This is a genomic window from Mastigocladopsis repens PCC 10914 (assembly GCF_000315565.1).
Taxonomy (GTDB): Bacteria; Cyanobacteriota; Cyanobacteriia; order Cyanobacteriales; family Nostocaceae; genus Mastigocladopsis; species Mastigocladopsis repens.
The window spans coordinates 2,946,874-3,408,246 of the sequence record NZ_JH992901.1 but is presented as its reverse complement, the minus strand read 5'-3'; the positions used below and the strand labels follow the sequence as shown (position 1 = coordinate 3,408,246).

General features: G+C 43.5%; 398 protein-coding genes, 6 tRNA genes, 1 other RNA gene, 9 pseudogenes and 1 riboswitch (1 of these 415 only partly in view). Of the genes and pseudogenes, 201 read left to right on the top strand and 213 right to left on the bottom strand.

What is annotated here, in order from left to right; genetic code table 11:
• Positions 1-103: 103 nt before the first annotated feature.
• From ssrA to MAS10914_RS0117310, 11 genes are all read right to left on the bottom strand, one after another.
• Positions 104-493, bottom strand: a transfer-messenger RNA (tmRNA) gene (ssrA, locus tag MAS10914_RS32905).
• Positions 494-568: 75 nt separating this feature from the next.
• A complete protein-coding gene (locus MAS10914_RS34325) occupies positions 569-784 on the bottom strand; it encodes a hypothetical protein (RefSeq protein WP_232224181.1) in 216 nt (71 codons plus the stop codon).
• 18 nt (positions 785-802) lie between these two features.
• Entirely contained in the window at positions 803-1,750 is a 948-nt protein-coding gene (locus tag MAS10914_RS0117350) for a F0F1 ATP synthase subunit gamma (protein WP_017317216.1), read from the bottom strand.
• Positions 1,751-1,938: 188 nt separating this feature from the next.
• Positions 1,939-3,459: a F0F1 ATP synthase subunit alpha gene (atpA, locus tag MAS10914_RS0117345; protein WP_017317215.1), complete on the bottom strand. Its 1,521-nt coding sequence runs from the start codon at positions 3,457-3,459 to the stop codon at positions 1,939-1,941.
• Between the two features lie 95 nt (positions 3,460-3,554).
• Complete coding sequence (gene atpH / locus MAS10914_RS0117340) at positions 3,555-4,109, bottom strand: ATP synthase F1 subunit delta (RefSeq protein WP_017317214.1); 555 nt, start codon at positions 4,107-4,109, stop codon at positions 3,555-3,557.
• On the bottom strand, positions 4,109-4,669 hold the full coding sequence (locus tag MAS10914_RS0117335; RefSeq protein WP_017317213.1) for a F0F1 ATP synthase subunit B: 561 nt from the start codon (positions 4,667-4,669) through the stop codon (positions 4,109-4,111). The genes atpH and MAS10914_RS0117335 overlap by 1 nt, the downstream gene beginning before the upstream one ends.
• A 111-nt stretch (positions 4,670-4,780) precedes the next feature.
• A complete protein-coding gene (locus MAS10914_RS0117330; protein WP_017317212.1) occupies positions 4,781-5,272 on the bottom strand; it encodes a F0F1 ATP synthase subunit B' in 492 nt (163 codons plus the stop codon).
• 137 nt (positions 5,273-5,409) lie between these two features.
• The gene (atpE, locus tag MAS10914_RS0117325) at positions 5,410-5,655 is read right to left on the bottom strand and encodes an ATP synthase F0 subunit C (protein WP_010994186.1); all 246 of its coding nucleotides are present in this window, start codon (positions 5,653-5,655) and stop codon (positions 5,410-5,412) included.
• Positions 5,656-5,747: 92 nt separating this feature from the next.
• Positions 5,748-6,500, bottom strand: coding sequence for a F0F1 ATP synthase subunit A (atpB, locus tag MAS10914_RS0117320; RefSeq protein ID WP_017317211.1), 753 nt, complete (start codon positions 6,498-6,500; stop codon positions 5,748-5,750).
• A 95-nt stretch (positions 6,501-6,595) separates the two neighbouring features.
• A complete protein-coding gene (locus MAS10914_RS0117315) occupies positions 6,596-7,054 on the bottom strand; it encodes an ATP synthase subunit I (RefSeq protein WP_017317210.1) in 459 nt (152 codons plus the stop codon).
• 335 nt (positions 7,055-7,389) lie between these two features.
• Entirely contained in the window at positions 7,390-8,571 is a 1,182-nt protein-coding gene (locus MAS10914_RS0117310; protein WP_017317209.1) for a class I SAM-dependent methyltransferase, read from the bottom strand.
• Between the two features lie 180 nt (positions 8,572-8,751).
• Here MAS10914_RS0117310 and MAS10914_RS35005 point away from each other — a divergent pair.
• The 5 genes and pseudogenes from MAS10914_RS35005 to MAS10914_RS0117285 all read left to right on the top strand — a co-directional run.
• A pseudogene (locus MAS10914_RS35005) lies at positions 8,752-8,832 on the top strand (response regulator transcription factor); the annotation flags it as partial.
• Positions 8,833-9,262: 430 nt separating this feature from the next.
• On the top strand, positions 9,263-12,658 hold the full coding sequence (locus MAS10914_RS0117300; protein ID WP_017317207.1) for a phycobilisome rod-core linker polypeptide: 3,396 nt from the start codon (positions 9,263-9,265) through the stop codon (positions 12,656-12,658).
• A gap of 384 nt (positions 12,659-13,042) precedes the next feature.
• A complete protein-coding gene (gene apcA, locus MAS10914_RS0117295; protein ID WP_017317206.1) occupies positions 13,043-13,528 on the top strand; it encodes an allophycocyanin subunit alpha in 486 nt (161 codons plus the stop codon).
• 65 nt (positions 13,529-13,593) lie between these two features.
• Positions 13,594-14,079: an allophycocyanin subunit beta gene (gene apcB / locus MAS10914_RS0117290; protein WP_017317205.1), complete on the top strand. Its 486-nt coding sequence runs from the start codon at positions 13,594-13,596 to the stop codon at positions 14,077-14,079.
• 225 nt (positions 14,080-14,304) lie between these two features.
• Positions 14,305-14,508 (top strand): phycobilisome linker polypeptide, encoded by a 204-nt coding sequence (locus MAS10914_RS0117285; RefSeq protein ID WP_017317204.1) that lies wholly within the window; start codon positions 14,305-14,307, stop codon positions 14,506-14,508.
• 251 nt (positions 14,509-14,759) lie between these two features.
• On the opposite strand, the gene MAS10914_RS0117280 is transcribed toward MAS10914_RS0117285, so the two are convergent.
• A complete protein-coding gene (locus MAS10914_RS0117280; protein WP_017317203.1) occupies positions 14,760-15,263 on the bottom strand; it encodes a hypothetical protein in 504 nt (167 codons plus the stop codon).
• A gap of 310 nt (positions 15,264-15,573) precedes the next feature.
• On the opposite strand from MAS10914_RS0117280, the gene MAS10914_RS0117275 reads away from it, so the two are divergent.
• The 7 genes from MAS10914_RS0117275 (at position 15,574) to MAS10914_RS0117255 (ending at position 24,608) form a co-directional block, all read left to right on the top strand.
• Positions 15,574-15,930 (top strand): hypothetical protein, encoded by a 357-nt coding sequence (locus tag MAS10914_RS0117275; protein ID WP_017315956.1) that lies wholly within the window; start codon positions 15,574-15,576, stop codon positions 15,928-15,930.
• A 207-nt stretch (positions 15,931-16,137) separates the two neighbouring features.
• Positions 16,138-16,503 carry a hypothetical protein gene (locus tag MAS10914_RS30435; RefSeq protein ID WP_017317202.1) on the top strand — a complete coding sequence of 122 codons (366 nt, stop codon included), beginning with the start codon at positions 16,138-16,140 and terminating at the stop codon, positions 16,501-16,503.
• A 253-nt stretch (positions 16,504-16,756) separates the two neighbouring features.
• On the top strand, positions 16,757-17,938 hold the full coding sequence (locus tag MAS10914_RS0117265; protein ID WP_026082616.1) for an FtsW/RodA/SpoVE family cell cycle protein: 1,182 nt from the start codon (positions 16,757-16,759) through the stop codon (positions 17,936-17,938).
• Positions 17,939-18,326: 388 nt separating this feature from the next.
• On the top strand, positions 18,327-18,476 hold the full coding sequence (locus MAS10914_RS36655) for a plasmid mobilization protein (RefSeq protein WP_408605896.1): 150 nt from the start codon (positions 18,327-18,329) through the stop codon (positions 18,474-18,476).
• 325 nt (positions 18,477-18,801) lie between these two features.
• Entirely contained in the window at positions 18,802-19,089 is a 288-nt protein-coding gene (locus tag MAS10914_RS35640) for a hypothetical protein (RefSeq protein WP_232224180.1), read from the top strand.
• Positions 19,016-20,953, top strand: coding sequence for an AAA-like domain-containing protein (locus tag MAS10914_RS31650; protein WP_017317200.1), 1,938 nt, complete (start codon positions 19,016-19,018; stop codon positions 20,951-20,953). The genes MAS10914_RS35640 and MAS10914_RS31650 overlap by 74 nt, the downstream gene beginning before the upstream one ends.
• Entirely contained in the window at positions 20,946-24,608 is a 3,663-nt protein-coding gene (locus MAS10914_RS0117255; RefSeq protein ID WP_017317199.1) for a WD40 domain-containing protein, read from the top strand. Before MAS10914_RS31650 ends, MAS10914_RS0117255 begins: the two co-directional genes overlap by 8 nt.
• Positions 24,609-25,042: 434 nt before the next feature.
• Here MAS10914_RS0117255 and MAS10914_RS0117250 read toward each other — a convergent pair whose 3' ends face one another.
• The gene (locus MAS10914_RS0117250) at positions 25,043-25,777 is read right to left on the bottom strand and encodes an HAD family hydrolase (protein ID WP_026082615.1); all 735 of its coding nucleotides are present in this window, start codon (positions 25,775-25,777) and stop codon (positions 25,043-25,045) included.
• A gap of 153 nt (positions 25,778-25,930) precedes the next feature.
• On the opposite strand from MAS10914_RS0117250, the gene cbiD reads away from it, so the two are divergent.
• The 3 genes from cbiD to MAS10914_RS0117235 are packed head-to-tail and all read left to right on the top strand — an operon-like array spanning position 25,931 to position 28,416.
• Positions 25,931-27,031, top strand: coding sequence for a cobalt-precorrin-5B (C(1))-methyltransferase CbiD (cbiD, locus tag MAS10914_RS0117245; RefSeq protein ID WP_017317197.1), 1,101 nt, complete (start codon positions 25,931-25,933; stop codon positions 27,029-27,031).
• Positions 26,997-27,740 carry a cobalt-precorrin-6A reductase gene (locus tag MAS10914_RS0117240; RefSeq protein ID WP_017317196.1) on the top strand — a complete coding sequence of 248 codons (744 nt, stop codon included), beginning with the start codon at positions 26,997-26,999 and terminating at the stop codon, positions 27,738-27,740. Before cbiD ends, MAS10914_RS0117240 begins: the two co-directional genes overlap by 35 nt.
• A gap of 31 nt (positions 27,741-27,771) precedes the next feature.
• Positions 27,772-28,416 carry a Uma2 family endonuclease gene (locus MAS10914_RS0117235; RefSeq protein WP_017317195.1) on the top strand — a complete coding sequence of 215 codons (645 nt, stop codon included), beginning with the start codon at positions 27,772-27,774 and terminating at the stop codon, positions 28,414-28,416.
• A 227-nt stretch (positions 28,417-28,643) separates the two neighbouring features.
• On the opposite strand, the gene MAS10914_RS35635 is transcribed toward MAS10914_RS0117235, so the two are convergent.
• The 4 genes from MAS10914_RS35635 to MAS10914_RS0117215 all read right to left on the bottom strand — a co-directional run bounded on the left by MAS10914_RS35635 (position 28,644) and on the right by MAS10914_RS0117215 (position 30,697).
• Positions 28,644-28,781: a hypothetical protein gene (locus tag MAS10914_RS35635; RefSeq protein WP_232224179.1), complete on the bottom strand. Its 138-nt coding sequence runs from the start codon at positions 28,779-28,781 to the stop codon at positions 28,644-28,646.
• Entirely contained in the window at positions 28,774-28,917 is a 144-nt protein-coding gene (locus MAS10914_RS35630) for a hypothetical protein (protein ID WP_232224178.1), read from the bottom strand. Before MAS10914_RS35630 ends, MAS10914_RS35635 begins: the two co-directional genes overlap by 8 nt.
• Positions 28,914-29,144 (bottom strand): addiction module protein, encoded by a 231-nt coding sequence (locus tag MAS10914_RS0117220; protein WP_017317193.1) that lies wholly within the window; start codon positions 29,142-29,144, stop codon positions 28,914-28,916. The genes MAS10914_RS35630 and MAS10914_RS0117220 overlap by 4 nt, the downstream gene beginning before the upstream one ends.
• A 347-nt stretch (positions 29,145-29,491) precedes the next feature.
• Positions 29,492-30,697: a bifunctional cobalt-precorrin-7 (C(5))-methyltransferase/cobalt-precorrin-6B (C(15))-methyltransferase gene (locus MAS10914_RS0117215; RefSeq protein WP_017317192.1), complete on the bottom strand. Its 1,206-nt coding sequence runs from the start codon at positions 30,695-30,697 to the stop codon at positions 29,492-29,494.
• A gap of 306 nt (positions 30,698-31,003) precedes the next feature.
• Between MAS10914_RS0117215 and cobG the strand changes: the two genes are divergently transcribed.
• The 4 genes from cobG (at position 31,004) to cobJ (ending at position 35,729) form a co-directional block, all read left to right on the top strand.
• Positions 31,004-32,566 (top strand): precorrin-3B synthase, encoded by a 1,563-nt coding sequence (gene cobG, locus MAS10914_RS0117210; protein WP_017317191.1) that lies wholly within the window; start codon positions 31,004-31,006, stop codon positions 32,564-32,566.
• 72 nt (positions 32,567-32,638) lie between these two features.
• Positions 32,639-33,268 (top strand): precorrin-8X methylmutase, encoded by a 630-nt coding sequence (locus MAS10914_RS0117205; protein WP_026082614.1) that lies wholly within the window; start codon positions 32,639-32,641, stop codon positions 33,266-33,268.
• Positions 33,268-33,969, top strand: a complete 702-nt coding sequence (locus tag MAS10914_RS0117200; RefSeq protein ID WP_017317189.1) for a precorrin-2 C(20)-methyltransferase — start codon at positions 33,268-33,270, stop codon at positions 33,967-33,969. The genes MAS10914_RS0117205 and MAS10914_RS0117200 overlap by 1 nt, the downstream gene beginning before the upstream one ends.
• Positions 33,969-35,729 carry a precorrin-3B C(17)-methyltransferase gene (gene cobJ, locus MAS10914_RS0117195; RefSeq protein ID WP_017317188.1) on the top strand — a complete coding sequence of 587 codons (1,761 nt, stop codon included), beginning with the start codon at positions 33,969-33,971 and terminating at the stop codon, positions 35,727-35,729. Before MAS10914_RS0117200 ends, cobJ begins: the two co-directional genes overlap by 1 nt.
• Positions 35,730-35,917: 188 nt before the next feature.
• On the opposite strand, the gene MAS10914_RS0117190 is transcribed toward cobJ, so the two are convergent.
• Together MAS10914_RS0117190 and MAS10914_RS0117185 are read right to left on the bottom strand one after the other, a co-directional pair.
• Positions 35,918-37,492, bottom strand: coding sequence for an alkaline phosphatase D family protein (locus MAS10914_RS0117190; RefSeq protein WP_026082613.1), 1,575 nt, complete (start codon positions 37,490-37,492; stop codon positions 35,918-35,920).
• A gap of 456 nt (positions 37,493-37,948) precedes the next feature.
• On the bottom strand, positions 37,949-39,301 hold the full coding sequence (locus tag MAS10914_RS0117185) for a tyrosinase family protein (protein ID WP_017317186.1): 1,353 nt from the start codon (positions 39,299-39,301) through the stop codon (positions 37,949-37,951).
• A 583-nt stretch (positions 39,302-39,884) separates the two neighbouring features.
• Here MAS10914_RS0117185 and MAS10914_RS0117180 point away from each other — a divergent pair.
• Entirely contained in the window at positions 39,885-40,661 is a 777-nt protein-coding gene (locus MAS10914_RS0117180) for a thioesterase II family protein (RefSeq protein ID WP_017317185.1), read from the top strand.
• A gap of 125 nt (positions 40,662-40,786) precedes the next feature.
• Here the strand turns inward: MAS10914_RS0117180 and MAS10914_RS0117175 are convergent, their stop codons facing one another.
• Positions 40,787-43,012 (bottom strand): GumC family protein, encoded by a 2,226-nt coding sequence (locus MAS10914_RS0117175; protein ID WP_017317184.1) that lies wholly within the window; start codon positions 43,010-43,012, stop codon positions 40,787-40,789.
• 394 nt (positions 43,013-43,406) lie between these two features.
• On the opposite strand from MAS10914_RS0117175, the gene MAS10914_RS0117170 reads away from it, so the two are divergent.
• Genes MAS10914_RS0117170 through MAS10914_RS35625 form a run of 3 tightly spaced genes read left to right on the top strand, consistent with a single transcriptional unit; the run spans position 43,407 to position 44,246 of the window.
• Complete coding sequence (locus MAS10914_RS0117170) at positions 43,407-43,703, top strand: transposase (protein ID WP_017314682.1); 297 nt, start codon at positions 43,407-43,409, stop codon at positions 43,701-43,703.
• Positions 43,700-43,972 carry a transposase gene (locus tag MAS10914_RS36425; protein WP_332248838.1) on the top strand — a complete coding sequence of 91 codons (273 nt, stop codon included), beginning with the start codon at positions 43,700-43,702 and terminating at the stop codon, positions 43,970-43,972. The genes MAS10914_RS0117170 and MAS10914_RS36425 overlap by 4 nt, the downstream gene beginning before the upstream one ends.
• The gene (locus MAS10914_RS35625) at positions 43,929-44,246 is read left to right on the top strand and encodes a transposase (RefSeq protein ID WP_017317183.1); all 318 of its coding nucleotides are present in this window, start codon (positions 43,929-43,931) and stop codon (positions 44,244-44,246) included. The genes MAS10914_RS36425 and MAS10914_RS35625 overlap by 44 nt, the downstream gene beginning before the upstream one ends.
• A 456-nt stretch (positions 44,247-44,702) precedes the next feature.
• On the opposite strand, the gene MAS10914_RS0117160 is transcribed toward MAS10914_RS35625, so the two are convergent.
• A tRNA-Gln gene (locus MAS10914_RS0117160) sits at positions 44,703-44,774 on the bottom strand.
• Positions 44,775-45,385: 611 nt separating this feature from the next.
• On the opposite strand from MAS10914_RS0117160, the gene MAS10914_RS0117155 reads away from it, so the two are divergent.
• From MAS10914_RS0117155 to MAS10914_RS0117120, 8 genes are all read left to right on the top strand, one after another.
• Positions 45,386-45,709 carry a hypothetical protein gene (locus MAS10914_RS0117155; RefSeq protein ID WP_017317182.1) on the top strand — a complete coding sequence of 108 codons (324 nt, stop codon included), beginning with the start codon at positions 45,386-45,388 and terminating at the stop codon, positions 45,707-45,709.
• Between the two features lie 568 nt (positions 45,710-46,277).
• Positions 46,278-46,592: a PqqD family peptide modification chaperone gene (locus MAS10914_RS0117150; protein WP_026082612.1), complete on the top strand. Its 315-nt coding sequence runs from the start codon at positions 46,278-46,280 to the stop codon at positions 46,590-46,592.
• The gene (locus MAS10914_RS0117145) at positions 46,576-47,031 is read left to right on the top strand and encodes a lasso peptide biosynthesis B2 protein (RefSeq protein ID WP_017317180.1); all 456 of its coding nucleotides are present in this window, start codon (positions 46,576-46,578) and stop codon (positions 47,029-47,031) included. Before MAS10914_RS0117150 ends, MAS10914_RS0117145 begins: the two co-directional genes overlap by 17 nt.
• Positions 47,028-49,058 (top strand): lasso peptide isopeptide bond-forming cyclase, encoded by a 2,031-nt coding sequence (locus tag MAS10914_RS0117140; protein WP_017317179.1) that lies wholly within the window; start codon positions 47,028-47,030, stop codon positions 49,056-49,058. The genes MAS10914_RS0117145 and MAS10914_RS0117140 overlap by 4 nt, the downstream gene beginning before the upstream one ends.
• Positions 49,059-49,157: 99 nt before the next feature.
• Positions 49,158-49,361 carry a lasso peptide gene (locus tag MAS10914_RS0117135; RefSeq protein ID WP_017317178.1) on the top strand — a complete coding sequence of 68 codons (204 nt, stop codon included), beginning with the start codon at positions 49,158-49,160 and terminating at the stop codon, positions 49,359-49,361.
• A 409-nt stretch (positions 49,362-49,770) separates the two neighbouring features.
• A complete protein-coding gene (locus MAS10914_RS0117130; protein WP_017317177.1) occupies positions 49,771-50,640 on the top strand; it encodes a hypothetical protein in 870 nt (289 codons plus the stop codon).
• A gap of 7 nt (positions 50,641-50,647) precedes the next feature.
• Complete coding sequence (locus MAS10914_RS0117125; RefSeq protein ID WP_017317176.1) at positions 50,648-52,486, top strand: ABC transporter ATP-binding protein; 1,839 nt, start codon at positions 50,648-50,650, stop codon at positions 52,484-52,486.
• 26 nt (positions 52,487-52,512) lie between these two features.
• On the top strand, positions 52,513-53,769 hold the full coding sequence (locus MAS10914_RS0117120; protein WP_232224177.1) for a nucleotidyltransferase domain-containing protein: 1,257 nt from the start codon (positions 52,513-52,515) through the stop codon (positions 53,767-53,769).
• Between the two features lie 57 nt (positions 53,770-53,826).
• Here the strand turns inward: MAS10914_RS0117120 and MAS10914_RS0117115 are convergent, their stop codons facing one another.
• The 6 genes from MAS10914_RS0117115 to MAS10914_RS0117090 all read right to left on the bottom strand — a co-directional run bounded on the left by MAS10914_RS0117115 (position 53,827) and on the right by MAS10914_RS0117090 (position 61,554).
• On the bottom strand, positions 53,827-55,035 hold the full coding sequence (locus tag MAS10914_RS0117115) for a glycosyltransferase (RefSeq protein WP_017317174.1): 1,209 nt from the start codon (positions 55,033-55,035) through the stop codon (positions 53,827-53,829).
• 57 nt (positions 55,036-55,092) lie between these two features.
• Complete coding sequence (locus MAS10914_RS30415; protein WP_071599888.1) at positions 55,093-56,376, bottom strand: hypothetical protein; 1,284 nt, start codon at positions 56,374-56,376, stop codon at positions 55,093-55,095.
• 91 nt (positions 56,377-56,467) lie between these two features.
• Complete coding sequence (locus tag MAS10914_RS0117105; protein WP_017317172.1) at positions 56,468-57,730, bottom strand: glycosyltransferase family 4 protein; 1,263 nt, start codon at positions 57,728-57,730, stop codon at positions 56,468-56,470.
• A 144-nt stretch (positions 57,731-57,874) separates the two neighbouring features.
• Positions 57,875-59,008 (bottom strand): glycosyltransferase, encoded by a 1,134-nt coding sequence (locus MAS10914_RS30410; protein WP_017317171.1) that lies wholly within the window; start codon positions 59,006-59,008, stop codon positions 57,875-57,877.
• Positions 59,009-59,117: 109 nt separating this feature from the next.
• Positions 59,118-60,233 carry a glycosyltransferase family 4 protein gene (locus MAS10914_RS0117095; RefSeq protein ID WP_017317170.1) on the bottom strand — a complete coding sequence of 372 codons (1,116 nt, stop codon included), beginning with the start codon at positions 60,231-60,233 and terminating at the stop codon, positions 59,118-59,120.
• Positions 60,234-60,447: 214 nt separating this feature from the next.
• Positions 60,448-61,554 carry a glycosyltransferase gene (locus tag MAS10914_RS0117090; RefSeq protein WP_017317169.1) on the bottom strand — a complete coding sequence of 369 codons (1,107 nt, stop codon included), beginning with the start codon at positions 61,552-61,554 and terminating at the stop codon, positions 60,448-60,450.
• 767 nt (positions 61,555-62,321) lie between these two features.
• Here MAS10914_RS0117090 and MAS10914_RS30405 point away from each other — a divergent pair.
• Positions 62,322-64,409, top strand: coding sequence for a glycosyl hydrolase family 28-related protein (locus MAS10914_RS30405; protein ID WP_017317168.1), 2,088 nt, complete (start codon positions 62,322-62,324; stop codon positions 64,407-64,409).
• Positions 64,410-64,476: 67 nt separating this feature from the next.
• Here the strand turns inward: MAS10914_RS30405 and glf are convergent, their stop codons facing one another.
• The 23 genes from glf to murA all read right to left on the bottom strand — a co-directional run bounded on the left by glf (position 64,477) and on the right by murA (position 90,893).
• A complete protein-coding gene (glf, locus tag MAS10914_RS0117080) occupies positions 64,477-65,598 on the bottom strand; it encodes a UDP-galactopyranose mutase (protein ID WP_017317167.1) in 1,122 nt (373 codons plus the stop codon).
• Positions 65,599-65,726: 128 nt separating this feature from the next.
• On the bottom strand, positions 65,727-67,748 hold the full coding sequence (locus MAS10914_RS30400; protein ID WP_017317166.1) for an HAD family hydrolase: 2,022 nt from the start codon (positions 67,746-67,748) through the stop codon (positions 65,727-65,729).
• A gap of 251 nt (positions 67,749-67,999) precedes the next feature.
• Positions 68,000-70,036 (bottom strand): HAD family hydrolase, encoded by a 2,037-nt coding sequence (locus tag MAS10914_RS0117070; protein WP_017317165.1) that lies wholly within the window; start codon positions 70,034-70,036, stop codon positions 68,000-68,002.
• A 111-nt stretch (positions 70,037-70,147) separates the two neighbouring features.
• Positions 70,148-71,143 (bottom strand): ribose-phosphate pyrophosphokinase, encoded by a 996-nt coding sequence (locus MAS10914_RS0117065; protein ID WP_017317164.1) that lies wholly within the window; start codon positions 71,141-71,143, stop codon positions 70,148-70,150.
• A 40-nt stretch (positions 71,144-71,183) separates the two neighbouring features.
• Positions 71,184-72,464: a glycosyltransferase gene (locus MAS10914_RS0117060; RefSeq protein WP_017317163.1), complete on the bottom strand. Its 1,281-nt coding sequence runs from the start codon at positions 72,462-72,464 to the stop codon at positions 71,184-71,186.
• Positions 72,465-72,496: 32 nt separating this feature from the next.
• A complete protein-coding gene (locus MAS10914_RS30395; RefSeq protein WP_051151126.1) occupies positions 72,497-73,540 on the bottom strand; it encodes a glycosyltransferase family 2 protein in 1,044 nt (347 codons plus the stop codon).
• An 83-nt stretch (positions 73,541-73,623) separates the two neighbouring features.
• A complete protein-coding gene (locus MAS10914_RS30390; protein WP_232224176.1) occupies positions 73,624-74,580 on the bottom strand; it encodes a glycosyltransferase family 2 protein in 957 nt (318 codons plus the stop codon).
• A 98-nt stretch (positions 74,581-74,678) separates the two neighbouring features.
• Positions 74,679-75,794 carry a glycosyltransferase family 4 protein gene (locus MAS10914_RS0117045; RefSeq protein WP_017317160.1) on the bottom strand — a complete coding sequence of 372 codons (1,116 nt, stop codon included), beginning with the start codon at positions 75,792-75,794 and terminating at the stop codon, positions 74,679-74,681.
• 158 nt (positions 75,795-75,952) lie between these two features.
• Positions 75,953-77,011, bottom strand: a complete 1,059-nt coding sequence (locus MAS10914_RS0117040) for a polysaccharide pyruvyl transferase family protein (protein ID WP_017317159.1) — start codon at positions 77,009-77,011, stop codon at positions 75,953-75,955.
• Positions 77,012-77,039: 28 nt separating this feature from the next.
• Positions 77,040-77,744 carry a TylF/MycF/NovP-related O-methyltransferase gene (locus tag MAS10914_RS30385; protein ID WP_017317158.1) on the bottom strand — a complete coding sequence of 235 codons (705 nt, stop codon included), beginning with the start codon at positions 77,742-77,744 and terminating at the stop codon, positions 77,040-77,042.
• Positions 77,745-78,075: 331 nt separating this feature from the next.
• Positions 78,076-79,347 (bottom strand): ABC transporter ATP-binding protein, encoded by a 1,272-nt coding sequence (locus tag MAS10914_RS0117030; RefSeq protein WP_017317157.1) that lies wholly within the window; start codon positions 79,345-79,347, stop codon positions 78,076-78,078.
• A 15-nt stretch (positions 79,348-79,362) separates the two neighbouring features.
• Positions 79,363-80,190: an ABC transporter permease gene (locus tag MAS10914_RS0117025; RefSeq protein WP_017317156.1), complete on the bottom strand. Its 828-nt coding sequence runs from the start codon at positions 80,188-80,190 to the stop codon at positions 79,363-79,365.
• Between the two features lie 260 nt (positions 80,191-80,450).
• On the bottom strand, positions 80,451-81,350 hold the full coding sequence (gene rfbD, locus MAS10914_RS0117020; RefSeq protein WP_017317155.1) for a dTDP-4-dehydrorhamnose reductase: 900 nt from the start codon (positions 81,348-81,350) through the stop codon (positions 80,451-80,453).
• Positions 81,347-81,892 (bottom strand): dTDP-4-dehydrorhamnose 3,5-epimerase, encoded by a 546-nt coding sequence (gene rfbC, locus MAS10914_RS0117015; protein WP_017317154.1) that lies wholly within the window; start codon positions 81,890-81,892, stop codon positions 81,347-81,349. The genes rfbD and rfbC (MAS10914_RS0117015) overlap by 4 nt, the downstream gene beginning before the upstream one ends.
• Entirely contained in the window at positions 81,889-82,845 is a 957-nt protein-coding gene (rfbA, locus tag MAS10914_RS30380; RefSeq protein ID WP_017317153.1) for a glucose-1-phosphate thymidylyltransferase RfbA, read from the bottom strand. The genes rfbC (MAS10914_RS0117015) and rfbA overlap by 4 nt, the downstream gene beginning before the upstream one ends.
• A gap of 56 nt (positions 82,846-82,901) precedes the next feature.
• Positions 82,902-84,017 (bottom strand): RRXRR domain-containing protein, encoded by a 1,116-nt coding sequence (locus tag MAS10914_RS0117005; protein ID WP_017317152.1) that lies wholly within the window; start codon positions 84,015-84,017, stop codon positions 82,902-82,904.
• Positions 84,018-84,275: 258 nt separating this feature from the next.
• Entirely contained in the window at positions 84,276-85,358 is a 1,083-nt protein-coding gene (rfbB, locus tag MAS10914_RS0117000; RefSeq protein WP_017317151.1) for a dTDP-glucose 4,6-dehydratase, read from the bottom strand.
• A 385-nt stretch (positions 85,359-85,743) separates the two neighbouring features.
• Positions 85,744-86,559: a WecB/TagA/CpsF family glycosyltransferase gene (locus MAS10914_RS0116995; protein ID WP_017317150.1), complete on the bottom strand. Its 816-nt coding sequence runs from the start codon at positions 86,557-86,559 to the stop codon at positions 85,744-85,746.
• A gap of 410 nt (positions 86,560-86,969) precedes the next feature.
• Positions 86,970-87,290: a hypothetical protein gene (locus MAS10914_RS32170; RefSeq protein WP_017317149.1), complete on the bottom strand. Its 321-nt coding sequence runs from the start codon at positions 87,288-87,290 to the stop codon at positions 86,970-86,972.
• 638 nt (positions 87,291-87,928) lie between these two features.
• Complete coding sequence (locus MAS10914_RS0116985) at positions 87,929-88,132, bottom strand: hypothetical protein (protein ID WP_156818177.1); 204 nt, start codon at positions 88,130-88,132, stop codon at positions 87,929-87,931.
• A gap of 280 nt (positions 88,133-88,412) precedes the next feature.
• A tRNA-Leu gene (locus tag MAS10914_RS0116980) sits at positions 88,413-88,496 on the bottom strand.
• Positions 88,475-89,350 (bottom strand): M48 family metallopeptidase, encoded by an 876-nt coding sequence (locus tag MAS10914_RS32900; protein WP_026082611.1) that lies wholly within the window; start codon positions 89,348-89,350, stop codon positions 88,475-88,477. Before MAS10914_RS32900 ends, MAS10914_RS0116980 begins: the two co-directional genes overlap by 22 nt.
• 148 nt (positions 89,351-89,498) lie before the next feature.
• Positions 89,499-90,893 carry a UDP-N-acetylglucosamine 1-carboxyvinyltransferase gene (gene murA, locus MAS10914_RS0116970; RefSeq protein ID WP_017317147.1) on the bottom strand — a complete coding sequence of 465 codons (1,395 nt, stop codon included), beginning with the start codon at positions 90,891-90,893 and terminating at the stop codon, positions 89,499-89,501.
• 278 nt (positions 90,894-91,171) lie between these two features.
• Between murA and MAS10914_RS0116965 the strand changes: the two genes are divergently transcribed.
• Together MAS10914_RS0116965 and MAS10914_RS0116960 are read left to right on the top strand one after the other, a co-directional pair.
• A tRNA-Leu gene (locus MAS10914_RS0116965) sits at positions 91,172-91,253 on the top strand.
• A 64-nt stretch (positions 91,254-91,317) separates the two neighbouring features.
• On the top strand, positions 91,318-92,100 hold the full coding sequence (locus tag MAS10914_RS0116960) for a TrmH family RNA methyltransferase (RefSeq protein ID WP_026082610.1): 783 nt from the start codon (positions 91,318-91,320) through the stop codon (positions 92,098-92,100).
• Between the two features lie 29 nt (positions 92,101-92,129).
• Here MAS10914_RS0116960 and MAS10914_RS0116955 read toward each other — a convergent pair whose 3' ends face one another.
• Complete coding sequence (locus MAS10914_RS0116955; protein ID WP_017317145.1) at positions 92,130-92,549, bottom strand: acyl-CoA thioesterase; 420 nt, start codon at positions 92,547-92,549, stop codon at positions 92,130-92,132.
• 61 nt (positions 92,550-92,610) lie between these two features.
• Positions 92,611-92,859: a hypothetical protein gene (locus tag MAS10914_RS0116950; protein WP_017317144.1), complete on the bottom strand. Its 249-nt coding sequence runs from the start codon at positions 92,857-92,859 to the stop codon at positions 92,611-92,613.
• A gap of 609 nt (positions 92,860-93,468) precedes the next feature.
• Here MAS10914_RS0116950 and MAS10914_RS0116945 point away from each other — a divergent pair.
• Both MAS10914_RS0116945 and MAS10914_RS0116940 read left to right on the top strand, forming a co-directional pair.
• Positions 93,469-93,786 (top strand): hypothetical protein, encoded by a 318-nt coding sequence (locus tag MAS10914_RS0116945; RefSeq protein WP_017317143.1) that lies wholly within the window; start codon positions 93,469-93,471, stop codon positions 93,784-93,786.
• 719 nt (positions 93,787-94,505) lie between these two features.
• Entirely contained in the window at positions 94,506-95,432 is a 927-nt protein-coding gene (locus MAS10914_RS0116940; protein WP_017317142.1) for an S-layer homology domain-containing protein, read from the top strand.
• Between the two features lie 94 nt (positions 95,433-95,526).
• Here the strand turns inward: MAS10914_RS0116940 and MAS10914_RS0116930 are convergent, their stop codons facing one another.
• The gene (locus MAS10914_RS0116930; RefSeq protein WP_017317141.1) at positions 95,527-96,297 is read right to left on the bottom strand and encodes an SDR family oxidoreductase; all 771 of its coding nucleotides are present in this window, start codon (positions 96,295-96,297) and stop codon (positions 95,527-95,529) included.
• Between the two features lie 13 nt (positions 96,298-96,310).
• Between MAS10914_RS0116930 and MAS10914_RS36650 the strand changes: the two genes are divergently transcribed.
• Positions 96,311-96,520: a helix-turn-helix domain-containing protein gene (locus MAS10914_RS36650; RefSeq protein WP_017317140.1), complete on the top strand. Its 210-nt coding sequence runs from the start codon at positions 96,311-96,313 to the stop codon at positions 96,518-96,520.
• Positions 96,521-96,813: 293 nt separating this feature from the next.
• Positions 96,814-97,326, top strand: coding sequence for a DM13 domain-containing protein (locus tag MAS10914_RS0116920; protein WP_017317139.1), 513 nt, complete (start codon positions 96,814-96,816; stop codon positions 97,324-97,326).
• Between the two features lie 173 nt (positions 97,327-97,499).
• Here MAS10914_RS0116920 and MAS10914_RS0116915 read toward each other — a convergent pair whose 3' ends face one another.
• Positions 97,500-97,829: a hypothetical protein gene (locus MAS10914_RS0116915; RefSeq protein WP_017317138.1), complete on the bottom strand. Its 330-nt coding sequence runs from the start codon at positions 97,827-97,829 to the stop codon at positions 97,500-97,502.
• A gap of 537 nt (positions 97,830-98,366) precedes the next feature.
• Between MAS10914_RS0116915 and MAS10914_RS0116910 the strand changes: the two genes are divergently transcribed.
• Complete coding sequence (locus tag MAS10914_RS0116910; RefSeq protein WP_017317137.1) at positions 98,367-98,819, top strand: Hsp20/alpha crystallin family protein; 453 nt, start codon at positions 98,367-98,369, stop codon at positions 98,817-98,819.
• A gap of 496 nt (positions 98,820-99,315) precedes the next feature.
• Here MAS10914_RS0116910 and MAS10914_RS0116900 read toward each other — a convergent pair whose 3' ends face one another.
• Positions 99,316-100,221 (bottom strand): alpha/beta fold hydrolase, encoded by a 906-nt coding sequence (locus tag MAS10914_RS0116900; RefSeq protein WP_017317135.1) that lies wholly within the window; start codon positions 100,219-100,221, stop codon positions 99,316-99,318.
• Positions 100,222-100,653: 432 nt separating this feature from the next.
• Here MAS10914_RS0116900 and MAS10914_RS0116890 point away from each other — a divergent pair, with 432 nt between their 5' ends.
• Positions 100,654-101,487: a DUF2382 domain-containing protein gene (locus tag MAS10914_RS0116890; protein WP_017317133.1), complete on the top strand. Its 834-nt coding sequence runs from the start codon at positions 100,654-100,656 to the stop codon at positions 101,485-101,487.
• Positions 101,488-101,570: 83 nt separating this feature from the next.
• Here the strand turns inward: MAS10914_RS0116890 and MAS10914_RS0116885 are convergent, their stop codons facing one another.
• A complete protein-coding gene (locus tag MAS10914_RS0116885) occupies positions 101,571-103,337 on the bottom strand; it encodes an alpha/beta hydrolase (protein WP_017317132.1) in 1,767 nt (588 codons plus the stop codon).
• 61 nt (positions 103,338-103,398) lie between these two features.
• On the bottom strand, positions 103,399-103,671 hold the full coding sequence (locus MAS10914_RS0116880) for a hypothetical protein (RefSeq protein WP_017317131.1): 273 nt from the start codon (positions 103,669-103,671) through the stop codon (positions 103,399-103,401).
• Between the two features lie 473 nt (positions 103,672-104,144).
• Between MAS10914_RS0116880 and MAS10914_RS0116875 the strand changes: the two genes are divergently transcribed.
• The 4 genes from MAS10914_RS0116875 (at position 104,145) to MAS10914_RS34315 (ending at position 108,405) form a co-directional block, all read left to right on the top strand.
• Positions 104,145-104,435 (top strand): circadian clock KaiB family protein, encoded by a 291-nt coding sequence (locus tag MAS10914_RS0116875; RefSeq protein ID WP_017317130.1) that lies wholly within the window; start codon positions 104,145-104,147, stop codon positions 104,433-104,435.
• A 56-nt stretch (positions 104,436-104,491) separates the two neighbouring features.
• Positions 104,492-105,985 carry a circadian clock protein KaiC gene (kaiC, locus tag MAS10914_RS0116870; RefSeq protein ID WP_017317129.1) on the top strand — a complete coding sequence of 498 codons (1,494 nt, stop codon included), beginning with the start codon at positions 104,492-104,494 and terminating at the stop codon, positions 105,983-105,985.
• 131 nt (positions 105,986-106,116) lie between these two features.
• Positions 106,117-108,084, top strand: a complete 1,968-nt coding sequence (locus MAS10914_RS0116865) for a hybrid sensor histidine kinase/response regulator (protein WP_017317128.1) — start codon at positions 106,117-106,119, stop codon at positions 108,082-108,084.
• Positions 108,085-108,114: 30 nt separating this feature from the next.
• Positions 108,115-108,405, top strand: a complete 291-nt coding sequence (locus MAS10914_RS34315) for a hypothetical protein (RefSeq protein WP_156818175.1) — start codon at positions 108,115-108,117, stop codon at positions 108,403-108,405.
• A 164-nt stretch (positions 108,406-108,569) separates the two neighbouring features.
• Here the strand turns inward: MAS10914_RS34315 and MAS10914_RS0116860 are convergent, their stop codons facing one another.
• Positions 108,570-109,805 (bottom strand): damage-control phosphatase ARMT1 family protein, encoded by a 1,236-nt coding sequence (locus tag MAS10914_RS0116860; protein ID WP_017317127.1) that lies wholly within the window; start codon positions 109,803-109,805, stop codon positions 108,570-108,572.
• Between the two features lie 187 nt (positions 109,806-109,992).
• Here MAS10914_RS0116860 and MAS10914_RS0116855 point away from each other — a divergent pair, with 187 nt between their 5' ends.
• Positions 109,993-111,165 (top strand): glycosyltransferase, encoded by a 1,173-nt coding sequence (locus MAS10914_RS0116855; RefSeq protein WP_017317126.1) that lies wholly within the window; start codon positions 109,993-109,995, stop codon positions 111,163-111,165.
• Positions 111,166-111,254: 89 nt separating this feature from the next.
• Here MAS10914_RS0116855 and MAS10914_RS0116850 read toward each other — a convergent pair whose 3' ends face one another.
• The 5 genes from MAS10914_RS0116850 to MAS10914_RS30370 form a co-directional block, all read right to left on the bottom strand.
• Positions 111,255-112,424: a pyridoxal phosphate-dependent aminotransferase gene (locus MAS10914_RS0116850; RefSeq protein WP_017317125.1), complete on the bottom strand. Its 1,170-nt coding sequence runs from the start codon at positions 112,422-112,424 to the stop codon at positions 111,255-111,257.
• A gap of 270 nt (positions 112,425-112,694) precedes the next feature.
• A complete protein-coding gene (locus MAS10914_RS0116845) occupies positions 112,695-113,186 on the bottom strand; it encodes a hypothetical protein (protein ID WP_017317124.1) in 492 nt (163 codons plus the stop codon).
• A 385-nt stretch (positions 113,187-113,571) separates the two neighbouring features.
• Positions 113,572-114,654, bottom strand: a complete 1,083-nt coding sequence (locus MAS10914_RS0116840; RefSeq protein WP_017317123.1) for a class I fructose-bisphosphate aldolase — start codon at positions 114,652-114,654, stop codon at positions 113,572-113,574.
• Between the two features lie 440 nt (positions 114,655-115,094).
• The gene (locus MAS10914_RS0116835) at positions 115,095-116,690 is read right to left on the bottom strand and encodes an AAA-like domain-containing protein (RefSeq protein WP_017317122.1); all 1,596 of its coding nucleotides are present in this window, start codon (positions 116,688-116,690) and stop codon (positions 115,095-115,097) included.
• A 62-nt stretch (positions 116,691-116,752) separates the two neighbouring features.
• Positions 116,753-118,483 (bottom strand): AAA-like domain-containing protein, encoded by a 1,731-nt coding sequence (locus MAS10914_RS30370; protein ID WP_017317121.1) that lies wholly within the window; start codon positions 118,481-118,483, stop codon positions 116,753-116,755.
• 723 nt (positions 118,484-119,206) lie between these two features.
• Between MAS10914_RS30370 and MAS10914_RS0116825 the strand changes: the two genes are divergently transcribed.
• A complete protein-coding gene (locus tag MAS10914_RS0116825; protein WP_198014982.1) occupies positions 119,207-119,455 on the top strand; it encodes a hypothetical protein in 249 nt (82 codons plus the stop codon).
• A 777-nt stretch (positions 119,456-120,232) separates the two neighbouring features.
• The gene (locus MAS10914_RS0116815; protein ID WP_017317118.1) at positions 120,233-121,660 is read left to right on the top strand and encodes an acyl-CoA dehydrogenase family protein; all 1,428 of its coding nucleotides are present in this window, start codon (positions 120,233-120,235) and stop codon (positions 121,658-121,660) included.
• 166 nt (positions 121,661-121,826) lie between these two features.
• Here the strand turns inward: MAS10914_RS0116815 and MAS10914_RS0116810 are convergent, their stop codons facing one another.
• From MAS10914_RS0116810 to MAS10914_RS0116760, 12 genes are all read right to left on the bottom strand, one after another.
• Positions 121,827-122,288, bottom strand: coding sequence for a hypothetical protein (locus MAS10914_RS0116810; protein WP_017317117.1), 462 nt, complete (start codon positions 122,286-122,288; stop codon positions 121,827-121,829).
• Between the two features lie 5 nt (positions 122,289-122,293).
• Complete coding sequence (locus MAS10914_RS0116805; protein WP_017317116.1) at positions 122,294-123,148, bottom strand: phage tail fiber repeat family protein; 855 nt, start codon at positions 123,146-123,148, stop codon at positions 122,294-122,296.
• A gap of 2 nt (positions 123,149-123,150) precedes the next feature.
• Positions 123,151-123,456, bottom strand: coding sequence for a hypothetical protein (locus MAS10914_RS0116800; protein WP_017317115.1), 306 nt, complete (start codon positions 123,454-123,456; stop codon positions 123,151-123,153).
• A 35-nt stretch (positions 123,457-123,491) separates the two neighbouring features.
• On the bottom strand, positions 123,492-123,869 hold the full coding sequence (locus MAS10914_RS0116795) for a hypothetical protein (RefSeq protein WP_017317114.1): 378 nt from the start codon (positions 123,867-123,869) through the stop codon (positions 123,492-123,494).
• Complete coding sequence (locus MAS10914_RS0116790; protein ID WP_017317113.1) at positions 123,869-124,120, bottom strand: hypothetical protein; 252 nt, start codon at positions 124,118-124,120, stop codon at positions 123,869-123,871. The genes MAS10914_RS0116795 and MAS10914_RS0116790 overlap by 1 nt, the downstream gene beginning before the upstream one ends.
• Positions 124,121-124,717 carry a hypothetical protein gene (locus MAS10914_RS0116785; protein WP_017317112.1) on the bottom strand — a complete coding sequence of 199 codons (597 nt, stop codon included), beginning with the start codon at positions 124,715-124,717 and terminating at the stop codon, positions 124,121-124,123.
• A gap of 102 nt (positions 124,718-124,819) precedes the next feature.
• The gene (locus MAS10914_RS31630; RefSeq protein ID WP_017317111.1) at positions 124,820-125,473 is read right to left on the bottom strand and encodes a hypothetical protein; all 654 of its coding nucleotides are present in this window, start codon (positions 125,471-125,473) and stop codon (positions 124,820-124,822) included.
• Positions 125,470-125,658, bottom strand: coding sequence for a hypothetical protein (locus MAS10914_RS35615; RefSeq protein WP_017317110.1), 189 nt, complete (start codon positions 125,656-125,658; stop codon positions 125,470-125,472). Before MAS10914_RS35615 ends, MAS10914_RS31630 begins: the two co-directional genes overlap by 4 nt.
• Positions 125,658-127,838, bottom strand: coding sequence for a hypothetical protein (locus MAS10914_RS32165; protein WP_017317109.1), 2,181 nt, complete (start codon positions 127,836-127,838; stop codon positions 125,658-125,660). Before MAS10914_RS32165 ends, MAS10914_RS35615 begins: the two co-directional genes overlap by 1 nt.
• Entirely contained in the window at positions 127,831-128,505 is a 675-nt protein-coding gene (locus tag MAS10914_RS0116770) for a hypothetical protein (protein WP_156818174.1), read from the bottom strand. The genes MAS10914_RS32165 and MAS10914_RS0116770 overlap by 8 nt, the downstream gene beginning before the upstream one ends.
• Positions 128,506-128,534: 29 nt before the next feature.
• Entirely contained in the window at positions 128,535-128,870 is a 336-nt protein-coding gene (locus tag MAS10914_RS32160; RefSeq protein WP_017317107.1) for a hypothetical protein, read from the bottom strand.
• Positions 128,870-129,202: a hypothetical protein gene (locus MAS10914_RS0116760; RefSeq protein WP_017317106.1), complete on the bottom strand. Its 333-nt coding sequence runs from the start codon at positions 129,200-129,202 to the stop codon at positions 128,870-128,872. Before MAS10914_RS0116760 ends, MAS10914_RS32160 begins: the two co-directional genes overlap by 1 nt.
• A gap of 188 nt (positions 129,203-129,390) precedes the next feature.
• Between MAS10914_RS0116760 and MAS10914_RS0116755 the strand changes: the two genes are divergently transcribed.
• Positions 129,391-129,987, top strand: a complete 597-nt coding sequence (locus MAS10914_RS0116755) for a tyrosine-type recombinase/integrase (RefSeq protein WP_017317105.1) — start codon at positions 129,391-129,393, stop codon at positions 129,985-129,987.
• A complete protein-coding gene (locus MAS10914_RS33555) occupies positions 129,984-130,955 on the top strand; it encodes an N-acetylmuramoyl-L-alanine amidase (protein WP_017317104.1) in 972 nt (323 codons plus the stop codon). The genes MAS10914_RS0116755 and MAS10914_RS33555 overlap by 4 nt, the downstream gene beginning before the upstream one ends.
• Before the next feature lie 178 nt (positions 130,956-131,133).
• On the opposite strand, the gene MAS10914_RS0116745 is transcribed toward MAS10914_RS33555, so the two are convergent.
• Entirely contained in the window at positions 131,134-131,796 is a 663-nt protein-coding gene (locus MAS10914_RS0116745) for a hypothetical protein (protein ID WP_156818173.1), read from the bottom strand.
• 356 nt (positions 131,797-132,152) lie between these two features.
• Between MAS10914_RS0116745 and MAS10914_RS0116740 the strand changes: the two genes are divergently transcribed.
• Genes MAS10914_RS0116740 through MAS10914_RS0116730 form a run of 3 tightly spaced genes read left to right on the top strand, consistent with a single transcriptional unit; the run spans position 132,153 to position 136,746 of the window.
• Positions 132,153-133,343, top strand: a complete 1,191-nt coding sequence (locus MAS10914_RS0116740; RefSeq protein ID WP_017317102.1) for a lipase family protein — start codon at positions 132,153-132,155, stop codon at positions 133,341-133,343.
• A 5-nt stretch (positions 133,344-133,348) separates the two neighbouring features.
• Positions 133,349-134,800, top strand: coding sequence for a caspase family protein (locus tag MAS10914_RS36420; RefSeq protein WP_033366095.1), 1,452 nt, complete (start codon positions 133,349-133,351; stop codon positions 134,798-134,800).
• Positions 134,794-136,746 carry a tetratricopeptide repeat protein gene (locus MAS10914_RS0116730; protein WP_017317100.1) on the top strand — a complete coding sequence of 651 codons (1,953 nt, stop codon included), beginning with the start codon at positions 134,794-134,796 and terminating at the stop codon, positions 136,744-136,746. The genes MAS10914_RS36420 and MAS10914_RS0116730 overlap by 7 nt, the downstream gene beginning before the upstream one ends.
• A 24-nt stretch (positions 136,747-136,770) precedes the next feature.
• Here the strand turns inward: MAS10914_RS0116730 and MAS10914_RS0116725 are convergent, their stop codons facing one another.
• Both MAS10914_RS0116725 and MAS10914_RS34310 read right to left on the bottom strand, forming a co-directional pair.
• Positions 136,771-137,178 (bottom strand): hypothetical protein, encoded by a 408-nt coding sequence (locus MAS10914_RS0116725; RefSeq protein WP_156818172.1) that lies wholly within the window; start codon positions 137,176-137,178, stop codon positions 136,771-136,773.
• A complete protein-coding gene (locus MAS10914_RS34310) occupies positions 137,175-137,330 on the bottom strand; it encodes a hypothetical protein (RefSeq protein ID WP_017317098.1) in 156 nt (51 codons plus the stop codon). Before MAS10914_RS34310 ends, MAS10914_RS0116725 begins: the two co-directional genes overlap by 4 nt.
• Before the next feature lie 120 nt (positions 137,331-137,450).
• On the opposite strand from MAS10914_RS34310, the gene MAS10914_RS35605 reads away from it, so the two are divergent.
• The 9 genes from MAS10914_RS35605 to ylqF all read left to right on the top strand — a co-directional run bounded on the left by MAS10914_RS35605 (position 137,451) and on the right by ylqF (position 144,317).
• Positions 137,451-137,930 (top strand): hypothetical protein, encoded by a 480-nt coding sequence (locus MAS10914_RS35605; protein ID WP_232224173.1) that lies wholly within the window; start codon positions 137,451-137,453, stop codon positions 137,928-137,930.
• On the top strand, positions 137,855-138,502 hold the full coding sequence (locus MAS10914_RS35600; protein ID WP_332248837.1) for a tyrosine-type recombinase/integrase: 648 nt from the start codon (positions 137,855-137,857) through the stop codon (positions 138,500-138,502). The genes MAS10914_RS35605 and MAS10914_RS35600 overlap by 76 nt, the downstream gene beginning before the upstream one ends.
• A 90-nt stretch (positions 138,503-138,592) precedes the next feature.
• On the top strand, positions 138,593-140,821 hold the full coding sequence (locus MAS10914_RS0116705) for an FdhF/YdeP family oxidoreductase (RefSeq protein WP_017317095.1): 2,229 nt from the start codon (positions 138,593-138,595) through the stop codon (positions 140,819-140,821).
• A gap of 41 nt (positions 140,822-140,862) precedes the next feature.
• Positions 140,863-141,012, top strand: coding sequence for a DUF4160 domain-containing protein (locus tag MAS10914_RS36645; protein ID WP_084786372.1), 150 nt, complete (start codon positions 140,863-140,865; stop codon positions 141,010-141,012).
• Entirely contained in the window at positions 140,975-141,253 is a 279-nt protein-coding gene (locus MAS10914_RS0116700) for a DUF2442 domain-containing protein (RefSeq protein WP_017317094.1), read from the top strand. Before MAS10914_RS36645 ends, MAS10914_RS0116700 begins: the two co-directional genes overlap by 38 nt.
• 43 nt (positions 141,254-141,296) lie before the next feature.
• Positions 141,297-142,160: a formate dehydrogenase accessory sulfurtransferase FdhD gene (gene fdhD, locus MAS10914_RS0116695; RefSeq protein WP_017317093.1), complete on the top strand. Its 864-nt coding sequence runs from the start codon at positions 141,297-141,299 to the stop codon at positions 142,158-142,160.
• A gap of 5 nt (positions 142,161-142,165) precedes the next feature.
• Positions 142,166-142,714: a VOC family protein gene (locus MAS10914_RS0116690; protein ID WP_017317092.1), complete on the top strand. Its 549-nt coding sequence runs from the start codon at positions 142,166-142,168 to the stop codon at positions 142,712-142,714.
• A gap of 21 nt (positions 142,715-142,735) precedes the next feature.
• Positions 142,736-143,107 carry a VOC family protein gene (locus tag MAS10914_RS0116685; protein WP_017317091.1) on the top strand — a complete coding sequence of 124 codons (372 nt, stop codon included), beginning with the start codon at positions 142,736-142,738 and terminating at the stop codon, positions 143,105-143,107.
• Between the two features lie 328 nt (positions 143,108-143,435).
• The gene (gene ylqF / locus MAS10914_RS0116680) at positions 143,436-144,317 is read left to right on the top strand and encodes a ribosome biogenesis GTPase YlqF (protein ID WP_017317090.1); all 882 of its coding nucleotides are present in this window, start codon (positions 143,436-143,438) and stop codon (positions 144,315-144,317) included.
• Between the two features lie 77 nt (positions 144,318-144,394).
• On the opposite strand, the gene MAS10914_RS0116675 is transcribed toward ylqF, so the two are convergent.
• On the bottom strand, positions 144,395-145,858 hold the full coding sequence (locus tag MAS10914_RS0116675; protein WP_017317089.1) for a serine/threonine protein kinase: 1,464 nt from the start codon (positions 145,856-145,858) through the stop codon (positions 144,395-144,397).
• 99 nt (positions 145,859-145,957) lie between these two features.
• On the opposite strand from MAS10914_RS0116675, the gene MAS10914_RS0116670 reads away from it, so the two are divergent.
• From MAS10914_RS0116670 to MAS10914_RS0116655, 4 genes are all read left to right on the top strand, one after another.
• Positions 145,958-146,143, top strand: coding sequence for a hypothetical protein (locus tag MAS10914_RS0116670; RefSeq protein ID WP_017317088.1), 186 nt, complete (start codon positions 145,958-145,960; stop codon positions 146,141-146,143).
• A gap of 158 nt (positions 146,144-146,301) precedes the next feature.
• Positions 146,302-147,906 carry an adenylate/guanylate cyclase domain-containing protein gene (locus tag MAS10914_RS0116665; RefSeq protein WP_026082608.1) on the top strand — a complete coding sequence of 535 codons (1,605 nt, stop codon included), beginning with the start codon at positions 146,302-146,304 and terminating at the stop codon, positions 147,904-147,906.
• 552 nt (positions 147,907-148,458) lie between these two features.
• Positions 148,459-149,826 (top strand): NAD-dependent succinate-semialdehyde dehydrogenase, encoded by a 1,368-nt coding sequence (locus MAS10914_RS0116660; protein WP_017317086.1) that lies wholly within the window; start codon positions 148,459-148,461, stop codon positions 149,824-149,826.
• Between the two features lie 45 nt (positions 149,827-149,871).
• Positions 149,872-151,515: an acetolactate synthase large subunit gene (locus tag MAS10914_RS0116655; RefSeq protein WP_017317085.1), complete on the top strand. Its 1,644-nt coding sequence runs from the start codon at positions 149,872-149,874 to the stop codon at positions 151,513-151,515.
• A gap of 66 nt (positions 151,516-151,581) precedes the next feature.
• Here the strand turns inward: MAS10914_RS0116655 and MAS10914_RS0116650 are convergent, their stop codons facing one another.
• Positions 151,582-151,806: a hypothetical protein gene (locus MAS10914_RS0116650; protein ID WP_017317084.1), complete on the bottom strand. Its 225-nt coding sequence runs from the start codon at positions 151,804-151,806 to the stop codon at positions 151,582-151,584.
• A 717-nt stretch (positions 151,807-152,523) separates the two neighbouring features.
• Between MAS10914_RS0116650 and MAS10914_RS0116640 the strand changes: the two genes are divergently transcribed.
• On the top strand, positions 152,524-153,645 hold the full coding sequence (locus tag MAS10914_RS0116640) for an ATP-binding protein (protein ID WP_017317082.1): 1,122 nt from the start codon (positions 152,524-152,526) through the stop codon (positions 153,643-153,645).
• Complete coding sequence (locus MAS10914_RS35000) at positions 153,642-156,665, top strand: nSTAND1 domain-containing NTPase (protein ID WP_017317081.1); 3,024 nt, start codon at positions 153,642-153,644, stop codon at positions 156,663-156,665. Before MAS10914_RS0116640 ends, MAS10914_RS35000 begins: the two co-directional genes overlap by 4 nt.
• A gap of 75 nt (positions 156,666-156,740) precedes the next feature.
• Here the strand turns inward: MAS10914_RS35000 and moeB are convergent, their stop codons facing one another.
• The 11 genes from moeB to MAS10914_RS30330 form a co-directional block, all read right to left on the bottom strand.
• On the bottom strand, positions 156,741-157,913 hold the full coding sequence (gene moeB / locus MAS10914_RS0116630) for a molybdopterin-synthase adenylyltransferase MoeB (protein WP_017317080.1): 1,173 nt from the start codon (positions 157,911-157,913) through the stop codon (positions 156,741-156,743).
• Positions 157,914-157,991: 78 nt separating this feature from the next.
• A complete protein-coding gene (locus MAS10914_RS0116625) occupies positions 157,992-158,561 on the bottom strand; it encodes a Mov34/MPN/PAD-1 family protein (protein ID WP_156818171.1) in 570 nt (189 codons plus the stop codon).
• A 35-nt stretch (positions 158,562-158,596) separates the two neighbouring features.
• Positions 158,597-158,986 (bottom strand): GxxExxY protein, encoded by a 390-nt coding sequence (locus MAS10914_RS0116620; protein ID WP_017317078.1) that lies wholly within the window; start codon positions 158,984-158,986, stop codon positions 158,597-158,599.
• Between the two features lie 197 nt (positions 158,987-159,183).
• Positions 159,184-159,921: a carbonic anhydrase gene (locus MAS10914_RS0116615; protein WP_017317077.1), complete on the bottom strand. Its 738-nt coding sequence runs from the start codon at positions 159,919-159,921 to the stop codon at positions 159,184-159,186.
• 188 nt (positions 159,922-160,109) lie between these two features.
• Positions 160,110-160,853 (bottom strand): ABC transporter ATP-binding protein, encoded by a 744-nt coding sequence (locus MAS10914_RS0116610; RefSeq protein WP_017317076.1) that lies wholly within the window; start codon positions 160,851-160,853, stop codon positions 160,110-160,112.
• Between the two features lie 451 nt (positions 160,854-161,304).
• A complete protein-coding gene (locus tag MAS10914_RS0116605) occupies positions 161,305-161,529 on the bottom strand; it encodes an indolepyruvate ferredoxin oxidoreductase subunit alpha (RefSeq protein WP_017317075.1) in 225 nt (74 codons plus the stop codon).
• A gap of 112 nt (positions 161,530-161,641) precedes the next feature.
• Positions 161,642-162,889 carry an ATP phosphoribosyltransferase regulatory subunit gene (locus tag MAS10914_RS0116600; RefSeq protein WP_017317074.1) on the bottom strand — a complete coding sequence of 416 codons (1,248 nt, stop codon included), beginning with the start codon at positions 162,887-162,889 and terminating at the stop codon, positions 161,642-161,644.
• On the bottom strand, positions 162,889-163,842 hold the full coding sequence (locus tag MAS10914_RS0116595) for a J domain-containing protein (protein WP_026082606.1): 954 nt from the start codon (positions 163,840-163,842) through the stop codon (positions 162,889-162,891). Before MAS10914_RS0116595 ends, MAS10914_RS0116600 begins: the two co-directional genes overlap by 1 nt.
• A gap of 83 nt (positions 163,843-163,925) precedes the next feature.
• Entirely contained in the window at positions 163,926-164,738 is an 813-nt protein-coding gene (locus MAS10914_RS0116590; protein ID WP_017317072.1) for an inositol monophosphatase family protein, read from the bottom strand.
• Between the two features lie 62 nt (positions 164,739-164,800).
• Positions 164,801-165,319 carry a thermonuclease family protein gene (locus MAS10914_RS0116585; protein ID WP_017317071.1) on the bottom strand — a complete coding sequence of 173 codons (519 nt, stop codon included), beginning with the start codon at positions 165,317-165,319 and terminating at the stop codon, positions 164,801-164,803.
• Between the two features lie 91 nt (positions 165,320-165,410).
• Positions 165,411-165,830, bottom strand: coding sequence for a 2Fe-2S iron-sulfur cluster-binding protein (locus tag MAS10914_RS30330; protein ID WP_017317070.1), 420 nt, complete (start codon positions 165,828-165,830; stop codon positions 165,411-165,413).
• A gap of 88 nt (positions 165,831-165,918) precedes the next feature.
• On the opposite strand from MAS10914_RS30330, the gene MAS10914_RS0116575 reads away from it, so the two are divergent.
• Positions 165,919-166,005: transfer RNA gene (locus MAS10914_RS0116575), tRNA-Ser, on the top strand.
• 25 nt (positions 166,006-166,030) lie between these two features.
• On the opposite strand, the gene MAS10914_RS0116570 is transcribed toward MAS10914_RS0116575, so the two are convergent.
• On the bottom strand, positions 166,031-166,393 hold the full coding sequence (locus MAS10914_RS0116570; protein ID WP_017317069.1) for a DUF5615 family PIN-like protein: 363 nt from the start codon (positions 166,391-166,393) through the stop codon (positions 166,031-166,033).
• The gene (locus MAS10914_RS0116565) at positions 166,390-166,620 is read right to left on the bottom strand and encodes a DUF433 domain-containing protein (protein WP_017317068.1); all 231 of its coding nucleotides are present in this window, start codon (positions 166,618-166,620) and stop codon (positions 166,390-166,392) included. Before MAS10914_RS0116565 ends, MAS10914_RS0116570 begins: the two co-directional genes overlap by 4 nt.
• A 112-nt stretch (positions 166,621-166,732) precedes the next feature.
• Between MAS10914_RS0116565 and MAS10914_RS0116560 the strand changes: the two genes are divergently transcribed.
• Both MAS10914_RS0116560 and MAS10914_RS31620 read left to right on the top strand, forming a co-directional pair.
• Positions 166,733-167,110, top strand: a complete 378-nt coding sequence (locus tag MAS10914_RS0116560; RefSeq protein ID WP_017317067.1) for a hypothetical protein — start codon at positions 166,733-166,735, stop codon at positions 167,108-167,110.
• 180 nt (positions 167,111-167,290) lie between these two features.
• Positions 167,291-168,268 (top strand): GUN4 domain-containing protein, encoded by a 978-nt coding sequence (locus MAS10914_RS31620; protein ID WP_017317065.1) that lies wholly within the window; start codon positions 167,291-167,293, stop codon positions 168,266-168,268.
• A 110-nt stretch (positions 168,269-168,378) separates the two neighbouring features.
• Here MAS10914_RS31620 and MAS10914_RS0116545 read toward each other — a convergent pair whose 3' ends face one another.
• The 6 genes from MAS10914_RS0116545 to MAS10914_RS0116520 form a co-directional block, all read right to left on the bottom strand.
• Positions 168,379-168,732: a four helix bundle protein gene (locus MAS10914_RS0116545; protein WP_017317064.1), complete on the bottom strand. Its 354-nt coding sequence runs from the start codon at positions 168,730-168,732 to the stop codon at positions 168,379-168,381.
• Between the two features lie 17 nt (positions 168,733-168,749).
• On the bottom strand, positions 168,750-169,049 hold the full coding sequence (locus MAS10914_RS0116540) for a nucleotidyltransferase family protein (protein ID WP_026082605.1): 300 nt from the start codon (positions 169,047-169,049) through the stop codon (positions 168,750-168,752).
• A 31-nt stretch (positions 169,050-169,080) separates the two neighbouring features.
• Positions 169,081-169,347 (bottom strand): hypothetical protein, encoded by a 267-nt coding sequence (locus MAS10914_RS0116535; protein ID WP_017317062.1) that lies wholly within the window; start codon positions 169,345-169,347, stop codon positions 169,081-169,083.
• Positions 169,337-169,600, bottom strand: coding sequence for a Txe/YoeB family addiction module toxin (locus tag MAS10914_RS0116530; RefSeq protein ID WP_017317061.1), 264 nt, complete (start codon positions 169,598-169,600; stop codon positions 169,337-169,339). Before MAS10914_RS0116530 ends, MAS10914_RS0116535 begins: the two co-directional genes overlap by 11 nt.
• Positions 169,575-169,865 (bottom strand): hypothetical protein, encoded by a 291-nt coding sequence (locus MAS10914_RS0116525; protein WP_017317060.1) that lies wholly within the window; start codon positions 169,863-169,865, stop codon positions 169,575-169,577. Before MAS10914_RS0116525 ends, MAS10914_RS0116530 begins: the two co-directional genes overlap by 26 nt.
• A 366-nt stretch (positions 169,866-170,231) precedes the next feature.
• Complete coding sequence (locus MAS10914_RS0116520; protein WP_017317059.1) at positions 170,232-171,704, bottom strand: SWIM zinc finger domain-containing protein; 1,473 nt, start codon at positions 171,702-171,704, stop codon at positions 170,232-170,234.
• Between the two features lie 209 nt (positions 171,705-171,913).
• On the opposite strand from MAS10914_RS0116520, the gene lpdA reads away from it, so the two are divergent.
• The 3 genes from lpdA to MAS10914_RS0116505 all read left to right on the top strand — a co-directional run bounded on the left by lpdA (position 171,914) and on the right by MAS10914_RS0116505 (position 174,697).
• Complete coding sequence (gene lpdA / locus MAS10914_RS0116515) at positions 171,914-173,344, top strand: dihydrolipoyl dehydrogenase (RefSeq protein ID WP_017317058.1); 1,431 nt, start codon at positions 171,914-171,916, stop codon at positions 173,342-173,344.
• Positions 173,345-173,444: 100 nt separating this feature from the next.
• Positions 173,445-174,344 (top strand): indole-3-glycerol phosphate synthase TrpC, encoded by a 900-nt coding sequence (trpC, locus tag MAS10914_RS0116510; RefSeq protein ID WP_026082603.1) that lies wholly within the window; start codon positions 173,445-173,447, stop codon positions 174,342-174,344.
• A gap of 101 nt (positions 174,345-174,445) precedes the next feature.
• Positions 174,446-174,697: a DUF5340 domain-containing protein gene (locus MAS10914_RS0116505; protein WP_017317056.1), complete on the top strand. Its 252-nt coding sequence runs from the start codon at positions 174,446-174,448 to the stop codon at positions 174,695-174,697.
• A gap of 554 nt (positions 174,698-175,251) precedes the next feature.
• Here the strand turns inward: MAS10914_RS0116505 and MAS10914_RS0116500 are convergent.
• The 6 genes from MAS10914_RS0116500 to petM all read right to left on the bottom strand — a co-directional run bounded on the left by MAS10914_RS0116500 (position 175,252) and on the right by petM (position 179,879).
• The gene (locus MAS10914_RS0116500; protein WP_017317055.1) at positions 175,252-175,443 is read right to left on the bottom strand and encodes a DUF2949 domain-containing protein; all 192 of its coding nucleotides are present in this window, start codon (positions 175,441-175,443) and stop codon (positions 175,252-175,254) included.
• Positions 175,444-175,959: 516 nt separating this feature from the next.
• Positions 175,960-176,511 carry a DUF192 domain-containing protein gene (locus MAS10914_RS0116495; protein WP_017317054.1) on the bottom strand — a complete coding sequence of 184 codons (552 nt, stop codon included), beginning with the start codon at positions 176,509-176,511 and terminating at the stop codon, positions 175,960-175,962.
• 137 nt (positions 176,512-176,648) lie between these two features.
• The gene (gene nblR / locus MAS10914_RS0116490) at positions 176,649-177,335 is read right to left on the bottom strand and encodes a response regulator transcription factor NblR (RefSeq protein WP_017317053.1); all 687 of its coding nucleotides are present in this window, start codon (positions 177,333-177,335) and stop codon (positions 176,649-176,651) included.
• Positions 177,336-177,621: 286 nt separating this feature from the next.
• Positions 177,622-178,539: an NAD(+) kinase gene (locus MAS10914_RS0116485; RefSeq protein ID WP_017317052.1), complete on the bottom strand. Its 918-nt coding sequence runs from the start codon at positions 178,537-178,539 to the stop codon at positions 177,622-177,624.
• A 100-nt stretch (positions 178,540-178,639) separates the two neighbouring features.
• A complete protein-coding gene (locus MAS10914_RS0116480) occupies positions 178,640-179,626 on the bottom strand; it encodes an SDR family oxidoreductase (protein WP_017317051.1) in 987 nt (328 codons plus the stop codon).
• Between the two features lie 139 nt (positions 179,627-179,765).
• Positions 179,766-179,879 (bottom strand): cytochrome b6-f complex subunit PetM, encoded by a 114-nt coding sequence (gene petM, locus MAS10914_RS0116475; protein WP_017317050.1) that lies wholly within the window; start codon positions 179,877-179,879, stop codon positions 179,766-179,768.
• Positions 179,880-180,001: 122 nt separating this feature from the next.
• Between petM and pdxA the strand changes: the two genes are divergently transcribed.
• The 3 genes from pdxA to MAS10914_RS34305 all read left to right on the top strand — a co-directional run bounded on the left by pdxA (position 180,002) and on the right by MAS10914_RS34305 (position 182,048).
• Positions 180,002-181,102, top strand: a complete 1,101-nt coding sequence (gene pdxA, locus MAS10914_RS0116470) for a 4-hydroxythreonine-4-phosphate dehydrogenase PdxA (protein WP_017317049.1) — start codon at positions 180,002-180,004, stop codon at positions 181,100-181,102.
• Between the two features lie 128 nt (positions 181,103-181,230).
• Positions 181,231-181,755 (top strand): hypothetical protein, encoded by a 525-nt coding sequence (locus tag MAS10914_RS0116465; protein WP_017317048.1) that lies wholly within the window; start codon positions 181,231-181,233, stop codon positions 181,753-181,755.
• Between the two features lie 125 nt (positions 181,756-181,880).
• Positions 181,881-182,048 carry a hypothetical protein gene (locus MAS10914_RS34305; protein ID WP_017317047.1) on the top strand — a complete coding sequence of 56 codons (168 nt, stop codon included), beginning with the start codon at positions 181,881-181,883 and terminating at the stop codon, positions 182,046-182,048.
• Positions 182,049-182,350: 302 nt separating this feature from the next.
• Here MAS10914_RS34305 and MAS10914_RS0116455 read toward each other — a convergent pair whose 3' ends face one another.
• Both MAS10914_RS0116455 and MAS10914_RS0116450 read right to left on the bottom strand, forming a co-directional pair.
• Positions 182,351-185,764, bottom strand: a complete 3,414-nt coding sequence (locus MAS10914_RS0116455) for a HEAT repeat domain-containing protein (RefSeq protein ID WP_017317046.1) — start codon at positions 185,762-185,764, stop codon at positions 182,351-182,353.
• Between the two features lie 16 nt (positions 185,765-185,780).
• Positions 185,781-186,146, bottom strand: a complete 366-nt coding sequence (locus MAS10914_RS0116450) for a CU044_2847 family protein (protein WP_017317045.1) — start codon at positions 186,144-186,146, stop codon at positions 185,781-185,783.
• A gap of 390 nt (positions 186,147-186,536) precedes the next feature.
• Here MAS10914_RS0116450 and MAS10914_RS0116445 point away from each other — a divergent pair, with 390 nt between their 5' ends.
• A complete protein-coding gene (locus MAS10914_RS0116445) occupies positions 186,537-187,031 on the top strand; it encodes a rhodanese-like domain-containing protein (RefSeq protein ID WP_017317044.1) in 495 nt (164 codons plus the stop codon).
• A 65-nt stretch (positions 187,032-187,096) separates the two neighbouring features.
• Here MAS10914_RS0116445 and MAS10914_RS0116440 read toward each other — a convergent pair whose 3' ends face one another.
• The 3 genes from MAS10914_RS0116440 to trpB all read right to left on the bottom strand — a co-directional run bounded on the left by MAS10914_RS0116440 (position 187,097) and on the right by trpB (position 189,936).
• Positions 187,097-187,720: a ribonuclease H-like domain-containing protein gene (locus MAS10914_RS0116440; RefSeq protein ID WP_017317043.1), complete on the bottom strand. Its 624-nt coding sequence runs from the start codon at positions 187,718-187,720 to the stop codon at positions 187,097-187,099.
• A gap of 85 nt (positions 187,721-187,805) precedes the next feature.
• Positions 187,806-188,354, bottom strand: a complete 549-nt coding sequence (locus tag MAS10914_RS0116435; protein WP_017317042.1) for a CAP domain-containing protein — start codon at positions 188,352-188,354, stop codon at positions 187,806-187,808.
• A 340-nt stretch (positions 188,355-188,694) separates the two neighbouring features.
• Positions 188,695-189,936, bottom strand: a complete 1,242-nt coding sequence (gene trpB / locus MAS10914_RS0116430) for a tryptophan synthase subunit beta (RefSeq protein WP_017317041.1) — start codon at positions 189,934-189,936, stop codon at positions 188,695-188,697.
• A 104-nt stretch (positions 189,937-190,040) separates the two neighbouring features.
• On the opposite strand from trpB, the gene MAS10914_RS0116425 reads away from it, so the two are divergent.
• The 4 genes from MAS10914_RS0116425 to MAS10914_RS32875 all read left to right on the top strand — a co-directional run bounded on the left by MAS10914_RS0116425 (position 190,041) and on the right by MAS10914_RS32875 (position 196,003).
• Complete coding sequence (locus MAS10914_RS0116425; RefSeq protein ID WP_026082601.1) at positions 190,041-190,412, top strand: translation initiation factor; 372 nt, start codon at positions 190,041-190,043, stop codon at positions 190,410-190,412.
• A gap of 105 nt (positions 190,413-190,517) precedes the next feature.
• Complete coding sequence (locus MAS10914_RS32880) at positions 190,518-190,676, top strand: YqaE/Pmp3 family membrane protein (RefSeq protein WP_017317039.1); 159 nt, start codon at positions 190,518-190,520, stop codon at positions 190,674-190,676.
• 112 nt (positions 190,677-190,788) lie between these two features.
• Entirely contained in the window at positions 190,789-191,658 is an 870-nt protein-coding gene (locus tag MAS10914_RS0116415; RefSeq protein ID WP_017317038.1) for a class I SAM-dependent methyltransferase, read from the top strand.
• A 382-nt stretch (positions 191,659-192,040) separates the two neighbouring features.
• Positions 192,041-196,003, top strand: a complete 3,963-nt coding sequence (locus MAS10914_RS32875) for a PAS domain-containing protein (RefSeq protein WP_017317036.1) — start codon at positions 192,041-192,043, stop codon at positions 196,001-196,003.
• On the opposite strand, the gene MAS10914_RS34300 is transcribed toward MAS10914_RS32875, so the two are convergent.
• Complete coding sequence (locus tag MAS10914_RS34300; RefSeq protein ID WP_156818170.1) at positions 196,000-196,236, bottom strand: hypothetical protein; 237 nt, start codon at positions 196,234-196,236, stop codon at positions 196,000-196,002. The two genes, MAS10914_RS32875 and MAS10914_RS34300, sit on opposite strands and share 4 nt — an antisense overlap.
• A gap of 401 nt (positions 196,237-196,637) precedes the next feature.
• On the opposite strand from MAS10914_RS34300, the gene MAS10914_RS0116395 reads away from it, so the two are divergent.
• From MAS10914_RS0116395 to MAS10914_RS0116365, 7 genes are all read left to right on the top strand, one after another.
• Complete coding sequence (locus MAS10914_RS0116395) at positions 196,638-199,115, top strand: DUF7925 domain-containing protein (RefSeq protein WP_017317034.1); 2,478 nt, start codon at positions 196,638-196,640, stop codon at positions 199,113-199,115.
• Between the two features lie 161 nt (positions 199,116-199,276).
• Positions 199,277-199,849, top strand: a complete 573-nt coding sequence (locus MAS10914_RS0116390; protein WP_017317033.1) for a hypothetical protein — start codon at positions 199,277-199,279, stop codon at positions 199,847-199,849.
• A 150-nt stretch (positions 199,850-199,999) separates the two neighbouring features.
• Positions 200,000-201,535, top strand: coding sequence for a DUF11 domain-containing protein (locus MAS10914_RS0116385; protein WP_017317032.1), 1,536 nt, complete (start codon positions 200,000-200,002; stop codon positions 201,533-201,535).
• Positions 201,532-205,131, top strand: coding sequence for a hypothetical protein (locus tag MAS10914_RS0116380; protein WP_017317031.1), 3,600 nt, complete (start codon positions 201,532-201,534; stop codon positions 205,129-205,131). The genes MAS10914_RS0116385 and MAS10914_RS0116380 overlap by 4 nt, the downstream gene beginning before the upstream one ends.
• 104 nt (positions 205,132-205,235) lie before the next feature.
• Positions 205,236-206,828: a right-handed parallel beta-helix repeat-containing protein gene (locus MAS10914_RS0116375; protein WP_017317030.1), complete on the top strand. Its 1,593-nt coding sequence runs from the start codon at positions 205,236-205,238 to the stop codon at positions 206,826-206,828.
• 65 nt (positions 206,829-206,893) lie between these two features.
• Positions 206,894-207,520 carry a transposase gene (locus MAS10914_RS0116370; RefSeq protein WP_026082599.1) on the top strand — a complete coding sequence of 209 codons (627 nt, stop codon included), beginning with the start codon at positions 206,894-206,896 and terminating at the stop codon, positions 207,518-207,520.
• 79 nt (positions 207,521-207,599) lie between these two features.
• Positions 207,600-211,541: a beta strand repeat-containing protein gene (locus tag MAS10914_RS0116365; protein WP_017317028.1), complete on the top strand. Its 3,942-nt coding sequence runs from the start codon at positions 207,600-207,602 to the stop codon at positions 211,539-211,541.
• 226 nt (positions 211,542-211,767) lie between these two features.
• On the opposite strand, the gene msrB is transcribed toward MAS10914_RS0116365, so the two are convergent.
• Positions 211,768-212,175 (bottom strand): peptide-methionine (R)-S-oxide reductase MsrB, encoded by a 408-nt coding sequence (gene msrB, locus MAS10914_RS0116360; RefSeq protein WP_017317027.1) that lies wholly within the window; start codon positions 212,173-212,175, stop codon positions 211,768-211,770.
• A gap of 70 nt (positions 212,176-212,245) precedes the next feature.
• Positions 212,246-212,344, bottom strand: a pseudogene (locus tag MAS10914_RS35595) (TOBE domain-containing protein); the annotation flags it as partial.
• 365 nt (positions 212,345-212,709) lie between these two features.
• On the opposite strand from MAS10914_RS35595, the gene MAS10914_RS0116355 reads away from it, so the two are divergent.
• Together MAS10914_RS0116355 and MAS10914_RS34290 are read left to right on the top strand one after the other, a co-directional pair.
• Positions 212,710-217,170 (top strand): WD40 domain-containing protein, encoded by a 4,461-nt coding sequence (locus MAS10914_RS0116355; RefSeq protein ID WP_017317026.1) that lies wholly within the window; start codon positions 212,710-212,712, stop codon positions 217,168-217,170.
• A gap of 147 nt (positions 217,171-217,317) precedes the next feature.
• Positions 217,318-217,488 (top strand): hypothetical protein, encoded by a 171-nt coding sequence (locus MAS10914_RS34290; RefSeq protein ID WP_017317025.1) that lies wholly within the window; start codon positions 217,318-217,320, stop codon positions 217,486-217,488.
• Positions 217,489-217,920: 432 nt separating this feature from the next.
• Here MAS10914_RS34290 and MAS10914_RS0116345 read toward each other — a convergent pair.
• Positions 217,921-217,994: transfer RNA gene (locus MAS10914_RS0116345), tRNA-Val, on the bottom strand.
• Between the two features lie 51 nt (positions 217,995-218,045).
• Entirely contained in the window at positions 218,046-218,183 is a 138-nt protein-coding gene (locus tag MAS10914_RS34285; RefSeq protein WP_017317024.1) for a hypothetical protein, read from the bottom strand.
• A 260-nt stretch (positions 218,184-218,443) separates the two neighbouring features.
• Between MAS10914_RS34285 and MAS10914_RS0116335 the strand changes: the two genes are divergently transcribed.
• The gene (locus MAS10914_RS0116335; RefSeq protein ID WP_017317023.1) at positions 218,444-219,229 is read left to right on the top strand and encodes an SDR family NAD(P)-dependent oxidoreductase; all 786 of its coding nucleotides are present in this window, start codon (positions 218,444-218,446) and stop codon (positions 219,227-219,229) included.
• Positions 219,230-219,250: 21 nt separating this feature from the next.
• On the opposite strand, the gene MAS10914_RS0116330 is transcribed toward MAS10914_RS0116335, so the two are convergent.
• From MAS10914_RS0116330 to MAS10914_RS0116300, 7 genes are all read right to left on the bottom strand, one after another.
• On the bottom strand, positions 219,251-220,030 hold the full coding sequence (locus MAS10914_RS0116330; protein WP_017317022.1) for a photosystem II S4 domain protein: 780 nt from the start codon (positions 220,028-220,030) through the stop codon (positions 219,251-219,253).
• A 107-nt stretch (positions 220,031-220,137) separates the two neighbouring features.
• Positions 220,138-220,644 (bottom strand): hypothetical protein, encoded by a 507-nt coding sequence (locus tag MAS10914_RS0116325; RefSeq protein WP_017317021.1) that lies wholly within the window; start codon positions 220,642-220,644, stop codon positions 220,138-220,140.
• Between the two features lie 223 nt (positions 220,645-220,867).
• Positions 220,868-221,245, bottom strand: coding sequence for a hypothetical protein (locus MAS10914_RS0116320; protein WP_017317020.1), 378 nt, complete (start codon positions 221,243-221,245; stop codon positions 220,868-220,870).
• Between the two features lie 450 nt (positions 221,246-221,695).
• The gene (locus tag MAS10914_RS0116315) at positions 221,696-223,876 is read right to left on the bottom strand and encodes a TolC family protein (RefSeq protein WP_017317019.1); all 2,181 of its coding nucleotides are present in this window, start codon (positions 223,874-223,876) and stop codon (positions 221,696-221,698) included.
• A gap of 71 nt (positions 223,877-223,947) precedes the next feature.
• Positions 223,948-225,510: a circadian clock protein KaiC gene (gene kaiC / locus MAS10914_RS0116310; RefSeq protein ID WP_017317018.1), complete on the bottom strand. Its 1,563-nt coding sequence runs from the start codon at positions 225,508-225,510 to the stop codon at positions 223,948-223,950.
• An 82-nt stretch (positions 225,511-225,592) separates the two neighbouring features.
• Entirely contained in the window at positions 225,593-225,916 is a 324-nt protein-coding gene (gene kaiB, locus MAS10914_RS0116305) for a circadian clock protein KaiB (RefSeq protein WP_026082598.1), read from the bottom strand.
• 88 nt (positions 225,917-226,004) lie between these two features.
• A complete protein-coding gene (locus MAS10914_RS0116300) occupies positions 226,005-226,460 on the bottom strand; it encodes a phosphatase RsbU N-terminal domain-containing protein (RefSeq protein ID WP_017317016.1) in 456 nt (151 codons plus the stop codon).
• An 891-nt stretch (positions 226,461-227,351) separates the two neighbouring features.
• Between MAS10914_RS0116300 and MAS10914_RS0116295 the strand changes: the two genes are divergently transcribed.
• The gene (locus MAS10914_RS0116295; protein ID WP_017317015.1) at positions 227,352-231,005 is read left to right on the top strand and encodes an ATP-binding response regulator; all 3,654 of its coding nucleotides are present in this window, start codon (positions 227,352-227,354) and stop codon (positions 231,003-231,005) included.
• 74 nt (positions 231,006-231,079) lie between these two features.
• Here MAS10914_RS0116295 and MAS10914_RS0116290 read toward each other — a convergent pair whose 3' ends face one another.
• A complete protein-coding gene (locus tag MAS10914_RS0116290; RefSeq protein WP_017317014.1) occupies positions 231,080-232,861 on the bottom strand; it encodes an ArnT family glycosyltransferase in 1,782 nt (593 codons plus the stop codon).
• Between the two features lie 175 nt (positions 232,862-233,036).
• Positions 233,037-233,402, bottom strand: a complete 366-nt coding sequence (locus tag MAS10914_RS36415) for a hypothetical protein (protein WP_332248808.1) — start codon at positions 233,400-233,402, stop codon at positions 233,037-233,039.
• Positions 233,403-233,482: 80 nt separating this feature from the next.
• Here MAS10914_RS36415 and MAS10914_RS36410 point away from each other — a divergent pair, with 80 nt between their 5' ends.
• The 3 genes from MAS10914_RS36410 (at position 233,483) to MAS10914_RS0116275 (ending at position 235,186) form a co-directional block, all read left to right on the top strand.
• Entirely contained in the window at positions 233,483-233,656 is a 174-nt protein-coding gene (locus MAS10914_RS36410; RefSeq protein ID WP_332248807.1) for a hypothetical protein, read from the top strand.
• Between the two features lie 335 nt (positions 233,657-233,991).
• Positions 233,992-234,324, top strand: a complete 333-nt coding sequence (locus MAS10914_RS0116280) for a DUF565 domain-containing protein (protein ID WP_026082595.1) — start codon at positions 233,992-233,994, stop codon at positions 234,322-234,324.
• Between the two features lie 40 nt (positions 234,325-234,364).
• Complete coding sequence (locus MAS10914_RS0116275; protein ID WP_017317011.1) at positions 234,365-235,186, top strand: hypothetical protein; 822 nt, start codon at positions 234,365-234,367, stop codon at positions 235,184-235,186.
• 328 nt (positions 235,187-235,514) lie between these two features.
• Here the strand turns inward: MAS10914_RS0116275 and MAS10914_RS0116270 are convergent, their stop codons facing one another.
• Positions 235,515-236,972 carry a protein adenylyltransferase SelO gene (locus tag MAS10914_RS0116270; protein ID WP_017317010.1) on the bottom strand — a complete coding sequence of 486 codons (1,458 nt, stop codon included), beginning with the start codon at positions 236,970-236,972 and terminating at the stop codon, positions 235,515-235,517.
• A 72-nt stretch (positions 236,973-237,044) separates the two neighbouring features.
• On the bottom strand, positions 237,045-237,617 hold the full coding sequence (gene rimJ / locus MAS10914_RS0116265) for a ribosomal protein S5-alanine N-acetyltransferase (RefSeq protein ID WP_017317009.1): 573 nt from the start codon (positions 237,615-237,617) through the stop codon (positions 237,045-237,047).
• Positions 237,618-237,756: 139 nt separating this feature from the next.
• Between rimJ and bioB the strand changes: the two genes are divergently transcribed.
• On the top strand, positions 237,757-238,767 hold the full coding sequence (gene bioB / locus MAS10914_RS0116260; RefSeq protein ID WP_017317008.1) for a biotin synthase BioB: 1,011 nt from the start codon (positions 237,757-237,759) through the stop codon (positions 238,765-238,767).
• Between the two features lie 135 nt (positions 238,768-238,902).
• On the opposite strand, the gene petL is transcribed toward bioB, so the two are convergent.
• Complete coding sequence (gene petL / locus MAS10914_RS0116255) at positions 238,903-238,998, bottom strand: cytochrome b6-f complex subunit PetL (protein WP_017317007.1); 96 nt, start codon at positions 238,996-238,998, stop codon at positions 238,903-238,905.
• Between the two features lie 169 nt (positions 238,999-239,167).
• Here petL and MAS10914_RS0116250 point away from each other — a divergent pair, with 169 nt between their 5' ends.
• From MAS10914_RS0116250 to MAS10914_RS0116240, 3 genes are all read left to right on the top strand, one after another.
• A complete protein-coding gene (locus MAS10914_RS0116250) occupies positions 239,168-239,548 on the top strand; it encodes a hypothetical protein (protein ID WP_017317006.1) in 381 nt (126 codons plus the stop codon).
• A 188-nt stretch (positions 239,549-239,736) separates the two neighbouring features.
• Positions 239,737-240,828: a 3-dehydroquinate synthase gene (gene aroB, locus MAS10914_RS0116245; RefSeq protein WP_017317005.1), complete on the top strand. Its 1,092-nt coding sequence runs from the start codon at positions 239,737-239,739 to the stop codon at positions 240,826-240,828.
• Positions 240,829-240,864: 36 nt separating this feature from the next.
• A complete protein-coding gene (locus MAS10914_RS0116240; protein WP_017317004.1) occupies positions 240,865-241,431 on the top strand; it encodes a Uma2 family endonuclease in 567 nt (188 codons plus the stop codon).
• 191 nt (positions 241,432-241,622) lie between these two features.
• On the opposite strand, the gene MAS10914_RS0116235 is transcribed toward MAS10914_RS0116240, so the two are convergent.
• The 6 genes from MAS10914_RS0116235 to MAS10914_RS34995 form a co-directional block, all read right to left on the bottom strand.
• On the bottom strand, positions 241,623-242,195 hold the full coding sequence (locus MAS10914_RS0116235) for a DUF3611 family protein (RefSeq protein WP_017317003.1): 573 nt from the start codon (positions 242,193-242,195) through the stop codon (positions 241,623-241,625).
• A gap of 329 nt (positions 242,196-242,524) precedes the next feature.
• Entirely contained in the window at positions 242,525-243,130 is a 606-nt protein-coding gene (locus MAS10914_RS0116230) for an exopolysaccharide biosynthesis protein (protein WP_017317002.1), read from the bottom strand.
• A 68-nt stretch (positions 243,131-243,198) separates the two neighbouring features.
• Positions 243,199-244,077, bottom strand: coding sequence for a lipid kinase (locus tag MAS10914_RS0116225; protein WP_017317001.1), 879 nt, complete (start codon positions 244,075-244,077; stop codon positions 243,199-243,201).
• A gap of 402 nt (positions 244,078-244,479) precedes the next feature.
• Positions 244,480-244,821: a cupin domain-containing protein gene (locus MAS10914_RS0116220; protein WP_017317000.1), complete on the bottom strand. Its 342-nt coding sequence runs from the start codon at positions 244,819-244,821 to the stop codon at positions 244,480-244,482.
• Positions 244,818-247,709 carry a glycerol-3-phosphate acyltransferase gene (locus tag MAS10914_RS0116215; protein WP_017316999.1) on the bottom strand — a complete coding sequence of 964 codons (2,892 nt, stop codon included), beginning with the start codon at positions 247,707-247,709 and terminating at the stop codon, positions 244,818-244,820. The genes MAS10914_RS0116220 and MAS10914_RS0116215 overlap by 4 nt, the downstream gene beginning before the upstream one ends.
• 302 nt (positions 247,710-248,011) lie before the next feature.
• Positions 248,012-248,152: a hypothetical protein gene (locus MAS10914_RS34995; RefSeq protein ID WP_017316998.1), complete on the bottom strand. Its 141-nt coding sequence runs from the start codon at positions 248,150-248,152 to the stop codon at positions 248,012-248,014.
• Positions 248,153-248,434: 282 nt separating this feature from the next.
• On the opposite strand from MAS10914_RS34995, the gene MAS10914_RS0116205 reads away from it, so the two are divergent.
• Together MAS10914_RS0116205 and MAS10914_RS30310 are read left to right on the top strand one after the other, a co-directional pair.
• Positions 248,435-249,391 carry an SGNH/GDSL hydrolase family protein gene (locus MAS10914_RS0116205; RefSeq protein WP_017316997.1) on the top strand — a complete coding sequence of 319 codons (957 nt, stop codon included), beginning with the start codon at positions 248,435-248,437 and terminating at the stop codon, positions 249,389-249,391.
• 224 nt (positions 249,392-249,615) lie between these two features.
• Positions 249,616-250,371 carry a pentapeptide repeat-containing protein gene (locus MAS10914_RS30310; RefSeq protein WP_017316996.1) on the top strand — a complete coding sequence of 252 codons (756 nt, stop codon included), beginning with the start codon at positions 249,616-249,618 and terminating at the stop codon, positions 250,369-250,371.
• Positions 250,372-250,558: 187 nt separating this feature from the next.
• On the opposite strand, the gene MAS10914_RS0116195 is transcribed toward MAS10914_RS30310, so the two are convergent.
• Positions 250,559-251,752 carry a PstS family phosphate ABC transporter substrate-binding protein gene (locus MAS10914_RS0116195; RefSeq protein WP_017316995.1) on the bottom strand — a complete coding sequence of 398 codons (1,194 nt, stop codon included), beginning with the start codon at positions 251,750-251,752 and terminating at the stop codon, positions 250,559-250,561.
• Between the two features lie 168 nt (positions 251,753-251,920).
• Here MAS10914_RS0116195 and MAS10914_RS34280 point away from each other — a divergent pair, with 168 nt between their 5' ends.
• From MAS10914_RS34280 to MAS10914_RS0116170, 4 genes are all read left to right on the top strand, one after another.
• Positions 251,921-252,061 (top strand): hypothetical protein, encoded by a 141-nt coding sequence (locus MAS10914_RS34280; protein WP_156818169.1) that lies wholly within the window; start codon positions 251,921-251,923, stop codon positions 252,059-252,061.
• A gap of 274 nt (positions 252,062-252,335) precedes the next feature.
• On the top strand, positions 252,336-252,881 hold the full coding sequence (locus tag MAS10914_RS0116185; protein WP_017316993.1) for a pentapeptide repeat-containing protein: 546 nt from the start codon (positions 252,336-252,338) through the stop codon (positions 252,879-252,881).
• A gap of 543 nt (positions 252,882-253,424) precedes the next feature.
• Positions 253,425-255,008, top strand: a complete 1,584-nt coding sequence (locus MAS10914_RS0116180; RefSeq protein ID WP_017316992.1) for an FAD-dependent oxidoreductase — start codon at positions 253,425-253,427, stop codon at positions 255,006-255,008.
• Positions 255,009-255,184: 176 nt separating this feature from the next.
• A complete protein-coding gene (locus tag MAS10914_RS0116170; RefSeq protein WP_017316990.1) occupies positions 255,185-255,484 on the top strand; it encodes a hypothetical protein in 300 nt (99 codons plus the stop codon).
• A 360-nt stretch (positions 255,485-255,844) separates the two neighbouring features.
• On the opposite strand, the gene shc is transcribed toward MAS10914_RS0116170, so the two are convergent.
• Entirely contained in the window at positions 255,845-257,758 is a 1,914-nt protein-coding gene (shc, locus tag MAS10914_RS0116160) for a squalene--hopene cyclase (RefSeq protein ID WP_026082593.1), read from the bottom strand.
• Positions 257,759-257,866: 108 nt separating this feature from the next.
• Here shc and MAS10914_RS0116155 point away from each other — a divergent pair, with 108 nt between their 5' ends.
• The 4 genes from MAS10914_RS0116155 to MAS10914_RS0116140 all read left to right on the top strand — a co-directional run bounded on the left by MAS10914_RS0116155 (position 257,867) and on the right by MAS10914_RS0116140 (position 261,863).
• Positions 257,867-259,108 carry a glycosyltransferase gene (locus MAS10914_RS0116155; RefSeq protein WP_017316987.1) on the top strand — a complete coding sequence of 414 codons (1,242 nt, stop codon included), beginning with the start codon at positions 257,867-257,869 and terminating at the stop codon, positions 259,106-259,108.
• 179 nt (positions 259,109-259,287) lie between these two features.
• Complete coding sequence (locus MAS10914_RS0116150; RefSeq protein WP_017316986.1) at positions 259,288-259,542, top strand: hypothetical protein; 255 nt, start codon at positions 259,288-259,290, stop codon at positions 259,540-259,542.
• Between the two features lie 266 nt (positions 259,543-259,808).
• Positions 259,809-261,008 (top strand): FtsX-like permease family protein, encoded by a 1,200-nt coding sequence (locus tag MAS10914_RS0116145; RefSeq protein WP_017316985.1) that lies wholly within the window; start codon positions 259,809-259,811, stop codon positions 261,006-261,008.
• A 99-nt stretch (positions 261,009-261,107) separates the two neighbouring features.
• Complete coding sequence (locus tag MAS10914_RS0116140) at positions 261,108-261,863, top strand: ABC transporter ATP-binding protein (protein ID WP_017316984.1); 756 nt, start codon at positions 261,108-261,110, stop codon at positions 261,861-261,863.
• A 180-nt stretch (positions 261,864-262,043) separates the two neighbouring features.
• On the opposite strand, the gene MAS10914_RS0116135 is transcribed toward MAS10914_RS0116140, so the two are convergent.
• Entirely contained in the window at positions 262,044-267,803 is a 5,760-nt protein-coding gene (locus MAS10914_RS0116135) for a translocation/assembly module TamB (protein WP_017316983.1), read from the bottom strand.
• Between the two features lie 322 nt (positions 267,804-268,125).
• On the opposite strand from MAS10914_RS0116135, the gene MAS10914_RS0116130 reads away from it, so the two are divergent.
• The 5 genes from MAS10914_RS0116130 to MAS10914_RS0116110 all read left to right on the top strand — a co-directional run bounded on the left by MAS10914_RS0116130 (position 268,126) and on the right by MAS10914_RS0116110 (position 271,546).
• Complete coding sequence (locus MAS10914_RS0116130) at positions 268,126-268,572, top strand: DUF3110 domain-containing protein (RefSeq protein WP_017316982.1); 447 nt, start codon at positions 268,126-268,128, stop codon at positions 268,570-268,572.
• Positions 268,573-268,697: 125 nt separating this feature from the next.
• The gene (gene murQ / locus MAS10914_RS0116125; protein ID WP_026082592.1) at positions 268,698-269,624 is read left to right on the top strand and encodes an N-acetylmuramic acid 6-phosphate etherase; all 927 of its coding nucleotides are present in this window, start codon (positions 268,698-268,700) and stop codon (positions 269,622-269,624) included.
• A gap of 84 nt (positions 269,625-269,708) precedes the next feature.
• Entirely contained in the window at positions 269,709-270,212 is a 504-nt protein-coding gene (locus MAS10914_RS0116120; RefSeq protein ID WP_017316980.1) for a hypothetical protein, read from the top strand.
• A gap of 37 nt (positions 270,213-270,249) precedes the next feature.
• Positions 270,250-270,645 (top strand): MAPEG family protein, encoded by a 396-nt coding sequence (locus MAS10914_RS0116115; RefSeq protein WP_017316979.1) that lies wholly within the window; start codon positions 270,250-270,252, stop codon positions 270,643-270,645.
• 409 nt (positions 270,646-271,054) lie between these two features.
• Positions 271,055-271,546: a YajQ family cyclic di-GMP-binding protein gene (locus tag MAS10914_RS0116110; RefSeq protein WP_017316978.1), complete on the top strand. Its 492-nt coding sequence runs from the start codon at positions 271,055-271,057 to the stop codon at positions 271,544-271,546.
• A 92-nt stretch (positions 271,547-271,638) separates the two neighbouring features.
• Here the strand turns inward: MAS10914_RS0116110 and MAS10914_RS0116105 are convergent, their stop codons facing one another.
• Both MAS10914_RS0116105 and MAS10914_RS0116100 read right to left on the bottom strand, forming a co-directional pair.
• Positions 271,639-272,196 carry a glutathione S-transferase family protein gene (locus tag MAS10914_RS0116105; RefSeq protein ID WP_017316977.1) on the bottom strand — a complete coding sequence of 186 codons (558 nt, stop codon included), beginning with the start codon at positions 272,194-272,196 and terminating at the stop codon, positions 271,639-271,641.
• Positions 272,197-272,279: 83 nt separating this feature from the next.
• Entirely contained in the window at positions 272,280-272,744 is a 465-nt protein-coding gene (locus MAS10914_RS0116100; protein ID WP_017316976.1) for a hypothetical protein, read from the bottom strand.
• Positions 272,745-273,189: 445 nt separating this feature from the next.
• Between MAS10914_RS0116100 and MAS10914_RS0116095 the strand changes: the two genes are divergently transcribed.
• Positions 273,190-273,915: a tetratricopeptide repeat protein gene (locus MAS10914_RS0116095; RefSeq protein ID WP_017316975.1), complete on the top strand. Its 726-nt coding sequence runs from the start codon at positions 273,190-273,192 to the stop codon at positions 273,913-273,915.
• A gap of 193 nt (positions 273,916-274,108) precedes the next feature.
• Here MAS10914_RS0116095 and MAS10914_RS0116090 read toward each other — a convergent pair whose 3' ends face one another.
• Positions 274,109-274,513, bottom strand: a complete 405-nt coding sequence (locus MAS10914_RS0116090; protein WP_017316974.1) for a slr1601 family putative cell division protein — start codon at positions 274,511-274,513, stop codon at positions 274,109-274,111.
• Positions 274,514-274,749: 236 nt separating this feature from the next.
• Positions 274,750-274,848, bottom strand: a complete 99-nt coding sequence (gene psaM, locus MAS10914_RS0116085) for a photosystem I reaction center subunit XII (protein ID WP_017316973.1) — start codon at positions 274,846-274,848, stop codon at positions 274,750-274,752.
• A gap of 273 nt (positions 274,849-275,121) precedes the next feature.
• Between psaM and MAS10914_RS0116080 the strand changes: the two genes are divergently transcribed.
• Entirely contained in the window at positions 275,122-276,414 is a 1,293-nt protein-coding gene (locus MAS10914_RS0116080) for an FGGY-family carbohydrate kinase (RefSeq protein WP_017316972.1), read from the top strand.
• Positions 276,415-276,593: 179 nt separating this feature from the next.
• Positions 276,594-277,091: a septal ring lytic transglycosylase RlpA family protein gene (locus MAS10914_RS30305; RefSeq protein WP_017316971.1), complete on the top strand. Its 498-nt coding sequence runs from the start codon at positions 276,594-276,596 to the stop codon at positions 277,089-277,091.
• Between the two features lie 166 nt (positions 277,092-277,257).
• On the opposite strand, the pseudogene MAS10914_RS34275 reads toward MAS10914_RS30305, so the two are convergent.
• Together MAS10914_RS34275 and MAS10914_RS0116065 are read right to left on the bottom strand one after the other, a co-directional pair.
• Positions 277,258-277,350: pseudogene (locus tag MAS10914_RS34275) on the bottom strand (ATPase); the annotation flags it as partial.
• A 474-nt stretch (positions 277,351-277,824) separates the two neighbouring features.
• Positions 277,825-278,247 carry a GxxExxY protein gene (locus MAS10914_RS0116065; protein WP_017316969.1) on the bottom strand — a complete coding sequence of 141 codons (423 nt, stop codon included), beginning with the start codon at positions 278,245-278,247 and terminating at the stop codon, positions 277,825-277,827.
• 62 nt (positions 278,248-278,309) lie between these two features.
• Between MAS10914_RS0116065 and MAS10914_RS0116060 the strand changes: the two genes are divergently transcribed.
• Both MAS10914_RS0116060 and MAS10914_RS0116055 read left to right on the top strand, forming a co-directional pair.
• Complete coding sequence (locus tag MAS10914_RS0116060) at positions 278,310-281,366, top strand: valine--tRNA ligase (protein WP_017316968.1); 3,057 nt, start codon at positions 278,310-278,312, stop codon at positions 281,364-281,366.
• 141 nt (positions 281,367-281,507) lie between these two features.
• Entirely contained in the window at positions 281,508-281,951 is a 444-nt protein-coding gene (locus MAS10914_RS0116055) for a hypothetical protein (protein ID WP_017316967.1), read from the top strand.
• A 67-nt stretch (positions 281,952-282,018) separates the two neighbouring features.
• Here MAS10914_RS0116055 and MAS10914_RS0116050 read toward each other — a convergent pair whose 3' ends face one another.
• The 4 genes from MAS10914_RS0116050 to MAS10914_RS0116035 all read right to left on the bottom strand — a co-directional run bounded on the left by MAS10914_RS0116050 (position 282,019) and on the right by MAS10914_RS0116035 (position 285,034).
• Positions 282,019-282,330, bottom strand: coding sequence for a tetratricopeptide repeat protein (locus tag MAS10914_RS0116050; RefSeq protein WP_017316966.1), 312 nt, complete (start codon positions 282,328-282,330; stop codon positions 282,019-282,021).
• A 35-nt stretch (positions 282,331-282,365) separates the two neighbouring features.
• Positions 282,366-283,451, bottom strand: coding sequence for a polyamine ABC transporter substrate-binding protein (locus MAS10914_RS0116045; protein ID WP_026082591.1), 1,086 nt, complete (start codon positions 283,449-283,451; stop codon positions 282,366-282,368).
• Between the two features lie 99 nt (positions 283,452-283,550).
• Positions 283,551-283,826, bottom strand: a complete 276-nt coding sequence (locus MAS10914_RS31615; RefSeq protein ID WP_017316964.1) for a four helix bundle protein — start codon at positions 283,824-283,826, stop codon at positions 283,551-283,553.
• A 77-nt stretch (positions 283,827-283,903) separates the two neighbouring features.
• The gene (locus tag MAS10914_RS0116035) at positions 283,904-285,034 is read right to left on the bottom strand and encodes an ABC transporter ATP-binding protein (RefSeq protein WP_017316963.1); all 1,131 of its coding nucleotides are present in this window, start codon (positions 285,032-285,034) and stop codon (positions 283,904-283,906) included.
• Positions 285,035-285,709: 675 nt separating this feature from the next.
• On the opposite strand from MAS10914_RS0116035, the gene mrdA reads away from it, so the two are divergent.
• Positions 285,710-287,569, top strand: a complete 1,860-nt coding sequence (gene mrdA / locus MAS10914_RS0116025; RefSeq protein ID WP_017316961.1) for a penicillin-binding protein 2 — start codon at positions 285,710-285,712, stop codon at positions 287,567-287,569.
• A 54-nt stretch (positions 287,570-287,623) separates the two neighbouring features.
• Here the strand turns inward: mrdA and MAS10914_RS0116020 are convergent, their stop codons facing one another.
• Positions 287,624-288,439 carry a M15 family metallopeptidase gene (locus MAS10914_RS0116020; RefSeq protein WP_017316960.1) on the bottom strand — a complete coding sequence of 272 codons (816 nt, stop codon included), beginning with the start codon at positions 288,437-288,439 and terminating at the stop codon, positions 287,624-287,626.
• A 101-nt stretch (positions 288,440-288,540) separates the two neighbouring features.
• Between MAS10914_RS0116020 and MAS10914_RS0116015 the strand changes: the two genes are divergently transcribed.
• Complete coding sequence (locus tag MAS10914_RS0116015; RefSeq protein WP_017316959.1) at positions 288,541-289,458, top strand: AEC family transporter; 918 nt, start codon at positions 288,541-288,543, stop codon at positions 289,456-289,458.
• A gap of 64 nt (positions 289,459-289,522) precedes the next feature.
• On the opposite strand, the gene mutT is transcribed toward MAS10914_RS0116015, so the two are convergent.
• The 5 genes from mutT to dpsA form a co-directional block, all read right to left on the bottom strand.
• Positions 289,523-289,951, bottom strand: coding sequence for an 8-oxo-dGTP diphosphatase MutT (gene mutT, locus MAS10914_RS0116010; RefSeq protein ID WP_017316958.1), 429 nt, complete (start codon positions 289,949-289,951; stop codon positions 289,523-289,525).
• A 452-nt stretch (positions 289,952-290,403) separates the two neighbouring features.
• A complete protein-coding gene (locus MAS10914_RS0116005; RefSeq protein WP_017316957.1) occupies positions 290,404-290,748 on the bottom strand; it encodes a DUF760 domain-containing protein in 345 nt (114 codons plus the stop codon).
• 217 nt (positions 290,749-290,965) lie between these two features.
• On the bottom strand, positions 290,966-291,922 hold the full coding sequence (locus MAS10914_RS0116000) for an RNA polymerase sigma factor, RpoD/SigA family (protein WP_017316956.1): 957 nt from the start codon (positions 291,920-291,922) through the stop codon (positions 290,966-290,968).
• A gap of 758 nt (positions 291,923-292,680) precedes the next feature.
• Positions 292,681-295,977 carry a carbamoyl-phosphate synthase large subunit gene (carB, locus tag MAS10914_RS0115995; protein ID WP_017316955.1) on the bottom strand — a complete coding sequence of 1,099 codons (3,297 nt, stop codon included), beginning with the start codon at positions 295,975-295,977 and terminating at the stop codon, positions 292,681-292,683.
• 520 nt (positions 295,978-296,497) lie between these two features.
• Entirely contained in the window at positions 296,498-297,052 is a 555-nt protein-coding gene (dpsA, locus tag MAS10914_RS0115990) for a DNA starvation/stress protection protein DpsA (protein WP_017316954.1), read from the bottom strand.
• Between the two features lie 397 nt (positions 297,053-297,449).
• Between dpsA and MAS10914_RS32870 the strand changes: the two genes are divergently transcribed.
• Positions 297,450-297,698 carry an Asr1405/Asl0597 family protein gene (locus MAS10914_RS32870; RefSeq protein WP_071599883.1) on the top strand — a complete coding sequence of 83 codons (249 nt, stop codon included), beginning with the start codon at positions 297,450-297,452 and terminating at the stop codon, positions 297,696-297,698.
• A 54-nt stretch (positions 297,699-297,752) separates the two neighbouring features.
• Positions 297,753-298,406, top strand: a complete 654-nt coding sequence (locus MAS10914_RS0115985) for a (2Fe-2S) ferredoxin domain-containing protein (protein WP_026082590.1) — start codon at positions 297,753-297,755, stop codon at positions 298,404-298,406.
• A gap of 201 nt (positions 298,407-298,607) precedes the next feature.
• Here the strand turns inward: MAS10914_RS0115985 and MAS10914_RS0115980 are convergent, their stop codons facing one another.
• On the bottom strand, positions 298,608-299,036 hold the full coding sequence (locus MAS10914_RS0115980) for a hypothetical protein (protein ID WP_017316951.1): 429 nt from the start codon (positions 299,034-299,036) through the stop codon (positions 298,608-298,610).
• 392 nt (positions 299,037-299,428) lie between these two features.
• On the opposite strand from MAS10914_RS0115980, the gene MAS10914_RS0115975 reads away from it, so the two are divergent.
• Positions 299,429-299,713, top strand: a complete 285-nt coding sequence (locus MAS10914_RS0115975) for a hypothetical protein (protein ID WP_017316950.1) — start codon at positions 299,429-299,431, stop codon at positions 299,711-299,713.
• A gap of 78 nt (positions 299,714-299,791) precedes the next feature.
• Here MAS10914_RS0115975 and phnE read toward each other — a convergent pair whose 3' ends face one another.
• The 4 genes from phnE to MAS10914_RS33545 form a co-directional block, all read right to left on the bottom strand.
• On the bottom strand, positions 299,792-300,586 hold the full coding sequence (gene phnE, locus MAS10914_RS0115970) for a phosphonate ABC transporter, permease protein PhnE (protein WP_017316949.1): 795 nt from the start codon (positions 300,584-300,586) through the stop codon (positions 299,792-299,794).
• A 40-nt stretch (positions 300,587-300,626) separates the two neighbouring features.
• On the bottom strand, positions 300,627-301,355 hold the full coding sequence (locus tag MAS10914_RS0115965) for a phosphonate ABC transporter ATP-binding protein (protein WP_017316948.1): 729 nt from the start codon (positions 301,353-301,355) through the stop codon (positions 300,627-300,629).
• Positions 301,356-301,499: 144 nt separating this feature from the next.
• A complete protein-coding gene (locus MAS10914_RS0115960; RefSeq protein WP_017316947.1) occupies positions 301,500-302,474 on the bottom strand; it encodes a phosphate/phosphite/phosphonate ABC transporter substrate-binding protein in 975 nt (324 codons plus the stop codon).
• Positions 302,475-302,740: 266 nt separating this feature from the next.
• A complete protein-coding gene (locus tag MAS10914_RS33545; RefSeq protein WP_017316946.1) occupies positions 302,741-302,986 on the bottom strand; it encodes a tetratricopeptide repeat protein in 246 nt (81 codons plus the stop codon).
• A 1,509-nt stretch (positions 302,987-304,495) separates the two neighbouring features.
• Between MAS10914_RS33545 and MAS10914_RS0115950 the strand changes: the two genes are divergently transcribed.
• Both MAS10914_RS0115950 and MAS10914_RS0115945 read left to right on the top strand, forming a co-directional pair.
• Positions 304,496-305,581 carry a response regulator gene (locus MAS10914_RS0115950; protein WP_026082589.1) on the top strand — a complete coding sequence of 362 codons (1,086 nt, stop codon included), beginning with the start codon at positions 304,496-304,498 and terminating at the stop codon, positions 305,579-305,581.
• A 1,018-nt stretch (positions 305,582-306,599) separates the two neighbouring features.
• Positions 306,600-307,361: pseudogene (locus tag MAS10914_RS0115945) on the top strand (Hpt domain-containing protein); the annotation flags it as partial.
• 309 nt (positions 307,362-307,670) lie between these two features.
• On the opposite strand, the gene cobA reads toward MAS10914_RS0115945, so the two are convergent.
• From cobA to MAS10914_RS0115925, 4 genes are all read right to left on the bottom strand, one after another.
• Positions 307,671-308,465: a uroporphyrinogen-III C-methyltransferase gene (gene cobA / locus MAS10914_RS0115940; RefSeq protein ID WP_017316943.1), complete on the bottom strand. Its 795-nt coding sequence runs from the start codon at positions 308,463-308,465 to the stop codon at positions 307,671-307,673.
• Positions 308,462-309,220 carry a sirohydrochlorin chelatase gene (locus tag MAS10914_RS0115935; protein ID WP_017316942.1) on the bottom strand — a complete coding sequence of 253 codons (759 nt, stop codon included), beginning with the start codon at positions 309,218-309,220 and terminating at the stop codon, positions 308,462-308,464. The genes cobA and MAS10914_RS0115935 overlap by 4 nt, the downstream gene beginning before the upstream one ends.
• Positions 309,221-309,483: 263 nt before the next feature.
• Positions 309,484-310,167, bottom strand: a complete 684-nt coding sequence (locus MAS10914_RS0115930) for a manganese catalase family protein (protein WP_026082588.1) — start codon at positions 310,165-310,167, stop codon at positions 309,484-309,486.
• Positions 310,168-310,341: 174 nt separating this feature from the next.
• Positions 310,342-310,722: a DUF4359 domain-containing protein gene (locus MAS10914_RS0115925; RefSeq protein ID WP_017316940.1), complete on the bottom strand. Its 381-nt coding sequence runs from the start codon at positions 310,720-310,722 to the stop codon at positions 310,342-310,344.
• Between the two features lie 116 nt (positions 310,723-310,838).
• On the opposite strand from MAS10914_RS0115925, the gene MAS10914_RS0115920 reads away from it, so the two are divergent.
• Both MAS10914_RS0115920 and MAS10914_RS0115915 read left to right on the top strand, forming a co-directional pair.
• Positions 310,839-310,911 (top strand) — tRNA-His (locus MAS10914_RS0115920).
• 1,028 nt (positions 310,912-311,939) lie between these two features.
• The gene (locus MAS10914_RS0115915) at positions 311,940-314,360 is read left to right on the top strand and encodes a sucrose synthase (protein WP_017316939.1); all 2,421 of its coding nucleotides are present in this window, start codon (positions 311,940-311,942) and stop codon (positions 314,358-314,360) included.
• A gap of 87 nt (positions 314,361-314,447) precedes the next feature.
• On the opposite strand, the gene MAS10914_RS35590 is transcribed toward MAS10914_RS0115915, so the two are convergent.
• The 3 genes from MAS10914_RS35590 to MAS10914_RS0115900 form a co-directional block, all read right to left on the bottom strand.
• Positions 314,448-315,254, bottom strand: a complete 807-nt coding sequence (locus tag MAS10914_RS35590) for a peptidoglycan-binding domain-containing protein (RefSeq protein ID WP_017316938.1) — start codon at positions 315,252-315,254, stop codon at positions 314,448-314,450.
• A 312-nt stretch (positions 315,255-315,566) separates the two neighbouring features.
• Entirely contained in the window at positions 315,567-315,887 is a 321-nt protein-coding gene (locus tag MAS10914_RS0115905) for a peptidoglycan-binding domain-containing protein (RefSeq protein ID WP_017316937.1), read from the bottom strand.
• A 573-nt stretch (positions 315,888-316,460) separates the two neighbouring features.
• Positions 316,461-316,856, bottom strand: a complete 396-nt coding sequence (locus MAS10914_RS0115900; RefSeq protein ID WP_017316936.1) for a hypothetical protein — start codon at positions 316,854-316,856, stop codon at positions 316,461-316,463.
• 522 nt (positions 316,857-317,378) lie between these two features.
• On the opposite strand from MAS10914_RS0115900, the gene MAS10914_RS0115895 reads away from it, so the two are divergent.
• Positions 317,379-317,600 carry a hypothetical protein gene (locus MAS10914_RS0115895; RefSeq protein WP_017316935.1) on the top strand — a complete coding sequence of 74 codons (222 nt, stop codon included), beginning with the start codon at positions 317,379-317,381 and terminating at the stop codon, positions 317,598-317,600.
• A gap of 271 nt (positions 317,601-317,871) precedes the next feature.
• Here the strand turns inward: MAS10914_RS0115895 and cax are convergent, their stop codons facing one another.
• A complete protein-coding gene (gene cax, locus MAS10914_RS0115890; RefSeq protein WP_017316934.1) occupies positions 317,872-318,966 on the bottom strand; it encodes a calcium/proton exchanger in 1,095 nt (364 codons plus the stop codon).
• Positions 318,967-319,525: 559 nt separating this feature from the next.
• On the opposite strand from cax, the gene MAS10914_RS0115880 reads away from it, so the two are divergent.
• On the top strand, positions 319,526-322,240 hold the full coding sequence (locus tag MAS10914_RS0115880; RefSeq protein WP_017316933.1) for a DUF3536 domain-containing protein: 2,715 nt from the start codon (positions 319,526-319,528) through the stop codon (positions 322,238-322,240).
• 101 nt (positions 322,241-322,341) lie between these two features.
• Here MAS10914_RS0115880 and MAS10914_RS0115875 read toward each other — a convergent pair whose 3' ends face one another.
• Positions 322,342-323,358 (bottom strand): alpha/beta hydrolase, encoded by a 1,017-nt coding sequence (locus MAS10914_RS0115875; protein WP_017316932.1) that lies wholly within the window; start codon positions 323,356-323,358, stop codon positions 322,342-322,344.
• A 223-nt stretch (positions 323,359-323,581) separates the two neighbouring features.
• On the opposite strand from MAS10914_RS0115875, the gene MAS10914_RS0115870 reads away from it, so the two are divergent.
• Positions 323,582-324,139: a type III secretion system chaperone family protein gene (locus MAS10914_RS0115870; RefSeq protein WP_017316931.1), complete on the top strand. Its 558-nt coding sequence runs from the start codon at positions 323,582-323,584 to the stop codon at positions 324,137-324,139.
• Positions 324,140-324,214: 75 nt separating this feature from the next.
• Entirely contained in the window at positions 324,215-324,856 is a 642-nt protein-coding gene (locus tag MAS10914_RS0115865; protein WP_017316930.1) for a DUF3318 domain-containing protein, read from the top strand.
• Positions 324,857-324,890: 34 nt separating this feature from the next.
• Here the strand turns inward: MAS10914_RS0115865 and MAS10914_RS0115860 are convergent, their stop codons facing one another.
• Positions 324,891-326,396: an esterase-like activity of phytase family protein gene (locus MAS10914_RS0115860; protein ID WP_017316929.1), complete on the bottom strand. Its 1,506-nt coding sequence runs from the start codon at positions 326,394-326,396 to the stop codon at positions 324,891-324,893.
• 530 nt (positions 326,397-326,926) lie between these two features.
• The gene (locus MAS10914_RS0115855) at positions 326,927-327,724 is read right to left on the bottom strand and encodes a 7-carboxy-7-deazaguanine synthase QueE (RefSeq protein ID WP_017316928.1); all 798 of its coding nucleotides are present in this window, start codon (positions 327,722-327,724) and stop codon (positions 326,927-326,929) included.
• Positions 327,725-328,077: 353 nt separating this feature from the next.
• On the opposite strand from MAS10914_RS0115855, the gene MAS10914_RS0115850 reads away from it, so the two are divergent.
• From MAS10914_RS0115850 to MAS10914_RS0115785, 14 genes and pseudogenes are all read left to right on the top strand, one after another.
• Complete coding sequence (locus MAS10914_RS0115850) at positions 328,078-329,100, top strand: anti-sigma factor antagonist (protein WP_017316927.1); 1,023 nt, start codon at positions 328,078-328,080, stop codon at positions 329,098-329,100.
• A gap of 441 nt (positions 329,101-329,541) precedes the next feature.
• A complete protein-coding gene (locus MAS10914_RS0115845; RefSeq protein WP_026082586.1) occupies positions 329,542-330,816 on the top strand; it encodes a glycosyltransferase family 4 protein in 1,275 nt (424 codons plus the stop codon).
• Between the two features lie 464 nt (positions 330,817-331,280).
• Entirely contained in the window at positions 331,281-331,877 is a 597-nt protein-coding gene (gene yqeK / locus MAS10914_RS0115840) for a bis(5'-nucleosyl)-tetraphosphatase (symmetrical) YqeK (RefSeq protein ID WP_017316925.1), read from the top strand.
• Positions 331,878-331,994: 117 nt separating this feature from the next.
• Positions 331,995-332,456, top strand: coding sequence for a ribosome silencing factor (rsfS, locus tag MAS10914_RS0115835; protein WP_017316924.1), 462 nt, complete (start codon positions 331,995-331,997; stop codon positions 332,454-332,456).
• A complete protein-coding gene (locus MAS10914_RS0115830; protein ID WP_017316923.1) occupies positions 332,453-332,953 on the top strand; it encodes a CGLD27 family protein in 501 nt (166 codons plus the stop codon). Before rsfS ends, MAS10914_RS0115830 begins: the two co-directional genes overlap by 4 nt.
• Before the next feature lie 170 nt (positions 332,954-333,123).
• Positions 333,124-334,077 (top strand): asparaginase, encoded by a 954-nt coding sequence (locus MAS10914_RS0115825; protein ID WP_017316922.1) that lies wholly within the window; start codon positions 333,124-333,126, stop codon positions 334,075-334,077.
• Positions 334,078-334,541: 464 nt separating this feature from the next.
• A complete protein-coding gene (locus tag MAS10914_RS0115820) occupies positions 334,542-335,024 on the top strand; it encodes a group I intron-associated PD-(D/E)XK endonuclease (protein WP_017316920.1) in 483 nt (160 codons plus the stop codon).
• 41 nt (positions 335,025-335,065) lie between these two features.
• Positions 335,066-336,526, top strand: a complete 1,461-nt coding sequence (locus MAS10914_RS0115815; protein ID WP_026082585.1) for a YcjF family protein — start codon at positions 335,066-335,068, stop codon at positions 336,524-336,526.
• 255 nt (positions 336,527-336,781) lie between these two features.
• Positions 336,782-337,969, top strand: coding sequence for a DNA cytosine methyltransferase (locus tag MAS10914_RS0115810; RefSeq protein WP_017316918.1), 1,188 nt, complete (start codon positions 336,782-336,784; stop codon positions 337,967-337,969).
• Positions 337,970-338,130: 161 nt separating this feature from the next.
• Positions 338,131-338,811, top strand: a complete 681-nt coding sequence (deoC, locus tag MAS10914_RS0115805) for a deoxyribose-phosphate aldolase (RefSeq protein WP_017316917.1) — start codon at positions 338,131-338,133, stop codon at positions 338,809-338,811.
• Between the two features lie 66 nt (positions 338,812-338,877).
• Positions 338,878-339,810 (top strand): DNA repair protein RecO, encoded by a 933-nt coding sequence (gene recO, locus MAS10914_RS0115800; RefSeq protein ID WP_017316916.1) that lies wholly within the window; start codon positions 338,878-338,880, stop codon positions 339,808-339,810.
• On the top strand, positions 339,794-341,422 hold the full coding sequence (locus tag MAS10914_RS0115795) for an MFS transporter (RefSeq protein ID WP_017316915.1): 1,629 nt from the start codon (positions 339,794-339,796) through the stop codon (positions 341,420-341,422). Before recO ends, MAS10914_RS0115795 begins: the two co-directional genes overlap by 17 nt.
• Positions 341,423-341,802: 380 nt before the next feature.
• Positions 341,803-342,954 (top strand): glycosyltransferase family 4 protein, encoded by a 1,152-nt coding sequence (locus MAS10914_RS0115790; protein WP_017316914.1) that lies wholly within the window; start codon positions 341,803-341,805, stop codon positions 342,952-342,954.
• A gap of 189 nt (positions 342,955-343,143) precedes the next feature.
• Positions 343,144-343,347 (top strand): annotated as a pseudogene (locus MAS10914_RS0115785) (Uma2 family endonuclease); the annotation flags it as partial.
• A gap of 51 nt (positions 343,348-343,398) precedes the next feature.
• Here the strand turns inward: MAS10914_RS0115785 and MAS10914_RS0115780 are convergent.
• The 5 genes from MAS10914_RS0115780 to MAS10914_RS0115760 form a co-directional block, all read right to left on the bottom strand.
• Positions 343,399-344,211 carry a hypothetical protein gene (locus tag MAS10914_RS0115780; protein ID WP_017316912.1) on the bottom strand — a complete coding sequence of 271 codons (813 nt, stop codon included), beginning with the start codon at positions 344,209-344,211 and terminating at the stop codon, positions 343,399-343,401.
• A 33-nt stretch (positions 344,212-344,244) separates the two neighbouring features.
• On the bottom strand, positions 344,245-344,478 hold the full coding sequence (gene secG / locus MAS10914_RS0115775) for a preprotein translocase subunit SecG (RefSeq protein WP_017316911.1): 234 nt from the start codon (positions 344,476-344,478) through the stop codon (positions 344,245-344,247).
• Positions 344,479-344,621: 143 nt separating this feature from the next.
• Positions 344,622-346,220 carry a 2,3-bisphosphoglycerate-independent phosphoglycerate mutase gene (gpmI, locus tag MAS10914_RS0115770; protein WP_026082584.1) on the bottom strand — a complete coding sequence of 533 codons (1,599 nt, stop codon included), beginning with the start codon at positions 346,218-346,220 and terminating at the stop codon, positions 344,622-344,624.
• Positions 346,221-346,525: 305 nt separating this feature from the next.
• Positions 346,526-348,220, bottom strand: coding sequence for an ABC-F family ATP-binding cassette domain-containing protein (locus MAS10914_RS0115765; protein ID WP_017316909.1), 1,695 nt, complete (start codon positions 348,218-348,220; stop codon positions 346,526-346,528).
• 734 nt (positions 348,221-348,954) lie between these two features.
• Positions 348,955-349,395, bottom strand: coding sequence for a hypothetical protein (locus tag MAS10914_RS0115760; protein WP_017316908.1), 441 nt, complete (start codon positions 349,393-349,395; stop codon positions 348,955-348,957).
• Positions 349,396-349,704: 309 nt separating this feature from the next.
• Here MAS10914_RS0115760 and MAS10914_RS0115755 point away from each other — a divergent pair, with 309 nt between their 5' ends.
• The 3 genes from MAS10914_RS0115755 to MAS10914_RS0115745 all read left to right on the top strand — a co-directional run bounded on the left by MAS10914_RS0115755 (position 349,705) and on the right by MAS10914_RS0115745 (position 352,872).
• Entirely contained in the window at positions 349,705-350,037 is a 333-nt protein-coding gene (locus MAS10914_RS0115755; RefSeq protein ID WP_017316907.1) for a hypothetical protein, read from the top strand.
• A 61-nt stretch (positions 350,038-350,098) separates the two neighbouring features.
• Entirely contained in the window at positions 350,099-352,255 is a 2,157-nt protein-coding gene (locus tag MAS10914_RS0115750) for a pentapeptide repeat-containing protein (RefSeq protein ID WP_017316906.1), read from the top strand.
• A gap of 125 nt (positions 352,256-352,380) precedes the next feature.
• Entirely contained in the window at positions 352,381-352,872 is a 492-nt protein-coding gene (locus MAS10914_RS0115745; protein WP_017316905.1) for a hypothetical protein, read from the top strand.
• Positions 352,873-352,965: 93 nt separating this feature from the next.
• On the opposite strand, the gene MAS10914_RS0115740 is transcribed toward MAS10914_RS0115745, so the two are convergent.
• On the bottom strand, positions 352,966-353,550 hold the full coding sequence (locus tag MAS10914_RS0115740) for a beta-class carbonic anhydrase (protein ID WP_017316904.1): 585 nt from the start codon (positions 353,548-353,550) through the stop codon (positions 352,966-352,968).
• A 480-nt stretch (positions 353,551-354,030) separates the two neighbouring features.
• Here MAS10914_RS0115740 and MAS10914_RS32860 point away from each other — a divergent pair, with 480 nt between their 5' ends.
• The 5 genes from MAS10914_RS32860 to MAS10914_RS0115720 all read left to right on the top strand — a co-directional run bounded on the left by MAS10914_RS32860 (position 354,031) and on the right by MAS10914_RS0115720 (position 357,674).
• A complete protein-coding gene (locus MAS10914_RS32860) occupies positions 354,031-354,315 on the top strand; it encodes a hypothetical protein (RefSeq protein WP_071599834.1) in 285 nt (94 codons plus the stop codon).
• On the top strand, positions 354,282-354,806 hold the full coding sequence (locus tag MAS10914_RS36405; RefSeq protein WP_332248806.1) for a PhnD/SsuA/transferrin family substrate-binding protein: 525 nt from the start codon (positions 354,282-354,284) through the stop codon (positions 354,804-354,806). Before MAS10914_RS32860 ends, MAS10914_RS36405 begins: the two co-directional genes overlap by 34 nt.
• Positions 354,800-355,114 carry a PhnD/SsuA/transferrin family substrate-binding protein gene (locus MAS10914_RS36400; RefSeq protein WP_017316902.1) on the top strand — a complete coding sequence of 105 codons (315 nt, stop codon included), beginning with the start codon at positions 354,800-354,802 and terminating at the stop codon, positions 355,112-355,114. Before MAS10914_RS36405 ends, MAS10914_RS36400 begins: the two co-directional genes overlap by 7 nt.
• A 370-nt stretch (positions 355,115-355,484) precedes the next feature.
• Positions 355,485-357,137 (top strand): IS1182 family transposase, encoded by a 1,653-nt coding sequence (locus MAS10914_RS0115725; protein WP_017313974.1) that lies wholly within the window; start codon positions 355,485-355,487, stop codon positions 357,135-357,137.
• A gap of 96 nt (positions 357,138-357,233) precedes the next feature.
• Positions 357,234-357,674, top strand: coding sequence for a hypothetical protein (locus MAS10914_RS0115720; protein WP_017313973.1), 441 nt, complete (start codon positions 357,234-357,236; stop codon positions 357,672-357,674).
• On the opposite strand, the gene MAS10914_RS0115715 is transcribed toward MAS10914_RS0115720, so the two are convergent.
• From MAS10914_RS0115715 to MAS10914_RS0115705, 3 genes are all read right to left on the bottom strand, one after another.
• On the bottom strand, positions 357,666-358,916 hold the full coding sequence (locus MAS10914_RS0115715; protein ID WP_017316901.1) for a tetratricopeptide repeat protein: 1,251 nt from the start codon (positions 358,914-358,916) through the stop codon (positions 357,666-357,668). The genes MAS10914_RS0115720 and MAS10914_RS0115715 overlap by 9 nt on opposite strands.
• A gap of 412 nt (positions 358,917-359,328) precedes the next feature.
• Positions 359,329-361,779, bottom strand: coding sequence for a two-partner secretion domain-containing protein (locus MAS10914_RS0115710; protein WP_017316900.1), 2,451 nt, complete (start codon positions 361,777-361,779; stop codon positions 359,329-359,331).
• A gap of 607 nt (positions 361,780-362,386) precedes the next feature.
• On the bottom strand, positions 362,387-362,716 hold the full coding sequence (locus tag MAS10914_RS0115705) for a hypothetical protein (protein ID WP_156818167.1): 330 nt from the start codon (positions 362,714-362,716) through the stop codon (positions 362,387-362,389).
• Between the two features lie 381 nt (positions 362,717-363,097).
• Here MAS10914_RS0115705 and MAS10914_RS0115700 point away from each other — a divergent pair, with 381 nt between their 5' ends.
• Together MAS10914_RS0115700 and MAS10914_RS0115695 are read left to right on the top strand one after the other, a co-directional pair.
• Positions 363,098-363,313, top strand: a complete 216-nt coding sequence (locus MAS10914_RS0115700) for a hypothetical protein (protein WP_017316898.1) — start codon at positions 363,098-363,100, stop codon at positions 363,311-363,313.
• A 441-nt stretch (positions 363,314-363,754) separates the two neighbouring features.
• Positions 363,755-364,576, top strand: a complete 822-nt coding sequence (locus MAS10914_RS0115695) for a squalene/phytoene synthase family protein (protein ID WP_017316897.1) — start codon at positions 363,755-363,757, stop codon at positions 364,574-364,576.
• A 140-nt stretch (positions 364,577-364,716) separates the two neighbouring features.
• On the opposite strand, the gene MAS10914_RS0115690 is transcribed toward MAS10914_RS0115695, so the two are convergent.
• Positions 364,717-366,345, bottom strand: a complete 1,629-nt coding sequence (locus MAS10914_RS0115690) for a cyclic peptide export ABC transporter (RefSeq protein ID WP_017316896.1) — start codon at positions 366,343-366,345, stop codon at positions 364,717-364,719.
• A 367-nt stretch (positions 366,346-366,712) separates the two neighbouring features.
• On the opposite strand from MAS10914_RS0115690, the gene MAS10914_RS0115685 reads away from it, so the two are divergent.
• The 3 genes from MAS10914_RS0115685 (at position 366,713) to hpnI (ending at position 371,341) form a co-directional block, all read left to right on the top strand.
• Positions 366,713-368,338, top strand: coding sequence for a B12-binding domain-containing radical SAM protein (locus MAS10914_RS0115685; protein ID WP_232224171.1), 1,626 nt, complete (start codon positions 366,713-366,715; stop codon positions 368,336-368,338).
• Positions 368,339-368,722: 384 nt separating this feature from the next.
• Positions 368,723-370,159 (top strand): hopanoid biosynthesis associated radical SAM protein HpnJ, encoded by a 1,437-nt coding sequence (gene hpnJ / locus MAS10914_RS0115680; protein WP_198014981.1) that lies wholly within the window; start codon positions 368,723-368,725, stop codon positions 370,157-370,159.
• Between the two features lie 12 nt (positions 370,160-370,171).
• Positions 370,172-371,341, top strand: a complete 1,170-nt coding sequence (gene hpnI / locus MAS10914_RS0115675; RefSeq protein ID WP_017316893.1) for a bacteriohopanetetrol glucosamine biosynthesis glycosyltransferase HpnI — start codon at positions 370,172-370,174, stop codon at positions 371,339-371,341.
• A 37-nt stretch (positions 371,342-371,378) separates the two neighbouring features.
• On the opposite strand, the gene MAS10914_RS0115670 is transcribed toward hpnI, so the two are convergent.
• A complete protein-coding gene (locus tag MAS10914_RS0115670; RefSeq protein WP_017316892.1) occupies positions 371,379-371,630 on the bottom strand; it encodes a hypothetical protein in 252 nt (83 codons plus the stop codon).
• Between the two features lie 253 nt (positions 371,631-371,883).
• Here MAS10914_RS0115670 and MAS10914_RS0115665 point away from each other — a divergent pair, with 253 nt between their 5' ends.
• Positions 371,884-373,638: an ArnT family glycosyltransferase gene (locus tag MAS10914_RS0115665; protein ID WP_156818166.1), complete on the top strand. Its 1,755-nt coding sequence runs from the start codon at positions 371,884-371,886 to the stop codon at positions 373,636-373,638.
• Positions 373,639-373,996: 358 nt separating this feature from the next.
• On the opposite strand, the gene hpnH is transcribed toward MAS10914_RS0115665, so the two are convergent.
• Both hpnH and hpnA read right to left on the bottom strand, forming a co-directional pair.
• The gene (hpnH, locus tag MAS10914_RS0115660) at positions 373,997-375,019 is read right to left on the bottom strand and encodes an adenosyl-hopene transferase HpnH (RefSeq protein ID WP_017316890.1); all 1,023 of its coding nucleotides are present in this window, start codon (positions 375,017-375,019) and stop codon (positions 373,997-373,999) included.
• Between the two features lie 231 nt (positions 375,020-375,250).
• Positions 375,251-376,243, bottom strand: a complete 993-nt coding sequence (hpnA, locus tag MAS10914_RS0115655) for a hopanoid-associated sugar epimerase (RefSeq protein WP_017316889.1) — start codon at positions 376,241-376,243, stop codon at positions 375,251-375,253.
• 81 nt (positions 376,244-376,324) lie between these two features.
• On the opposite strand from hpnA, the gene MAS10914_RS0115650 reads away from it, so the two are divergent.
• Complete coding sequence (locus MAS10914_RS0115650) at positions 376,325-377,020, top strand: 5'-methylthioadenosine/S-adenosylhomocysteine nucleosidase family protein (RefSeq protein ID WP_017316888.1); 696 nt, start codon at positions 376,325-376,327, stop codon at positions 377,018-377,020.
• A gap of 75 nt (positions 377,021-377,095) precedes the next feature.
• Positions 377,096-377,341, top strand: coding sequence for a DUF1902 domain-containing protein (locus MAS10914_RS0115645; protein WP_017316887.1), 246 nt, complete (start codon positions 377,096-377,098; stop codon positions 377,339-377,341).
• Between the two features lie 227 nt (positions 377,342-377,568).
• Here MAS10914_RS0115645 and MAS10914_RS0115640 read toward each other — a convergent pair whose 3' ends face one another.
• The 5 genes and pseudogenes from MAS10914_RS0115640 to MAS10914_RS36225 form a co-directional block, all read right to left on the bottom strand.
• On the bottom strand, positions 377,569-377,799 hold the full coding sequence (locus MAS10914_RS0115640; RefSeq protein ID WP_017316886.1) for a type II toxin-antitoxin system HicA family toxin: 231 nt from the start codon (positions 377,797-377,799) through the stop codon (positions 377,569-377,571).
• On the bottom strand, positions 377,796-378,032 hold the full coding sequence (locus MAS10914_RS0115635; protein WP_017316885.1) for a type II toxin-antitoxin system HicB family antitoxin: 237 nt from the start codon (positions 378,030-378,032) through the stop codon (positions 377,796-377,798). The genes MAS10914_RS0115640 and MAS10914_RS0115635 overlap by 4 nt, the downstream gene beginning before the upstream one ends.
• A gap of 72 nt (positions 378,033-378,104) precedes the next feature.
• Complete coding sequence (locus tag MAS10914_RS34990) at positions 378,105-379,181, bottom strand: SDR family NAD(P)-dependent oxidoreductase (protein ID WP_017316884.1); 1,077 nt, start codon at positions 379,179-379,181, stop codon at positions 378,105-378,107.
• A 33-nt stretch (positions 379,182-379,214) separates the two neighbouring features.
• Complete coding sequence (locus MAS10914_RS31605; RefSeq protein ID WP_017316883.1) at positions 379,215-379,847, bottom strand: SDR family NAD(P)-dependent oxidoreductase; 633 nt, start codon at positions 379,845-379,847, stop codon at positions 379,215-379,217.
• 95 nt (positions 379,848-379,942) lie between these two features.
• Positions 379,943-380,029 (bottom strand): annotated as a pseudogene (locus MAS10914_RS36225) (3-oxoacyl-ACP reductase); the annotation flags it as partial.
• Between the two features lie 155 nt (positions 380,030-380,184).
• On the opposite strand from MAS10914_RS36225, the gene MAS10914_RS0115615 reads away from it, so the two are divergent.
• A complete protein-coding gene (locus tag MAS10914_RS0115615; protein ID WP_017316882.1) occupies positions 380,185-380,652 on the top strand; it encodes a RidA family protein in 468 nt (155 codons plus the stop codon).
• A gap of 93 nt (positions 380,653-380,745) precedes the next feature.
• On the opposite strand, the gene MAS10914_RS0115610 is transcribed toward MAS10914_RS0115615, so the two are convergent.
• Both MAS10914_RS0115610 and MAS10914_RS30270 read right to left on the bottom strand, forming a co-directional pair.
• The gene (locus MAS10914_RS0115610) at positions 380,746-381,675 is read right to left on the bottom strand and encodes an NADP-dependent oxidoreductase (protein WP_026082581.1); all 930 of its coding nucleotides are present in this window, start codon (positions 381,673-381,675) and stop codon (positions 380,746-380,748) included.
• A 250-nt stretch (positions 381,676-381,925) separates the two neighbouring features.
• Complete coding sequence (locus MAS10914_RS30270; protein WP_017316879.1) at positions 381,926-382,807, bottom strand: NmrA family NAD(P)-binding protein; 882 nt, start codon at positions 382,805-382,807, stop codon at positions 381,926-381,928.
• A gap of 465 nt (positions 382,808-383,272) precedes the next feature.
• Between MAS10914_RS30270 and MAS10914_RS35585 the strand changes: the two are divergent.
• Together MAS10914_RS35585 and MAS10914_RS0115580 are read left to right on the top strand one after the other, a co-directional pair.
• Positions 383,273-383,512 (top strand): annotated as a pseudogene (locus tag MAS10914_RS35585) (IS701 family transposase); the annotation flags it as partial.
• Between the two features lie 317 nt (positions 383,513-383,829).
• On the top strand, positions 383,830-385,440 hold the full coding sequence (locus MAS10914_RS0115580; protein WP_232224170.1) for an MFS transporter: 1,611 nt from the start codon (positions 383,830-383,832) through the stop codon (positions 385,438-385,440).
• A gap of 183 nt (positions 385,441-385,623) precedes the next feature.
• Here the strand turns inward: MAS10914_RS0115580 and MAS10914_RS0115575 are convergent, their stop codons facing one another.
• Positions 385,624-386,151, bottom strand: coding sequence for a DUF4168 domain-containing protein (locus tag MAS10914_RS0115575; RefSeq protein WP_017316874.1), 528 nt, complete (start codon positions 386,149-386,151; stop codon positions 385,624-385,626).
• 747 nt (positions 386,152-386,898) lie between these two features.
• On the opposite strand from MAS10914_RS0115575, the pseudogene MAS10914_RS0115570 reads away from it, so the two are divergent.
• The 3 genes and pseudogenes from MAS10914_RS0115570 to MAS10914_RS0115560 all read left to right on the top strand — a co-directional run.
• Positions 386,899-387,198: pseudogene (locus MAS10914_RS0115570) on the top strand (hypothetical protein); the annotation flags it as partial.
• Positions 387,199-387,232: 34 nt separating this feature from the next.
• Complete coding sequence (locus MAS10914_RS36220; RefSeq protein ID WP_017316872.1) at positions 387,233-387,364, top strand: hypothetical protein; 132 nt, start codon at positions 387,233-387,235, stop codon at positions 387,362-387,364.
• A 45-nt stretch (positions 387,365-387,409) separates the two neighbouring features.
• Complete coding sequence (locus tag MAS10914_RS0115560) at positions 387,410-388,735, top strand: hypothetical protein (RefSeq protein ID WP_017316871.1); 1,326 nt, start codon at positions 387,410-387,412, stop codon at positions 388,733-388,735.
• Positions 388,736-388,833: 98 nt separating this feature from the next.
• Here the strand turns inward: MAS10914_RS0115560 and MAS10914_RS0115555 are convergent, their stop codons facing one another.
• Together MAS10914_RS0115555 and MAS10914_RS0115550 are read right to left on the bottom strand one after the other, a co-directional pair.
• Positions 388,834-389,358: a DUF937 domain-containing protein gene (locus MAS10914_RS0115555; RefSeq protein ID WP_017316870.1), complete on the bottom strand. Its 525-nt coding sequence runs from the start codon at positions 389,356-389,358 to the stop codon at positions 388,834-388,836.
• Positions 389,359-389,533: 175 nt separating this feature from the next.
• Positions 389,534-391,213 (bottom strand): sensor histidine kinase, encoded by a 1,680-nt coding sequence (locus tag MAS10914_RS0115550; protein ID WP_017316869.1) that lies wholly within the window; start codon positions 391,211-391,213, stop codon positions 389,534-389,536.
• A gap of 224 nt (positions 391,214-391,437) precedes the next feature.
• On the opposite strand from MAS10914_RS0115550, the gene MAS10914_RS0115545 reads away from it, so the two are divergent.
• Positions 391,438-392,994, top strand: a complete 1,557-nt coding sequence (locus MAS10914_RS0115545) for a YcjF family protein (RefSeq protein ID WP_017316867.1) — start codon at positions 391,438-391,440, stop codon at positions 392,992-392,994.
• 296 nt (positions 392,995-393,290) lie between these two features.
• Entirely contained in the window at positions 393,291-395,105 is a 1,815-nt protein-coding gene (locus tag MAS10914_RS0115540; RefSeq protein WP_017316866.1) for a serine/threonine-protein kinase, read from the top strand.
• A 7-nt stretch (positions 395,106-395,112) separates the two neighbouring features.
• On the opposite strand, the gene MAS10914_RS0115535 is transcribed toward MAS10914_RS0115540, so the two are convergent.
• Positions 395,113-397,218 (bottom strand): serine/threonine-protein kinase, encoded by a 2,106-nt coding sequence (locus MAS10914_RS0115535; RefSeq protein WP_017316865.1) that lies wholly within the window; start codon positions 397,216-397,218, stop codon positions 395,113-395,115.
• Positions 397,219-397,339: 121 nt separating this feature from the next.
• Between MAS10914_RS0115535 and MAS10914_RS0115530 the strand changes: the two genes are divergently transcribed.
• Positions 397,340-398,047 (top strand): rhomboid family intramembrane serine protease, encoded by a 708-nt coding sequence (locus tag MAS10914_RS0115530; protein WP_017316864.1) that lies wholly within the window; start codon positions 397,340-397,342, stop codon positions 398,045-398,047.
• 215 nt (positions 398,048-398,262) lie between these two features.
• On the opposite strand, the gene MAS10914_RS0115525 is transcribed toward MAS10914_RS0115530, so the two are convergent.
• Positions 398,263-401,397, bottom strand: coding sequence for a hypothetical protein (locus tag MAS10914_RS0115525; protein ID WP_017316863.1), 3,135 nt, complete (start codon positions 401,395-401,397; stop codon positions 398,263-398,265).
• 562 nt (positions 401,398-401,959) lie between these two features.
• Between MAS10914_RS0115525 and MAS10914_RS0115520 the strand changes: the two genes are divergently transcribed.
• The 3 genes from MAS10914_RS0115520 to MAS10914_RS0115510 all read left to right on the top strand — a co-directional run bounded on the left by MAS10914_RS0115520 (position 401,960) and on the right by MAS10914_RS0115510 (position 402,723).
• Positions 401,960-402,163 carry a chlorophyll a/b-binding protein gene (locus MAS10914_RS0115520; protein ID WP_026082580.1) on the top strand — a complete coding sequence of 68 codons (204 nt, stop codon included), beginning with the start codon at positions 401,960-401,962 and terminating at the stop codon, positions 402,161-402,163.
• A 73-nt stretch (positions 402,164-402,236) separates the two neighbouring features.
• Positions 402,237-402,446 (top strand): chlorophyll a/b-binding protein, encoded by a 210-nt coding sequence (locus MAS10914_RS0115515; RefSeq protein ID WP_017316861.1) that lies wholly within the window; start codon positions 402,237-402,239, stop codon positions 402,444-402,446.
• 64 nt (positions 402,447-402,510) lie between these two features.
• A complete protein-coding gene (locus MAS10914_RS0115510) occupies positions 402,511-402,723 on the top strand; it encodes a chlorophyll a/b-binding protein (RefSeq protein WP_017316860.1) in 213 nt (70 codons plus the stop codon).
• Between the two features lie 36 nt (positions 402,724-402,759).
• Here MAS10914_RS0115510 and MAS10914_RS0115505 read toward each other — a convergent pair whose 3' ends face one another.
• The 9 genes from MAS10914_RS0115505 to ntrB form a co-directional block, all read right to left on the bottom strand.
• On the bottom strand, positions 402,760-403,878 hold the full coding sequence (locus MAS10914_RS0115505) for a sensor histidine kinase (protein ID WP_026082579.1): 1,119 nt from the start codon (positions 403,876-403,878) through the stop codon (positions 402,760-402,762).
• A 38-nt stretch (positions 403,879-403,916) separates the two neighbouring features.
• Complete coding sequence (locus MAS10914_RS0115500; protein ID WP_017316858.1) at positions 403,917-404,315, bottom strand: hypothetical protein; 399 nt, start codon at positions 404,313-404,315, stop codon at positions 403,917-403,919.
• Positions 404,316-404,813 (bottom strand): Rab family GTPase, encoded by a 498-nt coding sequence (locus MAS10914_RS0115495; RefSeq protein ID WP_017316857.1) that lies wholly within the window; start codon positions 404,811-404,813, stop codon positions 404,316-404,318.
• A gap of 13 nt (positions 404,814-404,826) precedes the next feature.
• Positions 404,827-406,569, bottom strand: coding sequence for an OmpA family protein (locus MAS10914_RS0115490; protein WP_017316856.1), 1,743 nt, complete (start codon positions 406,567-406,569; stop codon positions 404,827-404,829).
• 66 nt (positions 406,570-406,635) lie between these two features.
• Positions 406,636-407,250, bottom strand: a complete 615-nt coding sequence (locus MAS10914_RS0115485) for a hypothetical protein (protein WP_017316855.1) — start codon at positions 407,248-407,250, stop codon at positions 406,636-406,638.
• A gap of 445 nt (positions 407,251-407,695) precedes the next feature.
• Positions 407,696-408,388, bottom strand: coding sequence for a universal stress protein (locus tag MAS10914_RS0115480; protein WP_017316854.1), 693 nt, complete (start codon positions 408,386-408,388; stop codon positions 407,696-407,698).
• 115 nt (positions 408,389-408,503) lie between these two features.
• Complete coding sequence (locus MAS10914_RS0115475; RefSeq protein WP_017316853.1) at positions 408,504-409,340, bottom strand: ABC transporter ATP-binding protein; 837 nt, start codon at positions 409,338-409,340, stop codon at positions 408,504-408,506.
• Positions 409,341-409,416: 76 nt separating this feature from the next.
• A complete protein-coding gene (locus MAS10914_RS0115470; RefSeq protein ID WP_017316852.1) occupies positions 409,417-410,829 on the bottom strand; it encodes an ABC transporter substrate-binding protein in 1,413 nt (470 codons plus the stop codon).
• A gap of 209 nt (positions 410,830-411,038) precedes the next feature.
• On the bottom strand, positions 411,039-411,890 hold the full coding sequence (gene ntrB, locus MAS10914_RS0115465; RefSeq protein WP_017316851.1) for a nitrate ABC transporter permease: 852 nt from the start codon (positions 411,888-411,890) through the stop codon (positions 411,039-411,041).
• 109 nt (positions 411,891-411,999) lie between these two features.
• Positions 412,000-412,207: riboswitch (cyclic di-AMP (ydaO/yuaA leader) on the bottom strand.
• Between the two features lie 245 nt (positions 412,208-412,452).
• Between ntrB and MAS10914_RS0115460 the strand changes: the two genes are divergently transcribed.
• The gene (locus tag MAS10914_RS0115460) at positions 412,453-413,673 is read left to right on the top strand and encodes a sensor histidine kinase (RefSeq protein ID WP_017316850.1); all 1,221 of its coding nucleotides are present in this window, start codon (positions 412,453-412,455) and stop codon (positions 413,671-413,673) included.
• 26 nt (positions 413,674-413,699) lie between these two features.
• Here MAS10914_RS0115460 and rnc read toward each other — a convergent pair whose 3' ends face one another.
• The 6 genes and pseudogenes from rnc to MAS10914_RS0115430 all read right to left on the bottom strand — a co-directional run bounded on the left by rnc (position 413,700) and on the right by MAS10914_RS0115430 (position 420,349).
• On the bottom strand, positions 413,700-414,383 hold the full coding sequence (gene rnc, locus MAS10914_RS35580; RefSeq protein ID WP_026082578.1) for a ribonuclease III: 684 nt from the start codon (positions 414,381-414,383) through the stop codon (positions 413,700-413,702).
• A gap of 120 nt (positions 414,384-414,503) precedes the next feature.
• Positions 414,504-414,866: pseudogene (locus tag MAS10914_RS36215) on the bottom strand (Swt1 family HEPN domain-containing protein); the annotation flags it as partial.
• Positions 414,867-415,126: 260 nt separating this feature from the next.
• Positions 415,127-415,525: a hypothetical protein gene (locus MAS10914_RS0115450; RefSeq protein ID WP_017316848.1), complete on the bottom strand. Its 399-nt coding sequence runs from the start codon at positions 415,523-415,525 to the stop codon at positions 415,127-415,129.
• 137 nt (positions 415,526-415,662) lie between these two features.
• Entirely contained in the window at positions 415,663-415,932 is a 270-nt protein-coding gene (locus MAS10914_RS0115445) for a YciI family protein (RefSeq protein WP_026082577.1), read from the bottom strand.
• A 122-nt stretch (positions 415,933-416,054) separates the two neighbouring features.
• On the bottom strand, positions 416,055-418,505 hold the full coding sequence (gene pheT / locus MAS10914_RS0115440; protein ID WP_017316846.1) for a phenylalanine--tRNA ligase subunit beta: 2,451 nt from the start codon (positions 418,503-418,505) through the stop codon (positions 416,055-416,057).
• A 437-nt stretch (positions 418,506-418,942) separates the two neighbouring features.
• Positions 418,943-420,349 (bottom strand): response regulator, encoded by a 1,407-nt coding sequence (locus MAS10914_RS0115430; RefSeq protein ID WP_017316844.1) that lies wholly within the window; start codon positions 420,347-420,349, stop codon positions 418,943-418,945.
• 628 nt (positions 420,350-420,977) lie between these two features.
• Here MAS10914_RS0115430 and MAS10914_RS0115425 point away from each other — a divergent pair.
• From MAS10914_RS0115425 to MAS10914_RS0115310, 24 genes are all read left to right on the top strand, one after another.
• Complete coding sequence (locus MAS10914_RS0115425; RefSeq protein WP_017316843.1) at positions 420,978-421,652, top strand: vWA domain-containing protein; 675 nt, start codon at positions 420,978-420,980, stop codon at positions 421,650-421,652.
• Positions 421,653-421,702: 50 nt separating this feature from the next.
• On the top strand, positions 421,703-422,482 hold the full coding sequence (locus tag MAS10914_RS0115420) for a PP2C family serine/threonine-protein phosphatase (protein ID WP_017316842.1): 780 nt from the start codon (positions 421,703-421,705) through the stop codon (positions 422,480-422,482).
• Positions 422,483-422,542: 60 nt separating this feature from the next.
• Positions 422,543-424,726, top strand: a complete 2,184-nt coding sequence (locus tag MAS10914_RS0115415; protein WP_017316841.1) for a tetratricopeptide repeat protein — start codon at positions 422,543-422,545, stop codon at positions 424,724-424,726.
• A gap of 501 nt (positions 424,727-425,227) precedes the next feature.
• Positions 425,228-426,001 (top strand): glucose-1-phosphate cytidylyltransferase, encoded by a 774-nt coding sequence (gene rfbF, locus MAS10914_RS0115410; protein WP_017316840.1) that lies wholly within the window; start codon positions 425,228-425,230, stop codon positions 425,999-426,001.
• 109 nt (positions 426,002-426,110) lie between these two features.
• A complete protein-coding gene (gene lhgO / locus MAS10914_RS0115405) occupies positions 426,111-427,328 on the top strand; it encodes an L-2-hydroxyglutarate oxidase (RefSeq protein WP_026082575.1) in 1,218 nt (405 codons plus the stop codon).
• Positions 427,329-427,452: 124 nt separating this feature from the next.
• On the top strand, positions 427,453-428,394 hold the full coding sequence (locus MAS10914_RS0115400) for a glycosyltransferase family 8 protein (protein WP_017316838.1): 942 nt from the start codon (positions 427,453-427,455) through the stop codon (positions 428,392-428,394).
• A gap of 177 nt (positions 428,395-428,571) precedes the next feature.
• The gene (locus MAS10914_RS0115395) at positions 428,572-429,597 is read left to right on the top strand and encodes an NAD-dependent epimerase/dehydratase family protein (RefSeq protein ID WP_017316837.1); all 1,026 of its coding nucleotides are present in this window, start codon (positions 428,572-428,574) and stop codon (positions 429,595-429,597) included.
• Positions 429,598-430,071: 474 nt separating this feature from the next.
• On the top strand, positions 430,072-431,079 hold the full coding sequence (locus MAS10914_RS0115390; protein WP_026082574.1) for a glycosyltransferase family 2 protein: 1,008 nt from the start codon (positions 430,072-430,074) through the stop codon (positions 431,077-431,079).
• 50 nt (positions 431,080-431,129) lie between these two features.
• Positions 431,130-431,981 carry a phytanoyl-CoA dioxygenase family protein gene (locus tag MAS10914_RS0115385; RefSeq protein ID WP_017316835.1) on the top strand — a complete coding sequence of 284 codons (852 nt, stop codon included), beginning with the start codon at positions 431,130-431,132 and terminating at the stop codon, positions 431,979-431,981.
• Between the two features lie 80 nt (positions 431,982-432,061).
• Positions 432,062-432,613, top strand: a complete 552-nt coding sequence (rfbC, locus tag MAS10914_RS0115380) for a dTDP-4-dehydrorhamnose 3,5-epimerase (protein ID WP_017316834.1) — start codon at positions 432,062-432,064, stop codon at positions 432,611-432,613.
• Between the two features lie 70 nt (positions 432,614-432,683).
• The gene (locus tag MAS10914_RS0115375) at positions 432,684-433,994 is read left to right on the top strand and encodes an NAD(P)H-dependent oxidoreductase (RefSeq protein WP_017316833.1); all 1,311 of its coding nucleotides are present in this window, start codon (positions 432,684-432,686) and stop codon (positions 433,992-433,994) included.
• A gap of 812 nt (positions 433,995-434,806) precedes the next feature.
• Positions 434,807-435,907, top strand: coding sequence for a glycosyltransferase (locus MAS10914_RS0115370; RefSeq protein WP_017316832.1), 1,101 nt, complete (start codon positions 434,807-434,809; stop codon positions 435,905-435,907).
• 24 nt (positions 435,908-435,931) lie between these two features.
• On the top strand, positions 435,932-438,166 hold the full coding sequence (locus MAS10914_RS0115365; protein ID WP_026082573.1) for a GumC family protein: 2,235 nt from the start codon (positions 435,932-435,934) through the stop codon (positions 438,164-438,166).
• Between the two features lie 1,689 nt (positions 438,167-439,855).
• A complete protein-coding gene (hepC, locus tag MAS10914_RS0115360) occupies positions 439,856-440,689 on the top strand; it encodes a heterocyst development glycosyltransferase HepC (RefSeq protein WP_017316830.1) in 834 nt (277 codons plus the stop codon).
• Between the two features lie 1,027 nt (positions 440,690-441,716).
• Complete coding sequence (gene hepA, locus MAS10914_RS0115355) at positions 441,717-443,549, top strand: heterocyst formation ABC transporter subunit HepA (protein WP_017316829.1); 1,833 nt, start codon at positions 441,717-441,719, stop codon at positions 443,547-443,549.
• A 305-nt stretch (positions 443,550-443,854) separates the two neighbouring features.
• Positions 443,855-444,046, top strand: a complete 192-nt coding sequence (locus MAS10914_RS36210; protein WP_017316828.1) for a glycosyltransferase — start codon at positions 443,855-443,857, stop codon at positions 444,044-444,046.
• A 98-nt stretch (positions 444,047-444,144) separates the two neighbouring features.
• Positions 444,145-444,411, top strand: a complete 267-nt coding sequence (locus MAS10914_RS36205) for a glycosyltransferase (protein WP_017316827.1) — start codon at positions 444,145-444,147, stop codon at positions 444,409-444,411.
• Positions 444,412-444,589: 178 nt separating this feature from the next.
• Positions 444,590-445,558: a glycosyltransferase family 2 protein gene (locus MAS10914_RS0115340; protein WP_017316826.1), complete on the top strand. Its 969-nt coding sequence runs from the start codon at positions 444,590-444,592 to the stop codon at positions 445,556-445,558.
• A gap of 217 nt (positions 445,559-445,775) precedes the next feature.
• On the top strand, positions 445,776-446,843 hold the full coding sequence (locus MAS10914_RS0115335) for a glycosyltransferase family 2 protein (protein WP_017316825.1): 1,068 nt from the start codon (positions 445,776-445,778) through the stop codon (positions 446,841-446,843).
• A 200-nt stretch (positions 446,844-447,043) separates the two neighbouring features.
• Entirely contained in the window at positions 447,044-448,021 is a 978-nt protein-coding gene (locus MAS10914_RS0115330; RefSeq protein WP_017316824.1) for a glycosyltransferase family 2 protein, read from the top strand.
• A 79-nt stretch (positions 448,022-448,100) separates the two neighbouring features.
• On the top strand, positions 448,101-448,985 hold the full coding sequence (locus tag MAS10914_RS0115325; protein WP_017316823.1) for a glycosyltransferase family 2 protein: 885 nt from the start codon (positions 448,101-448,103) through the stop codon (positions 448,983-448,985).
• 43 nt (positions 448,986-449,028) lie between these two features.
• Positions 449,029-450,177: a glycosyltransferase family 4 protein gene (locus MAS10914_RS0115320; protein ID WP_026082572.1), complete on the top strand. Its 1,149-nt coding sequence runs from the start codon at positions 449,029-449,031 to the stop codon at positions 450,175-450,177.
• Complete coding sequence (locus tag MAS10914_RS0115315) at positions 450,177-451,109, top strand: glycosyltransferase family 2 protein (RefSeq protein WP_017316821.1); 933 nt, start codon at positions 450,177-450,179, stop codon at positions 451,107-451,109. Before MAS10914_RS0115320 ends, MAS10914_RS0115315 begins: the two co-directional genes overlap by 1 nt.
• 54 nt (positions 451,110-451,163) lie before the next feature.
• Positions 451,164-452,627, top strand: a complete 1,464-nt coding sequence (locus tag MAS10914_RS0115310; RefSeq protein ID WP_017316820.1) for a hypothetical protein — start codon at positions 451,164-451,166, stop codon at positions 452,625-452,627.
• Between the two features lie 332 nt (positions 452,628-452,959).
• Here the strand turns inward: MAS10914_RS0115310 and MAS10914_RS0115305 are convergent, their stop codons facing one another.
• Together MAS10914_RS0115305 and MAS10914_RS0115300 are read right to left on the bottom strand one after the other, a co-directional pair.
• The gene (locus tag MAS10914_RS0115305) at positions 452,960-454,045 is read right to left on the bottom strand and encodes a glycosyltransferase family 4 protein (RefSeq protein WP_017316819.1); all 1,086 of its coding nucleotides are present in this window, start codon (positions 454,043-454,045) and stop codon (positions 452,960-452,962) included.
• A 673-nt stretch (positions 454,046-454,718) separates the two neighbouring features.
• Positions 454,719-456,911: an NHL repeat-containing protein gene (locus MAS10914_RS0115300; protein WP_017316818.1), complete on the bottom strand. Its 2,193-nt coding sequence runs from the start codon at positions 456,909-456,911 to the stop codon at positions 454,719-454,721.
• Between the two features lie 576 nt (positions 456,912-457,487).
• On the opposite strand from MAS10914_RS0115300, the gene MAS10914_RS0115290 reads away from it, so the two are divergent.
• Both MAS10914_RS0115290 and MAS10914_RS0115285 read left to right on the top strand, forming a co-directional pair.
• A complete protein-coding gene (locus tag MAS10914_RS0115290; RefSeq protein WP_017316816.1) occupies positions 457,488-458,657 on the top strand; it encodes a glycosyltransferase family 4 protein in 1,170 nt (389 codons plus the stop codon).
• Between the two features lie 374 nt (positions 458,658-459,031).
• Positions 459,032-460,168: a glycosyltransferase gene (locus MAS10914_RS0115285; RefSeq protein ID WP_017316815.1), complete on the top strand. Its 1,137-nt coding sequence runs from the start codon at positions 459,032-459,034 to the stop codon at positions 460,166-460,168.
• A 29-nt stretch (positions 460,169-460,197) separates the two neighbouring features.
• On the opposite strand, the gene MAS10914_RS0115280 is transcribed toward MAS10914_RS0115285, so the two are convergent.
• The 3 genes from MAS10914_RS0115280 to MAS10914_RS0115270 form a co-directional block, all read right to left on the bottom strand.
• On the bottom strand, positions 460,198-460,575 hold the full coding sequence (locus tag MAS10914_RS0115280) for a hypothetical protein (RefSeq protein WP_017316814.1): 378 nt from the start codon (positions 460,573-460,575) through the stop codon (positions 460,198-460,200).
• Between the two features lie 117 nt (positions 460,576-460,692).
• The gene (locus tag MAS10914_RS0115275) at positions 460,693-460,959 is read right to left on the bottom strand and encodes a hypothetical protein (RefSeq protein WP_017316813.1); all 267 of its coding nucleotides are present in this window, start codon (positions 460,957-460,959) and stop codon (positions 460,693-460,695) included.
• Positions 460,960-461,341: 382 nt separating this feature from the next.
• Positions 461,342-461,373: the final stretch of a DUF2269 family protein gene (locus MAS10914_RS0115270; protein WP_017316812.1), read on the bottom strand. It continues 511 nt past the right edge of the window; 32 of the gene's 543 nt are visible here — the last part of the coding sequence; the start codon falls outside the window, past its right edge — the gene reads right to left on this strand; the stop codon is at positions 461,342-461,344.

Genomic DNA, 461,373 nt, shown 5'->3' with positions numbered 1-461,373 from the left:
CACAAGCTGGGTTTTGACAAGTCACAACTACTTTTGATTCAGCCATAAAAAACAAAATCCACCTAGCTATAACTCTACCAGGTGGATTTCATGTTTTATTTATTAGTGGAGCTTATGGGAGTTGAACCCATGTCCGCAATGGGTATTGACCCCCCACTCATTCACAGGTTTAGCCTTTCTGATCCTCAAGGCGGGAAACGTTCATTATCCCGAACGCTAGGATGCTCTGGTTAATTCTTAGCTAGCAAGCAAACCAGAGATACTTGCTAGAGCATCCGTTGGGGGTTGGTCTCTAGCCCTTAACGGAGTCAAACTAGAGACGCTCGAATCTGTTAGAGATTATTAGGCAGCTGCTAGAGCTTGCTTACGAGCAAAAGGTACGATGTTGTTCGCATTTACTTTTTTTTTGAGCCTTTGATTTTCGAGAGACGACTCACTCTCGACCTGAATCATAGAGTAGCTTTCGCCACCACGTCGAAACCGTTAAAGCCCCATGTGGTTCATCTATAGTACGATTATAGTACGCTCTGGTTGAAATCTGTCAGTTTTAGAAAAAATTTTTGAATTTTTATCGGGGGAGACGAGGAGGCTGCGCCGTGCGGGGGTTTCCACCGTTGTAAGCCCTATGTCCTTCGGACACGCGAAGCGTCTCCGTGCCTCCGTAGGAGGAGCTTACGCTAACGCCTACGGCGTGCCGCAGGCATAGGAGATAGCAAGTGGCGTGCGGCTGCCGTGGAGATAAGGGAGATAAGGGAGAGTAGAAATTTTCCATTCGCTTCCTCATCTTCCTCATCCTCTGGTTCTAACCTAGTGCTTCGGCACCACCGACAACTTCTAGGATTTGCTGGGTAATTGCGGCTTGGCGCGCTTTGTTGTAAGACAGTGTGAGAGAACCAATCAAGTCCTTAGCGTTATCGCTGGCATTGCTCATTGCTGTCATCCGCGCTGCGAGTTCGCTTGCGGCTGATTCTTGTAACGCCCGCAACAGTTGGTTACTTAGATACAGAGGTAGCAAGGAATCGAGAATCTGTACTGGGTCTTGCTCGAAAATCATGTCGCGAGGTAAAACACGGGTTGGGGTGGTCACTTTCTCCCGTGTGACTTCAAATTCACCACCACGGCTTGTCAAGCGAAAGATTTCGTCATCCTGTGCTTCTAAACCTTGGGGGTCAAGGGGAAGCAGGGTTTGCACCACAGGACGAGAGCTTACCAAGGAGACAAACTTGGTGTAAACTAGCTCAATGCGGTCTACGCTTTCTGAGAGGAACAACGAAAGCAATTGGTCTGCAATGTTGGTGGCTTCAGCGGCAGTGGGAATTTGCTCTAAGCCAGTGAAGGTAGCGTTTATGGGCTGTTCGCGACGTTGGAAGTACTGACCGGCTTTGCGTCCTACGATGACAAATTTGTAGTCAAGACCTTCTGCCTTGAGTTCTTTAGTGCGATTTTCGGCACGCTTGATAATATTGTTGTTGTAGCCACCGCACAAACCGCGATCGCCTGAAATTACCAACAGCCCCACTGACCGAACTTGGCGTTTTTTCAACAGAGGTAGGTCTACATCTTCAAACCGCAGACGGGTCTGCAAACCATACAGAACTTGTGCCAAACGGTCAGCAAAAGGACGGGTAGCAATTACCTGTTCTTGGGCGCGACGCACCCTAGCAGCAGCTACCAGCCGCATGGCTTCTGTAATTTTTTTGGTATTTTTTACTGATTGAATGCGATCGCGTATTGCTTTGAGATTTGCCATAATCTTTTACAAGAATTCAGAATTTAGAATTCAGGAGTCAGGATGAAGCTATTTTCTAACTTCTTACTCCTAACTCCTGTCTTATACTTTTGCCAGGAAGGTTTTTTATTCAGAATTCCGAAGTCAAGAGAGAACTAACATATTTTTGCTGACTCCTGACTCCTGACTCCTGATTCCTGATTCCTGATTTACACTGTTGCCAAGAAGGTCTTCTTGTATTCGTTGATTGCTTCCTTCAAAGCTGCTTCCTCTTCGTCACCCAGTGCTTTCTTGGTTTGCACTCCTTGAGTGTACTGAGGTTTGCTGGTCTTCAAGTACTCACGCAGTCCCTGAGTGAAAGCAGTGACTTTATCTACTGGAACCTCATCTAAATACCCGTTGATACCAGCGTAGAGAAGCGCTACTTGCTCATAAACTGCCAGAGGTGCGTTTTGCGGCTGTTTCAAGAGTTCGCGTAAGCGCGCACCCCGTGCTAGTTGGTCTTGAGTTGCTTTATCTAGGTCAGATGCGAATTGTGCGAAGGCTTGCAATTCGTCAAACTGCGCCAATTCCAGCTTCAATTTTCCGGCAACTTTCTTCATTGCCTTGGTTTGAGCAGCAGAACCTACCCGCGACACGGAAATCCCGGGGTTAATAGCGGGACGGACACCTGAGTTGAACAGGTCGGAAGACAGGAAGATCTGACCGTCTGTAATCGAAATTACGTTGGTGGGGATGTAAGCAGAGACGTCACCTGCTTGAGTTTCGATAATTGGTAGGGCGGTCATGCTCCCTGCACCCAATTCGTCACTCAGCTTTGCTGCACGTTCCAACAAGCGGGAGTGGATGTAGAACACATCTCCAGGATAAGCTTCCCGTCCGGGTGGGCGGCGCAGGAGCAAGGACATTTGGCGATAAGCTTGAGCTTGCTTGGATAGGTCATCATAGATAACCAGAGTTGCCTTACCTTTGTACATGAAGTACTCAGCAATCGAAGCACCTGTATAAGGAGCCAAGAATTGCAGGGTGGCTGGGTCACTGGCGTTAGCAGCGACGATCACGGTGTAATCGAGCGCGCCTTTTTCTTGTAATGTCTGCGCAACGTTAGCCACAGTCGAAGCTTTTTGACCGATAGCAACGTAGACACAGATCACGTCTTCGGATTTTTGGTTGATGATTGTGTCAATGGCGATCGCTGTTTTTCCTGTTTGACGGTCGCCAATGATCAATTCTCGCTGTCCGCGACCGACGGGAATCATCGCGTCGATAGCTGTGATACCAGTTTGCATTGGTTCGTGTACGGAGCGACGAGCCACAATACCTGGTGCTGGAGATTCAATCAAACGAGTTTCTGTGGTCTTGATTTCTCCCTTGCCATCAATTGGACGACCCAAACCATCTACAACTCGTCCAACCAAGGCGTCTCCCACGGGTACCTGAGCAATTCTGCCCGTGGCGGTTACGGAGCTACCTTCTTGAATGTCACGACCTTCGCCCATGAGCACCGCACCCACGTTGTCTTCTTCCAAGTTTTGGGCGATGCCAATTGTGCCGTCTTCAAATTCTAGTAGCTCGCCTGCCATAGCCTTGTCAAGACCATAGATACGAGCAATACCGTCACCTACTTGCAGAACGGTACCAACGTTAGCCACTTTGACTTGTTGGTCGTATTGTTCTATCTGTTGCTGAATAATGTTGCTGATTTCGTCGGGTCTAATGCTAATTGCCATTTGTCTATCTTCTTTATATTGCGAGACGGAACGAGGAAGGAATTATGAATTATGGCAAAATTTTTCATAATTCATAATTGACAATTGATTTTTTTCTAAGCGCCACTTAAACGCAATGAGATGCGGCGCAACTGACCCCGTAAACTGGCGTCAATAACTTGAGAGCCTACCCTAATAATGACACCACCAATTAACTCACGGTCAATTTTGGTGTCTATTTCTACTTCATGAGCATTGGTCATAGAAATGACCTTTTCTTTGACTGCTTGTTGCTGAGCTTCCGTTAGGGGAACAGCAGAAATGACTTCCGCTAGAGCAATTTTTTTGAGTTGCCGCAACAGCGCCAAATATTGCTGACAAATTGGTTCCAGCAATAAAATGCGCTTTCTATCTACCAGCAGCATCAAGAAATTGCGGAAGTATGCGTTAGCGCCATCACCGAGGATGCGGTTGATGACTGCTTTTTTGTCTTCTACTGAAACAAACGGGTTAGCAATAAAGTTTTGTAACTGCTCGCTCTCGGAAAGCAAACTCAGTAAGGAACGCACGTCCTCACCGAAGTGATCTGTCAAATTTTTGGACTGTGCTAACGACATTAAAGCCCCTGCATAAGGCACGGCTACTTCGGCTGTTGCTATGTTACTTTTCATCAACTTCCTCCCAGTAGCGCTATGCTGCGGTCAATTAATGTATGTTGAGCATCGTCAGCAATTCCAGTGCGTAATTCTGACTCGGCTTTTTGCAATGCCATAGCGACAACTTTTTGTCGCAGTTGGGCGATCGCTTTTTCCCGTTCTGTGTTCAAGTCAGATGCTGCTGTTTCCTTCATCCGTTCAACATCAACAGCTGCTTGAGCCAGTATGGCTTCTCTTGCTTTCTGGGCGTTCCCTTCAGCCGCTTTTTTGATTCTTTCTGCCTCTGCTTGCGCTTGCGCCAGCTTTTGCTGTTGTTCTGCAAGGGCTGCTGCTGCATCTTTGGTGCGTTGCTCTGCGGTTTGAATCGCACTTGCAATCCGTTCCCGACGTTCTTGGAGCGTATTACCTAAAACTCTGCGCCCGAAGATAAACAGCACACTAATAATAATGGCAAGGTTGATTAGGTTAGCGTCTAAAATATTAGTATTTAGACCAAAACCTCCCTCACCTGCTGCCTCTGTCAATTCACCTCCGACGGCGCCGGCTTGGGCCATCAACAGTAAAAAAGTCCCCATCTTCTTCCATCCACTACTGCGCTGCCAAAGCTGTCCATTTTGTTAGTTGTTAGTTGCTTTTCACTACTAACCACTAACCACTTACTAATAACTTAATAACTATTTTGTTTTTTAGCGCTGACCTACTAAATCAGCTCCTAGAAGCTTTTCTAGTATTTGGCGACTAAGAGCATCGACCTCTTGCTCAAGCGTTGCCAGAGCTTGCTGTTTCTGCTGCTCAATTTCACGAGATGCTTGTTCTCTTTGCGCCTGAGCTTCTCTCTGTGCTTCGGCTGTTTTTTCGGCAGCAATTTTCTGAGCCTGAGCTTGAGCATCAGCAATTACTGTTTGTGCTTGCCGTCTTGCTCCTGCTAATTCTTGCTCATATTGCTGCGCCAATTTCTCTGCTTTTGTCAAGCGCTCCTGTGCCTCTAATTGATTGTTGCGAACGTATTCATTCCGCTCATCAATAGCTTTGCCCAGAGGTTTGTAAAAAACCGCGTTCAAAATTATGGCTAAAAGTAGAAACTGAATTGCCATCAAAGGCAGGGTAGCATCTAAGTCAAATAGCCCTCCTTCTTTGGCAACCTTTTCTACGGCTAATAAGGTCGTCCAGTGTATCATCCTTGCATATTCCTCTATTGTTAGTTCAGCCCCGAAAGCCATAGAGTTATGAGTCCTGAGTGTTGAGTTCTGAGTAATTTTTACTCAGCACTCACTACTTCAGCACTCAATACTGACTAAGCACTCAGCACTTGTTATTATGCGAAGGGGTTAGCAAACAGTAGGACTAGGGCAACCACTAGACCGTAGATAGTTAGCGCTTCCATGAACGCCAAGCTTAACAGCAACGTACCGCGAATTTTACCTTCTGCTTCTGGCTGACGAGCAATACCTTCTACAGCTTGACCAGCAGCATTACCTTGACCAATACCAGGTCCAATAGCAGCTAAACCTACAGCAAGAGCAGCAGCTAAAACGGAAGCAGCAGAAACCAATGGGTCCATGTTATTCTTTCCTTATTTACTGAATCGATATGAGTTGGATTTTGTCATTAGTCATTTGTCCTTTGTAAAGACTAATGACCAATGACCAATGACTAATGATGCTCTTCACCACCATGATGCTCTTCTATCGCTTCACCGATGTAAGCAGCTGCCAAGGTGGCAAAAATCAGTGCTTGGATGGCGCTGGTAAATAATCCCAAAGCCATCACTGGCAGAGGAACGAATAAAGGTACCAGTAGTACCAGCACTCCAACAACCAGTTCATCTGCCAAGATGTTACCGAATAAACGGAAACTTAGGGAAAGAGGCTTGGTAAAGTCTTCAATAATTTTGAACGGCAACATAAAAGCCACAGGTTGGACATAGTTGCCAAAGTACCCTAAGCCCTTTTTGCTGAACCCAGCGTAAAAATACGCCAATGATGTCAACAATGCTAAGGCAACAGTTGTGTTGATGTCACTGGTGGGAGCTGTTAGTTCGCCTTCTGGTAATTTAATCAGCCTCAAAGGAACAAGCGCCCCTGCCCAATTTGACACAAAAATGAACAAAAACAAAGTGCCAACAAATGGCACCCAAGGGCGATATTCTTTCTCGCCAATCTGGTTTTTCGCCAAATCCCGAATAAATTCTAGGGCATACTCCATGAAGTTCTGTATCCCACTCGGAATTCGCTTGATATTACTGCTTGCAGCGATAGAAACTAACACCAGCAAGGCAATGACTAACCAGGAGGTGAGAAACACCTGCCCATGCAGTTTTAAATTGCCAATTTGCCAGTACAGATGCTTCCCCACTTCCAATTCTGCAAAGGGAACAGAATTGAAAACGTTCAGAAAATTGAGCATTTTCTTAACCTATCTATACCTCTCCAATATTAACTGGAGAAGAGGAGCGATTTTGCGGTCTGGATTATTCTTCCGCAAAGAGCGCGTGAGCCTTTTTATTGTTGCCGGAGCTTTGGCGAGTCAGAGACAATTGCCATCTTAACTACGTAGATGATGAGCGTTGCTTTATAGGTAAGAAATCCCAAAAATATGGGTAAGATTTGCAGTTGATTCCATCGGGATGCTAGTAGAATTATCCCTACTAATAACGCTAATCGAGTTTTACTCAACTGGTTTTTCTCTGTACCCAAACGCTCAACATCTTTTGCCAACATCTTCAAGTAAACCACACCCGTACATGCCCCAAGCAAATAATTTAAGGCAATGTTTAGGGAATAGAAAATCCACACAGAGATAAAAACAATCCCTGTCAAGACAAGAGTGATGAGTAACAACTCTTGATAGAGTTTATAAAACTCCTGCATAGAGTTTACTGGTTCTGTGTCCTCAAAACCAGGTCTTGAATCTTGTCGTATTGTCGGTGTGGGATCAGTTGATTCGTTTGACAAGCTCACGGGACTTGAAACCAGTACAGCTAATTATGTTGACTGCATCTTCAGCCAGCTGAATCATATCACGATTGGGTAACAATACTTTAGAAAAAAACAATTAACTTATTGTCACCAAAAAGGAACAGGAGAAAACGGACCAAGTACAAAAACGATTTTTCACACGGAACATAACAGGATAAATAGGACAAATCCTTACCCTATCCCTCTATCCTTAAATTCCGTGTTAACAGTTATGGGGAGATGAGGAGTAGCAACAAGAGAAAAGCAGATCATCTCTTAATTTCTATTCTACCTTTTACTTTCTCGTCTGCATCCTTAGTATTTGGGCATTTTGATTCTCATCTTGGTGTCAACAAAATTAGCTGTTGCTTCAGGAGCATTCTCACGCTATCCAACCCCAGTTGCAGGCTTGTCAAAAGCTCTCCTACTGTTGAGTGACCATCGCACCTTTGTAAAAACTCTAATTCAAGGGCTGATAAATTCACAATCTGGTAATCGTAGTTAAAGACACACTGACTGGGAAAACCATCCATACAAGGATTTCGCTCACCAATTGCTGCAAGCACTGCATTATCAGCAGACCAGTCAGCTTTGGGTAGAGGCGGGCGACTCAGGAAAAATTCGTAGTGCGTTACTTCTGGGTCTAATAATTCTATCAAGCGATAACGCTGACGCTCGTCTAACCCAGCTATCCGTTCCATTAACTCTGGCGCTTTGCCCAAAAGTCTGTCTAGGAGCCAAAAACCAGGATTAGAAAAACCAACAAAATCTAATCCTGAAGCATCAATGAGTTCAAACAACGTCTCAATGTTGTAATCTATCTCCTGGGGATGCACGTACATATCGGCGAAACATTCATCCCGCTGATTTTCCAATGACCAGCGTTCTTTTTCCTTCTTGACAATACGATTATTTTGTGGTAGAGAAGCAAAAATTTGCCGACCAACCTGAACCCCATCACGGTAGTCGCCCCGCTTGTCACCTTGGAGAAGTGCGATCGCCTTTTGCATGAGTTGAATTTCCCAGCGTCCCAACTCACCGTAGACAAAAATGTGCATCAACCCGCCTGGGGCTAACTTCTTCGCCAAGGCTTGAATCCCACGAATGGGGTCGCTTAGGTGATGCAGCACACCAACGCAGTTGATAAAATCAAACTCACCCGGTAACTGTTCCACATCGTACAAGCTCAGGTGATGAAACTCAACGCGGTTTGCACCGGAACGTTGACAACGCTCTTTTGCAACTTCCAAAGCCTTAACACTGAGGTCAATTCCAACAACAGGAGCCGCAGGATTGAGGTGGACAAGGTATTCAGTCCCCACACCTGTACCACAACCAGCATCTAAAATGCGGATGTCTTGCTTTTGGGGTTTTTGACCACTACAGAAATTATAAGCAGCTAACCAATTCCAACGCCAGTTATAGCCGGGAGGTGGCTTATCCAGTAAAGGTTCTGGCGGAAAGGGGTAGGTGTTGTAGAGTTTGGCAACAGCAGCGCTAATCGTTTGAGAATCGGACATAGTGAGGATGATGGCAGCATTTCTGAGTTTAGCGAATGTTGGACACTTAGAGTCCCTCACAGAATTTCTTTTTGGGCTACAGGCTCAATAACAGAGATATAATCTTCACCACGCACAGTAACCCACAATTCCCGACCATTTGGAGTAAAGAAGCCTTCATGGGGCGATCACATTCAAAAACTGGCAATTGGCGCGGACGATTATCTTACCAAGCCATTCAGCGCCAAGGAACTGGTGGCACAGATAAAAGCTTTGCTAAGGGACGGAGACAAAATAAAATGCAGAACCTTTATCAACTAGATGTGTACCCAAAGTTACTCTTTGAGGCGGTTGCAGCCTGAAGGGCTGCAACCAAGGTTCTGCATTTTATTCCAGTCAGAATGCTAAGGCGGGCTTACACTCAGGGTGGTTGCGTAGTTTTGTGAATTTTTGATACAAATCTTAAACTTCTTCTCAGAGAAGCGACAGCATCTGCTTGAAGAAGTGATACATTTATACTATAGTTTCTACACACTTCTTAATAAAGCCACAGAGGAATCTCAAAACGTTCTAATCTAAAAGCTGACTGGGTTAATTTTTTTTGGCAGTCTTGAAGGCAGCAGTCTGAAAGCACAACTACACGCCATGTGTCAAGCCTGAAAGCAACCCAGACTTAACACAAAAAAAATATGATGGGAGTTTTACAAATCTAATGAGTGTTAAGGCAAGTGGTGGAAGCTCAGTTGCGCGTCCGCAACTATATCAAACCCTAGCAGTATCAACAATTTCCCAAGCAGAGCAGCAAGACCGCTTTCTGGGATCTGGCGAACTCAATGAACTGGCAAGGTATTTTGCATCTGGTGCCAAGCGTCTAGAAATTGCCCAGACGCTCACGGAAAATTCTGAAATTATTGTTTCCCGTGCTGCCAACCGGATTTTCGTGGGTGGTTCGCCAATGGCTTTCTTGGAAAAGCCCAGAGAACCAGAACTGGCGATGGCTGGCGTATCGGCTGATGTCAGAGAGAGCATGAAACTAGGAACCGTCACTTACGTAGAAAGTCGTGGTGGTTTCTTAGAAAATTTGCGAGCAATCTTTAACACTTCGCCCAGTGGTCCGACTCCTCCGGGTTTCCGACCAATCAACATCGCCCGTTATGGTCCTGCTAATATGGCGAAAAGCCTGCGGGACTTGTCGTGGTTTTTGCGCTACGCTACCTATGCGATTGTGGCTGGTGACCCCAATATCATCGCTGTCAACACGCGTGGTTTGAGAGAAATTATTGAAAACGCCTGCTCCGGTGAAGCGACAATTGTTGCTTTGCAGGAAATGAAAGTCGCAGCGATTTCATATTTCCGTAAAGATGCTGAGGCAGTAGACATTGTGTCTCAGTACATGGATGTTTTGATTGGAGAATTCAAAGCACCCTCTCCTTCGGATAAACTGCGCCAACGTCCTTCCGGCGACCAACAAGGTTTGCAGCTGCCCCAAATTTACTTTAATGCGGCAGAACGGCGTCCCAAGTTTGTGATGAAGCCTGGGTTGTCAGCAGCCGAGAAAAATGAGGTCGTCAAAGCTGTATATCGGCAAATTTTTGAGCGCGATATTACCCGTGCTTACGGTCAGTCGATTTCTAACCTGGAATCTCAGGTGAAGAACGGCACGATCTCGATGAAAGAATTTGTCCGCCGCCTTGGCAAATCTCCACTTTACCAAAAACAGTTTTATCAGCCTTTTATCAACAGCCGTGCCCTAGAACTTGCTTTCCGTCACTTCTTGGGACGCGGACCAAGTAGCCGGGAAGAAGTCCAAAAATACTTTGATATTGTTTCCCGAGGCGGTCTGCCAGGTTTAATCGATGCTTTGGTAGATTCTCAGGAATACAGCGATTACTTTGGCGAAGAAACAGTCCCATATATCCGGGGTCTGGGTCAAGAGGCGCAAGAATGCCGCAACTGGGGACCACAGCAAGACCTGTTTAACTACAGTGCGCCTTTCCGCAAAGTCCCTCAGTTTCTCACAACTTTTGCTGATTACGATCAGCCCCTCCCTGACCAGCATCCCTATGGTTCTGGTAACGACCCACTAGAAATTCAGTTTGGGGCAATTTTCCCGAAAGAAACCAGGAACCCCAGCACTCGTCCAGCTCCTTTTGGTAAGGATACCAAGCGCATCCTGATTCACCAAGGTCCTGGAATTAACAACCAAAACAGCAATCCTAGAGCGCGGGGTGAGTTTCCTGGTACTCTCGGGCCAAAGGTGTTCCGCTTAGATCAGCTACCTGGGACAAGAGGGAAAAAATCACCCAGAGGAACCAGCGTTAAATTCTCTGAAAGCTCTACTCAAGCGGTGATTCGGGCAGCTTACCTGCAAGTTTTCGGTCGCGATGTTTACGAAGGTCAGCGCCTGAAAGTTGCGGAAATCAAGCTGGAAAACGGCGAAATCTCGATGCGAGAGTTTATCCGTACTTTGGCAAAGTCGGATTTGTTCCGCAAGCTGTACTGGACTCCGCTTTATGTCTGTAAAGCGAATGAGTACATCCACCGCCGCTTGTTAGGTCGTCCGACCTACGGTCGTCAAGAAAACAACAAATACTTTGACATCGCTTCCAAGAAGGGCTTCTACGGGGTGGTAGACGCCATCATCGATAGCCCAGAGTACAGCGAAGCTTTTGGTGAAGATACAGTTCCTTACGAACGGTATCTGACTCCCCAAGGTGTAGCATTGCGACAACTGCGCGTTGGTAGCATTCGTGAGGATGTTGGCGCGAAGGTTGAGAAGGAAGAAACACCGCGCTTTGTAGAACTCGGTACTGTGACACAAATGCGGACGGAACCAGATATTCAGTTCCGCATTAACCAAGGAGTTAGCAAGCAGCGCGAACAAAGGAAAATCTTTAAGTTGGTGGCAGGTATCAACGATAAAGGTGCTGTGGCAACTATTATCGGTGCTGCTTACCGTCAGATTTTCGAGCGCGATATTGCACCATACGTTGCCCAGAATGAATTCACCGCACTACAAAGCAGGCTGGGTAATGGCGAAATCACTGTGAAGGAATTCATCGAAAGCTTGGGTTATTCTAACCTATACCAGAAAGAATTCTACACACCTTACCCCAACACTAAGGTTATCGAATTAGGAACCAAGCACTTCTTGGGTCGTGCGCCGATTGACCAAGCGGAGATTCGGAAGTATAATCAAATACTTGCAAGTCAGGGACTTCGCGCCTTTATTCAGACAATGGTCAGTAGCGCTGAGTATCTCCAAGCGTTTGGTGAAGATACGGTGCCTTATAACCGCTTCCCAACCTTGCCAGCGGCGAACTTCCCGAATACTGAGAAGTTGTACAACCAGCTGACCAAGCAAAGTAAGGAAGTGGTCGTACCCAGCTTTGAGCCAGTGCAAGCGCGGATGGATTCTGCCAAGATGCCGATTTTGGCGAAGGCGATCGCAGACATGGCAGCAAAGGCTCGTGAAATGGACAAGAGCAAGCCGCTGTTTATAGAACTGGGTCGTTCCTTCAACGATGGTCGTGGACAGTCGGTTGAAGTGGGTGTGGGTACAAACCGCCGCAAACCCGCACGCATTTACCGCATGACGGTAGGCGCAAACCAAGCAGAAATGCAACAGGTGATAAACGCCATTTACTGTCAGGTGCTGGATGTGTTTAGTGGTCAAGTTCCTGACTACTTCCGTCGTACTGACTTGGATAGCCGATTGCGGAATGGCGAAATTTCTGTGCGGGAATTTGTCCGTGAACTGGCTAGCTCAGAAATCTATCGCAAGCGCTTCTACACGCCCTATCCCAACACCAAGGTGATTGAGTTCCTCTTCCGTCACCTGTTGGGACGCGCACCAGCCACCCAAGCGGAAATTCGCTCCTACAACAAATTGCTGGCAGATAGCGGTTTAAGAGCCGCTGTAGAGGCGATCGTAGATAGCCCAGAGTATGCTCGGTACTTTGGTGAGGATGTGGTGCCTTATGGTCGCTTCCCATCCCTACCAGCAGGTAACTACCTCGGTAGCGTGAAGGCGGCGGCTGACTTGGTGAAGCAGTCCTGGTCTAGCTTATCTCCTGCTGTGATTACGGGACGGTCTAGCCTGCGTTAAAGCTAGGAAAAGGGGACAAGGAGGACAAGGGGGAATTTGCACCCGTGTCTTCCCCTACTCCCCTATCTTCCCTTGCTTTAATAACCCGCAAACTTTCTTAACATTGCTTTCAGGATGTGGGCATGACACTAAACATGAAAAGCAATGTTACAAAGTGTTAAGAGCAGTCATATTTGCTCAACAGAATGCCCGAAAATAATTCCGGAAGGTAGTTGAGTTTAGAAGCTTGTGTACTAGTCATTACTCAAGCAGACTCGGAATGTACTAAATGCAGCAGCCCCAAAGCTGTTGTGTCTAAAAAAACGAGAAAACAGAGCTACCGTTAACCAATAAATTCGCACCAGTTTAACATTCTGGTTTCATTAGTACTGGAGGACTCCATTAATGAGTATCGTCACGAAAGCCATCGTGAATGCTGATGCAGAAGCTCGTTATCTTAGCCCCGGCGAATTGGATCGGATCAAGGGCTTTGTTACCAGTGGTGAGCGTCGTCTCCGCATTGCTCAAGTTTTAACTGACAACCGCGAGCGTATCGTTAAGCAAGCTGGTGACCAACTGTTCCAAAAGCGCCCTGATGTTGTTTCTCCTGGTGGTAACGCTTACGGTCAAGAAATGACCGCTACCTGCTTGCGTGACCTGGATTACTACCTGCGCCTCATCACCTACGGAGTTGTCTCTGGTGATGTCACCCCCATCGAAGAAATCGGCGTTGTCGGCGTCCGTGAAATGTACAGGTCTCTCGGTACTCCTATCGATGGTGTAGCTTCTGGCATCAACGCTATGAAGAACGTTGCTGCATCACTGTTGTCTGCTGAAGACGCTGGTGAAGCAGGCGCTTACTTCGACTACCTAGTCGGTGCGATGCAATAAGATAAACCTGTTTCCCTGCTGAAACAGAAGTGTTGCAATACGGTTGGAAATAAGGAAATAACAACATGCAAGACGCAATTACCGCTGTTATTAACTCTTCGGACGTTCAAGGTAAGTACTTGGACACTGGTGCTCTAGAAAAGCTCAAGAGCTACTTCTCAACTGGCGAACTGCGCGTACGTGCTGCGACCAGCATCGCTGCTAACGCCGCTGCAATTGTAAAAGAAGCTGTGGCTAAGTCCCTGCTGTACTCTGACATCACCCGTCCCGGCGGTAACATGTACACCACCCGTCGCTATGCTGCTTGCATCCGCGACTTAGATTACTACCTCCGCTATTCCACCTACGCTATGTTGGCTGGCGATCCATCCATCCTGGATGAGCGCGTACTAAATGGTTTGAAAGAAACCTACAACTCCTTAGGTGTACCCATCGGTGCTACCGTGCAAGCTATCCAAGCTATGAAGGAAGTTACCGCTAGCTTGGTAGGTCCTGATGCTGGTAAGGAAATGGGTGTTTACTTCGACTATATTTCCTCTGGCTTGAGCTAAGAGCTAGGTTGCACTTAATCATTTAAGTGCGGCTCCCTTAAGGTCTGGAAATCAATCGTGAGTGCTAGAACGTTTAATCGCTTATCTTGCTAAAGATGATGTGTGATGAGTGTTAAGGGTCTAGTATTGATGCTTGATTTCCAGCCTTTGAATGATTAGATAAAAATATGCACTCACAATTTTGAAATAAAAAAGTTTTCACATCACTATAGGAGATTTAACATCATGCGGATGTTTAAGGTTACTGCTTGTGTTCCTAGCCAAACTCGGATTCGTACCCAGCGTGAACTGCAAAACACTTTCTTCACCAAGCTCGTTCCCTACGAAAACTGGTTCCGCGAACAGCAGCGGATTCAAAAAATGGGCGGCAGAATTGTTAAGGTAGAGTTGGCAACTGGTAAGCAGGGAGCCAACACTGGGTTGCTGTAATTCTTCTAGACCTAATATAGACCTAATTCAAATTGTAGGGAGTTGTAAAGAGGTCAAGTGACCTCTTTTTTGTGGCATCAAAAAAGAAAACCCCATTTGCAAGATGGGGTAAAGTCATGTAGTTATAAAGCCATGTGGAATACATGTGGAATGTGTGGAAAGCCTTTATACTCCCTCTACACAATTAAGGTCTTTAGAGAGACTGATACAGAAGGTTTTGGACATTTTTGAAGTAAAGGTCAGGTTGATTATCACTGAGGTCGCTTTGGCATATTTTGCTGAGATTGCTCAATTTGTTCGCGCTGCTCATCAGTTAAAACCGATTTCACTTCTTCTTGAGACGACTGCACAATCTCTTGAATTTTTTCTTTCTGATCGTCGCTCAGATTCAGTTGGGCAAAAGGATCATTGCCCCCTCCTGCCTGAGTAGGAGCACCTGGTCCACCAAACCCACCCTGTGTTCCACCTCTACGGTTTCTCATTGCAGCTGTCTTTTCTTCTAATTCTTGTCGTTGTTCTGATGTGAGAACATCATCAATTTTTTCGCGGGTTTCTTTGTTAATCTCCTCTAACCGCTCTTTTTGGTCATCACTCAGGTTTATATTTGGACGTTGACCGGGTGCTCCTTGTTGTGGAAACCTCTGCGCCTGCAAAACTTGATTTGGCGCACTGGGTAAAGCTTGTACGCCTAAGGGAACAGCCACAAAAGCAAGCCCAATGACTGAAGACAACATCATCATAAGTTTGAGTTTCATTGTGACCTCGTTACCAATTTATTGAGTTCAACATCACAATCATAGGAATTTACATTCTTTTTGAGCATGGGGTAAAAGTACCAAATCTAACGTCCTGGTCATAGATTAAAAGTACTAAATCCAACCATGACTTTTCTCCTATGTCACTTCTAAGTAATTTTGCTGAGGGTCTTGGCATTTGTTGTGTCCTATACAGTAGACCTTGGCGTTTCATCAAGTCGTCATATATCAGTATCGGCTCAATAAACAGGGGTAGTCGAGAAAAATAAAAAAATGAGCGAGGAACACATAGCGTCGTAGAATATGACAGATGACGCAAAAGCAATCGAGTGAAAAGTTAGTAGAGACTTTAGTGCAAACCATCAACCCGAAGGAAATTGCAGAGGAGTCCTTGCGTCAAACAGTAGAGATACTACTGAACCTGATAGAGCAATTACATACAGAAGTAAAAGAGTTACGAGAAGAAAACCAACGCTTAAGAGACGAAAACAACCGCCTCAAGGGAGAACAGGGTCAGCCAGACATCAAAGCCAAAAAACCGAGAGGGTTCTCAAACAACCACTCATCAGAAGAAGAACGAAAGACTCTGAAAAACCACTCCAAGGGCAGCAAAAATGCTCATCTAAAAATAGACCGAGAAGAAATACTGGAGTATCCCTTAGAATGACTGCCAGCAGATGCACAATTCAAAGGTTACGAGGAAGTAATCGTTCAAGACATCACCCTGGCAGCCGATAACGTATTATTCCGTAAACAGAAATACTATTCGCCGTCTGAAGGAAAAACTTATCTGGCAGAACTACCACTAGGTTACTCTGGAGAATTTGGCCCGGGAATAAAAGCCTTGGTGATTAGTTTGTACTATGGAGGCAATATGACCCAAGGCAAACTGTTAGAGTTTTTAGAGGATATTGGCATCTCCATGTCAGCAGGGCATTTGTCCAACCTGTTGATCAAAAACCACCCTTGTTTTGAAAGCGAGAAAAGTGAAATCTATGAAGCTGGGCTAGCTAGCAGTCCCTGGCAGCAGTTTGACCAGACTGGTGCCCGTGTTGCTGGAGTCAACTATACCACCAATGTAGTGTGTAACCCTTTGTATACGGTCTACTTTACAACTCCCAACAAAGACAGATTAACTGTACTGAAGGGATTACAAACCAAATTATTGAGCCGATACGAATTCGCGGCTACTGCCGGGTTCTTGCGATCGCCTAACCAATCTCGAAACTTAGTAATATAGTTTTTGACCTGATGAGCGGAATCATGCTTTACGCACTGGTCTTCAAGCCTACTAATGAGCCAGTGGGAGCGTACATACACCGCGCCATAGGTCTTCTGCTTAAACGCTGATTAACCGCTTAATCGGCAATTGTGTGTAAGCTGTAGTCAAAGCTTCTCCAGGACGTTTCCAAGTGTAAAAGTCATCTCTTGTTTGAATGCTACTTGGTATCATTAACGTCAACTCGAACGATTAGACCTTAATTTTATTCATCGTGAATCTACGCCGCTTGATTCCATTATTTGACAACTCCGTATCTAGCTGGGCATTAGAGGCGCGTTTATTGCGCTGGTTAACAATGGTTTGGCTGTTTGTCGGGGTAGTCATGCTATTTTCGGCATCCTATGCTGTAGCTGATGTCCGTCACCATGATGGGCTGTACTACTTTAAGCGTCAAATCCTATGGGTGCTAGTAGGTTTAATAGTATTCAATATTGTTGTTCATTTGCCCTTGCGTAGGATTTTGGGGTTATCCAATTGGTTTATCTTCCTGCTGCTGGGATTAATTTTCGTCACCATGGTTCCAGGAGTGGGAAAGACAGAACTTGGTGCGGCTCGCAGGCTCGTCGGACCAGTTCCGATTCAACCTTCCGAGTTAATTAAGCCCTTTTTAGTGCTGCAAAGTGCTCAACTTTTTGGTCAGTGGGATAGACTGAGTTGGCGCGTTCGCTTCACCTGGCTCGGTATTTTCGGTTTTGTCATTCTAGGGATTTTGGCACAGCCCAACTTGAGTACTGCTTCACTTTGCGGCATAACGATTTGGCTGATTGCCCTAGCAGCTGGATTGCCTTACAAGTACCTAGGAGGAACAGCTGTTGGTGGAGTATTTTTAGCTATACTCAGTGTTACCTTTAGAGAGTATCAGCGCAAACGGGTGATGTCGTTCCTCAATCCTTGGGCTGATGCGAGTGGGGATGGTTACCAGTTGGTGCAAAGCCTACTGGCAGTGGGTTCTGGTAACACATGGGGTGCTGGGTTTGGGCTTTCTCAACAAAAGCAGTTTTATTTACCAATTCAGGACACTGACTTTATTTTTGCAGTGTTTGCTGAGGAGTTTGGTTTCGTTGGTAGTATGGTGCTGTTGTTACTGCTTGCTTTATACGCCACCCTAGGATTAGTTGTAGCCCTCAAGGCAAAGCATCCAGTATATCGACTCGTGGGGATTGGCGTGACAATTTTGATGGTGGGACAATCATTACTCCATATTGGAGTTACGACTGGAGCTTTGCCTACTACTGGTTTGCCTTTGCCCATGTTTAGTTATGGTGGGAATTCAATGATTGCTAGTTTGCTAGCAGCTGGTTTGCTAATTCGGGTAGCACGCGAGAGTAGTGAAGCTGAAGTAGTACCCTTGCAAGAAGAATCTGAGAAGAGGCGGAAACGGCGGCTTTTTTAGAGAATTGACACTCCCCTGGCTGAACAAATTTCGCTACGCTCATTTGTTCGGAATCTTGGGGATTCTTGGTTCATTGAGACCACTTAGATTAGGTTCCTTGCGTCATCTAACCCAGAGGTGGGACTCTCCCCAAGCGTTAACTTTCCGAGTGCCCCTCGGTAGTTGCATTTTTTGCAAGTCCTGTTTAGATTGAAACAAATCGTTTCAGAATTCTGATTCGTCTAGCTCCTATGAATCTTTTACCTACTGCTAGGAGGAAACTAGAACAATGCAGTAGAACCGCATAGATTCAATTGTCAAGGAACAGAAAAGCCGTTAGGCAGTTAGGTTTTTATACAGGTTGATTACCGTGCCTGTTATACTTGATTGTACTGACAATTGGCGGGATATGTCAAGAACAAAAAAGCTAGATATCAGAGTATCTGAGTACGAATTCCTTCAACTACAACAAGAAGCGGAAAAACAAGGTTGTTCAATGTCTGACTTGGTTCGGAAATACATTTCTAAACTTCCCAAACCAAACATCACGGTAGGCTAAAGCCTACGTTGTGGTTTTCATCCCCGGGCTGTTCGCGCAGCGTGCCGAAGGCATAGCCACGGGGTTTTCAACCTACCCCTTATAAGGTGTAAAACTGGGTGACGAGGAGGGTGGGTGTGACATCCTCCCACACCAAATCAAAGATTTGGTAGTCAAGTTTCTTCGTACCAGGTCACCAAGAGCAATAGACCGCATAAGTTGATTTTGCTTTTCTCTATAAGATAATAGGTATCAATAAGATATTGCACTGTGCTGAATCGGTGTTTTATACATATCTCAATAAATTTGTCAATATGTAAATTCTCAAACTTTCTCATACTCGCTAATGAGTAATAACACGTGTGTCAAAACAATTTTGCTCTTGGCGGCGAATCCAAGAAAAACTTCTGCGTTACGACTAGATGAAGAGGTACGGGAAATTGATGAGGGATTGCGACGCGCAAACAAGCGGGAGCAGTTTAAATTAGAGCAGAAATGGGCAGTGCGATGCTCCAGAGGAGCCGCCCAAAGGGCGATCGCGCGATTTTTACCGAGCAATCTTGGACACTCAACCCCAGATTGTACACTTGTGCGGACACGGTGCTGGGGAAGATGGCATTGTGTTGGAAGATGACACGGGGCAAATAGCGTTAGTGCAGGCAGATGCGCTCTCCGGTATGTTTAAGCTATTTGCTAGAAAAGGGGTTGAGTGTGTTCTGCTGAACGCTTGTTATTCAGAGGTGCAAGCAGAAGCGATTAGCCAACACATTGAGTATGTGATTGGTATGAATTCGACGATAGGAGATAAGGCTGCGATTAATTTTGCGGTGGCGTTTTACGATGCTTTAGCGGCTGGGGAAGAGGTGGAGTTTGCCTATGATTTGGGTTGTTCTCAGCTTATTGGTTTGAAGGAATACCAAACCCCTGTGCTTAAAAGAAAATCACTCAATAGTCCCGTTGCACAGAAGACAACGCGCCAACGCATCTTTATCAGTTATAAGCGTGATGTTGAGCCAGATCAACCAGTCGCTTTAGAAATTTTTCAAGCGCTGTCGCAACAACACGAAGTCTTTATCGACCAGACGATGTTGGTAGGTACGCGTTGGGCTGAACGCATCGAAGCGGAAATTCGTCAAGCTGATTTTCTCATCGTTTTCCTTTCGGCGCGGTCAGTTCACAGCGAGATGGTTGAGCAAGAAATCCGGATGGCGCATGAGTTTGCACAAGTGCAGGGAGGGCGTCCCGCTATTCTCCCGGTGCGTTTAGCATATCGGCAACCATTCCAGTATCCTTTGAGTGCTTACCTTAACGATATCAACTGGGCTTTTTGGCAAAGTGCGGAGGATACGCCACGGCTGATAGCAGAGTTGACACAAGCTATCTCAGGTGGAGAGTTGCCTTTTGATGCGGCGCAAGCCAAAGCTGCTTTACTTGAGACGAGTGAACCTTCACCCTTACCTCGACCTTTTGCTTCAGCACAGCCAGTGGCGTTGGAAATGCCAGAAGGAACGATGGACACTCAATCTGCGTTTTATGTGGAACGTCCATCGGATGCTATTGCCATCAGGACAATTGCACAGCGGGGAGTTACTATTGCGATTAAAGGACCCAGACAAGTTGGTAAGAGTTCGCTGTTGATTCGCGCAATTGAAGCTGCGGTGAACGCGGGTAAGCGAGTTACTTTTTTGGATTTCCAACTTTTTGACAAAGCCGCCCTGACAGATGCTGAACTTTTCTTTCAGCGGTTTTGCCGCTGGCTGACTTATGAATTGGAAATGGAAGACCGAGTGGAGGAGTATTGGAAGACGCCGCTTGGGAACAGCCAACGTTGCACGCGCTATGTTCAACGCCATATTTTAAAAGAGTTGGGCAAAACGCCTCTTGTTTTGGCGATGGATGAGGTGGATAAGGTTTTTGACGCTGACTTCCGCAATGATTTTTTTGGAATGTTACGGAGTTGGCACAATAGCCGCGCCACAACACCCATATGGAAGCAGCTGGATTTGACGCTGGTCACTTCCACGGAACCTTATCAACTGATTGACGACCTTAACCAATCACCTTTTAATGTTGGGCAGGTGATTGAATTACAAGATTTTACACCAGAACAAGTGACTGACCTCAATCGCCGTCACGGTTCACCCCTCAACTCCAGTCAGGAAAGACAATTGATAGTTTTGTTGGGTGGGCATCCTTATTTGGTGCGTCGGGCGCTTTATTTAGTCGCGAGTCAGCAAACTTCCACGACTGAGTTGTTTGCCAATGCGACTGCTGATAGTGGTCCTTTTGGGGAGCATCTGCGTCGGCATCTCTCGCTGCTACATGATAAAACAGAATTGATCCAAGGACTGCTGCAAATCATTCGTCAGAATACCTGCGACGATAAGCGTATCTTCTGGCGGTTGCGGGGTGCGGGTTTGGTGCGCGAGGAAGGACGGGTAGTTTTGCCACGCTGTCAGCTTTACGCCAACTATTTCCGGGAGAACTTGCGTGAGTAACTCAAGCATCTACACTGTTGGCGGTACTGTGCAAGCCAACCAAAATGGTGTCTACATTCCCCGCAAAGCGGATGAGGAATTGTTGGCGCTGTGTCGAGAAAGGAAGTTTGCTTACATCCTCACCTCACGCCAGATGGGTAAATCTAGTCTGATGGTGCGGACTGCTGAACAACTCGCAGAAGAAGGAATTCAGACGGTTACGATTGATTTGACGCAGGTGGGCGTGCAGGTGACTGCGGAACAATGGTATCTGGGGTTACTTACAATTATTGAAGGAACCTTGATGCTGGATACAGATGTAGTGCAGTGGTGGCAAGAACGCTCTCATCTGGGTTTTACGCAGCGGCTGACTTCATTTTTTCAGGATGTGTTGCTGAAAGAAGTTGCTTCATCTGTCGTGATTTTTGTTGATGAAATTGATACGACTCTTAGCCTAGATTTTACTGACGATTTTTTTGCTGCTATTCGCTATCTCTATGTTGCTCGCGCTTCCAATCTAGAGTATCAGCGTCTTTCCTTTGTTTTGATTGGTGTCGCAACTCCAGGCGATTTGATACGCGATCCTAAGCGTACACCGTTTAATATTGGTCAGCGCGTTGACTTGACTGATTTCACGTTTGAAGAAGCAAAACTTCTGGGTGACGGACTGGGGCTGCATACTGAGGAAGTGCAACAGGTGCTGAGATGGATGCTGGAGTGGACAGGAGGACATCCATATTTATCACAACGGCTTTGTTGCATTGTTAGCCAGGAGAATAAAAAAAGTTGGTCAAAAGCTGATGTTGACAGCTTGGTGAGCAGTACTTTCTTGGGTGCAATGAGCGAGCAAGATAATAACTTGCAGTTCGTGCGTGATATGTTGACTAAACGCGCACCAGATAAAGAAGGTGTTTTGACTGTTTATCGAGAGGTTCGCCGGGGTAAGTCGGTTCTGGATGAGGAACAATCAATAGTCAAGTCTCATCTGAAGCTGTCGGGTGTGGTGCGGCGTGAGCAAAATGTTTTGCAGGTGCGGAATCGAATTTATCGGCAAGTGTTTGATTTAAAGTGGGTGAATCAACATTTGCCGTTGAATTTGCGGGATTTTTGGGAGCGTTACAAGCCATTGTTACCATATCTTGCAATAGCGTTGGTATTTTCTGTTGCAATGAGTGCACTGGCACTTTATGCTAACGAGCAACGTCAAGAAGCAGTCAATCAGCGACAAGAAGCATTACGTCAGCAACAAGAGGCAGAAAAACAACGTAATTCGGCAAAGAAGGAGGCTACAAATGCTCAGAGACAGGAGAAATTAGCTCAACAACGCGCCAAGGAAGCACAGGCAGCTCAAAAGCGAGCAGAAACATCTCAACAAGCAGAAGCAAAACAACGTCAACTGAGTGAACAACGTAGAGTACAGTTAGCTGATGCTCTCACCAAAACCAAAGCTGCTCAACAAGCTGAAAGAAAACAACGTCAACTTGCTGAACAACGTCAATTACAAATAGCTGATGCTCTCACTAAAACCCAAGCTGCTGAAAAATTAGCTGTGCAACGTCAGCAAGAAGCGCAGAAACAGCGAGACATTGCCCAACAACGAGAAAAAGAAGCAAATAACGCAAAAGCAGAAGCAGAGAGACTGGGAGTTAATGCACAAATCCTCGCGCAAAGTCTAACTTCAGAAAACCTGTTTGTCTTATCACATTTAAATTTTGAGGCTTTGCTAGAAGGTTTGAAGTTAGGCAAACGAGTCAAACTTCTGGACAAGGATATAGAACCAGGCAACCGCATGAAAGCAGTTGCTACTCTCCAGCAGGTTGTTTATGAGATAAGTGAACATAACCGACTGGAAGGACATAGCGCTCATGTCAGCAGCGTCGCCTTCAGTCCGGATGGCAAGACGATTGCTTCTGGCAGTCTGGATCGCACGGTACGGTTGTGGAATCTCAAGGGGGAGCAACTCAAAACCCTGACTGGGCATAGCAGCCCTGTCAGCAGCGTCGCATTCAGTCCGGATGGTAAGATGATTGCTACTGGCAGTAGTGACAAGACGGTACGGTTGTGGAATCTTAAGGGAGAGCTACTCAAAACCCTGAGTGGGCATAGCGATGGTGTTCATAGCGTGGCATTCAGTCCGGATGGTAAGACGATTGCTACTGGCAGTTGGGACGCTACAGTACGGTTGTGGAATCTTAAGGGAGAGCAACTCAAAACCCTAACTGGGCATAGCAGCCGTGTCTGGAGCGTGGCATTCAGTCCGGATGGCAAGACGATTGCTTCTGGCAGTGATGATAACACGCTACGCTTGTGGAATCTCAACGGGCAGCCACTCAAAACCCTAACTGGGCATAGCAGCCGTGTCAGCAGCGTGGCATTCAGTCCGGATGGCACAATTGCTTCTGGCAGTCTGGATCGCACGGTACGGTTGTGGAATCTCAAGGGGGAGCAACTCCAAACCCTGAGTGGGCATAGCAGTTATGTCTGGAGCGTGGCATTCAGTCCGGATGGCACAATTGCTTCTGGCAGTCTGGATCGCACGGTACGGTTGTGGAATCTCAAGGGGGAGCAACTCCAAACCCTGAGTGGGCATAGCAATTCTGTCATGAGCGTAGCATTCAGTCCTGATGGCAACACGATTGCTACTGGCAGTTGGGACGCTACAGTACGGTTGTGGAATCTCAAGGGGCAGCCACTCCAAACCCTGAGTGGGCATAGCAGTTCTGTCAACAGCGTGGCATTCAGTCCCGATGGCAACACGATTGCTACTGGCAGCGGTGAAAGGTTTACTGCCAGTGATGACAACACGGTACGGTTGTGGAATCTCAAGGGGGAGCCACTCAAAACCCTGACTGGGCATAGCGGTTATGTCGAGAGCGTGGCATTCAGTCCGGATGGCAAGATAATTGCTTCTGGCAGTAATGACAAGACGGTACGGTTGTGGAATCTCAACGGGCAGCTACTCCAAACCCTGAGAGGGCATAGCGGTTATGTCACGAGCGTGGCATTCAGTCCGGATGGCAAGATAATTGCTTCTGGCAGTAATGACAAGACGGTACGGTTGTGGAATCTCAACGGGCAGCTACTCCAAACCCTGAGAGGGCATAGCGGTTATGTCACGAGCGTGGCATTCAGTCCGGATAGCAAGACAATTGCTTCTGGCAGTGATGACAAGACGGTACGGTTGTGGAATCTCAACGGGCAGCTACTCCAAACCCTGAGAGGGCATAGCGGTTATGTCGAGAGCGTGGCATTCAGTCCGGATGGCAAGACAATTGCTTTTGGCAGTGATGACAAGACGGTACGGTTGTGGAATCTCAAGGGGGAGCAACTCAAAACCCTTACTGGGCATAGCAGTTATGTCACGAGTGTGGCATTCAGTCCGGATGGCAAGACGATCGCTTCTGGCAGTTTTGACAAGACGGTACGGTTGTGGAATCTCAAGGGGGAGCAACTCAAAACCTTGACTGGGCATAGCAGTATTGTCACGAGCGTGGCATTCAGTTCGGATGGTAAGACAATTGCTGGCAGTTTTGACACGACGGTATTGTTGTGGAATCTGGATTTGGATGACTTACTGGCACGGGGTTGCGCTTGGGCGCATGATTATTTGAAATATAACCGCAGTGTTCAGGATGGCGATCGCAAGCTGTGTGATGATGTTGGCAGTCGTAGATAATCAGGTATGTAGTTACGGATTTCATCCTAACGCACCATTGTCAAGGTTTTGGTGCCGTACTCTCCAATACGGTTCAGATAAGATTTTTTTAGGTGCGACACTTAATGTAGAGACGTGCCATGGCACGTCTCTACACGCATGAAATTGTTACAAATACTCCTTAACTGAACCGTATTGCCGTACTCTCGCGCTAACACAACGCCAGTTGCTACAACGGAGGGAAACCCTCCTGCAGTACTGGCTCCGCAACGCACTGGCTCCCCTACGTATATTTTCAAAAATCAAACCGGATTCCTATAGTTGGATAAAGTGTAGTTACATACAGCACCTTGCAAGTAAATGAAGTACAACGCTGTCGTCTAAAAGCCAGACAGAAAGCCCTTTTTACTTCTGAGTTCTGAGTTCTGAGTTCTGAATTCTGCTGTAGATGCAATTCATTCACTGACAACTTGAATTTCATCGAGTTGATTAATAACCACATCCGCACCTTTAACATTCTCCGCCTTCCCTACCCAAGTAATACCAATGCAACCAGCAGCTTTGGCATGACGAGCCATTTGCATATCACCTACAGAATCTCCTACCATCAGCGTGGCACTTGGTTCCACTCCTAAAGCTTGGCAAGCATTCACAAATAAAATTGGATCTGGTTTACTTGGACCTTCATCAACTCCCATTTCTAGTTGGATATAATCACTTAATTGATGATTTTGGACAAAAGCACGCACTTCTTGGGTTGTTGCTGCTGAAAGAATTCCTAATTTCAGTCCTGCTTCCGATAGAGACTTTAGCACTTCCAAGCTACCTACAAACAAAGGTGAAGGAGTCTTGCCAACATATTTTTCCGCGTCTTCCAAAGCTTGACGAGATATCGTTAAAGATTCAAACCATCCCCGTCCAGTTTCGGCAATATAAGCAGCTGCGGCGACTTCTGTTTCACGGCGACTCGCCACCGAGATTAAACCCGCTGGATCGAGGCGATCGCCATTAACGCCAAATGCCATTAACAATGGTTCCCCAATTCCAGGAATTTGCGCGTCTATGATCCGCGCGCCTCTTTGTGCGAGAGTACGCAAGTAAGCTTCAGAATCTTCCAGAGTCCCGTTTTTATCAAAAATAATTGCTTGGATATTGGAAAACGTCACATTTCTACACTTAATTGTTACCAAAATAGACCTCTCGCGATCGCCTAACCAAAAATCATTAAACCTTGTTTTCCATGCTATTCTGCTAGAACTTAGGCAAGTAGGTGCGCTCAAGGGAGGCGCTTTCTTTCTTATAGTAGAAGCGAAGATGTTTCTAAAAACTCATTTGACAGCCATATGGCTCGTACAGGTTATACCCTACCAGTGTTTGTAGTAGCGGCGGCTAAAGCTGCTTTGATGCATCTGCGTGAAAAAATAGAATCTCAACTGTCCGTTGAGATTGACCTCCTCCCTGAAAAAGCAGAGATTCCCATTTCTCAGGTTGCAGCTTTAGATGCTCAAAGTGCCTTAGCAGTGACACTGAGCGATCCAGGTGATAACTTAGATTTGACAAGGAACACGCCCATTTGGGCTTGGGTGAGGTTGTCCGAAAGGCGATCGCAAGCCCTGATTTTAGAAGCGGGAGAGGGTTTGGGAAAAACAGCCTCTGGAGAAGCAGCAATTTACAACTATGCCCGTCGCTTGTTTGATGCTAATTTACTACCTCTCATTCCCCCAGAGCAAACAGCAACCGTATCAATTATTCTTCCCGAAGGTCGTCAGCTAGCGAAACGTACCTCCAATGAAGCCTTTGGCATTTTAGAGGGATTGTCTTTATTGGGAACCAGCGGAATTTCTCAACCCCTGTCTGCGGCTGACCACTTGGAAGAATTTCGGCTGTCGTTGCACGATAAAGTCAAAGTTTGTCCTAATCTCGTATTTTGTATTGGTAGCAATGGTATGCAAGTGGCACAACGTTTAGGCATACCAGAATCAGCAATTGTGCAAACAGGCAACTGGATTGGTGCCTTGTTGGTAGAAGCCGGACTGTACCAAGCAAATTCTATTTTGTTGCTGGGATATCAAGGTAAACTGATTAAGCTAGCAGGTGGCATTTTCAATACGTCTAGTCATTTAGCAGATGCCAAATTAGAAATTATTAGTGCAGCGGTGGTTGCTGTTGGTGGTGATTTACAAGCAGTGCAGGCAGTTTTAGATGCTAAGACTGCCGATGCAGCACACAAAAAATTAATAGAACTGGGACTGGCAGAATCAGTATTTAGGATACTGGCGGAAAAAATTAGTCACAAAGCTACTGCTTACGTGCAAAAATATGCCAATGTTCCCCTCAAAGTTGGTACTGTTTTATTTGACCGCAAAGGTGAAATTATCAGCCAAGACTCGCAAGCAAAAGAACTGTTAGATGAAACGTCTTCTTATTCTTGGCGGAACAGGTGACGCTGCTCAATTAGCTGCTCAAGCCTCGGCTATCCCAGAGGTACAAGTTATCACATCTCTAGCAGGTCGCACCAGTCAACCACAAGCCCCAGCAGGAATGGTGCGTATCGGCGGTTTCGGCGGTGAAGCGGGGCTGGTTGAATACCTGCGTGATGCCAAAATAGATGTGCTCATTGATGCGACTCATCCTTTTGCCGCACAGATATCTTTTCATGCAGCAGCAGCCGCTACTACCTGTAAAATACCGCATCTGATGCTCATCCGTCCTGCATGGAAGCGTCTTCTTGATGACCAGTGGGTTGAAGTTGATAGTGTGGAAGCAGCCGCCGCCGTATTACCTGAATTTGCCCAGCGTGTATTCCTAACCGTTGGTAGGCAGCAACTCGCACCCTTTGCCAGTCTGGAAGATATTTGGTTCCTGATGCGGCTTATCGACCCCCCCACTCCTGATGCATTGGTACCACCAGGGATGATATTGTGCGATCGCGGTCCCTTTGCCCTAGATAATGAGCGAAAACTGTTGATTTCACATCAGATTGATACTATAGTCAGTAAGAATAGCGGCGGTGATGCTACCTATGCCAAGATTATTGCAGCGCGGGAGCTTGGGGTGAAGGTAGTCATGGTGAAGCGTCCAGCGACTCCACCAGGAGAACAGGTGAGTGATGTAGAGAGCGCTGTAGCGTGGTTGGTAAATCAGCTACTATAAAATTTGAAAGATTATTTTTCATTCTTAAGTTATGACTGCTGTCACTCTCGTTGTCAAACCTGTTAGCCAGATGCAGTTGGCTCCTGGTAGCGCAGTCACCATCCCAAATGTGAGTTGGCAGGAATTTGAGTCGATTTTGGAGGAATTGGGAGAACGCCGAAGTGCGAGAGTAGCCTACAGCAAGGGTACTTTAGAAATTATGGTTCCCCTACCCGAACATGAAATTCCCAGAGACCTCCTTTGTGATATTGTCAAAACATTACTAAAGGCTAAGGGTATGCGATACCAGCCTTTTGGTTCCACGACTTTTAAACGGGAAGGTTCAGCAGGAGTTGAACCTGATGGTTGCTTTTATATCCAGAATTATCAACGCATGATTGGTCGTCGTCGCTTGGAAGCAGACGATCCACCACCGGATTTAGCAATTGAAACAGATGTCACTTCTAAAACCACTCTCGATGCGTATAGAGCAATTGGTGTCCCAGAAGTGTGGGTTTATGATAGCGGCAGCCTCAATATCTATGTGCTTAGAGATGCAATATACTTAATATCTGACAGTAGTCCCATTTTTGAAGAGATGCCTCTGGTGCAAATTATTCCCGGTGTAGTGGAACGTGCTTGGCAGGTGGGAAGTGTTCAAGCGTTGGAAGAATTTGAAGCAATTATTAGGGCTTAGGGAGTTTGCCCAGTTACATTAGCCAAGGAAAAACCCGTGAGGACGCTAAGAGCAAACATTGCAGAAAACATTGAAGAAGCGATCGCTCTTTACATAGAAGTTTTGCAAGAGCGAGAACTAACGTTGCAATATCACCCGCTATAAGCTGATGCTCTGGTAAGTCGAGAGTTAAAGCAACCTCCTTATACAACTCAAGCGTCATGGCAAGACTCCTTACGAGAACAGTGTTAGACTGGAACTGCTTCTACTCTGTGCGACTCTTCCAATATCCAGGCTCTCGACTGCAATGCATCACAGCCAAAATGAGGATGTAGTCTTGCTCGATTGTATAAAGAATTCCATACGGAAATTTTCGCGTCAGACATCGCCGAATATCCTCATCAATGACGCGCCATCGAGTTGGAGATTCTCTAATTGCGCTACCTCATTACGTTGCTCTGCATAGTATTGAACAGCCTCAGCATATTCACTCAGCGCCTCAGGATGAAATACATACTTCATTGCTCAAGCAGTTGCCTTACCTGAGCTAACGCTTCTTCCCCAGCAATTGGTTGGACTGCAGCGCTTCGGACTTCATCTCGCCGTCTTTTTGCCTCTGTAGTCCAAACTGCTTGAATTGCTGGATCAGTATCGAATTCCAAGCTTTCTACCAGCTTCTCAGCTAGGAGTGCCCTTGATTCACTGGGCAAAGATAGGACTTCTTCTGTTAGTTGCTCTATTGAACGCATCGCTAATATGCAGAATGTTGAATTTTACTCACAGTGTAACAGCGTTGAATACTTCCAATAGACAACCATCTTCTCCACCAGTTAGATGAGGAACGAAATCAACTATAACGTCCCACAATATATGTAGGGGAATCGGGACGACAGCATAGCCTCCACTGGTATTCCAGAGTGGTTTCCAACAAAAGAGGAGGCTTATGCTGCAATCAGGCGTAAAATCGACCAAATTTCTGAACAAGCTACTACCTAATAAAGTAGGAACACTGCGTCTAACTCATTATTAAACGAAATTTTTCTGCATATAATCCTCTAGAGAGATATAGACTACCTTTCCTGTCCCTTCTGCCTTACTACTTCACCACCACCCACTGTGTCACCGGCACCATCGGCTTCCATCCCAAAAACCCGCCAATAGGAGCAGCCCGTTGCACAGCAACGCGAATCAACTCCCCACCTACTTGATTGTGCCATTGCAACAGCTTCTGTTCACTTTCAACCGTAACTGCATTGGCAACAAAACGCCCACCCGCAAGCAAAGCTTCCCAACACACCTCAAATAAACCTTCTGTCGTTGCACCACCACCAATAAAAATGGCGTCTGGTTGGGGCAAGTCTGTTAGTGCAGCGGGAGCCTTACCTGCAACAATTTGTAAATAAGGTGTACCAAGGGCGGCGGCGTTGTCAGCAATATATTGTAGTCGGGTGGAGTTTTGCTCTATGGCGATCGCCCGACACCGAGGATGACTCCGCATCCACTCAATACCAATGGAACCACACCCAGCACCCACATCCCACAACAACTGTCCTGGCGTGGGAGCTAAAGCGGAGAGTGTTATCGCCCGCACTTCACGCTTGGTTAGCTGTCCATCATGATGATAGGCATCATCCGGCAGTCCTGCTAACCGGGGTAAAGAAACGACTCCAGCATCAGCAATGCACTCTACAGCGATGGTGTTTAAATCAGCCAGTTCTGTTGTCGTCCATGAGCCGGCTGTACCTGAGATTATTCTTTCCTGAGAACCGCCCATGTGTTCCAAGACGATTATTTTACTACCACTAAAACCACGCTTTGTCAAGATGTCAGCGACAATTGCCGGGGTTTCCTTCCCTTCACTTAATATTAATAGACACGCTTTCGGGTAGATAGCGGTTTGGATGAGTGCAGGGGGACGACCGTTTAAACTTAATGTCTCTACTTCGGTCAGTGACCATCCTAGTCTGGCACAAGCGAGGCTGAAGGATGACGGTGCGGGGATGATGGTCATCTCAGAAATGGGAATCTTGCGGGTGAGTGTGACACCGATACCAAAACACATGGGGTCGCCACTTGCCAATACGCAAACAGACTGACCCCGACGACGGAGAATTTCTTCTATCGAATGACTGATGGGGGAAGTCCAGATGAGTTTCTCGCGCGGATCGTCTGGTGGTAACATGGCGAGATGGCGTTTTCCCCCGACGATCACTTCTGCACGCTCAATGAGAGAACAGGCGATTGCACTTAATCCCGATAGCCCATCCTCACCAATACCTACCACGGATAACCATTTGTGCATCTAGCGACTGCTCGAAGAGTTAAGAGATTTAGCAAAAACAAGTAAGGCTATTATCTCATGCTAAACTACACACACTTGGAGTCGGGAAAGTTCGGTGAGATTCCGGGACTGTGCCGCAGCTGTAATCCGATTTTGGTAGTGGTTAGTGGGTAGTAGTTAGTGGGTAGTGGTTATTAGACAACCAACAACTAACAACTAACAACCAACAACTAACAAATTCGTTTAGTCAGAATGCTGACTTCAAGGGTGTCTTGTAGACACAGTTATTATCTGCTCCCTGCGTTGCACAGGGAAGGAGTTGCAGGCGTGCCATTACCGAGTCATTTTGTCAGTTGTCCTGGTCTTTTTTATAAAACGTCCGCACGAGATGGTATATTATCTCGCATTCGCATACCTGGAGGAATACTGTCAGGAGGGCAGTGTCGTGTCATAGCTGACTTAGCTGATGAGTTTGGGACTGGGTATGTCAATGTTACCAATCGTGCCAACCTCCAAGTCCGTGAAATCCGCAAGGAAATGACTGCTGATGTTTTGAGAGTCCTACAGGAAATTGGCATAGCTTCAGCCATTCCAGAAGTTGATCATCTCCGCAACATCATGGGTAGTCCCACAGCTGGCATCGACCCATACGAATTAATTGATACTCGAGCGCTGATCCGCGAGTTGGATAATTATATTACAACTCATGCGGAGCTAGCACCACTTTCACCGAAATTCAGTGTTGCTTTTGATGGCGGTGGTTCTGTGTCGATAGGCGATCGCCTCAATGATATCGTCTTGACTGCTGTTATGCATGATACAAGCGTTTACTTCCGCCTCAAACTGAATTTAGGTGCATCACTGTTTGAACCATTCATTGATACAGGCATTCTGCTAAAACCAGAGGAGTGTCTAGAGGTTGTGGCTACAATGGCGAGAGTCTATTTGCAGCATCTAACTGTAGGGACTGGGAAAATCATTCCTAATCGTAAATCTCACCAATTGCGTCTTTGGGAGGTTTTGAACAACTTAGGCGTTGAAAGATTTCTCCAAGAAATTGAGCGTTGTCTTCCCTATTTACTGCGGAGGCGATGGGAATGTAGAGACGTTGCACGCAATGTCTTTACCAAATACCAACACATAGGCGTCCATCCCCAACGACTCAAAGGACTATCCTACATCGGTGTTGTGATACCCGTTGGTAAATTGGAAACCTGGCAAATGCGTAAATTAGCGGATATTGCTGAAACCTACGGTAGTGGCACTCTTAGACTGACACCTTGGCAAAACCTGCTGATATCAGATATTCCTCAACAGTGGATTCCTCATACAAAAAGTATAATCGAAAACTTAGGATTGCATTGGTCTGTAACCAACATTCGCAGCGCCCTAGTCGCCTGCGCTGGGAATACGGGATGTGCCTCTTCAGCAACGGATACCAAAGGTCACGCCTTGGCACTAGCTAAGTATTTAGATAACCGCCTAACTAACGGACACTTGCCTCAAGTCGGGGAACCAGCCCACGGCAGTGTCCTCCTTAACCAATCAGTCAATATTCACTTTACAGGTTGCCAAAAATCCTGTGCCCAGCATAGCACAAGCGATATCGCTCTACTAGGTGTCAGTATTGAACAGGAGGGGCAAACAGAAACAGTGGAAGGCTATAAAGTCTACGTGGGTGACGGTAACAGCAACGAAAAATTTGGACGAGAACTTTACCAGTGGATACCATTTGCAGAATTGCCCCAATTGATAGAACGAATGCTGCAAATTTATATGGCAAAACGTGCTAATTCTAATGAGTCATTTGGAGAATTCGCCAACCGATATGCTATTGCAGACTTGCAAAGGTTATTTGAAAAAGGAGAGTGGTTAGTGGTTAGTGGATAGGAGTTAGTGGTTAGTAGAAAAACTAACAACTATCAACTATCAACTATCAACCAACAACTATCAACTAAACAAATGACTATTGACTACATTCGAGATGGTAACGAAATATATCGCAAATCCTTTGCTACTATTCGCTCAGAAGCAAATCTGTCTGTGCTTGCTCCTGATGTGGCGCATGTTGCCGTGCGTCTCATTCATGCTTGCGGCATGACAGATATTGTTGATGATATAACAGCTTCACCAACAGCTGTGGTGTCGGGGCGTACAGTTTTAGCAGCAGGGGCACCAATTCTATGTGATTGTCGGATGGTCGCAGAAGGCATTACGCGGCGGCGACTGCCAGCAGACAATTGCGTGATTTGCACCCTTAATGATCCCGAAGTGCCAGAACTTGCCCAAAAACTGGGAACCACCCGTTCTGCCGCTGCTTTGGAATTGTGGCTACCAAAGTTAGAAGGGGCAGTGGTCGCAATTGGTAATGCACCCACCGCTTTATTCCGGTTATTGGAAATGCTGGATGCTGGGGTTCCGAAACCTGCGCTGATTTTGGGTTTTCCTGTGGGGTTCGTGGGGGCAGCAGAGTCGAAAGCCGCACTGGCAGCAGATAGTCGTGATGTTCCATTTATAACATTACATGGTCGGCGGGGTGGGAGTGCGATCGCCGCCGCCGCAGTTAACGCTTTAGCGAGGGAGGAAGAGTGATGACGAAAGGTCGTCTTTACGGAGTTGGAGTGGGACCGGGTGATCCAGAACTTTTAACACTAAAAGCACTGCGGTTATTACGGTCTTGTCCAGTCGTTGCCTATCAATCGGCAGAAGATAAGGAGAGTATTGCTAGAGGTATCGTAGCCCAATATCTGCCTGGCAATCAAATTGAGGTACAATATCATCTCCCGCGTGCTCTTGATCCGTATGCGGCGCAACCGATTTATGACCAAGTTGTCACCCCGATTGCAGAACATCTTGGCGCTGGACGGGATGTGGTGGTATTGTGCGAGGGCGATCCGTTGTTTTACGGCTCGTTCATGTACGTATTTACACGACTGTCTGACCAGTTTGAAACAGAAGTTGTGCCAGGGGTTTCTTCACCGATGGGATGTGCTTCGGCACTTGGAGTCCCCCTGAGTTATCGTAACGATGTTTTCAGTGTACTGCCAGCTACACTGCCAGCTGAAGTTTTGGAAGCACAATTGTTAAATGCTGATGCTGGTGCGATTATTAAGCTGCAACGGCATTTTACGAAAGTTCGTGATGCTTTGTATAAACTAGGGCTTGCCTCACGGGCGCGTTACATAGAGCGAGGAACGATGGCGGCACAACGAATTATCCCTCTAGATGACGTTGATCCTGCCCAAGTGCCTTACTTTTCAATGGTTCTGGTTCCAAGTAAGAGTCATTTATGATGTCAAAAATGGCACTTGCTGTTGTGGTGCTGGGTCAGAACAGCATCCCTGTAGCAAAAAAAATTACCAGTGTTCTACCAGGAGCGCAGTTATACGGACTGGCGGGTCGCACGTCTGATGTGGATGTCACTTTTACTGAGTTTGGAACAACACTGCGGGAGTTATTTGCTAGTGGAACACCCATCATTGGCATTTGTGCTACAGGTATTCTGATCAGAACCCTCGCGCCATTGCTTGCTAACAAGCGACAGGAACCGCCAGTGATTGCAGTTGCTGAGGATGGTAGTGCAGTCGTGCCACTTTTGGGCGGACTCAATGGTGTAAATAATTTAGCGCGCCACATCGCCAGCGTACTGGATGTCAAACCTGCCATTACAACTACGGGTGACATCCGTTTTGGCATTGCACTGGAAGACCCTCCACCAGGGTATCGTCTGGCGAACCCCGATGACGCTAAATCTTTCATGTCTGACTTGCTGGCGGGAAATTCCGTGAGGTTGGAGGGCGATGCACCTTGGTTAAGAAATAGTTCGTTACCCATTGCCGAGGATGCAGAGAGAATTATACACGTTACAGAAAAGCAAGTCGTTTCCAGATCAACTCGCTTGGTTTATCATCCAGCAACGGTGGCAATTGGGGTAAGCTTCCTCAATCCAAAAGGGGGTTCCGAGGAAATCGCGCTAGTGCAGCAAATGCTGGCTGATGCTGAGTTAGCCCCAGCATCCGTTGCTGGAGTCTTCGCCAGCACCCTTGATGCTGCCAATCTGAGTTTACAAGCAATTGCCAACGCCTTCAACGTGCCTATTCGCTTTTTTACTCCAAATGAGATTAGCACAGTTATGTCACAAAACAATACCGCAGATGTGGCAGTGGGGGCGGCTTTAGCAGCTTCTTCTGGGCGGTTGGTGATGCAACAGCAATCATCTGACTTTAGCTGTGCCATTGCCATTGCACCCCTACCCATCGATCTCAGCACCACAGGTAAACCACGCGGTCGATTGGCAATCATCGGCACTGGTCCTGGAGGAAGCGATTGGATGTCGCCAGAAGTCAAAGAGATTTTACGTAATGCCACTGACTTAGTTGGTTATTCTACTTACCTAGAATTGGTGGGTTCTCTTGGCAACGGTAAACAGCGACACGAATCTGACAACCGAGAAGAAATTGCACGGGCACGAATGGCACTAGATTTAGCGGCAGAGGGGCGTTTTGTAGCAGTGGTATCCTCTGGTGATCCTGGAATTTATGCAATGGCAGCAGCAGTTTTTGAAGTGCTTGAGAAGGAGGCAAAACCCCAATGGCAAGGTATCGAAATTCAGGTAGCACCAGGAATTTCGGCAATGCAAGCAGCAGCAGCAAAGATTGGTGCGCCGCTTGGTCATGACTTTTGCACCATCTCCCTGTCTGATATCTTGAAGCCGTGGTCAATTATTGAACAGCGAATCACTGCTGCTGCCAGAGCTGATTTTGTGATTGCCTTTTATAATCCAGTATCGAAGCAGCGTACCTGGCAACTGACAGAGGCAAAAAATATCCTACTGCGTCATAAACATCCTGAGACTCCAGTCGTACTTGCCCGCAATATTGGCAGGAATGGAGAAGCTGTGAAGGTTTGCACTCTGGAACATTTAGCACCAGAACTCGCCGATATGCGGACAGTCATTCTTGTGGGGTCAAGCAAAACCCGAATGATTCAGAGGTGTGATGGTAGCTTCTGGGTTTATACTCCTCGTCGATATGACGAAAATCAGACTTTGTAACCAAACATTAGACTTGTTGCAAAAATACGATTTATGAATTTTTGAACCACAGATGGACACAGATAGACACAGATAAATATCGGTGTCCATCTGTGGTTTAATTTCAAAAAATTGACTTTTGCAAGAGTGGTATTCCGCAAACAGAAACCGCTGAAACTTTCAGCGGTTTTCTGCCAAGATATCCAATGCTAGGTACGTTCAGCGCCTGGTCGCCCGTTTTGGACAACAAACGAAGCTAAGGTGCTGATAGTTGCATTCTGTTCGCGGATGGTGGAAACAATGCGGTAGTCACTTTGCCAAGTGTCGGATGTGAGATGACAACGCACGTAACCCCGGTATTGACCGTCAAAGAATTTAGTATGAGGATTGTCGCTTAGGGCTGCTACAGTCGGGGCAATGAAGGACTCAGGGAAGTCGGAGGAAATTGAGGTACCTACGAACTCAGTGGCGACGGTGGCTGAGTTTGGGTTGCTGAAGTCAGTTTTTAGATCGTGTACCCAGCTAGAATGGATGTCACCAGTAATGACGACTGGGTTGCTGGGTTGCCGCTGTTGTAGAAATTCTAATAGGCGATCGCGTGCAGCTACGTAACCGTCCCACTGATCAAGATTAAAGAGTTCTTGGTCTGGGAGGGCATTAAAGTCGTATTCTGCCATCATCGTTTGTTGAGCGAGAATATTCCAACGAGCTTGAGACTTACTCAAACCCTGAAATAACCACTGCTCCTGCTGTTCGCCAGTCATGGTCGCATTTGGATCAAAGGCTTGGGCACAACGAGATTTTATGCCATCATCACAGGGCTGATCACTGCGGTACTGACGGGTGTCTAGCACGTTAAACTCAACAATGTCCCCAAAGGTAAAACGCCGATAAAGCTGCATATCAGCACCCTGAGGCAGCGATGAGCGGCGTAGGGGCATATGTTCGTAGTAAGCCTGGTAAGCGTTGGCTCTGCGAGTGACAAACTCCTCTGAACTTTGATTTTCTTCTGGAATGAGGCTGGCGTAGTTGTTTTCTACTTCGTGGTCGTCCCAAGTGACTATCCAGGGAAAAGCAGCATGAGCCGCTTGCAGGTTGGAGTCAGTTTTGTAAAGGGCGTGGCGGTTTCGGTAGTCGGTAAGGGTAACGATTTCAGGACTATTATGTTCGCGTGGACCTCCAGATTCTGGTCCGTACTCATAAATATAGTCGCCCAGGTGAACGACCAAATCTAACTCCTCTTGAGCTAGGTGCTGGTAAGCTGTGTAGTAACCGTTCTGCCAGTCTTGGCAATTGGCAAAGGCAAAGCGAAACTTATCGACACGGGCATTACGCGCACTAGCTGTGCGGGTGCGTCCGATGTTGCTCACTTCATTACCTGCTTTGAACTGATACCAATACCAACGCTCAGGCTCCAACCCACCCACATCTACATGGACAGAGTGTGCAAATTCCGGCGTTGCGATCGCCGTCCCCCGTCGCACGACTTTTGTCATGTTTTCGTCTTCAGCAATTTGCCACTTGACTGGCACATTAATAGATGGCATACCACCACCATTTAACGGCTCTGGAGCCAGTCGCGTCCACAGCACCACGCTGTCTGGTAAAGGGTCGCCAGAAGCGACGCCGAGACTGAAGGGATAAGCCGAAAAACTAGGCTGTGCAACAACTCTGTGAGACCATTGACTTGCAATTACGCTGGCGCTCACTGCTCCAGCACCAATCAGAAAGCGCCGCCGCTTGGCTTTGGTAGATAGTAAGCGATCAAAGTAAAAACTCTCCATACGCATCCTTTTTAGAAATTCTTAAAATAGAGGGGAAACTTAAAGCTTGATAAGACAATAGCCAACGTTAATATGGCTGGATACCAAATCCTGCTCCAACCCCAAGCCAAAGAGAGGTTATAAATGCGGATTTGGTATGAAACCCAACTCCATCTGGCAAGATTAACTTATCAAGTGCGTATTAACTAAGTATTAAGAGCTTATTAATGTTGAGATAAATACTTATTGACTGAACAAAGGCAGAAGGTAAAAGCAATATTTGAAATAGATGATCTCCCCTCAATCCCTTATTACAGCGCTTCTCATCTGAATAAAGTACTAATTTATCTGTGTCCATCTGTGTCCATCTGTGGTTCATTATTTCTTTGTGTACCTCACTCAGTTGCAAACCGCTGTAAAGGCGTTGGGGAGATCTAATTTGTTGCCTAATTTGTTGCCTAAAAATAGTATGAGGTACTATGAACTTGGTATCAGCTTGGTTAGATTCGCCCCCTTGAGAGTGTCATAGGTGTAGCCATATTTTCTGAAATTTAGAGTGTCTGCAGGTGTGACAATATCATTTGGTGAAAAAGTAGGTAACAACGATAACAAATTCCCCGGACCCCAATTTGCGGGAATTGACTCTCCTCCATCCCATGGCCACAATCGGTCGTTGAGGTTCTCTCCATAATGTCCACCTGTGGTAGGATAGTAATTGCTACCCGCATGACCATTGACTTGCCATTCAGCCCAAAGGCGATCCACATTGGAATGAACCAACCAGAATACTGGATCGTTGATAGCACTAGCAAGGTCAGCCATTGTGCCTAAAGCTTCGGGACGACCTACAGCAGGGTCAAAAGTAGCCCCACCGACAAAGCTATGAAAATAGTTGTGCTGAAAGACTCCAGATGTTGGTTGTTGAGTAGAGCTATCCAGTTTAATAAATCCTTCTAGAGCTAGGCGAAAAGTTTCATAGTCGTTAATGGCAAGGATTTGCTCCTCATCTTCTTTAGGAATAGGGTAACTATTTGTAGGAGGCACTTGCAAAAAGCGTAAGAGTACCTCGCCGAATGATTCTCCTGATGGCTTAATATGTAAGTCTGACCTCAGAATCCATCCATTGGCTGCTGAAAAAGGTCCGGACGCAACAGGTCCCCCTTGAACCTCACCTAAATCTGGGATATTGAGGTTTACTCCTTGACCATTTGGTCCCATAAAGTCATCTTGAAAGATAACTTCTAACGCCTTAGGGTCTGTCCAATCCCAATAGGGAATTGTTACTTTGGGGTTGACTAATTGCAAAGCTTTTTCAAAACGGTGTATAAACTCACGATGCCACGGTAGGAATAGATCGCTTTCGTGAGCACCATCATGACCGGCTGCTGGACCTTGAGCACCCTCGTACATTAAACCCATTGCTGCCACATGCACTGCAACAAACTGGTCATAGATACTGACAGTGCTCCCCTCTAAAAATGTATTTTTTAATGTCCGCACAGCATCAACGAATGCGTGTTTCTCTTCTGAGGTCAGGTCAACAACATTCTTTCTAACACTTGCCCGATAAGCAAGAATCTTTTTGCTTATAAGGCTTTTGTTGTCTAAGGGAGCAAGAGCAGAATTAGCTTTATTGGATGAATAAATTGCACTAGGCTGATAAGAGACTGGCAGCTTGGTATTAGGATTGCCGTTGAGTATTTGATGTGATGTATGCTCGTGTTCATGATGCTTTGCATTATGGGAAAGTGCTGGAGTTCCGAACACGATTAGGGTAGCAACTATACCAGCAGTAATGACTGTTTTGATAGTTTTGTGAAGAATTTTCATAATCTAAGCTTGATTGTGTTTTCAATATTTCAAAATTCTCTGGGGACTCAACTACGAACTCTGTTTGCTCAGTATATAAAATCACATTAAGTCGGCTCGCTCACAATAGAGAATTTTTAGGAAAATCTCTCCTTTCTTTCGCAAACAGCGTAAACGCTCCTCCCCTGAGAGAATGTCAGCATTAATCTAGTGCAAAGCCAAGCTTGGCATCAAAGGTCTAAATGGTGCTGGGAAAAGCACAATCCTAAATACAGCAATTTTCGGGTAAGGGTAAATAGACCACATTGTAGAGACGCGCCATGGCGCGTCTCTACAGGGATTGAAATGAGTGCAGATGTGGTTCATTGATTTGAAAACCGCTGTAAGTTATTCGTTCCTATGGAGAAAAATTATTAACTATCAAAGTATTTCTGCTAGGTTGCACTCGTACTCTGTTAAGCTAAAATTGATAGTTTGAGGCTGACGCGAGGACACGCGGAGAGCTTTGCTGACACAGTGACACGGGAATAGGTCAACATCACCATTTCTCTGTGTATCCGCGTTTTTAGAAGCCGCACCTTCACCTTGATATCAGACTCGAAGTATGACAACGCAAACATTTCATTCTTTGGTGACGTGCCCTCAACCGAATCCTCAAGCTTGCCTGCGTTTATTCTGTTTCCCCTACGCAGGTGGTAGCTCTTTGATTTTTCGTACATGGTCTAACAGTCTACCGTCAACTGTTGAAGTTTGTCCCATTGAACTGGCGGGACGGGGAACACAAATGAAGTTGGCTCCTTTCACGCGGCTAGAACCTCTAGTCCAAGCCATTGCTCCTGTTCTCCTACCACATTTAGACAAGCCGTTTGCTTTCTTCGGTCACAGTATGGGTGCGCTTGTCGGCTTTGAGCTTGCACGTCTACTCCGCAGAGAATATGATGTTATTCCAGTTCACCTCTTTATCTCTGGTCGGCGTGCCCCTCAAATCCCTGACCCAAAGCCACCTGTCCACGCTCTACCAGAGCCTGAGTTCAAAGAGGAGCTGCGCCGACTTAATGGAACTCCTGAGATGGTGTTGCAAAACGCTGATCTGATGCAACTTCTTCTGCCAATTCTACGAGCAGACTTTGCAGTTTTGGAAACTTATGTGTATATGAACGAACCACCACTTAACTGTCCTATCACTGCTTTTGGTGGTTTACAGGATCACGAAGTCACTCGTCATGAACTCCAAGCCTGGCAGAACCAGACAAATGCTGCATTCTCTCTACAGATGTTTGCAGGCAATCATTTCTTCCTGCACTCAGCCCAATCACTCCTGCTGCAGTCTCTTTCTCAAGAATTGCACCAGATTACTAGTAAAATAAACCGTTGGCAATAGAACTATCATTACTTTACTGGTTTACAGCTATTTTCAGGTAAATAGACCACACTGTAAGGGCGAACAGCGGTTCACCCCTACATTCGATTGTGGTTCAAATAGATGAAAAGTGCTGTACTGATGGCTTATGAATTTCTTCTATCGTTTCTGAAAGAAGATAAGGATGATGTGGAACTGGGGTTCATGCTATCATCTTCTCCTATTCTTTCACCGCTTATGCTCTGTCTGTAATACTGCTGGTAATAGCTATATGAGCCAGGTGTCAAATCTTTGGACTTATTTGCTATCACCCCTAAGATGGGAGTTCCAGAGACTTGAAGTTCCTCCAAAGCTTGCTGGAACATGGTACGTTTGACCTTGCCCAATCCAGCCACTAGGATGAGTCCGTTGGTGTTAGCAGCAAGCAGGTTTGCATCTGCAAACCCTACAAGAGGTGGGGTGTCATAAATTACCAAATCAAAGGAAGCTTGCAGTTCGTTCATCAAATCCTGCATTTTCTGAGATGCAAGCAACCTAATGGAGTCAGGGGGAATTGGACCAGCAGTCAGGACAAATAAATTGTCCTCAAGGGGCGATCGCTCAATCACATTATTCCAGTCTAGGTCTTGTGAAATGACATCGGTTAATCCCTGAATATTCATCAGACCTACACGAGTATGTACAGTGGGAAAGCGTAAGTTAGCATCCACAAGTAATACTCTTTGCCCCATCGCTGCTGCCGCCAGCGCTAGGTGTATTGCAACTGTAGTCTTACCGTCTTCTGCTCCTGCTGAACTAATAACCAACGAGCGAATAGACGTGTCGGATCCAAGAAGAAGAATATTGGTGTAAAGAGAGCGAAAGACTTCAAAAAATGAGGCGCGAGCTGCTTGTTGTACTCCCCCAGCCGCTTCTTGCCAAGCAAATGCTCCAATTTCTTTTCTTAAAGGAACTACGCCCAACAGTGGCAGTCCAGTACCATCTTTGAGATCCTTGGAAGTGTAGAAGACATTGCTGAGCTTATCCATAACCAAAGCTGCTCCTGTACCTAAGAGCAATCCTAACACCGACCCCAAAGCCAGGTTTCTCTTTGCACTGTCAGAGATAGGTTCTGGTTCATTCACGAGAGTGAATTTTGGATCAAGAGACTTCCAAGGCTGCTGCTTTTGAGCTCTCTCAATTTCCAATGCTTGTTTTTTAGTTGTAAATTGATTCAGACCTTCAGTAGCAATCTTTAATTCCCGCTGAATGTTGTCGTAATCCCGGCTGATGGTTGCTAAAGCTTTTACTTGTCTATTAAGATTATCTATTTTTTGTTCCAAGGATGCATCACGTGTTTGCAGTTCCTGAATGCGGCTTTGAAAGTCTCTATTAACTCGTGCTCTTTCCTCCTCCACCAATGAGACTAAGTTTGCTTTCTGTTGGTGAAGACGCTGCATACTCTCTTCTTCATCCGTAAACGTGGTAGAGCGTTTAGCAATCTCAGCATTGACTTCTAAAAGCTGGTCTAATAACTTTTGGTAGCGGGGATTGTCACTCAACACTGAATTACTAGCTGAAGCACCTGGTTGTTGACTAAACTCCCTTTGCAAGTCTTGATACTTGGATACCATTTGTTCTAGCTGCACCCGATTTTCCAGTCGCTGTTGCGTCAAAGTCGTAATATGACTTGAGACTTCTTGAGCTTTCTGCTCTGGCTCTACCATGTCATTTGTTCGTCGCAGCGTTCTGAGTCGTTCCTGCCAGGCGCCAACCCGCATTCTTAAAGGTTGTGTCTGTTTGGAGACAAAACTAATTGCTTGATTGATTTCCTCCTGTCTTTCCCCTAAACTATAATCAAGATAACTATCTTTTAATAAAGTTAAGACATCGCGAACTAATTCTTCATCTGGACTTTTAAATTCGACCTCTAATATATTTTGCTTTGGGGATGTTACTTCTAAGTACGCAGTGACAAAGTCGTAATCCAGTTTTGGATATTTATCTTTATATTTAGCCTGAAGCTTTGCAACAACTGGATCTAGCATCCCACGACTCTCTAAGACCTGAATAGTCGTTGCTATCGGTTGTTCTGTCTCAGGAGATGCTATCGCCGCCTCTTGGGAACTTAGGGTTTGAGGGACGTTGGCTACTGCTCGACCTTCGCCAGTCACAGGCTTGGTTAAAATCTCAAACTTGCCTTGATACACTGGAGGATCTGTTTCTGCCTTCAACACCGCTGCTGTTGCCACTACCCCTGTTACACCAATAATTAATAATGCTCGGCGACGAAGAGTTGCTCCTAGTTGAGCGAAATTCAATCCACCTTCATCATTTTGCTCGGCTGTGTAAGCTTTTGACAACGGGTGAGGATATCTGTCTGACTTCAGCATAGCCTTAGTAATTTTTCTGACTTATGGTTTTCCGTAGTTGCACGCTTCGATTCCATCCTGGCACACATAACTAAGTTTGTTTGACTGCCAAGTTGTTCGACACATCCAGGGACATTAATAAACACATTAGCTAATCACATACTTTTGACCCCTTCAAGGGTAACTTGAGTTTTTTCATCAACCAAGTTTATAGATAGGTCACCCCGTCTGAAGTCTGGAAAAAATACTGATAACAATGGAGGGATGCACTTAATAAATACAGTAACATTACACAGGAAAATTTTGTCATTCAGTTGATTTATGTCTATAGTCTATATAGAACCCATTTGAGATCTTTGAGGTGAAGAAGTAAAATCGGCACAAACAGTGGAATAGAATCAGGTCAGGGCGAAAAATGGGATATTCAAGCGACGTGACAGACTTGGAATGGGAAATTATCGAGCCGTTATTGCCGACCAAGAAGAAAACAAGACCTCCTGTGTGGACAAAGAGGCAAATATTGAACGGGATATTTTATCAACTTAAGAATGGTTGCAACTGGGCAGACTTACCCAGAGATTTGCCGCCCTATTCTACTGTGTTCTGGCATTACAAGCAGTGGTGTGAAGATGGCATCCTGGACTCAATTATGGCTAATTTACATCAGGGAGTGCGTGAACAAGTAAAAAAAAACCACACTGGACAACCCTGATCCTGATTGATTCACAAGCGGTCAAAAATACTTGTAATGCCAGTGTTGAGTCGAAAGGGTTTTGTTTTTACAAAGCAACCAACGGGATTAAAAGACATCTAGCAGTGGATATATTGGGTTTCCCTTTCTTCACTCACTGCACCACCGCCAACGTATCTGATGACCAGGGGTTGATTGAAATGCTCTCACAAAATATCGATTATTTCCAATCTAAACCACTGGAAATTGCCCAAAACAACTATCTTGGTAGATCATGGCTATCATCCTGAAAAAATTATCCCGGCCTTAGAGCAAATTTATCCCCAGATCATGACCAAAATCCAATTTGAACTCTCTGCCAAGCCATCAAAAGCTGAAAAGCAAGCCAAAGGACAATCCGGATTTGTTCCGGTGGCTGCTAGATGGGTGATAGAGAGATCCAATGCTTGGGTAGAGCGATGTAAAAGTTTAGTCAAAAACTTTGACCGCACACTCGCTCGTGCCAATGCCAAGCTCAAACTTTGTTTTATCCGATTGATGCTCAAACGATTAGCTGCTAGCTAGCAAAAAGATCTCAAATGGGTTCTATAAAGATGTTTGACTTTCAAGTTGCTTGGAGACATACCTCTGCTCAGGTATGTGCCCAATAGCAGTTTTTAATTGAATGCGCTACAACGTTTTTTCTTGTGAGATGGGCATCTCCCCCCTCCTAGGGCAGGCGAGATGCCCATCCCACCCCACAACTCTTATCCAGGCTGTATTGAATACGAACGAGAACCACTATATCTTGTTTAGTACATTATTCTTATGCACTCCATACTTTTCCGGATCAAAGTCAGTGATAGAAATTTGACTTTTTACCTTAAGTATGCATGAGAGCTTCTAGTGCTGGAAGTAACATTCCCCCTGTTCTAACGGCGAGCATCTGTAGAAGTTGCTACAGGGTTAACAAGAATAAGGGGTGTTGCTGGACTTATGAAAAACTAAGAGGATAGGCTTAACGACCTACCCTCTATCTTACTGGGGCGCTAGGATTCGAACCTAGGGATGGCGGGACCAAAACCCGCTGCCTTACCACTTGGCTACGCCCCATTGATTTATCCTCAATTAATATAGCAGGCACTCATGGGGTTGTGTCAAGTACGTTAACGGCTAATTTATGAGAAATACCAAAAACGACTCTTTTTTTAGAGGAGTAAAGTTTAATGGTTCGGCTATGCTCTTGAGTTAAGGCTGTTGGAGGGATTTTGTAGTCTGTCAAGACGCTTCCAACAGATTGCTTTAGGAGTTATCCAGATTCTGGAGAGCAAACTGGTTTTCAGGCAAGGGATCTCATCAACTATCTGCATCTGTTATAAATGTTGTCGGGAAAACCCTCTTCATTTTAGGAGGTGGGATGAAAGTCATTGCGACGTCGTTGATTATTAACTGTTAACTGCCAACTCCTAATGAAATGTTTTCTCAACTGCTAATCATCGTTACCTCGAAATTCTACGTAATTTAGGTGGGGTCAGCTTAACTTTATGTGTTTGTCAGAGTTAATTCAGGTAGTTCAACTGTTTGTCTATAAGAGACACTAGCTTAAAATAGCTACTATCTCTTTATCTTTTTACCACAATGTCTAAAAAAAGAGGTTGAAAATTTAAGGCTCATCATAGAAAAGAAAATTGCTAATCAGTTGTAGTCTTTGTGTCAACATTTTTATGTCTTTTACTAGGTCAGGCATCAACCCCAGTATTATTTTTGTTTCTTTAATTAAATTTCTATTAAATAAATTAAAGTATTCTCGGCAAAAGACCCACGATTATACCCAATGCGTATGCGGACGTGACTATGTATTTGAACCTGTAAATAATTGGACACAAGGGTACATGACAGGGCAAGGTAAAGGTATTAAACGTGGCGATTATATTCTTTTACAAGATGGATCTAACTTTTATCTATATAAGGTAGAAGAAATTGACTATTATTCTGAACCGCCAGATATGTGGATAGCTTTTCTTCAGGAAGCCATGACTAAACAGTAATAAAGTTAATCATCTGGTTTTACACTACCCAAAGATAGATTTTAAATTTACATATTCTTAATGAGTGTGTTTTTTCGATAAAGCTTACTGAGAAATATGGGAAATCTATGTATCTTCTATTAACATAATCAAGAACGGGCATCTGCATTCCTTGTATCTAAGACTGTTTGTTTAAGTCAGTGTCTACCACTACAAGAGATAAAGACCACTCTTAACATTTATTTCAAGCCAGGGATAATCTTTGCCGAACAACTATGACCATATGGCTTTTGCAGTACTAATCCATAAGGTTCAATGAATAACATAATTTAGACTTTTCTTACTGTAAGGATAGCTAAAAGTCTATGGTGAGCAATACTAATAGTAGTCGTGCGGAACGGTTACTATCCTAAGGGTTTTGCTACCTTTCCTTGCAGGAGATAGTGGGTTAATTTGTTTAGTTAATGTGAAGTTTTAGAAGAGATATTTAATGTCTTTTTTTCTAGAGTTTAAAAGCCTTAAATTAAAGTGTAAATATACACTTGTTTTTTCTAAAACAATCAAACACTAGAAGGAAGTTTTAAGAATGATGACTTCAAAGCCTGCCAAGTCCGAACTTTCAGAGTCGTCAACAGTAGTAGCTGCTGCGGAACAAATATCTTCCGATCTCGGCGGCGAAGCAGTCATTCTAAATCTCAAATCGGGAGTTTATCACGGTTTGAATGAGATGGGAGCGCAGGTCTGGAATTTGATTCAGCAACCCAAGGTTGTGAAAGATATTAAACAAGTGATTTTAGAAGAGTACGAAATTGAACCAGAAGTTTGCATGAGCGACCTCTTGGCACTACTAAACGATTTGAGAACCACAGGGCTAATTGAGGTTAAGAATGAAACAGTTACATAACTATTTCAAACTGTCTGGGGGCGATCGCAATCTTTTAGCAATCACTTTTATCTTGCTGACAGCAATTAGGCTAGGGCTATTTTTTTTAGCCTTTCGGAATTTACTCAAGCTGTTGCAAAAGATAAGTCAGCAGAATTTTCGTTTCCCATTTGAGACTCATAAAAGTCAAATTTCTGTAGGCAAGATTGTCTGGGCTGTTAACGTAGCAACACGCTATATGCCTAGGGGGGCAAAGTGTCTAGCTCGCGCCTTAACGACCCAACTACTAATGAGCCACTACGGTTACTCCTCTGAACTACGTATAGGTGTTGCCAAAAAAGAGGGAGGACAACTGGAAGCCCACGCTTGGATTGAGTATCAGGGAAGGGTTGCCCTCGGCTATCTTCCAGACCTTTCCCGGTTTATCCCACTGCCATCTCTAGAAGGAGTCAAACTATGAGCGGCATTATGGGTATTTACTATTTGGACAGGCGTCCTATAGAACGTCAAGACCTAGCACGAATGGTTGATATCTTGGAGCATCGGGGAGCTGATGGTGCAGACATTTGGATCAATGAGTCTGTTGGTTTTGGGCATCGGATGCTGTGGACGACTCCAGAATCTCTTTTAGAAAAACTGCCCTCAGTTAACCAAACGGGTGATTTAGTCATTACATGCGATGCACGCATAGATAATCGCGATGAACTTATCTGTGCATTACAGTTTGATAACTGTCCACCCGAAAAGATTGCAGATAGCCAGATCATTTTGGCAGCTTATGACAAATGGGGAGAGCAATGTCCAGAACATCTTCTGGGTGACTTTGCCTTTGCTATCTGGAATGGGCGAAAGCAATCTCTATTTTGCGCCCGCGATCACATGGGTGTAAAGCCTCTCTATTATTACTATCAAGCAGCTAAGATATTTGCTTTTGCTTCAGAAATTAAAGCTCTGCTATGTTTACAGGAGATACCACGCCTGCTGAACAAGGTAAAAGTAGGCGACTATCTGGCAGCCATATTGGATGATAAGTCCAATACTTTTTATCAAGACATATTCCGTCTTCCTCCTGGCTGCTGCATGGTGTTGAGTGCTAAAGGAATGCAAATTCGCTCCTACTGGTCACTTGACCCTTCCCGTGAGTTGGAGTTGGGTTCTGATGAGGAATATGCTGAAGCATTACGTGAAATATTTGCTGAGGCAGTGCGGTGTCGCCTGCGGAGCGCTTTCCCAATAGGTTCGCATCTCAGTGGAGGGCTAGACTCCTCTTCTGTCACCTGCATGGCACGGCAAGTGCTTATGGAAGGCGGCATCAGTCGCCCTTTACACACCTTCTCAAATATTTTTGATATAATTACTGAGTGTGATGAGCGTCCCTTCATTGAGGCTGTACTTGCCCAAGGGAGTATGATTCCTCATTACGTCCATGCTGACCAACAGGGTCCTCTATCGAACTTAGAGCAAATTTTCCGATACCACGATGAAGCCATTCCTGCTCCTACCCATTTTCTGCTTTGGGGATTGAACCATGCTGCTCGTACCGAAGGGGTTCGGGTTGTCTTAGATGGCTTGGATGGTGATAACACTATCTCCCACGGAGATGGTTATCTGACTGAGTTGGTGCGGAAAGGACAGTGGGCAGAATTTGCTAAAGAAGTTGGTGATCTATATAAACTCGGTCTTTCACCGTCCCATTATCTTCGACAACATGGTCTGACATATCTGGAAGAACTGGCAAGAGGCTGGAAATGGGTTGATTTTGTTAGAGAAACCAATCATCTGTTGAAACACTTTAACGTTTCACGGCAACAGCTTTTTCTACAGCATGGCTTAAAACCTTTGCTCCCTCAGTCCGTACTGTCGGCTTGGCAAGTATTACGCGGGCGCAAGCAGTCTTTGAATGGTAGACACTTGATTATTAAGCGTAGCTTTGCCAAGCAAATCGCGCTAAATAAGCGTATCCAGGCTCTGACTGGTTTTCAATCTAGTCAGCCTCTGACAGAAAGAGAACAACACTGGCGCGGTCTGACTTCAGGTGTGTTAACTCTCGGTCTAGAAGTATCAGATCACTACGCCGCAGCCTTTTCATTGGAACCCCGTCACCCATTTATGGATAAACGGTTGATTGAATTTTGCCTGTCTCTACCTCCTGAGCAAAAGCTTAACCAAGGTTGGTCTCGCTTTGTGATGCGACGTGCTATGACAAATGTTCTACCGGAGCAAGTCCAGTGGCGTCGTGGAAAAAGCGATATGAGTTCGAGTTTTGTCCACGGACTGTTGGTACATAACCGAAAGCTTGTGGACGAAGTGATGCAAAATGATCTGCACGGCATCGCTGAATATATCAATACAAAGTATCTACGTAAAATCTACAAAGAATTAATATCTGTAAGCGAGATTAAGCCTCCTGAAAGCTTAATAGATGTATCCCTCTGGCAAGTAGCAATGTTTACTCTTTGGCTACAACACAGTCAGCTAAAGCAGTAGAAGCAGTTTCACTGCAAAGTTATATCGATGATTTATGAGCCCTGATATTAAAGGTGACTATCTGCACCATCGCTTTGCACAACACAAGAGGTAAAAACCATGAAAAAGACTTACCAAACTCCTAAGCTGCTCAACCACGGTAGCGTCAGCGAAATCACAGCTTTAACCGGAGGATCTAATAGAACAGACTTCTTGTTCGGAACAGATGGTCAAACGACTTTGGCATCTGCTTCAGGGTCACTCGACGCTTGTATTTTTGGTCAAGGAAAACCAACATCAGAGGACAAGTGCATAGTGAAGTAAAGGATTAAACCCCTAAAATTTTTGGAAGGTCTGCTGTCTCTCCCTCTAGAGCCTGTTCGTCTTGCTAGCGCTCAGTAGCGTAGTAACATTCAATTTGGCAGTAGTTAGTCAATCTCAAATTGAAGGGTAGGGGGAGACTAGCAAGCTTCCTCCTTTAAGGAATGGCTGCGGATATCCGTAGCTATTCCTATGAAGTTATTCCTCTACAAACTTACGCACAAAGTTTTTTCTTGAGACTGGGTGTAAGAGTGTGATGGGTGTAAGAGTTTTCCTGGAGCGATACTCCTACTCCCATCTCTCCTTACACCCCTTCCCAATACCGAAAGGTCACTCAAAAGTGTTTGTTTACTCTGCTTACAATCTTTGTATTCACTCTGAACTGCTTTTCGATGAATTGGTGTCATATAAGATGACGTCAAAGGTCACTGAGCAAGTTCCAGATATCGTCATTTCTCGCCGCCAGATTAGCAACTTAGAGGCTGAAGCAGCCGATGGAGGAAATCGGTTGCTAGGGTATATGGAGAGTCCAGAAGTAGGTAGATTTTTAGTTGAGTTTGGACGCAAGATAGTTGTTGAACCAGCGCCAGGGATTGAAGAGGATATTCTTCGCCCTTGTATTTTAGGACCAATCTTTGCTGCACTGCTTCGGCAGCGAGGACTGCTGGTTCTCCACGCCAGTAGCGTTGCCATCAATGGTGAGGCTGTTGCATTTTTGGGTCACTCAGGGTGGGGTAAATCAACCCTGGCTAATGCTTTCTACAACCAGGGATATAGTCTGCTCACTGATGATGTGATGGCAATCCAAGTTGAAGGTATTTATCCGATTACCTTTCCAGCCTACCCCTATGTCAGATTATTACCTGATTCTGCCGCCTCTTTCGGCTATGACTTTGAGTCGTTAGCTGCCATTCATGCTGGAGCATCGAAACGCAATAATTATCTTAGCCAAAGATTTTCACAAGAACCCCTGCCATTAAAGCGGATATATGTGCTGGAAAATGTTTGGCACTCCCAAAATGAAGTAGAACCCCTCCAGAGTCAGGAGGCTTTTGTGGAATTTGTACGCCACTCACGGGTGACTAATGTGTTAGTAACAAAAGATTTCGTCAGTTCCCATCTACGTCTATGTACAGACCTTCTCAAAAAAGTTCCCGTCTCTCGTTTGAGAAGGCGACATTCCCTAGCTGCAATTCCCGATATTGTGCAACTTGTAAAGGAAGACCTTGCCAAAAGTGCCAATGTACCACCACGTACCTTAAAAACTTCCGTTGTAGGGTGATAAAGTCTTGGCTACTAAGTTAAACCGCGCCATAGGTCAACTATCTTATTTGCCCCAGACTTTTAGGCTGGTCTGGGGTGCATCCCGCTATTGGACTCTAGCCTGGTTGCTGTTGCTAGTGGCTCAAGGGTTGCTTCCGACGGCAGGAGTCTACCTAACTCGGGTAACTGTGAACAGTCTAGTTGCTGTTGTCGGTGCGGGTATTTCCAGGGGAACTATCCAGACAGTCCTCGTTCCAGTGGGGTTGATGGCAGCTTTGTTGCTGCTCACCGAGTTGATGACAAGTGCTGGCGAATGGATTCGTACAGTTCAGTCAGAACTGGTGCAGGATTACATTAGTGGTTTGGTTCATTCCCAATCTATAAATATTGATTTGGGTTGTTATGAGTCATCAGAGTACCATGACCACCTGAACCGAGCACGCAGCGGTGCTAGTAACCGTTCTCTTGCGCTGATAGAAAACACAGGCAGCCTGCTACAAAATAGCATTACTCTTTTAACTATGGTGGCAGTCCTACTCCCCTATGGTGTCTGGCTACCTTTCTTTTTATTATTCTCTGCCTTGCCAGCTTTATACGTCGTACTGCGCTTAAATCAACAATATCACCACTGGTGGCGGCGGACAACCATTGATCGGCGTTGGCTTGAGTACTACGAAATACTACTAACTGACAGCACCTATGCAGCTGAAATGCGGCTGTTCAACCTGGGTGACTTTTTTCAGTCAGCTTACCGCAAGGTTCGCTATAGGCTACGTACTGAGAATTTAAGGTTAGTCAGAGATCAGAATTTAGGTCGTCTCGCTGCGGGGCTGATTATTCTGTTAATTTCTGGTGGTGCGATTGTCTGGATGGGTCGGCAAGTCCTACTAGGAATAATTACTTTGGGCGACTTAGCCCTGTTTTACCAAGCCTTTAATCAAGGTCAGGGGTTAATGAGGTCTGCCCTAGGAAACTTGGGACAAATTTATAGAAATAGCTTATTTATCAGTGATCTTTTTGCGTTTTTGCAGATCGAACCCAAAGTTATAGACCCACCGCAACCACTGCCTCTGCCTGCGAAAATGAGAGAGGGAATTCGCTTTCGTCAAGTCACGTTCCGCTACCCAGGCAGCGATCGCGCCGTCCTAGAAAACTTCAATCTCACCATTCCCGCTGGCAAAATTGTTGCCATTGTAGGAGATAATGGTGCTGGTAAAAGCACACTTACCAAATTGCTCTGCCGTTTTTACGATCCTGAATCAGGGAGAGTTGAATTAGACGGTAAGGACATTAGGGATTTTTCAGTTGCGGAACTCCGACGCAAAATCACAATTTTGTTCCAATCCCCAGTCCCTTATTTTGTTACAGTTGCCCAGAATGTAGCACTGGGAGATTTATCGGCTACTGCTAGTATGGGTGCTATTGAAGGTGCCGCTAAAGCTGCTGGGGTTCATGAAACTATTCTGCGTTTACCTCAAGGTTATGATTCCATGCTGGGTAAATGGTTTCCTGGTGGGAATGACCTAAGTGGTGGGGAATGGCAACGTCTTGCTCTGGCACGATCTTTTTTTAGAAAAGCCGAGATTATCATCCTGGATGAACCCACGAGTGCAATGGACCCTTGGGCTGAACACGACTGGCTAGAACGATTCCGCACAATGGCGAATAGTCGCACCGCAATTGTCATCACTCATCGTTTCACCCTGGCAATGCGGGCTGATATTATTCACGTCATGCGTAATGGTCAGATTGTAGAGTCAGGTAGTCATGATCAGCTAGTAGCTCAAGATGGTCTCTACGCCAAGTCTTGGAAATCACAGATGCAAGCTAACTCAAACAACCCTGTTGAAAGTAGCACGGTTTAGTTATTAGGAAATGCGATCGCCCCCAGATGATGAAAACTTTATCTCCAATAGATACTAAAAACCAGCAAATCAATGTTAAACCCGAAATAGAGCTACTTCTTCGTTGCGTTCGCACTTCACCTAATGATTCAACTATTGAGCGCATCAAAGCCTTGGTTCAGGAAGACATAGACTGGGAATACCTTATTCAAACAGCATATAGAAATGGTGTCATACCGCTCCTTCACTGGAGTTTATCTAAAATATGTCCACAATCAGTTCCTGCAACTTTTCAACAGCAGCTTCAATATGACCAGTATGTAAGAACTCAACGCAGTCTTATCCTGACCAATAAGCTGCTCAAGCTATTGGAGCTTTTTGAGGCTAATAACATACCTGTTATTCCATTCAAAGGACCCATCCTTGCCATTTCAGCTTATGGTGATATCGCACGTCGAGATTTCTATGATTTAGATATTTTGGTTCGCAAACAAGATTTTTTGAAGACAAAAGAACTACTGGCGGATCAAGGATACCAACCATACTCCAACAGTAATGAGAAAGAAGCAACTTACCTTAGCTCACTCAAACCAGAGCAACAGAAGGCTTACCTGCAATCCCACTGGGAACTGCATCTGGTGGATGAGCGCGATCGCGTTACTGTAGACCTGCATCACGGGATATTACCAAAGCAATTCTCATTTTTGTTCGATACTGAATGGATATGGGAAGATGCTCAACTAAAACCTTTTGCTAATAAGAAGGTTCTTCATTTTGCCTTGGAGGATCTCATCCTAATTCTCTGTTCTCAAGGGGCTAAGGACTGTTGGCTACAGATGAATCGGATTTGTGATATTGCTCAACTTATCCGCACCTCTGATGAGATTGATTGGGAGAGAGTGTGTGAACGCGCAGCTAAGTTGCGGATGACGCGAATCCTCTTGCTTGGTCTTTTACTAACACATAATTTACTAGAAGTAGAGCTTCCAAAAACGATTTTGCAACAAATACAAGCTAGCCCATTACTGGAGTCTCTTGCTTCCCAGATTTACATCCAACTTTTTACTCAAACTAACAATTCGCTTCAAGATTATAAAATTAAAAGCTTCTTTTTTCATCTTCGACTGATAGAACACCCATTGGATAAAGTTTGGTATTGTTTTGAGCATCTCATTGTGCCAACAATAGCAGACCAAGTATTTTTACCACTCCCTAAACATCTTTCTTTCTTGTACTATCTTCTCCGACCTATCCGTTTAATAAGAACGTATTTACTGCCGCTAGTAGCTCCTAGAAGTAGTTGACCCCATTCCTATATTAGGAGAGGAAACCTGTTAGGCAGAGTGAGAAACACAAAAAGATTATGACCGCTTTTGTGGTTCACTTTTGGCTTTGTTAAGAACCAGGTTATAAATTTCCATAAACTGTTTGTAATTAGCTTCTGGAGTGTACTTAGCTTCGTAAGTGCAGCGAGCGTTTATTTCCATAGTATCTACTGCTTCAGGGTGAGTTATTGCCCAATTTATCTTAGCTGCCAAATCCAGTGCATTCCCTGCTTCAAAGTGTAGACCTGTCACTCCATCTTCTACAATTTCTGCCATACTGCCTAACTTGGAAGCTATGACAGGTAAACCACAGGCAAACGCCTCCGCTATTGTCAACGGAAAGCCTTCATACCAAATCGAAGGAAATACTAGAAATTTGGCATTGTAGATGAGTTCCAAGACAGTTGCTTTACTTTGTCGCCCTAAAAATGTGATGACCTCTCCAAGTCCTCTAGCCTGCACTTGTTGGCGCAGTGCTTCATCTAATGGACCGTCACCCACAATTTTCAGTGGTATGCTCAAATGACCTTGTGAATAAGCGTCAATCAGCGTTGTCACGCCTTTTTCTTCCGAAAGTCGTCCTACAAATAGTGCGTAGTTTTTCAACTTGTTGGTTTGAGATTGAAATTGGGGAGCTAATAAAAAATTTGGTTTGATGTGAATTTTGTCCTTGGGCAAGCCTGCCTGAACCATTTTATCTTTATGAAAGTTGGTTAAGGTGATGTAAGCGTCCACGCGGTTTTGCCAAGTGCCACGCAATGTATGAACGGTCAGCATTGTTGCCACAGCAGCGCTTTGTATCCGTGAGCCACGGTAACAACCGTGGGCAACACCAGACCAAGGCACGACTTTACCAATGCAATCTTCACAGATTTTGCCATCTCGTAAAAGCATTGCTTTTGGACATCCGAGCCGATAGTTATGGAGCGTTTGTACTACTGGAATGTTTACATCTCGGCAAGCGTCGTATATTGCCGGAGAAAGAAGAGGAAAAAAGTTATGTACGTGAACTATATCGGGACGGAAATGAGAAATTTTTTCTTTGATTTGCTCTCGTGATCTAGTTGAATATACAGCAGAAAGTGCAGCTTTTACCTTTCCTTGAATTCCGACAATGCTATCGTTATCAATTTCCCATAGCAGAACTTCATGTCCATAAGACTGCAATAACGCGCGTTCAGCCTGTACAACGACATCTTCACCTCCCGCATACTGATAACGGTTATGAGCAATCATAATTTTCATATGATTAATCCTAATAATTTTTTTAAAGGTTTTTAATGAAAATGACAAATCTAAAGTTTATCCTAATGCTTGCTGCTCAAAATCGTAATTTTGCATTCTTTGTTGCAATAATTTATTAGATTTCTCTGCATGATGTTTTTGCCATTGCAGCCCGATTAGACTAACTACAAACAACATAAAAGCTGGTTCTTCCATCCAAGAAAAAATTACACCAGCAACAAACACAGTAATTAGGAAAAATTTTGAGAGTTTATCTACACAGACATACTTCCAAACTAAAAACCAGAGATACAAGTAGACTCCTAATCCCAGAAACCCTAAATCTCCCCAAATACCTGCCCAAGAAAATAATAAAGAGTACATACTAGAGCCAGTACCACTATTAGACCAGTAGTAGCTCTCTTGGGCTATCCATACTGTATTAAAAACAGGAGTGCCAGTCACACCTAATGGTTGCAGAATTTGTATGTAATCTTTCATTAGCCAGCCTAAGCGGCTAATAGTATGACCAGGACCAAGTCCAAAAAACCAATTGAAATCTGATTTGTAAAAGTCCAAAATAATAGAAAATACAGATAATTTATATTGAAAAGCCTCTGTGACGACTTCCATATCCGATATATAGCGGATACCAGCGTACATACTATTGATAATTTTAAGAACGACAAAAGTCACTGGCAGGGCAATTCCCAAATACATTATTGCTTTCCAAACCTCCTTCAACTGCGTAAGTATCAAGATAAACCAGGATACTAAAAATGCAATTATTACCTGTTTTACATCAGCATAAAGAATGTTCCCTACACCTAAAAGAAACACAAATATGCGTAACCATTTTGAACGAACTCCAGAAGCTAAGAGAAAATAAACACCAAAAGTTAGACCAACATCACCTCCTACGTGATGTCCTGCTCCCATGTTCAGGAAAATTCCCTTAATATAATCACCTTCGTATCTAAGAATAAATTTTTGAAAATATACAAAAGCAAAATGAATATAAACAAAGATAAATAACCACTTTTGAAATTTTTTAATGCTAGGTTCAGGTAACTTTACACTGGTAATTGCTATTAACAGTATAAAAGGTTCACCAAGCATCAGAAAATTGAGAATGACATTGATAAGCCCTGCTTTATTCAGCAAGGCGCTAGATGTACTTACGGTCAATAAAATCAGCAGTCCCACTAGGATTTGTACAGCAATTTTGCTCCGAATTCTGGGTATTACCCACACAAATAAGACTACTGCAAGCGCAAAATGCAAAAAGTTAATGGCTGATGGAAATTTTAGTGCTGAAAGAACTCGTGGGAACATAGCAGAAGCGAGGAATAGCAAAATCATGCTAGACCGTCTGATAATTCCTGCCTGAGGTGATGTTAATGCTAGGTCCCCTGTGAAATTTTGCCGATTGTCTTTTCGTTTCATAAATTCTCTAACCCAATTTCAAGTATGATTTGTCTTGGGTTGAAATTTCTTCGTAAAGTTGAGCAAAATATCGCCCTTTACTTTCCCAACTAAAAGCCTCTCTCACCCTCTTGTGTCCGGCTTGACCCATCCGCAACCTCAAATCTGGATCTTTTGCTAGCAGCGTCATCGCTTTAGCAATATCACTCACTGCTTGCTCTGGCGTTTGAGCGTGAATCTTAAAACCAGTTTCCTCTGTAATCTGGATCGCTGGTCCACCTAAATTCAGGCAAACCACTGGACGGCTTGCTACCATTGCCTCTAAGCAGACAGTTGGTGAAAAATCATGCAGGGCGGGATGTACTACTACATGAGACTTTGCTAATGTATGAAAGGTGTCTTCACGCGATATTGCTCCCAAAAAAAAGGTTCTGTCGGCAATTCCCAGCTGATTGGCAAGTTCCTCCAGCCTTTTTCTCTCGGGTCCTTCCCCAATAATCCAGTACTCACTCTGCTCTAAACCAGTCTGGGCAAATGCCTTGAGACCGAGATGAAATCCTTTCCAGTGTAGAAGACGTCCTATGCTGACAAATCTGATAGTGGTTTCGTCAGATGAAACCGCAAGTTGTTCAAGACGGGCAAACTCTTGTTGATTGATTCCAGTTTGTCCAGGCAAAAATTCAATTCTTTTGGCACCTAAAGCATTCAAATGGGTTGCGGTTTCTGGAGTCGTCACTATTGCAACAGTACTCCGGCGAGCTGTAAGGTGTACAAATGGGTCAAGTTCACCCACCCAGCGCAAAAGGTTACGCAGAGTTTCGTAAACCTTGGCGCGTTGGCTGAAGTCTTGCCAGAATGGTTTGGGTGTAGACTCTGCGCCTCCAACCGGACCCCAGATGAAGGGTATGGGAAGAAAGACCAGAAAACTCGGGCTTGAATACCTACCATAGGTTATGTGGTGTGCAACATCAAAGCTAATTTCTTTATGGAGTCGCGTGGCTACAAAATACGCCCAAATTTGCCACAAGTAGTAGTGGAGGTAGACTGACCACTGCGATCGCTTTCCTTCATAAGACCAGTCATAAACCCAACCTAGTGGATCGAGATAAACGAAGTTCAGATTAGGCGGTTGGTTACGAGCAAGTTCTGCCTCAATAGCTGGACGATGAGTATTTGAAGTCAGAACCCAGACTTCATGGTGTTTAGCAATCTGACAAGCCATGTTCCAACCGACTCCCGGCTCTGAGCCGCGACCAGGTTCACAAGCATATGCAGACAAAAGGACTTTCATGGATGAAATTCTCCAGTGTCAAGTTTGATTTCTACAAAAATAAATATTTATATCTGTAACTTGTCCTAGTTTCTTTGAAAAAATCGCATCACTATGCTCAAAAAACTATACAGCAAAATTGATTTTTCCTAGCGTTGCTTTTAGCTACAGTTGCTGTAGAAATGTGAGCCACTGCTGGGCGATCGCTTCTGGCTTAAACGCTTCACTCTGTCGCTGGCTAGCTGTAATCAATTGACTGCGCCAATCTTTTGAGGTTAACGCTTTGTAAATTGCTGTCGCTAGAGCTTCTGGATCATCTCTTGGCACTAAATTTCCATATTTGCCATTTTCTAAAATGCTGCGCGGACCTCCGCCAATTGCATCAGTTGAAATGACAGGAACTTTACAAGCCATTGCCTCTACCAACGCTAAGCAAAACGCTTCGTCTAGGGAAGACATCACAAAGACATCGGCTTTGGCAATGTGGCTCCAGGGATTAGCCACATGACCAGGCAAGCTGACATCCTTCTGCAAACCAAGTTTGGCAACCACCTCCTCCAAATGTGGTCTTTCTGGACCTTCTCCCAAAATAATTAGCTTGACTTTGAGCTTGCTTCGGACTATCGCAAGTGCTTGCAACAGGAGGGGATAGTTTTTGCGCTTTGCTAAACGCCCCAGGCTAATAATTACTGGAGTGTCCTTGTGCTGGAGCCATGGATGTTCGGGTTCAGCTTGACTGCGTATTAAGAAGTTGTCAACATCGACAGGATTCGGTATGACTGCTACACGATTGCGGGGAATGGGAATACGATCTTGCTTGAGAATATCAAGGACACCTTGGCTGACAGTGGTTAAGCCGTTAGCTGTAGGATACAAAAGCCGTGCTAACCAAGGCATGATTTGCATTCGCAGATCATGTTTGTGATCAATTGCTATGTCTGAGGTTAAAGTATCTCCTTGATAGATCACAAATTTTGTCTTGCGCTGATTTGCTAATAGCCATCCCATAAGCGCAGGAATGCTAATGATTGTGGGCATGGCAATCAGCACATCTGGCTTGGCTGCTTTCAAAAACTTTGATAGGGCAATGGGAGATGCCATAGACCGCTCAACACCTAGTGGCACTAATTTGACGCCCTCTGGAAAAGAGATATCCTCTGTTGGTCCTTTTGAGAGGTATAGGACGTACAAGTCTCTCACACCCAAGTTCCAAAACCCTTTTGTCAGGGCTACTGGCAGGTTTGTGAATGCTCCGCCGTCCAAACCCCAGGTAAAGATAGCAATTGACCTCTGACTCATCTATCATCCTTTACAAGATTCTTAAATAAAATTTTCGGCATTGTATGCACTCTACATATAAATAAAGAAAACAATTTGATGACCTAACCTTTTTGTAAAGCACTTGCCATTAAGATTTATCATTTGTTGAATTTGACAAGGATTGAAATATCTTTTCTGCTACAGAATGCCAATTCAATTGAGTCTTAACTTTATCTCTTGCTTTGTTAGACATGACCCTCAATAATGAAGTATCAGATAATAGCCTGATAATTTGAGTGGCTAAAGTATCAGATTTATATTGATTAATCACAATACCATTCACCTCGTTATCAACTATTTCTGGCATTCCATCATTTGCCGATACGATGCAAGGAATTCCATAATTCATTGCCTCTATAACAAACAAAGGAAAAGGGTCACAACGTGCGGGTGCGAGTACTAAGTCGGTGTTTAAGAACAAGTTAAACATCTCTGAACGAGAAGAGACGTTGCCGATATTGTTCACTCCTTCCTCGTCAATCTTTAAATCTTTGCCAACAATCACTAGCTTGGTATCAGGCAGGACATATCTCACCTTACGGAAGGCTTCTAAAACCAAGTCTCCACCTTTTCTAGCAAACTCAGAACCATTAAATAAAATTTGTTTGCTTCCAAATGACTTTGGTCCTTCATAAGGTTCTTGATAATTACCGGAAACCCCGACAACACTTATCTTTTCTGGGGGTATACCATAGTCTTCCACAAGAGAACATTTTACTTGTTTGCTCATTGAAAAAAGATGATGAGCACGTTCATAGGCTGCTTGCTCCAATTTGAGCCATTTATTACGTTCTCTATAATCTGTAAAGGGTGCCCATTGTGGCCAATTTCTTTCACCAAGTATCATTGTGTAATCTAGATACATTGTATAATGAATATCAGATTTGTGATGAAATGGGCTATACATTCCATAGAGATGAAAAACTAAGTCAGGAGGAGATTTTAACTTCTTAATTTTTTGTTCTATTTGTTTTGATTTGAAGACAAACGCTTCACTGCTCTTGTAGAAACTTATTGGCTTTAAAGTTTTCTTAGAGAAAGCATAAGAGAGTTTACTATAAAGAGCTTTTCCTTTTATCAAAAGTGTGTCATTACAGGGGATAATTTCTATTTTTTCAACGTATGAAGACATCACTTTCCATAGATCCTGATGACGATATATAAAACTAGGATCTCCTGTAATGGCTATCTTTTTCATTTCCATTGTGGTTGATTCTCCTTTAATTAAGGTAGGATAATCGCTCGTTGTGTCTCTATATTTAGGCTTATTAAAAAAGTAGCCCTTTCAAAGGCTTGTTATGAAAAACTTATAAAGATGCATATGAGCAAAAAGCAACTTACCTTTATGTGCCAAGGGTAACGACCAAGTGAATGTTTACAGACTTTTTATAACTCTCGTTTTAACTATCAAAAAATGCTTATCTGTAAGCACGACTTGGAACACGTGTTCTTTTAAGTAGGACTTTGGCTAAACGTTTAAGCCAATTTGAGCCGTACACCGTGTCAAATAACACCATGAAGAGAAAGTGTGGCAGATACTCCCCCCACCTCAATAGCCATTGTTGAGAGCCAACAAAGTTAAACTGGGGATGATTAATCAGTCGCTGATGAGCTTCCTTGGTTTCTGACTTAGATTTATATTGCAAATGAGAAAGTAGATAACGATACTGTAAATAAGTCCAGCTATAGTCCAAATCTGTTAATTTCTCTGCTACTTCATTGCCATAAAAATTCTTTAAAAATTGCTTTTGCTCGTGATGAACACGTCTGAAGGCGTTTATTTCACGCTCTAAATAATCTGCTGTTAAGGATTTGGCAACTGTGAGGTTTGTGCTATGTACACGGTACATACTATGTACATCTGGCACAGAAACTATTTCCGTGGTGCATGCAGCTATGTAACAAATAAGACTATCTACATTGCGGACAAGTGTCTCATCGAGAGGAAATATTAAGTCAGATACCTCGCGCCGGATACAAAGTGCAGAACCCAGAGGTACATTATAAATAAACCCACCATTATCTAAAGCAAATGGTCCTAACCAACCTGAAGGCAGATTGCTAAACATCGGGTTTGATTTTATTAGCTTTCCCTCTCCATCAATTTTGATGATGTTGTGAACACCAAATCCAGCTTTCGAGTTAGCGTGGAATGCTGCAATCATGATCTGCAGCTTGTCTTGCGTCCATACATCATCTGCATCTAGCAAGCAGACAATTTGCCCTTGACTATTCCGATAAGCTGCATTGAGTGCAGAAGAAACCCCTCCGTTCTGTTTACGGATCAGTTTAACTCTGGAGTCTTTTTGAACATAAGTTTCGATGATTTCACAAGAGTTGTCCTTAGAACCATCATCACAAACGATGATTTCAAGATTGGAATAGGTTTGTTTTAGAGCACTCTCGATTGCTTCTCCAACATATTTTGCATAGTTGTAGTTGGCTACTAGTACTGACACCAAAGGACTTTCTGGTAGTTGGGGAAGTTCGATTGGTTGTAACTTTTCTGTTTTCATTTCTTGCATACACTCATCCCTCAAATTTGGTGTTAAGGAAGCTTACAGTTAATCACCTGTACTTGATTTAAAACTTACCCAGCCTCAACATTCTTGGTATTTCAGCTTTTATCTATTTCCTCATCCCCTTTTTGTAATGAGAATTTACCTAAGTCATGTTGATAACAAACTTAATTTTCCAGTAGACTTATCTTTTACCTGCTACCTTTTTCCTCAAATATAATGAAGTATACCTAGTTTAAGTAGCAAATTTTGGGCACTAATTTGGTAGTTACCCCTAAAGGATTCTGTCATACTTTTTCGGCAAATGAGCACTTATTCCGGATATTTTTACTGGCAAATGTACTTAGTAACGTCCTTCAAGTGAATCCGAAAGTGTTGGAACACTTGTATAATCCCAGTTTGAGCTACGTAAAAATCTCCAAAATATTTTGAAAATCATGTATTTTTTTTGTAAAGTTTCCGTTTCTTCCGGATATTTTTACTTTCAACGTGAATATGTTTAAATTTTTATTTGGACATGAGAGCAACAATTGAAATCCCCGTGGTAAATGCTTGTAAGCAGTCTTGCAAGGTGATAACCTAGAGCCAAAAATAAGCTTCTAGAACTGTCTAAACAAGGCTCGACGTGGTGCATTTAGGTAGATAGCCTGTTTAGGCAATGCTTGCGAGAGTATAGAGAGTTTTATGGTAACTGTATAAACCAAGAATCCTTTGCGTAGCGAAAGGAGGGAAAACGTCGCTATAACTGCGATATAGCAAGAAGCGAGGTAATTATGACAAAGAATAAGCGCAGAAAGAAAGTATTTTTGATTTCCATAATTTGTGGAATGATAGTACTCTCTCTGCTGTTTGCCTTCACAAAATCCATACTAGGTACAAACATCTCTGTCACTTTGTTAGGTCTTTCTGAGGAGAAGTCTCTTAACAAAGGGGAGAAAATTTGTGTTGCTACCACTCAATCGACAAAAGATAAACTCTTTCCTGAGAATATAGTTATCAATGTAAAGACTCGCTATGGAGCAAAGGGTGATGGTGTCACAGATGATACTCAAGCAATCCTGAAGGCAATTCGGGAGAACGTGGGTCAACGCAAAATTCTCTACTTCCCTAAAGGAACTTATCTTGTGAGCGATCGCCTTGAGTGGCGAGACACGAACGGCAAATGGCAATCACAACTATGGATTCAAGGACAGAATCGAACCAGCACCATTATTCGCTTGAAGGACAACGCACCTGGTTACAATGACCCCAGCAAGCCTAAAGCAGTAGTCTACACCGCGTCAGGACTTTATGTGGAGCAGCCTCAAGGTGGAGGCAAAGACTATCCTGCTAAGGGAGAAGGGAACGAGGCGTTTGCAAACTACATTGAAGACCTGACGATTGACACTGGCAAAAACCGTGGAGCGATCGCACTTGATTATTTAGCCAACAACACTGGCGCTGTTCGCAATGTCAGACTTCGTGGTCAAGGAATCGTCGGGCTTGACATGACTCGAAAGTGGATTGGTCCTGCTCTTGTCAAGAACGTCGTTGTTGAAGGCTTTGACTATGGTATCCGTATAGAGAGTGAGGTCAACGGTATTACCCTTGAGCATATTAGTCTTTGCAATCAAAAAATTGTTGGTCTACAGAACTCGGGCAACATTGTAGCAATACGGGATCTCTCGAGTAATAATAGTGTTCCTGCGTTACGCAACAATAACATTACAAGCCTGATTGCCCTTCTTGACGCGAACCTCCGTGGTGGTAGTCGCTCAGTAAGTGCTATTGAAAATAATAGCCGTCTGTTTGCCCGGAATGTCCGTTCTTCTGGTTATCGCTCAACAATTATGCAAGATAAGAAAGTTGTGAAGGGAAGTAAAGTCAAGGAGTTTACCTCAAGCACTCCTTTTACTTTGTTTAAATCTGCCTCCAACTCCTCTCTCAATCTTCCCGTTGAGGAACCACCAAACTATCATGACAACAATCTCTCAAACTGGGCTAATGTTGCGGATTTTGGTGCAATAGGGAAAAAAGCAGATGGAAGCGATGATTGGGACGATGATACGGCTGCAATTCAAAAAGCGCTCGACTCGGGCAAGTCTACTATTTACTTTCCGCCTGGTCGCTACTTTGTAAGTGATACCCTGCGCGTTAGGGGAAACGTTCGTAAGATCATGGCGATAGATGCTGTGCTTTCTCATAACGGAACAGGTTTTAAGGATGCAAACCGTCCGAAACCGCTCATTCGGATTGGAAATGGAAAAGCAACTGATGTGACCATTGAACATCTTAATGTCACGAACCTCTATCAAGAAGGCTCACCACAGCCTGGAATGATTGGTTTTGAACAAGCCACCTCCAGAACACTCTTTTTGAAGGACGTGGCTTGTTGTTCATTAAAACCTAACGATCAGAAGTATGTATTTCGGAACACGCCCAAAGCCGGGAAGCTCTTTATTGAGGATGTCTCAGCTGAAGGTTGGCACTTTGAGCATCCGCAGAAAGTCTGGGCTCGTCAACTAAACCCTGAAGGTACAAGTAAAAAGATATTCAATAATGGCGGAAAGCTGTGGGTCTTAGGTCTTAAGACCGAAGGAGGTAATATCAACACTGTGTTGCATACCAAAGGAGGCAGCGCAAGCGAGATATTTGGAGCATTATTATATGCGAATGTGACTGTGCCACCAAAGGAAATCGCTTTCATCAATGACAACTCTCGAGTTGCGCTCTCTTATGCCTCGATTAGCTACGGGAATAATAAGGATTTCCAGGTTCACATTCAAGAGAAACGTGGAGCTAAAAATCGTCAATTTACTCGCGATCAGCTCCTCTGGCATGGTAATGGACGTGCAGTGCCACTTTACGTGGGAGGGAAGTGAAGGCAACACAATAGATTAATCCCCCCAACCCACGGAGAGTTGGGGGGATGATTCTAAACATAACTGCTCACTGCGCTACTTCTTTCTCAAACAAGCTCAAAGCTCGTAATGCTGCTTGATCCATATCGTAGTACTTATATTCAGCAAGTCTTCCAGCAAAGATGACTGTACCTTTGAGTTTCTCAACCTCTTTCAGGTAAAGGTCATAACGCTCCCGATTTTCCTCACGTGGGATGGGATAGTAAGGGTCATTTTTCCCTGGAACGTATGCTTGAGGATACTCCATGACCAAGGTTGTTTTAGGTGAGGTTTGTCCTGACAAGTACTTCTGCTCAGTGATGCGGGTGATGTCGTAGTCGTTGGGGTAATTCACAGTACCCACTTCCTGGTAGTGTTCTTGATCTAGTGTGTCAAACTGAAAGCGTAGACTGCGATAAGGTAGTTCACCATACATATAGTCGAAGAAAGTATCGATTGGCCCTGTGTAAACCATCCGGTTGAATTTGATATCGTTAACAACTTCACGATAGTCCGCATTCAGGAGTACTTTTATATTTGGGTGAGCTAGCATTTTGCGGAACATCTCGGTGTAACCATACTTGGGCATGGCTTGGTAGGGGTCTTGGAAATAGCGGTTATCCCGGCTGATGTAGACTGGGACACGTCCTGTGACTCCCCTATCGAGTTCCTCTGGTTTCAGTTCCCACTGTTTAGCTGTGTAGCGCAAGAAAACGTTTTCATAGATGTAGTTAGCTAAAAACTCTAGGTCACCGCTGGCGCTTTCACGTAACTTAAGAATTGGTACTTTGACCCCAAAACCAAAGTGTTCTAAAAGCAAATCCTCCAGCTTTTCTGCATATTTTGGAGGAAAAAGAGCATAGAGCGAGTTGATGTTAAAAGGAATAGGAACTTTTTTGCCCTCTAGTACTCCCAGCACATGGTGATAGTAGTGTCTCCACTCTGTAAATTGTGAGAGATAATCCCAAATTTTTTTGGACTTGGTATGGAAAATATGAGGACCGTACTTATGTACTAAGATGCCATGTTCATTGTAGTAATCGTAGGCATTGCCACCGATGTGGTCTCGCCGTTCTACAATTAATACTCTTTGTGCAAGTTGAGTGGCAATTCTTTCAGCCAGCACGCAGGCAGAATATCCGGCTCCTACGATCAACCAATCTACTTTCACGCAACTTCTCCTTGCTTGAGGTTAAATTGTGGTTTGAAACTTTCACGAGCAACTGAAGATTCTGTGTTTTCCTCAGATTCTGATTCACTAGGAGGGCTTTCTGCTGAAGACGATCGGACAAGCCAATGTTAAGTCGTCTTAATAGCTGTTGATCTAAAACTACGCTTAAAGTCTTCCAAACTCTTCCTGATTTTACGTATCATCCTGACACTCCTTGGTCCTAGGAGCGTTCTTACAATAGCGTTACTTCTAGCAATTGAAGCAGCGTGCCAGACATCTTCATGTGGATGCTTACCATAAAGCAATAGTCGCCACCAGTCGGATAAACCGTAAATCGGTCCTAATTCATATAAGTCATTTTCGGTCATATCTCCCGACCAGACAGAGGAGCCAAACACTTGGGCTTCCTGACGGGAAGGATTTAGGACAAATTCCTTTGCTAAAATTTCAGATGCCTCTAAAAAAAGGTCAGTAGTACATTCTTGATCGTTCAGATTTGTGGTAATTTGCTCTGCAAATTCAACAGCAGCACCTTGCAGAGCATACAAACCCCAATTAATTGCTTGTTCGTTTTTTTGGAAACGAAGTACGGGAAGATACTGCTCACCGCATTGTTCATATCTTATGGTGCTCCCGTGATCTGCGGTAACAAAAAGGTCGAACAAGCATCTGTACTTACAGACAACAGAGCGAGCGCCTGGTTGGTCTACATCATGGAAATAAGCCAGTAAACGGTCAGTAGGCAATGGCCTATCCCGCTCTACAAGGGCAAAGTAAAAACCACAGATGCCAGCTTCTGGATAAAGACCTGCAATGCTGAGTACTTTACTGAAAGAGCGTTGTATACGCCCAGCCCAACCCACATCCACAAAACCATAGGGAACATCATCGTCTAGCCCTTCTTGGCGGAAGTAGCCGATCACCTTCTCGCGACAGGTAGCAGCAGTTGAAATGATAAGGTCAGTGACCTCCTTTTCAGTGATAACCTGCCTTAGTAATCCCCGTTCCTGCTCCTGAAGATTCAGATCCCATTTTTCTGTTGGAAAACCATAGCGACTCAGCACGTCTTTAATTTGCTCTGGTGAAATGTTAACCCGGTCGCAAACGGAACGAATTGATAAAAATTTAGTACCCCCCGTACCTAAAATCCAGTCAAGCTCAACCTCGCCAAGCTCTTGGATAGCAGGCAAATGCCATGCTTGACGAGAACCGTATAAGTAGCGGCAGTCTATTTTCAATCCCCAATTTTTGCAAATAACTTGAGCAATTTTCTGCAAAATTTGCCCATCTCTGGCGACAAAATATAGTCTTTGAATACCTTTTTTTTGCGCTTCTACTAAGCACCAGTAGACGAAACCGAATAAAATAGGAGCGATCGCACTTGCTGTTGTATCCCAAATAACTTGCTTATCAGGAGTTGTTTGTTGAGACTGCAAACGAGTGAGTCTGCTAGCACCTGCTAATAGGGATCTAAACTTTATAGGTAGCTGAGTGTTGTCTGCTATTTGTTCTTCATAACGATTGAGGTGAGCCTGAGTAAAAAATTCATGGGGAATACCAAGTTTTCTTGGTCTTTTTACATCTGAGCGTAAATTATCTCCCACATGATACAACTGCGATGGTTTGAGCGCTTCTTCTGCCAAACAATGTCGAAACAGCTTGCCCGATAGTTTATTAACTCCTACTTTTGATGAAACGTACAGAGTACTACCAGGTGTCCAGACTTTCTTTTCTTTTAAGAAAGCCTGAATAACCTCTTCAGGTAGATACATATCTGAGAGGAATATAATTTGTTTATTTGCTTGTTGAAGTGATTGAATTTTATTTTGAATTTCTGGGACTGGACGTAAACTCAATAGCTCAATTTCTATTTCCTTCTGTTTTGCTTTTTCAACTGCATCGCTTGACCACTTTAAGGAAGGAGCAAGTTGTTCATATATTTGTTCTAGTGTGACTTCTTCTACAGGTAAAGTCTTTCTTGCAGTGCTTTCCGCCTCTATTCTTAGTTGACGCCAAGATTCTGGCGAAATCTGAATGAGATTGTCTTTTTGTAATTGATAGCCTACTTCCCAGAAGAGATGAGTTGGTCTGACCCAAGTTCTAACCAGGGATGTATCAAACACGTCAAATGAGTAAACTATCTTTTTCATCAGGTTTCACCGATTATGGGATTCAACAAAAAACGCAAGATTTTGATTTATTTATTTACTCGTAGATTGAGTTGTTACCACAGACGGTATGACAATTGTGGACTCTTAAAATTCGTTTTGTTATGAATCAAGACTTTGATAGATTTAGAAATGCCTCTGAGTAAATCCTGCCTGGAAACAATTATTTTCAACATCATTGGTGGAAAACAATTCTTATTTGTCCAAGATGAAGACGATAGTCCAAGCCCAGGTTACGTAAGTTGACTCACTTGTTTTGGTAAAATAGAAAGCTTTAACTTGCCTAACTTCTTCCTTATCTTGCGAATCATGGTGAATGTCTTTGGTCCAAGGAGCTTTCTCAAAATGGCGTTACTTCTGGCAATTGAAGCTGTAAACCAGACATCTATGTGTTGATGCCTACGATAAAACAGTAGTCTCCACCAGTCAGCTAAATTGTAAATGGGTGCTAATTCATAGAAGTCATTTTCAGTTTGATCTCCAGATATCAAAAAGGAACCAAAGGTCTCTGCTTCCTGACGGGAAGGATTAAGGACAAATTCCTTTGCCAACATTTCAGATGCCTTTAGGAAAAGATCAGTTGTACATTCTTTCTCGCTTAAGTTGCTTGTCATTTGCTCTGCAAATTCAACAGCAGCACCTTGCAAAGCATATATCCCCCAATTAATTGCTTCTTCGTTTTTTGGGGAACGAAGTACAGGAATATACTGCTCACCGCATCGCTCATAGTTCATAGTGCTACCATGATCTGCTGCGGTAAAAAGTTCGTATAGGCATCTGTACTTACAGAGAGGATAGCGATCAATCGGACCGTATACATCATGGAAATAAGCCAGTAAACGATCATTTTGAAATGATTTGACCCGGCTATGAAAGGCAAAGTAAAAACCACACACGCCAGATTCTGGATACAGACCAGCAATGCTCAACAATTTACTAAAAGAGCGTTGTATGCGTCCACTCCAGCCGACATCCACAAAACCAAAGGGAACTCCATCGCCTATCCCTTCCTGACGAAAGTAGCCGATTGCCTTCTCACGGTATGTGGCAGCAGTTGAGATAATAAGTTCAGTAACTTCTTTCTCAGTGAACACCTGCGTGAGTAAATCACGTTCGTGTTGCTGAAGATTACTATCCCATTTTGCTGGTGGGAAACCGTAGCGACTTAGGATATCTTGAATTTGCTCTGGTGAGATGTTAACTCGGTCACAAATGGAACGAATTGATAAAAACTGAGTGATATCCTTAGCACTAGTACCCAACAAAAGCCAGTCAAGCTCAACTTTGCCAAGCTCTTGGAGAGCAGGTAAATGCCAAGCTTGGCGAGAACCGTATAAGTAGCGGCAGTCTATTTTGAATCCCCAATTTTTGCAGATCACTTGAGCAATTTTTTGCAGAATCTGGCCATCTCTAGCAACAAAGTATAGTCTTTGAATCCCTCTTCTTTGGGCTTCTACTAAGCACCAGTAGACAAAACCAAATAAAATAGGAGCGATCGCACTTGCTGTTGTATTCCAAATAACTTGTTTATCAGGATTTGTTTCCTCAGAGTGCATACGTGTTAGTCTACTAGCCCCAGCCAATAGGGATCTAAACTTTAAGGGAAGCTCTGTAGTGTCGGCTAGTTGTTCTTCGTATCTATTGAGGTGAGCTTGAGTAAAATATTCAAATGGAATACCTAGTTTTTTCGGAACTTTGACATCTGCGTGCAGGTTATCTCCAACATGACATAACTGTGATGGTTTGAGAGATTCTTGTGCCAAATAGTGTTGAAATAGCTTACCAGATGCTTTATTAATCCTTGTCTCTGAGGAAACGTACAAAGTACTACCTGGTATCCAGACTTTATTTTCTTTCAAGAAATTCCGTATCACCTCTTCAGATAGATACATATCTGAAATGTAGATTATTGGTTTTTCTTCTTGATGGAGTGATTGAATTTTCTTTTGGGTTGCTGGTACTGGACGTAAACTCAATAGCTCAATTTCTATTTCCTTCTGTTTTGCTTTTTCAACTTCATAAGTTGACAAGTTTAAGGCAAAAGCAAGTTGTTCATATATTTCTTCTAGTGTGACTTCATATGTCGTTCCAATCTCTCTTGCTTTTCTTTCAGCCTCTATTCTTATTTGACTCCAATATTCAGGTGAAACTTGAATGATATTTTCTTTTTGTAGTTGATAGCCTACTTCCCAGAAGAGGTGGGTTGGTCTCACCCAAGTCCGAACTAGGGATGTATCAAACACGTCAAATGAGTAAACTATCTTTTTCATCAGAGTTTCACCAATGTTGTTATAAAATTCAACGAAAAGTGCAAGACTTGACTTATTTGTTGATTGATGTTTTAGTCAGGGAACATGAGTGTATGTATGAAAAATTTTAATTTAGCTGTGAAACATACTGCTAAGAGAACTATCTTTATGAATGCGGAAGATTGTCTCACCAATGAGATTAGCGACAGATAATACTGTCAATTGTGGAAAGCGCTTCTGATCCACAATGGGAATGGTATTTGTAACGATGACTTCTTCAAAGTAACCGCTTGACAGACGTTCAATCGCAGGTGGTGAAAAGACTGCATGGGTTGCACAAGCATAAACTTGGCGTGCATCTTCGTTGCGAAGCAGTTTTGCTGCTTCGGTGATAGTGCCTGCGGTGTCTATCATGTCGTCCACAAGAACAGCCGTTTTACCTTGCACGTCACCGATGAGATTCATGACTTCAGCAACATTGTGTGCCTGACGACGCTTATCGACAATGGCAAGCGGTGCATCGTTGAGTTTCTTGGCGAATGCTCGTGCTCGCGCTACTCCGCCAACATCAGGGGAAACAACAACGATATCAGAAAGTTGCTTGCTTTGCAGATAATTTAGCAGGATAGGGGAGCCATAGACATGATCTAGTGGAACGTCGAAGAAGCCTTGAACTTGATCTGAGTGCAAATCCATTGCCAGAACGCGATCAGCACCTGCTTTGGTAATGACGTTTGCCACTAGTTTAGCCGTAATCGATTCCCGTCCTGCTGTCTTACGATCTGCTCTGGCATAGCCAGAGTAGGGCAACACTGCTGTGATTTGCCTCGCCGAGGCGCGACGACAGGCATCAATCATGATCATCAATTCCATGAGGTGATCGTTGACTGGACAACATGTGGGTTGAATCAGATAAACGTCGCAACCTCGAATTGATTCCAGAATTTGAACATAAATCTCTCCATCGGCAAACCGCTTACGGACTGTAGGAGTCAACTCCATACCAAGATACTGAGCAACTTCCTGAGATAGCGGGACATTGGCTGAGCCAGAAATCAGGCAAAGACGGTTATTCTCAGAGCTAATTGAGGTAGTGGTTGAAAGTGTTAGAGTTGGAGCAAAAACCATATCATTCCTCAAATGTGTTTTCTGTAACGTAATGCTTGACTTATCTGTTTATTACAGGTTCAGGCTGTACAACAGACGGTGTGGATATTTTCGACAATAAATGCTCAAAATTCTGATAGAGTTGCAGATGCTTCTCAATGAATGCATCTCTTGAAAAGTTCTTTTCAATATCCCTTCTTGCCTGCTGACCCATTGATTCCAAATCGGTGGATAATAATGCTTGGCGCAGGGCTTGATTTAGTGCCTGCTGGTTAGTAGGGTCAACAAGGATGCCATTACGTCCCGTCTGTATCATCTCTGGAACACCCCCTGTGGAAAAACCAATGACTGGAGTAGATGCAGCCATTGCTTCCATAACAGTAAGTGGCAGATTATCGGCAAGGGTACAGAAGAGCATTACATCTGCTGCGGAGTAGACTTGAGCTAAGAAGTTAGGGTCTGAAATATAACCCATCTCTCTAAACTCAAGTCCCTCCAATGCCTGCTTCAATTCATCGTTGCAATGTCCCACAGCTAGAACGAATGGGGACAAATCGCGCACACTTTGAAGGGCTGTAATTGCATACTGCACGCCCTTACGAATATCATTGAGCCAATGTGCTGAAATAACAACTACTTTACGGTTTTCTGGGATACCTAAACTAATTTTTACATCTAGCTTTTTCTTTAACGGAAAAGCTTTCAAATCAAGACCATTCGGAATGACTATAGGTGGAATTTTAAACTTGAGAGCCTGTTGAGCCTGTTGAGCCATCCATTGACTCGGAAATATGTAGCGAACATTGAATTGCCCAGCAACCCATCGTTTGATTGCTTGAACTTCTCTTGTGTGATCAGGTATGTGAGCTTTCTTTTTACCCGGAGGTAATTGGGGACATTTATGACAATGGCTAGTAAACTTCTCACAATCCATTGGGTACAGACAGCCACCAGTAAATGCAGAACAGTCATGTACCGTGAAAAAAGTTGGTTTGCGTCGAGAAGTTAGAGCTAAAGTGACCGGAGATATGGCAGTATATAGATCATGAAAATGGACAATATCATACTTATCGAGAACTCTACTTAGATTCAACCAGTATTCAACAGGCAACAGTTCACTGAAACCGTACTCATTGGTCTTTTCATGAATCTTTTCACAGATCCTTTTTCTACGACCTTCTCCATAGAGATTGCGTTGGAAAGAAAGAGGCTCTTTGTAGTTCAAAGCTACAAAATGATCAGTTGAATACCCTGCATCACTTAACCAGTTAGCGAGTTCCTCGGCAACTCTACTTGCCCCACCCGCAATTCTATCAGACTTGCTAACAATAGCTATTTTCATATTTCAGAGATAGTTACTATATTTAAGTTCATCTAGCTAGCACTAGACATATCTTTTTTTTGTTTGAGTAATTGCATATCAAACTTTAAAACTCCGTACAACACATACCTAGCTAAAGCAGTTAAATAAACTTTAAGAGTCGGTTTACTAGGAGATAGTTTTAAGTGCCAACCTGCATGAATTAGGCTACTTTTCCACATTTCTTTATTAGCTAACTCTGAGTAAAAGTAATGAGCTAAACCTGCAATGTAGGAATATCTGTTATTATCAATTTCTCGGCGAACTTTCTCAGGTAATTGCTGCATACACATATCAACTGTATATTTGGCTTCCCAAATATTTTTACCTGTAAGTGCTAAACGACTTGTATCACTTCCTGAATGAATACGATAGTAAGCAACCTGCTTATCTAAAGTAACTGCCTTGCCATGAAGACCGGCTCTAAAGAACATTTCCCAATCAGCAGTATGGCTAAGTGGCAGATAATAACCACCGCTATGCTCATATACCTTGCGAGGTACAACCGCAGTAGGTGTATGAATCTCATTTCTAAGAGCTTGAATTTCTGCAAATTCTGTTATGATTCCATCTATATTTGCGAGTGGAGATGCAACATGGATGTGCTGATTATTTTCATCAACGGAAATTGAAGGGCTAATTATTAAGGTAGCGTCTGGATGTGATTGCAAAAGTTCTGCATATGATGAATAAAAATCAGGTGCAACAAAATCATCACCGTGAAGAATGTGGACAAATTGTCCTACGCTACGCTGAATACAGGTGTTGAAGTTACGAATTGCACCTACATTTTGAGGTTGACGATAGAAAGACACTCGACCTTTCCCTATTTCTCTGACTACTGCTTCTGAGTCATCTTTAGTTGAGCAATCATCGACAACCTCAATTTGCATATGTTCAGACCCAGGGTCTTGAGCCAAAACGCTTTCAAGAGTTTGGACAAGGTAATTTGCACAGTTGTAAGTAGGAATCATTACTGACCAGAACGGCCTGTGAACTCCTTCAGGGATAGGAGTAATTTGAGGATATTCTATTTTTTGGAAAATTTTTGATTTCATAGCATCTAAAAATTTGGACTTCAGCTTATGCCGTTACACCCAATATTTGATTAATACAGTTCAGCGTGAGGCATAAGCTGAACTTAAACTGTTGAAGATTGACGTAGAAAGCTTTTGACTTTATTTGGTATTCTTAATATTAGATTAATTAATTTAGACAGAATTGATGGACTAGTAGGAATTTTTGGTATTGCCTCTTCATTTATGACATATTTTCCATCATGTGCATCATACAAGAATTTAGATGCTTCGACGACTCTTTCTTTCCATGATTGCGGAATATAATTTTTATCGTACTCAAAATTATTTTCATCACCAGCATGACTATTATCTAAATCTATTTTTAGCTTCCAATCTCTTCGCTTTTCATGCAGAAAAACTCCATTTTGCATCGCCTCCATTCGGGTGTCTAGTCTTTTCTGTATTTGTTGCGGTGAACGATACTGAAAATGTTTAAGCCTTATCCTTTTTATATAAGAAGCACCGAGTCCAGATGGCATTGGCGCTTCACTTTTTACTAAGCTTTTTTCCCACACTAAACTTTTTTTATATCTAAAAAAGCGAGGTTCTGACCAGTTATTGATGTAATAGCGGCATTTCTCTTCTACTGGTACATCATCTGCATATAAGGATGGATTCTGATTATAGAGATAGAAATCTTTATCTGTAAAATAATATTCAAAACTAGCTGCCCAAACAAGTTCATATTTCCTTGGTATCTTGGATAGAAATACTCGTGGAGCGTCAATATATATTTCATCAGCGTCTAACTTACACCACCAATCTCCTTCAGAACTGTTGGCTCGATAATGGTTAAAAGGTTCACTACGAAGACTATCTGCGAAAGGCTGGCTATCCTGCTTATAGGGAATTATTTGTTCATAGTCTTTAGCTAGGTTTATAACCTTTTCCCAGGTTCCATCAGTGCTGCCGTTGTCATAAACATAAATGAAATCCGACCAACTTGCAGCAGACTTTAAAGTCTGAGTGATAATATCAGATTCATTCTTGACTAAGCATATACTATGAATTTTCATCATTACACTCCTCATAATCCTCCTATAAAAATTATCTGATATCGCACTCTTTCAGCCCTTTTAGAATTCTTAGGCTTCTTAATTAGAATCTCTTGAAAGAATCATTCCACTAATAGTTTTATCTCGCTCACAAATTCATCTATGGGATCGCGGGGAATTACTTTTCGCACGCTCACATATGCCTCTTTAGCAATTTCACGCCATGATTCTCTTCTTTGCCAAGCTCTTTCCATTGCCTCATCCAGACACTCAGCTTTAGGAGCGATTGCTACAAAACCGTTGATGTTATCCTCAACTAATTCTGTGTTTCCCGCGACATCAGTCACAATGCAAAATCGACCACACAGCATTGCTTCTACAATTGCCAAAGGCAAGCCTTCAATCCTAGAAGGCAAAACTAGAGCATGATGGTCAGCCCAAATAGCTTCAACATTATTTACATAACCACCGAATTTTACGTTATTCAAGCTCCATAAATCTTTTAAGCGTCTCAAGGAGTTTCGCTGCTCACCATCCCCAAACAGGGTGACCTCAATCGGTCTGTTTTTCCACTTTTGAGAACGGAGTACCTCGAATAGTATGTCTTGCCCTTTACAATATAGATCCAAGCGAGCTACACACGCTAACTTCAGCACATCATTATCTTTAGGCCATGATGGAGCTACGTCATAAGATACTTTATATGGATTTCTGACAACCTTGGCATTAACAAGTTCTGATGCCAACTGCTTTACTGTTAGTTCCACATTTCCTTGAGATACAAAAAAACATTTTTCAGCACTTTGGTAAACCTTCGCTGTTTTTGCAGCTAACTCATCAGATGGCCAGAAATTTTCCCCTGCAGCGTGAATAATAACAACATAGGGAATATTTCTTCTCAAGCATGCCTCCATCCAACCTTGATCTTCATAATTACATCCTTGAGAAATCACGACTAAATCAGGCTCAAATTTATTTAACCAATTAAAGAATAATTCTTGTTTAAAAATTTTAAAAGCTAACTTTTGAATAAAATTACTGCGATACCATCTGCGGACAACACAACAATTTGACCGCTCAAGTTCCTGAATCTTTTTTGGTTCTGGCTTCCAACCTTTAATGTTTACGCCAACAGTAAAGCCTTGTTCAGCCATTCTGATAGCAGTTTGTGACCATAGTTCCTCGCTACCGCACCAAGGTGTCCCTTCATTAGTAGAAATAAAAGCAATCTTTTTCATAGATAGAACATTTTCATCGACGTTCCTGCTGGACTCTTATGTAACTTACAGAATAATATTCTTTTTTGATGCGGTAACTGTGCGGCATAGATGCTATACGAACATCGCGAGCAATTCCTTGTACCAGCTTGCCAGCTTGATTAACGTAACCGCTTTTCTCAGGCTACTTTACTTATAAACTGTTTGAATTGAGACTTCCAAGCATTGATAGCATCAATGTCTATTTGAATATTTGTGTTATGAGGTTCATCAATCCATTTACTCATATAGTCAAAATCTGCTCGACTCACTGTTGGAAGTCCAGTTTCCTTGGCTATTTCTTTAGCTCTGTTATCTATTGCTATAATGAGTGACCTTCTTTTTGAAAGAAGGCATTTGATTCCACCATGTAGTCTTGTACCAATGTAATCGAATTGAATTTGGGAATTAAGAAGATTTTCAAAAGCTTGTATTGAGTGTTCTAGAACTAACACAGGAAACCTAGTATCGGAAATGAGGCTAGAAATTTGATTTATAGCACTCTTGCCTAACACAATAGTTGGGAAATCAGTAACAGAAAGCAAATCACAAACATATTGCATATCACCTCTACCTTGTGACCATATAAAAACTTTTTTGTATTTCGATAATGCTAATTCAAGCAATTTTCTGTCCAAATCTGGTTCTTTTGAGTAATCAGTAAGCATCACCAGTGCATTTTCAGATTTCTCCTGCGGAATTTCCTTAGATTCAATATGCCTAATTGGCCACATGGTTGGACATCCTGTATTAATCACATTTTTAATGCCTATGGTCTGGAGTTGCATCTTGGTATAGTTATCCCTAACTGAGTGAAACAGCCTGTTTGATAGCACAGTTTTCAAAGAAAGGCTAGTATAAAAATCTGGTGTCTGTTCATAGCTTCTCCAGCCAACACCCAATAAAACAGCTCTTCTTATTTGCATTTTTTGCTTCAATAATATCATCCACTGCCTCTGCTCTTTCATTCGCCAATGTAAGAGATTAGTGCCTCCAACTAATATGAAAGAGCATTTACGGGCAAGATTAATGTGTTCCTGTGTTGGGTAAGTATGTGTAGCAATACGTATGATTTCGCAATTTCCAAACAAGCTATTTATTTCCCGATCAACAGCTTCTTGAATAATCAAATCCCCTAAATTGGCACTAGGAGTACCATTATTGTTTTCAAGACCAGGGTCAAACAAGCAAATTTTCATGATTTACTACTTATGAACAACAACGTTACTATCTTTTTATGATATGTAATCGGCTCTTTTGGATAAACTGATAGTTATCCTTTTTCTTATGGAAATACTCATCAACTGCTTTTCTACAACCAGACCAGTGCTGGTAGTCATCAATAACTATAGTTCCACCATTTACTAAGTATGGTTCAATTCTTTCTAAACAAACCCAGACAGAATCAAACCAATCACAATCAATATGAGCTAAAGCAACAGGAGAGTTAATTGTTAGAGTATCTTCATAAAGTCCTTTAACAAAATGTATGTTATTCTCACTTATTTCAAATCCAAAATTTTTAAATTGTTGCACAATTTTGTCATAAAGATTTTCTTCATAACCATAATATAACTGGTTTCCAAGTCCTACAGAATTACCACTTGCAATTTCCTTGTAGCGTTCATGAATATCTTCATCATCCTTTTCTGAAGGAGGAGGAATCATGCCAAAGACATCATAAATGTAAAACTGTCTATCCTTATTTTTTGCACTTGCAAGAGCTATGGCAGAACCACCCAAGGCACAACCAGTCTCAATCATTATTCCATCTATATGGTTTTTTTCATTATTAATAGCAACTTTAACAAGGTCAAGAATTGCGTCCTTTTCTATATAAGTTAAATTGTTCTTTATAACCCCTTCAACTGTGCTTAAGATATTTTTATTTCCAAGTTTTATATGTTTAGAGAAAAAGTTAACTATTTTCATGAAAATTCTCCGTATTTAATTATACTTTCTGTCTCGCATTTTTTTGAAGATAACTCTTGTTAAAGACAATATGAATTTTTAAGCTTCTTTTGGTCAGTTCAGAAAATTTTCAATCTTTGTACTGCTACTTGAAGCATGGCTAAATGTCCCATATTAGAGAGATGATAGCCACTTTGATCAATTAGAATCTTCATGGAGACAGTTTGATTTTATATGCTAATTAAGTTTATTCAGGAGCAGAAATGTTGAATACTAATACAAAGCTTTACATAGTTAGTTCAAGTAACTATAAAAAGCCTAAATTAGTCAACATAACATCATTCTTTTGAGTTTACCCAGCGAGACTCCATCGATGCGGTATGCAAACACTTCCGTACCCGCTTCCCATATCTACAGGACGACCTCTTAATTGCCCTTGCTCAACTTCCAAAATAGCGGCTGCTTCTACATGATCTTGTAGCTCTCCATCACTAGTAATTGCAACATTCATCCGGTAGCGACCAGGAACAAGTAAGAACTCACCAATTTCGCAGATCAGCTTCATTCCCAGTTCTGGAATATTTACATCCTCCTCACTGTGCGTAGCACTATTGAAGTTTGCAACAGCTTGACCATGTTGGTCGTAAAGGGTGAAATTACATGACATTCCCGGTATCATACTAGTAACATGGAAAACAAAACGTGCAGGACGACCTGTTGCTAAAGTTGTTGATGAATGATCTCCTCCTGTGGAAATCTCTACCTTAGTCAGTCGCACTTGTCCTTTGCCTCTCCGGTCAGTTCGCTCCAACAGGTTTTGTGAAGCAGATTGTTCTAACGTTGTTAAATAAATGCTTACCCCTTCAGATGCCGAAGTATCAGCAAAAACAGTGCCTTGTTTCAAAAAAAGCCCTCTGTTACAGAGTTTCTGTAATATTCCCAAGTTGTGGCTGACAAACAATATTGTTCTGCCTTGTTTGCCGACATCTTCCATTTTTCCCAAACACTTTTTCTGGAACTGAACGTCTCCTACTGCTAATACTTCATCCACGATTAAGATATCTGGATCTAAATGGGCTGCTACTGCAAATGCAAGGCGCACATACATTCCGGAGGAATAACGCTTTACTGGGGTATCTAAAAACTTTTCAACTTCTGAAAACGCCACAATTTCATCAAACTTTCTTTTAATGTCTGCTTTGCTCATGCCTAGAATTGCACCATTGAGAAAAACATTCTCTCGACCCGTCAACTCTGGGTGAAAACCTGTACCAACTTCCAATAAACTTGCCATCCGTCCCTTAATCGTTATCTTTCCCTTGGTCGGCTCGACAATCCGGCTTAATATTTTGAGCAAAGTCGATTTTCCTGCACCGTTGCGACCTATAATACCAACCGTGTCGCCCTGCTTAATCTCAAACGATAGATCCTTCAACGCCCAGAACTCTTCACGGTTTGGGTTAAACGTCTTCTTACCAGAAGGCTTCAATAATTTCTTACCAAAAGACTTTGCTCCATCTGCGATGGCGTCACGCAAGGAATTATAGCTACCGCTCCCTGTTTTCTGGTGACTCAGGAGGTACTTTTTACTGAGATTTTCAACTTTAATGACTGTATCAGACACGTCATCCACTCCTTGCTAAATGATGTCAGCGAATTTGCGTTCCGTCTTGCGGAAATACCAGATTCCGGTCACAAACACTAGAGCAACCAGTCCTAGAGACAGCGCAAACCCCGGCAAGTAAATACTTGTCTGTCCTTTCAAAATTGCCCAACGGAAGCCATCAATGACCGCAACCATTGGGTTTATCGAGTAGAGTAACCGCCACTCCTCTGGTACAATGCTGCTGCTAAACCCCACGGGTGAGATGTATAACCCAAACTGGACAATAAACGGCACAATGAAGCGAAAATCTCGATACTCTACATTTAACGCTGCCAACCACAACCCTGCTCCAATTGCCGCTAGAAAGGCAATTAAAATAAATATTGGCAGAGTGAGAATACGCCAGTCTGGCACAAAGTTGTACCATGCCATCAGTGCCAGCAGAATCATCCCAGAAATCATAAAGTCTACAAAGCTAACAATCACTGCACTAGTCGGCACAATCAACCGAGGAAAGTAGACTTTAGAAACCAGGTTAGCGTTATTAATTAAGCTGTTGCTACACTCACTCAAAGCGCCGGCAAAAAACTGCCAAGGTAACTGCGCTGCGTAGACCATAATTGGGTAAGGGACATCACCTTCAGACGGCAACTTAGCTATGGTACTAAATACGACTGTGAACACAATCATTGTCAAAAAAGGTCGGATCAGTGCCCATGCAAGTCCGATCGCGGTCTGCTTGTAGCGCACTAAAATGTCACGCCATGCAAGAAAGTAGAACAGTTCCCGGTATGTCCACAAGTCTTTCCAATACTGCTTCTCAGCCCGACCTGCCTCGATTGTCAGTTGTTTTGTGCTCATCTACTTACCTGTATGTTTCATTTATTTAGTTTAGATAATACGTGATTGTTTGCAGCCAAAATACCCGAAGTCTAAGAGAAAATACTGTTATTATCCTTTTCTTATTTCTTTACACCCATATTAGTATCAGGAAGTATTTGTATCTTTTTTACATCTTCATCTAATCTTTAAAATATATTTTTAATAAAATTCCTGCCAGTTATCTGACAGCCATGTATAACAAGAAGTCGCGCTCATTACCATGACATTTATGATGAAGGTCAGGAACCAAGCACCAACTCTAAATTTCTTTGCCAGCTAGGAAAAACTAGCCCAAATGTACTAGAGATTTTCTGAGTATTTAATGAGGAATAAGCTGGTCTTGTCGCTGGGGTTGGATATTGCTCTGACGGTATTGCTACCAATTTTTCTAACTTATATTCACTGCGTTTAGAGTCATATTCAAAAATCGCTTTTGCAAAGCCATACCAACTCGTCTGACCAGTAGCTGTTAGATGGTATACCCCACTGTTACTGCTTAAAAAAATCATCAAATCTTTTTTGCCTTGAGACAAGATTTGTGCTGTAGATTCAGCAATCATTCTGCTCCAGGTTGGAGATCCCACTTGGTCATCCACAACTCTTATCTCTTCACGCTCCCGCGCCAATTTCAGCATCGTCAGCAGAAAGTTTTTACCTCTTAATCCATAAACCCAACTTGTTCTTAGGATCAAATGAGGTAGACCAACTGCTTGAATTGCCTTTTCACCAGCTAATTTTGTTTTCCCGTAGATATTTTGTGGGTCAGGCTCATCTTGCTCTGTATACGGCGTCGCCTGATTACCGTTAAACACATAATCTGTTGAGTAATGAATGACTCCTGCACCAATCAGCTTGGCTTCTTCTGCAATCACACCTGGTGCAGTCCCATTGACAGCCATTGCTAATTCAGGTTCTGACTCTGCCTTATCCACAGCAGTGTATGCAGCTGCATTTATAATTAAGTCAGGCTGAACTTCACGAATGACATTACGAATAGTGTCAGGCTGAGACAGATCCATACGTAGGCTTGTGGTGGACACTTCACGTCCCGCAGGAATGACTTGACCAAGAGTCATCAAACTGCGTTGCAGTTCCCAACCAACTTGACCTGTGCTACCTGTCAAAAGTATTCTGGTCACGTAAACACCTCTGCCTCTTTCAGTCGCTTACCCGCTCTGTCTTTATTGGAGAGAATGGGTTCTTCTGCAACAGGCCAAGCGATCGCTAAATCAGGGTCGTTCCACAAGATGGTACGTTCATACTCTGGTGCGTAATACTCTGTTGTTTTATAAATTACCTCTGTATATTCGGAAAGTACTAAGAAACCATGAGCAAAGCCTGCTGGTATCCAAACCTGCTGCTTGTTCTTGGCGTTGATTTGAATACCAATCCATTGACCGAAGTATTGAGAACTAGTCCTTAAGTCCACAGCGACATCAAACACTTCACCAACCACAACTCTCACTAATTTGCCTTGAGGTTGCTTAATTTGATAGTGGAGACCACGTAGTACATTCTTAGTTGAGTGAGAATGGTTGTCTTGCACGAAGTGTTCTACAATATTTGCCTTTTCTCTCAAAACTCGTTCATTGTAGCTTTCGTAAAAAAAGCCACGTTCATCTTCAAAAACTCGTGCTTCAATCAGCAATATATCAGGAATCGCAGTTTTTGTAACCTTCACGATGCTACCCTCTCAGTTTCTGCCAATTCCTGCTTGACGCCTGCTGATGCAACCCAATCCATCTGCTGAACCTGAACAGTATGAAGATCACTACTTATGATGTCCAATAGGTAACGCCCATAGCTGCTCTTGGCTAGTGGTGTGGCAAGTTGGTAGAGTTGATCTGCATCAATATATCCTTTGCGGTAAGCAATTTCTTCGATACAAGCTATTTTCAAGCCCTGGCGTTGTTCCAAGGTTTGAATAAAGCTAGCAGCCTGGTGAAGTGATTCATGAGTACCAGTGTCCAACCAGGCATAGCCTCGACCTAAAATCTCGACTTTCAGTTGCCCGCGACTCAGATAAACCTGGCTCAATTCGGTAATTTCTAGCTCATTACGAGCTGAGGGTTGGAGTTGGGCTGCAATTTCACAAACTTGAGAATCATAGAAATAAATACCAGGCACAGCATAGTTAGATTTAGGAATGCTTGGCTTTTCCTCTAGACTTATCACCTGCCCCGTTGCATCAAATGAAATTACTCCATAGTACTGAGGTTCAGCGACTTGATAACCGAAAATAAGTGCGCCCTCCTGCAATTGAACTGCACGAGCCAGCACCTCAACTAGACCATGCCCATAGAAAAGGTTATCGCCTAAAATTAGGCATACGGAGTCGTCACCAACAAAATCTTTGCCTAGGATGAATGCCTGTGCTATGCCTTCAGGTTTTGGCTGCTCAACATAGCTAAACTTGAGACCCCACTGACTACCATCCTGCAAAAGTTGCTGAAATAGGGGCAGATGAGCGGGTGTAGAGATGATGAGGATTTCGCGAATCCCAGCAAACATCAGAGTGGACAAGGGGTAGTAGATCATCGGCTTATCGTAGACAGGCATGAGTTGTTTGCTGACCACTTGAGTCAGCGGGTACAACCGTGTCCCAGAACCGCCAGCTAAAATAATGCCCTTCATCTTGTTTCCACGAGAGACCCCGCCTTCAGCGAAGCAAGGCGGGGAGGGATAGTGGGTCAAACCGACTCCTTCAACGGGAGGAGGTTTGACAATCTCCGAGTTGACAGCACGATTAACCCCGTGCTTCGCTGTATCAATCGGACTTTCTTAGCAGTGAATTGTCCAAGACGCTTCCAGGACGCATCACTTACAGAAACTTGTTTTTCGGTATCGCCACTCACCCATCCACAAAAAGTTTTAGCTCCTTGGGTGGCTTCGACGTAATCACCTTTCCGAAATCCGTGACGAGTTACGGTCCCGCCATACTTGCGCCTCACTCCGCCTTTTGCCGGAACCATGAGGTGTAGTTGACGACTTGAAACAGGTGGGCGCTTAACAATAACAAATTGGGAGGGAGTGATATTGATTTGACCTTTCCAACCCATACCGTTAATTGACGTTATTCCGTACTTAACCCAACGGCTAGCCGCAATTGTGACACCATCTACTGCGTGAGTTTCTGGTGTTTGGCGTGACTTGTCTTGTTTGTCTTTGGGCAATCCTAACTGTTTACGCAAGTTAGAAGTTTCCCACCCCTGAATAGTTGACGGCTCAATACTGAATTGCTTTTCTACTTGTTTACGTAACCATAATTGCCCAACCATGACAGGGCTAAATCCTTTGTCCCCTCGTGCCATAACACGTTCAACAATGATGCCTTGAACTGGATAAAGCTTGACTATTTCGCTCAATACCCGTAGTTCAAGCGTTTTGTTAGCACGAATACTAGGAGGAACTTTCTTTTGTTTGCGGTTATCAAATCGTGCTTGACGATGAGCGCGTTGAATATATGGCAACTTGCGGTTGATGCGTCTCCCTCTACGACCACGTCGCATCATCGCTCTTTGCTCCATTCTGTCTTTTACGGTTTTGAATGGTAAGACAAGGTGCAACATCAGCAACGTGAATCTGGAAGATTGGACGCCAACCCCAGAGTAAAGCTTGCCAGGGTCTAGTCCAATAACAATAGGTTGAGTCTTGGTATTGCTTGGTTCAACGGTTAACTGTACGTAGAATACGCCTAGCTTTGACCATTTTTTGATTGCTTTACTATCCTTTATCCAACGTCTAGCACGACTAGGAGTCGTAGGCATGAGTGGTTTGCCACCTTTTGAAATTACCGGAATTCGCATTTAAGATAATTCTCCTTTCAGAGTTGATGTCCCCTCGCCCAACTAACTACAGATGTCTTGGCAAGGGCCCGACGACCTAACAAAAGGTCTTAAAGTATTTCCAAACTGGGGAAGTATTTGGAAGTTTTAACCGCAGTTAGTCTCAGTGGGCTATTCAACACTTGCGTTGCTAAGTTTGTTCTTAGCAATCCCCGTCCTCAGCCGTTAGGCAGGGCGGGGTAGTTGAAGATTCACTCCAACAGATAGGTCGGTATCTCGTTAGTTTGATAATACTGCTTCCCTATCTCCATAGTTGTGCATAATCCATTGTGCGTAGGCACCTGATTGGACTTGCTCAACCCAAGTCGGATTGCTTAGATACCAATGAATGGTTTTCAACAAACCACTCTCAAAGTTCTCCTTTGGCTGCCAACCCAATTCTGAGCTAATTTTGCTACAATCAATAGCATATCGCCGATCATGACCGGGGCGGTCTTTCACATAAGTAATCAGAGAAGAGTGGCGAAAGTCGGGTTTAGGAGCTAACTCATCTAAGATTGCACAAATTTTCTCAACGACTGTTAGGTTTTTCTGCTCGTTGTTACCACCAATATTGTAAGTTTCTCCAATACGGCTGTGTTTCAAAACTATGTAGAGGGCTTCGCAGTGATCAACGACATACAGCCAGTCTCTGATATTTTGTCCATCACCATAGATTGGTAGAGATTTACCATTTAAAGCATGGAGAATCATCAGGGGAATTAGTTTTTCGGGGAACTGGCGTGGACCGTAGTTGTTAGAACAGTTGGTTATTAAAGTGGGGAGACCATAGGTATGAAAGTAAGCTCGTACAAGATGATCAGACCCTGCTTTTGATGCAGCATAGGGACTGTTGGGAGCGTATGGGGTATCTTCTCGAAAGGCTGGATCTGTTGAACCGAGTGAGCCGTATACTTCATCGGTGGACACATGCAAGAAACGGAACTGCTCTCGCTTCTGGGGGGATAATTTTTCCCAGTAGGCTCTACTCGCTTCCAAAAGTTGGAATGTTCCTACTACATTTGTTTGAATAAAATCTTGGGGGCTGAGAATTGAGCGGTCAACATGGCTCTCAGCAGCAAAGTTGATAATTGCGTCAGGTTGGTATTGCTCTAAAACATGATGTAACAGTTGAATATCACCAATGTCTCCACGGACAAAATGATATCCAGAATCGTCCTGCAACTGAGCTACAGTTTGAGGATTGCTCGCATAGGTCAACTTATCGAGATTGATAATGTTTGCCCATTGTTCTTGTCTAGCTTTCAGAATGAAGTTAGAACCGATAAAACCAACTCCGCCAGTTACCAAAAAAGTTTGCATCTTCTCGAGTTTGTTCTTAACAATACAAGATAGGTAATATAAAAATTACCTTTTGAGTTGTCAAAATCTAGCGGTCTTGATCGTTTTTGTTCTTCTAGTTCCTTCCTTCAGAAATCTTTGTCTTCAGTAAGTATTCCTTCCTAGTTTAACTTTAAGCCACCTAAATTGCTACAAGGTTCAACTAAGCATTTGTTGATAAGGTATAATTAGATGCGCCCCTGATGAGAAATGATCTTGGTATTTCCTCGTAAGATATCCTATCGGATTCTTTCAAAGATTTTCCTGCATAGCAGGACATTTCCATCAAAAGATATACTGATACTACTTTGGACTTTGATTCAAAAAAATAATGACTGGAAACTCTTAAATCAGCACAATCACCAATCTAATTCTTCCATCCCAAGTACCGTTCGCGAATATGAAATGGCGTACTGATAAAAGAAGTTGACGTCAACAGTTGCTTAAAAGCCAACCAGATAAACGGTGGAATAGTCTTTGTATAACGACCCCAAAGACGACGGGGTTCTTGTATCCACCGATAAAGCCATTCCAAACCTAACTCTCGTACCATGCGGGGTGCTCTTTTATGGATTCCTGCATACACAGGAAAAGCACCACCCAACCCAATCATCACAGCCTGGATTTTATCTTTGTGTTGAGCCATCCAACTTTCTTGCTTTGGACATCCCAAAGAGACAAACACTAAACCCGCGCCACTGGAGTTAATTTTTTGAATCAATGCATCATCTTCGGTTGAAGTCAGGGGACGGAATGGCAAGGGTTCCATAGCTGCAATTTTCAGATTGGGAAATTCCTGTTCCAACCTTTCTTTCATGCGAGAAAGAATTTCTGTTTGAGAACCCACGAAATAAAGGCTGACATTCAGTTTTTGAGCAAGCGCACATGATGCCTGTAAAACATCCATGCCTGCTACGCGGTCTTGGTATTTAGCTCCTAAAAGCCTCATCATCCACACGAGAGGCATACCATCAGGAGTGACAAGATCCGCATTTTTTAAAACAGTACCAAAGTCTGGATTCCAATAAGCCTCCATCAGCATATGTACGTTAGCGATACATATAGTCTTACTCTCGTGGGCACTAGCCCACCTCAACATTGTTTGTATCTGTTCGTCAAAGCGTAAGGCAGTAATCGGAAAATCAAGAACTCTTTGAGTAGGTAGAAAAGCTCTTCCTACCATAAAGTCACTCCTTGTGTTTAACAGAGAACAAAACATCTTCTAGACCATACCAGAGAATGAAGGTGTCAGATTATATTTCTGACTTGCTTCAACTTTCGGTTAACGGTCGCAAGTTAACACATGGAGATGCAGTAGCTTTTACAGTAAATCGCTCAATTCCCTGGTATTAATTCATTCACATTAGCCTGTATAGCAATTTACTCTAAAAAACAGCATTCTTATCTTTTTTTTTGCAATCTTTACATTAACTTCATATCACTTTTGATTTTTTTTATATAAGCCTTAATAAAACGAAATCAATATCTATTCAGTAAAAAAATGAAGTCTGTTCAGCAAAGTTACAGACAATGAAGCTGACAAATCTTGAGGTTTGAAGAGTGCGAATGAAAATTGTAATTGAAGATACTTTTTTAGTAAAATGCCTCAAAAGACTGCTTTATGAAGCAAGCAACGCTCTTCATATAACTTTCATAAACTGTGTGATGGGCAATCACAGACTTGGCTTTTGCTTGGGATAAAAGGAAAAAATAAGGGGGAAGATTAAATTTTCTTCCCCCTGGCTTCTCTTTATTACTATTGTTTGGTTTTGTACTATCTGGGTTATTACCCTCCTTGAGTTTCTTCCGAAGCATTTGCTGCTGTTTCTTAAGTTGTCTCTGTCTTGCAGAACCGCCTTTACCCTTGTCATTCCGACCTTCTCGCCGGGGAGACTCCCATCTTTTGAGTCGCATAGCGCTTTTCTTTTCTTGCTTTCAGAAATTAAACAATAGGTAGATAATCCAACCTCTCTTACTATAAAGATCGAGAGGTATTTTTCCTGGTCAATAATGTTGTCTATCTCTATTATAGTTCTTAGTTATTCTGTCGTCAAACATGGATAAGAAGAATGCCTGAATTTGTACAGATTTAACGTTCATTACCTAAACAGCACGCCGAAATACGCTACAACATCTACATAATTTACTCACAATCCAGAATAAACAATAACCCTGTACTTCTTTTGTCACAGTTCACAGAGGAGATAATCTTAATTCATTTCTAACAAACAAAAGTATTCTTCAATTTTGAAACTTCTAGCCTTTTACTTGGGGCTATTCTCGTTTTTAACGTTTGTCATCTGAGTCTTTCTTATCAGTAATAGTACTGAGGTTTACATACTCTTTACACTCCTTACAAGGAGTCATCATATCTCAACGGTTATCCGGAATGAGATGTATAAATCTCAAAAAAAAATACATAAAAATCTTTAATGAAGATAATCCTTACTAGAAAAAGTTTTGACTCTGCTTACCGTAAAGTTCCCAGCCCAATTTAGCCTTCAGGCAAGCTATATTTTCTATTTATAGTTGAAACAATGTCTATAGCAGTCCTAAATCATAAGCCCTACGGGCACGCTACGCGAATGTGAGAAACCACTAATGATGATTGCTTCGGGTATCTCCTCCCCAGAGGCTGCGCCTATGCCTGCGGCACGCTTTGCGCTTACGCCAGTCGCCGTGACAGTTGGAAACCAACTCGGCTGCGCTGGCTTACTAAGGACAGGTTTCTCCTGTCCCAGACGCTGCGCTAACACGAAAAATCTCACAATTCAAATAGGATTGCTATAGTAGTCGCTCTGTGATGGGCAATTATTCAATTTGTGGAGATAAAAAGATGATTGCGTGCTACTTAATAGAGTTGCACGGGGTCAAGAATTTGTTCTTTAACTACCAAGATTATTTGGAGTCAGTAGATTGGCTGTATAATTTTCTTCAGTTTGCTAATTTTATAATATGTAGAAACTTGCCATGGTATGTCTCTACCCATTTCTTCTGGCACGTTTCTACATATAACCTATAGCGCCTTTACAACAGTGGGCAGGAGGAGAATCGAACTCCTATGACCGCAAGGTCGCCACATTTTGAGTGTGGTGCGTCTACCAGTTTCGCCACCCGCCCTTGGTAGCACTCTCGCTATTATACTCTATTTTGTGATTTTGCAACAACTTTTGATATTCTTGGCTGCTTGCCCAGCGATCAATTTCTCTTGCCCTTAGGACTGGCACTGGATGAGTTAACTGAGCCGTTCGAGCAGTTTTGACCATCTCACCCAGTTCGGTCTTGCTAATATCATCATAAGCACGAGCTTGGGCAATAAAAGCCTCCAGGTTGAGTTGCGGTGCTAAGGTAGGCGAACCCCCAGCAAGTTTCATCAACACTGACATGACAACTTTGGGGTTTTGAGTTGCTAACAATGCTGCGCGATCGCACGTAAACTCTGCACAGCGTACCCATTCTAAAAGTTGTGCTTGTATTGCTTGAGCAAGAAACGCTCCGACGGTGGGCACCACTGCCGCAGCTAAGATTAATATATTTACTGGAGTCAGGTAAACGCTGTGGTCACACTTGAGGTGTCCCAATTCATGGGCAATCACCGCCTGAATTTCTTCTGGTTCGAGCATATCAATCAGGGAAGTGTGTACCACAATAAAAGGCTGTTTTCCCCGCATAGCAAAGGTGTAGGCATTGGGAGCCGGATGCTGTCTAATATAAAGCTGGGGTGGTTCTATATCCAGTATTTTGCAGGCTTCTAACAACAGCCGATGCAGATGGGGCAGTTGTTTTTCACCGACAAGAACGCTAGAAGCGATGTTTTCCACATAGAAAACCTGCTCCGCCAACGGTCCCAAGACATTTCGCACCATCATATCCAAGCCAGGGAGGCGCTTGAGTGCTTTGGTTGCCTCTAGGTCTAGCGGATGACGAAATGAATCTGCTTTGAGACCAATCAGTTGAGTGTTGTACGGTAACATGGCGAAGGAAGCTGGGGAAATAATGGAATTGTGATAGATGGGACTGATTTTAGAACCGCCCCACACAAACAGTATAGCTATAGCAACAGGACAAGGAAGAAATACCTTCCTTGTCCTGTTGCTTTTATAGTGTTTTTGTACTTACCTACTAAGTAGATATTGACGCTTGCGGATTGATTGTGCTGGGAGCAGCTTCTGTCTTTGTCGCTGTTACCGACACGCGCTGAATTCTAGCTCCCAATTGCTGCAACTTGGCATCAAGTCTATCGTAGCCCCGATCTAGGTGACGCAGTCCCTGAATAATAGTTTTGCCTTCTGCTGCTAGTCCTGCCAAAACTAATGCAGCTGATGCCCGTAAATCTGTACCTAGTACGGGTGCGCCCGACAACATCGGCACTCCCCGAACAAAGGCAACGTTGCCTTTAACGCGAATATCTGCCCCCAAGCGATTTAACTCTGAGGCATGGCGCAAACGATTCTCAAACACAGATTCATTAATCACACTGTCGCCTTCGGCAAGTGTCAGCAAAGCCATAAACGGCGCTTGCATATCTGTGGGGAAGCCAGGATGGGGCAAAGTTTCAATATCAGTTGCCCTCAGTGTTTCTGCCCTCAGGGTGCGTAAGCAGTCAGCTGCTTCCTGTATAATTGGCACTCCAATATCTCGGAGCTTGGCAATTATCGGTAGCAGATGATCTGGCACGACTGGCGAGAGGGTAAGCTCTGAACCGGTAATTGCTGCTGCCACCAAAAACGTGCCTGCTTCAATGCGATCGGGAATAATGCTATATTCAGTGGAGTGCAACTTTGGAACACCAACGATTGTAATCGTACTGGTTCCGGCACCGTATATTTTTGCTCCCATGGCGATACAGAAATTCGCCAAATCGACAACTTCTGGTTCGCGTGCAGCATTTTCGATAATGGTTTCGCCCTCTGCAAGGGTAGCCGCCATCATTAGAGTTTCTGTGGCTCCTACACTAGGGAGATCCAAGTATATTTTTGCGCCCTTTAACCTGCGGCTGCTGCCAGGAACATAGGCATTACAAATGCCATGCTCAATCTGGACTTCAGCTCCCATTGCTTGCAGTCCTCGGACATGCAGATCCACTGGTCTTGCGCCAATGGCACATCCTCCCGGTAACGGCATCTGCGCGACTCCCAGCCGTGCCAGAATCGGACCAATGGCAAAAAAACTTGCCCTCAACTGGGTAACTAATTCATAAGGAGCCTTTGATGTTTTTATGTCGCTGGCATCAATGTCTAAGATGTCTCCGGTTTGTTGTAAGCTAACACCTAAAGCCGATAAAATCTGACCTATGCGTGTTACGTCTGCCAATAACGGCACGTTGCGGATGCGACATTCGCCTGAACATAGCAAGGCCCCAGCCATGATAACCAGTGCTGAATTTTTTGCCCCGCTAATTTTTACATGACCTTGCAAACGATGCCCACCCCATATTTGCAGGACTGAGGAGTCTGCTGTAGGAGAAGATTTAGCATCTGGTAAGCTGCCAGAAGGAATAATACGCCTACCCTCCAAAAAAAACTGTTGATTTTGTACGTTTGAGGTTGGTTTCGATTCTACACGATAGTTTTTGATTGTCTACATTTTTGCACGACATCTAACGTCGAGAAATTTCCTCACAGCAGGAGAGGACAACCTAAACCCATGCTGTACGGTGATTCGAGATTTTTGTCAAAAAAAAGTACTAAGTAAGGTGATAATCTCATTTAGATTTAGATCCTCTGAGAAATAATGCCTTGACACAATTAAATAATTGAGTCATAATCAGAGACGGTCAAGAAATAGAAATGTTCGCGGAACTGGCGGAATTGGCAGACGCGCTAGATTCAGGTTCTAGTGCCGCAAGGCTTCCGGGTTCAAGTCCCGGGTTCCGCATACAAGTACTGAGTCCTGAGTAAGAGCACAAATGGATACTCAGAAGTCAGAAATTAGGACTTTGATGCTAACAAGTTTACAAAATCCCCTGGTTAAGCAAATTCGCAAATTGCACTCCTCAAAAGAACGGCACAATCAGCAGTTATTTTTGTTGGAAGGAACGCATCTGTTAGAAGAAGCTTGTGCAGTAAATTACCCGTTAGAAGCGGTGTGTAGCACTCCAGAATGGCAAGATGCTCATCCTGTGCTGTGGGAAAAAGCTTGTGAACTTTGCGATCGCGCAGAAATTGTCAGTGAAGACATTTTAAAGGCGATCGCCACCACCGTGCAACCGGATGGGGTCGTCGCGACGGCAAAAAGGGGTTATCGCGTTGGGGAAGTGCCGTTTACTGGTATCGTGCTAGCATTGGAAACTGTACAAGATCCAGGCAACTTGGGTACGATGATTCGCACTGCTGCTGCTGCTGAGGCTTCTGGGTTATGGCTCAGTGAAGATAGTGTGGATTTAGACAACCCGAAAGTATTACGTGCTTCCGCTGGACAGTGGTTTCGCCTAGCAATGGCGGTGAGTTCTGATTTAAAAGCGACAGTACAGCAAAGTAGGCAAGCCGGAATGCAGGTTGTAGCAACTTTGCCCAGTGCGACTTTAACTTATTGGCAGGTAGACTGGCGTAAACCCAGTTTGATTTTGTTGGGCAATGAAGGTGCTGGTTTGTCGCCAGAGTTGACAGCGATCGCAGATTTGCAAGTGCAAATTCCTGTCTCTCCAAGAGTAGAGTCCTTAAACGTAGCAATTACCGCCGCTTTGATGTTGTACGAAGCGCAAAGGCAGAAAAATTATGAATGATAAAAAACTTAGAATTCATAATTCATCATTCATAATTTTGCCTGCTGTGTCTGCAAGAATTTCTCTAGCAATATATCAGGAATAGGTCGGGGGCGCATTGTCTTAGCGTCTACCCAGACCCATAGAGCTTCAGCGGTGACTAACAAATTATCTTGGTTTTGTTTGCGAATTTCATACTGCCGATAGGCACGGGTACCGCGCATTTCTTTTAACCAAGTGGTGACTTCCAGTGTGTCACCTGCTACTGCTGGGCGCAGATAATCAATTTCTACGCGTCGCATCACAAATACACCGCCTAGTTGCTGATAGACATCAAGGGTTAAACCCAAGTGTTCCGAGTGTTCAATTGCTGCCTGTTCTAGGTAGTTTTGGTAGACTGCATTGTTGACGTGTCCTAGAGCGTCCATCTCGTAGTGCCGAACTCGCAGTAGCGTCTTGAATAGTTGCATGGATGTCATTGCTGATAATTTGTGAGTCCCGAGGATTGCTGTACGGGAAGGCATTGCGCCCCTACTCGCCACTCCCTATTTTTGCAGAACACCATTGACCTATTGGTTCAATTCTCGCCTGCTGCATCAATTCCACAACTTGCGCTTGATTGCATCCGTAATTATTTGCTAACAATTCCTCGGCTTGATGTTTTGCCTCATCAGCAGACACACCAAAAGTCATTATTTCTTCCTCTTGATTTCCTGTTATCGTTTCAATTGGAATTACGCAGATAAATTGAGGTGTACCTAGTCTTATTTGTTGCACCATTTCTTGCTCACTGATTTAAACTAATAATCGTTGTCTAGTGTGAATAGACTCGTCATTTCTGATGTTAACCTATTAAGAATAAATCCGTGTAAATATTGTGTTTTTGTGTGCTCTATGTAAGATTGTAGAGTTTAAATCTTTGGGTTAAACAACTGCAAGAAAGCATTAAGAATTTTCTCAAAATCGCAAAATTAGGGAGTGTAAACGCTTACGTATGGGAAAATACCATTTAGAAGCAACAAATGTCTTTTTGGAAATTTTTCTTTTTTAAGCAAAGGAGTGCGCTTAGAGGAACGCATGCATCTGCGCTCCATGAATTTACTTAAATCTCAGTTACTTAGTCCTTGGAAGTGAGAAATGAACGCTCGCATTTCCAAGAACAAAATTAACATAACTGAGTTCAAGCTCGATTAGTGGCGTCTGGTAATAGCTCACTAAAAATCGGAGGGTGTAAAATGGCAGTCCGTAATAATTTTGTTACAAATTTGTGGCATAAATTACAAGAAGATTCTGTTAGTTGGGGGGCGTTAATACTGTGGGTTGTTGGATTAGTTGTACTACTCATAATAGTTACAATGTTTCCTACCACCTAGAACTGATGAATGCAGCATGAACCTTAGGATTTTAGTCACTGCTGTAGTACTAACTACTGCTGGCTTAGTGACTCCTGTGAAAGCTCAAGAAACCCCTAGTGCTAGCCCAGTTAAACCAAATCAAGTTCTCAATGCCTGTATCCAGAACCAGGCAGAAACCTTGCCTGTACCGTTTAGCGATGTTTCACCCAACCACTGGGCTTTCAAAGCTGTGATGACGATGCACTATTGTGGAGCTTTCCGTCAGGCAACGCCACCCGCTTTGGAACAACAGCTTAAACCCACACAAAGTCAGCAAGTACCCCAACAAGAACCAAAAACTGCTGTGAAGTAGTTTGTTACCAATTGAAGGGTAAAAAAACCCGGTTTCTTTCAGAAATCGGGTTTCTTTGTTTTGTATCTAAAAAATGCACCCTCAAGGGTACTCTCATAGCTTAGTTATCCCGACAATCATACTGATACGACATAAAAGTCCTTGGGATTCCTAAACTTCTTCCCGTTGGACATTCAGCCAAAACAACAAGGCAACACACATGCTTAAAAGAAACGGACACGGATTTAGTCCTCGCAACGGTGATAACTTTCCCCTAGGTGAATTTGCACCTACAGGTAAGTTTGGTAGGATGTTTCCAAAACTTCCTCACATATGGGGACGTTTACGATGGCAGATTTGTTGAAATTTGTTGGGGATCTAAATCCAATAGGCGATCGCTAAATAATACTAATTTTTAACAAGCGTTCATAGGATGCAAACGTTTTGCACAGTTAAGTGTAAAAGGTAAAAATATTTTACTTTTTACCTTTTTATTTTAAGAGAGAAGATGTGGAAGATATACATTGAAAACTATTATCTTCAATGTTTCTTTTATCTTACATAAAATTTTATAAAGTTATTTATAGCAAATTATTAGTCTTTTAAATTTTATTGATTTTGGTTGCATAGAAGCTGTTCTCTTTTTGTAGAGATATACCTTTAGATCAGCAGATAGATAAATGAATAACTGAAATTAATTAGCTTTATAAAAGCATCAGATGTATTCGGGGGCAGTTCTCATGAACAAGTTACTGTGGTTTTTATCGCTCAGTGTATCTTTAGCAACTTTATGTTTAGCCGTTCTTGCAGATGCACCGATAGGAACTTATGCCCAAACTTCAACGCCGACTACTTTTCCTGATGTTAAACCTAGTTATTGGGCGCAGCCATTTATTCAAGGTTTGGCTGAAAGAAATATTCTCAATGGATATCCTGATGGCACATTTCGACCACAACAGGTAGTCAATCGTGATGAGTTTGCTGCAATTATTAACAAGGCTTTTCAGCAACCACCAAGGAGGCAGATAGCAAGCGGTTCTGTCTATAAAGATGTTCCGGCTAACTATTGGGCTGCTCCTCCAATTAAGGCAGCCTATCAACAAGGATTTATGACTGGCTATCCTGGTGGTTTCTTCCGTCCAAATCAAGATGTCACTAAAGTTGAGGCAATAGTTGCTTTATCCAAAGGTTTGAATCTAGCTTCTAGCACTACCCCAGCAGCTACGACCCAAGCAACCAAACGACAAACAAAAAGGCGATTTGTGTTCTTCCCATTGGCGATAACAACCTTAATGCAGCCTCTTTTAATTCCTAGAGCCAATGCAACAGCCACACCTCCTAGTGCAGCAGCTCCACAAACCAGAAATAATCAGGCTGCAAATCTTAACCGTCCTGCGTCATTTATTATCACCAACTCATACGCAGATGCTAACAAGATTCCTCAATATGCTGTTGGTGATGTCGCAAGCGCAACCAAATCAAACATAGTGGTCAACTACCCGAACCGAAAAATTCTCAACCCTACTAAGCCTGCTACTCGTGGCGAGATTGCTGCCTTAATTTATCAAACAATGGTTGCTCAGGGAAGAGTAAAACCAATTGCTATCAATTTACCCGCTTATCAATACGTTGTTCGTCCTCAAAGTAGTAACAAAAATACTCAGTAGGAAATCCGTATCCAGATTTGCACCCTAAAAAAGCACTGGTGACACAATTGCTGCGGATTGGTGTGATTGCTGGTTTAGTGGGAATGGTGCTTATTTAGGAACCAAAGGCTAAAAACCCACCATCAACTGCAATACACTGTCCAGTAATATAAGTAGCTGTTGGCATACACAAAAACGCCACTAAACCTGCGACTTCCTCTGGTGTCCCAACTCTGTCCATTGGAGTGCGCGCTCGAACAGAGTTTAATACATCTGAATTGCTTAACAGAGGTTCAGTCAAAGGGGTGAGAATAAACCAGGGAGCAACGGTATTTACCCGAATTTGGTTTCCTGCCCATTCTACAGCTAAAGAACGAGTCAGTTGTACAAGCGCTGCTTTTGTCATCCCATAAGGTGCGCCTGTGCCAACCGAGGTTAACCCAGCAACCGAACCAACGTTAACAATGCTACTGTTGTCTGCGACTTTAAGCAAAGGGTAGGCAAGTCGGCACATTTCAAATGTAGAGGTTAAGTTGGTTTGAAATATATATTCATACTCTTGTTCTGTGTATTCCAGTGCCTTTTTGCGAATGTTGGTGCCAACATTGTTGACGAGGATATCTAATCCTCCTAAAGTTTGATTGACTTGTTCAATGATTGCCTGACGACCATCAGATATCGTAACATCTGCGCCAATTCCATGAGCTTTCCATCCTTGCAATTGCCAGTTTTCAAGCTGCTTGTTGACCGCTTGTGCATTTCTGGCAACAATCATAATCTCAGCACCAAGGGAAAGGAACTCTTGGGCGATCGCCAGTCCAATTCCCTTAGTTGCTCCGGTAATCAAGGCTTTTCTTCCTGTTAATGTCCAGCGGTTATTGTCCATTACATTTGTCCTGATGCAGTCACTTTTGAGTTATGGCTGGGTGCAGGGGCGCAAGGTAGGGTGTAAATTTGATTTTCCCTACACCCAGCTTGTACAATATCGCATTACTTGCATGAAAAGTAGGGGTGTCGCACAGCAAATGGAAATAACGCAGCCGACTATCAGCAACGAGATTGCAGACTTGGAAGAGTACTTGGACGTGCAGTTGCTTATTCATTATTAGCTTAGAAAGCTTGCCTAAAGTTATTTCTAAATTTCCTAATATTTATTGTTGGGTATATAGCTACTAAAATCAAAAATATTTTCTTGAAATATAATAATTAGTCTGATTTTATTTTAAGAGAAAACGTTATTCTTCAATTGATTTAAGCTCTTCTAAAAGATTTCTCATGAAATTTAGCGGTAATTCTCAGGAAAAACTCATACTAAACCAAAGCTAAAAAGTGAGAATAATTTTGTGCTTAAAACGTAGCAGCAGACAACGCTCAAATAATGTTGTTTTCATAGGTATTAGTTATGAATTTGAATAAGTTAGTACAACTAGGCGTTATTTCTTCTTTAGCTTGTTTTCTCTCAGTCGGTATAGTGAAAGCATTGACACCATCTGCCAAAATAGCAAATTCCTCAGTGACAACTGCTAATTCTGGTGTTCTTATCGCTCAAAAACAGCAGGTTGTTGCAGCATCTGGTACTTTTGTCAAAGCAGAACAGCCTACCTCTGGAACAGCGCGGATTGTTACAGAAAATGGGCAACGATACCTTGTACTGAATTCGGCTTTTCAAACAAGTAATCAAGGACCTGACTTACACGTTCTTCTAGACACATCTGAGAAGCCACCGATGAAGTATCAGAATTTTAGCAGCTATGTGAATCTTGGTAAACTGCAAAAATTTAACGGTGAACAACGCTACCCAATTCCTGCTGCCATCAACCTATCTAACTTCAAGTCTGTAGCTATCTGGTGCCGTATGGCTAATGCCACTTTCGGCTATGCCCCACTACGTGCTAGTAGTAGTGCAAGCAAATAGTAGATAGTAGCTTCTGCTCCTAATATTGCACCCCTAGGAAAGTGAAGTACCCTAAGTTCCGCAGCGCGTTGTACTTCACCTACTTGCAATGTGCTGTATTTAATCCGTAGACTGTGAAAGTGACTAAAAAAGTATGAGAATAAAGAATAAAATTTTCATCCTTTACTTTCATCTTATGACTTTTCTAATGACTTTTTATGACCACGACCATGAAATCGAGGGTGAACATTTTGTTGCTGGACATTAACTTGTTGAACATCTTGATTAATCTGATTTCCAGAACCTACAGCATCAGCTGATTGTGTCGCACCTTGAGAAGAACCTTGTTGTGGTTGATGCTTTCCTTTAGAGTTTCTCTGATTTTTCTGGACATTCAATTGAATGATATACTGGTTGATTTGGTTGTTGTCACCTGTAATAGTAGCTGTTTGGTTACTACCTTGAGTACTTGTTTGTTCGGCTCTAATTGGTAAAGAAAAAACTCCTAGTGCAGCTACAGACATTATACCTATCACAGATTTTCTTATCAGCATTCTTAATTGACCTCTGTTTTTAGTCAAGGCTTTTGTTACTATAATCTCATAAGTCGAAGACAAGTTTGTAATTTATTTGTATTTTTTTTATTCAAATTTTGAAATAAATTTAAATTTCTTATAAAGACTTTTATAAGAGTCAATAAAAATTGCATAAAGAATATTACAGGTATCTATATCTAGAGTTGAAAAGCTAAATTATTAATTCTTTTAGATCGACTGTAGTGCAATATCTCTACAGAGCCATGCCTAAAAAAATCTTATTTTAACTGTATTAACAGTTAACCAGCAATTCTGCTTAGAGATACAAGTAGAGTTTACTGAACCTGAGAAATTACAGTTAACCGTACATTCTATAGTACTGTTACTGTTTCGGTAATCATCATATTTGGAGTGATAAAAACCGAATTTACGCCTTTTTTAGTTCCGCATAACATAAGAATCAAAGCAAAGATTTAAATCTGCAATTGGTTGGTTGTACAAATACTACTTATACGAGGTAGAAACATGACATTAGTTCGTTTGAACCCCTGGCAAGAATTTAACGCAATGCAACGTCAATTCAACCGCTTATTTGATGAAGCTTTTGTACCAACTCAAGAATTGGACAGAAGCTTGATTAGAGTTCCTGCTGCTGAATTGCAAGAAACATCCGATGCGATTTATCTCAAGCTGGAAATTCCAGGAGTTGAAGCGAAAGACCTGGATGTGAAAGTGACAGAAAATGCGGTTTACGTTAGTGGTGAGCGCAAGTCAGAAACTAAAACTCAAGACAAAGGTGTAACCAAGAGCGAATTTCACTATGGTAAATTCCAACGTGTCATTCCGCTTCCTGCTCGCATTCAAAATACCAATGTCACCGCTGAATACAAAGATGGTATTCTCAATTTGACATTGCCCAAAACTGAAGCCGAGAAGAACAAAGTTGTCAAAGTTAATTTAGACCAAGCTGCTGCGTAATTAGACTACTACCGCCAGAGATTAGAATCTCTGACTATTAGCCTTGCATTTGTCAGCAGGTTTGACATTAAAACTCGATTGTTCACTAGCAATCGGGTTTTTTTATTGATAGCGATACTATTAAGTAAGTAAACTCAGGTAAGTACCTAACTGAAGAAGGTGAAGGACTTTCGCTTTACTAAACTATTCCTGTTTAATTATCAGTATTCCAATAAAACTGATTAGAAGCAGCCCACCAAAAAAAGAAATTACAGTTATGATAGGACTAAAAATCCAGTCAGACGTAAATATCCAGCAGAATAAGCAGGTTGCAAGAAACAGAACTACAATCAGCTGTATGGTTTTAAACAAATCCATACTTAAAACTTCTTGTGCAAATACAAATTAAACTAGTATCATAGCGTACTTTTTTGTGGCCTCTTACTACATCTAGCTTAAAGGAGAACTCAGGAAGTTAGGTTTACCTATTTATCTGTCCTAAGAAAGGGAAAGCTGTTCAAGCAGACTGCTCAAGTAAAGGCAAAAATTTCCTAATTAACCCAATAGTGACACCGGGAAGTTCCAGTTGGGGGGTAAAGCCTACATTGTCCAGATGATAAAAGATGCGAATCGCTTGAGGGTTCATTTCAGCAAGACGGCGACCGACTTCTGGTCCCGTGAATTCAGACTTTTGCCCCCAGATGATAGCACTAGGAACGGTCAATTGAGTGATATATTGAGACAAATCGAAGGATAAATCCCCACGCACAAAAGCAAGAGCAGCGTACTCTGCATTAAACTGTTGGGCAGATTGCAAATATGCCTCGACAATTTCAGGATAAACTCTTTCTGCACGGGCAAATTGACGTTGTTCCAGGTAGCTGCGAATGCCAAAACTACTAGCAACTCCAGTCATATAGAGCAATCGATCCACAACTGGGATGTTGACGATTTGAGCAGAGACGCTGCGTCTGTAGTCTTGTCCAAATTCAGCAAGACCTGCTGGTGTGGTCAAAATTAAAGATTTGAACAAATCGGGACGCATAATCGCAGCACGAATGGTAAAAGCAGCAGTTAGTCCAGAGGCGATCGCAGTAGTGGGAACATTGCACGTATTCTCTATAAACTCGATTATGCTCTTAATGTAGTCATCAGTGTGATAACTTCGGGCTGGATGGTCAGAGCGTCCCCACCCTATCAAATCTGGTGCTATGATTCGATAATCTGTGGCAAAAGCTGGATAAACTTTAGACCACTCGTAGGCAGAAGAACCGCCACCAAAGGCGTGTAGAAAAACTAATGTCTTATCGCTTGATTGCTCAACATTTGTATCAGACCACGGTTTGCCAACAGCAGTGTAGTACACCATTCTTCCGAGGGTGGTCATAGCATATTTCTCACCGAAACCAGGGGGTAAAAACATAGGTATACCTCTTGTACTCAATCATCTTCCAGATTTACGTAACCAGCTTGTTTGTTAAGACCGGGTATGGGATGTAAGGTGTAAGCAAATGTCTTGTTTTCAGACCAAATGGGCAGTTAATTCACTTTTTGTAGCGTTAATTTTACATAGGTAGTTTTGCTCTCTCCCAAAGATGCTCTTCCAAAACAGCCTTCGGGTTCATCATGAACATGAAGACCACTGCTAACAATAGTGTAACGTTTGTGCTGACAAGCTTGGTTAAAGCAGGAGCCATCAGGGTAATATTTAATATTATTGGAGCAGTAAAAATTAAGCTTGACCTAATAGATAGAAATTTTTTAAGAATTTTTCTCATTCAACAGAAGGATGAATAATTACTGAATATTCTTAACATAAAAGAGAAAGATAAGAAGAACGGTAGGAGAAAAATAGATGGCACTTGTAAAACTTGGAGACTTCTACCCTGATTATCGTGAAGAGGATTCCGATATTGATGACATCAAGAACTTTGATGTTTATGTAGAAGGAGATGAAAAAATTGGCTCAGTTTACGATGTCTTAGTCGATGAGCAAACGGGTCGATTCCGTTATTTCGTTGTAGACACAGGCTTATGGATTTTTGGCAAGAAAATCTTGCTCCCTGTTGGTCTTGCTAACATTGATCATAATGCAAGACGGATTTATGCCAATAGTCTAACCAAAGAGCAAACCAACAACCTGCCTAATTACGATAATCTGGAAAGGGTTGATTTCGACTATGAAGAGCAGGTGCGGGGTGCTTACCGTCCAATGGCTGCTACTTCTGAGATGAGCCAACCAACTTACGACCGGAATAGTTACAACTACGAGCACGAACCGTCACTGTACAACATTAATGAGCGCGATGGTCAAACCTTGAAGCTGTACGAAGAGCGGTTGATTACCAACAAACAGCGTCGCAAGAGTGGAGAAGTGGCGATCGGCAAACATATCGAAACGGAAACTGCTCGTGTTGCAGTCCCTGTTGAAAAAGAGCGTATCGTTATTGAACGTACAACTCCTACAAATGCTACACCAGTGAATCCAAGTGATGCCGACTTTCGTGAAGGTGAAGTAGCTCGCATGGAGATTTACGAAGAAACAGCTGATATCCACAAAGAGGCTGTTGTACGAGAAGAAGTCCGAGTCAAGAAGGTTGTAGAACACGAAACATCTGAAGCTACTGAGACTATTCGACGTGAAGAGCTAGACGTGGATGCCCAAGGTCTTCCAGTTGTAGAAAAGTAAGACTAGCACTTTAAAGGCTCACAAGCAAATTAATTATACAGCCTTAGCTGTGAGCCTTTAACGTTATCCCCTGGGGGTGAAGTTTATGGTTGTGTAGTAAAGGCTGAACCAAACTTATTGATCTGGTGAAAAGTTAGATTGTACTGTCGTTGGATTGCCTTCGAGCCAGAATTTTGAAGGCTCACAGATTGCACCAAACTGAGTGGTAAGGGTTCTTGACTAATAGCGGTGACGTAATCTGCACTCAAGTAGCGGCGGTAACTCTGGTCATTAGCGACATAACTTCGGAAGAAAGGAAGACCTAAAGCCATAACATAGCGACGCGCTAAGGAAGGACTCGGACCAATCACCTGTTCGGGAAGGGGTATGGCAGAATTTGCAGAATCTGGTGATTCTCCAATCGTTGAGAAGTGCGTTGCACCATTAATTAATGCTAAATATTTGCTTGGGGTCGTTAACCAGGTGAAGGGTTGAATTTGTTCTAGAAGAGCTGGAGCCACGGTATCCACACTGCTAGCCACAATCATCACCGGAATGTTAATTTGACTAAGACTGGCTTGCCCCATAATACTACTATCAATTGGGTTAATCGCTATAACTGCCTTTACGCGTGAATCGGATAGGTTATATGCAGATTGCGGTAAAGTCTCAGCCAAGCACTGAAGTAACAGAGAAACATTGAGCACATCCGGTGAAGCTGGGCAATTCTTGGCAAGTTCCTTAAAATCAATTGGTGCTCCTGCTAATGCTAAAGCCGTGTAACCACCAAAAGATTGACCGACCACGCCTACTTGTTCCATATTTAAGCGCGCCTTATATGTAGAGTCAAATTGAGATAGGCGACTGAGTTGATCCAACAGATATTTTATATCCAAAGGTCGGTCAATGAATTCTCTGGCGCTTGTGACTTCCGCCGCCCTACCTACCAATAGAGCTTGCAACTGTTCGGCATTGCTACCAGGATGCTCTGGAACAGCAACGACAAAGCCGTAGGAAGCAAGGTGTTCAGCTAGGTAAGCAAAACTGGTTCGGTCAGAACCGAGTCCATGAGAGATGACAATGACTGGACGAGGGCTGGAGGTATTCGGTAGGTAAATGTCAGCGGCAAAGGTGCGATCGCGAGATGTATCGTTGAGTGTGATAGTTCGCTTCTGCCAACTAAAAATTCCTGATCCTGACAAGTCTCTTACTAAGGTATTATCTGGCTCGGAGGTATTACCACCCTCCAAGGATTGCTTATTGATCAGTGCGATCGCCTGTTGAGACTGATTGACCAGCCTCTCAAACGCTCCGGCAATCTCCAAGCTGCGCGATAAATTTATAGAAATCGATCTTGAGGGAAACTTGCGTAGTACATTTAATAAAGTTAACCCTTCTGGGTCAGCCGCTGCAAGAATGAGCGCGGCTCGAATTGCATAAAACCCACTAATGCCAGATTCCTGTTGTACGACTTCTCCCAACTCTTCTAACAGTCTTTTGCCAATTGGCGTGTAGAGAAACTGCGAAACTCCTACGGCTTTTAGGGGAATGGGAGTCAGCAAAACTTGCCGTAGCTGGGTGAGTCGCTCTTTGTCTGCATGCTGAACATATGCTGCTAATTCATGATCGGCTTTGCCTGTCCTAGCATAGGTTTCGAGAGAATTAATAGGAATAGAGCGAGCTACAAGACCGTAGGATAAGGTCAACCGCTCTGCACCCAAACTAGGACGAGCGGTTAAGGTAGGAATTAACCCAATACTAAGAACCCCCAAGGCTATTTGTAGCCAAATCAAGTGTTTGCTGACAAAATGAGCATGAGGACGCAAGCGAACAACTCCGGGGATACCAGGCGGCGTCGGCGAGTAATTCATGAGTATCACCGTCACCCACAAAAATAAGCGTCTTATGGACTTGATGTTAAAGTACGCTCGCTCAAGTACGATCACTCTGTTGCCGGGCAAGTACGCATACTGTTTGTTGATGTATGTCATCTTGTTTAGGGTGAGGTGTTTGGGTACGTTTGGGGTCAGCGCTTGGGTTTGTGTCGAAGTCCCAATCTTGTTGGAAAAACAACGACAAACCTATTTTGCCGCATTTAATTACCGCAGGTGATTGCACGGACAGCGATTTATCGGTTGCTTCTATGGGTTGTGTAAATTGTTGGCGACTGTAAAGTATCTTTTTGAGTTTGCTATTCGCCAGCAAATTTTCTCATTTGCACAGATATAAATGTACGACAAATGTAGGACTCTTGTTCACATTTTATTTGCAGCAGTTTGGGGATGAGTGAGGTACAAAACTTCGAGATCAAAGTCAGATATAACAACTTTCTTGCTTCTGTCCGCGCAGCGTACACGGAGGGCATATTCTGACCGATTTATTCTGAATACTGCTCTATGATTGGACTTAATTTTCATCTCATGTCCTTTATTTTACTCCGGTCGAAGTAACAAAAGCGGGTTAATCCCAAAATTTTAGACCAGAATCCTGACCTTTTTGCAAATACACTAGAGATGACTTTAGCAGAAAATTACATATGACTTATGAAGTAATGGCTGCCTAACTGCTAACCCTCAGAAATACTTCGTTAGTCTGAATAAATTTAACATTAATAATAATTATAATGACTTCGATAAAAAGCGTATTTATCCATTAACAGGTTGTGGCTAAAATAACCAATGGGTGATAAATATTTACTCAAACTATATGTTACAGGATACACCCCTAGATCCCAACGAGCAATCTCCAATTTAATTAGGTTGTGCGAATCACAACTGCGAAATAGACATGAGATAGTCATTATAGATGTGCAGGAGCATCCCCAGGTTGCTGAAGCTGAAAAAATTTTAGTGACCCCAACTTTAATTAAGGAATTTCCCTTACCAAAAGTGCGAATCATTGGGGATTTATCTGATATGCAAACAGTTTTGTTAGGGCTTAATATTCCCCAGATAAATCAGGATAATTAAGTGATACTCATCAGTAGTATTCTATTTATTAATCAATCAAAAACAAAATTTCACAGATGAATCAGAAAAACGAACAAGATTCTGTTGAGAAGCTTGTCACAGGAATTCCTGGTTTTGACGTATTATCTGAAGGAGGATTGCCTGTAGGTCGGGTAACATTGGTCGTTGGCACCGCAGGCGTTGGCAAGAGTGTATTTGCATCTCAGTATCTTGCTGAGGGAATTAAACGGGGCGAGAATGGGGTGTTTGTCACCTTTGAAGAATCTCCTCAGCGGATACGGAAAAATATGCGTAGCTTTGGGTGGGATATCCGCAAATGGGAGGAGGAAGGCAAATGGGCGTTTGTTGATGCCTCTCGCGTACCTGGAGAAAAACCTTTAATTAGCGGAGAATATGACTTCGATTCCTTAGTTGCTCGCATTAAGTATGCCATCAATCAGGTAAACGCAGTGCGAGTCTCAATGGATTGCCTAAGCGCAATTTTTACTTATTTACCTGATAAGGCTCAAGTCCGCAATGACCTCTTCATGATTGCTTCAGTCCTGGGACAAATTGAAAGTACGGTTGTTGTAACATCCGAGCGCCCTCAAGAATATGGTGAGATTAGCACTCAAGGTGTAGAGGAGTTTGTTGCTGACAATGTGATCATCTTGCGGAATGTCAGACTGCAAGAAAAGCGCCGACGTACTATAGAAATTGTCAAGTATAGGGGCAGCTCTCACAAGCAGGGAGAATTTCCTTTTTCCATCCTTTCTGACAAAGGGATTGTGATTATTCCTCTCTCTACAACGGAGACATTAGAGGATGGCACTTCTGATATCCGCATAACCTCTGGTCTTGCAGAACTTGATGCCATGTGTGGCGGTGGTTTCTTCCGCAATTCCATCATCCTAGTGTCAGGAGCCACAGGTACTGGTAAAACTTTGCTATCAACCCAGTTTATTGCAGCTGGAGTTAATAATAACGAACGTTGCTTATTGTTTGCTTTTGAGGAAACTCGAGCACTCATATTTAGAAATGCGCTCTCGTGGAGTGTTGACTTCCGGCAAATGGAACGAAATGGAAAATTGCGAGTCGTGTGTCGCGATCCAGAGACAAATCCACTAGAGTATCACCTGATAAAAATGCAAGAAATGATTGAGGAATTTCAACCAAATCGGGTAGCGATTGATAGTCTATCGGCATTGGAGTGGTCTTCTAGCACAGAAGGATTTCGGCAATTTATTATTGGTCTTAACTCAATAATCAGAGAGCGGAAAGTAACTACACTCTATACCTCTACAACTCCGATGACGCTTGTCAGTGGCACCTCAACTTCGGAGGCTCATATTTCTACCACTACTGATGTCATTATCTTACTACGATATGTCGAAGTTTATGGAGAAATTCGTCGGGGAATAACAGTGCTTAAAATGCGCGGTTCACAGCATGATAAGCAAATCCGCCAGTTCATGATTGACAACCAGGGTATGCACATCGGTAAACCATTCCGCAATATCACTGGTATTTTGGTTGGTAATCCCGTATTCGGTATTTACAGACCAAAGTGACTGGATACCTCTTTTTCTTCTCTTCCTTGAGGAAGAATGATAAATATAAGTCCCAGGGTAATATAATGCTGAACCAAAAACTTATTAAGATTTATTTATATTAAATACCTGTTTACTAAAACTAGCTAAAAGTGGCTACTCAATTGAATATTCTGCTGTTATTAGACTCGCCCCAAAGTACTGAAAACATCCTGGCGATGTTGGATGGGGTTGGCTTTGTAGCCAACTATAAGTTGGTATCAACAAAAGCTGATTTTCTCACTCATCTCAATTTTAGCTGGGATGTGATGATTGCTGACTACAGCTTCAGTGATTTGGATGTCTTGGAGGCATTGCAAAGAGTCCAAGCACAGGGGTTAAATGTGCCTTTTGTGATTGTTAATGGCACAGATAGTGCATCCATTGCTGTGAAGTGCATAAAGGCAGGAGCAGCGGACTACCTACCCAAAGATGAACTCGTACGGCTTCCCCAAGTTATAAAACAGACACTTGCTAAGAAAACACAGCTGTTAGAATTACATAAGTATAAGAAAGATTTAGAACAACGGCTGCAAGCACAAACAGCAGAACTCACAAGACAAGAAGATCGCTCCCAACAAGTAGAAGCCGCACTGCAAAGAATTGAGGCACAGTTGCAAACCTTGATTGCCAAGAATGCAGATGGTATTGTGGTCGTAGATCGGCAAGGTATTGTGCGTTTTATCAACCCAGCAGCACTAAAGCTGTTTGGTCGCAAGCAAGAAGAGCTATTGGGTGAATTGTTTGGCTTTCCTGTTGTTGGCAGTGATAACACAGAGGTTGATATTTACCCACATAACGCAGAAAGTGCTGCAGCAGGCGGTAGTTTAGAAAAAATTGCCCAAATGCGCGTCGTAGAAATTGAGTGGCAAACAGAAACCGCTTATCTTGTTTCCCTAAGAGACATCACGGAACGCAAGCGAGTTGAAGAAGAGCGAAATAAACTTTTGGAACAGGCTCAAGTAGCCAACCGTATCAAAGATGAGTTTCTCTCCGTCCTCTCTCATGAACTGCGAACACCCCTGAATCCAATATTGGGGTGGGTGAAACTTTTACGCAGTGGTAGGCTTGCTACGCATAAGATAGATCAGGCTCTAGAAAGTATCGAGCGTAACGCTTGCTTGCAAGTACAACTCATTAATGACTTGCTAAGTGTGTCTAAGATTTTGCGCGGTAAGTTAAGTCTCAATCCAATTGCTATTAACCTGCAAACGACAATTGCTGCTGCCATAGAAAGCGTGCGTCTTGCTGCTCGAGCTAAATTAATTAAGATCACGACTGTATTTGATCCTAATGTAGGAGAGGTTTTCGGCGATCCCAAACGATTGCAGCAAGTTCTGTGGAATTTACTTTCTAACGCTGTTAAATTTACCCCATCTAGGGGAGAGGTCACAGTTCGGTTAGAAAGGCTTGACTCATATGCTCAAATTCAAGTCATCGATACAGGCAAAGGCATTAAACCAGATTTTCTACCCTACGTATTTGATTACTTCCGTCAACAAGATAGCAGCTACTCCAGAAAGTTTGGCGGGCTGGGGTTAGGTCTTCCTCTCGTTCGCCATTTGGTTGAACTGCACGGCGGAATCATCCGAGCAGAAAGTCTTGGTGAGGGAAAAGGAGCAACTTTTACTGTCTGGCTCCCCCTGATGCTTGATCCCCCCATGACAGCAGGTGATACTCAAAAAGATGACAACAACCCAAATTTAAGTGGAGTGCGAGTACTGGTTGTGGATGATGAACCAGATAACCGTGATTTTCTGGTTTTCCTCCTAGAAGCTTATGGGGCTTCTGTTTGTGCAGCCGCCTCAGGACACGAAGCGCTCACATCAATGGTTGAACAGCAGCCAGATTTGCTGGTAAGTGACATTGGAATGCCAGAAATGGACGGCTACACGTTGATTCGTCAAATCAGGTCTTTACCAGCCGAACAAGGCGGACAAATTCCAGCGATCGCCCTTACTGCTTATGCAGGGGAGACTGCTCAACAACAAGCATTAGGGACTGGTTTCACACTTCATGTTCCCAAGCCAGTCGAGCCAGTTCTCTTAGCAACAGCGATCGCAAACTTGGTGGAGAAATGAGTTGTTTATCAGTGTTAAGCACTAGAACTCTTGCATGCAGTCAATGTTTTTGAGATTAAACCGCAGATAAACATCGATGTAGGCGTAAGCCGTGTCGTAGGCTACACAGATATTTATCGGTGTTTATCTGTGTACTCTGCGGGAAGCCGTTCTGAGGGCGTCTACATCTGTTATGATGTCCGGCAAATCACCCATAATACAGCAGAATACATCCATCAGAAGTCAGAAGTCACAAGTCAGAACTCAGAAGTAAAATTTCCTCTGTGTCTGGCTTTTAGACAAAGCGCGTTGTACTTCATTTACTTGCAATGTGCTGTATAAATTGGGGTTGGATTCATGTTAAATGGTTGTGGCTTTACGGTTTTGTTCACCCACACTCAGGTCAAACATAATAAGACTTTTACCATCTCATTCCCCAGAATTACAACCAGCAGAAAGATTGTGGACTTTGGTTGACGAACCAATCACAAATTGATGCAGCTTAACTATTTATCCACAAACTGAACAACTCCCCATTGTCCATTAGTCAACCATGCAGTGTCTGACTTTACCACTTCCTCAAGAACTTCAGATTGGATACCTGCTGTGACTTCCGATTTCAGAGTGCGTAGGGCTACCATTGGTGCAGGTAAGTAACACACAATATCTGCAATATCAGTCGTGAAATTCCAGTGCCTATCTCCTAACAATCTTCGATAATTTGCATCTCCTTTAATCACTATCAAATTGGAATGAGATAACTCATCTTTGAGAGATTTAGGTATTTTCCAAAAGGCTAAAGGTGATGTCCAAAAATAATCATCACACAGAACTAATCGCTCTGATGCAATATATTCTTGCAGTCTTTGAGCAAAGTATATCAATTCTGGATGGCTAGAAGTTTCTAAAAACTCTGTTGTATGATGCACATCTTTAATCATGGCATCAGAGACAAATGTTGGGTGAGGCTTTAAATGCAGTTTAATTTGACTAGCCACACCACTACCTAAAAGATAATCCACCAAACACAAATCACAGACAAGTTCAAACCCAGCATTGTCTACAACCAAATCAACACGTCCTGAATTGCTATTAACTAACAATTGAGTGACTTTGAGTGCGTCATCTACTAATATGTGAGATTGTTGGCTTTGAATGTCAAAACGACTGCGGTCAGTCTCAAATGCTGACCAAAGACTGAGGTCAACTCGATTTCCCCACAAAGCAAAATATAACAATGCCATCAAAGCTGTTTGCTTTGATTGACTTTTTTGCTGTGATACATTTAACCATTCATTCACTTCAGTGCATAAAGCAACGATTGAGTCAAGGGAGGTTTCTAAACCTTGATGTTTTTGTAATTCAAATGGATCTACACCTTGCCATTCACTCTTGAGAAAGTAATTGGTAATTTGCAGAATAAATCTATAGAAATAAGTTTCAGCAAAAAACCAGGGAACATCTATCCAACGCTGTTCTTTGTATGGTTCTAGATATCTATCCCACGCTGCAAAATCCGCACCAGTGTCATCTACAAGAAGTGGCAAATATCCTGATGACAGTTCGCTGGCTAGTTTTTCCAAGCTGTCATTAATATTGGTTGTAAAATTATTTTCAACGATGACTCTACGGGCAATACTGGGCATCCGTTGAGTGACTGTAAACTCAGTAAAAGTACCAACTTCTGCACCCACAAGTGGTGGTGGTAGGGGTAATTTAGGGATGTCGGATTTCTGTTCCATTCACTTTTCTTTGCTAGAAAGCACCACTATGAAATGGTGCGATACTTTGTTAACGAACTCTACAAATTTAAGATTCAATTTATAAATGTATCACTGACGCGGTCGTTTACTTGACCAAAGCAAAGTTGCTAATATTTACCCAATATTTAAAAAAGTACACGAGTCACCTATGAAACTTAGCCTGTGCATGATTGTCAAAAACGAAGAAGCAACGCTGCCTAAATGTCTTGGGAGTGTAAAAAATGTGGTAGATGAAATGGTAGTATTGGATACAGGCTCTACAGACAGCACTCCCCAAATCGCTCAAAAATTTGGTGCGAAAGTGCATTACTTTGAATGGTGCAATGACTTCAGTGCTGCCCGGAATGAAGCTTTAAAATACGTCACAGGTGATTGGATTATTGTATTAGATGCAGATGAAACTCTGACCCAGAAAATAGTACCGCACTTGAAGCAAGCAATACATAGGGAAGAATACCTTCTCATCAACCTCCTTCGCCATGAGGTGGGTGCAGAACAATCTCCCTATTCCTTGGTTTCCCGCCTCTTCCGCAATCTTCCAGAAATCCGCTTTTCCCGTCCTTACCATGCGTTAGTGGATGATAGCGTGTCCGCAATTTTAAGTCAGGAACCACGTTGGCAGGTCGGTTATTTAGATGAGGTTGCAATTCTACACACAGGATACCAAAAAAGTGCTATAGCCCAACAAGATAAACTTACCAAAGCTCAAGCGGCGATGGAAGAGTTTCTTGCCTCTCATCCTAATGACCCTTATGCTTGCAGTAAACTGGGGGCGCTGTATGTGGAAACGGGGAAAATAGTACAAGGTATCAAATTGTTGGCGCTGGGAGTCGCCTATTGTGAGAAAGAGTACGAGACTTTGTACGAACTCTACTATCATCTGGGCATTGCCTACTCTCGTTTGCAAAATCATAAAAATGCGATCGCCCACTATGATGCTGCCATCAAGTTGCCCATTTACCCCATACTTAAACTAGGAGCTTACAACAATCTGGGCAATTTACTCAAAGCATCTGGAGATCTAAATGGTGCTAAGACTGCTTACGAAATAACAATTAAGATTGACCCTAGCTTTGCTATTGGTTACTACAATTTGGGGATGACTCTCAAGGAGTTGGGTTTATTCAAAGATGCTATTATTGCCTACCGTAAAGCAATTGAGTTGAATCCAAAATCTGCTGAGGCTAATCAAAATTTAGGGGTATTGCTGCTGAAACTTGGCTACGTACAGGATAGTTTAATGACTTTTAAAAAAGCAATAGCCCTTCACGAACAGCAAAACCCCGAAGAGGCGAAACGACTGCGCCAAGGTTTGGAAGAAATGGGGTTATTGCGTTGATGGTGGTTAGTAGGTAGTAGTTAGTAGATAGCGGTTAGTAGGTAGTGGTAATTCTTGACAACTATCAACTATCAACTATCAACTACCAACTAACTAATCACCGATTTGACAAATTTTTCCAATCTATCCATTCCCTTTTCAATTGTTGCCATATCCGTGGCGTAGGAAAGGCGAATATTATCATCAGCACCGAAGGCGATTCCAGGAATAACTGCCACTTGCTCTTTTTCTAGCAAGGCGTTACAAAAATCTAGGGATTTTAGTCTCGTTTGGCTGATATCGGGGAACAGGTAGAAAGCGCCGTCTGGTTTTGAACAACTCAGTCCAGGAATAGCGTTGAGTCTTTCCAACATCACCTGTCGCCGTTTGGCAAAAGCTTGGCGCATTTGTTCGACACAATCTTGCGAATCTTCTAAAGCAGCGATCGCACCATATTGGGCAAAGGTACAGACATTTGATGTACTGTGGCTTTGGATGGTAATGGTTGCCTTAATTAAATCAACAGGTCCTGCTAAATAGCCGATGCGCCATCCCGTCATTGAGTAACCTTTGGCAAACCCATTGCTGATCACAGTTCGGGCAAAAATTTCTGCTCCCAACGAACCAATACTGACGTGTTTTGCCCCATCATAGAGAATCTTCTCATAAATTTCGTCGGAAACAACAAGAATATCAGCCTCAACGATTATCTTTGCGATCGCCTGGATTTCCTCTGGTGTATATACCATACCAGTGGGGTTAGATGGCGAGTTGAGGATGAATAATTTCGTCTTGGAGGTCATCGACTTACGCAACTGATCTGGTGTAATTTTATAACCAGTGGAAGCATCTGTGGGGACAATGACAGGCACTCCACCTGCAAGCGTCACCATTTCGGGGTAACTTAACCAGTAGGGCGCGGGTATAATAACTTCATCGCCTGCTTCAATCAGCGCCAGCATTAAGTTAAACAGAGAATGTTTACCACCGTTGGTGACGATAACATTTTCTGCCTTGTAATCAAGACCATTGTCAGTTTTTAACTTGCGAGCAATGGCTTCCCTTAACTTTGACTCCCCAGCTGCTGGTCCATATTTGGTCTTACCTTCTTCCAAAGCTTTTTCCGCAGCTGCTGTAATGTGCGCTGGACTGTCAAAATCTGGTTCTCCAGTGCTAAAACTACAAACATCAATTCCTTCTGCCTTCATTGCCTTAGCCTTTGCTGCAATGGCTAAGGTTATAGAAGGTGTTACCTGACTTACTCGTCCTGCCAGCTTCATCTTCACTTGTTTGGCAAACTTCTGACCTATTTAAGGATATCCCAGAAATTCTCTTGTTGATATTTGTCTTTGAATAATTCCTTTGTTGGTCTGGGTGTAGGGATTCTGAATCTTCCCCCACATCCCTCACCCAGTGTCAACAGATCAGGCTAGCACTTAAGTCCTGAATATAAAAGAACAGCCAACATTGGAATAATTATAACATAATCCAGCTGGCTTATGCAATCAACTCATCGTTATAGAAGACAAGTAAGAAACGCTCTTGTTTGCTTATTGACCAGTTTGGCGTTTTACATTGTCAATTGCTTGGTTGTAATCTCCACGATCTGCTTTATTACGAGCGAGTTCTTGCTCAATTGGGCTACGGTCGTAGTCTTTTGCCCCAAAAGCACGCTGAGGCTGGTCGTTACCCAATTCCTCGCCAACTCGTTGTAGCATATTGCCAGGATTTTTTTGCCGAATTCCAGTTCCCAATTCCTTGGGAATCACTTCTGCTGCTCGCTTACCGCTCTCGATGTAATCATCACCGCCGATATCTGGTGTTGTGTTGGCGTACCGTCCCATTTTTTCTTCTGCTTTGGCAGTATTTGCGTTGCTCGCATAGTAGGGAACGGTTTTTTCAGCGGAAGAATAATCGCCAGAATAATAACCTGCAGCTTGAGACGAGGTAGCAGGTAAGCTCATGAACCAGACGAAACCAGCCAGTAAGACTACCGCGATTTGGCGGCGCAATTGATTAAATAGTTTGATAATTTCCAACATTCAGGAAATTCCCTCCAAGCTTTGTGAATTAACCCTCTAAATGTTAGGAAATTTGCAAAAAGCTCTCTTCTTCCCCTAGGCTGGTTACATAGTCTATAAAAAGTAGGGAAATAAAAGCCGCTCGACAGTGCTATTGCAACTTGACCAGCGTCGCTGACATCGTTTTTGTTGAAATATGCTGCCTTTGGACTAGATTAATATGGGTTAGAGAGAGTACACTCTCTTTGTTGTTATGGCTATTAAAGTCTATGGTGGCAATGATATCTGCTATACTCTTGATGATATTTCTTATTATGTTAGTCGTTAGCATAATTGAAGCAATTTCAGAATAAGGATGGGCGAGATGCCCATCCCACAAGATAATCAAGCAGATTCAGGCTTAAGGTTAAGCGATCGTTACCTCACCAGACAAGTAGACATCTTGAATAGCGTGGAACAGCTTCACTCCTTCCTCAAACGGACGCTGGAATGTTTTGCGCCCAGAAATTAATCCTGTTCCACCAGCGCGTTTGTTAATCACCGCAGTGCGAATTGCTTCGGCAAAGTCATTCTTTCCAGACGCCCCACCAGAGTTAATTAGCCCTGCACGTCCGCAGTAGCAATTTAGCACCTGGTAACGAGTCAAATCAATTGGGTGGTCGGTGGTCAAGTCTGTATAAACCCGCTCATTTGTTTTACCGTAACTCTGACCAGTCGCCTTGACTACTGCTCCGTAGCCATTGTTAATTTCAGGCAATTTTTGTTTGATGATGTCGGCTTCAATTGTCACGCCTAGATGATTCGCCTGTCCCGTGAGATCACCAGCAAGGTGGTAGTCTTTGTCTTGCTTGAAAGCGTTATTCCGCAGATAGCACCAGAGAATAGTCACCATCCCCAGTTCATGGGCGCGTTTAAAGGCGTGGCTGATTTCCTGAATTTGCCGGGTGGATTGTTCTGAGCCAAAATAAATTGTCGCACCCACCGCAACTGCACCTAAATTCCAAGCTTGTTCTACATCAGCAAACAAAACCTGGTCAAATTGATTAGGGTAAGTCAGCAGTTCGTTGTGGTTAATTTTGACAATAAAGGGAATTTTGTGGGCATATTTGCGCGAAACACTCCCCAAGACTCCCAAAGTCGTAGCAACAGCGTTGCATTCGGCTGCTATTGCCAGCTTGATAATATTTTCTGGGTCAAAGTACATGGGATTAGGAGCAAAAGATGCACCTGCTGAGTGTTCAATCCCTTGGTCTACAGGGAGAATGGATAGATATCCCGTATTTGCCAGCCGTCCGGTAGAGTAAAGCGTTTGGAGATTACGCAAAACTTGGGGATTGCGATCGCTATTGATCCAGACTCGATCCACAAAGTCTGGTCCTGGTAGATGTAGCAAATCTTTAGAAACTTTTGCCTTGTAGGTGAGCAAGTCTTCTGCTTCTTTGCCTAGCTGGGACTCGATAAAACCTGGTGTAGATAGAGTGGCAGTCATAGTATTTTTCCTCAAGACTTCCGTCTCTTATGGTGGCTATGCCCAGACTAGCGTATGTCTCCCTTAAGACAGAGAATAGCTATTTTTTCTTTTGATTTTCTTTAGGTTTTGAGAAAAAATTTTGACCCTCTCATAGCGATGCTCTTAAGAAGAACACAGAACGCAGTTGGATATCCCCATAAATAAGAACAAATCTTTTTCTTCTTTCCATAAATGAATGCACGGGGCAAGCATCCTTTTATTATTCTGACTACTGAGTCCTGAGTCCTGAGTTCTTTATTCTGTCACACAAATGCCTGTCTTCCTTTGCCACCTCTGCATTCGTCCGCAGATAATCCCGCACCCAATTGCAACCATAGCTCAGTAGGTCTATATGGAGCCGCTGCAAATCCCACAGAATTACGGTTTGGTCATTACTTGCCGAGGCTAAAGTCTTACCGTCATTGAATAAAAGCCGTCATTCCCAATACTATAGCAACCAGCAATCCAATACTGACCGCCCCCAGCAAAAACCGTTGAAGGTTAGCAGTTTTTTTCTCTTGTGCCAGTCGCGCTTCTACTTCCTTGAGCCGTTGTGCCTCCAGCGTCTGTTCTACTTCTCGCCTGTCTAATTCTTGACTAGCGGCAAGAAACTGATAATCTAAATCGCTTAAGCTTTTGCCCTCCTGCGCCCAAATTTGGGTATCTCTCAACGCTTGTCCCCGCAGTAGTCGCGATTCATCCGTCTGTTTTGATGCTATCCAAGCATCAAAGGCTTGGGAGTAGGGGCGCAGGTTTCTTAATTGTTTTTCCACCCATTCGAGGTTAAAGACTTCCTGATAAATGCGGTTTTTTACCTGCAAAAAACCCTGCTCTTTTACCACTAAACCTGATAGCAGCAGTTCAATTTGCTCACGACTATCATCGGTTGGAACTTCCACACCTTCTAAGAGTTGCTGATAGATACTTAGCAGTCTCCCAGCACGTTGCTCATTTCTTAGAATGCGATCGCGTATCGTCCGCAAATGCTCCGGCTCATCTTGCGATTCCCAGTTATGAATAATGCGATCGCGCACCAACTTCTCTATCCAAAGTTTCTCGTTGTCTGTGATAATTCTAGAAAAGCGATTGATTGTATTTTGAGAGCGATTTATGGCATTTCTTGAGCTATTGATTGCATTTTGAGAGCAGTTTATTAATTTTCTTGAGCTATTGATTATTGGATTTTGCGAGATTTTTTTTTGTCTTTCTTCAATAAGAAAACTATTATTTGTTGCTTTTTTTGAAAAAATCAGGCTCAGTTTAAAGATTTTCTGAGTGAGAAATGGTTGCCCACCAGTCAAATCTAATATTTTTTTAAGAACTGCTTTTGAATCACTGACTTTGCCTTCTAATCCCGTAGCTAACGGCTGGGCTTCCTCTAGTTGAAACCCCTGCAAATCTATTGCTTTGCCAATATTAAAAGCAGTCCGATTTTTGTCAGCAATTAAATCTGATGGAGTGGCTACACCAAAGATGGCAAATGTGAGGCGATTATATTCTGGATTCATAGCTCTTTGATTATAACAAAATCGGAGCAGGGCAAAAAAATCATCGACTGAAAAATCTAGGCTGAGGATACTATCTATCTCATCAATAAATATGACAATCTTATTTTCAGGGATTTGGACTAGAAGTACATCTTCAATAAAATGACTCAGACGCTGGGGTAACGAAATATCTTCTTTCTCACGCCACCAAGATTTTAAATTAACTTTTCCTAATAAATTAAATCCCCGCCACAATTCCGTTACAACGCCTTTATACCACTGAAGTGGGGTGATATTTTCGCTACCCACACATGACATATCTACAGTAGTACAGCGATATCCTTGTTGTTGTAGCAGATGCCTTGTTCTCACTATCATAGAGGATTTGCCCATTTGCCGACAGTTGAGGACATAACAGAATTCACCTGCTTTTAATGCTTGAAAAAGTTCCTCATCAGCCTTTCGTATAACGTAGCTGGGAGCATCGGTTGCGAGGCTTCCGCCTACTTGGTATCGATAATTCGTCATTGGCTACTTACTAATTGCTGATGGACTTGTAGTTGTTGTATTTCAGTACGACTACCTAACCTTTACCGTTTATTATTGCTCAATCCATAATTTAACGTTGTGCTGACATACGTGCGATCGCGCTCACCTTTCATTGACTGATACATTGCTTCAGATGCAGCATCCACTAAAATCTTTGGGGAGTCTTTTGTCTGAGGAATTGTGCAAGCAATGCCTAAACTCACAGTAACAACAGGTGAAGGTAGTCCATAAAGTCCTTTATCATGAGCAAGAGCCAATTTTTTGACTTGCCTTCGGATATATTCAGCAATTTTAAAAGCAATAACAGACGTTGTATCCGGCAAAATCGCCGCAAATTCTACCCCTTGATAACGAGCAGCCAATCCTTGATGAGAATTATTACTGCTTATAGTTTCACGGACAACACGAGCAATCAGCCGCAAACATTCATCTCCAGCTTCCTGACCATGAGTGGTATTGTAAATTTTGAAATAATCAATTTCCAATATAATTACTGACAAAGGACTCTTCTGGTTTGCTAACCTTTGCCACTGTTGTTCCAGGTAGATATCAAAGTAGCGTGTATTGGCAAGTTGAGTCAATTCATCTGTATAAGACAAGCGCTGTAACTCTTTGACTTGTCTTTGCAACTGCTCAATTTGTTCCTGCTTATTCTGTTCCTCAAAGGTTTGAAGAGCAAAATACTGCCGATACAACTTGCTTGCAACAGTATACTGATTCCCATCTAATTTTATCAACCCCATACCTTCTAACTTATAGGCAACTAGGGGATTTAATTCCACACGACCATCAGCAAAAATCATCTGTTTAAAGACTGTTGCTAATTCAGGATTCTGCTGCAAAGTTGCTAATTGTCTCCGTAAGTGAGTGCTATAAATTCCAGAGATAGTGGGGGCTTCATCTAATAGCTGTTCTAAACTTATTTGAGGAGAGTTAACAAGGTGATAAATAGCCAATTTCACTAAGTAGGGATGTCCTCCCACCATTGCCTGTAGTTCTTGGGCTTTTTTTTGCCCTGCATAACCTCTCCAATTGAGTCCACAACGGTGTGCTAAATCCTGAATCTGCTCCCAGCTAAACTCAGGTAATTTAATTGATAATCCGACATTAAAAGGAGACTGATTAATATTTAAGCTAGTATAAACTTCTGTTGAGTGAACTACAACTAACCGGAGTTTTTGCCAAATCATATTTTGTTTGGCTTGTTCATGCCATGAGCGTAGCAATGAGAAAAATTCTTGGGCAATTGCAGAATACTCAAAAATCTGATTGACTTCATTCAAAACCAAAACTAAAGGGTTGTCTAAGTTCCTAAGCAAATACTCTTGAAAATAAACTGTGCAACTGACCTTACTGCCAATATCCTCATCCCAATAATCATTTAGCATTGATGATAGCTGCAATTGGTAACTAACATTTGCACACACCCAACGCAAAAATCTATTCAGGGACTTAAAAACTGCTGCCTCTGCTTGCTGAAAATCTAAATATACGGTGTGATAGCCAGATTTCTTGGCATAATCAAGCAGGCGCAGTACTAGAGAAGTTTTACCCGTCTTATGAGGAGATTGTATCCGGATAATACTCCCTATTCGGGTGATTTCTTGATAAGTTTGTTCTTCAGCCGGGGAACGAGTAATGTAAAAAGGAGAATCAATGGGTTCTGGATCACAAGGAAATTCTAAGACGACTGACTGCATTGGCTCTACCCCCTTATAGTAAAGATCTAAGTAATTGCTATATAATGGCTGCTCATCATAATGGCTGCTCATCTTAAATACCTTTTACTCTTCATTACAATTAAACAATTTACCAATTCACCTTATTGAAAATAAGGATTCTTCTCTCTCATTTTTTCTCAGAGAAAAAAGAATGTAAATTTTATACATATATTTTTACATTCGTTTTTTTTGTTCTTTGATATTTTGACTAACGGCAGATAAATAATTCTACTGGTTAGCTAATTCATAATTAAATAGCTATCTAAAAAATCAAGGGACTGATGCACACCATGTTATTTTGTAAGTGACAAGAGACACACCTTGTGAATTTTAAAATTCAGCTAAACTCAAGATAAGTTTGTGTTTATAGTTAAGCATTTTAGAGAAATGAATTATTATAACAATTACTTTCTCTATCTATCTTTTTAGCTTTTTAGATAAAGTGATAAATTATATCCCCCTATGAATTAAAAAATGACAAAATGACAAAATGACAAAACAAAGAATTATAATTTACTTGATTTTGTAAATAAAAGTCTATCTATCTTTCGAGGGATTAAAAAAATGGAACACAGATTGACCCTACAGAGTTTATGAGAGAAAGTGTCAACAAGATAACAAACTAAAGATTAAAAAGGCAAAACCACAAGCCACTCTTTTGGTGGCACATTATTCTTAGAATCAGCGAATCATTTCACTACCCCTTCGTTATGTTGCCTAAACCTAAAAAGCGTTGGACACCCTCACATTGGGCAAGTTGGAAGCCTTTTGGTATTGGAGAGCAATACCCCAACAACTACTGGGACCTCAAAATTCCTTGTAAAATCAAGCTTTTCAGACTTTGAGCCATTTTTAATACTCACCTTTTACTACTCACTTGCTGCTCAAACAATCATTTTTACTATCATTTTTAATGATCGCCAGATGCAATCGCGCTACTCAGATGCTATTCATCGCCAAATGAACAAAACCTATAATGCTGCTGGAACACACGGCATTATAGATGTAGATGAACACTTATAGCAATTTGCATTTTGAGGGAATACAGCTTCTTGTCAGGGCGTATGCCCGAAGGGCAGGCTCCGCCAACGCGCAGCGTGCCCTTCGGGCATACGGCTGTTCGCCCCTACAGATGTACCTCGCTCAGTCGAAAACTGCTGTACTTTGATTGTGGAATTTAGAACAGAAACTGTGTAGTAATCAGTGAATAGAATACTGCTGTTTAGCCATATAGGTCAACTTTGGTTTCACCTATAAGAATATATCGAAGTCTTTTGACCTATAGCTACTACTCGATACTCTGTTTTCTTTGTCAATGCGTTAGTCCTAACTAGTATATTTTCCACGAATCAATTAAAACCGTTGACCTGGGTGATGATGTCGCAGTAATTCAGTTCGACCAAGGGTCATTTCACAAAGCTCAAGTTCTTGATTGTCCAGATAACATTATTCCTATTTTTCAACCTCCTCATTCTCCTGAACTTAATCCGATTGAACGATGAGTGGGAATTTCTTAAATCGAAACTGCAATGGGAAAGTTGCAAAACCCTCGTGCAACTACAGCAGAAGTTAACTGATGTACTAAAAACAATTACATCTCAACAGATTGCTTCTCTGACTTCTTACGACTTTATTCTTGAAGCTTTATTTAGCGCAGCTTCATAAAGAGTTGGTAGAGTAGTTACAATGTGAATATGAAAATTGATCTTGTCTGAGCATATGCTTAGAAACAATAGCTTTTAAGCCAACGCTGCCATCGCATTCAATCAGTCTTGCAATCTAGTCGCTAGTAGAATTTTTATGACGGCAACAAAGACCTGGAATCAGGAAGAATATTGGGGTTTAGGATACGACTTTGATCCACAATGGATGCTAACCTCAGTGCAGCAGGAATTACAGGCAAAGTTAATTGAGCTTTGTGCAACCGTTCTACGTCCCCATGCCATTGAAACCGATCGCAATTTAACTTACCCTCGCAAAAACTTTGAAGCCTTGGCTTCTCTCGGCTTACTGGGCTTGTTTGTACCCAGAGAATGGGGTGGACTGGGTGAAAGTCATACCTGTGCAGTAATGGTTGCCGAGACGATCGCCCGCTATGGTTGTCCGAGCACCGCCATGTGTTACATCATGCACTTAGGGGCAACGGCAGCAGCCCTATTTCGAGCACATCACAATTGTGGCTTGAGAAACTTGTTGCAGCGGCTCGATTCAGACGTTTTGATCGGCACACTATCTTACTCTGACCCAGAAACCGGATCTCATTTCTGGTATCCCGTGTCCTCTAAAGCGCAGCAAGTCGGCGACCGCTGGGAAGTGTTCAAGAACGCATCTTGGACAACCTCGGCGGGTTTCGCAGATTGGTACATCGTCCAAACGACCAGCCCCGAATTTGATGGCAACTATGCTGATTTGTCCTGCTTTTTGATCTACCGGGATGAGGTGAAAGCAGAGCCTCATAAGTGGGATGCCTTGGGCTTGCGCGGCAACCAGTCAGGGACACTGCTAGTGGATGGTGTCAGCGTGCCGCTTGATCGCATGCTCGGTCCTAAGGGCGATGGCACTGCCTCTAACGATGAAATTGTTGATCCGTTCTTCTTGCTGTGTTCTTCTGCCTGCTGGAATGGCATTGCGCTAGGAGCGATCGATATTGCCAAGCGTCATGTGACTCGCAAAAAGCACGTAGATGTAGGGATGCGGGTGGCGGACTATCCCACAATTCAGGACTATTTTGGCGAAGCGATTATCGACACAAATGCTTGCCGCATGTTTACCTTTTCAATGGGTAAGCTAATGGATGATCTGACAAACCAGTGTGATTGGTCAATCCATGCCGATCTCAATGCTTTACCCCGTTCTGCTTACCTTCCCTGGTACTGGCAAATCAAGTTTGCTGCTGCCAAAAATGTGGCTCACGTCTGCGATAAGATGCTGCAGGCTTGCGGTGGATCTGGCTTTAAGAAAGATATGGAAATTGAACGCTATTTGCGCGACGGTAAAGCAGGTTGGCTGATGGGTCCAACCAACGAAGTGTTACGGCAATTTGTTGGTAAATTAGCGCTGCTGGGATTTGAATCGTTGGACTACTGGAATCAGAATGTGAATGAGCGCATCCTGCACAATGAAGTGAAAAAGCTAGATGCACAAGGCAAGCGTAAGTTAGCGGCTACCCTGTTAGAAGAAGCGGCTTCAGAAGAGATGAAGCAAAGCACCCAGAAAAAGCACGTCTAGCTGAGGTGCTTTTGGTTGTCCAAACAGGTATTCGTAAGCCGGATGCCCAGGGAAGGAGATAAATCCAGCTTGGAGACTGGCTTTCGCAGGGCTTTGACTACTCCTCAATCTTGATTCTCTTTGGCAGCAAAATACTTAACGGGGTCATCGGCATTACCTTAGTAAGTTACTGATGCTGGTCTGGCTTGTCCTCGTGATACTGGCGGATGCGAAAACCCCCCTCGCGTTGCAAGTAACCCTCAACATCTCGCATAGAGTTATAGAGGCGGTTAAATTTGTGGTCGATTTTCTCGTTTAACTGTCCCAACACCATCTGCACAGTGTCTTTACGGTTCACATAATCTTGAATGTGCAGATCCAGCTTTTTATCCAAAGCTTCAATTTGATGAAGCCTAGCGATTAATTTTTCATGACCCTCGCTAGCTATGTGCTTGATTAAATCCTCATCAAGCTCTTTAAGAGTATTGGCTAGATTGTTAAATGAAGTAATAATTTTGATGACCGCAGCAGCCAAGACAGAAGCACTGACTAAGATGCCTAAAATCACTCCTGTTGATTCTAGAGTCAGAGTAACTCCTGTTGACGACGGAGAATCGTTAACAGCAATTATCGGTTTTGTAAAAGCCATTAGATTTAAATACTAAAAACAGAATTCATAAATATCGTCCCCCCACCATAACTAGCGACCTTTATTACCCCAGTTGATTCAATTTGAATAACATTGCTGTACATCCCACCGGGGAACCAAAGTATTTCTTGAGGGCGAAATCCTGTTGGTAAAGTCGCTATGACATCACCACTAGCAATGCTTGTAGATTTTTTCAGATAACCTTTAAGATAGATTAACTCTGGTGTAATTTTTCTATATTGAGCAGTAGCGTAGCCACTACCTACGTTAGTCCAGCCAGTATTTAATGTGAGATTAATCCAAGTTGTATCAATCTTTAAGGCTTTAGCATCCAGTGCTGCTTGCAACCCAGAGACATTCTCTATTGTATGTTGATGAACCGTTGGCGCTTTAGCATCCAGTGCTGCTTGTAACCCAGAAACATTTGCTATTGTATGTTGATGAGCCGTTGGCGCTTTAGCATCCAGCGCTGCTTGTAATCCAGAAACATTTGCTATTGTATGTTGATGAGCCGTTGGTGCTTTTTCATCCAGCGCTGCTTGTAATCCTTCTACATTTACAATCGAGTGTTGATGAAGCGTTGGCGCTTTTTCATCCAGCGCTGCTTGTAATCCTTCTACATTTACAATCGAGTGTTGATGAAGCGTTGGTGCTTTTTCATCCAGCGCTGCTTGCAATCCTTCTACATTCGCAATCGAGTGTTGATGTATTGTTGGTGCTTTTTCATCAAGAGTAATTTGCAATTCCGTGACCGTATCAATTGAGTGTTGATGAATTGCATTTGCCTTGGCATCTAAAAGAGGCTTTAAAACCTCGCTGCTGTCAGTAATGAGAATAGAAGATGGATTAGTTAAAGGCATTATTAAACAAACTCCCGAATCAACGCGAACCCCTCAGCAGCAACCTCCCACATCCCAGCAATCGAACCAGTGTAACCAAAGGGGAGTTCGTAGTAACTTCCAGGCATGAGCTTTGTAGTGAAAGCATTCAGCGCGACTCTATCTGTCAGGTCTATGTACAAGGTGACTGGGCACTCGTTCCAAATTGTCGCCCCCTTACGATTTTGGTTAGCCTTAAGAAGAATAACTGAATTTGGGGAAGCAGTAATATTCGTGGCAGTCACTTTAGTGGATTTTATGCTTTCTTGATTTGGACTGTTTAAGGGCATAATTACTCAAGTTTTAAACAAGTTGAAGTGCTCAACTAAATCTCACCTTTAAACTCCCAAACAGTAAAAGAGCAATCTTTAAAATATTTAGGAGGTTGGAAAGAAATTTTATAGTTAGTGGGGAACTTGGACATTTTCAAAATGATCGGAACAACCAAGGGAATAAAAAACCTTTCCCCTTGTGCCATTCCCGTTAAGCCCAGTGGAGTGTCAACAAAAAACTGGCTCAAGTATCCGGCTTTGACCCATGAATCTTTAGCAGAGACAGAAACTGCTTGCACTCCAATTGTGCTGGAAGTAAAAAGATGATTGGGTTCAAAAGCTGCTATGGGTTGAATTATCAAATCCCCTACTAAAGTGGCATTTTTAGTGGAATTAGAAATTAAAACCCAGCTTTCGGGATTATCAAACATTAGCGCATCAATAGCTCTATATGTTCTTCTACTTCGCCCACAAACCTTAAAGGGTCTATGCCGTAATGGTCAAGCAAGTCAAAATAAGTGGAATCATCCAAAGTGCCAGTTAACCATTGACTAGCAGCTTTATTGATCACTTGCATCCCAAGACTCGTACTATCATCCGCATCCCAATCAACCGACACAGTGAGCAAGTCTCTGAGATTTCGTGGAACCCATAACAAATTGTTGTCAGATGCGATAGACATTCAGACCCCTTCTGGAACAAAGCGATAACGGCTAGCTGCGGCGTTCTCGCTGCCAGTAAACAAGCCAATAAAAGCTGGCTTTTCTTTAATAGCCTGGACGACGCTGTCGTAAGTATCAGCTGCAACTTTTTTCCCAAAGCTAGCAGTTACAGAGTCATTTTCATGCCTATAATATTTTCTGCCCGTAATCCGCGATGATTCCTTTGTTGTTGCAGTTACAACCCGTTGGATGATGCTCACTTTAGCGAATTTGAAACTTTTCGCATTTTCCAAAACATTGGGAGTCGCTAACGCTGCAACTTCTTGAGTGCTGAAAGTAAACTCGTCAACGATTCCTTTAAGAGTCGTTGCCAGTGCTGCCCCTCGACCTGATTGAGTAGCACTAATGAGCCTAGCAGGAACATAAATTAATGATGTCCCGCTTGCATCAAATGGAACAATGTATCCAGGAGTTCGAGCCGTTTTGACTTTATTTGCAGCAGTGGTAATTGCTGCATAAGCGGCTTGCCTTTCTTCTGTGCTCTTGTTAAGCCATGCTGTATATTTGGCGTAGTCAGCAGCCAAACGAACACCACGACTAATATCTCTATACGCCATCTTTTTATGTACTGAATTGTTATTGCTCCTCAAGCGTAGCAACAGTTTTTACGTATTTTTTACCCGCAACAAGTTAACTTGTCGAACGAATAATTACTGTTTTTAAAAACTGACAACGTTTTCAATCGCACTTCTTAAGCGTCCGTTAAGCCCTACCAAATTAATCGGTTTCACCTGTCCTGGAACGAGCAATTGCGCGTGGGTAAATTTCACATCAGCAGTGGGGCGCTGGCGAAACTTTCTAACTATCTTCCCATAAACTCGGTGCGTTCCGGGATTGGTAGGAAACTCTTTAGTATTTTCTATAAATTGAAAATTCTTCTCATCATAAGTTTTATTTGCAACTTTTAAAACAGAGCGAGCCAGTGATTGTCCTTCACTTTTAGAAACACATAACAAACGTAAATCAAAGCCATTCTCCAAATCTAAGTAAGTACACTTATACTTACCTCGCTTCCAAATTAAAGGAGGAACTGCAAATTCATTCTTAATTTCACGAGCGTATGCAACAGCATCAGTTCTTGCTATGGTTTCAGCAGTTCTATCCATGATTCTAAAACTGATTTCCCCACGCACTTGTTCTGTACCGTCGCCGTGTTTTTCAAAGTCATAAGGTTCTTTAAAATAAAGTTTAATTTGTGGTTTAAACTTAGTTTCGCGCTGCAATTCTTGTACAGGAATTCCGTATATTGGAGTTTGCAGAGATGCTGCATGACCTACAGTTACCTCAAACAACCAGAGCCTCATTATTGTCATGGTTGCAGTGTCATGGTTGCAGTGTCATCATCCTTGATTAAACAACTGTGCTTGAGTCTAGCTTTAGGTGTGGAAATATCGTCATCCGCCTGATTTTTGAAGTAAGCGCGGACAGCTTTATTATGCTCAATTCTCACTAAATCTTGTAGATTTTCCCATTCGCTAAATCCTTCTGGGAGGGGCATTATTCATCAGCCTCCTTATCTGATTCCGCAAGAGCCACAGCCGCGCTTACTGCTTTACTCGCATCCGCTTGAGTTTTTACTGCTGTGTTTTCAGTCTGTTCTTTTGTTGGAGAATCACTCATTGATTTTTTGAATTCGTCTGTTTGCTGCTTAATTTGATTGATATTCTCAGTGACGCTTAACACTTCTGATGTAACCATTTCAAGACCGCTAGCAGCGTTTTCTAGGTTTTGTAAACGCTGCACCCAAACACTTTGAGAGTTGACTTGCTCAGGCATCCAACGATAAGCGCGTTCTCCAACAACCCCAAACTTTTTGAGGGCATTCCCGATTCTTCCAGTATTTTCTGCAATAAACTCGCTCACATTTCTCACAGAATCAACGATTGAGCGCACAGAGTTAATGATGTTAGCTCCAGCTTGATAGATGCGATTCCACTTCTTCCAAGTCGTTTTTATTCCTGTCCAGGTTTCTACTCCAAATAAACCTTTAGCAAACCCATCAATAGTATTCCCAATAATTGAGCGTGTATCTATATTTTCGCCTTCTTCATCTTTAAAAAAGATATTCCCTAAATTATCCACAACACTAAATAGCGTTTCTCCCAAAGCACTACTGAGCATATAAGCGTTGTGCATTGTGTTAACCCAAGTTGCTACAATCAAAATCCTTTCTAATTGTATCCACTTGGCGAACTTGGCGAATTTATCAAAGAATCTTTGCAGAAGATTGGAGATACCGCCATTAGGAAGCTGTGGTCCTAGCTTCGTATCAATTTTAGTTAAAAGTGCAAGTTGGGCTGCGTTCGCACCCGTGTTGACAGCATCTAAAATTCTGTTAATACCACCATTGGTGTTGTTATTAATATTTTGATTGTTGTCATTTAGCGCTTTATTCATACACCCACCTGGCGCGGTAGATCTGCACACCCCCGTATTAGCTGCTTGAACCGTTTCTTCAAAGCTTAAAGGTGTTGGTCTAGCGATTAATAAAGGAATAAAGCCAAGTTTACTATTAATATCGTCAACTGCTTTTTTAGTTTCAGCGTCCATACCATCTTTACCATCCTTACCTGGAATTCCTTGTAATCCACGTTCACCCTGGGGACCACGCTCACCGGTTCTCCCGGGGACTCCCGCAGGTCCAGGTAATCCTGGAATTCCTTGCGGCCCTGGCGTACCCGCAAGTCCCGGCGCACCCACAGGTCCCATTGGTCCAGGGATTCCTTGTAATCCTTGAATCCCTTGCAGCCCGCGTTCACCTTGTGGACCACGCTCACCATTTTTACCAGGCACACCTTGTGGACCGGGTAAGCCATTTTTACCAGGAATCCCTTGAGGTCCACGTTCACCATCTTTTCCTGGGATGCCTGGGAATCCTCTAGGACCAGGAATGGGAGCTTTTCTTAAAGCTTCGTCAGCTTTAGTGTTAGCTCGATTAGCTGTATAGGTTGTATCGTTGATTTCTTTGTCAAGAGCCGCGATTCTCCCCTCAAGCTTGGCTCTGCCTGCTCGCGTTTCATAAAGGGCATCATTAGCTTTTTGATTGGCGTTGTTAGCAGTATTTTGAGCATCTTTAGCAGCATAAGATGCGGAATTTGCTTTGTAAATTGCTGTATTAGCGGTGCTATCTGCTCTATCAGCTTTTTGAAGGGCTGAAGAAGCTTTTTTATCTGCTCTTTCAGCTGTGTTTTTTATGGGTAAAAGTAGCCCTAAAACTCTTGATAATCCATTATCAATAGAATCTACTCGTTTTTCCTGAGCATCTAACCGTCCTCCAAGGACTTTTATTAAAGCAGCCACTCCAATTAATGCAGCGATGCTAGCAGCTAAAGCTGCGATTTTGGCAAGAGCCGCCCCTGCTTTACTAGCGGCGCTACTAGCAGTTGCAGCAGCATTTGTTGCAGTGCTACTAGCTTGATATGCCCGTTCAAGTGAAGCTCTAGCTTTGTCTAAAGCTTGCCCCGATAATCTTTCAGCCTTGCCAAGCCGAACATTAAAGGGATTAATTGCTGCAAAAATCAAAGGGTTAGTAATTCCTGGGATTTGGGGGATAATCTTTGCTTCACTACGTTTAACAGCTTTATTAACAATGGCGTTTTCATCAACAGGTTTAAGCTTGGCAATTTCAGCCCGTAGCGCCGCTAATTCTGCTCGAAGTTCAGCACAGCAATCAGCCATTTAACCTCCTAATTATTGAGCGCATAGCGGCTATCTCGGATTTGATTTCATTACAAGGGATGCAGCAGTAACCGGGATAAGCTGAGGTTTCACAGCGAATATGACCGGGAGGACATTCATCATCACAGGAAATTTGATGCCCTTCGCAGGGAATGTTCATTTCCTCGAAAACAATAGTATTCTCCTTGTTTCTAATTCGTATTCCCTCTGACTGTGAATCTGCAAAAGAATTTCCGCTTGCATCCGTAATGCTTATTATTTTGGCGGCTTTAATCGTCCCATCTGAAACAAAATAAAAAATCCGATGCGCTTCTTCTCTGCAACCTTCTATAGAGGGATATCCTCTATTCTTAATTCTGATGACAGAATTGTTTTCGATAATTAAATCTGAGATGGGACTCCACAACCTATCTGAATAAACTTGCGTGCGACCACTAGAAAATAGTACTTCTACGGCAACAATTACGGCTTGGCACTCTTTTTGACTTTTTAAGCATTCTAGTGTTACTGGAGGGGAGTCAACGACGATTCTTTTATATATGCTTCCATTTTTAAATAAATTAATTGTTGCTTTATTTGCGCCTTCACAAGCCATAGATATCTTGCCTAAATTAGGATAGATTCCCGTATAACTCCATTTCGGCGGTTTGAATGAGAAGCCAGTCATTATTATTAGCAATAGCAATTTCCGATAGCTCATTGATTTGCTTCATATGATAGACAAACAAATTGATTAATGATTTTATTTGGCTCTAGTAACTTCCGCCAGTAAAAAACTCTCAAGAATGCATAGAACTCTAAATTAGAAAAGTACAAGGGTTCACCATTCTCTGTAACGATAGATTCATCATTATCTGTTGAGAATTCTCCCTCAAACGCTAACCTTGCTTTGAGTAGGATTGCTACAAATAATTGTTCAGTCCGATTGTTAACTGAAGCAGTTAAACCTTGTAAATCCGCCTTGCTGATTTTTAAAACCTGCTCATCCTGACTCGCGCCTTCACCAAATAAATTCTGTAGCGTCAAATCCATCAGTAGTCGTCGGGGTCAATTGCACTGCTGTTATCAAGTTTTTGCAAATTCACTGTGTAAGTGGTCTGGCGATAATTTTGATTATTCCGAAATACAATTGAGGGGAAGGTTCCTTCCTCAATGATTATTTGTATATCTGGGTTCGTTTCTTGAGATGTGGGATTAAGATAAGCTTGGACTTTAAGCAGTAAAGCGACAAACAATTGTTCTGCTCGGTTGTTTGCAGCAGGCGTCAAGCCTACCGCTGCTAAATCAGCCTTGGAAATGATTAATTGGGCATCAGTTTGGGATGCGCCCAGTCCGAAGACTTCGGTAAGAGTTGGTTCTGCCATAACGGATGAGTAATAGTTAATTAAATCCGTTTTATCCCGAACCTAAATCAATAGCTATAGACAAGTTTTATGTAAAACACGTATATCCCACGAAGCCATCAAAGGATTGTATTATATACACTTGAGCAAGTTTAATTAAAACATTCAACAGGCAATGTACCAGTTTTACTTATAAATAACGGTTAAAGATGTATATGCCTAAAGTTAATCGAATGGGGCAAGCATCTCTTCTGAGTGATGCTGACTATCTCAAAATCAAAAGTCATTTAATGAGTTTTCATCACAAGCTGATTTTTGATATTGCTTGGTGGACTGGTGAGCGATTGGGTGCGGTGGTGCAGTTGCCCACAAATGCTGTTTTTGATGCTAAAGGTAAGCCATTAGATTACATTACTTTCCCCGCGCGTACTCGCAAAGCTTCACCTGATGGGAAAAGGCAAACACGACAAGTTCCGACTCACCCCAACCTACGAGAAATCTTGCGCGAGTACTCGAATGCTCACAAACCAAACTTAGTTGGGTTTTTGTTTCCCAGTTCTCACGGTTCTCATCTTCAGTTTCAAGCTGCCTCGCGCGCACTCAGGCGTGCTGTTGCTAAAGCTGGACTGGTTTCTAACGGTATCTCGACTCACAGCTTCCGCCGGACGCTAATCACCAAACTCTCCCGCCGGGGAATCGCAACCGCAACAATCAAGAAAATCACTGGACATCAAGATGTACACGCTTTGATGAAATACATCGAAGTTTCCGACGACCAAATTAAGGAGGCGATCGCCACTTTATGAAATATGGGATTGATTGTGGGCATAACTGCGCCCCCGACACTGGCGCGGTGGGGCTGAAATCGGAGGATAAGCTGACTTTAGCCGTCGGGACACTAGTCAAAACCAAGCTGCAAGCTTTGGGGCATGAGGTGGTTAGCTGCAACCCAAAATCAACGACATCGGTGAGCAATTCTCTGGCACAACGATGCCGGATAGCTAACCAAGCGAATGTGGACTTCTACGTGAGCATTCATTTCAACGCTTTTAATGGTAAGGCTCACGGGAGTGAGGTTTTTGCAATGAGTGAGGCTGGGCGAAAGGTTGCTTTGGCGGTACTAGGAGAGATTTGTCAATTAGGATTTTTCAACCGTGGGGTGAAAGATGGTAGTCATTTATATGTGGTGAAAAATACCAACGCCCCAGCAATTTTGATTGAGTGCTGCTTTATTGATTGTCAACAGGACATGAATCGCTTTGATGTTGAGGCGATGGCAAATGCTATAGTCCTAGGTCTGACGGGTAAGTTACCCAGTGCTGGCTCAACAAGTAAAGACTCGGTTGAACCGGACAAGTGGCAGCTTTTTGTTAAGACGCTCAAAACCACGAGCATCTCAACTCCCGATTTGAAGGTCGCCCAACTAGCACAGGCAATTCTGGAATCGGGACGGGGGACATCAAATCTGTTTTTACTGCATAACAATCCTTATGGTTTGAAGTGGCGACCTGAAATGAGGTCAATTGCCAGCCCCGTAGATTATCACGCTCATGACGGGCAAGAGGAATACTGCAAATTTGCTACTCTTGAAAACGCTGTCAAGGGTTACTGGGTCTTTATTAATCGTTCACCGTATGTTGGGTGGAGTCAGTACAGCCAAAACCCCGAAGCTTATTTGAAATTCATAGTTAATGCTGGTTATTGCCCGGATGGCGGCTATGTTAACAAAGTTCTGGCAGTGCTACCAGAAGCTATGAAGTTGCTAACAAACTGATGAAGTAGAAAAACAAATTTGGAATAGTTGTTTTGATAGGAAACCACTCTCCAACTAAAACAGCTATGAAAATGGATTCTGAATTCCGGGCTGCTTTTTATCAGCTATTCATTGATTAAAGTTTTATAAAATTATGAGTATTTTTATTTAAATAATATGTTGGAGCTTATGTTGTTTTTTATTTTTGACTACTTGTAGAATGAGAAATCTCTGCAATATAGTTTTGAAACTCATCACTATTCATTAAATTATGGAAGCCGTCATAAGCGTCCTTTTCTTGTGACAAATTGTAAGGAGAAGATCTTGTAAAGATGACAAAAGATCCTTCCAGAAATCTTGTTATTACTCGTGCGTTTTCTGGTAAAGGTTTTTCTTCATTGTTGGAATCAACATAACCATAGTATCCATAATCCCATACTGCACGTTCTACGTAATCACCTGGGGTGAGTTCTGTAAGTTCTTCCCGTTTCAATTTGTTATTTTCATAAATTCCTATTGGGCTTAATTTTTTTGTCTCTAATCTAAAGTAAGACCATTCATGATTATTGAATGATTGAAATATTAAATGACTCGGCTTTAAAATACAAGGAATGCCCCCATCTGATAATATTTCAATACATTCATCTTCAATAGATGTTCTTGCCTCTATTATGTCAATTCCTCCACCCCCTGGTAAAAAAACATGAGAAGCACTTTCAATAGAACCAATCATATTAAGGATTGATATAATTGCAGTCTTATCTTTCCATACGCAAGTACTGGGAATCGAAATAGGAAATAGTTGTTTCAGCATAGATTCCCATTTAAGTAGATTTTCTAATAGGTATGTATCGTTAGTCATTCACTTAATCAACTTAATGAAATAGCTTGTTAGTTTATTCTTACAATTTTTCTTACTCTTTCAAAAATAAAATTAAGTTAGGATTTGCACCATTTGTAGCATGTCAATTAATTTTTATACGTAAAAAAAATTGGCATGCTTGAGCAAAAATTCTTATTTCCAAAGAGATACAGCTAGTAGTTAGTGTTGTTTGGGCTAAGTAATAACTATGCTCAAACCTTATTCATTATACATTTTATAAAAACATACTCACAAAATAGCTACTTTGTAAGTTACAATTGGCATCATTAACTGCAACTGATTATTTTTGACATAAAAAGCAGATATTTAATCACTTACTTTATGCTTAAAAGGCAATGACGACCGTAATATTTGTACATGGTACAGGAGTACGGAAGCGCGAATACGAGGAAACTTTTAAAACAATTGAGAAAAAGATTCACGCACAACGTCCCGATGTTAAGGTAGAACGCTGCCTTTGGGGTGACGAATTAGGAACGAGCTTACGTGCTAATGGCGCATCTGTTCCAAGGTATGAGGAAACTCTGGCACTTGATCAGGAAGAGGAAGACAAAGAAATTCTTCTGTGGAAGCAATTGTACCGTGACTCATTGTATGAATTGCGGCTGCTGTCACTAAAAACGGACGAAGAGAGAAACGATAACCCTTTTGCAGAAACTCCAGCAGATGAATTGCGGGAGCGTGTTTACAGTCTTACCCCTGAGGGTGAACTGGAAGCCAAATTAGCAGAGGCGGGAATTGCAGAGGTATTTGATGACGCGCGAGAGGTAGTGATACGCTCCGACGCTTATAATGAAGCATTGCAAAATGTGTCGGAAAAATCTTTAGGTGAATATAGCAATGCGATCGCGAGGGCGATAGTCGCTCAAGCAATGCTAATTTGCGAACAGCAAGAAAGATATCCGCCCATACTTACTAATACAGAATCACGAGATAAGATAGCGGAATTACTCAGTTTGGCTTTGGCTGATGCCGAGTTGGGGTTGGGGGGCTGGGTGTTAGGAAAAATTGCTGAATTAGCATTACCTATAGGAACAAACTATGTAGAAGGGAAACGCGGGGCTGTTACCAATAAATTTTCGCCTATGCCTTGCGATATCTTGCTGTATCAGGCACGAGGTGAGAAAATTCGCGATTTTATTAGGCAAACAATAGAACAAGCAGAACCACCAGTCGTTTTACTTGCTCACAGCTTGGGTGGTATTGCCTGTGTCGATTTATTGGTAGAACAGCATTTTCCGCAAGTGGTCCATTTGGTGACAGTTGGCTCCCAAGCACCATTTATGTATGAGATTAACGCTCTTTGCAGTTTAGAATTTGGGCAACCGCTGCCGGGTAACTTTCCGGAATGGTTAAATATCTACGATTTACGAGATTTTCTGAGCTACAAAGCAAGTAAAATCTTTCCTAAAGTAAAAGTAAAGGATGAGGAAGTAATTAGCAAACAACCATTTCCGCGATCGCACAGTGCATATTGGGAAAATGACAGAACTTGGGAATGTATTATGGAAATTATCCCAAGGTAGCTGCGATGACGGAATTAACCGCCGAACCAAAGCAAACTTACGGGTTAATTGTAGGTATTGAAAAATACCACGAATCAACTTGGAATGTCAAAGGCGGGGGACCGATCAACGATGCCCTTAAGTTCGCTAAGTGGCTGTGTCAAAAGCAGGGCGTGCCTCAAGGAAATATTTGGTTGTGTTTGTCTCCACTAGAGGAAAATCAGGAACAGGTGGAGCAATGTGGATTACCAGTAGCAGAACCTACGTTGCAAACTCTTGATAATATCATTAATAATTTTCTTCTGCGAAAGTCAGGAGATTTGCTCTATATTTTTTGGGCGGGGCATGGTCTGATAACATCAGAGCGAGAGCGCAGATTACTTTGCGCTGATGCAACATATCAGAACTGGCAGAATTTAGATTTAAATTCGCTGCTGCATTTGTTGAGTTCAGATTTCTTTGAAATTCGTAATCATATTTGTATCATTGATGCTTGTGCCAATTGTTATTTAGATATTCCAAAAAGACCAACTCAATTAGGTGGGAAAACATTTAATAGCGGTAAGCCAAGGGAAGATAGTCAACAATTTGTCTTGCTTGCGGCTAGAGATGGAGAAAAAGCCAAAGTCAGTTCTGAGAAAACGGGATACTTTTCCCAAGCAGTGCGAGAAGCGTTAGAACAAGCACCTGCTGAGATTTTTCCGCCAAATATGAAAATTGTTGCAGAACAAGTCAAGCAGCGATTGGCAAGGTTAGATAAAAGACAGCTTCCGACGTACTGGTATTACCGCAGTTGGGATGGGGATAAAGAAGAACAGCATCTCAACCCTTTTGAGATACCGCACAATATTCCTCAAAGCAATGCCAGTAAATTTGTTGGTAGAGAGGAACAGCTTGAACAGCTACATCAGCTATTGCAGGACAATGATATTGTGGCAATTACCGATGTGACTGGCGAGGGAGGGGTGGGTAAAACAGAATTAGCAATTCGTTACTTATGGGAGAATTTGGAAAATTACAGCGGTGGGTGCTGTTGGTTGAACGTTAAAGCAGCTGACATAGGAACGCAGTTGACGGAGTTTGGCATAGTCAATTTCTCTAACTTCAATCCTTCAGGATTAAGCCTTGACGGTCAAATTCAGTATTGCTGGAGAAACTGGCAATCAGGCAATGTATTATTGGTTTTTGATAATGTCACAGACTGGGCGGAGGTTAAGCGTTATCTGCCACCAAAAGGTTCTCGGTTTAAGGTGTTAATCACCACTCGCCAACGGGTAGGTTCACCATATCCCGTACTTCCACTAGGTGAATTATCACCAGATGCAGCGTTAGAGTTATTAGCAAAGTTATTGGGACAAGAACGAGTTGAATGGGAGTTAGATAAAGCAAAAATACTCTGTGAACATGTGGGTTATATACCCCTTGGACTGTACCAAATTGCAGCTATTTGCCGAAAGCCAGGGAAGGTGCCATGCTAGCAGACATCCTCGCGCAGTTACAACAAAAGCAAGCATCAGAAGGCGAGTCAGGTGTAACAGCAGCCTTTGAACTCAACTGGGAATGTTTAGAACCCCAGGAGCAAAAGTTAGCTGGTTTGTTAACTTTATTTGCTTTAGCTCCTATTTCTTGGTCTTTGGTAGAATCAGCGGCGAGTGCTAGCAATTTGGATTTTGACATCAAAGCTAGCTGCACTATCTTAATTCAACGATACCTGCTACAGCATATAGCAGAAGACACTTATCAAATTCATGAACGAATTCGGGAATTGTTGCGCGTCAAACTAGAAAATTTAGCACAAGCAGATGAACTCAAGCGCGGCTTTTGTGAAGCAATGGTAGCAGTAGCGCGGGATATTCCCCAAACACCCACTCAGGTAGAAATAGCTAAAGCTAGCCTTGCCATTCCTCACCTTGCCGAAGCTGCTACAGTTTATCAAGATTGGTTAAGCGATGAGGATTTAATTTGGGTTTTTGTTGGTTTAGCTAGATTTTACGAAGGGCAAGGAGCTTACGAGCAAGCTTTACCTTGGTATGAACAAAGTTTATCAATTGCTAAAAAGCGCTTGGGAGAGGAACATCCCTCTGTCGCCACCAGCCTGAACAACCTGGCATTACTCTACGATTCCCAAGGAAGGTACTCACAAGCCGAACCGTTGTTACAGCAAGCCTTGCAAATGATAAGACAGCTGCTGGGAGAGGAACATCCCTCTGTCGCCACCAGCCTGAACAACCTGGCATTACTCTACGATTCCCAAGGAAGGTACTCACAAGCCGAACCCTTGTATCAGCAAGCCTTGCAAATGAAAAGACAGCTGCTGGGAGAGGAACATCCCTCTGTCGCCACCAGCCTGAACAACCTGGCAGGACTCTACAAATCCCAAGGAAGGTACTCACAAGCCGAACCCTTGTATCAGCAAGCTTTGCAAATGAGAAGACAGCTGCTGGGAGAGGAACATCCAAATGTCGCCACCAGCCTGAACAACCTGGCATTACTCTACGAATCCCAAGGAAGGTACTCAGAAGCCGAACCCTTGTATCAGCAAGCCTTGCAAATGATAAGACAGCTGCTGGGAGAGGAACATCCCTCTGTCGCCACCAGCTTGAACAACCTGGCAGGACTCTACAAATCCCAAGGAAGGTACTCAGAAGCGGAACCGTTGTATCAGCAAGCTTTGCAAATGAGAAGACAGCTGCTGGGAGAGGAACATCCCGATGTCGCCACCAGCCTGAACAACCTGGCATTACTCTACTTTTCCCAAGGAAGGTACTCAGAAGCCGAACCCTTGTATCAGCAAGCCTTGCAAATGATAAGACGGCTGCTGGGAGAGGAACATCCAAATGTCGCCACCAGCCTGAACAACCTGGCAGCACTCTACGAATCCCAAGGAAGGTACTCACAAGCGGAACCGTTGTATCAGCAAGCCTTGGAAATGAAAAGACAGCTGCTGGGAGAGGAACATCCGGATGTCGCCACCAGCCTGAACGACCTGGCAGGACTCTACGAATCCCAAGGAAGGTACTCAGAAGCGGAACCGTTGTATCAGCAAGCCTTGCAAATGACAAGACAGCTGCTGGGAGAGGAACATCCCTCTGTCGCCACCAGCCTGAACAACCTGGCATTACTCTACGAATCCCAAGGAAGGTACTCAGAAGCGGAACCGTTGTATCAGCAAGCCTTGGAAATGACAAGACGGCTGCTGGGAGAGGAACATCCCTCTGTCGCCACCAGCCTCAACAACCTGGCAGGACTCTATCGTTCCCAAGGAAAGTACTCAGAAGCGGAACCGTTGTATCAGCAAGCCTTGGAAATTTGTGAACGACAGTTAGGCGTAAATCATCCTTATACAGTTACCTGCCGTAAAAATTTTAACAGTCTTCGCTCAGCTATGACCTCCATAGATAGTTATGAAGCTGTTGACCAGTAAAAAAAGTGAAATCACCTTACCCTCTTAGCAATTCCCCAAATCCTGCTGCACCTCAAATTCATCATCACCAGCCACCCGCAAGCGAGAACCTGTAGCTGACTCAAAAACGTACCATGTATTAGCAGGTGGATTGGGTAAACTGACTAGCTTGCACCCCATAACCCAGATGTACCCGTCTGCACCAAGCTGCTTAACCCGATAGTTCTGCTTGAAGATCACCTCATTCTGCCAACGAGTAATTTCTTTAGTTGCTATAGCTTCCGCTTCCCTCCTATTGGTTGGGTGTGCTTCCTGAGTGCTTGTAGTGCCATCAGCGAAGGTGTAATCAATCTGCACCCGCAAATATTTCTTATATGGCTTGATCAAAGAAACCATCGCCCTAGAGATTCCCAACATCCCCTGCATCGTCACCGTAAATGGTTGGTTCCTCAATGGATCACCTCACCCACAGGTGATCCATCCACAGGTGTGCTTACAGGTGATCCTTGAGCATCACCCCTCGGATCACCCTGGGGAAAATTGCTCAACGCCTTATCTGGTAGAGTTTTTAGCTCTGTTTGTTCATATGGTATCTTTTGGGACATGATCTTAGGCAGATCACCCTGAAGATCACCCCTAGGATCACCCTCTAAAGCTTTATCTACTATAGTGTTTGGCTGTAGGTGTTCTGGTGGAGTGCTTGCACAAAGAAAAATCGTAAAATTGTGCGAATGCGTCGTGATGCGATTGTAAATGACATTGCCCTAGAGCGATTCGACCACACCCTTAAAAGTTATCAATTCAAGGCGACTCGCCAAGTTAACTCCGCAGAGGTTATACCCGAACCAAAAGTTAAAAAATATTCATTTGACTTACAAGAACTTTGGGACAGGTTCACAGAATTCCAATCTACTCAAATTGAAAAAACAACCATCTTGACAAAATATCGCGCGATCGCCAATTACATTGACCGCCTGTCGATACGATCATTAGAAGATGCACCCAAAATCCGAGACTTGATTCTAAAAACTTCAACTCATTACATGGCATGGGAAAAATTAGAGTGTTTTAACCGTTGCTGTGACTGGGCATTTAAATCGGATTTAATTCCTGACAACCCCTTTTTTAAATTAAGAATCAAAAAGCAAAAAAAAAATCTACTGATGATGACCTTCGAGCGTTCACCCTCGAACAACGAGATTTAATCATTAAAGCCTTTGAAGAGCACCGATTATTTTTTTGCTATTCACCCCTAATAAAATTTCTATTCTGGACTGGCGCTCGACCAGGAGAAGCCTTTGCTTTGACCTGGGGAGATATTAGCAATGACTGTTGTCGCATAACCATCAATAAATCTTGCAATGGACATCGAATCAAGAAGGGAACTAAGAACGGTAAAAAGCGAGTTTTCCCATGTCAGAAAGGTTCTAAACTTCAAGCTCTGCTTCTAGATATTCGTCCTACTTCATGTAATCCAACCGACTTAATTTTTCTTAGTAAAACAGGGCGACCATTAAACAGCAGCATAATGTTCAGTTGTTGGAATGAATGGAAGTCAAAAAACATTAAATATCCTGGCGTAGTGAAATCTCTGGCGAATGCCGGGGATGTATCCTATCTCAAACCCTATGCTATGCGCCACACCTTTGCGACATGGGCAATTAGTAGCGGTGTTAGCCCGGACAAAGTGGCGTTGTGGATTGGCGACACTGTGGAGACAGTTTTAACCTACTACTGCCATCCCGAAATAGTTAGCGCTGAGTGTCCAGACTTCTAATTTTGCTACTGATTTACTCCTGATTTGCTACTCCCAACTTTTTCCGGAGATTAGTCTTACAATGATGACTAGTTCTTGCCAAAAATCGCTATGTTGCCTAAACCGAAAAGATTTTGGACACCTGCAAACTGGGCAAGTTGGAAGCCGTTTGGGATAGGAGAGCAGTACCCCAATAACTACTGGGAAGTTTTTCGTGCCTTCTGGCTATCCCGTGCTAAATTGCCCTATGCATGGAATATCCTTAACAAGGGTGTTTGTGATGGTTGCGCTTTGGGGACAACCGGGATGAAAGATTGGACAGTGGAGGGAATCCATGTGTGCAATGTCCGGTTGCGACTTTTGCAAATGAATACAATGCCTGCCTTTGACCCTGCAATCTTGGGGGATGTCTCGCAGTTGCATGCCGTATCAAGTGCAGAATTACGGAACTTTGGACGGCTTCCTTACCCCATGATCCGTCAACGTGGAGAAAAAGGCTTTCGCCGAGTCAACTGGGATGAGGCAATGGAAGTCATTGCCAGTCGCATCCGCGCCACTACGCCAGACCGCCTGAGTTTTTACATAACCAGCCGAGGTACCGTCAACGAGACATACTACGCCGCTCAAAAAGCTGTGCGGGCAATGGGAACAAATAACATTGACAACGCCGCTCGTATCTGTCATTCTCCTAGTACGGCTGGTCTTAAGGGTGCTCTCGGTGCAGCTGCGACCACCTGCTCTTACAAAGATTGGATTGGCACAGATTTATTAGTCTTCATTGGTTCAAATGTAGCAAACAACCAACCTGTCACCGTCAAGTATCTGCACTACGCTAAGAAAGCAGGTACAAAGATAGTTGTGATTAACACCTACCGTGAGCCAGGGATGGAGCGATACTGGGTTCCCTCAATTCCAGAAAGTGCCTTGTTTGGTACCAAGTTTGCTGAAGATTTCTTTTTGGTGAACATGGGCGGAGACATGGGATTTTTAAATGGGACAATCAAGCATATGATTGCCAATGGTTGGGTAGACCAGTCATTTATTAACGGCTACACCAGTGAATTTGATGAACTCAAAGCGTTTCTTGAAACTCAATCTTGGGAAGAGTTAGAGCGGCTTTCGGGATCTGACCGAGATCAAATGTATGCCTTTGCCAAAATGGTTGGAGAAGCACAAAAGGCTGTGTTTGTCTGGAGTATGGGCATTACACAGCATGAATTTGGCGAAGACAATGTGCGAGCTATCATCAACCTAGCTCTCACCAAAGGTTTTGTCGGTCGCGAAGGTTGCGGCTTGATGCCAATTCGTGGTCACTCAGGTGTGCAGGGTGGTGCAGAGATGGGATGTTACGCGACAGTCTTTCCTGGTGGTAAGCCCATGACCCCCGAAAATTCTGCCCAGTTGAGCAAGCTTTGGGGTTTTGAAGTGCCGACTAGTAAGGGTTTAATTGCTCCCGAAATGATTCATGCAGCCTATGAGGGGCAGTTGAATGTCTTGTTCTCTGTGGGAGGGAATTTCTTAGAAGTTTTGCCGGAACCTGATTACGTAGAAGATGCTCTCAAGCGGGTTCCAATGCGAGTGCATATGGATATTGTTCTCTCCAGCCAAATGCTTGTGGAACCCGCAGAAACTGTAGTCCTGTTACCTGCGACAACTCGCTACGAAATACCAGGGGGAGTGACAGAAACCAGCACCGAACGCCGGGTCATTTTTAGTCCAGAAATTCCGGGTTCCCGTATTGGGGAGGCGCGTCCAGAGTGGGAAGTGTTCATGGAATTGGCAAGACGCGTTGTAGAGACGCGCCATGGCGCGTCTCTACATTTCGCAGATACCGCAGCGATACGTCAAGAGATTGCCCAAGTGGTTCCTCAATACGCTGGAATTCAACATCTGAAGGAAGTAGGAGACCAGTTTCAGTATGGTGGATCTCATCTATGCTTTGGCTGGAATTTCCCCACACCGGATGGGAAAGCTCACTTTGCAGTGTTGTCTCCTCCCCAGAAGGAATTACCAGAAGGCTATTTCTTGGTAGCAACCCGCCGGGGTAAGCAGTTTAATAGTATGGTACAAGAACGCAAGGATGCTATTACTGGTGCAGTGCGAGAAGCGGTGTTGATGAATGAGGGGGATGCCAAGCACTTGGGACTTAAAAATGGCGATACAGTCATTCTCAAGAATGAGTTGGGGGAGTACAAGGGACGAGTTTACATAGCACCTATTCAGTCAAGAAACTTACAGGTACATTGGCCCGAGGGGAATGTGTTACTTGATAAAAGTAAGCGATCGCGTGAAGGAGTTCCTGATTATAACGCAGTGGTGTGCTTGGAAAAGGTTAATTAGATTTCTGGCAAAAATACAGTTGAGGGTTATTTGAACCGCAGATGGACGCGGATAATTTAAGCTTGGCTAATAACATTGGTTTTAGTTCCAAGGAACTACGAAAATTGCAATTGCTGGTGCAGAAAAATCAGGAAAAACTATTGGAGGCTTGGTATGGGTATTTTGGCGATTCGAGCGGACGAGAGAGTTAAGGATGTTCATTTCACTGAAGACACAATCAGCGTTGATCTGATGGATGGGCGAACAATTACTGTACCCTTGGTTTGGTATCCACGACTACTCAACGCCACCCCTGAAGAACGAGCGAATTGGAGAGTATCTGGCGGAGGTTACGGCATACACTGGGAGGAAATTGATGAAGATCTCAGTACAGAAGGAATGTTACGTGGCGCACCTGCTCCTAGACCAAAAACTAAGGGGAATGAGGTCTAATATCGTGTAAAGTTACATACTTTTCATTAATAACTCATGACCAATGATTAAACGTCCTGGAAGCAAGACCAAAGCCTCTGTTTGGGTGGTAGAAAAAGGTCAGGTACGTCCTCGACAAGACCAACTGACGACAGAGGAACCCCTAGAAATTCGCCTGATGTCTCCGCGCCGCACGGTGGCTGTGACTATGCGAACACCAGGGGCAGATTTTGAACTAACTGCTGGTTTTCTCTACAGTGAAGGGGTTATTCGTTGTAAAGAAGATATTCAACGCATGAGTTACTGCGTGGATGATTCTGTGGATGGTGAGCAACGCTACAACATTGTGAATGTTGCCCTGCGCGAGGGTTTGAATCCGGATTTACAGCCTTTGGAAAGACACTTTTATACAAGTAGTGCCTGTGGAGTTTGTGGTAAGGCAAGTCTTGAAGCTTTGCGTTTTCGGGGTTGTCCAGCTATTCTTGCAGAACCGATTGTGAGTGCAGAGATTATCTATAATCTACCAGATCAGCTTCGAGCTGCTCAAGGTATATTTAATTCTACAGGAAGTCTGCATGCTGCGGCTTTGTTTGATCCCCAAGGACAACTGCTGAACTTGCATGAGGATGTAGGGCGTCATAACGCTTTGGATAAATTAATCGGTTCAGCTTTGCTCAGTGAGCAGTTACCCTTAAGTCACCATATCGTTATGGTAAGCGGACGCTCTAGCTTTGAAATTTTGCAAAAGTGTACAACGGCTGGTGTTCCCATTGTTTGTTCTGTTTCCGCCCCTAGCAGTTTGGCAGTGTCTGTAGCTCAGGAATTTGGGATTACCTTAATTGGATTTTTGCGCGGGGAAAGGTTCAATGTCTACACTGGTATAGAGAGAATAAATATTAGTCAAAAAGTCAGTTTTACAAACAGGTGATAGCAATGAACGAGTTTCAAATACAAGGAATAAATCATATTGCCTTAGTGTGTAAGGACATGGCACGCACTGTGGATTTTTACACCAACACGCTGGGTATGAAGTTAATTAAAACCATCGCCTTACCAGATGGAGGACAGCACTTTTTCTTTGATATTGGCAATGGAGAGGCGTTAGCTTTTTTCTGGTTTCCACAAGGGCCAGAAGCTGCACCTGGTATTGCATCCGTTAGTCCTGATGCGTGGCAAACTGGTAATATCACTACTGCTCATGCTTCGTTAAACCATTTGTCGTTCAATGTTCCGTTGGAAAAAATTCAGGAGTATAGAGAAAAACTCATTGCCAAAGGCATCCAAGTGACACCTATTTTACATCACTCTGATGTTCCTTCTGGTTATGTTCCTGAAGTTGACGAAAATACATTTCTTTCCTCTGTTTATTTCTTCGACCCTGATGGCATTCTGCTAGAGTTTGCAGCTAACTTGCGCGAGTTGGGTGACCCAGAAAGGGATATTCAACACAAACCTGCAACAGCAGTGAGTAGAACAGAATAAAAGCTTTACTTCATCTTTGAGATGACTTTTCAATATACTAATGCATTTGTGACTCTAGCAACTTTTCATATAGAAAAACTAGTTGATTTCTATACCCAATTTCTGGGTATAGATCCAGCTATCTATATCCCAAATGTTTATGCTGAGTTTCAATTTCCTAGTTTAAAATTAGGTATTTTTAAGCCTAAACAAACTCATTTTTCTGAATTTGAAAACTCTAATAAAAGTAAAATGAGTTTCTGTTTAGAAGTAAATGATTTAGAAAGTGCGATCGCTCACCTGACCACTTTAGGCTATCCGCCACCAGGAGAAATTATCACTGCTTCTCATGGTAAAGAAATATACGCTTATGATCCAGATGATAACCGGATAATTTTACATCAATCAAATTAAAGTTCATAGGCGCTATTGTCTGGCTAAAGTTCTACAATAAGCCTCTGGCAAAACTCAAGAAGAATGAAAATGAAACCACAGATTAACACAGATGCACACAGATGATTTATCTGTGTTAATCTGTGTTAATCTGTGGTTTTAAATATTATTATGTGACTTTTGTAAGAAATCTAGTGTTAAAAAGGCTCTGTAACCTCGTAATTGTCAGTGGTGGGATGACAATTTGCTAGCAGAATCCACAGATTTCATTTCTCATTAGTTCACTACGCAACATTATATAGTCCTGAGTCAATTTGACAAAGGACAAAGGACAAAGGACAAAGAACAAATGTCAATAACTCAAAACTATAAACTAAATATCATCCAATGGTATCCAGGACACATCGCTAAAGCTGAAAAAAACTTAAAAGAACAACTCAAGCTTGTCGATGTTGTCCTGGAAGTACGCGATGCCCGCATTCCCTTGGCAACACATCATCCTAAAATAAGCGAGTGGGTGGGAAGCAAAACGCGGGTGCTGGTACTCAATCGATTAGATATGATTTTGCCCCAAGTCCGGCAAGTGTGGACAGAGTGGTTCAAGAGCCATGGGGAAGTGCCTTATTTTACCAACGCCCAGCAAGGTCAAGGGGTAACTGCGATATCGAAAGCGACGCAAGCAGCTGGGGTGGCAATTAATGAACGCCGAAAAAGTCGCGGGATGTTACCACGTCCAGTTCGTGCAGTGGTGATTGGCTTTCCCAATGTTGGCAAATCAGCCCTGATCAACCGTCTATTAGGACGCCGAGTGGTGGAAAGTGCAGCGCGTCCTGGGGTGACTCGTCAATTACGTTGGGTGCGAATTTCTGAGGAATTGGAATTGCTGGATGCTCCTGGTGTCATCCCTGCTAAGTTGGAAGATCAACAAGCAGCTTTGAAGTTAGCTATGTGTGACGATATTGGTGAAGCATCTTACGATAATCAAATGGTAGCAGCGGCATTAGTAGATATACTGAAAAATATCCAGGCTAATGCCCCTAATTTGTTACCAGAACATCCTTTGCGATCGCGTTACAAACTCGACTCTACTTCCCTGAGTGGAGAAGCATACTTGTTCGCGTTGGCAGAGTATCGTTACAAGGGCGATGTAGAAAAAACTGCACGTACACTACTAACAGATTTTCGCAAGGGATTGCTCGGTGAAATTCCTCTAGAAATACCAGCACAATGAAAGGAGATAAGGAAGTAGAGGGAGTGGGGGAGAACAATTTTCGACTGTTGAGTATTGACGGTTGAGTTTTAAATTGTTTACCTCGTGGGGCAAGTATTTTTTGTCCGACTCCCCCAAATCCAACCCTCTTCGGGAGCGCTAATTTCTAGCCAGCCGCCTTCTTTTTTTCCAGTCACTGTCACCTTAGTACCAGCTTTAATAACTTTTCCAGTTCTCCTATGGCTAGTAGAACGTAGATTTGATGATCGCGTCACAACAACACAATTGTTTTGTTCTTGTATTGCTTCAGTTGTATTTTTGTCTGTTGTTTCTTTAGTTGTGTCTTGAATTTTATTATTTTCTGCTGTCAGACGAGAGGGCTGCTGCGATGGAGGACTTGCAGAAATTATGCTAAACACAACTAAAACAAGACCGCCGCCTGCAGCAATGAGTAATGGCAATTTGCGACGATATTGATTAAGAAAACCAAGGCGTGTGGGAGAACTGTTTGGTGAGATGGGTGAATTAACAGGAGAAATTTTCACCGTACTCTGTGAAGGGGATGGAGACTGTTGTGTTGTCTCAGGAGCAGTTGTGTTATCTGGCGGAATGTAGCAAGGCTTTGCCAGTTTCTGGAGCGATTGTACCATTTTATTTGCCGACACATAACCTTCTCGCAAATAGTTGCGTACCACATAGCTGACGGCAGCAGCTGCTGCTGTTGGTGTATTGGGATGAGTGATTGAGGTGAGTGCTTCTAGCGCTTCGTCTGCGAAGTGAAAGCGATATTTATAGTACTGACGTACCATTTTAGTGATGATCGCCGCCAAGGGATCGCTGACTTGGGCATATTGCCGCCAGATAATCTCCCCGGTTGTCGGGTCTTCTGCTAACTGCTTGGGACTCAAGCCAGTCAGACCTTGGATTGCAATCATGCCAAGTGCATAGATATCACTGTTGGGGCGAGGTCTACCTTGTGCTTGCTCACTCGACATGTAACCTGGCGTCCCAATGGAAATTGTCTCGTTTTTGATCTGCTGTTCTGGACTCATCAGCGAGTACATCTTCACCTGTTTGACAGCGCCAAAATCAACCAGAACCAGCTTGTTATCGCTATGGCGACGGATAATATTTTGTGGCTTGAGGTCGCGATGGATAACATCATTATTGTGGATAAAGTCTAGGATAGGCAAAATTTCATACAGGAGTTGAATGACTTGGCTTTCGTCCCAACGAGTTCCCGGTGACATCTCCAAGGAAAGCTGATGTCCGTCGATAAACTCCTGTACCAAGAAAAATTCTTCGTTTTCCTCAAAGTAAGCTAATAGCCTGGGAATTTGGTCATGATTGCCCAGCTTTTCCAAGGCTTCGGCTTCCCTACGAAACAAGCGTCTAGCTGTTTGTAAAAAGTCTGGGTCGTTAGTGGCAGGTTTGAGATGCTTGACGACGCAAGTGGGGTTGCCAGGACGACGAGTATCTTGCGCGATGTAAGTATGACCAAATCCGCCTTTACCCAATAGTTCAACCACCTGGTAACGCTGGTCTAGTAAGGAGCCGATCATTGTATAGCTTTTCCTCAGGTGAAATGTTAAGGACAATAGACTTTTTCAAAAAAAAGGTAGTTTTTCCCGGATCGCTACAGAAATAATTGCTGAATTATTATGTACAACAATCAGGTGATGGCAGCTACCCATGGCAACGTAAAAATCGCAACAAACAAAACGACTTCACATTTAGATCATATCGGCAGAATTCGTCTACTTGCACCCTCGCTAGTAGCGGCAACAGTAGTGCTCATGGTTAATCCAGAAGTTTCACTAACCATGCTGCTCACTGCTCAAGTCTAGCGTCGTCAATGTTTCTTCCGTATGTGTATCTAGCTAGAATGTTATTTTTTCGCAGTTGTCGGAATGTTATAGAGAGTGCCATAAAGAAAGGATGAAGGGTTAATCCTGGTTTAGCAATGCTGGTACTCCCTGCGTCCAGAATCGATTTATATGAAGTCATGACTCAACTGAAACTGCGCCTACAAGAGGGAAATTCCGAAAGAACGGTGACGGTGCATCAAGATGTTTTTACTATCGGTCGTTTGCCGCAATGTGACTTATACTTGCCTTCTGGCGGAGTTTCGCGTTACCATGCCCGCCTTGTGAAAACTCCTTCTGGTGTGTGGACTGTTGAGGATTTGGGTAGTAAAAACGGAACTCAATTGAACGAACGCTTGATAACTTCTCCCCAAGAGTTGCAAAACGGCGATGTTGTTTGGCTAGGGGATATGTGTGTGGTTGTAACGTTGACTCCTGTTGAAGCACCCACGTTGAAGCAGGAAGTCCCTTATCAGGGAAGAACAATTCTTCGCAACGTTAAACAGTTACAACAGCAATGGATTTTAGGTGATAACATCGATGGTGATATCGGAACCAAAGACAAAACTATTGCCCGTCTGAAAGACTTAGTAGACATAGCCAAGAATCTCTCCGCTGCAGCCTCAATAGAGGAGATTTTCTCTCAAGTCCAAGAAGTCGTTTTTCGCTACCTCGATAGTATTGACCGTTTGGCATTATTAATTGATGTCAGTGGCTGTGGCAAGCTAGAGTTAGTAAGCGCAGCTACAAGAAATATTTGTCATCAAGAAGATTTACCAGCTGATGGTAGTTGGATTAGCCGTAGTATCTGCCAAAAGGTCTTTGAGGAAAAAGTTGCTATTCAAACTGCTGATGCCCAAAATGATGAAAGGTTTGCTGGGGAAAACAGTCTTTTGGTGAAAGGCATTCGTAGCGCGATGGCGGTTCCTTTGTGGGATGAGAATAAGGTTGTTGGTGTTCTCTACGCTGATGCTCATCTTTCGTCCTACCATTGGGCAGAAAAAGGAGAGGAAGAACTCAGGTTTTTTTCAGCTTTAGCAAACCTTGTGGCTTCTAGTGTACAACGTTGGCTACTAGCCGAGAAACTCAGAAGCCAAGAAGTGATTCGCCAAAGACTCGAACGCTATCATTCACCAGCAGTTGTACAGCAGTTGATAGCTCTTGGTGCATTACCCAATGGACGTTTACCCCCACAAGAAAGTGAAATCAGTATTTTATTTGCCGATTTGGTAGGCTTTACTGCAATTTCAGAAAGCTTGACACCAACTCGAATTGCTGAACTACTTAACAATTTATTTGAAGAGATGCTGCAAGAGGTGTTTGCGTGCGCTGGCACTTTAGATAAGTATATTGGCGATTGCATTATGGCATTTTTTGGCGCTCCCGAACCACAACCGGATCATGCCGATCGCGCTGTCACTGCTGCCAAAGGTATGTTAACTCGTCTAGAAAATCTCAATGCCAAGAATTTTTGGACCGAACCACTGCAATTACGAATAGCTATTAACAGTGGTAAGGCTGTCGTTGGAGATGTCGGTAGTTCCCAAAGGGTTGACTATACCGCATTAGGAGCCACTATTAATTTAGCTGCGCGTATGGAAGCAGTTTGTCCTCCTGGTGAATGTATTGTCAGTGAAGCCACTTATAAATTGCTGTCACAACCCTCATGCTTCCTAGAAAAGGGAGATTATCGTTTCAAAGGTATTAATCGATTAGTCAAGGTTTATCAGACAAAGATGCCGTGAGGATAGGGGCTGGTCAACGAGACAAGAGTGGGGGAGAGGGCACGAATTCCTACATCTGAACACAACTTGGTATCATCTGTGTGTATCTGTGTTAATCTGTGGTTTATTTTCATTACTCTTGACTTGTGCAAAAGGTTTTCTCTTTAAAATCCCAAATTTCCGGTGGACTCACCGACCCTTCAAGTAAAAGCTTCCTTGTATAAAACACAGAAAACAGGCTTCTAGATATGGCAAGTAGATAATATATGGTAACTTTGACCTAATCCCAGAATTAAAATCGAAAAAAGATATTAAATTGTAAAATTTATTTTTAATTGCAGTGGTACATCCTGCTAAAATCAACCAGAGTCAGTGAAATGCACACTTTCTTAGTGGATATTGTAAGCATAAATACATAGATTTTATGTATAGTTTGTTTCAATTTTAATTGCGAAATTTTAATATAAGTAAAGTTAGCATTTTTTGAAAGACTACAATAAAGTAGCTTCCGTAATAGGTGTCTATTACATATGGATGCTACCTCATGTAATATTTTAACGGGGAGGTCAGGGTATGGCGATCGCCACTATTAATCCTGCAACTGGGGAGTTGCTGAAAACTTTTGAGCCATTAAACGATGCAGAAATCGCTCAGAAAATAGATTTGGCACAACAGGCTTTTGAAAAGTACCACAAAACGAGTTTTCAACAGCGTTCTGTTTGGATGCACAAAGCTGCTGACATTTTAGAGCAAGAAAAAGCAGAATTTGCCAAGATCATGACGCTGGAAATGGGCAAGCCCTTCAAAGCGGCGATCGCGGAGGTGGAAAAATGTGCCCTCGTCTGTCGCTACTACGCTGAACACGCTGCCGAATTCCTGGCTGATGTGAGCGTAAAAACCGATGCTAGCCATAGTTTTGTAAAATACCAACCATTAGGTATAATTCTCGCCGTGATGCCGTGGAATTTTCCCTTTTGGCAAGTGTTCCGCTTTGTCGCACCAGCCTTGATGGCAGGAAATGTAGGATTACTCAAACACGCTTCCAATGTACCGCAGTGTGCTTTGGCAATAGAAGAAATTATACATAAAGCAGGTTTCCCAACAGGTGTATTTCAAACTTTGTTGATAGGTGCTAGCAAAGTTGCTGACTTAATGGCTGACGACCGAGTTAAAGCAGCGACGTTGACAGGAAGCGAACCAGCCGGGGCAAGTTTAGCCGCAGCATCGGGAAAACAAATTAAAAAAACAGTCCTGGAATTGGGAGGAAGCGACCCGTTTATTGTTTTAGAAAGTGCAGACTTAGAGGCAGCAGTTGCCACCGCAACAACAGCGAGAATGTTGAATAACGGGCAATCATGTATTGCAGCGAAACGCTTCATCGTCCTTGAGACAATAGCAGACAAGTTTGAAAAGCTACTACTAGAGAAATTCCATGCGCTAAAAATTGGCGACCCGATGCAAGCCGATACTGACTTAGGACCACTGGCAACTCCTGATATTCTTAAAGACTTAGACCAGCAACTGCAAGCTGGTGTCAAGAGTGGGGCAAGAGTTCTGACGGGTGGACATCCTTTATCAGACCGTCCTGGTAACTTTTATCCTCCAACGATTCTTACAGATATTTCCCCAGACAACCCAGTGGCGCAGGAAGAGTTTTTTGGTCCGGTGGCGATGTTATTCCGTGTCCCAGATATTGACGCAGCGATAAAAATCGCAAATGCTACACCATTTGGTTTAGGGGCAAGTGCTTGGACAACAAACGCCGAAGAACGCGATCGCCTTATTGAGGAAATCGAAGCAGGTTCGGTATTTATCAACGGTATGGTAAAGTCCGACCCCCGCTTGCCCTTTGGTGGGATCAAGCGTTCTGGATATGGCAGGGAATTGAGTATCCAAGGTATACATGAGTTCGTCAATGTTAAAACTGTGTGGGTGAAATAACAAGCCACACCAGGTGCTATCAACCCAGAGGAATAAAGAGGAGTTATGAATACAGCTGAACTATTGGTACAATGCTTGGAAAATGAAGGGGTGCAATACGTTTTTGGACTCCCTGGGGAAGAAAACCTGCATGTTTTAGAGGCGCTGAAACATTCTTCAATTCAATTTATTACCACCCGTCACGAACAGGGTGCTGCTTTCATGGCAGATGTCTACGGACGTTTGACAGGAAAAGCCGGCGTTTGCCTTTCGACTCTTGGTCCTGGGGCAACAAACTTGATGACTGGAGTAGCCGATGCTAACCTTGACGGTGCGCCTTTGGTGGCGATTACCGGGCAGGTGGGAACAGATAGAATGCACATTGAATCCCATCAATATTTAGATTTGGTGGCAATGTTTGCCCCGGTGACAAAGTGGAATAAACAAATTGTTCGACCCAGTATTACACCAGAACTTGTGCGGAAAGCCTTTAAGCGGGCGCAAAGTGAAAAACCGGGCGCAGTTCACATCGATTTGCCAGAAAATATTGCCGCCATGCCCGCAGAAGGCAATCCCTTACGTAAGGACAACATCGAAAAAACCTTCGCTTCTTTTGCCAGTATCAGGGCAGCAGCAGCAGCAATTTCCCAAGCAGTGAACCCGATCATTTTAGTTGGCAATGGGGCTATTCGTGACCAAGCAAGTGATGCTGTCACACAATTTGCCAACCAAATGAATATTCCCGTTGCCAACACTTTCATGGGCAAAGGCGTGATTCCTTACACTCATTCCTTGGCTTTGTGGTCAGTGGGATTGCAACAGCGAGATTTCATTACCTGTGGCTTTGATAACACAGATTTAGTCATTGCCATTGGTTATGATTTGATTGAGTTTTCCCCGAAAAAATGGAATCCTGATGGCAAAATTCCCATTGTTCATATTGGAGTCACTCCTGCGGAAATTGATAGTAGTTATATTCCTAACGTTGAAGTTGTCGGAGATATTACTGATTCCCTCTCTGAAATCTTAAAATTTGCAGATCGCGAGGGTAAGCCTAATCCCTACGCTATCAACTTAAGGACAAATATCCGTGCCGACTACGAAGAGTATGCCAATGATGACGGGTTTCCGATTAAGCCACAAAAGTTAATTTATGACTTGCGGCAAGTGATGGGACCAGAAGATATCGTCATCTCTGATGTTGGCGCACATAAAATGTGGATTGCCCGTCATTATCACTGCCATAGCCCGAATACTTGCATCATTTCCAATGGCTTTGCAGCAATGGGTATTGCCATTCCTGGTGCCGTCGCCGCAAAACTTGTGCATCCTAACCGTAAAGTTGTTGCTGCAACCGGCGATGGTGGCTTTATGATGAATTGCCAGGAATTAGAAACGGCTTTGCGCGTTGGTACGCCTTTTGTCACCCTTATTTTCAATGATGGTGGCTACGGCTTAGTTGAGTGGAAGCAAGAAAATTACTTTGGCAAAGGTAGGTCATCTTTTGTGCATTTTAGCAACCCTGATTTTGTCAAATTTGCCGAAAGTATGGGTCTAAAAGGCTACCGCGTCCAATCTGCTACTGATTTGGTTCCCATCCTCAAAGAAGCTTTGGCACAGGATGTTCCAGCAGTGATAGATTGTCCTGTTGATTATCGGGAGAATATTCGCTTTTCGCAAAAAGCCGGCGCGTTGAATTGTGCGATGTAGGGAGGTTTTCCTCACGCCAAGACGCAAAGATGTCTTGGCGTCTTTGCGTCTTGGCGGTTCGTTGCATCACTCTTGAGAATGCTGATTTTCCTGCGGTTGAATCTTATCTTCCGCAGGTTTGCATTCTTTTTTGTCCACATCAGTTTTTATCCTCAGTCCCTTCATATTGATTGCTACTTCCACGCGGTAGCGACCATCAACCATGTGAATGGTAGTATAAGCTCCCATGCCAAACATTAGCACTGCACAAAGTGGTAAGGTAAATTGCCAAATTTCTAAGTTGCGTTTCATCTTGACTGCGTTTAACTCAACACAATCTCATTAAAATTTGGCGGTAGCTGAGTACTGAGTTGGGTAAAAGTTCAGCATGAGACGACTTATCGTTCCTTTTTGGTTGAGATCAGGATGACTAGGCTTTGTAGCGACTGTCTTAAAAGTCAAGTGTTCGCTAGCGTTAAAGTAAGACGAACAACAAAACGGCTTCTTGTGTTCTCGGTTTGCCAGAATATTTTCTCATTTCAGTAATTCGCGTACTCATTTTAGTATTTTGAGTAAGCATTTTGGTGAATTGCTTTCTCATTTCAGTAATTCGCGTACTCATTTTAGTATTTTGAGTAAGCATTTTGGTGAATTGCTTTCTCATTTCAGTAATTCGCGTACTCATTTTAGTATTTTAAGTAAGCATTTTGGTGAATTGCTTTCTCATTTCAGTAATTCGCGTACTCGTTTTAGTATTTTGAGAAAGCATTTTGGTGAATTGCTTTCTCATTTCGCCAAAATGCTTTCTCCTTTCAGTAATTCACACATTCATGACAATGATCGCCTTTGGCGGGGCGCAGCCCATCGCGCTTGTAGCAACCATTAGAAATGTGCCCCAATTCTCTAGGGTTGCTTAATCTACCACTTCTTCTAAGATACAAGGGTGCGTTGGTGTTTTTGGGTTAGGCACCTTGCACTCTACATTGTGTAAAACTCGTTATACTCTGAGTAGTTTTTCGATGCGGAGTGATGGCACGATCGCTTAGAGTTGCCCAAGAGTACATTCAAAAAGTTAAATCATCTCTCCAGCGTTCTGGCTATCCCAGCCAAAAAGCTTTCGCCACAGAAATGGGGCGTTCTGAGTCTACCATCAAGAACTTCCTCAGGGGGGAACCAGTTGATTACCTGAATTTTGTGGAATTTTGCGAAAAATTAGGGCTAGACTGGCAAGAAATTGCTGATAAAAACGAACCAGATACTGTGGAGACGCGCCATGGGGCGTCTCTACATGGTTCAAACATCACCCTTGAGGAAACCTCGCCTTTCATCACTGGTTCTCCCATCACCCATCCCCGTTACTTTTTTGGACGGCAAAAAGAACTCAAACGCCTCTTCGACTTACTCAAACGCCATCCTCTACAAAATGCTGCCATTATCGGTAAACGACGCATTGGCAAGACTTCTCTGCTGCATTATCTAAAAAACATCACTACCACTCCACCAGAAAAGCTACGTTCTGGGCAAAAGTACGACTGGCTACCGCAAGCAGAAAGTTATAAGTGGATATTCGTAGACTTCCAAGACCCGCGAATGGCAAGCAGAGAAAGGCTACTAGGCTATATCCTAGAATGCCTAAATCTAAAAGTGCCGACGCCTTGTAATTTAGATTACTTCATGGATGTAGTCAGTGAGAATTTGCATAATCCCACAGTCATCTTACTCGATGAAATTGGCGTTGGGTTGCAACGCTGTCCAGAGTTAGATGATGAGTTTTGGGAGTGTTTGCGTTCATTAGCGACTAACCACACAAGAGGAAATCTAGCCTTTATCTTAGCTACCCACGAATCACCCATTGAACTTGCTCGCAACACGGGGCATAGTTCACCCTTTTTCAATATTTTCGGCTATACCGCAACATTGGGAGCGCTGACGGAGGCAGAAGCGCGGGAATTGATAGCTAGTTCGCCTATCCCCTTTCCTGATGAAGATGTGGAGTGGATTTTGCAACAAAGCCAACGCTTGCCACTTTTGTTGCAAATTCTTTGTCGGGAAAGATTGTTTAATCTAGAAGATGAAGAGACTGATGAGAATTGGCGGGAGGAGGGGTTGCGACAGATAGTACCATTTCGATTCCTCTTGGAGGAACCATGACATCACAGCCCATTGTTCCCTGCCCTTACCGTAGCTTGTCGGCTTTCCGTGAGGAGCACGCTCCTTTTTTCTTTGGGCGGGAAGCTTTCACAGAGAAACTGGTATCAGCGACGCAACAATGTTCCCTAGTTGCAGTGATTGGGGCTTCCGGTAGTGGCAAATCCTCAGTGGTATTTGCTGGTCTCATCCCGCACTTGCGCCAACAAGGTAACTGGCAGATCGCCTCTTTTAGTCCTGGTCGGCGTCCTTTGTATGCCCTAGCCGATGCAATGATCTCTGTGCTAAAACCCCAAGAAAGTGAAATTGACTGGATGGTGCGAGCAAGAAAGTTAGCCACAGAGTTACAGCAGAATCCAAAGGTATTACGGCATGTGGTAACAGCTATCACAGAGAACAACACCAACAGACGCCTGTTGCTTGTAGCGGATCAGTTTGAGGAACTGTACACCCTTTGCTCCGATTTCCAGGAGCGTGCTCACTTTTTAGAGAGTTTATTGGAAGCGGTTCACCATGCACCGAATTTTACACTTGTCCTGACTCTGCGAGCTGATTTTCTCGAAAATGCTCTTTCTTACCGTCCCTTTGCCGATGCTTTGCAGTATGGGGTCTTGATGCTTCCTTCAATGAATCACCAAGAATTGAGAGATGCTATTCAAAAGCCTGCCCAGATGATGAATGTACAGATTGAGTCAGGGCTTGCGGAGCGTATTCTGGATGATGTGGCAGGAGAACCGGGGATTTTACCCTTACTGGAGTTCACTTTGACTCAGCTATGGACAAAACAGAGAAATGGTTTGCTCACGCTTATGGATTACGTCCAAATCGGCGGGGTTGGACTGTCATTGGCTAAGTATGCTGAGGAGGTGTATGCTCAACTGAGCAGTGCAGATCAGCAACAGGTGCAACGGGTGTTCCTCCAACTGGTGCGTCCGGGGGAAGGAACAGAGGACACGAGGCGACAGGCAACCCTTGCTGAAGTGGGACAATACAATGAGGATGTAATTGAGCGCCTAACAGCTGCCCGCCTATTGATAGTTACCCAAGGATGGATTACCGGAGAAAGAACAGTAGAAATTGCCCATGAAGCTCTGATTCGAGAATGGCAAAGGCTGCGTCACTGGATAGAGATTGACCGCAGCTTCCTAATCTGGCAGGAGCGACTGCGAGCGTTGGTGCATCAATGGCTGGCTAGTGGCAAGGATGACGGAGCCTTGTTGCGAGGTATACCCTTAGCTGAGGCGGAAGATTGGCTACAGCAAGGCCGAGATTTCAGTGAAGTGGAGCGAGACTTCATCCAGCAGAGTTTGGCATTACGGAAGCAAGAGCAGAGGCGGCAACAGCAAAGTCAACTAGAGCAATGGTTATCAGTTGCAGCTGCCATAGTCGGATTAGTAACATCAGTGCTGTCAGTCTTGCTATCGTTGTCATCAGCGGCACTACCACTTTACGGAATTCTCGTTTTCATCGTGATTACTGCTGTTTTATTAATCACTTACTTCGTGGTGCCGAAGTTATATCTTTCCATCAGAAACTCTCTTAGCAGAAATGTACTGATAAACAACCAAGACACAAACCAACTCGAGCAGGTGATTGCACAAAATGCTCGTCAGTTGGAACGTTGTGCAGATGTGGTGACTATCAGTACAGTTTACCAGCGCTTGACTCACAGCCAAATGGAAAGTCCAGCTAATTTACTGATACGCACTTTTGGTAACATTAGCGAAAACGTAGAAGTTGCTCTCAATCAGGGAACTGCTTACCACCAGCGCCTAGCACTCAAGAGTATTCGAGATAAGTTAGATGTAGAGTTGCAGGCATTAATTAGCAGCAGCTACAAATACCCTGTCCTCTTCCGCCCCATCGCTCACAGTTGGCGTGCGATAATCACTAACTATGTCGAGCAACTGGCTAAAACAACCGAACTTCGTCAAGAAATTGACTCTCCTTACATCACTGGCGTACCCCTGACAGAACAGCAAGAAATCTTTACCGGACGCACTGATATCGGTACACGCATTGAGCAATTACTCCTAGACCGCCGCCGTCCTCCCTTGCTACTCTATGGACAGCGGCGCATGGGTAAAACCTCCCTACTGAACAACCTGGGACGCCTGCTGCCCAATACTATCATCCCCATGTTTGTGGACTTGCAGGGGGCACCCTCATCAGCAAGTGACCATGCAGGTTTTCTCTACAATCTTGCTAAAGGTATGGTGAACTCAGCTAAACGGCAAAGCGCCCTAACCCTGCCATCTCTAACGCGGGAAGCGCTACCAACTGACCCCTTCACCAGCTTTAATGAATGGCTGGATGACGTAGAACACGCACTAGGACAAAATACCGCTTTACTTGCTCTAGACGAGTTCGAGGTGCTAGACAGCGCAATAACCAAAGGACGCTTTGATGAGCAAGACGTTCTGGGAATGCTGCGTCACCTCATACAACATCGTCCCCGCTTCAAAGTTCTGCTGGCTGGCTCGCATACCATAGAAGAATATCAACGCTGGGCTAGCTACTTGATTAATGTCCAAGTTGTACATATCTCCTACCTTAAAGAAGACGAAGCGCGGCAATTAATTGAGTATCCCGTCAAAGATTTTACCTTGCGTTATGAACCAGACGCTGTGAAGCGAGTGCTGCAACTCACCCGGTGTCACCCTTTCCTCGTACAACTGCTGTGTGGTGAAATTGTCGCCCTCAAGAACGAGCAAGACCCCTCTGTTCGCCGACTGGCAACTATGGCGGACGTGGAAGCGGCGGTACCAGAAGCTTTGAGTAGTGGCAGTTTCTTCTTTGCAGATATTCAAAATAACCAAGTAGACGCTGCTGGGTTAGTTATCCTGCGCTTGTTGGCAGCACAAGGGGAAGGGGCAATAGTCAGTAGAAGTACTACGTTGCAACAACTTCCTGATGTATCGGAAAGCGCTTTTGAACTGCTGTTACAACGCGAGTTGATTGAAGAAGTTGGTGAGGGCTTTCGCTTTCAAGTGGAGTTGATTCGTTGCTGGTTTGCTCAGTAGATTTTACCTTATGCAAAGACGCATTGTAGAGACGCGCCATGGCGCGTCTCTACATAATTCAAATGCAGTTCCTTATTAATACGTCGGCACTGACGGATCGATTTCCTTACTCCAAGCGGTAATACCACCCTTCACATTCGTACCATCAATTCCCGCTTCCTTAAGAATTCCCAAGGCTTTTGCAGAACGCCCACCCATCTTACAATGGGCAATTAGACGATGACCGTTGAGCAATTCCTTCACCTGAGTAACGCCTTGACCGTTTTCAATATCTGGTAACGGTACCAAGACTGCACCAGGTATTTTGGCAATTTCATATTCATGCGGGTTACGGACATCTAGCAGCACAAAATCATCTGCACCGCTATCCAGCAATTGCTTCAACTCCTGCACTGTCATTTCTGAAATTTCCATCTGCTGTTTCTCCTCTTGTGCTTTAGCTTGTGGGATACCGCAGAATTGTTCGTAGTCTATCAACTTTTCAATGACTGGGCGCACTGGGTTAGGACGGAGCTTTAACTCTCGGAACTTCATTTCCAAGGCATTGTACAGCAGCAGTCGCCCACTTAAGGTGTTACCTTGTCCAATAATAATTTTGACAGTTTCGGTAGCTTGGATCGTGCCAATAATACCGCACAAAACACCTAGTACGCCACCTTCTGCACAAGAGGGAACCATTCCTGGTGGTGGTGGTTCTGGGTAAAGGTCGCGATAATTCGGTCCATCCTCGTAGTTAAATACCGTCGCTTGCCCTTCAAAACGGAAAATGGAACCGTAGACGTTGGGCTTGTTCAGCAACACGCAAGCATCGTTGACTAAATACCGTGTGGGGAAGTTATCGGTACCATCCACCACGATATCGTAAGGTTTAATAATATCGAGGGCATTTTCCGAAGTCAGGCGAGTTTCGTACAAGTCAACCTGACAGTCAGGATTAATCTCGTGAATGCGATTCTTTGCAGATTCAATCTTAGGTTTACCCACCCAAGATGTGCCATGAATGACTTGGCGTTGCAGGTTGGAAGTATCGACAATATCAAAATCAACAATACCGATGCGTCCGATACCCGCCGCCGCCAGATACAAAAGCAGAGGTGAACCCAGTCCACCTGTACCGATACATAGCACACTGGCAGCTTTTAGACGTTTTTGTCCCTCCAGTCCCACTTCTGGCAAAATGAGGTGACGGGAGTAACGTTCGTAATCATCTTTTGTTAGCTGGATTTCATCCAGATTGGGATTAAGCATAGCAGTTTGATGAGGAAGAGCGGATTTTTAATCCTACCGAAAAACAATACCCTTTGTGTCTTTTTGTATGACTGGTTCTTAACCTAACTTTTCAATTGCTTCTTGCTGAAACTGATGGTTATCATCTAGAAGCCAACTTTTGATGTCACTAGCTTTGCCTTTTTGTACGGAAACAATGATGTAGGAGTACTCCTGCCAAGCTAGCTGGCGATCGCATTCTGAGGGAATCGCTGGATGATCGGTATGGGAGTGATAAATTCCTATGATATTTAGTTTACAATCGCGTGCTTCCTTTTGTGCCTGCAACATGACTTGAGGTGCGATCGCGAAGCGCGTCCTTTTGCCCAACTGCACTCCGTGCAGTTGCCCCGTTCCTTCGGAACGGGGAAGGCGTTTCTGAAAGAAACGCCTTGGCAAAAAACGGACGATCGCATACCTTTGCCTCTTGCTGTAATCTAATGTGTCATCTCTAGGGAAATCTGCTGCTGTTTCTGCACTCCAGGCATTTTCTGTTGGCATCACTTTTACCACAGTTTTGCCCTCACTTGCCAGATAACCCAATATTATACCGCAGCACTCCTCTGGGTAGGTCGTTTCGGCGTGAGTGCAGATAGTTTGCAAGTGTTCTGGCAGGAGTTTGAGAATCACAAAGAATTTTTAACCGCAGATGGACGCAGATAAAATTATAAATTTCGGACGATACGTTTAAATTCTACCTTTGGATTGCCAAAATTGATTAATAGACATACATTTAGACCTGTAGCTTTTAGGTAGTTAAGACACTGTGCAAAGTGGTTTTCATCCAAAACTCTAACTGCTTTAAGTTCCACCAAAACGCGCCTTTCTACCAATAAATCAGCTAAAAATTTGCCAACGACAATCCCCTTGTATTGCACTTCAATATCATATTGTTGTTCTACCAACAAACCAATCTGTCGCAACTCGTAAGCCAAAGCATTCTCATAAACCTTTTCCAAGAACCCACATCCCAAGCCTTTCCCTACCGTAAACGCGCAACCAATAATCTTTTCTGTAATCTCATTTAACTCCCATCTGCGTCCATCTGCGTTCATCTGCGGTTCCTTATTATTCAATCTTCTCACACCCCACTACTATGGCGCTAGTTCTTGACATATTTATTCAGTAAAATTACTTAGTTTTAGTATAAATAATAGCCTTTGATTGTATAGAAACGGAGGGGCTAAATATAGCTCCTCCATAATAATATCGCTACCAAAATTTGATATTTATTAACTCAATGCCTGCAATATTAGGCAACAACAGATACTTTACCAGTATCAATATCGTAACAAGCACCAACAATTTTTAGCTTGCCTTGGCGAATGAGTTTAGCCAAAATCGTTGAGCTTTCCTGTAATTTTTCTGCCTGATATTGAATGTTGCCGACAACTGCATTCTCCTTAATGTCGCCTGTTCTTAACTTAACTCTTTCTACAGCTGGTTTGATGCCTTCAACAACAAAGCCTATTCTGCCAGGAACAGCTTCTTCTTGAAGCGCCTCCGCGACAGCACCACATTTTCTATGACCCAAAACCACAATCAGTTGAGAACCTAATATTGCTGTAGCATATTCCAAGCTACCTATCACCATATCACTGGCGACATTACCAGCAACTCGTACGACAAATAAATCCCCAAGTCCCTGGTCGAAAATAATTTCCGCAGGGACTCTAGAATCTGCACAACCAAGTATAGACGCAAAAGGATATTGACCTTTAGCAACCAATTGCAGACGCTCTAATGTTTGGTCGGGATATTTTCGCTTTTGATGTACAAATCGTTGATTCCCATTCAGTAATCGTTCTAAAGCTGCGTCCGGATAGACTGGAATGGGAGTTGCTGAACTTGCATTAGCAACTGTAGCTGGTAGAGCAACAGCTTGCTTTGTGTTCCAAAGTATGATATTTCCAATTGCAAAGCCTCCGACCCCCGCAACACAATGCCTCAAAAAATTACGACGCCCTACAAATCCATTCTTTCGACTCATCAATCTATCCCAGTAATCTGAATCCAGTCAACAACCAAACGGTTGTCAGCTGGAACATATCAATTTCTGCAAGGATGCAAGAGTTAGCAACTAACGATTTAAGAGTCTTTTAATTGTTTAGTGGATAGTTGGTCGTTGGTCGTTGGTCGTTGTGAAAAAGTACGACTACCCACTCACGACTATCTACCTCAATGCGTTTTCCCTGCTCCCAAGTACAGTTCGCCTACCTTGGGGTTATTCAACAATTCCAAACCAAGACCTGAGATAGCATCGCGTCCTGACTCTAGGACGTAACCCCGATCAGCCATTTCCAAAGCTTTACGGGCATTTTGCTCTACCAGTACGATCGCTGTACCACTTTGGTTAATATGCTTAATCTGCTCAAACACTTGCGTCACTAGGATGGGAGACAAAGCAGCTGAAGGTTCATCTAAAAGCAGTAAGCTAGGTTCTAACATCAAAGCTTTGCCCATCGCCAGCATTTGGCGTTCGCCACCTGAAAGGGTTCCAGCGCGTTGGTGACGGCGATCGCCAAGCCTGGAGAACATAGTATATATTTTATCTTTGAGCGGTTTGAGAGGAACATTGCGAACAAAAGCGCCCATTTCTAAATTTTCTTCTACGCTCAAAGAAGGGAAGACATTGGCAATTTGCGGTACATAGCACATTCCCCGCTGAACAATTTGATTCGATTTTAGTCCAACAATATTCTCGCCATTGAAGGTCATTGAGCCTGTGTGGGGAGTCAAAAGCCCAAAAATGGTTTTTGCTAAGGTCGATTTACCAGCACCGTTGGGACCAATCACTGTTACCAATTCCCCTCTTTCCACTCGGAAATTCACACCTTGCAGGATATCTACATCTTTGATGTATCCAGCGTGAACATTTTTCACTTCTAAAAGGGGAGAAGAATGAGTGAGCGAATCAGACATAATAGCCTACGTTATAAATACAAAATATAGTGACTTTAAACTACAGTTATTTGGCAAAATTAAACGATATAACTATATACCAAGATAAATCCAGTTCCAATATTAAAATGACATACAGTAATCCCAAATAATTTATGAACATTAGTTCGTAGTGCGGACTTCCAGTCCGCGCTGTCCTTGAAGGCTGCACGACAAAAAACGTTCACAACCCTTGCGGGGAATTGCTGCAGGTAAAAAACCTATGCCCTAACTTTCATCTTAAGGGCTACTGAATTTGAAATTAAGCAGCTTTTGTTTTCCTTCTACGGCTTGCAGCAAAGTAGATTGCGAGTAAAGATATAGCAGTTAAACTAGTTGCTTCTGGAACTTGAAGTGGGTTGTCGGATACTGGAAAAACAGGCAAAGTTCTGTTTTGAAATGCCTGTTTTTTAAAGGACGTTAACCGTTTATACTACGGTGTTTTTTGTAAATCGGGTCGTTCTTCTGGGACAATCGCCCCTTCTACCGGACAAACTTGGATACATATGCCACAGTCAATGCAGGTGGCAAAGTCAATCCAATACCAATCGGTTCCCTTGACGTTTTTGCTGGGACCTTGATGAATGCAAGCTACTGGACAGGCGTCTACGCAATCAGCGACGCCTTCACAGACATCAGTCACAATCGTGTGTGGCATATTTCCCCTCTACTTGGATCAAAATTGCTGTGTTTAGCCAGCTGTATCTAGCCTAGCAATAATACTGAGTCACTAGTCCAGCAGTCATTAGTCCCTCGTTTTTTACTAATGACTAATGACTAATGACTAATGACTCAATTGTTGTTGAAGCATCGGCTTTGATCCAAGCAATTTGAGCAATATCACGTTCGCGTGCATATTCGCGAATCTCATCTGCTTCTCGTCCCCCCAAATCCATTTCTACCCGTACCAAGTGGGTAGAGTCTCGGAGTTTTGTGGCGTAAGCAAAGGCAGCAGTGTACGCATCTGGCGTTTCTGGTACAATCAACCAATTGCTCGCTGGGGTCGTTTGTGGTAACTGCCGAGCAGATAAGAGAATTTGTTGTAAATCTTCCAAGAAGAGTACAAAACCTATTCCCGGTATACTGTCTCCTTTAGGATGATAAAGCCCTAAAAGCTGGTCATAGCGACCACCCCGCCCAATAACCCGCGCTTGTCCATCAGTGTCACTGACAACCTGAAATACAATCCCTGTGTAGTAATCAAAGGTTTGTAATAAGCCAAGGTCTAGGATGATTTCTACCCCTCTTGCTTTGCTTTGTGTTGTCTTAGATACTGATTTCTCTAGTAATTCTACTAGAGATTTGAGGTTATCCACAACCGCTTGTAGGGGCTGATCTAAACCCAGACTGCTGACTTTTTGGAGTACATCAGCTGGATTTCCGCGCAAGTCTAGCATGATTTTGGCGCGTTCTCTTAGTTCATCGCTCAAGGGTAAAGTATATATGGTCACACGGTCAAGGTCGGCGATCGCACTCCGGACTTTTGCTTGTAAATGAGGGGGAAAAGCTTTGAGGAGCGATCGGGTAATTTCCGCTTCGCCTAAAATCAAATGCCATTGGCTCAAACCCAACGCTTGCAAACAGTCTGCCACCAACAGCAGAATTTCTGCATCAGCCAAGCTACCGCCACCGCCCAACAACTCCACCCCAGCTTGATAAAATTCCTGCTGGCGGTTGTGCCTCAACTCACTTGTCCGTTGGAAAACATTAGCATTGTAGTACAGGCGTTGCGGATAAGTCACACCTGCCATGCGTGTAACGGCTGTGCGAGCAATGGAAGCTGTCAGTTCTGGACGCAGCCCCAAATCTTCATTGTCAGCATTTTGCAGTTGAATGACAGCAGATCGTTGAATTGCTCCCCCCGCCATCAGCGTATCCATACGCTCTAGCGTTGAGGTAATAATTCTGTGATATCCCCAACGATGAAACACCTGCTGTAACCTATCTTCTATCCAGTGTTTTTGAGCCACATCTAAGGGCAATAAATCCCTGGCTCCCACTGGTGGTTGATACACCATTATTTTTTCTTCCCACCAAACAAACCACCAAACAAACCGCCCTCCCCAGATTTATCTGGTTGCTTACCCCCAGTATTGGGCGTTGCTGTATGCTTCGCACTACTGGGTTTATGCCCCGTAATCTGTTCAATTTTGCGTTTCCCCTCCAACGCTAATTGGTCTTTGGGGTCTAGTTGCAGGGCGCGGTCAAAGTGAACTTTTGCAGTTGTGGTTAGATTTTGCTTCAAATAGACCACTCCGATCAAGCTATGGCAACGACTATTATTTGGCTCTAGCTTTAGGGCATCCTGTAATTCTACCCTAGCTTGTGTCAGTTGATTTGTTGCCATTAACTCTTGGGCGCGACGAATGTACTGAAGGACAGCTGAGTCTTCCTTTTGCGTTGGCGGTGATGGTGGGGGTGCAGGTGCTTTATGAACTGTTGATGTTGTGTGAATGTTTGATTGAGCAACGAGTGGCGACGCTGTAGATAATTTGCCAGCGCTTCGCATTATGTATACCAAATTCAACTCGCTGACTAGTGCAATAATCTGTTGCACTTTCTGCAAGGAGTCATATTGAGTTTCAGCAATTTTGGCGATCGCATTCTTATAAATATGGTCGTAATTGGGCGCACTCGCTAATTGCTTTGCCACATCGGTGGAGAGTTCCATCGATGCTGATTCTTGCACTAGCCGCTTGCCCATTTGCGACAAAACTACAATATATTCAGTTCTATTTTTCTCCCTAGACAGTTTTTCATAGGCTGGATTAACCAGCTTAGACAACAATTCACCTGCGAGTTGTTTTTCAGCATCACTTTGAGCAACACAGATATCAGGATGCAGACGACGGGCTATTTTGAGATAGCGTTTACGAATATCCTTGATATCTGCATCAACTGGAACGCATAAAACTGCGTGATAGTCTATGAAATCATATTTAAAAAGTCCACGGTCTAACTTGAAAGACATATAACGGTGTTGCACCAAAGAAGCCATTGGATTTTTCTAGTTTACTTTGCTTCTGAGAAATAGCTATCAATTTAACACCGTAATTACCCCCACGCCGATAACGGCGGAACTTGTTTTAGTTCTTGACTGAGGATGTTATGAATATAACCATTGGTTGCTAGTATTCTGCCGGAGGGAATATTTAAGGGACTACCATCGTATGCAGTCACCTTTCCCCCTGCTTCTCGTAAGAGAATCACGCCAGCAGCAATATCCCAAGGAGCGATCCCTCTTTCCCAGTAGCCATCAAGACGACCGCAGGCGACATGAGCCAAATCTAGGGATGCTGAACCACTGCGCCTTACACCTTGAGTCAGATGGGTCAGGTGACAAAATTCCGCATAGTTATTATCCGATGTTTCCCGACGGTCGTAGGCAAATCCCGTAACCAGAAGGCTTTTACCCAGTTCAGAAGTGTCGGAAACTTTGATGGGGCGACGGTTGCGCGTTGCTCCCAAACCTTGTGCCGCACGGAATAACTCATCGTGGAAAGGGTCATAAATGACACCAACCTGCGGGACACCATGAATCAACAAGCCAATAGAAACAGCAAAAAAGGGGTATTGGTGGGCGAAGTTAGTTGTCCCATCTAGGGGGTCAATTGCCCAAAGGTATTCATTATCTTGATTTCCTAGTTTCCCTGATTCTTCAGCAAGGATAGAGTGGTCAGGAAAATGACGACGTAAAACATCTAAAATGACAACTTCCGCAGCTTTATCAGCAGCAGTCACCAAATCCCCAGGGCGTCCTTTTTCAATAACTGCATCTTCTACCTGGCCCAAGTAACCTTGCAACACCGCACCAGCAGCAAGCGCTGCTTCCGTAGCAATATCTAGGAAAATTTGCAGATTAGTCATTAATCACTAGTCATGAGTTGTAGAGACGTAGCACGCTACGTCTCTACATTAGTCTACCCCTGCTAACGATACTGACGGCGAAACTCACCGGGAGTCAAGCGCATAGGTTTTTCTGGATTCCAAATTCCTTGTCCCATGAGTCTAGCCCATTGTTGGGCACGTTCTAAACGTTGGTCATATTTGTGGTTGGGCGATCGCCCCACAAACAAAGCATACCCTTCTTTGACTAACTGTTCATTCAACAAAACCCCATTTTTCCACGCATAAGCCAGAGTTCGCCCGAATTTGTCTTGCATTTGCACATCAAACTCCAGCATGACAGGCTGTTCTCCAATCAGCGCTTCCAAGCGTTGCTTTGCTGCATCTCCCCAAGGACGCTGCTGCAAATCTGGTGCATCAATACTCAGTAAGCGTACTTGAGAAATTAAACTTGGTTGATTGCCTAGTCCTACGACCTCCAAAGTTTGCCCACTCACCACCTGTGCGACTTTAGAAAGCACCTGCGTACTTTCTTCAGGCTTTTTTTGGGGTTGGCAAGCAACTAGTAGTAATAAACACAATAGAATTGCAAATTTACTCATTGGTTAAGTGTTAGTCGTTAGTCGTTAGTAGATAGTAGTTAGTTGTTTCATTCACCACTAACCACTAACCACTAACCACTACCCAATCCTACTAATCTTCGTCTAACGGCAAACCTGCTCGCACTTTACCTTTAGCAAAAAAGCGCCCAAACTGGAGTTCGTAGACTTCATCTTCGTCCTGTGTCTCCACCTCCAAATCGGAACGGGCATAACTGACGCACAACAGAGCATAACCTTTTTTCTGCAACTCTGGCGACAGTCCGATCGCTTCCGGTTGGTAAATTTCTCCCGACAGCACCCGCACCGCACAAGTGGTGCAAGCCCCATTTCGACATAAAAATGGCAGTTCCACCCCTTGTTTTTCGGCTGTATGTAGGATGTAGCGGTCGTCGGGGACTTGTATGGTGTGTACTATGCCTTTAGCGCGTTCGCCTTCTCCTGGCGGAGACGCTGCGCCAACGGCGCTGCACTTTGTGCAATCATGAACTTTAACAGTGTATGTCTCGGACATCTGTATTTTGGATTTTGATTTGGGATTTTAGCTTAAATTTAGTTGCAGTTTAATTGATTTCATTCTACAATCGTAAATCGTGACCCAAGGAGAGATGGCCGAGTGGTTGAAGGCGCAGCACTGGAAATGCTGTTTGGGGGCAACTTCAACGAGGGTTCGAATCCCTCTCTCTCCGTTCAATAATATCTCTAAGATGGAGACTAGATTGGTAATATTCTTGCCTTAGCCTTTGCTTCATCCACTGTGACTAAAGCGCCCATTTCTAATTCCTGGTGAAATTGACGTAAAGCATTAATAACTAAATCACCTAACTTAGCTGGGAGAATATCTTGTGAGCGCACTTGAATGACACTAGGTGCATCTGCTTGAGTTGTTGCTAGCAATGTACCAAAATCTAAGTCATGGGTGAAAACAATATATCTATGCGTAACTGCCCATGCGATGATGATCTTGTCTGTAGCACCAGGCTCACCAACTTTTGACGAGTGGACAGCCTCAATACCGACACTTTCCAACACTGGAACCCAGCTAGGAGAAAGATTCATATCAATTAAAATCTTCATGCAGAAGCAAGCGGTACTTCAATTTCTTCTACACGCCATGCAGCATAAGCAAGGGCTTCATAAATATCTTCATGTTCTAGGTAGGGGTAAGCCTGAAGAATATCTTCTGGCGTATGTCCTGCTGCCATTAAACCGACAATTGTACCTACAGTAACACGCATACCCCGTATACAAGGTTTGCCACCCATGACTTCTGGGTTGAATGTAATTCGCTTTAGTGGTTTCATGAGCTGCCCTTCTTTAGTTCCTAAATTTCCGGAAGTGTCTACTGTTTGATTGGTATGTACATACAGTAGAATTTTCGCAAGCGTAAATATTATTCACAACAAAATTAGCATTATGGCAGATACAGCAGACGTTAAACTAACCATTAGTTTTACCAGTCCAGACTTGGATGCCGAAGAAAAAGATCAGGAAGTCCAAAAGCTGCTATCACAGATGAAAGACTTGGATGAAGTGGAAGCAGTTGACCGAGTGGTTGACCCCAACACGCTAGAGGGAACCAAGTCGATGACAGCCTGGGTAGTAGGTCAGTTGATAACTTTTGTCAAGCCGGACAATGTGAAGCAAGTTTGGGGGTTTTTGAGCGATCGCTTGGGCAACAAAGCCATTGAGGTAGAAGCAGAAGCAAACGGCAAGAAAGTTAAGATAAAAGCTAGCAGTCGTCAAGAGTTAGAAGCAGCAGTCAAGGCAATACAGGAACTTACCAACCCTTAAGCAGGAAAACATGGCGAAAGTTGCATTACTAATAGGAGTTAGTGAGTAAGAACCTGGCTTAAACCCGTTGGCTGGGGCTGTTATGGATGTCGATGCTATGCAGCGAGTCTTGCAGCACCCAGAGATGGGCGACTTTGCACCAGGCGATATCAAAGTACTGAAAAATCCCGAGAAGCACTGATGAGTGATGCTCAACCTCAATTCGATGTCTTCCTTTGCCACAATAGCGAAGATAAGGAAGCAGTCATAAAAATTGCAGAGCAATTAAAGGATGAACATAATATTGAACCTTGGCTAGATGATTGGGAGTTACGACCTGGTTTTCCTTGGCAGCCGGAACTAGAAAGGCAGATTGCTCACATAAAGTCAGCAGCAGTTTTTGTTGGTAAGAGTGGGATTGGTCCTTGGCAAAGTCAAGAAATATATAGCTTTCTAAGTGAATTTCACAGACGACAGTGTCCTGTTATTCCTGTGCTGCTTTCTGATGCTCCACAGCAGCCTCAACTTCCAATTTTTCTTAAAGGTATGACTTGGGTTGATTTTCGGGAACAGACACGTGTTTATACTCCTGCAATGGATAAACTGATTTGGGGTATTACTGGGATAAAGCCAAAGACAAGAGTGAAGGTGATCCCACAAAATCAAACTCAAAACACTGGGCAAAATAAAACAGATGATTCAGGTGATGACCTCAAAAGTGAAAAAGGCTTAAACTACACTAAGCTGCGAGATTTACTAGCAGCAGGAAAGTGGAAAGAAGCTGACTATAAAACCTATCTAGTGGTGCTACAGGCTGTAGGTCGCAAGGAAAATGACTGGATAAAGGATAAAGAACTCTTAAACTTTCCCTGCACTGACCTCCGCACAATTGACCAACTATGGGTAAAGTACAGCAATGGACGCTTTGGCTTCAGCATTCAGAAGAAAATTTATCTTAGTGTCGGCGGCAAGCCCGACGACAAGTATGATCAGGAAGCCTGGAAAAAATTAGGCGATCGCGTGGGTTGGAGAGTTAAGGAAAACTGGATCTCTTATGAGATGATAACTTTTAATATAACTGCCCCAAAAGGACACCTCCCTTCCTTGGGGTTTGGTTATGGTTATGAGTGTTTCTTCTCTCGCATTGGTTGGTCTCTTCTCTCGCATCGAGACTTGTAAAGTTTAACATTTAAGCGTTTCAGAATGTTCTAAATATTTATTGCAGCTTCGTTATCAGTGACCAGTGACCAGTTATCAGTTACCAGTTATCAGTTACCAGTGACCATTTATTAGTTATCAGAGATTCTAGTTTTCTTGAGGATTGAGAAAAGGATTTTTGATATCTCTTCGGCATTTTCATAGATACTGTTAAATGCTTTGTCATCAATATACCCTGTGTCTTTTAACAGGGACAACCAATACTTAGTTTCAAGACATTCTTTGTAAGCAATAGAAATTTTTGCAGAAAATTCTGCTTGTGATATTGCTCCATTTGCCTCCGCTATATTCGCTCCAATTGATGTTCCACTTCTAATTAATTGTTTTGATAAAATAAATTCTTTTTTCTCTTGAGTCAAATATTTATAAGCATTTACAATCCTGATAGCAAACTTATACGCCTTCTCATATACCAAACTGTTCACTGTTCACTGTTCACTGGTCACTGATAACTGATAACTGTAATCGCCTCTTGTTCTATCGATGCTCGAATTTGAGGCTTGAGTGATTTCCATCTGACCAAATCTACTTTTCTTCCCAAATGATCCTCTAGATAAAATTTCACATCCATGTAGTGATCAAAGGTGACTGGAGGTTCAAACTCAACCAAAATATCAACATCACTAGTGGGTGTTGCTTCATCTCGTGCTACAGAACCAAACAATGCTAAAGATCGCACACCCAACTTTTTCAACTCAGTTTGATGTTGCTTTAGAGTTGAAAGGATTATGTCACGTTGCATATAGAGCATCTCAATTTGAGCAAGCATACTGTCATTCTGGCATGATTTTCTCTTCGTCTAGTCCTGTTGAGAGGACTTTTGCTATGCAGCCTTGAGTTTCTAACCCTTGGCGGAAGAGTGTTTGATACTCGTGGATGAGTGATTGATACTCATGGGTGAGGTTCTGATAATCGTCCATAAGACTTATAGCGATCGCACCATTAGGTTTCAAAGGTGATGGTGCAAAGTGCGGTTTCCTAATAGAGCGATTGCGCGGAGCGCACGCCGTAAGGCGATCGCAAACTGCTTCAGTCATCATAGTGAAATCGACAACTCAAAATGATAATTTCAGTTTCAGTCACTTTATATACTAAACGATGTTCATCTGTAATTCGTCGTGACCAATATCCGCTAAGTTCATGCTTTAGAGGTTCAGGTTTGCCAAGTCCAATAAATGGTTGACGAAGAATATCGTTAATCAGGGTGATGATCTTGCGATGAATTTTTTTATCTTGTGTTGTCCAGTCGTTGAATTGTTCAAATGCCTCAGGAGCGAATGTTATATTCTTCATTCCATTCCTCAGGTGTAAAACTGACCAAGTTGGTTTTTGTTTCAATGTTTTGGATAGCAGTCATCAAGTGGTAACGATTGGCTTCAGTAGACAGTAAATACTCTGTCTCATCTTGTTGAATAGATTGGTTAGTATTTGTTTCATCAACATCTTTTGTAACTAAAACAATCACTTCAACAACAGTTCCTTCTGCTAACTCAGATTTTTGAATCTCGATTTTGCCATCTTTGCCAACGACCACTTGCTGTTTAATGCCACTTAACACGATTAAACCCTCATGATGCTGTATGTCATATTAGTTTTAGCTTAACTTGGTATGAGAGTGAAGTACCCCAACTTACTTCGAGTCGTCTTGGGGCTTCCAATTTCAACTCAACTTAGGGACGGTTTTATTCGTCTTTTGGGCTTCCCGCTTCATCAGGCGATCGCGTAGATTGGAAAGTTAGGGACAACTAGATCACTAAACAGTTATCAGTTATCAGTTATCAGTTACCAGCCTTTCCGTTCACTGTTCACTGTTCACTGTTCACTGGTCACTGTTCACTGTTCACTGTTCACTGTTCACTGTTCACTGTTCACTGTTCACTGTTCACTGGTCACTGGTCACTGTTCACTGTTCACTGTTCACTGGTCACTCCATACCCCGTTGCTTGAACAACTCCATCAGCTTACGTTTACGGGCGTGACTCTGCACCAATTCTGCCCGATATTTAGACCAGTCTGCTTTCCTCCCAGATTCTAAGTAAGCAGCGCGGACTTTTTTGAGCCACTCAATTGCGTGGTGGTAGTATTCTGCTTTACCTGCATCCATAATTGACTCGGCACGGCGAAGGGCATTTGCAATCACCCAATCAGGGTTGTGAGGTATTGCAGCGTCCATCACTCGGTAAATGACTGTTGAATGATAAGAACTGAGTTCGGTGACGGTGGCTATGGCATCGTCAATTAACCCCTCATGCAAGAATATATCAACCTTCGCCTCTTCTGTTCCCCAACCTCCATAGGTGTGAAGTCTTTCCAACAGTTCTGTTTTGACACTTGCCCAGCTTTCCCCAGCCAAGTCCTCTATTTTCTGGTAGTCTGCAAAGGAAGGTAAAGCTAGGAAAGCTGCTTTTTTGGCAGATAAAGCTGCTGGCTTGTCTCCCAACCCTTCAGCCAAATCACTTGTCCAGGTTCCAAAGTCGTACTGGCAATTCCCCGGTAATTTCAATCCCATCTCAGCAATATGTAATGCTTGCTGCAATCCCTCCTGTTCTTGCAGTGTTTTAGCTAAGGCAAAGGCTTCCTCCATTGAGGACATTTGGGTTTGTGCTGCGTCAATTGCTTCCTCAACTTGACCTAATTGACCAAGCATTGTCAGATATTGTTGCGTTTGCCCTTCCGCTTGTGCCAGATACAGGTATTCTTGGTAACGTTCCTGACGTTCCAGAATTTTCAACCGAATCATTGCCAAATCATCAGCGTAATCTGGCGCTTCTCCCTCCCATGCTCCCTCTGATGTGATATTACCTTGAAAAACCCGCACCAGTGGAGGGTAATCCCAGCCTTGGTGCAACGCCTCTAGTGCTAGTCCAAAATCAGCATCCCACTCGTCCTGCCAACTTTCTAACTTGACCTGGATATCGGTTTTTTCTTCCGGTGTGAGTTCAGCAGTGAGAATTGCCTCAGCCCAAGCTTCATTCAATGCCGTTACAATCTCTTCGTTATCAGCACCGTAGTCAGCTACATCTTCCCAATTTTCCACACAAGCAGAGGCGATCGCCTCCAGAATAACTAGGGTGCTATTTCCATCTCCTCGTTCACAAAAATCCACAGCAGATTGCACTAAACTGAGCAATTCTTCGGCAATGGGGTCATCATCGTACCCGTCTTCCCAGTAGCGTAACGCATTTCTGAGAATCTGCCGAACCTGTTGCCGATAAGGAGCCGGATCAACGGTATTGCGGCGAACTGGTGCTGCTGTAGTTACTAGGTTCACATGGTGCGAAATTTCTTCCATCAGTTCTGGATGCTTTGCCACAAGTTCTTGCAGCAATCGTTGGGTTTGCACATGATCCAAGCGATCCAGTAGTTTTTCTAAAGAAGGACGCGGCTCAGTTGACATAATAGTATGTAGTCTGTATTTTTTATACTTAGATTTTTAAATAAGTGTCACTAGTATTTTAGGCTACAATAAGGACTCACGAGCATCTATATTCATTCGCTGGTAGCCTAAATCATAAAATTGATTTGGCAACAGCCTACAATTAAGGGACTTGCACTGATTGCTTGGTCAGTTAAGAATAAATAGGCGAAGCACACGGGGAAACTAACGTGAGTCATGGGTTTGATTACGATTTAGTGATTATAGGCGCTGGAGTAGGCGGACACGGTGCTGCCTTACACGCCGTTAGCTGTGGTTTGAAAACAGCCATTATCGAAGCAGCAGACATGGGCGGAACCTGTGTCAACCGGGGCTGCATACCATCTAAAGCACTGCTGGCGGCATCTGGACGTGTGCGGGAATTACGCGATGCCCATCACCTCAAGTCGCTAGGAATTCAACTGGGAAGCGTGGGGTTTGATCGACAGGCGATCGCCGAGCATGCAAACAATCTCGTAGCTAAAATACAAGGTGACTTGACCAACAGCCTCAAGCGTTTGGGAGTTGATATCATCCGAGGTTGGGGTAAGATAGCAGGCATACAAAAAGTCTCCTTCACAACAGAGCGCGGCGAAAAAACTATTACAGCCAAAGATATTATTCTTTCCCCCGGTTCTGTACCCTTCATTCCTCCGGGTATTGAAATTGATGGCAAAACTGTCTTCACCAGTGACCAAGGTGTCAAACTGGAATGGCTGCCAGATTGGGTGGCAATTGTTGGGAGTGGCTATATCGGCTTAGAATTTTCTGATGTTTACTCAGCCTTGGGGTGTGAAATCACCATGATAGAAGCCCTCGATCAGCTGATGCCAGGATTTGACCGCGACATTGCCAAACTTGCCGAACGGGTTCTGATTACTAAGCGCGATATTGAAACGTATGTGGGGATATACGCGAAGAAAGTCATCCCCGGTTCACCCGTGGTTATTGAGTTAGCCGACTTCAAAACAAAAGAAGACGTAGACGTGTTGGAGGTAGATGCTTGTCTGGTTGCAACAGGACGCATCCCAGCGACACAAAATCTGGGTTTGGAGTCTGTGGGTGTGGAACTTGACCGTCGGAAGTTTATCCCGGTGAACGACAGCATGGGAGTGCTATCAGCAGGTGAAGCGGTTCCCCATTTGTGGGCAATTGGTGACGCTAACGGCAAAATGATGCTGGCACACGCTGCTTCTGCTCAAGGTATCATCGCAGTAGAAAATATTTGTGGACGGCACAAGGAAGTAGACTATCACAGTATCCCCGCAGCAGCGTTTACCCACCCAGAAATCAGCTACGTGGGTATGACCGAATCCGCAGCGAAGGAAAAAGGCAGCGCCGAGGGATTTGAAGTAGGAACGACAAAGAGTTACTTCAAAGGGAATTCTAAAGCTTTGGCAGAAGGTGAAGCTGACGGCATGGCAAAGGTTGTCTATCGCAAAGACACAGGCGAAGTTTTAGGCGTCCACATCTTTGGCATACACGCCTCAGATTTAATTCACGAAGCCTCAGCTGCGATCGCTAACCGCCAGTCTGTCCACACCCTCGCTCATTTGGTTCATGCTCATCCAACACTTTCCGAAGTACTAGATGAAGCCTACAAACGAGCAATTGCCTCTTAGTCATTTGTCCTTTGTATGTGACAAATGTAGAGACGTGCCATGGCACGTCTCTACAATTAATGACAGCGTGTCTCTACAATTAATGACTCTTAACCAAATTATGCAAATCCGTCGCCGTAGACCTAACCCAGCTGTTGCTGTATCCACAATGCGGTATCAGGTCGCCATACCTGATGCCCAGCCAAACAACATTTTAGAAGAAATTGTTTGGCATAAGGAAGAAGAAGTTGACCAAATGCGGGAAAAGCTGTCTTTGCAGGAGTTGCAGCGTCAAGCGCTTGAAGCACCTCTTCCCCTTGATTTTGTGACAGCTTTGCGGCAAGGCAAAACAAAGCCAGCTTTGATTGCTGAAGTCAAAAAAGCCTCTCCCAGTAAAGGAATTTTACGAGAAGATTTTGAGCCTGTGGAGATTGCGTTAAAGTATCAAAAAGGTGGTGCGAGTTGTCTTTCGGTTCTCACTGATGAAAAGTTCTTCTCTGGCAGCTTTGAAAACTTAGCCCGGGTACGCGCCAAAGTAGATTTACCCTTATTATGCAAGGATTTTGTCATTTATCCCTACCAAATGTACATGGCTCGTGTTCGAGGTGCGGATGCTGTCTTGTTGATTGCGGCTATACTTAGTGATCAAGATTTGCAATACTTCGTCAAAATTGCCAAAACCTTGAAAATGGTAGCTTTAATTGAAGTCCATACCTTAGCAGAACTTGACCGTGTATTAGCTATAGATAGCGTATCACTGGTGGGTATTAATAATCGCAACTTGGAAGATTTCTCTGTGAATGTACAAACAACTTGCGAACTGTTGGCAGCAAGGGTAAAGGAATTGCAGCAAAGGAACATTGTGGTTGTGAGCGAGTCAGGATTACAGACTCCCGATGATCTGACATTGATAGAACAAGCAGGAGCATCCGCTGTCCTCATTGGAGAGTCTCTGGTAACACAACTAGATCCAGAAATAGCGATCGCCAACCTTTTTGGCAAATCTTCAACCCCCGCATAATTCAGGCTTTAGCCAAATAGTTTTTGCCTATGTAACAATTCATTTAATGACAAAGAACTTCTGACGTATCCAAAAATCTAAAATTAATTATCAATTTCTTCATGGAGCAAATTCCTCTGCCTTCACCTATCCACTACGAACTGATACTGCAACTGTTAGAGAGACAAACCATGCTAGCAGTCAGCAACAATCCGGATTTGCGGCATCAGGTGAATCAGCTTATTATTAGCCTGCGTAAAGCAGTTGTACAACAAAAGCAATTGGAAGAAATTTGCCAGTCTTCCTCTGTTGAGATTGATCACCGTTGGTCGCTCAATCATCTAAACACTGAGGATGTTGCTGCTCCCGACTGATGAAGAAAGGCAACCTAAGTTTTGCCTGACACTAACCTTATAATTGGGCAAGTTTTAGGCAAATTAGTTAACGAGAATAGGAAATCGTGAGTAAGGACACAGGAGTGCTGAGTCGAGATTTAGGCAGCATTTTCCCGACTCCCCACTCCCGAAATCCCAGATTTTTCATGGAGCTAGTGAGTCGTTAGTGGTTCATTCAATACGGTTCAGTTAACGGTTATTTGTGACTATTCCATGAGTAGACTTCTTGCACTCATTCTGGTTTAAAGATATTTGGAAACACAGATGTAGACGCCCAGAGGACGCCTACATCTGTGTTTTTTTCATAAACATTGAGTGCATGGGACGCCTGGACATATGTATCTCGCCTAAAAACAATCTTATCTGAACCGCATTGGTTAGTAGTTCATGCTAATAATAAAGCGAGTTGAATTATCAACTCGCTCTTTTTATAAGTAAATTTTATCTTTTTTATTTCACACATTAGCCTTTGTAAAAGGCTGAGTCCCAGTCTATGTAGCATAGTTCGATTCTCCCGAATGAGCTAATCATTCCTATGCTGTTTCCAGCCAATCATATATTTGTTCTAACTGTTCTAGGCTAATCAACCCATATTGCCAAAGAATCATCGGCAAAGGACCAGGATCTTGCTCTCGGTGACGAAGAGCGACTGCAATGGAAGCTGCGGAAATTGCCAAATCTTCCTGCAAAAAGTGAATAAATCTAGAATACGTTGATGGTGACATTTTATATTCCACTTCCTAATATATTGTGTACTTTATATTTCAGTTCACCATTTTTGACTCATTGCAAGTAGCGAATCTTTCACCTGTTACAGTGCTTGTACTAGGTAGATGCCCCAGCAAAGTTTGTCTGGTGTTCTTTAAAAAAAGCGTTTTATGAAAAAATAGAGAATAGCGGCAGTTGTCTTATCCAGTCTTAAGCAGCACAATCCCCAGGTAAAGCTGGCTTTATTCTTTGTACTTCAGTGCTATAGTTAACTACAACTGTAATAAGGAATATTCCTTAGCTTATCCTCCCTTATCGACTACTCTTTACACGTATGTCAAAAGGAAGATTTTTTGTTATCTACTATAAAATCTGCTGTCCAGTCTCGGAACAACAAGGCTTCTGGCAATCAGTACTGTATTAAATACTAGCCTCAGAATAAACTTTTTTACCAGACTAGGTAATCAGTTTTTATAGAAATATTACAAAAGCAATGTTATGTTAAAGTTTGGATGTAGGAAAGACCCAAATTTTTATTTCCGCGAAGAACTGGAGTCTAAGAATTCAATTTTGACACGAGAGCCAACCTTTAAACCCAACTCCGTCGCTCGTCCAGAACGCAGTTCAATCACTTGGTTAATTGGTGTTTGGGGACCATAGGTGGGACAAGGATCGCTATTGCACGGAGGTGCGGAAGCAGCAATATACTGCACTATCCCATCGCGCATAAAAACCATATCCAGTGGTACGGGTACATTCTTCATCCAGAAACTGGCTGGGAACGGTGATGGAAAAGAAAACAACATTCCCCGATTCTGTGGCAAAGTAGGTCGATGCATCAACCCCATAGCTTGCTGTTGGGGTGTCCGCGCTACTTCTAATTGAATTTTTGTCCCATCAGGAACAATCGCCACAGCTGAAATCGGTAGTTGTTGACCCGCATTCGTCGTAAGTGGTCTATCCGAATACATTGGTGCTTGAGCTTGAGTAGGCGTAACAGAGGGAGGAACTGCTGGTGTTGGAGGTGAACAGCCCGCTAGCAAAATGCCCAAAATTATTGACAGCAAATATAACCGACTAATCATAGCACTTTTCTCATTAGTCAAAAAAATTATGAATGATAAATTCTAAAACTAGAGGCTCTCTATTATTTCATAATTCATGATTCAGCACTCATAATTTATCATTCTCCCCAATCTCCCCCGATCTCGCCCACTCCTGTTCAAGTTTCCCTTAATACGTAACCCACACCCCGCACAGTTTGAATGAGGCGCTTTTGACCTTCATCTTCTATTTTCAGTCGCAAGTAGCGAATGTACACTTCAATCACATTCGACTCGCCCATAAAGTCGTAACCCCAAACATTTTCCAAAATTTGTTCGCGGGTTAATACCTCACGGGGATGTTCCATCAGATACTTGAGCAATTCAAATTCCTTCATTGTTAAGTCAATTGCCCGTCCATTGAGTATGGCGCGGCGGGTTGCTATATCTAATACTAGGTCGCCAAAACGCAACTGCTCGGAAGTATCGATATCAGGCTTTAAGTATAGGCGAACCAGGTTCAAAAAGTCCTCGGCGCGGTAAGGCTTAAGAAAGTAATCGTCAGCTCCTGCTTCTAAGCAAGCTACACGATCATCAACAGTATCCCTTGCCATCAGCACTAGGACAGGCGATCGCATTCCAGTGGTTCTGAAATTTTTACACAGCGAGAGTCCTGATTCTCCTGCTAGCATTCGGTCAATCACTACTAAAGCTGGCTCGCGATCGCGGCTGTATTGTATACCATTTGTCCCATCATGAGCCACGATGGGGTCATAACCAGCTTCTTTCAAATCAAAAGCAAGCTGATTTGCTAGGCTCTCGTCGCTTTCAATCAGCAAAACACAAGGGTTATGAGCAAGCGTCATATTAATTTTGGATGTTCGATTTTAGATTTTGGATTTAGATTTTGGTTGGTAGAAATGCACGTTACGGGTTTTTGGTGACGCATCAATCCTGACTTGACACGCTGTCCACATACCATGTTTTAGCACGTATAAGTATCAGCCATAGGAATCAACAGATACAGTCATTTTAATCACTAATTTAGAATCTGGCTGGCATTGCTCCTGAACCTAAAGAAGAAATCATCAATAGTGACTAGTAGTACATTTGAACAACCAACCGCTAACTCATCCAAAATCTAAAATCCCGCTATGGTAATTCCACAGAGGTAGGTTTAGCAATGTGTGGTAAACCCCAACCCAGTTTTTCTCGTAAAATCCGGAAAAACTCTGGCGGTTGCAGGCGAATGAACCGGGCGCAGTAGTGGGATTTCTCTAAATGAACCTTATCCTCTGGCATAACATAGCACCCTCCGTTACCATCCACGACCATGACCAGCCGAGGAGTATTTACTGGGTAGATCTTTACTGGCTCAGTATCTGGAAACACCAACGCCCTTGAGGCTAGAGAGTGGGGACAGATGGGTACAAGCTGCAACACAGGTACACCAGGAGTCACGACCGGACCACCAGCACTCAACGAATATGCTGTAGAACCAGTCGGCGTAGATATAATCACACCATCGGCTGCAATGTCCACTGGCGCATGCCGACCAATTGCTATTTCAAAATGGCACATAGAGGTCAATGGTTCCCGATGCAGCACCATTTCATTTAAGCACAGAGCTTCCCATAGGATAGAATCTCCCCGGAAAACCTTGATAGTGAGCATCGCTCTTTCCTCAATTTCATAATGACCCAAGAGCAACTTTTCTATTGCTTGAGGCAATTGATTGAGGTAAGTTTCTGTCAAAAACCCCATGTGACCAGTATTCACCGTTAACATTGGGATACCACAGGGGGCTACCAAACGAGAAGCAGCCAGAACTGTACCATCTCCACCTAACACCACCGCAAACTTCATTTCTGAATCAAATCCAGGCGGTGTTAGTCCCTCGATTGGGGTGTGGCATACGGGACTGTCGGGAGTAGAATAACCCAATATTCCACCTACGGCTGATGTGATGCAGACATCCCACCCTGCAGCGGTGAACTTGTCTTTTAGTTCGATAGCGATTCGACCCGCTATCGGCTTAACGTCATTGTAGATAATGCCTGCTTTGGGCACACTCAAATATCCAAGTATTGGCGACGTGCTTTATTACGTTAATCGTGACACATTTTGGACGATTTAGTCATTATCTTTTGCTATTTGTCATTAATGATGATTAACTGTTAACTTTTTTAAATGGTGACCTTTTCGGTTTCTGTTTTTTGGGCTGAGTTTTCTCGTAGTCCAACTCTTTGAGTTTCTTCATAATTCGGTTGAAGTACTCTTGCAGGTAACTTTCTAAGGTAGTGGTTTCATTTGGATCTAATCCAAAGACCTTGTAAACTTCTTCCATTGGCGCGTTTAGTGGTCTACCACTTGCCAGTACTTCTGTAAAGGTAAGTCTGTCTGCTACGTTCCAGCCCCACTGAAAAAAGCGTATGATGTGGCGTATGGTACGCAGTAAGTTGATTGGCATCCGTGTGACCCGCGCTTCTTTTCCAGACAAACGTTCACACAGGCTAATGATTTCCTCTGCACTCCAAGCACGAGTTCCCACCACCGGAAAAGTTTGCTTTTGAGTTTCTGGAACCTTCAAGGCGCGGATGGCAAACTTAGCAATATCCTGAGTATCCATATAGGCAATGGGAGAAGACTCACCTGTTACCCAAACAGGCTGTCCTTCCAATATGGGAATTCCATATTGACCAATCAAGCCTTGCATAAAGCCAGCCAGACGCAATATGGTGTAATTTAAACCAGATTCAGCCAAAAATAGTTCTGTACACCGCTTGATTTCCATCAGCGGTACTTCCGGATACTTTTCGACATCCAATATAGAGAAAAAGATAAAACGCTCTACACCCGCAGCAACAGACGCTTGTATCAAAGATACCTTGCCCTCCCAATCCACTTGTCTGATACTGCGTGAATCTGTAGGACGAGATGTTGACACATCAATGACTGCTGTAACACCTTCAAGTGCTGCTGTTAGTGTCTGAGGGTAACACAAATCTCCCGGGACGAGTTCTGCACCCCATTCTTTTAGAAATGTGGCTTTCTTGGCACTCCGGACAAGACAGCGGACTTTATACCCTTCATCGATCGCACGACGAGCCACTTGTCTTCCTAAGGTGCCAGTGGCACCAATTATTAATAATGTCATGAGAGCTTTTTACAAAATTTAAACTTTTATGAATAAAATCTTATCAGAATCATCTATGCAAACAAAAGTTTACCTTCCTCGAACAAGCCTGTGAGACAGAGAGACTCTAATATAGCCTCTCGCCTCAATGAACGTCTCCCTAAAGGGATTCCTCTTCTCCACCCTGAACTTTGAGCAACAACTCACCCAAAGCCCAGCCTACAAAGATTAAACCGAACGACAACAGAGCTGCATTTAAAATTTCACCACTCATTAGTGCAATTCTCCTTTGCAAATTGTTTAATTAAGTTAAGTCTACCAGAGCCTGAAAGAGCTGCCATAGTATTAGATACATGTAAAATATTGTAAAGCTATATTGCTTGTACAATTGTCTGTATGTACAAATTTCATGAAAAAAAAATAACATCACAAGTAGAGAATCGCCCACGCTTGGCACTCACTTTGGGAGATCCAGCCGGAATTGGATCAGAAGTGATTTTGAAAGCTCTCACAGACCCGGAAGTTAGCAAAAGCTGTGACGTGACAGTGGTAGGTAACCGGGATTTACTAGTAGAGACTTATACCAAACTGAAAACCAAAAACTCTGAGCCTCTAGCAAATCCAACAAAGCTCTCAATACTGGATGTGCCGTTAGACAAGCACATACAGAGTGAAATTATCATCGGGACGGGTAATGCGGCAAGTGGTGCGGCTAGCTTTGCCTATATGGAAACAGCTATCGCCTCCACGCTTACAGGACAATTTGATGCTATCGTCACAGGCCCCATCGCCAAATCAGCCTGGAAGGCGGCGGGGTATAATTATCCAGGTCAAACAGAACTTTTAGCCGAAAAATCGGGCGCAAAACGTGTGGGAATGTTATTTGTAGCGCGATCGCCCCACAGTGACTGGACACTCCGCACACTGCTTGTTACCACACATATTCCTTTAAGTCAAGTTACCCAAGTACTGACACCGCAGTTGATGACAGAAAAACTTGATTTACTGGTAGAGTGCTTGGAGAAAGATTTTGGATTACAAAGAGCAAGGATAGCGATCGCAGGTTTGAACCCACACAGTGGCGAACAAGGACAATTAGGACAAGAAGAACAAGATTGGTTAATTCCTTGGATAGAGCAAGAACGTAAAAAACGCCCAAACTTACAATTAGAAGGTCCAATTCCACCGGATACAATGTGGGTCAAGCCGGGTCAAGCTTGGTATGGTAGCATTGAGCCTTCAAAAGCCGCCGATGCGTACCTTGCACTGTACCATGACCAAGGCTTAATACCCGTAAAGCTGATGGCATTTGATAGAGCTGTCAATACTTCTATTGGTCTTCCTTTCATTCGCACCTCACCGGATCACGGGACGGCGTTTGATATTGCGGGTCAGGGAATTGCTGATCCGACGAGTATGAAAGCAGCGATACAGTTGGCAGCTGAGTTGGTATCCCAGAGGGTCAAAGCAAAGGCTGTAAAAGCCGAAACTGAATAGTAAAACGGTCTAATTTTCAAGAAAAAAATCATACGTTCTCGTATGTATTAAAAAAATCAATAAATTTAACCGTGAAGACTAGTAATGATACTATTGACCACGGTGTCTTTTATTCATGAGGAGAAACGATGAGTAATAGAAATAACCTCCTTCGCAATGTTCTGGTAGGTTCAGGAGTCGCTGCTGTTGGTGCAATCGGAACTAAAGCAGCAGTAGATTATTTCCGTAACCGTGGACAAGAAGAAGTCGTTGATGAAAGCCAAGGCGATGCTGAAGCAACCTCTCCAGAAGAAGTGGCTTATGCAACTGTGGAACAAAGTTCTGTTCAAGACTTCCTTGATAAAAGCTTTGGTGATCCAGGTCGTTACACTCCCAATCGTCCGCCTAAGATATTCGATTATCAAGGCAAACAATACATGGTGATTTGGGCTTATGACAACAAGCAACAAAAAAATCAAATGTTGGCGTTCCTTTACACAGACCAAGGTCGCAAAATGATTGCCAGTGTTGGATATACAAATCAAAAAACAGATTATAATCTCAACCTACAAGGTACGCCTTTTGCGGTTGAAGTGAATAATCAGAAATTGACATCTGGTCAGTCAGAAACTGGCGGAACGAGCGACGTTGACTTTGTTTTAGCTGCTGCGTAGTTGAGCTTTTTTTGATTTTATAGGGTGGGCAATACCTACCCTAGGATGGACTCTTACTTATTTTTTTGTTCAAGCTAGACTAGTTTTTAGAGCCAGAACTCCTATTTCTTAGTGATTGTCTGTGTATGGCTACTTTTGCAGCAGTTACTCCCAAACGTTTTACGATCGCTGACTATCACCGCCTCATTGAATTGGGGTTTCTTACAGAAAATGACCGCGTAGAGTTAATTCGGGGAGAACTCATGCAAATGGTAGCGAAAGGTCAGCGGCTCCTCCGGAGCATTGCCCGTTAAAGATGCATCACCAAAGCTTGTCTCATGAAGGTGGACATAAATAAACGTCACTATGTCATTGCGAATGGAGCGAAGCGGAATGAAGCAATCGCAAGTGCTTGGGATTGCTGAGTCCTGAGCCTACGGCACGGCTGAGTGCTTCGCACACGCCAAGGGCGAACGCCGAACGGACACGCTGCGCGTTGGCGGAGCCTGCGCTTTGCGCTTACGCTTCACTTCGTTACGTATGCCCTCCGGGCACGCTACGCTAACGCAATGACAGGCATTAAATCAATCTAAATCAAAAAGCGAAAAGACAAAATCTAAAATCGGATGTGGCGCTTCACAAATGCCCATATGGGTATGAATTTCACTAACTCAGGATAGACAGGAATCAAAGGCTTTCCCCGTTCGCTGAGTAGTCCCTGCTTGCTGAATCGGATCGCCAATGTCCTTGCTAAGACAAATATGTCACGATCATAAATGTTTATTTCAGGGAATTGGATCAGCTTTGCCAAAGTTTCTGGATTGCCAATTTTACCCAAAGCATCTGCCGCGTTCGATCTCACGTGCGAGTCTGAGTGGTTGAGGGCAGCAATTAAAGCATCTACACCTTGGGAGGAGCCAATTTTACCCAAAGCTGATGCCGCGTTCGATCTCACGTACGAGTCTGAGTGGTTGAGGGCAGCAATTAAAGCATCTACACCTTGGGAGTTGCCAATATAAGCCAAAGCAGATGCCGCGTTCCTTCTCACGTCCCAGTTTGAGTCGTTGAGGGCAGCAATTAAAGCATCTACACCTTGAGAGGAGCCAATCTTAACCAAAGCTGATGCCGCGTACCATCTTACGCCCGAGTCTGAGTCGTTGAGGGCAGCAATTAAAGCATCCACAGCTTGGGAGTTGCCAATATCACGCAAAGCAGATGCCGCGTTGCTTCTCACGCGCGAGTCTGAGTGGTTGAGGGCAGCAATTAAAGCATCTACAGCTTGGGAGTTGCCAATATTACCCAAAGCAGATGCCGCTTGGCATCTCACGACCCAGTTTGAGTGGTTGAGGGCAGCAATTAAAGCATCTACACCTTGGGAGTTGCCAATATAAGCCAAAGCAGATGCCGCGTTCCTTCTCACGTCCCAGTTTGAGTCGTTGAGGGCAGCAATTAAAGCATCTGCCGCGTGGCTTCTCACGACCCAGTTTGAGTGGTTGAGGGCAGCAATTAAAGCATCTACACCTTGGGAGTTGCCAATATTACCCAAAGCTGATGCCGCGTTGCTTCTCACGTCCGAGTCTGAGTCGTTGAGGGCAGCAATTAAAACATCTACAGCTTGGGAGTTGCCAATCTTAACCAAAGCATTTACCGCATAGATTCTCACGTACCAGTCTGAGTCGTTGAGGGTTTCTCGCAGCTTCTGGCACATCTGCGAGTTGACTTGACCGAGCATCACAACAGTTGATGTGATGAAACTAGCATCTCGTGATGTGATAAAATAGGGATCTAAGTAAGACTGCCAAAACTGGTAAATCCTGTTGATAATCTTAGCAATCAAAGGATGATTATTTTCTTTGCATTCAGCAGCAGCACGACCAGCCAATAACAACAGCGTTTTAAAAATATCATCTTTTTCATTGGTGATAGCTTCCAGCAAGGGAATTGGATTTTCCATCAACCCCGCGAGTAAAGTCAAAGTTTCATGCCAGTCGTATTCCCAGAAGTGTTCTCTCGCCAACGCAATACCATTACTGGCATTCTTCAAATAAGAAGCCGTCAAATACTCCTGAAAAGTCCGATGGAGGAACAGGTATTGCTCTCCTTGCCTTGCCAATTTTTGGATGATGCCATCTTCCTCACACAGTTCTTTCATTAAATTGGCGGCTGTGGCATTTCTGAAATCACTGCAACTCTCACCTCGCAGAAATTTTTCAATTTTGTCCCGCAGTTCCCGTAGCGAAAAAATTTCTTTGCCTTCGCAGCTAAATTGATATGCCAGTGATTCTAATAATTGAATTTTGGCGATAACCCAACCATCAGACGATGATTGTCTATGATTGTCACTCCGCCATTTGCTCAACATATAATCCACGGCTTTTGCATAAACCTGAGTCCGTTGTGCAGGAAGTGTCAGCCCTTTTTCTTGATACAAACTACACAGCAAGGATAAAAGTAAGGGATTTTGTGCTAATCCTGTAATTTGGGGTTTATGCCGCAATTCTTCAATGAGTTTCTCTGCTGAAACCGAATCATCCTCAATGTAACCCGCAGCATTGGTGAACCAGGTTTCAATATACTGTTCTGTTTGCTTTTGGCTAAAAGGGACGATTTCCACTTCCTTAGCACTTTCCACAAAAGCGCCACCATAACCCACAATTCGGGAAGTGCAAATTATCGGACAGGGATAATTTTTGGTAAATCGGTTCAGCTTTTCTTTTAAGTCATTGCGATGTTCTTTTAGCACTTCATCTAAAGTGTCTAAAAGCAGCAGACATTTGCCATTTTTCAATTTCTCCTCTAATAAATGCTTGACCAGTGGTGCGGTTTTCGGGTAGTCTCTTTGTATGATAGGTATTATTGTGTCTATAATTTCACCCGCTTGTTCATCTAAATCAGATAGCCTGATAAATAGCGGAAATATCACATCATCTATAACTCCCTCTCCTACAAGGAGAGGGTTGGGGTGAGGTTTGGCTCCCTCTGCTTGCACAACAGGATTAGCATGAGTTCTAGCTAATAACTTCTGCCTTTGTGCTTGAGCCGTTAACCCAGCTTCCATCCTTAATAAAGTAGATTTTCCCATACCTGGGTCAGCCAGAACCATAATTTTTTGATTCTGTTTTTTTGCCTCTTCCCAGTCAACTTGTGTCCGCTGAGATTCTTCACCCATGCGTTTGAGGGCGTAGGCGCGTTTGAGTTCGGCTTCAGATTCCCCATATTCCCAGAAGTTTTCTACATCTTTGCGTTTTGTTTCCAAGCTGACTTGAATGGGAATATATTGTTCTTTCAGGAGAATTGGCTGCTGGGTGTGGAAAAGCTTAATGTATTTAAAATAGTCTTCAATCTCTTGCAGGAATTGACAAACAGCATTTTTCTCTGGCTCTAGTCCTAGTTGGTCTAATTGGGCTGTAATATTGTCCCAGCGAATGACATAACTTTCATCGCTTTTGCTGCATTGGATAACACCCACCACTCCACCTAATTCTTCAGCAAAAACTGCTCCGCCACTCGTTCCAGACTCCACCTTGGCATCAATTCGATGCGAGAGAAAAGTAGATGTTTCCTGAGGGAGTTTATTCCAAGAGTTAGTAAATTTTATTTCCTGAGTCCCATAAGTAGAGACAGTCTTGAGAGGCGCACTGCGATCAATACTTTGAGCAGAGACAGCGAACCCTTCGGGAAAATTTTTCTTTTTAGCAGGCGGAAATCCATAGACTGTTACCGATGTTGATAGCTGTTGAGGATTGATAATCGGAACAATCGGAACTGCCTTGGCATTTGTGACATTTATTTTGAGAATAGCAATATCAATCTCTGGGTTTGAAAGTTCTTCGCACCACTGCGCCTCGTAAATTTCGCCGTGATACTCTACCTGGAGTGAATCCAACAAATAGATAACATGATGACAAGTCACCAGATAGCCATCAGGGCGGATGATGAATCCAGAACCCGCAATCTCTCCCTTGGGCGAATTAGGGTTGAGAATTTTCACCATCGATTCTCTGAGTTGATCCAAGGTGTAATGACTCATGGTGAGAACCCAGAAATTAAGGAGTGGGCGGTATTTGCTGTTTAGCTTTACTGAAATCCCACTCTATAGTGACTTTAACATTAGCTTGTGCTGTTCCCTTGGTCACAAAGGGAACTCCTGTTTCTCCTCCTGCTTGTAAACCAAATTCCAATGTCACCTTAGTTGGTGCGGTGGTATGAGTTATTCCTTCTTTCACACTGTCTAGTACCAGTTTTGAATAGCTGCGTACAGTACTGACTGTCATTTTTGTCAATCTTTCGGTTCTTTCTTTGATGTCATCAATATATCCAACAGCTTGAAGTTCATCACTGTCTTGCTCGTCGTATTGGATATAAATTTCTTCCCCATCAGCACCAAGGATTGTTGTGATTTTTTCAGACATTTCTGTTGTTTTTCTATGTATTTTTTATTAGGAAATTATGGAAGCAAAAGATAATGACATAAAAATTAATACAACTTATTCTTAGTCAGCAACTCCGGTAAGCCAGTCTACCATTAGACGGAGATTGCCAATCTTCATTCTCAAGAAAGAGCAATTGGAGTGCTCTTCTCAGGTAAATTTTGGACAGTGAATACAAATCTTGCAAAAGCACTTAGTGAATTAGGCGTTGTGTTATCACGCTGTTTTCCTCTTAAATAGAGGATGAAAGGGCTGTAGAGGGTGTGCTGACTAATTTGGAGACGCGCAGTCAGAGCGCGTTTGTTTGTATGTTAGCGCACAAAGGCTTTTGCGGCTTTTGCAAGGCGTCTAATCTAATTAGGGAGGAACACGATGGAATCAGCGAAGAATACTGTGGAATCAGCGAAGAATACTGTGGATAATTTAGTAGGCGGCGTTATTCCCCCACAGCCACCAATTGACCCACAGTCTAATGTTCATGTCCTCAAATCTCGTTTGGAGTGGGGCGAACCTGCTTTTACAATTCTAGATGTGCGCGATCGCGATGCCTATAATTTAGGTCGGATCATGGGCGCGATGCCTTATCCAATCGATGAATTGGTAGACCGAGCTGTACCATCTTTGGCAAAAAGCCGTGATATCTACGTTTACGGTCAAAATGACGAAGAAACTGCTCAAGCTGCACAATTGCTCAGAAGTGCCGGGTTTGAGCATGTATCTGAACTTAAAGGCGGTTTGGCAGCATGGAAGGCAGTCGGCGGTCCTACCGAGGGAACGATAGAATCAAGAACTCCTGCTGGCGCAGATGACTACAATGTTGTTGATCGTTTGAAAAATCACGCAGAAACCCAACAAAAAGACGTTTAGTCATTAGTCTTTTGTCCTTTGTCATTGGTCATTTGCTATTTACAAATGACAAAGGACCAAGACTGTTAATGTTCAAACAAGTCTTTGAATTGCAACAAATCCAAGGAAACCATCGTTGGTAAACACCGGAAGCATTCTTGAGCAAGTTCCCAGCGTTCTTCTCGTTTCAGCATTTGGATTAATTTCTGCCGCACGTTAATTAAGTGGCGCACATCATTAGCAGCGTAACTCAGTTGTGCTTCGGATAAATGAGCAGCGTTTCCCCAGTCAGAACTTTGAGCGCTTTTATCGAGTTCTACCTGTTCCAACTCTTGCACAACATCCTTGAGTCCATGGCGTTGAGTGTAGGTACGGGCTAACTTACTAGCAATTTTGGTACAGAAAATAGGAGCGACATGAATGCCTAAATTGTAACGTAACGTAGCAATGTCAAAACGCGCAAAGTGAAAGACCTTAAGGACATTTGTCGCTTCTAAGAGTTTTTTTAAGTTTGGGGCTTCAGTTTGACCTTTAGCAATACGAATCGCAGTGACTTTGCCTTCACTGTTGCACAACTGGACGAGACACAAGCGATCGCGTTGTGGTACTAATCCCATAGTCTCGGTATCTACAGCGATCACTTCTGCTTGTAGATAATGAGACAGAGTAGCGTTATTAAGGTCGCGATCGCAAACCTGAAAGTCTTCCATGAATCAGATTGAGTTCGGTTAAATACCTATATTATCTACGTTTGTCGTGAGCGCTTAAGCGCTCACAACGAATCGATTCCCAGAATTATCTAGGACTGCGAAGGAAAATTTGCGTCAGGTAAACTTCGCCTTGGCTATTAGTCGCGACACCAATTCCAGTCATATTGTAACTGCCTTTGATGTTAACGAGATGGTCAGGACTGTGGAGCCAACCACTAACAGCTTCCTGAGCGGGGTCGCTATATCCTAGGTTAAAAGCGACATTTTCCGCAGCACTTCTGTAGCGAAGAGGAATAGCACTAACTCTCCTTCTAAATCCCTGATGGCTAAACGGAACTTTACCGTTAGCCATATTTTGACTATGAATCCTTGCTAGCCGAGAGATTTTTGTATTTAGGGAGAGCTTTGGCAGACCTCTAGAAGCTCGATATCGATTAATTTGGTCAAAAACTGACCTTTCTAAATCAGTAGATTTAGGACGAATAGGTGATGTAACCTGACGTGATGCAATCGACAACACCTTATTGTGGTCTGATTTATTTGTAGAGGTTTGACCTGGTATAGAAGTGGATGATAATCCACTCGCAAGGACAAGCATACTTAAAGCAATGCCAAAAGCAGTTTGTCGAAACATGGAGAATTACGTAGTGTGTAGAGTTATCAGACGCACACCCTGGTTTTTTGTTTCTTGATATACTGTATAGTTTTCAGTATTCAAGAAGTTAGCAAATCATTGCATAAGCCAAGATTTGCGTCAAGAGTTTTTAATGACAATCTTGGGAATGCATTGTTATTTAGAAAAAAACCGCCAAACTCAAAAAGTCAGCAACATATAGGTAACATAATATAGCGGATGAATTTGCTGTGGGTTTTACGTTTAACTCATACAAGACATCCGCTACAAAGTTCGTTGCTTATGATTTGCGTGTGGTTATTCTCCATACTTTGGACAACCTAAAAAGTCTTGGGTTTGTTTAGTCAGCATTTAAAAACTGAGCCACCGTTTGCACATCCTTATCGCCGCGTCCGGAGCAGTTTATCACAATCCGGGGATTGCCGCTAAGTTGTGGACACAAGGTTTCCAGGTAAGCTATTGCATGAGCCGTTTCTAGGGCGGGTATGATGCCCTCCAACCGTGAAAGCCGCTGGAAAGCTGCCAAAGCTTCTTGGTCTGTAACACTATAATACTCTGCACGACCCGAATCTTTCAAATAGCTGTGTTCTGGACCTACACCAGGATAATCTAACCCAGCACTCACCGAATGCGCTTCAATAACTTGCCCATCCTCATTTTGCAGCAGGTAACTCATTGCCCCATGTAATACACCAATTGCTCCTTTTGTCAAGGTTGCTGCGTGTTTATCTGTATTGACTCCTTCACCAGCAGCCTCCACACCAATTAACCGTACAGACGGCTCATTGACAAACTCATGAAATAAGCCCATCGCATTTGAACCACCGCCAACACAAGCTAAAAGAATATCAGGTATTCCTCCCCACTTTTCCAAAGCCTGAGCGCGAGTTTCTTGTCCAATCACCGTATGGAAATCACGTACCATCATCGGGTATGGATGGGGTCCGGCTACCGAACCCAAGATGTAGTGAGTCGTTTCCACATTCGTCACCCAATCCCGAATTGCCTCAGAAGTCGCATCCTTAAGCGTACCCGTTCCCGCAGCCACTGGACGTACTTCTGCTCCCATCAACCGCATTCTAAACACATTTAAAGCTTGACGTTCCATGTCGTGAACGCCCATATAAATGACGCATTGTAGTCCAAAACGAGCGCAAACTGTAGCCGTTGCTACCCCATGTTGTCCAGCACCCGTTTCGGCAATAATGCGCTGTTTACCCATGCGCTTCGCCAACAAGACCTGACCAAGTGCATTATTGATTTTGTGAGCACCAGTGTGATTTAAATCCTCACGCTTTAAGTAAATTTTTGCTCCGTTGCCATCCGGTTGGGCATAGTGTGCAGAAAGGCGTTCGGCGAAATACAATGGTGTCGCACGTCCTACATAATCCCGCAGCAACTGTTGCAATTCAGCTTGAAAACCTGACTCGTCTCGGTATTGCTGGTAAGCTGTTTCTAACTCAGCAAGAGCAGGCATTAGGGTTTCAGGAACGTACTTACCACCAAAGCGACCAAAACGTCCTTGAGTATCAGGACGTTGGGTAGTTGATTGAGAACCGGAGGGTAGGGGAGTAGTAGTCACGAGACAAGCTAGAATGACATAACGACCATAATTATATATAAAACTCTCTCTCCCTTTTATTCCCTACAATATCTGCATCTGTTGTGATTCGTTAAATTAAATTTATGTCTTCATCCAATCCAAAATCCTCCGAAAACCGTCTTGTTTACCGGGAATTTGGCAACGATAACTCCGCCGCCCTACAAAGACCAATGTCCGCCGCCCTACAAAGACCAATACAAGAACTACCCCCTCAACAGCAAAACCCGCGCGTGCAAGCTACCCGCGCCGGACGCAAGGGGAAAACCGTCACGGTCATTACTGGCTTTCAATCCAAACCAGAAACCTTACAAGCCTTGCTCAAGCAGTTAAAAACCCAGTGCGGGTCAGGAGGTACAGTTAAAGACAACGAAATTGAAATTCAAGGCGACCACAAGCAGAAAATTCTCGAGATTTTGATTAAGCTGGGTTACAAAGCTAAAATCAGTGGAGGTTAGGCAGTGCAGTTTACCGAACTCCGCAAACCTGCTGCTTTAGGGCATAAATGTTATGTTTAATAAGTACAAAAATCTTGCTCGTTTTGATATGTATAGGAGGGAGCAATGGATATAGTTCGGCTTATCTGTGCTATTTTTCTGCCGCCTCTAGGAGTGTTTTTGCAAGTCGGTATTGGTATAGACTTTTGGATTAATATACTTTTGACGCTTTTTGGTTATATTCCTGGAATTATACACGCAGTGTGGGTGATTGCTAGAAAATAAACATTAAGTTAATAAACTGAAACGAATTAAAGAACATTGATTTCTTCAATGTTCTTTAATTATGCAAAAATTTAATAGCATATGTTTCGCTCTCGACAGAGAGTGCCAGACTATGACAAGCACAGACTTGAGAAAGGAACTGCACCAAGAAAACCGTTTGTCTTGGAATGAAGCGACCAAGGGACATAATAGCCATAAGGGCAATCAGGCAAAGTTTTTTCAGGAAGGAGGAAGCACCCTCTTTCCAGAAGAAAAAGAACTTTTAGGAGATATTGCTGGCTTATCATTGGTTCATCTTCAGTGCAACGCTGGACAAGATACCTTGAGTTTAGTGCGACTGGGTGCTATTGTCACTGGTGTGGATATAAGTGATGAAGCGATCGCCTTTGCTCAAAAACTCTCACAAGAAGCTGGAATTCCAGCGTCCTTTTATCGTGCAGACGTGTTTGATTGGCTGGAAGAGACAGCAAAGCGAGGCGAGCAATTTGATATTGCTTTCTCGTCTTACGGTGCAGTTTGTTGGATATCTCATCTGAACTTCTGGGCAAAGAGAATTGCAAATGTTCTCAAACCTTGCGGACGGTTTGTTGTGGTAGATTTCCACCCTGTGGCTATGATGTTTGAGCGGGATTATAGCCACAAGTTTCCTTACTTTAGAGAAGGAAAACCCCTAACTTGGGAAGATGGTGTAGGGGATTACGTAGCCGAATCTAGTGGGGCGTTGGCTCCTTGGGGCTATGAAACGGGTATTGAGAATTTTCGCAATCCTTACCGTGTCCACGAGTTTCAATGGGGTATCGGTGATATCGTCACTGCGCTGTTACAAGCTGGACTCACTCTTGAAGTTTTGAAAGAGTACCCCTACTCCAATGGTTGTAAATTATTTGAGCGGATGCGTGAAGCCTCCGGACGCCGGATGTTTCCACCTGAGGATGTGCCGAATTTGCCCTTGATGTATGGAATGGTGGCTAGGAAGCCTTGAATAGAGGGTAAGCAGAGAAAGAAAGCAGTAACCGTGTTAAAATCACCCCGCAGTCTTGGCATAAACTTTAAGATATATCACCCTTAGTAAAGAATATAAGTTATATTCTTTACCAGAAGGTGTTCTAGTGGCGCAGGAAAATGCTCAAGGCTTCGCAGCCGACAACAGGCAAACTCATTCGAGTACACTAGTCTGAGATGGAATTAACCCAGGAGAGATTTGTTGCCAAGTGGGGGGTTAGTTTGCAACGACTTTGTTGGAAAACTGAGTTAGTAAAACCTTTTGTGCTACCAATAGCGAAGATTGTCAGCCTAGTAGTTAAGACGAAAGATTGCGAAAAACACCTTTTGCTCAAACACTTGCCCCACGAGGAGCGCGAACAGTGACCCAACAAGCAACTTCCCTTGAGGAAATATTTGCTGGTGACAGCGAAATGGCTGCGCTGATGCGGACGTTCAACTGGGCACAAACACCGCTAGGTCCAGTAGAATATTGGTCCGAGAGCTTACGACTGGCGGTGAAAATCCTGTTGGCTGCAAGAACCCCCATGCAGATACTTTGGGGATCAGAATATATACACTTCTACAACGATTCTTACCGCCCCATTCTCGGAGCCAAACATCCCAAAAGTCTGGGACAAAGAGGCTGTGAGTGTTGGCAAGAGGTTTGGGACTTTACTAGTCTGCACCTTGACCGGGTTAGAGCGACTGGCGAGGCGAGTTGGTCAGATGACCAACTCGTTCTGATTGATCGTAACGGCTATCTTGAAGAATGTTATTTTACCTTTTCGTACACCCCAGTGCGCGATGAATCGGGGGCAGTGGGTGGCATCTTTAACACCGTTAACGAGACGACCCAACGCGTCATAGGGGAGCGCCGTCACCGGATGCAAGGTGCTTTCGTCGCGGAAGTCACCAAAGCTAAAACAGCCGAAGAGATTTGTGCGATCGCCGCAGAAGTCTTAGCCAACAACCCCGCAGACATCCCCTTTGCGTTGCTCTATCTGCTTGATTCTCCTAAAGAGCAAGCCCGTTTAGTAGAGACAGTTCGCTTGGAAGGCGATACATTAGCAAGTTCTCGGTTCCTTGACTTGACAGAGGAAGACCATGACTTGATGTTATCACGAGTGGCGCTCACAGGGAAACCTGAACTTGTGAAACTAAACACACGGTTTCGCGTTCGGACGAGCGAACCTTGGGGAAAACCCCCCCACTCGGCACTGGTCATCCCAATTGCTGCACCAGGTCTAGAGCGTCCGGCTGGATTTCTGGTTGCAGGTATTAACCCCTGTCGTCCCCTTGATGAGGATTACCGCAGCTTCCTAGAAATGATGACTAGTCATATTGCCATCGCAGTTGCTAATGTCCGCGCCTATGAAGCAGGCAAACAAGCTGAAGCTATTGCAGGGCTTGAGAAAGCAAAGACTGCCTTCTTGGGTGTACTTTCTGCAAGATCTGGAGAAGAATTGCGTGTAAAAGGGCTACAATCTGGGGCAGATGATAACCTCATCAAGCCATTTTCTACCCGCGAAGAGGTTGCCAGGATTGATACTAACCTGAAGCTATCTAAATTGTCTGAGGAAATGGCACACGAGCAAGAGTTGTGTGTTGAGGCAGAAACAGCATATGTAGAGATTAGTGATATTCTTGAGAGCATCAGTGATGCTTTTGTTGCCTTTGATCAGCAGTGGCGCTACACTTATATCAACCAAGAAGCAGCACGGCTTTTGCAAAAAACGCGGGAAGAGTTGCTGGATCAGCAAATCTGGGACGTTTTTCCGGATGTAGTAGGTACCACGTTTGAACGAGAATTTCGGCGAGCTGTTGCCGAGCAAGTGACAGTTGATTTTGAAGAATTTTACCAACCTTACAATATATCGATAGAAGTCCGTGCCTATCCCTCTGATAAGGGACTTGCTGTTTATTTTCGTGATATTACCCAACGCAAAATTGCACAAGAAGCCCTGCGACAGTCGGAAGAACGGTTTGCCAAACTCGCAGAGAATGTGCCAGGAGTGATTTATCAGTACCGTCGCAACCCAGATGATACAGATAAGTTTACCTACATTAGTTCAAGTTGGCTAAACGTTTTTGAAATAGAGCCACATCTTGTTCAGCACAATTCCTCACTGGCGTGGCAAAGTGTTCATCCAGACGACCTAGCTGCCTTTAGAGATTCTATCAACGTTCATGCCTATACAGGGGAACGCTGGCAACACGAGTTCCGCATTGTGACTCCCTCTGGGAAGATAAAATGGATACAAGGAATCGCAAGAGCGCAACAGCAACCGGATGGAGCCGTGCTTTGGGACGGTATCTTACAGGATATTAGCGAACGCAAATTTGCCGAGGAGGCACTGCAGCAAAGCGAAGCTAAATTCCGTCGCACCTTCGAGTGTAACATGGTGGCAATGGGCATCTGGACGCGAGCGGGCACCATCCTTGATGCTAATGATGCTCTGCTCAACCTCATTGGCTACAATAGACAAGAACTGGAAGCAGGAGTGATCAATTGGCGTCAGATGACTCCACCGCAATCAATCCATGTTGATGAGCGCGCCTTGGCTGAGATTCAAGACAAAGGCATTGTCACGCCTTTCGAGAAAGAGTATATCCATAAGGATGGTCGGCATATTCCAGTTCTCATCGGCGGTGCATTATTCTTAGATAATTCAGAAACTGGAGTTTTCTTCGCCATTGACCTAACCGAACGCAAGCGTGCAGAAGAAGCACTACGTCAGAGTGAAACCCTGCTCAATGCTTTACTTGCTAGCGCACCTATCGGTATCGCTTTTTTAGACCGGGATCTGCGCTACATTCATGTCAATGAAGCGCTAGCAGGAATTAATGGTTTGCCGTTGAGTGAACATTTGGGTCGCACTCTTGGGGAAGTTCTGCCCCAATGGGCACCCGAAATTGCACCTATTCTTGAGCAAGTGATGCAAACTAAAGAACCTCTGTTGAATCAGGAGATCAGTGGAGAAACCAATCCACCAGGGGTCTATCGCCATAGCCTAGTTAACTATTATCCTGTTTGTTTGCCTGATAGTCAAGTATTAGGGGTTGGCGTCACTGCAATTGATGTGACTGAACTCAAGCGGACACAAGCTCAAGCGCAACAACTGTTGGAAAGAGAGCAAGCTGCACGAGCCGAAGCGGAATCTGCTAACCGCATTAAAGATGAGTTTTTGGCGGTGCTTTCTCATGAATTGCGATCGCCTCTCAACCCTATACTCGGTTGGGCACAAATGCTGCGGACGCGCAAGTATGATGAAAAAGCCACGAACCGTGCCTTAGAAACTATTGAGCGAAATGCCAAGTTACAAGCGCAACTGATTGAAGACTTGTTAGATGTTTCTCGGATTTTGCGTGGCAAACTGGTTTTGAATGACTTCCCAGTCAATTTGGTTGCGACAATTGAAGCCGCAATCGAAACGGTTCGTTTGGCAGCAGAAGCAAAAACAATTCAAATTCAAACGATCCTGAACACTGATGTAGGAGTGGTATTAGGAGATACTAATCGCTTACAACAAGTCGTTTGGAATCTGCTCTCAAACGCTGTCAAATTCACACCCAAGGGGGGACGAGTGGAAATCCGCTTAGAGCGAGTTGGGTGTTTTGCTCAAATTCAAATCAGGGATACTGGAAAAGGGATTAATCCAGAGTTTCTGCCTTATGTATTCGAGTACTTCCGGCAAGAAAACAGCAGCACAACCCGTCAGTTTGGCGGACTAGGGCTGGGACTGGCAATTGTACGCTATTTGACAGAAATGCATGGTGGCTCTGTGGGAGTAGAAAGTGCAGGAGAAGGACAGGGGGCGACATTTACAGTCAGGCTACCAGTCACTGATAGTTCACAGTTGCAAGTCCTGAATCCTGAGTTAAATTCTGACCATACACTTACCATTCAAGACGCCGTACTCTCTGGTATGCGTGTCTTAATTGTAGATGATGAAGCAGATATCCGACAATTACTTGCCTTCATTTTAGAAGAGTCTGGAGCCGAAGTCACGATTGCGGGATCAGCTGCTGAAGCACTGGTAGCTTTTGAGCAGTCAGTACCAGATGTTCTGCTTTCTGATATTGGCATGCCAGATGTGGATGGTTATATGTTGATGCGTCAAATTAGGGCTTTGTCACCAGAACGTGGAGGACAGACACTGGCGATCGCTCTGACAGCCTACGCAGGAGAGTATAATCAGCAGCAAGCACTCGCCGCCGGCTTTCAAATGCATATTTCCAAACCTGTAGAGCCTGATGAGTTGATTAAGGCGATCGCCCCTTTGAGGCGGGCGCAAAGCGCCATCGCCCAAAGGGCTGTGCGCTGCACACAATCACCAGCTTAGTCGGCAAATAAATTCAACTGTTGAGAGAAATCTTTTTCTAAAACTACTTTTGTTTGCAGTTGTCCCCCCTTTTGGCGATAGGAATAAGGGGTTGCAGGAAACGCCACGATGCATTGACTACTGCTACAGTTTTTACTATGGCTCTTATACACTGTTAATGTTGTTGTACTGATACTGACAGGTGATTCAGTTTGGCAGCCTTCTTTCCATAAATCAATGCACGGGGCAAGCATCCTTTTATTATTCTGACTACTGAGTCCTGAGTTCTGAGTTCTTTATTTGGTCACAAAATCTGCGATAGGCTAGCGTCCAAAACAACCATGTAGTAAGAGTTTCAGCCTTAATCCTGTTTTTTGCTCAATGACTCCTCATACCGTAATACGCATCTGCCAAAAGTATACTTTCTAAAAGTTCATTATTTATACGGAAGATTTTTGCTAGAATCAAAAGTTACATTTTTCTTGCGATCAATGAGTTGCAAGGCAAAAAACAAGTAGGTGTATCTACCAGATACAAATACTCAAAATCTTGAATTTTTCCATTGAAGCGACTTGGCAATTCTCAAAGTCATTGCTGAAGTAAATCCTGCGCGCAAACGCAGGAAAATGGTTTATTTTACTACTCACTTCTAATCATGTCACAGCACAATAAATTTGTCAAAAAGCCATCGAAGCTTTACCGCTCTTTGGTTACAGCAGCATTAATAGCTAATGGAATTTTCCAATTTGTCGCGCCCGTATTAGCTCAAACAGCTGCGAATCAAGAAATTAGCAACACGGCAACAGCAACTTACCAAGACCCTGACGGCAACACAATCAACGCCACTTCAAACACTGTTACCGTTACCGTGGCAGAGGTCGCTGGTATTGAAGTGACAGCTAGGGCAATTACCGATACTAACGGAGGTAAAGTCCAAACAGGCGATACGCTCTACTACGAATATACAGTCAAAAACGTCGGTAACGACCCCACCAAGTTTCACATTCCTGCTGCAAGCAGTGTGGGTGTCACCGGTCCTGGTACAGTTACCCAACTAGAGTACAGCACTGACAACGGTGCAACTTGGATTGCTATTAACGATGCCGACACAACTCCAATTGCCGCCAACGCTTCCATCGAGGTGCGTGCTACCGTTACAGTCAACCAAGGTGCTACACTCAACGACGTCATTAGAGTTACCCTTGGTGACACAGGCGCAAGCGCAAATACTCAGAACCAACCACGGACTGACAACGCTGGTGACGTTTACACTGTAGATGCTGAGGGCACTCCTGGTGATGTCGTTGGTGCCCCAGTTAACGGTACGCGTGAGGCTAGTGCCTTCCTACAAGCCACTGTAGAGGGGTCGTCATACGCATTGGCTACAGTTCTTAAGAAGCAGAGTACCAATGGCTATGACAATAGTGGTACTGCAAGAATAAATGACGATAAATTGAGCTATGATTTGAGCCTTAGAGTAGAGCTAAATGACCCAACAGGAAATAACATTACCACAGCACCACTGGTAGGTACGACAATCAAGGGCTTCACAGAACCTCGTATCTTAGTTTCTGATGCTATTCCTAAAGACACGGAACTGGCGGCTATACCGACTGGTTTACCAGCGGGGTGGCAAGCAGTTTACACCACTGACCCCGTTAGCATAAATGCCAATGATGCTACCTGGCAACCACTCACAGCAGCGACTAACCTAGCTACAGTCACCCGCGTCGGTTTCGTCAACGATCCAGCCACAGTCACTTCTGTTGCTCCTGGCACAACAGTAACCGGATTCTCTATACAAGTCAAAGTTAAATCAACTGTCACTGCATCAACCTTTACGTTTGACAACATTGCTCAGTTATTTGGTCAAACCCTCGGGGGCACAACCCTAGTCTACGACGAATCTGGTGATAGCAGACCCAGTAACTTCAACGATGATGGCACGATTCCTCCAGGCTCTACAGATACCAACGGTGATAAGATTCCTGACTCGCCTGCAACCATAGATGACGGCTATATCAACGATCCTGGTACGTTAGCCGCTGGTGATATTGATGGTAACAATGACAACACTGGAACTGGTCCTGGTGGTGAGGTGAACCAGTTCCAAATTTCTGCTACCGTGTCGTTAATAATTGGTCCCAATGCCGCTCCACAAGCTGTTGGTCCGACTGACATTAACAATGACTTCACTAACAAAGCTGTCCTAGTACCATCTGACAAGTCTGCACCAGGAAGCACTTATGACCCTGCGGCTGTCACCTTCAAAAACACAGTACAAAATACTGGTAATCTAGCGACAGACATCTCCTTAGTTCCAACTGCACCGACAACTGCTGCTGATCTACCTGCAAATACGTTAGTAACCATTACTTATAATGGTGTTACTAAAGCTTATCTATGGACAGGGACTGAATTCAGGTATGACGCAGATGGCAATGCTGCTACCGCTGACCAATCTGCCATTGATGCCACCTCTAAGTACATCACCGTTCCGAGCGTACCAGCGGGCAGTACTATTACATACGACGTGAAGGTAGATCTCCCAGATGGGACTGCACTCTCCACCGATTCCACCGATCCTGAAAAGGGCTACCCAGTTCCTCTGACTGCTTTCATCGATGATGCAACTCCTGGTTTAGGTACAGAACTTGCCAAGAATACCACCATTGACCGGATTTACACAGGCTACTTGAAGATGGTGAAAGAGTCGCAAGTCTTGAAAGGAACTGGTCCAGATGTGCAAGGAACCGATGGCACTTTTAGCACCACTGCGAAGAAGGCTGCACCTGGAAACATTATTGAGTACCGAATTACTTATACGAACGTTTCTGAAGCCCCTGGTACTGGAACTGGAAACGTGACTTTAAATGCCAGAAATATCGTGATTACTGAAGATGGCACAGTTGGCAGCAATAACTGGGCGAAGGATACCAATAACGACGGCAAGCTGGATACCAGCAACGTACCGACTACAGCTAAAGATTCTGGCGCCGCAACCATCAGATTCTTTAATGGAACAGCAACTGCTGGAGATGACGCAACTGTCACTAAGTATGAGGATGCTGTGACAGGCGAAGTTGCGCCTGGTGAGAATAGGACATTTGGATTCCAACGCCAGGTGAACTAGTCGTTCACAACCCCTCAATGAAAAAAATTCTTCCTACTCACTCCCCCACAAATGGGGGAGTAGGAGGGGGTAACAGTAGGGTGCGTTATGAAGATTGCGCTAACGCACTAATCAAGAAAACAACTATTGCAAAGTTCTGAAAGTTTGAAGAGGTTATTGAGATGAAACGTTTGACTATTGCAAGTTTAGGAGCACTCGCATTCTTAACCGCAGTGTCATTAACCGGTACAATACCAGGAGTGACATCTACTGCAGATATGGGTTCTGCGTTCGCGCAAAATATCCAACGTCAAGGACAAGTGCAGTTGCGTCTGGATGCCGAAAAGCAAGTTGTGCAAAAGGATTCACAAGGTAAGGAAAAGGTTAACTGGGAATCTTTGCAAGGTAAAGCCATGGTGCAACGAGGAGATACGCTGCGTTACGTCGTGAGTGGTATCAATAATGGCGATCGCCCAGTCAAGAATTTCACTATTAATCAACCTATTCCTAAAGGAATGGTGTACAAGCTGAAATCTGCAAGAGTGAATCCCAACTCACAAGCAAAGATTACCTACAGCATTGATGGTGGACGCAACTTTGTAGAAAATCCCACCATTCAAGTGACCCTACCTAACGGCAAAGTAGAAACTAAGCCTGCACCAGCCATGGCTTACACCAATATCCGTTGGAATTTTGGCACGTCTGTCCCCGCGAAGACCACAGTCAAGGGGACTTATGAGGTGCAGGTACGCTGATTTAGTTAGCAGGGGAAAAAGGGGAAGCAGGAGAGTAGGGGAGTAGGGAAGGAGGGAAACTTCTCCCTCATCCTCCTCATCTCCCCTATCTCCCTTATCTCCCTCATCTCCCCACTGCCCACTCTCCATTTTGAGGAGAAATTTTAAGTGATGCGTCCGCAAACAAAACAGCAGATTACTTCTGGCAGTATGTGGTTGCAAAGGTTAACGGCAACAACTGTTTTAGTCGTAAGTGTCTTGCATAGTTCCATTCCTATTAAAGCACAACAAGTAGATAACAACGTTGCGCGTCTAGCGCTCTCAAACCAAGCTAGTTATACTTATACAGATTCTGCTAGTAATTATACATTTCAAGGAACTACTACTCAGATTGCACTTGATCCTAACCCATTAATTGACCCGTTTGGGCGAATTTTAGGCTGCGGTGGACAAGCTTTATCTGACTATACAGGTTTTTCTGTCGGTTTGTACGAATCTAACCCCAATGATCCCACAGGGACTGAATTGGGTCAATTGGTTCCCCTGACTCGGACAGAAGTGCCTGATAATCCTAACAACGACATTCCGCTTGGAAAAGCGCCAAATATTGAAAATCTTAACCCCTACTCCATTAGTAATAACACTCCTGGTCAATATAGTTTCCTCTTCGATGAAAACAAAGGTCAAACCGATGTAGGTAGAATTTACATTCTTGTCATCAATCCACCAGCAAATACCATCTACCAGCAGCGGCGCGTCAAAATTGAAATCGTTGGCAACACTGACAGTAATAATACCAAAATCATCAGCTATGTTGCTACTTCCTTGGATAATGAGCCAATTACTAGCTCTGGCGGAACCAGGGTCAATGAATCATCTGTCTTGGTTCCCAATGCTGAAACAGTAGGACTAGATTTTTCTGCTTTTAATTTTACCACAAATCTTTGCCAAACCAATCAGGCGCAGATTGTCAAAACGGGCGATCGCGCTACTGCTGAACCAGGAGATACGGTCATTTACCGCCTCTCGGTGAAGAATTTGGGTGATGCCGATATGAACAATGTGGTTATCACCGACAACTTACCTTTGGGATTCAACTTCTTATCTAAACAGACACAGGGAGAGATTGACGGTCAGCGCGTCACTATAACTTCGGAACGCAATGGCTCCACGGTAACATTCAGAACAGACAAAACTATCCCACAGGGGAAAGTACTGAATATTGCCTACGCTACCCAACTGACGACCGACTCTATACGGGGTTCCGGTCGCAACAGTGCGATCGTTAATGCAGAACGAGTTGACAACCGTTTTCGTATCAAGGATGGTCCAGCAACTCACCAGTTGAAAATTCGAGCAGGAATTACATCTGACTGCGGCACTATTATCGGTCGCGTGTTTGTCGATAAGAACTTTGATGGTGAACAGCAGCCTGGTGAAGCAGGAATTCCTAATGCAGTGATTTTCATGGAAGATGGGAACCGCATCACCACAGACCCCAATGGTTTGTTCTCCGTTGCCAATGTTTTGCCTGGAAACCACACGGGTGTTTTAGACCTTAGCAGTCTCCCTGGTTACACCTTAGCTCCCAATGTTAAATTCCGCGAACGTAATAGCCAATCTCGCCTTGTACGTTTAGAGCCTGGTGGGATGGTACGCATGAACTTCGCAGTCACCCCCACCTTCCAGGAGCAAGTCAAGAAATGAAACGCAGACTGCGCCATGCAATTACTCTTAACTTTAGCTTGCTGGGGGCTTTGGCATTCACTATCAGCTTGGTTGTGTACCCAGCCATAGCCAAAGCCGAAACCCCCAACAACTTACAGACTCCTGCAACTATGGTTGAACAAGGAGCCGGGGGAGAAGGGGGAGAAATTACTCCCTCCACTCCCTCATCTTCCAATCCCCCCGTCTCCCAAACCCCAGCCTCAACAGCAGTCAAAATCCTGACACCAACAGCTGACAGTGTTTTGGATTCGGCTGCTACCACAGTAATTCTGCAATTTCCCGTCGGGAGTCAGGTGGAACTGCGGGTGAATGGCTCGTTGGTAGACCGCTCCTTAATTGGACGCACGGAAAGCGACAGCAAAACCAACATAGTAACGCAGACATGGTACGGTGTCTCCTTAAAAGAAGGAGAAAACACTATCTCTGCACAGGCGGTAGGTGCAACAGAACCGCCCGTGACAATGCGGGTAGTGGTCGGGGGAGCGCCAAAGCAACTCAGACTGGAAACGGTTGAGGCTCGTGTTCCTGCTGATGGACGTTCCACAGCGACAATTCGGGGTCAATTTGTCGATGAGAAGGGCAACCGCTCTAACCGAGATGCCATTATCACCCTGACATCCACAGCAGGTGAGTTTGTCGGGACAGACTTCAAACCCGATGAACCAGGATTTCAAGTGCAGGCGAAGGCAGGGCAATTCACCGCAAGTCTGCGGTCAGATTTGAAAGCGCAAACCGCGCGAATTCGAGCAACGGCTAATAATTTAGAAGCCTTTACCCAACTACAATTTCAAACGGCGCTGCGTCCTAGTCTCGTTACCGGTGTTGTGGATCTGCGCTTGGGTGCTAGAGGTACCGATTATTACGGCAAGTTACGTGATTTCCTGCCCGCAGATAAAGACAACGGTACGCAATTAGATTTAGACGCGGCGGTCTTTGCTACCGGGGCGATTGGCGAGTGGTTGTTTACAGGCGCTTTCAATAGCGATCGCCCCCTGAACGAAGACTGCGACTGTGATAATCGCCTATTTAGAACTTACCAATCCAGTGAGCAAAATTATCCCGTCTACGGCGATAGCTCCAAAACCGAGGTTGTTGCTCCTTCGATTGACAGCTTATATCTGCGTTTAGAGCGCTCATCTCGTATTAGAGGAGCTGCCCCCGATTATGCCATGTGGGGCGACTACAACACCGAGGAATTTGCTCGTTCGTCCCAGCAGTTTACCGCTATCACCCGCCAACTCCACGGTTTTAAAGCAAATTACAACCTGGGTAATTTACAAATTACGGGTTTCTACGGTAATAACGTCGAAGGTTTTCAACGGGATACGCTTGCCCCCGATGGGACGAGCGGCTATTACTTCCTTTCTCAAAGGTTACTAGTTGCTGGTAGTGAAAATGTTTTCCTTGAGTTAGAAGAACTCAATCGTCCCGGTACAGTTCTGGAACGTAAACAGCTTAACCGAGATTCAGACTACGAAATTGATTATGATCGCGGCACCTTATTATTCCGTGAGCCTATCCTACGCACAGATATTGGTCAAAATGGAGAAGTTTTAGTCCGTCGCATCGTTGTCAGCTACCAATACGATAGCAAAGACTCTGACAGCAATATTTATGCAGGTCGCCTGCAATACAACTTATCTCGCACAGGTAACCGCGAAAGTTGGATAGGAGCGACTTTCTTACAAGAAAACCAGGGGGTGCGTGATTTTCAACTGTATGGCGCAGATGCAATGATTGCTCTGGGTTCCAAGGGCAAATTTATTGCTGAATATGCCCATTCCACGAACGACTCGGAACTCATGACAAATGTCACCGGGGACGCCTACCGCTTAGAAGCTGAGGGAGAGATTGTCAAAGGTATCCAAGGTCGTGCTTATTATCGCTTTGCTGATACTGACTTTGCTAATAACGCCACTATCAGCTTTGTACCCGGTCAAACTCGCTATGGCGCACAGCTTACAGCTAAACTTAGCAATACCACGAATGTGAAGGTGCAATACGACCACGAAGACAACTTCGGCACCGCTTCCCAACCTCTAGATACCTTTGAAGAACTGTTTTCACCCACTTCCACAGCGACTCCTGGTAGCAAAGTTGATAATTCACTAACGACGATTACTGCGGGGATTCAACAACGCTTCGGCAAAGCTTCTGTGGATGTGGATTGGATTCATCGTGATCGGGAAGACCGGATATCGACAACTGACTCAAGTAGCAATTCCGATCAGCTGCGATCGCGCTTCACATACCCCATACTAAAAAACCTCACGTTTCAAGCACAAAATGAATTAACTTTGTCTTCTGATGTTGATAGCGTCTATCCAGACCGTACTGTCCTCGGGCTAAATTGGGGTGTCATGCCTGGTGTCAATATCAGTCTTGCCCAACAGTTCTATACTCGTGGTCAGTATGATGGTAACTCCATCACCAGCCTCAGTATTAATGGCGAACACAAACTTGGCAGAGATACCACCATCACGGGACGTTACTCAATTTTAGGTGGTGCTAACGAAATCACTACCCAAGGAGCGATTGGACTGAATAACCGCTGGACTATTGCCCCTGGGTTGCGCCTGAATTTAGCTTACGAACATGTGTTTGGGGACTTCAATGGGCAAACTGCGACGGGTCAGCTCTATGCTCAATCCGTTGCCGTTGGTCAAACTGGCTACTCCCTTGGTGTTAACAGTGGCGATAGCTACAGTGTGGGACTGGAATACACTGATAATCCCAATTTCCAAGCAAGTGCCCGCTACGAGTATCGCAGCTCCTCTAGTGGGTCTAACACGGTCATCTCAGCTGCTGCTACGGGTAAGATTTCTCCTGCTCTGACAGCCTTGATTCGCTACCAACAAGCTGGTTCTTCCAATCAGAAGCTGTCAGGTCTGGGAGATACTGCCAGCCTCAAATTAGGTTTAGCCTACCGCGACCCCAACGAGGATAAGTTTAACGCCTTATTGCGTTATGAATATCGCAAAAATCCGTCAACGACTCCTGACACTATCCTGTTAGGCAGCGGTACGGGTTCTGAAGACCATACCTTTGCCTTAGAAGCTATTTACGCTCCTAACTGGCAATGGGAATTCTATGGCAAGTATGCATTGCGTAACAGTACCTCTTACTTAGCTAACGATTTAGTTGGCACCAGTATGATAAATCTGGCACAACTCCGGGCTACCTATCGCTTGGGATACAGCATGGATTTGGTAGGTGAGGCGCGCTGGATTGGTGAATCTGACCACAGCGAGACAGGTTTTTTGATTGAAACGGGTTACTACCTCACTCCTAACCTGCGGCTTGCTGCTGGATACGTCTTTGGTGATGTCGATGATCGGGATTTTTCTGGCACACGTTCCGCAGGCGGACCATATGTGGGGTTAACGCTCAAGCTCAATGAATTGTTTGATGGCTTTGGACTGCAAAAGGTTGCCCCACGCCAGCAGCAGGAATCTACGGTGCAAGCTGTCGTGAATAGACTTAAGAACGCGAACCAACAACAGGAATCTGCTGTGACAAGTGTCGTTAATAAACTCAGGAGCGCGAAGGCGGGGACGCACAGGAGTAAGATATGAAGAAATTGATGAGGTCTTATACTAAGTTGCATTCAAAAACCTCACCCCGCCCTCCGGGCACCCCTCTCCTTAGCAAGGAGAGGGGCGGGGGTGAGGTGATACCTATGAACGCAACTCTGTATTACAAAATTGGTCTGGCTGTTGTCTTATTAATTTTAATACTGCCAAAAGAGGCTATTAGTCAGCCCCCACTCCTCCCCTCTCCCACTCCCCTCCTCTCCCTACGGGTGGTGGTTAACAGTAACCAGGATGGGGCGGTGCAAGCTGATGATGTGGTGACATTGCGGGAAGCGATCGCCATTGTCAATGGTACTTTGCCAGTGCAACAACTAAGCGCATCTGAAAAAACTCAAGTAACACCCCTCAATGCTAACAATGCATCGCGGATTGAGTTTAATCTGCCACAAAAGCAAACCACCATCCGCCTTGTGGATGTCCTACCACCCCTCGCGACTCCTGGATTAGTCATTGATGGTAGCACTCAACCGGGCTATGACGCTAGTAAATCGGCTACTCCAATTGTAGCAATTACCCCTGCTACAGACAAGGAAGTTTTCCGTGGTTTTACGGTAGCGACCGATAAAATTACGATTCGTGGTTTGAGTATCTACGGTTTTACCTCCCGTCATGGTGCTACGGCAAGTACACCGCCTGCGGATATTTTTATCGGCTTTGCACCCTATGAGAATCGCATGGGCGCGAGCAAGATGTCCACCCCACGTATCAGTCAACCACCCCAAAATGTGGTTATTGAAAATAATTGGTTAGGCATTCCACCTAATGCAAGTATGCCGTCAATCACTTCGGCATTTGGAGTGTCTGTTTTCAACGGTGTGAACACTACTATTCGGCGTAACCGCATTGCCAATCACGATGGGAGCGGCATTATTACTGCTGTTCGCGCAGAGAATTTGCAAATTATACAAAATATTATTCAGCGTAATGGTTTTGCTGGGATGCCCGATGCTATTAGGTTGGAGGGTATAATTAGCAACGCCCAAGTGACAGCAAATCTGATTCAAGATAACGCTGGCAGTGCCGTGTATCTTTTTAAGCCAGAAGGTTTAGTAAAAATTCACAGAAACAATATTAACCGAAATGGTCGGCAATTGCAACGAGCAGCGATTTACCTGATGGGTAATAACCATGAAGTACTCAATAACAAAATCACTGAACAATCTGGACCTGGGATTGTAGTAGCAGCTTATCCTCAGAGCAAAGGCAATCGCATTCAAAACAATCAATTTGCAAAGTTACAAGGACTCAGTATTGATTTAGTCGCTCAACAAAATGTTGGTGTTAAAGACTACCAACAAGGCGATGGGGCAAACCCAATTACCGATAGTTATCAGCGTCGCCGCAAGACAGGCAATTTTGGTATTGATGCGCCACGTTTTTTAAGTCCAGAGTTCTTTATAGACCAAAAGAAGGCAACCGTCACTTTCGATGGCGTTGCCACTCCTGGTTCTGTAGTGCAAATTTATCGTGTACGTGAAGATACTGATACTCAAGGACCGCTTAATGAAGTCATTACCACTGTAAATGTTGATAAAACTGGTAGGTTCTCCTTCACTTTGGGCAACCTAAAAGCTGGAGAACGCTTGAGCGCGATCGCCATTCATCCCCAGTATGGAACCTCTGAACCTGCTATGAACGCAGTGATACGTTCAATTGATGGAAATAGCACAGCCAATTAATGTAGAGACGCGCCATGGCGCGTCTCTACAACGAGGTTGTTAATCATAAATTTGGGATTGTAACTATGACACAACCAAAATTTAAGGGCAAATACCGAATTGAATCAACCCGTTTACCAAATCGGAATTATGCTGCTAATGGCTGGTACTTCGTCACCATTTGTACCTGCGATCGCATCTGTTTCTTAGGCGATGTGAATGCAGGTCAAGTGCAGCTATCAACAATTGGAGAAATTACCCAACAATTTTGGACAGACATTCCCAACCATTTTGATGACACCTACATAGATGCATATGTCATCATGCCCAATCATGTACACGGCATTATTGTTATTGATCGCGCCACTAATATTGCCATTGACCACCTACGCGATGTAGAGACGCGCCATCCCATTGATGTAGAGACGCGCCATGGCGCGTCTCTACAACGAGGATGCACCGAACCAACGGATGAATATAACAAATTTGCACCATTAAAACGGGGTTCATTATCGGTAATTATTAATGCCTACAAATCTTCTGTAACCCGCTGGTGTCACAAAAATGGTCATGACCATTTTGGTTGGCAAACCAGATTTTATGACCACATTATTCGCGCCGATGGTTCTTTAGATCAAATTCGAGAATATATTTTCCACAACCCAGCCAAATGGGAATTAGACAAAAACAATCCCGCAAATCTATGGATGTGATATCACCCACGTTGTAGAGACGCGCCATGGCGCGTCTCTACAGAGGCGCTCGCCACCTATAATTACTCAGGTATAAAAAATGAAATCTTTATTTTTATTAAAAAATTTAAGGGCTGTTGCCCAAAGTTCTCAAGGAAAGCGACGTAAAAAGTCAAAGCGTGTCGCTGGTGTTTTAAGTGCGATAGTTTTAGGGTTTGGCAGCCAACTTTTGCTACCGCAGGTAGGTCTAGCTCAGACAGCAGGAGTTACGGTCGGCACCCCATCTTTCACTATCCTTGACGACGCTTGTATAGTTGGGGGTACTCCTGATTCGGGTGACACGATTACCATTGCCACCAATTTAAGGAATACAATAGGCAGCAATGAGGCTTTTCGGGTAGTCTTCCGAGCAACGGCAAACGTAGGTGGTACAACAGTCAATTTATCTGAAGACCTACTCTACGGTGGACCAACTTATATGAGTAGAAACCCCACTGTTGGTGGCTCAAACTGGGATGATAGTTACGGTCAAGTCGTTAACACACCCATTGTTGCTAATGGGGGTAACTATACCGTTAGAGCTAACTTTGGTCTTAATACTCAGCAAATGGCGAATGCCTTGAACTTAGCCAGCGGTACCTCTGCCACCGTAACATTTAGGGCTGAAGTCTTCAGCAGAGACTTTAGCATTTACTATGGCACAGCATCAGCAACACAAAGCATCACATACCGCAGGACAAGTGCTTGTACAAGCGGTAGACCCAACAATACTAGTTCGCTTCTACTGACAACTAACAAAGCCGTCTACACATCCACAGATCAAATTACAATCGAAAATTCCACACTTGGTGCCAATGACACGACGACAACTCCCAGCACAACAACTGGCTCGAAATTGCCCAGTTGGGGAGACACCCTAAACGACATCGTCGATATTATTCGCTTAGATGTCCCCCCTACTGGAAACCCGGAGACAGATTATGCCAATAATTCAGGCAACGTTGCGGCAACCGTTTCAACCTGGACGACTAATTTCAGCTTAGATTCAGGTTCTAAATTAGATGAAGATATACTAACGAGCTATTACTACTCCAAAGTTGTCGGCACTAACTTGACAGCTAACACTAACTATGGCAACGTTTCTGCTGGCAGCTTGACCCCCAACAAATACTACTTGGTTCGGCTTCGCCCCCGCCTAGGCACCACTGGCGTCAACACTAACGCTGGTTCTGCAAGCCACCCAGTTTTGCGTCCACAATATACTTACTTTGCTGTAGGTGATCCCGCCCCAATTGGGGGTAGCTCTGACTTAACTATTACCAAAACTCACACGGGCAACTTCACCCAAGGTGGAACTGGCTCATATACCATCACCGCTACTAACTCCGGTACTATTGCTACAAGTGGTACAGTTACCGTCACTGACACCGTGCCTACAGGTTTAACTCCTACAACCGCAACTGGCACAGGCTGGACTTGCACTATATCAGGACAAACTGTCACTTGTACCCGCACTGATGCTATAGCTGCAGGTGCAAGCTACCCAGCAATTACCCTCGGCGTTAATGTTGCCGCCACTGCCCCAGCTAGCGTTACCAACACAGCCACAGTTGCCGGCGGTGGCGAAACCAAAACAGACAACAACACAGCCAATGACCCCACGACAATTAACGCTGTCTCTGACCTAACCATCACCAAAACTCACACGGGCAACTTCAGCCAAGGTGGAACTGGCTCATACACCATCACTGCAAGAAACTCCGGTGGTACGGCTACCAGTGGCACAGTCACCGTCACTGACACCTTGCCCACAGGTTTGACTCCCTCAACAGCAACAGGCACAGGCTGGACTTGTACAATATCAGGGCAAACTGTCACCTGTACCCGTACCGATGCTTTGGCAGTCAACACAAATTACCCAGCAATTAGCCTCGGCGTTACTGTTGCCTCTAACGCCCCAGCAAGTATCACCAACACTGCCACAGTTGGCGGTGGTGGCGAAGCTAACACCACTAACAACTCTGCCAGTGACCCCACGACAATTAATGGTGTTGCTGACCTAACCGTGACCAAAACTCATACAGGCAACTTCACCCAAGGAGGAACTGGTAGCTATACCATCACCGCTACTAACTCCGGTGGTGCGCCTACCAGTGGTACTGTCACAGTTACCGATACCGTACCTACAGGTCTAACTCCCACAACGGCAACTGGCACAGGCTGGACTTGTACAATATCAGGACAAACTGTCACCTGTACTCGCACTGATGCCCTAGCAGCCGCAGCCAGCTATCCCGCTATCACCCTCGGTGTTACCGTTGCCTCCAATGCCGCCTCTACTGTCACGAACACAGCTAAAGTCTCCGGTGGTAGCCAGACAAACACCACGAACGACACAGCCAACGACCCAACGACAATTAACGGTGCTTCTGACCTGACAATCACCAAAACTCACACAGGCAACTTTATCCTAGGTTCATCTGGAACCTACACTATCACCGCGACTAACTCTGGTAGTGTTGCAACCACTGGGCTTGTGACTGTGGCTGACACTCTACCCACAGGTTTGACTCCTACAGCAGCTACTGGCACAGGTTGGACTTGTACAATTTCCGGACAGACTGTCACCTGTACCCGTTTGGATGCTCTTGCTGCGGCAGCTAGCTATCCTGCTATCAGCCTTGGTGTTACCGTTGCTGCGAATGCCCCATCTAGCATCACTAACACAGCTACTGTCTCGGGTGGTGGCGAAGCTAACACCACTAACAACTCTGCCAGTGACCCCACAACAATTGGTGTTTACCAAGTTTCACCGCTTCAAGGCAAAGTCATCATTAACGAAGTGCTGTACGCCCAAACAGGGGCTAATACTGCTGCCGCGAACGATGAATTTATTGAAATCTACAATGCTTCTAATTCGACGGTTGACCTCAGCGGTTGGAAGCTGATGGATGGTAACCTAATTGCCAATAGTACCGATGGCACTGGTAGTATTACTGGCAATTCAAGCCCGTACGTTTTCCCTAGCGGTACAACCTTAGCACCTGGGCAATATGCCGTAATTTGGATTGGCACTAACACCTCAGATCGTCAGGCAAGTGGAGCTACTTTTCAAACTTGGTTAGGACAAAGTCCCAGCCTCAACAACACCGGTGACGATGTCTGGTTATACGATAACCAAACTCAGATTGTTGACTATATCGCATACGGTTCGGGTAGTGCTATTAATACCGCGCCTCCAAGTTCTCTTAACCTGTGGAATAGCACCTATCAGTCTGCCTTGGCTAAGGCTAATACTGGTCAGTCAATTAGCTTAACTCGAAATGGACTAGATACCAATACCAGTGCTTGCTGGGAACCAACCACGAGCGGTACAGCCAAGACTCAAGGATGTACAAACTATCTACCAACTATAGATACTGATACTGTAGGAACTCGCTTTACCAGCGTTGGTCTCAACAATAACGGTTTTCCTAAGCTACTTCTCGTCAAACGCATTACCGCCATCAACGGCAAAACCACGAATGGAACTGTTGATTTGACTGCTGTTGTTGATGACCCTAACTCCACCGACGACAACAACCCCAACTGGCCCGCTAGTTACCTTAAAGGTGCAATCAATGGCGGTAAAGTCCAACCAGGTGATGAATTAGAATACACCATTTACTTCCTCTCTAGCGGTGGTACACCCATTAAAAACGTCAGTATTTGTGACTTGGAGCCTACTAATACCACCTTTGTTGAGAATGCCTTCGCATCTGGTTCTGGCATTGCGATGGCGATCGGCTCTACAAGCACCAATCTAACTAATGCCAATGATACCACTGATGGTGGTCAGTTTATCCCATCTGGCACAGAAGCTCCTGGATCTTGTAACAAAGCTGCTTTCTCAGGTTCGACTCCTCTCCCAGCATTGCCCGCCGCTCAAAACCTCACAGGAGCGGTAGTAGTGGACGTGGTGAAAAATTCCACGACTTTGCCTGATAGCGCACCCAATAGTCCTGCTTATGGTTTCATTCGCTTCCGTGCCAAGGTAAAGTAGGATTGACCTCAATATAGTTAAGATTATTTGTGAAAATTTCTCGTATGTAGAGATGCGCCAGGGCGCGTCTAGTTGAAAACGGCTGTAATATCATGTTGGGGAAATTACCCATAATAAAACTTCTTTGTAGTAAGGACTTTAGTCCTTGCTTTCTCGAGCAAGAGGACTAAAGCCCTCACTACGAATTTATTTTTGCCCAATCGCCTTCAACTCCACACGCTTAATATCAGTCTGCAATAAACTTTAGACCAACACCGTTGATGCAGTAGCGTTTGCCAGTAGGTTCGGGACCGTCGTCAAACACATGACCTAGATGCCCACCACAGCGGTTACAATGCACTTCAATTCTAGTCATAAATAACGACTTGTCTACGGTTGTGCCGATTCCACCTTCAATTGGTTGAAAAAAACTGGGCCAGCCAGTGCCACTGTCAAATTTGGTGTTAGATGTAAACAATGGCAGCCCGCAAGCAGCACATACATAAGTGCCTTGAGCATACTCCTTATTGAGTGCGCTGGTGTGAGGACGTTCTGTCGCATGTTGACGCAACACGCAAAACTGTTCCGGTGTCAAAACTTCGCGCCACTCTTCCTCATTTTTGTTGATTTCAAACTCTCTATTTGAAGTTCCCATAATTCCTAAAGTTCCAGTTAGATAGCGTGATGAATGTGTTCCAGTGCTGTTAAGTTAACGATGTACTAGCCAATTCAGTCATTATTTCGGTCTTGGTACGTTGAGACTGCTTTGAGAACTCCTCCAGAATTCTCCGCTCTTAGTCTGAAGTTTGAAATCTGACCCATCCTTATTCTTATTCTTGGCATAAGATTACCAATATTGACGGGATGTAAAAACTTCTCGAGTGACTAGAACACCAATTCAGTTCCAAACCATCTGAAGATTTACATATTACATTGATAACACGTTTTGTGTTGCTTGCGTCCGGTAGGATATTCCTCTCACTGGCGATCGCTTTTAGGAGAAGACAAGACTCCGAACAATGCGGAGCGATCGCACACTATCCCCACCACATGGCGGATGGGGAATTCCGCGATCATAGGTTAAAATAAACATCTAGTCCCTATGTCCCCTCGCTAGGCATACTTGCAGAGTAAACTACCCACCACTGACAGCCGTACCGTTTCAGTGGTAGTCTCCTGGAGGTTTTAGATGATTTATTCAGTTGTCATCAATCTGGGATATGGTGATTTATACGAGGGATTTCCTGTTGTGACTGCTGGGTTGTGGACATTAAATAATCCTCGTCCGCAGCAGTTTATCGGTAGTTTACCACCAGCGCCGAATTTGGTAGAGTTGTATCGAAATTGGCAATCGATGTATCAGAGTTTGTGCGATCGCCTTTGGCGGGGCGCAGCCCATCGCCTAGTAAGTGGAGCGATTAGGAATTTGGCGAATGATAATGATGATGATGAACTAGAAATTGATGAAGGTGATATCACGAATGTCTCTGTAGTAGATTTTAATAATTTGTCTCAACAGTTACAGCTAAGTATTAATAATTGGCTGGAATCACCAGGGATTGCTAGTATTAGCCGACAGCTACGCGCTGCGCTTAATCCGGCAGATGAAATACGGGTAATTATCGAAACTCAAGATATTATTATCCAAAAATTACCTTGGCATTGTTGCAGTTTTTTTCAAGATTATCCGCGTTCAGAACTTTCTTTTTCGAGAACTGAATATAAACGCACTCCTGGGTCGCAATTGTCGCAAATTAAGAGAAATCACGTGAGAATTTTGGCAATTTTAGGCAATTCTCAAGGTATTGATTTAGAAAGAGAACAGAGGTTTTTACAAAGTTTACCAAATGCAGAGATACAGTTAATTGTCAAGCCTTCACGGCGAGAATTTAACGATAAACTTTGGGATTCTCAAGGTTGGGATATGCTCTTTTTTGCTGGGCATAGTCAAACTGAGGAGGAAACAGGAATAATTTATATTAATGAAAATCTGACCAATAATAGTTTGACGATTGAACAATTAACAGAAGCGTTAAAAGCGGCGATTGATGCCGGTTTGCAACTAGCAATTTTTAATTCTTGCAATGGTTTAGGGTTGGCTCATGGCTTGGAAAAATTAAACCTGCCGACGACAATTGTTATGCGCGAACCAGTGCCAAATCGCGTTGCAGAAGAATTTTTTAATTATTTTTTACAAGCGTTTGCGTTTGAACAAAAATCGTTGTATACGTCAGTACAGCAAGCGCGACGCAGACTACAAGGATTAGAAGATGATTTTCCTGGTGCGAGTTGGCTACCTGTAATTTTTATTAATCCCGCTGAAGAACAACCTAGTTGGGTGAGTTTCAAGGAAAAATTTGCATCTCAAGCTATATTTAATCACACTCAAGTAGAAAGTAAAAAAAAGCGCCAGGATTGGGGAGAGGCGATTGATGTTTCGATATTTTACGGACGTAATGACGAAATTAACATATTAAAAAAATGGATTCTAACGGATAATTGCCGATTAATTACAATAATTGGCATGGGTGGAATTGGAAAAACAGCTTTATCTGTCAAGTTAGCAGAACTGGTGGAAAATGAATTCGATTGTTTAATTTGGCGAAGCTTACGAAATGCGCCACCAGTAGAAGAATTATTGAGCGATTTAATCAGTTTTTTATCTCAAGAACATCAAAGATCTGTAGCAAATTCCTTAGATAAACAAATATCTCAATTCATCGAATGTCTGCGTGCTTCTCGCTGTTTAGTGGTGTTGGATAATTTCGAATCGATATTAGACAGCGATAAACAAGCCGGAAATTACCGAGAAGAATATGCAGGATACGGACAACTTTTACAACGTGTGGGAGATACTCGCCATCAAAGTTGTATTTTAGTCACCAGTCGAGAAAAACCTAGAGGACTTGGCGCGAGAGAAGGTGATAATTTCCCAGCGCGATCACTAACATTAAAAGGGTTAAATTTTCGAGAAGGAGAATTAATTTTATTACAAAAAGGTTTATCGCCATCAGCAACTCAAATAAACAACTTAGTTGAGTCTTATTCTGGTAATCCGCTGGCGCTAAAGATTGGAGCGACGACGATTGAAGAATTATTTGCTGGTAGTATTACTGATTTTTTACAAGCAGGGACAATTATCTTCGGCGATATTTTCGATTTACTCAGCCAGCAGTTTTACCGTCTTTCGATTTTAGAAAAACAAGTCATGTATTGGTTGGCGATTCATCGAGAATGGCTATCTTTAAAAGAGTTACAAAGCAATATTATTGATGTTGTCAAAACGCGATATTTACTGACAACAGTAGAGTCTTTACAATCGCGCTGCTTAATTGAAAATCAAGCAGGTAAGTTTACTCTGCAGCCAGTGGTGATGGAGTATGTCATTGAAGAATTAATCGAACAAGTTACCCAAGAGATTTCTACAGGAGAAATTCAAATCCTGAATAAATATGCTTTAATTCAAGCCCAAACCCAAGATTACCTCAGAAATGCTCAATTCCAATTTATTCTCAAACCCATTGCTGATAAATTATCAAATTTTTGGGTACAAAGGGAAACTATTCAAAAGCATTTAAATCAACTTTTATCGCAACTCAAATCCTCTATAACCCCAAAACCGGGATATGCTGCGGGTAATATAATTAATCTCTTGCGACAACTTGATATAGAACTAAATAACTATGACTTTTCTAATTTAAATATTTGGCAAGCTTACCTGCAAGGAATCAACTTACAACAAACAAACTTTGCTCATTCCGATTTAAGTAAATCAGTATTTACCCAAACTTTAGGTAGTATCTTAGCAGCCAAATTCAGCCCCACAGGTAAATTATTAGCAACAGCGATTGAGAATCAAATATATCTATGGGAAGTTGACAACATCAGACAATTACTTCAACTTGACGGTCATACAGCTTGGGTGCGATCGCTTGCATTTAGTCCCCAGGGTAAAATCCTAGCTAGCGGGAGTCGCGATCGCACTATCAGGATATGGAACGTCGAAAGCGGGCAATGCTTGCAAATACTAACAGGTCATACATCAGATGTACAATCCGTTGCATTTAGCCACGACGGTAACACTTTAGCTAGTGGTAGCAACGATAAAACTATCAGATTATGGAATATCTCAACCGGACAATGTTTGCAGGTTTTCCGAGGACATACAAATAATCTCACCTTTGTCACTTTCCATCCCCACAACCAAATATTAATTACTGCAAGTGTTGATAACACCGTTAGATTGTGGGATATCCCAACTGGGGAATGTTTACAAATCTTCAATATTCCGATTAATTGGGAACTTGCTGTTGCTTTAAGTCACGACGGACAAACATTAGTTACCGGAAGCGATGGTAATACGGTAAAATTCTGGGATATATCCAGTGGTCAATGCATCAAAACTCTACCAGATTACAACAGCTTTGTCTGGACTGTAACTTTTAGTCACGACGATAAAACCATAGTTACTGGCAGCGAAGATAACACAATCAAAATTTGGGATGTGGAGACTGGAGAATGTCTGCAAACGTTACACGAACATAACCAGCGGGTTTGGTTAGTTGATTTGCATCCAGACAATCAAACTTTAGTGAGTATCAGCGAGGACCAAACCATCAAACTCTGGGATATGCGATCGCGACGCTGCTTAAAAACATTAAAAGGGTATAGTAACTGGATATTATCTCTCGCTTTTAGTCCAGATGGTCAAACATTAGCCAGCAGTTCCCAAGATCAGAAAATTAGACTATGGGATATAAAAACGGGAAAATGCCACTCAATATTACAAGGACACAATAACTTAATATCTTCAGTCACCTTTGCTCCTCAACATATTAAAGATTGTCTACTAGCTAGCGGTAGTGATGACAACACCATCAAACTGTGGAATCATCAAAGCCAATGCTTGAAAACACTCCGGGGACACGAGGCTTGGGTACATTCGGTTGCTTTTAGTCCCCAGGGGAAAATTTTAGCTAGTGGTAGTCGTGACAGTACTGTAAAACTTTGGGATTGGCGGACTGGTGAATGTTTGCACACTTTAGTCGGACATCAAAATAGAGTCAAATCAGTTGCCTTTCATCCTGACAATACCATACTAGCAAGCGCTAGCGATGACAAAACTGTCAAAATATGGGATGTCAATAATCGAACTTGCTTGCAGACACTGGTAGGACATCAAGATAGAGTTGATTGCGTAGTTTTCAGCCCCAATGCAAACATAATTGCCAGTGCTAGTTGCGACAAAACCATCAAACTATGGGATGTGAACACCGGGGAATGTCTGCACACATTACAAGCACATACCCACCGCATCCGCATGGTAGCATTTAGTTCAGATGGTCAGATTTTAGCTAGTTGTAGCGACGACCAAACAGTAAAACTATGGGATGCCAGTACAGGTAAACATATTAGAACATTGTCAGGACATGATAAAGCAATATGGACGGTTGCAATTAGCCCCGATAATTGCATATTAGCCAGCGGTAGCGAAGACCAAACCATCAAACTTTGGTATCTGCAAACAGGTGAATGCTGGCAAACCTTAAGATGCAGTAGACCATATGAAGGTATGAATATTAACAATACTACTGGTTTAACAACTGCTCAGAAAACTATTTTAAAATCCTTGGGAGCAGTCGGAGAATAAGCGCAAAACTCCTCGTCTTTTAGACACCAGATGCGGCTTCCTCATCTCCAAAGCAAAATTAACTCTTAGGAGGGATATGAATATTGTTAAAAATCATCCAAAATGTAAATTGGTTTACTGAAAAATATATAATATTTTCCTTCCAGTATGAATACAGAAAATCAAAAACCAAAAAAATCTGACGCAGAAGACCAAACATCTGATGATTCTTCTCGTTCTCCTGGAGTTACAGACAGAAACCCGAATACTCCAGAAACTACATCTAAGAATAATGAAGTCAAGGAACCTGAAGAGGAAAGTAAAACAAAGAAAAATTAGGCTTAGTCTGACCGCTATACTGAATCGTTGGAAGTTCAATAGACTTAATCACGGGAAAATCCCTCTAAGTAGCATGAAAATTTGACTCTTCCTACACCCTTACACCCTTACACCCATTTTCAAGTTAGAGGTTAAGGAAAAATAAAGGTAATCTAAAAAACTAGAGTGGCAAAGTAAACTGACTGCCTCCCGAAATGGTATAGTTAAAGCCTAAAATTTATCTGTGTGTCCTATCGCTGCTGTTTTACATGAAGCAAGACGTGAACTTGGTGTGTAAACTTAAAGGAGCGAACTTGAGGGATTCCCCTTTACCTTCAATCAAAAAATTGGAAGCATAACTTTGCCGGAGAAAATTAGGAGTATAAGCTTGCCATTGCGGCAAAGTTATGGGTAAAGGCACAGACACATAATTAGTCACTGTACAGGAAAATATGGACGTAACTGGACTCGAACCAGTGACCTCTACGATGTCAACGTAGCGCTCTAACCAACTGAGCTATACGTCCGCACTTTCATCATACTAACATAGACTTCTCTGAACAAGCAAGTGATCCAAGTCATTCATTAATGTTTTCCAGTCGATCAATTGCTTGTAACCACAATTTTTCAATTTGTTCCCACTTTGGTACACGGTGGGGTGGATTTTGCAATGCTTGTGCAGCTTGCAAAGCAAATAGCTTTGCTGCTTCAATCAAGGTGTCAGTTTGTTCAGCATCTGCAACACTACTGACAGTCTGGCCAAAATCATGCTTGTAAGGCGGTAATTTAATTTGTGCTGTTTTTGCTGCTAGTGTTTCTGGAGGAATTTGCTCTATACTATCAATCGCCGCTTGTATGGAGGCGATCGCTCGGTTGATGTGTTGACTCTTTGGGTATATAACTCCGGGCGGTTAAAACTTGCAGGAACTATTGTTAGTATCTGTAAAGAGATTAAAAAACCAAAGTCATATCCAGAATGTCAACAGCTTTAATTACTGGTGCCTCTGGCGGTATTGGTAAAGCCTTTGCAGAGGAACTAGCTGCACGCAATACGAATCTTGTTTTAGTTGCTCGTTCAAAAGAACAATTGAGCAAGCTGGCATCTCATTTGCAAGAGCAATACAAAATTCAAGTAGATATTCTTGTTAAAGACCTAACAGAACCGGGCGCTACTGATACTGTATTTGATGCTGTGAAAGCAAAGGGATTGACGATTGATTTGTTAATCAATAATGCTGGTTTTGCTCACTATGGCGACTTTGCCGAAAGCGACGGAGAACGGCAAATTAAGATGGTGCAATTGAATATTCTGGCATTAGTAGATTTAACTCATAAATTTTTGCCACAAATGCGGCAACGTCGTTCTGGAAGCATTATTAATGTATCGTCTCTCACCGCATTTCAACCGATGCCTTACATTTCTCTTTATGCTGCTAGCAAAGCGTTTATTGTCAGTTTTAGTCAGGCATTGTGGGCAGAAAATCGTCAATATGGTGTGCGCGTACTAGTCACTTGTCCAGGACCAGTTGAGACAAACTTCTTTACAGAAGCTAATTTTCCCCCAGCCCTTGCAGCTAAAACAAATAAAATATCTACTTCAGAACAAGTGGTGCGCGAATCTTTGAAAGCTTTGGAAAGGGGAGATTCAATCGTTGTTATTGGCGGCTTTAGCACTCACTTCATCAGCAGATTATCTCGGTTCGTCCCGCGCAGAACTCTGCTGTATATTTTAGAAAAACAGTTTAAGACAAAAACTTTGTAGAGATGTAGTAATGCAACGTCTCTACATATATCTTGTCAACTGCACACGGTAGCGGTCTTTTTTAGTAACAGCTATTTCCCCAACTTCCAAACGTCCCTTACCGCGAATGGCGATTAAATCGCCTGTTTTAACTTGAGAACTTGCTTGAGAGACTTCCTTCCAATTGACGCGAACATCACCACCGTCAATTAACTCAACCATTTTGCTGCGCGACATCCCAAAACCAGCAGAGGCGATCGCATCCAACCGCAAAGAAGCTTCCACGGTGGTTAATTCTTTCTTCTTCGGTTCCCGCACCTTTAACTCACTGAACTCGATGGGCTGAGTTTTCACCGGAACCGAACGCACCTGCTTAAGATTTATCTCTAAAAATTCCGCCAACTCTGGCACGACAATTGCCTGTGCCCCCCGTTCGCCAAGTACAATAATATCCCCCGTCTTTTCGCGGACAAGACCAGTTCCTAGCATAGCGCCCAAGAAGTCGCGGTGAGTGGCGGTATCAAAGAGGAAATTTCCTGCTATATCTAAAGCGGTGACGGCGACTTGGGATTGATCTAGGGGAACTTCAGAACGGGCGATCGCAATTCTTTGGCGTTCGGCTTGGGGATATCCACCCCACGCCACCAATTGCACTTCTGTCAGACGGCTAAACACCTGTTGAATTTCTGCCAACTCTGGTGGAGACAGAAAATCAGTCAAAACGACTTCCCAGGTTTTAATAGCTTGGTCAGCTTGGTCAATAACACGAGCTATACTATCTCGATTTTCAACACCTTTTAAAAGTTCTTCCCGTGGCAGCATTCTATATAGTTATGAATCGTTAGTTGTTGGTTGTTGGTTGTTAGTTGTTGGTTATTGGTTGTTAGTTGTATACCACTATCCACTATCCACTACCCACTACCTATAGACTAACGAATAGTTGTGTCAGCGTAACCTTGAAGATTTTCTGGCTCAAACTGACGCAAAACGCGGGTTGCTTGACGGGTGAGACTTTCAGAGCCTTGAACTACAATCAGGTATTTGCCAGCATTTAAGCGGTTGCGGTAAGGTAAAGCGTCACCGCTACCAACTACTAAACCAACTCCACCACCAGCAAATACACTACCCATAGCGCCAGCACCAGCGCCCAGCAGTCCTCCAATGATGGCATTACCAACTTGACCTGCCCAAGGAAAAGTATCCAAACGAGTTAGTAGGTTAAAAGCGAGTCCACCGAAAAATCCAAACGGCACTAACCAAAAAGCCATGAGCCGCGATTGCTTCTTCGCTTGCTCGTTAGGGTCAATCAAGCCAAACTCATCTGCACTTTTGTAACCTTTACCTAAAATTGTAGCTTCTATGCCTTCTTTCTCTAACGCTAGGTAAGCAGCTTCTGCTTCGATGCGGTCTGGTAAAACAGCAACAAGATAATTCATTGATGTTGAAATTAAGGTCTGATAAGGGTTGTTTCTTATAAAGGTCAAATAAAACGTGCGCTCAAATCCAGATTATCAGCAAAAAGCCAATAGCGTTCATCCCTTTACATCTTTAGCTTAGTTTCTTATTTGTTGCTAGAAAAAATTTGTACTAACTTTTCTAGCTAAATATGGAGGGTTTGGGTGAGCAGTACCTGCTTGAATAGATTACTGTGTGAGTACACTACTGTACTAAGTCAAGAGGTTCGCAAAAATTATTTACACCTTTCTTCAAGACATATATTAAAACTGGCATTGCTAAATCATTAGGAAACGTCGGCATTGTTTTCAGGTGTTCCATCATCGCCTTAACTGAGCCATTCAGCAAATCATCCCGAAATTCTTGTTGACAAATGACAGTACGCCATCTTCGAGCTACAGCATCTAACCACTCTGAATTCCCTCGTTCTGGTTCTTGTCCTGCCCGAATAGCTAAAGTCATTGCTGCATCTTCTAAATCTCCCTCACATTCCTCAATAAGATCCAGTGCTTCCATAGATGTGAGGTCTTCTGCAACTTGAGAGCGAATCTGTGCAATTTCTTTTGCCGTAACTTTTGTCATCAGATTGTGTTCTATCCAGTCCTTAAAGTTTTCCTCTATGCTAGGATATTCCAATTTTGATTGCTAAAATCAACAATCTGTCGAAAGATGTATAACCTGTACGCTGATATTTACGAATTGAAGCTTTTTGCAACCTTTTGGCTCTTTTTAGGATTGATACTCTATATTCCTCACCAACCGTTTCCCTGAATGTGTTTTAGGTTATAAGTAGCACAAAGAAATCAACAGTATATTTTTTGCTAAAAGAGTTATTGAAAAGCAGCAATTCTACTAATAAAAAACGGTTTTTCAAGCTTTTGATGATAAAAAGATTGTACTCTGCAATGCCACAAGGAAAGAGCAGAGTACATTACCAAAAAACTTAAACATTTAAAATATCAGTCAAAAGTCTACAATAGAGAGTCCATCATCTACAATCAAATGACTCATGACTGATAAGTACTGACTCATTTATCTTGATGACCTAGCGGTGATCGCTCGTTGTAAAGTAGCCAGAGCACGGTTGTAATTCAAAATTGCCTCGACTCTATTACCTTCAGCTTCCGTCAAGTCATTTTCTGCTTCAATGACGTCAGTTTGAGTACCTACACCTGCTTGGAATCGCAAACGTGCCAAGCGCAGAGACTCTCTAGCCTGTTCAAGAGCAGTATTAGCAGTTTGAACATTCTCCAAATTAGATTGCAATTGAGAATATGCTTGTTCCACGTCATAGCGAATTTGGTTGCGCTGCGTGGTAAATTGACTTTCAGCAATCCGAATATTAGCTCTGGCTTGATCTGCTTGAGCTCTTGCCGCGCCTCCGTCGTACAAAGTCAAGTTGGCTCTGAGTCCTATCGAATAGTCATCGTTAATGCTTGTGTTATCGTCAAACGCATCATCTACCCCGTAACTGCCAACCAAACTAACTTGAGGACCTAGCTGCGAAAGTGCCTGCCGTCGCTGTTGCTCATAAATGTTGCGTTGCGCCAGTTGTTGTTGCAGATCCGGACGGTTTTGCAAAGCTAAGATAATAGTTTCTTCCAGCGGAATATTCCACAGACCTGCTATTCCTACTGGGTCTGCCGTACTGACATTGATTGACTGCGGCAAGTTCAATAGTCGTGCTAACTCACGACGATCAATTCGCTGCTGTGAGATAGCATTTGTCAGGTCTTGTTGAGCATTTGCTAAATTGACCTGAGATTGCAAAACCTCGAATCGAGTACTAACACCAGCTCTTTCTAAAGCTTGGGCATCCCGCAAACTAGCCTGGGCATTTGCCACGGCAGACTGGGAAATGCGTACGTTTTCATTTGCTTGTTGCAAGTCGTAGTACTGAGTGGTGACATCCTGGCGGATGACCTCAGATTGATCCTCAACTTCCAATTCGTCCGAACGTAGCTGTTCCTCAGCTTCTCGGATGTTGGCTGACCTGTTCCCAGAGGTGTAGATGTCATACTCTATTTGCGCGGTACCAGAGAAACTTGTAGTAGAGTATCCTTGTGTCTGTTGTTGTGTCTGTTGTTGTGTCTCTTGTTCCAAGAAACCAGGTCCACTACGGGTTACATCAGTACTAAGACTAGCTGTAGGTAACAAAGCAGCTTGCTGCTGCCTTACGCCAGCGCGACTGCGTTCTACAGTCACTAACGCTCTTTGTAGCTCCGGATTGTTTCGTCGTGCTATCTCCAGAGCCTGTGCCAAAGTAATTGGCTGAATTCCCTGAACCCTCACTTCTTCTGGTTTGGTAGGAAACTGTAGAGGGTTAGGATTGGCATTGAGATAATCAGGGATTTGCACCGAACCTGCTGGGGTCGGAGTTGTTGGCACAGGAGTCGTTGGTGTAGGCGTTGTTTGCGTCGGTGTTGTTGGTGTAGGCGTTGTTTGCGTTGGAGTCGCTGGTGCAGGCGTTGAGGAACCTGCCTGAGCTACCTGATTGTCGGCAGTTTGTTGTGAGCAAGTAGACGACCTCAGGAGCACAGAAGCAGAACGACCAACCTGACTTTTCCCCTGTTTTTGTATGCACAACTCCACCTGCTCCATTAGCTTGGCTGCGTCTATTATCCTGCTTGGATTTTCTGACACTTTTGGTAACTGAGCATCAGGATTTTTCTTTCCTTGAGCAAGCTGTCTAGAAGAAGGAGGCATTGTTTGTTGGACAGAGGAGGCGGGTCTTGAGGTAGAGTTAGGAACAATTGTGTTTTTTGATTCCTGAGCAGCAATTGTTAGGTGATTCTGTTTTTGCGTGCTAGTCGCAGAACGAATCTTATTTATTAGCTGAGTTTGCTTTGAGGTAGGTTTAAAGCTCATAAGCACACCTTGAACCTTCCCTGTGACTTTTCCTACTGGCACACCAGTTTTTCCACTCAGTATTACCCCAACACTGTTACCACTTACAGATTTTAGACCAGCTGCCATAACACCAACAGCAGGTAGCGCTGGGACAGAAAGACTGTTGCCAACAGCAGGAGCCAGCTGTGTGTTGATGTTGAGTGCAATCGAGGTGGTTCTATCGTAGGTGGAAGTCAAAGCACTGGGATAGGCAAAAAACCTTACCCCAGGTACTTTCACAGTATCAGCCCAAGCGGGCTGCGTTGTTAATACTGCTGCTGTTACACCAGGTAAGAAGCTACTGAATATTTGCTGTCCTTTCACCGCATCCCCTCACACGAAAATTAAGCGGCAGAAACCGTTTTCTCACCAGAGAATATATCACGATGCCAAGTTTAGAAATCGGAACTCTGTTTGTCCTGAAATCCTTTGACAATGCGAGACAGTTCCGCCTTCTCATCGATAGTAACGCGGGTAGGAGCACCACTGACAATCCGTTCGTAGTTGCGGAAAGAATCTTTAATTTCGGGACCGTCAGCCGTAATATTGTACTCGCGGATACCCTTGTCGTGCCATGAACCGCGCATTTTAAATACGTTAATTGCCCGCGACATTTCTCCCCGAATTTCTACATACTGTAACATCAAAATTGTGTCAGTAATCGTGGAAATGTGGGAGTCTGTAATCGAATGCGACCCCATAAATTGGTCGGTTGTGTTAGTAAAAAAGCCCGTAATTTCTTCTTGCTTGGCGTAACCGGTAACACCAATGACAAATTGCCGGAATGCATTATTGCTTACACCTCGTGCTAACGCGGAAAGAGAGTCAATGGCAATACGAGATGGTTTAAATTCAGCAATTTCTGACTTAATAATTTGCAAGTGGTCTTCTAAACCAGTTGATTCAGGATATGTACAAATTATTTTTAGCAAACCTTGACGTTCTAAATCCTCAAAATCAATTCCCCATGAGGAAGCGTTGCGAGAGAGTTGAGCGCGTGACTCCTCGTAAGCAAATAATATCGACCGTTCGCCGTGCATACAGCCAGTTTGCAGAAACTTGCTAACTAACAAAGTTTTACCAGTACCAGTTGCTCCTGTTGCTAAAATAATTGAATCTTTAAAGAAACCACCGCCGCACATTTCATCTAAGGTTTTAACGCCAGAAGATACCCTAACGTTTGAAGACCTTTGAGTTAAGCGCATCGCTCCCAATGGGAAAATGTTAATTCCTTCATTGGTAATTGTAAAAGGATATTCACCTTTCATATGTGTTGTACCGCGCAGTTTGAGTATTTCAATTGTGCGGCGGCGACGTTCTCCTTCTAAAACATTACGCACAATCGCCACATTATCAGAAACAAACTCTTCTACTCCAAAACAGGCAACAGATCCGTATTCTTCGGTGCGTTCTGTAGTAATAATGGTGGTGACATTAAGCTGTTTGAGACGCGCTACAAGACGAAATATTTCTCGCCGCACCACTCCCACAGCTTCATACTGTTGGAAGACTGCTGTGACTGAGTCAATAGAAACGCGTTTTGCTTTATACTTGCGAATAGCATATTGCAGGCGCTCAATCAGGGCTGAAAGGTCAAAGTTGCCAACGACATCTTGTCCCTCTGGATCAGGAGAAGCATCGAGTATAAATAATTTTCCTTCATTAATGAGGCGTTGCAAATCCCAACCAAAAATACAGGCATTTCTAATAATATCACTAGGAGATTCTTCAAATGTAACAAAGACTCCTGATTCATCAAAGTAGGTAATACCGTTATAAAGAAACTGAAGAGAAAATAAAGTTTTGCCAGTTCCAGAGGTGCCGCTAACTAAGGTCGTTCTTCCTACAGGGAACCCACCATGACTAATATCGTCAAAGCCCTCTATCATTGTCCGAATTTTTTCTACACCTCCAAGTGTCGGTGTTTTGTTGAAGTCTAAATTTTCTGTCTCACTCATTGTTGACGCTTACAAATCCCAATGAAACCTAGTTATTGTTTTAATAAGGTATGTAGTCATTTTTTCGTTATATTATTATAGTCTACTGTTCTAATTCTTCTTGCTCGTCTTCGCTTAGTTCTTCATAAAGCAAATCCAATCCAATCAATACTCTTTCTCTATCTGAAAGGTCTCCAATAATTTTCCGAACCGGTGGAGGCAAAATTTTAGATAAAGTCGGCGTGGCTAATATCTTATCTTCTTCTGCCAGTTGTGGATTTTTTAACACGTCAATAACTTTCAAAGCATAAACGCCTTGAAACTCTTGTTCTAAAATATTTCTGAGTATTTTTAATGCCCGTACTGAGTTTGCGGTGTTCCCTGCCACATAAAGCTTGAGAACATAGGTTTTTCTTAGTTTATTCATAGAAGTACAGGCTATAAGTGAAGACAGAACTACAGGATACTGGGGTGATTTCCGATAGCAAGGGCTGCTAAACTTTGATTAAGTTATTCTATTTAGGAATCGAACACCGATAAAGTTCACATAAGTGAGCCAGTATATCAATCAATGTCAGACGGTAATCAAGTAATGCTTCGTCGCTCCGTCCTTCCATTTTTAGTTGTTTGGAAAATTCGTCAATGAGTTCCATGTGAATTTCTATAATTTGGGGCACAGGAATATTAGCATAAAATACTGCATTGATAAATTTATCAATTTTTTCTTTTAGTGTTTTGTCTGTGGTAATAAAGTAATTTATGAGGATTTGACGGTAGTCTGATTTGAGTTGTTGCAACAATGCCCGTTGGTCGGCTCTCGTCATTTGTTGAAAAAACTGGTGGGATTTTAGCGTGTAATATTTAACAGCATAGAAACAATTAAAACTTAGTATTATATTTATATTTTGTAGCAGCCACTTAAGTAAACACTGATTTGGAGCTACATACGCGTTGGGTGCGGGAGCCGCCACTCCAAGTTTTCGGTATCAGAACTGCTCTAGGTTATGACCAGAAAGATTTCTACAGTAAACTGAAAGCAGAAAAAACTTGCTATTTTACCCAAAGGACTTGCTCTGTGTCAACAGATATTGCTACAGCACTAACAACCTGTTACCGTCACTGCTCTATAAAACTTAGTAAGTCGTTGAGGAGGCGTTTATTGTAGAAATGGGGGTGAGTTCTGGTGAAGCCCACTTTTGCAGTCGCCGTCCACAGATACGTAGAAGAGGACTCATTCTTTAAACAGAGTAATGCAGGTTAGATCAAGGTGAACATCTGCTACCGTCACTAAGTGTCATTGGTGTAGTAGTAAGTTCGTCATTCGCAAATTCATATCTATCTAAATAGAGATTTCGTTACATTGTTCCGCAATAAGATATTTAAACGAAAATAAACGATTGTCGCATTCTAAATCATTATAATTCCTAAAGGTTCTAAAGCGAATCTTTGGAGCCATAATTGTTGTAGCTGTCGCTATCAATTATGAGTTTCAACACCAGCAAGACACTGGTGTAAACGCCCTAACACCATAAGGGCGCTCAGACAGCGTTCTTTGGAGGGTTTCCCTGATTTTTTAGGGGAGCTTCGTCAAAGATTAGCGGCTGACCACCGGGTGGAGTAACTTCCATACTGCCAAGCGGCAAAGGGAATTGCCGCTACTATGACCACTCTTGCTGGTAAACAATTTGTCAGCAAGGAAGAAGCTCTTTGTCTCTAAGGCATTCAATTTATGAGAAGAATGCTAAACACAGTCTTCTTAGAGGATATAGCTTCATACGCAAACACCCAAAGCGTCTTTGGCAGTTAGCTAGTGTTGCCAGAAGCGCGAACCCTTAGAAGAGTGACCTCATTGCCTTATGTCAATGCTACAGTACCCGCTTTATGACTTTATAGCAACCGTACCCAGTTGCTTAGAAACAACAACTCTGGCAGGTGCGCTGGAGATTTTTCAACAAGAGCAGTGCGATCGCGTAGCGTGCCCAGAAAGCATTGGCACAGAGCGCCCGCTCTACAGAGGCGATGCTCCCAAAGGGAGCCGCCCAAAGGGCGATGGCGGAACGCCCGCCTTCGGCGATCGCCTAGCAGTCTTGGATGAGCAACAATCCTTAGTAGGATTGATTTACTCTGCCCGTTTAATCCCACAATTACTGGCAGCAGAAGGCGAAGGTCGTTCTAAGGGTTTAGACTTACAGCAGCCCCTCTCGACACTGGGTCAAAGCTTAATTGAACCTATACAGACAATACCAGCTTCTTTCGATGTGGAGCAATTTAGCTCATTTTTGCGTTCCCAACAAATCCAAGCAAACACGAATTTAGATTGGGCAGTCATTGACTTAGATGGCAAATTTTTGGGGCTGGTGGATAGCTCGCGCCTGTTGCAATTTTTGACAAAGCAAAAATTGGGAATTGATACAAACAAGGGGACTAGCCGCAAAAATTCCAGGAAAACAGTTCAGAGGTCTTCTGCTGATACTCTTCATCATTACGCTGAAGCCACTGGTGTTCGAAATCCCAATACTAGCAAAACTCACCCACGTAACCAAAAACGAGAATGTAAGCCACTGGTCCAGTTATTGGAACGACTGCCTTGGCCTTTGATGTTACAAACAAGCAGTGGCGAAGTTGTGACGCAAAATCCGGCTTGGTGGCAACAATTGGGAGCCTTGAAAGACCCAGAAGGAGTCAGGCGACAGGTAGAATCGATATTAGCAAATGCCCCAGCCAAAAAATTACAATACGGTACTCAAACAGCACCTAAGGTGTATTCCTTTGGCAGGAACGAACATGGCTGTGAAGAAAATTCTTTGTCAGGTGTGAGCCAAGCCATGCCTCAAAAAGGTGTGTCACCTCGGTCAACATTGGCCGCTCCTCGAAATCATGACTTTCAACAGCAGCCTTTGGTGGAAAATTCTGCATCAAATCGCTGCTTTTTCGATAGCCAGCTAGGGACTTGTACCTGCGTCGTAGAGGTGCAAAATGGTCAGGAGCGAGTTTGGCAATTTGCCAAAATCCCTTTAGACAATTCTGAGTTAAAAGTCCTGAGTACTGAGTTATGGCTCATGTTAGCTACTGACGTAACAGAGCAGCAGCAGCTTTGCAAAGAACTAGCAGCGAAGAATGCTGATTTAATTCAACTCAATCGGTTAAAGGATGAGTTTTTAGCTTGTATCAGTCATGAACTCAAAACTCCTTTAACTGCCGTTTTGGGGTTATCGCGGTTACTGGTGGATCAGCAGTTGGGAGCATTAAACGAGCGTCAAGCCCGTTATGCAGGACTGATTCATCAAAGTGGACGCCACCTGATGAGTGTGGTCAATGATATTTTAGATTTGACCCGTATGGAGACGGGTCAAATGGAGCTAACGCTCACCAACGTTAAAATTCAGACAGTGTGCGATCGTGCTGTATCTGAGGCAAAAGCTATTCATACACAAAGTACCAGAGCTTCATTAAATACCCAAGCTCAAGGTACGCCTCCACAAGAACACCAATTCTCCCTCTCAATTGAACCAGGGTTAGACCAGATTATGGCGGATGAGTTGCGTATGCGCCAAATGCTGGTACACCTGCTTTCTAATGCCTTCAAATTTACTGAAACAGGTGGTGAAATTGGTCTGTGGGTCAGTCGTTGGGAAGGTTGGATTGCCTTTACAATCTGGGATACAGGGATTGGGATTCCCGAACACCAACAGCATTTAATCTTTCAGAAATTCCAACAACTGGAAAATCCCCTCACCCGCCAGCATGAAGGAACAGGTCTGGGGCTTGTTTTAACCAGAGCCTTAGCTCGTCTCCACGGTGGAGATGTCAGCTTCTTGTCTCGCGAAGGCAAGGGTAGCCAGTTTACACTGCTCCTTCCCCCCAGTCCCCCTAAAGAGGTGGGGAGATTGGGAGATGAGGAAATAGGAAGAAACTCTTTTTCGCCCCGTCACCCCAACCCGACTCTACAAGAAGCCGCCCTCCAGTCGTCTACGAAAAGCCCTATGCTTGCAGCACGGCTACGCCGAACGGGTATCTCCAGCAAAGACGCTACCCGTGCCTCGTCGCTCCGCGAGGAGCTTACGCTAACACGAAGTGTGACCGAAGGGCTGACGCAGTCGCCTAGGTCGGGAAACCCTCCTACTCACCGCCCTCCGGTCGTCTACACCCCATCATCCCATCACCCTACTTCTTCTAAGTCGCTGGTGTTGGTGGTTGAGGCAGTAGCTCGGTATATTGAAGATTTGACTGAACAACTGACAGGTTTGGGTTATCGGGTGGTGATTGCTCGCTCAGGATGTGAAGCCATAGAAAAAGCTCGGCGCTTGCAACCCAAAGCTATCTTCCTCAATCCGTTGCTCCCTTTGCTGTCGGGTTGGGATGTACTGACCTTACTCAAGTCCGATGACCCAACTCGTCACATCCCCATCATTGTGACAGCAACAGGAGCGGAAAAAGAGCAAGCATTTACTAACCGAGCGGATGGTTTTTTGAGCTTACCAGTACAACATCAGGTCTTGACACCGCTCATAGAAGGTCTATGTGCTGCACCAGAAGGAAAGCAGCAAAAATCAGATCATGGAGAATTTGTCTGTGATAACACACCACTGAAAATTTTGAGGTTGGTCAATCCTGAGTGTGAATCTCTGACTTCGCACCCGTTACTTCAACAGCACCAAGTCATTGAAGTGGATGACCTGGATCAGGCAGAACTGCTGTCTCGGGTTTGGCAGTTTGATGTCGTTTTGCTGGATACAGAAATGCCAGCAGCCGAAGCTTTGCTAAAACAACTTAGTCAGCACCCTCGTTTGGCAGACCTACCGCTTGTGACGTGTAATGTATTAACTACGCAGGTTGCTTCTCAAATGGCTGGACTTTCTGTGTTCCCTTGCCTAACGCCATCGGATACAGATAAGTGTCATGGTGGGAAGAAAACAGATGCTTTGTTATCAGTGTTGCAAATTGCATCTGGTGCATGCTGCCCACCCAGCATCTTAGTGCTGGATTTAGCCATCCTGCCGGATTTACCAAAGGCAAAACACAAGCAGATGAGGGGTTCTCCGACAGAAAAAAACTCCTCATTCAGTGGCTCTATTTTTGGGGAAAATGCTCTGTGTCCCTTGACAACCTCTCGTGGCTGTGAGTGGTTCCAAGCTTTGATTCAGTATCTGCAAACAGCGGGCTTCAAAGCATCCATGAGTCGGTCTTGGGCAGAACTGCTACAGCAAATTCGCCACCAAAGTATTGACTTAGTGCTTATTTGTTTAGGAGAGTCTACCATTCAACAAGAAGTGTACTCTGCCTTGAAAGCATTGGGACAGTTGCCTTTCAACTTACCACCAGTTTTACTCCTCGACCAGCGATTAAATCCCAATGATCTTGAATATGCACAACCTGACATTTGTCAAGAGGATACAGATAAAAAATTTGAGTCAATAGAAACTCTGGTGGGTACTATTACCTCCCAAATTTTACCTCGCTCTATATCAATGGAAGACTTGCTAAACGAGATTAATAAAACTTTGAAAGGTTATTAGTTAGTTGGTAGTTGTTGGTTGTTAGTTGTTAGTTGTTGACCACTACCCACTACCTACTACCTACTATCCACTAACTATTTTTTCAAAGGAACTCGAATTAATTGATAAGCACCTCTCGTGGCTAAATTTTCGTAATCAGTTGGCTTTAAGCCCATTTCAGGAAACTTTTTCGGTTGAGCCAGAACCAGTACTGAGGCAGGCTGTGCTGTCTTTGCAGCTTTGTTTTGAATATATTGTGCAGCAGCCGAAGACATTTTCACGTAAGTGACATGACGATGAGTATAAAAAACTACTGTAGGCTTTTTGAAGCCCACCATGACCACTTCTTCACTAGGTCGTTGTGCTTGCACTATAGTCGCAGACAATTCCCGTAAAGGTAGCTGACGTTCCTGATCCATCAAAAATAAACAAGGTGTGAGGACAAAAACCAAAAACGCCGCAAACCCCAACACATTCACCATTAACACAGGCTGGTAACGACGACGCATAAGTATTGCCGCAAGCAGAACAGCACAAAGGAGCCAAATCACACCTCCTAGCACTGTTACACCTGATTGTTGAAGCAACTGGCGGAAGTTCGGCGCAGCCGGATCACTACCTATTAACTGAGGAACGTAAAACATTGCCACTGCCAGTGCTGATAAAAATGCTACATTCACCCAGCCTGTAAAGAGGAGGGGGAGATGGGGAGATGGGGAAATTTTTCCTTGTCCCCGCCTCCCCGTGTCCTTAATGATGTCGCTCCATAACAGAGCTACCAAAATAGCGGCGGCTGGCATTAAGGGCAACACGTAGCTTGGGAGTTTGGTAACGGCAATGGTGAAAAAGCCAAAGATACCAGTAAACCAGAAAAAGGCAAATAAACCAAGTTGGCTAGAGCGTTCTTGGGAGCGCCAGTCGTTTCGCTGCCAAAATTTCAGCCTTGCTATTGCTAAAGGTAAGTACACTGAGTATGGTGCAAAGCCCAGCAACACGACTAGAAAGTAAAAATACCAAGGGGCTGAATGGCGATTGACTACGCTTGTAAATCGTTCAATATTGTGATATCCAAAAAACGAATTAATATAATTCTCGCCATTGCGCCAAATAACCAGCACATACCAAGGTAGTGATAAGCACAAAGTAATGAGCAAACCCGTCAGGGGACGCATTTCCCGCAAAACTTCTTTTGCGTTTCCCAAATAAAGCAAAAATATGCCAATAATCAGCGCAGGTAAGACAATTCCCACTGGTCCTTTGGTTAAAATCGCACCAGCAGTGAGTATATAAAAAGCTAAATACCACCGCGCTTTTACTTCTGATTTTAAGGGTTGGGCATACCCCAGAAAAAAGCACAACAAAGCTGAGTCCATGCAACCAACGAGCAACATATCCGAAACACCCGTTCTACCCCAGCCGATCATTTGTGGACTCAATGCCATGACAGCGGCTCCTAAAGCAGCTGTTAACCAGTGTCGAGAAGGGCGAACGATTTGCTCCAGATAATCTTGTTTTGCCAAATGCCACTGTATAGTGTAAAATACAAGACACATCAAACCTGTCGCCGCAAGCGCTGAAGGCAAACGTACCGCCCATTCATTCACTCCAAAAATTGAGTAGGCGATCGCCTGACACCAGTAAATTAAAGCAGGTTTATCGAAACGAGTTTCGCCATTGAAGAACGGAGTGATCCAATCACCAGTCACAAACATTTGGCGGGAGGCTTCAGCAAACAGTGGCTCTGTCTCATCAATTAAGCCAATACTGCCCAAATGCCAAAAGAATGCCACCCCACCAATCAAAACTAACCATAAAATCGACAAAGTCACAACGAGGGCTGGACGCTTGTCTATATTGTTAAACCATTTGTCACGCATCGCGATTAGTCATTAGTCAGGAGTCAATAGTAATATTCATATCTTGCAAAGACGTAGTATGTTACGTCTCTACAGTCTATGAAAACTAAAATGGACTAAATGTTTCTTCCTCTACACCATACTTCCTACACCCTGACCTTCAGCCGTCACTTTTTGGGTGACGAACTACTCTAGACTAATGACTCAGGATAAGTTGCCATTCTTTCTTTTGGGAATTCCAACTTGGTGAAGAAGTTTCCCCAACAACATATGGTCCCCAGTAGTGGCGAGAACCATCCTGTGCAAAGGCAACTAAAATATCTCCCTTCTCCAGTTCTAATTTACCTTGAGGCAAGCCTAGAACCAATCCTTTCTCACTACCTTCTTGAGGAGCAAAATCCCAATGTGTAGGAACGGTATCTTTAGTTTGTCCAGAAGAAGAGCCTTTTGCCAAGGAGCGCCGCGACAGTAGCGCAAGGCGCACAGCTTGATTGGTTTGGTTGCTCATCCGTAAAGTTCCTTGATTCGCTCCTTTCCCACCTGAGCCAGGATGTTTGGTCATAACGGTATTGTCAACCTCCCTAGTGCTGCTTTCTACTCCATTACTTTTTGTGGACACTGAATTGGATACCGTGGAAACAGATGATAGGGCCGCGCTCTGTTCCTGTTGTGTCGGATCTGGCGGTAGAGAAGATGTTTCTAGTTCTGTTGACTCAAAAGATACACTCATCTGACCACATCCCATTGGTAGAAAAAGCAGCCCCAATGAAACAGCAACCAGAACAGCGTGATGATACACCGATGGCTTCATGGTAATATATTTTACTAATAAGTATTTTTTTGCTTAACCGAATAGCAGTCGAGTTATGGTAAGGGCAATCTCAAGAAAGTTGCCTACCAAAGGCTCTCTGGGAACTAGTGCGTGAAATATATCATGTATGCTTCTTTAAGCAAAACAGCAATGTTGTTGCTTACAAAGAAGAAAAGTATAAATTTTGTAGGGTTGCTGAACACCCAAAAGATACCCACACTACTATTTAAGCAAGATTACACCAAAAAGGGGAGGTGGGTAAGAGAAATTCAAGTTTCAAATCCAAAATTCACAACGTATGGGCGCAATGCCTTTCCTAGTCATTTCGGAAGTCCCATTCATGCAAAACACACGTTTAAACAACTTATTCAATGCTATTGCATTACGCTTAAGGTTGTGGTTTTTCAATCCTTGGCGGCGATTTTCGGTTCTAGTAATTAGTTTTTTGCTCGGTTTTTTTCTAGGAAACGCAGTCTCCACCACAGCAGGACAAACTGCTGAATGGGACGTTGTTGTCGCTGCGACGTTAGTGGCGTTGACAGAAGTTGGCAATAGAATATTTTATGGTCGTAGTATACGAGAGCGACAAGCGCTTTGGGTAGAATCACTCAATATCCTCAAAATTGGTCTAACTTACAGCCTGTTTCTGGAAGCGTTCAAACTGGGTTCTTGAAGAAGATGGGGAAGTAAGGGGAGTGGGGAGAGAATAACTAATGACAAATGACAATGATTTCTGGCTATCTTTGGCAAGACAACTAGCATCTTATCGCCAACAGTTAAGGCGTCCTTTTATACAGGGTATTTTAGGGGGACAAGGAACAGGCAAAACGACAATGTGCGGCATTCTCTGCTTGATTCTCAAACAGTTAGGATATCGCACCGTCAGTCTATCTTTGGATGACTTGTATAAAACATACGATGAGCGCTTGGCATTAAAACAGCAAGACCCCCGCTTGATTTGGCGTGGTCCCCCAGGAACACACGATGTAGAACTGGGTTTAACTGTACTCCACCAAATCCGCGAGTGCCAAACGTCAGTAGCAATTCCCCGCTTTGATAAATCTCTCCACGCGGGTGCTGGTGATAGAACCACTCCGGAAATTGTAGAGAATGTGGATATTGTTTTGTTTGAAGGTTGGTTTGTGGGTGTACGACCAATTGACCCTGCGGCATTTGACACAGCGCCACCTCCAATTGTAACAGAAGAGGATAAGGCGTTTGCCCGTGAGATGAATAGCAAACTCAGCGACTATCTACCACTGTGGGAGATGTTGGATAGCTTAATTTTGCTGTATCCCACAGATTACCGCCTTTCCCTAGAGTGGCGCAAACAGGCGGAACGGCAAATGATTGCTGCTGGTAAACCAGGAATGAACGAACAACAGATAGAGCAATTTGTCAATTATTTCTGGCGTTCTTTGCACCCAGAATTGTTCATCAACCGCTTGGTAAAATCCCCTACATTTGTTGATTTAGTGATTTCGATTAATCCTGACCACTCGTTTGGTGCAGTGTATCAACCAAATAATGTTTAGATAAATTTTACTTCATTAGACTTCTTGCAAAAATACGATTTATGAATTTTTGAACCGCAGATGGACGCAGATGAACACAGATAAATGCCGGTATAGCCCAATACCGTTCAGATAAGACCAAAACAGTTATCAGCACGGCAATGTAGAGACGCGCCATGGCGCGTCTCTACACCTCACCGAATCTCACCAAAAATCCTTAACTGAACCGTATTGCGGTATAGCCTACGGCACGGCTTACGCCTACATCTGTGTCCATCTGTGGTTTATTTTCAAAAAATTGACTTTTGCAAGAGTTTTAATACTTGGGTATGCAACAAGTTAAATCTGACTATTTTCCCGACTGAATACGCTTAATTAACTCATAAAAAGGTTGCCAATTATCTTCCTGAGCAATAGATTCCCAAATTGATTCAATGACTGGTCTTAGTATCACACTTTTGGGATTGTAACGAGCTAGAGTTTGGGCAATGATGTTTATTTGCTCAAGGTCAAAATGATTTAATATTTTGTGGTAGGTGATACACAAATTATCAAAAATTTCTGATGTCCCTGATGCAGGTACAATATCAGAATCTGCCATAATCAAGCCTGGTTCATCTCGCCATTTCACGCTAAAGGTGCGAGCCATCTCGTAAAAGAACTCGTGATAACCAACTTGGCTATCTTGTAAAAACTGAATTGTTAGGTTTAAAAGTTCATCGGCTTCTGGATGTAGCAACTGCTCAAAACCTAACTTCTTCAACATCAAAGAGCGGTATTCGCTATGATAATGCTCATCAAATCTAGCTAATCCAGTCTGCATATCCGCTGGCTCAATAACAGCCTTTAGGGCGTCTTGGAGTGTTTCTAAATTCCACTTACAAATACCAGGTTGATGAGTATAGCTATAGCGTCCATAATAATCGAAATAGGCAGCGGTAAAGTAAGGCTGGTAACTGGGAATGAACGCATAGGGACCGTAGTCAAAACTCTCCCCTGTAATAGACATATTGTCTGTATTTAATACAGCATGACAAAAACCAGCTGCCATCCACTGCGCTACCAATTCTGCTGTCCGTTTGACTAAATCTGCGTAAAATAGAGCGTATTTATCTTTTTCACCAATTAAAGGTCGGTAATACTGCTCAATGACATGGTCTAATAGCTTTTGAGTCAAATCCGGACGGCGTAAGTAGTGCAGTCGTTCAAAAGTGCCAAACCGAATGTGCGATCGGCTCATCCTAACCATCACTGAGGAACGGGTGGGGGAGGGTTCATCACCTCGCCAAAGGGATAAGCCTGTTTCAATCATGCTCAAACACCGTGAAGTACGTACACCTAAGTGGTGTAGCATTTCTGCAGCGAGAACTTCTCGTACTCCGCCCTTAAGTGTTAGTATACCATCGCCACCACGAGAGTAAGGAGTTTTACCGGAACCTTTGGTGCCAAAGTCGTATAGTTCGCCATCAGTACCGCGTACTTGTCCGTAAAGAAAGCCTCTGCCATCACCTAAAAAAGGGTTATATTCTCCAAATTGATAGCCGTGATAACGTAGTGCCAAAAGTGGTTTTCGTCCCTCAAATTTGCCAAAGGCTGAGATGAAGTGTTCGTCTTTTACGAATTCCGAGTTTAGTCCTAATTTGGGTAGAAGTGCATCGTTACGCCAGCGCAAAATATGTTGAGGAAATTCTGCTGCGACAACTTCATCGTAGTACTCGTCGCCTAGGGATTCAAGGGCACCTTCGTAGCTGAGGTTGAGAAAAGGATTGGTAGAATTCGTGTTGTTTGAAGTTTCAGCCAAAGCCATCAGATTTATCCAAAATTATTGTAGAGTGTAATCTTGTTAGGATTTAAATCCTTGAATGAGATGTGTAAAAGCTTATAGGTTTACCCGCCAGTTAGGGTTGGTCATACTTGTAAGGATGTGATCTTGCCATTTTCCATTAATTAACAGGTAGTCCCTGGCATACCCTTCGACAACAAATCCTAACCTTTTCAGGACATTGCCGCTGCGTTGGTTGTGAGGCATATAATTTGCCATAATTCGGTGCATGTTTAATTCTTGAAATACATACTGAATAGCCGCTTGCAGTGCTTCTGTCATATAACCTTTTCCTTGTTCAACCTCTGCAAGACCGTATCCTACATTACAGTACTGAGCGGCACTTCTGACAAAATTAGAAAAGTTGATAAGTCCAATAATTATTTTTTGACTATTTTTAGAAAAAATAAATAATCTTAATGATATATCGTTAATAAATTCTAAATAGTTATTCTCTACCTGATTCTGCCAATACTCTTGAGTGAAGAAGTTATCAGACCAAGGAGGAGAGAATGGAGTGAGATATGTTTTGTTTTCAGCATAAAATGTGAGGATTGCAGGTATATCCTCCTTGCTTGCTAGTCTTAAGAACAGACGTTCTGTTGTAATATGTGGCAGTTCCAATTCCATATACTACTAATATTTTCTCCCAAAGCTATTACCCACTTTTCATAATTTAGCAGCAGTGAGGGTTGATGTATTATCAACATGGATTAGTTAATACGTGAGGAAGAGCTAAAATTATGCAAAAACCTTACAAAGGATAGAGATGACAGTAGTAATACGGTACGATTGGCAAGAATCAGAAATACGTGAAATATATGATACACCTCTGCTAGAGCTTATCTATCAATCTGCTAGCGTGCATCGCCAATACCACGACCCTCGAAAAATACAGGTTTGTAAACTGATATCTATTAAAACAGGGGGTTGTCCAGAAGATTGTAGCTACTGTGCCCAATCCTCCCGCTACAAAACAGAGGTTAAAGCACAAGCACTCTTAGAAAAAGAAACAGTCGTCAGCATTGCCCAACAAGCTAAAGAAAGCGGTGTGAGTCGTGTCTGCATGGGCGCTGCGTGGCGAGAGGTGCGCGACAACTCCCAATTTGAGCAAGTGTTGGAAATGGTCAAAGAGGTGACAGCATTAGGATTAGAGGTCTGCTGCACTTTAGGTATGCTAACTCAATCACAAGCCAAGCGCTTGGAAGAAGCAGGGCTTTACGCCTACAACCATAACTTGGATACCTCAGAGGACTACTACAGCACTATCATTACAACCAGGACTTATGGCGATCGCCTCAACACGATTAACAATGTCCGGCAGACTAATGTGACCGTCTGTTCTGGTGGTATACTCGGCTTGGGCGAAAGTGTGGATGACCGCGTGTCTATGTTGCACACTCTGGCAACCCTACATCCACATCCAGAATCAGTGCCAATCAATATTCTCTCGCAAGTTCAGGGCACACCTTTGGAAAATCAGCCCGATGTCCCCATTTGGGATGTGGTGCGAATGATTGCCACAGCACGTATTTTAATGCCTGCGTCTGATGTTCGTCTAAGCGCAGGTAGAGCTAGACTTTCGCAATTAGAGCAAGCTTTATGCTTCTTAGCGGGAGCCAATTCCATCTTTTCCAGTGACAATGGGCATATGTTAACGGTGACGACTCCCTGTCCTGCATACGATGCTGACAGTCAAATGCTGAATTTACTCGGTCTAGAGGTGCGTTCTCCTTTTGTAGGTCAACATAAAGCCTCTAAGGAAACCGTGGTTCGATGAACATCTCACGCCAAGACTGGCAACGGATGATAAAACGGATCTAACGGATTTATCTGTCAAAACAAATCATTCGTTCTATCCTTCAGCTCATCCTTTGCCCGCTTTGTGCCTTGGCGTGAGACTCCAAAAAATCAATTAAATCAGCTTAATAGCACGCAAACCGAAAAGCAACCCAACAGCGATACCAAAGAACAGACCCAAGAAGACTAAGTAAGCTATTACACCAAACATTGCAGTTTCTCCATAATGGTTTATCAATATTATTGAATCATTTAGAGATGAAGCGCTCAATAAAAATATTCCTTGAACTTTCTTGAGTTACCCTATAACAAGGGAAGACTTATAGTTAGAATAGTCCATATTTCTTGTGAAAGTAACAATTGAATAGCAACTTTAGGATATGAAATACGCTCTTATTGCTAGTGCTTTGATGCTTGTCAGTGGGTTAGGGTTTGAAACTGGGATTGTTATCGCTCAAACAACTAGTAAACCCTCCGCCACATTAACACCAACACAAACGACGGTCGCTAACTTCCAAACGGAAAACTATAGTGTTAGGGTGTTTCGCCAAGGCAGCCAAACGCGGATGAATCTCTTTGATAAGAGAACAAACAAGCTGCAATTGAACGCTGCCCCCGTTCAAGTTGAACGCGGCGGTCAACAGACAAATTATACCACATCTGAGGGTGAACGCTTATTCCGCATCTCTGTTGACCAAGCTGGTAACAGGTCAGTTGAAATTAACGGTCCTGGTCAAGTTATTCAGGAGATGACGAATTAATTTGAGTTAGGGGTTAGGGGTTTCAGGGATAAAAAATATCCCTGAAACCCATACAACGCAGAGACCTTGCGCCTCTAGACCCTGAACGCAGCTTAGAAAAGTTAAACCACAAAGCGTTGTGCATTTGGGCATGGGGAGTGCTAATGCTGTAGAATACAGCCGTCGGGCGCTAGGAAAGGGATTTGGTGATGGCTTCTATTATTAACGTAAATCTACCACAACAGTCTTATGAGATTGCAAACGCTCCAGGTGGTATAGATCAACTGGGCGAGATGATGAGCAATTTGAAGCTGGGCAAGAAAGTACTCCTGGTTTCTAACCCGACTGTTTTTAAACAATATGGCGAAAGGGCAGTTGCATCTTTGGAAGCTGCTGGGTTTAAAGTGACAAATTGCACACTCCCACCAGGTGAACGCTACAAAACCCTCAGTTCTGTGCAAAAAATCTATGATACCGCGCTAGAAAACCGTATAGAACGCTCCTCGACAATGGTAGCTTTGGGGGGAGGTGTCATTGGGGATATGACTGGCTTTGCCGCTGCCACTTGGCTACGGGGGATTAACTTTGTACAAGTGCCAACCTCACTCTTGGCAATGGTGGATGCAGCAATAGGTGGCAAAACTGGTGTCAATCATCCCCAAGGTAAAAACTTGATTGGGGCGTTTCATCAGCCACGCTTGGTTTTAATTGACCAACAGGTGCTGAAAACTTTGCCAATGCGTGAGTTCCGTGCCGGAATGGCAGAAGTCATTAAGTACGGGGTGATTTGGGATGCTCAATTATTTGCCGAGATGGAACAGAGTAAACGCTTGGATCAACTACGCTATGTAAAAGCTGAGTTGATTGAATCTATACTTCAGCGTTCTTGTCAAGCAAAAGCTGATGTCGTGGGCAAAGATGAGAAAGAAGCCGGACTGCGGGCGATTCTCAACTACGGTCACACCATCGGGCATGCAGTCGAAAGTTTGACGGGTTATCGAGTCGTGAATCATGGCGAAGCAGTCGCCATTGGCATGGTTGCAGCAGGGCAGATTGCAGTGAAACTGGGGATGTGGCAAAAGGAAGAGACTGAACGTCAAGACGCCCTCATTCAAAAAGCTGGTTTACCAACTCAGTTACCGTCTGGCGTGGATATTGAAGCAATTATCGAGGCTTTGCAAGTAGACAAGAAAGTTCAAGCAGGTAAAGTCATGTTTATTCTACCTACACAAATTGGTGTGGTGACGATTACCGACCAAGTGCCATCAGATACCATCCGACAGGTGTTGCAGGGAATGTAATTTAAAATTAAGAAGAGCCGCCACCCAACCTGCGCCATGATACTTCAGGTAAACAATCCACTGACCTTGCAACAGTTTCTGAATCTTCCCCTAGGCGAGGGAGATATCACCTACGAACTTGTTGATGGTCAGGCAATTCCTAAGATGTCACCAAAAAAATTCCACTCTAAGCTTACCCGCGCTCTTCTCTATTTAATTGAGCAATGGTGTGAAGGCAAAGGTGAAGTTTGTCCAGAATTGGCTATTGCATTAACCCGTCGGGGGCGAGATTGGGTGCCTACACCTGATATTTTATACATCTCTAATGAACGTTTACCTGCCGACTGGGAACAAGACGGAGCGTGTTCTGTTCCCCCCGATTTGGTCATTGAGATTATTTCACCAGGACAAACCTTTGGACAAATGACTGCTAAAGCAAAAGATTATTTAGACGCCCAGGTGCTGCGGGTTTGGGTGGTAGATTCTAAAGCCAGAAGCATTACTGTTTTTTACCCAGATGCAGCACCCCAGACTCACATGGGAGAACAACTACTTACAGATTCCCTGTTTAAGGGACTGGAATTGACTGCGGAGCAGGTGTTTCAAAAGGCGAAAATACCATAAACGCGCAACAGAAAACCTTAAACAAAATAGTCTCCCCCTGCTCCCCTTGCTTTTGTTATTCTTCCGGATATGGAGGGGGTAATGTTGGATAAAGAGATGGTAGATGCACCCTAATTGCCCCCCTCAGTCTGTGGCTGGGGGTTTTTTCTTATGAGGAGTGTAGGGGGGGCAAAACAATTCAAAATTATTTACTATTGATCTAACCAGTTAAGCAGCCCAAGTGAAGTAGCGCCTCCTACAAGGTGAGCGCCAATCAAATTGACGTTTGCCAAAACTACAAAAAGATCTAGGGAACGAATGACATTTTCAGGCCTATAGACTGCCACTCCTTGAGGCAGAGCTAGAGATTTTGATAGTACAGCAATAACGGTCACTTCAGATGCTAAAAAAGCTAACAATAGCCCTATCAAACTGACGATTAATCCAATTTGTAATGCTTGAATTACGTCCTCTTTCCTTGGATGTAATTCACGGTTAGGAGACTGTAAAAGTTTGTCTAAACGCCTGTAGCGGTTGACCCAATAGACCCTGAAACACAGCACTAAAATTCCAATAATACCTAAAAAAACGCCAAATCCCATAACCGAATTCGTCGTTGTTTGGACAGTGGAATTACGGCTAAATATAGCCAACGCCAAAGCCAAGCCAGAAACAGCGCCTAGTGCTAACTGTACCCAGAAGCTAATCGGTCTTACTACATGAAAAGTAGCTGCAAATCGTTGTTTAGTCGGTGCAGGTAAGTAGGAATTTAAGTCATTTGACATATTCGTTCTCCTTAAGCCTGATAAACTATCTTTTGATTTTTGAAAAACTCTTACTTCAGTAATTTTGGGCTTGGCATAGCGCCTTAAGTAGTTAACAATTGTCTACTTTATGGCACTAAAATTAGGATGCGATCGCTCTACTTTTTTGTCCCGAAGGCTCCGTGCGCTAGCAAAGTAAAGCCACAAAAATTCCAGGGAGCTCCTTTAGCATATTTGTTGCGCTATCGACAATTATGCCTAATTGAATAGCAAAAAACCAGTGGGGGTTTTGCTTCCGTCAACTAAGATCTGTAGTCTTGATGGCGAGTTTAATGATAGTAGGGCGTTTTTTATTGGAAAACTTTTGGCAATAAACTGGGAGACATCCACAAAGCATAAAAGATGAATCCAAATAGTAAAGTCGTCAAAACCGTGAAAACGTAAGCAACGCACATCAACAAACCATCAGATTCTATAGTGGCTACTGCCAAAAGTAATATTCCCACTGGAGGAATGGGATTGGTAAGAGGAATTGGTGAAATGAGCAAAATTGCCAACCAAGAGATACAAAGACCATTGATTCGCCAAGTCAAAGGATTTTCTGCTATTTTTGCCCATCGGGGACGAGTGATTTTTTCTAAAATTCTGGTTACTCGTTGTAGGTTTTTTAAAATTATTTCGGTAAAAGAACGGGGAAATTTGTATGTAGCAATTTTTTTAGGGAGCCAAGGCGATCGCCTTCCCATAGCCATCTGAACTGACAAGATCAAGCAAGCACCACCAAATGGTCCAGTTAATCCAGGTGGTACAGGAAACAAAAATGGCAAAACCAATAATGTAATCACCAAGCTAAAACCCCGTTCTGAGGTTTCTGCCAAAATATTGCCCAGACTCAATGGCTGTTGGGCTAACCTTTGTAGCAGGAACTTAATATCTTGGGAAAATTTTAGATGCATTGTGATGATGAATGATGAAATGTCCTATTTTCTAACTTACTCATTCATCACTCATAGTTCATTATTGATCATTCATTTGATGGTACCAACACACTTAAAGCATTGGGGATAACGCGGAAGTGAGCAGGGGTGTAGGTCGTAATTTCACCATCTGTATTGATGGGGCGTGGTTTGCGTGTAAAAATCTCAATTTCTTGACCACTGAGGGCGCGGACACCTCGCCAATGAATGTGTCGTCCTTGTCGCATGGCAGGTAATACGAGTATAATTTGCCACCAATGTTTAATTTCCAAGCTGTATAGATCTAACCTTTGGTCATCAATTGTGGCATCATGTACCACAGCCATACCACCGCCGTAGTACCGACCATTACCTACGGCAATTTGCACCGTTTTCACCGAAATGGATTTGCCGTTCATAGAAATTTCGGCGCTAAAAGGTCGAGATTCCCAAATCACTTGCAATGCAGTGATAGCGTAAGCCAATATTCCCCAACGACGCTTGGTTTCTTTCGTGAGTCGCTGCGTAATTTTCGCACTCAGCCCACAGCTTGCTACGTTGAAAAAGTGCTTACCGTTCACCCAACCCAAATCAATACGTCGTACCTCACCATTGGCAATAATTTTGCAAGCCTCGGGTAAAGAGTTGGGAATTCCTAGAGTCCTAGCTAAGTCGTTGGCGGTTCCCAGAGGGAGAATTCCTAAGGTTAACTGCGTTTCTACCAAAGCATCCACCGCAGCATTCAGGGTACCATCGCCACCGCCAACAATGACTAAGTCAACTTCGTGCTCGTAGCGTTTGATGATTTCATCTAAGTGCTGTGGTTGTTCAGTGTACTCTTCAATCAAATTCAAGCCTAGTTGCTTAAGACAGCGAATCGCTTCGGGTAAGCGCTTTTGTCCTTGACGGGCTTGACGATTAACTAACAGCAGTGCGCGGTGTGTCATTGGCTGGATTTTTTATAGTAAAAACCTCGAATGATCTATTTCTGACATACAGGCTGCTGGGAATTTCCTCAATTTTGTATTTATTGACTAAATTTTTATATTCTGACAATAGATTTTTAGCTACTGGGATATTGTAAAAACGTTGACCGAACAAAGAACTCAGGACTCAGGACTCAGTAGTCAGAATAATAAAAGGATGCTTGCCCCGCGCATTCATTTATGGAATGAAGAAAAAGAAATGTTTATGCCTATGTCCTTTGGACACACTTCGTAAAGGGCACCCTAGGCGTTGGCGGAGCCTGCGCTTTGCGCTCACCAGACACGTAGTGCGAAGGGGTAGACAACAACGGGATGTCCTGTGAGACTCAAGGGCACTGAGATATCTTGCCAGTATCTTGATGCTTATTTTTCGACTCGTAATCCAAAATAAGTCAGAACCAACTCAGTTGAACCGTTATTAACAACTTCATGAAACTCTCCTGGTTCAACCGCTACACAGTTCCCTGGTATCAAGGGATACTCTTTACCATCAACGTGAATGACACCAGAACCAGATTCAACAAAGAAAACTTCGCACATATCTTGATGAACGTGGGCTGGTGCTGTTTGTCCAGGGGCAAAACGTGACTGAGAAAAGTTAGTCAGGTGAGGCAAATCGCCAAAGCGCAGCATCACCTTTTTCTTAATTTCAGGGTTATGAGAAACTGGCTCAAGAGCCAAGTCATTTAGGGAAGTGAGTTTCATTCTGGTCTCAAGTCAGGTCTTAAGTCGTTAGATATTTCCACAATACCCCTATACCCATCAATCCGCACCCTCTGACCATCTTGCAACATCCATGTAGCGCTTTTAACATCCATGATGGCAGGAATACCATACTCACGAGCTATGATTGCCCCGTGAGAAAGTCGTCCACCTGCCTCAGCAATCAGTCCTCCAGCACGAACAAGTAGAGGTGCCCAACCAGAATCTGTGTAAGGTACCACCAGAATTGTGTCTTTGTCAATATCTGGAACTGCTTGTAAATTTCGCAACACCTTCACCCGTCCTTCCGCTTGTCCAGGGCTGGCGGGAATGCCTTGCAACACATGGTCAGGTGAGGCGATCGCAGTTCGCAAAGGCAATGCCGGGGGATTATTCCCGTAAACTAAAAGAGGTACTGGATTAAGTTGACCATTTTGCGCAAGTTGTGTGCGCCTCAGTTGCACTAAATCTTGCAACTGTTCGACAAAATCTGGCTCAAAACTTTCAACAAGACGCCGCACTTCCTCAAACTCCAAGAAAAATATATCTCCTGGCTGTTCGAGCAAGCCAGACTTTAACCAAACCACTTCCAACGCCACAAAACACCAGCGTAACTCAGCTAAGAGTCGAGAATAAATCTCGGTAACTCGCCCTTTAAGATTCACACGCCTTTGGACAAAACCTCTCTTCTTCTTAGCTTGGCACTCTTGGTTTCTTGGCGGCTCGTTTGTCTGCATGAACTGCACAAACAACTGCTTAATCGCCTGTGGTTCTTCTTTCCAGGTGGGAACAGCAATATCAGTTCCTACTTCGCTCAAATAACCGTAACGCTGAAGCAATTTGTCGAACTTGTCCAGAATCTCTTGTCCTTCAGGAGTTTGTGCTAACTGCTCAAACGCCTTATCTGGGTTAAACTCAGGTAAGACCTGCCTCGCATTGATGGCTAAATCTTGAATCTCTCGCAACGACGACACCTCTGGCGTCCGACTGTTATCAATCTCCCCATCCTTTACCCGAAAAATTGCTTGCCGCAACGCCGCACTCAACGGAGCTAATATGCTGTAGTATGTCGCACGGCGAAGCAACTCCAGAATAAAGTCAACTCTTGCCAACAGCCTTACTGGGTCAAGGTCTTCTACGAATTCTTGACCTAACTCAGACAAAGCCGGAACAAACCGCCTGCGATTATCCCAGTTAAAATCCATTAATAAACAAAATTCCCGTACCAGCAAACGTAGCAGTCCAGGGAAATTCCGCAACGTCGTATCTAAGGGAGGCTTACTCATTTTTGCTCCCCTAGTTAAAAACTCCAAACTTTCAGGTGGTAAACCCATGCGGCGGAAAATTTCCCCCAACAGGGAAGCATTAAAGTAGGCTCTGGAATAGTGCAGTGTCGCCGTTTGGTTAAAATCTAGCCCAACAGCGCGTTCACCCAGCACTAAAGCAAAAATTCCTCCCCAAACGCCACAAGTTAAGGGACGATTAATCGACCAAGTTAACGGGCGAATGAGTCCGGGGATCACCTCTGCGGCAATTTTGCGCGTCCATATGGGCAGTAAGGTGGTTATGGGTCGAGTTTGCAATACCCAAAGAGTTTGACCGTCGTATGTCCACTCGATGTCTTGAGGAATGCCGTGGTAACGTTCTTCGAGATGGCGAGATAGGTATGCCACTTGCTTGATTAATGCTGCTGGTACGTTCCCTTGTCCCTCCAATTGTATAGAAGTGAAATTATCTGTCTCAACGACATAGGCGCGATATTCTTCAGGTGTCACTCTTCCGGAAACAACACCAGTGGCGTTTCCTGGTAAAGCTTCTATGACTACAGCATCACCTTGTTTGGTGATGGGATCGCGAGTAAAAGCAACACCAGAATAAACACCTTGGACTTGTTGTTGAACCAGTACTGCCATTGCTGCTTCTAGTACCCCACGATCACGTCGGTACTGCACTGCAGTTGGACTATCATAGGAAGCTCGACATCGGGCGATCGCTTCTCGCAAAGACTGTTTGCTTGTCACATTCAAAACCGTTTCATACTGTCCTGCAGCGGAAGCAAGTTCAGTGTCTTCTCCAATTGCCGAGGAACGCACCACAAACGGCAATAACTCTGACGGCTGAAGCATTTCTATCAACGCTTCGGGGTCTTCGTACGGAGCAATAATCCACCCCTTTGGCACCGAATAGCCCCATCGCTTAATTTCGGCTAATCGAGCTGCCTTTTGCCCTACAAAAGCAGCGTCCAACTCGTCATCTAGAGTGAGAGTGTCTTGAGCGCCACGAAAAAATTTAAACGCTGCTTGTGACTCTGGTTGTGCTTCTTCAATAGAAAGATTCAGGTCGTCAGGAATTTGTTTGTAAATCCAGCCAAGTAACGCAGCAAGAGCAACAGCAGCCATAATTCTGGCTGGCTCCTCAGCATGCAGGAGCGCTACAATCAGCGGAAATAAAACTAAAACTCCAAATTTTGCCAGTTGCCTAGAGCGCAGAATCGTAAAACTAGCTCCTGCTAGCAAGAATACAAAGACTGCCGCTAGTGGATCGTGTACGGTAAATCCCCAGACAACGTTAGTCGTGCCGGCTCCTCTGCCCGCTGAGTATCGTCCTACTACTAAGGTAATTAGAGCAATCAATTCCCAAGCTGATTCCTCTCCAAATAAAGTACGGGTGAGCAAGACTGCGGCAATCCCCTTCAGGGCTTCTGAGAAAACTGCCAGAATTCCTACCAGCGTACCGCCGTGGTAAAAAGCAGATGAAACACCGATGTTGCCTGTACCAATTTGTGCTAGCTGCCGTCCTGTCATTGCTTGGGTGATCCAAGCGATCACTGGTAGCGCACCCAACAAAGGGCAGACAACGAAAACAATGACAATACCCCAGAGTTCAAGCATTTTCGCTTTTTGATTTTAGATTTATTTTCAATCTAAAATCTCAAATCTTAAATCTAAAAATTATTATTATCTTCATTACAGCATTATTATGGACACTTGGCTGTGACGGAAACCGTCATCGCCAGTGTCCTACCCTACTTGCTCAAGTATGTTGTACTTAGCTTTTGGGTACTAAATAAAATTTATAGCTTGTGTCATACCTAAGCAAAACACTCGCGCTTATTCAAATAAGCGTAGGCTTGTACTCAGAATGACGTTTATGGTACATTCAGTTCCCTGAATTTAGGATTTCCATCATCCGATTAGTGAACTGCATAGGCTGCTTGCAGCGCCCAAATAATCAGAGCAACAATTGACCCTAAAAGCAGCACAGAGGAGATGGTAACTACTTTTGGGGAATCAGCGCCCTCAAATTTCATAATTCCTCGGTTTAAGTCGGACATAGCTTTGTAATCCTCCTTTGTTACAGTGCTAGTCTGTCCGTCTTGATTTTAGTCTTTTCGTTCCCATTCAAGATGAAATTATTCATAACATTTTGTTTAAGCTTTGCAACATTGACATTGTTATAAGTACTTATACCAGCGTACTTATCTATCTTTTATACAATTTATATATGAGATTGCCTCTATAGAAAGGTATAACTTAAAACGTTAGAACGTTATAATTGTTAAAATTTTTAAGAAAAATTAATTTGAGGGTGTTGGACGGTGAAAGTGGCGCTAATCATGAGTGTGTTGGTAGTGATCGGATTGTTTGTAGTGATAGAAGTGGGATTGCGATCGCTGTTCGGGTTTGGCAATCCTTTAACATATATTCCAGACCAGCAGATTGGTTATTTGTTAGCCCCTAACCAACAGACTCGTCGCTTTGGTCATCGGATTGAGATTAATGAGTATTCGATGCGAGGTGAACCGATACAAAAGACTCCTTCACCCTCTACACTGCGGGTGCTACTTCTGGGAGATTCTATTGCAAATGGCGGCTGGTGGACAGACCAAGATAATACGATTTCTAGCTTGATGAGGCGCTCCTTAGCCTCAGCAGTTGTTAGTCATTTCCAACAAGTAGAAGTGCTGAATGCTTCAGCCAACTCTTGGGGACCTAGAAATGAATTAGCCTACTTACAGAAGTTTGGCAATTTCAACGCCCAAGCAGTCGTGCTACTCATTAATACCGATGATTTGTTTGCTACGGCTCCCACCTCTTCACCCGTAGGACGCGATCGCAACTATCCAGACAAGAAACCGCCTTTAGCATTGGTGGAAGTATTCCAACGTTACGTGTTAAAGCCGACACCAATACCAGAAATAGAAGCAGTGCATCATGAAGGGGGCGATAGAGTTGGTTTTAATTTAGAAGCAATCGTTAACATCCAAATGCTTGCGCGTCAAGCCAATTGTCAATTCCTTCTCGTCATGACTCCCTTACTACGAGAAATTGGTGAGCCTGAACCCCGCGATTACGAAATCAAAGCACGTCAACGGCTGACTGAATTTTGTCAAGTGCAGGCAATAACTTATCTAGATTTTCTACCAATATTTAACTCACAGCAAAACCCCAAAGCCTTGTATCAAGACCATATTCACCTCAATTTACAGGGGAATCAGTTGGTGAGTCAGGTGATTTCGCGATCGCTCGTTACAGCGCTTGGCTTTGCCCAACCCTTGATCCAAAGCAACTAGTGGTTTACCAAACAAAGTGTGCGGGGTTCGTAGTAAGCGATTTATCGCTTTTTCAGGACTAAAGTCCTGACTACAAACTAGGCAAAGTTGCTGTGGCGGACTACTAGGCTTGTCATCAGTTATTAATATTTGGCAAAAGAATAACAACGAATGATAGATATGGCGCTAGCTAAATATCTCGTAGAGTCATAGAGGAATATATCTAAGTCGGTCAAAGTTGCGCTATGGCTGAAGCATCTCCCCAAGAACTTCAAAATCGGAACCAGCGTGTTGACAAAGGAAAAACTGATAACTTGTCTGCTGAAGACTTTGCAGGAGCAGACCTCAGGGGGGCAAACCTCAGCGGTATTAACCTATTTAATGCTAACTTTAGTGATGCCAATCTCAACGATGCCAACCTTGACAGTACCAATCTCAGTAATGCCAAACTTGGAGGTGCTAACCTCATTGGTGCTAACCTAAACGGTACCAACTTCAGCGGTGCATATCTAAGTCGTGCTAACCTTAGCGGGGCAACCCTCAGCAAAGCTGACCTCAGCCTTGCTAACCTTAGTGGGGCAACCCTCAGCGGTGCTAACCTCAGCAGTGCTAACCTGAGTGGGGCATATTTGAGCCTTGCCAACCTTAGCAAAGCCAACCTCAAAGGTGCTGACCTCAGCGGTGCTAACCTTGGTAAAGCCGACCTCAAAGGTGCTGACCTCAGCGGTGCTAACCTCAGCCTTGCCAATCTCGACGGTGCTAACCTCAAAGGTGCGAATCTCAATGGTGCCCATCTTGGCGGTATTAAGCTCAGTGGGGCAAACCTCAGCGGTGCTAACCTCAGCGATGCTAACCTTAAACTTTCCAACCTCAACGGTGCTAACCTGAGTAATGCTGATCTCCGCAGTGCCAACCTCAGCAATGCCTATCTGAGTTTTGCTAACCTCTACGGTGCTAAAATTAACGATTCAACAAAACTTGATCATAAGAATTTAGGGTAAGAGTGAGTATTTAAGATGAGTAAAAAGCGATGTCTCAGCAGGCATTGCTGCGTGTCTTATTAACGTGAGTTTGACAGAGCTTTGGAAGACTGATTTTATCGTGCTGCGCTGTAAGCTGTATCTGTGATGATTTCCTTGGCAGACTCTTTTCATCGAACTTGCGTTCAGTGAAGAATGGTTCATATTCTCAACGCAAGGGAACGAGTCCTGCCTTTTCGACAATCTGCTGACCTTCTTTAGACAGTAACATATTGGCATAGGCTTCCCCAGCAGCTTCGTCGATTGTGCCGTCCTCGCGAACGATAACAAACAGACGCCGGGAGAGGGGGTAAGAGGCATCCCTGATTGCGGCAGTATTAAGCCGCTTGTTATCTTCTATGAAGGGCGGCACATATTCTTTGGAGTTAGCTTTAGCAACAGCAAGGGGGCGGACTGTTCCTTGACCCACAATTGGTCCACTTCCTCCAAAGAAAATCCCCCCTGGTGTCGAGGAAACCTGACGAATAGCCTCAGTGTAATTGTGCGTGAACTGTACCCTGGAACTAATTTGCCCAACTTCTTTCTCCAGAAGCTGATTCAATAAATTGCTAGCTTTAGGGTCTCTGGCGAAAGGTACGATTGGCAGATCCGGTCCTCCCACCTGCTTCCAGTTAGTGAGTTTTCCCTTATATATGTCTTGGAGTTGCTCAACTGAAAGTCCAGGAATGGAGATATCTGGATGGCTACAGAAGACAAGCGCATCCAAAGCCACTGGGATTTGCTTTAGCTTAAAGCCCCGTTGTTCAGCCTTGCGATAAAATTCATCTTTGAGAGATGATCCTTGCTGAGTAAAGCTCAGTTGACCATCAAGTAGCAGAACTATTGCCTTTTTGCTACCTACTTGATTGTCTTTTGGTTCGGTGTAGCGGAGGCGAAAATTAGGATGAACTGCCGAGATGGCTTCGTTTAACCCGTGAGCCGTTAGCGCTGCAAAGGTGGCACTAACACCGTAGTTAAATGTACCTTCCGGCACGTTCGGTACCTCTTTTATAGAATTGTAGAGTTTGACCTCAGGAGAGATATTCTGACTCCTGTCACTAGAATTGGCAACTCCAATCTCATTGGACTTGTTCAGACTGCTGACAGTTACGAACGCACAGTAGATTAACCAACTCACAAACAGAAACACCAGAACAGAAAGAAGCCGAATTGTCCAAGGTGTCAACAGCAAATCGTCCAAAGATTTAGGCTTAGGTTTGGTCACCTCGTTGCTGTTTTGTATCAGAGAAACATTCAGGGATTTACCGCACTTTTGACAGCGTTTAGCCGTAGTAGGATTTGTCTGGTAGCCGCAATGGTTACATTTTATATGCTTTTGATTCTTCAATTTGTCAGGATTCATCTTATTCTCCCAAGGTATGTGTTTGCACTTACGGTATTGCACCCTGGAGATTTCTGTTATGTTGTCAAAATCCGTTAGTAGATACTAAGTACATTTATCAAAGCATGACCGTTTATGCAATACAATCGCAGGAAGTAGGCAAAGCCCATTGCCCAAGGGGCGGCTCCTGTGGAGCATCGCCTCTGGCGGGGCAAAGCCCATCGCCCAAGGGGCGGCTCCCTCTGGGAGCATCGCCTCTGGCGGGCACTCCGTAAGCGCAAGCCCAAACTACCTGTTGAGCGCAGGACTTACGGCGTAGCTATGTCGTAGGCTTAGGGCATGGGACATAGGGCAATCGCATTGCAATGTGTTCAACTTTTTGATTAATTGGCTTGCTTGGATAGTTGCCTATTACTCATTAAGTATATTTCCGTTAAGGAAATGCTCCAAAAAATAGAAGCTCTATCAAAATAAAAAGAATATTCCAAGCGATAGCTAAAATTGTAGTTACTAGTAACTCAAGAATAATCTTGAATGTGGTTTGAGTGAAGTGGAACTTAATAAAAAGACTTTCTGACCTGTAAAACATTGCGAGGCGGATAATATGGACATTAACCAACTCCTGAGTGGATATGCAGCAGGAGAACGGGATTTTAATGGAGCTAATTTACATCAAGCTAACCTGAGTGATGCTGACTTGAGTGGTGCAAATTTAGGTGGAGCAGATTTAAGTGGAGCTAACCTCACTCAGGTAAATTTGAGTGGATGCGATTTAAGCCGTGCAAACCTGACAGATGCAGATTTAAGTCGCGCAAACCTCACGGGTGCTAACTTGAGTGAGATAAACTTGATCGGTGCAGACCTAATTAATGTCAATCTGGAGAAAACAAACCTGAGTCGTGCAGATTTGCGGAGTGCAAATTTAGTTCGGGCAAACCTAGTTGCGGCAAACCTCTCTGAAGCAGACCTCAGTGGAGCAGATTTAAGTGGAGCCAATCTTCGTCAGGCAAATTTGATTGGTAGCAACTTGAATGAAGCAGAACTTGGAGGCGCTGATTTCACAGGAGCAACCATAACTGAAAACGAAGTGAGTGAGGCGGTACATACAGGCTCATCCCATAAATGGGTAACTTGGGCTGGTGGTTGCTAAATAGTTTGGCATGAAGAATATCACAGACAAAAATGACTTGTCTGTGCATGGCACATACTAAATTAAACAAGTCAAAAGTTGAAGGTCAAAACAATGTTTTCCTCTTGGCTTTTGACTTTTGAGTTTTTAGATTTGCCCTTTCAAGTGACATCTGGTAAATGCGCTTCGTCATAAGACTTCTTGCAAAAGTCCAAAAAAAAGAATAATTAACCACAGATGGACACAGATAATTTATCTGCGTTTATCTGCGGTTCTAAATATCCATGAATCATAATTTTGCAAGAAGTCTAATGAGAATTATCATAAAAATTCAAAAAAATTAAACTGATGCACATTAAATTGGCAAACAGCTTGCTGGCAGGATGATTGCGGGAACAGGCTTTGCCAATGCGTGAATTTTGAATGGCTTACAATGTGGTGACAGTAGTGCTGGCGTTCCAGTGATTCAAAAAGTACCCGTCAGGGTATCTATTCATTTCTGGAATGACAGAACTTAATATTGTTGATTTTATTTAGAGAATTAAGAGTCAAGCAGAAAATCCAATGTCTGAAGTCAGGGTTCTTTCCATAGTTCGCACCTACGACATTATTTGCTTCGGAGACGAAGTTCCCGGTGTTCTCGCTCTAGTTTGTGCAGCGCGGGAATACTTCCGCCAGACGAATCAATACCCACGGACTTTGCTACTGTTTAAAGGAAGTTCTAAATTAGGCATCGGGGGTCATTTAGTGCGCGGTAGGTTGTCTTATCTTGACCGCTCTACAGTTCCTCTTGCCATTCGTCAATCTCGTAATTTGGACACTTTTGGTGACTCACCGGCTATTTACAAGGAATTTCTGCAACGAGCTGGAGTAGCGCAAATTGCTCTTGACCCAGTTAAGGCTGATACTGCTTTACGAGAGATGTTACGCGAGGTGCGTGCAGATATTCTTGGCGATATTGAAATTAAGTCCGTTATCAAGGAAAGCCAGAAAATCACTGGTATTGAACTGACTAAAGATGAAACCTATCTCGGCAAACAGTTTATTGACTGCACGGTGAATGCAGAATTGGCGCAAGCGGCTGGAGTAAAAAAACTTAAGGGGTTTGAGACGTTTGGTTTACCTGACTCGGAACTGGCAGTGACCCTAGTCTTTGAAACTCATGGGCTGAGTATTGATAGACTTAAAAATGTAGAGTATCAATATCTCAAACGCTTCACCAAAACAGCAGATACCGAAGCTCAGAAATGGTTAAATTTTGCCGCAGGAGGAGATCCAGCAAGAGCAGATCAGCTCAGGAAAAACCTAGTTGATTCTAATGGCAATTTGAAAACAATGTTTGTAGGCAAAGACTACATCGACGTTCGCAGCAAAGCTCTTTCTATCGCCTACCACGCTTTCCGAGGGACTCCCTTATCCTTTGAGTCTAGTCGTGCCATCCTTGACAACGGTAATATAGCGATTTTGTCTCAGGGGAGGTTGTCTTGGAATGCATTGTTGTTTGCAGTCAATGCTGACCAAGCGGAAGCTCTAGCACGCGCCAAAGCCAAGCCAACACTAGAAATGTTGCATGAGATAGTGTTTGTGAGAAAATGGTTTGAAAGCATTGGCGCGAGGGAGGTGAAGCCCGCACACGAACTGTATATACGCCATGCAGGCAATATTGTAGGAGCTGTTGACCCCCTCAGTGGTTCTAAGATGCTAACGGGCGGCGTACCAGCAAGTGAAGCTTTGGGAAGCTTTGGATACCATTTCGATATCCGTGGTGGAATCAAAGGTTTAGATACAAGAGCTGCTGAGAAAGGTTTTAACAATCTTGCATTTCTCAACCCACCACTGTTCAACATTGGCATCCAGCACGCCATTATCAAAGATGTACCTAACTTGGCAGTTATCAGTCCAGCTTCTGGATTTGTTGGCTATGCCTCTTCTGCCGGGAGAATTGTAGAATTCAACTGTGGTGTTGGACAGGGAGTAGGAATTGCAGCGGGAATTGCACTTGCTCAAGGGCGTAACCTCGCAGACATTTCTAACACACCGGTACGAACCATCTTGGCACAAACAAAAAGACTGCCTCAAATCTATGGTACGAGCAATGTAGCACTAGCGAGTCAGCTAGGGGATTTTGAGAATCAAATGATTGCGTGAACTCGCTGCCGAATAAGCTGTATTCTGCCTCAACAAACATTGTAAAATTATGAAGTTCACATCAATAGCGCAGCAATGTATACAGCCTCTCTAGAGGAACTGAGCAACAACTATGCTCGCCAAGCCCCAGAGCTATTATGCCAAGCATCCCCAACCAAAGCAGCAGATATAACACAATGACTAGGGAAACTGCTCACCAAATCTATAGTCGCTTATTGCGTCAACAGTTTGAACACTCTGAATCAGATGATACTACCAAATTGGCCGATTGCCACTACCAGCAAGAGGGTAAAGCTGATCGCGATAACTACAATGCCATTATTACTCTCATAGCAGGCTTTATCCTCATGTTGCTCGTGAGCTTGATTGCTTGTATTTTCTTCCCGGCTCCAAGCACACAAGACTATACTAGTACCAGTACTTGGGATGTTACACCTGTTATTACACCTGTACAAGTCATGATGGGATTTAACTGAATGGCACTTTGAGCATATTTGAAAAGCTGCTCCATAATTCAAATTTAGTCATCTTAGAAGAATTTCTCCTATGTAAGAAAAGGGAAATTTGGCTTCCCTTTGGGGCAAAAAAGTTTTTCCGCTTCCCTCTCCTTTTAGGACTTGCATTACCCACATTTTTCTCCAACAATGGGATTGCCTTCAGCACTGTTGCTTGCCTCATCACGCAGTAATGGGATTCTAAATCCCTAATTCTTTCGTTGAAATTCTCAAGAAATTATGTTGAATGAGAAGAGCTAGAAATACTGCAATCAAGTTCTAGCAAACCTTTTAACAGATGTGGATAATAACAAGCCCTTGTAAGCGTGGGTATGTCAATTATTACAAAAAGTCTGATAGTGCTTGATACTTACCCAAGGCTAATAAAGGAAAGTACTGTTGATAAAGGTGATACTTTAGATAAAAATGACCAGGAAAGCCAGTGCCTGTAAAATCTGCTTCGTACCAAGTGCCATCAGACTGCTGAGTTTCTAACAAGTAGCCAATTCCCCGTTCAATGGCAAGTTTCGCAAACTTGCCAGTTACTTGACCTGCTGCCATTAAGCCTAGTATTGCCCAAGCCGTTTGAGAGGCAGTACTACGACCTTGTCCTTTAAGAGTTGGGTCATCGTAGCTGCGGCAAGTCTCGCCCCATCCACCATCTGGGTTTTGACATCCAACTAACCAAGCAGCACCCTGTTCTATACTGAGTCCCGTCTTTTTTGGAGTTACTAAGGACAGGGCGCAAAGAACTCCACTGGTGCCATAAATGTAATTTACTCCCCAGCGACCAAACCAACAACCCTCAGTTTCTTGCTCATGCATGAGATAGCTAATTGCCCGCTCAAGGTTGCGTGTATCAATTAACAGATTGCAGCTACCCAGCATTTCTAAAACCCTAGCAGTGACATCAGCCGTGTTGGGGTCAATCATGGCTTTGAGGTCCCCATAGGGGATCAGGTTAAGCCAGTCCTGATTATTGTCCATATCAAATGCTGCCCAACCACCGGGCTGACACTGCATAGATGCAATCCAGTTTACAGCACGAGCGATCGCCGCCTGCTTGAGTTTTTCATTGGGCAGTTTCACTTCATTTAAAGCCATGACGACAACAGCAGTGTCATCTACATCTGGATAAAAGCGGTTGTCAAACTCAAACGCCCATGCTCCTGGTTTTCCTTGTCGATTTTTAATAGCCCAATCACCGTAGTCCAGAATCTGCTTGCTTAACAACCATTCTCCAGCCCTGACCACAGCCGGATGATCCGCTGCCAAGCCGGAAACGACTAAAGCTCGCATTGCCCAAGCAGTATCCCATACAGGGGAAATACAAGGCTGTATTCTGTAGCTATCCGCAGTTTCAATCGCAAAATTGTCAACTGCCCGCAGTCCTCGTTCTATAATAGGGTCGGCTGCGTCATAACCCAGAGCGCGCAAAGCTAGCAGTGAATTTAGCATAGCGGGAATAATACCACCCCAGTCGCCTGTTGCTTCTTGCCGCTCTAACACCCATCGCTCGGCAGCTTGAAGACCTTCTTCACGCAAAGGAACTAAATTCAGAGTTTCTGCTAACTTAAAGGCATTATCAAGGGCGATGAATAAATCTGTCCAATCGCCTTGGCGAGACAATTCATAGCGAAGCTCGACACCTTCAGCATACAGTTCGTCTAAGGTGATGGCTGGGTCAGTCAGAAAGACCGGTTTGCGGTCAATAACAATCAGCAGCGGGACTGTGCTAGACCTTGCCCAGCTAGACATTTCGTAGATGTTAAATAAAAAATTCGAGGGCAACAACATCACCCAAGGCGGTAGAGAAGGAATACCGCGCCAGTTGTAGCAACCAATGAGTGCTAGGTGTAATTTGGTAAAAATGCGGGTCTTACTGATACCACCGCGTTCTAGGATGAACTTCCGCGCCTTGACCATTGCCGGATCTGTTTGCGCTACACCCAGCAGCTTCAGCGCCATGTATGCTTCAACCGAACAACTAAGCTCTCCTCCATCCCCATAGAAAAGTTCCCAGCCCCCGTGTTCCCGTTGTTGAGAACGCAGATATGCTTCAACTTTGTGCAATGGTCTTTCTCGGTCTGTTCCCCAAATTTTATGGAGGAGGACAACCTCCGCAGTTATGGTAACATTCGATTCCAACTCCGCCCACCAGTAGCCACCAGGATATTGAATAGAAAGAAGATAGTTTTGGCTCTTGGCGATCGCATCTTTGACACGGTAAACTGCCACCTGGTCTTGAATTTGCATAGTTTTCCGTTGCTCCTCAACCACGTCTGCTTCTGTATGCAGGCAAATTTTTTTCCTATCATAAGGTGTCATTGTAATGTGTTTTTTAAATGGAAAGATCAAAACACAATGAGCAGTGAAATAGGACTATGGCTTTGCGTTCTATCCTTGGCAATTTGGGTAATATTACTGGGGTTTTGGGGTCAGTTTTGGCGCTGCGACCAAAAATTAACCACACAGGAAACAGATTTACCAATGTTAAGCCCCATTTGTGCTATAATACCAGCCAGAAATGAAGCCGATTTGCTGCCAGTCACTTTGCGATCGCTTCTCAGCCAAGACTATCCTGGTAGTTTCACCGTCATTTTGGTAGACGACAGCAGTACAGATGGCACAGCAAACGTTGCCCGTAATGTTGCCCAGCAATTAGACAAAAGCCAGCAATTACACGTCCTTTGTGGGGAACCTTTGCCTCCTGGTTGGACAGGCAAGTTATGGGCCCTACATCAAGGTATTCAATATGCACAGACCCTAACACCGTCACCAGACTATTTTCTCCTGACGGATGCTGATATTGAACATGATGGTCTGAATCTTCGCTGTTTGCTAGCAAAGGCTCAACAAGAGGATTTGGATCTCGTTTCTTTAATGGTGCAACTCAGGTGTGAGAGTTTTTGGGAAAAACTCCTCATTCCAGCTTTTGTCTTTTTCTTTCAAAAACTCTATCCCTTCCGCTGGGTGAACAACCCTAAAAAGACAACTGCCGCTGCTGCTGGAGGGTATATCCTAATTCGTAGAGCAGCTCTTGTTCGTATCGGCGGGATTCAAGTTGTTCGGCAAGCATTAATTGACGACTGTGCCCTAGCTCAAGCGGTCAAATCAGCAAGGAGAGTCGAGGGAGCGGAAGATACGGAGAGGGAAAAACTCCCCATCTCTCCTACTCTCTCTTCTAAAAAAGGACACATCTGGCTCGGACTCAGTCCTTTAACTAAAAGCCTACGTCCTTATGCTTCTCTGGCTGCCATTTGGGAAATGGTTGCCCGTACTGCTTTTACCCAACTCAACTATTCTCCATTGCTTCTGTTAGGAACTTTGTTCGGCATGACATTGGTTTACTTAGTTCCTCCCATAAGTGCAATTGTAGGCGGTTTGACGCTTAATTGGGTTCTCGCGGCTACAGGCTTATCTGGATGGCTACTGATGACAATTGTTTACTTACCTACTGTCCGATTTTATACGTCTTCTCCTTGGTTAGCCTGCTGCTTGCCGCTCATTGCCTTTGTGTATACTCTGATGACTCTAGACTCTGCTTTGCGTCATTGGCAGGGGCGAGGTGGTGCTTGGAAAGGACGGGTCTATTCTAGGGGATAAGCAGGGTGATTTCATACGCCTGCTAAACGACGGTGTCAAAAGTCATAGTTAATCTAATGACATTAGTCAGGGGTAGTTTTGGGAGCTAAGAACCATGTGGTAAGCACTAGCAGACTCCTATGATTTGAGTATGAAACCACTCGAGAAATTCAGTGTCCTTCAATTACAGGAGAATAGAAATGAAATTTCAACTCAAGAGAATCTTAACAGGCGCAATTGGCTTAACAGTATGTCTTGCTAGTGCAAGTATATTTACTAGCCCAGTGTTAGCTCAAGAACATCTTCCACAAAAAAGACCATTTCCAGTGATTGCTGAAGCACCAGCACCAAAACCAGTCATTCGACGAGGTCACAAAGCCCCAAAACCAGTTATTCGGAGGGGTCACAAAGCACAACCAGCACCAAAGCCACCAATTCGACGAGTTGGTTACTAATGAGGGATTGAAAACCGACTACATAGGGTGCTAAATTTTCCCTTTAAAAAAGGCTTTCCACCACCAGACGGTAGAAAGTCTTTTTTTTAGTATTCGGCTATTTTACACATTTTTTTCATGACCATTGCCCGATTTCAAGGAAGAGTCTATTCTGAAACGATAAATACTGGTTAATCGGGACTAGGGACTAGAGACTAGGGAAGAGCTTTCCCAATCCCCAATCCCCAGTCACCAATCCCCCATTCGCTATTTCCTAACTAAGTTTTATGGCTTCAATTGCTCGTAAGAATTTACTGGAAGACATTCCTCGCTTTTTGGTAGCGCAGGCGGGAATTATGTTTGCCGTTAGCTTAGTCACCATTCAAACAGGTCTTCAATATGGGTTTGCTCGCTCCTCTTCCCTGTTAATCGATCAATCCCGTGCTGATATTTGGGTGGCTTCAAAAAATATGCAGCATTTAGGGCTGACTCTGCCAATTCCTTATGAGCGAGTTGCACAGGCTCAGGAATTGGCAGGTGTAGAAAGAGCTGAAGCTGTGATCATTCGCGGTACGGTTTGGCATGAAGAAGAATCAGACGAGATTACTTCTGTGACGCTGGTTGGTGCCCAACCAAATGGGATGTTATTTTCTCCCTCGAACATCACCCAAGGCAGTTTGAATGACCTGAAGGAACCCTATCGGTTCATTATCGATAAAACTAACTTAAAGTCTATTCATCTACAACAGCTGGGTGAGGTCGGAAAAATTAACGACATTCCGGCAAAGTTAGTCGGTTTCACCAAAGGAACTCAATCTATTATCTTTGGTACTTTGATGTTCACCTCTGTGGTGAGTGCCAATACTTATATAAATCGAGATTCGCAGTCGGTATCTTCTGCAAGTAACGCGCCTTCCTCCACGTCTGATACTGCTCGCGAGTTAACATCAACCGATTCAATTAGCTTTGTTTTGATTAAAGCAAAACCTGGTCAAAACATAGATAAACTCAAGCGGGATTTAGAACAAGCTTTGCCAGAAACCACTGCCTACACTCGCGAGGAGATAGCTGAAATAACACAGATTTACTGGCAGGAACGTTCTGGAATTGGATTTATTCTTGGTCTTGGTGCAGTGGTTGGCGTTGTTGTTGGGGCAGTTGTCGTTAGTCAAATTCTCTACGCTTCTGTCACAGACCACATAAAAGAGTTTGGTACGCTCAAAGCAATGGGGGCATCTGATTGGTTTATTTACAATGTGATTATTGAGCAAGCCCTATGGATGGCAATTTTAGGGTATCTACCGGGAATAGCTCTTTGCTTAGGAGTGGCAGCTTGGACATCAACTACCCAGGGAATTGTCATTCTAATTACACCTGTATCAGCGATCGCTGTTTTCGGAATTACAGTGGTGATGTGTGTCTGTTCTGCTGTTTTTGCCATTCAAAAGGTGACTCGTGTTGATCCAGCGATTGTCTTTAAAGGATAGTTTTCTTGGCAGCCATTACGCAAATAAACAACTCAAAAAGTGATTATTCAGCAGTCGAAAGTACACAACAAATATTTACTGAACAATTGAAAAGTGTGTATGCCCCAAGAATATGAGCAGATGGATGATTCTAATATTCCATCTGATGATGCCAAGAGCGGATATCAAATGAGTTCCACCGCAACAGGCGCAATTGTTGCTGAGGGAGTGGAAATGGTCATCCATTCCAAGCAGCAGCGCCTACACATCCTTAAAGAAATTGACTGGGAAATCCAAAAGGGCGATATAGAAATTTTGATGGGACCTTCTGGATCGGGGAAAACGACCTTACTGACAATTTTAGCTGGACTGCTGACTCCGACAGCTGGCAGTGTGTATCTACTTGGGCAAGAGATTACCAGAATGTCTCGAACTCAACTGGCTCGGTTCCGAAGGCACCAAATTGGCTTTATTTTTCAGGATTTTAACTTGTTTCCAGCAATGACGGCTATTGAGAATGTGGAAGCAGCCTTGAATGTCAAAGGTATTCGCGGAAAGTTAGCACGTAAGGAAGCACAAGCCTTATTGGAACAAGTTGAAATCGGGGATAAAGCAAAGCAACTGCCTCGCGATTTGTCGGGAGGACAGAAACAACGAGTGGCGATCGCCCGTGCTTTAACTGGTCATCCACAGTTAATTTTGGCAGATGAGCCAACGGCTGCTTTAGACTCTCACAGCGGACATGTGGTCATGCAGTTACTGCGCCAATTGGCAAAAGAACAAGGTTGCACAGTCTTGATTGTGACCCATGATCCCCGGATTTTAGATTTGGCTGATCGAGTTGCTTATATGGAAGATGGAGTCCTTAAATATTAAACCTCTTGCATACAATCAAATTTATAAAAATGAAACCACAGATGCACACGGATAAATCATCTGTGTCCATCTGTGTGCATCTGTGGTTCTAAATATCCCTTAATTACACTTTTGCCAAAAATCTATGAAACCAAAAAATTGTGTTTCTCAAAAACCGTTGCCATTGAAATCCATTATGACTTAAAACCGCTTTTGATATTCAATGATTCCGCGATTGTCATCATTAAAATTAGTCGTCGCACGGAGACGAACCTCATCGTTCAGCCGATAGTTAATACCCCATTGGAAGGGGTCGCTATTTGTCAAAATCTTGAGGGTGGAAACAGAAATTCTTTGAGTTATATCAAGTCCAGCCTCTGCTGCCAACTCTAAACTTGAACTGCTCCTACCTGCTTCCAGAGTGTCGGAGATAATAGTTGGGAATAGACGCAGCTCGCTTAAGCCCAATGCAGTTCCAATCTGGTTGAGAGGCTCCTGAAGATTGTTCAGCACAGCCGAACCTGCTATATTAATTAATCCTAAGGTAGTGTCGTTGCCTCGTTCTTGGGTATCTACAAATCCACCCCCAAGTAGGGCAACAATTTCTGTTTCGTTGCGTACGGGAGAGCTTCTCAGTTCGAGATTTTCATCCAGCTTACTGGCAGAACCTTGAATATTTGCTTCGACACGAACAGTTTCTAGGGCTGCCAACCCTGTGATATTGGGTTTGTTGAGGTCAGTAGTTTGAATAACGTCGAGTACTTTGGCAAATAACTGGATGTCTAACTCGGGGTCGCGAGGTTGATTTTCTCTAAAAATAGCCTTATGCCCATAGCCACGCACTAGATTAAACCGAGTCGTAAATAAATTTACACTTCCTTCCTTAAGCCGGATAGTTCCCTCTGGTATTGGCTCATTTAACGAACCGTTGAGGGTCAGGATACCAGTCGCCCGGAAACTAAACATGGGTGGACGGGTTATTTCTATGTTTTTGCCTAGCTGCAACTCTAGGTGATTAAATTTAGTGACTGCATTGTCAGTCTTAGGAGTATCCTGCTTTGTCTGTTTTATGCGTGAGACATCTATATTGCTATCTTCTGGATTACTGCCATTTGTGGATTCTGCGAGTAGCACTTCACCATCAGCTAACTGTAATTGACCGCCAATCATTGGGTTAAGAGCGGAACCAGTCACTTGCAAGTTACCGCTGGCTCCTCCTTGATAAAGCCCCTTAAGATTCAAAGCCAATTGGTCAAGGGTAACGCTTAGGGGATTGTCTATGTTCATTTCTTGACTAGCGACAGGAATCTCCCCTTTTGCCTCTACTTTTCCTTGGTTATTATACTTACCCTGAAGATTTTGTACGGTGATGCGGTCTAAATCAAATTGTACTTTTCCTGTAATATCTGTCAGCTTTCCTGGTAAAGCTTGAGATGAAAAGGTGGCATTGTTGACAGTGGCAATTCCATCTAGTATCGGCTGTTGTTTTGTTCCCCGCACTATGAGGTCTATTTCTCCCTCACCTTTTTCAAAGGCTACTTGGTTAGTCAACAGGTTTAAGACTGCCAGTCCTTCATTTTTCACTTTCACATCCAGATTAATTTTATCGTTGTCTGACTTTACGGAAGCAAAAGGCAGTTGGTAGGGTATGCTACCAGCAACTTTCACCGGTTCTGAGCTAGCAACCAGAACGTGACTGCCGAAGTTCAAGCGACCATTGGTATAACTGAAACTGGCAGTCGCTGAGTCTACTCCTTTTTGATTGAGAGTCCCCTCAGTGATTTGCAATTCTCCCTTTGCCTGTGGATTGTCAATGCTCCCAGCTAAAGCTGCTGTACCGTTGAGATGACCTGTTAAACCAACTGGCAGTTTGACAAAATTATTGAGTACTTCTACAGGGAAATTGAGAACCCGCAATTGACCAGATTGTTCATCACCGCCAATGTTACCTGTGAAAGCGATGAGCCTGTTCTTAGACTCAATTCGCAAAGGTAGCAACTTGAGAACACCGTTTTCAAATCTGCCTTGAGCAATCACCTGGTCTGCTTTATACAAACCTTCCGGTTCATCTCCCCTCCCCCAAACAAAGTTTTGACCGTTTAAATGAAAGCTCACATCCAGTCCGTTAGCTGCTGCAGTATCGATAGATACTTCGCCATTGAAAGTTCCGTTTAAATCTGCCAAATCCGGTATGGGAGAAGCTTCACGCCGCTGTTGTTGCTGTTTTACCAACAGATCTTCAATTTCAGCCAAGCGTTGAAGTTGGGTAAGCAAAGGCTGCTCGGAAAACCCTACTGACTTAGTGGAACTCAAATCCTCTGCTGTACCGGAGTTGGGCTGTGTCAAACCGCGTTGGACATCTTGTAATTCATATAACTGTAATGCAGTCAGGACATCTTGAACTTCACCTTGGGTAACGTTAAGTTTACCTTTGATTTGCGGACCTTGAGGAGTTTGGGTCAAAGTTCCTGCTAAGGCGTAGCGACTGACACCTTTGACAAATTCGCCTTTTGTGATACTTGTCTGACCATCACCATAGCGAAACTGTGCATTGAGGTGATCGCCTTTGATGTGACCAAGTTGAGGCTTGGCAATTGCAATATCCCCAACTGCCGCAAATGTCTTTTGATTGACCTGAAAATCCCCAGTCAAAAATCCAGCAATTGCACCCCTACCAAGGTGAGTATTAGGAGGTGGAGTCAAATTCAATATCGCCAAGGGGAAGTTTTCCACTTTCATTGCCAAATTATCCCCTTGAGTTTGACCGCTTGCTAATGCATCCTGCCATCGCACCAAGAATGTAGAGACGTTCCATGGAACGTCTGTACGTCGATTTTTGGGGTCTGCGTTGAGAGCAATGCGGTCCCGGTTGCCTGCGACATCTAAATTTAAACCCTGTCCCTGTACCAACTCGATGTTTCCAGTTAATACCGGCTCAAAAGGGAGTTGATTCACCATGAAATCTCGCAACCTCAGTTGCCCTTGTATATTTGGCACTGCTAGCTTGCCGCTGATTCTTCCGCCAAAATCAGCTTTCCCGGCTAAAGCTACAGCATTGGGCAACTGCATTGGCAACTTTTGCAGATTGTAATTTTGTGCCTGAACGTTGAGATTTAATTCAGTAATTTCTGGTAAACCAGACGCGCCATGGCGCGTCTCTACAACTATGTAACCATTGGCATTCAAATCTGAGGATGTGGCTCTCTCGACAAGCAGCTTTTGTCCATCCCAGCCAACCACGGCTGTCAGTGGTTGCTCAATGCCAGCAATACCTTGGGAAAACTGCACCTGACCAGAGGCACGCACATTCTGTAGAGACGCCCCATGGGGCGTCTCTACCGTGCCTGCGACCTGCATCCTCCCGCCAAACTGACCCTGCAACTGCGGCGACAATCGTTTTAATTTCACACCAGAAGCATCAACCATAGCCTGATAACGACCGTCTGCCACTTGGATCTGGTCAGCGGTCACTGTGCCACCTGCAACATTAAGTCGTGCCTGACCAGTGGCTTTCATAGCTTGTAGCGCAGAAGAACCAGCTACACCTGTAACATTGAACTGACCTGTCAAATTTACGTGAAACTGCGGTGGTAATTGTGTCAATCGCTGCATTGGTACATTTTTTGCTTGCAGTTGTGCTTGATATTGACCATCCGCTAGTTGAATATTAGAAGCCGTGACTGTGCCACTACCAAAATTAACGCGTGCTTGTCCCGTGGCTACAACAGCTTGTGGTTGGAAGGATTCAACTGAACCAGCAACGTTGAATTGACCAGTTAACCTTCCCTGAAATTGCTTGGGTAATTGTGCTAATTGTCGCAAGTTTACATCATTGGCTTGTAGTTGCGCTTTATACAACCCATCTGCCACTTCAATATTGTCAGCTGTCACTGTGCCACCACCAACCAATAGGCGTCCCTTGCCAGTGGCACGTAAGGTTTTGAGGTTGAAAGCGTCTGTATTTCCGGAGACTTGGAACTGACCCGCTAATGGTCCGCTTATTGTTTGGGGCGCTTGTTTTAGCAAGCGCCCCAACTGCACACCGTTAGCAACTAATTGGGCAGAAAAGCTTTGCTCGCCAAATTGAATGTTAGAAATACCAACTGTGCCACCCGCAAGGCGAACTTTTGCGTTCTCTGGACGAATTTTGGCAATTGTAAATGGGGCTGAGGTTCCTGAGAGGATGAGACGACCGTTGAAGCGTGCGTCGTCAAGAGATACGTTTTGTAGTTGATTGGAGTTGACAAAACGTTGCACCTGGACTTGGGAAGCATCGGCGACTGCTTGCCAATGCTGATTAGCCCAACTCCCAGCAACCCGCACTGTACCACCAGCGACGCTGAGAGCAACATTACGGAAAGAGACAGTTTTGTCTGGGGCGACGATAGTTTCTCCGCTTCCGGGGTAGGTTGCTTGGGGTGCTTGCCATTGCACTGTTGTTTGAATATTGTCTTCAGTGCCAGTCAGTTGAGCTGTACCTAAGACATTACCAATTTTGAATGCTGGTTTTGTGTCGTAAAGAAGGGCAATTGCATCCCCTGGAACGTTCTTTGCTGTTGCATTAAAGTTCAACTTGGGGATTTTGTTCACAAATTGAATCGTCCCAGCGCCTGTAATTTCACCGCCTACTGTGGCTTTGCCTTGAATATTTTTAACATTAATGATAGAAGCAACAGGAGAGAACTCAAACTGGGCGCGGATACTATTAAAATCAACTTTGTCAATTTTTGCTCTTTTGATCGTGGCAACTGTACCGGAGAGAATAGGATGAGTAATTTGTCCAACAAGCTGTAAATCTGCTTTGACTTCTCCAATTGTTGGGATGGGCAATTTTACGTTGAGAGTTTCTCTGGCACTTGCCACATTCACCGAATTCACACGCGCTGCTAACTTGTAGCCTGCTTTGGAGTCAACAATGCCGTTCGCTATTAAGGGAATTTTGCCATAACCAGCGGTGACATTCTCTAACTGAATCTGGTTTCCTTGAAAGCTTAGGTTCCCTTGAGAATTGATAAACGGTTGTGGCACTCGGGGTACTTGAAGTTGAACCCCTTGCACATTCGCATTACCAAAAATGAGCGGGTTTTGCTGTTTTTGTTTCAGTTGGATGTTGAGAATTTTCAACTCACCCTGAACTCGACCTGCCTGTAATTCCACAGGTAACTTAACGAGGCGAGAAACATCAGCAGCAAGAAAATTTTTCGCTCGCAGCAACTCTAAGTTAACTTCTTGTGTCTTTGGACTAAGGTCTCCCTGTATAGAAATGCTCCCACCACTATCTGGTTGCCCACCCAAATTAAATTTAATGAGTTGGTTGTTTTTTAAGAGTTGGGCAATTCCGTTGATTTGTGAAAATGCAACGGGAGAGGGAGATGAGGAAGTGGGGGAAGATGAGGCAGTATTTTCTCCCCCTACTTCCCCTACTTTCCTCTGCTGCGGTACCAACACCAGCTTGGCATTACGAAACCGCAGTTTGTCCAAATCAGTTTTAATTGCTCCCTGTTTACCTGGCGGCGTTATGCTTGTGACAATCCAGCGCCCTTGTTCATCCTGTTCAATGTAAACATTCGGGTTGACCAAAGTGACATCCAGCTTTAGCCTCCGACTCAATAGCAACTGCAATGGGTCAAAACCTACTTCCACAACCTCGACTGTCACCCTGTCGGGATCTGTAGGTGTTGCTGGAATGGCTGAAGTCCCAAACTTGACTCCCGTAAGCGAAAGTTCTTTGACTTCCCCCAGTTTGACTGGACGGTTCAGTGTAGTAGTAATATTGCTTTGGGCCAGTGGCACTAACTCTTTATGAATAAAACTCCACAGTCGCCAAGCACCGCATACAAATCCAACTAGCAGAATTCCGCTTAAGGCAATGCCACTACGACTTAAAATCAGTAACCATTGACTTTGATCATGAATACGGGGGGATTGGGAGTGATGATCGGGATTACAAGCTTTGGTCATGTCGTCTCACTACTGACTCACCGAAACAGTTCTGAGTGACGAGTGCCAAGTCCTCAGCACTGATGAACGGATATAGCTGCCACAGTTATAGAACTAACTGGCTCACTTGGCTACGCCTACTCCAGGATAACCGACGATACTAAATACGGAAGTAGCAATCATGCTTAAAGGTAGATGTGTCATCTGACGCTTCTACTTATGGTGATATGAACTGTGTTAGCTAATATTAAGAATTTATAAAAAAATGAGAATTCTTGCCTCGACTTTTCCTTGGACATAACCTAGAACTTTAATTAAAAATAGATCCAACATGGAAGGATAGATGATTACACCTATGCGTGTTTTTGTATTACTATTTAACGCTCGGACAGAAAATGAAGGGATTCACACAATTCGGGTGGGCGATGGGCTTAGCCCCGCCTCCGGCGCTCGCAATAAGGTTCTGATGTTCGAGTCAGAAGACGACGCTGCACGGTTTGCACTGATGCTAGAAGCTCAAGATTTCTCAGCACCAACCGTAGAGGCGATTGATTCAGAGGAAATTAAGGAATTTTGTCAAAGTGCGGGCTATGACTGGGAAATTGTCCCCAATAACGGGGGTTTGGCAATTCCTCCAGAAATCAACGTTGAACAAACAGACTGGAAACCAGAATCCGAAGAGGATGTTGCTGAGGAAATCCTCCCTCGTAACGAGGAGTCACAGGAAAAACCAGAATTATCTGAGTCGGAACTAGACAGCATTCGTCGCAAACTAGAAGGATTGTTGTAATGTGTCATGAGTCATGAGTTAGTGGTTAGTAGATAGTGGGTAGTGGTTAGTGTTTTTTACAACCAACAACTAACAACTAACAACTAACAGCCAACAACCAACAAATGACCAAGGACAAAGGACAAATGACAAATTTGCAGGGGCGCGGGCATCTTTTAACAGAGCAGGTAAATCCTGATAGTCTTAACCTAGACCAGATCAGTTCTCTAGATTTGGTGGAACTGTTTAATCGCGAAGACACAAAGGCAGTAGCTGCGGTAGCCGCTGCTAAACTTCAATTAGCTCAAGCGATTGAACGCACCGCAGAACGATTGCGTCATGGAGGACGCCTGTTTTATCTTGGAGCAGGGACAAGTGGTAGGTTGGGGGTGTTAGACGCCGCAGAGTGTCCGCCTACTTTTTGTACGCCCCCAGAGATGGTACAGGGAATTATTGCTGGCGGTGCAGCCGCACTAGTACGCAGTTCTGAGGATTTGGAGGACAGCACCCAAGATGGTGAGGCGGCGATCGCTCAACGACAAGTGACGCAACTTGATGTGGTGGTTGGCATTACGGCGGGTGGGACAACGCCTTTCGTCCACGGCGCGATCAGTGCGGCTCGTGGGCGAGGTGCCACTACTATATTTATAGCCTGCGTCCCTGCTGAACAAGTCAGCTGTGATGCCGATATTGATATTCGCCTGTTGACTGGACCAGAAGTACTTGCTGGTTCAACTCGCCTGAAAGCTGGTACGGCGACGAAACTCGCTTTAAATATTCTTTCTACAGGTGTCATGGTCAAGCTGGGGAAAGTTTATGGCAATCGCATGGTGGATGTGGCGGTAACAAATAAAAAGTTACGCGATCGCGCTTTGCGAATTTTACAAGACCTCACAGGCTTAGGTCGTGAAGCCGCAGGTTTGTTATTAGAACGTAGTGGTAAATGGGTAAAGTTGGCACTGTTGATGCATTGGACTGATTTGGAAAAACAGGAGGGTTTACAACTCCTGTCAAAATACCAAGGTAATCTTCGGGCGGCTGTTGCTAGTTACAGAAACAACAGTCCATCTTGAGAATTCCACAGAACAAATAGCTTACAGGGAACTCCCCTGCGTCTGTTACAATAGCTAGGTTGTTTAATCTGATTTTGTCCGTCTTTGAGCCAGTCAACAGACCTTATCAACGTCGATACATTAGCGCAAGAACTGGCGACAATCCAGCAAACGGGTTCCAAGCGAATCGCGTTGCTGGGTTCACGTCATGTCCCAATTACCCATCAGAATCTCATTGAGATGATGACCTATGCCCTAGTTTTATCAGGCAATCGGCTCATCACCTCCGGCGCTACGGGTACAAATTCAGCTGCTATTAAGGGAGCAATGCGGGCTGATCCCAATTTTTTGACGGTGATTCTACCTCAAAGCTTAGAACGCCAGCCTAATGAATCGCGCCAGCAACTAGAACAGGTAATGCATCTGGTGGAAAATCCTAGTAATGACCATCTGTCCCTTGCTGAAGCTAGTTACTTGTGCAATCAGGAGATCGTCTCCCGCTGTCAGCAGCTTATATGTTTTGCGTTTCATGACAGCGGCATCCTACTGCAAACTTGTAAAGATGCAGAAGAACAAAGAAAGGTGGTGACATTATTCTACTTTGATTAATCATTTGTCATTTGTGTTTGACTTGTGTGTTTGACTAATGACTATTTTTTTGTACTCTATTGCTGCTGCTGCTGTACTGATTTACGTGCCGTTTTTGGTAGTCACTTATGCCCGTGCCCAGGTTGGGTACGATATATCTGCTCCCCGTGCCATGTTTGACAAACTACCACCATACGCCCAACGAGCTACTTGGGCACACCAAAACTCGTTTGAAGCGTTTATGATTTTTACCGCAGCAGCATTGATGGCATACGTAACGGGTGTTAATTCTCCACTAGCTATAGGGGCGGTTATCGCTTTTCTCCTGGCTAGGTTGCTATACTCGATCTTTTATATTTTGAATATACCCGTTTTACGCTCTCTCATGTTTGCCGTAGGCTCCCTTGGGTCTGCCACTCTCATTGTCCTCAGTATCATTCAAACAAATACCTAATTGGCAAAGTGAGGACTAGTACCGCTGCGCGGAAGTCAAAAGTCAAAAGTCAAAAGTCAAAAAGCTGATTACGTGGGCTTTTCGCTGTTTTGGAATGGTAGCTTTGTTTTCGCCGCGTTGTACTAGTTAGTGGTTAGTCGTTAGTAGTTTATTGGTTATACCAATTCTATGTGAGGTCGCGCTTTATTCAACTCACAAGCAAAAGCTTGGACGGCAGTCGCTACAACGGAGGGAACCTCCAAGGGCGCGCTGCCTCGGCTACACAAACAAAGCCTACAGAGGCAGGCTAATTCAGCGGATCTTCATAGAGAAACGGTATTAGTAGAAAATTCAATAATCACTACCAACTAACAACTAACAATGACTAATGACTCATCCAAAATCCAAAGTCTAAAATCCAAAATGTTTTATGGCTTCAACCTATTCCTTTGACATTGTAAGCGACTTTGACAGACAAGAATTGGTTAACGCTGTTGACCAAACTGTACGAGATATTAAAAGTCGTTACGACCTCAAAGATACTCAAACAACTGTTGAGTTAGGTGAACAAAATATTACTGTGAACACTGACAGTGAGTTCACTTTAGAATCCGTACATAACATCCTGCGCGAAAAGGCTGCAAAGCGCAATCTCTCCCAAAAAATCTTTGATTTTGGCAAAGTAGAATCATCTAGCGGGAACCGAGTTCGTCAAGAAATCAAACTTCAAAAAGGTATCAACCAAGAAATTGCCAAGCAAATTTCCAAGTTGATTCGCGACGAATTCAAAAAGGTGCAAGCCTCAATTCAAGGGGACGCTGTGCGTGTTACCGCTAAAAATAAAGATGACTTGCAAGCCGTTATTCAAAGGCTCAAGCAAGAAGACTTGCCTGTTGCTTTGCAATTTACAAACTACCGCTAGGGGATGTTTTTAGGAATGTAGGGGTGAATTAAATTCAAAATTCAAAATTTTCAATTAAAAAATAACTTTGAATTTTGAATTTTTCTACATCCTTACCCACCGCGTGCGCCCATACTCTTTTGAAAAGCTGGACGCTGAGATAGCCGCTTGATGTATTCCAATACTGCTGGATAGGCGCTCAAATCTAGCTTAAGCATGATGGGAATGAAAGATAGGACAGATCCCACAGCCACGTCAGCAACCGTGAATTCTTCGCCCAGCAAGAAAGGTTGACGCCCAAAAATTTCATTTAGAGAAGTCATCAAGTGGGGCATTTCCCGCTCTCGGTTTGCTTCTACAAAAATTCCTGGTCCTAAGGTAGCATTGGCAAACAACACCCACTGAGCGAATTTAGCCCGTTCTTCTATAGTGGAGGTTTTGCCATACTTCTCGGCGAGATACAGCAAATTTGCCCCTGATTCCCAAAGCCGGAAATCACCATCAACAATTGCTGGAACCTTGCCTATTGGGTTAATTGTCAAGTAGTCAGGCTGGCGGTGTTCACCTGCTTGCATATCAAGTTTGACAAATTCGTAGGGAACTCCCAGTTCCTCTAGATACCACTGGATAATGGATGCGCGACTACGTGCGCCGCCGTAAAGTTTTAACATAATGGCTCAATCAGTTCATCATGAACAGTCATAATTCCTCAGGAATTATATGGTATTTTTTTAGACTTCTGAGTGAAAACTGATTAAAGAACTTTGTGAGTGTGGGAATGCTGTTTAACGTTGTCTTCCTTTGTGACAACTCGTGAGGCATTCAGCACCCGCTTGCGTTCAATAGAATATTTAAACTCAGTATACGTTGTGCCTAAAGGAATCAGAGATTTAGCTGCTTCACGACGCTTGTATGTGCGAGCAGCGGCGAATGCCCGTTCGATAAAATCTTCACCAAACTCAGCCGTCTGGGGAAACCCTGGCGGAATTTGAGGTTGCTCTTCGTCCAACACTGTTCCTAGAGTTGTGGCATAGGCGAACTTAAAGGAGGTAGGAGTCCCTTTAACTAGCGTTTCCAATGATGCAGAGGGAATAGGTTCTATAACTTCGATTTGATGAACTTCTCCGTCCTCTTTAACGAAGCAGGTTGCCAAGCCGATGACAATGTAATCATCGGCTGTTAAGTCGGGAGCATTGGGATAAGAAGTGACAGTTGCCATAAGAAAATTTTATCAAACCTTCAAAAAATCTAGAATTCAGAATTTTGAACTCAGTATTCAGAATGTCTTTATTCTTCTGCCTTCTGACACCTGAGTTCTGACTTCTTTCCTCATAAAGGCATTTTATCAACTTGTCGCTCACACTACTTGAATAGTCTACAAGATTGATATTTGCTGTATCTGGAATTTAACTTGGGGAAGACGTATCAATTATTAGATTGAAGCATCAATTGGGTATGGTGTGCTTTTATCTGGCGAGAGAGCCGAAAGCGTCATATGGCTCTTGCAGGTATAAACTCTCACGGATTACGTTTGATTGCATTTAGCTTTAATGCTTGTGGCTCAAGACTCACAGACACCTTAACAAGTGACACAGTTAGAAAACCACAATAACGGGGAACCCTATAAGTTGATCTCACAGAGCAAGTAGCTCAGGTAGGAATATATGAACAGTCACTCATTTTTACCCTTTGGTGACAAGCAAAATCACCGCAACCCATTTGCCTTGAACAATACAAACATACTACAAAAGCAAGGGGCTAACGGTAGCAGCAAATCTGCTTTTGGAGACAGCTACTTGCGCTCTTATGCTCTGACAAAAGCCCGACAAGGAAATTACATTGAGGCGATCGCTTTACTAAGTCAACTCATTCATCGTCATCCCCACAATGCTATTGATTACAACAACCGAGGGCTAATTTACTTCCAAAGTGGAGAAACGCAAAAAGCCTTTTGCGATTATAACACAGCGTTGCAACTTAATCCTAAATTAGCGAGTGCCTACAATAATCGGGCAAACTACTATGCAGCTTGTGGGGAATTAGTAGCAGCGATTGCTGATTACGACCGAGCGTTGGATTTGAATCCCAGTCATGTCAGAGCGTGGATTAACCGAGGCATTACCTTACGCGATTTGGGGCAATACGAGGAAGCAATTGAGAATTTTGAGGTTGCTCTGCTTTTCGGTCAATTAGAAGGGCACATTATAGCAGAACGAGGTAGAACTTATCATCTATGGGGCGACTGGAATTGTGCGATCGCCGATTATCGTCGAGCCTTGAGTCAACTGCCTTTTCCTGGCTTCAAGAAGGAAGATCCTGGTTCGCGCTTGCGTTTACAAGTTGAAAATTGGCTACACGAATTGCTGCGTCCACAGCATTCTCACTGGTAAATTGTGAACTCATCGCCACTTTTATGGCGCATTCATGAAAAGCAGAGTACGACACATCCTGATAACTGCCGATGGCTAATAGATGATAACTACATAGCTCCCAAAAAGTGAGCTACTAGCTATTAACTATTAGCTATTTGTCTTGTTGCTAGCTCCCAAATTTATTTGTCGGGTAATAATGATCAATTTGGAATTAGTTTGATTGTGCTTGTTCAATTTCAGTCATATCCTTTTGGAAGACGACCTGACGCTGGTTAGGGTCAAATCGATAGCCCTGTTCTTGTCTAATCATATTAGCTTGGCGTGGATCGAAGTTACGGCTAAATTCCGTCTGTAACTGATATACGCGTTCTTCCATCTGCTTCACATCAATGCGGATGGCTCGTAACTTATCTTGCTGCGACCAATGATAAGGCAAAAGTTGTATCAAAGCGGATATTGCTGCGCCTGAAATGACAAGATTAACCCCTATCTTGGCTATGGTTTCCAGCGCCATCACTTGATAAGAGCGTTGGCGAAGACGCCGCTTTGGTCGAGGGGTAACTCGATGGGTTTGTATCGGTTGTAGCGGAGGTCTAGAGGGTTGAAATGCGTTCATGGTGATCAGAAGAATCGGCTAAATGAGCGGACACACCACAAAGAGCACACCTGCACTAATTGCGGTTTTGTTTAGCTGTCATATTACTTTATTTTTTTGCACTTGGTACACGGGTGATTTGTCAAATAATAAACCTGACATTTGTACGTGTACAGTCTCAAGCAAAGTTACGAAACCAAGCCGCAAAAGCTTGAGACTGCACCCCGTACTGCCAGGTTTACTAACTCTTCAAGGTGTTATGAGTTGTAAAGTGTTGTTGCCAGTCGCCAAGCCAGAATGCCTGGAATCAGCGCGACAACAAGAGCAATGTAGACTTGAGTATCTGATATAGACATCGTTGAAAACCTCCTAATCTCAGCAGATTTTGAACATTTCGTTTACTACTTTTCCCTGTTTTGCCAAGATTGGGGAATAGGTTGTTACAAGATGAAACAAATACAGCAGAATTCAGAACTCAGAAGTCAGAAGTAAAATTATCTCTGTCTCTGGCTTTTAGAGAAAGCGCGTTGTACTTCACCTACTTGCAATGTGCTGTAAGTTGTACAGAGCGCTATGTTGCTTCTGTAAATTAGTCAAAAGTCAAGATTTTTAAAAAAAATTATTAAACTATGGGTTTGTATCTAGGAATTGACTTTGGCACCTCGGGTGCAAGGGTTGTGGTGATTGACGAGCAAGCGTGTATTCAGGCGGAAGCAAGGTATCCGTTTGAAATGTTAGATGTCTTAGACTTGGCAAGTTGCTGGGAGACAGCTTTGTTGACCAGCCTATCGCAAATTCCTCAAGAATTGCGGCGAGAAATTAGGGCGATCGCTATTAACGGTACTTCTTCCACCGTCCTGCTCTGCGATGCTGTTGGCAAACTTGTGGATGCACCACTACTGTACAACGATGCACGGGGAGCGGCGGTGATAGAGCAGTTGAGAAAAATAGCGCCAGCGAATCATACAGTGTTAAGTGCTACTTCTAGCCTTGCTAAACTTCTGTGGATGTCGCAGTTACCCTCTTTTGCTAAAGCCAGATATTTCCTACATCAAGCCGACTGGCTAGCATTTCTCCTGCATGGACAATTAGGTGTTACTGACTACCACAATGCATTAAAGCTGGGTTATGACGTGGCAGAGTTAGAATACCCAGAATGGCTGGAAAAGCTAGAAATAGCAATTCATTTACCTAAAGTCGTCACACCTGGGACTCCCATTGCTGAATTACGCACTGAGATTGCGACTCAGTTCGGTTTTCGTCGAGATTGCTTGGTGTGTGCTGGGACAACAGATAGTATTGCCGCTTTTGTTGCTAGTGGTGCGAAATTCCCAGGTGAAGCAGTGACTTCCCTTGGTTCAACACTGGTGGTGAAGTTGTTGAGTCGTACCCGTGTGGAAGATGCGAGGTACGGGATTTACAGCCATCGCTTGGGAGATATGTGGCTCGTTGGGGGTGCTTCCAATACTGGAGGTGCAGTGCTGCGGCAATTTTTCACTAACGCTGAGTTAGAAAGCTTGAGCCATCAGATTAATGGGTCGAAAACCTGTGAGTTGGATTATTATCCGTTATTGAAGGCTGGGGAACGCTTTCCGATAAATGACTCCAATCTAGCGCCGCGACTGGAACCTCGTCCAGCTAGTGATGTGGAATTTTTGCATGGGTTGCTGGAAAGCATTGCTCGGATAGAAACAAGAGGGTATGAATTGTTACAGAAATTAGGAGCCGACCGATTAACCCGCGTTTATACGGCTGGTGGTGGTGCGGCGAATCCTACTTGGGCTGCAATTAGGGAGCGTCTTTTGCAGGTTCCTATGGTGCGTCCTGTGAATACAGAAGCGGCTTATGGGACGGCGCTTCTAGCGATGAGAGGGGTAGAAGAAGGGGTTTTATGTCCACAGGTAGAAGTGCAGGAAAAGTAATAAGACTATTTTAAAAAAAAAGGTTTTACAGCACATTGCAAGTAAATGAAGTACAACGCGCTTTGTCTAAAAGCTAGACACTGAGCAAATTTTACTTCTGACTTCTGAGTTATGACGGATGTATTCTCCTGTATTTTGCATAAACGTCGAGCCGCAAGTCATACATGAGAGGTCTGTTTATGCGTTCTTTATCATTTAGAAAAATAACTTCAATCTTTTTATCGTTTCACCTGCTTGTCATCCAAGCGACATTTATTGCAGTCGCCGTCGTATTGACGAGTTGTGCCTCAGAACCCGGTTCTCAGTCAGTTCAGGATTCTAAACAGGTCAAGGAGACACAGTCGGGACTGGCAACCTTTATTGGCGAATCATTTGAGGGGAAGAAAACTGCTAGTGGCGAGATCTTAAACTTTGATAAGAAGGAGCTTGTGGCAGCGCACCCGTCATATCCAATGGGTACAGTTGTACGGGTAACAAATCTGGACAATCAGCGTGTAGCTGAGGTTCGGGTTATCGACCGCTCCTCCACACCGAAGAATCGAGAGGAAGGTGTCATTATTGACGTGTCACCTGTAGTTGCCGAGAGACTGGGGTTTGTTAAGGAAGGTAAAGTGCGTGTCCGTACCGAGGTGCTTGAATGGGGAGACAAAAGCCCTGATAAAAGCCCTGACAAATAACTCGGTATCTATCTAATCTGATATTCTGATAGAAAAACTTCTGGATCCACTTTTAAATAATTCGTGTCAAAATGCGTTCGCCTCAAAACTCCCCTTCCCCCGCCACCCTCTGCAACGCCAACAAAGCAGCACCATAAGCAGGTTCATGTCGAGGAAAAATCACTTTTGATTGACCACAACCTAGCACTTTATCTGTCTCATCCATTAGGATGCAAACAGTTTTGCTTCCGCCGCCATCAATTCCTAAAACGTAGCTCATATTTGTCTATCTTGGATGTCGCAAGAGGACTCCCGTTACAGGCTTCGCCTTAAGGGTGAGATGAATTGCGACCAATAAAAAACATGGCTTCGCAATACCTTGGTGTAGTAGAATATACTTGCCACCAAAAAAGTTAGGGTTAGGCAAGATTGGTGTTTCTCCACCAGACAACTCGCATCACCAAAAAGAAATACCTGATTAACAGGGGGGTCGAATGTTGTGAATCAGACAAACGATACATCAGAATAAGTATTTTGTGACTGCGGTCGGGCAGCCCGTGGTAGTAAAACAGATGCTTGTGGAGGGGAATCTGTCGGGGTCAGTGCCTGTGGGAGAGTTTTTAACTGGTTATACCACAGTGGGCTAGAAAAACCTGTTGAAGCAAGAATCTCCCTTCACAGGCGAAGCCTTGAAGGTGAGAGTGTCAAAAGAAATGAACCGCCAAGACGCCAAGAACGCCAAGAGAAGAGAAGATTAAGAGAGGATAATGCGTTTGATACCTTCTTTGAGAACAGGAACGTTAAAGTTGATGAGAAGAGCGAGGGGATGATTGGTCATTTTCAGATACGAGATGACTTGGGATTCGTGAATGGGGGCTAAATTTTGAACGGCTTTCAATTCCACAATTAAAACATCGCCAACGAGAAAATCCAATTGTCCCTCGCCAACAGGACGCCCTTTGTAGGTCACTCCTACTGGGTACTTGGGTTGATGAGGTATCCCACGTATCAAAAATTCCAAAGAAAGAGCCTTTTGATACACCTCTTCCAAAAATCCTGGACCCAAAACCCGATGCACCTCAATCGCCGCACCAATTACAGCATACGCTAACCTATCGACTTCCTCACTTGGCTCTTTTTTCTTGGCGTTCTTGGCGTCTTGGCGGTTCATTTCCATAAAACACTCCTCAACCCTGTGGCAAAATTTATAAAAGTCCTTCCACAGTTAGTTTTCCCAGCATGACCGCAGCAATTCCTAACCTCCCAAGTCTTTACGAACCCTTTTCCACTGAAGCCAAGTGGCAAAAATTTTGGGAAGAAAACCAAATCTACAAAGCCGACCCTAACAAGGGTGGCGAACCCTACTGCATCGTGATTCCACCGCCTAATGTCACGGGCAGTTTGCACATGGGACACGCCTTTGAGAGTGCGTTGATTGACACCCTTGTGCGCTACCACCGCATGAAGGGACGCAATACTCTATGGCTTCCTGGAACTGACCACGCTAGTATCGCAGTGCATACGATACTGGAAAAGCAACTCAAAAAAGAGGGTACAACTCGCTATGAATTGGGGCGTGAGAAATTCCTAGAACGCGCATGGCAGTGGAAGGCAGAATCTGGGGGGACAATTGTCAATCAACTGCGACGCTTGGGTGTATCTGTAGACTGGTCGCGGCAACGGTTTACCCTTGATGAGGGTTTAACCAAAGCTGTTTTGAAAGCCTTTAACCAACTCTACGTAGAAGGGCTAATCTATCGCGGTAAGTATTTGGTGAATTGGTGTCCAGAGACACAATCAGCGGTTTCCGATTTGGAGGTGGAACCGAAAGAGGTGGATGGTCATCTCTGGCACTTCCGCTATCCTCTCACGGATGGGTCTGGTTATGTGGAGGTGGCGACAACCCGACCAGAAACAATGCTAGGCGATACTGGGGTGGCGGTTAATCCTAATGATGAGCGCTACAAGCACCTGATTGGCAAAACGCTAACTTTGCCAATTATGAATCGGGAAATTCCGATTATTGCTGATGAGTTGGTTGACCCCACTTTTGGCACAGGTTGTGTGAAGGTGACTCCGGCACATGACCCGAATGACTTTGAAATGGGTCAGCGTCACAATTTGCCGTTTATTAATATTATGAATAAGGACGGCACTCTCAATGAAAATGCTGGTCCTTTCCAAGGTCAAGACCGCTTTATTGCTAGAAAGAATGTGGTGGAACGGCTGGAGGCTGACGGGTTTCTGGTAAAGGTGGAGGATTATAAGCATACGATTCCTTACAGCGATCGCGGTAAAGTCCCCGTTGAACCACTCCTCTCAACTCAATGGTTTGTCAAAATTCGTCCACTGGCAGAACGGGCATTAGAATTCCTCGACCAGCAAAATTCCCCAGAGTTTGTCCCCCAACGCTGGACAAAGGTGTATCGTGATTGGTTGGTGAATCTCAGAGATTGGTGTATCTCTCGTCAATTGTGGTGGGGACACCAAATTCCTGCTTGGTATGCTGTGAGTGAAACGGGCGGTGAGATTACTGACAACACGCCGTTTGTTGTAGCGTGTCACGAAGGAGAAGCACGTGAGAAACTCATATCACAATTCGGTGAAAATGTCAAGATAGAACAAGACCCAGATGTACTAGATACCTGGTTTTCTTCTGGACTCTGGCCCTTTTCTACTTTGGGTTGGCCCGAACAAACCCCAGATTTAAAGACTTATTACCCCACAACCACCCTGGTTACAGGTTTTGATATCATCTTTTTCTGGGTTGCCAGAATGACGATGATGGCAGGGCATTTTACAGGGCAAATGCCATTTGAAACAGTTTACATCCACGGCTTGGTGCGGGATGAGAATAATAAAAAGATGTCCAAGTCAGCCGGCAATGGCATTGACCCGCTGTTACTCATTGAGAAGTACGGTACTGATGCGCTGCGCTACACCTTAATCAAGGAAGTCGCTGGCGCGGGTCAAGATATCCGCTTGGAGTACGATCGCAAAAAGGATGAGTCGTCATCGGTGGAAGCATCCCGCAACTTTGCTAATAAGTTGTGGAATGCTGCACGTTTTGTGATGATGAATTTGGATGGGCAAACCCCGCAACAATTGGGAGAACCACTCGCCACTGAACTAAGTGACCGTTGGATTCTCTCCCGTTACCATCAAGTTGTTCAACAAACCAACAATGACATCGATAACTATGGGTTAGGGGAAGCAGCGAAGAGACTCTACGATTTTATCTGGGGCGACTTCTGCGACTGGTATATTGAGCTGGTCAAATCTCGGCTGCAAAAAGATCAGGGCACTGGCGTGGGCGGGTCTCCCGACTTGAGCCAAGTGCCCGGTTCTGACCCTGCATCCCGTCGCGTGGCACAACAAACTCTCGCATATGTGCTGGAAGGGATTTTAAAATTACTTCATCCCTTCATGCCTCATATTACCGAAGAGATTTGGCAGACTCTCACCCAGCAAGGAGCAGATTCCAAGCAAAGTTTATCCACCCAACTCTACCCAGAAGCCCAGACAAATTTAATTGACACCGCTTTGGAGGAACAGTTTGAACTGTTGATTGGTACAATTCGTACAATTCGCAATTTGCGAGCTGAAGCGGATGTTAAGCCTGCGGTGAAAGTGACAGTAAATTTGCAAACCGCAAGCGAGAACGAACGGCAAATTCTCACTGCTGGACAGTCTTATGTTAAAGATTTGGCAAAGGTTGAGAATTTAACTATCGCTGGTGAGCAAAAGAAAGCAACCTTTGTTGGTCAAAAATCCCGGATTTCTTGGACGAAAATAGTCACAATTATCGGCGTCATTTACTTATTTACAATAGGTCTGGTTGTAGCAAATGCAATTGATGAAAATTCCTTAATCGGAACTTTCTTTGAAATTGTAGGTTTTGGTTATTCAGCTTGGTTCACTGTCCGTCATTTACTGCTTGCTGAGGCTAGACAAAAGTTCTGGGCGCAGTTATTTCCAGCATCTGGTAATGAGAATCAGCAACAAGCAGAAACACAACAACTACAAGAACCAGAAAAAGCGATTGCTGACGTTGTTGGTACAGTGCAAGTGCTACTTCAGCTAGCTGGGGTCGTCGATATTGAGGCGTTTAGTGCCAAACTTCAAAAACGCCTGAGCAAGATAGAAGGGGAAATAAAGTCTCTCAGCGCTAGGTTAAGCAATCCTAATTTTGTGGAGCAAGCACCACCAGAGGTAGTAGAAGGAGCTCGAAATGCCTTAGCTGAGGCTGAGAAACAAGCAGAAATTCTGCGCGATCGCCTGCTTAGGTTAGCATAGCTTTGAGAGATTGTTAGTTGTTGGTTGATAGTTGATAGTAGTTAGTTGTTAAAAACAACCACTAACTACTAACTACTACCTACTAACAACTTCCCACAATCTCTATAAATTCAATAAATATTTATAGACATTAAAATTTCTATGCTATATCTTGCACAAGTGCATAAAAACGAATTTTTAGCTCAGTTCCAGTTGCGACTGTTAGCACGTCAGGAAGCCGAAAATATATGGGCGCTCATTCCAGAAGAAGCTTTCATTCTTTTAGGAAAAGGCAACAATTTGACTGAGAACTTGCTCCTTTTGGTGGAGCTTTCTCCTACAGGTGACATAGAAAGATTGGAAGATGCCAGCAATTGGGTGTTAAATTTAGTGAAGACTTACCTGACCACTGGTATTACTCCAGATTTCTTACGACAAGAAGCTGATCGAGCAGAACAGTGGCGACAAAACCTAACATTGCAAAACCAGGACTTAGCACGCCGTTCCTTAGAATTGGAAGCCCGAAGAGAACAAATTCAAGCCCTAGAAGAAAGTTTGAAACGGGACAAAAACGGCGTTCCTAAAGAGGAGAGTGCTGGGTCTTAAATTTTGGATTTTAGCCTCAATATTCTTAAAACGTCCTTCTCATCATTAACTGATGGTAAAAAATGGCTCAAAACGTGGAGAGTTCTTGAAGTTGTTTAGAAGCTCTTTGGCTTAAATCTCTATCTTTATTTAATTCCAGAACTTTCTTGAAGTCTGCAACCGCCTTGTCTTTACTGCCTTGATTTTTGTAAACTAACCCTCGGTAGTAGTAAGCGTAGACTGAGTTAGGGTCTAATTTGATAGCTGCATTGTAATCAGCAATTGCAAGGTCGTAGTCTCCTTTAGCGTTGTAAGCAATTTTGGATGGACGCTCCACAGCATCTAAACGCTCTTCTAAACCAAGCTCTATCAGAGCTTTACTGTGTTTGGTATGTACCAAGGAAATTGAGAACTCAAATTGTACAAACCAAAATCTTAGCCACTCGTTAATTGGGTCCAGTAGCGTTCGTAAACCTCTTCAATTTGCCCCAAAGGAGCGAGACGTTCGCACTTTTCTAGAATCGACTCTGGGGGAAATAAGCTAGAATTATTCTGCACTTTCTTGGGTAATTGCTCAAACCCAGCACGGTTAGGTGTAGAAAGACTGAGGCGTTGACTCGTTTGGGCTGCCACTTCTGGTCGTAAAATCAAGTTAATCCAAGCATAGGCTCCCTCAATATTTGGGGCTGTTTTGGGAATAACTATTGTATCAGTCCATAATGAGGAACCGCTCTTAGGAATCACATACTTTAATTTAGGATTTTCTTTAGAGATTTTCACCGCATCTGATGAGTAACACATTGCCAAAAGTAAATCTCCTGCCAAAATTTGGTTACGCCAAGCATCTGTGGTAAAAGCTGCAAGTGCAGGTTTGAGAACCTTCAACTTTTCATAAGCTTGTTTAATTTCGTTTTCGTCTTTTGAGTTGTAGGAGTAACCCAGCATCCGTAATACTCCACCCATCACCTCTCGGACATCATTCATCAAGGTTATCCGCTTTGACAGTTGTTCTTGATTCTGCCAAAGATACTCCCAATCTTCTGGCGGAGTTTTTAGTTTTTCGGAATTGTAAATAAAACCCGTTGTCCCCCAACTAAAGGGTAAACTGTGACGGTTATTGGGGTCATATGTAGGATTTTGAAACCTTAGAAATAAATTATCTAAACCGATTAAGCGATCGCGATTTAATTCTGTTAACAACCCCAAGGTCACCATCTTCTGCACCATGTAGTCGCTTGGGTAAATCACACTATAAGCACCACCACCGCCAGCTTGCAGCTTACTCAACATGGTTTCATTTGAATCAAACACATCTGCAAACAGTTTAATCCCTATTTGGGCGTTAAAAGTTTTGAATAATTCTTTATCTGTATATTGCTCCCAAGTATAAACATAAAGTTGGTCACGAGGACCTTGGGTAGCAGAATAAGCTCGCACATTGCCAAGTCTCCAGCCACAACTAGCTAAAGACAAGCTAGAAAGTGCAGCTATTCCTTTTAGAAATTGCCGTCTGTTTGTCATTAGTTAAAAGTCAAGGGTCAAGGGTCAAGAGTTAAGAGTCAAGGTTCTTCTGGAGCATTACCTGTTGATTTAAGATATGAATTTAATTGGGGTCTTAGGTCATTTAATGATTAACTTTAGTGTATCTATCTGTTCGGCTGTCAATAAGTTACGGCTATATGCTCTTCTTAGCCAGTGTTGAGTTTCGTTTAAAGAACCTCTCGCAATTCTTACGAATCGTCGGTTATCTTGATATGTACCTCTTCCAACTCCTTCCGCTATATTTGCCCCGATGCTATCTGCTGACCTTACAATCTGTTTACCAATTGTATCCTTGGCAAACAAATTCCATCCGTCTACAATTTTCCAAATTTCATCTGCTAATCCTTCTGCCAATTTCTAAACCCGTAATTCTTGAAAATATTTACTAGACATTTACTTATTCTTGACTCTTGACTCTTGACTCTTGACTTTTAACTCTTGACTAAAGCCAAACAGTCATTTTCAGCCCACCATGCATATATGGGTGTTTCACGACCTGGCAAATTACCAAAAGTATTGGGCTGCAAAACAGTGATGCGTAGGCCGTTTATCAATTGGACAATATAATTAATGTGCGTTCCGAGATACATGATGTTGACTAGCCGTCCTTCAAAGCAGTTCGTTTGCAAACTGGGTTTATAAAGCGAAAGCTGAATTTTTTCTGGGCGGACACTGACTACCACTGCTTGCGATATTTCTGTTGGTGTATTCTGTTGGCGGGTCACGACAATTGAGATGCCTGTTTTTGTCAAAATTCTGACGTTGAAAGCATCCACACCTGCTATTTCACCTTCAAATAAATTGGTATCACCAATAAAATCGGCTACAAATAGTGTCTGGGGTTGTTCGTAAATTTCGTTAGGGATGCCTATTTGCTCAATTTTGCCTTGATTCATGACAGCAATGCGATCTGACAAGGACAATGCCTCTTCTTGGTCGTGAGTCACCAAGATAAAGGTCAACCCCAGTTCTTTATGTAAATTTGAGAGTTCAACCTGCATTTCTTTACGCAGTTTTAAGTCTAGCGCCCCAAGAGGTTCATCTAGTAGCAACACTGCGGGACGATTAACAAGCGCCCTTGCCAATGCGATCCTTTGCTGTTGACCGCCAGATAGTTGACTGGGAAAGCGCGATCGCAACCCTTCCATTTTCACTAGTTCTAGAGCTTCTTTAACTCTGCTTTGAATTTCTGCTTTGCGTAATTTTTTCAGCCGCAGTCCAAATGCGACATTATCCCAAACATTCAAGTGATTAAACAAAGCATAGCTTTGAAATACAGTGTTGACAGGTCGGCGATAAGGAGGAACATTTACCACAGACTGACCTCGAATCAACACCTTGCCGGCGTCGGCTCTTTCAAACCCAGCTATCAAGCGCAGCGTAGTTGTCTTTCCACAACCGGAGGGACCCAAGATACTAAAGAATTCTCCCTGCCTGACTTCCAGGTCTACTCCATGTACCGCTGGCTCTTGGTTAAAAAACTTAAAAACATTATGCAGTTCAATATCAAGCGACTCAAAAGCCGCTTTCCCTCCCTGATTCTGGGTCACAGTTTGAGCCATAGTCTTCAGTTAAATCCTGTTATCTTAAGTGTTTTTGTTAATTAATGTAGTCGATTCGGCAAACGACAAGTTACACTTTTGTTTATTCTTTTAGAAAAAGAAATTCTCCAAATACCTAAACAGGAGGCGAACCAATGGTTTTACAAGTCCTACAAAAGTATTTTCACAAAAAATACCCAGGTAAGGGACGGAGACAAAATAAAATGCAGAACCTTTATCAACTAGATGTGTACCCAAAGTTACTCTTTGAGGCGGTTGCAGCCTGAAGGGCTGCAACCAAGGTTCTGCATTTTATTCCAGTCAGAATGCTAAGTATGCCCAACCAGAGTCTAAGTAACCAGAAGCTATCAGCTGGGAACTCACAGGCAATTCAAAAGTCAAAAATATTAACAACTGTGTCTAAGATTGCGGTATCTAGCGATTTGAACTCCGAGGTATCTTTGGATACAGCTTTTTAGTTTAAGCAAAATTCTTGATAAAACTGCAATTTTCTCTGATAAATGTCAATTAATGTCTTCTATCAAGCATCTGTGTGAATACACTTTGGTTTATTCTAGATAGCAAAAACAAATTGACTTGGGCTACACTACCCTGATTGTTTTCCTTTAAATTCCGGGTAGAAATTTGGTGTAATCGTATACAGAATAATGCTATTTTTGGAATCCCTATTGTGATATGACGCTACTGCAACCACCTCAACTGGCTAGAAAAAAAGAGACACGTACTGTAGGACGGGGTTTTCAACCCTTATTCTTAATCATATTTACCCTATTGATGACAAGTGGTATTGGTGCTCGTCTGGCGTATTTGCAAATTGTGGAAGGAGCAAATCATCGCCAGCGAGCAGAGGCAAACCGGATTCGGATGATTCCCAAACAACCGGAACGGGGCAATATATTTGACCGCAATGGCAAACTATTAGCCACAACTCGCTATCCGCGTTCTGTGTACTTGTGGCCCATGGCACACACCAAACCATCATGGCAAATTGTAGGTCCGCGCTTGTCGCAAATTCTCAATATTCCTGTAGAGGAGATGGAAAAGAAATTAGACGAGGCTGGTTCCAACTCTTCTCTCGTGCGGATGGCTCGCGACCTCAACGACGCGGAAATCACAGCATTGAAAGAGTACGCCAACGAACTTAAAGACGTAGAAGTCCATACAGAAGCCGTACGCTACTACCCACACGGCAAGGAATTAGCCCATGTATTGGGTTATACCCGAGAACTGACCCCACAACAGTTGAAAGATAAGAAACAAGAAGGCTACCGACTGGGAGATGTGATTGGTCAGATGGGGGTGGAAAAGGCGTATGAACAGGTGTTGCGAGGCGAATGGGGCGGTCAGCAGGTGGAAGTGGATGGAAAAGGTCGCCCGATACGAGTGTTGGGAGAAAAACAGGCAAAAGCAGGTAATGACATCCACCTAACCATAGATTTGGATGTGCAAAAGGCAGCAGAAAAAGCTTTGAACGGACGGGACGGCGTTATCGTTGCACTAGACCCAAATAACGGTGCTGTCTTAGCAATGGTGTCTCATCCGACTTTTGACCCGAATATCTTCTCTAAGCGAAGGCTCTCTAAAAAAGATTGGGAAAGCGTACAAGGCGAAAACCATCCCTTGCTCAATCGCGCTGTCAGTAGCGCCTTTCCACCCGCAAGTACTTTCAAAATAGTCACTGCAACAGCCGGGATGGAATCAGGTAAATTTTCTCCCAACACAGTACTGCAAACCTACGGTTCCCTGACAGTTGGCGGGGTGACGTTTGGCGAATGGAACCACTCTGGATTTGGTCCGTTGGGATTTGCAGGAGCCTTAGCTTGGAGTAGCGATACCTTCTTTTATCAAATTGGTAGGGGAGTCGGTGGCCCAACCTTAATTGAATGGACTCGCAAATACGGTTTCGGCGAAAAAACTGGGATTGAGTTCGAGTCCGAAGAAACCAAAGGAAATGTTCCAGATGAAGCATGGAAGCAGAGAGTGTGGAAAATGCCTTGGACTGTAGGCGACTCTATCAATATGTCCATTGGTCAAGGCGCTCTACAAACCACACCACTGCAAGTCGCTGTGATGTTCTCAGTCCCCGCCAATGGTGGCGATCGCGTGAAACCGCATATGCTTAAAGACCAAGAAGAGGCAAAAAGCTGGCGAGAATCCTTAAATATGAAGCCAAGCACCATCAAAGTTCTCCGTGAAGGACTGCGGAAGGTGGTGGCTGAAGGTACAGGTAAGGTTCTCAATGTGCCAACACTTCCTCCCGTATCTGGTAAAAGTGGCACAGCTGAGGCGTGGAAGCGTCGTGTTAAAGCAAACCATGCATGGTTTGGGGCATATGCTCCAGCTGATAAGCCAGAAATTGTGGTTGTGGGATTTGCTGAACATTCTGGCGGTGGTGGCGGTAGTGTTTCTGCTCCAATGGTGTTAGAGGTGATGGAAGAATTTTTCCAAAAGAAGTCTCCCAATAAGTCTCAAAAAGCCGGTACTGAGGCTTCGCAACCAAGGATTCAGACTCCAAGAATCAGGAGGCGAAACTAATTAAGAGGATGGGGAGGTCAGGGGAGTGGGGGAAGCAAATACCCCCTTGTCTCCTTATTGGGATACTTGGGCAGGTTTTAGATTTTTAGCTCTGTAGAATGTTTCTAAGCTCTGGCGATCGCCCACAAATCGCCAGTGCCAAGGCTCATAACTCACACCTTGAGCGTTGTTTTGAGGAAAGGACATTTCAAAGCTGAAACGTGCTGCATTGGTTTGCAGCCATTGATAAGCCTTTGTTTTGTCAAAGTTGGTATTGACATTAGTCGCAGGTGTTGCCCCATCCCCAATATCCACAGCGTAACCTGTGTGATGTTCGCTATGACCGGGGGGAGCGCTGACAGCAGCCCGTTGCGCTGGTGTCTGATTTCTCTGGGCACTAACGCTAAAAAACAACTGTTCTTGGTCTTTTATAGAGCGAAAACCAGAAAGAGGTACCAAAACGACACCCGCACTCCGCGCTGCTGCTGCCATTTCTAGAAACTTTTGGGCAGCGGCTGTTCGCATTCTAATGCGCCTATCACTAGAAATCGGTTGTAGTTCCGACTCCGGGGCTTCTGAGTAGGAAAAATGCCCCAAGATATCATCTTTTGAGGTGGCTGGATTACCCGATTGTGATGAAGTTGTAGGAGTTGAACTACTAGGGGAAGACTGAGAATCGTTTGTTTTCTTGGGTGTAACAACGAAAAACAAAAAACCACTAACGACGGCTATCAAGACAACTCCCACCACTCCCGCGATTATCAAAACTAATGGGCGAATGCTTACCTTGGATGCTGCTGCATTAGGAGTATCGCGTAAAGCTTCCGGAATATCTTCACCGGAACTAGAGGGTGTGTCTTGCGATTTTTCAGAAAACCCAGCATTATCCAAGAGTCCACTCCTGCGTTTGTTCAATATCCATAACAAATTGTAAACTGGAGAGAAAGAAACGCAATAGGTAAAACGTTACCTCTATATCTCTAGGTTTATTCTTGACAAACCTCCTAGAACTCTACGTTAAGCTAGTATTCCTAATCCTAGTAGGATATACTCTGGGACGCAAACTACCTGCTACAGTTCCTACCCGTTTGGGTCAGTTCCTCTTCTGGGTAGGAGTACCGATAGGTATTGTAGTTTTTTTACGCAAAGCTGACTTATCAGGACAGATTTGGATTGCACCAGCGATCGCCCACTTAGCAATTTTACTAGGGGCAGTTTTGGCTTGGTTAGGAATTAAAGGACAAGCTTTTCTCACAAACACAGTCCCCCACAAATCGACTCAAGGTAGTTTTATCCTAGCTGCAATGGTGGGTAACACAGGTTATATTGGCTATCCTGTTACTCTGTCAATCGTTGGAAGTGAATACTTTGCCTGGGCACTTTTTTACGATTTGTTGGGGACAACATTGGGGGCTTATGGACTAGGTGTTGCCTTAGCGTCTCGTTTTGGTGCTGGTGTTGATAGTCATTTGCAGGTTCTTAAGGCAATTATTATCAATCCTGCTTTATGGAGTTTCGGCTTTGGCTTACTATTTCGACAGGCTAAAATCTCTGCACCAGTTGAATTTTGGTTGGAGCAATTTGCTTGGAGTACGGTAGCTTTAGCTCTGGTGTTAATTGGAATGCGACTGAGCAAACTCACTTCTTGGCACAGCTTACCAAGAGCAAGCGCTGGTCTAGCAATCAAAATGCTACTCGTCCCCTTTATTCTGGGTAGCAGTTTACCACTTTTTGGTTTAACTGGTACAACAGCACAGGTCATTGTGCTGCAAATGGCGATGCCTCCAGCTTTTGCTACACTGGTTATTGCCGAAACCTTTAATCTTGATCGCGACCTTGCAGTCACTGCATTAGCTATGGGGTCAATGGTGTTGCTGGTTACGCTTCCCATTTGGTTGTGGCTGTTTTGATTTTAGGAGTTGTTAAACTTACTATTCTGACTACTGAGTCCTGAGTCGTGAGTTCTTTCTGCGGTCAATAGTTTTGCCTAGTTTCCGTAAGCCGTAAAGCCGCGATAATTTGAGTATTTGCCTCAGGAAAAGCAAACTGTTCTAGCTCATCTAAACTGACCCAACGAATTTCTTCGCATTCAATTGGTTGAGGAACACCTGAGAGATAGCGGCAATTATGCACTGTCAGGGTAACGCGTAACTGGGTATAGGTGTGGTCAATAGTGATGAGATGCTCACCTACTGCAATCTCTATTGCCAGTTCTTCATAAATTTCCCTTTTAATACACTCTTCAACACTTTCACCAGGCTCAACCTTACCTCCAGGAAATTCCCACAAACCCCCCATCAAACCCTCTGCACGACGGCGGTCAATGAGTATTTGTCTCTTGTCGTTCCAAATGACAGCAACACCAATCATTTTATGAGGTAGTGGAGAAGTTGTTTCATTCATGGTTTGTTTCTAGAGTAATGGGGAAGTGGGGAGACAAAGAGACTAATAACTAATAACAAAACTCGGCAGCTTAAGTGTATGTCTGCCGAGCTTGTATTGTATTATGAATTGCAAAACTCTTTTGTTTTTCAGCACCCCTTACAGCGGTTTTCAAATCAATGAACCACATCTGCACTCATTTCAATCTCTGTAGAGACGCGCCATGGCGCGTCTCTACAATGTGGTCTATTTACCCGAAAATTGCTGTAATTAAAAGCTGGCTGCATCAACTATTTTTAAATTTGAAATTTAGATACTCCCTCCCACACAGCGCTACTTAAGTTCCCTCTGGAGACAAAGGGAGGGAGAGTGTAAGGATTTCCCAGAGAGGAGTTTTGGATTCGTTTTGCCGTAACTTTGCCAAATAGGTCTGAACACAACAATCGGAAATCTCCAATAGCAATTCAAAATCGCTACTCAACTTCAGTGTTTTTGGTTTCAGTACCTTGCAACGCCATTTCAAAAGTCATTCTCTGTTCGGCGTTACGCAAGAAATAACCGCTCATCATGGCGGAAGCAAGAAGACGACCCAAATGTTCTCTACTGGTGGTGATGCTAACGCCAAAATGTTCAGAAGGCAAGTGCCCCAAAAGCCCTACAATGTTACGCTCCATCACTTGAAAAACTTCGGCAGAAGAGGGTTTAGATAACTGGGTAACTGTCTCTGGACTTAAGGATTTAACATACTGCCACAGCGAGTCGCCAGTTTCTAACTCACTCTCAAAAAATTCTGAGACTCGATTGGATGGGTTACTCACGTTATACCTCCTTAGATTACGACAACTGCGGTCAAAGTGACTTGAGTTGTAGATGGCTTTGATATATGAGACTAAGCTTTTGCTTTATTGTGTTCCTGTAAACTAATGTAACAGTCCCATTACAAGCTGGAAGTCGGTGTAACCGTACCAAAAGTAACGGATTTTCTCACCCTATGAGTTAGTGGGTAGTGGGTAGTGGTTAACAACCAACAACTGACTAACTTGCCAAATATTCATTTATATCGGCTTTCAACTTACGGAGTTTAGTTAAGGCTTCCCGCTCAATTTGCCGTACTCGTTCACGGCTAATATTAAGAAGTTCACCGATGCTGGCGAGAGTATGTGCTTGCCCATCCTTTAAACCAAAGCGCAGGGATATGACTTCCCTTTGCTGTGGGGTAAGTTCCGTCATCAGACGCTCTAAATCATAGGATAGAGAAGATTGGACGACGAATTCTTCTGGAGAAACTCCTGTGTCTTCTAACATTTCCCCTAGTTCTGTATCGTAATTATCTCCCAACCGCAAATCCAACGACAGGGGCACACGCGCCTTTTCCAGATATTCTCGCACTTGCCTGGGAGTCAATTCCAATTCTTGAGCTAACTCAGAAGCTGTCGGGGCGCGTCCTAGTTTCTGAGACATCTGTCGCTGCGCCTTTTTGATTTTATTCAATTTTTCAGTTATGTGGATAGGCAAACGAATGGTGCGACCTTTTTCAGCGATCGCCCGGGTTATAGCTTGACGAATCCACCAGTACGCATAGGTAGAGAACCTGTATCCTTTGGTGGGGTCAAACTTTTCCACACCCCGCTGCATACCTATGCTACCTTCTTGAATCAAGTCGAGTAGATCGACGTTGCGCTTGATGTACTTTTTGGCGACAGACACAACGAGTCGCAAATTGGCTTCTACCATCTTGCGCTTGGCAATTTCACCGTCTGCGATTGCTTCGTTCAACTCTGCTATTTCTAGTTCTGTCGCTTTTGCCCACTCTTCTAAGGTCGGGTGACGACCTAACCTGATGGCAAGAGACTCCCTCACTTCGTGCAATGCTGTTGTACGTTGTACCTGTTTGCCATAATGTATTTCCTCCTCATGGGATAAGAGTGGCACACGTCCAATCTCACGCAGGTAAGTCCGCACGAGGTCTGTGGCTGTCTGGGCGGTCTTCATGGCACTACTCTTCGGTATTGACGGGTTTGACAGAATGGTCTTGAGCTGATAGATGCCTTGTGTTGGGTGTCTACCCAGTTGTGCTGGGAACCCATACTCTATTTCACAATTTACGCGTTCAAGAAACAAGGGCAGCTAAATTGTCTGCTTTCTTTGGTTCTTAACTGGTAGAAGTTACAGCTATTTCCCCTTTTTCTCAAGTATCTACGGTTAGATAGAAGGTAATCAGTCCAACATTATTTTATGGGAGTCTTGTTAAGAATTGTAACATTTATGAGAATATTTTGACTAGATCTTAATGCTGTCATTTTGTGGCTGCTCCACGTCATTCAAGCCTAATATATCCCCCATGTATTTTCCATAAAGCTCTTTAATAAATGTATATGGAAAAAGAAAAGTTTCTAAGAATTGTTAAAATAAATAAACAATAACTTACTGATATATGGTTATTCAACCTCTTGGACTCATTCATGGCTTCTCAAGAGTGCAGAACGCACAACAACGCGCCAGTTGCCGTGAGAGCAGGCTAACCCCTATGGCTGACGCCATAGGGGGTCTCCCCTGTTGAAGCAAGTGGCGTGGGACTGGCGTTTCTGAGTTCTTACGCCTATGAGAAATCAAGTCAAGTGCAAGATGTCACTGTCTAATTTCTACCTCACTGTCTTATGGATACACAGAGGATAGAGGACAGGGAACAGAGTATAAGGTATGGCGGAAAATCTTCAACCTATGACCTATAATCTGTAACCTGTAACCTACTAACTAACCGTTGTATATTCCTGAATAACCCTGACATCTAAGGTTGTATTTTGCAGGGAACGAATAGCAGCAACAATGGCTTTTGCCCCAGCAATAGTGGTAATGATGGGGATTTTGTAAGCCAAGGCTGTGCGGCGAATGAGTCTACCATCACTTTGCGCTTCTTCCCCAGAAGGCGTGTTGATAATCAATTGAATTCTATGGTTCTTAATTGCATCCAAGACGTGGGGACGACCTTCATGCAATTTCAGCACCAACTCAACATCTAAGCCGTGTTCTTGAAGAACGCGACGTGTACCATCCGTCGCCATTACAGAAAAGCCCAAATTGATAAATTCCTTGACCACAGGAACCGCAGCAGCTTTATCGCGATCGTTCATCGATACGAACACCGTACCACTCATGGGCAAACGCTCACCAGCAGCCAATTCCGCCTTGGCAAAGGCGCGTCCAAAGTCACTGTCAATACCCATCACCTCACCAGTAGAGCGCATCTCCGGTCCCAAAATGATATCGGTACCAGGGAATTTGTTAAACGGCAATACCGCTTCTTTCACGGCAATGTGGTCTGGAATCACTTCTTTGGTGAAACCTAGCTCCTCCAAAGTTTTACCTGACATAATTAAGGATGCGAGTTTTGCCAGTGGCACGCCAGTTGCCTTAGACACAAACGGTACAGTGCGAGAGGCGCGGGGATTTGCTTCCAGAATGTAAACCTGGGGCGAATAACTTTGAGTGCCAACAACAGCAAACTGAATATTCATTAACCCCACGACATTGAGTGCTCTTGCCAACTGCACCGTCCAAGCCCGGATTTGCTCTAAAACTATTGGTGGTAGAGAAATGGAAGGTATTGTGCAGGCAGAGTCCCCTGAATGAATCCCCGCTTGTTCAATGTGTTCCATTATACCACCAATCACCACTCGTCCAGTGTGGTCGGCTATAGCATCCACATCGACTTCAATGGCATTTTCCAAAAACTTATCAATGAGAATTGGATGTTCTGGTTCCACCAGTACTGCAAAAGTCATGTAACGTTCCAACTCAGCATCGGAGTAGACGATTTCCATCGCCCTTCCCCCCAACACGTAGCTAGGACGCACTACCACCGGATAACCAATGCGTTGAGCAACAACTAAAGCATCTTCATAGGTGCGGGCAATACCATTCGGCGGTTGGGCAATATTCAACTCTTGGAGAACCTTCTCAAACCGCTCCCGGTTTTCTGCAATGTCGATAGAATCTGGTGAAGTCCCCCAAATTTTGGTGGACACGCTAGGAGATTGGTGTAGAGACGCCCCATGGGGCGTCTCTACAAGTTGATTGCTGAGAACTTTTTGTAAGGGAACGGAAAGCTTCAATGGAGTTTGTCCACCAAACTGAACAATCACCCCAACTGGGTTTTCCGCTTCGATGATATTCAGCACATCTTCTTTTGTCAGCGGCTCAAAATACAGGCGATCGCTCGTATCATAATCTGTGGAAACTGTCTCCGGGTTGGAGTTGACCATAATCGTTTCATACCCCGCGTCTTTTAAAGCAAAGGCGGCGTGACAACAACAGTAGTCAAACTCAATACCTTGCCCAATGCGGTTAGGACCACCACCCAAAATCATCACCTTGGGTTTATCAGTGGGCATGACCTCCGTTTCTTCTTCGTAAGTAGAATAGTGATAAGGAGTAAATGCCTCAAATTCCGCAGCACAGGTATCTACTGTTTTGTAAACTGGAATCACACCGAGTTGTTTGCGGTGAGCGCGGACTTCATCTTCGGTGGTTTTGGTCGCGAAGGCAATCTGGCGATCGCTAAATCCCTGGCGCTTAATTGCATACATCTGCTGTTCTGTCAACTGGTGCAGCGGTGTCCGCTTCAGAAACTTCTCGTCCTCCAGCAGTTCCTGCATCTTATCGAGGAACCACGGGTCAATACCGGTTAACTCGTAGATTTCCTCAATTGTCATCCCTAGCAACATGGCATGACGTACAGCAAATATGCGTTCAGGGTTTGGTGTCCGCAGATGGGCGCGAATTTGTTCACCGCTGGGTAATTTTTCTTTCATGTCGCAACCCCAACCCGCACGTCCGGTTTCCAAGGAACGCAGCGCCTTTTGGAAGGACTCGTTAAAAGTCCGCCCAATTGCCATCGCTTCCCCGACCGACTTCATCTGCGTTGTCAGCACTGCTTCTGCACCGGGGAACTTTTCAAAGGCGAACCGGGGAACTTTGGTGACGACATAGTCAATTGTTGGTTCAAAAGAGGCTGGGGTTTTTTTGGTGATGTCATTGTTAATTTCATCCAGCGTGTAGCCAACAGCCAGCTTCGCCGCCATTTTGGCGATGGGGAAACCTGTGGCTTTGGAAGCTAAAGCCGAAGAACGGGACACACGGGGATTCATCTCAATGACAATTACGTCTCCATCTACGGGATTAACGGCAAACTGGATATTAGAACCTCCAGTTTCCACGCCAATCTCGCGGATAATTCTAATTGCCATATCCCGCATCCGTTGATATTCTTTATCGGTGAGGGTTTGAGCTGGGGCAACGGTAATTGAGTCTCCGGTGTGGATACCCATTGGGTCAAGGTTTTCGATGGAACAGATAATCACAACGTTATCTGCCAAGTCGCGCATCACTTCCAGTTCGTATTCTTTCCAACCGAGTAGGGACTGGTCGATGAGAATTTGCGACACGGGACTCGCATCTATACCTGCTTGTGCCATTTCTGCAAATTCTTCTTCGTTGTAGGCAATACCGCCTCCAGTCCCACCCATAGTGAAAGCAGGACGAATAATCAGGGGATAAGTGCCAATTTGTTTGGCAACAGTCTTGGCTTCTTCCAAAGATGAAGCTGTCCCACTAGGACACATCTTCACCCCTATTTTTGTCATCGCTTCGTTAAAAAGTTTCCTGTCTTCGGCTTTTTCAATTGCTGGGATTTTAGCACCAATTAACTCAACGCCGTACCTGTCCAACACTCCATTTTTCGCCAAAGCTACGGCAAGGTTCAGGGCGGTTTGCCCTCCCATCGTCGGTAGAAGGGCGTCGGGGCGTTCTTTGGCGATGACTTTTTCAACCAATTCCGGTGTCAACGGTTCGATGTAGGTGCGATCAGCTGTTTCCGGGTCGGTCATAATTGTGGCAGGATTCGAGTTGACCAGCACCACTTCATAGCCTTCTTCTCGCAACGCTTTACAAGCTTGAGTGCCAGAATAGTCAAACTCGCTGGCTTGTCCAATCACGATTGGACCAGATCCGAGTAGCAGAATCTTCCTGATATCGTCACGGCGTGGCATAGTCGTTGCCTTGGAGTAAGAAAATATAAATCCTGATTATTTTACGGGTCTTCACCCATGAGTTACTTTGTTTATTATTAACTTTTCTTAGTTTTCTTACACATAGGGCATAGGGGACAGGTTACAGGTATTTGCCTATCTCCTGTTCCCTGTCCCCTTATCACCTCATTTGAAAGATTTTATTTTATTCATTCATCATGAGTCATCTACATTTTTTTTGCAACTTTTTTCTATTTAGAATGATGATTTTTCTCAATAAGGAAATAACCAGTTTTGACCAATATCTGAACGCCAAATTTAGTCTTTTCTTAACATAGGAATGTTTGTAAATAACAAAATTTGCTAACTATCTTCTACAACAACCCTAGAGGTTAAATATTATATTTTTTTGTTGAGTTGCATTAAAAATGGCACAGAGGTAGATACGCTTCCTCTGTGCCATTTTTTAGAGTTGTTTAAGAACCAGTGCTTAGAGATTTTTTTTCCCAGTCTAGTTAGACGACTCTCTATTATGAGTGCGTTAGTTTTGAGCGGGTTGAACAAATCCTAAGGTTAAGCTATCCTTGGCAAGGAAGTGAGCCAAGTGGTAAGCTCTTTCCTCTGTTTTTAACAGGATTTTTTCGTACAAATACCGGGTAGCGCGATCGCCTAAACTCTCTGCCTGTGCTGCTTGACGGCGGATAACACCAATTACCGCTTGTTCTGCCTTTAGGTCATTTTCTACCATCTGACGGCAAGAATAAACGCCATCGGGTTCTTGCTCGAAGCAAGTTAATTCTACCAATTTGCGTAAGTTAGCAACGGGTACTCCACCCAGTCCATCCAAGCGTTCTCCAATATCATGGACGTGTTCTTGGACTTCGTTGTAGCTTTCGTTAAAGAACTCATGCAAAGAATAGAATTCTGCACCTTCAACGACAAAATGATGTTTTTGGTACTGCAAGTACAGTGCTTGGAAACTTGCCAATACGACATTAAATCCTTCACAAACTGGCTCGGTTACACTTTTGTCCAAAAGGACAGGATTGTCATATACATGACCAAAATTGCGTAACAAAGTTTGCGTTTCAGACATTGTTGTTCTCCTCGCTTTTAGCAGTTATAGTTTCTAACTGCTTAGTCTCTACATCTTAACATTTTAAAAATGATAGCAAGCTCTATTAATATCACAAACTTTTGAGTGTTGTCTTAAAAATAAGCCCGAAATTTCATCCCTCTTTAGAGGTTCCCACAAAAAATCTATAAAATGTTACTCATGATACTCTTTCTTTTTAATAAATGTGCATTAGACGAGTCTGGGATACGGGAAGTTTAAGAACGCTTATAGATTTTATTTTTTATTCAAAAATTACTGAGAAAAGTTTGCACTTAGGTTATCCTTATGTAAGAAGCTAAGCTTCCAAAAAAGAAAAAATTATGGGAGTCAAGGCGCGTACTTACTGCAAGACTATTGCACTTTGAGGGGGATTGTCTTGAAACCGTTAACTTTACAACCGCAGGTAAAGTACATCGTTGAGGTCAATTGGGCAGACCGCTGGCAAATATATAAACGCTTGCAGGAATTAGACATTCCCTGTGTGTGTGAGACGAACCAACCATTGACAGTTGAAATTAGCCATCCTACAGCAGCCATACAACTTTGGAGTGTTGTGCGGCAATTTACGACTCCCCGCCAGGACTTGATTAGGACTCTAAAGAAATGTTGGCAGCATCATGCTTAACAGCTTGGTGTATTTACAACTAAGTCAAAAATTAGTCAAAGATTGGTCAAAAAAATGAGTAAATCCCACATGACCGAAGTTTCTGAGTTGTGCCTTGAGGGAAAGTTTCTCGATTTTGTCATTAAAGATGGCTATAAGCTCAAAGGCTTACTACTAGAAACTACCGACGGTGAATGCTATATTAAACTGGCTAAACATCTACGTGCTACTTTTGACTTGCGGTTAGCACCAGGGACTTGGTTGCAAGTTGTAGGAGAAAAAAAGCACGACCTGAAAACGGGCGAAGTGAAACTAAAGGCTCAACAAGTGATGGCGGCTCGCCATCCAAGAGATGGGGAGAAAGGCTCTACTCCATCACCCCAACAGCTCACGGCCCCACCTGTCAGTCATGCCAAGCCAAAAAAAGCCACTATATTAGTCTGTCAAAAGTCTGATTGCATGAAACGGGGTGGCAAAGAGGTTTGTCAAGCTATGGAAGCGGCTTTGAGCGCTCGCGGCTTGGAGTCAGAGGTGACAATTAAAGGGACTGGCTGCATGAAAAACTGCAAAGCGGGACCAAACTTGGTGATGCCAGATAGAACTCGCTACAGTCGGATCAAAGCTTCACAAGTCCCCGCACTCATGGATAAACATTTTGCTGCTGATAGCGTGAATGAAAAGCAGGATCAGGGTATGTCCGTGGCAAGTTCAGGTGAACCTGACAGTTAGATCGCTACTATTTAATGCGAAAATCTACTAAGAATTTTATAACTGCTGTTGTTTAAATACTTACCCGTGCTTTTTGCAAAAATTTTGCAAACTTTTTCTTAAACCAAGTCTCGTGAAGAAACCTGGTTTATTATGCCTGCGTGTAATTTTCATCCATTGACTGGCTGAAACATACAGACTTGGTATGAGTGAATTGGTGTTCTATAGCTTGGCAACACCGTTAATGTTTTTCTCCAGAGATTGCAACTGTGGCATAACTTTCTCTTTGCTGGGTGCAGATCCTTTGAGTGCTCCCGTAATCTCATCCGCACTGTCCTCAATTGCCTCGTAGGAATCGGGAGATTTGGCTTTTATGCCGTCCTCAACCTTTTGCCAGTTATCCTCAAATTTTTGAAATTCCTCTTTGGCTTTAGCAAAGTCTCCAGCTTCCACTGCCACCCTGGTATTAGAAACAACACCTAGCAGCCCCTCAACACCTCCTGGAGAGGTTTCTTGCTTAGATGCTTCTACACCAGAGGCTGAAGTTGCTGCGGGTGATGGCTGTGTCGTGGCTTGTTCAGCACTGTTGCACCCTGTGAAAGCTAGAATGCTGATTGTACCAATGGCAAGTATTTGAGTAAGACGGATCATGAGAACACTCCTTAAAAAATTTTTGCAGACTGTTTGCAGTTGGGAAGCACGTTTCCCCCTGCTATAAACACAAGCAACAGTAGGGATACTGTACACCAGATAAGCAGATAAATTTATTGCCTTTCCCCTTGTAAATCAAAATATAAGACTAAGAAAGTAACAAACTAGGAATGAATACAGTGTATTTTGGTACAAGTTATCCCGGCTTTGTAACTTTTGCTGTGACAAAATAGCAAGCAGGTTCATTTCCCCAGCAAATCGTAAGTTCGGGCACACTAAGCGCAAAGCGCACGCACTCGCGTATGCCTGCGGCACGCATTCGCTAACGTGAACTTTCTAAGTCTAAAATTAAGCTTGTATTCAAAAATTTTATTCTTATCTTGAGGATTGCCATGAAGCGTGCATTTCGCAAGTACCACCGCACCCTTGCCATCATCATTTCTCTGCCACTGGCTTTCACCGTATTCACTGGGACAGCAGTAACTATCGTTGGAGAGTGGGGCATCAATATAGGGCTTTCGCGTAGCCTACTGCTTGACATCCATACAGGGGAAATCTTTCATCTTCAGGCAATCTACCCAATTTTGCACGGACTGGGACTTATGGGTTTACTGGTGACAGGGTTGAGTATGTCAGGTTTGTTTGGCAAGAAGACACAGCAAACCAAGAGAAATTAAACCATACCCAGAGCCGTTATTGAAGTTTTGCTAATAAATAGTGTTAGTTTCGCTATATTGATTTCTATTTCTCCACAACTACATAGAATCTAGGCGCTGACGTAATTTGCTACTGAGGGCATCAATCACGGTAACGACTACCGACAGTATTAGGATCATAGTCGTTGCTTTGGTGTACTCAAAGCCATCTATATAACTTTTTAGCTCAAAGCCAAAGCCGCCAGCACCAACAGCACCAAGAACTGAGGCAGCACGGATATTGTACTCAAACATCCACAAGGTGTAGCCCAGAACTAAGGGCAGCACTTGTGGTAAGATACCATATTGAGCAATTTGTATTCGAGATGCACGAGCAACTTGCAAAGATTCTATAGAACGAGGGTCAACCGCTTCGATCGCTTGTTGATAAAATTTTCCTAAATAGCCAATTGTGTAAATACTTAAAGCCAATGTCCCTGCTAGTGGACCTAGTCCAGTTGCTGCGACAAATAACAATCCAAGAATAATTGAGGGGACAGAACGTACAGCATTTTGCAGGAAATTAGCTAACCATTGTAGCCAAACAGGGGCGACATTACGGGCGCTGGCAATTGCAATGGGTAGAGAAAGCATTGCCCCGATAGTCGTGCCAACCACAGACATCTGCACAGTTTCTACTAGTGCTTTGATTGTTTTATTAAAAATATCCCAACTTATATTCGGGGGAAACAACCGCGACACAAAATCAATAATGTTGAACCAGCTTTGCTTTAATAGTCCAAAATCTACTTTAAGACCTTGCAACGCCCAACCATAAACCAAAAGAACAATGCACAGGATAAGTAGGCGACTCACCCAAGAAAAGCGTTTCCAAACACGAGAAAAATTTTTCATTACTAAAAAAGAATTCGCCTACCAAGTGCGATAAACTTGACTATGCTTGAGCAAATTGAGCTTGTAGGTTGTCGCAAGACCCATCGTAAACAACACATCCAGCATCCAACACAAGTGCTCGCTGGGCGTACTGCGCTGCTACACCCAAATCGTGTAAAACTGTAACAATTGTCATACCTTGTTGCGAGTGCAGATGGGATAAAGTTTCCATCACCTGTTTGGATGCCATAATATCCAGTCCTGTGATGGGTTCATCTGCAAGCAAAATTTGGGGTGATTGTATTAAAGCACGGGCGATCGCTACTCTTTGTTGCTGTCCGCCGCTGAGTTGACTTGTTTTTTGATAAGCTTGCTCTTTTAACCCCAACTGTTCTAGCAGTTCCAATGCTTGACGACGGTCATTTTTAGGAAACCCAAACAGAGTTTGCCAAGTTGTCCTCGCGCCAAGGCGTCCGCATAGCACATTCTCAATTGCCGATAACTGCCGAATCAATCCGCCGCCCTGAAATAACATACCAACATCACGTCGAATATGAGCCAGCGTGCGTGGAGTTAATTCTACACCATTAATATGAATTGCTCCCCGCACCAATGGTACTAACCCAACTAAAGAACGCAAAAGCGTAGACTTACCTGCGCCATTAAGTCCTAGCAATACAACAAACTCACCCTGATGAATCTGAAAATTAATTCGCTTAAGGATAGGACGACTCAAAGCTGTGGAATAAGCAGTTTCTACGTCCTGACACTCAATCACTGGGTGGGTCATATAGGGAGAGGTTACAGATAGTAGATAGTAGTTAGTAGTTAGTTGTAAAAAAGTCCTTTTAACCACTAACCCTTCAGGTTCGCTCTTTGGTTACTAGTTAGTTGTAAAGAAGCCCTACTAACGACTAACAACTAACCACTAACATTAAGGTTCAATTCCTGCGTTCTTGAGGGCTTCACGAATTGGTGCTAAGTGCTTGTTATGGTCAACTTTCACCAGTTCTGTGGAGTTATACAAGCCGCGAAGCATCTCGTTATTTTGTGCCGTATTTAACTTAAGCATGGCATTGATAATTTGTTCGCGCATAGGTGCAGGAACGTCATCATCAATGGCTACGCCGTGTGCTGGAACACCAGGGATTTTATAGAGAACTCGTAACTGGCTCTTTTCAGCTTCTGAAATATACGGAGCATTGAAAGCGTATTCTGATACAGCAGCAATATCTGCCTGACCTTGTACAACTGCTCTCAAAGCTTTACTGTAATCGCCACCGTAGACAACTTGACTAAAGAAGCTGTCTAGGCGATCGCGGTTTGGCACAAGTTTTTGTTTGACTAACTCACCCACAGGGAAGATAAACCCCGATCCTGAAGTTGGCGAAGTGAATGCCATTCTTTTACCCCGCAACTGTTCCAAGGTGGCTTTGGATGTGCCTAGGGTTTTAAGGGAGCTATTTTTGGGGACAACAATGATTGAGTTATAGGTGTATCTTCCAGAGTAATTTGGACGTACCTCTGCTAAGTACAAGCGTGCGCCTGCGAGTTCCTCAGCTTTCAAAGCCGGACGGCTACTTAAGAAAGCCACATCAGCACTATTTGCTCTCAAGGCTTCTACAGCTGCTGTATCATCGGCGACTTTTGCCTGAACTGGCATTTTTAGTTCTTTTGACAAAAACTCTGCGACTCTATTCGCCTTAGTTTGCAAGTCCGGTGCGTCTTTCCTAGTAGGAAAGATAACTGTTAAGGTTTTCTGCTGCCCTTGAGCAAGTAAGGTTGAACTCTTTTGATTTTGCCTTGAGTTAGCAATTGCCTGCATACCTCCAAAGCTGCCAGCAACTAAACCCGTCAGCACTACAAATGCAGCACCAGCATTCAACAAACCCTTTTTCCTCACACTCATTTGCCACTCTCCATTAGAAAAATTTCTTAATAATTTTGCGAATGTATTTTAACAAGGTTCTTATTAAGAAAGACTACTATTAAGATTCAAGCTTTTTGGTGAAAAAGTCAATAGACTCGTTGCATAAGTCGGTTAAGTAGATGCAGTTTTAGGTAAGCCAAGCTGATAGTTATACAAACAAGCTTAGAGATCAAACCTCAGCTAAAGCGCTTATGGCTCATTCGCGCACACTCTCCCAGCACTGCTCTAAGCAATCCACAATACAGTCACTGGTCACTTTGGATTGAATCAGGTACAAAGATGCCGTAAGGGGTTAAGTTAACTTGCAGGTTAAAAGCATGATCAACAGCAGATCTTGACTGATTTCCTACAACTACAGAGCGTTTCCTGCTTGGTATGGAATGCGCTCTTAAATGCAGCGCAATACCCCGCTTGTACCAAGCTTCGTGGTTGTCTGGTTTAATTTCTATGGCTTTGTCGTCTGAGGCGATCGCTTCTCCATAGCGTTGCAATTTATCTAACGCTATGCCTCTATAAACCGCTAAGAAAAAAAACGCACTAGTAGTCTACTATTTTCCATTGCAGAGACTATTTGTCAGTCTGAAATGTTCCTAAATCATACATGCTTTATCAAATCTACATAAACTTGACAAGTTCCCTTTCTCAGTATATTTTTAAATTAAGTATAAATTTTTGCATTCTAGTTCACTTTGCATTTGTGGCTATTTAAAGACATTAAACGTCTTTCTTCAGAGAATTTTCTCGCTTAGAAAGGATGAAAAGGCAGTTAGAGTCAAGGTTACATCGCTTCATCTGTAGATTTCTCTCTGGTATGAGTATTTATGTCTTGTTAAGATGTAGCATTAATAACTTACTCTCTGGTATTTATTTATTATTTTTTGATTTTTTTGCACTGAAACACGTAAAATTTTTATGAATTTTACATGTTTAGTTATGTTACTTAAATACAAGCACTGAAACAAGAAGAGTTTCAAATCTTTCTTACAAACTATGTTGGAGCAAAAGCGATTTTTCACATTTTCTAAACTTACCCATAGTAGTTTTCATACATCTTTCTAACTTTTTTCTGAAAATTATAGTAATCTAAATATTAGTCAGTAATTTACTTCCCATCTACCCAGTAGCTGAAATTTTTTATTTTTCAGGTTTTTCAGGTATGTACTCAAGTTTATGAGTTTCGCAGGAAACTCATAAATGTGGCACGCAGAACTCTCCAGGGTGACGATTCATTAACAAAACAACCTTGAAAACAACCTTATAGTGTGTTCCCAGTACAAGACATGAAGAGATTCTTTGCTTCTGAGACAGTTGCCTTCACGTCTCATAACACAGCATTACGGTATGAGTTGTTACTACAGTCATCACTGGTAGGAGTTTTGCATTCTTATGGTTCAAAGAACTATTCTGCCCAAGCTAAAGAGACAACTTAGCAGACAACCTTTTCATAGAAATGGTAGGCAGAGTCAAAATATACCTCTCCTCATCAACAGATGTATCAGGAACCTTAGAGTTTTTCGGTATTCAATAGTACTTTATCAATGTCTATTTTAGAAACAGTTGTCCCCTTTGTAAATTTATTGTGATCCCTGATGATGCTTCAAACTTCATTGCTGTGTGCGCTGATGTGCGCGCCTTAACACATACAGTTAGGTTGTTGGAAGTTGAACTTTCTGCACAAGCCATCTGTCATTACTTGCTAGCTCCAACAAGGAGCAAGAGAACCTGAGCAAAACCCTAAACCTGGAGAGCTATCATATTCACCAGGAATTCAGCATCTCTAAACATTGCTCTCCTTATTGGGGAGCGCTCTTCATTTTCGGTTTTTGAGCCACTACAATCTCACGTCTGTTGTTGCTTCGTGCTAGCTTTCTGCCAACAGGTGCAAGTAGTGCTTTTGTGGTAACAATATGGTTTTTCTACTATTTAGCCACAGGTATCTCTGTTTATATCCAAGTCATTCTTTCAGTCGTAAATATTGATTTTAGTCCAAAGCCATGAATATGACGACACTTCCTATTGGTAGATACAGATTTTTTCAGACATTACAGCCACTATCTCTACTAGGAAAAATGACCAGCAAGCCTCTTACTGGATGTTGGCAAGTTTTTAGCCCGTCAGCTTCTTGGTCAATCTATTTAGAGGAGGGTAAACTGATTTATGCTTGCTATACAGATAAAATGTTTGATTTGCTTTACAGGCATTTACAGCGTTTGAGTGAGCAAATTCCTACTCTCCATAGTGGCATTGATAAACAGTTGCAGGCGATATTTGAAACTGGACTTGACAATCAAGCAGTAGCGAATCCAGATTATTTGGCTATTTGCTGGTTAGTTAATCAAAAGTATATGAGTCCTGCTCAAGTAGGGATGCTGATAGAGCAATTGGCGCTGGAAGTTTTTGAGCCACTTCTTCAGATAAAAGAAGGAAGCTATGAGTTTACCTCTGAGAGTTTCCTCGATGATATGCCAAAGTTCTGTCATTTAGATTTGCCCTTACTAGTCGAAAAGTGTCAAAATCAGGCACAAAATCAGGAAAATGCTAAGTCACGAGGTACACAACAGCAGCGCTTTCACTTTTTTTCATCAAAAGCACGGCAGTCTCAAACAAAAATTGAGCAAGAATTTGCCAGCCAAGACAGCTATCAAACAGTAGACTACGACACTAACGATAATAAAGGGCAGCAAACTTCCCAAAAACCGTTTGAGAAAAAACTTTACAAAATTATTTGCATTGATGATAGTCCTGTGGTCATCAATGCCATCAAAAACTTTTTAGATGACCAAATGTTTTCTGTGGTTGGAGTTAATGAACCCTTAAAGGCTTTAATGCACATTATCCGTGTGAAACCGGACATTATTTTACTCGACGTTGAAATGCCAAACTTAAACGGTTATGAACTGTGTTCCTTGTTGCGTAAACATTCGTACTTTCAGAGCACACCTGTGATTATGGTAACAGGCAGATCAGGTTTGATCGATAAAGCAAAAGCAAAGATGGTCAGAGCAACAGGCTATTTAACCAAGCCTTTTACACAAGTAGATTTACTAAAAGTCGTCTTTCAAAACATTGAGTCATCTACGGATTAATATCAAACTAGCACTAAAGTTGACCTATTTTAGTTTGTTTTGGATATGGAGGGTTGAGTGTTACTCGATTGAGCGTACTTCTTTCCATTAGAAAACCTTTTTTTATTGGAAAGAATGAATTTAAGACTTACGCATCGTACCTACGTACTACATAGAATTTAAGTATTTCAGCTATTGGTTGTGCTTTATAGCACCCAATTCAGTAAAAACAAGAGCAAATTAGAGTCTAGCGAAAGCACCTGAAACGCCAAAATTTCATAAAATATATTATGGACAATTTGTAGAGTGCGTAACTCCCTCACCTCCAACCTCTCTCCTTGTAGAATAGGGAAGTTTAAATACTTCCTTACAAAGGAAGGGGTTTAGAGGGTTAGATTCAACATATGAACTTCATTGAATAGAGAACCATTATATTTCAGAAACATTGGTTACAAAATTTTAAAAGTAACTCATGCTAGGTAGGCTCTAGAAATACTCTTAGAATAACAATAATTGTAGGAATGCTCATAATGAGCAGTTTTTGTTTTTAGGTTAGCTTCAAAATATATCAGGCTCATCAAAATTAAATATTTATTGTGATTTATAAGAATCAAACAATTAACTGTTTGTGAAATATAAAGTAAGGTACTGATGCCTATGTCACTGTTACTAAACAATTTATTGGCAAACAGTACTATATACAATTTAATCAATGGCAGAGTGAATTTGAATATAACTATAAATAGTTCAAATATTACACTTAATCTAACAAGAATCAAGAATCAGTTGGGAGAGATATACCTAAATTATCAGATTTATCAACTGACTTCAGGTATTCTATCAATTAAGGACATACAAAATCTATTTTGTCTTCTTCAATTCTTCACAACTCCTAATATTTGCTATTATAAATTAGCTCATTTTAGTAGCTGACTGACATCATCCTTGAAAATTGTTTAATAGCTACGATAATTAGTCATTTTTTTTTGCGGGAGATGACTAATAACAAATGACTAATAATTATTGAAGAACAAAGACTATGTTAGAAAACAAGGAACTAGAAATCCAGTTGCAGTTTCTAGAGGAAGCAACTGACTCTATCAATACTCTAGAAGCTGTATTATTGGAAGTCAAATTTAATCATCAAATTGCTCTACCAAAAATCAATGCTGGACTGAGAGCTGCTCATTCTATAAAAGGCGGCGCAGGCATGATAGGATTTCGGACTTTAAGTACTTTGGCTCACCGCTTAGAAGATTCCTTGAAAGTTTTGACAACTCAGAAAAACTTTCTAGAACTTGACGCTGATTTGCAAAGTTTACTCTTAGCTGGAGTCGATTGGTTACGTCAGATAGTGAGACTACATTTAGAAGGTTATGCTATCGATGAGCAGTGGTTAGCAACTTTTTGTTATCCAGTTTTTGAGGAGTTGCAAGAGCGTTTGAGCTATTTGGTTACTGAGGATACCATAATGGTTCTATCCCCAGAAAAGGGGTTACAAGACATTATTTCCTTACTTTTTCAAACGGAAGTAGAAGACTGTCTGCAACGTTTAGAATCTTTGATTTTAGATGACGAACAATCTATTTTACGAGACGAAGTTGCTATGATGACAGCTGAATTGGGTGGTTTGGGGGAAATGCTCCAGCTACGAGCTTTTACTCAGCTTTGCAAATCGATAACCGAACAATTAGAAACCGCAGAAGAAGTTGAAGAAATCGCTCGATTGGCATTGCAAGCATGGCGACAGTCACAAGCTTTGATACTTACAAATCAAATGAAGAGTCTGCCAACAGAAATTACCTGCAATTTATACCAGGTTGCACTCCAACAAGTCACCTCAGATTGTTGACACTTGACCGTCACTTACGCTCCAAGTGAAAAGTGAAAAGTTGAAAGTTAAAAGAAATGGTACAAGGTCCTAAATTGATTTATGGAAACAAAAAAGATATATTTCGAGACGCTCCGCGCTTGAAATACCGCGTCCGCAAGTAAGGCTTCTAAATTAATTTATGCGTATTCTTTCTTTTGCTTTTTTACTTTTTACTTTGCAGTGGCTCCCCTCCCAAGAGCGCTGACTCACCATGATGCTCGCCGCCTCTATGACCAATTACAAATTGCGAAATGTAGCGTGCATATTGACCACTGCACCAATGACAACAATTGCTGGCGCTTCAAACCCAGTTGCCTCAACTTGCTCTACTATTGTTAAGAGCTTACCAATCAATTCTTCCTGATCCGGTCGCGTACCCCAACGAACTAAAGCAATCGGTGTTTCTAAACTTAACCCAGCTTCTGTTAACTGTTCCACAATGTAAGATAGGTTATGAATGCCCATGTATATTACAATCGTTTCTGAACCGTGGGCGATCGCATTCCAATTCACTGCGGGGCGATACTTACCTGCAGCCTCATGTCCAGTTACAAAAGTGACAGATGAACTATACAACCGATGCGTCAAAGGGATACCTGCATAAGCTGGAGCGGCAATTCCCGATGTAATACCAGGCACAACTTCCACGGGAATTCCAGCTTGTACCAATTCTTCCATCTCCTCACCGCCGCGACCAAATATAAACGGGTCACCCCCCTTAAGCCGCACCACAATCGCACTCTCCTGCGCCTTAGCAATCAGCAGGTGTGTCGTTTCGTCCTGCATAATCGAATGACGCCCTCGCCGCTTACCAGCATCAATCTTTTCAGCCTCAGGATTAATCATCGCCAAAATTGCCAGACTAACCAAGGCATCATAGATGACCACATCCGCACACTCTAACAATCCCTTACCCTTGAGAGTCATCAACCCCGGATCTCCCGGTCCCGCACCTATCAGGTAAACCTTACCCAAACACCTCTTTTTCTCTTCCTGATCTTCCTTGGGGGCTTGCGTGTCTTCGCGGTTCATTTTTCTAACAAATCCCAAATCAATTCGACTAATTCTGCATTTGCTCCCAAAGGCTCAACCAGTTGAAAATTCACCTCAGGAAACTGTAATTTTAACTCTTGTTGCCTTTGAGCGACAGCATCAGTCATTCCACCTGCAAATAAGAAGTATGGTATTATCAGTAAATTCCTGTACCCATCACCTATCAACTCTTGCACCCGCGCTTCCAAGCTGGGAGGCACAGCTAAGTAAGCAACCTCTGCTCCTATAGCTGTCGCCATTGCTTCCACTGGAGTGTTACCTCCAGGGCGACGACTCCCGTGAGCTAAAAGAATTTTCGCTTCTGCTTTTGTTGCAACCACTTGCTTCGCCAGCAAGCGCCCTAAATCTGGATGACTGCCCAAGTATGGTTGCAAGTATATCTTAATATCTTGACCGAGAGCTTGCCCTGCCAGTGCGACTTGGGCTGGAATATCTTCCATCACATGAACTCCTGGCAGCAGAAATAGCGGTAGAATTCTTAGACTATTGCATCCTGATTCCAGAGCATTCTTGGCAAATTTTATGATTTGCTCATGTAGGGGATCGGGACTCAGTTCCAAGTATGCTGTACCAACCAGGCTTGCGCTTTTTGACAGGGAAGCCACACCCCCAATTGCAATGTTTGGTAAATCGCTTTGTATCTTATGACATAAGAGCCTCGCCAGATGTTGCATAGCAATTTCTGGACGCGGATCACGACTTCCGTGGGATACCAGCAGATACGCAGATGCCATTGGCAAGGATGTCACTCAAATAATGTTTCTGTTTATTAAATATAACTTGAGTTGAAAAAATTATTATGAATTAATTACGATTATAAGGATTTGCGCTTGTATTTAATACCAATTAACCACTCCCCTGTTGGGGAGTGGAGAGGGAATGAGAACCGCCATACACTAAGAAGAAAACACAGAAAGAGAAAAACTAATCAAAGACAGTTCGTAATTCGTAATTGAGCCAATAATTACAAATTACAAATTACCAATTATTTTTCTACTTACTTTTCTGCTACAGGGTCAGCAACGTAACGGAAATTTGGTTCAGAATTCCAAGGTCCGCGTTCGTCCTTACCGTTACTAGATAAGTTGTAGTAAATATCCACGGTGGTATCTGGTTGGATATTACCGAAGAATGGGTCAGTTAACTTACCCAAAGAATCCAACGCCTTCATGAACATTTGGGTATGGGAAATTTCGCGAGTCAGAAGATGTACGAGTACCTGCTTAGTCTCTTGATCAGGAGCTAGTTTAACCAACTCTTCATAGGTTTGACGTGCGCCAGCTTCAGCAGCAATGTCAGCCCGCAAATCACGTACTACATCGCCACCTTCATTGACATAGGCTGCTGTCCAAGCTTGACCTTGACTATCTAGCAAGTGAGGTCCTACACCCCGTACAGCAAACAAGGTGCTTTTGTAAGCCTCGGTTTGGTCAGCATTTTTGGTATGACCTTCGATGAGTCTACCCACCATCTCCAAATGGCTAAACTCTTCGAGAGCAATATCTTGCAACATATCCCGGATTCCGGGATTTTCACAATGGAAGGACTGTGTCCAGTATTGTAAAGCGGCTGTCAGTTCACCTGTTGCGCCACCAAATTGCTCTAGAAGCAGTTGGGCAAAACGTGGATTCGGTTCAGCGATGTTAACAGGTTTAATTGTTTCTTTCTTGTGAAAAAACACAGCTCTGCTCCTTTTTTTCAAATTGTTTTTTCCAGTTCCATTGAAAGCTGGAATGAAAGCTGGAAATTTTCTGTCCCCATCAACAAATCTTAAGGGGGGCAACTCGCTGGAACCTGCATCCTGAGAAAGACTTGCTATTTGAGTCGCTCTATCCAAAGTTATTATTTAGGCAAGCTACTGCTTTTCGGCGCTGTATGTGTAAAAGTTTTCCAACGCTCCCACAGTCTCAAATTTATAAGAAGGTATCAAATGACTGAGTTTTAAATCTGTACGGTAAACACTAAAAATGATGAAATCTTGTTTTTGGGTCCTAATGGAGATAATTTCCCGCATCTGCGGGTTTGCTGCTTCTACAAATTTACTACAATTCCATTTTATTAAATTTTCTAATGGATTAGAAGTTTTCTCGCAGACATTGCTTTTCAAGTATTCAGTCAGCCTTTGCACTGCATAGTCTTCATATTTAGCCTGACTAGGATTTGTGTTCGCCATTGCCATACCCAAAACTGCTACTCCTACGACTCCCACACATGTAATAATAGTTAAAGCTCTCATTTTTCCTAACTGCTTTTGGCTCCATATATTAGACTCCAGATTAACTGAGTCCGTTCCTTCCATAAAAGCACTGGATCTATTGACCAGGTGGTGCTATAATAGGCTATACAATAATGGCGAGCGTAGCCAAGCGGTTAAGGCAGAGGATTGTGGTTCCTCCATTGGTGGGTTCGACTCCCATCGTTCGCCCTAAGGTTAAAGAACTAAAAATCTGATCATTTGAAAAACGCTGTAAGAGGAATCTCACTTAGCAGTCAAAGCAAAATCCCCCGTAATCAAGTTGGGGGATGTGCTTAATAAGAGTTGAAAAATTATCTCGCTTAACACCTGTTGTGATAAGTCTCTGATTTGCAACAAGTCACAGGAGAACACTTTGCGTGTTCCAGATATTTCTAAGCTGCTATTGAGATTGAACAAATTAACAATTGTGTCATCCTATCTAAAAGATGCCAAGCAAAAAAATGAACGTAAACCCACACAAGACAAGTAAAGAGACAATAATGATATTGCCTATACTGTGGTCTTGTACTGTTGTTGGTTGTGGATGTTCTGCCATATAAATCCACCCTATTTTAAAGACTATGCTGAAATTATAAATAGCTAAATAGATATTTTTCCTAGGAGAATAACATACTTGATTTTAATTCAATTAAGTTTATCTTCGTAGCTCAATAAACTCTTAAAAAATAAACTTTTGTTTCAGTGATCGCCGCAATGAAACTCTAGGGGTCAAAAAGATGCTTAGGAGTTCCCCTCAACATATTGCCCGCAGCAGGTTGAGCAAAACAGCCTTGGTGCGGAGTAGAATATTAAATTATATTTTATGTTTACACAGTAAAAGACCCTGAGGAAAGTGAAACCCCTAAATTCATTGATAAGCCTCAAAGCTAGTTACCCTCTAGCTTATTGATTTAAATTGGCTTTTTGGAGATTGGCTCTAGGTGTTTATAGTTACAAGAAATCTCATAAGAGCTTGATGTTTGCTATTTCTCTGGTAACAAAAAGAAAAAAAGAGTACGCCTTTAGTTAGAGTGCAAAGTACTCATAGATAAGATAAGCGTAAAAAGGTAGAGAGATTTAAGGGTAGTAATAGTAGTAATAATTGCTAATTGCTAATTGCTAGTCGTTGTTTTTACTATTAGCAATTAGTGGTTAGCTATTAGCTATTGCCCAGTCAAAGGTTAAATCCAAAGCCGATAATTATCTCGTGAGTTGCCATGTCTGAATTACTTCAAGCCATTCTGGATAGTGAAGAGAAAAGTGATTTGCGTTCCTTAATCAGTGAGTTGCGCCAGCAAGAAAAAAAATACTTGCTGCGAAACGACATACTCAACTTATATAATGCCTACTGTTCTAAGTACGAAAAGCCTGAGAAGTTTTACACCACCTCTCACTTAGGTAAACTTATTTATTACACTCAAGAAATTATTCAAGAGGAATCAAGCCTGTGTTTGATTATACGTCCAAAAATAGCCACTGAAGAAGTTTATCGACTAACAGGCGACTTGAATATAGAGCCAATGACGGTTCAAGAACTGTTGGATTTGCGCGATCGCTTTGTAAACCGATATAATCCCAGCGAAGGCGACCTCTTAGAGTTGGATTTTGGTCCATTTTATGACTACTCCCCGGTTATCCGTGACCCGAAAAACATTGGTAAGGGAGTGCAGTTTCTCAACCGTTATCTATCCAGTAAGCTATTTGCTGACCCCAACCAATGGCTGGAAGGTTTGTTTAACTTCTTGCGCCTACACCAGTACAACGGGGTTCAATTGCTCATAAATGAGCGTATTCAGACGCAGCGGCAACTTTCTGAGCAAGTCAAAAAAGCCATAACTTTCGTGAGTTCTCGCCCTAGTGAGCAACCCTACGAAGAATTGCGGTTTGACCTGCAAATGATGGGCTTTGAACCAGGTTGGGGTAACACCGCCCAGCGAGTTCAGGAAAGCTTGAGCATTCTGGATGAATTGATTGATTCTCCCGATCCTCATACCCTGGAAGCCTTTATCTCTCGCATCCCGATGATTTTTAGAATCGTCTTGGTCTCTGCTCATGGTTGGTTTGGGCAAGAGGGAGTTTTGGGACGTCCCGACACTGGCGGTCAAGTGGTTTACGTTCTTGACCAAGCGAAGACTCTGGAAAAACAGCTGCAAGAAGATGCAATGCTGGCTGGTTTAGGGGGACTGAAAGTCCAGCCAAAGGTCATTATCCTGACCCGCCTCATCCCCAATAGCGATGGCACCCTTTGTAACCAACGCTTAGAAAAAGTCCACGATACTGAGAATGCCTGGATTTTGCGTGTGCCTTTACGGGAATTCAATCCCAACATGACGCAAAACTGGATTTCGCGATTTGAGTTTTGGCCTTATCTGGAAACCTTCGCGATTGATGCAGAAAAAGAACTGTGGGCAGAATTTCAAGGTAGACCAGATTTAATCGTTGGTAACTATACTGATGGAAATTTGGTAGCCTTTTTGCTGTCACGCCGCTTAGGTGTAACGCAGTGTAACATTGCCCATGCCTTGGAAAAGTCCAAATACTTATTCAGTAACCTCTATTGGCAAGATTTGGAGGATAAATATCATTTTTCCTTACAATTCACCGCCGACTTGTTGGCGATGAATGCTGCCAACTTTATTATCAGCAGCACATATCAAGAAATTGTGGGAACGCCAGATAGTGTGGGACAGTACGAATCTCTTAAGAGCTTCACCATGCCGGAACTCTACCACGTCGTCAATGGGATTGAACTGTTTAGCCCTAAGTTTAACGTGGTACCCCCTGGAGTCAATGAGAATGCCTATTTCCCCTATGCACGTACCCAAGACCGAGTTGAGAGCGATCGCACCAGAATAGAAGAAATGCTCTTCACTCTAGAAGATTCCACCCAAATTTTTGGAACCCTTGATGACCCAAGCAAGCGCCCACTATTCTCAATGGCGCGCCTTGACCGCATTAAGAACCTTACTGGTTTAGCCGAATGCTTCGGTCGGAGTAAAGAATTGCAGGAGAGATGCAACCTCATTTTGGTAGCGGGTAAATTGCGTGTAGAAGAATCCGGTGACAACGAAGAACGCGATGAGATTGTCAAACTTTACCGGGTTATAGAGGAGTATAATCTCTACGGTAAGATTCGTTGGTTAGGTGTGCGTTTGACCAAATCTGACTCTGGAGAAATTTATCGGGTGATTGCCGATCACCAGGGAATATTTGTGCAACCTGCTTTGTTTGAAGCTTTTGGTTTGACTATTTTAGAATCAATGATTTCGGGATTGCCAACTTTTGCTACGCAATTTGGTGGTCCTTTAGAAATTATTCAAGATAAAGTCAATGGTTTCTACATCAACCCAACCAACTTAGAAGAAACAGCCGAAAAAATTCTTGCTTTTGTGAACAAGTGCGAACAAAATACCAACTATTGGTACGAAATTTCCCAGCGAGCCATTGACCGAGTTTACAGCACCTACACATGGAAAATTCATACTTCTAAGCTGCTATCTTTAGCACGAATTTATGGCTTCTGGAACTTTATCTCAAGAGAGAATCGTGAGGATTTGCTGCGCTACATTGAGGCTTTATTCTACTTAATTTACAAGCCAAGAGCACAACAACTATTGGAGCAGCATAAATATCGGTAGAATAGTCAAGAGTCAAGAGTCAAGAGTCAAATTCAGAACTTTTGACTTTGGACTTTTGACTCTTAACTCCGCGAAGCGGACAAATGACTATTTTGTCAACTCGTACCAAGTTCTTTGACCAACTATGCCATCCACTCCTAAATTCCGTTGCTTTTGGAAGGCTTGGACAGCAGTCTCCGTCAAGGCACCGAAAACCCCATCAACATCAACAGTATAACCATTAGACGATAACAGCCGTTGCAGGACTCTCACAGTAACACCTGAGTCACCAAAACTTAAAGTTGGTAAAGATTGGCTATCATTCTTTTGAGGAACCGTCTGAGAACTACCTTGTTTACGAGTAGGTCTTTGCTGGCGTCGATTAGAAGTCCTACTGGGGAGATTGTCCGATGCTAGTTGGAACCCGACAAAATAAGTAGAAGCAAGCATCATCTTCTTACTTTCTTTGAGCGGACTTGTTGGAAAACTTCGGACACTGTTTCTCCACTGTGCTACCAACTTCGGGATAGCATTAAAAGACAAAAGCCTTTCTGGCGGACAGACATGAAAGCTCTGAGCCTGTGCAATGACATTTTCTGTAGTGTCCTTCCCTACAAACTGGAAATTCTCAGATCCAACTAGGCAGGGAATTTCAGAGAGAATATTTATTTCTATGGGATTAAGTATACTTTTATTTTCTATAGTTACTACTGATGCAGCAGCTTGGGCAGTCCTTTCTGACTGCATAAATTCTGGTGGTGTAATTTGAGCAGCGGAAACTATCTGAGATAGCTGCCCTTGTGTTGACTTCTCCTGGTCACTGTCTTGTTGAACTAGTGGAAGTTCCGGTGCAATGGGCGGAGATGGTTGTCCTGTTCTTAACACCCCCGTCATCAGCAGGGCAATATCTGTCATTGTATTTCATTTTACTAACACCCATGTTTCCTTTGACAGGAAAAATTGCTGGTATTCCGGAATAGACAGTACTTAAAAAGAAAAAAATGTAATAATTTTTTTTCAATAATCAGTACAATAACATATACCAGTATTTGTCCTTCCTATGGGTCTAGACAAAAAGTATAAAATATAGCTCATTGACCAATGAGCAAAGTTTTCTTAAAGAAATTGTGAAGAATAACTAATAAAAACTTGTATAAAAAATTATGAATTATGAGTTGCAAAAAGTTTCATAATTCATATCAATCAATATATTGACTAATTTTCTAACTAGCCTGTTAATACGCCCCAAGTTCTTGGACCAACAACTCCGTCCGCCGATAGACCACGCGCACTTTGAAAGGCTTTAACAGCAGCCTCTGTGAGTGCACCGTAAACTCCATCAACTTGAACAAAGTAGCCATTAGACACTAAAATTCGCTGCAAGGCTCTTACAGAATTACCTGTATCACCAAACCGTAGAGTTGGCAAACCCGAACTGATGGCAGCTGGGTTGAACACAGCTTGCAATTCAGGTTGTGGTTCAGGCTGTGCCTGAGGTTGTTCTTCTGGTTGTTCTTCTGGTTGTACTTGATTTGTAGGTTCTTCCATACGATTAATTTATAAAACTGTTTTTCACTGATTTCAACCGTATCTGGACTGCCAAAGAGTTAACTCACCTAGTTAGGTTGTTTTAGCTCTCATGACAATACAAGCCCATAGAAACGGTCATTGGTTGCTTGGTATTCTTCTAGGGATATTATTCATCCTCATGAACTTTGTTTCCGCATTTTTAGGGTAATTTTAACGGACTTGTTTTGGCAGCACTCTGTTTTCGAGGTTCATTTTGCCCGTTCTGGTCTTTTAATGGGTAAATTTACCCTTCTGATACAAATGCACTGACTGCTATTTCCGAAACAGAGCAGTTGCAATTGCCTTTGGCACTGCGCGGAGCGCAATCGCTGCAAAATCCAGTATATTATGTTTGACCAAAAAGCAGCAGTTCTAGGTGGTATCATTCAAACCACCTGTCTTGTTTTTTAGGCATTATTGGTATTTCAGTTCTCAAGCCTAGGGGAAGGCAAAACGTGAAGAGTCAGAATCAGAAACAGGTCGTAGCTTCTTGTTTTAATGTGATGAATGGGACTAAACAGAGAAACCGTGTTTCTTCAGGCAACCAAAGAATCAATACCAACTGCATTGTGATGTAGTGTATGGCTTATATTCGTTGGGAACAATTTGTTTCTGACCAGCAAAGTTCCTGCCGTAATAACCGTCATCAAAACCACGACTAAATTCCCCACCTGCAGTACGTGGCTTGTACTTGTTTCCCTTTTTAGCGCTCTGTTGTCCTTGACGATAGCCATCAGCGTAAGCTTGAGGATGATAGGCAGGGTCTTCATCAATAAGCCAGTTAGTAGTAGGATAGCAGTAGTTTAGAGGCTGTCTATACAGCGGAAAGTGTCTATATAGGCGAGAATGATAGTAACGTCGAGGATGAGCTTGAGCCGGCTGATTATTGAGTAGAAATCCAGTTGTCGTGGCTAAAGCTACTAAACTAGCAGTAATAATCTTTTTCATAGTTGTCGTCTACAGAGTTAATTAACTCCTAGTACTTTCAAGATATCGTTTGAAATCTTGAGGTGACATCACCTGAGAGGATGACTGACTAGTAATTTTTCAGGATTTTTCAGCATGACAACAGGCGCCACTGACACCGCTTGTTACTGGTAATGACAAATACCTCTAGGTTCAATTCGGAAGGGGGACACTTTAATTTTTGATCTACCTATATTCCTGATAAAAGTGAAGTTAACTGACGATTTTCACAAGGCGTTTGATTTAAATGACTAGCGATAAGTCAGACCGCTTATTCCCTGAAGACAGTACTGTTATTGCAAAAATACCCAATTTACCCAGAGATATTTTATCTATTATTTATCTCTAGTTTAATTTTCCTCAAATAAGCCTTTTGATTTTCCTGCACCTGTCAAAAGTTGAAGTATTGATATGATGGGATTTAAGCCTTGTGATAGTGTATTCGTAACAACAGGCGAGTTTAGGCTGAGAATGTATTCACTTCACCACTTTAGAGGAAGACTTATGCCTAGCGGTCATGCCAATCATAAAGGGACTTCTGATAAACCCAATGTTAATGCTTCCGGTCAGATTAATGTGTCTGCTGCTGACAAATCAGTAGAACCCGAAGATGCTTTGCTCGAAGGTGCTATGACAAATACAACTAGAACCCAAGAATTTGTAGACTATCCTCCTGCTACACAACGTCCGGGAGAGGAAGACCAAATCGGAAAACAAGAGAAATAATATTTGAGGAGAACAAGGGAACACAGAACTCAGAACTCAGGATATCCTCAGGAATAAATTTTAGGTAATTCAGTAAGCAATGCGCGTTTTTTATTCTGAGTTCTGATAACTGTGTTCTGAGTTCTTTTTTGGTAAAATAGCTGAATAAAAATAACTCATAGACTATCCTTGTTGTTGTATAAGATAATCTAAGAGTTACAGATAACTGGCGCTAAAGTGTGGGTATTCCCGCCTAATGAGCTAGCAAAAAGCTGATACGCTCTTGTTGCAACTACCCCATACCATCAACAACTGGAAGGAAGTAGAAAGCAAACCCCAATACTACATATGCAGCTAAAAGTAATGTGCCTTCTAACCAGTTCGACTTACCGTCGGAACTAATACTATTGGCAATTAAAACAGCCACAGTCACAGCCACTAATTCAAAAGGATTGAAATTCAAATCCATCGGTTGACCGAATACCCACCCTGTTAAAACCAAAACGGGAGCAACAAACAGGGCAATCTGCATACTTGATCCCACAGCTACGGAAAGCGAAAGATCCATTTTATCTTTCATTGCCACGGTGACAGCTGTCGTGTGTTCGGCGGCGTTGCCAATAATGGGCACAACGATGACCCCTGTAAACAGTGCCGTCAAACCCAACTGTGATGTGGCTACCTCTAAAGAATCAACAAGCAATTCTGATTCCAATGCCACTAAGAGGGTACATACTAGCAGCACCCCACCCCATAACCAAATATTTGGTGGCTTGTTGAGATGTGTTTCCTCTGTGACTGTTTCTGCGATCCCCACTTCGTAAAGATAAGAGTGGGTTTTCATGGAAAATAACAGAGTTAGAGCATAGACGAGAATGAGTACCACAGCAACAGCAAGGGACAAATTTTCTAGGGTTGTTTGGCTAATCTCTTGAGAACTAAATTTCATCGCTGTGGGCAGTAGAATCGCAACCACCGCCAAATTCATAGAAGAAGCGTTCACCCGCGCCACTATTGGCTGAAATGTCTGCTCTTTGTAGCGCAGTCCGCCCAAAAGCATGGCAAGACCCATGACCAGTAGTAAGTTGCCGATAATTGATCCCGTGATACTAGCTTTGACGACATCCACTAGTCCGGCTTTTAAGGCAATTAGGGCAATAATCAGTTCCGTAGCATTGCCAAACGTAGCGTTTAACAACCCCCCCAGCGTTGGACCAACCACGACAGCAATTTCTTCTGTAGCTGTGCCCATCCAAGCCGCTAAGGGCAAAATGGCTAAACTAGCTGTGATGAAAACTGTTAAGTCTCCCCACTTCAAGTAATGAGCCGCTATGGAAACCGGAAGAAACAGTAACAGAACCAAAAATAGAATGTTTTTACCTGACATTTGTCATTTTCAGCTGAAAGTATTAGAAACAGATGCGTGAGGAGGTCGTCCTCAACCAGTCCTGACCAATGAGTGTTGAGTTTTGAATATATTACACTCAGCACTTGTACACTTGTGCAGACCAGACTCTAGGATACTCTCAGCCCTCTGATTGAGCGGTTTCGAGATTTTACTCTTTCCTTTCTAGAGCGGGATTTGTAAAATAAGATTGCAGTATGAGTAGAATTTGCAATCTTTCGTTGCAAAAGTTTCCAATAAACGCCAGAATCTACATCAAGGATGCGGTTTAATATATTAAAAGAGAATTAAATTTTTGGCATAACCGACGACAAAACCCGTTCACTAAGGCTTTTGTCGATGGTTGATTGCATTGGGCAAAGGACTGCTTGATAATGCAGATTACCCCCAAAACGAAGACCGCTACCTCAGAATTTGGTTCTATCTCATAGTTGCTGTCTGTACCAACTGTCTGTTCTTGAAATGCCGCTGTAGGAAGGTTTTTAAGCATTATCTTGGACGCAACTGCAAGGACTGTTTATTTTCTTTGGAATCATACTCCATGACTTCTGCTGCTGAACTGCCAGCTAGTGCTGGTTCAAATTTGACGCCATTTGAAAATATCAACAACACCAAAATGCTTGATCCCCTGAGACAGGCTACGGGTGTTTACGTAACCGTTCATGGGCACTTTTATCAACCACCAAGAGAAAACCCTTATCTAGACGCGATTGAACGCCAACCAGGTGCAGCACCTTTCCATGATTGGAACGAGCGAATTCACCATGAATGCTATCGTCCCAATGCCTTTGCCAGGGTATTAAATGACCGAGGCGAAGTAGTCGGGATCGTGAATAACTATGAGTATTTGAGCTTTAATATTGGACCTACGCTCATGTCGTGGCTAGAACGCCACGATGTGGAGGTTTATCAGCGAATTTTGGACGCAGATGCGAAGAGTTCGCATCGCCTGAACGGACATGGCAATGCGATCGCGCAAGTATACAATCACATCATCATGCCCCTGGCAAACGAGCGCGACAAATACACCCAAATTCGCTGGGGCAAAGAAGACTTCCGCTCCCGCTTTGGACGCGATCCCGAAGGAATGTGGCTGGCGGAGACTGCTGTAGACTATGCAACTTTGCAAGCTTTAATTGACGAAGGGATTCGCTTCATTGTGCTTGCACCTTCGCAAGCACAGCGTTGCCGTCTGATGCCCACAAAGGACGATCCCAACCCTGAATGGCACGAAGTCGGCGGTAGTCAGATTGATCCCACACGTCCTTATCGCTGCTTTTTGAAAGAGAGTGATACGTCATTCGTCATTGATCCTTTATCAGACGAAGGACAAATGACAAATGACAGACCCTACATTGACATCTTCTTCTACGATGGTCCCATCTCGCGGGATATGGGTTTTAGTGATGTCCTGTTCAATTCCAGTCATTTGGCAGGACGCGTTGGTTCGGCGGTGCGTGGGGATCATCGCCCTGCACAGTTAATTTCTGTCGCCACAGATGGAGAAACCTTTGGACATCACAAGGGAGGAACCGAGAAAACTTTAGCCTACGCTTTTACAAAAGAGTTTCCCCATTGGGGTTGGACAGTGAGCAACTTTGCCCACTACCTCAGCTTAAATACTCCCACCTGGGAAGTGGAATTAAAACCAGTGACTGCATGGAGTTGCGCCCATGGTGTCGATAGATGGCAGGATGATTGCGGTTGCGGTGGTGGCGGCACATGGCACCAAAAATGGCGTCGCCCCTTGCGAGATGCCTTGGATTGGCTACGGGATCGGCTGATTCTAGTGTATGAAGAACATGGCAAACACTTTTTCCGCGATCCCTGGCAAGCACGAGATGAATACGTCCAGGTGATACGCGATCGCTCCCCAGAGAACGTGAGTAGGTTCCTTTCTCGTCACCAAACCCACAAACTCACATCTGCTGAACAAGTAGATGCCCTACGGCTATTGGAAATGCAGCGTCATGCTTTACTGATGTTCACCAGTTGTGGGTGGTTTTTTGAAGAACTTTCGCGTCCAGAGGGAACGCAAATTCTGCGTTACGCCGCCCGTGCTTTGGAACTAGCAGGCGATGTGGCTGGTGTGCAGTTGGAACTCGACTTCCTCAAACGCCTCATCCAAGCACCCAGTAATGTTGAGTTGTTCAAACACGGTGCCGAAGTTTATCACCAGTTGGTGCGAACTGCTCAAGTCACCTTTAAGCAAGTCGCAGCCCAATACGCCATTACTTCAGTGTTTACCAATCACAAACCAGTAGAGACTTTGCATGCAAAGTCTCTACAAAATGGACACAATGGTTCCAGCAAACATTCTCATCCCTACCAAAAGCGGGTTTACTGCTACGCCGCTAACGAGCTAGATTACCAATTGCAACGGATGGGGTCATTGACTCTGGCAGTGGGAAATTTGAGCCTAGTCTCAGAAATTACCTGGGAAAGAGAAGACTTGGTGTTTGCTGTTCTGCATCTTGGTGGTTGGGATTTCCACTGTTGCATTCAACCATTCCAGGGACGACGTACCTACACTCAATTGAAAGAACAGCTGTTTGGAGCGCTGCAACAGGCTAGTGCAGCTCAAACCATCTTAGTGATGACACAGCTGTTTGGCGAAGAGTCTTTCAGCTTGCAGAATCTATTTGCTGAAGAACGCCACCGACTCATGCACCTGCTGAGTCAAGAAACACTATCACGCTTAGACCAACTTTATACCCAAGCATACCGTGATAATTACGGTGTGTTGATGGCATTCCATCGCGATGGACTCCCTGCACCGCAAGAGTTGCAAGTCGCAGCGGAAATAGCCTTAGGGTATCGGTGCATGATGACCTTACGCTCGCTTGAGCAAGACATCGCTGAACCGCTCTTAAGTTGGAATCACATAGTCGAGTTAGAGGCGATCGCCACAGAAGCAAAGCACCTACACTGTCATCTGAATATTCCCGAAGGCAAGCAGATGTTAGAGCAGTTGATATTGCGTTCTCTCTGGCAATTGTTGCACGATCCCAACGGGACTTTTGATGCAGATTTGCAACGCTTGGAGCGATTAATTGATGTCGCAAGTCAGCTAAATCTTGGCGTCTGCCTTGAGCGCTCTCAAGAACTGTACTATAACTGTCTGTACAGTCTAATTGTGCCGCTCTTTGTTGCCACAACTGCTAAAGGTCAGGATAGCGATCAGTGCCGTCAGTTATTAAAGCTGGGGCAAAAGTTAGCCGTAGATGTGAATACTTGGTTGAGTCAGTTGGGATAGGAATCTCACGCAAAGACGCTTAAGTGCTCATCCGCCAGGGATGACAAATCCCTGGCACATAGCTTAACTCCTCTAAAATGCAATGCCTGAAAAATTTTATTTTATGCCTGAAAATTATTATGAGCATCAATAATCATTTGCTTATCCATCACTGCCAACATCACTGACAAATCTGGTGAAACTCGTTCAGTCAAATTTAGCTCTGTCACAGCAGTATCAAAAGTTTTTCCTTGCAGTATTTGATAACCAATTTTCATAACTTCAGCCCAGGTAATATCACTTTCGATATAAGCTTTAGCCAAAGTAATCAGCAGGTCTTGATATTTATTTCCCTCTGCATCTGTCATCATAGTGTGGGGAATATCAAAAATTTTATCAAATCTGTAATACCAGGATTTTGGCTGCTGTTTGATTGTAGCTCTAGAAAAATCTTGTAATTCACTTTGGTTGATAGCTTGGTCACTTTCACTAGAAATAATAAACATTGGCACTGCTAAATTATTTTCTATTCTGCCAGCCATTTCTTGACCCATATCTAAAAAAATTCGCAGTGCCGGAATCTGAAAGCCATCATAACCAAAATTGCCGGGATTATCTTTATTCAGCCATTCATAATAAATTGGGATAACTTCCACAATGAAGTTTACTATTGCATTGTTACCGCTTATGTAAGGAGCAAATAGTAAAGCTTTCTCAATTTGTTGGGGATGTTCCAAGGCTAAAGTTGCTGCTAAATTGCCACCCGTGGATAATCCACCAACTATCACCTGCTGTCCTAACTGTTGTGCAACTTTCAACCATGAAAGCGCGAACTCCTGATAGATTTCACGTTCGGTAGGTAGGGGAGGGGGATTATCTCCATTCCAATTTCCTGCCACTCCATGACCTGGTTGTAAGGGAACCAAAACATTGTAACCAGCGTCAAACAATGTTTCTCCTATAGGTTCAAATTGATAAGGACCAGCAGTGAATCCGTGGAAAAAAAGGCAAACTTTGGCAGTTGGATGTGGATGGAAAAAAAATTTCGACCGACAAGCATCGTTTCTGATTGGTAACGTTTCCTCAAGTGATTTTGCCTGTTGAATAATGGCTGCTGTTGTTATGGAATAGTCAGACATATTTAACATATTTATACATATGGAAGCCGCATTGCTTATGGTAACGGCAGAGGGGATAAGCAATCAATTATCCTTGTTAAGCGTATTTTTTTTGACTAATAAATGTTACGTGTAGAAAAAAATATGAGAGGAAAGAAGGTAGCAATAGCATTCTATGCTCATACCCTTGGCAGGTTAAACTAGGTCTGATAACAGCCGCTTTGTTCATATTTATGAGGCTTTTATGGCAGTTGATGTGCACCAGATTGCTTATTACTTAGATAACCTTGGTTGGGACTACCGTATTGACGACGAAGAAGACCGTATTATCACAGGTGTAGAAAGTGATAACGTCGAAGATTTCCTGATTGTTGTCCAGCTCGATGAGGAGGGAAGATTTTTCCGGCTATTTGCACCCCAAGTTCTAGCAGGAGTAACAGACCATCCTCACAAAGCAGCTATTCTTCAGACAATGCTTTCCATTTCTTGGGAAACCAAGATGCTGCAATGGGAGTATGACCCATCCGATGGGGAGATCCGTGCCATAATTGAGTTTCCCTTGGAAGACTCAACTCTCACAGAAAAACAATTTAACCGTTGTTTACATGGGTTAATTCAGCTTGTTGATACTGTGGCGATACCTCGTCTGACAGAGGTGATGAAAACGGGTCACGATCCAGGGAATGTAGAACTAGGGGAGAGACTTTTACTCAGCATTCAAGAACAGGCTCCCGGTTTGCTAGACCTTTTAGAAAAGGCGATGCAAGCTCGCAAAAGGCGGGGAAGTTTTCCTGGCGAATGAGCCGGAGCGCCAGTGAAATCGCTATACTCCAAAGTGATACCCTCAATATACTGAAGATTTCTAGGGCTGGATATTATGACATCCTATGTAACCTCTTCTGCCAAAGCAGAAATGAGTGAACTACGGCGGTTAAAGGGCTTACTACCACCAGAATTGCAAAGCTGGGTCACGGTTGAAGGTACGACTGAGGTTAATCCACCCCTGATCCGGAGCGAAGAAATTGGCAAAGACCAAGTAGAAATTCAAATTGACTTGGCAAAATGGGATTCACTGGCGATGGATCAGCGCAATTTGCTCTTCTGGCACGAAGTTGCCCGCATTCAAAATGACACTATTCCCAAAGATGGTTGGGAAATGGCAGCTCTGGCGATTGGTTTAGGCGGTGCTGTAGGTGAGTTGTGGGTACAGGATGGATTGTTGCTGGTATTAGCTATGGCTCTATGCGGAGTTTCCGGCTGGCGACTCTATCAAAAAAATAACGGCGAAAAGCAATTAAAAGAATTAGTTGATGCTGACGATAAAGCGATCGCCTTGGCAACTCGCTTCGGTTACACTCTTCCCAATGCCTATAAAAGTCTGGGTAGCGCCTTGAAAACCCTTATTGACACTACACCTAGCAAGCGTCAGCGGTCTAAATACGAAGCACGGCTGTCTGCTCTCAAACGCAGTGCCAATAAGGCAAAAGCGAAATCTAGGAATATAGAAGAGGGCGCATAGAAACAGGACAAATGACAATTTAAAACTAACGCCGCTACTTCAGCCATAAACCGCTTAAACCTGGCAACATTAGTCCATCAGTTGCCGTTAGTTTTGGCAGTTTCTCTGATGGGACAAACTTGCCTAGTTCAGTGGAACTGACCTTAAACGAGTACAGGAACCCAGGGATCAACTTTTGACCCTCTGGGCAGCCACTGTCAATTGCTACGCGGCTTGTGCTGGTGCTATTGTCATTAGTACAAATATCAAACTGAGTGATGGAATCGTCCTCTTGAGTGACACTAAAATCATTATCAGTGCCAATCAGCAGCGCATAGGAACCATCTTTGAGTCGGGGGCCAATTGCAAGACCCTCCATCTTTTCTGCTATCCTTGTCCAATCACCTGGATTGTCACGACTCAAAGCTGCAGCAATATCTAGAAAGAGGGATTTACTGACTGGGTTGACGCCTGTTGGTATGTTGGTGTTTTCCAAACTGATCTTGCTAACATCGGTTGCGCCCTTTAGGTCAATTTTGTACAAGCGCTTGCTGGCAACAGGTGGTGGTGTCTCGGTTGGGTCGCCCACCAAATCATTCAGTGCGTCCACCCCAAATCCGCGATTATCTCTTTCTAAAACTAAGAATTCTTTATTATTTAGGGCAGTAATAGCACTGATACCAATGTTACGTCCTTGGGAATTTTCCGCAAAATCATCATCTTCCCCAGGAATGCGCTCATTAATTTCTGCCAAACTTTCTAACTGATAGATGTACTGAGCCGTACTTTTACCAGTTTTTGTATTAAATTCTACTATCCTTAAATTGCGACTACGCCGTCCGTCTGGTGAACCCTCGTTAACTAAGGGGTCTTGCAACATGGCATACAGTTTTTTGCCATCTGGACTAAGAGTCAACCCTTCAAATCCTCGGTTATCTTGGCGACCACTGGTAATAGTTGGGCGACCATCAAGATAGTTGGGGTTGCCATTGGCTTCTTTGGGAATTAAATTTTCAGGGGTCGTAAATGCCCGTAAAAATGAACCATCCGGGTTGAATTCATATATAGACGGACCATACTCATCAGAAATGTAGAAATTCCCATTAGGAGCAACAGCAAACCCCTCAGGGTCGAGACTCAAACCAAGATTTCCCGCATTGCCATTCAGTAAGCTAGGATTCAACCCGTTAAAATTTTGACCATCTTTTGTGAATAAAATCGTGTCTAGTATTTTAAAGTTAGAAATTGCCCCTGTATTGGGGTCAACATCTACAGAAAATTTCTGGACTCGCGTATCATATGATATTCTGCCACCACCAGGACCGCGATCTCCCAATGCATAGTACACATTGTTGAAGCGATCATAGTAGAGATCCGAGAAAAATCCAAAGCGGTTGACGTTTGCACCATTACCAGGTTCTAAATCTGTCGTTTCACCTGGAATCGAGAGGGTGTTGGTAAAGGAAATACCGTATACTGAGGTTGCGTATCCTGTAATACTAACGGCAGTCATCACAAGCGTGCCAGTTAATACAGAAAGCCAATGCCTTGCTTGAATCATGTATGAGACCCAAAGAACACTTTTTTTCAGCATCTGATTTCCGTATTAAGAACAGGTTAACTGTCCAGTTATGTATTGTTCTTGATATAAACAATTTATACTATTTGCTTTTTGCTTGATGATATCTTCATAAAATGAAGAGTTGTTAGTGATGAGTCTAGGACTGCGGGAGGTGAGACCAGTATCGCAGTTTCTTACGGGAGGGAAACCCTCCTCAGAACTGCTTGCTACAGGAGGGTTTCCCTCCGCAGGTGACTGGCGTTCACCGTGCCTCCTAAAGGAGGTCGCACGGTACAGGCGATAGGCGTGGCGCCAGCCATAGGCATACCCAAAGGGTTAGTACTTAGTACAGCTTTGCATTAATTCGTGGCGTTTTAATTTGTAGTAAGTGCTTTAGCACTCCTCGTGCTTACTACGAACGATAGGCATTATCTTCATTTCGTTACCAACGTTTTCAATCCTGTACTTAGTAATGAATAGAAAAACTAACAACCAATAACTAAACTTGTTCGTATTTGTGCTGTCGTAGGTTAAAGTTGGTTAAGCATTTTATGGGTTTGAGGTATCACACGCACTTGCTTGACAAAACGCTTCATGAGATATTGCCAATTTAAGACTTGACTAGGAGAAGGGGCAACCACAGGCATTTGCTTGAATGCAATCGGATCATCTAATGGTGTGACAGGTTGTAGAAATACGGGGATAGATGGGCTGACAGATGCTACCAATTGGGCAGAACGTTCTAACTCCGTGGGGTCTGTTGTTTGGGAAACAATTATCTTAATAAAAACTTCTACTTGTGCTCTCCAACACAGCTGGAGAAATTCTGCGTGTTCTCGCCAACGATTTTCTCCACTCGTGCTAGGCAGTTTGAAATCCATTCCCACAGAATCTATATAGGGTAGTATACTATCCAGTTGTTCTGGACGATGTCCACCAGTCTCTAAGTATATAGGTAAACCCGTAACTGATCGCACTTTTGGTAAAAATTCTAACAAGAACGGGGTATGAAGAAGTGGTTCGCCGCCAGTCAAGCTAATGGTATCGTGTAGACAAGGCAGATTTTGCCGCTCAACCCATTCTAGTAACATGGGTAGTGTAACCGGATTCGAGTAAATTTTAAAGTCACGTAATCCAGGGGTTTGCTCTATCCTACAAGTGGTGGGTGCATTCCAAGTATGTGCGCTATCGCAAAAGTGACAGCGCAAGTCACAAAGAGCAAAGCGAATAAAAATCTGACGTATTCCCACATTCAGTCCTTCGCCTTGTATGGCGGAAAAGACCTCTATCAGGCGTGCGGTAGGTGTAATAGTAGTCTTAACAGTCATGTGATGAAAGCAACACGTATGTGCTAAGTCGGCACAAAAGCAAGAATGTTTTTTACTAAAAAAGAATGAAGTACAAAGTATGAAGTATGAAGTTACGGCAAAACTCAGAAAAATAAAGGATGAAGTGAAGTATAAAATACTTCATTTTTCATCTTTTCCCATTTATCCTTTCTTTCATACTTTATCCTTGACACTTCAAACCTTAGTTAGCTTCTTGTTCTATTGTGAATCGTCTCTGACGATATCCAATCTCAAGCGAAGTAACTAGTGATGAGTCTTTATTCCTAGTGATTAACACTTATTAGGTAAGGCTATTTGCTAGAACCAAATAATGTTTGGCAGATTATATTGACATGGCAACGAAAGTGCAGGGCTTCATGACTAGCCAACCCAAAGAGGTAAATTTTCCGTTGACGTTCTCAAATGACACGGCAATTGTGCAGGTATCCGCGCGGTTGAGCGTGCTTGAGGCTGTAGCCTTTAAGCAAACGTGCCAAGGAATCACACAAGCAAATCCCGGTACCAAACAGATTATCATTGACTTTCACCAAACTACTTTTATGGATAGTAGTGGTTTAGGTGCCCTGGTGAGTAATTTGAAAATTGCTCAGGAAACAAATATCGAATTTATACTGCGGAATGTCACCCCTCAGGTGATGTCAGTACTTAACCTTACAGGACTGGATACAGTTTTTTCAATTGAGTCTCAAGGTGAAACACCACGACCAAAGAGCCAACTAGAAGAACAGCTACCGACTACACATCCTTCTATCCGTTCTTGGATGAAACGGTTTATAGACGTAGTTGGATCACTAGTCGGTTTGGTCATTACAGGAGTTTTGTTTATTCCTATTGCCGCAGCTATTAAACTCAATAGTCCCGGTCCAATTCTCTTTAGTCAAGTCCGTTGTGGTTGGATGGGTAGGCGCTTTCGGATTTGGAAATTTCGCTCAATGTATATTGATGCAGAAGCTAGGAAAGCCGAGCTTGAAAAGCAGAACCAGGCTCAAGGGGCTTTTTTCAAAATAGACAACGACCCACGAGTAACCAAAGTCGGACGCTTTTTGCGTCGAACCAGTCTGGACGAACTGCCCCAATTTTTGAATGTTTTAAAAGGAGAGATGAGTTTAGTAGGCACTAGACCACCTACACCTGATGAAGTTGAGCGCTATGAAGTTCCAGAATGGCAACGTTTGGATGTAAAACCGGGAATGACCGGGGAATGGCAAGTGAATGGACGGTCTACTGTTCGTAAGTTTGAGGACGTCATTCGCCTAGATTTGCAGTATCAAAAAAACTGGAGCTTAATGTACGATTTGAAGTTAATTTTTAAAACAGTAGCTATCTTGTTTAACAAAAACAGTGGTGCTGTTTAAAAGTATTTTTAAGGGTGTAAAAAAGTAAAAGTGTAGCAAACCTCCTTCACTGCAAAATTTAAATAACTAAGGTTTAGTCTCCTGGCATAAGTGCCAGGTTTTTTATTGTCGTGTTGTCTATATTTACATAGATGCATTAATTTTATACACAAATCATCATTATTTACGTTCTTTATATAACTCTTAAGTAATAGATTGAGTAATTACGTAAATATACCCAAGAAAAAATTTATATACTAATCAGGCGGTAATGAATACAGCAATCCATATTTTAGAAGGTCGCGTCAAATTTTACTCAATCTTCAATGAATAATTAATGACATTCAAGAGAGTCTGAAGGCAAAATGCAATAGAGGCGCACCAATGTGTGAAATCATGTTGCAAGCCAATGTTGTCATAAAACAAAACACCAGGGTTCTTCAGACTAAGACGAAATTTGTTATGCGTATTTTGATTTACTCTTACAACTATTACCCAGAACCAATCGGTATCGCCCCTCTGATGACTGAATTAGCAGAGGGACTAGTTAAGCGCGGACACCAAGTGCGCGTAGTAACCGCTATGCCCAACTACCCTGAGCGTCGAATATACCAGGGCTATCGTGGTAAGTCGTATGTGACTGAGTACAAAAATGGGGTTCAAATCCAACGTAGTTTTGTTTGGATTCGCCCGCAGCCCAACCTAATAGATCGGGTATTGTTAGACGCTAGCTTCGTAGTGACAAGCTTTCTGCCAGCACTTGCAGGCTGGCGTCCAGATGTTATTCTCTCAACGTCACCATCCCTACCGGTTTGCTTACCAACTGCCCTTTTGGGATGGCTGCACAACTGCCCTGTGGTGTTGAATCTTCAAGATATACTGCCGGAAGCTGCCGTACACGTTGGTCTGTTGAAGAACAAATGGCTCATCAGAATGTTTGCCGTGTTAGAAAAATTTGCCTACCAGAGTGCTACCAAAATTAGTGTTATTGCTGATGGATTTGTAGAAAACTTGCTCACAAAGGGCGTAGCACCCAAAAAAATCGTACAGATTCCCAACTGGGTTGATATCAATTTCATTCGACCTTTACCGAAAGAAAATAACGCTTTTCGAGCAGCCCATAACCTAGATGGTAAATTTGTGGTGTTATACTCTGGTAACATTGCCCTGACTCAAGGCTTAGAAACTGTTGTCAAAGCTGCTTCTTTGTTGAGGCATATTCCAGATATTGCTTTTGCGATTGTTGGGGAAGCAAAAGGTTTGCAACGACTACAAATGGCTTGCACTGAATGCGGTGCAGACAATGTTTTGCTACTACCTTTTCAACCTCGTGAACGTTTGCCAGAAATGTTGGCAGCTGCTGATGTTGGTTTGGTGGTGCAAAAGAAAAACGTCATATCTTTCAATATGCCATCGAAAATCCAAGTGCTACTTGCCAGTGGTCGGGCATTGGTAGGATCTGTCCCTAGTAATGGCACAGCTGCACGAGCTATCAAACAAAGTGGTGGTGGAGTTGTCGTTCCTCCAGAAGACCCCCATGCTCTAGCAAAGGCAATTTTGGATTTGTACAAACACCCAGAAAAGGTGAAAACCTTTGGTTATAACAGTCGTCAATTTGCAGTTGATCAATATGCTTTTGAACAAGCATTAACTCAGTATGAGTCTTTGTTCTACTCAGTGACAACTAAGCGCCCAGCAATTGTTGAGCCAATAGTTGTGTCGAAACAGGAAGTTTAACCTATTCCAGAATTCCAGAGGCATAACCTATCTAGGTTTTAGTAGCTTGACCACTTACTGCAAACGATTATAGATATCTAGAAGTTACAATTGAGAACGAGGTTGATTGTCACAACAGAGTACTTCTTACTCAACATCTCTCATAGCTCAATCTGCGTATGGTCGGGCTACTAAACTAGACTACTATTTTAGTCTGGGAAAATCGTTATGCTGCTACTAATTAAGATATTTATATAGATATAAAATTATATCACAATTGTATGGCTCGTATCTGTAGTTAAGTCGCGCACTTGGGAGTGAATATTTTTGTTTAAAAAACAGGTTATGCTCAAGGGTCAGGAATTCAACGTCAAACTTCGTTAAAACTTTTTCGTTAAAACTTTGTTAAAGTAAGATCATCTATCTGATATCAACAGTTTAACTGTATTCCTGCCATAAGCCTCTATTTTAAGAGTACAGCCGTTATGCGCGAAAAAGTCTTAGCCTGGTTAGCAGAGAATGTTCCATCTTCTAGAGTCAACCACATTCTCAGGGTTGAGCAAATGGCTGTGGATCTAGCGGTACATTACAACGTGGATCGAGGAAAAGCCGCAATGGCAGGATTAATGCACGATTTGGCAAAATATTTTAAGCCGCAGAAGCTCTTGCTGATGGCACGTCAAGAGGGATTGGAAATAGACGAGGTGATAGAAGCAAATCCCCATTTGTTGCATGCAGACGTGAGCGCGATCGTAGCAAGAGATTCATTTGGCGTGAATGATGAAGAAGTATTACAAGCGATTGCCAATCACACTTTGGGTAGACCAGGCATGAGTCTGACTTCTTGTATCGTGTTTTTAGCAGACAGCTTAGAGCCAGGACGTGGCGATAGCCCCCAATTGCAAGCCTTACGACAAATGAGCCGTCAAAATATTAATCAGGCTGTATGGAAGACAAGCGATTACACTCTCAAATTCTTGCTTGAGAGTTCTTGTTTGGTTCATCCAAGGGTTGTCTTTACGCGCAACTGGTTCTGTGCAAGGTGGAAAAATAAACAGCCAGTTGTCCAACAAAGCGCGTAGAAACCTGTTTTTTTTGTTAGTATTCAAAAAAACCAGTTCGTACAGTTGCAATTCAATTGTGGTTCGTAAGTCATTGTAAAAAAACTGTTACAAAAAAGATAGAGCAGCTGAGGTTTAATGTCTGATTATTTCCAAGCAAATTTCCCAAGACAATCTGTCGCAGTGACAAACAGTCCGGAAGGAAGTCCACTGGTTGATCCCAACGATGTGAGTGGAAAGATAGCATTAACCATTGCCGAAGCGGCATCAGACCGCAAAGCAGGTGATATTTTACTGCTAAGGGTAGCAGATGTATCTTACCTAGCGGATTACTTTGTGGTGTTGACTGGCTATTCGAGGGTACAAGTAAGAGCGATCGCTGAGGCAATTGAAGAAAAAGTTAAAACAGAGTGGCAACGGCGTCCCTTGAGGGTAGAGGGAAAATCCGAGGCAAGTTGGGTGGTACAAGACTACGGCGAAATTATTGTTCACGTGATGTTGCCCAAGGAACGGGAGTTTTATAACCTAGAAGCGTTCTGGGGACACGCGGAACGTATCGAGTTTCCAACATCCATTGATGGTGGGGGTAAACCAACATGATTAAATCTTCGGTCTCAAATTGCCCAGTTCCTACTGAGCAACAACCGCTCAATGAGTACGAAGAGTTAAAATCCTCCTGGCTGTTTCGTGACTGCACCCTCAGTTGGGGCGAGTATATCGCAAAAATCGCTCTTGTGTGGGCGCTATCTTGGCTCATGGCAGGACCAGTAGCAGCCGCAAGCTTTCCACCACACAAGCAGATTGCACAGTTTATTCTGAGTACTTCAGCAGGAGCAAGTGTAGGGTTAATGCTGGTACTAGTGCGGTTATCTTTGGGTTGGTCTTATATCCGAGATCGCTTGATGAGTCCGATCATCTTTTACGAAGAGTCAGGATGGTATGACGGTCAAACTTGGACGAAACCGCAAGAACTGCTAACACGCGATCGCCTGATTGTTTCCTACTCCATTCAACCAATTATTAGGCGGTTGCAAATGACATTTGCTGGCTTGGCTGTGTTGTTCCTTGCTGGTACTATCGTTTGGCATCTAGTGTAAATCGTCCTTAGTCATTTGCACAAGACTAAGAACCTTCTGGTAAGCGCTCCCGCACGCCCTACAACGTTCGCGTAGCGCTTACGTCAGCCGTGACAGTTGGAAACCAACTTGGCTGCGCTGGCTCACAAATGACTAAGGACAAAGGACAAAATTATGGTAAATTTTAACCCATGACAATGGGAAAACGAACACAAGCCGCCGCATTAGAAGTCAGGTTACTGCGTGAAGGCATCATAGAATCAAAGCACATAGTCCAAGCTGTCGTATGCGACGAGCGGGGACGCGTGCTTTCAGTTGCCGGAAACGCCGAAACTGCTACATTTGTCCGTTCCGCGCTCAAACCATTTCAGGCACTTGCCGTAACCAGCACGGGGACTTTAGAACGCTACAACCTAAGCGATAAAGACCTAGCGATTATTACAAGTTCCCATAAAGGAACAACAGAGCAAGTAAGACAGGCATTTAATATACTTTGGCGAGCTGATATAGATCCTTCAGCACTCCAATGTCCGATTCCAGAAGGTAAGCGCAGTCCTTTGGAATACAATTGTTCTGGCAAACACGCAGGGATGCTAGCCGTTTGTCAGCAATGCAATTGGTCTTTAAATAACTACTTACAGCGTAAACACCCAGTACAACAGCTGATCTTAAACAAAGTATCAGAATTGTTGCGAATGCCAGCCGAGGAATTCATCAGCGTTCATGACGACTGCGGCGCACCCACTTATTTGATGCAACTTGCTCAAATGGCGTCATTGTATGCTCAGCTTGCTTCTCGTAGCAGTTTGGATATAGAGCGCATTGTCCGTGCCATGACCCATCACCCAGAGATGGTAGCTGGAGTTGGAGAATTTGATACAGAACTGATGCGCTTAGCCCCTGGGGAACTCGTCAGCAAAGCTGGTGCCGAAGGAGTACAGTGCCTTGGCAGATTGGGTGAAGGCATGGGATTGGCAATTAAAGTTATGGATGGAGCAAAGCGAGCAAAATATGCAGTTGCCATTCACTTACTCAAGCAGTTGGGCTGGATTACTCCCAGCGTTGCTGAAGCCTTGTCGGAAAAGTTTATGAACCTCGGGAAATACAAGCGTTTAGAAGTTGTTGGAGAATTATCGATTTTATAGTTGCCAAATTTCTGACTATGTTGCTATACTTAAAAAGACGAGAAGGCGACGCGGGATAGAGCAGCCTGGTAGCTCGTCGGGCTCAATGGGCAAGGCAAACTAAACGCTTATCAGTTAGTCTTGCAGTGGGCGGTACATGAGGAAACTTGTGTGCGATTACCTGTCAAACTCGGGGAAGCCACTAGCGCGGTAATCCCGAACCAAGCCTCAGAAATGGGGAAGGTGTAGAGACTGGGAGGCAGGCACCCTAACGTGAAAGACGAGGGTGAAGGGACAGTCCAGACCACAAACTGGTTAATCCAGGCAGTGAAAGCTGTAGATGGTAAGCATAACCCGAAGGTCAGTGGTTCAAATCCACTTCCCGCCACCAAATGAAAAATCAAACAAAACCCTGCATCCTAAAAGGTTGTAGGGTTTTGTTTTAGACTAATTAGCAGCTATTCCTATATTCCTTGTGGTGGCAGATGGATACAAAGCTTAAAGGAGACATAGCAGAACAAGCTGCCGTTCTTCATGCCTTGAAGCGTGGTTGGGGAGTTTTAAAACCTGTTGGCGATAGGCTTCCTTACGATTTAGCGTTTGATGTTGAAGGAACTCTAATTAAAATTCAAGTCAAGTATGCATGGTTTGATGAACCTTCTAGCAATTATGTTGTAGATAATCGGCGAACAAAAACAAATCGGCGGCTTATGCTTAGAGAAGCTTACAAGGCATCAGACTTTGATTTTGCCCTGGTGTATGTAGAGACACTTGACCTGTTTTATGTCTTCCCTGTAGATGTATTCATAGGTTACGGTAGCGAAATACACCTTGTTGAAGCCGAGAAACGACAGCGCAAACCTCGTTCCGCCAAGTATCGCGACGCTTGGGACTTCATCTTAGAAGCAGCCGTATGTAAAAAAAATTTTGTGCCTCCGCCAGTCGGAGTCCTAGAAGCGGGGTTTTGAGCTAATCTGGAGTAGAAGCCATCCAAAAAGTTCGGAGAATCATAGTTGTGAAGTTGCGGCGACCGATTTTAGTGGGAGGATTGGGACTGTCCTTTTCTTTATGGATGTTAGAAAGTTGGCACGATTCACTTGTGCAGATAGGTGAATTTGGCTTATTGAGTCTCTTAGCAGTTGGCGGCGGTTTGTGGTTATTAAAGCTAAATCGCACTCAAGATAGTTCTCAACTGCTCAACAGTATGACTGTAGACCGGCCAACGGTGGAAGGGGCGATCGCCAAAGCCGAAGCCGTGGTTAACCAACTGGCACAAGAAGCAGAAAGTCACCCAGTCCTAGAGAGATTGCGAGAACAAGTTGCCCATCTCATAGCTGAGATAGACAGACAAGAGATGATCGCTGCTATCACTGGCGGGAAATCAGTAGGTAAAACGACTTTAATTAAAGTCCTAGAGTCTAGCTGGCGGCAAGAAATACAGCAAACAGTCTCTTTTCAAGAGACACCACCTTTGTTTCTAGAAGCAAGCGAAAAGTCAGATGCAGCTGTTTTGGCTTCTGCCAACACATCTGATATTGTTCTGTTTCTGACAAACGGTGATTTAACAGATTCAGAATTTCAAACTTTGCAACAGCTAAAAGCAGCAAATCAAAGCACAATTTTGATTTTTAACAAACAAGATCAGTATTTGCCAGACGAACGCTTTAGTGTGTTGGAGTCGCTGAAACAAAGGGCGTCCTCAATTGTCGTAGCAACTGCGGGGTCTCCCCTTGCCGTCAAAGTACGTAAGCATCAAGAAGACGGTTCTGTGCAAGAGTGGCTGGAGACGCCAGCGCCAGACATCCAACAGTTGACTTCTCAGTTGGGCGAAATGTTGGCACAGCAAGGACAGCAGCTGGTGTGGGCAACCACGATGAGGAAAGCCCTTTTGCTGAAAGCTGAGGCGAAAAACTTGCTCAATGGAACCAGACGCGATCGCGCTGTACCAGTTATTGAACAATACCAGTGGATAGCAGCGGCGGCGGCATTTGCCAACCCAGTCCCAGCACTTGATATCTTGGCAACAGTGGCAATTAATGCCCAGATGGTTATGGATTTGGGTGGTCTCTATCAGCAGAAATTTTCCTTGGAACAAGCGCAAACTGTTGCTGGAACAATGGGAGGTTTGATGCTGAAACTGGGTTTGGTGGAACTGTCTTCCAAAGCGGTAGGTACAGTGCTGAAGAGTAACGCTATCACCTTCGTTGCTGGTGGCGCAGTGCAGGGGGTTAGTGCAGCTTATCTGACTCGCATAGCCGGTTTAAGCCTAGTCGAGTATTTCCAACAGCAGGAAGTCGCTATGAATTCTGAAGGTGGCTTGAATCTCGACAAGTTACGGCAAACCTTGCAAAACGTGTTTCAGCAGAACCAGCAGATTGGTTTGTTGCAAAGTTTTGTTAAGCAAGGCGTAAAACGTTTAATGCCAGAAGTACAGCAGCCACAACTCATTGAATCTCAGACAATTGCCTAGCCTTGGCGACTGAAAGTCGCAGAGTTTACGGGCACACAGACGAACTCCGCCTACGCGGACTCAATTTCCTGAACCCCGCGCAGGCGGTGAGACAGCGCTGTAGGAGGGTCTCCCTCCGTAGGCGACTGCAAACCCGAAGGGGTTTTCTCTGTGTAGGCGCGTGCCTCCTGCGGAGGAGCTAACGCTAACGCGTAGCGTGCGCCTTAGCGCATTTTCTAATCGCCAGCTTTATAAATATGCTTTCCAAATCAGCAAATGAGAAATTGCCCTACTATCTTCTCCTTTTTCACAGGTTTAGGTTTCCTTGATTTAGGTTTTGAAACCAGCGGTTTCAATATTGTCTATGTCAATGAAATATTTTCCCCATTTATGGAAGCACACCGCTATTCACGGGCTACTCTCAATTTGCCATTGCCAGAATATGGTTATCATCATGGGGAAGAGGGAGACGTAACCAAACTTACTGAAGGAATACAAGCAATTCGCCTACGGGAATTGGTAAAAGATTGCCGAAAGTCTACTGATATTGTTGGATTTATTGGTGGTCCTCCATGTCCTGACTTCTCCATAGGTGGAAAAAATCGAGGACACTTAGGAGATAATGGTAAACTATCTGCTTCCTACGTTGAATTAATTTGCCAACAGCAACCCGATTTATTTTTATTTGAGAACGTCAAAGGTTTGTGGAAGACAAAAAAACATCGTTGGTTTTTTGAAGCGCTTAAGCAAAAGTTAAACCAAGCTGGTTATATATTAACAGAACGGTTAATTAATGCTATTGAATACGGCGTGCCTCAGGATAGAGACAGAATTATTCTCATTGGTTTCCGAACTCAGTTAATCAAGGACATAGGGATAGAATTTGACAAGGAAAATGTTTTGCCTGAAGGTACTTTTCCTTGGAAAAAACATATTTTCTATCCTATAGAGCAAGTTTTTTCTTACAATTGGAGTCAGTCAGAACAATTTAAAGAAGATTCTATTCTGCCTTGCCCTGATGGTATTCCTCAAGAACTCACAGTTGAATACTGGTTTAGAAAAAATGATGTGCTAAACCATCCCAATGCTGGACATTATTTTCAGCCAAGAGCGGGTATTAAAAAATTCGCTACCCTAGATGAGGGAGATGATTCAAAGAAATCTTTTAAACGTCTTCACAGATGGCGTTACTCTCCCACAGCTTGCTATGGAAATAATGAAGTCCATTTACATCCCTACAAAGTTCGGCGCATTTCAGCAGCAGAAGCTTTAGCAATACAATCTTTGCCTGCTAACTTTGTATTTCCAGATAATATGTCATTGACAAATATGTTTAAAGCAATTGGTAACGGTGTGCCTTACCTAGCATCAAAGGCATTAGCTCAAAATATCCTTGGCTTTTTAGCAACTGGTGATAAAAACTTATATGAACTTACCATCTCAACAAAAGTTGAAGTAAAATAAAATACATGCAGTAATTCAGTCATCATTGCTAGCAGTGACCAAAGACACTCAGTAAAGCGTTAAAGTTCAGATTAAAGAACGGAAAAATTATTATTTAATTTATCCAAATAGTTTTAAATTTTTTTATAAAGGTTAATAATTAATCACTGGTAGAAGAGGCAATGGCAGCAGACCATAAAGACATTGATATTGCGCCATTTATAGATCACACTCTGCTGATACCAACGGCTACCTCTGAGCAGGTTGAACAATGGTGTGAAGAAGCAGATAGATTTCATTTTGCGGCAGTTTGTGTATATCCAGCTCATGTGAGGCAAGCAGCAGAACTCCTCCACGGCAAAAAGCCCAAGGTTTGTACAGTCATTAGCTTTCCTAGTGGTGCAACGACTTCGGCAACAAAGCTGTATGAAGCTCAAGAAGCGGTGGAGAATGGTGCCGCTGAGTTAGATGTGGTGATCAACTTAGGCTGGTTGAAAGCAGGCAAAACTGAGGACGTGCATCGGGAAATTGCCGAAATTTGCGAAGAAACAGGGCAAACTGTGAAGGTCATTTTGGAAACAAGCCTGCTAACGGATGAAGAAAAAAGAATAGCAGCAGAAATATGTATGGAAGCTGGAGCAGCATTTCTTAAAACCAGTACAGGTTGGAATGGCGGTGCAACAGTAGAAGATGTACGACTTTTGAAGGAAGTCGCACGAGAGAGGGTGGGAATTAAAGCCTCAGGGGGTATTCGTAGCATCGACCAAGCTTTAGACTTAATCCTAGCGGGCGCTACCAGATTAGGGACGTCTCGCAGTATCGATTTGCTTCGTCAGCGCGATAGGCTGGATCATAGTGAGTAGTCATTTGTCCTTCGTCCTTTGTCCTTTGCTAATGACTAATGACTAATGACTAATAACTAATGACAAATGAGTAAAACCTATAAAGCAACTGGAATTAATCTTAAAACCCAGGCTCTGGGAGAATCAGATAGACTAGTGACAATTTTGACACGAGAGTTTGGTCTAGTTCGAGCAGTTGCCCCAGGTTCACGTAAACACAACTCCAGCCTTGGTGGTAGGAGTGGAATGTTTGTGGTAAACGAGTTACTGATTGCTAAAGGGCGATCGCTCGATAAAATGACTCAAGCACAAACTATAAAATCTTATCCAGGTCTTGCCAAAAACTTGGGAAAGCTTGCCGCCAGCCAGTATTTAGCAGAAATAGTACTGTGTCAAGCCTTGAGCGAACAACCCCAAGAAGAATTATATGAGTTACTAAACGAACATCTCAGTCGCTTAGAGGCTTTGCCCAGCACGGAGGCATCTGAGGTTCTAGCACATCTAGCTCATGGGGTATTTCACCTTTTAGCTTTAGCTGGACTCACTCCCGAAGTACAAGTGTGTTGCCTCACTGCACGTCCTCTGATACCAGATTTCACAAACCCCAACTGGCAGGTGGGATTTAGCATACCAACTGGTGGAACGGTTTGCTTAACGGCTTGGGAACGCCTCCGAAAACAGAGGGGAGTAGGGGGAGAAAATTTTCTCTCGTCTTCCCCATCTTCCTCCACTCCCCCCACTGTTCATCCTGCTACTGTCAAACAGAAGTCTTCCAACTACAAAACAGTTATTCATCGGCAAGAAATACCAGTCGTATCTAGCCGCCTGAATGCCACAGAACTTGCTATACTCCAGCATCTGTCGCAACCAGAGATAGTGCAAGATGCAGCCAAAAGTTATGGCTGGTTATCTGTTGAGCAAATTTTGCGCTCTTATGCTCAATATCACTTTGGTCGCCCTATTCGCTCCGCTGCTTTAATAGATTCTTATTTTGCTGCCAACCATGATGCAACCGTCTGATTTGGATACGAATATCCTGCCGTTGTCACAAGGCTATGCTAAAAAACAGAGTAGGGCATCGGTGCCTAAAGTAACCAATCACCCAAGTGTTCCAAGGTCTTTATCTAGTCCTATTCAAGTTCATGAAATGTCGGCAAAAGACCTTTTTGAAAACCAGAAAAGTACATCAGAAATACCAAAAACTGATGCTACAAATCCAAGTGAACAAAAATCGGAAAATCAATTAACTTATAGTGAGGCAAATGGCAAAAGTAATGCTTCCGAGCATAGTACGCAACCACCAGATATAGGTTCTTCTGGTTCCAATGGAGAAGCTGCATCAGCTGATAAACAAGAGCATGGTTTTTTGCCGATCATAAAAAACCCTAACTTTTTGGCTCTTTGGGGTGGTCAAGTCTTTTGTCAACTGTCAGATAAGGTGTATCTGGTTTTGATGATTGCCATCATTAATACTCAGTTTCAAACAAGCGATCAAACCATTAGTGGTTGGGTCTCGACGCTGATGATGGCTTTTACCATTCCCGCAGTCCTCTTCGGTTCCGTCGCTGGTGTATTTGTAGACCGCTGGTCGAAAAAGGCGGTGCTGGTAGCAACGAATGTTTGGCGCGGTCTATTGGTTTTGGCAATTCCACCATTGCTGTGGTTGACTCATGATTGGCAACCATTACTGGGAGTGTTGCCAGTGGGTTTTGGCATCCTCCTAGGGGTGACTTTCCTAGTTTCCACGCTGACGCAGTTTTTTGCACCAGCAGAACAGGCGGCAATTCCTTTAGTGGTGAAAGAGCAGCATTTACTTTCTGCTAACTCGCTTTACACCACAACAATGATGGCTTCGGTGATCGTCGGGTTTGCTGTTGGGGAACCATTGTTAGCTGTAGCAGACCAAGTGTGGTCGCAATTAGGTGGTAGTCATGGACTAGGCAAAGAACTTGTGGTGGGTGGCAGTTATGCGCTTGCTGGACTCATTTTGTTGCTGCTTGTCACTCATGAACAACCCCAAAAAACAGAAAAAGAATCCCCTCACATTTTTACTGACCTGCGAGATGGTTTCCGCTATCTCCGAGAAAATCGTCGCCTCCGCAATGCCCTCATCCAACTTATAATTTTGTTCTCCATATTTGCGGCATTAACCGTTTTAGCCGTTCGCATGGCAGAATTAATTCCGGGTTTGAAAGCCTCCCAATTCGGCTTTTTACTAGCGGCTGGAGGTGTTGGTATTGCTCTTGGAGCAACTCTTTTAGGTCTATTTGGTCAGCGCTTCTCTTATACCCAGTTAAGTCTGTGTGGATGTATGGGTATGGCAGCATCTCTCATTGGTCTGTCGATATTTACCCAACAGTTATGGGTCGTTTTGCTGTTGATAACACTCTTGGGTGTCTCTGGGTCACTCGTGGGTATCCCCATGCAAACAGCTATCCAAACAGAAACACCACCTGATATGCGTGGCAAAGTCTTTGGTCTGCAAAACAACGTGATTAATATTGCTCTGTCTTTACCCTTAGCAGTAGCAGGCGTAGCAGAAACCTTTGTCGGATTACAGACAGTCTTTTTGGGGTTAGCAGCGATGGTCTTTTTGGGTGGTATATTAACCTGGTATACCTCTTCTAAGTAGCTAATAGATAAAAAAACTCAATATTCGGCTTTCTACAATCGCTTATTTACTGAAAGCTTCTGTTTTCATGGTAAACTTAGCCCAATGAGAAATTCTCAGATACTTGCTGGGGATCAATCGTAACTTTAGCTAGACGTTATGTATAGCGTCTAGGTAAGTTGTTAGAAAACTCTATAAATTAACAACTGAGAAATAAAGTAAGTAAAGAAGTAAAGCCAAAAATGCGCTGCCTGGGGAAATGTAAAAAAATTTCCTGACAGCTAACGATTGGTTGTATTTTGTGATAGTTGAAGAGCCAGCAAGTAGAGCGAGACAAAGGACTGATAAAGAAGGACAAAAAGCTAATATAATAATTTCGCTTTCCTGATAGCTAACAAAGAATGCGTATAGCCTGGATTGGAAAAAAATCACCCTTTTGTGGCAATGTCACTTACAGTAGAGAGATTACAAATGCCTTGCTAGACCGGGGACACCTAGTTAGCTTTCTCCACTTCGCCCAAGAAGAATCAGACCTAGATAACTGGCCCAATTGCCCAGAAGTCACGCTACCCTTCATTTACAAGTCCCAGGTTTACACAATTCCTACTTTCAAAGCGACTAAGGTTTTAACTCAGTCGCTGCGACGCATCAAACCTGATATAGTTCATGCTTCTTTGACCCTATCTCCCCTGGACTTTGTTCTGCCAGAAATTTGTGAGCGACTGAATTTGCCTCTGGTTGCCACTTTCCACACACCGTTTGCTGGAAAGGGAGCAAAACTGGTATCGGGAACACAACTTTTGGCTTATCAACTCTACGCACCCTTTTTGGGTAACTACGATCGCGTGATTGTATTTTCCCAAATTCAGCGAGAATTGTTAGCTCGCATGGGTGTGCCAGAACAAAATATTGCTGTCATTCCCAACGGTGTGGACGTTGATAAGTACTCTCCGGGTCCTTCTAGAGTCAAAGAGGAATTTCGAGCCGAGCGCTTGTTTGTTTACCAAGGTCGGATAGCCCCAGAAAAAAATGTTGAAGCCCTTTTGCGTGCTTGGAAACAGGCAGAAATGGGAGCAAATAGCAAATTGCTTATTGTTGGCGATGGTCCCTTGAAGGCTTCTTTGGAACCATTTTACGGTTTGGAGTACAACGTTATCTGGTTGGGATTTGTTGCCGATGAACAACGACGGATCGAAATTTTACGGGGAGCAGATGTATTTATTTTACCATCATTGGTGGAAGGTTTGTCGCTATCTTTATTAGAAGCAATGGCTTGTGGGCTTGCTTGTTTGGCAACAGATGTGGGTGCAGATGGAGAAGTCCTTGAGAAAGGAGCGGGTGTCATTCTTAACACAAAAACAGTCCGTCCACAATTGAGAACCCTGTTGCCACTCTTCCAAGATCATCCCGAACTCACAACTTTGCTAGGGCAGAAAGCCAGAAAGCGGATATTAGAACAATATACTCTTAGCGGCAACATTACTCGACTTGAAGAACTTTATACCAAAGTTTTGGAACAGCGACGACGCATACCGCTAAGTTGGGGAGCGTAGAACAGTCAAAAGTCAAAAGAGGTTTCCTTTTACTTTTGACTTTTTACCTTTCTTCACTTGCTTTTAATTACAGCGGTTTTCAAATAAATGAACCACATATGCACTCATTTAAACCCTGTCCAGACGTTGCAGTGCAACGTCTGGACAATGTGGTCTATTTAGATGCAGATGGCTGTAACCTAATGATCCATCGTTGTGCCTGAATACTGGATTGTGGATTATCTGGGACTAGGAGGTAAGCGCTACATCGGTAATCCCAAACAACCAACTATTTCCATCTACTACTTAATTGAAGGTGAGTATCAAGTGACACAATTTAGAAATGGGGACGAGGTGCGATCGCCTTCCTTCCCCGACTTCCATCTGAGGGCTGAACACATTTTTCAGGCATAGGTGTAAAAACTAGCTTTGAGAAAAGTATGGAGGTTCCCCTACTCGCCTACATTATTTTTCTCTCAAAGACCATCCCAAACTCGTCGGCTGTTCATAAACCCGCTTCAAAGTATTCACATCTCTGGGAGAAATTGGCGGTGGGTTGCGGACTTGGGAAAAGTATAAGGCATCAGTTGGTAGCGAACTATGCCCCCAAATTCCCAGTGCATGACCTAGTTCGTGGCGGGTTGCTGCTAGGAGATACTGACCTGTTTGGCTGGGACTCAACAGAATCGTAAAGCGGTGGGATAAAAGATTATTTTTGCTGACATAGAACTTGTAGGTAGTTTGAGCAGAACGCGCACGGGGTATTTTACTATTAGGAGAAGTTTGCAGTGGTGGGGCTTTTCGCACAACAGTAATATCTGCGTCTTCTAGCTGTTCAACTACCGCCAAAGGTAAATAAATATTCCACTCCTGTACCGCTTGTAAAACGGTATTAACCCATTCTTCCGCCTGCTTGCTGCTTATTGCTTTCGGTGGTTCTACGTAAACCCGAACAGGAAACTGCGACCAAACTAAATAACCAACTTGGATTGGAGTCACTTGAGAAAAATAGTCACCACTGTTGGTGCTATCTTGCCACTGCGTCAGTGTTTGTGGTATGGGATGGGGTTTGAGGGGAGTTGGGGGTGATGAGGGTGATGAGGAAGAGGTAACAAGGATGGCGTTGGATGGGAGGTATGTCAAAATAATAAGCAGCGCTGTGCCAATAGCGAATGCTAATGCGGCAATGAAGCGCTGCCAAAACAGAGTTTTTGTAATCCTAGTCCTAACAATACTATTACGAGTGCTAGGTGTTGGGTATTGGGTTTTTCCCCCCATCTCCCTATCTCCCCATCTCCCTATCTCCCCATCTTATTTGGGGAGCCAACCAGCACTCAAAACCACAGTTAAACCGAGAAAAATGACTGCAAGCGCCCAAGTGACTCGGTTTAATGTGTTTTCTGCACTCTTGGTGCTGCTAAACAACTGGGCTTGTCCGCCAATGGCTCCTACACCATCACCTTTTGGACTGTGTAACAAAACCAAGATAATCATACCAATAGCGGATAATGCCCAAATGACTTCTACAACGTTAGTAATGGTCATGGTAGTTAATGTAATTGATGAGAAGTTTTAAGACAGAAGAATCATAAACTCTTTATTATAAATTATGAATGATGAATTATGAGTTGTGTTAAGTCTGTTTCATAATTCATCATTCATAAATAATCCATCTTGACTTAACTCTTTTACAGTCCCAGTTTTACAGGAGTGCGAGAGAGTTGGACTTCATACTCAGCGCTTTGCAGCAGCGATCGCCCTGTCATTTCCGATGGCTGAGGGAGTTGTAAAATATCCAGAATCGTGGGTGCAAGGTCGGCTAGCTTGCCATCGCTTCGCATAGCGACATCTGTACCATATCCTGGGATTTTTGCTTTTTCGCCTTCTACTAGGATGAGAGGGACTGGGTTGGTCGTATGCGCTGTCCAGGGATTCCCGTCACTATCTAGCAAATGCTCAGCGTTACCGTGGTCGGCGGTAATAAGTGTTGTACCCCCAACTTTAATGATGCTGGTAAGTAGGCGACCCAAACACTGGTCTACAGTCTCAACTGCTTTCACAGTCGCTTCTATGTTACCAGTGTGTCCTACCATGTCTGGGTTAGCATAGTTGATGACAACTAGCGAATATATGCACTTTTCAATAGCTGCGATCGCCACATCTGTCACGGCTTGGGCTGACATTGCTGGCGCACTATCGTAGGTTGCTACCATCGGAGAGTTTACCAGTTCCCTGTCTTCTCCTTCAAAGGGTTCTTCCAAACCCCCATTGAAGAAGTAGGTGACGTGAGCGTATTTTTCTGTTTCTGCGGTGCGAAACTGCTTTAAACCATGCCCAGAAATGACTTCCCCAAGAATGTTATTCAAATTCTGAGGCTCAAAAGCAACCCCAACTGATAATTCTGACTCGTACTGTGTAAAGGTGACAAAAGACAGCGGCGAGATTTGCTGTCTTTCAAAACCGTTAAATTCTGGATTTACAAAAGCTTGGGTAAGTTGTCTGGCGCGGTCTGGGCGGAAGTTGAAGAATATCACTCCATCTTGGGGTTCTATTGCTCCGGGTGCAATTCTTACTGGGACAACGAACTCGTCTGTCACACCCTCTGCATACGATGCTTGCAAGACTTCCACAGCCGCACGCTCATTGCCAGGTCCATCCTGTGTCATCACATCGTAGGCGCGTTTGACCCGATCCCAGCGATGATCGCGATCCATGGCGTAGTAGCGACCGCTAATTGTGACTATACGCCCAACTCCTATACGGTCGATGTATTCTTGAAGAAGTAAAAGTGCTTTCACACCTTCAGTTGGGGTGGTGTCACGCCCATCAGTAATAGCGTGTATGCAAACTTGGGATATTCCCTGAATCTTGGCTAACTCAAGTAGTCCGAATAGATGATTAATGTGCGAATGCACTCCACCCTCGGAAGTTAGCCCAACCAAATGCAGCTTGCCATTTCGACTACACACTTCCTTGCAGATTTTGACAAGTGCTGGATTTGTGAGGATAGAACCATCTGCTACCGCGTCTGAGATGCGTACCAATTCTTGGGGCACAACTCTACCAGCACCTATGTTCAAATGACCAACTTCTGAGTTGCCCATTTGACCTTCTGGTAACCCCACTGCTTTCCCTGATGTTTGGATGAGGGTATGGGGATAAGCCGCCCATAAGCTATCCATCACCGGAGTGTTAGCAACGGCAATAGCGTTTCCATGAGTTTCCTCGCAGTAGCCCCATCCGTCTAAAATGACTAGCACCACGGGAGGAATAGGTGCTTTGGTCATAGTAAAACTGCCCTTTACTTTTTGTAATACCCGAATGATACCATTGCTCACTACAACCGCAAGTGAATTTCTGCTTATTATAGCTGTCGCCAGGTAGTTTAGGACAAAAACTGAACGTAAAAGCCGCACACTGAAAGACTTTTAAGTCTGTTTCCTGCTATAACTTCTTTGTTTAGCAGCTTTGCAGTTTTTTAGACATTTCTTAAACTTTATTCATCTTTAGATACTTTTTGTGATGGCTGGGAATTGTTGGTTGTTAGTTGTCAAAAAACTATTACCTACTAACCACTATCTACCCAGGGCTATCATTTCTTTTTGGTAGATGCTTTAGCAGCTTTTGCTGCTTTCTTTGCCGCTTTTTCGACAGCTATTGCCGCTAATTTTGCTTGTTCCTTTTCCTCTGCTATTTTTGCCAAGTAATAATGGTAGTCACCTAGATAGACGCGAAATTCACCTTCGTGGATTTCCACAATTTTGTTGGCTACCTTGGATATAAAATAACGGTCGTGGGAAACTACAATTACAGTGCCATCATAGTTTTGTATGGCTTCTTCTAACATTTCTTTCGCTGGAATATCTAAGTGATTGGTCGGCTCATCTAGTATCAATAAATTTGCTGGTTGCAGTAGCATTTTTGCCAATGCCAGACGTGCTTTTTCACCACCACTCAATGCTGCAACTGGTTTAAATACAGTGTCGCCAGTGAATAAAAATCTTCCCAAAAGGGTTCGAACTTCTTCATTTTTCCAATCAGGAACTTCATCATGAATAGTTTCCATGACTGTCTTTTTCAAATCCAAAGCTTCCGCTTGATTTTGCTCAAAGTACCCAGGGAGCACATTGTGATCGCCCAATTTAATGAAACCGTCTGTGGGTTTTTCCATCCCCATAATTAGGCGTAACAAAGTCGATTTGCCGGCACCATTGGGAGCAATAAAAGCAATGCGATCGCCTCTTTCAATCAAAAGATTTGCACCTAAAAACAATATTTTCTCATCATACGTGAGAGTCAAATCTTTGATGTCCACGACCTCACGTCCGCTGCGGGGTGCAGGGGGAAAACGGAATTGCAGAGTTTTTAACCCTGAGGTAGGTGCTTCGATGCGCTCGATTTTTTCGAGTTGTTTTTCCCGGCTTTTTGCCTGAGTACTTCGGGTTGCACTGGCGCGGAACCTATCAACAAATGCTTGTTGTTTATCTAGTTCTTTTTGCTGGCGTTCGTAAGCGGCAAATTGTGCTGTTTGATTTTCTGATTTTTGTTGCAGGTATGCTGAGTAGTTGCCAAGGTAAACGCTGGAAACGCCTCGTTCCGTTTCTACAATTTGGGTGCAGAGCCGATCCAGAAACTCACGGTCATGAGAAACTATCACCATAGGGGTATTTAGCCCTTTAAGGTAATTTTCCAGCCACTCAATAGTTTCTAAATCTAAGTGGTTAGTTGGCTCGTCTAGCAGCAATAAGTCAGGTTCTTGTAGGAGAATTTTGCCTAAACCCATTCGCATTTGCCAACCACCACTAAAGGCACTGACTAGGCGATCGCCATCTTCTAGCGCAAACCCCATTTCTGGTAGAATTTTCCCAATTCGTGCATCCAAAATGTAGCCATCCAAGGCTTCAAACTGCCGTTGTAGACGATCCAACTTGTGGATCAGTTTTTCGAGTTCCTCACTCGTGGCGCTTTCCATGTCTCGCTGTACTTGCGCCAAAGACTGCTGCACAGAGTTAGCTTCTTTAAAGACTGTCCAAAATTCTTCGCTAACAGTACGAGTAGGGTCTACCTCAAACTCTTGATTGAGGTATGCTATGTGTAAGCTGGCAGGACGAATGATTTCGCCAGAAGTGGGTTCAATTTCTCCATTGATAATTTTGAGTTGGGTAGACTTTCCAGCACCGTTGACACCAACTAAACCAATGCGATCGCCAGCTTTGACTTCCCAGTTGATATCCTTGAGGACTTCGCCTGTGGGGTAAATTTTACTAATATGTTCAAGTCGCAACATGGGGTATCTCCAAGGTAGGCAATGAATAGAGAAGGCAGAAGTGCTTGTACCGACTCCAATCTTAACAAAATTTAACTAAAAATTCTTGGCAGTCAATATCCACAGGAGGCAGAAAGTGGTTTATTTTGTACTGCTAGCCTGACTTCTTGTACACTCAACCCCAATCTCAACAACAAAAGCACTGTTATAAACTTTTTTTTGCGATCACCTGCTTCTACACCTTGCTGAATCGCTCAACCCAAACATGACCTCTCTCTCCTACCATCTCATGCTGGGAAACTTAATATATCAAAATAAGCTGTTCAGTAAATACGAGTGATTTGGTGACTATCTAAAGAATTCACGGTAAGTAGGTGGACGTAATTAAATCTAAGATAAAACTTTTGTTTGTAGTGAGCGATTTATCACTCTGTATAAGATTTGAAAGGGCTAAAGCCCTAACGCCCGAGTTTTTATTTAATTAAGCCCTTCTACTTAAATAGCCTTATATGACTTGCCTGTGACCAAAAGAGGCACAGTTTCAAATATTGGTAATGTCTCTACCCGCTATAATGATCTATAGTACTTTTTATACATTCATGAATTATTTCTAACCTGTTACATATTTAAGCCCAAATGTTACAAATTCTTGATCTGTTGACTATTGATGATTAAAAATCAGCAGTCAACAGCATACAGAATGTCTTGCCTACTTTTTCCCTCAATCTTATAAGTATTTCACTCTAAACTATTGGTTATTTTTTAGGCGTCTTTTGTTGCGAAATCGATAGAGTATAGGTATACTGTCCTTTGGATAAGTCTCCTACGTATAAAGAGTAGTTTCCTGCCTGCCAATAACCAGAAATTTCTGGTTTGCCTCCAGAGTAACTATCTGCTAATACACAAAAGCGTCCCCCTGGACCATCAATTAATAGAGTGGGTTGTCCACTACTTTCAACTGTTAATCGTAGGTAAGGCAGTGATTCTGTAACTTTTAGAACTTGATTGGCTTTATCTGCTATATTGCCGCAGTTACTTTGGAGTTTTCCCCCAGATGTACCGTTCACAATCAGCGGATCTGGCTGCAAATTAGAATTAATTTGCACAACTTGTGCGTCAGCCAAATTAGCATTGGTGAGAGCTAAACTTATCGCTAATGCTGCGGGAACTACTGGAAATAGCGTACGCATTTTCATAATTATGGTCAGGCCCCGACTTTTTATATAGCAATTATTGAACCACATATTCTAAAGTGAAAAGACGATAACAAACTGTCTTTGTTCCCGACGGCAACGTATAAATTATTATTAGTTAAGATGAATAATTATGTGGTTAAATAAAAAGATGAAATTTTTTAGGCAAAGCCAATATCAAAAGCTTGATTTTTAACTACCAACAGCAGTCTTTAAAACAAAGACATTCGCTAAAATCACTAAGACAACAGCCAAACAAAGGGATTTGGTTGGTTCGTTGTTTGTTAAGTGTTGAAGCTAAGGTAGAAATAGATGAATCCTCAACCAGAAGAAGACTTAAAGCGTCGCCTCGAAAAGCTAGAGGCAATGAATTCCTCGTCTGTGCTCATTCCCCAGTCAGATAAAATAAAAACTTCCTCTCAGTCAAGTCCAAGCTTTTACTCCCGCCTAAGGCGATTTGTGAACTGGTTCAAGAATCTGTCTGGAGTCAGAAAGCTAATAGTTTCTGGCGTAGCTTTGCTGTTAGGCTTTGCCATACTACAAGCAGTACTTAAACTTGTGGCTGCAGCGATCAGTTTGGCACTATTGTCAATCTTAGTGTACCTTGGATACAAATTTTTGGTATCCAATAACTCTCACGCATAAGCAGTAGTTTTTTTGACCGTGCAGAGAGTGGCGTAGAAATAACTTTAAAGGGAATTATCCAATGGCAACCCCAAGTGTGAGGAGAAGTAATCAATCTAGTCGAGCCAAAGAATCGGGAAAATCCAACTCATTGTCCTTAGCGACTAGGCGCATTGCCGCTTGGGCAGCAGAAATGACACTGGTGGTTGCCAGTGGATTGGTGCCCTTTGGGATGGGTGCATATGCCAATTCTAGAAGCGATTTGAATCGAGTGCCACTCAACCCCTTGTTAGTACAGACGGAACGTGCGATCGCCCGCCCCTTAGCTCTACCTGTCAGCTACGGCATCCGTAACGTAGCATGGCCCAGCAATTTCTTATGGACAATAGCCTTGCTAGCACCCCTGACACTTTCGGGCTGGCAATTGTATTTACTGGCTAAAACTGGTAGCACACTGGCGAAACATCAGTTTGGGATTAAAGTTGTCAACGCTCTTGGGAAACCGCCAGGGTTCAAAGCCGTTATCGTGCGAGAGGGAGTCGGTCGTTGGGGTTTGCCAACGGCGATCGCCTATTTTCTGTGGCGCAACAGCTTCTTGTTTCCCAGTTTGGGTGCTTTTACGAGCTTGGCGACTATCATGCTTGTGTTGGAAGCGACAGGTTTCCCTTGGCAGCAAAACCGTCGCGCACTGCACGACCGACTCGCAGGGACTTACAGTATAGATGCCACCAAACCATTTACATCACCATCTCAACATGATGGCAAACGAATTCAGTCTCAGTTGACCGAAACAGACGAAGAAGACGCGATCGCATCAATTGTAATCACCCCAGACCAGCCAAGCCAAGAATCTAAGCTGTGGCGATGGATGCGACAATATCCAAGTCAGACGCTGCTTGGAGTGGCGCTCCTTAGCATGAGTGCAGTATTGGCAATATTAGTAGGGACTCAAGTCTACATTCAAACTCTGCAAAATCAGCAACTCACCGAGCAGCGCAACAGCCAGCAGTTTCTTGCACTTATTGAACAGTTAAATAATTCCAAATTGGCAGCGACAAACGAGGAACGCCAGAAAGCAATATTGGCAATGGGTACTCTCAATGATCCCCAGGCAATCCAATACCTTGTCAACTTGCTTTCTCAGGAAACCAACCCTATCTTAGTTGAAACAATTCAGCAAGCTTTGGTAAGCGTTGGACCTAAAGCTATCCCCAATTTAAAACGCATGAATCAGTTCCTGGTTGGCGAGTTAGAGCCTGGAAGAGGCAGCAGAGCATTACCACGAGAAGTGCTACAAAAGCAGTTGCAAGCTAACCAGCGTACAATTAATAAGATTTTGGCTGTCTACAACGGTCAAAGCAATGACTTGGATCTAACCAATGTCCACCTCGGTCAAAACGGCTCTGAGCCAAACTCCTTCAATTTAGTACTCAATAAAATTGATTTAGGGGGAATTAAGTTCAAATCCGCAAACCTATCCTTTGGCAGCTTCAAGGGGAGTCGCTTCCGGGGAGCAGGCGAAGATGGTCGCTGGGATACCTACGACGATAGGATTGCTGATTTAAGCCAAGCACGGATGACGCAAGCTAATCTCGCTGAAGCGAACCTTAGCCGTGTCTTGATGAGCCGTACTGATTTGAGCCGCGCCACTCTCTACAAAGCTAACTTATCCAATGCACGCCTAACTGGTGCTAACCTCAGTAGCGCTCAGCTAGAAGGAGCCGATTTGCAAGGTGTCGTGTTGGAAAATGCCAGTCTTACAGGAGCCGACTTGAGCAATGCACACTTGAAAGACGCGGATCTGTATGCTGCTCGTCTGGGTCGCGTCATTGCGGTAGGAACCCAATTGTCATTTGCCAACTTAATTAAAACTGATTGGCAAGGAGCAGACCTCACAGGAGCTTATTTGGATCATGCCAACCTCAGTAATGCTAACCTGAGCGCCACTCGTCTTGCTAATGCTATTTTGCGCTCCGCCAACATGGAAAATACCAACTTACGAAATGCCGACCTGAGCCTTGCAGATTTACGGGGGGCAAATCTCACAGGAGCTGATTTTCAGGGCACAATTCTTTCCTCCAGCAAACAAGACCAAACCGAGCAATTTGTGCAAACCCCAGCTATAGGAGCGCAATCTGCTGTCGTGGATGGAGTAGATTTCACTCAAGTTAAAAATTTAGATGCCAAGCAAATCGCTTACATTTGCACTCAAGGAGGTCTTCATCCTCGTTGCCCATAAATAAAGTTGGGGAGTTGGGGGAGACAATTCAAACCTCCTAACTCCTAACTTTTAACTCATGACTGACTAATATTAAGTATAAAATCTACGATAATTAAGTTAGGAGTTGTGTGAGGAGTGGGGCAATGAAGCATCTTCAGTACTTAGTATCCGTTCTTTTGGCTGGTTCAGTTTTAAGTTTTACTCAATCTACCCAACCAGCACAAGCTCAAGTCGCATATGGCAGCTACGTCGGTGTTGGTGCTGGGGTTGGTTTTGCAGATGGTGCCCGAGTTGGAGGGGTTATTGCCGGTCGCTATAAGCTTCTTGAGACGCCTGTTTCTTTGCGCGCTCAGGCTTTCATTGGTTCAAATGTCGCCCTTGTGCCAACAGTTTCCTATGACTACCCCATCAACTGGCAAACCGATGCCTATATAGGAGCTGGACTGGTTTTAGCTGGCGGTGATACACCTTCCCCTGTTGGTAATAAGATTAGCTTTGCCCTGCAACCAGGAATTGATTACGTCGTCCCAAATAGCAATACGGTGATTTTTGGTAACGCTATCATTGCCTTTGATGCTGTCCGTGACGGGGGTACGGCTTTTGCCTTACAAGGTGGGGTTGGTTTGAGATTCTAATTCAAATTATTGAGGATCTAGAGAAACTCAATGAACTTAGGAAAAACCGTAATCCTGAGTTAAACTCCCCAAATCAGGTTGGGTTGTTAAGAATTATAAATAAGCTTGACCAATTGCTTTAGCTTCGGGAACTTCAATCAATTTCCCAGTCTTAACATCATAGAGGTAGCCGTAGATAGAAATTTCACGCGGAACCAACGGGTGCGAACGAATCCGCTTTATGTCTGCACAGACACTTTTTGCCTGGTCGTTGATAGTCAACCAATCGATGAACTCTCCTTCAACCGCTCCCGAACTCAAGTCCACATCATGCCAACCCTTGTCATCTAAAAGGGCGGTTTTGAGACTACTCGCGAGTAAATTCCGCATGACTTCGTTGGTGAAGGTTTCCATTCCACAATCAGTGTGGTGAATCACGAACCACTCCTGTGTCCCAAGTAGTTTGTAAGAGATGACAAGCGAGCGAATAGCATCATCACTGGCACGTCCACCTGCATTACGAATCACATGAGCATCTCCTTCAACCAATCCAGCAAACTTGGCTGGATCAAGTCGAGCATCCATGCAGGTAAGAATAGCAAACCGACGGCGTGGAGGCATAGCGAGTTCGCCTTTGTTACCAAATGTTTCAATGTAAGCGTGGTTTGCAGATAAGACTTCTTCTAAAATTTGACTCATAATTTTGACCAGATTTCGTTATATGCATTGATTTGACACACAAGCCGAAAACTGCGGCATTATTCAATACCGTTCAGTTAATGGTGATTTGTGACAATTTCACGCGTGTAGAGACATTGCACAGCAACGTCTCTACATAAGCAATCGCGCCTACGAACAATCTTATTTGAAACCTATTGGATTTTGTTCATCAAATCTACGGTAAATCGATAGATTTTATAAAAAAAATAAAAATTATTTTTTCATGATTTGGTTAAAAAAGCAAGAAAAAATTCAAAGAGAAATCACCAAAACTCACACTAGCTAGAGCTAGGTGAAGTTTTTAAAATGCATGCCTTTTCCGCTAGCCATGAGCATTAGACCTTGCTTTTTTTAGCCAGCTATGAGATATTGCCTTTAACACAACTAAGTCGATTGATTTACCGTATTTTAGTAGTGAAATAGAGTAGTTTAGGTTGGGTGTTATCAGGAGTAATAAAAATGGCAAGCGCTAATAGAGCGACATCATTGGTTGTCAACATCCACGATTCAAAGCGCGAAACACCTCGCTTGTGGGAGCCTGTGCGACTCGGTAAAGCAATGCTGACGCGGCTTTGGTGGGACACTAAGGCATATGGAACAGTTTTCATTATCGGGCTGCTGACCTTGCTAAGTTTGATGTTCTTACGTATTCATTGGACTTACCGCAAGCTACTGTTAGTTTCCACTCATCAAGGCGTTGGAGGACATAAGTGGCATACCTTCAGCCGCAAGTCACTAGATTAACTCAACTGCGGGGTGTGTCTTACCTGGCTCCTAATTGGTTCAATTTCTACGAAACCATTTTGGCTTATCTAGGTCGTGTTTTGGGAGTTGAAACACAGCTTTACCAAGGTGAATGCAGTCCACTAGAAGACCCCGTACTCTTAAAAGACCAACTGGATTTGGCATTCATTTGTGGATTACCGTTGATTCGCTATTGCCAGGTTGTACCACATCAGTTGCAAGCTTTGGTTGCTCCAGTGATGCAAGCACCACGCTATCAAGACCGTCCCATTTACTTTTCAGACGTGATTGTGAATGCTGCCAGCAATTTGGCAACCTTTGAGGATTTGGCTCTGAAAAAAGTCTGCTACAATGATCCAGGCTCCAACAGCGGCTACAACCTGCTGCGCTATCGGTTAATTCAAGGCGGACATCCCAAAAACTTCTTTAGCAAGGAATACAATCAGGTTCTCACCAGCGCTCAATTCGTTGGGTTGCAGACGGTTTGGTAGATTGTGCAGCAATTGACAGTGTCGTATTAGAGCAGGAACTGCGCGACTTCCCCGAATTATCTCATCATCTGCAAGTAGTGGAAGTGCTAGAACCGTCTCCTATGCCGCCGTTGGTGGTAGCTCAGCATCTTGGGGCATCCCTGATTCAGCAGCTTCTCTTTGCCCTACTTAAGCCAGATGCAGAACTACAAGCCGCAATGCAACAAGTGGCAGTTCAACGTTTTGCAGTGGTGAAGTTGGAAGAGTACAACGTACTTGCTGATATTTACAATATGTGTCTAAATAACGGGTTTGAGGCTTTTGGTTAAACTGCATATCTTGCACTATTCGAAGATGACCGCTCTCACCCATCTAACCTAGAGACGTAGCATGCTACGTCTCTACAGCCGTTCTGGAGACAAACGATATTGGTCTCAAGCCATTGTGCAGTAAACTCTACTTTGCTTTTCACTTCGCAACAGAGCATCTAGATAAACTTGCTCAAACAAAACTCGTTGAGCATGGCTTCCACCAATCTGATACCGTTGGCGAAATATTACTTAACATAAAAACGGAGAGTTTACGGTGTATTACATGATAAAGAGAGCTACACTCCACCATGTAATACACGGTAACAAAAAATGAACTTAGCTGCCTCAATTATCAATAAACTAGAAGAAATACCTTTGGAGGCAGTATATGTGCTTACATCCGGAAAAAATTCCTCCTGTTCCCAATGAAACGGTACGTGTAGCCAAAGCCGCGTTTCCCAAAGGTAATTTATATATGCGATTGCGTGATGAACTTGGGGTATTTTATCAGGATGAAGATTTCGCATCGCTTTATCCACAACGCGGTCAACCTGCACTTGCACCTTGGCGTTTGGCAATGGTACTGGTGATGCAATATTTAGAAAATCTTTCAGACAGGCAAGCAGCCCAAGCAGTGCAAGGACGGATTGATTGGAAATATGCTTTGTCGTTGGAGTTAACAGATCCAGGTTTTGACTTTAGTATTTTAAGCGAATTCCGTGATCGATTGATCTCAGGTGGTATTGAGCAGCAAATACTAGACAAGATGCTGTTGAGATTTCAGGAACTCAAACTGCTGTCAGCAAGAGGAAAACAGCGCACTGACTCAACTCATATACTAGCGGTGGTCAGAGAGTTAACAAGACTGGAACATCTGGGAGAAACCCTGCGGTATACTTTAAATGCTGTGGCAGAAATAGCACCCACCTGGCTGAAGTCATTGGCTCCCCCCGAATGGTATGACCGCTATAGCAAACGCTTTGAAGATTCCCGACTACCCAGAACGGCTCCAGAACGAGAAGCTTTGGCTGTGACAATTGGGGCTGATGGCTTTGATTTACTTGATGCTATCTATTCTCAAACAGCACCCGTTGAATTGCGACAACTGCCAGCCGTAGAAGTTTTGCGTCAGGTCTGGTTACAGCAATACTATGCACCAACAGAGAAAATTCAGTTACGCAATGAAAAAGATGGCCCGCCTTCGGCACTACGAATTCGCTCACCCTACGACTTAGAAGCGCGTAATAGTACTAAGCGCACTACCAACTGGACAGGGTACAAAGTGCATCTAACAGAAAGTTGTGATGAAAATTTACCTCATATCATTACTCATGTAGAATCTACTCCTGCTACAAGTCAAGACCAAACGGTTGTTCCCTCAATTCATCAAGCTCTGGAGCAGAAAGACCTTTTACCTCAACAGCATTTGGTTGATCAAGGGTATACTTCTTCCCAATTGCTTTCTAGCTCACAGCGAGACTATAACATTGATTTGTTCGGGCCAGTAGCCCTCAACGTTGGATGGCAAGCAAAAGCAGGTCTTGGATTTGATTTATCTCATTTTAAAATAGATTGGGAGCATAAAGCCGTATATTGTCCTCAAGGTAAGCGTAGTTACCTTTGGAAAAAGAATAAAGACGTTTATGGAAAACCCGTAATTTACGTCGAGTTTCGGCAGCGTGATTGTTTAGCGTGTCCGGTTCGGTCTCAATGCACTCGTGCAAAAACAAACCCTCGTGGGTTAACCATACAGGTGCAATCCGATTACGAAGCTCTTCAAAAAGCCAGGGAACGACAAAAAACTGAACAGTTTCAAAAACAGTATGGGCTGCGCTCAGGTATTGAAGGAACTATCTCTCAAGGAATCCGAGCATTTGAAATGCGCGACTGCCGTTATATTGGGCTAGCTAAAACTCACTTACAGCATATCCTGACGGCAGCCGCTATCAATCTAGGTCGAGTTTTCGCTTGGTTGGAGGAGATACCACGGGCTAAAACTCGCTCCTCACACTTTGCGCTTCTGGCAGAACCAAACATTTAAATCCTACGAAATAATCTGTTGCTTTTTCCGTGTATTACTCGGTGAGAGACCTGGTTTTCAGGTTAAACTAAGACGGTGTCATACACGGAAGTTGGGATGCTAAAACGAGATATTCAGGGGAAATTTGCTCTCAAGAATGAAGATTATCGTCTAGTTCGTTCATTGAGATTAACTGATGAAACCTGGAAGGCTATTGGTATTGCTTCTGAATGCTTAGGCTTAACCAGGGCTGATTATTTAGAACACATTACTAGGCATAAGAATCTACCGAGTATTACACGGTTAGACTCAGAAAATTTCACTCAGACTCGACCAGAAAACGAACCTCCTCCGTGTAATACACGACAAGAGGATTTTCATCAAACATCTAATCCCGTTATTACAGAACAGTCTATTGCTCTGCCAATGGTTGCAGAACTTGAAATTTTACGTGACCGTGTTTTGTCTGAACTGAAGTTAGGTAAACAAGCACCTGGGTATAAAACTGCTCAAAAAGCTCTCAATCGTTTCATTGTTGAACTGACCCGTTCAGTTTAGATGTTTTGGGAATTCGCCAACGGTATCAGAAGCGTAGTGCAATAGGGGCAAGATTGGTTTCAGTTCAGCGATCGCCGTTGACCAGTCTCCTTTGGCGTGAGCAACCATACCTCTAGCAGCCGGAATTGCCACAACAGACCAGTTTCGACGTAAGTAGGGATTCACTGTGGCAGCGTGTTTCTGCATACTGAGCTGCATTTGGGTCAACCATTCACTACGTCCTGCTTTTGCCAGTGCGTAGACATAATGCAAGTCTTGAAAGGGCAATGCGTGTTCGTGAAGGCGGGGAAAAAGATATGCACTCAAAACTTGCCAACGTTCGCCAACATCAACTCCACGCAACTCTAACCGTAACAACAGGGCGATCGCCCCTACTTGGTCTTTAGGAGATTCTTTCTGGGCACGTCCCCAAACATGAGTATCGTATAGCGTTAATACCTTTTCTGCGTCGCCTCTTTCAAGGTAGTACAGCGCTACATGCCACCAATTGTGTGTGTACAGCATGGAGTTGCAGTTTTCCCAGGTGTCAGCATGGCTTTCCATCCAGGCAATCCCCTCATCGACTCGTCCTTGAGTTTCCATGACATGAGCAATGGCATGATGCGCCCAAGGGTCATGGCGGTTCATCGTCGTTGCCATTCGAGCCATTGCTTCTGCTTCCATCAACTGATGGCACTGTTCCAAACCAAAAGCCACCATCCCATACAGGTAATGATTTTCCTGATTGGCTCTTAAAACTTTTTGAGCAATTTTGAGCAATCTTTCTTTGTCGCCCAAGTAGAAGTAGTGATATTGTCCCTGCTGAACTGATATGAGGTCCTGGGGAAACTCTTGAGCAATAGCCTCGTGTAATGCGAGCGCGCCTTGGGCGCCTCCCTTCGAGAGCATCCCCCCCTTGGGGCGGCTCCTGCGGAGCATCCTTCGGTCAATTGCTCCTGTAGCCCAGGCTGAAATTGCTTGTATGTACAACTGCTCTCGCTTTGTGACGTTTGGTAAATGCTGTTGAGCCGCTTGTAAGTGGGGTGTAGCTTGCTGCCAAGCCGTAGCGTTTTCTTGACAGAGGTAATGAGCAGCTGCATAGGCATGAATCAAAGCACAGGTTGGGTCTGCCGCAATCCCCCGTAAGATACAAGCTTCAGCATCCTTGCCATAGCTGAGGGCTTGTGTGATGAAACGGTCGATGGCTGCGATAGTCTCTTTTGAGTCTGTTGTCACTTCCAGTCCTTGAGAGTCTTTTAGCATTATTCATTCCTAGTACAAGGTCAGCTTTTTAGGTTAAACACCCGTCAACGCAGCAACTTTGCAAATTTATCCTAAAAATACACTAAATACATCGAAATACCGTATTTTATTGATTGAGTATGTCACAGCCAATCTTGAAAAGGCAAGACCCCACCCCCATTGGTGTCAACCTGACAGGGTGACGAGGAGTGGGAAAATTCTTAAAGTTATTAGGACATAGGAGGCGGGCGCGGAAGCCGCCGCACTCTAACAGGAAGCCCTCCGCCTCTACAGAGTTCTCTTTGCAAGCAAGGAAGGTCAAAAATCTCTCTGTGCTGCCAAAGAGGAGCCAGCGCTGTGCGGGGGTTGGGGGGTGAAGTTCTGCTGTAAGTGAGCCAGTCTAAATTCTAACGTTCAACTTCCGAAACCCTTGCTAACGACCACTACAAGATGCAGAGTTGAACCAAGAACTGTAGGGCGTCACAGTAGGTATCTGAGCGACCAAAATCACATCACCATTACCATCCACCACCCACCCCTGCGCTTCCACAATCTTATTCTGTGAGGGGTTGACATATTTGTTATTTTGTGTATTTATTACTGCAGATCCCTGTCCTTGTATTTCCCTACTTTGGACACCCTTAGCAGGATAGTTAGCATTTCCCTCCAAGGACACCCAATCTACCTGCACATTGTTACTTCTAAGAATTTCCCTAGGATTGGGTGGTATGCCGCCGCGTCCGGTGATAATGAATTCGCTTTGATTTTGCGCTACACCTGCATCACATCCTTGTGCCAGTCTCGGTTCTCGTGGTTCTACTAGCAAGTTGATTAATCCACGGTTGATGTCAAGATAAGGTTTGACAAGAATCACCTCTCCGTTTGCAGTAGGGTTGGCTTGGGAAATTGCCGTGATATCGCTTGTAAGAAGCTCTTGGGTGTTTAGTTCGGGTGGGTCGTTAGTTCCTAATAGCCTTGCCAAGTCTTCTCGAAAACGCGGCACTATGCCAAAAATACCAGTGACATTGATTTGGATTTTGCCACCAGAACCCGTGAAAGCATTGGCGGTGATATCGCTGTTTTCTCCTGGTACGGCGACGATAAAGCCATTAGGAGTATTGATAGAGATATTACCTCCATCTCCACCCGCCTGGGCGTTGCCTGCGTTGGTGGAAATTTGACTGTTACGGCGCAGCAGTAGTAAATCCTGCAGCTGTATATTAATATCTCCCCCTTGCCCTAAATCCGTTTCAGAAGTAATTTTGCCTTGATTGTCCAACCGGATGGAACGAGCAGTGATATTGAGTTCACCTGCTCTGCCGAAGTTCATTTCATGCCCGTTGTAGATATAATTGTCTGGAACTTCACTACTGACAGTGACTGCTGCTCCGTCCCGGACAATCAATTGCCCAGTGGTAATTGTTAACTTGCCAGCATCTCCAGAACCGCTAGTTGCAGCTGTCAAGCGACTAGGAATTCCTGTTGGTGAAATGCCAACTAGTTCTATGGACTCGGAGGCATTCACAGTTAAATTTCCCCCTTGTCCTATACCTGGTGTCAATACGTTAGAATCAAGTACTCCAGTAGACTCTGCTGATACCTCTGCCCCATCTTGAATACGCAACCTTGAAGTGTTAATCGTAATGTCACCTGCGTTTCCGGAACCAGCCGTCGCACTGGTCAATACACTGGGTGCATTATTTTTCGTATTCGGTACGGGAACTTCTCCTATCAAATCTACAGACTCGGAGGCGTTCACAGTCAAATTCCCCCCCGAACCTGAGCTAAATACAGTGCCAGTAGATATTTGTGCTCCATCCCGCAGGCTTAACTTTTGAGTATTAATTGTTAAATCTCCCCCATCTCCAGTACTCATAGTTAAATTTGCCAAACTTGAATTAAGACCAACGAGTTCCACTGACTCGGAAGCATTCACTATCAAATCTTTTCCAGATTGAGAACCCAGAGTTAGAGACCATATCCGTGAACCGTCAGTGAGCAGTAAACCTTTACTCTGAACTTGAATTCTGCCCCCACCTTCACCACTAGCATCCACGTAAGATGGAAATTCAGAACCATCAACAGTTCGCGCAACGAGTTGAATGTTCTGGAAATTCTGGACACCTTCATAACTTAATGCCCAACCTTGGCTTGTTGGGTTGAGAGTGACCAGACTATTACCAGCTACACTTCCCAACTCAATTTCTCCCCCCTCTGCTGTTAAATTTCCACCATCAAGCGTGACATCTGAGCCCACAAGCGCTAGGGTTTTGCCAGGCTTTACCTGTAGACCAACAGGTCCTCCTAAACTACTGATTGCTCCCTCTGGACTCGCTTGAGATTGATTGCGGATACTGCCCGGATTTGCTCCGAATTGTAAACCAATCGGTACACTTACTGTTAACAAAGGCGTGCTTTGGGGATCTGTCGCACTAAACTTAGTACCATCAGCAAAATTGAGACTACTTGCCGTACTGGCTATGAAAGAACCGCCGATGTTAAGGGTCGCATTAGGACCAAAAATAATCCCATTCGGGTTAATCAGAAATAAATTTGCTGTACCGTTAGCCGCAAGAGTGCCATAAATTTCAGAAATAGAATTACCCGTGACCCGGCTAATAATATTCTCAACGTTACTAGCATTGTTAAAGAGCGCTGTAGTTCCAGTGGGTACGGAAAATTGCTTAAAGCTGTGGAACAAATTGCTTCCAGCTTGAGTCCCACCTTCAATTTTTATTAAATTATCCTGCGTGGTTACGCGAGAATTATCTGGGAGAGTCGCATCCGGAGTGACTTGGGCAATAGCACTGTTTGTAGAGAAAGCTATTATGACAGCGCCTATAGTAATTCCTAACCCTTTAAATCGGCTCGCAAGAGTAGTCATACCAGATATTCCTCTACGCACAGTAGCTTTTGGTGAACAATGGTAACGCTGTAGCAACATTTAAGCTAAAACACATCTAGGAGCGCATATTTACTTGTTAGGGTCGTCAAGAGTCAAGAGATCAATTGTCAATAGTAATTCTGGACTTTTGACTTTTGACAAATGATCTGCCTTCACGCTCATAATGTGCAATTTAAATGCACAACAGCTTAGTAGAGTACACCGATTTCAGTCAATGCGCTCCCTTGCGGGTGTAAGGGGATAAGGGTGTAGGGGTGTAGGGGAAAACAAAGGGTTTAGGGGGATAAGGGTGTAGGTGTGTAAATGAAAAGAAAAATAATTTACGTAATCTCTACAAGAGAGAGCGATAGTTGAATTCTCTTATCCAAACTGTATTGGAGTCTACGTCATAATTGAGCAAGTTACTGTCTAAAATTTATGGCGCTGCTGATTTGAAGTATAGATTCAAGTGTAGAGACGGAGCAGTGCTACGTCTCTACAAAGGTTTTGAAATTACATGAAATCTTTTTCATGCATGACTTCAGCAACACCACATTTATCTATCATAGATTAGTTAATTAGCAAGCACATAAGTCAGCAGCCTTAATTAATGACACCAGGTAGCACAAGGGAAACACCAGCCTATTGCAAACACTGATAGCTGTTCCTCATCATGTGGAAGTGCTGGCAACAATTCGCTGGCTTTTTGACCTTCATCAGTTTGACTAAATTCTCTAACTTTATTAACATCAAGTGTACATTGAAATGACAAAAGATCTTCTCCTGTTAAACCATAGTTTTCAACCAATTCAAGTAAGTTAGAGTTCTTCAAAGCCTTACCTACTAACTGCTTCATTTCTTCTTTGAATTGCTCTAACTTATCAGCAGCTAACTGCTTATCAACAATTGACTGAGCTAACGTTTTAGAAACCATCATTTTTCCCCTTACAAACTAGTGCATATAATATCCTAAATGTTGCACAAGTAAATAGTAAGCTGTCTTGTGTATTAATTAGCCATTAAAGAATAACATTAAATACACATGCACCTCATTTTTGCTGCCTTCTTTCTACATTCTTTATAAAGATTATTCTCATTCACTTATGCACTTGGATAAATGACGCAAGAACTAGAAAGAAGCTTTTGTCCTATACATAATAAAGTTTATTTAATTAAATAAAAAATATTTTTTCACTCCAACAAGGGAAAATATAGCATTCTCAATGTCAATATATTGAGCTTCCTTGATGAAAAAGTATTTTGCTTGCCAACATAATTAAAAACAGTAAATCACACAAAAATATTACATCTTTGTGATATGTCTTTTTCTATTTGGCTTTACTTTTTTGGATGCCCTGACGACAAAACTCAAAAAATCCAATTGCCTCAAGAGGAGCCGCGCTTTGTGCGTTCGCGCCTTGCGTGCCCAAAGGGCATTGGTGCAGAGCACCCGCCCCTTTGGGGCGATGCTCCCAGAGGGAGCCGCGCCTTGCGCGATCGCGTTTATCATAAAGGCGCAATCCCTATAGCATAGGAGTTGTCACTAAATATTTAGCAGCACTATGGACGTATTATATAGTACTGTCATAACATTTTTTTATTTTGAGCAAAGAAAATAGATAATCTAAATCTGCCTTGTGAATCAGAGGTGGGCAAGTATGGAATTGGGTTGAGCTTGACAGCCGATTGTGAATTAACGTGAGTTCGATGTCATCTGTGTCCCCTCTCCAAACCTCTCCCCACTTCGGGGATACATAACACCTCCGTCTCCTGTCAAGAGAAAAGGAGGTGGGGTGGGAGAAGTTCTTCAAAACTCACGTTGAATTAAGGCGATCGGGCGGGACGCAATGCTTTTTGCGATGGATCGCACTTGGGTAAACAAGAATACCAATTTCAGCGTTTTTGATTTGAGGGGTGACTTTTTCCCCAACAATGATTAAGCAAAGTTAATGATAGCCAATGGAGTTGCAATCTTATGGACTTGTATGGAGATGCATTAAACATCCTCAAGGAAACGAGTCGGACTTTTTACATCCCAATTATTCAGTTACCACTTGGCTTGCAAGAGGCGGTAGCGTCAGCATACCTGTGTTTGCGAGCGATTGATGAAATTGAAGACCATTCAGAACTCGATAACTTAACTAAGGCAAAGCTGTTGCGAACAATTAGCTTGATATTACAAGCAGGAGGTGATGGTTTTGCAGTCGATGCTTTCTACAAAGGATTAAACTCACATGAACATATACTACCGGAGGTTTCCCTTCGGATTCGAGAATGGGCAATACTTGCGCCTGCAAGCATTGCGCCTCGAATTTGGGATGCGACTGCGGCAATGGCAGATAGAATGGCTTACTGGGCAGAGACCAACTGGAAAATCCATACGGAGTCTGACTTGGATCGCTACACCTTTGGAGTGGCTGGTGCAGTTGGCTTGATGCTCTCAGATTTATGGGCTTGGTACGATGGGACTCAGACGAACCGTATCCATGCGATTGGGTTTGGTCGGGGCTTACAGGCGGTGAATATTATCCGGAACCATAGTGAAGACATGGCGCGTGGGGTGGACTTCTTCCCTGAGGCTTGGAGTGCAGAAGATATGCATAATTATGCCCGTCGCAATCTAGAACTGGCAGATGCATACACCAGCGCCCTTCCTGATGGTCCGGCTTTGGACTTTTGCCAAATTCCCTTAACTTTGGCTTACGGCACCCTTGATGCCCTTGCCAATGGCAAAGATAAACTCAGCCGCAGTGATGTTATTGCCCTCATTGAACAGTTGACCAAAATGAGCAGGTAAACACTCGCCCTCAAGCGTTCGGACGCCCACATTCACCCATACCTTAACAAACAGAGTTTATGGAGGTTTGACTAAGCGTCTAGAGGTTTTGCTCAAAATTGCTCCTCGCACTCACTCACACAATGCTGGAACTTTGTTCCTCATGTTCCGTACCGCTTCTCGTATTCCACTTTGCCGTAGTCAAGCTTAATGATCCGGTCTGCCAAATGAAAATAGCGATCATCGTGGCTGATTGCTAGCACTGTTTTGCCCCTCTGCCTCAGTTCTGGTAGAAGTTGAGTGTAGAATATTTCCCTAAATACTGGGTCTTGGTCAGCTGCCCACTCATCAAACAGATAAATTGGTCTGTCTTCCAAATACGCCGTTAGCAAAGCCAGTCGTTTACGCTGTCCTTGGGAAAGATTTGTGGTGGAAAGTTTTCCGTGTTCAATTTTTACCTTGTGGTCTAGTTGGAGTAGCTTCAGGTACTCTTTAGCTTGAATATCTAGTTGCGTATTGTCCAATCCCAAAAGCTCATCAAATAAATAAAAGTCAGAAAAAACCACACTAAAATGCTGGCGATACCACTCACGATTCTGTCCGTTAATCAACTCCCCATCCAACCAAATTTCTCCAGCTTCAGGGATGTAGAGTCCAGTAATCAGTTTGGCGAGAGTGGATTTACCGCTCCCATTCCCCCCAACAATGAACACAAGTTCTTGTGGATGAAACTTCAGGTCGATAGAACCCAAAATAAAGTTGCTGGCTTCTTGATCCCCACGGTAAGTGTAGGTAACACCTTTGAATTCCAAGCGTTGCCAAGAGGTGCTTGTGACAGGCGGTATCGACGATACTTCAGCTCGACGAGCTAGAGATAAACCCAGCGATTCTATCTTTTCCAAGGCAACGCTGGCTCTGCTAATTGTAGGAATATTCTCCACAATGTTGTTCATCGGCAACATCAAGTAAGTAAAGGTCAAGATGTAGCCAGAGAGAGTTTGGGGACTAATAGTGAGTATATTGGGAAGCGCGAATAAGACAAAACCAATGGCGAAAAAAAATATCAGCCTTCCCCAGCTTGTTGTTGTTGTAAACAGGGTTAGACCTTGAACGTTATGATGACGAAATAGAGCCGCCGTTGATTCCAGGTTTTTAGAAAGGAAAACTTGACGCCGTCCGTGGTGCAGCTTAAGTTCCTTAACTCCTTCTGTAATAGTACGGAAATGTTTAAAGAGCACATCTTGGTCTTCACGGGCAAGAGCGAGGAAGTACTTTCCTCTGTTTAACAGCCACTGACAGCTGCCGATCGCCACCACTGAAAGTGCTACAACTAATAGAAATACTAACCAGGAAAGCCAAGTTATATACATCAAGCAACCCGCAACGATCGCCATATCAATGCAGAGATATGGAATCACATGAACAGCATGAGCAACAGCTTGAACGTCCTCTGTCAGGGTTGCCAAAAGTCGCGGGTTTCCTTGCTCTTCTAGATAACCCAACTCAGAAGCCAGTATCTGATGACTCAAGCGCATCCGTAATTGAAAGATAGCATTTTGAGATAACCTAATCAGCATCACCTGAGAAATAACACTGGTAATAAGCGCAACTAGGGCAAGTCCGACAAAACCCCAAGCGATGGATGTCAAACGTGAAGTAGCACTGCTACTGGCGGCGCTTGCAACTAGGGCAATGAGGCTAGCACTACTGCCGCCACTCAGGAAGCCGGTGATAACTGCTATTGTCACCATTCCCCAAGAAGAACGCAGAAGAAAATAAATCAAACTCATGTTAATTGATGCGAATTAATGCAAAGAAATTTAATTTATGCTGACAGGGCGACGTGAATTGTTAAATAAAAAACGCTTGCTCATATCATCCCAAAGCCACTTGACTATTTAGTTCTTATGACAAATCTTCTATCTATAGGCTGTCTTGTTTTACTGTTCTAGGACTATACCATAAGGATAAATAGCAACCTTGGCAGCTGTCAGAACTGAAAGTTCACTTTCTGTTCGACTATGGCAACAGCAGTCTAAGTCAGTAGCAGGGGCGGCGATTAAGACTGACAAAAGGCGGTAAGCTAGTGAAAATTACAGACAATTTTGTAAAGGTCTTATCAACTTAGCTGTTCAGGTGTGTGAGGAGACAATGACAATGAATAGTTCTGTGATGCCTTTAGAGAAGCCGCCCCTTGAGAACAAGAATCTGAGAACCCGCTACACTCCGTGCCATCATCGGCGCATTCTTTGTATCTTTCCCAAGTACAGTCGCTCGTTTGGAACTTTTCATCACGCTTACCCACTAATGGGTGGTGTCCGCGCTTTCATGCCGCCACAAGGCATTTTAGTTGTGGCTGCTTACTTACCTCAAGAGTGGGAAGTCCGGTTTATTGATGAAAATGTCACTTCGGCAAAAAGGGTTGATTATCAATGGGCTGATGTGGTTATTCTTAGTGGGATGCATATCCAGCAACCACAAATTAATAAGATTAATGAAATTGCCCACAAACACGGCAAAATCACAGTTGTGGGAGGTCCTTCTGTCTCTGGTTGTCCAGAATATTACCTAGATTTTGACATTTTACATTTAGGCGAATTAGGTGATGCCACGGACTCCATGATTGAGTATTTGGATCTACACACAACACGTCCTCAACAACAAATTCGCTTTGAAACCAAGGAACGGCTTCCCCTAAGCGAGTTTCCCAGCCCAGCTTATCATTTGCTTAATCTCAAACAGTATTTTCTTGCCAATGTTCAGTTCTCCAGTGGTTGCCCTTATCACTGTGAGTTTTGTGATATTCCTGCACTTTACGGTAACAACCCGCGCCTTAAAACTCCAGAGCAAGTGCTTGCGGAACTCGATGCTATGCTGGAATCTGGCAATCCAGGAGCAGTCTATTTTGTTGATGATAACTTTGTAGGCGATCGCCGCGCCCTCATGAAGTTGCTCCCTCACCTAATTGACTGGCAAAAACGCAATGGCTATCCTGTTCAATTTGCTTGCGAAGCGACACTCAATTTGGCGCAAAGTCCAAAACTTTTGGCAATGATGCGCGAAGCTTATTTTTGCACAGTTTTTTGTGGCATTGAAACCCCCGAAACAGAAGCACTCCAAGCTATTTCCAAAACTCACAACCTCAGCATGCCAATTTTGGAAGCAGTGAAAGTTTTAAATAGCTATGGCATGGAAGTTGTCTCAGGCATCATCATCGGGTTTGATACAGATACACCTGCAACCGCAGGCAAAATTCTCGAATTTATTCGTCTGTCTCAAATTCCCATGTTGACAATTAACCTACTTCATGCCTTACCAAAAACTCCGTTGTGGCAGAGGTTAGAAAAAGAAGGGCGAATTGTCTTTGATGAAAATCGTGAGTCGAATATTGAGTTTCTCATGCCTTACGAACAAGTTGTTGAGATGTGGCGGCGTTGCATCACAACGGCATATGAACCGGACTATTTATATCAGCGATTTGCCTACAACATGGAACACACTTACCCTAACCGGATCGCTGTTCCCAATAGTCCGGCTCGTACTTCTTGGGCAAATATTCGTAAAGGTTTAACTTTAATGACAAACATTCTACTGCGGGTGGGCGTGTTTGGGAACTACCGTAAAACTTTCTGGAAAATGGCCCGCCCCGCACTCAAACAAGGCAATATTGAAAACCTGATCCACGTTGGGCTTGTTGGTCATCATCTGATTCAGTTTGCAGCTGAGTGTACCAGAGGTGATGAATCTGCCTCGTTTTACTCCCAAAAACTACTCCAGCCTTAACCATCCAAGTCTGGTATAGTTTAGAAAAATTTCTTAAAAAGACCATTAAGCGATGAAAATAGGCTCCCAAACCCAAAAAGAATTAGACTTCTTGCAAAAGTATGATTAATCGATATTTAGAACCGCAGATGCACGCAGATAAACGCAGATAAATTATCTGTGTCCATCTGTGTCCATCTGTGGTTTTTTTCAGAAAATCGACTTTTACAAGAGGTTTATTGTTCTGCCGAAGCTTCTATCGCAAGTCACGATGACAAATATTCGTATTTGTGAACACGAATAGTTAAAGCAATATCAAAAATTGTCTTAAAGCAAAGTTTTAGCCGTATAATTTCCAACGTTTTCACCTAGATGCAAGCTACCAACCCTAAGGGGAACAAAACTATGATGAAGACTTTACTCCTCAACCCGCCGTCTTTTGAAAACTTTGACGGTGGCGCTGGTTCTCGTTGGCCTGCAACACGCGAAATTGAATCGTATTGGTATCCGGTTTGGCTTGCATATCCCGCCGCAATGATCAGCGAAAGTCGGCTACTCGACGCGACACCTCACGGAGTCTCGCCAGAGGAAACAATTCGGATTGCCACTGAATACGATTTTGTTGTTCTTTTTACCAGCACACCGGGATTTTATAGCGACGTGCGTTTGGCAGAAATGATGAAGGCTGCAAAGCCATCGCTAAAAATCGCCTTTGTCGGTCCTCACGTCACGACACAACCAGAACAAAGCTTGATGGCGAGTGAAGCGATTGACTTTGTCACACACAAGGAATTTGATTACACAGTCACAGAATTCGCTTCAGGGAAGCCGCTTGCAGAAATCAAAGGCGTGAGTTTCCGCCAAGACGGTAAAATTGTGCATACTGAGCGACGGTTGCCCATTGAAGACCTAGATGCGCTGCCATGGGTCACGCCCATTTATCAACGTGACTTGGATGTGCGTCGCTACAACGTGCCATTTCTGCTACACCCTTATCTCTCCTTTTACACCACGCGCGGCTGCCCTGCTAAGTGTACATTTTGTTTGTGGCCTCAAACTTTCGACGGTCACGCGTGGCGTCAGCGAGCAGTTGATGACGTTGCTAAAGAGGTGAAATACGCGCTGGAACTCTTCCCCGATATCAAAGAGATATTTTTTGACGATGATACGTTTACCGTCGGGAAACAGCGTGTGCTAGAGTTGTGCGAAAAGTTCGAGCCTCTTAACTTTACCTGGTCTTGCAATTCCCGCGTCCACGTTGATCTCGAAACGCTGCAAGCAATGCGGAAAGCTGGCTGTCGCCTGTTGATTGTAGGATTCGAGTCAGGTAATCCTCAAATCCTCAAGAATATTAAGAAGGGTGCAACAGTGGAGCATGGGCGTGAGTTTATGAAGAACGCTAAAAAAGCTGGCATTGTTGTTCATGGCGACTTCATTATTGGTTTGCCCGGTGAGACGCCAGAAACTATCGAGGAGACGCTGAAGTTTGCTAAAGAACTTGACTGCGAGACCATCCAAGTTTCCGTAGCTCATGCTTATCCTGGTACTGAACTTTACAACTTTGTCCAAGCTAACGGATACCTGCGCTCTGATATTGAGATGACTGACGAAACAGGACACCAGCTGCCTCATATTGAGTATCCAGGCTTGTCACGCGGTGAAATGATGGAGGCTGTTGAGGATTTCTACGGCAAATATTACTTCCGTCCCCGCATTGTCGCCCGCATTCTCAAGAAAGCGGTTTTCGACTCTGAGGAACGCAGTCGCCTTTACAAAGAAGCACGGGAATACCTCAGCTTACGTGCCAAACGCAAGCAGTTTGTTGCTAACCAGAAGGCTTAAGTCAACACGAGAATGATATATCCGCACCAATTACTACTCCTGATTCTGTGCCTGGTGGCAATTGGGTATTACTGCTATGGCATCTATGCAGCACTTGAGTTCTTTTCCCATCCGGCACAGATTGATCCCGACTTTCATCCACCCATCACGATCCTCAAGCCCATTTGCGGTCTTGATATCGATTCCTACGAAAACTTTGCCTCATTTTGTCAACAAGACTATCCAGAGTACGAAATCATCTTCGGTGTCCGCGATGAACATGATCCAAGTGTGACAGTTGTCAAGAAAATTATTGACGATTTCCCAGAAAGGGATATTCATCTGGTCGTGAGCGATCGCACAATTGGCACGAATTTGAAAGTCAGTAATTTGGCGAATGCAGCAACCCTTGCCAAACATTCGCTCCTACTGCTTGCGGATAGCGATGTGCGCGTCGGATCTGATTATTTGCAGCGAGTTATTCAGCCAATGCAGGACGAAACGGTAGGTGTTGTCACCTGTTTGTACCGTCCCCAGGTTCAAGGATGGGTGGCAATCCTGGAAGCTATCGGTATATCCACTGAGTACCTTGCTAGCATTTTAATCGCAAGGTCACTGGAGGGAATGAACTTTGCCCTTGGTCCAACCATTGCGATCCGTAAAAGTGTTTTGGAAGCAATAGGAGGATTTGGGGCAATTGCCGATTATCTGGCAGATGATTTCCAATTTGGGTATTTAAGCGCACAAGCAGGTTACAAAGTCGTGCTTTCTGACTATGTGATTGATCATGCGATCGCATCAGAAAGCTTGCTTGATTTCATCCACCGTCAAACACGCTGGAATTGCTGCACGCGAGTTTCAAGATTTTGGGGCTATGCGGGGCTGATCTTTACCCACGGCACAGCCATTAGTTTATTATTGTTGATAGCAACAGGTGGGTCAATTTTCGGTTGGGCGATCGCCACACTTACCTGGAGTACCCGCTTGATTATGGCATGGGTCGTTGGAGTCAGAACCCTCAAAGATCCGGTCGCCAAAAAGTTTTTGTGGTTAGTACCTTTACGCGATCTCATCAGTTTTGGATTGTGGTGTTACAGCTTTGTTGGCGACACCTTCGAGTGGCGTGGTCGGAGACTCAGACTGACAAAAGGCGGTAAACTCGTGGAAAGGACAAATGATTTTGCCAAGGTACTATCAAGTTAGCTGTAGATTTGGGCTGTTTAGAGTATAAACTCAGCCTTTATCTCACTTGAATTGTCCGACCATTTTCACATTTGTACTGTTGCCCATTAACAGTTACTGTTGTCGTGGCTTGAGCATTTGGTGAGTTAGAAGAACAATTAAGTTTGACTTGCCCATTCCTGACTTCTGTTGTTTGATTGATTTGTGTAGAGTTCGTGTCACTAGAACTTTCACCACAAGCAGCTGTTATTGTTAGCAAGGAACATAGTAAGCCAAATACAGCGATTCTTTTCACAAAACTGTTAGACATTGCCAACTCCTTAATAGTTTCATGTTTGTTCTTTTTTTGGAAGTGGGCTTGATACCCACAACTAAAGTTCTTAATAAATTTTGAATTGTTTTGTTACTCGTGTTGATTAATAGCGTGTGTTCCTAGTTACATAAAGATTTAACATATAACTTGTCCCTTAAGCAGAAGTTAGGAAAAACAGAAGAAGTTATTCTTAGACATTCTCTGGAATAGTTTCTTCTTAATGCGTAAGTTATGGTCTGTCTACTTACTTATGCGTAAACACTTACCTATTATTTTATTGCTCCTTCTGAGCGCGCTCATCTACCTCAGCATTGCTTTTGAGCCTTCTGTTTTTGATAATGCGGATGCAGTTCATACCCAAGCATCTAAAGAGATGCTACAGCGCCACGATTGGGTGACAATGTATGTCAACGGAGTTCGGTATTTGCAAAAGGCTCCCCTCCTTTATTGGTTAGTAGCAAGTTCTTATCAAATCTTTAGGATCAATGCATTTGCCGTACGTTTTCCCACAGTGGTCGCAATTGTGCTGCTGGGCTTGGTCGCTTATATATTCGGGCGATGGGCGTATTCGCAAAAAGTAGGACTTTATGCAGCCGCGATTCTGGTTTCCTGTTTTGCGATGTTTCTGTTCACTCGCATCATGATTCCAGAAGCACTGCTGACTCTGTTATTCACAATCGCGCACTTGTGTTTTTTACGGGCGTTTTTTGGTACTGGTTGGGAAAAAAGGCTTTATTACGGATTTTATGCTGCTACAGCCTTAGCAGTGTTGAGTAAAGGGCTGATTGGCATTGTCTTTACAGTAACTCCCGCGTTTCTATTTTTGTTACTGACTGGTAACCTCTCTGCTTGGAGACAATTACGGTTGCTTTCAGGTAGTGCCTTGTTTCTAGCCATTGCTGCACCGTGGCATCTACTTGCTGGTTTTCGCAACGAACATTTTTTCTGGTTTTACTTTGTCAACGAACACTTCTTGCGATTTTTCAGCAAACGCTACCCAGTAGATTATGGCAAAATGCCTGTTTTGAGTTATTGGCTGCTGCACGTAGTTTGGTTATTTCCTTGGAGTTTAGGATTTCCACTCCTCATCACACAGCGACCTCATTTGCAACCGCTGAAAGATAAAAAGACGCAGGTGAACCTTTATCTATGGTTGTGGGCAGGAGTGATTCTTATTTTTTTCAGTATCTCTTCCAACCAAGAGTACTACACATTTCCTGCTTACCCGGCGCTGGCTCTCTTGCTTGCTGTAGCCTTGACTGAAGCCGAGAGAGGAAAAATACAAAAGTACTTACTGTGGGTTAATGGAATCTTAGCAGCGATCGCAGTCGTCTTTGCTGCTGTACTAGGATTGCTAGTCTGGAACGCTCGTAATATCCAGCCAACAGGAGACCTTTCGTCCTTCCTCAATCAAGTTTCTTCCGACGACAAACGATATACACTCTCGCTCGGACATTTGCTTGACCTGACACCACAAGCTTTGGCAGAATTACGCTATCCGGCGATCGCTGCGGCATTGGTGGTGAGCATCGGTTTTGGGCTAGCATTTTGGTATCGCTACCGACAACACCATGAACGCGCCATGACAGCAATGGTCCTAACGATGGGACTACTTGTGATTTGCTCTAACAACGCCTTGATTCACTTTGAACCAGTGCTCTCCTCACGTGTTCATGCTCAAGAAATCAAACAGAGGTGGGAACCGAACGCCAAAATTGTGATCAATGGCAATTATGAAACCGGCTCATCCCTGCGTTTTTATATTGACGAGCAAATCTTACTCCTCAACGGTCGGACTCTGATCATGGAATTCGGTTCCCGCTATCCGGATGCCCCACCCATATTTTTAACTTATGAAGATGTGCGTCGCTTATGGCAAGGTTCCGACCGGATTTTTCTGTTCACTGAAAATCCTAAGAAAGAGGCATTGCTGAAAAATTTGGCTATGCCAGCCTTTCTTGTTACCGACAAGGGAGGAAAGAGCATATTCACCAATAAGCCATAGCTGCGACTGTTCTAAATTAGGAATTGTGATTTTCAGAAGAACGCCAGAACGCAAGACTTCATGCACTCATCAATTATTTTTAAAAGTGAACCACAGATGGACAACGGACACTTGCCACAACGGGGGGCTTTGGGGTCCCCACGGAGTGGGGTTGGGGGGAGACCCCCGCAAGGCAGTGTCCTCCAGATGAACACCGATGAATTATCTGTGTTTATCTGTGTAGCCTACGGCACGGCTTACGCCTACATCTGTGGTTCTATATAAAAAAATCTACTTTTGCAGGAGTTCTACAGAACGTAGTGAAGATTTCACAGGTGAAGAGACGTTACATGCAACGTCTCGTGCAACGCCGGTCAAGTTACTTACTCATCCCCAACAAAGTACCAACCGAACGAGCTAGGTTTTCCGGTTGCATCGCATCTACTGCTGCTGTCGGTTCATAGCCGCAATGTACCATGCAATCTTTACACTTGGGATTACCACTAGCACGACCGTATTGACTCCAGTCGGTTTTGTCTAACAGTTCTTGGAAAGATTTATAGTAACCTTCATTAAGCAGATAACAGGGCTTTTGCCAACCCAGAACGCTATAGCTTGGGCTTCCCCAAGGAGTACATTCGTAGTCTTTCTCGCCGATGAGAAAATCCAAAAATAATGGGTTGTGGTTGAAGTTCCAATTTTTCTTACCCGCCTTATGGGGAGCTAGAATTTCTCGGAAGAGTGCGCGTGTTTGTTCACGCTTAAGAAAATGCTCTTGATCTGGTGCCCACTCGTAACTATAGCCGGGGGAGATCATTATGCCATCAGTACCCAGTGTGTTGAGGAAGTCAAAGAACTGCTGTATTTGTTTTGGGTCAGCACCTTCAAAAACTGTGGTATTTGTTGTGACACGAAATCCTTTTGCTTTTGCCGCACGAATCGCATCAACTGCAATATCAAAGACTCCTTTGCGATCCACACACTGATCGTGCAACTCCCGCATCCCGTCTAAATGGACACTGAAAGTCAGATATGGGGAAGGTTGGAACTTATCCAAGCTCTTTTCTAACAACAAACCGTTGGTACACAGGTAAACAAACTTTTTGCGCTTAACTAATCCCCGCACAATTTCATCAATGTAAGGATGTAACAGAGGTTCTCCACCTGGAATTGAGACAATGGGGACTCCACACTCTTCCACTGCGGCAAAGCATTCTTCAGGGGTTAAGTGTTGCTTGAGTATTTCTTTGGGATGTTGGATTTTGCCACAACCAGGACAAGCTAGATTACACCGGAATAATGGTTCCAACATTAAAACTAGGGGATACCGTTTGCGACCCGAAAGACGTTGAGTCACTATGTATTTCCCTACTTCTACGGCTTGTTGTAAATGAATTCCCATAATTCTCCTCTACACCTTGATATACAGCAATTTGCACTTTTTATGAGATACACATTTTCAACTCAAGAGCCAGATATAGAGCAAATTTTACTTCTGACTTCTGACTCCCGACTCCTGACTCCTGACTCCTGACGGATGTATTCTGCTGTAAACTCTAGCCAGAAGCAGTTTGCGCTCAATCAATTTTGATATTCTAGGAGCGTTTAGCACGTTTATCGTAGATTACCACCGTTATGCTACCTCAACGTATTTTTGAGCCACAAACCAACTGACAGCATCTTTTAAAGCAGTTGTTATTGGAGTCTGAGGTAAACCCAATTCTCTAACAGCTTTTGAAGCATTGTAATACATCGGTTGATGCGCCATGCGAACACCATCTAAAGGAATCGAGGGGGGCTTGCCCAAAGGAGCAAGAATTTGTTCATCAATCCAAGCTAAACTCAGGGGTATCCAAGCCGGAATAGATTTTTGAGGCGCAATCAAACCTGTGATGTCGGCAAGTTGGTCTAGTAGTTCTTTGAGGCTAAGGTTTTGGTTGCCTAAGATATAACGTTCTCCTGTTTTTCCTTTTTCCAAAGCTAAAATGTGCCCCTTCGCCACATCGCGCACATCAATAAAATTCAAACCCGTGTTTAGGTAAACAGGCATTTGCCGTCGCAGAAAGCGCAGTATGATATCCCCAGTGGGAGTAGGTTTGATATCCATTGGACCAATTGGACTGCTTGGATTGACAATCACAACATCTTGACCCTCTTTTACCGCTTGTTTTGCTTCCTGTTCAGCTAGATATTTAGACTTCTTATAGTGACCAACAAGTTCCTCAAGCGGACTTTGATGAGTTTCATCCACAATCTTTCCTGCACCAACCCCAATAGCCGCGACGGAACTGGTATAAACGGTACGTTCAATTCCTGCTTGACGAGCTGCTGCTAACACATTGCCTGTGCCTAAGACGTTATTGTGATATAATGCATCCCGGTCAGCTTGCCAAAGAGAATAGTGCGCTGCAACGTGAAACAGAACTTGGCAACCTTGCATTTTCCGGTGCAAATCTGGCTCGTTTAGGTCTCCTTTAACAATCTCGATGTCTAAATCTTGTAAATTGTCTAAGCGGCTGTTAGGACGAACTAATGCCCGGACTGCATAACCTTGTTCAATTAGCAACCGTGTCAAATTAGCTCCAACGAAGCCTGTAGCACCTGTAACAAACGTGCGAAGTGTCATGAGTCGTGTCCCTTACTATGACGCTGTTAAACTAACTACGATCAAAGCTTAAATAATTAAGAGACATTCATAAATTAGACAATGCTTGTTGATGCCATTCTGGTTGCCCAAGGAGCAGAGTACAAATCTGTTTACAAAGGATTAAATCGTGTAGCGGTTCCTACACCGCCCGTTTTTCCCATTCCTATGGGACTATCAGCATTGACCAAGTATTTAGAAAAATGGCTACAAGCAGGGCACCTTTCTCATCATCCGCAACCCAGAGTTTTGCTGATGGGTTTATGTGGCAGTTTGTCACCGAGATACAGTGTTGGAGAGGCGGTACTGTATCGCAGCTGTGTTTACCGTAGCGAAGAAAATAAAAAGACTTCTGAGCTTTTGTGTCATCAAGAGTTAACAGAGATACTGCACCAAAAATTACAAGATAGAGTGTTGACAGGTATTGGCTTGACAAGCGATCGCCTGATTTATTCTGGCAGTGAAAAACTCCTATTAGGTCAAGCATATGGTGCTGACGTTGTAGACATGGAGGGATTTGCAGCATTAGAAGTTTTGAGTGAGTTGGGAATTGCTGTGGGAATGCTACGAGTCATCAGTGACGACGCACACCACAATATTCCAAACCTCACCCATGCATTCAATAATGGTTCTTTGCAGGCGCTTCCTTTAGCAATGGGATTACTTAGACAACCAATTGCTGCAACTCGTCTTGTTTTTGGTTCCCTGCGGGGACTACATATTATACAGGATTTAACAACTTTTTTGTTGAGCAGTTAAATATTTAATAAAGAGACACCTGTAAGTTTGTTTTAAACTAATAACTACGTCGTAGAGTCTACAGAGCGCTTGATAATGACACAAATCACATTTAAGGTTCAAGCCTTTTGGGATTGGGAAGCACAAGTCTGGGTTGCAACTAGTGAAGATGTGCCTGGATTAGTCACTGAAGCTTCTACAACGGAGGTTCTTACGCAAAAGCTTCGAGAAATGATCCCAGAACTCATCCTTCTAAATAGAATTGTGCCTTCTGACTATGTGGGTTCTATCACTTTTGAGTTAATCAGTCATCGGCAAGAGTTGATTGAGGTAACTTCTTAGATGAGTGCGTCGTTTACTCGTGAGTTGAAAAAAATTCTCTCGGAAGAAATAGAAACAACTAAACGGCAATATAGTGCGGCGTGTCGGCGCAAAGAGTACTCATAGTCCATGTGACACAGATGCTGCAAAACCTTTTGTATCATATACACCGCGCCATTGCTTGTGACAGTTGCGTAAGTCCTGGGTTGAGTTGAGTACCGACACCAAACAATAAAATTACACCTAATTTATTTTTCTAAGAAATCAAAGAAAGTTTCCTTGTCAATACCAATATCCTGAATCATGCCCATTAGAGTTCCTTGTTTTAGGTCTTTTCCCGAATGAATAGGAACAACAACCCTTTTTCCATGACTATCCTTGTAAATAGCATGACTTCCCTTTTGACGGTCAAGATAAAAACCTAATTTTTCAATGACCTTGATAAATTCTTTAGCTTTGACACTAGGAAAATTACTCATGCCAAGATACTTAATGGCTTAACAATTAAATCTTCTCTAGGAATTGGCTGATTATCAGCCTTTAAACTTTCAAGATATAATTCAATAGCTTCTGTAATATTCTCGATGGCCTCTTCAAAAGAATCTCCTTGAGAATGACAACCTTTTAGGATAGGACAAAAAGCGTGATAACCTCCATCTGATTCTTTTTCCAGAAGAACTGTGTAATTGTAAATTTGTTTATTGTTATCCATATGTTTTCAACTTAACTTGTGCTCTACTTACTTTTAACTTAGACTGATTCCATAATACAGCACTTCCCACTGTTATGAGGTACAATAACAGCAATTAGCAAACCAGTTTTTTAAATGTTGAGGATTCATTAAGTTGAGTGCAACTGAGATGACTGTATCAACAATTTCTGTTGTAGTTGGAGCAAAACTGCGTAAAAAAGATTTGAGTTGTGACCACCATAACTCAATGGGATTAAAATCCGCAGAGTATGGGGATAAACAAATAAGTTTAGCACCTACAGCTTCAATCATGGGTTCAATTGATGCTAGTTTATGGGCAGGGAAATTATCCATAACTACTACCGCCCCTGACCACAATTGAGGCGCTAAAAAGTTCTCAAGAAATACATCAAATACTGTTCTATCCATTGAGTTATTCATTGTCATTAATGCCACAACTTTTTTCATACTAATGGCTCCAATGACTGTGACTTTTGCACCGCTATAAAATGGTTTTAGCTCGTATACTCTTGTTCCCGAATGTGAACGTGCATGAGTTCTGGCTAAACCGAGTAAAACTCCTGTCTCATCTAAAAATACTAAGTTATCTGGCTCTATATCTCTTACCTTTTCCCAATATTCTGCTCTGAGTTTTTGGACTCTTGGAGTTGCTGCTTGACTACTCCGCAATGTTTTTTTTACGATTTCATCCCAATTTTTGTAAGACGCGGCACATTGCAGAATGGACGCGGTATTGATAAACTGACCACTGCCTTGCGCTTCCATAATTGGCAAACCCGCCGCAATGCCGTTCAATACGCCACGGATATTTACATCAATCATGTTGTCCCATTCCTCGACCTTCAAGGCATTCATCGGGGATAGGGGCATCACGCCTGCATTGTTAAAGATGACATCGACGCGACCAAATTTGTCTTTGGCGAAGTGAATGAATGCTTTCACATCTTCGCGATCAGTGACGTCTACCGCTTTGAATTCTGCTGTACCACCGGATGCGTGAATCTCCTCGACCAGCTTTTCTAGCTTGTCTGTCCGACGTGCCCCCAAAACGACTTCTGCACCGTTTGCGGCGAGCAGCTTCGCAGTGGCTTCGCCGATGCCGCTACTGGCTCCAGTGATGGCGATAACTTTATTTTCTACATTCAACATGATGACTTTCCTTACTGTTGAGGTTGATTGGAATTAAAGATACTGACCACCAGAAACTTCAATTCTCTGTGCATTCACCCATCGATTTTCTTCACAGAGCAATGATGCGATCGCGAAGCGGGCGCTCTGCGCCATCGCGCCACCAATATCATCCGGCACACCCACGCGACCCAAGGCAGTTTGCGACGCGAAGAATTGGTTAATTTCTGGATTGTCACGCACGACACCACCCCCGAAATCAGTTTCGATTGCGCCTGGAGCGATCGTATTCACCGCAATCTGTCGGTATCCCAGTTCTTTCGCCATGTATCGAGTTAAAACCTCGATCGCGCCCTTCGCGCTGGCATACGCAGCATAGCCCGGTAGAGTAGAACGGGTAAGACCAGTCGAAAGATTGACAATCCGTCCTCCGTCCTTGATCAAAGGAAGCAGTTTCTGTGTCAGGAAGAAAACGCCCTTCACATGAATGTTCATCAAGTGATCAAAGTCTTCCTCGGTCGTTTCGGCAAAAGGCGCATATACGCCAGTGCCAGCATTATTAACGAGGAAATCAAACTGCTCTGTCTGCCAGTTGTCTTGAAGTGTCTGTTTGACTTGTGCCACAAACCCATCAAAGGTTTTCGTGTTGGAAGTATCCAGTTGCAGGGCAGCAGCTTTACCACCCATTTCTGCGATGGCGCAAAGCGCCCACCGTAGGTGATCGCAGAGACAACGCTGTTTGCTTCTGCCTCGCTGCTGTGATACGTCACAATCACATCAACCTCTTTTTTAGCAAGTGCCAAAGCAGTATTTTTGCCCAGTCCTCGGCTCGCTCCTGTGACCAATGCGATTTTTGTGTTGTTTGTCATGGTTATTTTCCTCGTTGTTGAGATTAGTGATTTAATGATGAAACTCCCTGCTCAGGATTCGTGCAGGAGGTCTAATTCAGCGTTACACTCAGACCAGTTGCGGATGCAGTATTGAGGTTTCATGGCAGGTTTTTGTGTGGCGACTGAAATTTATCATGTCTCCCCCGCCCGCAACCCCTCTTTCACGCAACAACGCCCTTTCAGACGCACAAGGATTAGACACAATGAGAAAGCAACTGATCAATCCGCCACAACTTCATGATGGAAGCCCGTTCGGAATGTCCCAAGCGGTGATTGATACCGCATCGGCTACCGTTTACATTTCTGGTCAAGTTGACTGGGACGCAAACCACCAAGTTTCATCCCATACCGTCGAGGGGCAACTCTCAAAGGCGCTGACTAACCTGACCGTCGTCCTAGAGGCATCGGGAAGCTCTGTAGAAAATCTGCTTAGCCTTCGCGTCTATATTCGTGGTGAAATTGGGGAATTCATTGAGGATATCGCACCGGTTCTTGCACAATTTTTAGAAGGGTCGCGTCCAGCTCTTACTGGAATCGGCGTTTCCTCACTCGCCTCTCCAGAAACATTGGTTGAGATTGAGGCAACAGCAGCACTGATGTGACTAACTAATTTCCTAAATCCGTAACCACAAGCTGAACCGCACCCGCTCCAATGACTTGTCGAGTTGCGCCATTATTTTCACCACACTTCAAATTTATGCCTCGGCTTGCAAAACGATTTTGCCGCGTGTGCGCCCGCTTTGGGAAAGTTGATGTGCCTTTTTCACGTCCGTGAGCGGCAGAACCGTTTCGACGTATGTCTTCAATTTGCCTTCTTCAATCAAACGGTTGATTTCGGCTAATTGCTTTGCGCTCGGCTGACAGGAGAGCCATGAGCCTTGGACGCCGAACTCCTTAGCTTTCTCTTCGGCTTGAGGCTCTGCCGCCGAAACCAAAAAGCCACCTTTTTTCAAAGTTTGGAACGCTCGCTCGCAAGTGTCGCCGCCGACCGTATCGAAAACGACATCCACGTTTTTGACGACTTCCTCAAACGGTTGCGCCGTGTAATCAACGAACTCATCCGCGCCTAAATCACGGACGAACTGTTGGTTTTTGCCTGAAGCCGTGCCGATAACGAACGCGCCTTTCGCTTTGGCAAGCTGAACCGCCATCGAGCCGACTCCGCCCGACGCTCCGGTTATCAAGATTTTTTGCCCGCGGCTCACATTCGCCAAATCAAATATTGCCTGCCACGCAGTCAACGCGGCAATCGGGATCGACGCCGCATTTTCAAAATCGAGGCTTTCCGGTTTGGGCGCGATGGCGTCCGGTTTGGCGACGGCGTATTCAGCGTAACCACCGGACAGGCTGGACACGGTCATCCCATAAACGGCATCGCCCTTCTTGAAATCTTCAACGCCAACGCCAACCTCTTCGACGGTTCCGGCGATGTCGCCGCCAAGAATGAGCGGAAGTTTGAAGCCGAACCGTTCGCCCGCGCCATCGCGGATTTTCCAGTCCGCCGGATTGACCGCCGCGGCGTGAACTTTCACCAAAACCTCGTCTTCTTTCGCTTCTGGACGTTCGACATCGGTGTAATCCAAAACGCTCTCATTGCCGTATTCGTTAATCACTACTGCTTTCATTTTTCTCCTATGTTCAAGTGGATAGTCTAACAAGAGTGATTTCTCTACCGGCGCATCCGGTTCAACCGATAGCAACCCAAAAGAGCGCATATCCAGTTCATGCGATCGCTTCAATCGCTTTGCCGTCCTGCATGCGGAAATACCAGGTGTAGGTATCCCGATGTAGCTGTTTCGCCCTCACGTCCATTGAATTGTTCGGTGTCGCTTTGATAGAAAAGACATTTTTCATTGAGTCTTTGCGCGCGAACCTTTAAATCAGGTCTTGCTCTTTTGCAGCTTCGGCGGCGAAATCTTCGATGGTTATTTGGCCTTTGCGAGTTTCGGTTCCGCTGTCCTCAAAAACGATATAACCGGAGTTGATTCCGCGCATCATCTCGCACCAATTGTTAACGACTTCGGGCGAGAAACCGAAATTGGTAAGCGTCGCCTGCCACTCGCTTTCGGGAACGGCGACGGCTTGCACGTCGCGCCTGAGAGCGGCGGCGAAAGCGGCGGCGACATCATTTGGCGAATAATCTGCCGCGCCGTGCAGTTCAATGATGCGCTTGCCTGCCCAATCTTCGGTCAACGCAACGGCTGCGGTGCGCCCGATGTCTTTTGCCGAAACCATTGGAATCGGTCGTTCGAGCCGCTGAAGAAAACTCGGCAGAATGCCTTTTTCGGCGGCAACCGCAGCCACGCTATTCCAGTTTTCCATAAAATACCCCGCCCGCAGGAAAGTGACGGGAATGGTTAAACCGCCGAAGATGTTTCCCAAAAAGTAAGTCGTCAGGATGTTACCCGTGCCAGTGGCGTGCTGCGAACCGAACGAAGAAAGCAAGACAACTTTTTGCACGCCCGATTGCGTGATGGCTTCGACATATGCCGCGCCGATGTTTTTCGCTACGGCGAACATATCGGCAACATGATAAGCAGGCGGATTCAAGGTATAAACGGCGATCGCGCCGTCTAAAGCATTAGTCATCGCACCTACGTCAGTGACATCAGCGAAAGCAACGTCCGCGCCTTTCGCCCGCCAAGCGTCAGCAGCTTTGTCTGTTCGCAACACGACGCGCACCGTTCGTTTCTTTTCAAGCAACGTATCGGCAACCACAGAACCCGTTTGTCCGGTCGCGCCAAACACTACAAACATAAATTTCCTCCTAAAATGTCGAAACCAATTTTGACAACCGAAGATGCCTAACGGCACAGTTCAGCAGCGGTTTCCACTTTTGACGAGTCCAATGATTTAACTTTCGATTGCCAGCCTTCTCTTACGGCATGAATTTATCCTAGGCTTGAAAAGCTTTTACATGAATACACAAACCTGGCAGATGATTGCCTAATCCTCTCAAGCAAGGCGTGGCAACAGAGAATTCTTCCTATAATGAGCGCAGAAGCAGAGTTTAAGTTAGGACAGCATGACGATTAAGACACGGAACCACGAGGCAGCGATCTGCGCTTCTCCTGTCGGAGACGCTACGCGAACGCAACAGCGCTTCCGCAGAGCGGACGCTTACGCGAACGCTATCGCTAACTGTGCAGAACTGGCGGCATTAGTCGATCGGCACACAGACGGCAAGGGAAACGGTATCTATGCAACCGCGATCGATTCCTTGTGAAACGTAATCGACTTGTTGATGATACGGGAAAGCAAGAAGATTATCAAAGAATTGAATTGTTATCTTGGGATAATGAGGAGTTGAAATCAGGTAAAATACTTAAAATAAAGAAGTTCCCCGCCGCCAAAAAAGTGAAACTGTTCCGGGTAACTATCTCCACCGACAGAACGGATTTTATCGCTACGAACGATTTATCTCAAGATTCTACGGACGTTGTACAACAAGTGTGTAAGGTATGCCTATGGCTAACGCCACGGCTTTAGTTCAGCAACTAAAACGTCCGGATGTTCCCATGTTTATCGCCTAGTTGTTTGGCGCGCGGCGCCGCTACACCGCGCCATTGCTTGTGACAGTTGCGTAAGTCCTGAACTAGTTACCGCAACCAGGCGTTCTAGAACTCGATCTAGTTGTAAACGACCTACACCTGTAAGCCTCCCCCTGCTCTCTTGCCACAAAAAAGTCTTTTTCATGGAAATTATTAATTGCAGGGCAATCGCAAGGTTAAATGAAATAGCCCTGACTTTCCTCATCCACCATACTTTTGCATCTCCCTATGACATCACCATCAGCAGTTGCTATTTCCATGTGGACTCCCCTGCGTCAGCCGGTGTTTCGTGCCCTATGGGTAGCATCAGCGGTGTCAAGCATTGGGACTTGGATGCACGATGTAGGTTCAGCATGGTTGATGACAACCCTTGCGCCCAACTCACCATTATTAGTGGCGCTGTTGCAGGCGGCATCTAGCTTGCCGTTTTTCTTACTGGCTGTACCAGCAGGAGCGATCGCTGATGTTGTTGATCGCCGTAAGATGTTGCTGTGGACGCAAGGTTGGATGCTGGCTATGGCGACTTTGTTGGGTGTGCTGACTATAACCAACATCACAACCCCCTGGATACTTCTAGTCCTAACTTTTGCCCTAAGTATTGGCAGTTCGATGAATATGCCCGTCTGGCAAGCTGTGACACCAGAATTAGTTCCTAGAGAAGAACTACCGCAAGCTGTGACCCTCAGCGGTATTATTGTTAATTTATCTCGCTCAATTGGTCCTGCCATAGCGGGGATAATCATCGCCACAGCAGGCACAGGCGTTGTTTTCCTGCTGAACGCTGCCTCATTTCTAGGCGTGATACTTGTGATTTATCGTTGGCAACGCACGTATGAAAAGAGTGCCTTACCTACAGAACGCGTCGTGGGAGCAATGCAAGCAGGGATACGTTACGTACGCTATGCCCCAGTCTTTCAGGCTGTGCTGATTAGAACTGTTGCTTACATTTTCTTTGCCAGTGCCTTGTTTGCCTTGCTGCCACTGCTTGGGCGTCAAGAGTTAAAGCTGGATGCGCTGGGGTATGGTGTCATTCTTGGGTTTTGGGGCATTGGTGGGTTAGCAGGAGCGTTCATTTTACCCAAAGCACGACAGCGATTTTCAATGGATAAGCTGGTGGCAGCAGCATCTCTACTGATGGGCGTGATGATGCTGGCACTGGCGTTTTTCCGCATTGTGCCTCTGGTGTGGGGAGTGATGCTGCTGGTAGGAATTTCCTCCCTCAGCGTTATGGTCAGTCTCAATGTCGCAGCCCAAACATCGGTTCCTACGTGGGTGCGTGCTAGAGCCTTATCTGTGCAATTGCTGGTATTTCAAGGAAGTATGGTGCTGGGCAGTCTTTTGTGGGGTACTTTAGCGCAACGTACAAATATCTCGATCGCCCTTGCCACTGCTGCTGTAGGATTAATAGTCAGTGTCGCGCTGACAGTGCGTTATCGTCTTCGCTGTGCTGAAAAATTGGACTTGCGGGCATCCCTGCACTGGGATCAGCCGACTCATGCCTTTGAACCTTGCCCGAATGATGGTCCTGTCTTAATTACCTTAGAGTACCGCATTGACCCTGCTAACGCCGAAGAGTTTACTAAGGTGATGCAGGCACTCAGTCAAATTCGTCGGCGTGATGGCGCGATTCAGTGGGGCTTGTATCAAGATTTATCTGACCCTGGTCGCTTTGTAGAAACAACGCTTGTGGAGTCTTGGGCAGAACACAAAAGGCAATTTGAGCGGGTGACGAATTCCGACAAGGCGATTGAGGAACGAGTCCGCGCCTTTCACATTGGCAACGAGCCGCCGAGAATTTCACAGATGATTTATTCAAACCCCAACAGGCGCCCATGTTAAATGGCAATACCGTTCAGAAGATTATTGCTCAGTAGAGACGTTGCATTGCAACGTCTCTACAAACGCGCAACACGCGCTTTGCGTTCACCAGCTTCTCGTAAATCCCATAGACGCACGACGGAGCGCGTTTTCCTGTAGGGTAGAGCGGTTTCTTGAAGAGTAGAACACGCAGAAATTCCTTGACTAGCTCTGAATCATCTGCCGCACTTTCTGCTGCATTGCCGGATCTTGTCTGACTGCTGCTTCAATTTCATTGAAGCGCTTTATCGGTAGCCCTTCTTTCTGAACGACTTGTTGCATCTTTGACTCAGCTTGTTTTTGAATCTCCCCAAGCCTCGTGAAGGCTTTGTCATATTGCTGCTTTTCTTGTGGCGTCACCGTTTTTGTTGACCCATTTGTTGACCCAGATGAAGGACTGCTCTGCGCCTTATGGATTTCAATAAACCGTTGTTGGCTCAGACCAGACTGACCGATGACTTGTGTCATCTCCTGATTCGCCCCTTGCTCAATGTTTATCAACTGTTTTACGGTGCGTGCGAATTTCTGAAGTTCCTCTGGAGTGACTTGGGTCTGGGGTTGGGTCTGGGGTGCTGCTGGAGCTTGAGGTTGAGAGGGTGGAGTTGCAGGTTTTTGCACTTGTGCTAGAGCCGACAGGTTGCCGACAAGCAACAAACCTAAAACATAACCACCTGTCAGAAGTTGCTTGAACACGTTGAGTTCCTCCTTATTACCTACCCCGTTCAGAGAAGGTGTTGAATTTCTTTTCTCAGGTCGTCGAGTTCCATTGATTCGTTAGGCATGTCCCAAGACACCACCTTAACAGCAAACAATGGTCGCTGCCGAACATCGCTAACTGCTCCAGGTATGCGCTATTGTGGTACAGCTTAATACATATTAACTAATTAATACATATTAACTAAATGCGCTTAAGTTGTATCGAGGCGCCCATTAAATTCTTCTAAATAACAAACCCACCTAGACAGCATCTAGGTGGGGTTTTGATGAACAGAACTTACGCAGTGAAAGGAAAAATGAAGGTTTTGAGAGAGTGCTGGCGATCGCAAGGCACTGTCCTGCTTTTGAGGTGACTGGCGTGGTAGAGGTGCAATGCCTTGTGTCCATACCGATGTAGGGAAAATGCCACAATCCTAACTACACCTCCAAACTTTACTCCCCACTCCCAGTCTTAACAAAAAGTTAAATGTGTAGATTCAAGATGAACAGAAATCTTCAAGGAAAAACCTGCCGCTACCGCGATCAGTTTCGATGTTCACAAGATGCTCCCTAATGATCTATAGTGTCTCAATTCCATATACAACTAATAGAAACACAAACAGGAAAATAGGATTATTCAAGATAAATGCCAGCGGCAAATATTGGGTAATCCCAAAAGTCCCTGATTTTGTAAAAGTTTGTTAAGCAATGAAGAAACAACGTCCAGCCAAAAGACCGTAAAAAATTGCTGGCGATCGCGCTATTGTGCAGCCTGCTGTTAAGTGTCGCGGAAACGAATATCTACGAATTATCTATGGTTCGGAATACTCAACGCTAGAGAATTTGGATCATCTGCGCCAACAGGGGCTATCACTCAAGCGGTCTTTAGCTATGCGAGAGTTTACCTTAGGGGTTGAGGCTTTGGAGCGATTTGTTGCCCGAACACCTTTGCGTCATGTGCATGAGTGCGTTTTTGCTATTTTAGCGATGGAGAGCGAACCTGTAGATCCAGGCTGTAAAAATTTTGTGAAGCTTGGTAAATAAATTTTGCGGAACCTTTGGCTTGAGGTGAGCGTTTATGTTTTATGAAACAGCGTCGGTCATAATTATTGGCACAATTAAAAGCGTGATTGTCTACGACATCCAAACTCTAGTCAAAACCTATCCAGGACAAACCGAACCTACTAATCCGTTAACCGAACCGTATTGACCTCTGTCCTGTATTATTTACCAGTAGCAATCTATTCTCCAACTTATGAGTCTCCCATTGAGCCAAAAACTCCGTCTTACAGTAACTTTTGCTGCCTTATTACTTGTCGGTTTAGCCAATAGCTATCTATATACTCACTCAAAAAATAAACAACTAGCCCAACATCTGGCTGCACAGAATGTATCTAAAACTCAGCCGGAAAATTTTGTACCTCAACAACAGATTACCTTAGCCTCAGAGCAAGATAACCCTTTTATTGTTCAGCAAATATCTTATAAAAATTTAAGCAAGCAAAACACTTTTTCCTCGGGACAAAAGTCAGCGCCAGTATCAACATACTATCAAGTTATTGATGAGCTGCGAAAATATAAATTTAGTGTTCAAGGCAGCCAAGTTTTTACTCCAGGAAAACTACCAACCACTAAAGTTGGCTTCAATCAGGCAGACTTATTAACCGTTCTCTCCAATACCAGGAAATATTTCCAAGACTACACTTCGCAAGACCCAGATATTAAGCGTACAGGAATACTTGGCACTCAAGGAGTTACTGTACAAGATATTCTCAAAACCTTGGATTTCATGATTGCTGTCTTGCAGGAGGATATTGCCAAGAACCGAGCCACTCGTTTACAAGACCCTAATTTCATTAACACTCATTTCCGGGTCATCAAATGGTCTCCCTATAACTCACCAAACTCTGGACAGCAACGATTGCGAATTACCAAATATGCAGTTTTTACTCATCCAGGTTCTCATAAGAAAACCTCTACTTTTAATACACCAATTTATAGCTTAAAAGCTAACTCCACGAACGAGAAATTCTATACTAAATACACAAAACAGCAGGTTTTATCAGGTATTTATGAACCAGGTGGGAAAGAATTTGGTAAAGTTGAACCCCTCGCTTATCTGACCCGAACTGGCTTAGAAGAAGCGCTCATGGAGGGAACAATACTGGTTAATTTTACTGATGGTTCTAAGGCACTTTTTAATGTGGATAGAAACAATGAAATGCCTTACATTCGAGGATTAACAGGAACAGCACAAAAGCGTTATTGGTATTTTAGACAAGTTGACGCTATTAAAGGTTATGGATATAAGATAGATGCGAAGATTTCTATCAAACCAGGAGTGACTTTTGCAGGAGATGTCCTCAATATTGGTTTAGGTAGAGTGATTGTTCTTGAGCATACTAAAGGTGGACGTAAACAACTGCAACTGGGAGTTCTTGCCGATACAGGCGGAGCATTTTTACCCAATCTTCATCAACTCGATTTTTTGGCAGGTGTTTTTCAAAATAGAAAAGATTTTGACCAGCATATTAGACAATTGCCTGAATATGCTACAGCATATATTTTAGTGAAAAAGTGAAAAGGATCAGAAAGCAATATGGTTCGGATAAGGTAATTTACCTATCAGCAACCTCTGTAGAAACGTGCCATGGCACGTTTCTACACTCCTAACTCTTATTATCGTCCCAAATACCGATTAGCCATTTGCATTGCGTCAACAATATCAACATCGCCATCGCGGTCAGAATCTAGGAAAGAACTCATCACTGAATTTCCCCCTGTTTGAGGATTCTGAGAATTGGATCCAGATTTTAACAAATTTAGTACCAAAGGAACCAATATTGGCAGTAATTGTTGAATCATACCTGCATTTAACCCCGTGCGCTGGGCAACAGTATTAGCGACCTGCTGCTGCAAAAAAGGAGAGAATAGCGAGTCAACAGATTGCGGGTTAGGGGTAGTCCCGCCGAATTGATTCACCAGCCCTTGCGCTGCTTCATCACCTTCTGTGGCTCGTTTCTCTTGTAAAGCAGAACGCACATAGTTACCTACAATCCCTAAAGCGGATTGCATTGTAGAGGGATCTGTACCAGTGCTATTACTTAATTGCTGTACAGTGTTGAGGATATTGCCAATCTGACCTGTACTGCCTTGCTGACTAGGATTGTCGATCGCACCGATAATTTGGTCAAAAAGTCCCATGGGCTTTTTCTCCCTATGTACTCATGCTAACACCACCAAATTTTGACACGCCAGCGACTACTTGTTTCTATCTATTTAGTAAAAAATAAGCTTTTTCCATCTGCTAGCGCTTCTTCAACTATTATCGTGAAGCTTTCAGGAAGAAGTGCGTAAAAAATAACTTTGTTTTTCTGTGCTAGCTTCTATCAATAGGTAGAGAAATCGTGAATTCCGTACCTTGCTGCAACTCAGACTTGAAAGTCATTTCGCCGAGATGCTTTTCAACGATAATCTGATAGCTAATTGATAGACCCAAGCCAGTACCAACACCTCGCGGTTTGGTTGTAAAAAACATTTCAAATATTTTATCTTGGTTTTGGGGCGCAATACCCATGCCATTGTCTGCAATTCTTATCTTCACCCAATTATTGTCCCAGCGTTCGGTTAGGATGCTAATTTCGGGAGACCATTCTGAATTGATAGCAGACATCTCCTCCACAGCATCGATCGCATTACTCAAGAGATTCATGAACACCTGATACAGGAGTCCTGTGTGACCTGGAACAGATGGAATATCTCCATAGTTGCAAATAACATTGATACCCATTTTTAAGCGGTTTTGTAGAATCAACAGCGTACTGTTGATGCATGTGTGTATGTTAACTAACTGGACTTCAGCGGTATCCAGACGGGAAAAGTCTTTCAAACTTCGGGCAATTTCGCGGGTGCGGTCAGCCCCAAATGCTATTGAGTTGAGGAGTTTTGGCAAGTCAGCTTCCAGAAACTCTAAATCTATTTCCTTTGCTAATGCTTGTACAGCAGCAGGAGGAGGAACTTCCGCTTTGTATGTTTGCAGCAATGCTAAGAGGTCATCAACGTAGTTTTTTGCGTGTACAAGGTTCCCAGAAATAAAATTCACGGGATTGATAATTTCATGAGCGACACCAGCTAGCATCCTTCCCAAACTGGACATTTTCTCACTTTGGATAAGTCGCGCTTGGGTTTCGGCTTCTTGTTCTTCTAAAAGTTGCTTCACTTGTTTGATCAATTGGTTGAGAGAGGTCGCTAACTCGCCAACTTCATCTTTTGTTGTGACGGGTGCTTGTAGGTCAAAATTGGCATCTTCGGTAACGCGTTGGGCGATATCTGTCACTGTTCTTAGGGGACGAGCAATCGCACGACTTATGGAGAAAGCGAGGATAGCACCCAGTACAATTGACAACAGCAAAAACCCAACAATGAGAGTCAATCGCATCTTCTCTACCTGTAACAAAGCAGCTTGTGCTTGTGCGCGCTCCTGATAAGAACCTTTTATGACTTCAATAAGATCATCTGAGATGCCATCAAACTTGAGCGCTACAGGGCTATTGGTGAAATTCAATAAAAGTTTTTGTGCTGCTGTGACCTCCTCTAACTTCAAAGAAGGTTGATCAATTTGCCTGATGAGTTCCTCTACCTGCTGCAAGTATTCTTCGGGAACACCATTATAGGTTTGCAGCAAGCGTCGTATACCCTCACTCTGCTTCTGTTGTTTATAACTTGGGCGATTTACATAGGATTTTAGTTTTGACCACAACTGATTAATTTCAGCTCCATGGACTAGAAAATGGGAGTGTTCATTTTGCAACTGTTTCAGGTTCGGCACTAAAGGAATAAACTGTTGTTGGTGTGTTCGCGTCTGAAGTACAGCATTTTGCAAGCGATTGAGAAGCTCTATTTCTTCTATGGCATCGTCGTGCTTCTGTACAGCTTTTTGCTGCTGGTATTCTCCTATCAAGAATCCAGCAACTGTTCCGACAATTGCTACACTAAGGGCAAGAACATACCCACAAACAATTTTTTGTCGAATACTAAGTTGGTAGAACACTCGTTTCATCCAGTGAAAGTAACTTAAATTTAGGTGCTAAAGTCGTAGTGGAACTCGCTGTTGAACTTTTATAGAGAAGGGTTTTTATCAAGAAGGATGAATTCACTGCAAGAATTTGAGGCTAAATTTTATACATAATTGGCTTTTAGTTTAGCAAAATGACTTTCTCAACACCCTGGTGAAAAATACTGAAACTATTAAGATCAGAAGCATCCAGGTAGGTATTCACAACCATGCCTCTGTCACGCATAATCACCCTGATTGTTGGTCTCATCGTCATTCTAGGACTGAGTCTGTGGCTGATTGATTCTCTCAGTCGGCTTTACTGGCAATTCTCCTATTCGGCACCGTTTTTGGGTAATTTGCTACTGCTGTTGTTTATTCTCGTCATTGCAGCTTCAATTGCCACGTTTGTTTACTATGTGCTGGTGATTCAAGCAGGGGAGAATCGTCAGCGTCGCCGTAGAGAACGCCCAAGCGTACAAATCCCTGCTGCCAAATCTGATGCTGCGTCTTCTACTCTAGAAGCTGTGAGACAACAGCTCACGCAAATTCAAGATGAAGTTGCACGCCAAGCTTTATTGAGTAAGTCACGGGAGATTGAAGCAAATCTATCTGGCGGCGAAATCCAAGTTGTTGTATTCGGGACTGGAAGTGCTGGTAAAACTTCTTTGGCAAATGCGGTGATGGGACGCATGGTTGGTCAGGTAGATGCACCAATGGGAACGACTCAGGTAGGGGAAACTTATTGTCTAAGGTTGAAGGGATTAGAGCGCAAAATTTTAATTACGGATACGCCAGGGATTTTAGAAGCAGGGGTGGCGGGAACTGAGAGGGAACAACTAGCACGAGAACTAGCGACGGAAGCAAATTTACTGTTGTTTGTGGTGGATAATGATATCCGACAGTCAGAATTTGAGCCGTTACGAGCATTGGCAGAAATTGGGAAACGCTCCCTGCTTATCCTCAATAAAACTGATTTGTATACAGACGAGGACAAAGAAGCCATTTTGGCGAGGTTGCGTCACCGAGTGCGGGGATTGATTGCACCTAGTGATGTGGTGGCGATCGCCGCTCATCCCCAATCTGTAGAGCTAGGAAATAGTGAAATTTTCCAGCCTGAGCCTGAGATTTTCCCCTTACTCCGCCGAATGGCAGCTATTCTACGGTCTGAGGGTGAAGATTTGGTGGCAGATAATATTCTCCTGCAATCTGTACGTTTGGGAGAAGAAGCCCGGAAACTCATTGATGCTCAACGTCGCCGTCAAGCTGACAAAATTGTGGATCGGTTTCAATGGATTGGTGCTGGTGTGGTTTCGGTGACGCCTCTACCAGTGGTTGATTTATTAGCAACAGCTGCTGTTAATGCTCAAATGGTAGTAGAAATTGGCAGAATTTACGGCTGTGAATTGAATTTTGAGCGCGCAAAGGAATTAGCTCTGTCTTTGGCGAAAACTCTTGCTAGTTTGGGGATTGTTAAGGGAGCGTTGCAGTTACTTACCACAGCATTGCAACTGAATGTTGCTACTTTTATGGTTGGTAGAGCAATTCAAGGAGTGACAGCTGCTTACCTGACGCGAATTGCCGGGAAGAGTTTTATTGAATATTTTCGTCATGACCAAGATTGGGGTGACGGGGGAATGACGGAGGTTGTGCAGCGACAGTTTCAACTCAATCGCCGCGATGAGTTTATTAAAGCTTTTATTCAACAGGCGATTGCACGGGTGGTGAAGCCCTTGGCAGATAGAACTGAGGTGGCTCAAGAGGAAGATAATAAATTCTTACAGTAGAAATACTGATTAGACCAGATACACTTACTGGCATAAAATACAGGTTATAAATACTGTCTGTATTTGACAGGAGTAGCAATATTCCATACTTTATGCTGACTTTAAATTAATTGTTATTAAAAACACAATTCAACAATAATATTAACCGTGATAATAACTATAAAAAGATGACTCTCATTTAACAAATCAGTGCCTTACTCGGCGCTCATTTCATTTCTTCTCATAAGGCATTCCGGAAACAGGGGGCATTGTTAGAAAACTTATATAAGCAGTGACTAAGTAAATAGACTAGCTCAATGACTAATCACATGATCGGTAAAGTACTACAAGGACGTTACCAAGTCGTCCAAACCTTGGGTGCAGGGGTGTTTGGTGAAACATACGTCGCTGTAGATATTGACAATCCACACAACCCCAAATGCGTCGTTAAACAGCTCAAAGTTATCAGTTCCCAACCAAGCTACTTACAAACCCTCAGGTTACGTTTTATTACGGAAACCCAAACACTGAAGCAATTGGGACACCATGAGCAAATTCCCGAACTCATATCCTGCTTTGAAGAACATGAACGCTTTTACTTGGTGCAAGAATATGTGGAAGGACACGCACTAACTGCGGAACTGCCTATTAATCTTAATTTGGGTTATCTCTGGAGTGAAAGTGAAGTTGCCGAATTTTTACAAGATGTTCTGACTATTTTGGTCTTTGTTCACTCACAAGGTGTCATTCACTGCGACGTCAAGCCGGAAAACTTGATAAGACGCGCTTGTGATGGCAAGTTAGTTCTGATTGATTTTGGTTCAATTCAGCCAATTGATTTTGAAATTCTCGATGAAGTCTTGCCTTTATATAAAATTCCCGTCACTTCGCTTGGTTACATACCACCAGAGCAATTTATTGGTCAGACACAACCAAACAGCGATGTTTATGCTTTAGGCATGATTGCTATCCAGGCTTTAACAGGGGTGACACCACTGCAATTGAAAGTAGATCCCCAGACTAATGAGATTCTCTGGCGTTTTCAAAACACCCCAGTGAGCGATTATCTAGCTGCTGTTATCAGCCAAATGATTCGCTACAACTATAAAGAGCGCTTCAAATCAGCAGCTGAAGCATTGCGGGCGATTCAGCAAATGCCGTTGGAAAGCCGACAATCGCAAACCGTAGACGTAGAATATAATCGTTTTTCAGAGCCAGATGAAAAAAGTCAGCCAAAAGATAAGTTAAATGCTAACCGCACAGATCCGCAATTTCCAAATTACTCTCCTCTGTTGACAGGAATGAAGGTAGGGTTGGCGGCTAATTCTTTGGTCATGGGATTTGGGGTATACTCCATAGTACATAACACTCCAGCTTATTCAGAAACAGAGAAACTATATAAAGCAACGGAAGAATATCAAGCAGGGGATTTGCAGGGAGCAATTGCTCTAGCTAAATCAATTCCCTCAAATAGTAATGTCTATCCTGACGCACAAACCAATATTGAAGAATGGCAAAAGCAATGGCAAACTGCTGCTGAAGAATACGACGCAGCCCAAAAAGCCTTCAAAGAGAGTCGTTGGTCAGATGTTATACGTGCAGCCTCTAAAGTTCCTGATATTTTACATTGGCAATCACAAATAGATAAATTAGTTGAACAAGCACAAGCCAATATCGAATCACAAACGAAAGATTTATTAGCTAAGGCTTATGAAAAAGCATCAGTAAAAGATTTCAGCGGCGCTTTAGACTATCTCAGTCAAATACCCGAAGAAACTTCTGCAGGGACTATTGTTCAAGAAAAATTGGCTGAATACAATCACAAAAAACGTGTTAGAGCAGCTTACTTATTACAAAAAGCTTACAACAAAGCCGCAGAGCGTGACTTTGAGAGTGCTGTCAGATTTCTCCATCAAGTTCCTAAAGATACTCCTGTCTATGCCACAGCTCAAGCGAAACTCATAGAGTATTCTCAAAAACAGCGCCTTGTACATACTGAAAGTCAAAAGGTAGCATTATCAAAAGTACCTACTTCTGTGAAGATGAAAGAACGATTGATCACCAGTCATTCTGCTACGAATCTAGAAACTTTTGACCCAGGCAACCAACTGCAAGAGGTAAATATTAGATAGTCAAGAGTCAAAAAAGCTTTGGGCTATTGACTGTGGGCTGTGGACTCGGAACCAACTCTTGTTGTGCTTGATTACGGGCGTTGATTGCTTGTTGATAATCTGGCTTAATTTTAATAGCTTGCTCATATGAGGCAATGGCTTCTTGATAACGTTTCAGATTAAACAGAGCATTGCCTTTACTATACCAACTTTCGTAATGTTCTTGTTCGTAATTAATAGCTTTATTGTAGGAAGAAATTGCCTCTTGGTACTTCTTTAAATTGAAGAGTGAATTTCCCCGATTATACCAAACTTGATACTTATTGCGTTCTAATCCAATTGCTTTATTATAGGATGCAACTGCCTCTTCATAACGTTTTATTTGATGCAATGACCATCCTCGACCATACCACGCTTGATAATTTTTGGAATTGTATTTAATGACTTGATCAAAAGATTCAATTGCTTCTGGATAGCGTTGCAAATTGAGGAGGATATTACCTTTAGATAGCCAAGCTTGGTAAAAATTTGGCTTGTATTGTACAGCTTTGTCATATGCTGCGATCGCATCTTGGTAGCGTTGTAAATTCACAAAGACATTGCCTCGATTGTACCAAGCTTTTTCGTAATCTTGCTTTAATTCAAGCACTTTATCATAGGCTGTCATTGCCTCATCGTAACGTTTTAAATTTTGTAGTAATCTTGCTTTATTGTACCAAGCTTCATAATATTCTTTATTGTATTCAATAGCTTTATCATAAGATTTCATAGCTTGCTCATATTCGTTTAATTTAGCTAAAGCTTCGCCTTTAGCATTCCAAACTTCCGGATAGTTATTTTCTAGTTGTAAAGCTTTGTCAAAGGAAGCAACTGCTTCTTGATATCTTTGCAGCTTATTCAATGTAAAACCACGACCACTCCAAGCTTCCAAATAATCTGGCTCTATTTGAATTGCTTTATCGTAAGCTGCGAGTGCTTCTTTATATTCTTTCACCTCATACAGCGTTTTACCTTGTCCATTCCAGGCTTGAGCATAATCTGGTCTAATGTTAACCGCTTTTTCATATACCGATAAAGCATCTTCATAACGTTGCAACTCATAGAGTGTATTGGCTTGCTTGTACAATTCAGTGGCATTTACAGAATTGACAGCATTCATAATATAGATAGATGCTCCTACACTTATCCCTATTAAACTCATTATTCCTAAAAACTTGATCAATATATTTTTTTTAGGTTTCTTGCTTGTTTTAAAATTATTTTTTATAGGATTTTGTGATATAGGAATCAATGCCATTGTGTGAGATTGAGTGTTTTTTAAATCTTGTAGAGCTTGCAAAGCAACCCCTGCAGAAGAATAACGTTGCCGAAAGTCATAACACACCATTTTGTCTAGAACTTTGGCAAAATCCTCACTCACCGAGGTATGATTGTGCCAAACAATTTCACTAGTTTCTGCATCTATTTCTAGTTGTTCAGGAGATAATCCAGTCAGTGCTTGTATAGCAAGTATCCCTAAGGCATAAATATCACTACTAAATTTTGGATTTCCCTGAGCTTGTTCGCTTGCAATGTATCCAGGAGTCCCTATAGCAACTGTAAATTTTATTTTTCCACTAGGAATAATCACTTGGGTCGTGATTTGTTTGACTGCTCCAAAGTCAATCAAAACTAACTTGTCATCAAGCTTGCGTCTAATTATATTTCGTGGATTAATATCACGGTGAATAACTTTTTGCTGATGAACAAACTCTAAAATATCTAAAACTTCTTGTAACAGGCAAATAACTTGGTCTTGGCTTAGGGGTTTTCCTGGTATTATTTCTTGACTGAGGTCATGACCTTCTATAAACTCCTGTACGAGATAGAATTCTTGGTTTTCCTCAAAGTAGGCTAAAAGTTGGGGAATCCGGTCATGAATGCCTAATTTATACAGAACTTGAGCTTCTGTATCAAATAAGCGTCTGGCGGTTTGCAAAGTCTCGGGGTCGTTAGCCTGGGGCTTGAGTTTTTTGACTACACATTGAGGTGATCCTGGTAATTGAGTATCACAAGCAACAAATGTTTCACCAAATCCCCCTCCTCCCAAGTGGCTAATAATTTGGTATCGTCCAACAAGTATGTTTCCCAACATTTGGTTAGCCTAGTTTAATGCAGTACGGTCTGATTCTAATCTTGCCACAGCTTCCTGGAAGAGGAGAGGGGGAGAGGGGGAGGAGGAAATATTAATCTAAAATCTAAAATCCCAAGTTGATATGATTCCTATTAGCGATAACATTTTCTTTTTCACGCGTAGAAAGCCAATAATTATTTACTGTCTGATTGGCATCAATATTGCCCTATTCTTATGGGAACTAAAACTAGAACTTGGTGGTGAATTAGGAAATTTTGTAAACAACTGGGGTGTAGTTCCAGCACAAATCAGTGCAGCTTTTGCAAATGCACTTGCTGGAAACTCAGCTGCTTGGATAGTTGTGCTAATGCGTTCGACTTCACTGCTTGCGGGAATGTTCCTCCACGGCAGTTTTAGTCAAATTTTAGGTAATTTGATATTTTTATGGGTTTTTGGCAAAACTCTAGAAAATATTCTCGGACAAAGACGATTTTTAATATTTTACCTAGCTTCCGGCATCCTGACTGCGTTAGTACAAATTCTAGTTGAACCGAGTTTGACAGTCCCATTGATTGGGGCAAATGGTGCGATTACAGCTATTTTAGGAGCCTATGTCCTTAAGTTTCCTAAAGCTAAAATTGACACTATTTTGCCTCTTTTGATTGTATTTATTCCCATAGAACTATCAGCCTCTTTCTATCTATTTTGGTGGTTTGTGCAACAAATTTCTTACGGGATAGGCAGTTTAAATATTCCTGGTGGCGTTAACCAAGGCAGTATTGGTTATTTAGCGCAATTTGCGGGCTTGTTTATTGGTGCAGCATTCATCAAGCTCCTGCAAAGATACTAGTGCAAGGAGTCAGAACTTAGAACTCAGAACTCAGCAGAGAAAAAGACTTATATAACCAAAGCTTTAACCTATTTCTAACTGTCTAGTTATTTCTGTCGTCCTGTACTAGAAGTTTACCAATTTTTTTGTATACCCTGCGTAGGCGGAGCGGTTCCAACAAAAAAGCCTCTCTTGTGAGAGGCAAACAACAGGTAAGCGGGAGATAACGTATCAAACTACGCCAGAACGACAGCGACTGCTCCCCCAATAGCAGAGAAGATGGCTGAGACAAGTGCTGTCGTAAACAGCCACCAAGCAGCTGATGCTGCTGCTTTGCGGGTTTCTTCGGCTTGGCGCTGTGCTTGGTGCTTCACTTCTTCTAAGCGTCGCTGTGCTTCTTGCTGGATGCGTTCTGCCCTTTGCAGCACATTGTTGCGCGCCCGTTCGATTTGGTCGATAATGCGGTTAGCATCTTCCTCCGAGATATCCTCGCGGGAACTCATAATTGCAACTAGAGTATCGCGGTTGAAAGACGATAGGCGATCGCGCAATGCATCAAACCCTGCTTGCGGGTCGTCAAACAGTGTGCGAACATCACGCTTGATGCTATCGTAGTTCAGTTCTGGACGATCCAAAGAGTTGAGATAGTAGCGAATGCGGGCAAAAATTCCGTCAATCACATCTTGAATGCGCCGCTGGATACCCCGCACTTGTTCCAGAAACTGGTCGCGCACTGATATCATGGTATCTGCAATCTGTGCCGCTTCTTCATCAGTTAGGTCTTCCCGCAGTTTCAGCAGGGTGATGATGGTGGAGCGGTCAAAGTGGGAAAGACGTTCACCTATACTTTCCATCCCCACTTGCGGATCGTGCAACAACAGATGCAAGTCGCGCTTGATACCTTCTGGGTTTAGTTCTTCCTTGCCACTTCCGCGCAGGTATGCTTCGAGATACGCTTGGAAAGTTTGCACTCTTTGCTGAGTTCGGGTGGCTAAACGACGGGGCGCACGCACCATGTTGTGAATTGACGTTTGCACAGAATCAATGACCTGATTGACTTGCTCTTCACTCAAGTCCTGACGTTGACTGAGCAATTTCACCAACGTGTCTCTATCGACTTGTGACAACCGACGGCGCAGTGCGACGACTCCTTCTGTTGGATTTTGGAATAGTCTATTCAAATCCTGCTGAATTCCTTCGGGGTTGAGTTCATTTTTACCAGTGTTCCGGAGGTAATCTGCAATTGTGGTTGTTACGGAGTCATATTGCTCCTTTGCTTTATCTGCAATGGTTCTTGGTGCGTGGCGAATGTTACTCCAGTTTTCCTCAACAGTGTCAAGAATTTGGTTAGCTTGGTCTTCGCTCAAGTCTTGTCGCTGACTCAGTAATTTTACGAGAGTATCACGGTCAAAACGAGACAAGCGCGCCCTAATTGCCGCAATTCCTGCTTGTGGGTCATCTAAAAGTCTTTTGAGATCAGCGCGGATAGCATCAGGGTTGAGTTCAGCTTTGCCTGTGTTCCGCAGATAAGATTGTAAATTTAACCATAGGGATTCAGCTTGATATTTTGCCTGGTCTGCAATTCCTTTGGATTCGACTAAGACTTGATTCCGTTGTTTTTCCAACTGGCCAAGGATTGTGTCTGCTTCCTCAGGATTAATGTCATTGCGCTCTAGCAGTATTTCCCGCATTTCTTGGCGGTCAAACAGAGCAAGTCGCCGAGATAGGGTTTCATAATCTGCGTCTTGGTCTTCTAGTAGGGATTTAAAATCCCGCGCAATGCCTTCCGCAGTCAAATCTGATTTAGGGGTAACGAGGAGATAGCTTTCGACTCGGCGTTGCAAGTCTTGTACTATCTCTTTTTCTTCCTCTGCGATGACTGCGAGCAGCACTTCTTGGCGGAGCACTTCCAACCGATCTGCTATACGCTGAATTTCTGTTTGGGTCAGCAGACCCCGTTGTTTGAGAATATTGACAAAATCACTGCGAGAAAGTCGCTCTAACTCTTGCCGCACTGTTCCAGGGTCGGCAGCTGGATCGTAAATAACGTCACGAAATTCTTGGGCACTTTTTTCTGAATTCAGTTCCCAGGAATGTTTGCTGAGTAAGTAATTTTCCACATCAGCACGAATAGGGCTATAAGGCTGTTTTGGCGTGGGAAGACCCAACTTATCTGCTTGTTGAGTGACTTTATCTTTAGCGTTTGTGAGAGCACCTAAGATTTTTTCTACATCTATGTCTGACAAATCGGCTCGTCCCAACACAACGCCAGTCAGCGCGGATATTGCCTGCTGCACTGTCCGCTGAATTGGACCAGGACTCGCTTCTTGGGTTGCCCTTTGGTTAGCGTCTTTTGTAGAACGCATCTCTGCCATCAGTTGATCCAGCTTGGCGTTGAGTTCATCTGTCCTGGTTTGTCCAGGTGGCAATGATTTGAGATAGTCAACCAATTCTCCCAGGCGGTCTTGCCTTGGTTGTTGTTGACCCAGCGTCTGCTGCCAAACTTTATACAATGTATCAGCAATGCGGTTAATATCTCGTTTCGACAGGTCAGTGCGACTGCTCACTAGATCAACAAACTTTTGACGGTCGATGTTGCTCAGAGCTGCACTACCAGCTGCTGTACTACCTGCGATCGCCATAAGTTGCGGGTCTTTGAGTAAATTTTCAAATTCACCCCGAATTCTAGATAAATCGAGTTCTGGCGGACGGACCATTTCCAAGTAATCTTCTATTTTGTCCCGGATAGTGGCGGGGTCTACAGCACTCCCTATTTCCCGACGTACAGCGGCGGCGGCGGCTTCAGCTGTTGCTACCACTTGCTGATTGACAGCTTTTGCCCCTAAAGCGGCAGTTGCTGTCCCCATAATCGCCTGTAAGCCGGAAGTTGCCGAGTTGACCAACGAGCCAATTAAGGAACCCACCGTGGTTGAACTCACCCATACCAGCAGTAAGAAGTACGCTCCCCAAATCACCAACCCCAGAATAGCTCCCAGTCCCGGAGTTAAAGTTAAAAGACTGAGTTTCACTGCTAGGAAACAAGCAATAGCAAGGGCAATAGTCACAGTGACTACTGTCCACATCCCCACAGCTGTACCAATTTTGCGAATGGTGCCGCCCAAACTTGTGACCTCTCCATGATCTGAATCCGAGTCAGATGAATGCCCCAAGTAAGAAATACCAGCGGCAACGGAGAGATTTGTTAAAACTAATTGCAGGGCAAAAGCCAGGATCACCCCTGAGACAAGAACGAAAAAAAAGCGCGGTCCAAATCCAATTGTAGTGACGTCTGGCTGGCTGACCACTGGCTCCTGCGCCATCCAGTAGAGTGACTTATACACTGCCAGTATGATGTGCGTACTCTGAAACATTCTTATTCCTTCCTCTGAGCTTCTGTCGGTGGGGATTAAAAATTACGTGAGAATTAATTTTGTATCTGTTATCTTACCCAACTCTTTATGCTTCAGAATCCAGGAATCATTGTGCTTTCAGCATCCCTCCAAAGTTTGAAAATTTGCTACAGCGTGGGATAGAAGTTTTTCTACCTAAGTGAATCAGTAGCAAAAATAAGTATGAAATGAAGGCTACAGTGTGATTTCTCAAGTATGAAGTGAAAAAAGGGGGATTTCATCCCTTATTCTTTTTTATCCTTCTGCCTTATTTTCAAGTGAAGTCTTTTCTTCTTTATTTTTTAGCTGTTTCTTAATAGAAATTGATTTGGTTAATTCTAGCTAATTTGTCAAGATCGTTACATTTATTTACAATTATTTTTTTTTGCACTCTCCCTAGGTGGATTTATCCAGGAAAATACCTTTTTAATAATCGTCCACAAGAGGTGCAGATACTTTGTACCCATTGACAGAAAGCAGCAGAGTTATGAACAGCTACATTAAAGTTAAGACACAAATTGAACTTGAACGAACGAGAAAAAAAATGGAAACTCGCCCTTCTACGAACTTACCACCTGTTGCTACAGAATATAACGGCAAAGACCGCAATGCTTTTCTGTTTGGTTGGAATCCCCAAGCTGAATTATGGAACGGTCGTTTGGCAATGATTGGTTTTCTTGCCTACTTGCTCTGGGACTTGGCTGGCTACAGCGTTCTGCGTGACGTATTGCACTTCATTGGTTATTAGTCATTATTCATAACCTAAGTCCTTTGCAAAAGACTTATAACAGCGAATAAGAAATAAATTTGGAGGAAAAACAATGCAAACTCGTGAAACTCGTTCTGCCACTGATTTACCACCTGTTGCTTCAGCTTACAACGGTGTAGACCGCAATGCCTTTATTTTTGGTTTCAATCCTCAAGCGGAACTGTGGAACGGTCGCTTGGCAATGATTGGCTTTCTGGCTTACTTGCTTTGGGACTTGGCTGGTTACAGCGTGCTGCGTGATGTTCTGCACTTCATTGGTTAATAATCATAAGTCCTTTGCAAAGGACTTATAACAACGAATCAGAAATAAATTTGGAGGAAAAACAATGCAAACTCGTGAAACTCGTCCTGCCACTGATTTACCACCTGTTGCTCCAGCTTACAACGGTGTAGATCGCAATGCCTTTATTTTTGGTTTCAATCCTCAAGCGGAACTGTGGAACGGTCGCTTGGCAATGATTGGCTTTCTGGCTTACTTGCTTTGGGACTTGGCTGGTTACAGCGTGCTGCGTGATGTTCTGCACTTCATCGGATACTAGTCCTAAAATTCTGTAGAGACGTAGCATGCTACGTCTCTACACATAACGTGGTTTTGGCAAGCGGAACCAAAATTGCGATCCACCTTCTGGACGAGGTGTATAACCAATTTCTCCTCCCCAACGTTCAACTGTCATGCGGCAAAAATAAAGCCCAAGCCCAACTCTACCTGATTTACCTTTCCCTTGAGAAAACTTTTGAAATAAACTCTCCACATTTTCCGGTGGAACACCAGAACCTTGATCATCCACTGTGACCAGAATATAATTTACATCCTGTTGTAAACCAATTGTCACAGTAGACTCCGGTAAACTGTGACGAAAAGCGTTTTCTGCTAGATTTGCAATCACCCTATCTAAACGCGATTTATCACCAACAACTCTCCAATCTGCTGTTATGTCAATATGAGCAGCAAGGTGTAACTGCATTTTGTTAAGTGCAAAAGAAGGAGTTAAAACTTGGATGACCTCCTGCACAGATATCAACGCATTTGGTGCCTGTTCTGCATCGACTGCAAATGATTCTAAGGATTTGACTTCAGCAGAAAATGCATCCAATATTTCCCTGATAAGCATCTCTTGCCTATAACATTGTAATTTACCAATTTCTAAAGTCTCTTTTCCTTTTAGTGTTAAATTTTCAAGATCCAAAAGAGCAAGACAGAAGTTGATACCACTTAATTGTCCTGCCATATCATGTATAATACAATGAATTAAAACTTCTTTTTTCTGGTTTTCTTTCAGAATATCGTGATAGTTTAATTGGGTTTCTCTAGCTTTTTGAATTATATCTTGCGTCTCTTCATAAGTTTCATATAGTCGTTCTATTAATAAAAAATTTCTGCTATTTACATATATAGCTGAAGCTTCAAAATGATATTCTATACCAGATATATCAACTTGATCCCATATACCAGATTTTAACTTTTTCTCTCCTTTTATCTGCCAAAATTCTTCAGCGTCGATTAAAAAGTTTTCTAAAAAAGAAAAGTCTTCGTTTGGGATTAATATCTCCATTCCTGATGACAAGCTTCGATGACAATACCGCCTTAACCAATCTGGTACATTCCCTGTGATTCTAAACGAGCTAACATCTAGCCGCTCTAATACTAAAATGTTCAATGCCGCCAACAAGTCTGCTGTTATTGATTCACTCATAATTAAAACAAGTCATAGTCAATTATATTAACTATTTATTACTGATTCATTTTCGTTGATTTTTCCTGTAATAGACTTAAATTGTTGACTTGTTGTTGTACCATACCTACATGAATTTCATTCCAAGTAGCATCTAACAGCAACACCCAATCTCCTTCCTGTGAAGGGAATATATGTATATCTGCACAAATGCCATATTCTGTTCTGATACAGGGCAGAAATAAGGGAAAATCATTAAGCGGTAAAAGACCTTCCAGAAAAAAAATTTGCTGTGCTACTTTCTTCCCTTCTTGTAAATTCGTAACTCCATATACTGAGAGATGACCGCCACAAGCCGACAAAAAGCCATCTTTATCTACTAAAACATAAGCAAGAGAACATTTGTTTATCATAAAATTGAGAAGATAAGCAATAACTGCAACAGGGACATCCAACATTTATCCCTCCAATATTTTAGAAGCAAGAGTTTGGAAAGTTTCTTCTACACCTAAACCCGTTTTTGCACTGGTTTTGATGACCGTCCAACCTCCCACGATAATATCGTTAATTTCAGAATTAATTATTTCCCATTCATCTGCTAAATCCCATTTGTTTATTACCAAAATAAAGGGAACTTTACCAATGCTTTCTTCTACCCTCTTTTGTAGATTAAAAGCTTTTTCCAAAGTATTTCGTCGAGTTCCATCTACAACTAATAAATAACCAGACGACCCCCGCAAGTAAGACATTCGCACTTTTTGAAATTCGTCTTCTCCATAAAGATCCCAAAGAATAAGGTTTAACTCTTTATCTTTAAAATTGACAGTTTTTTTGTCAATTTTGACCCCTACAGTAGTCTGATACTTCTCAGAAAAAATACTATAAACAAAACACGATACTAAACTAGTTTTCCCCGTGGCAAATGCACCTATCATACAAATTTTTTTCTGGAGCATGTATGAACAATCCTTAGTAAGCGTTGTCAGATAGTAAGACATTAAAAGATACCCTGCGGCTCGAGTTCTTACCTCCTACCAATTTCAAATCTAAATCTTGACTATTAGCCACACCTATAATATTGAACTTTTTCCGATTAATTCCTTGGGAAGATAAATAAGAAAGGATTTTATTAGCACGGGCTTGACTAAGTACCCGATTTCTTGTTTCTGTTCCAGCTTTATTTGTGTGTCCTACTATTTGAACACGCACATCTTTATCAAGATATTTGGCAGTCTCCAAAAGTTTTTCTATTTGTAGTACAAGCTTCTTAAGCTTTTTATCCTCACCAGGTAAAAACTCTGTTGTGCCTTCTGAAAAAAAAAGCATTTGTTTTTCAACCTGCTTTTTATATGACTCAAGATGCTTTAGTTCTATAGCAACAAGGTTTTTATCTTGAAATTGACTCATTCCTGGAATAAAACGCCATGATTTCCTGGCCTCTAAAATCCACTGCTGAGGTGCAGAACCACTGACATGAAGAATACCTTTTTCATCAACTCTCATGGAGACTGTTTTTGGAGGTTGAAGTAATTTCTCAACTCTTTTGCTGGTAATTTTTGGTTCTAAAGATAGGTAAGGCTGCCAATGGCTGACGACTTTTTCTGGACTGAGGTTTGCTTGTTTGACTAGCATCTTAGGATCTACTGCTAATGAGTCGCGCATTCCAGAAATAAAATAATTTCCACCTCGCTTCTCAGCTTGAATTACGACAATTCCAGGCTGAGAATTCAATTTTTCTAGATAGGCATTCCAACGCAGATGGTCTCTAATAGCAAAAAAGCTCCAAATCCCCAAACCAAGAGATACTGTGCTTAATAAAAGCCAAGCATAATTAGATTTTTTTTTGGTTGGACTTTTATACTGCGCCTCCAAACAAGCTTCTAGCTCATGTCTGCTGGCTGCAAATGGCTCTGTCTCTCCTTCAAAAAAAATAAGTTCTCTGTTTAGCTTCTGGTGAATTTTTTCTATTGTTTCTTGAAAAACTAATCTTAATTCTTGGGGAGCACTTCCCCGAATTATACCTGCTAGTACTGCCTGTGGTCCCTCTTCAATCCAAATGGTGAGTTCTCCAAAATGTAAACTTTGAAGCCTATCATTTTTTTGTGTATTGAAAGAGTCTTTGACAAAATCCTGGATAGCCGTCAACATAGCTGAAACCAAATCTGGATCTTGAGCGCTGACCTTCGGTAGTACTATATGTTGCAGCATTAAGCCGGTTTTTTTGTGAATTAGAAATACCTGTTCTACTCGATAAATAAGCGTGCGAAGCAGTACAACTTCAGCAAATGTTTTCCCCGTCTGTCGCGCTTCTAATCTCCACTTAAGACTTTGTGGAGAAAAGCTATTTTCTAAAGTGGTATCTAACGATTGAACCATCTCTTGGAGAGCTGTGGTAATAGCCTTGCGAATGGCTGGTCCCATGATAGGGAAAATCGCAGTTGAAAGAATATCTAAGTCTTTTTTAACAGAGGATTGAATAGCGTGTTCAACAGTAGGTACTATTGCCTCGCCAAGTTGTTTATCTTGGATTGTTCGTAAAATAACTGCCTCTGGAAGGTATCGGCTGATATTTTCGGCTGTTACCTCAGGGTTATCTAATCGCTCGTATAATTTATTGAGTTTATTTGGCTCAACACCCAGGAGTAAACTACGGAGTTCACCTAGTTCATCGTTAGGTTGTACGTGATTGTTTTTTGAGTAGTCATTAGTCATTAGTCATTAGTTATTAATTATTCTTGATGAGTCATGCATCAGATATTTGACTTTTGACTTTGTTTATTATTGAGAACTTAAGCGGATAGCTAGTTCTGAGAAGAGAGCAGCCAGGGTGGTACGGTCTGTTTTCGCAATATGAAGTTCTTGAGATTCTTGTTGCACTAAAGCCACAATTTCTTCGTATTTTTGCCGGATGTCATCTTGTAGGCTTTTAGATTGGTTAAGAATTTGCTCACGAAGTTCTCGCTGGCTATTGGTAGTTTGTTCTTCAAATTGGGCAATTCTTTTTTCTAAAGACTGCGTTATATTTTTGTCTTCCTCAGTAAGTGCTTTCACTGCTTCAGTGCGTTCTACTTGTTCGTTTTTTAGCCGATCTGCTAGGGACTCAACCTCTTTCTTTATATACGTTTCCAACGAATCTAGACGTTTTCGTGTTTCATCCCGTAAATCAGCACATTCTTTTAACAGACGTTCTTCTAAGCGGGTAAACTTTTTTTCCACCTCCCGCATTTGATGACCAAAAAGAATATCTCTAACTTTTGCTAAACTCTGACCTTCTCCCATATCTGTACTACTATCTGTAGCACCAAAAAGAGACTTATTTATATTTTGGTTTAGTCCTACTTGAGATAGTTCAAGTGTACTATGATTGCCGTGTTCTCCTTCAGGCTGGTTCATATTATTAATCCTTTCGGGGCTGCAATAAGCTTTGCTCTTTGTTGTTTGGTCACATCTTTGTGATGTTTTTGTCCTTCCCTAGAAATAGTTTTCGCTCATACTCCGTAGGGTAGCATCCTTAAATCATAAAGCAAGTAGCATCCTCTAGAAAATTGAAATATTTATTTAACAAAATTAATTAAAGTAAAATTTTTATATAAAAATTTTAAAATACTAAATTGTATATAACTCTTGTAAATAAGATTTAAAGAAACCCGATTTCTTAAAGAAATCGGGTTTTTATGCTTACTATATATTTCCACGATCTTCCCAATTATCTGCACTAAGTACAGCTTTGCATTAATTTGTGGCGTTTTAATTTGTAGTAAGTGCTTTAGCACTCTTCGTGCTTACTACGAACTATATGCATCATCTTCATTTCGTTACCAACTTTTGCAATCCTGTACTAAGGGCGTTTATCATTGATAAAATTGGGTATACCCAGTACTGAACAAGGGAAGTTAGAACCTAGCTGTTGGACTATCGGATGCTTGAGTGAGTTACAGCCAAGTAACAATAAATCCGCACCTTCTGCTGCCACCACTTTTCTCAATTCCTTGGCAATGCAACCAAACCGAAGATGAGCTTTAAAAGAACTCTTCCATTCCACAGCTAGACAACTTGCTTGCCGGAGGATACATTCTGCTTGTGCAAACCTATCCACCAATATTTCTTGTTGGTATGCTGCGTTAGCCTGCAATTTTGTTTGAGTGATAACACCTGTGTCAAACCCTCTTAAGGGGAAGCTTGTTGGACAGTGTGGTGGGATTTGTTCTGTTGCTCGCATACTTGCAAATTCCTCTGTTTGCAAGACATCTCCACCATGACTACTTTGATTTTCCTCTATTACATAGACGACTTGAACTGTCACTTGCGCCTTTGTGGCTAAACGTGTTTGATGAGCAATCAACAAGGCAATATCTAACGCAGTATGGCTGTTGGGAGAACTATTATAACCAACAATTAAATTGACTGAGTTGGTTGATTGAGTCTGTAAAGACAAAGATGTTTTTGGCGCTGACATTAAGACCATTTGCTCAATTAAATCATCTCTACCAATGGCATTTTGCAGACGCACCAATATAGGCTTAAGATTCATATTTTTATCTCTCTCTCAATAAGAATTAACACAAACAATGACTCATCTGCAATTCATAATCCGTAATTGATTTTGTGACTAGAAATGACGAATTATGAATTATTAATTTTTTCAATTACTCGTCTTGAGTGAAATACCGATCTAAGAAATTTAGGGCGTAGTTGCGGAGGTCATAGTACTCTTTTGAGTTCCTCATAGCAGCGCGATCGCGTGGATGAGAAAACGGTACTTCCAGTATCTCCCCAATCTTAGCCGCTGGTCCGTTGGTCATCATAATAATGCGATCCGACATATAAATTGCTTCATCTACATCATGGGTAACCATCATGACCGCCTGTCGGTGATTTTCCCAGATATCCAACACTTGCCGCTGCAATTTACCCCGAGTTAGCGCATCTAACGCTCCAAAAGGTTCGTCCATGAGCAACATTTTTGGACGAATTGCTAATGCTCTAGCAATACCTACCCGCTGCTTCATGCCACCAGAAATTTCATCAGGATACTTATCCGCAGCCGCTGTTAAATTTACCATTGCCAGGTGTTCATTCACAATGCTAATTTTTTCAGCACGATTGGCATCTTTTAGCACTTCGTCTACAGCAAGCCGGATATTTTCCCGCACAGTTAACCAAGGTAACAGCGAATACTGCTGAAACACCATCATCCGCTCAGCGCCTGGTTTACGAATTTCTTTGCCATCTAACCGCACTAATCCAGAAGTCGCTTTTTCTAAGCCAGCGACAATCTTTAAAAGTGTCGATTTCCCGCAACCGGAGTGACCAATAACAGAAATATATTCATCTTCGCCCACTGTTAAATTGACATTATCTAGGACGACAAATTCAGCTCCATCAGGTTTTGTATATGACTTGAATAAATTTTCAATCTCTAGAAATCCTGTGCGAGGTGAAGCCCTATCATAGGCATCTGTTGAGAAAGAGGTAGATTTCATTTGATACTCCTGCAATTAGTCATTCACAAGCATACAAAGGACACTCAACACAGTACTATTAACTCTGCTGAGTCTGCTAGGACATAAAGAAAGATTTGGGAGCATTGGCTCTAATCTCAAAACTCTTGAGATACCCGACTGGATCGCTGGGGTCAAAAGCTTTCTTGTCGATAAATAGTTCAGCTTGTTCTATCTTGTAATCTTCTTTTGGAGATTCAATTCCCATTTCAGCAGCAATTTCTCGGTACAAGTCAGTTTTCCAAGCTTTACGCGCCAATTCTTCAGCATTTTTGGGAATTTCTTTAATTTGTCCCCAACGAGCTGACTGAGTCATTAACCAAATACTCTCAGATTGCCACAGAAATGTTGAATGGTCATTTGGCGCTTTGATAAGATTAGTCGGTTTTTCAAAAAATATTGTTGTATCAGTCGATTTCACCAGCCGTTTTTTGCCATCAAAACCGCCGTAATTATATTCGCCGACAATCCCTGGTTTTGTTAATTTGAGTTTTGCTCCTGTAAATGACTTATTCGTGATAATCTTAGCCACTTCCTCCCGATTTTTTGGATCGCCACAATAGCGGCAAGCTTCTATCATTGCCTTAACCAAGGAGCGATAGGTTTTGGGATTTTCTTTAATGAAAGACTCCATCACGCCTAGAAGTCTATCTGGGTGTCCTTGCCAGATTTCCTTACCCTGAGCGAAGGTAAAGCCAATTCCGTCATTGCCAGTAATTGCCCGTGTATTCCAAGGTTCTGCCACCATATAACCTTGCATTGCCCCAATCCGCATATTCACCACCATCTGCGGCGGTGGAATAATGATAATGCGAAATTCTTTGTCGGGAGCAACTCCAGCAGCAGCAGCTAAGTAGCGGATAAAGTATTCATAAATAGCTGAACTTAGCACCACTGCCCAAACTCGTTGCTCGGATGGTAATTTTTCAAAGTAATTGCGAAAATCGCGCCCGAACTCTTCCAAATTGCCGTTATAGTCTCGCCAAGGACGCAACCCCGAATTCCACATTGCTTTATTCATCGTCATGGCGTTACCGTGACGGTGAATTGTCATTGCCGCACACAAAGGTGCATGACGTGCGCCTTCTGCACCTGTTCTAGCATTCGTCACCGCACCACTCACGACTGGCGAAGCATCAAGGCGACCAAAAATAATGCCGTCACGAGATGTCCCCCAGCTAGCCTCGCGGCTGAGGGTGACATTCAAACCATACTTGCGGAAAAACCCTTTCTCCCAAGCTACGGCAAAGGGAGCGCAGTCATTCACCGGCACATAGCCCACTGTAATGTTAGGTTTTTCCAGTGTCTTGGGGTCTACGACTGGTTCCACCGCCAATGCTGCTGATGAGATTCCTTTGGGCGCACGGTTAGCATTAATGGCACAAGAAGAAAGTCCACTTGCAAATGCTGTTGCTCCCAGTCCTTTGACAAAGTCTCTTCGCGTCCAGTTATTTGTGTTATGGTCACTCATGAAAAACCTCCTGCGGCTGCGAAATCACTCATTAACCACGAAGGTACAAAAGTTTTTTGTCGTATCCTTCCTCGCCCTCTATGGTCTGTTAGCTCTTTGTCCTCAGATGCGTTGGGTTACTAACGCACCAATACTAAAGGTGGTGACTCTACGCTGCGTTACACTGCGTTAACGCACCCTACACCTGATTATTGAGTGTTGACAAATAGCTAGTTTGAAGTTATGGGGCGACGAGTGACTAAAGCTTGTATTTTACCGATGGCGTAATCAAGAAATAGCCCTGTTAAGCCAATCACCAGCACGGCAAGAAAAACGGAGTTTAGGTTCAGGCGACTCCATTCATCCCAGACAAAAAAGCCAATTCCAATACCGCCTGTGAGCATTTCTACAGCGACGATAACTAGCCAAGCAATTCCTAAACTAATCCGCAAACCTGTAAAAATATAAGGCAAACTTGCGGGCCAGATGATTTTTGTAATTCTTCGCCAACGGGGCATTTCCAGAACTCTTGCCACATCTAGATAATCCTTGGGAACACTGGAAACTCCCAAGGCAGTGTTAATGATTGTGGGCCACAAAGAGGTGATGAAAATGACAAATATTGCGGATGGATCTGCCAAATTGAAGATTGCCAGGGCAATAGGAAGCCATGCCAAGGGTGATACTGGTTTGAAGATTTGAATGACGGGATTGAGAACCATCAGTGCTGTTTTGGACATCCCAATCAGAAAACCAACGGGAATTGCAACAATAGCACCTAGCGCAAACCCTAACAATACCCGTCGGATACTTGCTATCAGTAACCAGCCAATACCTAGATTTCCAGGTCCTCTTTGGAAGAATGGGTTGAGGATGTAATCTAAATTTGCGACCAACGCTTCAGGCGGGCTGGGCATCAATTCATGGTTTGCAAGGGCAATAATCCACCATACAACAATAACACCCAAAAAACCAATCAAAGGAAACAAGAAGGCATCCCGTATTATCACGGGTTTAGCATGTTTCCAAGCTGTTCGACCAGCAACTGCCAATATGGCAGCTACATTCAGTTGAAATATCATTTGTGACCTCAACAGACTCAAGCGCAGGTACAAGTAATCTGAGCAGTACCAGCCAAGGATACTGATGAGATCAGAACATTATACATACATTATACATAATGCTGTCTCTTCAGTCTCCTCTCATTGCCTACGAAGTTAGCTGACGGGCTAGGGCTGAGAGATACCCCTCTCATAGAAGCAGAAACAACAAGGAAGAAAGATACACTTATTCCTAGTTCTTCACTCTTTTTTTCTTCTTCTATGAGATACGCCCCATACTTTGGTTCCTCCGCTCCAACTTACGCAATGCGATTCATTGGATTAGGCTGACTTACTCTTATTTTTGATAAATTTAACATTGATACATAGTAGCGTCAAGCTACCTTAAGATATAGTTTTTTGCCTTGAAAACAAGTATCTTTGAATTGAGTCAATTCATCTGTATTAAGATATATAAATCTTAGCTAAAAATCATGTATTTTTATGCTGAGTCATCACATACTTTTAATAACTAAATGTAGCACCTCTCTACATGGATAATAAAAGATTTTTCTCTGCTATTATGTTTATCCACTGATAAGTGATGAAAGATTTTAGTCAATTGCTGCAGGATAAAACTCGGACGATTATAGAACAGTGGGTGGAAGCTGTTCGACAAGATAAAAAGATTTCTAGCACCAATAATTTATCTCGCACAGCTATTGAAAACCATCTTAGCCATATCCTCTTGGCGCTGGCAACAGTGCTTTCTCAATATCAAGATGATCAAATCCAACCCATAATTCAAGCGAGTTTGCATCATGGTATTCTCAGGGCAGAGCAAGGTTTTGATGCAGCAGAAATTGCAAGAGAGTATCGTCTCTTACGTAACATAATATTTAGAACTTTAGAATCAGAATTACTGGAAGCCTCAGCACAAGACGTGATGCGAGCTGTGCGTTTGATTGATATGGTGTTGGATGAAGCAATCGCCTACTGTTTCCAAAGTTACACACAACAGCGATTGGCAGAAGTAGAGCAGTTGCAAAATCAACTCACCCTCAACAATCAGGAACTCACTCGCTTGGTGCGGGCAAACCAAGACAACATATCGCATTTGGCACACGAACTCAAAAGCCCTTTAACTTCGATTATTGGTTACTCTGATTTGTTTTTGCGCCTCCAACGCCAAAAATCCGAGGAAAAAGACACCCTTAGTCATCTAGAGCATGTTGAGCGCGTGCTACGCAGTGGGAGACTATTACTCCACCTGATTAACGATGCACTAGAGATTTCCCGTTATGATGCAGGGCAGATGAAACTGCAGCCAGAACCAACCAGTGTGCATGAATTAATTAGAAATGTCTCCGAAATGTTGGAGCCTTTGGCTGCTAATAAAAATTTACAAATGAGAGTTGAGTGCGATTCGGCTTGCGCCGATAGCTCCGCTTCACGCGCTCCTGAAGAAGTTCTCACAGACCCGTTACGGTTGCAGCAAATTGTAACAAATCTTGTCAGTAATGCGATTCGCTACACAGAGTCGGGAAGTATAAAAATTACGTGTAAAACCTTGGGCGTGGACAAATGGACTATTGCAGTCTCCGACACTGGGATTGGTATTGAACCAGAAGACCAAGCGCACATTTTTGAACCCTACTTTCGCATCCCTTATGGCACTAAGTCCTTCCTTCCTGATAGTACCGGCTTGGGCTTGGCGATAGTTTCACGGCTGGTAAAACTATTGCAAGGTGAGATTAGTGTAGTCTCGCAGGTGGGAGTTGGTTCTACTTTCACGGTGACTTTGCCATTGACAGTGGAAATGTGAAGTGTGGTGTAAAAATCCTGCCTAGTTTACATCCTTTTTTGTTCTTTCACCCTAGCAAGCGCATCTTCAGCAGCTGCCTTTTCAGCCTCTTTTTTACTACGCCCCCTGCCTTCTCCGTACTCTTTATCTGCCACAAATACTTTAGCTATGAATTCTGGAGCATGAGATAAACCACCTGCTTGAACTGTGACATACTTGGGTGGTGTTTGGGTGATGTTGCGTTGCACCCATTCCTGAAATCGATTTTTAGAGTCTACATTTGAGCGAAACTCCACAATACTTTCAGGGACAGAATCAAATAGCGGTTCCACAACACCACGAACTGCTTCAATATCAAAGTTGTTGTCTAGGTAGTAAGCGGCAATGACTGCTTCAAAGGTGCTACTCAGTAGGTTGGGATTTTGGTAGCCTCCTTCTAAACTTGCGCCTTTACCCAACCGCATTCTCAAGTCTAAGCCAACCTCAGTTGCAAACTTTGCCAATTGCTTTTCATCTACCAGCGCGGAACGCCGACGAGTTAATTCGTCTTCGCCCTTTTCCGGGTGACGTCGATAGAGATATTCGCCACTTAAAAAAGTCAGCAAAGCATCACCGAGAAACTCTAAGCGTTCGTTGTGTTCCCCTTCTTGGGGGTTCTCATGGACATAGGAACGGTGTGTCAGCGCACGACGTAGAAGAGAAGCATTCTGAAAGCTTTGTTGTTTAATAATTTCAGCCAATCTCTGTGTTTCTGTGTTAGGGGTTTTTTCAGTTTGCTGAGGACAGAGCATTGCTAGGACTTCTTGCTTGTGCTGTTGTGCAACATTTGCCTCAGATGCAGAGATAGCCTTGAGAAGTCGAGCAATCGTGTCGAGAGCGCGATAAGTGTCCTCTATTGAAAAGCGAGATTGATGCGCCCATGTATTGCGGACTTCAACCAGTTCACTCACTAAAGCACGCCCGGTACAACCTAGTTTTTGACTGAATACCTGATCCCACTGCCCAATTATTATTTTCAATAAAACAGAACTATCATCATGCAAAATATCTTTGGCGTCACATCTTAAGGTTTCGTCATCAGACATACATGATGTAACGTCCGTTAGCCAGCGCTCACCATAAACTTTTTGCATCTCCCTTTTTATGTATGGGTATAAGCCCTGATTTAAAAGAGTGAAACTCCTGCCAACTCGTTCGTGGTTACTAATAGCCATCGTGGTAGTTAAAGTAACATTATTTCTGGGTAATCATTTTATGCACTTTATTGAAGTGCCAGAAAAAATCCATCCATTAACAACTTTTCATATCATCAAAACCGCCTCAGTTCAAAATTGAACTGAGGCGGTTTAATTGTAAATTATGAACGTTCCTGGAAGGGATGAGAATAAAACTCGTCTCTAGCTCTGCGAGGAAAAGTATAAAATCAATCCTCAAAGGATAATTCGTAACTAAGTTGCTAATGCCAAATTACGAATTACTTTCTATTTCTTATGATATGGATAGCTGCACCTGCTACTCCACCATCGACTGCATCCCCAAGGGTATCTTTACCTGGGCGAGTAATCGTGCCAGTCACCGTGCTAGCGGCTACACCTACTCCAACATCTTGACCCAAGTTCCGATTTCTGGGATTGCGTCTAGCACCATTGGCAGCATTAACAGCAGCACCAGCAGCAGCACCCTTAACGGCATTATTTAACACGTTACCACGACCTCGGACAGCTCCAGAAACTACCCCAGCACCTGCTCCAATACCTATATCCTCTAGGATTTTTTTATCAGCAGACGCCGGTTGAGCAGGAACTAAGGTGACACCTGCTAAACTTGCAGCCATGAGGCAGGGCATAAGTGTACGTTTCAAAATTTTGTTCATACGACTCACCTTCTCAATGCATCAAATAACCTGAGAAAAGTTTAAGTTGATACAGTTGTATTTAACCTTTCTCCTAGTCTAGGCAATTCCAAAGCTTTCTTACACGAAAATGCTTTCATAATTACCGTACCTTTTATTCAAAATGCCTGAATCCACTCTTTGACAGAGTATTCGGTCCAGATACCGTTTTGCCAGTAGGGGTCAGCCTCAACTAACTGACGCACGGTGGCTTCGTCTTCGGCTTCGTAAATACCAAAAACTTTAGTTAAATCTTTGGTAGGACCAATAGTCATCAACACACCGGATTCTTTCTGTTTCGCCAGTCCGTCTAGATGTGCTTGACGGTAAGGGGCGCGTTTTTCGAGAACGTCTTCGCAGTAAGTTCCCCACATTACGTATTTAGGCATGGCTATATATTACAATTCAAAATTCACTCATTCAAAATTCAAAAACAAGACACAAGAGAGAAGAAAGAAGAAAGAAGAAAGAGCAAAGAATTTCTTCATTTTTCACTCTTGATTCTTGAGTCTTAACTTCTTAGGGTAACGCCGAATTTCTCCACTAGGGATTCGCGGACTTTGTTGTGTACTGGTTCAATTTCGGTATCGGTGAGAGTGCGATCGCTCGAGCGATAAATCAAGCGAAATGCCAGACTCCGCTGTCCTTGGGGTACGTTCTCCCCGCGATATTCATCAAACAATTCCACAGACTCCAGTAAATCTTTAGCTGCTTTGGTAATTGCTTTTTCAATTTCGGCAACTGTCACCTTCACAGGTGCGAAGAAAGCAATATCTCGATCTGCCGCTGGATAGGTAGAGTAAGGCTTAAATTGCGGTACTAAGATTTCATCTTCGTTTAGAGAATTTAAAAGCACATCTAGATCCAACTGGAATACGTAAACTGAATCTGGTAAACCTTTTTCTTGTCGTAGTTGGGGATGCAGTTGCCCAAAGATACCCAATCTGTTACCCCGTACCCATAGGGAAGCAGTGCGTCCTGGGTGCAAGCGGGAATCTCTGCGATCAGGTTGGTATTCCACTTGCAAGCCAAACTGTTGGTATACATTTTCTAAAATACCTTTGGCTTCAAACCAGGTCATGGGTTGTTCGCGACCGCTTTTTGTCCACTTGCTAGAGGAAATATCGCCTCCCATAATGCCAGCAATGGCATCTGCTTCTTGCAAACCTTCTTCTTCTTGCCAGAAAATTCGCCCAATTTCAAAGCCGTTGAGCGAACCATTCCCCTGTTCTTGGTTGTATTGAAATGCATCAATCAACCCTGATATCAAGTCGGTTCGTAATGCAGAATATTCGACAAATAACGGGTTTGCGAGCACGATTTGTCTGTCTTCCCCTGGTTTTACCAAGGAATAGTGCATTAATTCTGTCAATCCTTCTGCTCGCAATACTGCTCGTAACTTGCGTATCAGATCTTGTTCAACAGGTAAATAACCTGCTTCTGCCTTATCGGGTAAGGTGTCGCAAAATTTATCGTAGCCGTAGAGACGGGCAATTTCTTCAACTAAGTCTATTTCCCGTTCTAAGTCGCGATAACGATAGGGAGGTACCTCAACCGTCCACCTTTGGTCGTCTATGGGAGTCAGCTGACATCCTAGTGCTGTCAGGGTACGTTCCACATCTGCACCTTGGAGTTCCCCTGTTTGCTCTCCCAAGTCGATTGGTCCTAAAACCTCATTCACTCGGTCTAAACGCAGTTCAATGGAACGTGACCAAGTGGCCCGATCAGGACGGGAGTCAGCAATTTCCTGATGTACTATAACTCCATGAGCCAGTTCGTTCATAAGTGACAAAGCACGGCGCGTGGAGACTTCCAACTCAGCGCGGTTGACTCCCCGTTCGTATCTCCCAGAAGACTCGCTTCTTAATCCCACGCTTCGGGAAGAACGGCGAATTGCCACAGAATCAAACAGCGCGGCTTCTAATACCAGGTTTTGAGTCCCATCATGCACTTCGGTTTCTTCACCACCCATGACTCCAGCCAGGGCAACAGGTTTATTATTGGCGGTGATTAACAAATTTTGGGTAGATAAGGTGCGAGTTTGTCCATCCAGGGTTTTGAGAGTTTCCCCAGCGTTGGCGAAGCGGACACCAATTTGTAGAGACGTACCATGGTAGGTCTCCATACCAGCAACAGATTGTAAACGGTTACCATCAAAGGCGTGCAGTGGTTGTCCCCATTCCAACATGACGTAGTTAGTGATATCTACAACATTATTTATGGGTCGCACTCCAGCAGCACGCAGACGCTGTTGCAGCCACTCAGGTGATGATGCAATTTTTACCTGGTCAATCACTGTACCAATATATGCTGGGCAAGCTTGCGTATCGGCAATTTTTAAAGCTAAATTAAACCCACCTTGAGAAATTGAGACTTCACCAGGTTCGGGAAGCGTCAGCTTTGCCCCTGTCAGGGCTGCTACTTCGCGCGCTATGCCAACCATACTTAAAGCGTCAGCACGGTTGGCGGTAGCAGTGACATCTAAAATCACATCATCTAAACCCAACAGTGGACGTACATCATTCCCAAGTTGCAGGTTCTGTTGGGGAAAAATATGAATTCCGTCTACATCGCTAGGTAAACCCAGTTCCTTGAGGGAACAAATCATCCCCTGTGATGGGACACCTCGTAGTTTCGCGGGTTTTATTTTTAAATCGATATTTGGTAGGTAAGTGCCTACAGTTGCCACCGGCACGTAGATATCTGCCCGGACATTGGAAGCACCACAGACGATATTTAAAGTTTCACCCGTGCCGATATCGACTTGGCAAACACTCAATTTATCAGCGTTGGGATGGGGTTGGCGTTCCAGCACTCTCCCCACAACAACACCCGCAGCCCAAGTGCGGCGGTCTTCAATATCTTCCACCTCAAACCCAGCTAATGTCAGTGTTTCTGCTAGTTCTTCTGGGCTAAGTTTCAACTCCACTAGTTCTTGCAACCACTTTAGTGAGATACGCATGTCATGTGTTGTCTTGTCTGAGATCTAAGCTAAATCACGATGCACAGACTATTCTAGAACTAATCCACGAAGTTCCTCACCCATTGGGACAAGCTCTTAATTAACTGAATGGTATTGGGGTATAGGTCAGGTTCAGTTAAGAATAGTTATCTATTGAGGCAAGCTGAGTCGCAAAGCGACACCTGCTGCGCGAACGGATGCAGGGGAAGCTGAGCCCTCCAGACACGCTGCGCGAACGGATGCAGGAGGAGAGAACAAAGGCTTATCACCAAGCGTATTGGAGTATAGGTAAATCATTCAAACCTCAAAATGAAAGTATTATTAAAAATAAATTAAAAATAAATTATATTAACCTAATAATATTAATCCCTAGGGTTGTTTCCTGATATCCTAATTTCACTTTTTTTGCTATTACTTATATACTCATAACTAAATTATTAAGCCAAATGCATAAACACTATTTTGAGTAAATCTGCACGAGTAAAAGGCTTAGTTAAATATCCGGAGGCTCCCACCAATCTTGCTTTTACTCGGTCTACAAGACCCCTGTTTCCTGTTACCATTATTATGGGAGTTTTTTTAAAAATTGAGTTATTTCGGACGATTCGGCATAATTCATAACCATCTATGCCTTCCATGTTCAAATCGAGTAAAATTAGGTCTGGTTTGTGCCGAATAATCGACATAACTGCTTTCAATGGGTCGTTAATTGTGACTACAGAAAAATTTTCATCTTCTAAGAAGCGGCTAATTTCTTTGAGAATCGTGGGACTATCATCTACAGAAATAACTTTATATATTTTTTGCGAAGTAGCAGGAGTAGGAGTTTCTGTCTCAGATTCAAGGTTATTATTATTTGATTTTGTTAATTCCTGAGCTTGTTCTTTATGAGGAGAAATCGGGACTTGTCGCTGATGAGTAGCGACATTCCCCGCAGAGATAGCAGAGTCTTCTTTAGAGAGGATACTGCTTGATGCAACTGCTGAATCCACTAAGCTAGTTTTGGCTTCAGCGACATAACTAGGGTTTTTTACTAAATTTACAAATGTCTTTGGTAATTTATCAAAGGGTGGATCAGGCTCATGCAATAATATGGTACCATTTAAAATATGAGGGTATAATATTCTAGCTAGTTGGATTTCGTCTTGATTTATAATCACTGATATGTGCCGCAGGCTAAAACCTTTCATCCATTCAGTTAAATGAGGATCTATTCCTGATGAAGTTGTTTGACTGTTTGGGATGTTAATTAACAAATATGGACGCTGATAGGGAGAAGAAATTTGGGGACCTAATGACTGCCAATTTTGCAACTTCTGTTGGCAGCGTTCCCCAATTTTTTCTACATCAAGCTTGCAAATAATTGGAACTCGATAATGAGAATCTTTTAGTGTAAAAGTTCCTTGTTCGATTAAAAGATACGACTCCAAGACTTCTTTGACCAATTCTTGAATTAGCAACGCTGCTTGTGTAGAATGCAGATATCGTTCACTAACTAACCAGCAAATGGCTTGATACTCAGGAGGGAGTATAGACTGCTCCCTGGTCTTGTTAGGATGTTCTACTGGCTGACTTTGTGAGTCTGGTTCAAACATCAAACGTAATTGGACACGAATTTCACCAGTGATATTGGGAACATGATGACTCAGGCGACGCAAATGACGTTCTAGTCGGTCAAAAGGTTCGACTGAATGAGTCGCATAAGTTATTTTCCCCTGCTCTAAATATATTGACCAATAAACGGAGTTGCTCAGTACTTGTAAACAAGTACTTTCAGAACAATTAGATAGCTGTCTCAATAAACTTAAGGGACGTAGTTTTGTGAATGTGCCAAAATTATTCATTTCTTTAGAGATTTTTCGGAAAATAAGACCGATTCTTTGAATTTTCGAGTTATCGGTAAATTCAGTAATAAGGTATTTCGTTAACCTTGATATTTCCCTATAAAGAAATTTTCTCTGCCCTTATTATTGTATACATATATTACAAGATGTGAAGGTAATATTATAGCTAGTATGTTACATTTTCTCGTAACATACTAACGAAAGACCTTTTTCCATCTATTTGAATGTTAGTTAAATAAGTAGGATGACAAAGGCGTAGTTAAAGTACGGATTTTATGAACTTTACTTCATTGCTTTTATCTAAAATCCGACATTTCTACATCGAATCTTTAAAATTATGTGTTAGTAAAGCTACTGATTTATTGTATTCTATACGTGTTATGTATAAATTTTGCTATGTGTTTCCCAGCAGGTAATACCGACTACTGGTTGCTTCAGTTTTGCTTAACTATGTCCCAAGTAAGATTTCACAAATTTGTAAGGAATTTGGCAGCAGAATTTTGTTTAATAAAGAGTAAAATATCTGCAAACAAACAAATTACATATAGTTTGGTTGACACTTTAAACTACTATATACTTTGAGCAAAAGGAAAGCTAATCGTTGGACTTTAACATAACACAAAAAGTTATGCCTGATACATTAAGACTTGATGAAGTAGTGGAGTTTGCTGAAAACCCAGAACCCCGTTGTCCTTGTGTACTTTTACTAGATACATCTGGCTCAATGCAAGGTATGCCAATAGATTCGTTGAACCAGGGCTTGCAAAGTTTCAAGGAAGAATTAATTCAAAATTCCTTGGCTGCAAGGAGGGTTGAAGTAGCAATAGTTACTTTTGATAGTAATGTAAATGTAGTACAGGACTTTGTGACTGCTGACCAATTCAGTCCGCCGATATTGGCAGCACAGGGACTGACTACTATGGGTGCTGGAATTCATAAAGCTTTGGATTTGATTCAAGACCGCAAAGCTCAGTATCGCGCCAACGGTGTTGCCTACTATCGTCCTTGGGTCTTCATGATTACTGATGGTGAACCACAAGGCGAGTTTGAAGATGTTATAGAGCAAGCGGCGCGGCGTCTACAAGCGGATGAAGCAAGTAAACGTGTTGCATTTTTTACTGTTGGAGTGGAAAATGCGAACATGACACGTTTGAGTCAAATAGCTGTGCGTACTCCTTTAAAACTCCAAGGACTCAATTTTGTTGAGATGTTTGTTTGGTTGTCAGCTAGTATGTCAGCGGTTTCTCATTCAAAGGTAGACGAACAGGTGGCACTACCACCAATTGGCTGGGGTTCTGTTTAGTAAAGAGGTGGCTGAATGCTCAGGCAAAGAGCAGCAATGAAAGATGATTTATGAACACTTTTAAACAGATACCTCACTGGCGGGTCGTAGCCGCATCAGTATGTGGCACGAGCCACTTAAAGAACAAGCAGTTGTGTCAGGATGCTCATCACTGGCAGATTTTGCCAGATAATATTTTAGTTGTTGCAGCAGCAGATGGTGCTGGTTCTGCAAGCCTGGGTAAGGTGGGAGCAATGATTGCTGTGGAAACAGCAATAGAAAACATATCAATCAAAGACATCTCAGGGCGAACCATAGCCGATGATGATGCTGTGCGATCGCTTTTGATTGAGGCAATGCTTGCAGCCAAAAAAGCCGTCGAGGAAGAAGCTGTTGCTTGTGAAAAGCAGCCATCGGATTTAGCAAGCACCTTGATTATTACAATCGCGACACCAGAGGTTGTAGCAGTGGCGCAAATAGGGGATGGTGCAGCGGTGGCGAAGGATGTCCAGGGGAACCTCATAGCACTGACCATGCCTGATAGTGGTGAATACATCAACGAGACAGTTTTTTTGACCTCGCCGACCGCCCTAGATAGCGCACAGTTGAGGGTGTGGCATCAAGCTATAGTTAATGTAGGGGTTCTTACTGATGGACTACAAATGCTTGCCATCAACATGACCGTGGGTGTACCTCATAAACCATTCTTTTTTCCGCTGTTCGACTTTGCGGCAAAAGCTGACGATAAGATGGTGGCAAAAGAGCAGTTAGTGAGGTTTTTACGTTCGGATAGAATAACCCAGCGTACAGATGATGATCTAACACTCATAATTGCTGCCTTAAGCAGTTGATTGGCGAATTTGCCTGTCCGCAAGTGTATACATTTATAGGGTATCTATAAAAAATATATCATGCAGGTACTACGTTCTCTTCCCAACCAAAAAATTAGTAATATCAGCCTCTCCTCAAGTCTGGGACGAGGCGGTGAAGCGTGTATATACACAGTGCCAACAGATGCTGGTTTAGTAGCCAAGGTTTATCACAAGCCAACACCTGCTCAAGCTCGTAAACTGGAGGTCATGCTTACCCATCCACCGGAAAACCCAACCGCCAGCTTAGGGCATATTTCAATTGCTTGGCCGGTTGAGTTGTTGCACGCGCCAGATGGAAGCACTCAGGTGATAGGCTTTTTGATGCCGCGCATTCGGGGAATGCGTCCAATCATCGACTTTTATAATCCCAGAACCAGGCGCCAGCACTGTCCTTTGTTCAACTATCAGTACTTGATTCGCACTGCTCGCAATCTAGCTTCGGCTTTTGCCGCTTTGCACGCCAGTGGCTACTGTGTCGGCGATGTGAATGAGTCGAATATCCTCGTCAGTGACACGGCATTAGTGACGATAGTAGACACAGATTCGTTCCAGGTACAAGATCCAGAAAATGGAGTTGTTTACCGTTGTCATGTAGGGAAACCAGAATTTACCCCACCAGAACTTCAAAATAAAACTTTTGCTGAGTGCGATCGCTATTTTGCCCACGACTTGTTTGGGTTATCAGTGCTGATATTTCAACTATTGATGGAAGGCACACACCCATTTTCAGGCATTTATCAAGGAGCAGGTGAACCTCCGCCATACGAAGCACGCATTGCAGCAGGGCATTTTACCTACAGTCAAAACCGAGGCATACCCTACATTCCAACACCCATTGCACCTCCATGGGAAATTCTGCCTCTGGGCTTGCAGGATCTGTTTGTACGTTGTTTTGAGGATGGTCACAATAACCCGCAGATTCGCCCTAGCTCTCAAACTTGGCTAACGGCGCTTGCTGATGCCGAAAATTCCCTGATAAGCTGCACTATCAACCCCCAGCATCGCTACAGCAACCACTTGGACAGATGTCCTTGGTGCGAACGTACTTTGCGATTAGGTGGACGTGACCCATTCCCATCTCTAAAGGCAATAGCAAATAAAGAACATTTACAACCGCGAGTACAACCGAAAAGACGCCAAGTTCAAGCTCCTCGCACACCACAACCTGCGATTCCATTTACCCGTATTAATCGCGCTCCCGTACCTCAAAATATTTCCTACTATAAACCTCCTAAGAAGAGGAAATTTTACCCTGTTGTTTTCGGCTTGCTTGGCGTTTTTGGGGCGTTAGGGTATTTGGATTTAATGATTAAATTTACAAATCGCCCCTTTGTCGCCCAAAGCTCTTATGTTCAGCAAAATTTGATTTCTCTGGCTAGGGATAAGAGTAGCAAGAATCAAAATTTTGCTGATTACTACAAGAAAGGTCATGCTTCATACAAAGTGCGAGACTACGAGCAAGCCATTGAAAATTTCACTCAGGCAATACAGAAAAACCCAAAACACGCAAAATCCTATATCAACCGTGGCAATGCTCACTACAACCTGAAAGAGTATGAAGCAGCGCTTGCGGATTACAATCACGCAATTACCATCAATCCCACGGAAGTAAAAGCTTATGTCAATCGGGGTAATGCCCGCTATATGCTTGCTGAATATAGCAGCGATCCAGACAAAGAGTATAACCTAGCAATTGTAGACTATAACGGAGCCTTACGTCTCAATCCGAATGAAGTAGAAGCATACATAAGACGAGGTATTGTTCGCTCTCAAATTGCTAAGTACAGTGGCGATTCTCAATATGAATATAAAAAAGCAATTACTGACTTCAACCAAGCACTGAACCTGAATGCATCAAAGGCAGAAGCATTCTTTCAGCGGGGTCTGGTGCGTTATCAAGTTGCCCAGTATAGCAGCGATTTCGAGCAAGAATACAAACAAGCAATTGCTGATTTTAACCAAGCATTGAATATTAATCCTAGACTCCCAAAAGTCTATCTAAAACGAGGCGTTGTCCGCTACGAACTTGCACAATATGGAGGTGGCAAATCTAGCCAGTACCATAAGCAAGCAGTTGATGATTTGCAGACAGCGGCCAAAATCTCTTTAGAGCAAGAGGATATGGACAATTATCAACAAGCATTAAGCAGCATCTGTGTTGTTGTAGAAAACAAATGCGATAATTTTTTGCAAACAACAAATGTGTCGGAACACACTAACTAAGTACAGTTTTTCACACATGTGTAGCGTTATAGCTTGTAGTTGGGCTACTCTTCGAGCAGCCTTGCTCCATGTATCCAATACTCTCTTAGCTGAAAAGTCTTACAAACTTAGTGCAATTCTGTACTAATAACAAGTCAATGAAATAACAAATCAAAGCTGTTCCGCTAGGATGCTTACCACTTTTACTATTGACTTTTGTATTACAAAACAGTTCATTTTTTGGAATTTTGAAATAGTAAGAGTTAACTATTTCATAAGCTGTTATTTTGCATTATTTAGAAATTGCCTAAATGCTTTTGTCTCTGGTTTTCAGGTACTTATAGATCTTTTTCATTTTTTCATACTTAAGATATATTTATTCATCTTGTCTTCATACTTGAAGATGAATTAACGGTTAGATTATATACTGAGAAAATTGATTAATAACTTTTTCTCTACCCAGTCCATAGATAGAGTGAAAAGTTAATTCCTCATCTACCTAAAAGACTTAGAGATAATCCCATGAAAGCAGTGATTTTAGCGGGAGGGCTTGGTACACGCTTAAGTGAAGAAACTAGCGTCAGACCCAAGCCTATGGTGGAGATTAGTGGTAAGCCAATTTTATGGCACATCATGAAGATTTACTCCGCCAACGGCATCAATGACTTCATTATCTGCTGTGGTTACAAAGGTTACGTTATTAAGGAGTATTTTGCCAACTACTTCTTACATATGTCAGACGTCACCTTTGATATGCGATTTAACCAAATGAATGTGCATGCGGGTAACGCAGAACCTTGGCGTGTCACCCTAGTAGATACGGGCGACAATACAATGACCGGCGGACGTTTGAAGCGAGTTAGAGAGCATATTGGCAATGAAACTTTTTGCTTCACTTATGGTGATGGTGTGAGCAATGTCAATGTCACAGAGCTAATTAATTTTCACAAAGAACAAAAGACTTTAGCAACAATGACAGCGGTTCAACCACCAGGACGCTTTGGTGCTATTGTCTTAGGACAAGAACAAACAAAAATCACTAGCTTTCGGGAAAAGCCAGAAGGCGATGGAGCTTGGATTAATGGCGGTTATTTTGTGCTAGAGCCTGAAGTCATCAATTTGATAACTGATGATACCAGTATTTGGGAGCAGACACCATTGGAAAAGCTTGCAGAAATGGAACAGCTATCTGCTTATAAGCATTATGGCTTTTGGCAACCAATGGATACTTTACGTGATAAAAATTACCTTGAGGATCTGTGGAAGAAAGGAAAGGCTCCTTGGAAGGTATGGTGAGCAAGAAAGAAGATAGAACATAATTCTTGACTTTTCACTCATCATTCTTTATTACGCGCTCCTCACTCTTTACTCTTCGATACTTCTATTTCCAAGGACTAGAAAACCAATGTATGACTTCGTAATTATAGGTGGGGGAATCGTTGGTCTTTCCACCAGTATGGCTTTAGGGAAACGCTATCCCAATGCACGCATTCTGGTTGTAGAAAAAGAGAGCAATTGGGCTTTTCACCAAACAGGCAACAATAGTGGTGTGATTCACTCTGGTATTTACTATAAACCGGGGAGTTTTAAAGCTAAATTTTGCCGTGACGGTTGTCGCTCTATGGTAGAATTTTGCCAAGAACATGGAATTGAGCATGAAATTTGCGGCAAAGTTATAGTTGCTACGGATGAAAAAGAGTTACCTCGTTTAGAAAATCTTTACAAGCGAGGTTTGGAAAATGGCATAGAAGTTAAGAGAATGACTTCCGAGGAAGTCAAAGAAATCGAACCTCATGTCAGTTGTGTTGGGGGAATACTCGTCTCTTCTACAGGTATTGTAAATTATAAGCAAGTTTGCCTTAAGTATGCTGAAATCATAAGACAGCAGGGAGGAGAACTGCGTCTTAATACAAAGGTTGAAAAAATAGTAACTAGTGGCAACCATCAGGTATTAGAAACTAACAACGGCACCTTTGAAACGCGCTTTGTTATCAATTGTGCCGGATTGCATAGCGATCGCATTGCCAAAATGGGTAAAGTCGATCCAAAAGCCAAAATTGTTCCTTTCCGGGGAGAATACTACGAACTCACGCCAGAAAAACGCTATCTGGTGAAAGGTTTGATTTACCCAGTTCCCAATCCAGATTTTCCCTTCCTAGGTGTCCACTTTACGCGCATGATTGATAGTAGCGTACACGCTGGACCAAATGCCGTTCTTAGCCTTAAGCGCGAAGGCTACAACAAAACCGACTTTGACTTGCGTGATTTTACAGAAGTCATGACTTATCCTGGTTTCTGGAAACTCGCAGCCAAACACGCTGACGAAGGCATCCAGGAAATCATTCGTTCCTTTAGTAAAGCAGCCTTCACCAGAAGTTTACAGACACTCATTCCCGAAGTCCAACAAGAGGATTTAGTTCCCACCCACGCTGGTGTCCGCGCACAAGCGCTGATGAACGATGGCAAACTAGTGGACGACTTCTTAATTGTTCAAGGTCAAAACTCCGTCCATGTGTGCAATGCACCTTCCCCAGCAGCAACATCTTCCATCGAAATCGGCAAAGCAATTGTCGCCCAAATTCCCGAACAGTCGCATCTTAAAGCCATAGTCAGTCAACTTTAAAATATTTTGTTTGCCTGTGCTTACTTAAGTTAACAGTTTTGATAAAAAGCACAGGCATTCTGGCATTCCTTAATTTGTGAGAACATTTAATTTAAGGTTGTAATTAGTTATCAGGGTGAAACTAATGTTCCTTAACTCAAATGTTCAGCCAATTGTTCTTGTTTGTGCTGCTGATAATAACTATGCAATGCCACTTGCTGTCACAGTTCGTTCAGCAATAGCCAACCTCAAAAAAAACCATAAAGTAGCATTATATGTTCTTGATGGAGGTATTACTGAAGCTAACAAACACAGAATTAGCAAATCACTGAACCACGAACAGGTCAGTATTTTATGGGTGCAGCCAGATGAGACGCTCTTTGAGAATTTAGTATTAACCAGACATTTAACCCTGGCTTGCTATTATCGGCTTCTGATTACTGAATTTTTACCAAGCGAGTTTCATAAGGCAATTTATTTAGATACCGACATGATAGTGACCGGAGACTTAGCAGAGTTATGGGCTATCGACATGGGAGATAACTATGCATTAGCAGTTCAAGACGATGTTGAATTGTACATAGGAATGTCTGAGGGTTTGAGAAACTATCGTGAGGTGGGAATCTGTCCAGATTACAAATATTTTAATTCTGGACTTTTAGTCATTAATCTTGACAAGTGGCGAGCAGATGATATTGGAAGCAAGGTTATTGAATACATAAGACAAAATAGAGAGTATGTACGTAACGATCAAGATGGACTAAACGCAGTTCTTGCAGGTAAATGGGGAGAACTTCATCCGAAATGGAATCAAATGCCCCAGATACATCAATATTCATCCTGGAAAGATAGCCCTTTTACAGAGGAGATTTATGACGAACTGCGACACCGCCCTTGCATTATTCACTTCACCAATTCTCCTAAACCCTGGTATGCAGGATTGCAAGCAGAATGTAAACACCCTAAAAAACATTTGTTCTTCCAATATCTTGACATGACAGACTGGTCAGGATGGCGAGATACCTTTTGGAGACGGCTTTGGAGAAAATTCATGAAAGCCACATCATTGACTACCTCAAAACTTTAAAAATAGTATGTTACGGTGCATAACATATGTACCAAAGGTGTGTGATGGCAATAATTTATGCAGTCATGAAGACATTATAAATTAGAGTTCCCAAACCACCCTTATGCAGAACAATGCACCGTACTCCACTATAGTTATGTACGGCATCAAATTGAACTTCAATAGGAATTGAAAACAATGAAAATTCTAGTCACTGGGACTGAAGGTTATCTTGGTAGTTTATTGCCTCCCTTGTTCATCGAACGAGGACATGAAGTTATTGGCGTAGACACAGGCTTTTATAAAGTCGGTTGGTTGTACAACGGTACTCAAGTCACAGCGAAAACTCTCACTAAAGATATTCGCCATATCACCTCAGAGGATTTGCAAGGTGTTGATGCCATAGTTCACATGGCTGAACTGTCGAATGACCCAACAGGACAACTCGCACCGCATATCACTTACGAGATTAACCATAAGGGTTCAGTTCGTCTTGCCAAATTGGCAAAAGAAGCGGGTGTGCGTCGTTTTGTGTATATGTCTTCGTGCAGTGTCTATGGCGTTGCTACCGAGGGTGATGTCACAGAAGAATCTGCTGTCAATCCGCAAACCGCCTATGCAGAATGTAAGACGTTGGTAGAGCGAGATGTCAAGCCACTCGCTGATGATGACTTCTCTCCTACGTTTATGCGGAATGCCACTGCCTTTGGTGCTTCACCAAGGATGCGCTTTGATATTGTTTTAAACAATTTGGCTGGTTTGGCATGGACGACCAAAGAAATTAAGATGATCAGTGACGGTACACCTTGGCGTCCGTTAGTCCATGCGTTGGATATTTGCAAAGCTATTGTTTGCGCGGTGGAAGCTCCTCGTGATATCGTACACAACCAAATCTTTAACGTGGGAGATACGGCAAATAATTATCGAGTCAAAGAAATTGCCCAAATTATTGCTGAAGTTTTCCCTGATTGCAAATTGAGCTTTGGTGATCAAGGTGCAGACAATCGTAGCTATCGGGTATCTTTTGAGAAAATTAACACCGTTCTACCCGGCTTTAAATGTGATTGGAATGCTCAACGAGGAGCACAGCAGTTGTATGATTTGTTCTTGCAAATTGATATGACTGAAGACGTTTTCTTGCATAGAGGGTTCACTCGATTAAAGCAGCTAGAGTATCTCATTCGTACTCAGCAAATTGACAAAGATTTCTTCTGGAGTAAGTAAACTGTCACAATGGCTGAAAAGCCATCATGGAGATTGTCTGATGGTAATGTTCATCTAAAAAAAGTTGATAGCTCACGGTTTAGGTTCAAAATTCATTAACTAAATCTTTACATAGAGTGGAGAATTTGAATTATCAACTGGAAATTATAAACATAGGTTGAACATTACCAACAGTCAAACTCTCTTTAATAAAGTTAGTAGATAGAATCTGCAACCAAGCTTTTAATTCTCACGTTTCTATAAACACCGATGCAATTCTTTCAGAATTACCTATACGAAGTTTTTTAGCCGGAGCACGATTTTATGATAACTGTGTAGCTACTTGAGAAGTTTTTCTACTAAAAAGATAAAAATGAGACTGTTTGGAAAAATATTTTGTACCCCACACAGATATATAATAACCTGCTAATACCACGGAAAGTAGGTAAATATATGCAGAATCCTGAGCCACCCCAGCACTATGTACAATCCACCATGAGGAAATTACTCACAATCGCTATTCCCACTTACAATCGGGCAGAATTACTTGATAAGCAACTGGCATGGCTTGCTCAAGCTATCAAGGGCTTTGAATCTGATTGTGAAATTTTTGTTTCTGATAATTGTTCAACAGACAATACTCAAGAGGTGATTAGAAAGTGGCAAACAACTCTTAGTCATATCACATTTAAATCCAACAAAAATATCGAAAATATCGGGGTCATGCGGAATATCATTCATTGCTTAAAGTCCGCAAAGACTAAATATGTTTGGACAATTGGTGATGATGATCCCATTGAGAATAGAGCAATTCCTTACGTTATTGCCAAACTCAAGAAACATGAAGATTTGTCATTACTGTTTCTAAATTTTTCTGGTCGTAATAAAATTACTGGTGAACCCGTACACCCGCCTACAATAGTTGATAACCGTTGGTTTGATGTTGACAGTGAAGATGGGAATGGCGATGGGAAAGCCATATTTGAACACTGTTTTTCAAAAAGTGTTGGTGCAGTCATCTTTCTCACCGCTTCTGTATATCACACTGACTTGGTACAACGTGCTCTTCACATCTGGCAAGAAGCTGAGAATAACTGGATTTCCTTAGCATACTTAGCTGGGTATTGCGCTGCTAATGGCAAGGTTATCGTCACTAAAGATACCTACATAGAATGTATTGTCGGTGTAAGTTATTGGCAAAAAGAGCCAAAATCAGCACTGTTAATGCAATACAAACACGTGTCTGAAGTTCTCATGAAACTGGAGGAAAACGGATACCCTAAGCGATATTGCCGCCGAATGATTTTGAAGAATTTCAAAGAAGCTAACTTGAAGGTTTTCTTAGGTGCTTTGAGAAGATGGCCCGTGTTCGCCATCCAGACTATAGTTCCCTTTTTGGCTTTAGTAGGTATGTCTGTTTTTGATGCAATAGCTACTAGAGAATTCAAAATGGCACAAACAACGCAGCCGTCTGCTCAAAACATCCAAAAATATCAAGGGTAAGCTGCCAATCAAGACGAGGAAAATCTAACTTTACCACAAGGTGTCATTCCGTGTTCAACACTATTATAAACAAAATATCTGATCTGAGATCTGAATTAGGTTATAGAGCAGCACTTTTGAACCATGCAAGAAAATTGCCTGCTCTAGAAGAACGCGATCGCGTCATTGTCAATGCTCTCAAACGCGATGGAGTTTATGTTACAACACTCGAAGATTTGGGATTAGGCTCTACATCTGATCTTCTCCAAGCAGCTTACACTCAATTGTCGAGAATGAAGGCTGAGAACAACAGCAATTTAACTCAAAGATTGCCAAAAATTTCCACAGTGACAGATTTACGAGAATTCTCTGAGTGGGGACGAGAACAAAAGCTGTTTAACATTATCGAAAATTACATCGGTCTTCCTGTTGCCTTTCAAGGGGTACATTTACGCAAAGATTTTCCCAACGAAAATCAGTTTGGCACGCTCCTATGGCATAAAGACTCGGAAGACCGCCGGATGGTTAAAATGATTATTTATTTGACCGACGTAGACGAAAAACACGGTCCTTTTGAATACGTCCCCTTATCTTTGACCTCGAAATCCCGCCTAAATTATTACCGGATTTACTACAAACTTTGGCGTTCAGGATACATAGGAATCACTGATGAACAGCTCAGGGAAGTCATCCCAGAAGCAAAATGGAAATCATGCCCCGGACCTGCGGGTACCGTCATTTTCACAGATCCAAAAACTACTTTACACCACGGAACCCTACGGACAGAAGAAAGATCAGCGCTATTTTTTGTTTACACTGCAAACTCCCCGAAACGGCCAGAACTTTGCACTCAGTATTGGGATGATACTTTTGCCAAACCAGAGTCATCTCAAGAACTTGATTCAGTGACAGCCCTTAGATAGTGCTCTTTATGAAGAACACAAAGATAAATCAGAAATTATTTAGTACCACTGTGTAGTCATAGTTTAGAACGAGGTTACCCATGATTTTTACCGAAACCGAACTTCAAGGTGCATACTTCATTGACTTAGAAGAAAAGCACGATCATCGTGGTTTCTTTGCTCGTACTTTTTGCGCTAAAGAATTTGAGGCACATGGTTTAAAGCCAGTGGTTGCCCAATGTAACTTGTCATTTAATTATAAACAAGGGACGCTGCGAGGAATGCACTATCAAATTGCGCCAGCAGCAGAAACCAAATTAATTCGCTGTACTCAAGGCGCTATCTATGACGTGATTATTGATATGCGTCCTGAGTCTCCTACTTACCTTCAACATATTGGTGTGGAACTTACTGCAGATAACCGCCGCGCCCTATACGTTCCAGAAATGTTCGCTCACGGCTATCAAGCACTAACAGATGGAGCAGAGGTGCTGTATCAGGTAGGAGAGTTTTACACACCTGGATACGAGCGGGGGTTACGCTATGATGACCCATTTTTCAATATTCAATGGCCTGTGGAAGTGACTGAAATTTCCGACAAAGATCAGAATTGGCCTTTGATGAGAATGATGACCGTGGGAGGCACATTGTAAAGATTCAATCAGATAATTGAGCGCTAACAACTGAGAACTGATAATTGATAATTTAAGAGGAGTCCAGCTAATGATTATTGTAGATCGCGCCTTACAAGCCCGGGAGTCAGCAGGTAACCCCATCAAAGTTGGGATGATTGGTGCTGGCTTTATGGGACGAGGAATTGTTAATCAAATTACAAATTCAGTTCCAGGTATGGAGTTAGTTGCTATCTCCAACCGCAATATTGATGCAGCCAAGCGAGCATATTCGGAAGCAGGGGTCGAAGATTACAAAGATGTTTCCACCGTTACCGAATTGCAAGATGCGATCGCCCACAATAAGTCAGCAGTGACGGAAGATGCAATGTTACTGTGCCGCGCTGAGGGGATCGATGCACTGATTGAAGTCACAGGTGCGGTAGAGTTTGGCGCTCATGTGGTGATGGAGGCGATCGCCCATGGCAAGCACGTCATTATGATGAACGCTGAACTCGATGGCACTATCGGTTCCATTCTCAAAGTGTACGCTGACAAAGCAGGAGTCATCCTCACCGCCTGCGATGGCGATCAGCCAGGGGTGCAAATGAACCTCTACCGCTTCGTAAAAAGTATAGGCTTAACTCCGCTGTTATGTGGTAACATCAAAGGTTTACAAGACCCCTATCGTAATCCCACGACACAGGAAGCATTTGCCAAACGTTGGGGTCAAAAGGCTCACATGGTAACAAGCTTCGCCGACGGAACAAAAATATCCTTCGAGCAGGCGATCGTTGCCAACGCCACAGGTATGAAAGTTGCCAAGCGGGGAATGCTCGGATATGACTTTAACGGTCATGTCGATGAAATGACCAAAATGTACGATGTTGAACAGCTTAAAGAACTGGGCGGCATCGTTGATTACGTTGTTGGCGCAAAACCCGGTCCAGGGGTATTTGTATTTGGAACTCACGACGATCCAAAGCAACAGCACTACCTCAACTTGTACAAATTAGGTGAAGGTCCGCTTTACAGCTTTTATACTCCTTACCACCTCTGTCACTTTGAGGTGCCACTGTCTGTTGCTCGCGCTGTTCTCTTCCAAGACTACGTCTTAAGTCCTTTAGGCGCTCCCCTAGTAGATGTCGTTACCACTGCCAAAATCGACTTAAAAGCAGGAGAAACTTTAGATGGTATTGGCTACTACATGACCTACGGACAATGCGAAAATTCCAACATTGTTCAAGAGCAAAACCTCTTGCCCATGGGTTTAGCCGAAGGATGTCGTCTCAAGCGAGATATTGCAAAAGACCAAGTCCTCACCTATGACGATGTGGAACTACCTGAAGGCAGACTGTGTGACAAACTGCGATATGAGCAAAACACTTATTTTGCTCAATCCAAAACCTTGGCAGCAGTTTAAGTAACTAAATCAACCAAAGTCAACCCACACTTGATGTTATGGTGTTGACTTTGGTAGCAAAAAAGGCATAGGTTAAGGAGTAAAGACTCTCTCTTTTTATACAAAAGTTATGCAAAGGTTATAAGATTCTTATTTAGACGAGTTAATAGCATATCGCTCATTAATAATCGTTCACTACTCTTCTAATTAAGTGTACTTATGGCGACCAAATTAGTTCACCACACACTCGACATCGTTAATCGAGTAGCACACAAAGCCAAAGCTCTCGATCATCTATCGCCTTGACATAACATTTATATACAAGGACTTTATCTATGCTCACAAGAAAAAGATTTTGACACTTGCCACCAGAATTTTCTCTGGTTTGGTTGTGGCAGTCTAGTTCACAAGGGATTAGACTGAGTATTAGAAGCCTTTTCTCAAATGCCTGATTGTCATTTAACTATTTGTGGCTCGATTAGTCAAGAAAAAAAATTTGTAGAACCTTTTTCTAAGGAACTTTCTCAAACCCTTAGTATTCACACTGTGTAAACTTTAAAATTCGAGATATCCACAGTAGAGTTTATAACTGGACTTTACGCGCTAAAAGCAAAACATTCACAGTAAGCGAAAAGACTGACTTCTTTATTTTATCCTTAAAAAGTTTTATTAAAAATTAATATTATTAAAATAAGGTTTTAGTATGTTGGGAACAAATAGGGGCTGGAATCAGATTTGCAAAATAGTCTATGAACTCCTAAATGTGGGTGCAGTGTCCAGAGTAAACCTATCATTTCTAGATAGTTGTATAGAGTAAATCCACAAGGAATAATATGAAAATTGCCTTAGTGCATGATTATTTAACCCAAAAAGGAGGGGCAGAGCGCGTTTTTGAATTGCTTTGTAAGCGCTACCCCGAAGCAGACATTTTTACTTCTCTATACGACCCCGACCAAACCATTGACTTAGGTGAGCGCATTGTCAACACAACCTTCCTGCAAAATATTCCAGGAGCAGCGAAGTATTTCAGGTTGATGGCTCCCTTCTATTTTCCAGCATTTCGCGCCTTAGATTTGCAAGACTACGACCTCATTATTAGCAGTAGCACAAGCTTTGCCAAAGCAGTTCGAAAGAACTCAGGGGCACGCCACATTTGCTTTTGTCATAATGTGACCCGTTTTTTGTGGGATACAGAAACTTATTTACGCGAGTACGGAGACTATCGATATTTTGCTCCTTTAATCGAACAAGTGTTTCAAGTCATGAGAAAGGTAGACCTTGCCTGTGCACAGGAACCTGACCTTTACATTGCGAATTCCAGCGTTGTAGCTCGTCGTATTAAAAGTACCTACGGTAAAAAAGCAATTGTTATTAACTATCCAATAGACACTAGTAAATTTGTTTTTTCAGATACAAAAGAAGACTTTTATCTTGCCTCAGCTCGGATGATCAGCTACAAGCGTCTTGATATAATAGTCGAAGCTTTTAACTGGCTGGGATGGCGGTTACTGATATCAGGAAATGGTCCAGAAAAAGAAAGGTTAAAGTCTAAAGCATTAGGCAATATCGAGTTTGTAGGACACGTAACTGATACACAACGCACTCAGTTGTTTTCTAAAGCTCAGTCTGTTATAGTGGCAGCCCTAGAAGATTATGGATTAGTTCCAGTAGAGGCAAATGCGAGTGGAACACCTGTTATCTCTTTTGGAGCGGGTGGGGTATTAGATACTCAAATACCTGGTAAAACAGGAGTCTTTTTTAAGAGGCAAACACCCGAATCATTGCAAGCTGCACTACTAGAAGCCAGGGAAATCTATTGGGATTACGAAAATATCCGTAATCATGCGGTGGCAAACTTCTCGGAAGAGGCTTTCTTTAGTAAAGTCGAGGAAGTTATTGAACAAGCTTGTACCGTAAATACATTATTCATTTAATTTATTAGCTGAGGGATAGTAAAGGTGGTTCAAAGCAGTCTAAGTCCATATGTGAATCCAGTTACTGAGTCAGAACCGGGTTACGGACAACTGTTTGCGGTTTTAATACGCAGATTTCCTTGGTTTTTAGCAGCATTTGTGGCTTCTATTGCCATTGCAGGTGTGATGACAAAAAGGACACCAGCTACCTACAAAAGCTCAATGCAGCTCTTGGTAGAACCTAACTATCAAGGAAAGCAACAGGGCGGTGGCAATGGTGTAGAAACTCAGTTTGCTGACGCTAATATTGAGATAGATGCTGCAACCCAGATCAACTTGATGCAAAGCTCTAGACTGCTCCAAAAAGCAGTTGATCAACTCAAGAGCGAGTATCCAGATATGACAGTAGCTGAACTTAAAAGCTCTTTGGCTTTAGAGCAAATAAAAACCAAGGAAGATAATGTTGCTACTAAAATATTTGAGGTGCAATATACCGATAAAGATCCAGTTAAGACACATAAAGTCCTGGATGTGATTCAGAAAGTTTATTTAGATTACAACATCAAACAGCAGGATGAGCGTTTAGGAAAAGGGCTTAAAGTTATCCGGGGACAGTTAAAGAAAGTAAACGAGGAGGTTGCTGCTGCTGAGGCTAATTTACAAAGGTTTCGCAGAACGCAAAATCTTATAGATCCAGAGACACAGGCAAAAGCCATACAGGACGAATTGGCTAGGATTGAGCAAGAGCGCGGCACAACTCGTTCTCTGTATGATGAGGCTGCTGCTGCATATAAATCTTTACAACAACAGCTTCAAAGTAATCCACAGAATGCCCTTGTCGAAGCTCGTCTGAGCCAGTCTACTCGCTATCAAGGATTACTGAACGAAATCCAAAAAACAGAACTAGCTCTGGCGCAGGAACGCTTGCGTTTTACAGACGAAGCTCCGAGTGTGCAAAAGTTGGCAGAACAACTTCAAAGCCAGAAGGCATTATTGCAGCAAGAGCAAAGACGAACTTTAGGGGCAGAGTATGCTCAAGCAACTAGCCAGACACAGCCTCTCCTACAACAAGGACAGAAAAGCCAAATTGACCTCAGCCTCTCAGCTAAGTTAGTAGACACACAAACCACAATAGTGTCTTTAAGCGCTCGCGACCAAGTTCTGGCGAAGAAAGAGCAAGAACTACGTGGTGAACTCAAACGATTCCCCATCTTACTAGCTGAGTACGGTCGCATAGAGCCTCAGGTAAAACTGAGCCGCGAAAGATTGCAGGAACTTTTGAAAGCAGAACAGCAATTGCGGCAAGAACTTGCCAAGGGAGGATTTAACTGGGAAGTTGTGGAAGAACCACAATTAGGTTTCCGGACCGGTCCTAACGTTCAGCAGAACCTGATGTTAGGTGCCGTGGTGGGGCTGATGTTGGGAGGTGTTGCTGCCTTTGTCCGTGAAGCTGCTGATGATTCCGTTCATACCACTGCTGAATTGGAGAAGCAGGTTGCCATCCCAATATTGGGAACCACTCCCAAATTACCGCCTGCAAAAACCAGAGAATCAGTCATCAAGTTACCTTTTGGCAAGCCAGATGTTCCTGCTCCTTGGACAATTCAGGTATTGCAATCCCCACCGCGTTGGGAATCACTGGATCTAATCTATAAAAATATTGAACTTTTGAACTCTGTTTCTTCGTTCAAATCTTTGATGATTACCTCAGCCTTATCAGATGATGGTAAATCTGCTCTGGCATTAGGTCTGGCAATGAGTGCTGCTCGTTTACATAAACGGGTACTGCTGATTGATGCCAACCTACGCGATCCCAGTCTGCACAAACAACTGAATCTTCCCAACGAACAGGGGCTGTCCACTTTACTGGCAAGTGATGTCACTCTACCCAACCAAATTAGTATCCAGTCCTCAGGCTCATCCTACATTGATATTTTGACCGCCGGACCAACACCTGCTGACCCAGCTAATCTGTTAAGTTCCCCTCGGATGCAGCAATTAATGGCAACATTTGAGGAGAATTATGATTTGGTACTCATAGATTCCACTCCAGTTCTTGGCTTAGTGGATGCTATGCTTACGGCATCATCTTGTCGTGGTGTGGTCATGGTAGCCAGTATTGGTAGGGTGACTCGAACCCAACTCGCGCAAGCCACAGCCATACTGAGTAGGTTAAACTTACTTGGAGTTGTGGCAAATGGGGTATCAAACTCTACCAGTACCTATGTTCCCTATGCACAGCAACAGCGATTTGCGCTACAACAAGCTATGGAGAAATAAAGGGCATGGGGGTGTAGGGCAAGAAATGACTACGCCTCACAACCCCTCTCAACAGACTAGTCTATTGCGTAAGTTCTACTGATTGCTTAAGCAAAAATGCAATCCTCAAAGCGGCGTATGTCTTCAGTATTGGCATAAGCCGTCTTTTTTTCTTAATGGGGGCAAGAGTATGAGAGGGAAGCTGCTGAGCGCAAAGATCCTCCCCTGGAGGCACGGGTCTATGGGTCTCTACAAGAGGTAAGAAGGTGGTTACTTAAAAGACATACGGATCGATTTTGTAACTTCTGTCGCTTCCTCTTTGATTCTTCACCCACACCCCACAGCTGGTAAAGCCTACACCATATAGTTACGCCTAAAGGTAGATGATGTAGTTACCTATTGCCGAAGAGTATATAAACAGAAGTCTGTCACAGATTAAGTTATTTAATCACGAGAGAAAGTACTTTGTGTCTCTAAGTCACATTTAATTGTATAAGCTAATGAGCATTCAAGTTGCATAGAGCTAGGGCTGAAGCCCTTACTACAAGCGAATCATCCTGGAAAAATGAATGACGATTAGCTTATCTTCAATTAGACTATATATTTATGTGAAATATTCCCAGTTACCAAATTTATATGAAGAAAGGGCAAAATTCAACTTCAATCTTTCCTATAAATTTAGTCAGAATAAATTAATTTGAGATTAGGTCATTGTACTTTCTTTTTGTACTGTTAATTTTGAATTCGGGAATATTCCTAGCTAGCAAATTGTCAGCACTTACAGCCTAGGGGAAAGTTAGTTAAATACTTAGGTCTGCTCTACTGCATGGGAAATTCCTCTGCCGTATATAATTTTCGTAAAGCATCGTCTGATACTTGAACGATGCTTTATGGGAAAAAAATCATCAAAATTACGATTGACTTTATATTAGCGTAGTGATCTAGGTAGGGTGCCACACATAAATTATTGGATTATAAATATCCTCTTTTATTATGTACAAATAAATAGGTATACGGGGCGTTATTTTACCTTTCAGCAATTCCCTGTGGCAGGTAAATGATCAGGGGAGATAGAAGAAAAATACTGAATCAACTTCGAGAAATTACCGTTCATCTCAAGAATTCTTTCCTTCTTTCTCCTAACAGCTTTGACAAAATTGTCTAAACAAAAATTTAGAGATGAGTATAAAGTTGATGTGAATCACAAACTTTATTGAGTTGGCGTGATTTCATTAGTTTTGATAATTAAGCTTTTTTTAATTGCAATAGTCTAAGTGTGTTAAAATCACAAAGGGTTACAAGCAAGAAGCTTCTTTCGTAGTTACAGGGCTTCGGTCATTCATAATAACTTAATAATTCCCTAAAAAAGACACTTCATGTTTAAAGAGTAAATAAAGAATCTATTTACGTAACCGTTATTCCTACTGGGTCTTATATCCTAGATATTAAATCCCCCCTTAAAAAATACAACAGAGGAGTTTATTAGATTTCTCTAAAATCTACTGTTGTTGTATTTTGCACATTTTTGTATTTATAAATAGAAATTCCAAAGAAGATGTGCAATTCCTATTAAGGATAGTTGTAATATCATTTTTTCCACTCAATGACCTCCAGCTTTGGAGTGAAGAGCAACATTTAGATCGGACTCTTGGGCTTTGACGGCCTTTGATATCAGGTCGGCAATATACCACACTATGAGTACAAAAACATATGGCAACCTCACTAATACCAACATTACCGAATTACTATACTGTGAAGCAGCAACAACAAGATAATCCCTCTCAGTACTGCACACTTCAGTGGCGACGGGGTCAGTTGGTGGTGATGCTTCCTGGAGTGGTGAAACAGCCCTATATGCCTTCACTGGATAGAAAGCAATTGTTAGTGGAGTGTTTAAACCATTCTCCAATAAATTTGGTTCGCATAGATCCAAAACTCGGTGAAGCAAAGCTAAAATTTTGGGCAGATGCGTGCGAGCAAGCCAGCAAGCCCATATTCCTACGCATACCCTCTAGCAATAAACAGCCGAAACAAACCGACTCAGCATTATGGTGGTTCAAGCGGTTCACGGACTGGCTTGCAGCGTTAGTATTTCTGCTTGCTGTGAGTCCAATTATGCTGGGATTAGTTTTGCTAATGAGCCTTTACTATCCAGGCTCACTTTTTTCTTGTGAGTGGCATGTTGGAGAACGGGGTAAGCTCTTTAAGGTTTTTAAGTTTCGCACAACCACACTCAGTAAAAAAGCAATTGGGGAGCAGGCAATCGCACATCAAAGCAATTTGTGTCAGCGCGAAGATGAGCAAGAGATAACAACGCTAGGGCGTTGGATGCGTAAGTACGGACTGGAGAATCTGCCGCAGTTATTAAATGTGTTGCGGGGTGAAATGAGTTTGACAGGACCCAAGTGCTTGTCTTTGGAAGATGCAGTACGGTTAAATATTCAAACGCAACGACAGCTGAATGCGCTACCAGGAATCACCAGTTTATCCCAGGTAGAAGAGAAGTTCCAACCTGTTGAATCTGGATGCGGTGAAACACTCTGATTTCCAACGCTTACTACGTATTTGGTTTCTATCTTGGATGTCGCAAGAGGACTCCCGTTACAGGCTTCGCCTTAAGGGTGAGATGAATTGCGACCAATAAAAAACATGGCTTCGCAATACCTTGGTGTAGTAGAATATACTTGCCACCAAAAAAGTTAGGGTTAGGCAAGATTGGTGTTTCTCCACCAGACAACTCGCATCACCAAAAAGAAATACCTGATGAACAGGGGGGTCGAATGTTGTGAATCAGACAAACGATACATCAGAATAAGTATTTTGTGACTGCGGTCGGGCAGCCCGTGGTAGTAAAACAGATGCTTGTGGAGGGGAATCTGTCGGGGTCAGTGCCTGTGGGAGAGTTTTTAACTCGTTATACCACAGTGGGCTAGAAAAACCTGTTGAAGCAAGAATCTCCCTTCACAGGCGAAGCCTTGAAGGTGAGAGTGTCAAAGTAGGATTTAAAAATCTTGCTACGGTTACTACCATTTCCGATGGTCGCTCAGGCTTGAATAATTCAAGTATTAGAGTATACGTATGTTTATGCTGACAACAGTTTGTACTTTATTTGAAAAAGACTATCACTACGGGGTGGGGGTTTTGGTGAATTCACTGTATTCCCACGTCTTCTATGGTGTAGTTTGGGTAGGGTATCGAGGGAATCTACCACCTTGAGTTAAGTCTGTGAAAGATGGACAGGGATATCAAGAGTTTTATATAGCCAAGGATTGCGTCATTCAGGTTGTTAATTTAGCTGCACAAAATCACTTTGCTTATTAGGTGATTCTTGGTATCTAGTTCCAGCCCATCATCCTCGACGTCTGGCATGGCAACAATTTCCTGAAAGCAAGGGCTTTGTTTGCAAACGTCAGTTGGACTACCACTAGAATAGTGTGGAAAAAATTTGACATTCGCTGTGGATGTGCTCTTCGTCGTTTTAACCGTCGCGGTGCAATTTGAGCTATTCTTTAATGTACTTTTTTAAGTATATGTCTGGGTTTACCCGTAAAAACAGTTCTTAGAAAGATTTATGCCTCTCAAACCTGCCCTGTTAACTAGGCAACTGCTGCAAACTACAAGTCTCTGGAAAGATAACTACTTTATACTGCGAGAGTTCAAACACTTTCGTAGAATTACCGTCTTAGCCGTCATTTTCACATTCCTAGCAGCAACCTTTGAGGGTATTAGTGTTGGATTTCTACTTTCCTTTTTGCAGAGCTTAACAGAGCCAAATGCCGCCCCTGAAACAGGTATTGGCATCTTGGATGTTTTTCTAAAATCATATGCCTCAATAATTAATCCTCTCTACGTAATATCGATTCTGATTTTATTGAGTACTTGGGCGCGCGCGGGCTTCAATTACTTTGCAGCAATCTACACGGAATCAGCTCAATTAAATCTTGCAGACCGACTGCGAAAGCAAATTTTTGAACAGTTGCAAGCATTGCCTCTCGGTTACTTCACTGAAGCTCGTTCTGGGGAAATCGTTAATACGATGACCACGGAAATAGAAAGGCTAAAACAGGGTTTCAGTGGGATAGCATTTGTATTTACTAGGGCACTGGTAGTGACTGTCTACTTTATATGTATGTTTTTGATATCGTGGCAGCTTTCTATTATATCAGTCCTAGTATTCTCACTAATGGCAGTGGGATTGACAACGTTAAATGCCAGAGTGCGAGAAAGCAGTTTTGGAATTTCCACAGCTAATGGTCAGTTTAACTCAACAGCATTAGAGTTTATTAATGCAATTCGTACCGTACATGCATTTGGAACGCAAGAATTTGAGAGACAGCGTTTCTACAAAATGAGTCAAAACTTGCTAAGGGCTTCAATTAAGGTTGTCTATGCTTGGACAATCGTGAAGCCAATAGCTGAAGGCATAGCGATGACGGTTCTCATCAGTTTGATTATTATCTCGTTCACTCAGTTTGCACTACCAGTTTCTTCACTATTGACATTTTTCTTTGTTCTGGTTCGCGTTGTACCAAGTCTCCAGGATATAAACGGCACACTGGCGTACCTCAGCACTTTGCTCGGTTCGCTAGGAAACATTCAGGAACTTTTGAGAGAGGACAACAAAACGTATTTTCAAAACGGCAACATTGAGTTTCCTGGGTTACAGCGCTCAATTGACCTAGTCTCTGTAGATTTTGGCTACAATCCAAGCAACATAGTGCTCCATAATATTACCCTCACCGTTGAACGGGGAAAAATGACAGCTTTGGCGGGAGGGTCTGGTGCTGGTAAAACAACACTCGTAGATTTAATTCCCCGATTTTACGATGCAACAGAAGGACATGTCTTCATTGACGGCGTAGATGTGCGGCAGTTTGAAGTTAACTCGCTACGCCGCAAGATGGCAGTTGTAAGTCAGCATACATTTATTTTCAATACTTCTGTTTGGGAGAATATTGCCTACGGTACAACAGGAGCAACTCAAGCACAAATTCGAGAAGCAGCTCGACTGGCGAATGCACTTGAGTTTATTGAAGAAATGCCCGAAGGTTTTGATACAGTATTGGGCGATCGCGGATCTCGGTTATCAGGAGGACAGCAGCAGCGCATTGCTATTGCCCGTGCCCTGCTACGCGACCCAGAAATTCTGATTCTAGACGAGGCAACGAGCGCTTTAGATTCTGTATCAGAAAGGTTAATTCAGGAATCGATAGAAAAGCTTTCTGTCGGTCGAACAGTCATTGCGATCGCCCATCGACTCTCAACAATTGCCAAAGCAGATAAAGTCGTCGTGCTAGAAGCTGGGCGGATTGTAGAACAAGGAAACTACCAAGATTTACTACAGCGACGCGGCAAGCTTTGGAAATATCACCAAATGCAGCACGAGACCGGGAAAGTAGAATGAACTATTTGAAAATTCTGTATTGACCATTTATCTATCTAGAGCATTACATCAATAGATCGATTGCTTTGAGGAGTACTTCACTGAAAAACCGATGCTGAAGAGAGCGGCGTAAGTATGCAACAATCCATCTTTGAAAAAGACCTAATTTATCACTGTTCTAGTTTTAATGTAGGTACAGGCGGAGGGATTGAAACTTATTTAGCTTCTCTACTTAACCATCGGGTATAACGCTAGGTTATGGTACGTTCATTCACCAGAAAGCCACTCCTCCCTTAAGTTTAGAAACACACAAAAATTGTAGAGTTTTGTTTGCCGGACGGATTGTTCCTGATAAAGGCCTGGATTGGCTGCTTAAATCTATAGTAGGTACAGATCCGCGAATTCAACTTGATATTGCAGGTGAAGGATGGGATAGACCCCGCTTAGAAAGGTTACCCAACACCTTAGGGCTAAATAACCGTATCACTTGGCAAGGCTGGTGTGATAGCAACAAATGAAATACTCTTTATAAAGAGTATTTCACCGTTATCTTTCCCAGTGTGTGGCCTGAGCCTGCTGGTCTTATCACGAATGAGCCTATACTCACGACCGACCTGTGATTGCTAGCGCTGTCGGCGGCATTCCAGAACAGATACGCGATGGGGAAACAGGTATTCTTGTGCCAGCCCATGATTCTCAAAAACTGGCTGAAGCTATTACTGAACTATATACAAATTATCATAAAAGCCGACGGATGGGAGAACAAGGTCATGCCTTGTTGATGCAAGAATTTACGATGGATATTCATGTAAAGAATCTGCATACAATTTATGAAAAAACAATATATGACTTTTCTAAAAATAAAGTTAATAGCACAATATAAATTAAGCGAACTCCCAGACCAACAAGCGTAGGAAATCTCACCAAATGAGACACGAATCGGGTTGAGAAAAATAGTATTTTTGCTCAACTTTGATTCTAGCTATAACGAATAGCAACTATTGCATATTAGGGACTACTAAGGTATTTACCTTATATTGACTTAATTACCAAAATACAGTATGAAAGTTTCCGTTATCATCTCAAACTACAACTATGCTCGCTATTTGCCAGCAGCCATTGATTCAGTTATAGCCCAGACTTATGAAAACACCGAAATTATTGTCGTAGATGACGGTTCCAAGGACGATAGCTGTCAAGTTATTTTACAACTTTCACAGAAATATCCAAATAAAATCAAGGCGATTTTCCAAGCAAATCAAGGGCAGGGTGCCGCTTTTAACACTGGGTTTGAGGCAGCGAGCGGAGACATTATCGCCTTTTTGGATGCGGATGATGTGTGGAAACCCAACAAATTGCAGCGAATTGTAGACATATTCAAAAGTTCAGATGTTGTCGGCGTCATGCATATGTTGGAGAACATTGATGGCAATGGCAAACTCATCAAAGGTTCCATCGTAGGAAGGTTACTCGATAAAAACCTGGCAAGAGTCATTGTAGAAACAGGCAATGCTTGGTGTTTTCCACCTACCTCCGGACTTGCCTACCGCCGTGATGTATTGGAAAAAGTCTTCCCTATAGATTCTGTTAAGTGGCGCTTGTGCGTAGATGGTTGTCTCATATACTGTACAGCGTTCCTAGGCAAGATTAAAACACTTAATGAAGTGCTGGCGAGTTATCGCATTCATGGTGCGAACAACTTCGTCAGATATGACGAAGAAATAAGCGCACAAGAAGCAAAAGTGCGAGCGGGAATTGAGATGACCAACAAATACATCAACGAGTTTTTGGAACGTATCGGTCATCCGTCCAGAGTAGACATATCCCGCAACCTCCAGTATCGACGCACAAATTATTACAGGCGTAATGAATGGGATTTTAAAGAGGCGTGGGCTATCTCAAATTTGATATTAAGGTGGCGATTCTACAATTCACAGGAACGAATTTACTATTTTGTGCGGTTTTGGCTCAAGAATGCACGATTTCTATTTAGTTCAATTTCTTACGCGAAATCCTGGAAAGGTTCTTAAGGTTTCCAATCAATCAAGTACATTCCTATCGTCCCGTTATTCTAATAGTTCCACAGAGAGTACCGCGTCCACTCTGGTCTGTCATGATTCCAACCTACAATTGTGCTCAATATCTGGGTTAGCTCCTGGGTAGCGTGCTAGCAGATGATTCGCTCCACTTCCAATGCTGCAAGAACAATGTCAGAGCAACAAACTGAGTTTTAGACAATAATTACTAATGAATCAATCAGATACCTATCGTCCTACCATTCCACCAGTTCCAGAGGGAGTAACACGTCCGCTGTGGTCTGTCATGATTCCAACCTACAATTGTGCCGGATATTTGCGTGAAACACTCGCTAGCGTGCTAGCACAAGATCCAGGATCTGATGTGATGCAGATTGCGGTTGTCGATAATCACTCGACTGAAGACAATCCAGCAGCAGTTGTCGAAGAACTGGGAAAGGGGCGTGTAGAGTTTTATCAGCAGCCAATGAATGTAGGTAGTTTAAAAAACTTCCAAACCTGTTTTGAATTATCTCGGGGGCATTTGATTCATCTGCTACATAGCGACGACTGCGTGCGCGAGGGCTTTTATCAAAAAATGGCACGACCCTTCAGGGAACATCCAGAAATCGGTGCTGCCTTCTGTCGCAGCATCTACATTAATTATCGCGGCGATTGGAAAGGTTTGTCCTCAATGGAACTGCCTGAAAGCGGTATTTTACCAAGTGATTGGATAACGCGAATTGCTGAGGTTTGTTGTATCTCAGTACCGACACTTGCTGTGGTGCGCCGTGAGGTATATGAAAAACTGGGAGGGTGGGACAGTCGCTGCGGTTTAAGTGGAGATTGGGAGATGTGGGTAAGAATTTTTGCTAACTACCCGATGTGGTTCGAGACTGAGCCTTTAGCTATGTGGCGCAGTCACACAATGTCTAACAATGTAGTTTACGCCAAGAGTCGTAAATTCATCCAAGAAAACTTTAATACTATAGCAATGATTTTTCAATCGTACATACCCAACGGTATGAAGAGTAAAAGTTGTAAGCAAGCTAAGCAGAATTGTGCTTTCTTAGCCCTTCAATCTGCCGAGTCATTGTTTGCCAAGGGTGATATGTTTAGTGCGAGCGCTCAAATTCAATTAGCGCTCACATGTAGTAGTTCTTTTATAGTTATTAGGTCTGCAATTAGGATATTTTTATGGAAAGGGATACTATCGTTGTTGCAAAAATTAGGAGGTGATGACAAATATCAAAGTAAATTAAGTACTGCCGCAGGCTCCGCCGAACTCTATAAAACATAACCATTGTAAACTTGGCTTTTTTCCAAACCACAGAGGACAGAGAAAAAAGAGAACTTAAGAGAATTATACCGCTCATTTAGGTTTACTATAGGCTCGAAAACTTTTGGTTCTATTTATATCTGTCCCTAAATAAAAAGCTGAAAATTAGAATATAGTTAACTTAACCAAAAAATAGCGACAACTTGTTTGCCATTAAGACTATGGTTGAAAATTTTAACAAATCGCAACAACCCTTAGTAAGTGTTATTACCCCTACCTATAACCGTCCAGAATATTTGAAAGCAGCTTTAACAAGTGCTATTAGACAAACTTATCGCAATATTGAAATTATTGTTTCTGACAATTGCAGTCCGGAAAATCCGCTACCAATTGTGGAGTCTTTTCAAGACCCCAGAATTCGCTTTTTCCGCAATTCAACAAATCTGGGAATGTTTGCCAATACAATGAATGCCTTTAAAAAGGCACGAGGTAAATATGTAGCCAGTCTGCTTGATGATGATATGTGGGAAGAAGACTTTTTAGAAAAGCTTGTGCCACCACTGGAAGCTCATCCAAATTTGGCTCTAGCTTTTTGCGACCATTACATAATCAGGGGTGATGGCACAATTGATGACGCTGCTACTGAGCAATGTTCGCGGTATTATAAACGAGCTTCTTTAAAAGAAGGTATTTACGAACCTTTTTCTAAGCTAAGCTTGGTAGATAGATCCGTGTCTACGGCAACTGCTGCTGTCATTCGTCGAGATGTTGTAGATTGGGATAGCATTCCTCCAGAAGTTGGTGGTTCATGGGATATTTACCTGAACTATCTGTGTTGTCGTTCTGGTCTGGGAGCTTATTACTCTCCTGCAAAATTGACTCGATATCGCGAGCACGAACAAACAGACACAATGCTCAGTGGAGGTCGAAACTGTCAAGCAAAAATCCGAAAAGCTAAAGCCGATATTTTCTGCTACGAACGGTTTATGGAAGATGATCGACTAAAGGAGCTTCAACCCTATTTTCAGCAGCAATGGGGACATATAAGCACAACCTTAGGAATCGGCTTAATGCGGTCTCAACAGCTAAAAGAGGCGCGTTCTTATTTTTGGCGTTCCTTGCATCAAAAGCTCAGTTTGCGAACAGTAGCTGCACTTATGCTAAGTTTTACTAACCCAAAAATAGCAGCTAAATTTTAAAGATTAACTGGGAACAAACAGGGTGTTCCTACCATCCTGAAAAAGAAAAAGAAACAAATAAATATAAAGGAAAATAACTATGCGAGTATCAGCTTGTATCACAACAAGAAATCGTACGAAAAATTTAGATGAATGCCTGGAAGCACTGTGGAATTCAAACATAAAACCCCACAGAGTCGTTGTTTCTGATGACTCACCTACTTTAGAAGTACAGCAGCAGAATTCTCAAATAGTTGAAAAATATCCAGGAACAACTTACATCATTGGTCCTCGTCGTGGGGTCTGCGCTAACCGTAATAATGCAGTAAATGCCATACCAGCATCTGAAACTGACTTTGTTGCTTTTATTGATGATGATATTTGTGTCAAGCCAGACTTTATTGCGGGCGCTGTAGACAGATATACTCAAATGTCTCCAGAGCAAAGGAATTACACCATCCTTTCAGGTGTCAGCCAAAATCCAAATGGCACATACGAGATGGTTTCAGGAAAACTTTCTTTTCGGGGATACTTCTGTCATTCTGATGCTCCCGAATCTGTAGCCATTCATGCTGCTTTGTTCCCCCGGTCATTATTTGAACAAGAACAGTGGGACGAAAATATCTTTTTTGGGTATGAAGATGCAGAACTTTGTCTACGAGCCTTGAAGCGCGGGTGTAGAATTATACACTGCCCAGAGTTGCGGGTTATTCACGCAGGAGGCGTTGCTTTTAAAAGCACTTTGCACGAGCCAGGTATCGGCTGCTTGACAAAGTATGAAATATCAATAGAAGCCGCTCGCCTCTATGTTGGTATCAAACGCTATAAAAATTTATATCCCAATCCGGTCAAACTAGTAGCGTTTCTTATTTTATACTTTGTTCATATGACAGCATATTTATTAAAGAAAGGAGCAATTCAAGCTTGGCCTGAAATTGTTCGTCTTTCCCAGATTCAACGGTTATGGCAGCCGTCTGTTGTTTAATTGACTCATCCGTTAGGATCTTAATTTCATAGGATAGTTAAGCGTGAAGCTCTGCATCGTTACCCACAGCATCATTAAAGGTGATGGCCAGGGCCGAGTGAATTATGAGGTTGCCACAGAAGCAATTCGTCGCGGTCACCACGTTACCTTATTAGCAACTCAGGTAGCTCCGGAATTACAACAAAATAACCAAGTGAGCTGGGTGTTCATTCCGGTTAAAGGGTGGCCCACTGAATTGTTCCGTAACTTAATTTTTGCTTGGCGCAGTACAAATTGGTTGCATAAACATCGTTCTGGACTTGATGTAGTAAAAGTTAATGGTGCGATTACTTGGGCTAAGAGCGATGTTAATGCGGCACATTTTGTGCATAATTCGTGGCTCAAATTTTCCTCTAAACAGACAAAAGTCAGGTCTACTAAGGATACACTCAATCCACGCCAAATTGGTTACAATTTTTACCAGTGGATGTACACAGCTTTAAATGCACGCTGGGAAAAAGAGGCGTTTCACCAGACGCAAGTGCTGGTAGCAGTCTCGGATAAGGTAGCCAAAGATTTGTTAGAAATCGGTGTACCACCAGAGTCGATTCGGGTGATTGTCAATGGTGTTGATTTGCAGGAGTTTTCACCGGGTGTGACCGAGCGCAAAAGATGGAGCCTTCCTGAGGGAGTGACCCTTGCTCTTTTTGCAGGCGATATCAGAATCCCTCGGAAAAACTTGGACACGGTGTTGCACGCCTTAGTCAAAGTCCCCGATTTGCATTTGGCGGTTGTCGGCATAACTGAAGGTAGCCCCTATCCTCAGCTAGCGACATCCTTGGGATTAAGTGACAGGGTACATTTTCTAGGATTCCGGCGTGATGTACCGGAAATAATGAAAGCCGTAGATTTATTCGTCTTCCCTTCACGTTACGAGCCTTTTGGCTTAGTGGTTATTGAAGCGATGGCAACAGGGATACCTGTGATAACAGCAAGATCAACAGGTGCAGCCGACCTAGTGACAAAAGAAGCTGGAATCGTGTTGCCAGATTCAGACGACACAGAAGCTTTGGCACAAGCGCTGTTGTCTCTAGCAAGCGATCGCACCAAGAGGAATAAAATGGGTCAAGCTGCCAGAGCGATCGCTGAACAACACAGTTGGACGAGTATGGCAAAGCGCTATGTGGATTTATTCGAGGAGTTGAACCAGTGATGAGTGTCACGGTTATAGTACCAACTTACCGCCGCCCCAAAGACCTGGCACGCTGCTTGCAGGCACTGCAAAAGCAAACTCGAAGCGTGGATGAGGTTATAGTGGTCGTTCGCGATACAGATGCTGAAAGTTGGGCGTTTCTTGAAACATTCGACCCCAACCTCTTGCCACTACGCACGGCAAAGGTGAGCGTTCCAGGGGTCATAGCAGCGATGAATGCAGGTCTTGATTTGGCAAAGGGAGACATCATCGCTTTTACAGACGATGATGCTGCCCCACACAATGAGTGGTTGGCACGGATTGAAACTCACTTTCTCTGTGATGAGCGCATCGGCGCTGTAGGCGGACGCGATTGGGTTTATCATGGCACTCGCCTAGAAGATGGTGCCTGCAAGGTGGTTGGTCAGGTGCGTTGGTTTGGACGAGTTATTGGCAATCATCATATAGGCGTAGGCGAAGCTCGCGAGGTGGATGTCCTCAAAGGAGTCAACATGAGCTTTCGCCAGTCTGCCATCAAGGGATTGCACTTTGATGAGCGAATGCAAGGCACAGGTGCTCAGGTTCACTATGAGGTAGCGTTTTGCCTAACTTTGAAACGGGCGGGTTGGAAGCTAATCTACGATCCAAAGGTGGCAGTGAATCACTATCCAGCGCAGCGATTTGACGAGGATCAGCGCAACAGTTTCAATAGCATTGCCCTGGCTAATGCAGTACACAATGAAACTTTAGCGTTGCTAGAATACTTGTCACCAACTCAGCAGTTGGCATTTTTGGTTTGGTCAACATTAGTGGGCAGCCGAGAGGCTATGGGTTTTATCCAGTGGTTGCGGTTCTTGCCGAGTGACGGTTTATTGGCGGGGCAAAAGTTATCTGCGTCTTTGCGTGGTCGTTGGCAAGGTTGGCGAACCTTCCACGCAGGGAGGCTATACTAACATAATTTCTGATTAAACCGCATCCTTCCTAGCTGGAGATTTTGAGTAGCTCACATGCAAATACATCCAAATACTGCCCCCACAAAAGGCTTCTCCTTCGGGTTGCAACCGCCGTTGGCTTGGACTGCAATACTGTCACTAGTCCTATTTACAACATTGTGTATTATGGCAGGTGCAGCAGGCATCCTCCGCACAGCGTATATAGGGCTTTCTTTTGCTGTGGCTGTTTTGCTGTATCTGCGATATCCCGTCCTGTACATAAGTTTTACTTGGTGGATTTGGTTTGTAACGCCGTTGGTGACTCGCTTAGTTGATTTAAAGAGCGGCTGGGATCCAACCCGTTTTATGCTCGTATCACAGTACCTAGTAACGCTCTTAACCTTCTTCACCTTGTTGAAACATCTTCCCAGGTCTCTTCGCCAAGGTGGCTTACCCTTTTTATTAGCATTTATAGGTGTGTTTTATGGCTTTCTTATTGGACTCGTTAAAACCTCACCCATGACTGCGGCTCGGGGACTTCTAGACTGGATAACTCCTATTGTTTTTAGTTTCCACTTATTTATAAACTGGCGGGATTATCCACAATATCGCCAAAACTTTCAGACCACATTCCTTTGGGGCGTACTGGTAACAGGAGCCTATGGAATTTACCAATTCCTGGTGGCGCCTGAATGGGATGTGTTTTGGCTAACCAGCACGAAACTGACCAGCATGGGTGATCCCGAACCTCTTATGCTGCGTGTTTGGAGTACAATGCCCTCGCCTGCACCCTTTGCTGCCATGATGATGGCAGGTTTGCTATTGTTGTTCGCTAACAAAAATGTTTTACGTATTCCTGCCTCCGCAGTGGGCTACCTGTCCTTCTTGCTCACCTCAGTACGTACTTTGTGGGGAGGTTGGTTTGTAGCGTTTATTACAATGGTAGCAGCACTGAAGGCGCAGCTCCAAATGCGCCTCATCATAACCATTCTCATCATGTCTATCTGTATCATTCCACTAACTACCGTAAAGGAATTCTCCGAAACGATTGGTAATCGTTTTGAAACTTTTTCTAATCTTGAGAATGATGATAGCGCCCAGGTAAGACAAAAGATTTATGAAGACGGTCTCAATAGTGCCCTGACCAACGCTTTAGGTAACGGAGTAGGAAATACTTTCATTGTTGACGATAAAGGCGTTTTACAACCGATTGTCATTGACAGCGGAATTCTGGATATGTTTTTCACTTTAGGTTGGTTTGGAGCTGTCTTTTACTTAGGTGGAATGGTTATGCTTGTGCTCAAGGTGTTCCAATTTTCTGAGTCCCGCTTCGATTCTTTTATAGCTGCGGCTCGGGCTATTGGTCTCGGTATGATCTCAACGCTAGCTGGAAATAGCGGGATGCTTGCGCTACCTGGCATGATTCTTTGGGGCTTTTTAGCCCTTGCTATGGCAGGACATCAGTACTACCTACATCAACGAATTACCAACGTTAATGCAACCGGAGTTAATTCTAATGAATACAAGCGCGGCATCTAGTGGCGCGGCAAGACTAAAATGGTGTAATAGAAAAGGTTTGTAGTGAGCGCTAAAGCGCTAAATAAACTATAAATCTAATGCACCAAATTAGCTGTGCCGCGCCACTAGTTTGTCCAGAGGTGCCATGGTACCTCTGGACACAGGTTATCTTTGAACAAATTTTCTTAACTCAACCGTATTGGGTTAGAATGCGAATGGCAGCTCGTGATCGGGCAGAAACTTTTTTCGACGCATAGAAAAACTACAAAGCTTTGGTAGACGTTCTGAAGCAATGTGTGGAGGAACGGCTCAGTTGCAAAGAAAGTCGAGATCAAAGACTCGCATTCTTCCAGTCATCGAACCATCGAAAAAACCTTGCAGGTCTTGATTAATTCACTATACACTGCCATTGTTTCCTCATGGACTCTTACAACACTCAGTCGCTCCAAATTTTGTTGTGCTTGGTCTTTCCATTTTTGCAGTAGCTCGGGGCTACTTAGCAATTGCCTTAAAGCTTGTGCCAGGGCTTGGCTGTTTGCTGGTGGTACCAGAATACCAGCTTGTCCATCATCCAATGCTTCAGGTATGCCATCCACATTGCTGGCTATAATAGCGCAACCGGCTTCACGGGCTTCTGGAATAACAAGAGGAGAGGGGTCACGGTGCGAAGCCAGCACAAATATGTCACAACCTAGCATATAGGCTTGGGCTTCTGGCTGGAAGCCTTCAAAATGAATCCTGTTAGCAAAGAGTGTATTTTTCGCCTGCACTTCAAACATAGTCCGGTCGGGACCGTTTCCCACCAAATACAGATGGCTGTCAGAAAAATCATCGGCAATTTGAGCGAAAGCATTGATTAACTCGCCAATACCCTTACGCCGATACATACCTGCTACAGTGGCGATCGCCGGTCTTTGGAGTGCCATTGGTAGGTAGTCTTGAAGTTTTCTTGTCCGGACGCTACCCAGTGTACCGTTAGATACCACCCTCAACTTCTTTCGCGGGACACCACGCTTTACCATTGACTCAGCAACTGCATTGCTTACCGCAATGACGCAATCTGCTAAACCCATAAGCATCGAGCTGCGCTGGAATTCATTGTGTACTGTAGAGACTAGAGCATACACAGATGAAGCTTTCAATAACCTTGCCAGAACAACTCCAGTCATCATATGGACATGGACTATATCCGGCTGAAACTCTTTGACTATTGCCCGATAACGCCAAGCAGCATTAATTAAATTAATTGGTGTCCTTTTTTGATTCAATGTGAAGTGCTTTACGCCGTAACTAGCGAGTAATGCCTCATATTCTCCCCCAGCAGATGCTACACCAACATCATGACCATTTTTAGCTTGCAGGCAAGCTAAATCTACCGCTACATTGACAATACCATTACCGATTTCCTGGACGTGATTTAAAATATGTAGGACACGCATTGAACTCGGCTCATACTTAGAATCTATTAAAACAAATCAAAAAAAAGTTGCACCTATCCGGATAATTTTGCAAAATATATTCCTTATTATTCACACCAATGACGCAATCGGCTAATCGCATCAATACTGCGTGTACGGTGGAAACTAAAAAATATGTATGGGGAGTTTCTCAAAAAGTGCAGCTAGCATGATTGCTGTCATCATATGAGCATGAACAATATTCTGTTGAAACTCTTGCAAAATTTCCCAATAATGCCTTACAGCTTTAAAAATATTTAAGTGTATCCTAGACTGCTCTAGTTGAAATTGCGTAACGTTATGACATTCTAGTCATGTTTCATATTCTTCCCCAGCAGATCCAATAGCAACATCGTGACAAAGTTTTGCTTGCAAACAGGCTAATCACACTTTAAATTGATATCTGTCTACAAAACTAACAATATCATCAATTGATCTAACTTTTTTCATCAAATACTGACTATTACCATAACTTTAAAATTTCCAGTTTTATTAACCAGCGGATTTCTGGATCGATAGTAGCAGAACTTATGCCGTGAAACGAAAAATCAAGGGTTTTGGACAGGTATAGGGGGTATCAAAAGAATATAAAGAAAAATCAAAGTTAAAGATTGAAAATTTCCCCTACACCCCTACACCTTCTGTGCCCTTTCGCTTACCTTGGCAGTCGATACATAATTACCTTTCCTTTCGCATCTTCCTCAACAAACACCAAGTACTCTCCGTTTGAGCGGCGAAAAGCGCGGACGCCGTATGGTATATCTACCCAACCACTTTCGCTTGCCACTTCTGGACCGGGTTTTAATTTTCTGACAAACGCTCCTGTCTTAGTGTTGTACACGTACACCTCAGCCGCTTTGACAGTCACGGCAAACACATAGTCTCCCGCTACGCTGATTGCAGACGGAGTCAAAACTTCAGGAAGTGAACTCTTATCGTCAATTGGAAGAACAATCCGCCAACGTTGAGTGAGCTTACCCTTGCTCCAATTGTCATAACGTGCCATCTCCGAACCCACCAACTTGGCGTAATCAGAATGAATTGCAGGGTGCTCTTTGGTGAAGCCTGTTAAATACATGGTGTCTGTTTCGGGGAAATACTCAATCCGCCGCAGATCGGTAAATATGCTAGGAGTCTTTTGCTTTTTCATTGAGTTATAGGTGTAGATGGGGTTACCCTGGTCATCTAACCCCTGTAGAGGATAATGCCGGATGCCAATACCATCTTGACTTCGCAAAGTTTTCCACACGTCGCCTTTGCTATCCACCCACCATCCCCCGATGTAGGGATAATCTTTGCTAATATCGTATTCGCCTCCATCAAACGCGCCGTTACCGTTTTTATCGCGCCAGATCCACTCTCCCGTTTTCGGTTGATTTGGCGGCCAATTTCCAGCGATCGCCTGTTTACCATTGACGTTAGTGCCTATAAATAATCCAGACGGGATGGCAATTTCCCCATTCTTAGTTTTGTCGAAACGATAGATTTGCAGAGCGACACCATACATATCTGTCAGGAACAAAAAAGGCTTGCCTTTAATGCGGCGAAAAATGGGTGCATCTCCTCCCACATTCAAGCGCGGGTCTTGAGGATATTTGAAAGCATTTAATGTGTAACCCTTATAAGTCCATTGCTTACCGGGGGGTTTGCTGTAATCCATGACGAAGTGTTCGTCTTTGGTGTATACATCTGCACCATTTGTCGCTGGATCTGCATCAGCGTTGTCTATAAATGCCAAACCTAGTAACCGCCACTGTAGTTTTCCTGATGGGGAAAACTTCCTTAAATCTGCCCCTGAGCGCTTGAAACCATCATTAGCAATATAGATGTTACCCGATCCATCTACACCTACTCCGCTAATTCCGCTAAATTTCAAATCTCCGACTTCACCAGGAGTCCCTGCATAAATTCCACCTTGCGTGCCAAAAGTCCCCACCTGCGTTGGCTTGTTGCCTGTAACGTTATAAATCAGGACTTGCTGACGCGGTCCATTGTCTGCTACCAAAAGTCTGCCTTGATTATCAACTGCGAGCGCACTCGGTTGAACAACGTCCGCAATCACCTGAGACAATGGCTTTCCTTCTTTTGAATAATGCGAAATCCTCGCAGAAGTGCTGCCATTTTTGCCTTGAATGATCCATAAATTCCCTTGTTTATCTACAGTCAGTTGTCCCGGACGAGGAACTGAAAAACTGCGTAGTTCCTTCATTGTGCTGGTGTCGTAGACGTGAACCTTGTTGGCTCCAGGATCGCTGACATACAACTTGCCACTTACATTCGTGAGTCCAGTGACTTGGCTTTTCGTACTCACAATTAACATACTTTTGTCCCAGCCACGCCCTCCACCAAAGGGTGCAGGCTTTCCAGACAAGTCGTAGCGTCTTACGCAACGCCAAGTTGTTCCCTTTGGTGGATAATCCTCTCCTGCACGCCCGCCGTGAGCCTGTTGCATTGCTACATAGATATACTTCTTATCAGCAGTGATAGCAACTCCGCCTGACCTTTCCCATCCATGTAAATCCTCAGCCTTGCCAATCACATCTGAGTTTTTATAAATTCCGACTTCCCGACCGGCTTCATCCCACCCACTATTCGTATAAACTGTGCCATCAGGAGCAACATACATACCACTCACTTGGATTTGTATCCATTTGCTACCACCGCCAAAAGTATTACCTATCCAAGATGTTGTGTAGGTATTTGCAGCAGGCGTAACTCTTGCAACAAAGGACATTCCAATGAGCGTCGAAGCAATAACTCCCACCATCAAACCGACTATCAATTTAAAGATTCTTTTATTGCCAAAAAAACTGATTTGAGATAAATTCCTTATGTACTCATTGAGCATTGGCTTTTTGTTTCGTTGCTTTTGATATATCTTGTCGTTTAGCAGCAGTCACTGCTTCTTCATAAAATATCAAAACCACTGACTATTTCTTCATCTTCAAATTATCAACATAAAATGTTTTGAATAATTAAATATTCATACGGAACTGTCTTAACGAAAAAAGCGAAAAAAGCGTTGCGAGGAAACCTCGCAAGCTATTTTTCAAGAAAGTGCAATCAATTTACACGTGCATGAGCCGAGCAACTGGGTCGTAACGCCTATTTTAGGCTGACAACATAAATGTCAGTGTTCTTATTAATATGAGTAACTCAAACTATCAAAAACGTATAATTATATACTTGATTTAAAATGAAGTAACGTATTTCTCTTAAGATAAAACTTCTTATTATCTAGTTAGATGATCTTTTAGGGAATATATCTAAAGTATGACATAAAAAGATCTGATTTTTATGATGATATATTCAATTTCAGAATATGTGTAGAGTCGGTATTAAGAAGCGTGCTGAAACCAAAAAAAGGCGTTAAAAATTAAATGACAAGTAGACACATGCACAACCAATACTTGGAGAAAGATAAGTGGAAGGTAACACAAAAAATGCTGCTTCAGGATCTGCGTATATTCTCTGTGTGGGAGTAGGCTGGTTCCCTAAAACCCCCGGAGGACTGGAACGGTATATCTATGACCTAGCTCTGAAACTAGCAGCAAATCAAGACCAAGTTGAATTATGTGGAGTTGGTCTACCAGAAGCTGAACCACATTTGCCGATCAAACTGACGAACTTGGCATCGCCAGATAGTCCCATTTGGAAACGGTTGTGGTCTATTCGCTCTAACTTTCAGAAAACAAGAGGTCCCAAACCAGATGTGATTAATTTGCATTTTGCATTATACAGCTTTCCAATTTTGGATCTTTTGCCAAAAGGAGTGCCTATCACCTTTAACTTTCATGGTCCTTGGGCATCTGAGAGTCAAGAGGAAGTGGTTAACAGGAAACTCAGTGTTTTTCTCAAAGCTAAACTGATAGAACAAAGAACATATAATCATTGCGATCGCTTGATTGTTCTGAGCAAAGCATTCGGTAATATATTGCACAAACAATATCAGGTTCCTTGGCACAAAATTCACATCATCCCTGGTGGAGTTGATGTTAACCGGTTTCAGCCTAACCTATCACCCCAAGAGGCGCGCGCAAAACTAGACTGGCCCCAGGATCGCCCAATTTTATTCACATCCCGCCGCTTGGTCAATCGAGTGGGAATTGACAAATTGTTAGATGCTTTGGCTACCATTAAACCGAGAATTCCGGATGTCATGCTTGCGATCGGCGGACGCGGACCACTACAAGCTACACTACAACAGCAGGCTACTGAATTAGGACTCAGTAATCATGTTAAATTTTTAGGGTTTATACCTGACGAGATCTTACCTGTTGCTTACCAAGCGGCTGACCTTAGTGTTATGCCCAGTCAGTCTTTTGAAGGATTTGGATTGGCAATAGTAGAATCCTTAGCCTGTGGGACTCCTGTTGTGTGTACTCCGGTTGGAGGAATGCCAGAAATTTTAGAACCATTCTCACCAGATTTAATGACTTCTTCTACCGAAGCCTCAGCCATTGCAGAAAGATTAGAACATATACTACTGGGAAAAGTGCCAACACCTTCACGAGAAGCTTGTCGCCAGTACGCTGTCACACACTTCGACTGGCATAAAATATCTCAGGATGTGCGACAAGTTCTATTAGCCTAACAACTGTTAGATAGTAGGCGATAACCTGTCCTCACCGTACATATTAAAAGCAAATTGACAAATAATTTGGGATTTCAACTGATTGTCCAGCTTTAACACCCTAATTAAAGAACATTTCTTTACTTCGTCGAACTTCACCGCCAATCCTATTTTGTCAATAGAGCTAAATATTTGCTTGATACTGGTGACAATACCGCAATTGAGTCAAAGGAAGACGATCAACTTGGATAAGCTGACAGGCTTGTACTAAGGGTGTGGGGATGTAGGTAGATTATTTTCCCCTACACCCTTACACCCAGTCTCAACAGACAAACTCGGTGCGTAAGTCCTACACTAGTGACGGCTACTGTTAACCTTTAATTATTGAAGCCAATATGAAAATTCTCTTCCTAGACCAAAGTGGTAAACCAGGCGGAGCGGAACTGTGTTTGATAGATATCGCCAAACCTTATAGAGATAGCTGTTTAGTGGGCTTATTTGCTGATGGTTCTTTTAGGAATTTACTAGAGGAGAATCACATTCCAGTTGAAATTCTCACCACTCAAGCAATACAAGTTCGCAAAGAAAGCAGCTTGGCACAAGGATTAGGCAGTTTGGGTCAACTCATACCCCTAATTACTAAAGTCGTGCAAACAGCAAGAAAATTCGATTTAATCTACGCCAATACCCAAAAAGCATTGGTTGTTGGCGCACTGGCTAGTTTTTTCAGCCGTCGTCCTCTGGTCTATCATTTGCACGATATTCTTTCATCAGAGCATTTTAGCCAAACCAACCGTCGCATAGCCGTAACTAGCGCAAATCGTTTTGCATCATTAGTCATTGCCAATTCCCAAGCCAGTCAAACAGCCTTTGTTGCAGCCGGAGGACGCCCAGAAATAACAGAAGTAGTTTACAACGGCTTTGACCCTAAAATTTATCAAAGCCACGAGTCTGGTGTGAGTCAAATCAGACAACAATTGGGGCTAGATGGAAAATTTGTCGTCGGACACTTTAGCCGTCTTGCACCTTGGAAAGGGCAGCACATATTAATAGAAGCACTGGCACAATGTCCTCTTGATGTCACAGGAATCTTAGTTGGTGATGCACTTTTTGGTGAACAAGAATATGTCCAGCACTTACACCAACAGGTGACAGCGCTGGGACTAGAACACCGAGTCAAATTTTTAGGATTTCGTTCAGATATTCCCCTGCTGATGGCGGCTTGCGACTTGGTAGCACATACCTCAACAGCTCCAGAACCGTTTGGTAGAGTGATTGTAGAGGCTATGTTGTGCGGACGACCTGTGGTTGCTGCGAAAGCTGGCGGTGCGATCGAATTAGTAGAACACGGTGTCAACGGTTTTTTAGTCACACCAGGAAAGCCCGATGAATTGGCACAAGTTCTCATCACCTGTCTTAAAGAACCAGAGAAGACAGGGGCTATAGCTCATAATGCACAACATACCGCCAGCCAGCGTTTTGATGTCACAGCTATTAATCAGCAAATTGCCATGCTGCTGAATAAGTTATAACCTAGTTAGTCATCGCGCTAAAGCGCCAACTACAAACCAACTAATTCACGCGATTCAAAATCTGTGAGCTGTTGAGCTATTGCTAGTCTTGCTTGCAATTTCGCCACACTAAACTGGTTACGCAGATATTCTAAATGAGTAACAGCATTTGCCTTTTCGGTAGTTAATTGTATCAGGGTGTCCATCGCCTTTTGATATTCTTGATTTACAAGTAGCAATTCAAAGCGACGAGCTTTGCGTTGAGTATCATTTTTCAAATCCATATCAAAGGCGGCAGTGCGATCGGCAATACCTTCAAATCTGTTAATTTGCTGCTGAACTGCCATTAACTGAGAGTCTACTTCATTTACCCTCTGAGCAGCTTGAGCGATTGCGGCTGGATAATGATTCAATTGCGTTGTTAACATGAATAACTTATCTTTTAGAAATCTTTACATACAAAATAGCAAAAATAAGGTATCTGGCAGATGGGGTATACAGGAAAGATGAGGGAGTATTTTCTCCCCCTGCTATTCCTGCTCCCCTTACGCCACTTCCCTTAGTTGGGGAGCCTGGGTAGTTACCTCTGCAACATTCAGCGAAAGCTGTTCAGCGTGAGATACCGTTGCTTGCTCCAACACTTGAACTTCAATATTCACACTCACCAAATAACTGCCTGTATCAGCACCAACCGCTTCAGCCACTAATTTGGCAATGTCTGGGCGTTTGGCGGTCAGTGGGTCACGTAAAATACACCGATCCCATTCATGCTTCGCAGTCGGATTGAGGCTGAGAATGTAGTGCTTAATCATAGGACAAACCGTTGAACCCATTTCCAGAAAACTGTCACGCACCCGGGGGCTGCATATCACCAGGCTTTGTGGAAGCTACTCTTTTATTATAGTATATTTGTACTAATTCTGTAGAGATGGGGTGTGGTACGCGTTGGAAGCATAGCGTTTGTTGATGTCGCCTTAACAATAACCAGCCAACTTACAGCAGAATACATCCGTCAGGAGTCAGAAGTCAGAAGTAAAATTGGCTCTGCGTCTAGCTTTTCGACAAAGCGCGTTGTACTTCACCTACTTGGAATGTGCTGTAAAAACACCAACAAATCAGGCAGCTTGCTGGTGTTCATATACCTCGATAATGGCTAATATGTTATTAGTCAATACATTAAGTAATGGACAAAAACTAACTCGAACTCGCGGCTGCTGAACTTGCCG

Excerpts from the sequence above, each read along its gene's own strand:
- MAS10914_RS34325 (WP_232224181.1), bottom strand. The coding sequence starts at position 784 with ATGAGGAAGCGAATGGAAAATTTCTACTCTCCCTTATCTCCCTTATCT.
- MAS10914_RS0117350 (WP_017317216.1), bottom strand. The coding sequence starts at position 1,750 with ATGGCAAATCTCAAAGCAATACGCGATCGCATTCAATCAGTAAAAAAT.
- atpA (WP_017317215.1), bottom strand. The coding sequence starts at position 3,459 with ATGGCAATTAGCATTAGACCCGACGAAATCAGCAACATTATTCAGCAA.
- atpH (WP_017317214.1), bottom strand. The coding sequence starts at position 4,109 with ATGAAAAGTAACATAGCAACAGCCGAAGTAGCCGTGCCTTATGCAGGG.
- MAS10914_RS0117335 (WP_017317213.1), bottom strand. The coding sequence starts at position 4,669 with ATGGGGACTTTTTTACTGTTGATGGCCCAAGCCGGCGCCGTCGGAGGT.
- MAS10914_RS0117330 (WP_017317212.1), bottom strand. The coding sequence starts at position 5,272 with ATGATACACTGGACGACCTTATTAGCCGTAGAAAAGGTTGCCAAAGAA.
- atpE (WP_010994186.1), bottom strand. The coding sequence starts at position 5,655 with ATGGACCCATTGGTTTCTGCTGCTTCCGTTTTAGCTGCTGCTCTTGCT.
- atpB (WP_017317211.1), bottom strand. The coding sequence starts at position 6,500 with ATGCTCAATTTTCTGAACGTTTTCAATTCTGTTCCCTTTGCAGAATTG.
- MAS10914_RS0117310 (WP_017317209.1), bottom strand. The coding sequence starts at position 8,571 with ATGTCCGATTCTCAAACGATTAGCGCTGCTGTTGCCAAACTCTACAAC.
- MAS10914_RS0117300 (WP_017317207.1), top strand. The coding sequence starts at position 9,263 with ATGAGTGTTAAGGCAAGTGGTGGAAGCTCAGTTGCGCGTCCGCAACTA.
- apcA (WP_017317206.1), top strand. The coding sequence starts at position 13,043 with ATGAGTATCGTCACGAAAGCCATCGTGAATGCTGATGCAGAAGCTCGT.
- apcB (WP_017317205.1), top strand. The coding sequence starts at position 13,594 with ATGCAAGACGCAATTACCGCTGTTATTAACTCTTCGGACGTTCAAGGT.
- MAS10914_RS0117285 (WP_017317204.1), top strand. The coding sequence starts at position 14,305 with ATGCGGATGTTTAAGGTTACTGCTTGTGTTCCTAGCCAAACTCGGATT.
- MAS10914_RS0117280 (WP_017317203.1), bottom strand. The coding sequence starts at position 15,263 with ATGAAACTCAAACTTATGATGATGTTGTCTTCAGTCATTGGGCTTGCT.
- MAS10914_RS0117275 (WP_017315956.1), top strand. The coding sequence starts at position 15,574 with ATGACGCAAAAGCAATCGAGTGAAAAGTTAGTAGAGACTTTAGTGCAA.
- MAS10914_RS30435 (WP_017317202.1), top strand. The coding sequence starts at position 16,138 with ATGACCCAAGGCAAACTGTTAGAGTTTTTAGAGGATATTGGCATCTCC.
- MAS10914_RS36655 (WP_408605896.1), top strand. The coding sequence starts at position 18,327 with ATGTCAAGAACAAAAAAGCTAGATATCAGAGTATCTGAGTACGAATTC.
- MAS10914_RS35640 (WP_232224180.1), top strand. The coding sequence starts at position 18,802 with ATGAGTAATAACACGTGTGTCAAAACAATTTTGCTCTTGGCGGCGAAT.
- cbiD (WP_017317197.1), top strand. The coding sequence starts at position 25,931 with ATGGCTCGTACAGGTTATACCCTACCAGTGTTTGTAGTAGCGGCGGCT.
- MAS10914_RS0117240 (WP_017317196.1), top strand. The coding sequence starts at position 26,997 with ATGAAACGTCTTCTTATTCTTGGCGGAACAGGTGACGCTGCTCAATTA.
- MAS10914_RS0117235 (WP_017317195.1), top strand. The coding sequence starts at position 27,772 with ATGACTGCTGTCACTCTCGTTGTCAAACCTGTTAGCCAGATGCAGTTG.
- MAS10914_RS35635 (WP_232224179.1), bottom strand. The coding sequence starts at position 28,781 with ATGTCTGACGCGAAAATTTCCGTATGGAATTCTTTATACAATCGAGCA.
- MAS10914_RS35630 (WP_232224178.1), bottom strand. The coding sequence starts at position 28,917 with ATGAAGTATGTATTTCATCCTGAGGCGCTGAGTGAATATGCTGAGGCT.
- MAS10914_RS0117220 (WP_017317193.1), bottom strand. The coding sequence starts at position 29,144 with ATGCGTTCAATAGAGCAACTAACAGAAGAAGTCCTATCTTTGCCCAGT.
- MAS10914_RS0117215 (WP_017317192.1), bottom strand. The coding sequence starts at position 30,697 with ATGCACAAATGGTTATCCGTGGTAGGTATTGGTGAGGATGGGCTATCG.
- MAS10914_RS0117205 (WP_026082614.1), top strand. The coding sequence starts at position 32,639 with ATGACTATTGACTACATTCGAGATGGTAACGAAATATATCGCAAATCC.
- MAS10914_RS0117200 (WP_017317189.1), top strand. The coding sequence starts at position 33,268 with ATGACGAAAGGTCGTCTTTACGGAGTTGGAGTGGGACCGGGTGATCCA.
- cobJ (WP_017317188.1), top strand. The coding sequence starts at position 33,969 with ATGTCAAAAATGGCACTTGCTGTTGTGGTGCTGGGTCAGAACAGCATC.
- MAS10914_RS0117190 (WP_026082613.1), bottom strand. The coding sequence starts at position 37,492 with ATGGAGAGTTTTTACTTTGATCGCTTACTATCTACCAAAGCCAAGCGG.
- MAS10914_RS0117185 (WP_017317186.1), bottom strand. The coding sequence starts at position 39,301 with ATGAAAATTCTTCACAAAACTATCAAAACAGTCATTACTGCTGGTATA.
- MAS10914_RS0117180 (WP_017317185.1), top strand. The coding sequence starts at position 39,885 with ATGACAACGCAAACATTTCATTCTTTGGTGACGTGCCCTCAACCGAAT.
- MAS10914_RS0117175 (WP_017317184.1), bottom strand. The coding sequence starts at position 43,012 with ATGCTGAAGTCAGACAGATATCCTCACCCGTTGTCAAAAGCTTACACA.
- MAS10914_RS0117170 (WP_017314682.1), top strand. The coding sequence starts at position 43,407 with ATGGGATATTCAAGCGACGTGACAGACTTGGAATGGGAAATTATCGAG.
- MAS10914_RS0117155 (WP_017317182.1), top strand. The coding sequence starts at position 45,386 with ATGTCTTTTACTAGGTCAGGCATCAACCCCAGTATTATTTTTGTTTCT.
- MAS10914_RS0117150 (WP_026082612.1), top strand. The coding sequence starts at position 46,278 with ATGACTTCAAAGCCTGCCAAGTCCGAACTTTCAGAGTCGTCAACAGTA.
- MAS10914_RS0117145 (WP_017317180.1), top strand. The coding sequence starts at position 46,576 with ATGAAACAGTTACATAACTATTTCAAACTGTCTGGGGGCGATCGCAAT.
- MAS10914_RS0117140 (WP_017317179.1), top strand. The coding sequence starts at position 47,028 with ATGAGCGGCATTATGGGTATTTACTATTTGGACAGGCGTCCTATAGAA.
- MAS10914_RS0117135 (WP_017317178.1), top strand. The coding sequence starts at position 49,158 with ATGAAAAAGACTTACCAAACTCCTAAGCTGCTCAACCACGGTAGCGTC.
- MAS10914_RS0117130 (WP_017317177.1), top strand. The coding sequence starts at position 49,771 with ATGACGTCAAAGGTCACTGAGCAAGTTCCAGATATCGTCATTTCTCGC.
- MAS10914_RS0117120 (WP_232224177.1), top strand. The coding sequence starts at position 52,513 with ATGATGAAAACTTTATCTCCAATAGATACTAAAAACCAGCAAATCAAT.
- MAS10914_RS0117115 (WP_017317174.1), bottom strand. The coding sequence starts at position 55,035 with ATGAAAATTATGATTGCTCATAACCGTTATCAGTATGCGGGAGGTGAA.
- MAS10914_RS30415 (WP_071599888.1), bottom strand. The coding sequence starts at position 56,376 with ATGATTTTGCTATTCCTCGCTTCTGCTATGTTCCCACGAGTTCTTTCA.
- MAS10914_RS0117105 (WP_017317172.1), bottom strand. The coding sequence starts at position 57,730 with ATGAAAGTCCTTTTGTCTGCATATGCTTGTGAACCTGGTCGCGGCTCA.
- MAS10914_RS30410 (WP_017317171.1), bottom strand. The coding sequence starts at position 59,008 with ATGAGTCAGAGGTCAATTGCTATCTTTACCTGGGGTTTGGACGGCGGA.
- MAS10914_RS0117095 (WP_017317170.1), bottom strand. The coding sequence starts at position 60,233 with ATGGAAATGAAAAAGATAGCCATTACAGGAGATCCTAGTTTTATATAT.
- MAS10914_RS0117090 (WP_017317169.1), bottom strand. The coding sequence starts at position 61,554 with ATGCAAGAAATGAAAACAGAAAAGTTACAACCAATCGAACTTCCCCAA.
- MAS10914_RS30405 (WP_017317168.1), top strand. The coding sequence starts at position 62,322 with ATGACAAAGAATAAGCGCAGAAAGAAAGTATTTTTGATTTCCATAATT.
- MAS10914_RS30400 (WP_017317166.1), bottom strand. The coding sequence starts at position 67,748 with ATGAAAAAGATAGTTTACTCATTTGACGTGTTTGATACATCCCTGGTT.
- MAS10914_RS0117070 (WP_017317165.1), bottom strand. The coding sequence starts at position 70,036 with ATGAAAAAGATAGTTTACTCATTTGACGTGTTTGATACATCCCTAGTT.
- MAS10914_RS0117065 (WP_017317164.1), bottom strand. The coding sequence starts at position 71,143 with ATGGTTTTTGCTCCAACTCTAACACTTTCAACCACTACCTCAATTAGC.
- MAS10914_RS0117060 (WP_017317163.1), bottom strand. The coding sequence starts at position 72,464 with ATGAAAATAGCTATTGTTAGCAAGTCTGATAGAATTGCGGGTGGGGCA.
- MAS10914_RS30395 (WP_051151126.1), bottom strand. The coding sequence starts at position 73,540 with ATGAAATCAAAAATTTTCCAAAAAATAGAATATCCTCAAATTACTCCT.
- MAS10914_RS30390 (WP_232224176.1), bottom strand. The coding sequence starts at position 74,580 with ATGATGAAAATTCATAGTATATGCTTAGTCAAGAATGAATCTGATATT.
- MAS10914_RS0117045 (WP_017317160.1), bottom strand. The coding sequence starts at position 75,794 with ATGAAAAAGATTGCTTTTATTTCTACTAATGAAGGGACACCTTGGTGC.
- MAS10914_RS0117040 (WP_017317159.1), bottom strand. The coding sequence starts at position 77,011 with ATGAAAATTTGCTTGTTTGACCCTGGTCTTGAAAACAATAATGGTACT.
- MAS10914_RS30385 (WP_017317158.1), bottom strand. The coding sequence starts at position 77,744 with ATGAAAATAGTTAACTTTTTCTCTAAACATATAAAACTTGGAAATAAA.
- MAS10914_RS0117025 (WP_017317156.1), bottom strand. The coding sequence starts at position 80,190 with ATGAGCACAAAACAACTGACAATCGAGGCAGGTCGGGCTGAGAAGCAG.
- rfbA (WP_017317153.1), bottom strand. The coding sequence starts at position 82,845 with ATGAAGGGCATTATTTTAGCTGGCGGTTCTGGGACACGGTTGTACCCG.
- MAS10914_RS0117005 (WP_017317152.1), bottom strand. The coding sequence starts at position 84,017 with ATGCGAATTCCGGTAATTTCAAAAGGTGGCAAACCACTCATGCCTACG.
- rfbB (WP_017317151.1), bottom strand. The coding sequence starts at position 85,358 with ATGCAAACTTTTTTGGTAACTGGCGGAGTTGGTTTTATCGGTTCTAAC.
- MAS10914_RS0116995 (WP_017317150.1), bottom strand. The coding sequence starts at position 86,559 with ATGGTAGGAAGAGCTTTTCTACCTACTCAAAGAGTTCTTGATTTTCCG.
- MAS10914_RS32170 (WP_017317149.1), bottom strand. The coding sequence starts at position 87,290 with ATGCGACTCAAAAGATGGGAGTCTCCCCGGCGAGAAGGTCGGAATGAC.
- MAS10914_RS32900 (WP_026082611.1), bottom strand. The coding sequence starts at position 89,350 with ATGTTACCGTACAACACTCAACTGATTGGTCTCAAAGCAGATTCATTT.
- MAS10914_RS0116960 (WP_026082610.1), top strand. The coding sequence starts at position 91,318 with ATGCTAACAAGTTTACAAAATCCCCTGGTTAAGCAAATTCGCAAATTG.
- MAS10914_RS0116955 (WP_017317145.1), bottom strand. The coding sequence starts at position 92,549 with ATGCAACTATTCAAGACGCTACTGCGAGTTCGGCACTACGAGATGGAC.
- MAS10914_RS0116950 (WP_017317144.1), bottom strand. The coding sequence starts at position 92,859 with ATGGTGCAACAAATAAGACTAGGTACACCTCAATTTATCTGCGTAATT.
- MAS10914_RS0116945 (WP_017317143.1), top strand. The coding sequence starts at position 93,469 with ATGAACCTTAGGATTTTAGTCACTGCTGTAGTACTAACTACTGCTGGC.
- MAS10914_RS0116940 (WP_017317142.1), top strand. The coding sequence starts at position 94,506 with ATGAACAAGTTACTGTGGTTTTTATCGCTCAGTGTATCTTTAGCAACT.
- MAS10914_RS0116930 (WP_017317141.1), bottom strand. The coding sequence starts at position 96,297 with ATGGACAATAACCGCTGGACATTAACAGGAAGAAAAGCCTTGATTACC.
- MAS10914_RS36650 (WP_017317140.1), top strand. The coding sequence starts at position 96,311 with ATGCAGTCACTTTTGAGTTATGGCTGGGTGCAGGGGCGCAAGGTAGGG.
- MAS10914_RS0116920 (WP_017317139.1), top strand. The coding sequence starts at position 96,814 with ATGAATTTGAATAAGTTAGTACAACTAGGCGTTATTTCTTCTTTAGCT.
- MAS10914_RS0116915 (WP_017317138.1), bottom strand. The coding sequence starts at position 97,829 with ATGTCTGTAGCTGCACTAGGAGTTTTTTCTTTACCAATTAGAGCCGAA.
- MAS10914_RS0116910 (WP_017317137.1), top strand. The coding sequence starts at position 98,367 with ATGACATTAGTTCGTTTGAACCCCTGGCAAGAATTTAACGCAATGCAA.
- MAS10914_RS0116900 (WP_017317135.1), bottom strand. The coding sequence starts at position 100,221 with ATGTTTTTACCCCCTGGTTTCGGTGAGAAATATGCTATGACCACCCTC.
- MAS10914_RS0116890 (WP_017317133.1), top strand. The coding sequence starts at position 100,654 with ATGGCACTTGTAAAACTTGGAGACTTCTACCCTGATTATCGTGAAGAG.
- MAS10914_RS0116885 (WP_017317132.1), bottom strand. The coding sequence starts at position 103,337 with ATGAATTACTCGCCGACGCCGCCTGGTATCCCCGGAGTTGTTCGCTTG.
- MAS10914_RS0116875 (WP_017317130.1), top strand. The coding sequence starts at position 104,145 with ATGGGTGATAAATATTTACTCAAACTATATGTTACAGGATACACCCCT.
- kaiC (WP_017317129.1), top strand. The coding sequence starts at position 104,492 with ATGAATCAGAAAAACGAACAAGATTCTGTTGAGAAGCTTGTCACAGGA.
- MAS10914_RS0116860 (WP_017317127.1), bottom strand. The coding sequence starts at position 109,805 with ATGGAACAGAAATCCGACATCCCTAAATTACCCCTACCACCACCACTT.
- MAS10914_RS0116855 (WP_017317126.1), top strand. The coding sequence starts at position 109,993 with ATGATTGTCAAAAACGAAGAAGCAACGCTGCCTAAATGTCTTGGGAGT.
- MAS10914_RS0116850 (WP_017317125.1), bottom strand. The coding sequence starts at position 112,424 with ATGAAGCTGGCAGGACGAGTAAGTCAGGTAACACCTTCTATAACCTTA.
- MAS10914_RS0116845 (WP_017317124.1), bottom strand. The coding sequence starts at position 113,186 with ATGTTGGAAATTATCAAACTATTTAATCAATTGCGCCGCCAAATCGCG.
- MAS10914_RS0116840 (WP_017317123.1), bottom strand. The coding sequence starts at position 114,654 with ATGACTGCCACTCTATCTACACCAGGTTTTATCGAGTCCCAGCTAGGC.
- MAS10914_RS0116835 (WP_017317122.1), bottom strand. The coding sequence starts at position 116,690 with ATGACGAATTATCGATACCAAGTAGGCGGAAGCCTCGCAACCGATGCT.
- MAS10914_RS30370 (WP_017317121.1), bottom strand. The coding sequence starts at position 118,483 with ATGAGCAGCCATTATGATGAGCAGCCATTATATAGCAATTACTTAGAT.
- MAS10914_RS0116815 (WP_017317118.1), top strand. The coding sequence starts at position 120,233 with ATGACGGCAACAAAGACCTGGAATCAGGAAGAATATTGGGGTTTAGGA.
- MAS10914_RS0116810 (WP_017317117.1), bottom strand. The coding sequence starts at position 122,288 with ATGGCTTTTACAAAACCGATAATTGCTGTTAACGATTCTCCGTCGTCA.
- MAS10914_RS0116805 (WP_017317116.1), bottom strand. The coding sequence starts at position 123,148 with ATGCCTTTAACTAATCCATCTTCTATTCTCATTACTGACAGCAGCGAG.
- MAS10914_RS0116800 (WP_017317115.1), bottom strand. The coding sequence starts at position 123,456 with ATGCCCTTAAACAGTCCAAATCAAGAAAGCATAAAATCCACTAAAGTG.
- MAS10914_RS0116795 (WP_017317114.1), bottom strand. The coding sequence starts at position 123,869 with ATGTTTGATAATCCCGAAAGCTGGGTTTTAATTTCTAATTCCACTAAA.
- MAS10914_RS0116790 (WP_017317113.1), bottom strand. The coding sequence starts at position 124,120 with ATGTCTATCGCATCTGACAACAATTTGTTATGGGTTCCACGAAATCTC.
- MAS10914_RS0116785 (WP_017317112.1), bottom strand. The coding sequence starts at position 124,717 with ATGGCGTATAGAGATATTAGTCGTGGTGTTCGTTTGGCTGCTGACTAC.
- MAS10914_RS31630 (WP_017317111.1), bottom strand. The coding sequence starts at position 125,473 with ATGACAATAATGAGGCTCTGGTTGTTTGAGGTAACTGTAGGTCATGCA.
- MAS10914_RS35615 (WP_017317110.1), bottom strand. The coding sequence starts at position 125,658 with ATGCCCCTCCCAGAAGGATTTAGCGAATGGGAAAATCTACAAGATTTA.
- MAS10914_RS32165 (WP_017317109.1), bottom strand. The coding sequence starts at position 127,838 with ATGGCTGATTGCTGTGCTGAACTTCGAGCAGAATTAGCGGCGCTACGG.
- MAS10914_RS0116770 (WP_156818174.1), bottom strand. The coding sequence starts at position 128,505 with ATGACTGGCTTCTCATTCAAACCGCCGAAATGGAGTTATACGGGAATC.
- MAS10914_RS32160 (WP_017317107.1), bottom strand. The coding sequence starts at position 128,870 with ATGGATTTGACGCTACAGAATTTATTTGGTGAAGGCGCGAGTCAGGAT.
- MAS10914_RS0116760 (WP_017317106.1), bottom strand. The coding sequence starts at position 129,202 with ATGGCAGAACCAACTCTTACCGAAGTCTTCGGACTGGGCGCATCCCAA.
- MAS10914_RS0116755 (WP_017317105.1), top strand. The coding sequence starts at position 129,391 with ATGTATATGCCTAAAGTTAATCGAATGGGGCAAGCATCTCTTCTGAGT.
- MAS10914_RS33555 (WP_017317104.1), top strand. The coding sequence starts at position 129,984 with ATGAAATATGGGATTGATTGTGGGCATAACTGCGCCCCCGACACTGGC.
- MAS10914_RS0116745 (WP_156818173.1), bottom strand. The coding sequence starts at position 131,796 with ATGACTAACGATACATACCTATTAGAAAATCTACTTAAATGGGAATCT.
- MAS10914_RS0116740 (WP_017317102.1), top strand. The coding sequence starts at position 132,153 with ATGACGACCGTAATATTTGTACATGGTACAGGAGTACGGAAGCGCGAA.
- MAS10914_RS36420 (WP_033366095.1), top strand. The coding sequence starts at position 133,349 with ATGACGGAATTAACCGCCGAACCAAAGCAAACTTACGGGTTAATTGTA.
- MAS10914_RS0116730 (WP_017317100.1), top strand. The coding sequence starts at position 134,794 with ATGCTAGCAGACATCCTCGCGCAGTTACAACAAAAGCAAGCATCAGAA.
- MAS10914_RS34310 (WP_017317098.1), bottom strand. The coding sequence starts at position 137,330 with ATGTCCCAAAAGATACCATATGAACAAACAGAGCTAAAAACTCTACCA.
- MAS10914_RS0116705 (WP_017317095.1), top strand. The coding sequence starts at position 138,593 with ATGTTGCCTAAACCGAAAAGATTTTGGACACCTGCAAACTGGGCAAGT.
- MAS10914_RS36645 (WP_084786372.1), top strand. The coding sequence starts at position 140,863 with ATGGACGCGGATAATTTAAGCTTGGCTAATAACATTGGTTTTAGTTCC.
- MAS10914_RS0116700 (WP_017317094.1), top strand. The coding sequence starts at position 140,975 with ATGGGTATTTTGGCGATTCGAGCGGACGAGAGAGTTAAGGATGTTCAT.
- fdhD (WP_017317093.1), top strand. The coding sequence starts at position 141,297 with ATGATTAAACGTCCTGGAAGCAAGACCAAAGCCTCTGTTTGGGTGGTA.
- MAS10914_RS0116690 (WP_017317092.1), top strand. The coding sequence starts at position 142,166 with ATGAACGAGTTTCAAATACAAGGAATAAATCATATTGCCTTAGTGTGT.
- MAS10914_RS0116685 (WP_017317091.1), top strand. The coding sequence starts at position 142,736 with ATGACTTTTCAATATACTAATGCATTTGTGACTCTAGCAACTTTTCAT.
- ylqF (WP_017317090.1), top strand. The coding sequence starts at position 143,436 with ATGTCAATAACTCAAAACTATAAACTAAATATCATCCAATGGTATCCA.
- MAS10914_RS0116675 (WP_017317089.1), bottom strand. The coding sequence starts at position 145,858 with ATGATCGGCTCCTTACTAGACCAGCGTTACCAGGTGGTTGAACTATTG.
- MAS10914_RS0116670 (WP_017317088.1), top strand. The coding sequence starts at position 145,958 with ATGTACAACAATCAGGTGATGGCAGCTACCCATGGCAACGTAAAAATC.
- MAS10914_RS0116665 (WP_026082608.1), top strand. The coding sequence starts at position 146,302 with ATGACTCAACTGAAACTGCGCCTACAAGAGGGAAATTCCGAAAGAACG.
- MAS10914_RS0116660 (WP_017317086.1), top strand. The coding sequence starts at position 148,459 with ATGGCGATCGCCACTATTAATCCTGCAACTGGGGAGTTGCTGAAAACT.
- MAS10914_RS0116655 (WP_017317085.1), top strand. The coding sequence starts at position 149,872 with ATGAATACAGCTGAACTATTGGTACAATGCTTGGAAAATGAAGGGGTG.
- MAS10914_RS0116650 (WP_017317084.1), bottom strand. The coding sequence starts at position 151,806 with ATGAAACGCAACTTAGAAATTTGGCAATTTACCTTACCACTTTGTGCA.
- MAS10914_RS0116640 (WP_017317082.1), top strand. The coding sequence starts at position 152,524 with ATGGCACGATCGCTTAGAGTTGCCCAAGAGTACATTCAAAAAGTTAAA.
- MAS10914_RS35000 (WP_017317081.1), top strand. The coding sequence starts at position 153,642 with ATGACATCACAGCCCATTGTTCCCTGCCCTTACCGTAGCTTGTCGGCT.
- moeB (WP_017317080.1), bottom strand. The coding sequence starts at position 157,913 with ATGCTTAATCCCAATCTGGATGAAATCCAGCTAACAAAAGATGATTAC.
- MAS10914_RS0116620 (WP_017317078.1), bottom strand. The coding sequence starts at position 158,986 with ATGAACGCAGATGGACGCAGATGGGAGTTAAATGAGATTACAGAAAAG.
- MAS10914_RS0116615 (WP_017317077.1), bottom strand. The coding sequence starts at position 159,921 with ATGAGTCGAAAGAATGGATTTGTAGGGCGTCGTAATTTTTTGAGGCAT.
- MAS10914_RS0116610 (WP_017317076.1), bottom strand. The coding sequence starts at position 160,853 with ATGTCTGATTCGCTCACTCATTCTTCTCCCCTTTTAGAAGTGAAAAAT.
- MAS10914_RS0116605 (WP_017317075.1), bottom strand. The coding sequence starts at position 161,529 with ATGCCACACACGATTGTGACTGATGTCTGTGAAGGCGTCGCTGATTGC.
- MAS10914_RS0116600 (WP_017317074.1), bottom strand. The coding sequence starts at position 162,889 with ATGGTGTATCAACCACCAGTGGGAGCCAGGGATTTATTGCCCTTAGAT.
- MAS10914_RS0116595 (WP_026082606.1), bottom strand. The coding sequence starts at position 163,842 with ATGTCTTTCAAGTTAGACCGTGGACTTTTTAAATATGATTTCATAGAC.
- MAS10914_RS0116590 (WP_017317072.1), bottom strand. The coding sequence starts at position 164,738 with ATGACTAATCTGCAAATTTTCCTAGATATTGCTACGGAAGCAGCGCTT.
- MAS10914_RS0116585 (WP_017317071.1), bottom strand. The coding sequence starts at position 165,319 with ATGAGTAAATTTGCAATTCTATTGTGTTTATTACTACTAGTTGCTTGC.
- MAS10914_RS30330 (WP_017317070.1), bottom strand. The coding sequence starts at position 165,830 with ATGTCCGAGACATACACTGTTAAAGTTCATGATTGCACAAAGTGCAGC.
- MAS10914_RS0116570 (WP_017317069.1), bottom strand. The coding sequence starts at position 166,393 with ATGAAGATTTTAATTGATATGAATCTTTCTCCTAGCTGGGTTCCAGTG.
- MAS10914_RS0116565 (WP_017317068.1), bottom strand. The coding sequence starts at position 166,620 with ATGAAACCACTAAAGCGAATTACATTCAACCCAGAAGTCATGGGTGGC.
- MAS10914_RS0116560 (WP_017317067.1), top strand. The coding sequence starts at position 166,733 with ATGGCAGATACAGCAGACGTTAAACTAACCATTAGTTTTACCAGTCCA.
- MAS10914_RS31620 (WP_017317065.1), top strand. The coding sequence starts at position 167,291 with ATGAGTGATGCTCAACCTCAATTCGATGTCTTCCTTTGCCACAATAGC.
- MAS10914_RS0116540 (WP_026082605.1), bottom strand. The coding sequence starts at position 169,049 with ATGCAACGTGACATAATCCTTTCAACTCTAAAGCAACATCAAACTGAG.
- MAS10914_RS0116535 (WP_017317062.1), bottom strand. The coding sequence starts at position 169,347 with ATGATGACTGAAGCAGTTTGCGATCGCCTTACGGCGTGCGCTCCGCGC.
- MAS10914_RS0116530 (WP_017317061.1), bottom strand. The coding sequence starts at position 169,600 with ATGAAGAATATAACATTCGCTCCTGAGGCATTTGAACAATTCAACGAC.
- MAS10914_RS0116520 (WP_017317059.1), bottom strand. The coding sequence starts at position 171,704 with ATGTCAACTGAGCCGCGTCCTTCTTTAGAAAAACTACTGGATCGCTTG.
- trpC (WP_026082603.1), top strand. The coding sequence starts at position 173,445 with ATGCAAATCCGTCGCCGTAGACCTAACCCAGCTGTTGCTGTATCCACA.
- MAS10914_RS0116505 (WP_017317056.1), top strand. The coding sequence starts at position 174,446 with ATGGAGCAAATTCCTCTGCCTTCACCTATCCACTACGAACTGATACTG.
- MAS10914_RS0116500 (WP_017317055.1), bottom strand. The coding sequence starts at position 175,443 with ATGTCACCATCAACGTATTCTAGATTTATTCACTTTTTGCAGGAAGAT.
- MAS10914_RS0116495 (WP_017317054.1), bottom strand. The coding sequence starts at position 176,511 with ATGATTAGTCGGTTATATTTGCTGTCAATAATTTTGGGCATTTTGCTA.
- nblR (WP_017317053.1), bottom strand. The coding sequence starts at position 177,335 with ATGACGCTTGCTCATAACCCTTGTGTTTTGCTGATTGAAAGCGACGAG.
- MAS10914_RS0116480 (WP_017317051.1), bottom strand. The coding sequence starts at position 179,626 with ATGACATTATTAATAATTGGTGCCACTGGCACCTTAGGAAGACAAGTG.
- petM (WP_017317050.1), bottom strand. The coding sequence starts at position 179,879 with ATGAGTGGTGAAATTTTAAATGCAGCTCTGTTGTCGTTCGGTTTAATC.
- pdxA (WP_017317049.1), top strand. The coding sequence starts at position 180,002 with ATGTACAAATTTCATGAAAAAAAAATAACATCACAAGTAGAGAATCGC.
- MAS10914_RS0116465 (WP_017317048.1), top strand. The coding sequence starts at position 181,231 with ATGAGTAATAGAAATAACCTCCTTCGCAATGTTCTGGTAGGTTCAGGA.
- MAS10914_RS34305 (WP_017317047.1), top strand. The coding sequence starts at position 181,881 with ATGGCTACTTTTGCAGCAGTTACTCCCAAACGTTTTACGATCGCTGAC.
- MAS10914_RS0116455 (WP_017317046.1), bottom strand. The coding sequence starts at position 185,764 with ATGAGTCATTACACCTTGGATCAACTCAGAGAATCGATGGTGAAAATT.
- MAS10914_RS0116450 (WP_017317045.1), bottom strand. The coding sequence starts at position 186,146 with ATGTCTGAAAAAATCACAACAATCCTTGGTGCTGATGGGGAAGAAATT.
- MAS10914_RS0116445 (WP_017317044.1), top strand. The coding sequence starts at position 186,537 with ATGGAATCAGCGAAGAATACTGTGGAATCAGCGAAGAATACTGTGGAT.
- MAS10914_RS0116440 (WP_017317043.1), bottom strand. The coding sequence starts at position 187,720 with ATGGAAGACTTTCAGGTTTGCGATCGCGACCTTAATAACGCTACTCTG.
- MAS10914_RS0116435 (WP_017317042.1), bottom strand. The coding sequence starts at position 188,354 with ATGTTTCGACAAACTGCTTTTGGCATTGCTTTAAGTATGCTTGTCCTT.
- MAS10914_RS0116425 (WP_026082601.1), top strand. The coding sequence starts at position 190,041 with ATGTCTTCATCCAATCCAAAATCCTCCGAAAACCGTCTTGTTTACCGG.
- MAS10914_RS32880 (WP_017317039.1), top strand. The coding sequence starts at position 190,518 with ATGGATATAGTTCGGCTTATCTGTGCTATTTTTCTGCCGCCTCTAGGA.
- MAS10914_RS0116415 (WP_017317038.1), top strand. The coding sequence starts at position 190,789 with ATGACAAGCACAGACTTGAGAAAGGAACTGCACCAAGAAAACCGTTTG.
- MAS10914_RS34300 (WP_156818170.1), bottom strand. The coding sequence starts at position 196,236 with ATGCTTGCCCCGTGCATTGATTTATGGAAAGAAGGCTGCCAAACTGAA.
- MAS10914_RS0116395 (WP_017317034.1), top strand. The coding sequence starts at position 196,638 with ATGTCACAGCACAATAAATTTGTCAAAAAGCCATCGAAGCTTTACCGC.
- MAS10914_RS0116390 (WP_017317033.1), top strand. The coding sequence starts at position 199,277 with ATGAAACGTTTGACTATTGCAAGTTTAGGAGCACTCGCATTCTTAACC.
- MAS10914_RS0116385 (WP_017317032.1), top strand. The coding sequence starts at position 200,000 with ATGCGTCCGCAAACAAAACAGCAGATTACTTCTGGCAGTATGTGGTTG.
- MAS10914_RS0116380 (WP_017317031.1), top strand. The coding sequence starts at position 201,532 with ATGAAACGCAGACTGCGCCATGCAATTACTCTTAACTTTAGCTTGCTG.
- MAS10914_RS0116375 (WP_017317030.1), top strand. The coding sequence starts at position 205,236 with ATGAACGCAACTCTGTATTACAAAATTGGTCTGGCTGTTGTCTTATTA.
- MAS10914_RS0116370 (WP_026082599.1), top strand. The coding sequence starts at position 206,894 with ATGACACAACCAAAATTTAAGGGCAAATACCGAATTGAATCAACCCGT.
- MAS10914_RS0116365 (WP_017317028.1), top strand. The coding sequence starts at position 207,600 with ATGAAATCTTTATTTTTATTAAAAAATTTAAGGGCTGTTGCCCAAAGT.
- msrB (WP_017317027.1), bottom strand. The coding sequence starts at position 212,175 with ATGGGAACTTCAAATAGAGAGTTTGAAATCAACAAAAATGAGGAAGAG.
- MAS10914_RS0116355 (WP_017317026.1), top strand. The coding sequence starts at position 212,710 with ATGATTTATTCAGTTGTCATCAATCTGGGATATGGTGATTTATACGAG.
- MAS10914_RS34290 (WP_017317025.1), top strand. The coding sequence starts at position 217,318 with ATGAATACAGAAAATCAAAAACCAAAAAAATCTGACGCAGAAGACCAA.
- MAS10914_RS0116335 (WP_017317023.1), top strand. The coding sequence starts at position 218,444 with ATGTCAACAGCTTTAATTACTGGTGCCTCTGGCGGTATTGGTAAAGCC.
- MAS10914_RS0116330 (WP_017317022.1), bottom strand. The coding sequence starts at position 220,030 with ATGCTGCCACGGGAAGAACTTTTAAAAGGTGTTGAAAATCGAGATAGT.
- MAS10914_RS0116325 (WP_017317021.1), bottom strand. The coding sequence starts at position 220,644 with ATGAATTATCTTGTTGCTGTTTTACCAGACCGCATCGAAGCAGAAGCT.
- MAS10914_RS0116320 (WP_017317020.1), bottom strand. The coding sequence starts at position 221,245 with ATGACAAAAGTTACGGCAAAAGAAATTGCACAGATTCGCTCTCAAGTT.
- kaiC (WP_017317018.1), bottom strand. The coding sequence starts at position 225,510 with ATGAGTGAGACAGAAAATTTAGACTTCAACAAAACACCGACACTTGGA.
- kaiB (WP_026082598.1), bottom strand. The coding sequence starts at position 225,916 with ATGAATAAACTAAGAAAAACCTATGTTCTCAAGCTTTATGTGGCAGGG.
- MAS10914_RS0116295 (WP_017317015.1), top strand. The coding sequence starts at position 227,352 with ATGCTACAGTACCCGCTTTATGACTTTATAGCAACCGTACCCAGTTGC.
- MAS10914_RS0116290 (WP_017317014.1), bottom strand. The coding sequence starts at position 232,861 with ATGCGTGACAAATGGTTTAACAATATAGACAAGCGTCCAGCCCTCGTT.
- MAS10914_RS36415 (WP_332248808.1), bottom strand. The coding sequence starts at position 233,402 with ATGACCAAACATCCTGGCTCAGGTGGGAAAGGAGCGAATCAAGGAACT.
- MAS10914_RS36410 (WP_332248807.1), top strand. The coding sequence starts at position 233,483 with ATGATAGGGCCGCGCTCTGTTCCTGTTGTGTCGGATCTGGCGGTAGAG.
- MAS10914_RS0116280 (WP_026082595.1), top strand. The coding sequence starts at position 233,992 with ATGCAAAACACACGTTTAAACAACTTATTCAATGCTATTGCATTACGC.
- MAS10914_RS0116275 (WP_017317011.1), top strand. The coding sequence starts at position 234,365 with ATGACAAATGACAATGATTTCTGGCTATCTTTGGCAAGACAACTAGCA.
- MAS10914_RS0116270 (WP_017317010.1), bottom strand. The coding sequence starts at position 236,972 with ATGGCTTTGGCTGAAACTTCAAACAACACGAATTCTACCAATCCTTTT.
- rimJ (WP_017317009.1), bottom strand. The coding sequence starts at position 237,617 with ATGGAATTGGAACTGCCACATATTACAACAGAACGTCTGTTCTTAAGA.
- bioB (WP_017317008.1), top strand. The coding sequence starts at position 237,757 with ATGACAGTAGTAATACGGTACGATTGGCAAGAATCAGAAATACGTGAA.
- petL (WP_017317007.1), bottom strand. The coding sequence starts at position 238,998 with ATGTTTGGTGTAATAGCTTACTTAGTCTTCTTGGGTCTGTTCTTTGGT.
- MAS10914_RS0116250 (WP_017317006.1), top strand. The coding sequence starts at position 239,168 with ATGAAATACGCTCTTATTGCTAGTGCTTTGATGCTTGTCAGTGGGTTA.
- aroB (WP_017317005.1), top strand. The coding sequence starts at position 239,737 with ATGGCTTCTATTATTAACGTAAATCTACCACAACAGTCTTATGAGATT.
- MAS10914_RS0116240 (WP_017317004.1), top strand. The coding sequence starts at position 240,865 with ATGATACTTCAGGTAAACAATCCACTGACCTTGCAACAGTTTCTGAAT.
- MAS10914_RS0116235 (WP_017317003.1), bottom strand. The coding sequence starts at position 242,195 with ATGTCAAATGACTTAAATTCCTACTTACCTGCACCGACTAAACAACGA.
- MAS10914_RS0116230 (WP_017317002.1), bottom strand. The coding sequence starts at position 243,130 with ATGCATCTAAAATTTTCCCAAGATATTAAGTTCCTGCTACAAAGGTTA.
- MAS10914_RS0116225 (WP_017317001.1), bottom strand. The coding sequence starts at position 244,077 with ATGACACACCGCGCACTGCTGTTAGTTAATCGTCAAGCCCGTCAAGGA.
- MAS10914_RS0116220 (WP_017317000.1), bottom strand. The coding sequence starts at position 244,821 with ATGAAACTCACTTCCCTAAATGACTTGGCTCTTGAGCCAGTTTCTCAT.
- MAS10914_RS0116215 (WP_017316999.1), bottom strand. The coding sequence starts at position 247,709 with ATGCTTGAACTCTGGGGTATTGTCATTGTTTTCGTTGTCTGCCCTTTG.
- MAS10914_RS34995 (WP_017316998.1), bottom strand. The coding sequence starts at position 248,152 with ATGTCCGACTTAAACCGAGGAATTATGAAATTTGAGGGCGCTGATTCC.
- MAS10914_RS0116205 (WP_017316997.1), top strand. The coding sequence starts at position 248,435 with ATGAGTGTGTTGGTAGTGATCGGATTGTTTGTAGTGATAGAAGTGGGA.
- MAS10914_RS30310 (WP_017316996.1), top strand. The coding sequence starts at position 249,616 with ATGGCTGAAGCATCTCCCCAAGAACTTCAAAATCGGAACCAGCGTGTT.
- MAS10914_RS0116195 (WP_017316995.1), bottom strand. The coding sequence starts at position 251,752 with ATGAATCCTGACAAATTGAAGAATCAAAAGCATATAAAATGTAACCAT.
- MAS10914_RS0116185 (WP_017316993.1), top strand. The coding sequence starts at position 252,336 with ATGGACATTAACCAACTCCTGAGTGGATATGCAGCAGGAGAACGGGAT.
- MAS10914_RS0116180 (WP_017316992.1), top strand. The coding sequence starts at position 253,425 with ATGTCTGAAGTCAGGGTTCTTTCCATAGTTCGCACCTACGACATTATT.
- MAS10914_RS0116170 (WP_017316990.1), top strand. The coding sequence starts at position 255,185 with ATGACTAGGGAAACTGCTCACCAAATCTATAGTCGCTTATTGCGTCAA.
- shc (WP_026082593.1), bottom strand. The coding sequence starts at position 257,758 with ATGCAAATTCAAGACCAGGTGGCAGTTTACCGTGTCAAAGATGCGATC.
- MAS10914_RS0116155 (WP_017316987.1), top strand. The coding sequence starts at position 257,867 with ATGAGCAGTGAAATAGGACTATGGCTTTGCGTTCTATCCTTGGCAATT.
- MAS10914_RS0116150 (WP_017316986.1), top strand. The coding sequence starts at position 259,288 with ATGAAATTTCAACTCAAGAGAATCTTAACAGGCGCAATTGGCTTAACA.
- MAS10914_RS0116145 (WP_017316985.1), top strand. The coding sequence starts at position 259,809 with ATGGCTTCAATTGCTCGTAAGAATTTACTGGAAGACATTCCTCGCTTT.
- MAS10914_RS0116140 (WP_017316984.1), top strand. The coding sequence starts at position 261,108 with ATGCCCCAAGAATATGAGCAGATGGATGATTCTAATATTCCATCTGAT.
- MAS10914_RS0116135 (WP_017316983.1), bottom strand. The coding sequence starts at position 267,803 with ATGACCAAAGCTTGTAATCCCGATCATCACTCCCAATCCCCCCGTATT.
- MAS10914_RS0116130 (WP_017316982.1), top strand. The coding sequence starts at position 268,126 with ATGATTACACCTATGCGTGTTTTTGTATTACTATTTAACGCTCGGACA.
- murQ (WP_026082592.1), top strand. The coding sequence starts at position 268,698 with ATGACAAATTTGCAGGGGCGCGGGCATCTTTTAACAGAGCAGGTAAAT.
- MAS10914_RS0116115 (WP_017316979.1), top strand. The coding sequence starts at position 270,250 with ATGACTATTTTTTTGTACTCTATTGCTGCTGCTGCTGTACTGATTTAC.
- MAS10914_RS0116110 (WP_017316978.1), top strand. The coding sequence starts at position 271,055 with ATGGCTTCAACCTATTCCTTTGACATTGTAAGCGACTTTGACAGACAA.
- MAS10914_RS0116105 (WP_017316977.1), bottom strand. The coding sequence starts at position 272,196 with ATGTTAAAACTTTACGGCGGCGCACGTAGTCGCGCATCCATTATCCAG.
- MAS10914_RS0116100 (WP_017316976.1), bottom strand. The coding sequence starts at position 272,744 with ATGGCAACTGTCACTTCTTATCCCAATGCTCCCGACTTAACAGCCGAT.
- MAS10914_RS0116095 (WP_017316975.1), top strand. The coding sequence starts at position 273,190 with ATGAACAGTCACTCATTTTTACCCTTTGGTGACAAGCAAAATCACCGC.
- MAS10914_RS0116090 (WP_017316974.1), bottom strand. The coding sequence starts at position 274,513 with ATGAACGCATTTCAACCCTCTAGACCTCCGCTACAACCGATACAAACC.
- psaM (WP_017316973.1), bottom strand. The coding sequence starts at position 274,848 with ATGTCTATATCAGATACTCAAGTCTACATTGCTCTTGTTGTCGCGCTG.
- MAS10914_RS0116080 (WP_017316972.1), top strand. The coding sequence starts at position 275,122 with ATGGGTTTGTATCTAGGAATTGACTTTGGCACCTCGGGTGCAAGGGTT.
- MAS10914_RS30305 (WP_017316971.1), top strand. The coding sequence starts at position 276,594 with ATGCGTTCTTTATCATTTAGAAAAATAACTTCAATCTTTTTATCGTTT.
- MAS10914_RS0116065 (WP_017316969.1), bottom strand. The coding sequence starts at position 278,247 with ATGGAAATGAACCGCCAAGACGCCAAGAACGCCAAGAAAAAAGAGCCA.
- MAS10914_RS0116060 (WP_017316968.1), top strand. The coding sequence starts at position 278,310 with ATGACCGCAGCAATTCCTAACCTCCCAAGTCTTTACGAACCCTTTTCC.
- MAS10914_RS0116055 (WP_017316967.1), top strand. The coding sequence starts at position 281,508 with ATGCTATATCTTGCACAAGTGCATAAAAACGAATTTTTAGCTCAGTTC.
- MAS10914_RS0116045 (WP_026082591.1), bottom strand. The coding sequence starts at position 283,451 with ATGACAAACAGACGGCAATTTCTAAAAGGAATAGCTGCACTTTCTAGC.
- MAS10914_RS0116035 (WP_017316963.1), bottom strand. The coding sequence starts at position 285,034 with ATGGCTCAAACTGTGACCCAGAATCAGGGAGGGAAAGCGGCTTTTGAG.
- mrdA (WP_017316961.1), top strand. The coding sequence starts at position 285,710 with ATGACGCTACTGCAACCACCTCAACTGGCTAGAAAAAAAGAGACACGT.
- mutT (WP_017316958.1), bottom strand. The coding sequence starts at position 289,951 with ATGAATGAAACAACTTCTCCACTACCTCATAAAATGATTGGTGTTGCT.
- MAS10914_RS0116000 (WP_017316956.1), bottom strand. The coding sequence starts at position 291,922 with ATGAAGACCGCCCAGACAGCCACAGACCTCGTGCGGACTTACCTGCGT.
- carB (WP_017316955.1), bottom strand. The coding sequence starts at position 295,977 with ATGCCACGCCGTGACGATATCAGGAAGATTCTGCTACTCGGATCTGGT.
- dpsA (WP_017316954.1), bottom strand. The coding sequence starts at position 297,052 with ATGTCTGAAACGCAAACTTTGTTACGCAATTTTGGTCATGTATATGAC.
- MAS10914_RS0115985 (WP_026082590.1), top strand. The coding sequence starts at position 297,753 with ATGAGTAAATCCCACATGACCGAAGTTTCTGAGTTGTGCCTTGAGGGA.
- MAS10914_RS0115980 (WP_017316951.1), bottom strand. The coding sequence starts at position 299,036 with ATGATCCGTCTTACTCAAATACTTGCCATTGGTACAATCAGCATTCTA.
- MAS10914_RS0115975 (WP_017316950.1), top strand. The coding sequence starts at position 299,429 with ATGAAGCGTGCATTTCGCAAGTACCACCGCACCCTTGCCATCATCATT.
- phnE (WP_017316949.1), bottom strand. The coding sequence starts at position 300,586 with ATGAAAAATTTTTCTCGTGTTTGGAAACGCTTTTCTTGGGTGAGTCGC.
- MAS10914_RS0115965 (WP_017316948.1), bottom strand. The coding sequence starts at position 301,355 with ATGACCCACCCAGTGATTGAGTGTCAGGACGTAGAAACTGCTTATTCC.
- MAS10914_RS0115960 (WP_017316947.1), bottom strand. The coding sequence starts at position 302,474 with ATGAGTGTGAGGAAAAAGGGTTTGTTGAATGCTGGTGCTGCATTTGTA.
- MAS10914_RS0115950 (WP_026082589.1), top strand. The coding sequence starts at position 304,496 with ATGACGACACTTCCTATTGGTAGATACAGATTTTTTCAGACATTACAG.
- cobA (WP_017316943.1), bottom strand. The coding sequence starts at position 308,465 with ATGAACCGCGAAGACACGCAAGCCCCCAAGGAAGATCAGGAAGAGAAA.
- MAS10914_RS0115935 (WP_017316942.1), bottom strand. The coding sequence starts at position 309,220 with ATGGCATCTGCGTATCTGCTGGTATCCCACGGAAGTCGTGATCCGCGT.
- MAS10914_RS0115925 (WP_017316940.1), bottom strand. The coding sequence starts at position 310,722 with ATGAGAGCTTTAACTATTATTACATGTGTGGGAGTCGTAGGAGTAGCA.
- MAS10914_RS0115915 (WP_017316939.1), top strand. The coding sequence starts at position 311,940 with ATGTCTGAATTACTTCAAGCCATTCTGGATAGTGAAGAGAAAAGTGAT.
- MAS10914_RS35590 (WP_017316938.1), bottom strand. The coding sequence starts at position 315,254 with ATGACAGATATTGCCCTGCTGATGACGGGGGTGTTAAGAACAGGACAA.
- MAS10914_RS0115905 (WP_017316937.1), bottom strand. The coding sequence starts at position 315,887 with ATGGAAGAACCTACAAATCAAGTACAACCAGAAGAACAACCAGAAGAA.
- MAS10914_RS0115900 (WP_017316936.1), bottom strand. The coding sequence starts at position 316,856 with ATGAAAAAGATTATTACTGCTAGTTTAGTAGCTTTAGCCACGACAACT.
- MAS10914_RS0115895 (WP_017316935.1), top strand. The coding sequence starts at position 317,379 with ATGCCTAGCGGTCATGCCAATCATAAAGGGACTTCTGATAAACCCAAT.
- cax (WP_017316934.1), bottom strand. The coding sequence starts at position 318,966 with ATGTCAGGTAAAAACATTCTATTTTTGGTTCTGTTACTGTTTCTTCCG.
- MAS10914_RS0115880 (WP_017316933.1), top strand. The coding sequence starts at position 319,526 with ATGACTTCTGCTGCTGAACTGCCAGCTAGTGCTGGTTCAAATTTGACG.
- MAS10914_RS0115875 (WP_017316932.1), bottom strand. The coding sequence starts at position 323,358 with ATGTCTGACTATTCCATAACAACAGCAGCCATTATTCAACAGGCAAAA.
- MAS10914_RS0115870 (WP_017316931.1), top strand. The coding sequence starts at position 323,582 with ATGGCAGTTGATGTGCACCAGATTGCTTATTACTTAGATAACCTTGGT.
- MAS10914_RS0115865 (WP_017316930.1), top strand. The coding sequence starts at position 324,215 with ATGACATCCTATGTAACCTCTTCTGCCAAAGCAGAAATGAGTGAACTA.
- MAS10914_RS0115860 (WP_017316929.1), bottom strand. The coding sequence starts at position 326,396 with ATGATTCAAGCAAGGCATTGGCTTTCTGTATTAACTGGCACGCTTGTG.
- MAS10914_RS0115855 (WP_017316928.1), bottom strand. The coding sequence starts at position 327,724 with ATGACTGTTAAGACTACTATTACACCTACCGCACGCCTGATAGAGGTC.
- MAS10914_RS0115850 (WP_017316927.1), top strand. The coding sequence starts at position 328,078 with ATGGCAACGAAAGTGCAGGGCTTCATGACTAGCCAACCCAAAGAGGTA.
- MAS10914_RS0115845 (WP_026082586.1), top strand. The coding sequence starts at position 329,542 with ATGCGTATTTTGATTTACTCTTACAACTATTACCCAGAACCAATCGGT.
- yqeK (WP_017316925.1), top strand. The coding sequence starts at position 331,281 with ATGCGCGAAAAAGTCTTAGCCTGGTTAGCAGAGAATGTTCCATCTTCT.
- rsfS (WP_017316924.1), top strand. The coding sequence starts at position 331,995 with ATGTCTGATTATTTCCAAGCAAATTTCCCAAGACAATCTGTCGCAGTG.
- MAS10914_RS0115830 (WP_017316923.1), top strand. The coding sequence starts at position 332,453 with ATGATTAAATCTTCGGTCTCAAATTGCCCAGTTCCTACTGAGCAACAA.
- MAS10914_RS0115825 (WP_017316922.1), top strand. The coding sequence starts at position 333,124 with ATGACAATGGGAAAACGAACACAAGCCGCCGCATTAGAAGTCAGGTTA.
- MAS10914_RS0115820 (WP_017316920.1), top strand. The coding sequence starts at position 334,542 with ATGGATACAAAGCTTAAAGGAGACATAGCAGAACAAGCTGCCGTTCTT.
- MAS10914_RS0115810 (WP_017316918.1), top strand. The coding sequence starts at position 336,782 with ATGAGAAATTGCCCTACTATCTTCTCCTTTTTCACAGGTTTAGGTTTC.
- deoC (WP_017316917.1), top strand. The coding sequence starts at position 338,131 with ATGGCAGCAGACCATAAAGACATTGATATTGCGCCATTTATAGATCAC.
- recO (WP_017316916.1), top strand. The coding sequence starts at position 338,878 with ATGAGTAAAACCTATAAAGCAACTGGAATTAATCTTAAAACCCAGGCT.
- MAS10914_RS0115795 (WP_017316915.1), top strand. The coding sequence starts at position 339,794 with ATGATGCAACCGTCTGATTTGGATACGAATATCCTGCCGTTGTCACAA.
- MAS10914_RS0115790 (WP_017316914.1), top strand. The coding sequence starts at position 341,803 with ATGCGTATAGCCTGGATTGGAAAAAAATCACCCTTTTGTGGCAATGTC.
- MAS10914_RS0115780 (WP_017316912.1), bottom strand. The coding sequence starts at position 344,211 with ATGGGGGGAAAAACCCAATACCCAACACCTAGCACTCGTAATAGTATT.
- secG (WP_017316911.1), bottom strand. The coding sequence starts at position 344,478 with ATGACCATTACTAACGTTGTAGAAGTCATTTGGGCATTATCCGCTATT.
- gpmI (WP_026082584.1), bottom strand. The coding sequence starts at position 346,220 with ATGACCAAAGCACCTATTCCTCCCGTGGTGCTAGTCATTTTAGACGGA.
- MAS10914_RS0115765 (WP_017316909.1), bottom strand. The coding sequence starts at position 348,220 with ATGTTGCGACTTGAACATATTAGTAAAATTTACCCCACAGGCGAAGTC.
- MAS10914_RS0115760 (WP_017316908.1), bottom strand. The coding sequence starts at position 349,395 with ATGAAAATGCGTACGCTATTTCCAGTAGTTCCCGCAGCATTAGCGATA.
- MAS10914_RS0115755 (WP_017316907.1), top strand. The coding sequence starts at position 349,705 with ATGAATCCTCAACCAGAAGAAGACTTAAAGCGTCGCCTCGAAAAGCTA.
- MAS10914_RS0115750 (WP_017316906.1), top strand. The coding sequence starts at position 350,099 with ATGGCAACCCCAAGTGTGAGGAGAAGTAATCAATCTAGTCGAGCCAAA.
- MAS10914_RS0115745 (WP_017316905.1), top strand. The coding sequence starts at position 352,381 with ATGAAGCATCTTCAGTACTTAGTATCCGTTCTTTTGGCTGGTTCAGTT.
- MAS10914_RS0115740 (WP_017316904.1), bottom strand. The coding sequence starts at position 353,550 with ATGAGTCAAATTTTAGAAGAAGTCTTATCTGCAAACCACGCTTACATT.
- MAS10914_RS32860 (WP_071599834.1), top strand. The coding sequence starts at position 354,031 with ATGGCAAGCGCTAATAGAGCGACATCATTGGTTGTCAACATCCACGAT.
- MAS10914_RS0115725 (WP_017313974.1), top strand. The coding sequence starts at position 355,485 with ATGTGCTTACATCCGGAAAAAATTCCTCCTGTTCCCAATGAAACGGTA.
- MAS10914_RS0115720 (WP_017313973.1), top strand. The coding sequence starts at position 357,234 with ATGCTAAAACGAGATATTCAGGGGAAATTTGCTCTCAAGAATGAAGAT.
- MAS10914_RS0115715 (WP_017316901.1), bottom strand. The coding sequence starts at position 358,916 with ATGCTAAAAGACTCTCAAGGACTGGAAGTGACAACAGACTCAAAAGAG.
- MAS10914_RS0115710 (WP_017316900.1), bottom strand. The coding sequence starts at position 361,779 with ATGACTACTCTTGCGAGCCGATTTAAAGGGTTAGGAATTACTATAGGC.
- MAS10914_RS0115705 (WP_156818167.1), bottom strand. The coding sequence starts at position 362,716 with ATGATGGTTTCTAAAACGTTAGCTCAGTCAATTGTTGATAAGCAGTTA.
- MAS10914_RS0115700 (WP_017316898.1), top strand. The coding sequence starts at position 363,098 with ATGTCTTTTTCTATTTGGCTTTACTTTTTTGGATGCCCTGACGACAAA.
- MAS10914_RS0115695 (WP_017316897.1), top strand. The coding sequence starts at position 363,755 with ATGGACTTGTATGGAGATGCATTAAACATCCTCAAGGAAACGAGTCGG.
- MAS10914_RS0115690 (WP_017316896.1), bottom strand. The coding sequence starts at position 366,345 with ATGAGTTTGATTTATTTTCTTCTGCGTTCTTCTTGGGGAATGGTGACA.
- MAS10914_RS0115685 (WP_232224171.1), top strand. The coding sequence starts at position 366,713 with ATGAATAGTTCTGTGATGCCTTTAGAGAAGCCGCCCCTTGAGAACAAG.
- hpnJ (WP_198014981.1), top strand. The coding sequence starts at position 368,723 with ATGATGAAGACTTTACTCCTCAACCCGCCGTCTTTTGAAAACTTTGAC.
- hpnI (WP_017316893.1), top strand. The coding sequence starts at position 370,172 with ATGATATATCCGCACCAATTACTACTCCTGATTCTGTGCCTGGTGGCA.
- MAS10914_RS0115670 (WP_017316892.1), bottom strand. The coding sequence starts at position 371,630 with ATGTCTAACAGTTTTGTGAAAAGAATCGCTGTATTTGGCTTACTATGT.
- MAS10914_RS0115665 (WP_156818166.1), top strand. The coding sequence starts at position 371,884 with ATGCGTAAACACTTACCTATTATTTTATTGCTCCTTCTGAGCGCGCTC.
- hpnH (WP_017316890.1), bottom strand. The coding sequence starts at position 375,019 with ATGGGAATTCATTTACAACAAGCCGTAGAAGTAGGGAAATACATAGTG.
- hpnA (WP_017316889.1), bottom strand. The coding sequence starts at position 376,243 with ATGACACTTCGCACGTTTGTTACAGGTGCTACAGGCTTCGTTGGAGCT.
- MAS10914_RS0115650 (WP_017316888.1), top strand. The coding sequence starts at position 376,325 with ATGCTTGTTGATGCCATTCTGGTTGCCCAAGGAGCAGAGTACAAATCT.
- MAS10914_RS0115645 (WP_017316887.1), top strand. The coding sequence starts at position 377,096 with ATGACACAAATCACATTTAAGGTTCAAGCCTTTTGGGATTGGGAAGCA.
- MAS10914_RS0115640 (WP_017316886.1), bottom strand. The coding sequence starts at position 377,799 with ATGAGTAATTTTCCTAGTGTCAAAGCTAAAGAATTTATCAAGGTCATT.
- MAS10914_RS0115635 (WP_017316885.1), bottom strand. The coding sequence starts at position 378,032 with ATGGATAACAATAAACAAATTTACAATTACACAGTTCTTCTGGAAAAA.
- MAS10914_RS34990 (WP_017316884.1), bottom strand. The coding sequence starts at position 379,181 with ATGTTGAATGTAGAAAATAAAGTTATCGCCATCACTGGAGCCAGTAGC.
- MAS10914_RS31605 (WP_017316883.1), bottom strand. The coding sequence starts at position 379,847 with ATGGGTGGTAAAGCTGCTGCCCTGCAACTGGATACTTCCAACACGAAA.
- MAS10914_RS0115615 (WP_017316882.1), top strand. The coding sequence starts at position 380,185 with ATGTCTCCCCCGCCCGCAACCCCTCTTTCACGCAACAACGCCCTTTCA.
- MAS10914_RS0115610 (WP_026082581.1), bottom strand. The coding sequence starts at position 381,675 with ATGAAAGCAGTAGTGATTAACGAATACGGCAATGAGAGCGTTTTGGAT.
- MAS10914_RS30270 (WP_017316879.1), bottom strand. The coding sequence starts at position 382,807 with ATGTTTGTAGTGTTTGGCGCGACCGGACAAACGGGTTCTGTGGTTGCC.
- MAS10914_RS0115580 (WP_232224170.1), top strand. The coding sequence starts at position 383,830 with ATGACATCACCATCAGCAGTTGCTATTTCCATGTGGACTCCCCTGCGT.
- MAS10914_RS36220 (WP_017316872.1), top strand. The coding sequence starts at position 387,233 with ATGTTTTATGAAACAGCGTCGGTCATAATTATTGGCACAATTAAAAGC.
- MAS10914_RS0115560 (WP_017316871.1), top strand. The coding sequence starts at position 387,410 with ATGAGTCTCCCATTGAGCCAAAAACTCCGTCTTACAGTAACTTTTGCT.
- MAS10914_RS0115555 (WP_017316870.1), bottom strand. The coding sequence starts at position 389,358 with ATGGGACTTTTTGACCAAATTATCGGTGCGATCGACAATCCTAGTCAG.
- MAS10914_RS0115550 (WP_017316869.1), bottom strand. The coding sequence starts at position 391,213 with ATGAAACGAGTGTTCTACCAACTTAGTATTCGACAAAAAATTGTTTGT.
- MAS10914_RS0115545 (WP_017316867.1), top strand. The coding sequence starts at position 391,438 with ATGCCTCTGTCACGCATAATCACCCTGATTGTTGGTCTCATCGTCATT.
- MAS10914_RS0115540 (WP_017316866.1), top strand. The coding sequence starts at position 393,291 with ATGACTAATCACATGATCGGTAAAGTACTACAAGGACGTTACCAAGTC.
- MAS10914_RS0115535 (WP_017316865.1), bottom strand. The coding sequence starts at position 397,218 with ATGTTGGGAAACATACTTGTTGGACGATACCAAATTATTAGCCACTTG.
- MAS10914_RS0115530 (WP_017316864.1), top strand. The coding sequence starts at position 397,340 with ATGATTCCTATTAGCGATAACATTTTCTTTTTCACGCGTAGAAAGCCA.
- MAS10914_RS0115525 (WP_017316863.1), bottom strand. The coding sequence starts at position 401,397 with ATGTTTCAGAGTACGCACATCATACTGGCAGTGTATAAGTCACTCTAC.
- MAS10914_RS0115520 (WP_026082580.1), top strand. The coding sequence starts at position 401,960 with ATGGAAACTCGCCCTTCTACGAACTTACCACCTGTTGCTACAGAATAT.
- MAS10914_RS0115515 (WP_017316861.1), top strand. The coding sequence starts at position 402,237 with ATGCAAACTCGTGAAACTCGTTCTGCCACTGATTTACCACCTGTTGCT.
- MAS10914_RS0115510 (WP_017316860.1), top strand. The coding sequence starts at position 402,511 with ATGCAAACTCGTGAAACTCGTCCTGCCACTGATTTACCACCTGTTGCT.
- MAS10914_RS0115505 (WP_026082579.1), bottom strand. The coding sequence starts at position 403,878 with ATGAGTGAATCAATAACAGCAGACTTGTTGGCGGCATTGAACATTTTA.
- MAS10914_RS0115500 (WP_017316858.1), bottom strand. The coding sequence starts at position 404,315 with ATGTTGGATGTCCCTGTTGCAGTTATTGCTTATCTTCTCAATTTTATG.
- MAS10914_RS0115495 (WP_017316857.1), bottom strand. The coding sequence starts at position 404,813 with ATGCTCCAGAAAAAAATTTGTATGATAGGTGCATTTGCCACGGGGAAA.
- MAS10914_RS0115490 (WP_017316856.1), bottom strand. The coding sequence starts at position 406,569 with ATGACTAATGACTACTCAAAAAACAATCACGTACAACCTAACGATGAA.
- MAS10914_RS0115485 (WP_017316855.1), bottom strand. The coding sequence starts at position 407,250 with ATGAACCAGCCTGAAGGAGAACACGGCAATCATAGTACACTTGAACTA.
- MAS10914_RS0115480 (WP_017316854.1), bottom strand. The coding sequence starts at position 408,388 with ATGAATCTTAAGCCTATATTGGTGCGTCTGCAAAATGCCATTGGTAGA.
- MAS10914_RS0115475 (WP_017316853.1), bottom strand. The coding sequence starts at position 409,340 with ATGAAATCTACCTCTTTCTCAACAGATGCCTATGATAGGGCTTCACCT.
- MAS10914_RS0115470 (WP_017316852.1), bottom strand. The coding sequence starts at position 410,829 with ATGAGTGACCATAACACAAATAACTGGACGCGAAGAGACTTTGTCAAA.
- ntrB (WP_017316851.1), bottom strand. The coding sequence starts at position 411,890 with ATGATATTTCAACTGAATGTAGCTGCCATATTGGCAGTTGCTGGTCGA.
- MAS10914_RS0115460 (WP_017316850.1), top strand. The coding sequence starts at position 412,453 with ATGAAAGATTTTAGTCAATTGCTGCAGGATAAAACTCGGACGATTATA.
- MAS10914_RS0115450 (WP_017316848.1), bottom strand. The coding sequence starts at position 415,525 with ATGAACAAAATTTTGAAACGTACACTTATGCCCTGCCTCATGGCTGCA.
- MAS10914_RS0115445 (WP_026082577.1), bottom strand. The coding sequence starts at position 415,932 with ATGCCTAAATACGTAATGTGGGGAACTTACTGCGAAGACGTTCTCGAA.
- pheT (WP_017316846.1), bottom strand. The coding sequence starts at position 418,505 with ATGCGTATCTCACTAAAGTGGTTGCAAGAACTAGTGGAGTTGAAACTT.
- MAS10914_RS0115430 (WP_017316844.1), bottom strand. The coding sequence starts at position 420,349 with ATGAATAATTTTGGCACATTCACAAAACTACGTCCCTTAAGTTTATTG.
- MAS10914_RS0115425 (WP_017316843.1), top strand. The coding sequence starts at position 420,978 with ATGCCTGATACATTAAGACTTGATGAAGTAGTGGAGTTTGCTGAAAAC.
- MAS10914_RS0115420 (WP_017316842.1), top strand. The coding sequence starts at position 421,703 with ATGAACACTTTTAAACAGATACCTCACTGGCGGGTCGTAGCCGCATCA.
- MAS10914_RS0115415 (WP_017316841.1), top strand. The coding sequence starts at position 422,543 with ATGCAGGTACTACGTTCTCTTCCCAACCAAAAAATTAGTAATATCAGC.
- rfbF (WP_017316840.1), top strand. The coding sequence starts at position 425,228 with ATGAAAGCAGTGATTTTAGCGGGAGGGCTTGGTACACGCTTAAGTGAA.
- lhgO (WP_026082575.1), top strand. The coding sequence starts at position 426,111 with ATGTATGACTTCGTAATTATAGGTGGGGGAATCGTTGGTCTTTCCACC.
- MAS10914_RS0115400 (WP_017316838.1), top strand. The coding sequence starts at position 427,453 with ATGTTCCTTAACTCAAATGTTCAGCCAATTGTTCTTGTTTGTGCTGCT.
- MAS10914_RS0115395 (WP_017316837.1), top strand. The coding sequence starts at position 428,572 with ATGAAAATTCTAGTCACTGGGACTGAAGGTTATCTTGGTAGTTTATTG.
- MAS10914_RS0115390 (WP_026082574.1), top strand. The coding sequence starts at position 430,072 with ATGAGGAAATTACTCACAATCGCTATTCCCACTTACAATCGGGCAGAA.
- rfbC (WP_017316834.1), top strand. The coding sequence starts at position 432,062 with ATGATTTTTACCGAAACCGAACTTCAAGGTGCATACTTCATTGACTTA.
- MAS10914_RS0115375 (WP_017316833.1), top strand. The coding sequence starts at position 432,684 with ATGATTATTGTAGATCGCGCCTTACAAGCCCGGGAGTCAGCAGGTAAC.
- MAS10914_RS0115370 (WP_017316832.1), top strand. The coding sequence starts at position 434,807 with ATGAAAATTGCCTTAGTGCATGATTATTTAACCCAAAAAGGAGGGGCA.
- hepC (WP_017316830.1), top strand. The coding sequence starts at position 439,856 with ATGGCAACCTCACTAATACCAACATTACCGAATTACTATACTGTGAAG.
- hepA (WP_017316829.1), top strand. The coding sequence starts at position 441,717 with ATGCCTCTCAAACCTGCCCTGTTAACTAGGCAACTGCTGCAAACTACA.
- MAS10914_RS0115340 (WP_017316826.1), top strand. The coding sequence starts at position 444,590 with ATGAAAGTTTCCGTTATCATCTCAAACTACAACTATGCTCGCTATTTG.
- MAS10914_RS0115335 (WP_017316825.1), top strand. The coding sequence starts at position 445,776 with ATGAATCAATCAGATACCTATCGTCCTACCATTCCACCAGTTCCAGAG.
- MAS10914_RS0115330 (WP_017316824.1), top strand. The coding sequence starts at position 447,044 with ATGGTTGAAAATTTTAACAAATCGCAACAACCCTTAGTAAGTGTTATT.
- MAS10914_RS0115325 (WP_017316823.1), top strand. The coding sequence starts at position 448,101 with ATGCGAGTATCAGCTTGTATCACAACAAGAAATCGTACGAAAAATTTA.
- MAS10914_RS0115315 (WP_017316821.1), top strand. The coding sequence starts at position 450,177 with ATGAGTGTCACGGTTATAGTACCAACTTACCGCCGCCCCAAAGACCTG.
- MAS10914_RS0115310 (WP_017316820.1), top strand. The coding sequence starts at position 451,164 with ATGCAAATACATCCAAATACTGCCCCCACAAAAGGCTTCTCCTTCGGG.
- MAS10914_RS0115305 (WP_017316819.1), bottom strand. The coding sequence starts at position 454,045 with ATGCGTGTCCTACATATTTTAAATCACGTCCAGGAAATCGGTAATGGT.
- MAS10914_RS0115300 (WP_017316818.1), bottom strand. The coding sequence starts at position 456,911 with ATGCTCAATGAGTACATAAGGAATTTATCTCAAATCAGTTTTTTTGGC.
- MAS10914_RS0115285 (WP_017316815.1), top strand. The coding sequence starts at position 459,032 with ATGAAAATTCTCTTCCTAGACCAAAGTGGTAAACCAGGCGGAGCGGAA.
- MAS10914_RS0115280 (WP_017316814.1), bottom strand. The coding sequence starts at position 460,575 with ATGTTAACAACGCAATTGAATCATTATCCAGCCGCAATCGCTCAAGCT.
- MAS10914_RS0115275 (WP_017316813.1), bottom strand. The coding sequence starts at position 460,959 with ATGATTAAGCACTACATTCTCAGCCTCAATCCGACTGCGAAGCATGAA.